General features: G+C 67.4%; 309 protein-coding genes, 1 tRNA gene, 13 pseudogenes and 2 riboswitches (1 of these 325 cut by a window edge). Of the genes and pseudogenes, 188 read left to right on the top strand and 135 right to left on the bottom strand.

Annotation, left to right across the window (positions count from 1 at the left end):
• The first annotated feature begins 67 nt into the window (after positions 1–67).
• From mlaD to QE373_RS18475, 4 genes and pseudogenes are all read left to right on the top strand, one after another.
• Positions 68–601: an outer membrane lipid asymmetry maintenance protein MlaD gene (gene mlaD, locus QE373_RS18490; protein WP_042612192.1), complete on the top strand. Its 534-nt coding sequence runs from the start codon at positions 68–70 to the stop codon at positions 599–601.
• The gene (locus tag QE373_RS18485) at positions 598–1,257 is read left to right on the top strand and encodes an ABC transporter substrate-binding protein (protein WP_309689460.1); all 660 of its coding nucleotides are present in this window, start codon (positions 598–600) and stop codon (positions 1,255–1,257) included. The genes mlaD and QE373_RS18485 overlap by 4 nt, the downstream gene beginning before the upstream one ends.
• A complete protein-coding gene (locus QE373_RS18480; RefSeq protein WP_309689459.1) occupies positions 1,247–1,561 on the top strand; it encodes an STAS domain-containing protein in 315 nt (104 codons plus the stop codon). Before QE373_RS18485 ends, QE373_RS18480 begins: the two co-directional genes overlap by 11 nt.
• Before the next feature lies 1 nt (position 1,562).
• Positions 1,563–2,568, top strand: a pseudogene (locus QE373_RS18475) (VacJ family lipoprotein).
• Positions 2,569–3,026: 458 nt separating this feature from the next.
• Here the strand turns inward: QE373_RS18475 and QE373_RS18470 are convergent.
• From QE373_RS18470 to QE373_RS18455, 4 genes are all read right to left on the bottom strand, one after another.
• Positions 3,027–3,569: a glutathione peroxidase gene (locus QE373_RS18470; RefSeq protein ID WP_309689457.1), complete on the bottom strand. Its 543-nt coding sequence runs from the start codon at positions 3,567–3,569 to the stop codon at positions 3,027–3,029.
• Between the two features lie 63 nt (positions 3,570–3,632).
• Positions 3,633–4,016 (bottom strand): hypothetical protein, encoded by a 384-nt coding sequence (locus QE373_RS18465; RefSeq protein ID WP_309689454.1) that lies wholly within the window; start codon positions 4,014–4,016, stop codon positions 3,633–3,635.
• A gap of 54 nt (positions 4,017–4,070) precedes the next feature.
• Positions 4,071–5,633, bottom strand: a complete 1,563-nt coding sequence (gene rmuC, locus QE373_RS18460; protein ID WP_309689451.1) for a DNA recombination protein RmuC — start codon at positions 5,631–5,633, stop codon at positions 4,071–4,073.
• Between the two features lie 335 nt (positions 5,634–5,968).
• On the bottom strand, positions 5,969–6,976 hold the full coding sequence (locus QE373_RS18455; RefSeq protein ID WP_309689449.1) for a zinc-binding alcohol dehydrogenase family protein: 1,008 nt from the start codon (positions 6,974–6,976) through the stop codon (positions 5,969–5,971).
• Positions 6,977–7,068: 92 nt separating this feature from the next.
• Between QE373_RS18455 and QE373_RS18450 the strand changes: the two genes are divergently transcribed.
• From QE373_RS18450 to QE373_RS18440, 3 genes are all read left to right on the top strand, one after another.
• Positions 7,069–7,989 (top strand): LysR family transcriptional regulator, encoded by a 921-nt coding sequence (locus tag QE373_RS18450; protein WP_309689446.1) that lies wholly within the window; start codon positions 7,069–7,071, stop codon positions 7,987–7,989.
• 208 nt (positions 7,990–8,197) lie between these two features.
• Positions 8,198–8,830 (top strand): leucine efflux protein LeuE, encoded by a 633-nt coding sequence (gene leuE / locus QE373_RS18445; protein ID WP_057509037.1) that lies wholly within the window; start codon positions 8,198–8,200, stop codon positions 8,828–8,830.
• Between the two features lie 136 nt (positions 8,831–8,966).
• Entirely contained in the window at positions 8,967–10,394 is a 1,428-nt protein-coding gene (locus QE373_RS18440) for an amino acid permease (RefSeq protein ID WP_057509036.1), read from the top strand.
• Between the two features lie 104 nt (positions 10,395–10,498).
• On the opposite strand, the gene QE373_RS18435 is transcribed toward QE373_RS18440, so the two are convergent.
• Positions 10,499–11,728, bottom strand: a complete 1,230-nt coding sequence (locus QE373_RS18435) for a dipeptidase (RefSeq protein WP_309689442.1) — start codon at positions 11,726–11,728, stop codon at positions 10,499–10,501.
• Between the two features lie 93 nt (positions 11,729–11,821).
• Positions 11,822–12,988: a class I SAM-dependent rRNA methyltransferase gene (locus QE373_RS18430; RefSeq protein WP_309689439.1), complete on the bottom strand. Its 1,167-nt coding sequence runs from the start codon at positions 12,986–12,988 to the stop codon at positions 11,822–11,824.
• A 373-nt stretch (positions 12,989–13,361) separates the two neighbouring features.
• On the opposite strand from QE373_RS18430, the gene QE373_RS18425 reads away from it, so the two are divergent.
• The 3 genes from QE373_RS18425 to QE373_RS18415 all read left to right on the top strand — a co-directional run bounded on the left by QE373_RS18425 (position 13,362) and on the right by QE373_RS18415 (position 15,663).
• Positions 13,362–14,318 carry a TerC family protein gene (locus QE373_RS18425; protein ID WP_309689437.1) on the top strand — a complete coding sequence of 319 codons (957 nt, stop codon included), beginning with the start codon at positions 13,362–13,364 and terminating at the stop codon, positions 14,316–14,318.
• Between the two features lie 136 nt (positions 14,319–14,454).
• Positions 14,455–15,231, top strand: coding sequence for a rhomboid family intramembrane serine protease (locus QE373_RS18420; RefSeq protein ID WP_309689435.1), 777 nt, complete (start codon positions 14,455–14,457; stop codon positions 15,229–15,231).
• Between the two features lie 228 nt (positions 15,232–15,459).
• On the top strand, positions 15,460–15,663 hold the full coding sequence (locus tag QE373_RS18415; RefSeq protein WP_057509031.1) for a hypothetical protein: 204 nt from the start codon (positions 15,460–15,462) through the stop codon (positions 15,661–15,663).
• 4 nt (positions 15,664–15,667) lie between these two features.
• Here QE373_RS18415 and QE373_RS18410 read toward each other — a convergent pair whose 3' ends face one another.
• The 6 genes and pseudogenes from QE373_RS18410 to rpmH all read right to left on the bottom strand — a co-directional run bounded on the left by QE373_RS18410 (position 15,668) and on the right by rpmH (position 21,025).
• Complete coding sequence (locus tag QE373_RS18410; protein ID WP_309689433.1) at positions 15,668–16,759, bottom strand: glycerophosphodiester phosphodiesterase; 1,092 nt, start codon at positions 16,757–16,759, stop codon at positions 15,668–15,670.
• A 97-nt stretch (positions 16,760–16,856) separates the two neighbouring features.
• Positions 16,857–17,078 (bottom strand): annotated as a pseudogene (locus tag QE373_RS18405) (PDDEXK nuclease domain-containing protein); the annotation flags it as partial.
• Between the two features lie 184 nt (positions 17,079–17,262).
• Entirely contained in the window at positions 17,263–18,615 is a 1,353-nt protein-coding gene (gene mnmE, locus QE373_RS18400) for a tRNA uridine-5-carboxymethylaminomethyl(34) synthesis GTPase MnmE (protein WP_309689431.1), read from the bottom strand.
• A gap of 75 nt (positions 18,616–18,690) precedes the next feature.
• Positions 18,691–20,385 carry a membrane protein insertase YidC gene (gene yidC, locus QE373_RS18395; protein WP_309689429.1) on the bottom strand — a complete coding sequence of 565 codons (1,695 nt, stop codon included), beginning with the start codon at positions 20,383–20,385 and terminating at the stop codon, positions 18,691–18,693.
• Positions 20,385–20,879 carry a ribonuclease P protein component gene (gene rnpA, locus QE373_RS18390; protein WP_309689427.1) on the bottom strand — a complete coding sequence of 165 codons (495 nt, stop codon included), beginning with the start codon at positions 20,877–20,879 and terminating at the stop codon, positions 20,385–20,387. The genes yidC and rnpA overlap by 1 nt, the downstream gene beginning before the upstream one ends.
• 5 nt (positions 20,880–20,884) lie before the next feature.
• Positions 20,885–21,025 (bottom strand): 50S ribosomal protein L34, encoded by a 141-nt coding sequence (gene rpmH / locus QE373_RS18385; RefSeq protein ID WP_006404565.1) that lies wholly within the window; start codon positions 21,023–21,025, stop codon positions 20,885–20,887.
• Between the two features lie 254 nt (positions 21,026–21,279).
• Here rpmH and dnaA point away from each other — a divergent pair, with 254 nt between their 5' ends.
• The 14 genes and pseudogenes from dnaA to QE373_RS18315 all read left to right on the top strand — a co-directional run bounded on the left by dnaA (position 21,280) and on the right by QE373_RS18315 (position 38,057).
• Complete coding sequence (dnaA, locus tag QE373_RS18380; RefSeq protein WP_057509026.1) at positions 21,280–22,635, top strand: chromosomal replication initiator protein DnaA; 1,356 nt, start codon at positions 21,280–21,282, stop codon at positions 22,633–22,635.
• Positions 22,636–22,909: 274 nt separating this feature from the next.
• Positions 22,910–24,010, top strand: a complete 1,101-nt coding sequence (gene dnaN / locus QE373_RS18375) for a DNA polymerase III subunit beta (RefSeq protein ID WP_042612143.1) — start codon at positions 22,910–22,912, stop codon at positions 24,008–24,010.
• A gap of 793 nt (positions 24,011–24,803) precedes the next feature.
• The gene (gene recF, locus QE373_RS18370; protein WP_309689422.1) at positions 24,804–25,898 is read left to right on the top strand and encodes a DNA replication/repair protein RecF; all 1,095 of its coding nucleotides are present in this window, start codon (positions 24,804–24,806) and stop codon (positions 25,896–25,898) included.
• Positions 25,899–26,007: 109 nt separating this feature from the next.
• The gene (gyrB, locus tag QE373_RS18365; protein ID WP_309689419.1) at positions 26,008–28,467 is read left to right on the top strand and encodes a DNA topoisomerase (ATP-hydrolyzing) subunit B; all 2,460 of its coding nucleotides are present in this window, start codon (positions 26,008–26,010) and stop codon (positions 28,465–28,467) included.
• 69 nt (positions 28,468–28,536) lie between these two features.
• Positions 28,537–29,387: pseudogene (locus QE373_RS18360) on the top strand (CPBP family intramembrane glutamic endopeptidase).
• 105 nt (positions 29,388–29,492) lie between these two features.
• Positions 29,493–30,299 carry a M48 family metallopeptidase gene (locus tag QE373_RS18355; RefSeq protein ID WP_309689418.1) on the top strand — a complete coding sequence of 269 codons (807 nt, stop codon included), beginning with the start codon at positions 29,493–29,495 and terminating at the stop codon, positions 30,297–30,299.
• Positions 30,300–30,430: 131 nt separating this feature from the next.
• Positions 30,431–31,651, top strand: coding sequence for a tetratricopeptide repeat protein (locus QE373_RS18350; RefSeq protein WP_309689415.1), 1,221 nt, complete (start codon positions 30,431–30,433; stop codon positions 31,649–31,651).
• A gap of 256 nt (positions 31,652–31,907) precedes the next feature.
• Positions 31,908–32,465, top strand: coding sequence for an energy transducer TonB (locus QE373_RS18345; protein ID WP_182656635.1), 558 nt, complete (start codon positions 31,908–31,910; stop codon positions 32,463–32,465).
• A gap of 87 nt (positions 32,466–32,552) precedes the next feature.
• Positions 32,553–33,311, top strand: a complete 759-nt coding sequence (gene exbB, locus QE373_RS18340; RefSeq protein ID WP_057509020.1) for a TonB-system energizer ExbB — start codon at positions 32,553–32,555, stop codon at positions 33,309–33,311.
• A gap of 55 nt (positions 33,312–33,366) precedes the next feature.
• A complete protein-coding gene (locus QE373_RS18335; protein WP_057509019.1) occupies positions 33,367–33,792 on the top strand; it encodes a biopolymer transporter ExbD in 426 nt (141 codons plus the stop codon).
• A gap of 3 nt (positions 33,793–33,795) precedes the next feature.
• Positions 33,796–34,209: a biopolymer transporter ExbD gene (locus tag QE373_RS18330; protein WP_057509018.1), complete on the top strand. Its 414-nt coding sequence runs from the start codon at positions 33,796–33,798 to the stop codon at positions 34,207–34,209.
• Positions 34,210–34,366: 157 nt separating this feature from the next.
• Positions 34,367–35,827, top strand: coding sequence for a cardiolipin synthase (gene cls, locus QE373_RS18325; RefSeq protein WP_057509017.1), 1,461 nt, complete (start codon positions 34,367–34,369; stop codon positions 35,825–35,827).
• Positions 35,828–35,873: 46 nt separating this feature from the next.
• The gene (locus tag QE373_RS18320; protein ID WP_309689410.1) at positions 35,874–36,617 is read left to right on the top strand and encodes a pyridoxine 5'-phosphate synthase; all 744 of its coding nucleotides are present in this window, start codon (positions 35,874–35,876) and stop codon (positions 36,615–36,617) included.
• Between the two features lie 327 nt (positions 36,618–36,944).
• Positions 36,945–38,057, top strand: coding sequence for a PA0069 family radical SAM protein (locus QE373_RS18315; RefSeq protein WP_309689407.1), 1,113 nt, complete (start codon positions 36,945–36,947; stop codon positions 38,055–38,057).
• 593 nt (positions 38,058–38,650) lie between these two features.
• On the opposite strand, the gene QE373_RS18310 is transcribed toward QE373_RS18315, so the two are convergent.
• Positions 38,651–39,181: a hypothetical protein gene (locus QE373_RS18310; RefSeq protein WP_309689405.1), complete on the bottom strand. Its 531-nt coding sequence runs from the start codon at positions 39,179–39,181 to the stop codon at positions 38,651–38,653.
• Positions 39,182–39,184: 3 nt separating this feature from the next.
• Positions 39,185–39,781, bottom strand: a complete 597-nt coding sequence (locus QE373_RS18305) for a hypothetical protein (RefSeq protein WP_309689402.1) — start codon at positions 39,779–39,781, stop codon at positions 39,185–39,187.
• Between the two features lie 703 nt (positions 39,782–40,484).
• Between QE373_RS18305 and QE373_RS18300 the strand changes: the two genes are divergently transcribed.
• Positions 40,485–40,820: a hypothetical protein gene (locus QE373_RS18300; RefSeq protein WP_309689399.1), complete on the top strand. Its 336-nt coding sequence runs from the start codon at positions 40,485–40,487 to the stop codon at positions 40,818–40,820.
• Between the two features lie 81 nt (positions 40,821–40,901).
• Positions 40,902–41,456, top strand: a complete 555-nt coding sequence (locus QE373_RS18295; RefSeq protein ID WP_309689396.1) for a DUF922 domain-containing Zn-dependent protease — start codon at positions 40,902–40,904, stop codon at positions 41,454–41,456.
• Between the two features lie 376 nt (positions 41,457–41,832).
• Here QE373_RS18295 and QE373_RS18290 read toward each other — a convergent pair whose 3' ends face one another.
• The 3 genes from QE373_RS18290 to QE373_RS18280 all read right to left on the bottom strand — a co-directional run bounded on the left by QE373_RS18290 (position 41,833) and on the right by QE373_RS18280 (position 44,979).
• Positions 41,833–42,540, bottom strand: coding sequence for a 2OG-Fe(II) oxygenase (locus QE373_RS18290; protein ID WP_309689393.1), 708 nt, complete (start codon positions 42,538–42,540; stop codon positions 41,833–41,835).
• A gap of 114 nt (positions 42,541–42,654) precedes the next feature.
• Positions 42,655–43,671 (bottom strand): class 1 fructose-bisphosphatase, encoded by a 1,017-nt coding sequence (locus QE373_RS18285; protein ID WP_057509012.1) that lies wholly within the window; start codon positions 43,669–43,671, stop codon positions 42,655–42,657.
• Positions 43,672–43,776: 105 nt separating this feature from the next.
• Positions 43,777–44,979 (bottom strand): amino acid aminotransferase, encoded by a 1,203-nt coding sequence (locus QE373_RS18280; protein WP_309689391.1) that lies wholly within the window; start codon positions 44,977–44,979, stop codon positions 43,777–43,779.
• 161 nt (positions 44,980–45,140) lie between these two features.
• Here QE373_RS18280 and QE373_RS18275 point away from each other — a divergent pair, with 161 nt between their 5' ends.
• Positions 45,141–47,258, top strand: coding sequence for a TonB-dependent receptor (locus QE373_RS18275; RefSeq protein ID WP_309689388.1), 2,118 nt, complete (start codon positions 45,141–45,143; stop codon positions 47,256–47,258).
• A gap of 120 nt (positions 47,259–47,378) precedes the next feature.
• On the opposite strand, the gene QE373_RS18270 is transcribed toward QE373_RS18275, so the two are convergent.
• A complete protein-coding gene (locus QE373_RS18270; protein ID WP_057509010.1) occupies positions 47,379–47,732 on the bottom strand; it encodes a hypothetical protein in 354 nt (117 codons plus the stop codon).
• A gap of 143 nt (positions 47,733–47,875) precedes the next feature.
• Between QE373_RS18270 and QE373_RS18265 the strand changes: the two genes are divergently transcribed.
• From QE373_RS18265 to ligD, 3 genes and pseudogenes are all read left to right on the top strand, one after another.
• Positions 47,876–48,280, top strand: coding sequence for a hypothetical protein (locus QE373_RS18265; RefSeq protein ID WP_309689385.1), 405 nt, complete (start codon positions 47,876–47,878; stop codon positions 48,278–48,280).
• A 165-nt stretch (positions 48,281–48,445) separates the two neighbouring features.
• Positions 48,446–49,403: pseudogene (locus tag QE373_RS18260) on the top strand (Ku protein).
• A 3-nt stretch (positions 49,404–49,406) separates the two neighbouring features.
• On the top strand, positions 49,407–51,962 hold the full coding sequence (gene ligD / locus QE373_RS18255) for a DNA ligase D (RefSeq protein ID WP_309689383.1): 2,556 nt from the start codon (positions 49,407–49,409) through the stop codon (positions 51,960–51,962).
• 73 nt (positions 51,963–52,035) lie between these two features.
• Here the strand turns inward: ligD and QE373_RS18250 are convergent, their stop codons facing one another.
• From QE373_RS18250 to QE373_RS18235, 4 genes are all read right to left on the bottom strand, one after another.
• A complete protein-coding gene (locus QE373_RS18250; protein ID WP_309689380.1) occupies positions 52,036–54,780 on the bottom strand; it encodes a TonB-dependent receptor in 2,745 nt (914 codons plus the stop codon).
• A gap of 177 nt (positions 54,781–54,957) precedes the next feature.
• The gene (locus QE373_RS18245; protein ID WP_309689377.1) at positions 54,958–55,350 is read right to left on the bottom strand and encodes a hypothetical protein; all 393 of its coding nucleotides are present in this window, start codon (positions 55,348–55,350) and stop codon (positions 54,958–54,960) included.
• A 135-nt stretch (positions 55,351–55,485) separates the two neighbouring features.
• A complete protein-coding gene (eda, locus tag QE373_RS18240; protein WP_057509004.1) occupies positions 55,486–56,124 on the bottom strand; it encodes a bifunctional 4-hydroxy-2-oxoglutarate aldolase/2-dehydro-3-deoxy-phosphogluconate aldolase in 639 nt (212 codons plus the stop codon).
• Positions 56,111–57,130, bottom strand: coding sequence for a sugar kinase (locus tag QE373_RS18235; protein ID WP_309689373.1), 1,020 nt, complete (start codon positions 57,128–57,130; stop codon positions 56,111–56,113). Before QE373_RS18235 ends, eda begins: the two co-directional genes overlap by 14 nt.
• A gap of 286 nt (positions 57,131–57,416) precedes the next feature.
• Between QE373_RS18235 and QE373_RS18230 the strand changes: the two genes are divergently transcribed.
• The 4 genes from QE373_RS18230 to QE373_RS18215 all read left to right on the top strand — a co-directional run bounded on the left by QE373_RS18230 (position 57,417) and on the right by QE373_RS18215 (position 69,386).
• The gene (locus QE373_RS18230; protein ID WP_123699983.1) at positions 57,417–60,158 is read left to right on the top strand and encodes a TonB-dependent receptor; all 2,742 of its coding nucleotides are present in this window, start codon (positions 57,417–57,419) and stop codon (positions 60,156–60,158) included.
• A gap of 208 nt (positions 60,159–60,366) precedes the next feature.
• Positions 60,367–63,522 (top strand): TonB-dependent receptor, encoded by a 3,156-nt coding sequence (locus tag QE373_RS18225; RefSeq protein WP_309689369.1) that lies wholly within the window; start codon positions 60,367–60,369, stop codon positions 63,520–63,522.
• Between the two features lie 16 nt (positions 63,523–63,538).
• Positions 63,539–65,500: a pectate lyase gene (pelA, locus tag QE373_RS18220; protein ID WP_309689366.1), complete on the top strand. Its 1,962-nt coding sequence runs from the start codon at positions 63,539–63,541 to the stop codon at positions 65,498–65,500.
• 109 nt (positions 65,501–65,609) lie between these two features.
• Positions 65,610–69,386 (top strand): LamG-like jellyroll fold domain-containing protein, encoded by a 3,777-nt coding sequence (locus QE373_RS18215; protein ID WP_309689914.1) that lies wholly within the window; start codon positions 65,610–65,612, stop codon positions 69,384–69,386.
• 36 nt (positions 69,387–69,422) lie between these two features.
• On the opposite strand, the gene QE373_RS18210 is transcribed toward QE373_RS18215, so the two are convergent.
• The 6 genes from QE373_RS18210 to QE373_RS18185 form a co-directional block, all read right to left on the bottom strand.
• Positions 69,423–70,235 carry a hypothetical protein gene (locus QE373_RS18210; RefSeq protein ID WP_309689363.1) on the bottom strand — a complete coding sequence of 271 codons (813 nt, stop codon included), beginning with the start codon at positions 70,233–70,235 and terminating at the stop codon, positions 69,423–69,425.
• Positions 70,236–70,391: 156 nt separating this feature from the next.
• A complete protein-coding gene (locus QE373_RS18205; RefSeq protein WP_309689360.1) occupies positions 70,392–70,976 on the bottom strand; it encodes a cysteine dioxygenase family protein in 585 nt (194 codons plus the stop codon).
• A gap of 128 nt (positions 70,977–71,104) precedes the next feature.
• Complete coding sequence (locus QE373_RS18200; RefSeq protein ID WP_309689357.1) at positions 71,105–71,959, bottom strand: GDSL-type esterase/lipase family protein; 855 nt, start codon at positions 71,957–71,959, stop codon at positions 71,105–71,107.
• 18 nt (positions 71,960–71,977) lie between these two features.
• Positions 71,978–72,982, bottom strand: coding sequence for a glycoside hydrolase family 43 protein (locus tag QE373_RS18195; RefSeq protein WP_309689911.1), 1,005 nt, complete (start codon positions 72,980–72,982; stop codon positions 71,978–71,980).
• 100 nt (positions 72,983–73,082) lie between these two features.
• The gene (locus QE373_RS18190) at positions 73,083–74,708 is read right to left on the bottom strand and encodes a carboxylesterase family protein (protein ID WP_309689354.1); all 1,626 of its coding nucleotides are present in this window, start codon (positions 74,706–74,708) and stop codon (positions 73,083–73,085) included.
• The gene (locus QE373_RS18185; RefSeq protein WP_309689350.1) at positions 74,705–75,715 is read right to left on the bottom strand and encodes an alpha/beta hydrolase; all 1,011 of its coding nucleotides are present in this window, start codon (positions 75,713–75,715) and stop codon (positions 74,705–74,707) included. The genes QE373_RS18190 and QE373_RS18185 overlap by 4 nt, the downstream gene beginning before the upstream one ends.
• A 178-nt stretch (positions 75,716–75,893) precedes the next feature.
• Between QE373_RS18185 and QE373_RS18180 the strand changes: the two genes are divergently transcribed.
• From QE373_RS18180 to QE373_RS18140, 9 genes and pseudogenes are all read left to right on the top strand, one after another.
• Positions 75,894–76,712 (top strand): 2-keto-4-pentenoate hydratase, encoded by an 819-nt coding sequence (locus QE373_RS18180; RefSeq protein ID WP_309689910.1) that lies wholly within the window; start codon positions 75,894–75,896, stop codon positions 76,710–76,712.
• Positions 76,713–76,749: 37 nt separating this feature from the next.
• The gene (locus tag QE373_RS18175; RefSeq protein ID WP_309689347.1) at positions 76,750–77,751 is read left to right on the top strand and encodes a TRAP transporter substrate-binding protein; all 1,002 of its coding nucleotides are present in this window, start codon (positions 76,750–76,752) and stop codon (positions 77,749–77,751) included.
• Positions 77,752–77,762: 11 nt separating this feature from the next.
• Positions 77,763–78,308 carry a TRAP transporter small permease gene (locus QE373_RS18170; protein WP_309689344.1) on the top strand — a complete coding sequence of 182 codons (546 nt, stop codon included), beginning with the start codon at positions 77,763–77,765 and terminating at the stop codon, positions 78,306–78,308.
• A 2-nt stretch (positions 78,309–78,310) separates the two neighbouring features.
• Entirely contained in the window at positions 78,311–79,594 is a 1,284-nt protein-coding gene (locus tag QE373_RS18165) for a TRAP transporter large permease (RefSeq protein ID WP_057508993.1), read from the top strand.
• A 97-nt stretch (positions 79,595–79,691) separates the two neighbouring features.
• A complete protein-coding gene (locus tag QE373_RS18160; protein ID WP_309689339.1) occupies positions 79,692–81,281 on the top strand; it encodes a family 43 glycosylhydrolase in 1,590 nt (529 codons plus the stop codon).
• 39 nt (positions 81,282–81,320) lie between these two features.
• On the top strand, positions 81,321–82,382 hold the full coding sequence (locus tag QE373_RS18155) for a LacI family DNA-binding transcriptional regulator (RefSeq protein WP_057508991.1): 1,062 nt from the start codon (positions 81,321–81,323) through the stop codon (positions 82,380–82,382).
• 135 nt (positions 82,383–82,517) lie between these two features.
• Positions 82,518–83,366 (top strand): 5-dehydro-4-deoxy-D-glucuronate isomerase, encoded by an 849-nt coding sequence (gene kduI, locus QE373_RS18150; protein ID WP_123699973.1) that lies wholly within the window; start codon positions 82,518–82,520, stop codon positions 83,364–83,366.
• Between the two features lie 84 nt (positions 83,367–83,450).
• Positions 83,451–84,207 (top strand): annotated as a pseudogene (gene kduD / locus QE373_RS18145) (2-dehydro-3-deoxy-D-gluconate 5-dehydrogenase KduD).
• Between the two features lie 84 nt (positions 84,208–84,291).
• Positions 84,292–85,422: a GDSL-type esterase/lipase family protein gene (locus QE373_RS18140; RefSeq protein WP_309689332.1), complete on the top strand. Its 1,131-nt coding sequence runs from the start codon at positions 84,292–84,294 to the stop codon at positions 85,420–85,422.
• 74 nt (positions 85,423–85,496) lie between these two features.
• Here the strand turns inward: QE373_RS18140 and QE373_RS18135 are convergent, their stop codons facing one another.
• Together QE373_RS18135 and phhA are read right to left on the bottom strand one after the other, a co-directional pair.
• Positions 85,497–86,279 carry a hypothetical protein gene (locus QE373_RS18135; RefSeq protein WP_309689330.1) on the bottom strand — a complete coding sequence of 261 codons (783 nt, stop codon included), beginning with the start codon at positions 86,277–86,279 and terminating at the stop codon, positions 85,497–85,499.
• A 147-nt stretch (positions 86,280–86,426) separates the two neighbouring features.
• Positions 86,427–87,320, bottom strand: coding sequence for a phenylalanine 4-monooxygenase (phhA, locus tag QE373_RS18130; RefSeq protein ID WP_309689328.1), 894 nt, complete (start codon positions 87,318–87,320; stop codon positions 86,427–86,429).
• A gap of 124 nt (positions 87,321–87,444) precedes the next feature.
• Here phhA and QE373_RS18125 point away from each other — a divergent pair, with 124 nt between their 5' ends.
• The gene (locus QE373_RS18125) at positions 87,445–87,930 is read left to right on the top strand and encodes an Lrp/AsnC family transcriptional regulator (protein ID WP_057508986.1); all 486 of its coding nucleotides are present in this window, start codon (positions 87,445–87,447) and stop codon (positions 87,928–87,930) included.
• A 95-nt stretch (positions 87,931–88,025) separates the two neighbouring features.
• Entirely contained in the window at positions 88,026–90,047 is a 2,022-nt protein-coding gene (locus tag QE373_RS18120) for a hypothetical protein (RefSeq protein ID WP_309689325.1), read from the top strand.
• 183 nt (positions 90,048–90,230) lie between these two features.
• Here the strand turns inward: QE373_RS18120 and QE373_RS18115 are convergent, their stop codons facing one another.
• Together QE373_RS18115 and QE373_RS18110 are read right to left on the bottom strand one after the other, a co-directional pair.
• Positions 90,231–91,223: a patatin-like phospholipase family protein gene (locus QE373_RS18115; RefSeq protein WP_309689324.1), complete on the bottom strand. Its 993-nt coding sequence runs from the start codon at positions 91,221–91,223 to the stop codon at positions 90,231–90,233.
• A gap of 137 nt (positions 91,224–91,360) precedes the next feature.
• Positions 91,361–92,386, bottom strand: coding sequence for a TIGR00266 family protein (locus QE373_RS18110; protein WP_057508983.1), 1,026 nt, complete (start codon positions 92,384–92,386; stop codon positions 91,361–91,363).
• A gap of 157 nt (positions 92,387–92,543) precedes the next feature.
• On the opposite strand from QE373_RS18110, the gene QE373_RS18105 reads away from it, so the two are divergent.
• On the top strand, positions 92,544–94,811 hold the full coding sequence (locus QE373_RS18105; RefSeq protein ID WP_309689321.1) for a TonB-dependent receptor: 2,268 nt from the start codon (positions 92,544–92,546) through the stop codon (positions 94,809–94,811).
• Between the two features lie 84 nt (positions 94,812–94,895).
• Here QE373_RS18105 and QE373_RS18100 read toward each other — a convergent pair whose 3' ends face one another.
• The gene (locus QE373_RS18100; protein WP_309689319.1) at positions 94,896–95,735 is read right to left on the bottom strand and encodes a phosphatase PAP2 family protein; all 840 of its coding nucleotides are present in this window, start codon (positions 95,733–95,735) and stop codon (positions 94,896–94,898) included.
• Between the two features lie 230 nt (positions 95,736–95,965).
• Here QE373_RS18100 and QE373_RS18095 point away from each other — a divergent pair, with 230 nt between their 5' ends.
• Together QE373_RS18095 and QE373_RS18090 are read left to right on the top strand one after the other, a co-directional pair.
• Positions 95,966–96,838: a hypothetical protein gene (locus QE373_RS18095; protein WP_309689317.1), complete on the top strand. Its 873-nt coding sequence runs from the start codon at positions 95,966–95,968 to the stop codon at positions 96,836–96,838.
• Positions 96,839–96,849: 11 nt separating this feature from the next.
• Entirely contained in the window at positions 96,850–98,055 is a 1,206-nt protein-coding gene (locus tag QE373_RS18090; protein ID WP_309689315.1) for a DUF4785 domain-containing protein, read from the top strand.
• Positions 98,056–98,093: 38 nt separating this feature from the next.
• Here the strand turns inward: QE373_RS18090 and QE373_RS18085 are convergent, their stop codons facing one another.
• The gene (locus QE373_RS18085) at positions 98,094–98,852 is read right to left on the bottom strand and encodes an ATP-binding cassette domain-containing protein (RefSeq protein WP_309689908.1); all 759 of its coding nucleotides are present in this window, start codon (positions 98,850–98,852) and stop codon (positions 98,094–98,096) included.
• A 210-nt stretch (positions 98,853–99,062) separates the two neighbouring features.
• Here QE373_RS18085 and QE373_RS18080 point away from each other — a divergent pair, with 210 nt between their 5' ends.
• The 5 genes from QE373_RS18080 to QE373_RS18060 all read left to right on the top strand — a co-directional run bounded on the left by QE373_RS18080 (position 99,063) and on the right by QE373_RS18060 (position 105,244).
• Positions 99,063–99,428, top strand: a complete 366-nt coding sequence (locus QE373_RS18080; RefSeq protein WP_309689313.1) for a hypothetical protein — start codon at positions 99,063–99,065, stop codon at positions 99,426–99,428.
• A gap of 246 nt (positions 99,429–99,674) precedes the next feature.
• A complete protein-coding gene (mutM, locus tag QE373_RS18075) occupies positions 99,675–100,487 on the top strand; it encodes a bifunctional DNA-formamidopyrimidine glycosylase/DNA-(apurinic or apyrimidinic site) lyase (RefSeq protein ID WP_057507728.1) in 813 nt (270 codons plus the stop codon).
• Between the two features lie 70 nt (positions 100,488–100,557).
• Positions 100,558–101,121 carry an ECF-type sigma factor gene (locus QE373_RS18070; RefSeq protein WP_309689311.1) on the top strand — a complete coding sequence of 188 codons (564 nt, stop codon included), beginning with the start codon at positions 100,558–100,560 and terminating at the stop codon, positions 101,119–101,121.
• 15 nt (positions 101,122–101,136) lie between these two features.
• Positions 101,137–103,593 carry a protein kinase gene (locus QE373_RS18065; protein WP_309689309.1) on the top strand — a complete coding sequence of 819 codons (2,457 nt, stop codon included), beginning with the start codon at positions 101,137–101,139 and terminating at the stop codon, positions 103,591–103,593.
• A 49-nt stretch (positions 103,594–103,642) separates the two neighbouring features.
• On the top strand, positions 103,643–105,244 hold the full coding sequence (locus tag QE373_RS18060) for a glucan biosynthesis protein D (protein WP_309689307.1): 1,602 nt from the start codon (positions 103,643–103,645) through the stop codon (positions 105,242–105,244).
• A 47-nt stretch (positions 105,245–105,291) separates the two neighbouring features.
• On the opposite strand, the gene QE373_RS18055 is transcribed toward QE373_RS18060, so the two are convergent.
• Together QE373_RS18055 and QE373_RS18050 are read right to left on the bottom strand one after the other, a co-directional pair.
• Positions 105,292–105,906 (bottom strand): thymidine kinase, encoded by a 615-nt coding sequence (locus tag QE373_RS18055; RefSeq protein ID WP_309689305.1) that lies wholly within the window; start codon positions 105,904–105,906, stop codon positions 105,292–105,294.
• 27 nt (positions 105,907–105,933) lie between these two features.
• Positions 105,934–106,656 (bottom strand): hypothetical protein, encoded by a 723-nt coding sequence (locus tag QE373_RS18050; RefSeq protein WP_309689303.1) that lies wholly within the window; start codon positions 106,654–106,656, stop codon positions 105,934–105,936.
• A gap of 101 nt (positions 106,657–106,757) precedes the next feature.
• On the opposite strand from QE373_RS18050, the gene QE373_RS18045 reads away from it, so the two are divergent.
• Both QE373_RS18045 and QE373_RS18040 read left to right on the top strand, forming a co-directional pair.
• A complete protein-coding gene (locus tag QE373_RS18045) occupies positions 106,758–108,734 on the top strand; it encodes a UvrD-helicase domain-containing protein (protein ID WP_309689301.1) in 1,977 nt (658 codons plus the stop codon).
• A 267-nt stretch (positions 108,735–109,001) separates the two neighbouring features.
• Positions 109,002–109,532 (top strand): GNAT family N-acetyltransferase, encoded by a 531-nt coding sequence (locus QE373_RS18040; protein ID WP_309689299.1) that lies wholly within the window; start codon positions 109,002–109,004, stop codon positions 109,530–109,532.
• Positions 109,533–109,598: 66 nt separating this feature from the next.
• Here QE373_RS18040 and QE373_RS18035 read toward each other — a convergent pair whose 3' ends face one another.
• Positions 109,599–110,258: a YceH family protein gene (locus QE373_RS18035; protein ID WP_309689297.1), complete on the bottom strand. Its 660-nt coding sequence runs from the start codon at positions 110,256–110,258 to the stop codon at positions 109,599–109,601.
• 99 nt (positions 110,259–110,357) lie between these two features.
• Here QE373_RS18035 and QE373_RS18030 point away from each other — a divergent pair, with 99 nt between their 5' ends.
• Positions 110,358–111,278 carry a 5'-nucleotidase, lipoprotein e(P4) family gene (locus tag QE373_RS18030; RefSeq protein ID WP_309689295.1) on the top strand — a complete coding sequence of 307 codons (921 nt, stop codon included), beginning with the start codon at positions 110,358–110,360 and terminating at the stop codon, positions 111,276–111,278.
• Positions 111,275–111,997, top strand: a complete 723-nt coding sequence (gene pyrF / locus QE373_RS18025; protein WP_309689293.1) for an orotidine-5'-phosphate decarboxylase — start codon at positions 111,275–111,277, stop codon at positions 111,995–111,997. The genes QE373_RS18030 and pyrF overlap by 4 nt, the downstream gene beginning before the upstream one ends.
• Positions 111,998–112,048: 51 nt before the next feature.
• Here the strand turns inward: pyrF and QE373_RS18020 are convergent, their stop codons facing one another.
• A complete protein-coding gene (locus QE373_RS18020; protein WP_309689291.1) occupies positions 112,049–112,870 on the bottom strand; it encodes a serine protease in 822 nt (273 codons plus the stop codon).
• Between the two features lie 280 nt (positions 112,871–113,150).
• Here QE373_RS18020 and QE373_RS18015 point away from each other — a divergent pair, with 280 nt between their 5' ends.
• Together QE373_RS18015 and plsB are read left to right on the top strand one after the other, a co-directional pair.
• Positions 113,151–114,119 carry a hypothetical protein gene (locus QE373_RS18015; protein ID WP_309689288.1) on the top strand — a complete coding sequence of 323 codons (969 nt, stop codon included), beginning with the start codon at positions 113,151–113,153 and terminating at the stop codon, positions 114,117–114,119.
• Entirely contained in the window at positions 114,119–116,752 is a 2,634-nt protein-coding gene (gene plsB / locus QE373_RS18010; protein WP_309689286.1) for a glycerol-3-phosphate 1-O-acyltransferase PlsB, read from the top strand. The genes QE373_RS18015 and plsB overlap by 1 nt, the downstream gene beginning before the upstream one ends.
• 45 nt (positions 116,753–116,797) lie before the next feature.
• On the opposite strand, the gene QE373_RS18005 is transcribed toward plsB, so the two are convergent.
• A complete protein-coding gene (locus QE373_RS18005; RefSeq protein WP_057507715.1) occupies positions 116,798–117,001 on the bottom strand; it encodes a DUF465 domain-containing protein in 204 nt (67 codons plus the stop codon).
• A 90-nt stretch (positions 117,002–117,091) separates the two neighbouring features.
• Between QE373_RS18005 and ttcA the strand changes: the two genes are divergently transcribed.
• Genes ttcA through QE373_RS17990 form a run of 3 tightly spaced genes read left to right on the top strand, consistent with a single transcriptional unit; the run spans position 117,092 to position 119,735 of the window.
• A complete protein-coding gene (gene ttcA, locus QE373_RS18000) occupies positions 117,092–117,979 on the top strand; it encodes a tRNA 2-thiocytidine(32) synthetase TtcA (protein ID WP_309689282.1) in 888 nt (295 codons plus the stop codon).
• Positions 117,980–117,991: 12 nt separating this feature from the next.
• Positions 117,992–118,897: a recombination-associated protein RdgC gene (locus QE373_RS17995; protein ID WP_057507713.1), complete on the top strand. Its 906-nt coding sequence runs from the start codon at positions 117,992–117,994 to the stop codon at positions 118,895–118,897.
• Positions 118,898–118,955: 58 nt separating this feature from the next.
• On the top strand, positions 118,956–119,735 hold the full coding sequence (locus QE373_RS17990; RefSeq protein WP_309689280.1) for a SprT family zinc-dependent metalloprotease: 780 nt from the start codon (positions 118,956–118,958) through the stop codon (positions 119,733–119,735).
• Positions 119,736–119,958: 223 nt separating this feature from the next.
• Here the strand turns inward: QE373_RS17990 and QE373_RS17985 are convergent, their stop codons facing one another.
• Positions 119,959–120,831 (bottom strand): methylglyoxal synthase, encoded by an 873-nt coding sequence (locus tag QE373_RS17985; RefSeq protein ID WP_309689277.1) that lies wholly within the window; start codon positions 120,829–120,831, stop codon positions 119,959–119,961.
• Between the two features lie 201 nt (positions 120,832–121,032).
• Here QE373_RS17985 and QE373_RS17980 point away from each other — a divergent pair, with 201 nt between their 5' ends.
• A complete protein-coding gene (locus QE373_RS17980) occupies positions 121,033–122,229 on the top strand; it encodes an ATP-binding protein (RefSeq protein ID WP_309689273.1) in 1,197 nt (398 codons plus the stop codon).
• Complete coding sequence (locus QE373_RS17975) at positions 122,177–123,064, top strand: response regulator (protein WP_309689271.1); 888 nt, start codon at positions 122,177–122,179, stop codon at positions 123,062–123,064. Before QE373_RS17980 ends, QE373_RS17975 begins: the two co-directional genes overlap by 53 nt.
• A 19-nt stretch (positions 123,065–123,083) precedes the next feature.
• On the opposite strand, the pseudogene QE373_RS17970 reads toward QE373_RS17975, so the two are convergent.
• The 3 pseudogenes from QE373_RS17970 to QE373_RS17960 form a co-directional block, all read right to left on the bottom strand.
• Positions 123,084–124,531 (bottom strand): annotated as a pseudogene (locus QE373_RS17970) (FAD-dependent oxidoreductase).
• Positions 124,532–124,601: 70 nt separating this feature from the next.
• Positions 124,602–129,057, bottom strand: a pseudogene (gltB, locus tag QE373_RS17965) (glutamate synthase large subunit).
• A gap of 345 nt (positions 129,058–129,402) precedes the next feature.
• Positions 129,403–129,799, bottom strand: a pseudogene (locus QE373_RS17960) (I78 family peptidase inhibitor).
• A 117-nt stretch (positions 129,800–129,916) separates the two neighbouring features.
• On the opposite strand from QE373_RS17960, the gene QE373_RS17955 reads away from it, so the two are divergent.
• Complete coding sequence (locus QE373_RS17955; RefSeq protein ID WP_309689268.1) at positions 129,917–130,999, top strand: DNA topoisomerase IB; 1,083 nt, start codon at positions 129,917–129,919, stop codon at positions 130,997–130,999.
• On the opposite strand, the gene QE373_RS17950 is transcribed toward QE373_RS17955, so the two are convergent.
• A complete protein-coding gene (locus tag QE373_RS17950; protein ID WP_309689266.1) occupies positions 130,983–131,327 on the bottom strand; it encodes a hypothetical protein in 345 nt (114 codons plus the stop codon). The two genes, QE373_RS17955 and QE373_RS17950, sit on opposite strands and share 17 nt — an antisense overlap.
• 179 nt (positions 131,328–131,506) lie before the next feature.
• Here QE373_RS17950 and QE373_RS17945 point away from each other — a divergent pair, with 179 nt between their 5' ends.
• The 3 genes from QE373_RS17945 to QE373_RS17935 all read left to right on the top strand — a co-directional run bounded on the left by QE373_RS17945 (position 131,507) and on the right by QE373_RS17935 (position 134,967).
• Entirely contained in the window at positions 131,507–132,640 is a 1,134-nt protein-coding gene (locus QE373_RS17945; protein WP_309689263.1) for an SDR family oxidoreductase, read from the top strand.
• 98 nt (positions 132,641–132,738) lie between these two features.
• On the top strand, positions 132,739–133,125 hold the full coding sequence (locus QE373_RS17940; RefSeq protein WP_309689260.1) for a BlaI/MecI/CopY family transcriptional regulator: 387 nt from the start codon (positions 132,739–132,741) through the stop codon (positions 133,123–133,125).
• 3 nt (positions 133,126–133,128) lie between these two features.
• Complete coding sequence (locus QE373_RS17935) at positions 133,129–134,967, top strand: M56 family metallopeptidase (protein ID WP_309689257.1); 1,839 nt, start codon at positions 133,129–133,131, stop codon at positions 134,965–134,967.
• 44 nt (positions 134,968–135,011) lie between these two features.
• On the opposite strand, the gene QE373_RS17930 is transcribed toward QE373_RS17935, so the two are convergent.
• The 12 genes from QE373_RS17930 to QE373_RS17875 form a co-directional block, all read right to left on the bottom strand.
• Positions 135,012–135,335, bottom strand: coding sequence for an I78 family peptidase inhibitor (locus QE373_RS17930; RefSeq protein ID WP_309689254.1), 324 nt, complete (start codon positions 135,333–135,335; stop codon positions 135,012–135,014).
• 81 nt (positions 135,336–135,416) lie between these two features.
• Complete coding sequence (locus tag QE373_RS17925; protein ID WP_309689251.1) at positions 135,417–136,454, bottom strand: ribonuclease H-like domain-containing protein; 1,038 nt, start codon at positions 136,452–136,454, stop codon at positions 135,417–135,419.
• Entirely contained in the window at positions 136,451–138,943 is a 2,493-nt protein-coding gene (locus tag QE373_RS17920) for a DEAD/DEAH box helicase (protein WP_309689907.1), read from the bottom strand. Before QE373_RS17920 ends, QE373_RS17925 begins: the two co-directional genes overlap by 4 nt.
• A gap of 420 nt (positions 138,944–139,363) precedes the next feature.
• Positions 139,364–141,196, bottom strand: coding sequence for a hypothetical protein (locus QE373_RS17915; protein WP_309689248.1), 1,833 nt, complete (start codon positions 141,194–141,196; stop codon positions 139,364–139,366).
• Positions 141,193–143,358, bottom strand: coding sequence for a hypothetical protein (locus QE373_RS17910; protein ID WP_309689243.1), 2,166 nt, complete (start codon positions 143,356–143,358; stop codon positions 141,193–141,195). Before QE373_RS17910 ends, QE373_RS17915 begins: the two co-directional genes overlap by 4 nt.
• Entirely contained in the window at positions 143,355–144,476 is a 1,122-nt protein-coding gene (locus tag QE373_RS17905) for a BatA domain-containing protein (protein WP_309689904.1), read from the bottom strand. The genes QE373_RS17910 and QE373_RS17905 overlap by 4 nt, the downstream gene beginning before the upstream one ends.
• A 2-nt stretch (positions 144,477–144,478) precedes the next feature.
• Complete coding sequence (locus tag QE373_RS17900) at positions 144,479–145,375, bottom strand: DUF58 domain-containing protein (protein ID WP_309689237.1); 897 nt, start codon at positions 145,373–145,375, stop codon at positions 144,479–144,481.
• A gap of 16 nt (positions 145,376–145,391) precedes the next feature.
• The gene (locus QE373_RS17895) at positions 145,392–146,375 is read right to left on the bottom strand and encodes a MoxR family ATPase (protein WP_309689227.1); all 984 of its coding nucleotides are present in this window, start codon (positions 146,373–146,375) and stop codon (positions 145,392–145,394) included.
• 49 nt (positions 146,376–146,424) lie between these two features.
• Positions 146,425–147,099 (bottom strand): DUF4159 domain-containing protein, encoded by a 675-nt coding sequence (locus tag QE373_RS17890; RefSeq protein WP_309689902.1) that lies wholly within the window; start codon positions 147,097–147,099, stop codon positions 146,425–146,427.
• 76 nt (positions 147,100–147,175) lie between these two features.
• Positions 147,176–148,510: a TldD/PmbA family protein gene (locus QE373_RS17885; RefSeq protein WP_057508960.1), complete on the bottom strand. Its 1,335-nt coding sequence runs from the start codon at positions 148,508–148,510 to the stop codon at positions 147,176–147,178.
• A 21-nt stretch (positions 148,511–148,531) separates the two neighbouring features.
• Positions 148,532–150,166, bottom strand: coding sequence for a TldD/PmbA family protein (locus QE373_RS17880; protein WP_123699943.1), 1,635 nt, complete (start codon positions 150,164–150,166; stop codon positions 148,532–148,534).
• 33 nt (positions 150,167–150,199) lie between these two features.
• Positions 150,200–151,831: a TldD/PmbA family protein gene (locus QE373_RS17875; RefSeq protein WP_309689213.1), complete on the bottom strand. Its 1,632-nt coding sequence runs from the start codon at positions 151,829–151,831 to the stop codon at positions 150,200–150,202.
• Between the two features lie 124 nt (positions 151,832–151,955).
• Here QE373_RS17875 and QE373_RS17870 point away from each other — a divergent pair, with 124 nt between their 5' ends.
• Entirely contained in the window at positions 151,956–152,573 is a 618-nt protein-coding gene (locus tag QE373_RS17870) for a DUF938 domain-containing protein (protein WP_309689211.1), read from the top strand.
• Positions 152,574–152,746: 173 nt separating this feature from the next.
• On the opposite strand, the pseudogene QE373_RS17865 reads toward QE373_RS17870, so the two are convergent.
• Positions 152,747–156,437, bottom strand: a pseudogene (locus QE373_RS17865) (indolepyruvate ferredoxin oxidoreductase family protein).
• A 163-nt stretch (positions 156,438–156,600) separates the two neighbouring features.
• Here QE373_RS17865 and QE373_RS17860 point away from each other — a divergent pair.
• Positions 156,601–157,236 (top strand): tetratricopeptide repeat protein, encoded by a 636-nt coding sequence (locus QE373_RS17860; RefSeq protein ID WP_309689209.1) that lies wholly within the window; start codon positions 156,601–156,603, stop codon positions 157,234–157,236.
• 70 nt (positions 157,237–157,306) lie between these two features.
• Positions 157,307–158,221, top strand: a complete 915-nt coding sequence (locus QE373_RS17855; protein ID WP_057508965.1) for an AEC family transporter — start codon at positions 157,307–157,309, stop codon at positions 158,219–158,221.
• A gap of 21 nt (positions 158,222–158,242) precedes the next feature.
• Here the strand turns inward: QE373_RS17855 and QE373_RS17850 are convergent, their stop codons facing one another.
• Entirely contained in the window at positions 158,243–159,727 is a 1,485-nt protein-coding gene (locus tag QE373_RS17850) for an AAA family ATPase (RefSeq protein ID WP_309689206.1), read from the bottom strand.
• Positions 159,728–159,853: 126 nt separating this feature from the next.
• Between QE373_RS17850 and QE373_RS17845 the strand changes: the two genes are divergently transcribed.
• The 9 genes from QE373_RS17845 to QE373_RS17805 all read left to right on the top strand — a co-directional run bounded on the left by QE373_RS17845 (position 159,854) and on the right by QE373_RS17805 (position 168,858).
• Positions 159,854–160,486, top strand: a complete 633-nt coding sequence (locus tag QE373_RS17845) for a ParA family protein (RefSeq protein WP_057508967.1) — start codon at positions 159,854–159,856, stop codon at positions 160,484–160,486.
• A 34-nt stretch (positions 160,487–160,520) separates the two neighbouring features.
• Positions 160,521–160,997: a histidine phosphatase family protein gene (locus tag QE373_RS17840; protein ID WP_057508968.1), complete on the top strand. Its 477-nt coding sequence runs from the start codon at positions 160,521–160,523 to the stop codon at positions 160,995–160,997.
• A gap of 4 nt (positions 160,998–161,001) precedes the next feature.
• Positions 161,002–161,634 carry a YceI family protein gene (locus tag QE373_RS17835; protein ID WP_057508969.1) on the top strand — a complete coding sequence of 211 codons (633 nt, stop codon included), beginning with the start codon at positions 161,002–161,004 and terminating at the stop codon, positions 161,632–161,634.
• Positions 161,631–163,685 (top strand): phospholipase D family protein, encoded by a 2,055-nt coding sequence (locus tag QE373_RS17830; protein WP_309689194.1) that lies wholly within the window; start codon positions 161,631–161,633, stop codon positions 163,683–163,685. Before QE373_RS17835 ends, QE373_RS17830 begins: the two co-directional genes overlap by 4 nt.
• A gap of 13 nt (positions 163,686–163,698) precedes the next feature.
• Complete coding sequence (locus tag QE373_RS17825) at positions 163,699–164,133, top strand: hotdog fold thioesterase (RefSeq protein ID WP_057508971.1); 435 nt, start codon at positions 163,699–163,701, stop codon at positions 164,131–164,133.
• A gap of 130 nt (positions 164,134–164,263) precedes the next feature.
• Positions 164,264–165,055 (top strand): lysophospholipid acyltransferase family protein, encoded by a 792-nt coding sequence (locus tag QE373_RS17820; protein ID WP_309689190.1) that lies wholly within the window; start codon positions 164,264–164,266, stop codon positions 165,053–165,055.
• Positions 165,056–165,113: 58 nt separating this feature from the next.
• A complete protein-coding gene (locus QE373_RS17815; RefSeq protein WP_309689901.1) occupies positions 165,114–166,106 on the top strand; it encodes an alpha/beta fold hydrolase in 993 nt (330 codons plus the stop codon).
• 68 nt (positions 166,107–166,174) lie between these two features.
• Positions 166,175–168,244: a tetratricopeptide repeat protein gene (locus tag QE373_RS17810; protein ID WP_309689185.1), complete on the top strand. Its 2,070-nt coding sequence runs from the start codon at positions 166,175–166,177 to the stop codon at positions 168,242–168,244.
• A 5-nt stretch (positions 168,245–168,249) separates the two neighbouring features.
• The gene (locus tag QE373_RS17805; RefSeq protein ID WP_309689182.1) at positions 168,250–168,858 is read left to right on the top strand and encodes a YbhB/YbcL family Raf kinase inhibitor-like protein; all 609 of its coding nucleotides are present in this window, start codon (positions 168,250–168,252) and stop codon (positions 168,856–168,858) included.
• Between the two features lie 470 nt (positions 168,859–169,328).
• Here the strand turns inward: QE373_RS17805 and QE373_RS17800 are convergent, their stop codons facing one another.
• On the bottom strand, positions 169,329–170,147 hold the full coding sequence (locus QE373_RS17800; protein WP_309689179.1) for an META and DUF4377 domain-containing protein: 819 nt from the start codon (positions 170,145–170,147) through the stop codon (positions 169,329–169,331).
• 73 nt (positions 170,148–170,220) lie between these two features.
• The gene (locus QE373_RS17795) at positions 170,221–171,015 is read right to left on the bottom strand and encodes an undecaprenyl-diphosphate phosphatase (RefSeq protein WP_309689176.1); all 795 of its coding nucleotides are present in this window, start codon (positions 171,013–171,015) and stop codon (positions 170,221–170,223) included.
• 225 nt (positions 171,016–171,240) lie between these two features.
• Here QE373_RS17795 and glnA point away from each other — a divergent pair, with 225 nt between their 5' ends.
• The 8 genes from glnA to ntrC all read left to right on the top strand — a co-directional run bounded on the left by glnA (position 171,241) and on the right by ntrC (position 180,241).
• A complete protein-coding gene (gene glnA, locus QE373_RS17790; RefSeq protein WP_057509241.1) occupies positions 171,241–172,650 on the top strand; it encodes a type I glutamate--ammonia ligase in 1,410 nt (469 codons plus the stop codon).
• Between the two features lie 313 nt (positions 172,651–172,963).
• Positions 172,964–173,302, top strand: a complete 339-nt coding sequence (locus QE373_RS17785; protein ID WP_042614733.1) for a P-II family nitrogen regulator — start codon at positions 172,964–172,966, stop codon at positions 173,300–173,302.
• Between the two features lie 20 nt (positions 173,303–173,322).
• Complete coding sequence (gene amt / locus QE373_RS17780; RefSeq protein WP_309689170.1) at positions 173,323–174,750, top strand: ammonium transporter; 1,428 nt, start codon at positions 173,323–173,325, stop codon at positions 174,748–174,750.
• 97 nt (positions 174,751–174,847) lie between these two features.
• A complete protein-coding gene (locus QE373_RS17775; protein WP_309689167.1) occupies positions 174,848–175,603 on the top strand; it encodes an N-acetylmuramoyl-L-alanine amidase in 756 nt (251 codons plus the stop codon).
• Between the two features lie 58 nt (positions 175,604–175,661).
• Positions 175,662–175,937, top strand: coding sequence for a hypothetical protein (locus QE373_RS17770; protein WP_309689158.1), 276 nt, complete (start codon positions 175,662–175,664; stop codon positions 175,935–175,937).
• Between the two features lie 115 nt (positions 175,938–176,052).
• A complete protein-coding gene (locus QE373_RS17765) occupies positions 176,053–177,630 on the top strand; it encodes a metallophosphoesterase (RefSeq protein WP_309689157.1) in 1,578 nt (525 codons plus the stop codon).
• Between the two features lie 99 nt (positions 177,631–177,729).
• The gene (locus tag QE373_RS17760) at positions 177,730–178,785 is read left to right on the top strand and encodes an ATP-binding protein (protein WP_309689155.1); all 1,056 of its coding nucleotides are present in this window, start codon (positions 177,730–177,732) and stop codon (positions 178,783–178,785) included.
• Positions 178,778–180,241 (top strand): nitrogen regulation protein NR(I), encoded by a 1,464-nt coding sequence (gene ntrC, locus QE373_RS17755; protein WP_309689153.1) that lies wholly within the window; start codon positions 178,778–178,780, stop codon positions 180,239–180,241. Before QE373_RS17760 ends, ntrC begins: the two co-directional genes overlap by 8 nt.
• On the opposite strand, the gene QE373_RS17750 is transcribed toward ntrC, so the two are convergent.
• Positions 180,235–180,492 carry a hypothetical protein gene (locus tag QE373_RS17750; protein WP_309689928.1) on the bottom strand — a complete coding sequence of 86 codons (258 nt, stop codon included), beginning with the start codon at positions 180,490–180,492 and terminating at the stop codon, positions 180,235–180,237. The genes ntrC and QE373_RS17750 overlap by 7 nt on opposite strands.
• Here QE373_RS17750 and QE373_RS17745 point away from each other — a divergent pair.
• A pseudogene (locus QE373_RS17745) lies at positions 180,455–180,905 on the top strand (superoxide dismutase family protein). The gene QE373_RS17750 and the pseudogene QE373_RS17745 sit on opposite strands and share 38 nt — an antisense overlap.
• Before the next feature lie 45 nt (positions 180,906–180,950).
• Positions 180,951–181,589, top strand: coding sequence for a superoxide dismutase family protein (locus QE373_RS17740; protein ID WP_057509248.1), 639 nt, complete (start codon positions 180,951–180,953; stop codon positions 181,587–181,589).
• Between the two features lie 247 nt (positions 181,590–181,836).
• Here the strand turns inward: QE373_RS17740 and QE373_RS17735 are convergent, their stop codons facing one another.
• Entirely contained in the window at positions 181,837–182,724 is an 888-nt protein-coding gene (locus QE373_RS17735) for a hypothetical protein (RefSeq protein ID WP_309689148.1), read from the bottom strand.
• A 93-nt stretch (positions 182,725–182,817) separates the two neighbouring features.
• On the opposite strand from QE373_RS17735, the gene QE373_RS17730 reads away from it, so the two are divergent.
• Positions 182,818–184,113: an acetyl-CoA C-acetyltransferase gene (locus QE373_RS17730; RefSeq protein WP_309689145.1), complete on the top strand. Its 1,296-nt coding sequence runs from the start codon at positions 182,818–182,820 to the stop codon at positions 184,111–184,113.
• 282 nt (positions 184,114–184,395) lie between these two features.
• A complete protein-coding gene (locus QE373_RS17725; protein ID WP_309683122.1) occupies positions 184,396–185,358 on the top strand; it encodes a transposase in 963 nt (320 codons plus the stop codon).
• 33 nt (positions 185,359–185,391) lie between these two features.
• Here QE373_RS17725 and QE373_RS17720 read toward each other — a convergent pair whose 3' ends face one another.
• The 4 genes from QE373_RS17720 to QE373_RS17705 all read right to left on the bottom strand — a co-directional run bounded on the left by QE373_RS17720 (position 185,392) and on the right by QE373_RS17705 (position 188,613).
• Complete coding sequence (locus QE373_RS17720) at positions 185,392–185,925, bottom strand: hypothetical protein (protein ID WP_309689143.1); 534 nt, start codon at positions 185,923–185,925, stop codon at positions 185,392–185,394.
• Positions 185,828–186,697, bottom strand: coding sequence for a heme biosynthesis HemY N-terminal domain-containing protein (locus tag QE373_RS17715; protein WP_309689140.1), 870 nt, complete (start codon positions 186,695–186,697; stop codon positions 185,828–185,830). Before QE373_RS17715 ends, QE373_RS17720 begins: the two co-directional genes overlap by 98 nt.
• The gene (locus tag QE373_RS17710) at positions 186,694–187,683 is read right to left on the bottom strand and encodes a uroporphyrinogen-III C-methyltransferase (RefSeq protein WP_309689138.1); all 990 of its coding nucleotides are present in this window, start codon (positions 187,681–187,683) and stop codon (positions 186,694–186,696) included. The genes QE373_RS17715 and QE373_RS17710 overlap by 4 nt, the downstream gene beginning before the upstream one ends.
• A gap of 135 nt (positions 187,684–187,818) precedes the next feature.
• A complete protein-coding gene (locus QE373_RS17705; protein WP_309689136.1) occupies positions 187,819–188,613 on the bottom strand; it encodes a uroporphyrinogen-III synthase in 795 nt (264 codons plus the stop codon).
• A gap of 35 nt (positions 188,614–188,648) precedes the next feature.
• Here QE373_RS17705 and QE373_RS17700 point away from each other — a divergent pair, with 35 nt between their 5' ends.
• From QE373_RS17700 to QE373_RS17675, 6 genes are all read left to right on the top strand, one after another.
• Positions 188,649–189,116: a YiiD C-terminal domain-containing protein gene (locus tag QE373_RS17700; protein ID WP_057509247.1), complete on the top strand. Its 468-nt coding sequence runs from the start codon at positions 188,649–188,651 to the stop codon at positions 189,114–189,116.
• A 46-nt stretch (positions 189,117–189,162) separates the two neighbouring features.
• Positions 189,163–189,591: a hypothetical protein gene (locus tag QE373_RS17695; protein WP_057509229.1), complete on the top strand. Its 429-nt coding sequence runs from the start codon at positions 189,163–189,165 to the stop codon at positions 189,589–189,591.
• Positions 189,592–189,706: 115 nt separating this feature from the next.
• Entirely contained in the window at positions 189,707–190,144 is a 438-nt protein-coding gene (locus QE373_RS17690) for a rhodanese-like domain-containing protein (RefSeq protein WP_057509246.1), read from the top strand.
• A 108-nt stretch (positions 190,145–190,252) separates the two neighbouring features.
• Positions 190,253–190,771 carry a protein-export chaperone SecB gene (gene secB, locus QE373_RS17685; RefSeq protein ID WP_057509228.1) on the top strand — a complete coding sequence of 173 codons (519 nt, stop codon included), beginning with the start codon at positions 190,253–190,255 and terminating at the stop codon, positions 190,769–190,771.
• Between the two features lie 20 nt (positions 190,772–190,791).
• Complete coding sequence (locus tag QE373_RS17680) at positions 190,792–191,817, top strand: NAD(P)H-dependent glycerol-3-phosphate dehydrogenase (protein ID WP_309689125.1); 1,026 nt, start codon at positions 190,792–190,794, stop codon at positions 191,815–191,817.
• Between the two features lie 190 nt (positions 191,818–192,007).
• A complete protein-coding gene (locus QE373_RS17675; protein WP_309689123.1) occupies positions 192,008–193,183 on the top strand; it encodes a Fic/DOC family N-terminal domain-containing protein in 1,176 nt (391 codons plus the stop codon).
• Between the two features lie 139 nt (positions 193,184–193,322).
• Here QE373_RS17675 and QE373_RS17670 read toward each other — a convergent pair whose 3' ends face one another.
• Together QE373_RS17670 and QE373_RS17665 are read right to left on the bottom strand one after the other, a co-directional pair.
• Positions 193,323–193,898: an Ax21 family protein gene (locus tag QE373_RS17670; RefSeq protein WP_057509225.1), complete on the bottom strand. Its 576-nt coding sequence runs from the start codon at positions 193,896–193,898 to the stop codon at positions 193,323–193,325.
• Between the two features lie 135 nt (positions 193,899–194,033).
• The gene (locus QE373_RS17665; RefSeq protein ID WP_309689119.1) at positions 194,034–194,891 is read right to left on the bottom strand and encodes an SDR family oxidoreductase; all 858 of its coding nucleotides are present in this window, start codon (positions 194,889–194,891) and stop codon (positions 194,034–194,036) included.
• Between the two features lie 98 nt (positions 194,892–194,989).
• On the opposite strand from QE373_RS17665, the pseudogene QE373_RS17660 reads away from it, so the two are divergent.
• Together QE373_RS17660 and QE373_RS17655 are read left to right on the top strand one after the other, a co-directional pair.
• Positions 194,990–195,878 (top strand): annotated as a pseudogene (locus QE373_RS17660) (LysR family transcriptional regulator).
• Positions 195,879–195,970: 92 nt separating this feature from the next.
• Positions 195,971–197,287 carry an EAL domain-containing protein gene (locus QE373_RS17655; protein WP_309689114.1) on the top strand — a complete coding sequence of 439 codons (1,317 nt, stop codon included), beginning with the start codon at positions 195,971–195,973 and terminating at the stop codon, positions 197,285–197,287.
• A gap of 15 nt (positions 197,288–197,302) precedes the next feature.
• Here the strand turns inward: QE373_RS17655 and pnuC are convergent, their stop codons facing one another.
• From pnuC to QE373_RS17640, 3 genes are all read right to left on the bottom strand, one after another.
• On the bottom strand, positions 197,303–197,878 hold the full coding sequence (gene pnuC, locus QE373_RS17650) for a nicotinamide riboside transporter PnuC (protein ID WP_185000417.1): 576 nt from the start codon (positions 197,876–197,878) through the stop codon (positions 197,303–197,305).
• Complete coding sequence (locus QE373_RS17645) at positions 197,875–200,046, bottom strand: TonB-dependent siderophore receptor (RefSeq protein ID WP_309689109.1); 2,172 nt, start codon at positions 200,044–200,046, stop codon at positions 197,875–197,877. Before QE373_RS17645 ends, pnuC begins: the two co-directional genes overlap by 4 nt.
• 67 nt (positions 200,047–200,113) lie before the next feature.
• A riboswitch (TPP riboswitch) is annotated at positions 200,114–200,209 on the bottom strand.
• A gap of 41 nt (positions 200,210–200,250) precedes the next feature.
• Positions 200,251–201,387, bottom strand: coding sequence for a phosphotransferase (locus tag QE373_RS17640; RefSeq protein WP_309689106.1), 1,137 nt, complete (start codon positions 201,385–201,387; stop codon positions 200,251–200,253).
• Positions 201,388–201,507: 120 nt separating this feature from the next.
• Between QE373_RS17640 and QE373_RS17635 the strand changes: the two genes are divergently transcribed.
• Positions 201,508–203,883: a TonB-dependent receptor gene (locus QE373_RS17635; protein WP_309689097.1), complete on the top strand. Its 2,376-nt coding sequence runs from the start codon at positions 201,508–201,510 to the stop codon at positions 203,881–203,883.
• Positions 203,880–206,024, top strand: coding sequence for a phospholipase C, phosphocholine-specific (locus tag QE373_RS17630; RefSeq protein WP_309689094.1), 2,145 nt, complete (start codon positions 203,880–203,882; stop codon positions 206,022–206,024). Before QE373_RS17635 ends, QE373_RS17630 begins: the two co-directional genes overlap by 4 nt.
• Positions 206,025–206,036: 12 nt before the next feature.
• On the opposite strand, the gene QE373_RS17625 is transcribed toward QE373_RS17630, so the two are convergent.
• Positions 206,037–206,675: a response regulator transcription factor gene (locus tag QE373_RS17625; RefSeq protein ID WP_309689091.1), complete on the bottom strand. Its 639-nt coding sequence runs from the start codon at positions 206,673–206,675 to the stop codon at positions 206,037–206,039.
• 81 nt (positions 206,676–206,756) lie between these two features.
• Between QE373_RS17625 and QE373_RS17620 the strand changes: the two genes are divergently transcribed.
• A complete protein-coding gene (locus tag QE373_RS17620) occupies positions 206,757–209,141 on the top strand; it encodes a transporter substrate-binding domain-containing protein (RefSeq protein ID WP_309689089.1) in 2,385 nt (794 codons plus the stop codon).
• A gap of 1 nt (position 209,142) precedes the next feature.
• A complete protein-coding gene (locus QE373_RS17615) occupies positions 209,143–209,991 on the top strand; it encodes an ATP-binding protein (protein ID WP_309689086.1) in 849 nt (282 codons plus the stop codon).
• Here the strand turns inward: QE373_RS17615 and QE373_RS17610 are convergent.
• Both QE373_RS17610 and QE373_RS17605 read right to left on the bottom strand, forming a co-directional pair.
• Complete coding sequence (locus tag QE373_RS17610) at positions 209,988–210,371, bottom strand: c-type cytochrome (RefSeq protein ID WP_309689085.1); 384 nt, start codon at positions 210,369–210,371, stop codon at positions 209,988–209,990. The two genes, QE373_RS17615 and QE373_RS17610, sit on opposite strands and share 4 nt — an antisense overlap.
• A 7-nt stretch (positions 210,372–210,378) precedes the next feature.
• Positions 210,379–212,055 (bottom strand): electron transfer flavoprotein-ubiquinone oxidoreductase, encoded by a 1,677-nt coding sequence (locus QE373_RS17605; RefSeq protein WP_057509211.1) that lies wholly within the window; start codon positions 212,053–212,055, stop codon positions 210,379–210,381.
• Positions 212,056–212,427: 372 nt separating this feature from the next.
• On the opposite strand from QE373_RS17605, the gene QE373_RS17600 reads away from it, so the two are divergent.
• Positions 212,428–213,153 carry a polymorphic toxin type 15 domain-containing protein gene (locus tag QE373_RS17600; RefSeq protein ID WP_309689082.1) on the top strand — a complete coding sequence of 242 codons (726 nt, stop codon included), beginning with the start codon at positions 212,428–212,430 and terminating at the stop codon, positions 213,151–213,153.
• A 29-nt stretch (positions 213,154–213,182) separates the two neighbouring features.
• A complete protein-coding gene (locus QE373_RS17595; protein ID WP_309689080.1) occupies positions 213,183–214,346 on the top strand; it encodes an acyl-CoA dehydrogenase family protein in 1,164 nt (387 codons plus the stop codon).
• A gap of 368 nt (positions 214,347–214,714) precedes the next feature.
• On the opposite strand, the gene QE373_RS17590 is transcribed toward QE373_RS17595, so the two are convergent.
• Positions 214,715–215,194: a tRNA (cytidine(34)-2'-O)-methyltransferase gene (locus QE373_RS17590; RefSeq protein WP_309689078.1), complete on the bottom strand. Its 480-nt coding sequence runs from the start codon at positions 215,192–215,194 to the stop codon at positions 214,715–214,717.
• Between the two features lie 120 nt (positions 215,195–215,314).
• Entirely contained in the window at positions 215,315–215,788 is a 474-nt protein-coding gene (locus QE373_RS17585; protein ID WP_309689071.1) for a hypothetical protein, read from the bottom strand.
• Positions 215,789–216,157: 369 nt separating this feature from the next.
• Here QE373_RS17585 and QE373_RS17580 point away from each other — a divergent pair, with 369 nt between their 5' ends.
• Positions 216,158–219,010 carry a pitrilysin family protein gene (locus QE373_RS17580; RefSeq protein WP_309689069.1) on the top strand — a complete coding sequence of 951 codons (2,853 nt, stop codon included), beginning with the start codon at positions 216,158–216,160 and terminating at the stop codon, positions 219,008–219,010.
• Between the two features lie 60 nt (positions 219,011–219,070).
• Here the strand turns inward: QE373_RS17580 and QE373_RS17575 are convergent, their stop codons facing one another.
• Complete coding sequence (locus QE373_RS17575; RefSeq protein ID WP_101101505.1) at positions 219,071–219,586, bottom strand: DUF2059 domain-containing protein; 516 nt, start codon at positions 219,584–219,586, stop codon at positions 219,071–219,073.
• Between the two features lie 135 nt (positions 219,587–219,721).
• Here QE373_RS17575 and arfB point away from each other — a divergent pair, with 135 nt between their 5' ends.
• The 3 genes from arfB to dcp all read left to right on the top strand — a co-directional run bounded on the left by arfB (position 219,722) and on the right by dcp (position 223,045).
• On the top strand, positions 219,722–220,153 hold the full coding sequence (arfB, locus tag QE373_RS17570; RefSeq protein WP_042614237.1) for an alternative ribosome rescue aminoacyl-tRNA hydrolase ArfB: 432 nt from the start codon (positions 219,722–219,724) through the stop codon (positions 220,151–220,153).
• Between the two features lie 45 nt (positions 220,154–220,198).
• Positions 220,199–220,759, top strand: a complete 561-nt coding sequence (locus tag QE373_RS17565; protein ID WP_182656626.1) for a lysophospholipid acyltransferase family protein — start codon at positions 220,199–220,201, stop codon at positions 220,757–220,759.
• A 114-nt stretch (positions 220,760–220,873) separates the two neighbouring features.
• Entirely contained in the window at positions 220,874–223,045 is a 2,172-nt protein-coding gene (gene dcp, locus QE373_RS17560; RefSeq protein WP_309689063.1) for a peptidyl-dipeptidase Dcp, read from the top strand.
• A gap of 133 nt (positions 223,046–223,178) precedes the next feature.
• Here the strand turns inward: dcp and QE373_RS17555 are convergent, their stop codons facing one another.
• Positions 223,179–223,625 carry a 3-dehydroquinate dehydratase gene (locus QE373_RS17555; protein WP_309689061.1) on the bottom strand — a complete coding sequence of 149 codons (447 nt, stop codon included), beginning with the start codon at positions 223,623–223,625 and terminating at the stop codon, positions 223,179–223,181.
• Positions 223,626–223,628: 3 nt separating this feature from the next.
• Entirely contained in the window at positions 223,629–224,030 is a 402-nt protein-coding gene (locus QE373_RS17550; protein WP_057509256.1) for a hypothetical protein, read from the bottom strand.
• 220 nt (positions 224,031–224,250) lie between these two features.
• Between QE373_RS17550 and lepB the strand changes: the two genes are divergently transcribed.
• Both lepB and QE373_RS17540 read left to right on the top strand, forming a co-directional pair.
• The gene (gene lepB / locus QE373_RS17545; protein WP_309689057.1) at positions 224,251–224,877 is read left to right on the top strand and encodes a signal peptidase I; all 627 of its coding nucleotides are present in this window, start codon (positions 224,251–224,253) and stop codon (positions 224,875–224,877) included.
• Positions 224,878–225,057: 180 nt separating this feature from the next.
• Positions 225,058–226,311 (top strand): MFS transporter, encoded by a 1,254-nt coding sequence (locus QE373_RS17540; RefSeq protein WP_309689054.1) that lies wholly within the window; start codon positions 225,058–225,060, stop codon positions 226,309–226,311.
• A 69-nt stretch (positions 226,312–226,380) separates the two neighbouring features.
• On the opposite strand, the gene QE373_RS17535 is transcribed toward QE373_RS17540, so the two are convergent.
• Complete coding sequence (locus QE373_RS17535; RefSeq protein WP_309689052.1) at positions 226,381–227,289, bottom strand: LysR substrate-binding domain-containing protein; 909 nt, start codon at positions 227,287–227,289, stop codon at positions 226,381–226,383.
• Between the two features lie 268 nt (positions 227,290–227,557).
• Complete coding sequence (locus QE373_RS17530; protein WP_309689050.1) at positions 227,558–228,523, bottom strand: LysR family transcriptional regulator; 966 nt, start codon at positions 228,521–228,523, stop codon at positions 227,558–227,560.
• Between the two features lie 109 nt (positions 228,524–228,632).
• On the opposite strand from QE373_RS17530, the gene aceB reads away from it, so the two are divergent.
• The 4 genes from aceB (at position 228,633) to QE373_RS17510 (ending at position 235,384) form a co-directional block, all read left to right on the top strand.
• Positions 228,633–230,270 (top strand): malate synthase A, encoded by a 1,638-nt coding sequence (gene aceB, locus QE373_RS17525; protein WP_309689048.1) that lies wholly within the window; start codon positions 228,633–228,635, stop codon positions 230,268–230,270.
• A gap of 57 nt (positions 230,271–230,327) precedes the next feature.
• Positions 230,328–231,620: an isocitrate lyase gene (gene aceA / locus QE373_RS17520; RefSeq protein WP_309689040.1), complete on the top strand. Its 1,293-nt coding sequence runs from the start codon at positions 230,328–230,330 to the stop codon at positions 231,618–231,620.
• Between the two features lie 170 nt (positions 231,621–231,790).
• Positions 231,791–232,834 (top strand): GGDEF domain-containing protein, encoded by a 1,044-nt coding sequence (locus tag QE373_RS17515; RefSeq protein ID WP_057509263.1) that lies wholly within the window; start codon positions 231,791–231,793, stop codon positions 232,832–232,834.
• A gap of 12 nt (positions 232,835–232,846) precedes the next feature.
• A complete protein-coding gene (locus QE373_RS17510) occupies positions 232,847–235,384 on the top strand; it encodes a putative peptide modification system cyclase (RefSeq protein WP_309689039.1) in 2,538 nt (845 codons plus the stop codon).
• On the opposite strand, the gene QE373_RS17505 is transcribed toward QE373_RS17510, so the two are convergent.
• A complete protein-coding gene (locus QE373_RS17505; protein ID WP_057509265.1) occupies positions 235,339–235,641 on the bottom strand; it encodes an NHLP-related RiPP peptide in 303 nt (100 codons plus the stop codon). The two genes, QE373_RS17510 and QE373_RS17505, sit on opposite strands and share 46 nt — an antisense overlap.
• A 134-nt stretch (positions 235,642–235,775) precedes the next feature.
• Between QE373_RS17505 and QE373_RS17500 the strand changes: the two genes are divergently transcribed.
• Positions 235,776–236,948 carry a putative peptide maturation dehydrogenase gene (locus QE373_RS17500; RefSeq protein ID WP_309689034.1) on the top strand — a complete coding sequence of 391 codons (1,173 nt, stop codon included), beginning with the start codon at positions 235,776–235,778 and terminating at the stop codon, positions 236,946–236,948.
• 209 nt (positions 236,949–237,157) lie between these two features.
• Here the strand turns inward: QE373_RS17500 and QE373_RS17495 are convergent, their stop codons facing one another.
• From QE373_RS17495 to QE373_RS17485, 3 genes are read right to left on the bottom strand one after another with little or no spacing between them, the layout of a single operon-like run.
• On the bottom strand, positions 237,158–239,140 hold the full coding sequence (locus QE373_RS17495; protein WP_309689031.1) for an acetyl/propionyl/methylcrotonyl-CoA carboxylase subunit alpha: 1,983 nt from the start codon (positions 239,138–239,140) through the stop codon (positions 237,158–237,160).
• Between the two features lie 26 nt (positions 239,141–239,166).
• On the bottom strand, positions 239,167–240,777 hold the full coding sequence (locus tag QE373_RS17490; protein ID WP_309689028.1) for a carboxyl transferase domain-containing protein: 1,611 nt from the start codon (positions 240,775–240,777) through the stop codon (positions 239,167–239,169).
• A 9-nt stretch (positions 240,778–240,786) separates the two neighbouring features.
• A complete protein-coding gene (locus tag QE373_RS17485; protein WP_057507594.1) occupies positions 240,787–241,950 on the bottom strand; it encodes an isovaleryl-CoA dehydrogenase in 1,164 nt (387 codons plus the stop codon).
• A gap of 141 nt (positions 241,951–242,091) precedes the next feature.
• Here QE373_RS17485 and QE373_RS17480 point away from each other — a divergent pair.
• From QE373_RS17480 to QE373_RS17470, 3 genes and pseudogenes are all read left to right on the top strand, one after another.
• Positions 242,092–242,699 (top strand): annotated as a pseudogene (locus tag QE373_RS17480) (TetR/AcrR family transcriptional regulator).
• Between the two features lie 381 nt (positions 242,700–243,080).
• Complete coding sequence (locus QE373_RS17475; protein ID WP_057507592.1) at positions 243,081–243,599, top strand: c-type cytochrome; 519 nt, start codon at positions 243,081–243,083, stop codon at positions 243,597–243,599.
• Between the two features lie 318 nt (positions 243,600–243,917).
• A complete protein-coding gene (locus QE373_RS17470; protein ID WP_309689011.1) occupies positions 243,918–245,372 on the top strand; it encodes an ExeM/NucH family extracellular endonuclease in 1,455 nt (484 codons plus the stop codon).
• A gap of 42 nt (positions 245,373–245,414) precedes the next feature.
• On the opposite strand, the gene QE373_RS17465 is transcribed toward QE373_RS17470, so the two are convergent.
• Complete coding sequence (locus QE373_RS17465; RefSeq protein ID WP_309689009.1) at positions 245,415–245,882, bottom strand: DUF3011 domain-containing protein; 468 nt, start codon at positions 245,880–245,882, stop codon at positions 245,415–245,417.
• Between the two features lie 150 nt (positions 245,883–246,032).
• Positions 246,033–246,890: an EamA/RhaT family transporter gene (locus QE373_RS17460; protein WP_309689007.1), complete on the bottom strand. Its 858-nt coding sequence runs from the start codon at positions 246,888–246,890 to the stop codon at positions 246,033–246,035.
• A 45-nt stretch (positions 246,891–246,935) separates the two neighbouring features.
• Between QE373_RS17460 and QE373_RS17455 the strand changes: the two genes are divergently transcribed.
• The 11 genes from QE373_RS17455 to QE373_RS17405 all read left to right on the top strand — a co-directional run bounded on the left by QE373_RS17455 (position 246,936) and on the right by QE373_RS17405 (position 258,969).
• Positions 246,936–247,610, top strand: coding sequence for an alpha/beta fold hydrolase (locus tag QE373_RS17455; RefSeq protein ID WP_309689004.1), 675 nt, complete (start codon positions 246,936–246,938; stop codon positions 247,608–247,610).
• Positions 247,607–248,707 (top strand): cell division protein ZapE, encoded by a 1,101-nt coding sequence (gene zapE / locus QE373_RS17450; protein WP_123699904.1) that lies wholly within the window; start codon positions 247,607–247,609, stop codon positions 248,705–248,707. The genes QE373_RS17455 and zapE overlap by 4 nt, the downstream gene beginning before the upstream one ends.
• Before the next feature lie 555 nt (positions 248,708–249,262).
• Entirely contained in the window at positions 249,263–251,659 is a 2,397-nt protein-coding gene (locus QE373_RS17445) for a ribonucleoside-diphosphate reductase subunit alpha (RefSeq protein ID WP_057507586.1), read from the top strand.
• Between the two features lie 81 nt (positions 251,660–251,740).
• A complete protein-coding gene (locus tag QE373_RS17440) occupies positions 251,741–252,760 on the top strand; it encodes a ribonucleotide-diphosphate reductase subunit beta (protein ID WP_057507585.1) in 1,020 nt (339 codons plus the stop codon).
• A 441-nt stretch (positions 252,761–253,201) separates the two neighbouring features.
• Complete coding sequence (locus QE373_RS17435; protein WP_123699903.1) at positions 253,202–253,606, top strand: hypothetical protein; 405 nt, start codon at positions 253,202–253,204, stop codon at positions 253,604–253,606.
• 299 nt (positions 253,607–253,905) lie between these two features.
• The gene (locus QE373_RS17430) at positions 253,906–254,310 is read left to right on the top strand and encodes a hypothetical protein (protein WP_309688997.1); all 405 of its coding nucleotides are present in this window, start codon (positions 253,906–253,908) and stop codon (positions 254,308–254,310) included.
• Positions 254,311–254,551: 241 nt separating this feature from the next.
• Positions 254,552–255,475: an XVIPCD domain-containing protein gene (locus QE373_RS17425; protein ID WP_309688994.1), complete on the top strand. Its 924-nt coding sequence runs from the start codon at positions 254,552–254,554 to the stop codon at positions 255,473–255,475.
• A gap of 124 nt (positions 255,476–255,599) precedes the next feature.
• The gene (locus QE373_RS17420; RefSeq protein ID WP_123699900.1) at positions 255,600–256,013 is read left to right on the top strand and encodes an acyl-CoA thioesterase; all 414 of its coding nucleotides are present in this window, start codon (positions 255,600–255,602) and stop codon (positions 256,011–256,013) included.
• Between the two features lie 44 nt (positions 256,014–256,057).
• Positions 256,058–256,879 carry an NAD-dependent protein deacetylase gene (locus tag QE373_RS17415; protein ID WP_309688989.1) on the top strand — a complete coding sequence of 274 codons (822 nt, stop codon included), beginning with the start codon at positions 256,058–256,060 and terminating at the stop codon, positions 256,877–256,879.
• Positions 256,880–256,955: 76 nt separating this feature from the next.
• The gene (locus QE373_RS17410) at positions 256,956–258,056 is read left to right on the top strand and encodes an NADH:flavin oxidoreductase/NADH oxidase (RefSeq protein WP_080335134.1); all 1,101 of its coding nucleotides are present in this window, start codon (positions 256,956–256,958) and stop codon (positions 258,054–258,056) included.
• Positions 258,057–258,510: 454 nt separating this feature from the next.
• Positions 258,511–258,969 (top strand): hypothetical protein, encoded by a 459-nt coding sequence (locus QE373_RS17405; protein ID WP_309688973.1) that lies wholly within the window; start codon positions 258,511–258,513, stop codon positions 258,967–258,969.
• A gap of 21 nt (positions 258,970–258,990) precedes the next feature.
• On the opposite strand, the gene QE373_RS17400 is transcribed toward QE373_RS17405, so the two are convergent.
• Positions 258,991–259,911 carry a LysR family transcriptional regulator gene (locus QE373_RS17400; protein WP_057507581.1) on the bottom strand — a complete coding sequence of 307 codons (921 nt, stop codon included), beginning with the start codon at positions 259,909–259,911 and terminating at the stop codon, positions 258,991–258,993.
• A gap of 121 nt (positions 259,912–260,032) precedes the next feature.
• Between QE373_RS17400 and QE373_RS17395 the strand changes: the two genes are divergently transcribed.
• On the top strand, positions 260,033–260,302 hold the full coding sequence (locus tag QE373_RS17395; RefSeq protein ID WP_309688969.1) for a DUF2798 domain-containing protein: 270 nt from the start codon (positions 260,033–260,035) through the stop codon (positions 260,300–260,302).
• A gap of 131 nt (positions 260,303–260,433) precedes the next feature.
• A complete protein-coding gene (purU, locus tag QE373_RS17390) occupies positions 260,434–261,285 on the top strand; it encodes a formyltetrahydrofolate deformylase (protein WP_309688965.1) in 852 nt (283 codons plus the stop codon).
• 99 nt (positions 261,286–261,384) lie between these two features.
• Here the strand turns inward: purU and pncA are convergent, their stop codons facing one another.
• Positions 261,385–262,011 carry a bifunctional nicotinamidase/pyrazinamidase gene (gene pncA / locus QE373_RS17385; protein WP_309688962.1) on the bottom strand — a complete coding sequence of 209 codons (627 nt, stop codon included), beginning with the start codon at positions 262,009–262,011 and terminating at the stop codon, positions 261,385–261,387.
• A 91-nt stretch (positions 262,012–262,102) separates the two neighbouring features.
• Complete coding sequence (gene metE, locus QE373_RS17380; RefSeq protein WP_309688959.1) at positions 262,103–264,406, bottom strand: 5-methyltetrahydropteroyltriglutamate--homocysteine S-methyltransferase; 2,304 nt, start codon at positions 264,404–264,406, stop codon at positions 262,103–262,105.
• A 217-nt stretch (positions 264,407–264,623) separates the two neighbouring features.
• Positions 264,624–264,855: riboswitch (cobalamin riboswitch) on the bottom strand.
• 96 nt (positions 264,856–264,951) lie between these two features.
• On the opposite strand from metE, the gene QE373_RS17375 reads away from it, so the two are divergent.
• The 12 genes from QE373_RS17375 to QE373_RS17320 all read left to right on the top strand — a co-directional run bounded on the left by QE373_RS17375 (position 264,952) and on the right by QE373_RS17320 (position 276,743).
• A complete protein-coding gene (locus QE373_RS17375) occupies positions 264,952–265,725 on the top strand; it encodes a hypothetical protein (RefSeq protein WP_309688957.1) in 774 nt (257 codons plus the stop codon).
• Positions 265,726–265,792: 67 nt separating this feature from the next.
• Positions 265,793–266,362 carry a sigma-70 family RNA polymerase sigma factor gene (locus QE373_RS17370; RefSeq protein ID WP_309688955.1) on the top strand — a complete coding sequence of 190 codons (570 nt, stop codon included), beginning with the start codon at positions 265,793–265,795 and terminating at the stop codon, positions 266,360–266,362.
• Positions 266,359–267,132 carry an anti-sigma factor gene (locus QE373_RS17365; RefSeq protein WP_309688952.1) on the top strand — a complete coding sequence of 258 codons (774 nt, stop codon included), beginning with the start codon at positions 266,359–266,361 and terminating at the stop codon, positions 267,130–267,132. Before QE373_RS17370 ends, QE373_RS17365 begins: the two co-directional genes overlap by 4 nt.
• 88 nt (positions 267,133–267,220) lie before the next feature.
• Complete coding sequence (locus tag QE373_RS17360) at positions 267,221–268,183, top strand: acyl-CoA desaturase (protein ID WP_309688949.1); 963 nt, start codon at positions 267,221–267,223, stop codon at positions 268,181–268,183.
• A 1-nt stretch (position 268,184) separates the two neighbouring features.
• On the top strand, positions 268,185–269,465 hold the full coding sequence (locus tag QE373_RS17355) for an FAD-dependent oxidoreductase (RefSeq protein WP_309688945.1): 1,281 nt from the start codon (positions 268,185–268,187) through the stop codon (positions 269,463–269,465).
• Entirely contained in the window at positions 269,462–270,226 is a 765-nt protein-coding gene (locus QE373_RS17350) for a DUF1365 domain-containing protein (RefSeq protein ID WP_309688943.1), read from the top strand. Before QE373_RS17355 ends, QE373_RS17350 begins: the two co-directional genes overlap by 4 nt.
• A complete protein-coding gene (locus QE373_RS17345) occupies positions 270,223–271,476 on the top strand; it encodes a cyclopropane-fatty-acyl-phospholipid synthase family protein (RefSeq protein ID WP_309688941.1) in 1,254 nt (417 codons plus the stop codon). Before QE373_RS17350 ends, QE373_RS17345 begins: the two co-directional genes overlap by 4 nt.
• A gap of 1 nt (position 271,477) precedes the next feature.
• Complete coding sequence (locus tag QE373_RS17340) at positions 271,478–272,029, top strand: DUF2878 domain-containing protein (RefSeq protein ID WP_309688938.1); 552 nt, start codon at positions 271,478–271,480, stop codon at positions 272,027–272,029.
• Positions 272,026–272,820 carry a DUF1295 domain-containing protein gene (locus QE373_RS17335; RefSeq protein WP_309688935.1) on the top strand — a complete coding sequence of 265 codons (795 nt, stop codon included), beginning with the start codon at positions 272,026–272,028 and terminating at the stop codon, positions 272,818–272,820. The genes QE373_RS17340 and QE373_RS17335 overlap by 4 nt, the downstream gene beginning before the upstream one ends.
• On the top strand, positions 272,817–273,890 hold the full coding sequence (locus QE373_RS17330) for a cyclopropane-fatty-acyl-phospholipid synthase family protein (protein ID WP_057507567.1): 1,074 nt from the start codon (positions 272,817–272,819) through the stop codon (positions 273,888–273,890). Before QE373_RS17335 ends, QE373_RS17330 begins: the two co-directional genes overlap by 4 nt.
• A gap of 11 nt (positions 273,891–273,901) precedes the next feature.
• The gene (locus QE373_RS17325; RefSeq protein ID WP_309688931.1) at positions 273,902–274,435 is read left to right on the top strand and encodes a lipocalin family protein; all 534 of its coding nucleotides are present in this window, start codon (positions 273,902–273,904) and stop codon (positions 274,433–274,435) included.
• Positions 274,436–274,853: 418 nt separating this feature from the next.
• Complete coding sequence (locus QE373_RS17320) at positions 274,854–276,743, top strand: patatin-like phospholipase family protein (protein WP_309688929.1); 1,890 nt, start codon at positions 274,854–274,856, stop codon at positions 276,741–276,743.
• Positions 276,744–276,881: 138 nt separating this feature from the next.
• On the opposite strand, the gene QE373_RS17315 is transcribed toward QE373_RS17320, so the two are convergent.
• Positions 276,882–278,249, bottom strand: coding sequence for a short-chain fatty acyl-CoA regulator family protein (locus QE373_RS17315; protein WP_057507565.1), 1,368 nt, complete (start codon positions 278,247–278,249; stop codon positions 276,882–276,884).
• Between the two features lie 111 nt (positions 278,250–278,360).
• Here QE373_RS17315 and QE373_RS17310 point away from each other — a divergent pair, with 111 nt between their 5' ends.
• Genes QE373_RS17310 through mmsB form a run of 5 tightly spaced genes read left to right on the top strand, consistent with a single transcriptional unit; the run spans position 278,361 to position 283,908 of the window.
• Complete coding sequence (locus QE373_RS17310) at positions 278,361–279,866, top strand: CoA-acylating methylmalonate-semialdehyde dehydrogenase (RefSeq protein ID WP_309688924.1); 1,506 nt, start codon at positions 278,361–278,363, stop codon at positions 279,864–279,866.
• Between the two features lie 16 nt (positions 279,867–279,882).
• A complete protein-coding gene (locus tag QE373_RS17305) occupies positions 279,883–281,049 on the top strand; it encodes an acyl-CoA dehydrogenase family protein (protein ID WP_057507563.1) in 1,167 nt (388 codons plus the stop codon).
• Positions 281,046–281,843, top strand: coding sequence for an enoyl-CoA hydratase (locus QE373_RS17300; RefSeq protein WP_309688913.1), 798 nt, complete (start codon positions 281,046–281,048; stop codon positions 281,841–281,843). The genes QE373_RS17305 and QE373_RS17300 overlap by 4 nt, the downstream gene beginning before the upstream one ends.
• Entirely contained in the window at positions 281,840–283,021 is a 1,182-nt protein-coding gene (locus QE373_RS17295; protein WP_309688911.1) for an enoyl-CoA hydratase/isomerase family protein, read from the top strand. The genes QE373_RS17300 and QE373_RS17295 overlap by 4 nt, the downstream gene beginning before the upstream one ends.
• Positions 283,018–283,908, top strand: a complete 891-nt coding sequence (gene mmsB / locus QE373_RS17290; protein ID WP_057507560.1) for a 3-hydroxyisobutyrate dehydrogenase — start codon at positions 283,018–283,020, stop codon at positions 283,906–283,908. The genes QE373_RS17295 and mmsB overlap by 4 nt, the downstream gene beginning before the upstream one ends.
• A 118-nt stretch (positions 283,909–284,026) precedes the next feature.
• On the opposite strand, the gene QE373_RS17285 is transcribed toward mmsB, so the two are convergent.
• Positions 284,027–284,452, bottom strand: a complete 426-nt coding sequence (locus tag QE373_RS17285) for an organic hydroperoxide resistance protein (RefSeq protein ID WP_309688904.1) — start codon at positions 284,450–284,452, stop codon at positions 284,027–284,029.
• Positions 284,453–284,561: 109 nt separating this feature from the next.
• On the opposite strand from QE373_RS17285, the gene QE373_RS17280 reads away from it, so the two are divergent.
• A complete protein-coding gene (locus tag QE373_RS17280) occupies positions 284,562–285,386 on the top strand; it encodes an AraC family transcriptional regulator (RefSeq protein WP_309688898.1) in 825 nt (274 codons plus the stop codon).
• Positions 285,387–285,418: 32 nt separating this feature from the next.
• On the opposite strand, the gene QE373_RS17275 is transcribed toward QE373_RS17280, so the two are convergent.
• The gene (locus QE373_RS17275) at positions 285,419–286,375 is read right to left on the bottom strand and encodes a cation transporter (protein WP_309688895.1); all 957 of its coding nucleotides are present in this window, start codon (positions 286,373–286,375) and stop codon (positions 285,419–285,421) included.
• Between the two features lie 400 nt (positions 286,376–286,775).
• On the opposite strand from QE373_RS17275, the gene QE373_RS17270 reads away from it, so the two are divergent.
• From QE373_RS17270 to QE373_RS17250, 5 genes are all read left to right on the top strand, one after another.
• Positions 286,776–288,242: a SulP family inorganic anion transporter gene (locus QE373_RS17270; protein WP_309688892.1), complete on the top strand. Its 1,467-nt coding sequence runs from the start codon at positions 286,776–286,778 to the stop codon at positions 288,240–288,242.
• Positions 288,243–288,427: 185 nt separating this feature from the next.
• Positions 288,428–289,444 carry a tRNA dihydrouridine(20/20a) synthase DusA gene (dusA, locus tag QE373_RS17265; RefSeq protein ID WP_309688889.1) on the top strand — a complete coding sequence of 339 codons (1,017 nt, stop codon included), beginning with the start codon at positions 288,428–288,430 and terminating at the stop codon, positions 289,442–289,444.
• 327 nt (positions 289,445–289,771) lie between these two features.
• Entirely contained in the window at positions 289,772–290,056 is a 285-nt protein-coding gene (locus QE373_RS17260) for a hypothetical protein (RefSeq protein WP_245625284.1), read from the top strand.
• Positions 290,057–290,130: 74 nt separating this feature from the next.
• On the top strand, positions 290,131–290,814 hold the full coding sequence (locus QE373_RS17255; protein WP_004136763.1) for a response regulator transcription factor: 684 nt from the start codon (positions 290,131–290,133) through the stop codon (positions 290,812–290,814).
• 22 nt (positions 290,815–290,836) lie between these two features.
• Positions 290,837–292,261: a sensor histidine kinase gene (locus tag QE373_RS17250; protein WP_057507598.1), complete on the top strand. Its 1,425-nt coding sequence runs from the start codon at positions 290,837–290,839 to the stop codon at positions 292,259–292,261.
• Between the two features lie 12 nt (positions 292,262–292,273).
• Here QE373_RS17250 and QE373_RS17245 read toward each other — a convergent pair whose 3' ends face one another.
• A complete protein-coding gene (locus QE373_RS17245) occupies positions 292,274–293,068 on the bottom strand; it encodes a zinc-dependent peptidase (RefSeq protein ID WP_309688884.1) in 795 nt (264 codons plus the stop codon).
• Positions 293,035–293,313: a hypothetical protein gene (locus QE373_RS17240; RefSeq protein ID WP_057507554.1), complete on the bottom strand. Its 279-nt coding sequence runs from the start codon at positions 293,311–293,313 to the stop codon at positions 293,035–293,037. Before QE373_RS17240 ends, QE373_RS17245 begins: the two co-directional genes overlap by 34 nt.
• 131 nt (positions 293,314–293,444) lie before the next feature.
• On the opposite strand from QE373_RS17240, the gene birA reads away from it, so the two are divergent.
• From birA to QE373_RS17215, 5 genes are all read left to right on the top strand, one after another.
• On the top strand, positions 293,445–294,410 hold the full coding sequence (birA, locus tag QE373_RS17235; protein WP_309688881.1) for a bifunctional biotin--[acetyl-CoA-carboxylase] ligase/biotin operon repressor BirA: 966 nt from the start codon (positions 293,445–293,447) through the stop codon (positions 294,408–294,410).
• Complete coding sequence (locus QE373_RS17230) at positions 294,407–295,147, top strand: type III pantothenate kinase (protein ID WP_309688877.1); 741 nt, start codon at positions 294,407–294,409, stop codon at positions 295,145–295,147. Before birA ends, QE373_RS17230 begins: the two co-directional genes overlap by 4 nt.
• A gap of 9 nt (positions 295,148–295,156) precedes the next feature.
• On the top strand, positions 295,157–295,963 hold the full coding sequence (locus QE373_RS17225) for an SPOR domain-containing protein (RefSeq protein ID WP_309688876.1): 807 nt from the start codon (positions 295,157–295,159) through the stop codon (positions 295,961–295,963).
• A 45-nt stretch (positions 295,964–296,008) separates the two neighbouring features.
• Positions 296,009–296,084: transfer RNA gene (locus QE373_RS17220), tRNA-Thr, on the top strand.
• Positions 296,085–296,395: 311 nt separating this feature from the next.
• Positions 296,396–297,124, top strand: a complete 729-nt coding sequence (locus tag QE373_RS17215; RefSeq protein ID WP_309688873.1) for a hypothetical protein — start codon at positions 296,396–296,398, stop codon at positions 297,122–297,124.
• On the opposite strand, the gene QE373_RS17210 is transcribed toward QE373_RS17215, so the two are convergent.
• The 4 genes from QE373_RS17210 to QE373_RS17195 form a co-directional block, all read right to left on the bottom strand.
• A complete protein-coding gene (locus QE373_RS17210) occupies positions 297,101–297,637 on the bottom strand; it encodes a GTPase (protein ID WP_057507550.1) in 537 nt (178 codons plus the stop codon). The genes QE373_RS17215 and QE373_RS17210 overlap by 24 nt on opposite strands.
• Positions 297,634–298,596 (bottom strand): hypothetical protein, encoded by a 963-nt coding sequence (locus QE373_RS17205; protein WP_309688869.1) that lies wholly within the window; start codon positions 298,594–298,596, stop codon positions 297,634–297,636. The genes QE373_RS17210 and QE373_RS17205 overlap by 4 nt, the downstream gene beginning before the upstream one ends.
• A gap of 69 nt (positions 298,597–298,665) precedes the next feature.
• Positions 298,666–299,025 carry a roadblock/LC7 domain-containing protein gene (locus tag QE373_RS17200; RefSeq protein ID WP_057507548.1) on the bottom strand — a complete coding sequence of 120 codons (360 nt, stop codon included), beginning with the start codon at positions 299,023–299,025 and terminating at the stop codon, positions 298,666–298,668.
• Between the two features lie 76 nt (positions 299,026–299,101).
• Positions 299,102–299,554: a roadblock/LC7 domain-containing protein gene (locus QE373_RS17195; RefSeq protein ID WP_309688864.1), complete on the bottom strand. Its 453-nt coding sequence runs from the start codon at positions 299,552–299,554 to the stop codon at positions 299,102–299,104.
• A 271-nt stretch (positions 299,555–299,825) separates the two neighbouring features.
• Between QE373_RS17195 and rocF the strand changes: the two genes are divergently transcribed.
• The 4 genes from rocF (at position 299,826) to QE373_RS17175 (ending at position 301,653) form a co-directional block, all read left to right on the top strand.
• Positions 299,826–300,743, top strand: coding sequence for an arginase (rocF, locus tag QE373_RS17190; protein WP_309688862.1), 918 nt, complete (start codon positions 299,826–299,828; stop codon positions 300,741–300,743).
• Between the two features lie 142 nt (positions 300,744–300,885).
• Entirely contained in the window at positions 300,886–301,038 is a 153-nt protein-coding gene (locus QE373_RS17185) for an entericidin A/B family lipoprotein (RefSeq protein ID WP_309688859.1), read from the top strand.
• A gap of 66 nt (positions 301,039–301,104) precedes the next feature.
• Entirely contained in the window at positions 301,105–301,242 is a 138-nt protein-coding gene (locus QE373_RS17180; RefSeq protein ID WP_057507544.1) for an entericidin A/B family lipoprotein, read from the top strand.
• Between the two features lie 189 nt (positions 301,243–301,431).
• Positions 301,432–301,653, top strand: coding sequence for a CsbD family protein (locus QE373_RS17175; protein ID WP_309688853.1), 222 nt, complete (start codon positions 301,432–301,434; stop codon positions 301,651–301,653).
• Between the two features lie 65 nt (positions 301,654–301,718).
• Here QE373_RS17175 and QE373_RS17170 read toward each other — a convergent pair whose 3' ends face one another.
• Complete coding sequence (locus tag QE373_RS17170; protein WP_309688851.1) at positions 301,719–302,555, bottom strand: hypothetical protein; 837 nt, start codon at positions 302,553–302,555, stop codon at positions 301,719–301,721.
• A 111-nt stretch (positions 302,556–302,666) separates the two neighbouring features.
• Between QE373_RS17170 and QE373_RS17165 the strand changes: the two genes are divergently transcribed.
• From QE373_RS17165 to QE373_RS17150, 4 genes are all read left to right on the top strand, one after another.
• On the top strand, positions 302,667–303,956 hold the full coding sequence (locus QE373_RS17165) for a tryptophan--tRNA ligase (protein ID WP_309688849.1): 1,290 nt from the start codon (positions 302,667–302,669) through the stop codon (positions 303,954–303,956).
• 139 nt (positions 303,957–304,095) lie between these two features.
• Positions 304,096–304,398, top strand: coding sequence for a hypothetical protein (locus tag QE373_RS17160; RefSeq protein WP_057507540.1), 303 nt, complete (start codon positions 304,096–304,098; stop codon positions 304,396–304,398).
• A gap of 88 nt (positions 304,399–304,486) precedes the next feature.
• On the top strand, positions 304,487–305,419 hold the full coding sequence (locus tag QE373_RS17155) for an MBL fold metallo-hydrolase (RefSeq protein ID WP_309688846.1): 933 nt from the start codon (positions 304,487–304,489) through the stop codon (positions 305,417–305,419).
• A 76-nt stretch (positions 305,420–305,495) separates the two neighbouring features.
• Positions 305,496–307,148 carry a M28 family metallopeptidase gene (locus tag QE373_RS17150; protein ID WP_057507538.1) on the top strand — a complete coding sequence of 551 codons (1,653 nt, stop codon included), beginning with the start codon at positions 305,496–305,498 and terminating at the stop codon, positions 307,146–307,148.
• A gap of 105 nt (positions 307,149–307,253) precedes the next feature.
• On the opposite strand, the gene QE373_RS17145 is transcribed toward QE373_RS17150, so the two are convergent.
• From QE373_RS17145 to QE373_RS17130, 4 genes are all read right to left on the bottom strand, one after another.
• Complete coding sequence (locus tag QE373_RS17145; RefSeq protein WP_309688843.1) at positions 307,254–308,522, bottom strand: uracil-xanthine permease family protein; 1,269 nt, start codon at positions 308,520–308,522, stop codon at positions 307,254–307,256.
• Positions 308,523–308,878: 356 nt separating this feature from the next.
• On the bottom strand, positions 308,879–309,697 hold the full coding sequence (locus tag QE373_RS17140) for a hypothetical protein (protein ID WP_309688840.1): 819 nt from the start codon (positions 309,695–309,697) through the stop codon (positions 308,879–308,881).
• The gene (locus tag QE373_RS17135) at positions 309,694–310,422 is read right to left on the bottom strand and encodes an ATP-binding cassette domain-containing protein (RefSeq protein ID WP_309688837.1); all 729 of its coding nucleotides are present in this window, start codon (positions 310,420–310,422) and stop codon (positions 309,694–309,696) included. The genes QE373_RS17140 and QE373_RS17135 overlap by 4 nt, the downstream gene beginning before the upstream one ends.
• Before the next feature lie 56 nt (positions 310,423–310,478).
• The gene (locus QE373_RS17130) at positions 310,479–310,703 is read right to left on the bottom strand and encodes a hypothetical protein (RefSeq protein ID WP_309688834.1); all 225 of its coding nucleotides are present in this window, start codon (positions 310,701–310,703) and stop codon (positions 310,479–310,481) included.
• Positions 310,704–311,014: 311 nt separating this feature from the next.
• Here QE373_RS17130 and yedA point away from each other — a divergent pair, with 311 nt between their 5' ends.
• Positions 311,015–311,914, top strand: coding sequence for a drug/metabolite exporter YedA (gene yedA / locus QE373_RS17125; protein ID WP_057507536.1), 900 nt, complete (start codon positions 311,015–311,017; stop codon positions 311,912–311,914).
• A gap of 11 nt (positions 311,915–311,925) precedes the next feature.
• Complete coding sequence (gene rarD / locus QE373_RS17120; protein ID WP_309689891.1) at positions 311,926–312,810, top strand: EamA family transporter RarD; 885 nt, start codon at positions 311,926–311,928, stop codon at positions 312,808–312,810.
• A gap of 80 nt (positions 312,811–312,890) precedes the next feature.
• On the opposite strand, the gene QE373_RS17115 is transcribed toward rarD, so the two are convergent.
• From QE373_RS17115 to QE373_RS17100, 4 genes are read right to left on the bottom strand one after another with little or no spacing between them, the layout of a single operon-like run.
• The gene (locus QE373_RS17115; RefSeq protein ID WP_309688829.1) at positions 312,891–314,210 is read right to left on the bottom strand and encodes an ABC transporter permease; all 1,320 of its coding nucleotides are present in this window, start codon (positions 314,208–314,210) and stop codon (positions 312,891–312,893) included.
• 10 nt (positions 314,211–314,220) lie between these two features.
• The gene (locus QE373_RS17110) at positions 314,221–315,378 is read right to left on the bottom strand and encodes an ABC transporter permease (RefSeq protein WP_309688826.1); all 1,158 of its coding nucleotides are present in this window, start codon (positions 315,376–315,378) and stop codon (positions 314,221–314,223) included.
• A 14-nt stretch (positions 315,379–315,392) separates the two neighbouring features.
• The gene (locus QE373_RS17105; RefSeq protein WP_123699874.1) at positions 315,393–316,082 is read right to left on the bottom strand and encodes an ABC transporter ATP-binding protein; all 690 of its coding nucleotides are present in this window, start codon (positions 316,080–316,082) and stop codon (positions 315,393–315,395) included.
• A 51-nt stretch (positions 316,083–316,133) separates the two neighbouring features.
• Positions 316,134–317,360 carry an efflux RND transporter periplasmic adaptor subunit gene (locus QE373_RS17100; RefSeq protein WP_309688822.1) on the bottom strand — a complete coding sequence of 409 codons (1,227 nt, stop codon included), beginning with the start codon at positions 317,358–317,360 and terminating at the stop codon, positions 316,134–316,136.
• A 198-nt stretch (positions 317,361–317,558) separates the two neighbouring features.
• Between QE373_RS17100 and QE373_RS17095 the strand changes: the two genes are divergently transcribed.
• The 4 genes from QE373_RS17095 to QE373_RS17080 are packed head-to-tail and all read left to right on the top strand — an operon-like array spanning position 317,559 to position 321,063.
• Positions 317,559–318,455 (top strand): ABC transporter ATP-binding protein, encoded by an 897-nt coding sequence (locus QE373_RS17095; RefSeq protein WP_309688821.1) that lies wholly within the window; start codon positions 317,559–317,561, stop codon positions 318,453–318,455.
• Positions 318,452–319,228, top strand: a complete 777-nt coding sequence (locus QE373_RS17090; RefSeq protein WP_309688819.1) for an ABC transporter permease — start codon at positions 318,452–318,454, stop codon at positions 319,226–319,228. The genes QE373_RS17095 and QE373_RS17090 overlap by 4 nt, the downstream gene beginning before the upstream one ends.
• A 6-nt stretch (positions 319,229–319,234) precedes the next feature.
• A complete protein-coding gene (locus QE373_RS17085; protein WP_309688818.1) occupies positions 319,235–320,464 on the top strand; it encodes a sensor histidine kinase in 1,230 nt (409 codons plus the stop codon).
• Positions 320,461–321,063 (top strand): response regulator transcription factor, encoded by a 603-nt coding sequence (locus QE373_RS17080; RefSeq protein WP_057507529.1) that lies wholly within the window; start codon positions 320,461–320,463, stop codon positions 321,061–321,063. The genes QE373_RS17085 and QE373_RS17080 overlap by 4 nt, the downstream gene beginning before the upstream one ends.
• Positions 321,064–321,069: 6 nt before the next feature.
• On the opposite strand, the gene QE373_RS17075 is transcribed toward QE373_RS17080, so the two are convergent.
• The 9 genes from QE373_RS17075 to QE373_RS17035 form a co-directional block, all read right to left on the bottom strand.
• Entirely contained in the window at positions 321,070–321,609 is a 540-nt protein-coding gene (locus QE373_RS17075; protein WP_309688816.1) for a cytochrome b, read from the bottom strand.
• A complete protein-coding gene (locus QE373_RS17070; RefSeq protein ID WP_309688814.1) occupies positions 321,606–322,712 on the bottom strand; it encodes a catalase family peroxidase in 1,107 nt (368 codons plus the stop codon). The genes QE373_RS17075 and QE373_RS17070 overlap by 4 nt, the downstream gene beginning before the upstream one ends.
• Positions 322,713–322,845: 133 nt before the next feature.
• Entirely contained in the window at positions 322,846–324,213 is a 1,368-nt protein-coding gene (locus QE373_RS17065) for a leucyl aminopeptidase family protein (protein WP_309688811.1), read from the bottom strand.
• 4 nt (positions 324,214–324,217) lie between these two features.
• Entirely contained in the window at positions 324,218–324,937 is a 720-nt protein-coding gene (locus tag QE373_RS17060) for an HAD-IA family hydrolase (RefSeq protein ID WP_309688809.1), read from the bottom strand.
• Positions 324,938–324,968: 31 nt separating this feature from the next.
• The gene (locus QE373_RS17055; protein WP_057507524.1) at positions 324,969–326,066 is read right to left on the bottom strand and encodes an AI-2E family transporter; all 1,098 of its coding nucleotides are present in this window, start codon (positions 326,064–326,066) and stop codon (positions 324,969–324,971) included.
• A gap of 68 nt (positions 326,067–326,134) precedes the next feature.
• Positions 326,135–326,656: a protein sip-5 gene (locus tag QE373_RS17050; RefSeq protein WP_309688806.1), complete on the bottom strand. Its 522-nt coding sequence runs from the start codon at positions 326,654–326,656 to the stop codon at positions 326,135–326,137.
• On the bottom strand, positions 326,653–327,132 hold the full coding sequence (locus QE373_RS17045; RefSeq protein ID WP_057507522.1) for a phage holin family protein: 480 nt from the start codon (positions 327,130–327,132) through the stop codon (positions 326,653–326,655). The genes QE373_RS17050 and QE373_RS17045 overlap by 4 nt, the downstream gene beginning before the upstream one ends.
• Before the next feature lie 8 nt (positions 327,133–327,140).
• The gene (locus QE373_RS17040) at positions 327,141–327,506 is read right to left on the bottom strand and encodes a hypothetical protein (protein ID WP_042613320.1); all 366 of its coding nucleotides are present in this window, start codon (positions 327,504–327,506) and stop codon (positions 327,141–327,143) included.
• Positions 327,507–327,619: 113 nt separating this feature from the next.
• Complete coding sequence (locus tag QE373_RS17035; protein ID WP_309688802.1) at positions 327,620–329,047, bottom strand: Do family serine endopeptidase; 1,428 nt, start codon at positions 329,045–329,047, stop codon at positions 327,620–327,622.
• Positions 329,048–329,472: 425 nt separating this feature from the next.
• On the opposite strand from QE373_RS17035, the gene QE373_RS17030 reads away from it, so the two are divergent.
• On the top strand, positions 329,473–330,453 hold the full coding sequence (locus tag QE373_RS17030; protein ID WP_309688800.1) for a histone: 981 nt from the start codon (positions 329,473–329,475) through the stop codon (positions 330,451–330,453).
• A gap of 109 nt (positions 330,454–330,562) precedes the next feature.
• Positions 330,563–331,237: pseudogene (locus QE373_RS17025) on the top strand (hypothetical protein).
• A gap of 10 nt (positions 331,238–331,247) precedes the next feature.
• Here QE373_RS17025 and QE373_RS17020 read toward each other — a convergent pair.
• Positions 331,248–331,604, bottom strand: a complete 357-nt coding sequence (locus QE373_RS17020) for a DUF1428 domain-containing protein (RefSeq protein ID WP_309688798.1) — start codon at positions 331,602–331,604, stop codon at positions 331,248–331,250.
• Positions 331,605–331,709: 105 nt separating this feature from the next.
• Positions 331,710–331,925, bottom strand: coding sequence for a hypothetical protein (locus QE373_RS17015; RefSeq protein ID WP_309688795.1), 216 nt, complete (start codon positions 331,923–331,925; stop codon positions 331,710–331,712).
• Between QE373_RS17015 and QE373_RS17010 the strand changes: the two genes are divergently transcribed.
• Entirely contained in the window at positions 331,924–332,496 is a 573-nt protein-coding gene (locus tag QE373_RS17010) for an Ax21 family protein (RefSeq protein WP_309688792.1), read from the top strand. The two genes, QE373_RS17015 and QE373_RS17010, sit on opposite strands and share 2 nt — an antisense overlap.
• 96 nt (positions 332,497–332,592) lie before the next feature.
• Here the strand turns inward: QE373_RS17010 and QE373_RS17005 are convergent, their stop codons facing one another.
• Positions 332,593–332,982, bottom strand: coding sequence for a DUF6165 family protein (locus QE373_RS17005; protein WP_309688790.1), 390 nt, complete (start codon positions 332,980–332,982; stop codon positions 332,593–332,595).
• A 177-nt stretch (positions 332,983–333,159) separates the two neighbouring features.
• Between QE373_RS17005 and QE373_RS17000 the strand changes: the two genes are divergently transcribed.
• Positions 333,160–333,858, top strand: coding sequence for a TorF family putative porin (locus QE373_RS17000; RefSeq protein ID WP_309688787.1), 699 nt, complete (start codon positions 333,160–333,162; stop codon positions 333,856–333,858).
• Positions 333,859–334,080: 222 nt separating this feature from the next.
• On the opposite strand, the gene QE373_RS16995 is transcribed toward QE373_RS17000, so the two are convergent.
• Positions 334,081–334,563, bottom strand: coding sequence for a DUF1456 family protein (locus tag QE373_RS16995; RefSeq protein WP_309688785.1), 483 nt, complete (start codon positions 334,561–334,563; stop codon positions 334,081–334,083).
• Between the two features lie 124 nt (positions 334,564–334,687).
• Here QE373_RS16995 and QE373_RS16990 point away from each other — a divergent pair, with 124 nt between their 5' ends.
• The gene (locus QE373_RS16990; RefSeq protein ID WP_309688780.1) at positions 334,688–335,167 is read left to right on the top strand and encodes a hypothetical protein; all 480 of its coding nucleotides are present in this window, start codon (positions 334,688–334,690) and stop codon (positions 335,165–335,167) included.
• Between the two features lie 79 nt (positions 335,168–335,246).
• Positions 335,247–335,999 (top strand): SDR family NAD(P)-dependent oxidoreductase, encoded by a 753-nt coding sequence (locus QE373_RS16985; RefSeq protein WP_057687427.1) that lies wholly within the window; start codon positions 335,247–335,249, stop codon positions 335,997–335,999.
• Between the two features lie 88 nt (positions 336,000–336,087).
• Here QE373_RS16985 and QE373_RS16980 read toward each other — a convergent pair whose 3' ends face one another.
• From QE373_RS16980 to QE373_RS16965, 4 genes are all read right to left on the bottom strand, one after another.
• Complete coding sequence (locus QE373_RS16980; protein WP_309688776.1) at positions 336,088–336,969, bottom strand: SPOR domain-containing protein; 882 nt, start codon at positions 336,967–336,969, stop codon at positions 336,088–336,090.
• 20 nt (positions 336,970–336,989) lie between these two features.
• Positions 336,990–338,678: an arginine--tRNA ligase gene (gene argS, locus QE373_RS16975; protein ID WP_057687429.1), complete on the bottom strand. Its 1,689-nt coding sequence runs from the start codon at positions 338,676–338,678 to the stop codon at positions 336,990–336,992.
• Positions 338,679–338,813: 135 nt separating this feature from the next.
• Positions 338,814–339,521 (bottom strand): DNA repair protein RadC, encoded by a 708-nt coding sequence (gene radC / locus QE373_RS16970; protein ID WP_309688774.1) that lies wholly within the window; start codon positions 339,519–339,521, stop codon positions 338,814–338,816.
• A 59-nt stretch (positions 339,522–339,580) separates the two neighbouring features.
• Positions 339,581–340,225 (bottom strand): response regulator transcription factor, encoded by a 645-nt coding sequence (locus QE373_RS16965; protein WP_309688772.1) that lies wholly within the window; start codon positions 340,223–340,225, stop codon positions 339,581–339,583.
• Positions 340,226–340,410: 185 nt separating this feature from the next.
• Here QE373_RS16965 and coaBC point away from each other — a divergent pair, with 185 nt between their 5' ends.
• The 3 genes from coaBC (at position 340,411) to QE373_RS16950 (ending at position 344,520) form a co-directional block, all read left to right on the top strand.
• Entirely contained in the window at positions 340,411–341,682 is a 1,272-nt protein-coding gene (coaBC, locus tag QE373_RS16960; RefSeq protein WP_309688770.1) for a bifunctional phosphopantothenoylcysteine decarboxylase/phosphopantothenate--cysteine ligase CoaBC, read from the top strand.
• Entirely contained in the window at positions 341,679–342,167 is a 489-nt protein-coding gene (dut, locus tag QE373_RS16955; protein WP_057687433.1) for a dUTP diphosphatase, read from the top strand. The genes coaBC and dut overlap by 4 nt, the downstream gene beginning before the upstream one ends.
• A gap of 76 nt (positions 342,168–342,243) precedes the next feature.
• On the top strand, positions 342,244–344,520 hold the full coding sequence (locus QE373_RS16950; RefSeq protein ID WP_309689888.1) for a phosphomannomutase/phosphoglucomutase: 2,277 nt from the start codon (positions 342,244–342,246) through the stop codon (positions 344,518–344,520).
• A gap of 287 nt (positions 344,521–344,807) precedes the next feature.
• Here the strand turns inward: QE373_RS16950 and QE373_RS16945 are convergent, their stop codons facing one another.
• The 8 genes from QE373_RS16945 to pyrE form a co-directional block, all read right to left on the bottom strand.
• Positions 344,808–345,524 carry a response regulator transcription factor gene (locus QE373_RS16945; RefSeq protein ID WP_123699857.1) on the bottom strand — a complete coding sequence of 239 codons (717 nt, stop codon included), beginning with the start codon at positions 345,522–345,524 and terminating at the stop codon, positions 344,808–344,810.
• Positions 345,508–348,168, bottom strand: a complete 2,661-nt coding sequence (locus QE373_RS16940) for a sensor histidine kinase KdpD (protein ID WP_309688763.1) — start codon at positions 348,166–348,168, stop codon at positions 345,508–345,510. The genes QE373_RS16945 and QE373_RS16940 overlap by 17 nt, the downstream gene beginning before the upstream one ends.
• 36 nt (positions 348,169–348,204) lie before the next feature.
• A complete protein-coding gene (gene kdpC, locus QE373_RS16935; protein WP_309688760.1) occupies positions 348,205–348,870 on the bottom strand; it encodes a potassium-transporting ATPase subunit KdpC in 666 nt (221 codons plus the stop codon).
• Positions 348,867–350,915 carry a potassium-transporting ATPase subunit KdpB gene (kdpB, locus tag QE373_RS16930; RefSeq protein WP_309688754.1) on the bottom strand — a complete coding sequence of 683 codons (2,049 nt, stop codon included), beginning with the start codon at positions 350,913–350,915 and terminating at the stop codon, positions 348,867–348,869. Before kdpB ends, kdpC begins: the two co-directional genes overlap by 4 nt.
• A 10-nt stretch (positions 350,916–350,925) precedes the next feature.
• Positions 350,926–352,626 carry a potassium-transporting ATPase subunit KdpA gene (kdpA, locus tag QE373_RS16925; protein ID WP_309688752.1) on the bottom strand — a complete coding sequence of 567 codons (1,701 nt, stop codon included), beginning with the start codon at positions 352,624–352,626 and terminating at the stop codon, positions 350,926–350,928.
• A 12-nt stretch (positions 352,627–352,638) separates the two neighbouring features.
• Positions 352,639–352,731, bottom strand: coding sequence for a potassium-transporting ATPase subunit F (locus QE373_RS16920; protein ID WP_042613345.1), 93 nt, complete (start codon positions 352,729–352,731; stop codon positions 352,639–352,641).
• Between the two features lie 683 nt (positions 352,732–353,414).
• Positions 353,415–354,080, bottom strand: a complete 666-nt coding sequence (locus tag QE373_RS16915) for a hypothetical protein (protein ID WP_309688748.1) — start codon at positions 354,078–354,080, stop codon at positions 353,415–353,417.
• 22 nt (positions 354,081–354,102) lie between these two features.
• Positions 354,103–354,762, bottom strand: coding sequence for an orotate phosphoribosyltransferase (gene pyrE, locus QE373_RS16910; RefSeq protein ID WP_042615474.1), 660 nt, complete (start codon positions 354,760–354,762; stop codon positions 354,103–354,105).
• A gap of 132 nt (positions 354,763–354,894) precedes the next feature.
• Here pyrE and QE373_RS16905 point away from each other — a divergent pair, with 132 nt between their 5' ends.
• The 3 genes from QE373_RS16905 (at position 354,895) to QE373_RS16895 (ending at position 357,300) form a co-directional block, all read left to right on the top strand.
• On the top strand, positions 354,895–355,695 hold the full coding sequence (locus tag QE373_RS16905) for an exodeoxyribonuclease III (protein ID WP_057687539.1): 801 nt from the start codon (positions 354,895–354,897) through the stop codon (positions 355,693–355,695).
• Complete coding sequence (locus QE373_RS16900; protein WP_309688744.1) at positions 355,692–356,996, top strand: MFS transporter; 1,305 nt, start codon at positions 355,692–355,694, stop codon at positions 356,994–356,996. Before QE373_RS16905 ends, QE373_RS16900 begins: the two co-directional genes overlap by 4 nt.
• A 76-nt stretch (positions 356,997–357,072) precedes the next feature.
• A complete protein-coding gene (locus QE373_RS16895) occupies positions 357,073–357,300 on the top strand; it encodes a hypothetical protein (RefSeq protein ID WP_309688739.1) in 228 nt (75 codons plus the stop codon).
• A 43-nt stretch (positions 357,301–357,343) separates the two neighbouring features.
• Here QE373_RS16895 and QE373_RS16890 read toward each other — a convergent pair whose 3' ends face one another.
• Both QE373_RS16890 and QE373_RS16885 read right to left on the bottom strand, forming a co-directional pair.
• Entirely contained in the window at positions 357,344–358,471 is a 1,128-nt protein-coding gene (locus QE373_RS16890; RefSeq protein WP_309688736.1) for an anhydro-N-acetylmuramic acid kinase, read from the bottom strand.
• 73 nt (positions 358,472–358,544) lie between these two features.
• Complete coding sequence (locus QE373_RS16885; protein WP_309688734.1) at positions 358,545–360,011, bottom strand: peptidoglycan DD-metalloendopeptidase family protein; 1,467 nt, start codon at positions 360,009–360,011, stop codon at positions 358,545–358,547.
• 170 nt (positions 360,012–360,181) lie between these two features.
• Between QE373_RS16885 and tyrS the strand changes: the two genes are divergently transcribed.
• Positions 360,182–360,757, top strand: the start of a protein-coding gene (tyrS, locus tag QE373_RS16880) for a tyrosine--tRNA ligase (RefSeq protein ID WP_057687541.1). The gene runs 636 nt beyond the window's last position; 576 of the gene's 1,212 nt are visible here — the first part of the coding sequence; the start codon lies at positions 360,182–360,184; its stop codon lies beyond the right edge, outside the window.

The following is a 360,757-nucleotide window of genomic DNA, read 5'->3' as shown; positions in this document are numbered from 1 at the left end:
CGCGGGAACGACCTGAACCTCCCGCCCTGTCTATGCCGGGGCACCTGTCAAAAATGGTGAAATGAACATGGCCATCCGCGGTCCCAGACTGGAATTTTCCGTCGGCGCCTTCCTGCTGCTGGCACTGGCCTCGCTGTTGGTACTGGCGGTCGCTTCGACCAACCAGCGCTGGGGCCTGGGCGGTGGCGGCTACGAGCTGAAAGCCCGTTTCTCGCAGATCGGCCAGCTGCGCAAGCAGGCACCGGTGAAGATCGGCGGGGTCAACGTCGGCCAAGTAGCGGCCATCGACCTTGATCCGGTCAAGTTCGACTCCATCGTCACCATCAAGATGGACGGCAAGTTCAAGGACCTGCCGGCCGACACCTCCGCCGGCATCTTCACCAGCGGTTTGCTCGGCGAGAGCTATATCGGCCTGCAACCGGGCGGCGATCCGGACGTGCTGAAGGCCGGTGATGAAATCGTGTTCACCCAGCCAGCGGTAGACCTTATCCAGCTGGTCGGCAAATACATGTTCAGTGGTGGCGGCGCCGGTGGCGACGCAGCACCGTCCAACGAATCCCACGACGGCGCGCCCGCGCCCGCTACGGAAACCCAACCATGAAAATGAAACTGCTCCCGCTCTTCCTCGCTTCGGCCCTGCTGGCCACCACCCCGCTGCTGGCAACGGCGCAGGCACCTGCCGCCACCGCCGCTACCCAGGGCCAGGCCGGCAAGACCGTGATTGATGCCAGCACGCGCATCATGACCACCCTGCAGCAGCGCAAGGCCGAGTTCAGCAAAGACCCGACCGCGCTGCGCAACTTCATCAACAGCGAGCTCAACCGCACCTTCGACCGCGACTACGCGGCACGCCTGGTGCTGGGCGCGCATTCGCGCGGTGCGTCCGATGCCGACATCAAGCTGTTCGCCGATGCAATGGCCGACAACCTGATGCAACGCTACGGTTCGGCCCTGCTGAACATCCAGGGCAGGCCGAGCTTCCGCCTGAAGGGCGAGAGCGCGCTGCCGGGCAACCGCGGCGTGCGCGTGGCCACCGAACTGGTGCGCTCGGGCGACCAGCCGACCCCGGTCGAGTACCTGATGCGCAACACCGATGGCCAGTGGAAGATCTTCGACGTCAACATCGAAGGCATCTCCTACGTGCAGACCTTCCGCAACCAGTTCGACGCCCCGCTGCGCCAGAAGGGCATCAAGCAGGTCGCCACCGAGCTGCGCAGTGGCAGCATGCAGGCTGGAACCCCGGGCAATGGCAAGTAACAGCGCCCAGGCCCGGCTGGACCAGGGCACCCTGCACCTGTCCGGCGTGCTGGACCGCAGCGCGGTGATCGCGCTGTGGCCGCAGCTGCAGGCGCTGGGCAACGGCGCGCAGGCGCTGGACCTGAGCGGGGTGCCGCGCGTGGACAGCGCCGGCGTCGCCCTGCTGGCCGAACTGGCCGCGCGTGCGCGGCAGCAGGGACGGACGCTGGCCATCATTGGCTCGCCGGACGGCCTGACCGAACTGGAGGCCGCCTACCGGCTGTCTGCAGACCTTGATTTCAATGCCCCTTCTGCCGCGAGCTGACATGAACGTCGTACGCATACTCCCCCTGTTCGTCCTGGCCGCCACGCTCAGCGCGTGTGCGGCCAAACCGGCCCGTGACAGCGCGCCCAGCGCCGGCACCGTGGTGCCTGCAACGGAAGCGCCGGTCGCCGACGCGCCGCTGGCCGCCACCGCGGCGGACGATGCGGTCGTCACCTCCGAAGCCGCTCCAGTGGCCGCGCCGGCAACGCCGACGGCCGCAGCGCCGGCCGCCGTGGATGCCGATGGTGATGGAACGCCCGATGCCACCGAGGACGACTTCGCCGCGCTGTACGGCAGCGATGGGGTCAGCGGCGGATCCACGGCCGTCTACGATCCGTGGGAACCGCTCAACCGCCGCGTGCATCGCTTCAACGTGGTGGTGGACAACGCCGTCGCGCGTCCGCTGGCCACGGCCTACACCAACGTGGTGCCGCGCTTTGCCCGCACCGGCGTGAGCAATTTCTTCAGCAACATCCGCTCGCCGGTCACCATCGTCAACCAGTTCCTGCAGGGCCGTCCGGACGATGCCTGGGACACCATGGGCCGCTTCCTGATGAACAGCACGCTGGGTTGTCGGCGGGCTGTTCGATCCGGCCAGCAAGGCGATGATCGCCAACCGCAAGGAAGACTTCGGCCAGACGCTCGGTGCATGGGGCTGGCGTCCGTCGCGCTACGTGGAACTGCCGTTCTTCGGCCCGCGTACGGTGCGCGATGTGTTCGGCCTGGCCGGTGACATCCCGCTGTCGCCGATCCGCCAGATCGAAGAAGACAAGGTGCGCATCGGCCTGCAGGGCCTGCAGCTGGTGGACGCCCGTTCGCAGCTGCTCGCCGCCGATGACATCCGTTCCAGCGCGGTGGACGAATACGCCCTGGTGCGTGATGCATGGCTGCAGCGTCGCAACTACCAGATCGAAAACGACCTGCGTGGCAAGCATGCCCGCGGCAAGGACGACCTGGATTCGCCGATTCCGGTGGATGCGATGCCGATGCCGCAGTGGGGCAACTGACGGTCGTTGCAGCGAACGGCAAAGCGGGTTCACGCCATCGCATTCGCGCTGTCGCTCCCACGCTTTGCTGCGCAAACCGTGGGCCCCTCCTCACCAGCACCCACACCCCGCCGCTTCGCGGCCGCCCCTGACTCAGGGGCTCCCTCCACCAGAGGGGCCACGGGGACCATCGGTAGCGCCGACCCGTGGTCGGCGGCTCTTCATCGCGGTGTCTGACGGATTCCGCCGACCATGGGTCGGCGCTACCGCTTTTCTTTTTTCTTACGTGGCGGGACGCGCGCGCGGTCTGTCAGGGCCGGGCGGGAGGGGTTGGTGGGGGCGTGGAGCGCCATGGATGGCGCGACACGAGGCCCGCAGGACGCGGCTCTTGCCGTCCCCCACCAGCCCCTCCCGCCCGGCCCAAGCCAGTGACCCGGCTGTAGTGCGACCCACCACGAGGGGCTCCGCCGTTTGCCGGATCAGGCCGCCAGTGCGGCGTCCACGGCTTCGCGCACGCGGGCGTCGTCCGCTGCGACGTCCGGGGCGAAACGGGCAATGACCTGGCCGTCGCGGCCGATCAGGAACTTCTCGAAATTCCACAGGATGCCCGGTGCCGGCTGCGCCAGGTCCTTGGCCTCCAGGCGCTCGCGCATCGGGCCTTCGCCAATGGCCTGCGGCTGCGCGGCGATCAACTGCTGGTACAGCGGATGCACCTCATCGCCGGCCACGCTGATCTTGGCGAACATCGGGAAGCTGACGTCGTAGGTCAGCTGGCAGAACTGCTGGATGTCCGCTTCGCTGCCCGGCTCCTGGCCGAGGAAGTTGTTGGCCGGGAAGCCGAGGACCTCCAGGCCCTGCGCCTGCTTTTCCACGTACAGCTTCTGCAGGCCCTCGTACTGCGGGGTCAGCCCGCACTTGGAGGCGACGTTGACCACCAGCAGCACCTTGCCGCGGTAATCGGCCAGCGAGGCCGGCTGGCCTTCGATGGTGGTGACGGGAATTTCCTGGATCGACTGGGTCACGGCGGACTCCTGGTTACAAGGGTGAAAGGGAGGCATCACGCAGGGGCGCGCAGCAGCGCGAGTTCAATCCACGCAGAGCGTGCCTTGGGCAACACCGCCATCGATGCGCTGGCGGCAACCGAAGTTTTCGCTGGCATCGCGCTGGCACACGCCGGAGGCCGGCGAACCGGCAACCACTTCGCCGATCGCCAGGCACTGGCCACTGCAGTCGGCCTTGGCACTGCAGGTCTTGCCGGCGTCGGCATACGGCACCACGCACTGCACGCGCTGCAGGCGGCCCAGCGGGCGCAGCTCACCGCCCTTCGCGGTGCAGGCGGCGGCATCCAGCGCGGCCACGGCCGGCACCGTGTCGGCAGCCGACGAGGCGGTATCCGGGCGACTGCCGCCGAAGGCACAGCCGGCAAGGGAGGTCACCAGCAACAGGCTGGTCAGCAGGGAAAGGCGCATCGGCGGTATCCATCATGGTGCGGGTCGGTCACCGAGGATACCGAAGCGATGTGTCTACTCTTCGTCAGGCCCTGCCAGTTGCTGCACGGTATCGGGCTGCAGTTCAGGCGGCAGCGCTTTCTTGGCCTTGCTGCCCAGCTCGGCCAACCTTCGCGCGCGGCTGATCGCCGAGTGTCGCGAATCCTGCAGCCGGTTGCGGGCATTGGAGAACGCGGTGGTGGCGTCTTCGAGCTTCTTGCCGACGTTGTTGAAATCGGTCAGGAAAGCCATCAGCGCGTCCAGCACCAGGCCACCGGCATCGCTGATCTGCAACGCCTGCTTCTGCACCTTGTCGCGCGTCCACAACCGTTCGGCCACGCGCAGCAGCGCCATCAGCGTATTGGGCGAAGCGAACACCACCTTGTTGTCGAAGGCATAGGTCTGCAGCGAAGGATCGGCCGACAGCGCGGCCGACAAGGCGCCTTCGATCGGCACGAAGGCGATGGTCACATCCAACGTCTGCTCTTCGCCCATCGCCTTGGGATAGTTGCGCACGCCGAGGTCGCGCACGTGCGCGCGCAGCGCGGTGGCATGCCGCAGCAGGGCCTCGCCGCTGGCGTCGGGGGTCACCGCGTTCATGGCTTCCTGCCACGCCACCAGGTTGACCTTGCTGTCGACCACGATGCTGCGCTGGTCCGGGAAGTTCACCACCACGTCCGGGCGCAGGCGTTCGCCTTCGTCATCCACCACGTGCTGCTGGCGTTTGTAGTGCACGCCTTCTTCCAGCCCGGAGCCGCGCAGCACGGTTTCCAGCATCAGCTCGCCCCAGTCGCCGCGCACCTTCGCATTGCCCTTCAAGGCATTGGTCAGTGCCGCCGCCTGCGAGGCCATGTCCTGGTTGAGCGTCTTCAGCTCACCCACCGCGCCGAGCAGGCTGGCCCGTTCGCGGGCTTCTTCGGCATACAGCACGTCGACCCGGCCGCGGAATTCCTGCAGGCGTTCGGTGAAGGGTTTCAGCAGGTTCTCGATGTCCTGCCGCGACTGACCGGTGGCATGGCGCACGTTCTTCTCGAACTGCTGTCCCCGTTCTTCGAAGACCTTGCCGGCCAGTTCGGCGAAGGCGCCGCTCAGCTTCTCCTTGGCACTGTCCAGGTAGGCGCGCAGTTCGTCGCTGGCCTGCTGGGAGTGCTGCAGGTTGGCCTGCATGCGGGTGTGCTCGCCATGCAGCTGCTGGTAGGTCTCGCGCTGGGCGTGCAGCTGCTGCTGCGCATCGGCCAGCTGCGCCTGCAACTGCTGCAGCGCGTTGCCGCGTTCGACCAGGCGGGTGTCACGCTCGCTGGCCAGTGCGGCGTCGCGTTCGATGCGTGCCTGTGCTGCGCTGAGCGCCTGCTGCGCTTCCAGTCCACGCCGGCGTTCGCCTTCGATGTCGTCCTGCAGCGACTGCAGGCGTCCACGCAGCTGGCCGGCGTCGACCTGCGCGGCCAGGCTGCGGTCGCGTTCGTCGGCCAGCGCCTGGCGCAGTGCGTCCAGCTCGTGGGTGTCGGTGCCGCCACCGGAGCGGCGCAGCACCACCACCAGCAGGACAAGGATGACGGCCAGCAACAGCACGGCCAGTAGAGCAAGCGTCTGGGTTTCCATGCCGCTAGTTTAGGCGGCTGCAGTCTCATGCGCTGCGCCGGGGGTGGTTGGTCGAGCGGGTGGAACCCCCTCGCGGCTGTCAGGCTTCCAGCAGGGCTGGGTGTCGGGTGGGGCGGGGAGGTTATGCGGGGCACGCGCAAGTACGTCCATGTAGCTCTTCGCGGCTCCTGCCGCTCAAGGCCCCGCATAACCTCCCCGCCCCACCCGCTGACCGTTTTTCGCGTGCTGCCAGCCGCGTTGAAAGAAAAGAGAGAAGGGTCAGCGTCCTTTTGCGCGCAAAAGGACGCTGACCACGGTGCCCGTGACCCCGGTTGCGACCCCGATGCCTGGGAGGCTTACCAGCCTTCCAGCACGATCTTGCCCTTGGCTTTCTGGCTTTCGATCAGCGCGTGCGCGCGGCGCAGGTTGGCGGCGTTGATGCGGCCCAGGTTTTCGCCCAGCGTGGTGCGCAGTACGCCGGCGTCGATCAGGCCGGCGACGCGGTTGAGCAGGACGTGCTGCTGTTGCATGTCGGCGGTCTGGTGCAGCGGCCGGGCGAACATGAACTCCCAGTGCAGCGAGGCGGATTTGCGCTTCAGCGCCATCACGTCCAGCTGGCCCGGGTCGTCGATCAGGCCGAGCTGGCCCTGCGGTGCCAGTACTTCGATGATCTGTGCGTAATGCTGGTCGGTGTGGGTCAGGCTGGCGACGTGTTCGACATGCGCGATGCCAAGCCGTGCCAGGCCTTCGGACAGCGGCTGGCTGTGGTCGATGACATGGTGCGCGCCCAGTGCGTACACCCAGTCCTGGGTTTCCGGGCGCGAGGCGGTGCCGACCACGGTCAGCTTGGTCAGCTGGCGGGCCAGCTGCACCAGGATCGAGCCGACGCCACCGGCTGCGCCGATCACCAGCAGGGTCTGCCCTTCGCCCTTGCCCTCGGCGATGCGCAGGCGGTCGAACAGCAGTTCCCATGCGGTGATCGCGGTCAGCGGCAGTGCCGCTGCACTGGCGTCGTCCAGGCTGGACGGCTTGCGGCCGACAATGCGTTCGTCCACCAGCTGGTACTCGGCATTGCTGCCGGCACGATCGATGGCGCCGGCGTAGTAGACCTCGTCGCCGGGCTGGAACAGGGCTACCTCGCTGCCCACCGCATCCACCACGCCCACCGCATCGAAGCCGAGCACGCGCGGGGTTTCAGTGGCAGCGTTGCGGCGCACCTTGGCGTCGACCGGGTTCACCGCCACGGCCTTGACCGCCACGCGCAGGTCGCGCGGGCCCGGGGTGGGGATGTCCAGATCGATATCGACCAGGGAGGTGGCGTCGTCCGGCGACAGGCCGGCATGGGTATAGGCAACAGCGCGCATGGGGTGACTCCGCAGCGGGGGGATGCGCTCAGGATGGACGCTGCAGGTGACGCTGGAAAGGCGCAGAATCGTTCATCACTTTCTCTTCTGTGGTGAAAATGGTCCGGTTCGATGACCTGCAGCTGTTCGTGCGTACCGCGGCGCTGGGCAGTTTCAGCCGTGCAGCGCGCGAGGTGGACCTGCTGCCCGGGCAGGTGGCCGCGGCGATCGCACGGCTGGAGCGCGAGCTCGACCTGCGCCTGTTCGTGCGCACCACCCGCAGCCTGCGCCTGACGGCCGAAGGTGCGCAGTACCTGCCTTATGCACAGGAAGGCCTGGCAACGCTGCGCGAGGGTCAGGCGCGGGTGCAGGGCGAGGCCGCCGAACTGGCCGGCACCCTGCAGGTGGCGGCGCCGTCCGATCTCGGCCGCAACGTGCTGCTGCCCTGGGTGACCGCGTTCCGGCGTGCGCATCCGCGGCTGCAGCTGCACCTGCAGCTGTCCGACCAGGTGGCCGATGTGTTCCGCGATCCGGTCGATATCGCCTTCCGGCTGGGCCGTTTCGACAACGCCAGCTATGTCGCCCTGCCGCTGCTGGCGGGCAACCGCCGCGTGCTGGTGGCGTCTCCAGCCTACCTGCAGGCGCACCCGGCACCGGACAGCCTGGATGCGCTGAAGGACCACGCCTGCCTGCTGTACCAGTTGGGTGGCCGCACCCACGACCGCTGGAGTTTCGAACAGGACGGCCGCCGCAGCGTGGTGGCGGTGCGTGGTGCGCTGCTGTGCGACGACGCCGACGTGGTGCGGCGCTGGGCGGTGGCTGGCGAGGGCATCGCCTACAAATCGTGGCTGGATGTCGGTGATGACGTGCGCGCCGGGCGCCTGCAGGTGCTGCTCGACGGCCAGGGCGAGAGCCTGCCGTTGAATCTGGTCTGCCCGCACCGCAAGCAGTTTTCGCCGGCGGTGCGGCAGCTGCATGGGTTCCTGGGCGAGCGGCTGACGCCGTTGCTGCAGGGATTGCCCAGCGCCCGGTAGTGACGGCCGCTGGCCGTCAGCGCGTGGCCTGGCGGGTGCGATTGCCTGGTGGGTGACGATTGCATTGGTGGGTGACGACCGTTGGTCGTCACGGCCGCCCCGCTGCGCTCGCCGAGCGTGGCTCGGCGCTACCGAACCCAGCGCCCGGTAGTGACGGCCGCTGGCCGTCACTACAATGAAGCCCCCTGCGTTGAACGAGTAAGCCGCCATGCCGTGGATGGGCATCCAGGACCTGTGGACCTTCCTGGTCGCCGTGCTGGTGTTCCTGGCCCTGCCGGGTCCGGGCACCTTCACCCTGCTCACCGCCACCGGCCGCGGTGGCGTGCGCGGTGGCTATACGGCGCTGGCCGGCCTGCTGGTGGGCGACCAGATCCTGATGTGGCTGGCGCTGGCCGGCGTGGCCGCGCTGCTGAAAGCCAACCCGACCGTGTTCCATGCCGTGCAGTACCTGGGCGCGGCCTACCTGGTGTGGGTGGGCATCAGCCTGCTGCGTACGCCGAAAGCCGACGGCGGCGACCTGCCGGGCAGCGTGCGGCTGGCGCCGGGCCACTACTTCCGCCAGGCGATCCTGGTCAGCCTGCTCAACCCGAAGGCGATCCTGTTCTACATGGCGTTCCTGCCGCTGTTCATCGACCCGCGCCAGCACCAAGGCGTGGCCACCTTCGCCGCGCTGGCCGGGATCATCTTCGTGGTCAGCGTGGCGTACTGCTCGCTGCTGATCGGCGCGGGCAATCTGGCCCGTCGGCGCTTGATCCAGCATCCGCGCGTCAGTGACCTGCTGCGGCGCGTGGCCGGGGTATTCCTGCTGGGCTTCGGCATCCGGCTCGGGTTGAATGGCTGAGCCGTTGTGCCGATTCCGGCAGAACATGCCTGATGCAACGCATGGCGGTTTGTCAATGAGCGTCCGTCAGTAGTAATGCTGCGCCGCGTTCGGTCACACTCGGGCACTTGTCGTTCCCAGTCACCACGAGGCCCGCATGTCATTGCTCCGGCGCAAATCCCTGGATACCGTCACCGTCCATGAAGCCGGAAGGCAGCTGGTCCGTACGCTGAGTTGGCCGCACCTGATCGCGCTGGGCATCGGCGCCATCGTCGGTACCGGCATCTACACGCTGATCGGCGTCGGCGCCAACCTGGCCGGTCCGGCGGTGCTGATCTCCTTCGCCATCGCCGGTGCGGTCTGCGCCTGCGCCGCGCTGTCGTATGCCGAACTGGCGACGATGATGCCGGCCTCCGGCAGTGCCTACACCTACAGTTACACCGCGCTCGGCGAGATCTTCGCCTGGGTGGTCGGCTGGAGCCTGATCCTGGAGTACTCGCTGGTGGTGAGTACCGTGGCCGTCGGCTGGTCCGGCTACTTCGTCGGCTTCCTGGAATGGGTGAACAGCCAGATGGGCATCGACATCCGCCTGCCGCTGGCACTGTCGGCCGGCCCGCACGTGGAAGGCGGTGTGTTCAACCTGCCGGCCGTGCTGATCACCTGGCTGGTGGCCGGTGGCCTGATGCTGGGCACCAAGGAAAGCGCCACGCTGAATGCCGTACTGGTGGTGCTCAAGCTGATCGCGCTGGGGGTGTTCATCGCCGTGGCCCTGCCGGCGTTCGACAGCGCCAACCTGCAGCCGTTCATGCCGTATGGCTTCGCCAAATCGCTGGGCCCGGACGGGTTGGAGCGCGGCGTCATGGCGGCCGCGGCGATCATCTTCTTCGCCTTCTACGGCTTCGATGCGATCGCCACCGCCGCCGAAGAAACCAAGAACCCGGGCCGCGACCTGTCGATCGGCATCATCGGTTCGATGGTCGGCTGCACCATCGTCTACATGCTGGTCGCGCTGGCCGCGGTCGGTGCGATGAGCTATGCGGTGTTCGGCAGCAGCGCCGAGCCGCTGGCGCTGATCATGCGCCAGCTGGGCCACCCGACCGCCGCGCTGATCATCGGCGTCGTGGCCATCGTGGCGCTGCCCACCGTGCTGCTGGCTTTCATGTTCGGCCAGAGCCGGGTGTTCTTCGTCATGGGCCGCGACGGCATGCTGCCGCGCCGCCTGTCCAATGTCAGCAAGCGCACCGGCACGCCGGTGGCGACCACGCTGTTCAGTGCGCTGCTGGTGTCGGCGCTGGCCGGCGTGGCGCGGCTGGATGAAATCGCCGCACTGGCCAATGCCGGTACGCTGGCCGCCTTCACCGCGGTGGGCGTGTGCCTGGTGGTGATGCGCCGCCGTGAGCCGGACCGCGCGCGCACCTTCCGCACGCCGCTGGCCTGGATCGTCGGTCCGGCCGCCGCGCTGGGCTGTGTGTACCTGTTCTTCAGCCTGCCGCACAGCACCCAGCTGTATTTCCTGATCTGGAACGTGATCGGGCTGGCGGTGTACTTCCTGTACAGCCGCCGCAATGCGGTGCTGGGCCGGTAGGTGGTGACGGCCGCTGGCCGTCGAGCGCGGTGATATCGGGCTGACGGCCAGCGGCCGTCACTACCGTCTGTGGCTGACGGCCAGCGGCCGTCATTGCCGGCCGGTCAGGGTCGGGCGTGGTCCTGCGCCTGCTGCATCACCCGCAGCAGGTTGCCGCCCCAGATGCCGGCGATCTGCTTTTCGTCGTAGCCGCGCCGCAGCAGCCAGGCGGTGATCTTCGGCAGCTGGCTGACATCGCGCAGGTCGGTCAGCCCGCCGCCGCCATCCCAGTCCAGGCCGATGCCCACGTGCTCCGGGCCGACCACATCGAGGATGTGGCCCATGTGTGCGAAGAAGTCATCCAGGCTGGCGTGGCGCACCGGGTACCGCCGGTCCAGCGCGTCTTGCCCGCGCTGCAGTTCCTCGCCCTGCGCGATGCTCATGCTGTCCCAGCCGCCCAGCCGCTTGCTCAGTGCGTCTTCGGCTGCTTTGCGCGCAGGGCTCTTGCCGGGGTCCACCAGGTAGCCGCCGTAGGCATTCACCTGGATCACCCCGCCGGCCTTGGCCAGCTGGCGCAGGCGCGCATCGTCGAGATTGCGCGGGTGGTCATGGATCGCCTTGGCCGAACTGTGCGACAGCACGAACGGGACCGGCATGATCGCGATGAGCTGGTCGAACACCGCATCGGAGGCATGCGACTGATCGATGACGATGCCCCGTTTCACCGCTTCGTTGACCAGCGCGCGGCCAGCCGGGCTCAGCCCGTTCCACTCCGGCCCCTTCGGGTTGGTGGCCGAATCGGCGAACTCGTTGGTGGCGAAGTGCACGGTGCTCAGCATGCGCAGCCCGGCCTGGTGGTAGAAGCCCAGCAGGCTGGGGTCGGCCACCAGCGGACTGGCGTTTTCCATGCTGATGAACACCACGCGCTTGCCGTCGGCCTTGATCCGCAGCGCGTCGGCCGGGGTCAGCGCCAGCGCGAAGCGATCGCTGTTGGCGGCCAGCATGGTGCGGATGTCGAGCAGCCGTTGCAGGCCGGCATCACGTTCGCGCAGATGGGCGGCGGCACTGCGGTCACCCTGGCCGGTATAGATCGCCCAGAAACCACCGTCCAGCGCCCCTTCCACCATGCGCGGGTAATCCACCTGGGATAGCGCGTTGTGGTCATGGCGGTTGCCGATGTCGAAGCCATCGCGTGCGAAGTTGGCCGGCGTATCCAGATGGCTGTCCAGGGTCAGCAGGCGCTGCTGAAGGGACGTGGCGCGCTGCAGTTCGGCGGCGCTGAAATCGATGGCATGGATGGACAGCGGCGTGCTGAGCGCCAGGGCGAGCAGCAGCGGCAGGCGACGCAGGATCATGCAGGTCTCACCGGGAACGGGGAGACCTGCATGATCCTGCGCGCCTTGGCGGGTCCATGTGACGACCCACGGTCGCCACCCACCGGGTTGCGGTTACAGCACGCGGCAGAACACGGCCTTCAGGTAACGCGATTCCTGCACGTGGGCCATGAACGGGTGGTCGGGACCGGCGCCGGACACCTTCAGGATCTGGATGGTGCGGCCGGAATAGAACGCCGCACGCCGCAGCATGTCCAGGAACTGGTCTTCGGCCACCAGGCCGGTGCACGAGAACGTGGCGAACAGGCCGCCCGGCTTGACCACGCCGAGCGCCAGCTTGTTCATGTCCAGGTACTTCTTCAGCGCGCTGATGACCTGGTCGCGGTCGCGGGTCATCTTCGCCGGGTCCAGGATCACCACGTCGTACTGCTCGCCGCGGTTGGCGGCATCGCGCAGCCACGGGAAGATGTCGGACTGCACGAACTTCGGCCGCACGTTGTTGAGCTTGGCGTTGCCCTTGGCGATCTGGATCACGTCCTCGTCGATGTCGATGCCGACGACTTCACTGGCACCGCGCGCGGCGGCGTACACCGCGAAACCGCCGGTGTTGCAGCACAGGTCGAGCACGGTCTTGCCTTCGACCTGCTGGCTCAACCATTCGCGGTTGTCGCGCTGGTCGGCGAAGAAGCCGGTCTTGTGCGCGCCAGCCGGGTCGGCGCGGAACTTCACGCCGTACTCGGTGATCACCGAGGCTTCGGTGGTGGTGTTGCCATGGAAGTCGAAGCTTTCCTGCTTCTGCACATGCTCATCGGCGAAGCTGTGGAAACGGCAGCCCGGGAACTGTTCGCTCAGGGCTTCGTAGATCCACTCGCGGTGGCGGAACATGCCGGCGGCAAAGAACTCCACCACCACCAGGTCGCCGTAGCGGTCCACCACCAGCCCGGACAGGCCGTCGCCTTCGCTGTGCACCACGCGCCAGGCATCACTGACCGCATCCAGCTTCAGCGTGTCGCGACGCAGTTCCACCGCCTGGGCGATCTTGCGCGAGAACCAGCCGGCGTCGACCGGCACGCGCTCGTCGGTTTCCAGGATGCGCACGGCAATGCGCGAATGCCCGTTGTAGAAGCCACGCCCGATGAAGTCCCCTTCCACGCCGAAGACATCGACGATGGTGCCGGGCTTGGGCCGGACGGCCGGTTTTTCGACCAGTTTCTGGAAGATCCACGGGTGGCTGGAACGCCAGGCATTCTTGAGACGGACTGAGGGGGCAGAGGTATTCATCGGCCTATTGTAATCGCTGCGGTAGGGAGGGCCGCAGTCCGCAGTCGTGACGGCCGCTGGCCGTCAATCGCGCGATTCCTGGTTGACGGCCAGCGGCCGTCACTACCGGCTGAAGCGGCCGTCACGAGCCGGCGATTGACGCGGCGCCGGGATGCCCGCAGAATCGGCGCCAGAAGGGGAGTAGCTCCCAACGTTGTCGCCGTCAATTCGAGCCCGCAGGCTCCGGTGCAACGGCAGTCCCACTACATCGGGGCTGCGAGCGAGACCTTCGCCGTACCGGCGAAGCTCTGTCCCTGGATCCCCCTCCCGATCCTCCGTTGCAGATCCTCGCCGTCCGGCTTGCGGCTTTTTCTCTTTCCCAACGGACAAACCCATGCAGACGATCGGTAATTTGTGGTTATGGCTCGGCTTCGGCGCGGTGGTGATCATCGCGCTGCTGGTCGACCTGGTATTGATGCGCCACGGCGGCCCGCACAAGGTCACCTTCAAGGAGGCCCTGTGGTGGTCGATCGGCTGGGTGCTGCTCGCCCTGGCCTTCAATGGTGGCCTCTGGTACTACCTGAACGAGACCGCCGGCCAGGTGGTGGCGAACAAGGTCGGCCTGGAGTTCCTGACCGGCTATCTGGTCGAAAAGGCCCTCGCCGTCGACAACATCTTCGTCTTCCTGATGATCATGGGCTACTTCGCGGTGCCCGAAGAACAACGGCAGAAGGTGCTGATCATCGGCATCCTCGGCGCGATCGTGCTGCGTACGATCATGATCTTCGCTGGCAGCGTGCTGATCACCAAGTTCCACTGGCTGCTCTACGTGTTTGGCGCCTTCCTGCTGTTCACCGGCTGGAAGATGTGGTTCTCGGCCGGCCAGGAGCCGGACCTGGAGACCAACCCGGCACTGCGCTGGATGCGCAAGCACCTGCGCCTGCTGCCGGAGTACGCCGGTAATGCGATGAGCGTCATGCGCGACGGCAAGCGCTGGTACACCCCGCTGTTCGCCGTGCTGATCCTGATCGCGGTGACCGACGTGATCTTCGCGGTGGACAGCATCCCGGCCATCTTCGCCATCACCACCGACCCGTTCATCGTGCTGACCTCGAACGTGTTCGCGGTGCTGGGCCTGCGCGCGATGTTCTTCCTGCTGGCCGGCATGGCCGATCGCTTCCACCTGCTGCCCTACGGTCTGGCGCTGGTGCTGGGCTTCATCGGCATCAAGATGATGATCATCGACCTGTTCAAGATCCCGACCCCGATCTCGCTGGGCGTGGTCGCGCTGATCATCGCCGTCACCGTGGTGCTGAGCCTGAAGATCCCGCCCAAGCACGACAAGGCCTGATCGATCGCGTTACCGGTCCTGCGGGGCCGGCAGCGCGCGCTGCAACGACGGGCCGGCCGGGATTATCCCGCCGGCCCGTTTTACTTTCCCACCCCGCCGGGGTTGGTTTCGCCCCGGCCACCGCCATTGCTTGGATATGAACGCCAACGCACCCGTGCCCGCCGGCGACAACCCGGCCCCGCCTACCGATCGCCTGCGCATCCTGCGCGCCTTCAACCTGAGCCTCGGCGCCGTGGTGCTGCTGGTGGCCGTGTTCGCGCTGCAGGACTACGTCGACTGGCGGCCGTGGGCCGTGGCGCCGTTGGAAATGGCCGGCCTGCTGGGCCTGCTCGGTGCGCCGCTGCTGCACGGGTCGGTGGAACACATTGCTGCCAACAGCGCGGCCCTGCTGATCCTCGGCACGCTGGCCGGCAGCGTCTATCCGAAGGCCACCCTGCGCGCGCTGCCGCTGCTGTGGATCGGCTCCGGCATCGGCGCCTGGCTGCTGGGGGATCCGGGCAGCCGGCACCTGGGCGCCAGTGGTGTCACCCATGGCCTGATGTTCCTGCTGGCCAGCCTGGGCCTGCTGCGCCGCGACCGCGCCGCCATCGCCACCGGGCTGATCGGCATGCTGTTCTATGGCGGCATGTTGATGACCGTGCTGCCGCATACGCCGGGCGTGTCCTGGCAGTCGCACATGGGCGGGGCGTTCGCGGGCATCATCGCCGCGCTGCTGTTCCGCAACAGCGATCCGATGGCCGCCCGCCCACGCTACAGCTGGGAAGACGAAGAGGATTCCATCGAAGCCCTGCCCGACGACGAGCTGGAGCCGCCCTCCCCGCGCCAGGTGCCGGTGCTGTGGCAGCCACGCGAAGGGCACGACTACGTGGTGCTGCCGTTCCGCCGCCCGGGCCAGGACGACGCACCGCGCTGATCGCCCGCCGGTTGGATCTGGAGGGCGACGATCGTTCTGGAGGGCGACGATCGTTCTGGTGGGTGACGACCGTTCTGGTGAGAGACGACCGTTGGTCGTCACGCGCTCTCGTCTTTCAAATTTCCGTCATAGACGCGGCTCGGCGGCCTTGTCCAAGATGTACCGGCTGGAGCCCACAGGCCCAGCCGGGTGTGGCGTCCCGTTTGACCCGCTGCAAGGAAAAACCGCATGGGAGTCTTCCCGCCCCCTGGCGCATCGATCGACAACATGGTGCTGTATCTGGTGATCGGCGGCCTGCTGCTGGTCGTAAGCCTGCTGGTGTTGCATATCGCGTCGCGCGATCCCGTGGCCCGTCGCTGCTGTCGATGTGGCGATCCGCGTCGCTGTCCTTTGCGCCGCGGCCGCGGCTCGAGCCTGTCTGCCGGCAAGTAGCGGCTCAGCGACCGTCGACAGCCTTTCGCCCCAGTGCCGGGTCATCGGTGAAGAAGGCATCGATGCCGGTTTCGAGGTAGGCGCGCATTTCGGCGATGGAGCCCTCCGGGTTGCGGGCATTGGCGGCACCGCTGCGCAGGTTCGCGGCGATGAAAAGATTCTCCGGGCGGAAGGTGTACGGAACCACCATCAATCCCGCCGCATGCGCATCGCGCACCAGCGAAGTCGGCGTACCCAGCGCGCCATTGGCGTCCAGCGGAATGATCGAACGCAGCTCCGGTCCGATGCCGTCAGCGTAGGTCGCCATCTCCTTGAGCCCAGCAGGCGTCAGCATCTGCGCATAGGTCAACGTACCGCCCGCCTTGGCCACGTCGGCCGGCTTGGCGTCGCCCTTCCAGGTCAGCTGCAGCAGGCGGATGTTGCTGCCGCGGCCGATCTTGCCGCGCAGGTAGCGCAGGTTGGCAGTCTCGAACGACTGCAGCGTCACCGGACCCACCTTGGTATACGGGTTGGCCTGCAGCGCAGCGAGCACCTTGTCTTCCATCGGCAGGCCGATGGACTGGAAGTAGCTGGGATGCTTGATCTCCGGTACCAGCCCGATGCCGCGGTTGGCGCGTCCGGCCTGCTGCACCAGGAAAGCCAGGATTTCATCGAAGCTGGCAATGCGGAACTGGCCGTCGAAGGCGGTGCTGCGCTGCTGTGGCAGGCGCTCGCGGGCGTACAGCGTCTTCAGCTCGGCCAGGGTGAAGTCTTCGGTGAACCAGCCCTCGACCTTTTCACCGTCGATGGTCTTGGTGGTGCGGCGGGCGGCGAATTCTTCGCGCGATGCGACGTCGGTGGTCCCGCTGATCTCGTTCTCGTGGCGGGCCACCAGCGCGCCGTCCTTGGTCATCACCAGATCCGGTTCGATGTAGTCGGCGCCGTCGGTGATGGCCTGTGCATAGGCGGCCAGGGTGTGTTCGGGCAGCAGGGCGCTGGCCCCGCGGTGGGCATAGACCGAGGCCTTGCCCGGTGCGGCTGATGAAGATTCGGCGCTCATGGCCAACGATGGTGCCACGGCCAGCGACAACAGCAATGCACAACCCCACGACTTCACGGACTATCCCCTTGGATGACGAATGCGGCGAGTATGCGTCTGCAATATGACAGGGGGAGGTAGGCAGGTCACCCGGCCAGTGTCGGGCCGTCTGGTAGAACAGTAGATCGATGAAGAATTCTTCCCCCGCCACTTCAATGAGCACCTGCCTGCCTGCGAATGCGAAACCGGCACCCGGTTCAAGGAGAAAATCAGTGGCCTGCCGCACCAGGCCGTCTTCCAGTTCGCACTCGCTGGCCTCGCGTCCTACCGCAAGAAAGTCGAATCGATAGGAATCTTTGAGTGTTTCGCGGGCGAGGTCTGAATGTGCCTTGGGCATCCGCAACTCGACGTTGGTGACGGCGCTACCGGCGCGCTTCAGCAGCATGAGTTGGTGGCCCCACGGTAATTGTGCAAGCACCTCTTGTACAAACGCCGGGTCCGGCCAGTAGAGCAGGACGAGCTCACGGTGTACGGCCAGCGCGGACGCCGACGGAGGTCGGCGCTACCAAGCGGCCCCAGCGCTACTTGCCGATGCAGAAGCTGGAGAAGATCCGGCCGAGCAGGTCATCGGCGCTCATCGCGCCGGTGATTTCACCCAGCGCCTCGTGCGCCAGCCGCAGTTCTTCGGCGGCCAGTTCCAGGTGCTCGTGTGCCAGCTCGCCATCGGCCTGCAGTGCATGGTCCTGCGCGCGCTCGATGGCGTCGACATGGCGGGTGCGTGCAGAGAACTCGCCGTCCACCTGTTCGCCGGCACCGGCGCTGGCGATCTTGCGCAGCCGCGCATGCAGGTCGTCCAGCCCGGCGCCGGTGGCGGCCGACACGAACACCCGGTCCGGGTCGTCGCCGCCCTGCCCCGTGCCCGCCGGCAGCAGGTCGGATTTGTTGTGGATGTAGACCTTGTGCGGCACGTCCAGCAGCGATGCGCCGATCGCCGCTTCACCGGCGCCGGGATCGCGCGCGTCCAGCACGATCAGCGCAAGATCGGTGCGTTCGATCTCCACCCGCGCACGACGCATGCCTTCGCGTTCGATCGCATCGCCGCCATCGCGCAGGCCGGCGGTATCCACCAGGGTCAGCTCCAGGCCGTCCAGCCGGATGGTCTCGCGCAGCGTGTCGCGGGTGGTGCCGGCGATGTCGGTGACGATCGCCCGTTCGCTGCCGGCCAGCGCGTTGAGCAACGAACTCTTGCCGGCGTTGGGCGGGCCGATCAGCACGGCATGCAGGCCATCGCGCAGGCGGCGGCCGCGTTCGGCATCGCGGCGCAGCAGCGCCAGCGTTTCGCGTGCCTGCAGCAGGCCGCGCCGCACCTGCTCACCCCCCAACGTATCCAGCGGTTCGTCGGCGAAATCGATGGCCGCTTCGACGTGGATGCGCAACCTGACCAGCTGTTCGGCCACCTCGTCCACGCGGCGCGAGAACACCCCGTCCAGTGAACGGCGTGCCGCGCGTGCGGCGCGGTGGTCACCGGCCGCGATCAGGTCGGCGATGGCCTCGGCCTGGGCCAGATCCAGCTTTCCATTGAGGAATGCGCGTTCACTGAACTCACCCGGCCGCGCCTGGCGCGCACCGAGCGCGATGCAGCGGGCGACGAGCTGCTGCAGCACGACCGGGCTGCCGTGGCCCTGCAGTTCCACCACTTCTTCGCCGGTGAAGCTGTGCGGGGCCGGGAACCACAGCACGATGCCATCGTCGATCACCTCGTTGCCGGCATCGCGCAGCCTTGCGTAGTGCGCGTGGCGTGGGCGCAGCACGGGTGCCCCAAGCAGGTGGGCGATGGTCGCCGCGCGCGGTCCGGAAAGGCGCAGCATGCCCACCCCGCCGGCGCCGGCGGCAGTGGCGATGGCAACGATGGTGTCGGTAGCGGTGGTATCCATGACGATCATTGTGCGGCGTTGGTCTGCAGACGGCCAGAAGCAGGAAACCCGCCTTGCGGCGGGTTCCTGTGTGGCTTACTTCTTGGCGATGGCCGGGACCGGATCGCCGCCATGGCGCTTGGTCATCCACCACTGCTGCAGCAGGCCCAAGCCGCCGTTGACCACCCAGTACAGGACCAGGCCGGACGGCATGAAGGCCATCATGACGCCGAACACGATCGGCATCATCTGCATCATCTTCTGCTGCATCGGGTCCATGCCCGGCGCCGGGGTCAGCTTCTGCGTCGCCCACATCACCGCCACGTTGATCACCGGCAGGATGAAGTACGGATCACGCGCGGTCAGGTCCTGGATCCAGCCCAGCCACGGCGCCTGGCGCAGTTCGACCGACTCCACCAGCACCCAGTACAGAGCGAAGAAGATCGGCATCTGGATGAGGATCGGCAGGCAGCCGCCCATCGGATTGATCTTTTCCTTCTTGTACAGCTCCATCATCGCGGTCTGGAACTTCTGGCGGTCATCGCCGTAGCGTTCCTTCAGCTGCGCGATGCGCGGCTGGAAGCGGCGCATCTTCGCACCGCTCTTGTACTGCACCGCCGACAGCGGATACAGCACCAGCTTCAGCAGCACCACCAGGCCGACGATCGCCCAGCCCCAGTTGTTGACCAGCTTGTGCACCTGGTTCAACACCCAGAACAGACCCTGGCCGATCACCGCCATCAGCGAGAAGCGGCTGTAGTCGACCACGCGGTCCAGGCCCTTCACGTCTTCCTTGGCGATCTGGTTGACCAGCTTCGGGCCGACCCACAGGCGGGCTTCGCTGCTGACCTGCTGGCCCGGGGCGACGTTGAACGCCGGTCCACGCGCTTCGATCTGGTCACGGCCGTTGTTCTGCGACAGCACGTAGTGCGCGACCTGGTCGGACTGCGGGATCCACGCGGTGAAGAAGTGATGCTGCAGCATCGCCAGCCAACCGCCGGTGATGTTCCTGTTCAGTGCACCGTCGTCCAGGTAATCAGCGAAGGCACGCCGCTCGTAGCCGCCTTCGGTGCTGAACCAGGTGGCGCCGTTGAAGCTGAAGGAATCCGGGTTGGTCATGCTGCGCGACAGGATGGTCGGACTGCGGTCCAGCGTGCGGTAGACGAAGCCGTTCCACGGGGCCGTGCCCTGGTTGCGGACCACGTCCTTGACCTTGATCGCGTACTCGTTGCGCGACAGGGTCAGGGTGCGGTCGATCACCACGCCGTTCGGACCGTTCCAGACGAACGGGATCTGCAGTTCCTTCTGGCCGTCGGCCAGCACGAACTCACGCTGGTCACCGACCAGCTTGAAGCCATCGGCGCCCGGAACCGGCACGCTCTTGTCTTCGCTGGCCCAGCCGCTGATCGCGCTGTACGGATGCGCGGCGTCTTCGGTCAGCAGGCGCACCGGCGGGCTGTTGTCGGCCTTGGTCTGCGGGAACTGCAGCAGCTCGGCGTCCAGCACGCGGCCACCATCGAGCACCAGGCGCAGCACGTCGGTGGTGACGGTCACCCGCTGGGTGGCCGGCGTGGCCGTTGCCTGTGCGGTGGTCGCCGCAGCATCGGCGCCGGGAACCTGCGCACCGGGCACGCCGCCGGGCGTGGCGCCGGGAACGGTCTGGTTGGCAGCGGCGACGGCGGTGGTGGTCTGCGTGACCGGCGGTGCGGCCTTTTCGCGGCCCCACTCCATCCACAACAGCACGGCCACCATCAGCCAGGCAAAGATAAGGAAAATACGGGTCTGGTTCATCAGCGGACAGGCTCTGCGGTGCCGGGGCGTGGTGCCGGCTCGTTCGAAGAAGGCGATGCGACGCCGTCGGAAGGCGGCATTGTGCCGTCCACGACCGGGGCGGGCAATGCACCAAGGCGTCGCAACAGGCGCAGGAAGGCCTGGCGGATCTCATCGTTGCTGGCGGCACGCGCAGCACTACGTGCCACGACGACGATGTCGCCCGGCAGCAGGTCAGCGCGGCAATGTCGCAAGGCGTCGCGCAGGACGCGCTTGATCCGGTTACGCCCTACGGCGTGCGGATCCACCTTGCGTGAAACGGCCAGACCCATCCTGGCCTGCCGGTCTTCTGGCAGCCAGTGAAGGGTCATCAGCGGTTCGGACACCCGGCGGGCGCCGTTGAAGACCGTAGAATATTCGGCACGCGTGCGAACCCGCGCAGAGCGAGGGAATCGCTTGCGCGGGTCAGCAGTACTCACTATCGGAAGGATTGCGTCTGCCGCGGACAGCGGCATGGCAATCAGGCGCTCAGGACTTTGCGGCCCTTGGCGCGGCGACGCGACAGGATCTTGCGGCCGTCAGCGGTCTTCATACGGGCACGGAAACCGTGGTCGCGCTTACGCTTGAGGTTGCTGGGCTGGAAAGTGCGCTTGGTGGCCATGTTGGGCCTCTCGTATGAAATGGACGGAAAGAACCGGAAATTCTAGAGGTACTTACCCCCTCGCGTCAAGCCCTTGTGACTACGCGATTTCATGGGGCTGTGCAATAGCTGTGGATGATTTTGTGAATAACTGTGGGACAAGCATTCCAGAGGCCGCCCGGCGATGGTAGTCTGAGTCATCCTTTTCCCCCTTTCCGGCCTGTCGGGACGGTGCTTTCAAGCGCCTGACCACCGGCCCAAGATGATTATTGCCGATGGATGCCTGGTCCCGTTGTCTGGAACGCCTTGAAGCGGAGTTCCCGCCTGAAGACGTTCACACCTGGCTGAAGCCGCTGCAGGCTGATCTGCGCGCTGACGCCTTGATCCTCTTCGCCCCCAATGCCTTCATCGTCGACCAGGTGCGCTCGCTGTACCTGCCGAGGATCCGCGAACTGCTGACCCACTTCGCTGGTTTTGGCGACGTTTTTCTTGAAATCGGCTCGCGTCCCCGCCCCATGGAGACGCAGATCGCGCCGAATCCGGGGCTGTTCACCGGGGGTGCCTCGCCGGCGCTGCCGCCTGCAGCCAGTGCGCCGGTGGTGCCGTTCGCCGGCAACATGGATTCGCATTACACCTTCGCCAACTTCGTCGAAGGCCGCAGCAACCAGCTGGGTCTGGCGGCGGCGTTCCAGGCGGCGCAGCGTCCGGGTGACCGCGCGCACAATCCGCTGCTGCTGTACGGCGGCACCGGGCTGGGCAAGACCCATCTGATGTTCGCGGCGGGCAACGCGATGCGCGAAGCCAACCCGCACGCCAAGGTGCTCTACCTGCGTTCGGAACAGTTCTTCAGCGCGATGATCCGGGCCCTGCAGGAAAAGACCATGGATCAGTTCAAGCGCCAGTTCCAGCAGGTGGACGCGCTGCTGATCGATGACATCCAGTTCTTCGCCGGCAAGGACCGCACCCAGGAAGAATTCTTCCACACCTTCAACGCGCTGTTCGACGGCAAGCAGCAGATCATCCTGACCTGCGACCGGTATCCGCGCGAAGTCGAAGGCCTGGAAGCGCGCCTGAAGTCGCGACTTGCCTGGGGCCTGTCGGTGGCCATCGAGCCACCGGACTTCGAGACCCGCGCCGCCATCGTGCTGGCCAAGGCTCGCGAACGTGGCGCTGAGATTCCCGACGATGTGGCGTTCCTGATAGCCAAGAAGATGCGCTCCAACGTGCGCGACCTCGAGGGCGCGCTGAATACCCTGACCGCGCGGGCCAATTTCACTGGCCGTGCGATCACCACGGAGTTCGCCCAGGAAACCCTGCGCGATCTGCTTCGGGCCCAGCAGCAGGCCATCAGCATTCCCAACATCCAGAAAACCGTCGCCGACTACTACGGCCTGCAGATCAAGGATCTGCTGTCCAAGCGTCGGACCCGGTCGCTGGCCCGTCCGCGCCAGGTCGCGATGGCCCTGACCAAGGAACTGACCGAGCACAGCCTGCCCGAGATCGGCGACGCCTTCGCAGGGCGGGACCACACCACGGTGCTGCACGGCTGCCGCCAGATCCGGACGTTGATGGAAACCGACGGCAAGCTGCGGGAAGACTGGGACAAGCTCATCCGCAAGCTGAGCGAATGATGCACATACGCCGGTAAGGCGTCATCGCACAAAACGGTGCAGAATCCGGGGGCAAGCACGGGGCATGTTGTGGATAAAAAAGGCGTTCCAGATCCAGGGAATTCCATCCACAGCTTTCCCCCCCTTTGAAGGGCGGTATTCCATAGGGTTTCGATGCACTAAAACCCTTTGTATTCAGATACTTAAGTGTGTTTTCCCTGAATTCTGGCTCTACCATCACCACCAAGCTTTTGATTTATTCCATATTTTTTAAAGCATAGGGGCACGGAACCACATGCGTTTCACACTGCAGCGCGAAGCCTTTCTCAAGCCGTTGGCGCAAGTCGTCAATGTGGTCGAACGCCGCCAGACCTTGCCGGTTCTGGCCAACTTCCTCGTACAGGTGCAGGACGGGCAGCTTTCGCTGACCGGTACCGACCTGGAAGTGGAAATGGTGTCGCGGATCGCAGTTGAAGACGCCGAGAACGGCGAAACCACCATTCCCGCCCGCAAGCTCTTCGAGATCATCCGCGCCCTGCCCGATGGCAGCCGGATCACCGTCTCGCAGACCGGTGACAAGATCACCGTGCAGGCCGGGCGTAGCCGTTTCACCCTGGCAACCCTGCCAGCCAACGACTTCCCATCGGTGGACGAAGTGGAAGCCACCGAGCGCGTCGCCATTGGCGAAGCCACCCTGAAGGAGCTGATCGAGCGCACCGCGTTCGCGATGGCCCAGCAGGACGTGCGCTACTACCTCAACGGACTGCTGTTCGACCTGCGCGGCGATACGCTGCGCACCGTTGCCACCGACGGGCACCGCCTGGCGCTGTGCGAAACGGACCTGGCCAAGCCCAGCGGTTCCAAGCGCCAGATCATCGTGCCGCGCAAGGGCGTGACCGAGCTGCAGCGTCTGCTGGAAAGCGGCGACCGTGAGATCGAGCTGGAAGTCGGTCGCAGCCACGTGCGCGTCAAGCGCGACGATGTGACCTTCACCTCGAAGTTGATCGACGGTCGTTTCCCGGACTACGAGGCGGTGATTCCGATTGGCGCCGATCGCGAGGTCAAGGTCGATCGTGAAGCACTGCGTGCCTCGCTGCAGCGTGCCGCGATCCTGTCGAACGAGAAGTACCGCGGCATCCGCGTGGAAGTCTCGCCGGGCAACCTGAAGATCAGCGCGCACAACCCGGAGCAGGAAGAAGCCCAGGAAGAGATCGAGGCCGAAACTACGGTCAGCGATCTCGCGATCGGCTTCAACGTGAACTACGTGCTGGATGCCCTTTCCGCACTGCGCGATGAGTACGTCATCGTGCAGCTGCGTGATTCGAACTCCTCTGCGCTGGTTCGTGAAGCCAGCAGCGAGAAGTCGCGTCACGTGGTGATGCCGCTGCGTCTCTGACGTTCGGTTCCACGTGGAACAGGAAACGCCCGACTGGTTCGGGCGTTTTTTTTTTGTTCCACGTGGAGCATTGCCACTGTGGGATCTGTGGGCGTTTGGATGATCGGCACTGTTGTGCCCAGTTCGTCGAGAGTGTCCACCGACTACTGATCTGCATTCGGGGAGTCAACTAGTTTGCAAGCGAATCAGCTGCGTCATTGCGCCTTGCTCCGCCCTGCCGCGCAGGCGGCTATCCACACCCCTGCGGCGTGCTGATCGGAGGGTCTGCCAAGCTTTAAATCTGGGTATAAATCTAAAGCATGGTGGTGATGGTAGGGCCAGACTTTATGTATAACTGGCTTATGTGTATGATTTAAAAGGCTTTATTGGCCTCGAAACCCCCCTTCTAAGTGGGGGTCGGGCTGGGGGAATACCTGTGGATAGATTTTGAAGGCTCGTGAACGCGACTTTTTATCCACAGATTGCCCAGTGCTTGTGTATAAGTCATCCAGAGGTTTTCCCGACCGGTTTCGAAGATGCCGTGAATTCTTTGAAATCTGGTGCGGTCCGTGTGCTGGGGCCCAGCAGAATTCAAGGATTTCACTGCGATCACGTGGAATCGTCACCAAGGACAGGCATGGATTCCTTGAAATCTGACGCGTGAAGCGGCCTCAGACCCCTGGAACGCAGGTGATTTCGGCCGCCATGGGAAGCGCACCGGCCGCACTCCGCAGCCGACAGGTGCACTTGACCGATGCAGTATGCTGGTAGATCGCTCACCTTCCCGCACGGCCGGTGCCGACCGTCCCCCTGCATGCAGATCCGCCGTCTTTCCCTCCACCAGCTCCGTCGATTCGACGCGGCAGAACTGTTGCCGCAGCCCGGCATCAACCTGCTGACGGGCGACAATGGCGCCGGCAAGACCAGCGTCCTGGAAGCCCTGCACCTGATGGCCTATGGGCGGAGCTTCCGTGGCCGCGTCCGCGACGGCTTGATCCGTCAGGGACAGGAATCCTTGGAGATTTTCGTGGAATGGGACGAATCGAACGCCGAAGGCAGCGAAATCCGCCGGCGCGCGGGTCTTCGCCACTCGGGACAGGACTGGAAGGGCCGTCTGGACGGTGAGGATGTAGCGCAGCTCGGCAACCTGTGCGCTGCGTTGGCCGTGGTGACCTTCGAACCGGGCAGCCATGCGCTGGTCAGCGGTGGCGGCGAACCCCGTCGCCGTTTCCTGGATTGGGGCTTGTTCCACGTGGAACCCGACTTCCTTTCCTTGTGGCGCCGCTACTCGCGGGCCCTCAAGCAGCGCAACGCCCTGTTGAAGCAAGGCGGATCGCCGCGGATGCTGGATACCTGGGATCATGAGCTTGCCGAGGCCGGTGAGCCGCTTACCAGCCGCCGTCTCCATTACCTGGAACGTCTACAGGGCCGGGCCGTGGAACTTGCCGCGAATCTGGCCCCGCAATTGGACCTGCAGTCGATGATGCTCAGCCCGGGGTGGCGCCGGCACGAGGTTTCACTGGCCGATGCGCTGTTGCTGGCACGTGAGCGCGATCGCCAGGCCGGCTATACCTCGGTCGGACCGCACCGCGCTGACTGGAGCGTGGGCTTTGGCAGCATTCCGGGCCGTGATGCCTTGTCCCGCGGGCAGGCGAAGCTGACCGCCCTCACTTGCCTGTTGGCGCAGGCTGAAGACTATGCGGCGGAGCGCGGGCACTGGCCGGTGATTGCGCTGGATGACCTGGGTTCGGAACTGGATCGCAACCATCAGGGCCGGGTACTGGACCGCCTGCTGGCCGGCCCGGCGCAAATATTCATCACCGCAACCGAGACCCCTGCACCGCTGCAGGATCGCACCGACATCGCCCGGTTCCACGTGGAACATGGCCAGGTCATGGGTGTGCCATAGTGGCCCACGGGGTAGACCTGCCCGGCTGGTATAATTCAGGTTGCACCACCCCCTCTTTCTCGGCGCGCCATTCGTTGGCGCCCGACCTGCGGAGCCTACGGCGAGCGCAATGACTGACGAACAGAACACCCCTGCAAACACTGGCACCTACGACGCCAACAGCATCACGGCGCTGGAAGGCCTGGAGGCCGTCCGCAAGCGCCCCGGCATGTACATCGGCGACGTCCATGACGGCACCGGCCTGCACCACATGGTGTTCGAAGTCGTCGACAACTCGATCGATGAAGCGCTCGCGGGGCACGCCGACCACGTGTCGGTGACGATCCATTCCGATGGTTCGGTAGGCGTATCGGACAACGGACGCGGCATCCCGACCGGTAAGCATGAGCAGATGAGCAGGAAGCTGGATCGCGAGGTCTCGGCGGCCGAGGTCGTCATGACGGTCCTGCATGCCGGCGGCAAGTTCGACGACAACAGCTACAAAGTGTCCGGCGGCCTGCACGGCGTGGGCGTCAGCGTGGTCAATGCGCTGTCGCAGAAGCTGACCCTGGACATTTACCAGGGCGGTTTCCACTACCACCAGGAATATGCCGACGGCGCCGCGGTGATGCCGCTGCAGCAGGTTGAAGCCAGCACCAAGCGCGGTACGACCCTGCGCTTCTGGCCGTCGACCACGGCATTCCACGACAACGTCGAGTTCCACTACGACATCCTGGCCCGTCGTCTGCGCGAACTGTCGTTCCTCAACTCCGGCGTCAAGATCGTGCTGATCGACCAGCGCGGAGAAGGTCGTCGCGATGATTTCCACTATGAAGGCGGCATCGCCAGCTTCGTGGAGCATCTTGCCCAGCTGAAGACCCCGCTGCATCCGAACGTGATTTCGGTGGTGGGCGAGCACAGCGGCATTACCGTGGAAGTGGCGCTGCAGTGGACCGATTCCTACCAGGAAACGATGTACTGCTTCACCAACAATATTCCGCAGAAGGACGGCGGCACCCATCTGGCCGGCTTCCGCGGCGCGCTGACGCGCGTGCTCAACAACTACATCGAACAGAACGGCATCGCCAAGCAGGCCAAGATCAACCTGACCGGCGATGACATGCGCGAAGGCATGATCGCGGTGCTGTCGGTGAAGGTGCCCGATCCCAGCTTCTCCAGCCAGACCAAGGAAAAGCTGGTCAGTTCGGATGTCCGTCCCGCGGTTGAAAACGCGTTCGGCCAACGCCTGGAATCCTTCCTGCAGGAAAACCCGAACGAAGCCAAGGCCATCGCCGGCAAGATCGTCGATGCCGCGCGTGCGCGCGAAGCGGCCCGCAAAGCCCGCGACCTGACCCGCCGCAAGGGCGCGTTGGATATCGCCGGCCTGCCGGGCAAGCTGGCCGACTGCCAGGAAAAGGATCCGGCACTGTCCGAACTGTTCATCGTCGAGGGTGACTCGGCAGGTGGTTCGGCCAAGCAGGGGCGTAACCGCAAAAACCAGGCCGTGCTGCCGCTGCGCGGCAAGATCCTCAACGTGGAACGCGCACGTTTCGACCGCATGCTGGCGTCCGACCAGGTCGGCACGCTGATCACCGCGCTGGGCACCGGCATCGGCCGGGACGAGTACAACCCGGACAAGCTGCGTTACCACAAGATCATCATCATGACCGACGCCGACGTCGACGGTGCGCACATCCGTACGCTGCTGTTGACGTTCTTCTACCGTCAGATGCCTGAGTTGATCGAGCGCGGCTATGTCTATATCGGCCTGCCGCCGCTGTACAAGATCAAACAGGGCAAGACCGAGCTGTACCTGAAAGACGATCCGGCACTGGACAGTTATCTGGCCAGCAGCGCGGTGGAAAATGCGGCGCTGGTACCCGCGGCTGGCGAGCCGCCGATCGACGGCGTCAACCTGGAAAAACTGCTGCTGAGCTATGCCGGCGCACTCGAAGCGATTGCACGCAATGCGCACCGCTACGATCGCCAGCTGCTGGAATCGCTTGTCGATTTCATTCCGATGGACCTGGAGCACCTGCGCAATGCACCGGCCGGTGAAGGCCTGGATGCACTGGCTGCCCGCCTCAACCAGGGCAGCCTGGGCTCGGCGCGCTTCAGCCTGGAACTGCAGGAACCGAACGACCAGCGTCCGGCTGCCGTGCTGGTGACCCGTCGCCACATGGGCGAAGAGCATATCCAGGTGCTGCCGCTTGCGGCCTTCGACGGCGGCGAACTGCGTGCGCTCTATCAGGCCGCCAACCTGCTGCATGGTCTGGTACGCGAAGGCGCCACCATCAATCGCGGTGCCAAATCGATCGAAGTGAGCAGCTTTGCCCAGGCCCAGGCCTGGTTGCTCGAAGAGGCCAAGCGCGGTCGCCAGATCCAGCGATTCAAGGGTCTGGGCGAAATGAATCCGGAGCAGCTGTGGGACACCACGGTCAACCCGGATACCCGTCGCCTGCTGCAGGTGCGCATCGAAGATGCGGTCGCTGCGGACCAGATCTTCAGCACCCTGATGGGGGACGTGGTTGAACCGCGTCGTGACTTCATCGAAGACAACGCGCTGAAAGTTGCCAATCTGGATATCTGACACAATCGAAGGTTGCCGGCGCCCGGATCAATCCGGCGCCGGCGTTTCTCCTTCTGCTGCAGGATGCGCATGCCAACAGTCACCCCGGTTCCACCGCCGCCGCTTCCCGGCGCCTCCGCGCCAAAACCGCGTGCCGCCGGCTCACCGGTGGCCGGTTTCCTGATCGACCTGGGACTGGCCGCGCTCATCCTGTTCGGGCTGAGCCTGCTGGCCGGACTGTTGTGGGGCGCGGTGCAGGGCATGCGGGTCGGTGCAGAACTGGTCGCCAACGGTGCGCCAGCGCCGAGTCCGGATTCGATCGCCACCCAGCTTGGCCAGCCCGGCGCGCTGGCACAGATCCTGATGGCCCTGTTCGCCACCGGCGGCGCAGCGCTGATCCTGTATTTCTGGCGTCGCCGCGCCACGCCCGCCGAACGTGAAACCTCCATGCGCGCCCTGGGCCGGCCGGCCACTTGGGGCTGGACCCTGTGGGTGGGCACGCTGGTCATCATCGGCAGCAACGGCATCGGCTTTCTCGCCAAGCGGGCCGGTATCGAGCCGGTACCGACCAACCTTGAACTGATGAGCAGCGCTGCCGCGCAATTCCCCATCTTCCTGGCGCTGTTCGCCGTGGTGCTGGCGCCAGCCTACGAGGAACTGTTGTTCCGCCGGGTGCTGTTCGGGCGCGTCTATGGAAGGCTGGAAAACCGTGGCTGGGCGTGCTGTTGAGCAGCCTTGCATTCGCACTGGTTCATGAGATTCCGGGCACCAGCGGCAATGGGCCGGCGGAAATCGCCCAACTGTGGCTGATCTACGGTGGCATGGGTGCTGCATTCTGCTGGCTGTACCAACGCACGGGCACGCTATGGGCACCGATAGGTGCGCATGCGTTGAACAACGCGGTCGCGATGACGTTGTTGATGGTGTTTGGCGCGACCTGAAAAGGTGCCGCAGTTCGCAGCGCTGCGTGACATGGGTTGAATGGATTGACGAAAAATTAAGCCGTCGAAGTGGACACTCGTTGCATGAACACGGGGATCCGATCCATGAAACGACTGCTGCTGGCTTTTACGATTACCGCGTTGTTGAGCGCGTGCGCCACCACCACCTCCCCCACCGGGCGCAGGCAGGTCGTTGGCGGTGTTTCGCAGGCGCAGTTGGACCAGTTGGGCGCACAGGCGTTCGCTGAAACCAAGCAGAAGGAAAAGATCAGCACTGACGCCAGGCAGATCGCCTACGTGCAGTGCGTGGTCAATGCGTTGGTGGCCCAGCTGCCGTCGCAGTACCGGGGCGTGCGCTGGGAAACGGCGGTCTTCGCCGACAGCGAACCCAACGCCTTCGCCCTGCCCGGTGGCAAGGTCGGGGTGAACTCCGGCATCTTCACCGTGGCCAAGAACCAGGACCAGCTGGCGGCGGTGATCGGGCATGAGATCGGCCATGTCATCGCGCGCCACCACGAGGAACGCATCACCCGCCAGATGGGCGCGCAGACCGGGTTGTCGGTGGTCGGTGCACTGGCCGGCGCAGCCTATGGCGAAACCGCCGCCAGCGCGGTGAACCAGTTCGGCGGCATGGGCGCGCAGACCCTGTTCCTGCTGCCCGGTTCACGCACCCAGGAAAGCGAAGCCGACGTGGTCGGACAGAAGCTCATGGCGGAGGCGGGTTTCGACCCGGCGCAGGCGGTGAACCTGTGGCAGAACATGATGGCCGCCAGCGGTGGCCGCAGTCCGCAGTGGCTGTCGACCCATCCCGATCCGGCCAATCGCATCCGCGAACTGCAGCGCGATGCACCCGCCCTGCAAGGCGTGTTCCAACAGGCACAGGCGGCAGGACGCAAACCACGCTGTAGCTGAATATGCGTGAATTTGCTGTGATGCAGCACAGGAAACGATTTCTCACGTCGCTTAATTCTGATACGTTTGGCGGCTCAGATTTTTCTGACGTCCGTCATTGCTGCCGCTACGCGGTCCGAACGAGGTGAAAGATGATGCTCCGTAACCACAAGCAAGCCCTGCTGACCATGCTGATCGCGACTGCTGTCAGTGGCGCCGTGATCACCGATGTCGCCGCGCAGACACGTTCGGCCGATCGCTCCGACCAGCGTGAGCGTCGTGGCAGCAGCAAGGCCGCTGCGGCCGAAGTGCTGTACCCGAACGCGACCCGCAAAGAGCCGGGCATGAAGTCCTCGGCCAAGCTGGGCAAGCAGCTGCAGAAGCTGGTAGACAGCTACAACGAGCAGAAGTTCCCGGAGACGCTGACCGAAGCCACCGCGATCCTGGGTAACAGCGCCGCCAACGAATACGACAAGGCGCTTGCCGCCCAGCTCGCTTCGCAGGCCGCCTACCAGCAGGACGACGTTGCCGGTGCGAAGCGTTACCTGCAGCAGGTGCTCGACGCCAACGCGCTGGACAACAACAGCCACTTCCAGTCGATGCTGATGCTGGCCCAGCTGCAGCTGCAGGACGACGACAAGGCGGTGCAGGCGCAGGGCCTGACCCTGATCGACAAGTACTTCGCTGAAAGCGGTTCGAAGAAGGCCGAGGAACTGGTTTCCAAGGGCCAGGCGCTGTACCAGCTGGAGCGCTACCAGGAAGCGATCCCGGTGCTGAAGGAAGCGATCGCTGCCTCGCCCGAGCCGAAGGACCAGTGGAACCAGCTGCTGATGGCCGCCTACGCCGAAGCCGGCCAGACCGGTGAAGCCGTGGCTGCCGCCGAGGCCGTTGCCGCCAAGAACCCGAACGACAAGAAAGCGCAGCTCAACCTGGCCAACATGTACATGCAGGCCGACCAGATGGACAAGGCCGCCGGTGTCATGGACAAGCTGCGTGCGTCGGGCCAGTTGACCGACGAGCGCGAATACAAGCAGTTGTATTCGATCTACGCCAATACCGAGAACAAGGAAAAGGAAGTAATCTCGGTGATCAACGAAGGTCTCGAGAAGGGCATACTGAAGCCGGACCACCAGGTTTACCTGGCACTGGCCCAGTCCTACTACTACTCAGAACCGCAGCAGGTGGACAAGGCGATCGAGGCGTGGCAGAAGGCCGCTCCGCTGTCGCCCACCGGCGAAACCTACCTGAATCTGGCACGTGTCCTGCACAGTGAGGGCAAGATTCCCCAGGCCAAGGAAGCAGCGCGTCAGGCCAAGGCCAAGGGTGGCCTGAAGAACGCCGCGGATGCGGACAAAATCATCAACCTGAAGTAAGTACGAATAACGCCTGAATGCCTGCGCGAAGCGTGCGCAGGCACTCAGGATTGGTATAAGCTTGGAGGTTCCTGCGGTGTCATGCACCGCTGATCAGGGATCCCGCCCCCCGGGTATCCCGGCCCCACAATCGAGCTCTTGGCGCATGACGGAACAACTAGTCTTTCACCGCTACGAAGAAACTGAAGAGAAGGGCCTGAGCTGGCCCCGCATCTTCGGCATCGCGTTTGTTATCGCACTGCATCTGGCTGCCTTCATGATGCTCCTCATTCCTGCCGTCGCCCCCAAGGCGGCTGCAGAGAAGGAGCGCAACGTGATGGTGACCATCGTCGATGCACCGCCGCCGCCGCCTCCGCCGCCGCCGCCGCCGCCGCCGGATGAGACGCCGCCGCCGCCGGTGAAGAACCTGTCGCCGCCGAAGCCGTCGCCGGTTCCGCCGCCGCCGCAGGCGCCGATCGTCGACGTGCCGGAACCGCGCCCGAACGATATCGTCACCCCGCCGTCGCCGCCCGCGCCGCCGGCACCGCCGACCTCCATCGAGGCCAGCGTCGATATCTCGTCCAAGAACATGAATCCCCCGCGTTACCCGCCGGCTGCATTCCGCGCTGGTATCCAGGGTGAAGTGATCCTGATCATTGATGTCGATGCCCAAGGCAACGTCACCAATGTCACGGTCGAGAAATCCAGCCGTAACCGCGACCTGGATCGCGCTGCAATGGAAGCTGCACGCAAGTGGCGCTTCAACGCAGCCGAGTCGGGCGGCAAGAAAGCCGCGGGCCGCGTACGCGTACCGGTCAATTTTGCTCTGAGCTGATGCATCGGGTGGCCGCAGGGCCACCCCGCTGATGGCTCTTATGATTAGCTACACCCTTCAACACCACACACAACAAAGGTAAGCGTCATGCTGCAGGAAATTTTCATCGCCGCTGCTGCCGGGGGCAACTCCAACGCCCTGTCGCAGATGGGCTTCGAGCACCTCATCCATGAAATGACCAGCCAGCCGGGCGACTTCGCAGTCTCCTGGGTGGTCCTGATCACCCTGATCGTGATGTCGGCCATGTCCTGGTACTGGACCGTCATCAACATCTTCCGCGCTACCCGCCTGAAGGCTGCTGCCGACAAGGTCACCAGCCTGTTCTGGGATACCCCGAACGCGCAGGACGCCATCCGTGCGATGGAAGAACAGCCGGCTTCGGAGCCCTTCTCGAAGATCGCCCTGGACGCCGCACAGGCTGCCGCCCACCACCAGCGTGCCGAAGGCGGCGCAACCGGTGGCCTGGGTGAAACCCTGAGCCGTTCGGAGTTCGTCGACCGCGCCCTGCGCCAGGCCGTGACCCGCGAAAGCAACAAGCTGCAGTCGGGCATGACCCTGCTGGCCACCGTCGGTGCAACCGCTCCGTTCGTCGGTCTGCTGGGTACCGTGTGGGGCATCTACGGCGCGCTGATCAAGATCGGTGCAACCGGTTCGGCCTCCATCGACGCCGTTGCCGGCCCGGTGGGTGAAGCGCTGATCATGACCGCGATCGGCCTGTTCGTGGCTATCCCGGCCGTGTTCGCCTTCAACTTCTTCAGCAAGATCAACAGCGCGACCATCAGCCGTTTCGATACCTTCGCGCACGACCTGCACGACTTCTTCGCTACCGGTTCGCGCGTCCGCTAAGGACGCGCTGTACCCGGCACGAAGGTAGTTCACACCGATCTAGACGGAGCCCGTTATGGCTTTCAGTAGTGGTAACAGCGGCGGCCCCATGGCCGACATCAACGTTACGCCCCTCGTGGACGTGATGCTGGTGCTGCTGATCATCTTCATCATCACGGCGCCTCTGATGTCCCACAAGGTCAAGGTCGAGCTGCCCGAAGCCAACCTGATCCAGAACCCGGACGATGCCAATGATCGTAAGGGTCCGATCACGCTGGCGGTCAAGGAAGACGGTTCAGTTTACTGGAACGACGAGGAAATCGATCGTGGGACGCTTGAGTCCCGCCTTTCCACCGCCGCCCAGCAGACGCCGCAGCCGCCGTTGAACCTGCGTGGTGACCGCACGACCAAGATGCGCGTCATCAACGAGCTGACCAAGGTCGCGCAGGAACAGGGCATGCTGGACGTCGGCTTCGTTGCGACCAAAGAGAAGGGGCAGTAAGCCATGGCATTCAGTTCTGGTGGTGGCAAAGGCCCCATGGCGGACATCAACGTCACGCCCCTCGTGGACGTGATGCTGGTGCTGCTGATCATCTTCATCGTGACCGCACCGATCATGACCTACCCGATCGCCGTGGATCTGCCGCAGCGCGTGCTCAACCCGCCCCCGGTGACGGTTGAACCGCCGCCGCCGGTCGAGTTGCGCGTCGATGCGAGCAACCAGGTGTTCTGGAACAACAGCCCGGTCGCCGTGGGCGAACTGCAGCAGCGGATGGAACAGGAGGTCCAGCGTGACCCGACGAACCAGCCGGAACTGCGGATCGACGCGAGCCCGGACTCGGAGTACGACGTGATGGCCAAGATCCTGGCCGCCTCGAAGAACGCCCAGATGAAGAAGATCGGTTTCGTACAGCAGTAAACGCTACACGCAGTCCGCACTCATGACGCGACTGGAAAACGCCCTCGGAAACGGGGGCGTTTTTTTATGTCCGCTGCCGAAGGAGTCAGACTCCTTTTCCGCAGGAAAAGGACCCTGACCCCGTCCGGCCCAGCCCGCGCCCGCGTATCATCCGGCGATGATTGCCTTCTTCGATGCGCTGCGACACTGGCTTGATGCCATTCCCCACCTCGGCACGTCGCTGGCGATTGCCTATGTGCTGTACCTGCTCGGGCTGATCGGCTGGATCATGCTGCAGAAACGCGAGCCGGTAGCCACGCTCAGCTGGATCCTTTCGCTGGCCGCGCTGCCGTACATCGGCCTCTTCATTTACTACCTGCTGGGTCCGCAGAAAGTAAAACGGCAACGCCTGCGCCGCGGCCGTTCGCGTTCCGGCATGGAGCACTACAGCAGTGTCTGCCCGCCCGATGCGGACTGCACCGAACTGGCCGCCATCGGCCAGGCCACCACCGGCCTGGCACCCAGCAGCGCCACCGAAGTGGAATGGCTGGTGGATGGCGCGGCGACCTACGCCGCCCTGCTGGAGGCGATCGCCGAAGCGCGCGATCACGTGAACCTGGAGTACTACATCTTCGAACCGGACCACACCGGCACCGCCGTGCGCGATGCGCTGGTGGCCGCCGCACAGCGTGGCGTACAGGTCCGGCTGCTGCTGGATGCCGTGGGCGCCGGCAACATCCGCGCGGCGTTCCTGAAGCCGCTGCTGGAGGCCGGCGGCGAAGCGGTGTGGTTCCATCCGCGGCAGCTGCTCAAGCCGTTCAAGCGGCCGTGGTTGAACCTGCGCACCCACCGCAAGCTGGTGGTCATCGATGGCCTGCTGGCCTTCACCGGTGGCATCAACATCACCGACGAAGAGAACGAGCAGCGCGACCCGAATGCCTACCGCGACCTGCACATGCGCCTGCGTGGCCATGTGGTGCGCAGCCTGCAGCTGGTCTTCATGGAAGACTGGCTGTACGCCAGCGGGCAGGAGGCGCAGCAGTTCGACCAGGCACGGCTGTGGCCACGTGAAACGCCGAGCCGCGACGACGGCAGCATCAACGCGCAGGTGCTGGTGTCCGGCCCGGATTCGGGCTGGGAGACGATCCATCGCCTGCACGTGGCCGCCATCCACGAAGCCAAACACCGCGTGTGGCTGGTGACGCCCTACTTCGTGCCGGGCGAAGCGGCACGCATGGCACTGACGTCGGCCGCGCTGGGCGGGCTGGAAGTGCGGCTGCTGGTGCCGAAGATGAGCGACTCCTGGTTCGTCACCCAGGCCGCGCGGTCCTACTTCGACGAGCTGCTGCAGGCAGGGGTGAAGATCTACGAATACGGCCCGCGCATGCTGCATACGAAGGCCTTCATCGCCGACGACGAGGTCTGCATCGTGGGCACGGCGAACTTCGACCACCGCAGTTTCCGGCTCAACTTCGAACTGTCCATGCTGCTGCGGGACAAGGACCGCGTGGCCGAGCTGGCCGGCATCCTGGACCATGAGTTCGACAGCGCCACCCGCGTCCACAACGAACGCAACCGCGGCCTGTGGCGGCACCGCCTGCCTGAAGCCTTCGCCCGGCTGGCCTCGCCGCTGTTGTGACAGCGGCGCTACACTGCGCGCTTCTGTCACCGTACTGCCTGCCGTCATGACCCGCCTCAGCGTCAACGTCAACAAGATCGCCGTGCTGCGCAACTCACGCGGTGGCCACGACCCCGATGTGCTGCGCGCCGCGCAGGCCTGCCTGGACGCCGGCGCACACGGCATCACCGTGCACCCGCGCCCGGACCGCCGCCACATCACCGCCGAAGACGTGCACGCGCTGTCCGCGCTGACCACGGCGCGCGGGGTCGAGTTCAACATCGAAGGCAACCCGTTCGCCCCGCCGCGCGAGGGCTACCCGGGCCTGCTGCCGCTGTGCGAGGCCACCCGTCCCGCACAGGCCACGCTGGTGCCCGATGGCGACGGCCAGCTGACGTCCGACCATGGCTTCGACTTCGCAGCCGACAGCGAGCGCCTGCGTCCGCTGGTGGCCGCGCTGAAGGCGATGGGCTGCCGCGTGAGCCTGTTCGTGGACGCCGGCAACCCGCTGCTGGAACGCGCGGCCGACGTCGGTGCCGACCGCATCGAGCTGTACACCGGCCCATATGCCGAAGCCCACGCCGCCGGCGACGCCACGGCGATGCTGGCGCTGTTCGCCACGGCCGCGCGCCGCGCACAGGCGGTAGGGCTGGGCGTCAATGCCGGCCATGACCTGTCGCAGGGCAACCTGCGTGACTTCCTGAGCCACGTACCTGACGTGCTGGAAGTCTCGATCGGCCACGCCCTGATCAGCGAAGCCCTGTACGACGGCCTGGACGCCACGGTAAAGGCCTACTTGGCCCGCCTCTAAAAGGTAGTGACGGCCGCCGGCCGTTAATCAAGCCCCGGTAGTGACGGCCGCTGGCCGTCAACCCGTCCCTCCGGTGGGTGACGACCGTTGGTCGTCACGATCCCCGCCGTCGCACCCCCTGAGACCCCAATCCCCTACCCTCCGCTGCGCATCGCGTGGCGTGTAATGTCCTGCGCGCTGTCCCGACATGACCGTATGTCCTGTGGATAACCATGGGGGCAAGCCAAACCCCCATCCCCCTCCACGCCTACAGCCACCTGAATTCCAGCACATTGCATACGCTGTGGTTAGCAATAATACTAATCGCACTTCCAGCAGAAGATTCCCATGGGTCGCCCCGATTCCATTCCCCATGTCGCCATCAAAGGTCGCGGCAGCACCACCCACCTCCCCGGCCGCTTCGAAAGCACGGTCAGCGAAGCGGTGGACGATGGCTGGGAAGCCGAAGAAAGCGAAGAATTCCTGGCGCCGCGCCTGCGCACCGAAGTGCGCGCCGAAACCGCCCGCAGCATCATCAGCCGCAACAACTCGCCGGACGTTGGCTTCAGCCAATCGGTGAACCCGTATCGCGGCTGCGAACATGGCTGCTCGTACTGCTTCGCCCGGCCCTCGCACGCCTACCTGAACCTGTCGCCCGGGCTGGACTTCGAAACCAAGCTGTTTGCCAAGACCAATGCCGCGCAGCTGCTGCGCAAGGAACTTTCAAAACCCAGCTACGTGCCACAACCCATAGCGCTGGGCATCAACACCGATTCCTACCAGCCGATCGAACGCAAGTTCAAACTGACCCGCCAGCTGATCGAAGTGATGCTGGAAACCCGCCACCCGTTCTCGCTGATCACCAAGAACGCGCTGGTCGAGCGCGACATCGACCTGCTGGCGCCGCTGGCCGAACAGAACCTGGTCAGCGTGCACTTCTCGGTGACCTCGCTGGATCCCCATCTGTCTTCGAAACTTGAACCGCGCGCCGCCGCACCGCATGCACGCCTGCGCGCGATGCGCCGGCTGCACGATGCCGGCATCCCGGTCGGGGTGATGGTGGCGCCGGTGATTCCGTGGATCAACGATGCCGAACTGGAGGCCGTACTGGAAGCCGCGCGCGACGCCGGCGCATCGAGTGCCGGCTATGTGCTGCTGCGCCTGCCACTGGAAGTGGCGCCGCTGTTCCGCGACTGGTTGGACACCCATTACCCGGACCGCGCCACGCACGTGATGAGCACCATCAACCAGCTGCGCGGCGGCAAGGACTACGACAGCCAGTTCGGCACCCGCATGCGCGGCCAGGGTGTTTATGCGGACCTGTTGGCGAACCGCTTCAAGCTGGCGCGCAGGCGGCTGGGGTTCGATGCGCAGAACAGCCATTGGCCGAAGCTGGATTGCACGAAGTTCGAGCGGCCGGCGCCGCCGAAGGCGGACTCGCCGCAGGGGTCGTTGTTCTGAAGGTGGAGCACAGACCCATTCCGGCTCTGGACGGTTACAGCAAGCAGGCCCCCATGCGCTCAGCAACTACTGATTGATATGTACTGAATGGGCATCTGGTCAGAGGTAAGCCCGAGGACCACGGCAGCGCTTCCGGTCTTTACGGACCGATACGCATTTGAACCCGGCGCGTCCCGACAGCCAGCGCGGATGAACCTAGCGTAAGAACAAGCATTGCGTACTTGGGATCATCCTCAGCACTGCGCAGCTCGATGTCTGTCAGCACAGCGCCTGCAACATGTCCAAAACCTGCCTTTCGAACATTGACCTCACCGTGAGGCTGGGCCGTACCGAGCTCTGTTCCCAGCTGCGTCTTGAACGCTTCACTACCGTTGATCTGACTATGAGCCAGTCGATCAACATCATCCTTCAGTCGTTCTAGATCATATTCACTGCTGGATTCGACAGGTAGCCTTGTTTCCACTGCAAGTAACCTCTGCTTCCACGCGCGGGTTGCACAGCCAAGAAGTAGCGCACTTGGCGTGATTGTGATAACACACTATCGCAAGGCAGCCTGTTGCCAAGAACCAATTCTTTCAGTCAACGGGGAATTATCAAGACGACCTTGCCTCAGAGCGGATGGCCCTAAGGCATCCCTGCCCGAACGCATCGAAGAACAAGATGACGTCGTGGCCGTCTGCTACTCTTTTGAATCCGATGAGAGGCTCGGCAGAACCACCTGGAGATGCCCAATAAATCTTTACCGGCGCAAAATGATCTTTCGTCAGTTGTCTCTCTAAACAACCGCCGGCTACGTTAATCACTAAATTGGATTCACCACCCAGGCCCGGACCTGCAGACGTGGTAATAGTCAAATTCCCTATGGTCTCCTTGCCTAGATCAACGCGGCCCTCCATATTAAAACGACTTTCATCCGACGAGAGATCAGGATCACGTTGTCCATGACTCGCGAACAGTGTCCGGCGTTCAAGCTTCACTTCAGATGCCAACCGGTCCAAACGTTCCAAAGCTCGCAGCTGATCGACTTGAGAAGTTACCCCGACCACCTCATTGGCTGCGACTAGTGACGCATTTTGCGTCATGAGGATTGCACCAACGATCGCCACTTTCCGATAAATTTTCATGTTTCACCAAGGGTAGTTGGCATCGTAGTAAGAAGAGTAATATGCGGTGTATGTCATTCCCGCTGAATGAGGATTGGTATCGCAGAACTCCTTGCCGATCTGCACATCAGTCGCGCCGCTTCCAAGTAAAGCAAGCATTGATGATGGATCCACAGCTATCAGCGGGATGATGACAGTACCCTCCGTGAAAGCTGAGACTTCATTGCGACCAATCCCATTGTTTCTGATGGCCGCTCCCTCCCAAGCACACATTTTTTCCGTGAACTGAGCCTTTGTGAGTGGGGCGGCTATATTTGGGTTACCAACGACCCAGTGACCAAGCTCATGCGACAAGTAGCCGATTGTCCGGTAAATCCCGTCAACATCCCATGACTCGCAGCTATAGGGCGGGACGTAGATGTTTTTAGTGACAGGGTCATATCGCGGCGGCAGGCCATATAGACGAGCGGCGGGGTGTACGGAAACCTGACCTGAAATAGTTGTCGATGCACTCGTGACAAAATCTACGCAGGTACCAAGACCTGTGACGGGCATAACCTGCGCCTGGGAACTAAGAGTCAAGAACAGGGATGCCAGGAGAAACCACATCTTGCACTTCATGTAAGCACCTCGTTTTTCATAACAGAAAACAGGAACTTGCTGAACTAAGTGGCATTAGATGGCATTGAGCCTCACCGGAATGTATCAGCCTGCTGCCATGAAAAAGCACTGAACGCGTGGCGGATTTATCGATGTGTGACTTGTTCCAAAAAAATGGTATGCAAACAAGAAATCTGGCGAAATACTTCGGGTACGGGTAGCTGATTGCGATGGGAAACCGATCGACGTTCTGGCGGGATGCGGGAGGCGAATTAGATCGGCTCCCTCTTGTCCCTCCGCTGTGCCCAGCAACCGCAGATAAGCACTTCCTCGGTGGGGCGGCGCCGTGTCTGGAGCAAGCATGCCACCCGCACTTCACAACTTTTCTCATGGACGCATGCGGACACCGCTGTGCACGATGATCAGGCTGGTGCCGAACGTGCCAGCCGGGATTGGCGTCCCGACATTACGCATCACTCATTGCCTCTGTTGTAGCCCTCGGGCACGGCGGAGAATGCACTGCACTGCCGGTCATACGGCGGGCGGTGCGCGGGGATCCCGATCCGCCGGTTAATGAGTGTCGCGTAGTCCGGTACGCCAACCCGCATCGCCCGCCACCTTGCGCCCCGGCGCAGGTGGCCCATGCCATGCGAGGTCTTTCGATGTCCATGCAGCCCCGGCACGCCGTGTACGTGTCCTTCTTCCTCATCAGCAGGCTGATGCGATGAAGGCCGGTCGCGCCACGCTGTCCTATGCGGAGATGGAAGCAGCAGGTCACTTCGACCGGCCGTCCACGCCGCAGGCGGTGATTGAGTATTTGAACGCGTGCATTGCCGAAAGCGAAGGTGATGCGGCGATCTTCGGCGAGGCCCTCGCCTATGTTGCTGGCGATGCAGGACTGCGTGCCATCGCCTGCGAATGCAGGCTGCCTGTCGAGGTGGTGCGTCGCCAGTTGTACGGCCGACGCACGTTGACCCTGCGCACGATAATGGGCGCGCTGCGCGCGTTGGGATTGGCGCTGCGGGTGGATGCTGTCGAAGGCGTGCGGCCGGCTGAGTGAACCTGCAGCGCGCGGAACCGCGAGTCGCGTGTGGAGTTCCGCCGCGATTACACTTTGCGATTCCTTCTTTGGAGTGCAGGGATGCGCTTTCTGCCCCTTGTTATGCTGTTGCTGATGGCCAACGTCGCGTCGGCCTATGACCCGCCGAGCGTCGTGCACTACGCGATCCACGGCACCACCGACCGCGAGCTGGGCAGCGCGATGCGCTCGCTGGCGCCGGCCGATCCCACGGGAAGGCCTTATCCGGGGCGTGCCGACTGGAATGTGTCGTGGACGTATCGGTGGCAGTCGCAGGGCAACCGTTGCTTGCTCACTTCGCCGTCCGTTCAATTGAAGGGCACGATCACCCTGCCCCGCTGGGATGATCGCGACCGTGCGGATCCTGAGCTGCAGCAGCGATGGGACCGCTTCCTGGCCGCGTTGACCGTGCACGAGCAGGGCCATTTCCAGTTTGGCGTGGCCGCTGCCGATGAACTCCGCCGGCAGTTCGTCAGCCTGAAATCGAACAAGGGCTGTGCGCGGCTGGAGGCGGAGGTGGACAGGCTGGGACGTGCGATTGTCGAGGAGTATCAGCAGCGCGACCGGCAGTACGATGTGGAAACCTCGCATGGTCTGACCCAGGATGCGGTGCTCTGAGAGTCACCCATCGAGACGGGCGGTGAGGAGGGTAGCGCCGAGCCACGCTCGGCGAGCGCAGCGGTCTGGCCGTCAGGGGAGGTCGGCATGGGGTCAGAGCCCTTTCGCTGCGCGAAAGGGATCCGACCCCTGGCGGTGAGGTGAGCGATTTCTGAAAGGCAGTTCGCGTCGTGTCGCGGAAGATAGACGCCGTGCAGAGGCAACGCCAATCAATATCGACTCCATCAATCGAATTGGGGACGCACCGCCGCACGGAAGATCCGCCCATGAGCAGGATGCTCGCTGCCAGCATCCTCATCTCCCCGGGCGTCGCTGCACATGTCGGCCAAGGGAAAGGTGGACACGTGTGCGTTCAGCGCCCGGGGAAATGGGGACCTTAGCCGCCGTAGAGCTTCTGCGCGGACTGGAACAGGATCCAGCTGGTGGCGATGACCTTGTCCCCGCCCTGCGGACGATTGCCGCGATGGGTATGGGTGAAGGCGGTCGGCGCGATCAGCAGGCTGCCGGTGCGCGGCGTGACCTTGCGCTGCTGGAAATGAAATTCGGTCTCACCCTCTTCGAATTCATCGTTGAGGTACAGCGTCCACAGCAGGTGGCGATGCAGGGTTTCCGCCTTCTCGTCCTTCGGATACAGCTCGCAATGCCAGTAGGGGTAACCGCCCTCGCCTGCTGCGTACCATTGCAGGTTGATCGCGCCCGGACGCAGGCACGTGCGCGCAAGATCCGACAGCGCGGCCGGGCTCATGTCGGGGAAATCCTCCGCCATGAGGCGCTTGGGCTGGCCGTTGCTGTCTTGGATCTGCAACATCAGCGGCGCGATCAGAGCCTGTGGATAACGGCGTAGATAACTCAGCAGCCCGTTGAAAACGGCCTGTTGCAAGACGTTTTCAACATCAGCCCAATCAGAAAGCCCGCTGATCCGAAGATCCTTGCTGCGCTTGATTTCCGGGAACACACCACTGCCTACCGCACCCGGTTGCAGGCGGTCACTTGCGCGCAATCGCGCCACGATCGCCGCACACACATCGGCGGGCACGGCGTTGTGGATCACTTCAATGAAATCAACCGGGTCCTGCGTGTGCATGCCTGCATCCTTCGCCAGCGGGCCCTTGATGGTGCCCACTGGCGCGGGGGTTGTCACGCCACCGACATGTGCGGCGGCGTGCCCGACGGCCAGGCGATCACGCCCGCCTGCTGCTCAGTCTGCGGAGGCGTCGTGCTGCTGGTGGTACTTGACCGCGGCGGCCACTTCATCGCGCGAACCGAGGAACACCGGCACGCGCTGGTGCAGCTGGTCCGGCTGGATATCCAGGATCCGCGCGCGGCCGGTCGAAGCGGCGCCGCCGGCCTGTTCCACCAGCAGGCCCATCGGGTTGGCTTCGTACATCAGGCGCAGCTTGCCTGCCTTGGACGGGTCCTTCTTGTCCCAGGGGTAGATGAAGATGCCACCGCGGGTCAGGATGCGATGCACGTCGGCCACCATGCTGGCGATCCAGCGCATGTTGAAGTCCTTGCCGCGCGTGCCTTCCTTGCCTTCCAGCAGATCGGCCACGTAGGCCTGCATCGGGGCTTCCCAATGCCGCTGGTTGGACATGTTGATCGCGAACTCCTGGGTGGCCGCCGGGATCTGCATGTCCTGGGTGGTCAGCACGAATTCGCCGGTTTCACGGTCCAGGGTAAACGCATGGGTGCCATGGCCGACGGTCAGCACCATCTGCGTGCTGGGACCGTAGATGCAATAACCGGCGGCGATCTGCGCCGTACCGGGCTGCAGGAAGCTGTCATCGCCGGGCAACTCGACGCCCTTCGGGCAGCGCAGCACGGAGAAGATGGTGCCCACCGACACGTTCACGTCGATATTGGAACTGCCATCGAGGGGATCGAACAGCAGCAGGAAATCACCGCGCGGGTAGATGTCCGGCACCGGCTGCGAGTGGTCCATTTCTTCCGACGCGCAGGCGGCCAGGTGGCCACCCCAGGCGTTGGCTTCCAGCAGGATCTCGTTGCTGATCACATCCAGCTTCTTCTGCGCCTCGCCCTGCACGTTGCCGGTACCGGCTTCGCCCAGCACGCCGCCGAGGGCGCCCTTGCTGACGGCGATGGAGATGTTGGTGCAGGCACGCCCGACCACGGCGATCAGCTGGCGCAGGTCGGCATTGATGCGGCCGGCATGCTGTTCCTGGATGAGATACCGGGTCAACGACGTACGGGACATGGACAGGGCTCGAGCGACGGAAAGATGCGCCTATTGTCGCCGCCCGGATGCAAAAAGGGGACGGAGGGGATTATTAATCCCCTCCGTCCCCTTTTTGGTGTTGCATCAGGCCTTGGCGACGTTGGCGACGGCCTGGGCGACGTAGTCCAGGTTGCTCTGGCTCAGCGCGGCCACGCAGATGCGGCCGGTGCCGACGGCATAGATGCCGTAGTCATCGCGCAGCTTTTCCACCTGCACCCGGCTCAGGCCGGAGTAGGAGAACATGCCGGCCTGGTCGTTGATGAAGGCGAATTCCGGCGCGCCCAGGGCGGCCAGGCGGTCCACCAGCCCATGACGCAGGGCGTGGATGCGCTCGCGCATCTCGGTCAGTTCGGCTTCCCACAGCGTGCGCAGTTCCGGGCTGTTCAACACGCCGGCCACCAGCGCGGCACCGTGGTTGGACGGGCTGGAGTAGATCGTGCGGATGATCCGCTTGATCTGCGACTGCACGGCCTTGGCTTCGGTGGCGTTGGGGGCGACGATCGACAGCGCACCCACGCGTTCGCCATACAGCGAGAACGACTTGGAGTACGAGTTGGCGACCACGAAGCTGTCGATGCCGGCTTCGGCGATGATGCGCACGGCGGCGCCATCCTGCTCGATGCCCTTGTCGAAGCCCTGGTAGGCCATGTCGATGAACGGGAACAGCTGCTGTTCCTTCAGGACCTCAGCCACCTGCTTCCACTGCTCCCCGGTCAGGTCGGCACCGGTGGGGTTGTGGCAGCACGCGTGCAGCAGCACCACGGTGCCCGGCTGCAGCTTCTGCAGATCGGCCAGCATCGCGGGGAAGTCCACGCCGTGGGTCTGTGCGTCGAAGTAGCTGTATTCCACCACGTCGAAGCCGGCCGCACCGAACACGGCGCGGTGGTTTTCCCAGCTCGGGTTGCTGATGGCGATGGTGGCGTGCGGCAGCAGCTTGTTCAGCAGCTCGGCGCCGACGCGCAGCGCACCGCTGCCGCCCACGGTCTGGGTGGTGGCCACGCGGCCAGCGGCCAGCAGCGGCGAATCCTTGCCGAACACCAGCTCACGGGTGGCCTGGGTGTAGGCCGGCAGTCCATCGATGGGCAGGTAGCCGCGCGGTTTGGCTTCGGTGGCGAGCTGCTGCTCGATCTGCTTGACGGCGCGAAGCAGCGGAATGCGGCCGCTTTCGTCGTAGTAGATGCCCACACCCAGGTTGACCTTGGTCGGACGGCTGTCGGCGTTGTACGCCTCGGTCAGGCCCAGGATCGGGTCACCGGGGACCAGTTCCACGTTTGCAAAGAAGGACACGGCGGTACTCATTCGGTAAGGGGGAGGAAGAAAGCACGCAGCAGCGCCACCACCGGGGCAGTGACGACGTCATCGTAACAAAGCGTGCCGGTGGCGCGGCATTCCTCATCACCTCCTGGCCGGTACCATGGGCCGTTCATGCTTGTGGCTGAACCTGAATGATGAACCTGCTCCCGGCGCGTCGCCGCCTGTCCGTTGCCTGTGCCCTGCTGCTGCCCACCCTCGCCTTCGCCCAGGACCCGCCGGCGCGCACCCTGCCGGCGGTGGACGTGGAGGCCGCCCGGGTGCCCGGGGTGGATCCCTTCGCGCTGCCGGCCAGCCTGGACACGGTGTGGATAGACGACGACCGCAGTGGTCCGCAGGCGCAGTTGTCCGAGGCTCTGGGCGGGATCCCCGGCGTGCTGGCCCGTGACCGGCAGAACCTGGCGCAGGACACCCAGCTGTCGATCCGTGGCTTCGGTGCGCGCTCCACCTTCGGCGTGCGCGGCGTGCGCGTGCTGGTGGACGGGGTACCGGCGACCATGCCCGATGGCCAGGGCCAGCTTTCGCATGCCAGCCTGCTCGGTGCGGAGCGCATCGACGTGCTGCGCGGGCCGTTCTCGGCGCTGTACGGCAACTCCTCCGGCGGCGTGCTGCAGGTGCATACCGCGCAGGGCCGCGAAGGCGATCCGTGGCGGCTGCGGCTCAATGCCGGCGCCGACAACACGCTGAGCGTGGGGGCCCAACTGCGCGGCGTGCAGGGCCCGGTGGACTACAACATCGCCGCCAACCACTTCCGTACCGATGGCTGGCGCGACCACAGCGCGGCCCGCCGGGAATCGCTGAATGCACGGCTGGGCACGGCCGTGGGCGAGGACCGGCTGGAGCTGCTGGTGAACTACCTGGATGCGCCGGACGCGCAGGATCCGCTCGGCCTGACCCGCGCCCAGGTGGCCGCCGATCCGCGCCAGGCCACCGCGGTGGCGCATCAGTACAACACCCGCAAGTCGGTCCGGCAGTCGCAGGTCGGGCTGGTCTACAGCGGCCAGCGCGACGACCACCGCTTCCGCCTGACCGGCTACGCCGGCCAGCGCGAGGTGACCCAGTTCCTGGCCATCCCGCCGGGCCCGCAGGCCAATCCGCTGCATGCCGGCGGGGTGATCGGACTGGATGGCGATTTCGGCGGGCTGGACGCGCGCTGGGGCTGGAACGGTGAGCTGGCCGGGCGCGCGCTGGACGTCACCGCCGGGGTCAATGCCGACCGCCAGCGCCAGCACCGCACCGGCCACGAGAACTTCGTCGGCGACCAGCTGGGCGTGCGCGGCCGGCTGCGCCGTGACCAGCGCGACACGGTGTCCAACGTCGACCAGTTCGTGCAGGCGTGGTGGCAGTGGAGCCCGCGCTGGTCGTTGCTGGCCGGCGCCCGCCACAGCAGCGTGCGCTTCCGGTCGGAAGACCACTACATCGTCGGCCGCAACCCGGACGACAGCGGCAGCCGCCGCTACCAGGCCACCACGCCGGTGGCCGGGGTCAGTTTCGAGGTGAACCCGCAGTGGCGCCTGCACGCCGCGGTCGGCCGTGGCTTTGAAACCCCCACTTTCAACGAGCTCGGCTACCGCGCCGATGGCCAGGCCGGGCTGGCACTGGACCTGTCCGCCGCCCGCAGCCGAAATGTGGAAATCGGCAGCAAATGGCAGGCGCAGGACGGTCGCCGGCTGGACGTAAGCCTGTTCCGCGCCGATACCGACGATGAGCTGGCCGTGGCCAGCAACACCAATGGCCGCAGTACCTACCGCAACATCGGCCGGACCCGTCGCCAGGGCGCCGAGTTGTCATGGCACCAGCCGCTGGCGCAGGACCTGGAATTGCAGGTGGCCTGGACCTGGCTGCAGGCCGAAGTGCGCAGCGCCTACCTGGCCTGCGCCGGCAGTGGCTGTGCGGTGCCGGATACGCCGGTTGCCGCCGGCAGCCGCTTGCCCGGCGTGCCGCGCCAGCAGGCCTTCGCACGGTTGGAATGGCAGCCGCATGACTGGCAGTGGGCGGCTGAAGTCACCGGCAGCAGCGACACGGTGGTCAACGACCTGGCCACCGAACGCGCCCCGGGCTATGCCGTGATGAACGTGGAAGCCGCCCGTCGCTGGACCCTGCGCGGCGGCGACCTGCGCGTGTTCGCCCGTGTAGATAACCTGCTGGACCAGGACTACATCGGCTCGGTGATCGTCAACGACGGCAACGGCCGCTACTACGAACCCGGCCCGGATCGCCGCGGCAGCCTGGGCGTGCAGTGGTCCTGGCGCTGACAACAACCGGACGGTAGTGACGGCCGCTGGCCGTCAGCCACCACAGCCCGGTAGTGACGGCCGCTGGCCGTCAGCCACCACCACCCGGTAGTGACGGCCGCTGGCCGTCACCCCACCCCCTCAATCCGGCGCCTTCGCCGGCACGAACGGTGACGTCGGATCACTCGCCGGGAAAGTCTCCTCCAACGCCTGATCCTGGTTGTCACTGGCGTGCTGCTTGCGCTCGCGGCGCTTGAGCGGGCTTTCCTGGCCACCGCGGTGACGGTCGCCGCAGTCCTTGCGGTCCTGCGCGGCCTGGTCGCTGACATGCCGCACCGGCAGGTGCTCGTCCGCGGTGGCTGCCGTGTCTGCGTCGACGAACGGCGCGCCGGTGCCGCGGTCTTCGGCGTCCATGTTGTCGTGCTTGCCGTGCTGCTCGCCGGGCACGGGGGGAGTGGCTTGGCGCAGTGGATCGCGCGAGGTGTCTCTATTCATGGCGGCTCTCCTCGATGAGGCCCTACTAGAGTCCTTCAGAGGTAAAGCCACTGCGAATCCGGCGTCATGAACACATCGATCACGACTGGATAACGGCGCCGTGGTTACATCTGGCCGCCCGCCCTGCAAGCAGGAGCCGCGCCATGAACCGCCCGGAACGTCCCGCGCCCTCGGTCTTCAATGCCCGGCGCGACCCGCTGGCCGGCAGCCCGGCCCAACGCCGCGCCCGCCGCCACCAGCGCGAAGACCCGCAGGCCGTCGCGCAGGATTACCTGCAGTACATGCTGAACGACTACGACGACCGGCGTCGGCAGGCCCACCGCAGCTGGCGCGACCTGTGCCCGGCGTATGCCTTCGCCCTGACCACCCATGCAGCGAACTGGCCACGCGGCGGCGGCGAAGACACGGAAGGCGAACTGGCCGCGCAGTGGGAGCTGATGCGCGGCGAGTCGCGGCTGCGCTGGCCCAAGGCCCGCGAAGTCGTCGAAGACGCCTGGCTGGCGCTGGACCACATGCCTGCCTCGGCCGTGCGCCCGCTGCTGCAGTGAGCTGTGAAAGGGGTCAGAGTCCGGGGTCAGAGTCCGGGGTCAGAGTCCTTTTCCGGGAAAACGACTCTGACCCCGGACTCTGACCCCTTCTTGAGTTGGAGGACACGGGCGTTTCACGCGCGCGCGCTGAAGCTGGGGTTTCCTTGACACCGCACGGTGCGTCCCATGGCCCGTCCCATCTGGACCGGTACCCTTTCCTTCGGCCTGCTCAACGTGCCGGTCTCGCTGATGTCCGGCGAGCGCAGGACCGACCTGCAGTTCCGCATGCTCGATTCGCGCGACAAGAAACCGATCCGCTTCGAACGGGTCAATGCCGATACCGGCGAAGAAGTGCCGTGGAAGGACATCGTCAAAAGCCTTCGAATACGACAAGGGCAGCTATGTCGTGCTGGAAGAAGGCGACATCAAGTCCGCGGCACCGGAAAGCCATGAAACCGTCGAGGTGGAAAGCTTCGTCGATGCCGCGCAGATCGATCCGCGCTACTTCGAAAAACCCTACCTGCTGATCCCCGGCAAGAAGGCCGAAAAAGGCTACGTGCTGCTGCGCGAGACCCTGCGCAGCACCGGCAAGGTCGGCATCGCCAAGGTGGTGGTACGCACCCGCGAGTACCTGTGTGCGGTGATGCCCAACGACGATGCGCTGGTGCTGATGATCCTGCGCTACCCGCAGGAACTGGTCGACCCGGCCGACTACAAGCTGCCCTCCGGAAAAGTGTCCGACTACCGCATCAGCAGCAAGGAAACGGCGATGGCCGAGCAGCTGATCGAATCGATGGCCGGCGACTGGGATCCCAGCCAGTACCACGACGAATTCCGCGAACGGCTGCAGGGCGTGCTGACCAAGCGCATCAAGGAAGACGGCGGCACCACCACGGTGGAAGACGAGCCCGCCCCGCGCGAAGACGCCAGCACCAACGTGGTGGACTTCATGTCGCTGCTGCAGAAGAGCCTGGATGCCAACAAACGCACGCCGGCCAAGAAGACCGCCACCAAGGCGGTGGTCAAGAAGGCGGCGACGAAAAAGGCCAGCAAGGCGCCGGCCAAAGCGGCCGCAAAGAAGACCCCTGCCAAGGCGACCAGCAAGCCGGCGAAGAAGGCCGCGCCACGCCGCAAGGCGGGCTGATCCATGTCCCTGCACCAGTACCGCCGCAAGCGCCGGCTGGGCGCCGCCGAAGGCAGCACGCCCGAGCCGGATGACCAGGCCGGGCGCGGCCGGCCGGCGCGCCGGCCGATCTTCGTCGTGCAACTGCACCACGCCAGCAGCCGCCATTACGATTTCCGGCTGGAAATGGATGGCGTGCTGAAGAGCTGGGCGGTGCCGAAGGGGCCGTCGCTGCGGGTTGGCGAGAAGCGCCTGGCGGTGGAGGTGGAAGACCATCCGTTGTCTTATGCGACGTTCGAGGGCGACATTCCAAAGGGGCACTACGGGGCTGGCCACGTGGATGTCTATGACCACGGAAACTGGGCCATCGACGGCGATCCGCTGGAAGCGCTGGCGGCGGGGAAGCTCGACTTCGTGCTGCACGGGCAGCGCCTGCGCGGTGGCTGGAAGCTGGTACGCACCAACCTGAAAGGACGCCAGGTGCAATGGCTGCTGATCAAGCGCGACGATGCCCATGCCGCGGACGCAGAGGCCGACGACCTGCTGGAGACCCCGCCTGCGACGTCGACCACCGCCATCCGATCACGCAAGGCCACGCCACCGACGAAAGTGCCGTCGAAGGCCACGCCGTCGAAGGACACGCTGTCTAAGAGCACGCTGTCTAAGAGCACGCCTGCGGCGGCACCGCGCGGGCGCAAGGCCGACGCGCGCTGGCACAAGCGCGCGCTGGCGCTGCCCGATGCCCGCGATACGCCGTATCCACACACCTACGCGCCGCAGCTCACCGATCACCGCGAGAGCGCCCCCGACGGCGAGCGCTGGCTGCATGAGATCAAATGGGATGGCTACCGGCTGCTCGCCGACCTGCACGATGGCGCGGTGACGCTGCGTTCGCGCAACGGACTGGACTGGAGTGGTGATTTCCCCGAAGTGAGCGCCGCCATCGCCGCGCTGCCGGTCAAGGATGCACGGCTGGATGGCGAACTGGTGGTGCTCGATGCTGACGGCCGCAGTGATTTCGCCGCGCTGCAACGGGTGATCGATGGCAGTTCGAAACAACCCTTGCGCTACGTGGTGTTCGATCTGCCGGGCGTGGCCGGCGTGGACATCAGCCGCGCGCCACTGCTGGAGCGCAAGACGCTGCTGAAGGCGTTGATCGGAGATGTACCGGGCACGCTGGCCTACAGTGACCACGTGGTCGACCACGGCCCGGAGGTGTTCACTGCCAGCGGCAAGGCCGGCTTCGAGGGCATCATCAGCAAGCAGGTCGATGCACCTTATGCGAACGGCCGCACACGCAGCTGGGTGAAGATCAAGCACGAAGAAACCGACGAGTTCCTGGTGGTCGGTTACACCGCACCGAAGGGCTCGCGTCAGGGCTTCGGTTCGCTGCTGATGGCCACGCCGGACTCCGGCGGCCTGCGTTACGTCGGTCGCGTGGGCACCGGCTTCGATGATGCGAAGCTGCGCGCGTTGAGCGACTCGCTGGGCAAGCTGGCTACCGCGAAGGCGGCGGTCGAGCTGCCGGCGCACGTGCCGTTCCGCGCCGCCAGCGTGCACTGGGTGAAGCCTACGCTGGTGGCCGAAGTGGCCTTCCGCGGCTGGGGCAAGGAGGGACTGCTGCGCCAGGCCAGTTTCAAACGGCTGCGCACCGACAAGACCGCGCCCGACCTGCAGCCCGATCGCGCGCAGCCTGCTGCTGCTGCGGTGAAAGGCAAGGAACCGGACCTGCGCATCACCCATCCCGAGCGCGTGGTCTACCCGCAGAAGAAGATCCGCAAGGGCGAGGTGGCCGAGTACTACCGCGAAATGGCGGCGTGGATCCTGCCGGAAATCAGCGGCCGGCCACTGTCGCTGCTGCGCTGCCCGCAGGGCGTAGGCAAGCCCTGTTTCTTCCAGAAGCACCATGGGCAGGGCCTTGGCGATGCGGTGCGCGCGGTGCCGCTGGAACAGAAAAGCGGCACCGAAGACTACGTCTACATCGACGATGTGGAGGGGCTGCTGCAGCTGATGCAGATGAACACCCTGGAGCTGCATCCGTGGGGCGCGACGGTGGCCGACCCGGAGCATCCGGACCGGCTGGTGTTCGACCTGGATCCCGGTGACGGCGTGACCTGGACACAGATCAAGGCGGCCGCGCGTGACATCCGCGCGCGGCTGCAGGAAACCGGGCTGGAAAGCTTCGTGCGGCTGTCCGGCGGCAAGGGCCTGCACGTGGTGGTGCCGTTGCAGCCGAAGGCCGACTGGGAGCAGGCCAAGGCGTTCTGCGAAGCTTTCGCGCAGGCGCTGGCGCAGCATGCGCCGGACCGCTATGTGGCCACCATGAGCAAGGCCAAGCGCAACGGGGTGATCTTCATCGACTGGCTGCGCAATGCACGCGGCGCCACCAGCGTGTGTTCGTGGTCGTTGCGTGCGCGGGAAAGTGCAGGCGTGGCAGTGCCGCTGCGCTGGGAAGAACTCGGCCGCGTCGCGGCGGCCGATGCGTTTCCGCTGGACAAGGCACTGGCACGGGCCAAGCGCCTGAAGGGTGATCCCTGGGAGGGGATCACCACGTTGAAGCAGGTGTTGCCGACGCTGTAACGGTAGCGCCGAGCGGTACTCGGCGGAACCCCTCAGCAACCGCCGAGCATGGCTCGGCGCTACCAGTCACGCCTCAGAAATCGGCGCGGATGCCGAGGCTGACGCGGCGACCGGAGAACTCGTACTGGGTCGGGAAGGACTTATCGATCGTGTAGCCGGAAGTCTCTTCGTCGAACAGGTTGATCGCATCCAGGCTCAGCTTCCAGGTGTCGTTCAGACGGAAGCCGATCGACGCATCGGTCTGGCCGTAGGCATCGCGGTACACCGGGTACAGGTTGAGGTGGATGTACTCCACGTACTTGTCCTTGTAGTTGTAGGACACGCGCGCGTCGAAGCGATCGTTCTCGTAGTACAGGGTGAAGTTGTACGCCTTCTCGGCCAGGCCTTCCGGCGGGGTCGGGATATCCAGGTCCGATGCGCCGGTCAGCGAGTTGTCCAGCTGCGTGTAGTTGGCATTGATGCCCCAGCCTTCCAGCGCCGGATGCAGCATCGACAGCGGCAGCTGCGCGACCAGTTCCACGCCGGTGACCTTGTAGGAACCATCAGCGTTGACCGGCTGGTAGACCTCGAAGTCGTAGTAGCCGTCCAGCGAGCCGTTGGCGTTGAGCTTCTCCACGTTCGGCACGATGCCGGTCAGCGACTGCCGCACCACGCCGTCGATCTTCTTGGAGAAGTAGGAGGCCGACAGCAGGCCGCCGTTCTCCAGGTACTTCTCCAGGCCGATTTCCCACTGTTTGGCGGTGGTCGGCTTCAGCGCCGGGTTGCCGTCCATGAAGCGGAAGCTGGACCAGCTGACGGTGCGGCGGTAGGCGATGTCGGTCAGCGACGGACGCATCAGCGTTTCCGATGCGGCCGCGCGCAGCACCAGGCCATCGGCGATTTCGGCGGTCATGTTGAAGCTGGGCAGCAGGTCGCTGTAGTCACCGCTGCTGGAAATCGGCGTGGGCGTGTAACCGCTGCTGCCATCGGCGTTCTGCACCGGGTGGAAGCCAGCCGAATCGACCTTTGTGTCGATCGAACGCACGCCCAGGTTGGCGTACACCGGTACCGTGCCGATATCGAAGTAGAAATCGGTCATGGCATACAGCGCCAAAGTCTTTTCATCGACCTGGTAGAACTGGCCGTTGTCCAGTGGGGTGGTGAAACCCGCATAGCGGAACGTGTTGCGCGCGTAGCTGTTGGACACCTGCTGCCAGTCCAGGTTGCTCGGCTGGTAGCCGCCACCGGGCACGATGTCGCTGATCCAGCCGGGATTGCTGTCGGCCAGCGTGCGGGTGTTCACCCATGCCGCGCTGCCGGCCGTCGGGCCCTGGATCTTGGTGTTGCCGAACGCGCGGTCCTTGGATTTGTCGGTGTAGCGCGCACCGAACTTGACGCTGGTCAGCGCCGGGAAGAACGCCAGTTCCATCGACCGGCGGAAGTCCAGCTGCGCGGCGTACTTGTCGTCCTTCACGTGCTCCACTTCGGTCTCGTAGGCTTCGAACAGGTACTTCTCCGGCGAGTTGTACATGTCAAACCCGTTGGACGCCGCACTGGCCAGGGTCTCGCCGCCGTTGGCGGTCCAGCGCGTGCGCGACGGGGCGTAGGCCACGTGCTTGAGGTTGGCGTAGTCCGAATCGCGGCGTGCGCCGGAGTAGCCGACCAGCGCATCGATGTCCCAGCCGCCCACGGTCCAGTCCAGCTTGGTGCTGAACTGCCGGTAGTCGGTGTTGGCGAAGCGTTCCTTGCTCAGGATTTCATGCTGGGTGGCGGTGTAGGACACATCGCGCAGGACCACCATGCCATAGCGCGACAACGTGTCGGCGTCGTAGTCGTGGATGGTGTCCAGGGTGCTGCGGCTGGATGCCGAATAGGCCGCCGCATCGTATTCGTCTTCGTGGGTGTCGTAGCCACCGAACATCGCATCGAAGCTCAGCGAGAACGCGTCGCTCGGCTTGAACTGCAGCGATGCGGTCGCGCCCCACTGGTCCTGCTCGTTGAGGTAGATGCGGTCGCCGACCTTGTCCTGGAAGATGATCCGGTTGGTCTCGTCCTTGTCCATGCGGTTGCCGACGACGATGCCCGCATCGCGCGCCAGCACCGCAGCCGCCTGTGCACCGCGGCTGCCGGACGCTTCCAGGAAGCGCCCCATGGGACGGAAGTTGATGCCGGAATTGGAATCGGTGCGGTTGGTCCGCTTGGCCTTGGAGAACGACACGAGCCCGCCCCAGTCGCCCCAGGTATCGCTGGCCAGGAAGGAGATCTTCGGATCGTTCTTGCCGTTGATCGAATTGTTGGCCACTTCGGCCGAGGCGCTGAACTTGGGCTCGGCATAGTCGAACGGCTTGGCGGTTTCGATGTAGACCGAACCGGCGATGCCGCCTTCTTCGTCGGCCGCGGTCGGCGACTTCTGCACGGTCACGGTCTGCACCACGTCCGAGGCGAAGATATCGAACTGCACATCGCGTCCGCCACTGCCCGAGGCGGTGGCGAGGTTGTTGATCGAAACGTGGGTGAACTCGGACGGCAGGCCACGCACGCTGACCTTGCTGCCCAGTCCCTTGTTGCGTTCGATGGTGACGCCGGGCATGCGCTGCAGCGCTTCGGCCAGGTTCTGTTCCGGGAAATCGGCCACGTCGGTGGCGACGATGGAATCGGAGAAGCCGATGTTGCTGCGCTTGAGATCAACCGCGCGCTCCAGGCTCTTTGCGTAGCCGCCGGTCACCACGACCGTGTCCAGCTGCTGCATCGCCGCTGCACTGCCCGCAACGGGCGCTGCTTCATCTGCCAGCGCCTGCAATGGCAGGGTGGCGATGCCGCTCACCAGCACGGCGCGCACGGCGCGGGACAAAAGCTTCGCATGGGGGACGCGCGTCGGCGTCTCCCGGAGGGTATTGCGCATCGGATGGTCCCCATTGCCCTGTGAGTTCGTGCCGCGCGCCCATGCGATCGTTCGCACAAGGCCCCTGCGCGGCCGTGCCGGTAACCGGCGGACATAGAGACTAGGGGGGAATTGTTAAGCCTTTGTTGCGGTGCGCAAACGGCGTGCACCCAGCCACAGGCCAGCGCCGAGCTGCAGCGGCAGCGAGACCACCAGCAGCACCACGAACCAGCGCGGGAAGTCGTTGCCCATGTCCCAGACCGCCCACAGCGAGGCGACCGCCAGCAGCAACCACAGGGACACGCCGTGCGACCGCGGCCAACAGGGCGCGTAGTGGCTGGCGAACGCCACTGCGGCAATGCCGCCGAGCACGGTGAAGGCCAGGTCCCAGCCCAGCTGCACGGCGCCGCCCGCATGCACGCCGATCAATGGCGGCAGCCAGCTGGCCACCGTGGTGACCAGCACCAGGGCGAGCAGCGAACCGCCCAGCGCAAGCAGGGAAAACAGGAACGTCTTCAACATCGCCATGTGCGAATTGTAGAGCCGACTGGGTCGGCCGCGCTGGATGCTGCCCTGGTAGCGCCGAGCCATGCTCGGCGAGCGCAGCGGAAGGCGGAAGCATGACGGCCGCTGGCCGTCATGCTCTCACGCCGTCGGCGCAGGTCAGCTGGCCAGCACCGATGCCTGGCGGGCCAGTTCTTCGATCGCCGCCCAGTCGCGGCTCTGCAGCAGTGCGGCGGTGGTCAACCACGAGCCGCCGACGCACAGCACGTTCGGCAGGTGCAGGAACTGCGGCGCGGTCTGCACGCTGATACCGCCGGTGGGGCAGAAGCGCACATCGGCGAACGGGCCGGCCCAGGCGGCCAGCAACGGCGCACCGCCGGCCTGCACGGCGGGGAAGAACTTGAACGTATCCAGTCCCTGCTCCAGCCCGTGCATCAGCTCCGACGAGGTCGCCACGCCGGGCAGGAATGGCAGGTCGGTATCGCGTGCGGCCGCGTACAGCCGATCGGTCGCGCCCGGCGATACCGCAAAGCGCCCGCCGGCTTCCTTCACTGCCTGCATCTGCGCGGCGGTCAACACCGTGCCGGCGCCGATCACCGCATCCGGCACGGCTTCGGCCATGGCCTTGATCGCGTCCATCGCGCGCGGCGTGCGCAGGGTGACTTCCACCACCGGCAGGCCACCGCGGAACAGCGCCTGGGCGACCTGCACCGCATCGTCCACGTCATCGGGGGTGAACACCGGGATCACCGGTGCAAGTTTCAGTACCGCGCGAACGCGCGGATCAGCGCCTGACATCAAAACGCTCCTCGCCCACCAGGGCCAATACATCAGCTTCGCTGACGGGGTTGAAATCGCCGGGGATCGAATGCTTGAGGCCACCGGCGGCCAAGCCGAAGCGCACGGTGGCGTCGGCATCGAAGCCGCGCATGATGCCATGCAGGATGCCGGCAGCGAACGCATCACCGCCGCCGATCCGGTCGACGATGCCCTGCAGCTGGCGCACCGGCGCCTGGGCCCGCGTGCCGTCACGGCCGATCAGCAGCGCGCCCAGTGCGTGGTGGTCCACGCTCAGCGCCTGGCGCTGCGTGCAGGCCATCCAGTGCAACTGCGGGAAGGCGGCGAACGCTGCGGCAGCTGCCGCTTCCACGCGGGCGACCACGTCTTCCTGCGCGAAGGGCTGGCCGAGCACCACTTCGATATCGCGGTAATCAGCGAACACGATGTCGGCCTGTGCGAACAGTTCGCGCAGGATGGCCTTGGCATCACCGCCCCAGCGCTGCCACAGCTTGGGCCGGAAGTTGCCATCGAAGGAGACCTTGACCCCCTGCGCACGTGCCGCGCGTGCGGCCGCCAACGTGGCCTGGGCGACGTCAGCGCCCAGTGCCGGGCTGACCCCGGACAGGTGCAGCCAGTCAGCGCCCTGCAACAGCGCCGGCCAGTCGTAGTCGGCCGCGGTACTCAGCGCGAACGCGGAATCGGCGCGGTCATACACCACTTCGCTGGCGCGCTGCACCGCACCGGTGGTCAGGAAGTACAGGCCCATGCGGCCATCGGCCTGCAGGCGCACGCCGCGGGTGTCCACGCCGTGCCGGCGCAGCTCGCCCAGCGCATGCGCGCCCAGCGGGTTGTCGGCCACCGTGCTGGCCATCGCCACGTCATGGCCGAAGCGCGCCAGCGATACGCCGACATTGGCTTCGGCGCCGCCGACATGCACATCCAGGCGCGGCGACTGCAGCAGCAGCTCGTTGCCCGGCGCACCCATCCTCAACAACAGTTCCCCGAAACAGACCACTCGACTCATCAGATGTCCTCGTTGCCCGGACCGCAGCATCGCGTCGCTGCCCGCCGGAGGGAACCACGCACCCCGCGTGGCTCTTGGCTATCGGTGTCATTTTAGTCCTCAGGGCCACCACGTCTACCCGCCCCCATTGTCGAAGTCATTGTCCCGCAAGCCTCTGCGGGACATGCGCAATCTGTTGCGGTGCAAGATGCCCGATCCTGAAGGTGCTGTTAACGTCCGCCCTGACCAGCGGTGTCATCTTGCTGACATCGCGTTGTGAACCAGACCTTTGGGAGAGGGAAAGGCCATGATTTCTCGTAGCAACCGCAAAAAGACACCGGTTACCTTGCTGGCCCTGTCCATCGGTCTGGCACTCGCCGCCCCCGCCGTCGCCCAGCAGACCAGCAGCGACGCTGCGACCAACCTGGACGCAGTGACCGTCACCGGCTACCGCGCCAGCGTGGAAAAGGCGCTGGACATCAAGCGCGGCGAAGCCGGCGTGGTCGATGCCATCGTCGCCGAAGACATAGGCAAGTTCCCGGACCTCAACCTGGCCGAATCGCTGCAGCGCATCCCCGGCGTGGTGATCACCCGTGACGGCGGCGAAGGCCGCAGCATCTCGGTGCGTGGCCTCGGCCCGGACTTCACCCGCGTGCGCATCAACGGCATGGAAGCGCTGGCCACCGTCGGCGCCGGCGACCAGAGCGGCGGCACCAACCGCGGCCGTGGCTTCGATTTCAACGTGTTCGCCTCGGACCTGTTCTCGCAGCTGATCGTGCGCAAGACCGCTTCGGCCGATGTCGAAGAAGGCTCGCTCGGCGCCACCGTCGACCTGCGCACCGCGCGCCCGTTCGACTATGAAGGCTTCACCTTCGCCGCCAGCGGCCAGGCCAGCTACAACGACATGGCGCAGAAGGCCGATCCGCGCATGGCGGCGCTGATCTCCAACACCTTCGCCGATGGCACCTTCGGTGCGCTGCTGTCGGTGGCCTATTCCGAGCGCCAGGCGCTGGAGGAAGGCTCCAACACCGGCCGCTGGGCCAATGGCCCGAGCAACGGTGGCTTCGCCGCCAGCTCGCCGTTCGCCGCCGCACGCGGTGCCAACGTGTTCCACCCGCGCTTCCCGCGCTACGTACAGATGGAGCACAAGCAGGAGCGCCTGGGCGTCACCGGCTCGCTGCAGTGGAAGCCGACCGATCGCACCGAACTGTCGCTGGACGCGCTGTATTCGAAGATCGACGCCGACCGCGACGAGCACTACATCGAAGCGATCTCCTTCAGCCGCTCCGGCACCGGCAAGCCGCAGACCATCGTGCGCGACGGTGAGATCCGCAACAACGCGCTGGTCTACGGCGTGTTCGACAACGTCGACATCCGCAGCGAGAACCGCCACGACGAGTGGAGCACCGATTTCAAGCAGGTCAGCCTGAACCTGGACCATCGTTTCAGCGATGCGTTCTCGATCAGCGGCAAGCTGGGCACCTCGCGCTCGGCGCATGAGAACCCGGTGCAGACCACCATCATCATGGACAAGTTCGATGTTGATGGGTACAGCTACGATTACCGTGGCAACAAGAACATGCCGATCCTCAACTACGGCGTGGATCCGACCAACCCGAATGGTTGGACGCTCGCTGAAATCCGCCTGCGCCCACAGACGGTGGACAACGACTTCGACACCGCGCAGCTGGACTTCAACTGGAACATCAGCCCCGGCTTCCGCCTGAAGGGTGGCGTGCTGGCCAAGGACTACAGCTTCGACACCGTGGAACTTCGCCGCGCCAGTGAACTGGCGGTGCCGACCTTCCCGGGCAGCGGGCTGATCGTGCCGCCGGCCTACACCCAGCAGGAAGGCCTGCAGGGCATCAGCGGCACTCCGTCGCGCTGGGTGGTACCGAACCTGGATGCGGTCGCCGACCTGTTCGACATCTACAGCAATACCGGCACCTTCGCCGTCGCCCCGCGCCTGAACAACAGCCGCAGCGTGGAAGAAAAAGACCGCGGCGTGTGGCTGATGGGCGAGTTCTCCACCGACCTCGGTTCGATCCCGCTGTCGGGCAACTTCGGCGTGCGCTATGTGGAGACCAAGCAGGAATCCAACGGCTACGCCACCGTCGGCGGCGTGCCGGTGCTGACCACCAGCAACCGCAAGTACGATGACACCCTGCCCTCGTTCAATCTGGTCGCCGAAGTGGCGCCGGACTTCCTGATCCGCCTCGGCGCGGCCAAGGTGATGACCCGTCCGGGCTTGGGCTTCCTGACCCCGGGCGTGACCGTGGCGGTGGCTGGTGGCGCACGCACGGTGGCCGGTGGCAACCCGAACCTGGATCCGATCCGCGCGACCAACGTCGACCTCGGTTTCGAGTGGTACTTCAACGAAGGCGCGATGCTCGGCCTGGGCCTGTTCTACAAGGACATCGAGTCCTTCGTGCAGACCACCCGCGACGTGCGTCCGTACTCCACCAGCGGCCTGCCGGCCAGCCTGCTGGACGGCACCGGTGCCACGGTCAACGATGAGTTCACCTTCAGCATTCCGCTGAACACCCCCGGTGGCGAACTGCATGGCGTGGAAGCCAACTATACCCAGCCGTTCACCTTCCTGCCGGGCAAGTGGTCCAACTTCGGCGTGCAGTTGAACTACACCTGGGTGGAATCGAAGATCCAGTACCTCAACGGCCAGGGCCAGCCGGTAATGAAGAACGACCTGACCGGCCTGTCGCCCACCTCGTGGAACGCCACGCTGTTCTATGAAGGGGAGGTCTGGTCCGGCCGCGTGTCGGCGACCAACCGCGACGACTACCTGACCCAGGCACCGGGCCAGGAAACCGGCTTCAACCTGGACGGCGTGCACGGCATGACCGGCACCACGATGATCGACGCCTCGCTGCGCTACAAGGTCAGCGACCAGCTCGAGCTGACCCTGGAAGGCGTCAACCTGACCAACGAAGCGTCCGACGAATGGGTGCGTTCGCCGCTGACCGGCCAGCTGCCGCTGATGTACACCGAGACCGGCCGCCAGGTCCTGCTCGGCGTCCGCTACAAGTTCTGATCGCTGCATCGCACGCGTCCGCGTGGCGGCCTGCACGGCGCCACGCGCTGCATCACCTCCGCCTGCCCTGTGCTGCGTCGCAAGATGCGGCGCACGGCAGCGCGCTGTTAATTTACGCCCCCATGCCGACTGGATGATCGGTGTCACCTCCTCGGGCCGGGCGTACCCCGACGTCACCGCAAGCGTCATCTCCTTGGAGGGAGCCGACATGGATCGCAACCGTCACCGCCACACCCCCTGCACCGCCGCACTGGCCACGGCCATCGCCCTCGCACTGCTGGCCACCCCCGCACTGGCGCAGGATGCCGGCCCGCCTTCCAGCGTGACCGAGCTCGACGGCGTCAAGGTCACCGGCTACCGCGAGAGCCTGGAAAAGTCGCTGGACGAGAAGCGCTACGCGACCGAACAGGTCGATGCGATCTTCGCCGAAGACATCGGCAAGTTCCCCGACCAGAACCTGGCCGAGTCCCTGCAGCGCATCGCGGGCGTGTCGATCGACCGCGAAGGCGGCGAGGGCCAGCGCATCTCCATCCGCGGCCTGGGTTCGGATTTCACCCGTGTACGCCTCAATGGCCTGGAAGCCCTGGCCACCGGCGGCAACGGCAGTGCCGGCGTCAACCGCAGCCGTGGCTTTGATTTCAACACCTTTGCCTCCGAACTCTTCAGCCAGGTCAAGGTCAACAAGACCCAGTCCGCGCAGATGGACGAGGGTTCGCTCGGTTCCACCGTGGACCTGCGCGGTTCGCGCCCGTTCGACTTCGACGGCATGCAGGCATCGGCCAGCGCCCAGGTCGGCTATGGCGAGCTGGCCGAACAGTACGATCCGCGCATCTCCGGGTTGATCAGCAACTCATGGGCCGACGGGCGTTTCGGTGCCCTGCTTTCGGCGTCGTACAGCAAGCGCAACGTGTACGAAGAGGGCTACAACCCGGTGCGTTGGGAACACGGCAACCACCGCAATTCCAACCAGTCCAACGCCAGCAACAACGGCACCTACGGTTTCTGCTCGCCGGTCGGCTACAACCCGCAGACCCCGCGCAACCCGGCCGCCAATGAAACCCCGGCCGGGGTTGGCAGCCAGGCCAACCAGGATCGCAGCAACGGCTGGGGCAGCTATGGGATCGATGCCAACAACTGTGGCACGGGACTGCCGCGCCCGGCGGCGACCGCGGAAAACATCCAGGCGTACGAGACCGCGACCAACGCGTGGCTTCCGCGCTATCCGCGCTACATCCGCACCGAGCACGAGATCGAGCGGCTGGGCGTGACCGGCGCGCTGCAGTTCCGGTTCAGCGAGGACACCCTGCTCAGCTTCGATGCCATGTATTCGCAGCTGGACAAGGACCAGCGCGAAGACTCGGTGGGTGCCAACCTGCACCGCGCCGCCAACCTCGGCGGCAAGACCCAGATCGTGGTGCGCGAAGCACAGGCCGACGACCAGGGCCGGCTGACCTACGGCGTGTTCGACAACGTCGACTTCCGCACCGAATCGAGCCTGATCGAAGAGTCGACCCGATTCCAGCAGTACAGCCTGAACTTCGAGCACCGCTTCAACGACGCCGTGCGCCTGGACGCGGTGGTCGGCCATTCCAGCTCGGATTACGAGCGGCCGACGTTCTCGATGGTCAGCTTCGACAACAGCAACCTCGATGGCTTCGTGCTGGACATGCGCAATGGCGGCATGCCCTCGATGAGCTTCCCGTTCGGCCTCAATGATCCCGATGCCTGGCGCTGGCTCGGCTACGGCGCGGTACCGGTGAACAGCAACGGCACCGCGCGCGGCAGCAACATCAGTGAAGTCAGGCTCAACCCCAGCTACGTCGATAACCGCTTCGACACCGCGAAGGTCGACCTGCAGTTCATCATCAACCCGACCTTCACCCTGCGCACCGGCCTGGCGTACAAAGACTACGACATGGCGACCGAGGAGTACCGCCACATCAGTTACGGCCGGCTGGCCCAGGCGCTGCCGGCCGGGGTGACGGTCGCTGACCTGTCCACCACCCTCGATGGCTTCGGCAGCAGCCTGCCGGGCCAGACCCCGGGCAGCTGGCTGGTGCCCGACTTCAGCCGCGTCGCCGAGCTGCTCGACATCAACTGCAACTGCGATACCGGCATTCCCGGCGGTGACTACCGCTTGGCGGGGATCGGCCACTTCGGATCGTCGAACAACAACTTCGACGTCAACGAACGCAGCATGGCCGCCTACCTGCAGCTCGATTTCAACACCGACCTGCTGGGCCGCGCGTTCCGCGGCAACCTGGGCGTGCGCCTGGTGGATACGCAGATCACCGCCTCCGGCTGGGCGCCCTGCCCGGCCGACAATACCGCCAACTGCGAGACGTTCTTCGGCGTGGCCAGCGCGACCGCCGCCGCCGGTGACCGCCAGGCCATCAGCACCGTGGTCCAGCACAGCTACCAGGACGTGCTGCCTTCGTTGAACCTGGCCTGGGACGTGGCCGAAGACGTGGTGCTGCGCTTCGGCGCCGCCAAGACCATGGCGCGGCCGACGCTGGCGTACATGTCACCGAGCGTCAGCGGCGGGCCCACCCAGTACTTCGACGACGGCCGCACCTTCTCGATCAACCTCGGCAACCCGAAGCTGGATCCGTTCCGTTCGACCAACGTCGACCTCAGCGCGGAGTGGTACTTCGCCGAAGGCGCGATGCTGTCCGGCGCGGTGTTCTACAAGGACATCGACAGCTACGTGCAGCGCACCCGCCTGCTGACCACCTGGCAGGACATGGGCTATTCGCTGGACCTGCTGCCCGCCGGCTTCGCCGCCGACACCCTGTTCAACGTGCAGAGTTACTACAACACCGAAGGCGGGCCGCTGAAAGGCTACGAGCTGACCTACCAGCAGCCGTTCACCTTCCTGCCCGGGTTCTGGAGCCGCTTCGGCATCCAGCTCAACTACACCCACGTCGGCTCGAGCATCAAATACCTGTTCAGCAGTGCCGCCGGCAGCAATACGCGCATCGAGACCACGGTGACCGAACAGGACCTGGTCAACCTGTCGCCCGATTCGTACAACGCCACGCTGTACTACGACGACGGTCGCTTCAGTGCGCGCGTGTCGACCAGCTACCGCGACGGCTACATCAGCGAAGTGCTGAGCCAGGAAGGTGTGTGGGACCTGGATGGCAACGCATTGGCCACCCCGGATGTCACCGGCAAGCACAGCGTGCGCAACGTTGATTTCAACATGTCCTACCGGATCACCGACAAGCTGTCGATGACCTTCGAGGCGATCAACCTGCTGGATACCGAGGACAGCCGCTGGGTGGACTCCGCGCTGCGTCTGCAGGACCGCTACACCGTGACCGGACGGCAGTACTACGCCGGCCTGCGGTACCGGTTCTGATGGTGCGCTGGCGCTGATGCGATCGCTCCTGCGCCATGGCGTGCTGCTGCTGGCCCTCGCGGTGACGCCGGCATTGGCCGGCACCGCCGCGCCGGACCCGGTGGCGGAGAACATACTGCTGCTGCAGACCGCCTCCGGCGGCTGGTCCAAGCATTACCAGCGCAGGGCGGTCGACTACGCGCACGTGTTCACCGATGCGGAACGACAGGCGCTGCGCTCGCCGGGGCGCAGCGACGATGCCACCATCGACAACCGCGCCACCACGCAGGAAATCCGCTACCTCGCCGATGCCTGGGCACGCACCCGCGATGCGCGCTACCTGGATGCCGCCAGCCGCGGCGTGGAGTACCTGCTGGCCGCGCAATACCCCAACGGGGGCTGGCCGCAGTACTACCCGGACCGTTCGCTGTACCGGCAGCAGGTGACCTTCAACGACGATGCCATGACCCGCGTGCTGGACCTGCTGCAGGACGTGGTGGAAGGCAAGGGAACGCTGGTCGCGCTGACCCCGCGGTACGCCGACCAGGCCGGGCAGGCGCTGGCCCGCGGCCTGGACTGCGTGCTGGCGACCCAGGTGCGCCTGCAGGGAACACCGACCATCTGGGCGGCGCAGTACGACAGCGACAGCCTGCAGCCGGCAAAGGCGCGAGCCTATGAACTGCCTTCGCTGGCGGTGGCCGAATCGGTCGGGGTGATGCGCCTGCTGATGCGCCAGACCGATCCGTCGCCGGCCGTGCTTCGAGCCGTGGAGGATGGCGCGCGCTGGTTGCAGGCGCACCGGCTGCCCGACCTCGCCCGGCGCAAGGTCGCCGCGGTCGACGAAGAGACCGGGCAGGACGTGCTGATCGTGGACGAACCGGGCGCCTCGCTGTGGGCACGCTTCCATGACCTGGAAACGCAGCAGCCGATGTTCGTCAACCGCGCCGGCGAGCAGGTCGCACGTTTCACCGACATGCCCAACGAACGCCGGGTCGGCTACGCCTGGCACGGCACCTGGCCGCAGGCACTGCTGCAGGACGAGCTGCCGCGCTGGCGTGCGCGGCACGCGGCGGCCTTGCAGGCGATGCAACAGCAGGGGCCGCCGCGCCCCTGGCGGGTTGCCGCCGATGGGTCCGGTGACTTCGCCACGCTGCAGCAGGCATTGGATGCGGTGCCGCAGGGCAATGCGCTGCGCCAGCTCATCGTGCTGGGCCCGGGCCTGTACCGTGGCGTGGTGCGGGTACCCGCCGCCGCGTCGCACGTCACCCTGCGCGGGGCAGGCGCCGGTGCAACGCGGATCAGCTGGGACAACCACGCCAAACGCATTGATCCGGCAACCGGAGCCGCGTTCGGCACCAGCGGTTCGGCAACGCTGTTCGTGCATGGCGATGCCTTCATCGCCGAAGACCTGACCATCGAAAACACCGCAGGACCCGTCGGCCAGGCGCTGGCGCTGAGCGTGCGGGCACCGCGCGCCGGTTTCCGCAACGTCCGCCTGCTGGGCCATCAGGACACGCTGTATACGCACACCGGCAGCGTCGTGCACTTCAAGGACTGCTACATCGAGGGCAGCGTGGACTACATCTTCGGCGGCGCCACCGCGCTGTTCGACGACTGCACGCTGTTCTCCAAGGGCGGACACGGCTACATCACGGCCGCCTCGACCCCGCAGGACCAGCGTTTCGGCTACGTGTTCCGCCGTGCCCTGGTGCGTGGCGAAGGCGTGGCGACGACCTGGCTGGGCCGTCCCTGGCGCGACCATGCGCGGGTGGTGTTCGTGGACAGCGACCTCGGCGCGAACGTGGTCGCCGCAGGCTGGCACGACTGGAACAAACCGCAGGCACGGGCCACGGCCTTCTATGCCGAGGCACGCAGCCGCGGACCGGGTGCGGCGGCCGCCGCGCGCGCGGGCTGGAGCCGGCAGCTGGATGACACCGCCGCCGCCGGCTACACCCGGCAGGCGGTGCTTGGCGACTGGAACCCCTTCGATGTCGATTGAAGGTGATGCACCCTGCAGGCTGTTGCTGGCCTGCGCTTTCATGCAAACGTAGGAACGACCGATGACCGATGCAATGCTGCGTACCTTCCTGTTGGCCGGCTCCCTGGGCATGTTGGCGGCCACGCCCGGCGTGCACGCGGCAGCCGGAGCGCGCGGCGATGGCCTGCTGTTCCACGTCTCGGCCGACGCCGATTTCACCGCCGACCATGCCGAGGGTGAGGCGGTACCGAACTTCAGGGACAAGGTCCGGCTGGTCGCCGATGGGGCACGTGGCAATGCTATCGAATGGGACGACGACGGCGTGCTGTCGTGGAACGCGCCCGGCAACATCCACGCCCAGCGCGGCACGCTGTCGTTCTTCTGGCGTTCGCGCTACCCGGTAGGCGAGGCACCTTTCGTGATCTTCCGCGTCGGGTACGCGGACCACAGCAGCTGGGACATGGCGTGGCTGCGGATCGACTGGAACGGGGAGGGCTTCGATGCCTTCGTCACCGACGCAAACCTGGCGCGCACGCGCGTTTCGTTCAAGCTGGACGCCCGGCCGCATCCGGCGCAATGGAAGCACCTTGCCTTTGCCTGGGACGAGACCGCCGGCGTGCGCTTGTACGTGGATGGCCGTGAAGCGGCGCGCGTGGACACCACCGCCGATTACGATGCCGCGCTGGACCAGCTGGGACTGGCGGGCCGGGTGATGGCGCCCTACCAGGTGCAGAGCCGCTACAACTTCCTGCGCGGCAGCGATTTCGATGAGATCCGGGTCCACGACCACATGCTGGATGCTGCCGCGGTGGCGGCGCTCGCCGCCGGCAGGTCCCCGCGGTCGGTCGACGGCGCGCAAAGCGTGGCCGGTGACGCGCGCGCGGCATGGCTGCATCGTTTCGGCTGGGAAGGGGCGGCACCTCCGGCGTTGGCGGCCGATGGAACGCGCATCCGCAAGGTGGAGTTCGCCGACACCAAGGATCTCAAGCAGTGGATGTGGAAGGCCACCGACGGCATCGCCGAAACCACCTGGCCTGGCGTCTACAACCGCTCGCGCCTGCCCGGCCGCAACGACTATTTCCAGCTGCCGGACTGGAACACCTACGTGGAAGCCGGCCAGCACCTGGACCTGACCGTGCCGACGGATGAAACCGTGAACCGCATCGAGGTGCGTGGCGCGGCGTTCGGCTCGCTCGCCCACGGCCCCGATGCGGCCAGCGCCAGCACCGTGCTGATGCAGCGCCCGCGCGGCGTGGTGCGCAGCGTGGACGACATTCCCGCCCAGCGCGGCGGCGTGCTGCGCTTTTCCAACGTGGAACAGGAAACGCCGATCCAGGAGATCTGGGCGTACCACGTGGAAACAGGCGCCGAGCCCGAAGGCAGCGTCAAGCAGACCTACCTGGTGGACAGCCAGGCGCTGCCGGACTACACCAACCTGGACAGCCTTCGCCACTACATCGATGGCCGCTACCCGGCGGCCGAACGCAGCACGGTGATGGCCCTGCCCAAAGGCGCCGGATCGCGCCGTCGCAGCGCCGACAGCCTGCCTGCGCAGCCGCGGCCGATCGTGCACGTGCTGATTCCTTCCGGGGTCGGCGATGCACCGGCCAACCAGCCGCTGATCCGCAGCTGGGCGCACAGCTGGGAAAACATGTATGACGGCCTGGATGGCGTAGCCATCGACCTGCCTGCGCTGGACCTGCCGGCCACCCACGATGGACTGATCCCGCTCAACATCCGCATCAAGGATCCGATCTGGCCGGCCCGCGACATGATCGATGTGTCGGTCTCGGTGCAGCCAGGCGTCAAGCGCACGCTGTGGCTGGACCTGCGCGACCGCATCCTCACCGCCGACAGCCTGTGGCTGAGCATCGCTTCGGCCGCACCGGGTTTCGATGCGGGCGCGCTCGATGGCGCCGAAATCCGCATGGTGTTCAAGCCCCGCCAGGAGGCCATCGCCGAACATGTCGCCGACCGCTTCAACCAGGTACGCGACAACTGGGGCTTCCTGGTCGAGGAACACACCACGTCCAAGCGCCAGCGCCTGTATGCGCGCGTGTACGCCGACCTGAGCGACCTGCTGCGGGTGGACCCGGAGCATGAACTGGGCCGTCTGTACTGGAACTACATCAGCTACAACAGCCAGGGCAAACCGCCGTTCACCGCGCCGGCCGTGCCCAAGGGCGTGCCGGCCTGGGCGTTCAACCAGGTGCAGGACCTTGCCCACGTACGCCGCTTCATCGACTGGTGGATCGACAATCGGCAGGTCGCCTACGGCGACTTCGGCGGTGGCATCTCCGACGATTCCGACCTCACCCAGCAGTGGCCCGGGCTGGCCCTGATGGGCGTGCAGCCGGACCGCCTGAATGCCTCGCTGACCGCCCTGTCCGACGCGGTGTACCGCAATGGCATGTTCAGCAACGGCCTGAGCACGATCGAGACCGATGAACTGCATGCCTACGAAGAAGGCATCAACACCAACAGCGCCATGCTGTACCTCAACTGGGGCGATCCGCTGACCGTGGAGCGGCTGATGGAAACGGTGAAGGCCTTCGACGAGAAGATCATCCTGCCCAACCCGCAGGGCCACCTGCTGTTCTCCAGCAACTGGTTCGGTGGCAACAAGGTCTACCGCGAACCGAACTGGCAGTGGCAGAAGCCGTATTCGTTCCCGGTGCTGCATCCGGCGTTCCTGCTCGGCCAGTTCAATGCCGATCCGAACAGCCGGCGGCTGGTCACCGGCCTGGCCGATGGCTACCTGGCGCACGCCTATACCGATGACAAGGGGCGCTGGGCGCTGCCCAACGAGATCAACTGGGCGACCGGGCAGACCCGTGGCGGCGAGCTCAACAACGGCTCCGGCAGCGGCGACATCATGCATGCGTTCTGGGCCGCATGGCGCTGGAGCGGTGATGACAAGTACCTGAAGGCGCTGGACTACCGGGTGGAGCGTGGCGGTCCCGGCGCGCTGTCCAACCTGGGCGAAAACTACGTGGAGGTACTGGGCCGGCAGCAGGACTGGTACCCGAAGCTGACCGCCGATGCGAAGAGCGGCAAGACCGGCTTCGCCAGCCTGATGGCCTGGCAGGCCAGCGGCGATACCGGCTACATCGAAGCCCTGCACGCCGACGGCATCCAGGCCAAGGCGCAGCGCGAGTACATGAACACCGAAGGCCACTGGTGGTCGGACCGGGTGGAAGCACCGAGCGAGTTCCTGCAACGCGCGCGGTTGGGCGGCATCGCGCTGAAGCGCAACCAGAGCTGGCCGGGGCATACGGTGAGCTGGCGCTTCGACCGCGATGAAGCGGCCGAACAGGTGGCACTGCTGGTGCATGCGCCGTCACGCGAGCGCTTCACCGTGACCAGCCATAACCTGGGCAAGCGGGTGATCCATGCCGACATGACCGGCTGGAACGTGGCCAGTGGCACCTGGCGGGTGCGCAGCGGCGTGGATGCCGATGGCGACGGGCGCATCGACGGCACGCCGCGCGAGCGCGAGGTCGTGCTTGAGAGCAGCGCAAGCACCGCGCTGCAGTTCCAGCCGGGCCGCACCGAGGTGTTCGAGTTCGAACGGGTGCGCGCCGGTACCCCGGTGGAGCAGCGGGCCGACCTGGGCGTAGGCCGCGGCGACGTGCGGGTGGATGGCCGCCAGGTGCATGTCACCGTGCACAGCCTGGGCCATGTAGCCACCGGCGTGGGCGTGGCGGTGCTGGAAGATGCGCGCGGCCGCGAGATCGCGCGGATCGAGGTGCCGGCCATGGAGGCGCCGCTGGACCTGCAGCCGAAGACCACCACGGTGAGCCTGCCGCTGCCGTCCGGTGAGCGCAGCGGTCTGCGCGTGCGGGTGGGGCTGGCGGACGATGGCGAAGAGGTCACCCGCCTGAACAACACCGTCGCCGTGCCCTGAGGGGGGTGACGGCCGCTGGCCGTCACGCCTTCGCGCTCAGGCAAGGCTTGCGGTGACGAACTCGATGTCATCGACGATCAGGTAGCGCTTCCCGTACTGGGAGCGCGAGGGGGTGCCGACCGCGAGCACATAGGCGCCCGCCAGGTCTTCGAGATCGTCAACCCGGAAGCGACGCTTGAATTCGGGCCAGATGGAGCCCGGGATTCCAATGCTGATGTCGCCGCGTCCGCCGGAGTTCAGCCAGACGGTGCCGTCGCGCTCCCCCGCGTCGGTAACCAGGCCCCAGCAGCCGGCCAGCCGATCGAAGTGGTGGGGCTGCAGGGCAGGAAATTCGACGAAGAAATCGCGCAGGGTCCGGCCTTCGATCCCACCGATTTCGATGGCCTGGTCCGAGGCGCCGAACGCTGCCGAGCTGCGCAGGTGCTTGAGCAGCGTGCTCAGCCTGCGGTGCGTGCGGGCCGTGCGTTGACCGTCGCCGTGCAGGTGCCGACCGCCGCGCCGGCCCGGGTCCGCCCGACCGTCGTCCTGCAGGTGCGGCGCGCCTTGCACGGCACCGAAGTTGAGATCCACCACCAGCACGTCGGCGTTGTGAGTGATCGCCTCGTCCGGCCCGATCCCACTCTCCACGCGCAGATGATCTTCGGCGGCCATGCCGCAGCCGGGGGCGTGGGGGCGCGCACCGAAGCAGGCGGCGCGGCCACTAGCGGCCTTCTTGCGGAAGAACGCCTGCCGCCCGCAGCGCACGCAGGTCAGGTTGCGTCGCTTCGCTTCCAGGTCGGCGGGCGGCAGCTGCTGGAAGCGGACGGCGGTGTAATCGCCCCCGTCCAGTGTGCAATGCGCGATATCCATAACGTTCTCACTCCCTGCGTGTGTCTGTAAAAAATCCTACAGACCGCAAGGAGGTGGGAGGTTGCAGAAATCGATCACCGGCTGGACACCTCAGCCGCCGACTGAGGCAGGGACACTTGAGGTAGGGACGGCCGCTGGCCGTCCTTGCTGCGCCGGTCAGCTGTCGCGGTCCAGTTCCTGCACGCGTGGCTGGTACCAGCCATCGCCGAGCGGATCGAACACGGTGCTGCGCTCCATCGGACCCTGGTAGACGTGCAGCGATACCGCGATGTCCTGGCTGCTGGCGTTGCGCAGTGTGTGGTACTCGTGCGGAGGAATCAGGCTGCCGGCACTGCCCGTTTCGCCATACAGCACCGGCTGCGCCGCAAACCGCCAGCGCGGGCCGCGCTGTTCCAGCAGCGCATAGGGGGTAACCTGCAGGTCGCCACGCCAGACCCCTTCCACGCACCACATGGCATCGTGGTCGTGCAGCGGGGTGCCCTGCCCCGGCCCCCAGCACATCGCGATCACGCTGTAGCCCAGCGTCGTGCTGCGGTGCAGTTCGCGGCGTGCATAGCGGCCCTGCAGGGGCTGGTGGACGCAGGATGGCAGTTCGATCTCCGGATCATGGATCGCCTGCCGCAGCGTGTGCTGCAGCGCACGGGTGATCCCTTCAGCATCGCCCTGCCCGACCGCCGCATCCAGCGCCGTGATCAGGCGGTCTTTCCCGCGGAAGGCCGGTGGGGTGAAGTGCAGATCCATGCCTGCAGTCTAGGCGAGTGATGTCTGCGGAACGTTTGCACGGCGTTAATGGCAGAGCAGAGCGCCTGTTTCCGCATGCATCGGTCGCAGTAAAGGCATGAGCAACCCGAGTGGAGGGGTTGAATACGTCACGGCAGCAACAGGGGACGCAATGCGGGGACGCTGCGTGCAAGCTCTTCGGCGATGATCGTGGCGAACACATCCGCGCCCTTGTCGCCCAGGTGGGTGTAGTCGAAGGCGCGCTTGGCCTGCCCCATCCGTTCCAGCACCGCACGTTGCGCGGCGCTGCCAGCCGCGCTGGCGGGAGCGGCATCGACGGTCGTGCCGTTCAGTGCGGCTGCCACCTGTTCCTGCGATGCAGGCGACTGCGCCAGCTGCATCGCCAGTACCGGGCCCATCGCCTGCACCAGCTGCCGGCTGCGCGCGTGCAGGTCGACCAGCGGGACGTCCAGTTCGCGTGCAACGCCGCGTACCGCGTCCGCCCACGGCCCGAGGTCGTCGATCAGCTTCCCGTCGGCGAACTGGCGCCGGGTCAGCGGCGTGACCAGCACGGGTATCGCACCGGCGGCCCGTGCCTCGGCAACGTAACGGCGCAGGTTGTCGGGGAACTCCCGCTGCAGGTCGGTGGAACGTCCCGGTTTGCCGGGCTGGTCGTTGTGCCCGAACTGGATCAGCACCCAGGTGGCGACATAACCCGGTGTGCGCATCTCCGCGTCCACCACGGCCCATGAGCCTTCGGCGCGATAGTTGTAGGTGCTGCGGCCGCCGCGCGCCAGGTTGATGCACGCCGCGAACGAAACCAGGTGGTCGGCGCAGAACCGCGGCCCCCACCCGCCCTGCACGGCGGTGGTGGAATCGCCCACCAGGATGACCTTGCTGGCGCGGATCGGCGTTGGCGCCGGCCGCTCGGCGGGCGTCTGGGCCAGCGCTGGCAGCGCGATGCAGCAGCCCAAGGCAAGCAACAGGAGACGATGTCGGGTCATGCGCGGTAGTCCTCGGCGTCAGCGGAAAGGGTTGATCGGGCGGATGGAGCCATCGGGTTCGTGCACCAGTCCGGTGACCTTTGCATTGCGCAGGTGGGTGCGGTTGCTCAGCTGGGTGTCGTGGTAGAACAACTGCCAGTGGCCGTCCACCTGCACGATGGAATGGTGCGTGGTCCAACCCTGCACCGGCAGCAGGATGACCCCGCGCCAGGTGAACGGGCCCCACGGCGAATCGCCCACCGCATAGCTGATGGTGTGGCTGTCGCCGGTGGAATAGCTGAAGTAGTAGCGTCCTGCATGCTTGTGCACCCACGCCGCTTCGAAGAAGCGCCGTGCCAGGTCGCCGCCGGTGATCTGCGTGCCCTCCGGGGTCAGCAGCTGCACCTCGCGCGGCGCCGCGTCGAACTCCAGCATGTCCGCGCGCAGGCGTGCCACCCGCGGCGCCAGCGCTGGTGCATCGGGTTGGCCCAGGTCGGTGTCCCCCAGGGTGGCGTCGTAGCCCTGTGCAGTCCAACGCTGCAACTGCCCGCCGTGGATCCCGCCGAAGTACAGGTAATGCGCACCGTCATCGTCGGCGAACACGGCCGGATCGATGCTGTAGCTCTGCTGCATGGGCTGTGGCTGGGCGGTGAACGGGCCTTCCGGCCGCGTGCCGGTCGCCACGCCGATGCGGAACACGCCCTGCTTGTCCTTGGCCGGGAAATACATGAAGTAACGTCCTGCCTTGTAGGCCGCATCCGGTGCCCACAGCTGGTGCGCCGCCCACGGTACGTCCTCCAGTGCCAGCGCCAGCGGATGCACGGTGACCGGTGCCCCGATCCGGTCCATCGACAGCACGTGGTAATCCCGCATCGCAAAGCCCTTGCCGGGCTGGTCATCGGCCGCTGGTGCCTGGATATCATGTGAGCCGTACACGTAGATGCGGTTGTCGAACACGTGCGCGGACGGGTCGGCGATGAACGGCGAATCGACCAGCGGCGCATCGCGGAAGCGGGCCTGGGCAAGCACCACCACAGGGGCCATGCCGAGGATCAGCAGCAGCATGCGCAGGGGTGGCACCACGCCATGCGCGGCGTACTGCCGGGGTCGGACATGCATCATCATCAGCTCCTTTCAGCAGGAATCAGAACGTACCGCGTTGCAGGAACGGCGCCTGCCGGTACAGCTCGCGCTCGCCGCCACGCGGATCATCGGCCAGCGCGCTGCGCACATCGAACAGCAAGGTCTGGCGGCGCGGCAGGCCGTACGGTTCCCAGCGCGCCAGCCCGGCGTGGTTGGGGTCGCCATGGCGGGCGAACTGCAGCAGTGCGCTGCTCATCGTGGCCGCCAGTCCGCGTGCCTCCGCGCCATCGCCACTGCGTGCACCGGGCCGGGCGGTGTTGTCGAACACCAGCGGAATATCCAGCGTGTGGAACGCGCCCAGCCTGCCGCCGTCCAGCGGCGAGCCCCAGTCCAGCTGGTAGGCCCAGGTGGGCGCTGCACCGGCGTGCTGGCGCGCGCGCGCTTCCAGCTCTTCCACTGCTCCGCGCCATGAACGACCAGCGGTGGTGGCGGCGAAGAACACCTGCGACGGCGTGTAGTGCGGGTACATGCGGCGATAGGCCTCGATCACCCGTTCCGGGCGCAGGTCCACGTACTGCTCGCGTTCCAGCTTGGCCGGCAGGGTGTCCCAGGTGAGTTCATGGTTGGCCGGATCGTTGCCGAGGAACGCACGGGTTTCATCGCGCGTGTTGCCGATCACCATCGGGATGTGGGCGGACTGCGCGGGCGCTTCGGGGAAGAACGGGTGCACCGGCAGTACCGCATCATCCAGCACCGGCCCCACGTACAGCCCGCTGGTTTCAATCCGCGACGGATCGCGCGCCTTGCCGGCGGCCAGCAGCGCGGCTGGGGAAAGGCGCAGCAGCGCCTCGATATCGCTTGCGCCAGCGGCCTGCATGGCGATCGCGGTACGCTGCGCGGCGGCACGCGGACCGGCCGCGGTGACCTGCTGGCCACTCATCGTCCACGCGCGCTGGAACAGGCCCTTGGCCGCAGGCATGGCCATCAACGTGGCGATCTTCGCCCCGCCGCCGGACTGGCCGAACACGGTGATGTTGTCCGCATCACCACCGAACACCGCGGCGTGTTCGCGCACCCAGTGCAGGGCCTGCACCAGGTCCAGCTGGCCGACATTGCCCGAGGCGACCATGCGCGGATCACCGAGTGCCCCCAGGTACAGGTAGCCGAACAGGTTGAGGCGATGGTTGACCGTCACCACCACCACATCGCCGCGTCGGCACAGCGCGCCGCCGTCGTAAAGCGGGTCGCTGCCGGAGCCGTTGTTGAAGCCGCCGCCGTGGATGTAGAACAGGATCGGCCGCTTGCCGCCGTCGCCGAGCGCCGGCGTCCAGACATTGAGGAACAGGCAGTCTTCGCTGCCCGGCCCTTCGCCGCCACCCTGCGGCGCGGCCGCGCCGTACTCCAGGGCGTCGGCGATGCCGCGCCACGGCGCTTCGCGGCGCGGTGGCCGGAAGCGGTAGGCGGCCGTGTCGGCGCCATAGCGCAGCCCGCGGAACACGCAGGTGCCGTGTTCGCGCTGGCCGCGCACGCGCCCTCCGCGCACCCGCGCCAGTACCTGCTGGTCGGCGTGCAGGCCCGGTTGCGCCACTGCGGTGGGCAGCAGGGATGTGGCGGCGGCAGCGAATGCCCGGCGGGCACTGTCGCGCAGGAAGCGGCGGCGTTGCAGGTCGGCGGGGTCATCGTTCATGGGCGACCCTCCGGGGTCTGGATCCGGGTAGGGGCGTGCAGCCAGCGCTGCGCGATCTCCGGCCACAGGGCCGTGGTCGAACCCGCGGCGGCGCGCATGCCGAAGCCATGGCCACCGTGGGCGAACACGTGCAGTTCGTGCTCCACGCCTGCCGCTGCCAGCGCCCGCGCCATCAGCAGGCTGTTGTCGACGCTGACGACGCGGTCATCCGCCGCGTGCAGCAGCAGGGTGGGCGGCATGTCCGCGCGCACCTGCTCCTGCATCGAGTAGCGATGCACGCTGGCGGGGTCCGCATCCTGCCCGACCAGGCGCTGGCGGGAGCCGCTGTGGGCCTGCGCGCCCATGTCGATCACCGGGTATACCAGCACCGCACGCGAAGGCCGCGCGCTGAGCCGGTCGGTCGCGTCGGCCGCCGGGTAAGCGGGGCTGTCGAAGCCGGTTGCCAGCCGCGCGGCGACGTGCCCGCCGGCCGAAAATCCCATCACAGCGATGTCCTCGGCATCCAGTCCGCGGCTCGCTGCGGCGGCACGAACCACGCGCATCGCGCGCTGCGCGTCGGCGAGCGCCGCCTCGCGGTCGCGGCCGGGTTCGGGCAGGCGATAGCGCAGCACGAACAGCGTATAGCCACCGCGCTCGACCCACTCCGGCACCAGTTCGGTGCCTTCCTTGTCGATCACCACCCGCTGGTAGCCACCGCCGGGAATCACCAGCAGCGCCCTGCCATTCGGCCGTGTCGGGGCGTGCACCAGCAGCCACGGGGCGTCGACCTGGTCGACATAGCGATCAGGCTGGGCCGGGTCGGTGCTGCGCTCCACGACGTGCAGTCCGCGCGCGGGGGGGGACTCGCCGGGCACGTGGCCCGCCGGCCATAACGCGATGCGCTCGCCGGCGGCCTCGGTGGCCCCGGCGACGGGCGTCGGCGGTGCGCGCTGCGCTGCAGCGGCGGCAACCGCCGGGGACGCGGCCAGGGACAACGAACAGAGCAGCGAAAAAAGCGTGGATCTCATGCGGCACAAGGCTCCGGATGGACAGACAGGTGGCCCTTGGCCACTCCCCTCGTGCCTTCTGACGCACTGCACATTGCCAGATGACACCGGTTTACCATATACACGTCATCCGAACGCTGTCGATGCGCAGCGCAACAACGCCAAAGGGAGAGCCTCCTTGAGCAACGAACCCGGCAACATGGACCTGCCAACCGCACCGGCGGCCGCCGCCGATCCTGCCGCCATCGCCAGCGCCTTCACCGGCGCGCGCCGCGCAGGCGCATCACTGGCTGATTTCCCCGGCCAAGTCCCCGCCGACCTGGTCAGCGCCTACCACGTGCAGGACCTGGCGATCAGCCAGTGGGAGCATGAGGTGGTGGGTTGGAAAGTCGGCTACATCGCCGAAGAGCGCCGCGACATCTCCGGCGATGACCGTCTGCTGGGCCCGATATTCAACAATCGGCTGCAGAATGCTACCGGTGGAACAACGCTCGACATCGCCGTCTACGAAGGCGGTTTCGCGGCCGTGGAAGCGGAGTACGTGATCGAGCTGCTGGAAGACGCGCCGGCCGACCAGCTGGAGTGGACCCCCGAGCAGGCCGAAGCGCTGCCGGCCCGCCTGTACATCGGCGTGGAAGTGGCCAGCAGCCCGCTGGCCACGATCAACATCCTCGGCCCGCTGGTGGTGGTGTCCGATTTCGGCAACAACAACGGCCTGCTGCTGGGACCGGAAATCACCGACTGGACCACGCGCGACGACAGCGAACTGCGTGCCGAGACGTTGATCGAAGGCGAAGTGGTCGGCACCGGCGGCGCAACCCGCCTGCCCGGTGGTCTGCGCACTGCGATCGCCTTCGCCCTGGCGCGTTCGGCCAAGCGCGGTCGCCCGCTCAAGCGCGGTGAACTGATCGCCACCGGCAACGCGACCGGTATCCATGACATCCGCGTAGGCCAGACGGCAGTGGTGCGGTTCGCGGGTTTCGGAGACATTGCCTGCCGGGCCGTCGCTGCGGGATGACCGCAGCCGCCTGGTGAACACGCGCGGGAGGGCGCAGATGATCACACGTAGAAACTTCCTGGCCACCAGCCTCGGCGCGCTTGCCGCGCCGGCGTTGGTCGGCTGCAGCAAGGCCGGCGACAGCGTGGCCGGCGGCCACCTGCTGACCGCCACCGATGTGCATGTGGCGGACTATCCCACCGTGACTGCGGTGAAGTGGATCGGCCAGACGCTGGAACGCGAGACCGGTGGGCGCCTGCGCCTGCGCCAGTACCACTCCGGGCAGCTGGGCCGTGAATCCGAAGCGATCGACATGGCCCGCTTCGGCGCCATCGACATCACCCGGGTGTATTCCGGCGCGCTCAACAACGCCTTCCCGCTGACCCAGGCGCTGTGCCTGCCGTACGTGTTCGATTCCGTGTCGCACATGCGCGCCGCACTGGACGGCGGCGTGGCGGACGCGGTGCTGCGCGGCTTCGAAAGCCGCGACCTGGTCGGCCTGGCGATCTACGATTCCGGCGCGCGCTGCTTCTACAACACCAAGCACCCGATCGTGTCCCCGCAGGACCTGCGCGGCCTGAAGCTGCGCGTGGCCTCGTCGGACATCTTCATCCAGCTGATGCGCCTGTTCGGTGCCAACCCGACCCCGATGTCGCTGGGCGACACGTTCTCCGGCATGGAAACGCACATGATCGACGGTGCGGAAAACAACATGCGCAGCTTCCATTCCAGCCGGCATTTCGAAGCCGCGCACTACTGGTCGCAGAGCGATCATTCGTACGCGCCGGACGTGCTGCTGATGTCACGCGCCAGCTTCGACCAGCTGCGGCCGGACGATCGCCAGCTGCTGCTGGAAACGGCGCGCGCCTCGGTGAAGGTGATGCGTGAGCAGTGGGACGCTTCCGAAGATGCCGCGCGCAAGGCGGTGGTCGACTTCGGCGTCAAGACCAACGAGGTGGACCTGGCGGCCTTCCGCAAGGCCGCTGATCCGCTGCTGCAGGAGTACCTGAAGCAGCCCGAGCTGACCGCCATGGTCAGCCGCATCCGCGATCTCGCCTGAGGAACTCCGCCATGACCGACATGACGACGGGCACTGCCCCGATCGCCCCCGGCGCAGGACAGCGCCTGCTGGACCGCATCGCCGACTTCGCCATCTATATCGCCGTGGCCGCCCTGCTGGGGCTGGTGGTGGTGCAGGGCTGGCAGGTATTCGCCCGCTACGTGCTCAACGATTCGCCCAGCTGGACCGAACCGGTGACCCTGCTGCTGCTGAGCACGGCGATGAGCCTGGGCGCCGCCTGCGGCGTGCACACCAACCGCCACTTCGGCTTCTTCCTGCTGGCCGCGTACATGGGGCCGCGGCTGCGTCGCGCGGTGGATACCTTCGTGCAGCTGGTGATCGGCGTGCTTGGCGCATACCTCGCCGTGTTCGCGATGGTGCTGCTGATGGATGGCCTGGACACCAAGGCCGCCGGTGCCAACCTGCCGCAGAGCATCAACTACCTGCCGCTGTCGGTGGGCGGGGCGTTGATGGTGCTGTTCGCGCTCAACCGTGCCTGGCGGGTCCATTTCCCGCTCGCGGTGGTCGCCGTCGAAGACGCTGAAGGAGATCGTTGAACATGGGCATTACCCTGCTTTTCCTGGTATTCGCCGGCCTGCTGCTGCTCGGCGTGCCGGTTGCCTACGCGCTGGCGGCGGCCGCGCTGGCTACCCTGCTCTACCTGGACATTCCCAGCATCGTGCTGGTGCAGCAGATTTCCGCCGGCACCGGCTCGGCATCGCTGATCGCGATTCCACTGTTCATCTTCGCCGGTGAGATCATGATGCGCGGCGGCATCTCCGAACGCCTGATCGCGCTGGCCTCCTCGCTGGTGGGACGCATGCGCGGCGGCCTCGGCCAGGTCTCGATCCTGTCCTCGCTGTTCTTCGGTGGCGTGTCCGGTTCGGCCATCGCCGATGTGTCTGCGGTGGGCGGCACGATGATCCCGCAGATGGTCAAGCGCGGTTACGACCGCGACTTCGCCGTCAATGTCAGCATCACCGCCGCGCTGGTGGCGCTGCTGGTGCCGCCGTCGCACAACCTGATCCTGTTCTCGGCTGCGGCCGGTGGTGGCCTGTCCATCGCCGATCTGTTCGCTGCAGGCATCGTGCCGGCGCTGCTGATGACGCTGGCGCTGATGGTCACCGGCTACGTGGTGGCGCGTCGTCGTGGTTATGGCGTGGAAGTGTTCCCCGGCTGGCGTGCGGTGGCCCTGCGCATCTTCTCCGCCCTGCCCGGCCTGGGCCTGGTGGCCCTGATCTTCGTCGGCATCCGCGCCGGCATCTTCACCGCCGTGGAAAGCGCGGCCATCGCCGTGGTGTACGCGCTGCTGGTCACCACCGTGCTGTACCGGCAGCTGCCGTGGCGCGAGTTCTTCGGCACGGTCATCCATGCCGCCCGCAGCACCGGCGTGATCCTGTTCGTGATCGCCACCGCGGCCGTGTTCGGCTGGCTGCTGGCGTTCCTGCAGGTGCCGGTGGCCGCGGTGGACTTCCTGCAGTCCTTCGCGCACAGCCAGTTCATGGTGCTGTTGATGATCGTGGTGATGCTGCTGCTGCTGGGTACCTTCATGGACCTGGCGCCGATGATCCTGATCTGCACGCCGATCTTCCTGCCGGTGGCCAAGGCCTATGGCATCGATCCGATCCACTTCGGCCTGGTGCTGGTGCTGACCGGTGGCCTCGGCCTGGTCACGCCGCCGGTGGGCTCGGTGCTGTTCATCGGTACCGCCATCGGCAAGATCAGCGTCGGCGAAAGCATGCGCAGCATCTGGCCGTTCTGGTTCGCAGCACTGGGCGTGCTGCTGATCGTGACCTTCTTCCCCAGCCTGTCGCTGTGGCTGCCGCATCTGCTGCGTGCCTGATGTGGGGAGAAGGCGTGACGACCCGGGTCGTCACCTGTCCGAGCAAGCGTGACGACCAACGGTCGTCACCTACATGAGTTTCCTGGGAGGGAAAACGATGCAGTTCAAGCACACGTTGAAGATCCTGCTGGCCGGTGGCCTGCTGCTGGCAACATCGACCGTGGCTGCCGCCGAACCGGCGGCCGCGACGAACTGGAAACGCGGTATCGAGAACCAGCGCCAGGCTGATCTCGGCAACGGTACGTTCCTCAACCCGGTGTTTGCCGGTGACCGTCCGGATCCGTCGGTGCTGAAGGACGGCCAGGACTACTACCTGACCCTGTCCTCGTTCGATGCCTATCCCGGCCTGCCGCTGTGGCACTCGCGCGACCTGGTCAACTGGCAGCCGCTGGGCCATGCCATCACCAAGAATGTCGGCGCGATCTGGGCACCGGACATCATCAAGCATGAAGGTCGCTACTACATCTACTTCCCGGCACGCACCGGCGAGACGCGCAGCAACTTCGTGGTCTGGGCCGATGACATCAAGGGCCCGTGGAGTGAGCCGATCGACATCGGCCTGGAGAAGTACATCGATCCGGGCCACGCCGTTGGCGAGGACGGCAAGCGCTACCTGTTCCTGAGTGGCGGCGACTACGTGCAGCTGGCCGACGACGGCCTGAGCGTGGTCGGCACTCCCAAGCACGTCTACGGCGGCTGGAAGTACCCGGAAAGCTGGGACGTGGAGGCGTACGCGCAGGAAGGCCCGAAGATCAACTTCCGCGATGGCTGGTACTACATGACCACTGCGGTGGGCGGCACCGCCGGCCCGCCGACCGGGCACATGGTGATCACCGCGCGCTCGCGTTCGATCCACGGGCCGTGGGTGAACGCCCCGAACAACCCCATCATGCGCACCCGCTCCGCTGCAGAGCCGTGGTGGTCGCGCGGGCATGCCACGGTCATCGAAGGCACCGACGGCCGCTGGTGGATGATGTACCACGGCTACGAGAACGGCTATTGGACGCTGGGTCGCCAGGCGTTGCTGGAGCCGATCGAATGGACCGCCGATGGCTGGTTCGTGGCCAAGGGCGGCGATCTCGGCCAGCCGCTGCGCAAGCCCTCCGGCGAATCGGTGGGCCAGCACGGCATGGCCCTGTCCGATGCCTTCACCGGCAGCAGGCTCGGTCCGCAGTGGTCGTTCTTCAACCCCGCGCAGGACGAATACAAGCGGCTGGGCTTCAGCGGCAACGGACTGGTGCTGCAGGGCAAGGGCGAAACCCCGCGCGACAGCTCGCCGCTGACCGCCATCGCCGGTGACAAGGCCTACCAGTTCGAGGTGGAAATGGACGTCGCCCCCGGCGCGGTCGGCGGCGCCCTGCTGTACTACAGCGACCGCCTGTACGTGGGCGTTGGCAGCAATGGCGAGAAGTTCATCATGCACCGCTACGGTGAAGAGCGCCCTACCCGCCTGACCCCCAGCAGCACCGGCGGCAAGCTGTGGCTGCGGGTGACCAACAACCGCCACATCGTCACCATCCACTCCAGCACCGACGGCCGCACCTGGGAGAAGTACCCGGTTCAGATGGAAGTGTCCGGTTACCATCACAATGTGGCGGGCAAGTTCCTGGCCCTGAAGCCGGCGCTGTACGCGGCCGGCGACGGTGCGGTCACCTTCCGCAACTTCCGCTACCGCGCGCTCGACTGAGCGCGCGGCTAGAATCCCCGGACCCCTCGAGTCGAAGACATGTCAGTGCGCAACACGAACGATGCCGCCAAGCCGGCAGGAATGAAAGGCAAGGCGGCAACGATCAACGACATCGCGCGGCTGTCTGGGGTGTCGAAGAAAACGGTTTCAAGGATCATCAACAACTCCCCGCTGGTGCGCAAGGACACGCGCGAGAAGGTGGAAACGCTGATGCGCGAGGTCGGCTACACCCCCGACCCGCTGGCGCGCGGGCTGGCCTTCCGGCGCTCGTTCCTGATCGGGATGGTGTACGACAACCCGACCGCGCAGTACATCGTGGACATGCAGTACGGCGCACTGGACGCGCTGCGCGGGTCCAGCTTCGAACTGGTGGTGCATCCCTGCGACAGCCGCAGCCCCGGCTATATCGAGGGCGTCTGCCGCTTCGTGCAGCAGCAGAAGCTGCATGGGGTGATCCTGGTACCGCGTGCGTCCGAAGACCAGGCGCTGGCCGATGCGCTGGAGGAGATCGGCTGCCGCTTCACCCGCATCGCCTCGCTGCCGCTGGATGAAACCTCGCAGATGGTGGTCACCCATGATCGCGATGGCGCCGCCGAGGCGGCCGATTACCTGCTGTCTCTCGGCCATCGCGATATCGCACTGGTGACCGGCCCAAGTGCCTACCGTTCGGCCCATGAACGCACCTCCGGCTTCATCGAAGCGCTGGCCAAGCGCGGCATCGAGCTGCCCAAGGACCGCATCGTCGAAGCCGGTTACACCTTCGAATCCGGCGTGGCCGCTGCGGAAAAGCTGCTGCTGGGCAAGAAGCGCCCGACCGCCATCTTCACCGGCAACGATGAAATGGCCGCCGGTATCTACAAGGTTGCGCTGCGCGCAGGCATCAACATCCCGCGCGAACTGTCGATCATCGGCTACGACGACAGCCCGCTGGCTTCGCGCCTGTGGCCGTCGCTGACGTCGGTACGGCGGCACACGCGCGATACCGGACGTACCGCTGCGGCGATGCTGATCCAGCCCGATGGCCAGCCGACGATGCAGATCGCCAGCGTGCGCCCGCACCTGATCGTGCGCGATTCCTGCCAGCCGCCGCAGGACGAATAAGCCGAAAACCCCCGCCCCGCAATGCCGACACAGCACCTTGCGGTGCAAAATGACACCGGTGTCCAAGGCCGCTAGAATGGCCGCCACACCGCGCCGGCGCCGAGTCATCGGCCCGTCCCCTGCTCTGGAGAAGCCATGTACTGCAAGACCCATTACGCCACCCATCCCGATGCCATCAAGGGCGCCAGCAATGACGACCTGCGCGACCTGTACCTGCTCGATGGCCTGTTCAACGCCGATGCGGTGACCCTGAAGTACACCCACTACGAGCGCTTCGTGCTCGGCGGCGCGGCACCGGTCAACGGCCCGGTTTCGCTGCCCAAGCAGACCGAACCGGCCTCGGCCGCCGGCCACGCCTTCCTGGAACGTCGCGAGCTGGGCGTGATCAACGTCGGCAGCGGCAGCGGCACCATCACCGTCGACGGCACCGTCTTCACCCTGGGCCCGAAGGATGGCCTGTACGTGGCCATGGGCAGCGAAGACGTGGTGTTCGCTTCGGACGATGCCGCCAACCCAGCGCAGTTCTACCTGGCCTCGACCCCGGCGCACGCGCGTTTCGAGACCAAGGCGCTGTCGATCAAGGACGCCGTGGCACTGGACCGTGGCGCGCTGGAAACCAGCAACGAACGCACCATCTACCAGTACATCGTGCCGGCCACCTGCCAGTCCTCGCAGCTGCTGCTGGGCCTGACCGTGCTGAAGCCGGGCAGCGTCTGGAACACCATGCCGCCGCACCTGCACGACCGCCGCAGCGAAGTGTATTTCTACTTCGACCTGGGCCAGAACGATCGCGTGTACCACTTCATGGGCGAGCCCGAAGCGCAGCGCCACATCGTGATCCAGAACAACGAAGCGGTGGTGTCGCCGCCGTGGTCGATCCACATGGGCGCCGGCACCAGCAACTATGCCTTCATCTGGGCGATGGGTGGCGAGAACCTGGATTACACCGACATGCACGTGCTGGACATCTGCCAGCTCAAGTAAGGCATCAGCAACGCCGCCGGCCGCCGCGCCGGCGGCGGTCCGTCCCTCGTGCGACCAACGCACGTATCCACAAGGAATGCATCAATGGCTAATCCGTTCAGTCTGGAAGGCAAGGTCGCGCTGGTCACCGGTGGCAACACCGGCCTGGGGCAGGGTATCGCCGTGGCACTGGCTGCCGCAGGCGCCGACGTGGCCGTGGCCGGCATCGCACCGCCCACCGACACCGTGGCGAAGATCACCGCGCTGGGCCGCCGCTGCCTGGCCCATCGAAGCCAACCTGGTCAGCATCGAGCCGGTCGAGCGCGTAGTGCGCGAAACCATCGACGGCCTCGGTGGCCTGGACATCCTGGTCAACAACGCCGGGCTGATCCGTCGCGCCGACGCGGTCGACTTCACCGAGCAGGACTGGGACGACGTGATGAACGTCAACATCAAGTCCGCGTTCTTCATTTCGCAGGCGGCCGGCCGGCATTTCATCGCCCAAGGCCACGGCAAGATCATCAACATCGCTTCGATGCTGTCCTTCCAGGGCGGCGTACGCGTGCCGTCCTATACCGCCAGCAAGAGCGGCATCGCCGGCATCACCCGCCTGCTGGCCAACGAATGGGCCGGCAAGGGCATCAACGTCAATGCGATCGCCCCGGGTTACATGGCGACGGACAATACCGCCGCCCTGCGCGCCGATGCAGACCGCAACAAGTCGATCCTGGAGCGCATTCCGGCCGCACGCTGGGGCAACCCGGAAGACCTGGCCGGTGCGGCGGTGTTCCTGGCCTCGTCGGCGTCGGACTACGTCAATGGCGCGGTACTGCCGGTCGATGGTGGCTGGCTGGCGCGGTAATCCGCCAACCGTGTGGGTGACGACCGTTGGTCGTCACTCCGGCAATCCGCCGAGCATGGCTCGGCGCTACCAGAGGCCCCGCCGATGCTGCGCCTGACGCTGTTGTTGTTGCTGTCGTTCGCTGCTACCGCACACGCGGCGCCGCAGCGGGTGTTCATTGCCGGGGATTCCACGGCGGCCGAATACGGGCCGGAGCGGGCGCCGCAGGCGGGCTGGGGGCAGATGCTGCAGAGCTACTTGGATCCGGCGCGCATCGAGGTGCGCAACCACGCCAAGGGAGGGCGCAGCACGCGCAGTTTCATCGCCGAAGGACGGCTGGACGCCATCGCCGGCGAGCTGCGCAATGGCGATGTGCTGCTGATCCAGTTCGGCCACAACGATGCCAAGTTCGAAGACCCCGCGCGCTACACCGATCCTGCCGGTGACTACGCCACGTTCCTGATGCGCTACGTGCAGCTGGCACGCGACACCGGCGCCACGCCGGTACTGGTCACTCCGGTGGCACGCCTGCTGTACGACTTCGGTTCGCTGCTGGACACGCATGGGGTCTACACCCTGGCCATGAAGCAGCTGGCCGCACGCGAGGACATCGCGCTGATCGACCTCAACGACCGTTCCACGCGCTGGATCCGCGCGCTGGGCGAGCAGGGCGCCAAGCCGTACTTCCTGTTCGTTCCGGACCAGCAGAAGGCCGATGGCACCCATTTCAGCACGGCCGGTGCGCATGCGGTCGCCTGCCTGGTGCTGCGCGACTGGGCCGAACTGCAGCCGACAGTGAAGCCGGCGCTGGTGCGTGACATCGACTGTGACGTGGGCGACACGCAGCGGGAGGGGTCGGATTCCATTTCCCGCCGGGCAAAGGAACCTGACCGCTTCGGTTCGCAGGTAGTGCATGAAGATGCCATCGCACGCGCGCAGCCAGGACCCCATGGCGGCGCCGGCCCGACCACCGCGTATCCGTTCTTCGCCGATGCCGAAGGCCTGCCGTTCGTGCTGCGCAAGCGGGTGCTGCACAAGGGCGCCGGCATCGGCCTGCACCCGCAGCACAAGGACGAGATCTACTACATCGTCAGCGGGCAGGGCAGTTACGTGCTGGACGGGAAGCAGCATGACGTACGCGCAGGCCACGCGCTGCTGACCCGCGCAGGCAGCATGCATGCGCTGCAGCAGGTGGGTGATGGAGACCTGGTGCTGCTGCTGGCGTATCCACGCTGACGTCCCCGACCGATGACCGGTAGCGCCGATCCAGGGTTGGCGAGCGCAGCAGAGGCTCTCCAGCGTAACGGGCCTCAGGCTGGCCGCGCGACGTGGGTCACCAGATAGCGCTTGACCCGATGCGAGCCCGGCGACATCAACGCGCGGGCATGCAGTGCGATGGCGCCTTCCTGGCCCAGATTGTTCTGGTGCAGCGACCAGGTGATCAGCGAGCGCTGCGCCATGTCCAGTTCGTCAACCACCTGGAATGAGACCACGCGGCGCTCATCGTGGCTGTAAAGCTTGCCCCACTCACTGAGGGTGTTGTAGCGGGTCACGTGCCCGAGCACCGGCGCATCCAGGTCCTCGACGACAGGCTGAAGCTGGCGGATGGTCTGGTTGTCGAAGCGCGCCAGCACCTGGCCGCGGGGGCGCATCACCGTCAGGGTCATTTCCGGCGCCTGCGCGATCGGGCGATGCGCTTCCAGCAAGGCGGTTTCCAGCGCGGCCGGCAATGCACCCATGGTCGGTTCGATGCGCTTCTGCAGCGCCACTGTCTGTGCCTCGTCGGCGTCGTTGCCGATCGCCTCATTGAAGGCGTACTTGATGAAATCGTAGGCGACGCCGGTGGCGACCAGCTCAGTGAAGCTCATCACCAACTCGTACACGAAGCTGCCACGCTTGGGCGGCGCAAGAAACACCTCGACCCCGCTGGCGGTATCGCCCTGTGTCTTTACTTCGTCGTTGAGCAACGCATGCAGCGTGATGTTGAGCGAGCGTGCGATGCCGGTCAGTGCCCGCGCCGCATCGTAGGCATCCAGCACATGGCTATCAGCCGAGCCATGCTCGAATTGAAATTTGATTCTCAGCGTCGTCATCCTGCTCCGCGGAAAGGCGCCATAAGCGACGCATATGGGTGCGGGACGATTAGATAGACGGTGCCAACATATGGCTTTCAAGAATCGCGCACGCTACGCACGGCGGCGACCCACGGTCGCCACCAGCCCAGCGCACGATCACCCCACTCAGACGTCGCCGCCGGTCGCCCAGCCTGCGCCGGTGCCGCGCTGGAACACGCGGTCGTCCGCCTGCACCTCGCCGGCCGGCAGCTGCGGCTGGTCCGCCAGGCTGGCGTAGATCGGGGTGAAGTCCGGTGCGGTGGCCTGCATCAGCTGTTCGAAGCTGTCGATGACGAAGTAGGTCTTCTGGAAGGTATCGATGCGGTACCGCGTGCGCATGATGCGTTCCAGGTCGAAGCCGATCCGGTTCGGTGCCGGCGACTCCAGCGAGTACAGCGATTCGCCCTTCGACGACACGATGCCGGCGCCGTAGATGCGCAGTCCATCGGCGGTGTTGATCAGGCCGAATTCGACCGTGTACCAGTACAGCCGGGTCAGGTTCTGCAACGCGTCCGGGCCCAGCGCATGGGCTTTCACGCCGCCGCGTCCGTAGGCTTCCATGTAGTCGGCGAACACCGGGTTCATCAGCAGCGGCACGTGACCGAACAGGTCATGGAACATGTCCGGTTCGGCGATGTAATCGATCTGGTCGGGCCGGCGGATCCACCACGTCACCGGGAAGCGCCGGTTGGCCAGGTGATCGAAGAAATCCAGTTCCGGCAGCAGCCCTTCGACGCCGACCAGGGTCCAGCCGGTGGCCGCCGCCAGTGCCTCGTTGAGCTGCTCGAAGCGCGGGATCATGTCCGCGCTCATGCCCATGGCGTCCTGCGCATCCAGGAACTCCTGGCAGGCACGTCCGTTCAGCAGGTCGCGCTGGCGCTTGAACAGGGTGCTCCAGGTCGCGTGGTCGTCGGCGCTGTAGCTGTCCCATGGCTGTTCCACCACGGCGGTGGTATAGACCGGCACATAGCCCTTGTCGGTCTGCTGGTGCTCGACGCGGCGGGGGGGGGTCTGGTCCATGGGAGGGCTCCATTCGGGTGTCTGACGATGCTAGGGCAGGGATCGCGCAACAGGGTTGCAAAGTTGCGTGTTGAGGGCGTTCTGGCGCAATATCGTTGCGTCCATCCCGTGTTGCGAGGCAGCAATGGCAGGTGAAGTCCAGTTCGACCGCACGGATCTACGCCTGCTGGCCGAGATCCAGCGTGATGGCCGCGCCACCAATGCCGAACTGGCGACGCGGGTGAACCTGTCTCCTTCGGCCTGCCTGCGCCGCCTGCAGCGGCTGGAAGGCGAGGGCGTGATCGCCGGCTATGGGGCGCGGCTGGAACCGAAGCACATCGGCCTGGGGCTGCAGGCCTTCGTGCGCGTGCAGCTGGAAAAGCATGACCAGGCGGCCATCGCGCGGTTCGCCGACAGCGTGCTGGAATGGGACGAAGTAGTGGCCTGCCATGCGCTCACCGGCGACATGGACTACCTGCTGCAGATCTACGTGCGCGACCTGGAGCATTTTTCCAGCTTCCTGCTGGACAAACTGCTCAATGCCTCCGGCGTGGCCGACGTCAACTCCAGCTTCGTGCTGCGCACCGTGAAACCCTTCCGCGCGCTGCCGTTGTCGCAGCTGGGCGGGTGAACCGGTTTGACGGCAGCCATGCGGTAGCCGAGCATCGTCGCCAGCAGTAGCGTCGAACCGGGGCGTTGGCTGCAGCACTTTTTTCGATCATCGACATGCCCGACACCGCGCCCATTACCGACACCACCCATTTCCTGCCACTGCGGCGGCGGACGTTGGCGCAGCACCTGGGCCGCGGCACGCCGTCGGCGACGCCGCTGGAACAGGCCGGCCTGTTCGCCGCGCAGCTGTGCCGCCTGCACGCCTATCCCGGGGCGCAGCTGGAACGCCTGCTTCACGATGCGTGCGCGCTGTTCGCCGCGGGAGACGGCAGTGCGGTCATCGCCCAGTTGGCGGGCATAGGTGGCGAAGGGCAGCCGGCCCTGGATGCGTGGCTGGCCGACCTGGCCATGCACGGCGTGCTGCTGGCATCGGACGAAGCGGTGGAGCGCTTCCTCGCCGCTTCGCCCGATGCGTATCCGGGTGCGGACTTCCAGGCCGCCTGCCAGGTCACCCTGGCCGAGCACACGATCCGTTACCCGGGCACCGCCGCGCCCGACGACGAGGACGAAGCGGGCGATCCCGAACCGGACCCGGACCAAGCGCCGCCGCGTGCGACCGGGGCGATCGAGCGCAACGGGCTGTTCACCAGCGAACAGGCGCGCGTGCTGCGTGCCATCGCCGCCAACCCGGATGAACTGATCGACCTGGACGCCTACGCCGGTACCGGGAAAAGCCACCTGGTGCTGGCGTTGATGGAGGCCCGGCCCGGCCGCTATACCTACATCGCGCCGTCGCGTGGTCAGGTCGAAGCCTTCCGCCCGCGGCTGCCCGCGGAGTCCGGCACGCGGCTGCTGACCCAGATCGAACTGGCCAACCTGATGGTGCAGCAGGCCGCCCGCAGCGGCCGCGGCAACGGCTTCGTGCCGACCTACCGGCTGAGCACGGTCCCGGCCTGGGAGATCACCCGCCGGATCGGCCTGCAGGGCATCGGCCAGCGCGTGCCCGAGCAGGTGTTGATGACGGCCCTGGAGGGCATCAACCGGTGGTGTGCGTCGTCATCGCCGACGCTGCAGGCCGCGCATTTCGACCGTTCGCTGCCCTGGGCCATGCTCGACGCGGCGCCCTATGTGGCAGCCGCCGAGCACGTCTGGCACTGCATGTTCGATGCCGGCGTGCAGAAGGGCGGTTGCCTCAGCCTCAATACCGGGCACCTCGGCAAATGGCTGGAGCTGCAGGGCGTGGCGCCGCCGGTCGGGCTGGGCATGCTGCTGGTCGATGAGGCCCACGAACTGAGTCCGGCCTGGAAGCAGGTGCTGGCACGGCATGCGCCCGGCGTCGTCAGCCTGGGCGATCCGCACCAGCGGCTGGTCGGGCGCGCATCGCGCTGGTCGAGCGCCAAGGTGCTGGAAATGAGCCAATCGGTGCGCCAGGGCAGCCAGGTGGATGGCCTGGTCAACCAGTCACTGGCGCTGGATGACATCGGTGCGTCCAGCGAACGCTTCATGGGCGCCAGCGACCGCGCCACCGGCGTGCGCCGGTATGCCGCGTGGTCGCAGGTGCCGCAGTCCGGTGCACGCCTGTACGGGAGCCTGTGGCGGCTGCTGCAGGAAGCCCACCTGCTGGTCGCGCAGGGGGCGCGGGTGCATGTGCATCCGGCTTCACTGCGCCTGCTGCAGAAAGAAGCGCAGGCGCCGATCGATGCCTGGCGCAGCGTCGGCCGGGGCGAGTCGAGCCGGCGCTGGGAGGCCTTCGTGGACGCCTGCGAGGAGCGCGGGCAGGGCGATATTCCGGCGCTGTTTTCGGGTGGATTCGATGCAACCGCGCTGGAGCAGCTGCTGGCGGCGCTGCTGCCCGCGCAGGACGCAGGCATCACGCTGTGCCTGGCCCAGCATGCCAAGAACCTGCAGTTCGACCGGGTGGCGATGTCGGCGTGCTGTTTCATCACCGGCTACGAGACCCGCCAGGCGCACAGCCCGGTGCGCGCGGCCTACCTGGCGCTGACCCGTGGCAGCCAGCAGCTGTGGCTGCCGGGCGATGCGATGGAACAGCTGCAGCTGAGCGCGCAGCGCCATGCAGAAAGCCTGGAAACGCGGCGCATGGAAAAGCGGCGCGCCGCCGGGCATGTAAAGCGGTAACGATCAGGTCGTGAGGGACGTAACACGGTAGCGGCGGGGCCACCGCGTGACGACCAACGGTCGTCACCCACCACAGCACGGGTGCGCGGCACGACGGCCAGCGGCCGTCACTACCAACGGTCGTCACCCACCAGCGCAGGGGTGCGCGGCACGACGGCCAGCGGCCGTCACTACCAACGGCCGTCAGCAGTCGGCCTTGCGGCCCATCAGCCGGCCCACGCGCGACGGCTCCTCGCACTTCGGCTTGGGCGGCGGCGGCGGCGGCAGGGCGGCGGCGCGCGCGCGCTGGATCTGCTCGATCTTCGCGCGGATCTGCGGCATGGCCGCCATCGCGGCCTTTTCGCCTTCCAGGATCGCCTTGCCGCGCTGGCTGAAATCGGATGCGCCGATATCCAGCACGCGGGGCCGGATGATGATGTCCGCGCGTGCCAGTTCCTGTTCGCCCAGGCGCTGGCCCATGATCGCGATGGACTGGTTGACGATGCCCAGCATGCCGGTCGGCGTACGACCGCTGGCCTTGCTGGAGATATCCACGGCGATGACGAACTCGGCGCCCAGCTGGCGCGCCGCGTCCACCGGTACCGGGCTGACCACGCCGCCATCGACGTAATTGTTCTGGCCGATCTTCACCGGTTCGAACACCCCCGGGATGCTGCTGGAGGCACGCACCGCCTGGCCGACGTTGCCCCGCACGAACACCGCGCGCTCGCCGGTTTCCAGGTTGGTGGCCACCGCCGCGAACGGCTTGCGCAGGCGCTCGCCCGGCTTGTTGCCGACCTGCTGGTTGACGTAGTCCTGCAGCTTCTGGCCCTGCACCAGTCCGCCGGAGAACAGGCGCACGTCACGGATGCTGGCTTCGTCCAGCGCCACCGCCTTGGTCTGCATCTCGAACGCATCCATGCCGCTGGCGTACAGCGCACCGACCACGCTGCCGGCGCTGGTACCGGACACCACCACCGGCTCGAAGCCGTTGGCTTCCAGCATCTTGATCACGCCGATATGGGCGAAGCCCTTGGCCGCGCCGCCGCCGAGGGCGATGCCAATCTTCACCGGCTTGGCGGGCTGCACCACGGTGGGCGCAGGCGGCGGAGTGGGGCGGGCGTTCTCCCCGCCACAACCGGCCAGCAGGCCGAGCAGGGCAACGGACAGCATCACACGGGTGCGGGACAGGCTCATCGGCAGGCAGACGCAGCAGGAAAGGGCGCCAGCATAGCCGGTCGTGGTGGCCGCTGGCGGTCGATCTCCTGCACGCATTCAGCCGGTAGTGACGGCCGTTGGCCGTCCCTACCGTGCGCCAGCGGGCGCCACCGCCCTCAGAAGCGGTTGTCGCCGTCCAGCATCCGGCCCAGGCCGCCCAGCACCGAGCCTTCGCCGCGGTTCTGGCCGCCGCCCTGCGGCGCGGCCATCCACATCCGGCCGGCCAGGCGTGAGAACGGCAGCGACTGCAGCCAGACCTTGCCGGGGCCGGTCAGGGTCGCCAGGAACACGCCTTCGCCGCCGAACACCATGCTCTTGATGCCCGCTACCCGGCGCACGTCCATGTCCACGCTGGCGTGGTAGGCGACCACGCAGCCGGTATCCACGTCCAGCCGCTCGCCGGCGGCCAGTTCGCGCTCGACCACGCAGCCACCGGCATGGATGAACACCCAACCGTCGCCTTCCAGCTTCTGCATGATGAAGCCTTCGCCGCCGAACAGGCCGGTCATGATCTTGCGCTGGAACTGCACGCCGATCTGCACCCCGCGCGCGCCGGCCAGGAAGCTGTCCTTCTGGCAGATCAGCCGCCCGCCATGTTCGTCCAGCTTCATCGGCAGCACCGTGCCGGGGTAGGGCGCGGCGAAGGCCACCTTGGCCTTGCCGTGGCCGGTGTGGGTGTACAGGGTGGCGAACAGGCTCTCGCCGGTCAGCACGCGCTTGCCGGCCGACATCAGCTTGTCCATGAAACCGCCGCCCTGGCCACTGTGTGAGCCGTCGCCGAACACCGTATCCATCTGCACCGCCGAATCCTTGAACATCAGCGCGCCGGCTTCGGCGATGGCGCTCTCGCCCGGGTCCAGCTCGATCTCCACGAACTGCATTTCATGGCCCACGATGCGGAAATCGATGTCGTCCGCGCGCTGGCTGCGCGCGCCGTGGCCGGGAACCGGCGGCGGTGCGCTGGACATGCCGGGGGCCTCGCTGCGCAGTTCGGGTACCTCGCCGATCGCCATCCAGCCGCTCATGCCCTGGCACCAGGCCAGCGCGCGCGGATTGCCCTGGGCGAAGTGGCGTGCAGCCTGATCGTCGAAGGGGCCGACGCGGTCGGCCTGGCCGGGGACATGGAAGTACCACTGGTTCATCGCTGCGATTCCAAGGGGTGCGGGAATGCCGAGTCTAGCGGGCGGGCGAGGGCCGCCGCGACGGCCATGAACGCGCGGCATTTGCGGCAAGCGTGTTGTATTGCAACAATTATCTGGTAGCGCCGTTCCACCACCCCTCCCAACACAGCCTACCGCCATGTCCCCGAACCGTTCCGTCCACGACCGCCGACCGGTCGTGCGTCCGCTCGTTCTCGCTCTCTCCGCCCTGCTGCCGCTGTCCGCAGTTGCCCAGCAAGCTCCGGCCAGCAAGGATCCCGTCGCGCTCGATGCGCTGACCGTGACTGCCCAGCGCCGCGTCGAGAACGCCAAGGACGTGCCGGTGGCGATCACCGCGATCCAGGGGGAGAAGCTCGATGTCCTCGGTTCGGCCGGTGACGACATCCGCTTCCTGGCTGGCCGCGTGCCCAGCCTGAACATCGAATCGTCCTACGGTCGTGCCTTCCCGCGCTTCTACATACGCGGCCTGGGCAACACCGATTTCGACCTCAATGCGTCCCAGCCGGTGTCGCTGGTATACGACGACGTGGTGCAGGAAAGCCCGCTGCTGAAGGGCTTCCCGCTGTTCGACCTGGCCGGCGTGGAAGTGCTGCGCGGCCCGCAGGGCACGCTGTTCGGCCGCAACACCCCGGCCGGCGTGGTGAAGTTCGATTCGGCACGTCCGTCGCAGGACGCCGATGGCTACGTCAAGGTGGCCTACGGCAGCTATGACACCTGGAACGTGCAGGGCGCCTACGGCGGTCCGCTGACCAGCCGCTGGTCGGCCCGCGTATCGGCCCTTTACCAGCGCCGCGACGACTGGGTGACCAACACCCGCAGCAACGCACCGGCGCAGGGTTTCGAAGGCTATGACGAAGGCGCCGCACGCGTGCAGTTCCTGTACGAAGGCGATGGTTTCGAAGGCCTGTTCAACCTGCACAAGCGCAAGCTCAACGGCACCGCGCGCCTGTTCCGCGCCAACATCATCCAGCCGGGCAGCAACAAGCTGGTGGAAAACTTCGACCGCGATGAAGTATCCACCGACGGGCAGAACTTCTCCGACCTGGAAACCTGGGGCGGCAGCGCGCGCCTGAAGTGGGACCTGGGCCGGGTCACCCTGCACTCGATCACCGGCTACGAAACCGCCGAGTCGCTTAACCACGGCGACATCGACGGCGGCTACGGCGCGTCGTTCCTGGGCGCCGGCAACTACGGCCCGGGCTTCATCCCGTTCCCGTCCGAATCGGCCGACGGCCTGCCGAGCCACCGCCAGTGGACGCAGGAATTCCGCGTCGAATCCAACGAGTGGGGCCGTTTCGACTGGCAGGCCGGCGTGTTCTACTTCGATGAAGACGTCACCATCGACAGCTTCAACTACGACTCGCTGACCCCGGGCAATCCGCAGAGCGGCCATGCCGTGCAGCAGCAGCGCAACAAGGCGTGGGCGGCGTTCGCTTCCGGCGATTTCGACGTCACCGACCGCTTCAAGCTGCGTGCCGGCGTGCGCTACACCCAGGACAAGAAGGACTTCACCGCCAGCGTGCTGCAGGCCGTCGCCGGTGGCACGCCGGTCAGCGGACCGTACGTGGCCAACAGCGATGTCGACGACGTCAGCTGGGACCTGAGCGGTGTCTACGCGCTGACCGACAACGTCAACGCCTACGCCCGCGTGGCCAAGGGCTTCCGCGCGCCCTCCATCCAGGGCCGACTGGCCTTCGGTGGCGTGACCCAGGCCGATTCGGAGAAGGTGATTTCCTACGAAGCCGGCATCAAGGCCGACCTGTTCGACCGCCGTGCGCGCCTGGGCTTCAGCGTGTTCCGCTACGACGTGGATGGGCAGCAGCTGATCGCCGTCGGCGGCAGCAACAACACCGCCACCCTGCTCAACGCCGACAAGACCATCGGCCAGGGCTTCGAGCTCGACTTCGAGGCCTACCTGACCGACAACGTGCTGCTGACCCTGGGCAGCAGCTACAACGACACCGAGATCAAGGATCCCGACCTGGCGGTGGCGATCTGCGGCGGCGGCTGCACCATCACCGATCCGACCACGGTGATCAACGGCGGTACCTACGCGCTGGTGAACGGTAATTCGCTGCCGCAGGCACCGAAGTGGATCCACAACCTGACCCTGCGTGCCGGCTTCCCGGTCACCGATGCCAGCGAGTTCTACGTCTACACCGACTGGGCGTACAAGAGCGAGGTCAACTTCTTCCTGTACGAATCGCCGGAGTTCCGCAGCCGCAGCTCGCTGGAAGGCGGCCTGCGCCTGGGCTACAACTGGGATTACGGCCAGTACGATGTCGCCGTGTTCGGTCGCAACCTGACCGACCAGGTGCGTGTGGTCGGTGCGATCGACTTCAACAACCTGACCGGGTTCCTCAACGAGCCGCGTACCTTCGGCGTGGAGTTCACCGCGAAGTTCTGATCGACCGGAAAACGGGGTGGCGGCCCACGGTCGCCCCCCCTTGAGGGTCATCCACGGCGCGGATTCTTCCGCGCCGTTTTCATATCACAGCGCGCTCTGTGGCCGCACCTTCAGCACCGCTTCCTCGGCCGCGCAGTCGCGGCTGGACTGCTGCCCGGACCTGCGTGCGGCGTCGATTTCCCTGCGTGCCGCCAGCAGATCGCGCTGGAACACCGGGTTGTCGTGCAGCCGGGCGACGGCAGCGGCGCCCATGAAACGGCCTTCCAGGATGTCGCTCTGCCAGTGCACGTTGCACACCAGGCGGCTTTCCCCGTAGTTGCGTCCGCGCGCGATGATGGCATCGGCCCGGTCCGGGACGATTTCCGACAGCAGCAGCGCCCACGCCCAGCCGATCGACGTATGGCCGGACGGATAGGAGCCATTGCCGCGCAGGCCGGCTTCGTCTTCCGGGGTACAGGTCGGCTCGCCGTTGACCATGAACGGCCGCGGGCGCTGGTGGTGCTTCTTGGCCACGCGGGTGGCGGCACTGGCATCGATGCGGCTGCGTTCCAGCAGGCGGTACAGCGCCGGCGTGCGCTGCGCGTCCACGTCCAGGCCGATGGCGCAGGAGAACTGGTTGGCGCCTTCCGGGAAGCCGAGTTCGGCATCGCGCGTGGCCTGGGCGAAGCGTGGCGTACCGCGCAGCGCACGCGCCTCGCGGCTGACCTGTTCGTCCAGCGCGAAGCCGGCCGAGCCGGCCACCGGCGGCGCCGGCACCAACGCCAGGCTGGCAGGCACCGCGGCCGCCTCCAGGTAGCCCACCGCCTTGGTGGTGACGTTGGCTTCAACGGCGGTCGGCCTGCTGGCGGTGGCCGTGCATCCCGCCACGGACAGTGCGACGGCAAGCCAGGGCAGGGCGCGGCCAAGGCGGGGGATCAGGGACATGGGCAGGCTCGGAACAGGGGGCTCGCCGGCAATGATCGCAGTCGCGCTCGCCCTGCGGAGCGTCCGTCGCGCATACGGCCAGAACCGGCATGGTCCTCTGCATGAGCCGAAACCGCTTTTACATGTCGGGGATGTCCTTTTTCCCGGGGCAGCGCACAGACGTTCACCGGTGATCGCGCCGAGCATCAGGCCACCAACGGCGCGGGATCGGCCGATGACGGAGAAGCGCAATGCACAGCACCGCACGACGAAGTTTCGCACTGGCCCTGCTGCTGGGCTTGCAGCCCGCGCAGGCGGCCGAAGTCCTCGGCGTGGCCTTCGTGCACGGCACCGGCGTGCACACCAACGCCACCCGCGACTACTGGCAGCCGGGCATCATCGACAGCGTGCGCCAGGGCTTGCCGGACCGGCGCAACCATGTGGTCATCAGCTGCGATTTCGATCAGTACATGTGGAAGCCGAACGCCGCCGGCTGCCTCGCCGACCAGCTGACCGGCTTCATCGACCGCCGCGGCATCAGCCAGCTGGTCGTCATCACCCATTCCAACGGCGGTAACGTCATGCGCTGGATCCTGTCCAATCCAACCTACGACCGCCGCTATCCGAAGATCATCCGCACAGTGCGCAAGGTCACCGCGCTGGCGCCGTCTTCGGCCGGCACGCCGCTGGCCGATGCGGTGATCAACGGCAGCACCTTCGAAACCCTGCTGGGTTGGTTGCTGGGCAAGAGAAGTGACGCCGTGCGTCAGCAGCAGGTAGCCCACATGGCCACCTACAACGCGCAGAACCTGTATGGCAGCGCCGGTCGTCCGGCACTGCCCACGCCGTTCCGCGCGGTGGTCGGCAGCGATGTCGATTCGTCACCGACGGATACCGACAGTTACTGCGGGGGCTATGCCGCCAACCTCGGCCTGGAGTTCACGCAGAACTGGCTGTCGTCGTGCTCGGACGGTTTCCTCGACTGCAGCAGCCAGCAGGCGGCCGGCAGCGTGTGGTTCATCGACACCGCACGCACCCAGGGCGCTGAACCGCTGAGCCACAACCAGAGCCGCCGCGCGTGCTTCGGCCTGGGCACGCTGCTGCGCAACGACCTGACCCAGTGACGGAGACCATCATGAGAATGCATTCGACACGTTTGGCCCTTGGCGCGCTGGCGATCCTGTCCGCCGCGTCCGCAGGGGCTGCACAGCCGCTGCGCGCCGCCGCGGCGGGCGACCAGGTGCCGGCCGCACTGATCGCCGCGCCGTTGCCCACCGACGACGAAAGCGAGCCGCTACCGCTGGCCTTCGCCTGGGCGCTGGACCCGGCGCAGCCGCTGCAGTCGGCCGCAGCGTACGCTGCCATCAGCCGCAGTTACTGGCAGCAGGTCGATGCAGCCGAGCTGCAGCACGGCCTGGCGCTGCCGTTGACCGCATCGGACGCGGTGATCCAGCTCAGTCCGGTGCCGGGTGCACGGGCGCTGTCGGCGGATGCATTGCAGCTGCGTGATCCTGCCGGGCGCAGCAGCGTGGTCCGCGGTGTCGATGCACGCGCGCTGCGCGATGCCGGCATGCCGGTCAGCGACGGCACCCGCATGCTGCGCACCGGCGCAAGCAGCACGGCCGGGGTCTACCGGCTGCAGAGCGCGCAGGCACGGGGCCGCTACGTGGTGCAGGTGCTGGAGCCCAACAGTCCGCTGCGGCTGGAAGTGCAGGCCAGCCAGGCGCAGGTACTGGCCGGTGGCAACGTGCAGCTGCAGGCCCGGCTGCTGGAAGACGGGGCCAGTGCGGCGCGGTTGCACGCTCGCCACGGCGATCTGCGCGGTGAAGCGCTGCTGGTTGCGCCCGATGGCCGCAGCTGGCCGCAGCGCCTGTTGCGCAGCCCCGATGGCAGCCTGCGCGCGCAGGTGCGCATTCCCGCCGACGTGGGCAACACGCAGGGCCTGTGGGAGCTGCAGGTGTTTGCCGAGGCAGAGGGGGTGCGGCGTGATGGAAAGGTCGCCTTCGCCGTGGCCCTACCGACGGCGCGTTTCAGCGGCCAGGCCACGCCGGATCCCGCCAGCAGGCAGGTCAGCCTGCCGCTGCAGGTGGCCGCCGCCGGCCGTTACGAAGCACGCGGCACCCTGTACGCCAGCACGGCCGATGGCCAGTTGAAGCCGGTTGCGCAGGCGCATGCCGCCGCGTGGTTCGGCGGTCCCGGGCAGGGCACGCTGGTGCTGCCGTTCGACCAGGCCGCGCTGCCGGCGGGGTTTGGCGCGCCGTATGAACTGCGTGACCTGCAGCTGCAGGACCAGAGCCGGATGGCACCGATCGAGTCGCGCGCTGCCGCGCTGCGGTTCTGATCCGGGAAAGGTGGGCCGGGGCATCAGGCCGCGTGGCGCTATCGCGCGTGCGCGCTCAGCCGTCCTTCCTGCTCGCGCACGGTGATCGGGCCGCCGAACAGCGCAGACAGCGGCGCATCGCGCAGCAGCTCGGCCCGCGTACCGTCGGCCAGCACGCGTCCATCGCGCAGCAGCACCACCCGTTCGATCTCCGGAATGATTTCTTCCACGTGGTGGGTGACCAGCACCAGCGTGATGCCCTGGCGCGCCACGGACTGCATGGTATCGACCAGCTGCTGACGGGCCACCAGGTCCAGCCCGGTGGACGGTTCGTCCAGCAGCAGCGCGTGGGGGCGGTTGACCAGCGCCCGGGCGATCAACACGCGACGGGTCTCTCCGGCCGACAGTTCTGCATAGGTGCGACCGTGCAGCGCCAGCGCGCCGCTCATCGCCAGGGACGCGCGCGCGCGATCGCGCATGTCCTGGCTGATCTCGCGGAACGCTGGCAGCACGTAGCTGGCGAAGAATCCGGTCAGCACGGCCTGTTCCACGGTCAGGCCGGGCATGTCGGCGAGGTTGTTGCTGAGGTCGCCGGTGACGATGCCCAGCTGCGAGCGCAGCCGGTCCACCTGCCAGCGGTTCTGGCCCAGCACCTTGACCGGCACGTGGCCGTCGGCATGGGCCAGCGGATACAGCTCGCGGGTGATCAGTTTGATGAAGGTGGACTTGCCGCAGCCGTTGGGTCCCAGCAGCGCGGTGTGCTGGCCCTGCGCGATGCGCAGGCTGAGGCCGTGCAGGACCTTTACCTGGCCGCGCATCACGCTGGCGCGGTCCAGTTCGATCAGCGGCGGGAGGGGGCCGGCATCGGCTGCGGGCGGTGCAACGGCGGCTGGATTCAGGCTGGACAACGCAGGTTCCCGACTGGAAGGAGCGCGGCCGTGGCGGCGCAGGGATGCAGTTTGCCAAGCCAGGGGCCATCATGTCTGCACCGCGGCGACCCCGCGCCGGACCACGGCCTGGAGGCCGCCATGACCGACGTCACCCTTCCGCTGCCGCGCAGACGCGTGATCACCCTGCAGGTTGCCCTGCTGCTGGGCGCCGCGGGCGGCGTGCAGGCGCAGGTGGCCGACACCGGCACGTATCTGCAGCGCATGGATGCCGATGGCGATGGCCGGGTCAGCGAGGCCGAGTACGTGCAGTGGATGATGTACGCCTTCGAGCGGATGGATGCCGATGGCGACGGCGTGCTGGGTGCCAGCGAGCTGCCGGGTGGCAAGGGGCGGCCGATCACCCGCGAGCAGCAGCGGCAGACGCTGGTGCAGCGGTTCCACAAGCAGGATGCGAACCGCGATGGGTTCCTGGATGCACGCGAACTGGCGGCGCCGCCGCGGTGAGCCTGGCGAACGGCGTTGGCGCTGGAAGTGGGACGGGCGGGAGCGCTGGGCGGGGGACGGCAAAAACTGCGTCCTGCGGGCCTCGTTTCGCGGCCCTCCGACAGGTGCCGGAGGCCTTCGGAACGCGGTAGCGCCGACCCATGGTCGGCGGAAACCATCAGACCCCCTTCTCCAGGCATTCGCCGACCATGGGTCGGCGCTACCGCGCTACCGCGCTGCCACCGTGGCCGGGCGTAGAATCTACGCATGCCTGAGTTGCCTGAAGTTGAAACCACCCGGCGTGGACTGGCGCCGCACCTGCTGGAACGTGCCATCCATGGGGTGATCCTGCGCCGCAGCGAGCTGCGCTGGCCGATCCCGGACGAGGTGGCTGCCCTGTTGCCGGGGCAGCGCATCGTGGATGTGCGTCGGCGTGCCAAGTACCTGCTGCTGGACACCGAAGCCGGTAGTGCGCTGCTGCACCTGGGAATGTCCGGCAGCCTGCGCGTGCTGCCGGGCGATACGCCGCTGCGCGCGCATGACCACGTGGATATCAGCCTGGACAACGGCCGCCTGCTTCGCTTCAACGATCCGCGCCGTTTCGGCAGCCTGTTGTGGCAGCCGCCGGGCCAGGTCCACCCGCTGCTGCAGGGGCTGGGCCCGGAGCCGCTGGACGATGCCTTCGATGGTGACTACCTGTTCCAGCGCAGCCGTGGCCGCAAGGCGCCGATCAAGACCTTCCTGATGGACCAGGCGGTGGTGGTGGGCGTGGGCAACATCTATGCGGCCGAAAGCCTGTTCCGGGCCGGCATCAGCCCGCTGCGCGAGGCCGGCAAGGTATCGCGCGAGCGCTACGTGCGGCTGGCGGAGGCGGTCAAGCAGATCCTGCAGCATGCGATCACCCGCGGTGGCACTACCCTGCGCGATTTCATCAGTCCCGACGGGGCGCCCGGCTACTTCGAACAGGAGCTGTGGGTTTACGGGCGCGATGGCCAGCCCTGCCGGGCCTGCGGGCGTCCGCTGAAGCACGCCACCATCGGCCAGCGTGCAAGCGTCTGGTGTGGTTCCTGCCAGCGCTGAGGGCTTTTTCGCCAAGCACGCCGGACAGGGCTATAGTCGCGCCACGACTCCCGTGGGAGCAGGCGCTGCGATGGACGAAGGATCTGACATCACCGTGTGGCTGGACTCCGCGCGCGGCGGCGATCGTGCCGCGCTGGACCGCGTGCTCACCGTGCTCTACCAGGAGCTGCACGGCATGGCGCGGCGGCAGCTGGCCGGCCAGCAGGGGCGCACCCTGGATGCGACCTCGCTGGTGCACGAGTCCTACCTGAAACTGCTCGGCAGCCGCGGCGGCGCGCGTTTCGAGGACCGTGCGCACTTCTTCTCCTACGCGGCTTCGGCGATGCGCAGCGTGGTGGTGGACTACGCGCGCAACCGCCTGGCCCGCAAGCGCGGCGGTGACCTCAAGCGGGTGGACATCCCGGAAAACAGCAGCAGCGGCATCCGCATGGACGAGGACCTGCTGGCGCTGGACGTGGCCCTGGAACGCCTGCAGGCGCTGGACCCGCACCTGGCGCGGGTGGTCGAACTGCGCTACTTCGCCGGCCTGACCGAACAGCAGATCGCCGAACTCAGCCAGCGTTCCGAGCGCAGCATCCGACGGGACTGGCAGAAGGCGCGCCTGTTCCTGCTGACCGAAGTAAGCGGGGACTGAGCGCGAGCACCGGCCATGGATGCCCTGCGCTGGCGCGAACTGTCGTCATGGCTGGACCAGCTGCTGGAACTGGATGAAGACGGCCGCCTGGTGCGGCTGCGGGAGGTGGCAGGGCGCGATCCGGCGCTGGCCGCGGAACTGGAAAAAATGCTGGCCCATGCGCGCGACAGCGAGCAGTTCATGGCCCAGCCGGTGTTTTCCGCGCTTGGGTCATCGCGCGAAGGCACCCGCATCGGTCCGTACCGCCTGCTGCGCCTGCTCGGCGAAGGCGGGATGGGGGAAGTCTGGCTGGCCGAGCGCTGCGACGGCATGTACGAGCGCAAGGTGGCGTTGAAGCTGCTGCGCAGCGGCCTGGCCGAACCCGGCCTGCATGCGCGCTTCGCGCGCGAGCGGCAGATCCTGGCCCGGCTGCAGCATCCCCACCTTGCCCAGCTGCACAACGCGGGCATCGACCCGCAGGGGCATCCGTATTTCGCGCTGGACTACGTGCAGGGCGAGCCGATAACCGAGTACTGCCAGCACGGCATGCTGCCGCTGGACGAGCGGCTGCGGCTGATGCTGCAGGTGTGTTCGGTGGTGGCCCATGCGCATGCCAACCTGGTGGTGCACCGTGACCTGAAGCCGTCCAACATCCTGGTCGCCGATGGGGCGGTCAAGCTGCTCGATTTCGGCATCGCCCAGCTGTTGGACCCGGACGGCATCGCGGCGGCGGCGGCCGGCGAGCCGCGCGCGTTCACCCTGCACTACGCCGCGCCGGAGCAGGTGCGGGGCGATCCGCTGAGCACCCGCACCGATGTGTACTCGCTGGGTGTGGTGATCTACGAAGTGGTCACCAGGCACAAGCCGTATCGGCTGCGCCGGCAATCGGACAGTGAGTGGGAACGGTCGATCCTGGATGTCCAGCCATTGCCCGCATCACGCCGGTTGCTCCAGGGCGAAACCGGGATGCCGGTGCAGCCGGCCGCGCGGCGTCTGGCCCGACGCGTGCGGGGTGACCTGGACCTGCTGCTGGGCAAGGCAATGGCCAAGGATCCCCAGCAGCGCTACGGCTCGGTCGATGCGCTGGCCGAGGACCTGCGCCGCTTTCTGGACGGACGGCCGCTGCGCGCCCATCCGCCGGGCACCGGGTATCGCCTGCGCAAGTATCTGCGGCGCCATCGGTGGGGCGTGGCGGGCGCCAGCCTGGCCCTGTCGGCCTTGCTGGCGGTATCGACGATGGCCGTCTGGCAGGCGCGCCAGGCCCGCCAGGAAACGGCACGCGCACAGGCGATGCAGGACTTCAATATCGGCTTGTTCGATCGCGCGGCAAGCGTCCGCCACGGCCACTTCGACGTGCGCCAGCTGCTGGAAACCGGACAGCAGCGTGCGCAGGCGGAACTGGCCGGGCAGCCGCTGGCGCTGGCCGAAATGGAAGGGGTGATCGGACGCCTGTACATCGGACTGGGCGACTACGAGGTGGCCCTGCGCGTCCTGGATCAACAGCGCACGCTGCTGCAGGCACAAGCGGACGTGCCAGGCGCGCTGCAGCTGGAAGCGGTGACCCAGCGCGCGCGCGCGCTGCGCATGCTGGGCCGTGACCGCGAGTGCGTCGCCCACCTGCAGTCCGCAGCGCACATCGCCGACCAGCAGCAGGACCTGCTGCCGACCGCCGTGGCGGGCTTCGCCAGTGAACTGGCCCACTGCCAGGCCCAGCTTGGCCAGGTCCGTGCTGCGCGCGCTGCGTTCATCCGCGCCCTGGCGCTGTACCAGCGTGGGGAGGGCAACCCGCGCGGCATCGCCGGTGCGCTGGCGGGGCTGGCCGGGCTGGATGCCGATGCCGGCCTGGATGCGCGTGCACTGGAGGGCTACCAGCAGGCGCTGGCGCTGCTGCAGCGCGCTGCACCGGGCACGCCGGAAGCCATCGGGATGCGCCGCCAGCTGGGGCAGATGCTCGCCCGCAGCGGGCAGGCCAGCGATGCCGCCGCTGCACTGGACCAGGCCTGGCAGTCGGCGGTCCAGGCCTTCGGCCCGGACCATCCGGAAACCCTGGTGGTGCAGCGTGCCCGCGCGCTGCTCGCGCTGCAGCAGGGGCGCCGGGCCTGGGCCGCGCCGGTGCTGGGGGATGTACGCGACAAGCTGGCCTTGGCGCTCGGGCCGGAGCACCGTGAAGTCGGCCTGGCCGAACATGCGCTGGGCGAGCTCGCCCTGGCCGATGGTGATGCCAATGGCAGGCTCAGCCATTACCGCAATGCGGTACGGATCTGGCGCCAGCCTGGCCAGGTGGCATTGCTGCCGCAGGGCCTGCTCGACCTGGGCGAGGCCGAACGCGCGGCGGGCAGCCCGGCGCGCGCCGCCGCCGCATGGCGCGAGGCGCGGCAGCTGCTGATCGCCCAGCGCGGCATTCCGTCTGCAGCGGTCCGCCAGCTGGACCTGCGCCTGGCCCGCCTGCCGCAGCCAGCTGAACAAATGTCTCCGGCCACTGCCAACAATTAACGAATCTGTTGGAATAATGGCCGACCCTCCATGCCCGGGCTGCCTTCGAATGCAACGACGCGATTTTATCCGCAACGCTTCCCTGGCCTTGGCCGCCTTCGGCCTGCCTGCATTGAACGTGGGCGCCGCGCCAAGCCGACAGGTCGGCCTGCGCCGCCTGGGTCAACCGCTGCCGTTCGACTTCGCCCGCCTGAAAGGCGAGGCGCGTGCGCTGGCCGCAGCGCCCTACAAGACCCGCAAGCGGACCCTGCCGGGACCGGTGGAAGCGCTGGACTGGGATGAGTACCAGTCCATCCGCTATCGCCAGGACCACGCGTTGTGGGGCAATGAGCCGGGACGCTTCCAGGCCAAATTCTTCCACCTCGGGCTGTACTTCCATTCGCCGGTGCGGATGTTCGACGTGGTCGATGGCAAGGCACAGGAACTGGCCTACGACGGCGCCGCCTTCGATTACGGCAAGAGCGGCATCAAGGGCGGCCAGCTGCCGGCCGACCTGGGCTTTGCCGGCTTCCGGCTCAACACGCGCAAGGATACCGATCGCGATTTCGCCGCCTTCCTGGGCGCCAGTTACTTCCGCGCGGTCGGCAAAGAAGGCCAGTACGGGCAGTCGGCGCGGGGACTGGCGATCGATACCGGGACCGGCGGGCCGGAAGAATTCCCGGACTTCATCGCCTACTACCTCGAACGCCCGGACAACGATTCGGACACCATCGTGGTCTACGCGTTGCTGGATTCGCCGAGCGTGGCCGGCGCCTACCGTTTCGCCATCACCAACGGCGATGTGTTGTTGATGGACATCGACAGCGCGCTGTATCCGCGCAAGGCGATCGAGCGGCTCGGCATCGCACCGTGCACCAGCATGTTCCAGGTCGGCGAAAACGATCGCCGCATGGCGTGGGACTGGCGCCCGGAGATCCATGACACCGACGGGCTGGCGATGTGGAGCGGTGGCGGCGAGTGGATCTGGCGCCCGCTGGTGAACCCGCGCGAGCTGCGCTTCAACATGTTCGTCGACCGCAATCCGCGTGGCTTCGGCCTGCTGCAGCGCGATCGCGAATTCGACCATTACCAGGACGACGGCGTGTTCTACGAGAAGCGCCCGTGCCTGTGGGTCGAACCGAAGGGCGACTGGGGCGAGGGCTCGGTGCAGCTGGTGGAGATCCCGACCGTGGACGAGACCTTCGACAACATCGTCGCGTTCTGGAATCCGAAGGACAAGCCGCAGGCCGGGCAGGAACTGCTGGTCGGCTATCGCCTGTACTGGGGCGCCGAGCCGCCCGCGCGTTCGCCGCTGGCGCACACCGTGGCCACCCGCACCGGGCTGGGCGGCATCATCGGCAAGAAGCGCGAGCATTTCTCGTGGCGTTTCGCGGTGGACTTCGCCGGGGGTGAGCTGGCCAGCCTGATCGACAAGGGTGAGGTGGAGGCGGTGGTGCAGGCCAGCCGAGGCACGCTGGAAATCGTCTCGGCGCGCCCGCTGCGTGAGATCAACGGCTATCGGGCCATGTTCGACCTGGTGCCCGGCGATGACAGTACCGCGCAGATCGACATCCGGCTGTTCCTGCGCAGTGGCGGCAAGACCCTGACCGAAACCTGGCTGTACCAGTACAGCCCGCCGCCGGCCGGGGCGCCCGAACGCACCCTGTACTGAGCCGGGCAAACGCGGGCCGGCGCCAACGCGCTACCCGCGCTGGCGCTTCATCCACCGGCGAGCAGCGGGTCGATGCGGCCTTCACCGCGGGTGATCTTCTTGAATTCGGCGCGGCTGACCGAGACATAGCGTTCGTTGCCGCCGATCTCCACCTGGGGTCCGTCCTGCACCGCATGGCCGTGCGCGTCCACGCGCACGGTCATGGTCGCCTTCTTGCCGCTGTGGCAGATCGTCTTGATCTCCTGCATCTCATCGGCCCACGCCAGCAGGTACTGGCTGCCTTCGAACAGCTCGCCGCGGAAGTCGGTGCGCAGGCCGTAGCAGAGCACCGGAATGCGCAGCTGGTCGACCACCTCACTCAACTGCCAGACCTGTGCCCGGCTGAGGAACTGCGCTTCGTCCACCAGCACACAGCCGAGCGGTCCGTGCGCGGCAATATCGGCTTCGACCAGGTGTTGGAGGTCGCTGTCGCGCTCGAAGGCCATGCCATCGGCCTTCAAGCCGATCCGCGAAGCCACCACGCCGCTGCCGGCGCGGTTGTCCAACCGCGGGGTAAGGATTGCCACCCGCATGCCGCGCTCGCGGTAGTTGTGCGCGCTCTGCAGCAGGGTGGTGGTCTTGCCGGCGTTCATCGCCGAATAATAGAAATAGAGCTTGGCCATCGGCAGATTCTAGCCGCAGCGGGCGGCTCAGTCGCCGCGCAGCGGATGTGGAGCACCCACGTCCACAGTGCTCCTGTTGCCCGCCTCCAGCTGCTGGCCCTGCCACTTCCAGTAGGCGTCGGGCTGCCACAGCCGCGGAGCGTAGTAGATCTCCGGCACCACGCGCACCATCTGCCCATTGAAGCGGACCTGCATGACCGTCGAACCCAGCGCACCGGTGCGGCTGCCGGTCATCTCGCCCATGTTGCGGCGCATTTCGCGTTCTTGGCGCGGTTTGGCCACCGGATCGCCGTACTCGGCATACAGCGTCTGGCCTTCGCTGACCGCGCGCTTGCGCTCGGCTTCGTCCAATGCCGCCCAGTATTGTTCACGGCGTACCACCAGCCATTCGGTACCGCGCTCGGCGGCCAGGTCCATCCATGCATAGCCCAGCGCGCGGTCGACCGGGCCGCCCTTGCCGTTCCACAACAGCTCGGCCATCAGCGCCTGCGACAGCTTGTCGGCATGCTGGGCGCCCAGGCGGAAGTAGCGGCGTGCATCCTCGGGCTTGTCGCGCTCGACCGCGGCCAGCCCCAGTTGCCGGAAACGCATGTCCGGGTGCGCCTTGAGGTAGGCAGGCGAACTGACCACGGCGTGTTCCTGCAGCGACAGCGGCGCGTCTTCGGCCGCCAGCTGGGCGTGCGCTTCGTGGGCCGGTGACAGCGCGGCGGCGGCGAGCAGGGCGAGGGTGGTGAATCTGTTCAGCTTCATCGGTCACTTCCTGTGAATCGTGGTCTGCCACCACTATCGCAGCTGCGCGCGCCAGCGCAATCTGCCGGAGGTCAGGGCGCCCCCGCTACAATCAGCGGCACATGCACGGACTCAACCCCCCCCAAAGCGCAGCAGTGCTGCATATCGAAGGCCCCTTGCTGGTGCTGGCGGGTGCCGGCAGTGGCAAAACGCGCGTGATCGTGGAGAAAATCGCCCACCTGATTGGCTGCGGCCGCTATCCGGCCCGGCGCATCGCCGCGATCACCTTCACCAACAAATCAGCCAAGGAAATGCGCGAGCGCGTCGCGCGGCGCCTGCGTGATCAGGATGCCGAAGACGTCACCATCTGCACCTTCCATGCGCTGGGCCTGAAGTTCCTGCAGATCGAACACGCGGCGGTGGGCCTGAAGCGCGGTTTCTCGATCTTCGATGCCGACGACAGCAACGCACAGGTCAAGGACCTGATGTACGGCGCCAAGCCGGATGACATCGAGGACGTGAAGAGCCTGATCTCGCGCGCCAAGAATGCCGGCTTGTCACCGGAGCAGGCGATGCGTGAGGCGCGCAGCAACCGCGAAAAGGAAGCGGCCAGTGTCTACGAGCGCTACCAGCTGCGGCTGACCGCCTTCAATGCGGTGGACTTCGACGACCTGATCCGGCTGCCGGTGCAGGTGCTGGAGGAGAATCCGGAGATCGCCATCGCCTGGCGCGAACGCATCGGTTACCTGCTGGTGGACGAGTGCCAGGATACCAACGATGCCCAGTACCGCCTGCTCAAGCAGCTGGCCGGGGACAAGGGCAACTTCACCTGCGTGGGTGACGATGACCAGTCGATCTACGCCTGGCGCGGTGCCAATCCGGAAAACCTGCAGCAGATGGCGCGCGACTACCCCGCGCTGCAGATCATCAAACTGGAACAGAACTACCGTTGTTCCAACCGGGTGTTGCGCGCGGCCAACGCGCTGATCGCCAACAACCCGCATGAGCACCTGAAGAAGCTGTGGAGCGACCAGGCCGACGGCGAACGCATCCGGGTGTGGGAGTGCCGCAACAGCGAGCACGAAGCCGAAAAAGTGGCGGCCGAAATCGCCTTCATCGCGCAGGCGCGGCAGGTGCCGTGGAGCGATTTCTGCATCCTGTTCCGGGGCAATTTCCAGTCCCGCCCGCTGGAAAAAGCGATGCAACTGGCGCGCGTGCCGTACCACCTGTCCGGCGGCACGGTGTTCCTGGAGCGCCAGGAAGTCAAAGACACGCTGGCCTGGCTGCGATTACTGGTGAATCCGGACGACGATACGGCGTTCATGCGCGCGGTGCAGGCGCCCAAGCGCGATGTCGGTGCAGGCACCCTGGCCAAGCTGGCGGAACTGGCATCGGAAAAGGACATGCCGATGGCGCAGGCGGCCGAGGCGCTGGGTGCGCTGCAGCAGCTCGCCCCGCGTGCGGCCAACAGCCTGTCGCGCTTCACCGACATCCTGCGCGACCTGCGCGCGCAGACCCGCGAAATCTCTTCCGGCGACATGATCCGCAAGGTGGCCAAGGAATCGGGCCTGCTCAGCGAGCTGCGGCAGCAGGCCAAGGAAGAAGCCAGTTACCAGCGCCGTGCGAACAACATCGAAGAACTGGCGCAATGGTTCGAAGGCGGTCCGCGCGGCGCCACCGCCGCCGACCTGGCCGGCCAGCTGGCGCTGTTGTCGCGCAACGACAAGGACGATGGCGGCAACCAGGTGCGCATGATGACCCTGCATGCCTCCAAGGGCCTGGAGTTTCCCTACGTGTTCATCGTCGGCTGCGAAGACGGCGTGCTGCCGCACCAGGTCAGCCTGGACGAGGGCACGCTGCAGGAAGAGCGACGACTGCTGTACGTGGGCATCACCCGCGCCAAGGTCCAGTTGTGGATGAGCCACAGCAAGCTTACGCGCAAGTTCGGCGAGCACGTGCGACTCAAGCCCAGCCGCTTCTTCGCCGAACTGCCGGCCGAAGAACTGCAGCGTGACGGTGCCGATCCGGTGGCCGATGCGGCGCGCAAACAGGAACGCGCCACTGCCGGACTGGCGGCCATCCAGGCCTTGTTCGACTGAGCGGCGAACGGCGCAGCCCCTCGTGGCTGGCGCTCAACGCAGTGGGTTCGTGGTTGGCCGGGTAGAGGGACTGCGCAGGGGACGCTGCAAGTACGTCCCTGTAAGCTCGGTTGCCGCATCCATGCCGCTCACGCCCCTGCGCAGCCCCTCTACCCGGCCTTGGACGGTTTCCTGGCGCTTCAGCCACGGAAAGAAAAAAGAAAATCAAAGGCAACGGCAACCGCGGGGGCTGAGGCACAATCGGGATCTCTGGCTGGAGACCTGTCCGTGCACCCGATTGAAAGCGAACGCCTGCGCCTGCGGGCCATTGAACCGGACCGTGATGCGGCACCGATGCTGGCCCTGCTCAATGATCCGGGCTTCGTGCGATTCATCGGTGACCGCGACGTACGCAGCGAAGCGCAGGCCCGCGAGTACATCGCGCTGCGCGTGCTGCACAGCTACGCCCTGAACGGCTTCGGCATGTATGCGATCGAGCGCCTTTCCGATGGTGCGTGGCTGGGCAACGCGGGCCTGGTGCGCCGCGACGGCCTGCCGGGGCCGGACGTCGGCTACGCGGTTCTGGGGCAATACGCCGGTAATGGGTATGCCAGCGAAGCGGCGCAGGCGGTATTCACCCACGCGCGTGACGTCGTGGGCCTGAAGGACCTGTACGGCATCATCAGCCCGGACAACCTGGCGTCCGCTGCGATCCTGCGCCGGCTGGGCATGCAGCAGCGCGGCCCGATCCAGCTGCCCGGCAGCGAAGAATGGGTGACCCTGTTCGCCACGCCGGGCGCGGCCGCCGTCACCGGCTGATCAGCCCCACCCGATAGCGGATTGCGCCCCACCCGGTCGTGCCGGCCGCGGGCCGGCAGCCGTGGCTCAGCCGCGTAGCGCGTCCAGCTCGGCGCGCAGCTCGGCGACCGCGGTTTCCAGCTGCGCCACGCGCTCGGCCAGTGCCGGATCGTGGCTGGCGGCAGCCGCCGACGCCGCCCCCGACGAAGCAAAAGCCGCCGCCAGCGCCGGGCCATCGACGTCGCCGCACAGCAGGTGCATGTAGCGGTCTTCGCGCTGGCCGCTGGCACGCGGCAGCACCACCAGCAGCTCGCGCTGCTGCAGGCGTTCGATCGCATGGCGCGCCTCGTCGGCATCGCCGAAGCGGTGCAGCCGCTCGGCGCGCGTGACCAGCTCGGCCAACGTCTGTGGGCCACGCAGCAGCAGCAACGCCAGCACCACGGTCTGCTGGCGGGTCAGGTCCAGCGCGGCCTGCAGGCGATGCTCGTAGCGGTCCGCGCGCGAGGAAAAATGCTGGCGCGCCAGGCCCATCGTTTCCAGCTGGCGCAGCGCATGCTGGACGTTGCCCGCATCCAGGTTCATCAACGGGTCGCGCGCGGTCTTCTGGTTGGCCGCCGACTGCGCCGCGTTCACCGTCAGCGGATAGGTATCCGGCGTGGTGGCTTCTTTTTCCACCAGGCAGCCAAGCAGGCGTGCCTGGGTGGCATCCAGCAACGGGCGGGCAGGGGTGTCGGGGGTGTCGGTCATGGCGGGCTCCGGTGGGTCGGTGGAACAGCCGTCAAGCATAGCCGCTGCCCCTGTCATCTTTGCCGTTAAAATGGCCGGGTTCTGAACATGGTGAAGCCAATGCGTCGTCGTACCGCCCCCGTCTCCCTGTCCCTGCTCGCCCTTGCGGTGATCGGGCTGTCCGCCTGCAAGCGCGTCGACGCCCCGCCGGCCGCCGCCGCGGACGCAGCTGCAGCCCCGGCCGCTGCAGCCGCGGCAACGGACAGCAGCGCCAACGACAACCTGAACGCGGTGCTGTGGATGCAGCGGGCGCAGGAGTACCGGGCGATCACCGAGCAGACCTACCGGGCCGCGGCCGATCGCCTGGATGCCGCGCTGAAGGAGCCCAACTGGGACGCCCTGGTGCCGGAAGAGCGCGGCAACGACGCCAAGGGCCTGAAGCCGGCGGTGGTGCTGGACCTGGATGAGACCGTGCTGGACAACTCGCCCTACCAGGCGCGCCTGGTGCGCGATGGCAAGGAATACGACGAGCTGAGCTGGGACCAGTGGGTGGCCGAGAAAAAGGCCAAGGCGATTCCCGGCGTCGTCGATTTCGCCCGGGCGGCCAACGAAAAAGGCGTCACCCTGCTGTACATCTCCAACCGCGCCGTGCACCTGAAGGAGGCCACCCTGGCCAACCTGCGCGCCGAAGGCCTGCCGGTGGCCGACGACAGCGTGTTCCTCGGCCTGGGTACCGTGGTGGAAGGCTGCGAGCAGGCCGGCAGCGAGAAGAACTGCCGCCGCCGCCTGGCCGGCGAGCAGTACCGCGTGCTGATGCAGTTCGGTGACCAGCTCGGCGACTTCGCCGAAGTCACCGCCAATACCAACGAAGGGCGCGATGCCCTGCTGCAGCAATACCACGACTGGTTCGGCGAGCGCTGGTGGATGCTGCCGAACCCGACCTACGGCGGCTTCGAACCGGCGCAGTTCAACAACGATTACAGCCAGTCGCGCCAGGCCCGCCATGACGCCAAGCGCGCCGCACTGGACTATGCGCCGTGAGCCGCGCGCCGCTGCCCCTGCGTGATGACCAGCGCCTGATCTTCGCGCTGGACGTGCCCGATCGCGTGCAGGCGCTGGCGTGGGTGGATCGCCTGGGCGACAGCGTGGGCTTCTACAAGATCGGCATGGAACTGCTGGCCTCCGGTGAGTACTTCCAGGTGCTCGAGGAACTCGCGCGTCGCGACAAGCGGGTATTCGTTGACCTGAAGTTCTTCGATATCCCGGCGACCGCTGCGGCGGTCATCAAGCGGCTGTCGCAGTGGCCGGTCAGCTACTGCACCATCCATGGCTGGCACCCGGGGATGATGGAAGCCTGCGCGGCGGTTGCCGGGGGTGACATGCGCCTGTTGGCCGTGACCGTGCTGACGTCGATGGGGCGCGAGGACCTGGCGCAGATGGGCATCGACCGCGAACCGGTGGACGTGGTGGTCGAGCGCGCGCTGGCGGCGAAAGCGGCCGGCATCGATGGCGTCATCGCATCGGGCCAGGAGGCTGCACCGATCCGGGCAGCGACCGGTAGCGGATTCTCCATCGTCTGCCCGGGCATCCGTCCGGGCGGCCCGGTCGGCGATGACCAGAAGCGCACGGTCGGGGTGGCAGACGCCTTCAGCGATGGCGCCGATGCGATCGTGGTCGGGCGCCCGATCCGGCTGGCGGCCGATCCCGCAGCGGCGGCGCGCGCCATCCAGCGCGAGATCGCCGAGGCGCTGCGCGGTTGATCGCCCAGGGTCCGGTGGCCTTCGACCACCGAACCCGATTGCGCGCAGCGGTCAGTCGCGGGTCCAGACGGCTTCGATGAAGGCGTCGATGCCCGGACCGGCCAGTCGCGCGTAGACCCCCGGGGATTCGCCGCGCGCACAGCCCAGGCCCCAGCTCACCACGCCCAGCTGGACCCAGCCACCGGCGGGGGCGCGGGTGAACAGCGGACCGCCGGAGTCACCCTGGCAGGCATCGCGGCCGGCCTCGCTGGCACAGATTTCGCTGGCAGCATCGACGGCGATACCGTCTTCGGCATACAGCGCCTGGCAGGCGGGCGTGCTGATGAAGGGCACCTCGACCTGCTGCATGCGGCTGGGATTGCCCCCGCCTTCGGACAGCGCGCCCCAGCCGGCGACCGTCAGCAGCCGGCCCGCCATCTCATAGCCGATGCCTTCCTGGCCGAGCAGGCCGATGACCCGGGCGTCCGGCACCGGTGTGGCCAGGCGCAGCAGGGCGACATCGCTCTTACGGGTGCCGGCATAGTCGGGATGTATGTGGATCGATGCGACTGCGTGATCTGTCCCGGTGCCGGCGATGAGGTCGGTTTCACCGGTGCGGGCCTGCAGTTGCGCGGATGACCAACGGGTCACGCAGTGCGCGGCGGTCAACACCCACGACGGGGAAATCAACGTGCCGCCGCACCAGTGGCGGCGCAGCGGCGTGCTGCCACGTGGCAGGGCCTGGATACTGACCAGAAACGGATTGCCGTCGTCCGGAACATCGGTTCCGCCGACGATGGTCGGCGCGACACGATCGGCATGCGGCGGCGACGCCAGTGCCAGCGCAGGCAGGCAGAGCAGGCTGGCAAGGACGACAAGAGAACAGCAACGCATGGTGAGCCCCTCGGATCCGGCGGATTGCCGGACACCAGTGGGCCTTGGCTGCCGCCCGGCATCATGCGATGTCGGTCACAGTGAACGGCGACAACGGTAGGCACCTACGCCGCCTTCCGCGCTCCACCGGCAGCGAGCGCGCAGCATCCGACAACCTGCAGCGAGTGTGGTTCAATGTCCTGTCCCCATGGCTGGGGGGAAACAACACCGCCGCCGCTGTCTTGCTGCTGACAGGCAACACCGGTCAAGATGCAGGCCGGTCTGGGGAGTCCGAACCATCATGTCGAAGACAAAACGGCGCGCGCTGCGCCATGCGGGTGGATGGGCTTGCGCGGCCATGCTGCTGCTGGCGATGGCGGCCTGTCAGCGTGACGTGGTCGATCCGGCCGCGCCGCCGGCCGAGCCGGTCGCGGCGGTGCAGGCAATGGCACGCGCGATCGCCGACAACGACCTGGTGGCCTATGCGCGCCTGTCGGTACCACCGGCGCAGTACGCAGCGCTGGAGCAGGCATGGAGCCAGGGCCACAGTCGCTGGCCGCTGACCGAACTGCCGTTGCACGACCAGCTGCTGCCGATGCTGCAGGCCCTGTCAGCCGACGACGGCAGCCAGCGCCTGCAGCGCAGCTTCGACCGGCAACTGGCCGGCCAGACCACCGCCGTGCGCCAGGCCGCGCAGTCGATGGGCCTGTTCGGCGTGCAGTACCTGCGTCATGAGACCAGTTTCACCAGCAGCCAGCAGGCGCACTATGTACAGGTGGTCGAGACCCTGGCGGCATGGGCGGCGGATGCGCCGATCAGCGACCGCGCGCGCGCGCGCGCCAGCATCGCCGCGCTGACCCGGGCGGCCAGCGCGACCGGTTTTTCCACCGATGACCAACTGCAGCAGGCCGGCATGGCGGCCAGCCTGCAACGGCTGGGTCCCTTCATCGCAACGCTGAAAGCCGTGCTGGCCAGCTATGGACTCGACCTGGACGCGTCGATGCGCGGAATCGTCGGCGACATCCTGTCCCAGCAGGGCGACAATGCACTGGTACGCCTGCAGTACCCGCTCGCTGGCCAGACCATCAGCCTGCAGATTCCGTTGACCCGGCGCGAGGGCCATTGGTATCTGACTCGCACCCTGGCCGATACCGATGCGTTGCTGCGCAACGCCAGCGCGGCCCGCGCGAAGGCGGAAGCTGAATCCGCAGCGCTCATCGCACCTGCGGCTGAGACCGGGGACGATGCAAAGCCGCCGGCTACGCCATAATGACGCCGATGTCGAAACAGAATCCGCTGCCGTTCCCCGGCGAACAACCTGAGCAGACGCCCGCCGATCCGGCGCTGGTGTCCCCGATGACGACCGACGGCCCGGTGCCGCCGCACGTTGCCGCGCGCGCGGCAGCCGGCCGACGTCCCTGGTGGGCGCGGTTGCTGGGTCGCCTGTTCGAACCCTGGCTGTCGCTGGACATCGAGCCGGAAGATCCTGGCCAGTACAACGACGGCCGTCCGGTGGTGTATGTGCTGGAGGACTACGGCCTGTCCAATGCGCTGATCCTGGACAAGGCCTGCCGCCAGGCCGGGCTGCCTTCGCCGCTGGTGCCGCTGCCCGGCGATCCCACCGGCCGCAAGCGCGCCTACGTGGCCCTGTCGCGGCGCAGTTCGAGCAATTCGATCATTCCCGAGCAGCGCGGCGCCAAGACCCACTCCGACTCGCTGGCCAAGGTGCTGCAGGCGCACCGCGCGCGCGGTGAACTGGACGTGCACCTGGTGCCGGTGTCGATCTTCGTCGGCCGTGCGCCGGACAAGCAGAGCGGCTGGTTCGCCGTACTGTTCTCTGAAAACTGGGCGCTGGTCGGCCGCTTCCGGCGCCTGCTGGCGGTGCTGTTGAACGGCCGCAGCACGATCGTCCGTTTCGCTCCGCCGATCTCGCTGCGGGCCACGGTCGATGAGGGGCTGGATCCCGAGCGCACGGTGCGCAAGCTGCAGCGCGTGCTGCGGACGCATTTCCGCCGCATCCGTGAATCGGTGATCGGTCCTGACCTGTCCACCCGCCGCCTGCTGGTGGACCAGGTGCTGCAGGCCGAGCCGGTGCGCGAAGCGATCGCCGCGCAGGCCCGGCGCGACAACAGCAAGCCGGCTGATGCGTGGAAGAAAGCGCATGCCTACGCGTGGGAAATCGCCGCCGACTACTCCAGTCCGGTCGTGCGTTCGGCCAGCTTCATGCTCAGCCACGTCTGGAACCGCATCTACGCCGGCGTGCTGGTCCACCACCTGGAAAAGTTCAAGGCGGCGGCGCCGGGCCATGAAGTGGTCTACGTGCCCAGCCACCGCAGCCACATGGACTACCTGCTGCTGTCCTACCTGCTGTACGACCGCGGCATCGTGCCGCCGCACATCGTGGCCGGCATCAACCTCAACCTGCCGGTGGTCGGCACGCTGCTGCGCAAGGGCGGGGCGTTCTTCATCCGCCGCTCGATCCGCGGCAACGCGTTGTATTCGGCGGTACTGAGCGAATACGTGGCCCAGCTGGTCGCCGGTGGCTATTCCATCGAGTATTTCGTCGAAGGCGGCCGCTCGCGTACCGGGCGCCTGCTGCAGCCCAAGGGCGGCATGATCTCGATGACGCTCAAGGCGTTCCTGCGCCAGCCGCGCAAGCCGGTGCTGTTCCAGCCGATCTACATCGGCTACGAAAAGCTGATGGAAGGCAGCAGCTACCTCGATGAGCTGACGGGCCGGCCGAAGGAAAAGGAATCGATCTGGTCGCTGCTGTGGGGCATCCCGAAGGTGCTCAAGCAGAACTACGGCCAGGTGGTGGTGAACTTCGGCGAACCGATCGCACTGAACGACGTGCTGGCGGAAAAGGCCCCCGAATGGGATGGCCGTGCCGTGGCCGAGGATGAAAAGCCGGCCTGGTTGTCCAACACCGTCGATACCCTGGCCGAGCGCATCCAGGTACGCATCAACGGCGCCGCCGACGTCAACCCGATCAACCTGCTGGCGCTGGCGCTGCTGTCCACGCCCAAGCACGCCATGGGCGAGGCCGACCTGATCGCGCAGATCCAGCTGTGCAAGACGCTGCTGGAAGAAATGCCGTACTCGGACCGGGTGACGGTCACCCCGCATTCGCCGGAGCGGATCATCGCCCACGCCGAAGAAATCAACGTGCTGACCCGGGTCAAGCACCCGCTGGGCGATGTGCTCAGCGTGAGTGGCGACACGGCCGTGCTGCTCAGCTACTTCCGCAACAACGTGCTGCACCTGTTCACGGCCTCGTCGTGGGTGGCGTGCTGCTTCCAGAACAACCGGCGCATGGGCCGTGCCGGCCTGGTGCGCTTGGGACGCACGGTGTACCCGTTCCTGCAGGCCGAGCTGTTCCTGCCGTGGACCGAAGACGAGTTCGGCAAGCGCATCGAGCAGACCATCGACCTGTTCATCCGCGAGGGCCTGCTGCAGCAGGTCGGCGAGGACGAAGGCGGCGTGCTGTCGCGCAATACCGGGCAGACCGACGAGGTGTTCCGCCTGCGCGCGATCGGCCACTCCCTGCAGCAGGCTTTCGAGCGTTACTACATCGCCATTTCGGTGCTGGTGAAGAACGGTCCCGGCACGCTGGGCGCGGCGGAACTGGAAAGCCTGTGCCAGCAGGCGGCGCAGCGCCTGAGCCTGCTGTATGCACCGGCGGCACCGGAGTTCTTCGACAAGACCCTGTTCCGTGGATTCATCCAGAAGCTGCGCGAACTGCGCCTGGTCTGGCCGGACGAGAACAGCCGCCTGCTGTTCGACCAACGCCTGGATGGCTGGGCCAAGGATGCCAAGTTCATCCTTGGCCGCGAACTGCGCCACACCATCGAGCGGGTGAGCCCGGAAGCGGCGCGGCCGGAAGAGACCGCGCCGCAGGATTGATCGGGCAGGGCGTGGCGACCCCCGGTCGCCACCCACCCGCAGGGTTCAGGCCGGCTCGTCGGGGATCTGCAGGCTTTCCAGCCGGGTGATGCAGTCCTTCAGCTGCAGCCGGTGACGCTTGAGCCGCTTGGACTCCAGGTCGTCTTCGCCATTGGCCGCCATGCGCGTGATGCGTTCGTCCAGCGCGCGGTGGTCGGCGCGCAGCGCGAGCAGGCGCTCGGTGATCTCTGCGGGAGTGTAGGTATCCACCCGTCGAGCATACACAGCGCGGGTGACCGCTGGGAGAACCACCGATCCGGAAGCCTCGGAAGCACGCATGCCAGCCGGTAGAATGGACGGATGACCGCCGTCCTGTCCCTGCCTGATCCCCTGCCACGCGGCCGCCGCGAGGCCGATGCACAGGGGGACGTGCTGGGCCGCGTGCTGCGTCGGCAGGTCGGCCAGGCCATTGCTGATTACGGCATGATCGGGGCGGGCGACAAAGTGATGGTCTGCCTGTCCGGCGGCAAGGACAGCTACACCCTGCTGGACATGCTGCTGCAGCTGCAGCGCAGGGCGCCGGTTCCGTTCGAACTGGTTGCGGTCAACCTGGACCAGAAGCAGCCAGGGTTTCCCGCCGACGTGCTCCCCGCGTACCTGCAGCGCCTGGGGGTGCCGTACCAGATCATCGAACAGGACACCTACTCGGTGGTCAGCCGGGTGATCCCGGAAGGGCGCACGCAGTGTTCGCTGTGCTCCCGGCTGCGGCGTGGCGCGCTGTACCAGCATGCCGCCACCCATGGCTTCACCCGGATCGCGCTGGGGCACCACCGCGATGACATGGCGGCGACGTTCCTGATGAACCTGTTCCACCACGCCAAGCTGTCCGGCATGCCGCCCAAGCTGCGCAGCGACGACGGCCAGCACGTGGTGATCCGGCCGCTGGCCTATGTGCGCGAGCGGGACATCGCGCAGTACGCGCAGGCACGCCGCTTCCCGATCATCCCGTGCACGCTGTGTGGCAGCCAACCCAACCTGCAGCGTCGCCAGATAGGCCAGCTGCTGGCGCAATGGGATAGTGACCATCCGGGGCGCGTGGACCAGATCGCCCGTGCGCTGGCCAGCGTGGAACCGTCGCAGCTGGCCGACCCGACCCTGTTTGATTTTCATTCCCTGGAGCGTCGCCACCGCGACGCACCTCCTGAGACGCCGTTGGCCGACGATGGCCACGGCGCCTTTCACTCCTGAATCCGGAATTCCATGTTCTTTCGCAACCTGACTTTCTTCCGTTTCCCCACCGCCACCGATTTCTCCAGCGTGGACACCCAGTTGCCGAATGCCCTGCTCAAGCCGGTCGGCCCGCTTGAGATGAATTCGCGTGGCTTCATCTCGCCGTTCGGCCGCGAAGAGAAGGAACAGTTCTCGCACCGCATCGAAGAGCACCTGTGGCTGACCGTGGGTGGTGAAGACAAGATCCTGCCGGGCGCGGTGGTCAACGACCTGCTGGAGCGCAAGCTGGAAGAGATCGAGTCCAACGAAGGGCGGCGTCCCGGCGGCCGCGAGCGCAAGCGCATGAAGGACGACCTGCTGCATGAACTGCTGCCGCGCGCCTTCGTCAAGAACTCGCGCAACGATGCCTTCATCGACCTCAAGCATGGCTACGTTGCGGTGGACTGCTCCAGCCGCAAGACCGCCGAGTACTTCATGTCCGACATCCGTGGACTGCTGGGCAGTTTCCCGGCGATGCCGCTGAACGCCGAAGTTGCGCCGCGTTCCATCCTCACCGGCTGGATCGCCGGCGAAGCGCTGCCGACCGGCCTGTCGCTGGGCGAAGAGTGCGAAATGAAGGATCCGGTGGAGGGCGGTGCCGTGGTCAAGTGCCAGCACCAGGAACTGCGTTGCGACGAGATCGACAAACACCTGGACGCGGGCAAGCAGGTCACCAAGCTGGCGCTGGTGTTCGAAGACAACCTGTCCTTCGTGATCGGCGATGACCTGATCGTGCGCAAGCTGAAGTTCCTCGATGGCGCATTGGACCAGCTGGAGCATTCCGATGATGACGGACGTCGCGCCGAGCTGGATGCGCGCTTCGCGCTGCAGAGCGCGGAAATCCGCCGCCTGTTCCTGCTGCTGGAAGAGGCCTTCAAGCTGAGCAAGGCCGACTGAACAGGGTGCGGCGGACGTTGCTGACATCGCGCCGCCCGTGGCGGCGTATGCTGGTGGCATGAGTCGCCTGCTCCGCCGCCTGCTGTCCCCCGCGCCCAGTGCCAGCGTGCAGCGCGACACCGTGCGGCTGCGGCTGGACGATGCGGAGATCGATGTACTGCGCGTGCGCGATCCGCGTGCGCGTCGCATCAAGCTGAGCGTGGACGAGCGCGGTGCGCGGCTGACGCTGCCGCTGCGTGCCAGCCTGCAGACCGGCGAGCGGTTCCTTGAACAGCATCGTGGCTGGCTGTCCGAGCAGCTGCAGCACTACCGCTCCGATCGCATGCCGCCGCCGCTTGTACCGGGCGAACCGGGACTGCTGCCGCTGCGCGGTGAACTGGTTCCGCTGCGCTGGCAGGAAGCACGCTACGCCAAGCTGGAAATAGACGAACAGGGCGCCTGCGTGCACTGGCCGGCGCGCGCCACGCCGACCACGCTCAAGCGCCTGCTGCGCGAGTTCTACGAAGCGCAGACACGCGCCGACGTAGGACGCTGGCTGCCGCGCTACCTGCCCGGCCTGCCGCGCGCGCCGACGCGGATCCGGCTGAAGGTGATGTCCTCGCAATGGGGTTCACTGGCCCCCGACGGCAGCATGGCGCTGGACCTGGCACTGGTACTCGGCAAGCCCGAAGCCTTCGAGTACGTGCTCGTCCACGAACTCTGCCACCTGCTGCAGGCCAACCACTCCCCCGCGTTCTGGCACGAAGTGGAACAGCGCTTCCCCGCCTGGCGGCAACAACGCGACTACTTCCAGCACGAAGGCCGCCGCCTCAAAGCCATGCTACGGCAACTGCTGTAACCCGGCGCCGCCGGGTTGCAGCAGTTGCCCGCGCACTCTTCCTCATCCCCCGCCTTAGTCGTTCGCCCCGGGCACCGGCCGCCCACGGAAACGGTCAGCAGCGCCGGGAGGGCAGGCTGTCCGGGACACTGTGAGGCAGGAGCCGAACCGTAGCCTACAGGGATGTACCTGCGGCGTGTCCCGGACAGCCTGCCCTCCCGGCGCGCCTCCCGTAACAATCCGGCTAGCCGGCTTTACCACGCAGTGCCGCCGCAGACGCCCACCGCGCCGCCACCCTTGGCGAGGTGATGCACACCGCCAGATCGGTCACCGTGGTAACCGCGCGCTCCAGCAGCTGGATGTCGGCCTCATGCTGCCGCGCCACATGGGGATCTTCGAAGAACACCGCACGCTGGCAGCGGCCCTCCAGCACCTGGTCGGCAATCTGCGCATCACCGCCCATCGGCCCACTCTGGTAGCGCGTCACCCACGGCGTATCGGTCGGCCAGCCACGGCTCCAGGCGAGCTCGTTCAAGCGCTGTCCGGTGGTCCCGGTGCCGATCCGCAAAGCAAACCGCGACAGCACGGCGAAGTGCTCGTCGGCAAACGCCAGCATCGCCGGCTTCATCGCATCGTGCGCGATCAGCGCCAGGGTCTGCCCTTCGAACCGGTGCAGGTCATCTGCCGCGGCATCGGCGGCGAAACCGGCGTGCAGCCGTTCCACCTCCACCCAGTCGCGCGCACTGGCCACGGTGGAAATGAAGGGTTTGGCATGGATCACGCACTGGCGCTTGAGCGCGATGGCTTCCGGGAAAATCGACGACGGATCAACCGGGTCGATCAGGTAGATGGCTCCGTCCAGGCTGCGCTCGGCCCCCATGCCGACCACCTCGGCCACCAGCTTCATCAGCCCGCCGTCGCGGCCATACGGATACTGCTGGACCAGCGGATCCCCCCGCAGCGGACCATACTGCTGGATGGCATCGAAGGTGCGGCCGACCGCATGCAGCGAACACTGCAGGTCACGCAGCCCCGCTTCGCTGGCGCGCAGGAAGCGGAACAGCGCGGCTTCGCCATCATGGTGGTGTAGCCGGTTGGCAGCCAGTCCGAGTCGCATACAGGGGTTCTCCAGGGGGGCACTGCCGAAGTGTATGCGCTGGATCACGCCAGGCGTCGTCGCTTATGCAGCAATCCTGATGGTGCCCGGCGGTGAGCCTGCTAGCGTCGGTGGCCGATGGATTGCGGAAAGGACATCTTCGTGGCGCCGTGTTTTGTCACCGCCTGCCTTGTACTGGGGTCGCTCACGCTGCCCGGGCCGATGCGGGGCCCTCTCGTGGTTGCCGGCCTGCTGCTGGCACTGGCCGGCATCGCCCTCGTGCAGGCGAACGGCTACTGGCGGCTGCGCAACGAAGTCCGCCACCGCCGCGACGTGCAGCGGCTGTTCGACGAGGTGTCCAGCAACCTGCCGGTGGTCGTGTTCCAGGCGCGGCGCGCGCGCGATGGGCGCATCCAGATCGAACTGCTGGCCGGGGACACCCCACAACTGTTCAGCGCATCACCGCGCGAACTGCAGGATGACCCGTCGCGCATCCTGTCCGCGATCCATGCCGGCGACCACAAGCGGGTGCTGTCGGTGCTGCTGCGCGCGGTGCGTCGCATCTGTCCGGTGGCACTGCGCTTCAGCGCCGATGGCGTACGCGGCCCACGGCACATCGCCATGCAGGCATGGCCCAGCGTGGACGCATCCAGGGAGCAGCGCTGGACCGGTTACTGGATGGATGTTTCCGACGCCGACACACGTGCCCAGGCGATCCTCCGCGCACACGCCCAGGCGGCAGCGGACGCGGCCGAGCGCGAGCAGATGGTCACCCGCCTGGGGACCGGGATCGGCGCGCCCATGCAGGCCCTGCTGGGGCGGCTGGCGCTGCTGCGCGCGGCGCCGCTGGACGCGCAGCAGCGTGTGGTGATGGACACCCTGGAGGATGCCGCGTCGATGCTGGCGCGCATCCTGGACGACGTCGCCGCCCTGTCCGCCGGACGTGCCGATGGCATGGACCTGCAGGCCGGGCCGGTCGACCTGCGGATGCTGGTGCACAGCGTGGAGACCCTGCTGCGGCCGGTCGCGCAGTCCAAGGGCCTGTACCTGCACCAGCGCGTGGAACCCCGCGTGGCCGCGCAGCTGCTGGCCGATGCCACCCGCCTGCGGCAGGTGCTGTTCAACCTGGTCGGCAACGCGATCAAGTTCACCCGCCACGGCGGGGTCTCGCTGTCCCTGCAGCAGGTCGAAGATACCGGCCACGCGCAGCGGGTGCGGCTGGTCGTGTCCGATACCGGAGTCGGCATCGCGTTGGAGCGGCAGGAGGCGGTATTCGAGCCGTTTGCCCAGGCTGAGCGTTCGACCACGCGCCAGCATGGCGGGGTCCGGGTTGGGACTGGGCATCTGCCGCCAGCTGGTCACTGCGATGGGCGGCAGCCTGGTCCTGCGCAGCGCGCCCGGGCAGGGCACGGTGGTTGAAATCGAACTGGACCTGCCGCACGCGCCGGGGGGAAGCGCCGATGCGCGGGTGAACCCTGGCAGCGTAGCGGCCGCTGGTCAGCAGGCGCCGTCCTGCAGCGGGTCATCGCCCCGCGTGCTGGTCGCCGAAGACCATCCGACCCAGCAGCTGCTGATGCAGTGGTGGCTGCGTGGCATGGGGCTGGACGTGGAAGTGGCCAGCGATGGCCTGCAGGCGCTGGCATCATGGCGTCGCGACCCGCCACGACTGCTGTTCACCGATGAGCAGATGCCCGGCCTCACCGGTGCCGAACTGGTGCAGCGGATCCGCCGCGAAGAACAGGAACGCGGCCGCCCGCCCGGTCCCATCATCGGCATGACGGCCGACACCGACGGCATGCGCGGGATGGCGCTGGACCACGTGCTTGCCAAGCCGATCAGCCGGCGCACGCTGCACGAGGCCATCGCCAGGGTCGCCCCTGGGCTGCTCGCCGGGGCAGCCGCAGCTGCAGGCTCCTGCCCGGCGGTGGACCCCACCGATGCACCGACCCTGGCGTCGCTGGCGGCGCGGTTCGGCAACGAAGACGCCGCCCGCCAGCTGGTGCATACGCTGCGCGCGAGCCTGGAAGAGGACGCGGTGGTACTGGAGGAGGCATGGCGGCAAGCGGACCCGCGCGTGGCCTCGCAGCGGTTGCATCGCATGGCCGGCGGCGTGGGCAGCCTGGGGCTGGTCGCGCTGGCCGCACACCTGCGCGAGCTGAACGAGCTGCAGGCGCCGCCCTCCCGCGCCGAGCGCGACCAGTTGCGCAGCCGACTGCAGCGCTGCATCGCGCACCTGCGCCAGCTGGAAGGCTAGCGCAGGTGCATGCGCAGGGTCATGCCAGCAGCAGGCGCACGATGCTCGCCGCGGCATCGCGGCCTTCGGCCACGGCGGTCACCACCAGGTCCGCACCGCGCACCGCATCGCCGCCGGCGAACAGCCGCGGGTGTGCGGTCTGGAACGGCAGGCGGTCCTTGCCACCGACCTGCAGGCGACCGTTGCCGGTGAATTCCACGCCGTGCGCGGACAGCCATTCCGGCGCACTCGGCGAGAAGCCGAAGGCGATGATCACCACGTCCGCTTCCAGCAGCGATTCGCTGCCTTCGATCGGCACCGCGGCCTGGCGGCCATTGGCATCGGGTTCGCCCAGCCGGGTTTCCACCACGGTCACGCCGATCGCCTCGTCATCGGCGCCGGCTTCGATGGACAGCGGCTGGCGGTTGAACAGGAAGCGCACGCCCTCTTCGCGGGCGTTGGCGACTTCGCGCGCGGAGCCGGGCATGTTGGCTTCGTCGCGGCGGTAGGCACAGGTGACGCGCGCCGCACCCAGGCGGATGGCGCTGCGCACGCAGTCCATGCCGGTATCGCCGCCGCCCAGCACCACACCACGCGCTTGCCGGTGAGGTCGGGCAGGCTGATCTGGTCTTCCCAGCCGGCGATTGGCCGGCCCTGCGGGTTGTCGCCGCTGACGATGCGGGCGTTCTGCACCAGGAACGGCAGCGCAGGCAGCACGCCCTTCAGGTCCTGCCCATCCAGCCCGCCGTCGGTGTAGCGGTAGGCACCGGTGCCGAGGAACACCGCATCGTGGCGCTGCAGCAGGTCGTCCACGGTGACATCGCGGCCGATCTCCACGCCCAGGCGGAACTGCACGCCCATGCCTTCCAGCACCTCGCGGCGCTTGCGGATCACGTCCTTGTCCAGCTTGAAGCTGGGGATGCCGAACTGCAGCAGCCCGCCGATCTGTTCGTAGCGGTCGTATACCACCGCGGTGATGCCGGCACGTGCCAGGCGGTCGGCGCAGGCCAGTCCGGCCGGGCCCGCACCCACCACCGCCACCGTGCGGCCGGTGGGCTCCACCGTGCTCAGGTCCGGTCGCCAGCCGCGGGCGAGCGCGGTATCGACGATGTACTTCTCCACCGCGCCGATGGTCACCGCGCCGAATTCCTCCAGCGTGCAGCTGCCTTCGCACAGGCGGTCCTGCGGGCATACCCGGCCACATACTTCCGGCAGCGGGTTGGTGCTGTGGCACAGCGTGGCGGCTTCTTCGATGCGGTTTTCCTGCACCAGCTGCAGCCACTGCGGGATCGCATTGTGCACCGGGCACTTCCAGCTGCAGTACGGGTTGCCGCAGTCCAGGCAGCGGCCGGCCTGGTACTGCGCGTCCTCCTTGCCGAACTTGCCGTACAGCTCGCCCCAGTCGCCGGAGGTGCGCAGCTCCACCGGGATGCGCTGCGGCATCGTCCGGGGCAGGTCGAGGAACTGGAAAGCGTGCTTGCGACTCATGGCGGGCTCTGCCTCTCGGCTTGGAGGTGCTGCCGGCCAGTGGCCGGCACTACCGATGAAAGGGGCGGGGTCATGCGGCGCGGCGCAGGGTTTCGGTCAGCGATTCGATGCTGGCGGCCTTGGGCTTCACCAGCCAGAACTTGCCGATGTAATCGCGGAACTCGTCCATGATCTGCTGGGCCCAGATGCTGCCGGTCAGCTCGCGATGGCGGCCGATCAGCCGATGCAGGTGCTGGCGGTAGTTCTCGAAGCCTTCGGCGGACACGCGATGGATGTCGATCAGCTCATGGTTGTAGCGGTCGACGAAATCACGGTCCACGTCCAGCACGTAGGCCAGCCCGCCGGTGAAGCCGGCGCCGAAGTTCAGGCCGACCTTGCCGAGCACCAGCACCACGCCGTCGGTCATGTATTCGCAGCAGTGGTCACCGGCGCCTTCGATCACCGCCAGCGCGCCGGAGTTGCGCACCGCGAAGCGCTCGCCGGCCCGGCCGGCGGCGAACAACTCGCCACCGGTGGCGCCGTACAGGCAGGTGTTGCCGATGATCGCGGTGCTGCGGGCCTCGAAGCGCGCGCCGCGTGGCGGGCGCACCACCAGCCGGCCGCCGGCCATGCCCTTGCCCACGTAGTCGTTGGCTTCGCCTTCCACTTCCAGGTGCAGGCCACCGACGTTGAAGGCACCGAAGCTCTGCCCGGCGGTGCCGCGGAAGCGCAGCTCCAGCGGCGATTCGGCCATGCCCTGGTTGCCGTGCGCGCGGGCGATGGTGCCCGACAGGCGGGTGCCGATGCTGCGGTCGGTGTTGTGGATCAGGAAGCGATGGTCGCCGCCCCGCTTGTTGGCGATGGCATCGGCCAGCAGGCCGTCCATCTGGGTGGCCAGGCTGTCCGGCGATTCGTACAGGCGCTGGGCGGCGCAGTGGCTGCCTTCGTAGCTGGCATCGGCGAGCAGCCGCGACAGGTCCACGCGCACGCCTTCGCGCGGCGCGGTATCGATCTGCCGCAGCAGCTCGGTGCGGCCGACGATGTCCTGCAGCGAACGCACGCCCAGGTAGGACAGCCAACCGCGCACTTCTTCGGCCAACAGCTTGAAGAAGTTCTCCACGCGTTCGGGCTGGCCGGTGAAATAGTTCTCGCGCAGGCGCTCGTCCTGGGTGGCCACGCCGGTGGCGCAGTTGTTGAGGTGGCAGATGCGCAGGTACTTGCAGCCCAGCACGATCATCGGACCGGTGCCGAAACCGAAGCTGTCCGCGCCGAGGATGGCCGCCTTGACCACGTCCAGGCCGGTCTTCAGGCCGCCATCGGTCTGCAGGATGGTGCGCGCGCGCAGGTCGTTGCCGACCAGTGCCTGGTGCGCTTCGGCCACGCCCAGTTCCCACGGCACGCCGGCGTAGCGGATCGAGCTGACCGGCGAAGCGCCGGTGCCGCCGTCGTGGCCGGAGATGGTGATCAGGTCGGCGCCGGCTTTCACCACGCCAGCGGCGATCGTGCCCACGCCGGCATGGCTGACCAGCTTCACCGACACCAGCGCGGTCGGGTTGACCTGCTTGAGGTCGTAGATCAGCTGGGCCAGGTCTTCGATGGAATAGATGTCATGGTGCGGCGGTGGCGAGATCAGGCCGATGCCCGGCTTGGCATAACGCAGGCGGGCAATCAGTTCGTTGACCTTGTGGCCGGGCAGCTGGCCGCCTTCGCCGGGCTTGGCGCCCTGGGCGACCTTGATCTGCAGCACTTCGGCGTTGACCAGGTATTCGGCGGTGACACCGAAGCGACCGGACGCGACCTGCTTGATCTTGGAACGCTTTTCGGTGCCATAGCGGGCGGGGTCTTCGCCGCCTTCGCCGGAGTTGCTGCGGCCACCCAGCCGGTTCATGGCGATGGCCAGCGCTTCATGCGCTTCCGGCGACAACGCGCCCAGGCTGATCGCCGCGGTATCGAAGCGCGGGAACAGCTCGCTGGCCGGTGCCACCTCGTCCAGCGGGGTGGGCGTGGCGGCGGGTACCAGCTGCAGCAGGTCGCGCAGCGCCGACGGCGGACGTGCATGCACGGCATCGCAGTACGCCTGCCAGTGGGTCGGATCGCCCGAGCGCGAGGCGCGCTGCAGGGTCATGACCACGTCCGGGTTGTACATGTGGTATTCGCCGCCGTGGACGTACTTCAGCAGGCCGCCGACGTCCGGCTGCACCTGGTCGTCCCAGGCCTGCACGGTCAGTTCGCGGGCTTCGGCATCCAGCCGCGCGAAGCTGACGCCGCCGACCCGCGACGGCGTCTCCGGAAAGCACAGTTCGACCACGTCCGGCTCCAGCCCGACGATCTCGAACAGCTGCGCACCGCGGTAGCTGGCCACCGTGCAGATGCCCATCTTGGAGATGATCTTGGACAGGCCCTTGTACACGCCCTTGCGGTAACGGCGGCCGATCTGCGACTGCTCGCCGCCCTTGCTGAGCTTGAGGATGCCGCGGCGGCCGAGGTCGAACAGGGTCTGGTAGGCCAGGTACGGATACACCGCGGTGGCACCGAAGCCGAGCAGGCAGGCCATGTGGTGCGGATCGCGCGCGGTGCCGGTTTCCAGGATCAGGTTCACCTCGCAGCGCAGTCCGGTGTTGCACAGGTGGTGGTGCACCGCGCTGGTAGCCAGCAGGGCATGCACCATCGGCCGGTCGGTGACCGGATAGCGGTCGGACAGCAGCAGCATGACGATGCCATCGCGCGCGGCCTGTTCGGCCTCGGCACAGATGCGCTCGATGCCGGCGCGCAGGCCTTCTTCTTCGCTGTAGGACAGGTCGATCAGCCGGTTGGCGTCGGCGTACTGCTCCATCTTCAGCAGCTGGCGCAGCTTGCGCTGGCTCAGCACCGGCGAGTTGAGGATGACGTGGTTAACCGTCTCCGCGCCGGCATGGAAGATGTTGGTCTCCTTGCCGAGCTGGGTGGACAGCGACATCGCGCAGTCTTCGCGCAGCGGATCGATCGGCGGGTTGGTGACCTGCGCGAACGCTTGGCGGAAGTAGTCATACAGCGGCCGGCTGCGCTGGCTCAGCACCGCCATCGGCGTGTCATCGCCCATTGAACCGGTGGCTTCCTGTTCGGTTTCCGCCAACGGGCGCAGTACCTGCTCCACTTCTTCGGTGCTGAGCTGGTACAGCTTGTGGTAGCTGCGCAGGGTGCGGGCGTCGAACGGTTCTTCCACCAGCGAAGGATCGATCAGTTCGGTCTGCAGGTAGGTCACGCCCTGCTGCAGCCACTGCTTGTACGGCGCGCGGCCGCGGTTGATGCGGTCCACCGCCTCCGAATCGAGCAGGTCGCCGCGCTTGAGGTCGATGGCGATCATCTCGCCCGGCCCCAGCTTGCCCTTGCGCACCACGCGTTCGGTCGGCACTTCCCAGACGCCGGCTTCGGAGGCGACCAGGAAGTGGCGGTCGGAGGTGAGCATCCAGCGTGCCGGGCGCAGGCCGTTGCGGTCCAGCGTGCATACCGCATAGCGGTCGTCGCAGGCGACGATGCCGGCCGGGCCGTCCCACGGCTCACTGTTGAGCCCGTGGAATTCGTAGAACGCGGCGAGGTCGGGATCCTTGAATTCCAGCGACTGGGTGGCCGGCGGGACCAGGATGCGCAGTGCCTGGATCAGCTCCATGCCGGCGCTGACCATCAGTTCCAGCATGTTGTCCAGGCTCTGCGAATCCGAACCGTGCATGGAGATCACCGGATCGAATTCACCGATGTCGAAGTGCGGGGTCTTCCACACCTTGCTGCGCGCCTGCGCCCAGCGACGGTTGCCTTCAATGGTGTTGATTTCACCGTTGTGGGCGAGCATGCGGAACGGATGCGCCAGCGGCCAGCGCGGCAGCGTATTGGTGGAGAAACGCTGGTGGAACACGATCGCGCTGGAGGCCAGGTCGCTGCGCTGCAGGTCCAGGAAGAAGCGCGACAGCTTGTCCGGCAGCACCATGCCCTTGTAGCTGATCGCGTTCGGGCTGAGCGTGGTGACGTAGTAGTCGGCGTGGTCGCGCAGCGACTGTTCGCTGCGGCGACGGGCCAGGAACAGGGCCAGGGTGAAGGCGGCATTGTCCTGGGCCTGGCCGGCATCGACGAAAACCTGTTCGATGCGCGGGTAGCGTGTCGCGTGCCAGCTGGCCGCAGACGCTGGGATCGGTCGGCACCACGCGCCAGCCGCGCGGCTGCGTGCCGGCCTTGGCCAGCTCGGCTTCCAGCGCGGCGCGGCACTGCGCGGCGGCGGTTTCGTCGTGCGGCAGGAACACCACGCCGGCAGCGAAGCGCGCGCCGACGCTGATGCCCGCTTCGGCGGCGATGGCTTTGAGGAACACCTGCGGGCGACGCAGCAGCAGGCCGCAGCCGTCGCCGGTCACGCCGTCGGCGGCGACGCCACCGCGGTGGGTCATCCGCGAAAGCGCGGCGATGGCGGTATCCACGAGCAGCCGGGACGGCTGGTCATCCAGCTGGGCGACCATGCCGAAACCACAGGCATCGCGCTCGTGTCGTGGGTCGTAAAGCCCTTGGCGGTTGCGGGGGGCCATCTTTGCCTCTTGGTCAGGTGAGCGGGGACTCCTGCGCCTGCCCACAGGACGCGCCGTGACCACCGGAATGAGGGTGCCGTGCCGGGATGGCAGGGACAGCGAAGCAGCGTCCTGGCGTTGGTCGATGCGACCGTTCCCCCGGCAGGGCGGATGCCCCGTGCGGTGGCGTGCCTCCCCTGGCGCTCGCCAAGCGCTTTCGCGCTCATTCCAGGAGACAGGGCGCGCTGCCTGGAGCGCGCGGGATGCCACCGGATGCTTCGACTAGACCATAGATGGTGCAATGCCGCAACACACGGTTGCACGCGCAACCAAGGTGCTGGCAAGTGCTTGCCAGCGCTGGGGAAATCAGCCGCAGCGAAGGCCGCTGACCACATCCTTCTCGTCCACTTCCACATTCAGGCGCTCGCCCACGAATTCCATCGTGGTCATGTCGCCGGGGCGCAGCACGCGCAGCGATTTCGCACTGGCGTCCTGCTGGGCCTGGCTGCCGAGGGCATCGGTGAAGGGCTGGCTGACCAGGCTCTGCACCTGGGTGGCATCGCAGTTGCCGATCGGCGGGGCTTCGGTCGCCTTGCCGCGCTTCGTCGGCGGGGGCGGTGGCATTTTCAGCGGCCTGCTGGGCCTGCGCGGTGACGGCATCCTGTTCGTCCATCGGCGGCGCCGAGCAGGCGGCCAGGAACAGGGTGGCGGGGAGCAGGAGCAGGAAGGGGCGCGCCAGGCGCGGCAACTGCGGGAACGACATGCGGACTCCGGAAACGTTCTGGATGACGAAAGCGTGAGCATAACGGCTGTAGGCCGTCCACGTGTTCGTGTTGCGTTATTGACGCGGCCTGCTCGGCGCGACGGCCACACTGCAGGCATGAGCCAAACCGCCGCAACCCCTGAAAAAGCCGCCGCCCGCGCCGCCGGACTGCGTTACGTGGACGACAGCCAACCGGGCTACCAGCGACGCCGTGCGGGCAAGGGATTCGCCTACCGCGATCCGGCCGGACAGGCCGTTCGCGATGCCGAGGTGCTGGCCCGCATCCGCTCCCTGGCCGTGCCGCCGGCGTACACCGATGTCTGGATCTGCCACTGGCCCAACGGCCACCTGCAGGCGACCGGCCGTGATGCGCGGGGCCGCAAGCAGTACCGCTACCACCCCGACTGGGCGCGGGTGCGCGGGGAGGGCAAGTTCGACCGCATCATCGCCTTCGGCGAGGCGCTGCCCACGCTGCGCCGGCATCTGCGCAACGACCTGAAGCGCACCGGATTCCCGCGCGAAAAAGTCCTGGCGATCGTGGTCGCGCTGCTTGCCGACACCCTGGTGCGGGTCGGCAATGAAACCTATGCGCGCGAAAACAAATCCTTCGGCCTGACCACGCTGCGCAACCGGCACCTGGCGCTGGTGGCCGGCGGGCGGGTGCAGATGCGCTTCCGCGGCAAGTCCGGGCAGCAGCATGAGGTGGAGATCGGCGACAAGCAGCTGGCCAAGCAGGTGCGTCGCATCCAGCAGCTCCCCGGGCAGGCGCTGTTCCAGTACCGCGACGACGACGGCACGCTGCAGCCGGTCGATTCCGGCGAGGTCAACGACTACCTGCGCGAGGTGATGGGCGAGGAGTTCACCGCCAAGGATTTCCGCACGTGGGGCGGCACCGTGGAAGCACTGCGGGCGTTCGCCGCCACCGAGCTGCCCGAGCCGGCCAGCAAGACCGCACTGGCCGCCGCGCAGCGCGAGGTGGTGTGCAAGGTGGCCGACCTGCTGGGCAACACGCCGGCGGTCTGCCGCAAGGCCTATATCGATCCCAGCGTGTTCGGCGGCTGGGAGCGGGGGGAGCTGGTCGCGCTGGCCGGCCTGCGTGGCCAGCGGCAGTGGGAACAGGCGACCCTGCGCTACCTGCGCAGGGCACGCCGGGTGACGGCCAAGGTCAGCCGCAGCACCAAGGTCAGCCGCAGTAAATAGCGGTGATGTTGTTGGTGCGGCCGGTTTCGATCGTCAGTCGCTCGCCGCCTTCATGCGCGGCACCGGCGGCCGGATCGGCGCTGCCGCTGGCGGTGGGGCCACTGCGCTCGCGGGTGCCGCGCAGTACCTGCACCTGCAGGCTGTCACTGTCCACGCGGGCACGCTCCACGGTCGCCGCCGACGCCGCCAGGCCGACCGCGCCCTGCACCTTGTCCAGGTGGCATTGACCGGAAATCACGCCGTCGATCGGCTGCACCTGGGCCACCGGCGTGCTGCTGCAGGCGGCCAGGGAAACGGCCATCGCGGCCACGCTGAGGTAACGGATCATCGATGCAGCTCCACTGGGTTCGAGGCCTCCAGCCTGACGGGTGCGGCGTGGTGTCGGGATGAACGCGTGCACATGCCGGGCACGTTGCATTCACTGCCACTGCAACGCGCGATGTGGAGACTGGTTGCACGCCCTGGACACCGCGCTGTCCTGGACAATCCGCTTCAAGAGGAGATCTCATGGCTACCGCCAAGACCGCCCCGGCAAAGAAAGTCCCCGCCCGCCAGAAAGCCACCCCGAAGGTCCGCAAGGGCACCCGCGCCGCCGCTGCGGCGCCGGCCGATGCAGAAGGCACCGCGCGCAAGCGTGTGGTCAAGACCGCCACCCGCAAGACCGCCGCCACCGACGAACGGGGTGCACGGGTGGCCGCGCGACAGCGTCGCCTGCAGGACCAGGAAAAGGCCAAGGACGCGCGCGCCAGCAAGAAGGCGGCGAAGAAAAAGGTGACCCAGGCAGGCACCCGCAAGCAGCCTGAAAAGATGCCCGCGCAGTCCATCGCCAAGCCCGGCCACGAGCACGCGCTGGACCTGGCGCCCCGTTTCCTGGCCCCGGACTACGCAGGCAGCGGCAAGCTGAAAGGCCTGCGTGCGATTGTCACCGGCGGCGATTCCGGCATCGGTCGCGCCGTCGCCGTGCTGTATGCCCGCGAAGGCGCGGACGTGGCGGTACTGCACCTGGACGAACACGAAGATGCCGATATCACCCGCCAGCACGTGGAACGCGAAGGGGGACGCTGCATCGTGATCGCCGGTGACGTGCGTGATCCGAGGTTCTGCAATCGCGCGGTGAAGCAGGTGGCCAAGGCCTTCGGTGGCATCGACATCCTGGTCAACAATGCGGCCTTCCAGCTGCATTGCCATCGCCTGGAAGACCTCGATGACGCCCACCTGCAGGAGACCCTGCAGACCAACATCGGCGGTTACATCCAGATGGCCCGCGCCGTGCTGCCCTACCTTGGCGAGGGCGCCAGCATCGTCAATTCGGGTTCGGAAACCGGCCTGTTCGGCAGCAAGTCACTGATCGACTACTCGGCCACCAAGGGTGCCATCCATGCCTTCACCAAGGCCCTGGCCAGCCAGCTGCTGCCGCGCGGCATCCGGGTCAACTGCGTTGCGCCGGGCCCGGTGTGGACGCCGTTGAATCCAGCCGACAAGGCCGCGCCGGACGTCGGCGAGTTCGGCCAGGACAGTGACATGGGGCGCGCCGCGCAGCCCGAAGAGCTGTCGCCGGCCTACGTGTTCCTGGCCGCGCCCAGCTGTTCCAGCTACATCAGTGGCGCGATCCTGCCGGTGATGGGCGGCCCGCGCGGCTGAGCCCATGCCGTTCGTCGGCACATGACCTTCGGGGGGTTGACTACACCTGTCGCCACGGGCACTGTGGCGACACGTGTAGTCACCCAAGGAACCGTGCCATGCACCGCAAGACGATCGGGGACCAGGAACTGGCCCTGCTGCAGTACATCGACGAGGCAGGAACGCCCAGCGTGGGCGAAGTGGCGGTCGGATTCGGCGAGCCGCGCGGCCTGGCCCGGTCCACCGTGCTGACCATGATGGAACGCCTGCGCGGCAAGAACTACCTGTGTCGCGAGCAGGCCGACGGTATGTACCGCTACCAGTCCACGGCCGGGCAGGACAGCGTGGTGCAGGGCGCCATCGCGCAGTTCGTCGACCGCACCCTGCAGGGCTCGGTGTCGCCGTTCGTGGCCTATCTGTCCCAGCGCGATACGGTCAGCGACGACGAACTGGCCGAGCTGGAAGCACTGGTCGAACAGCTGCAGTCACGCCGGCAGGAGGGCTGAGCCATGGACGCGAACCTGATCGTGATGCTGGAACGACTGGCCTGGACCAGCCTGCAGACCGCGCTGCTGGTCGCGCTGGTGTGGGGCGTCTGCCGCGCCGTGCCGTCACTGGGCGCCGCCGCGCGCTGCCGGATGTGGTGGCTGGTATCGCTGCAGGCGGTGCTGGGCCTGTTCTGGGCGCAGCCGCTGCAGTTGGCGGTGCTGCCGGCACCGGCGATGACGCCGTCGATGGGCGAAACGGTGTACGTGCAGGCGGCTGTGCTGTCGGCACAGGGGCTGGCGAATGCCGAGCAAGGCATCGCGTCGTCCGCGTTGTCGACCACGCCGTGGTGGGCACTGGCGCTGGCCGCGTTGTGGTTGGCTGGCGTGCTGGCCATGGCGTGGCGGACCCATGGCGAATGGCGGCGGAGCCGCGCGCTGCTTGCCCATGCCACCCCGTGCGATGACCAGGCGCTGGTACACGCCCTGCAGCTGGCGGCAGAAGCGCACGGCCTGCGCCGTGCGCCACGCCTGTGGATGAGTGCCGACATCGATGCGCCGCAGGTGGTCGGGCCGTTGCGGCCGGTGCTGCTGCTGCCGGTGGGTGTGCATGCACTGCAGGGTGATGCGCTGGACCTGGCGCTGACCCATGAACTGCAGCACCTGCAGCGCAACGACCTGCAGTGGGGCCTGCTGCCGGCGCTGGCGCAGCACCTGTTCTTCTTCCATCCGCTGCTGCGGCTGGCGGTCGGCGAATACGCGCAGGCCCGCGAAGAAGCAGTGGATGCGGCGGTGGTGGATGGCCGTGGCGAGCGTCGCCAGGATTACGGTCGCCTGCTTTTGCAGCTGGGCGTGATGCCGCGTCCGCACCTGGGGGTAGCCAGCGCCGCGCCGAGCCCGCACAGCCTCAAGCGCCGCTTGATTTCGCTGCAGCGGCACCAGGCATGCCCGAAGGCGTTGACGGCGCTGCTTACGGCGGCCGTGCTGGCCGTGGCGATCCTGCCAATGCGGCTGGTCGCGGCCGCGCCGCCACCGCCCGCGCCACCTTCGCCGCCAGCAGCGCCGGCCGCACCGCCTGCGTTGGCAGCACCGGACGCACCGCCGGCGCCTGCCGCTGCCACCGTTCCTGTGCCACCGGCACCGCCTGCGCCGCCGCCGGCACCAGCGAGCGCACGCAGCGGACATGCCAGCACCACCACCCATACCGTCAGCCGCGACGACGGCCACGGCGTCGCCACGCTGATCACCCACGGGCGGCTGGACCTGGGGGAGCGGCCGGCGCGTGCCCACGTGCTGGTCACCGGCAATGAGAGCTATGCCGACGGTGCGCTGGATGACGTGGCCCAGGCACGAAGTGACCTGGGTGCAGGTGCAGCGGGCTTCTGGTTCCGCCAGGGCGACCAGCGTTACGTGGTGCGCGACACCGCACTGCTGCAGCAGATGCAGGCCGCCTATGCCGACGCCGCACGACTGGGCCAGCAACAGGCCGCCCTGGGATTGAAACAGGGTGCGCTGGGCCGCCAGCAGGGCGAGCTGGGCCGGCGTACCGGTGAGCAGGCGCGGGCGGTCGCGCAGCACGCACGGGACACCGCGCGCAGTGCGCTGGGTGGCTCAGCGGACATCAACCGCGATGCCGCCGCGCAGGCTGCGCGTGCGTCACGCGGTGCGACCCAGGAGGCAACCCACGATGCGCTGTCCCGCCTGACTGGCCGGCAGGGCGAACTGGGCAGGCAGCAGGCGGTGCTGGGCGAAGAACAGGCCGAACTGGGCCGGCTTCAGGCGGAAGTGCAGGCACGTGCCTCGCGCGAGGCCGAGAAGGTCATCGCCAAGGCGCTCGCGGATGGGCGCGCCATGCGGCTCTGAGCATCAACGAGGGAGCGGGTCACTGCCCGCTCCCTCGCGGCAGCTCAGCCGCAGCTGGCTGAAATGATCTTGTTCTGCTCGTCCACGCGGACGGTAACGCGGTCTTCGCGGTAATCCATGGTGACGGCCATGCCCGGCTTGACCACCCGGATGGTCCGCGCCCCGGCATCGCGCACCGCACGGTCGATGACCTCCTGGCTGGCCATCTGGCCGCTCAGCGCGGTCAGCGTATCGGCATGGCAATGGCTGCCGAGTCCAGCCGGTTCCGGTTTCGGCTGGGTGGGCGCTATGTCCGCAGTGGGCGGGGTACTGCTGCAGGCGGCCAATGGCAGCAGACAGCCGAGCAACAACCAACGATTCGAACGCATGACAGGCCTCCCGGGGCGATGGACGAATGCTACGAGCCGCCACTACGCGCCATGTGCCGTCAACGTCGGGTAAACGGTTGCTCACCCCGCCTGCAACGGCAGGCAGTTCACCGGCGGTGGCACATCGGCCTGCGCCTGCTGTTCCACCAGCGCCAGGAACAGCTGTGCCAGCGTCACCACGTCCTGGTGGTTGTGTTCGACCACCCGCCGCAGGTTCACCGCATCGCCGCCGCGCAGGTAGCGCAGCCAGGCGGAAGGGGCTTCCGAACCGGGCAGGTCATCCTCGCGCACCACCTTCAGCAGCTGCCGTTCGATGGTGGCCAGCCGGCAGTTTTCCCAGACCCCGCGATAACGCCGACGGGTCGGGTACAACAGGTCGATGTGGTCCAGCGCGGTGATCGGATCGCCCTGCCGTGCGAGCCGGTAGCGGGTCTTCAGCAGCGGCGCGTCGTAACTGCGTCCGTTGTAGCTGGAAAACACCGTGGTCGGTGCCAGCCAGCCGGTGAAGGTGCGCAGCATGGCGGTCTCGGCGGCCATCGTGGAGATCATCAGCTGGCGGATGCGCAGGCCCGGCCCCCGCTCCGGATGCAGATGCCAGTCGGCCGCGCCGATCATGAAGGCGCGGGTGCCGGTGCCGCCGGCCAGGCCGGTGGTTTCGGTGTCGAAGAACAGCAGGTCCTGCGGCGCCACGTGCTGCTGATCGCGCTTGGCGAACGCCAGTGACAGCGGTGCCGACGGGACATCCCCCGGCAGGAACGATTCGATCAGGTGCAGGCCCGGCGCGATCTCGGTGCCGGGCAGGCTGCGGTCCTGCGTGCGCGCCCGTGGTGACGGGGTGGCTTCGCTGCCGCGTTCGCGCACGCCCAGCAGTCGTCGCAGTCCTTTGGCATCGGCTACCTGGCGTGGCGCTGCGGCCACCCCGGTGGGTTTGTGGCGGATTTCCTTTTCCACCCAGGCAAACACCGAACGCGTGGGGGCGGGCTGCCTGGCATCGTTGGCCGCGGCGGGCAGTGCGGGCGCCGGCTGCGGCAACGCGTCGGCGGGCGCCACCGGGGCAACCGCCTTGGCATCCCCGGCCTGCCGCCGCAGCAGCCGCAGCTTGTCCAGGCTCAGGCTCACGGTGCCAACAACTCCATCGGATCGGCGATCACCACCGATACGTCCGGTACGTGCTCGCAGGCCTGCGCATCGAACAGGTCGAGCACGCGCAGGGCCAGCGCACGCGGGGTGGTGTCGTCGGCTTCCTGCGCGGCCAGCACCGGGCCGACGCAGGCCGGGCAGCCGGCCTTGCAGTCGCAGCGCTGCACCAGTTCACGCGCGCGCTGCACCAGCTCCTGCTGGCGCAGCCACAGCGGCTCGCTCAGGCCGACTCCCCCGGGGAAGTTGTCGTACAGGTAGACGGTGGGCACGAACTGCTGCAGCAGCTCCACCGCGCCGGGGCCGCCTTCTTCGCCGCGCAGCTGGCCGCGGCCGCTCTGGTCGGCGATGGCGAACCACGCGCCGTCGCCGTTGCCGACCGCCTTCTGCAGGTCGCGTGCGTCGGCCATCACCGCCACGGTGGCGACGATGTGCAGCGCGTAGGCCGCGCCCAGGAAACCGTCCAGCGCGTCCTGCTTGCTGGCGAACGCGCGCAGCAGCAGCGCCTGCGGCAGCTGCCACCACACCGAGGTGGTATGCAGTTCCTGGTCGGGCAGGTTGACCGGGCCGTAGCCGATGTTTTCATGGGTGTAATAACGGATCTTCTTGTAGCCGGCCACGCGCCGTACCACGTGCACTTCGCCATGGTGCGCATCGCCGCGGCCGGCGACATTGCCGTCGAAGCGGTCAAGCACCTTGAGCTTGGTGAAGTCGATGCTGTCGGTGTAGTAGTCCACGTGCGTGCGCGTGACGTAGGCCTTGCGGCCTTCCCAGTCCAGCGTCTCCACCTGGTAAGGGGTGGACTGCACCATGTGGATGGCGCCCTCGTACAGGGTCAGCGCCGCGGCCGAGTAATCCACCTCGGCGATGATCTGCTGCTTGCCGCCGCTGCGGTCGACCACCACGAAGTTGCCATCGGCCACCGAACGCAGGCTCACCGCGTTGGCCGGGTAGCTGTCGGCGATCCATTCCCAGCGCTCGCCCTCGCGGTGCACCACCTCGGTTTCCGCCAATGCTTCCAGGAACACTTCCGGGTCGATCGGGCCGAAGCCATCGCCGACCAGGAACGGCAGTTCAAAGGCGGCGCAGCGGATGTGGTCGAACAGGATCAGCGGCTGGTCCGGGGCGATGCGCGCATGCTCCGGCGAGGCGTCGCCGAAGAAGTCCGGGTGGCGCACCACGTACTGGTCCAGTGGCTGCGAACTGGCGACCATCACCCCCAGCGCGGGCTGCTGGCGGCGACCGGCGCGGCCGAAGCGTTGCCAGGTCGCGGCGACGCTGCCCGGATAGCCGTTGAGGACGACCACGTCCAGGCTACCGATGTCCACGCCCAGTTCCAGCGCGGAGGTGCTGACGATGCCGTCGATCTGCCCGGCGCGCATGGCGCGTTCGGTCTCGCGGCGCTCGGTCGGCAGGTAGCCGCCGCGGTAGGCGCGGATGCGGGCGGGCTTGCGCGGGTCGTGGTCGAAGATGTCCTTGAGGTACTTGGTCAGCACTTCCACCATCAGCCGGCTCTGCGCGAACACCAGCGTCTTCAGGCCGGACTTGATCGCGATGCGCGCGATGCGGTTGCTCTGCGAGCGCGCCGAGGCACGCAGGCCCAGGTCCGGATTGACCACCGGTGGGTTCCACAGCAGCACCTGCTTGGGCCCGCTGGGCGCACCGGATTCGGTGATCGCGGTGACCGGCGCTTCGATCAGGGCCTCGGCATGCGCCTGCGGGTTGCCGATGGTGGCCGAGCACAGGATGAACTGCGGTTGCACCCCGTAGAACGCGCAGATGCGCTTGAGCCGGCGCAGCACATTGGTCACGTGGCTGCCGAACACGCCGCGGTAGGTGTGCACCTCGTCGATCACCACGTAGCGCAGGTTCTCGAAGAACTGCGCCCACTTGGTGTGGTGGGGCAGGATGGCCTGGTGCAGCATGTCCGGATTGGACACCACGATGTCGCCATGCAGGCGGATCGCCTGGCGCGCATCACCGGGGGTATCGCCATCGAAGGTGAACGCCTTGACCCCGAGGTCGCCGGCGCGGTTGAGCTCCAGCAGTTCGGCCACCTGGTCCTGGGCCAGCGCCTTGGTGGGGAACAGGTACAGCGCCTTGGCCTTGTGCTGCATGGCCGCGCTGACCACCGGCAGGGTGTAGCACAGCGATTTGCCACTGGCAGTGGGGGTGACGATGGCCACGTGTTCGCCGCGCTGTGCCGCGTCCCACGCGTGTGCCTGGTGGCTGTAGAGCTGGTCGATGCCGCGCGCTTTCAGGGCGGCGGCAAGCGCCGGCGGCACGCTGTCCGGGATCGGCGCGTAGCGGCCTTCGCGGCCGGGGATGGCGAAGCTGCCGGTGATGCGGTCGTGGTAACGGCGCTGCAGGCGGGCGCCGAGCAGGGCGCCGTCACGTGCCGGCAGGCCACCGCGGGTGGCGAGCTGGTGTTCGGCATCGGCGGTGCGCTTGGCGAGTTCGTAAGCCATCAGGAAAACATGCCGCAAAGAACCATATGGGAACACAGCTTTGTCTCAATGCCTGAGACGCGCACGTCCTGACAGGTGAATCATTCACGCCGACCGAGCACCGCCGCGCTCCAGTAGTGACGGCCGCTGGCCGTCATGTCGTTGCCTGGGTAGTGACGGCCGCTGGCCGTCACGCTGCTGCCTTTGCCGCTGCGCTCGCCGAGCACGGCTCGGCGCTACCTGCTCTACGGTAGTGACGGCCGCTGGCCGTCAGCTTCTGCCCTCGGTGGGTGACGGCCGCTGGCCGTCACGCTGCTGCCTTTGCCGCTGCGCTCGCCGAGCACGGCTCGGCGCTACCTGCTCTACGGTAGTGACGGCCGCTGGCCGTCAGCTTCTGCCCTCGGTGGGTGACGACCGTTGGTCGTCACGCTGCTGCCTTCGGCGCTACCGGTCCGCTGCTGGGGTGCGCCGCTCCAGCCACCACAGCACGCCGGCCACCAGCACGAAGGCGAGCAGCCATGGCCAGCGCGCGCCGGGCACCTGCTGCGTGGCGGCCGACATCTGTCCGTGTCCGCCGGCCACGCGCAGCGCCGTGCTGTCGCGCAGTTGCTGGCGATGCAGCGCGGCGGCGTCGGCGCGGTCGAACACATATATCGCCTGGCGCACCTCGCTCTGCACCAGTTCATGCCAGCCCGCGTGGCGCGGCCACCACGCCGCGCAGCGCTGCGCGCCGCTGCCGGGGTCGACGACCAGGGTTTCCGGTGCGGCTTCGGCACTGCCATGTACCTGCGTGCCCGCCGCAACACCGCACAGCACCACGCGTTCACCGGCCCACGGCGTATCGGTGGTCACCAACACTGCGGGCGCGGCCGCGACCGGGCGCGCCACGAGGCCGACCACACTGCTCCACAGCTCGGCGTGGCGGTCGTCGCGCCCGGCAAGCACCGCGCGGTAACTGTCGGTCACCGGCAGCAGGCCGATCCGTCCGCGACCGCTCGCGCGCCAGCCGCCGATGGCCGCGCCGTCCACATCCTGCAGCAGCGGCTGGGCGCCAGCGACGCGCAGGGCCAGCTGTTCCAGCACCGGCACTTCGGCAAGGTGGGAACGTGCATCGGCCTCGGCCATCCACTGCGTTGCCTCCGCCGCCGGAGCACGCGGACCGCGCCGCGCCGGCAACAGCTCCGCCTGCGCTTCCCCCGCAAGTTTCAATGCGGCGGCCTGGCCGTTGCCGGTGACTGCCAGGCCCCAGCCACGCAGGGTCTGGCGCGCGGTGTCCGGCAATGGCCCCGCGCTGCGCACCAAAACGCCCAATCCATCGCGCAGCGCCTGCTGCACCGCGCTGCGCTGCGCCGCACCCAGCGCGGCCAGGCTGCGTTCGTCCAGCAGCAGCACGTCCGTGGCGGCCAGCCGCGCCGGAGCAAGCGCCACCGGCGCATCGCCCAGCATCACGCCGGCCCCCACGCTGGACTGGAACTGCAGCTCCACCCCGGCGTCGGCCGCCCAGCGCCGCAGGTACTTGGCTTCCGGCCCGGGGGCACCAGCCAGCATCAGCATCCGCACCGGTGCCGGCGCTGCGACCTGCAGCGGGACCGGGATGCCGTCCACCCGATGATCGCTGGCGTCCAGCAGCCGCAGCTGGAACAGGGTGCGACCGACGACCCGCGCAACACCGTCCAGACGGGCGCCGCCGCGCGCGTCCAGCGCGGCGCGGGCGACGACCTGGCCCGCGGGATCGAGCAGCTCGGCACGGCCGTCGGGCACGCCCTGGGCACGTGCGCGCACGCTGAAAACCGCGCCCGGTGTGGTGATCGCCGGCGCTTGCAGGCCTACCCAGCCGCGTGGCGCGGGCGACAGCCGCAACTGCACCTGGGCGGGCAATGGCGTATCGCGATCGCGCGCTGCCAACCCGTCACCGACCAGGGTGAGCCGTTCGGTTCCCGGGTGCTGGCGCAGGGCGGTGGCCAGGTCCGCTACGCGCGCGATGCCGGGGCGCGCGTCGTACTCCGGCAGGGCGAACACTGTCGCTGCGTCGTCTGCCGGGGCAGGCGCCTGCCTCGCGCCGGCCGTCAGCAACGTGAGTGCATGGCGGGGTGCGCTGTGCTGCGGCGGAACCAGTGCCAGCAGCAACAGTCCACCCGCCAGCGCCTGCAGCACCAGCAGTGCGCCCAGCCGCAGTGGCGGCAGGCGTACGCCGCGCCGTTGCTGCAGCAGCAACCGCAACGTGGCCAGCAGCACGATGGCGATGATCGCCATGCTGATCCAGCGACTGTCCGTCATGGCCCGGCTCCCAGTGCATCGCGGTAACGCTGTCCCATCGCGTCGGGTGTGCTGCGCCGTGCCGGTGCCGGTATCGGCCGCAGCAGGGCACGCCACAACTGCGCGCGCAGCGCGTCGCGGCAGCGCACGCAGTCCGGTGCGATGCGTAGTTCTTCAATCGATGCGGCAAGACTGAGTGGATCGGCAAGGCGGCTTTCATTGGCACGCAGCCAGCCGTTCAACGCATCCAGGTCCGGTACCTGGCCAGCACCGCCCAACTGCTGCCAGACCGCGACGATGGACTGGTCCGGTGCGGTCAGCGCCGTCAGCGGCAGGCGTCGACTGTCGATGCCTTCACGCTTGCCGCCCAGCCGCCGGCTCTCGTCGATCGGCGGCAGTTCCGGACCCACCCGCGCCAGGTAGATCCGCTCGGCCTGCTGCACTTCCTTGATGAAGGCCAGCGCCTTGTAGGCGTGCGGCAAGGCTTCCTTCGGCCGGCCCTGGCGCAGCTCGCCTTCGGAGGACCACATCTGGTCCAGCGCGGCCTTCAACGTGGCGCGCGTCTGCGGATCAAGCAGGGTGGCGGCCTCGGCATGGTCGTGGGTATGGCCGTACTCGGAAAGCACATCGGTGGCGCTGCCGAACACCTGCGGCTCCACACCGGCCGCGTGATCGTGGCCATGGTCATCGTCGTGGTCGCCGGCATGGCTGTCGTGTCCGTGATCATCGGCCGCCGCCGGGGCATCGTTGCTGGGCACGTCGCTGGTCGGCAGGTCGCTGGTGGGTGGCGCTTTGGGTGCGCCTTCGCTCTCTTCGCCGAGGAACTGGCCGTAGCGCAGGCGCAGGATGCGCTGGTCCACGCCGATCGCATCGGAGCGACCGGTGAACGCGTCCGCCGACAGCCTGCTGCGCTGGGCAAGCAGGGCTTCGGCATCGATGATGATCTGCCGCTGGCTGCGGAAATACGCCGGCAGGGTGCGCTTGACCATGCCTTCCAGTTCGGCTTCCTGCACCTCGGCTTCGCTGGGCAGGCGCAGGATCACGCTGCTGCTCTGCGCTGACTGTGGCGTGGGCGCGTGGTTGTCACGCACCTGCAGCTGCGCGATCACATCGTTGCCGGCGCTGGCGCCCAGCGCGGCCAGCTCCAGCGTGTGGGCGAAGCGCCGTTGCGTCGCCGGCCCGCTGCCGCTGAGCGGAATGACCTGCTCACGGAAGGTGATGTTTTCACCGCTGCCCTGGGCCAGGGTCACCTTCAGCTGCGCCGTGGCGGCCACGCCGTGGTCATCGCTGGCTTCGAAGCGCAGCTGCCAGCGGCGCTGGCCGGGCGTGCCGAGCACCAGCGTGGCGTCCGGTTCGATCACCCGCACGCTGGGCGGCTGGTCGGGCACCACGTCCAGGCGATACAGGCGCGTATCGCGCAGCGCCGGCTCGGTCACCACGCGGTACAGGGCCGGGCGCGTGGCCTTCCAGTTGCCGGTCCACTGCCCATCCTGCGGCGTCAGGTCGATGCGCTGGCCATCGTGGAACTGCAGCGCGGCACGGGTGGGTGTGCCGGAAAAACGCAGCGACCACTGCAGTTGGCTGTCCTGTTGCACCTTGCCGTCGAGCGCGCTCTGCGTGCGCACCGGCTGGCCGGTATACGACGGCGCGGTGATGCGCAGGCGCGCGGACTGCAGCGCCGGCGGCGTGGCCGCAGCGCTGCCGGCTGCCACGGTGCCGGGTGCAGCGGCAGCCGGCACGCGGCCGGCGCGGGGCCAGCCGAAGGCGAGGGCGAGCACCAGCACGCTGGCGCACCACGCGGCCAGCAGCGCCGGCCATGTCCAGGCTGCGTGCAGCACCGGTGGGTCACGCTGCAGGGCCGCATCGATGTGGTCGCGTTGGCGCCGCTGCAGGGGATTGAGCACTGCGGCGTCGGCAAACAGCAGGTCGGCACTGTCGCGCGCCGCGGGCCGCTGGTCCAGCTGGCGTACCAGCCAGCGGCGATCCAGCCGACGCGCGCGCCAGGTCGCCAGTGCGGCGGCGCCGAGCAGGCCGATGGCCAGCACCCACGTTGCCACGTCATAGGTGCCAAGCCGCCATGCGAGCGCGGCCAGCGCGACCACCAGCGGCACCGCCAGGGCCATCGTCTGCGTGGCCTGGCGTCGGCGCGCTGCCTGCCAGGCGCGGTTCACCGCAGCGTTCATGGCGTGCTCCTGCGCCGGGCCGACGTCGCCAGCCAACGCTCCAGCGCGAACAGCAGCACGATCGCCAGCAGCAGCCACGGGGCAAGATCGCGCGGCTGTGGCAGCGGAGCGGTCGCGCCGGTCAGCGGCACCTGGTCCGCCGCAACGCCGAGGGCGGGAACCGGATGCGGGGCCAGCACGTCGCGCAGGCGTCGGGGAATGTCTTCGTCGGCGATGGCGGGGAGCGTGGCAATGGAGAGCGCGGCAGGAAAGCGGAGCAGGCGCCCGCGGCCCACGCTGCGTTGTTCGAGCAGCAGCGCGCCGTCTGCATCGCGCAGTACAGCAAGCCAGGGCCCTGTTGCGGCAGCGTCGGCGCCGACCTGCAGCACGGTGCCACCCTCGGCGACCCAGGCCTGCCAGGCCGGCGGCAGCGGCATGGCGGACAGCCAGACACCGATCCGATCGTCGGCCGGCACGGCTTCACTGGCAACGGCCAGCGGCGCATCGGTCCACGCGCGCTGCAGCGCTTCAAGCACGCGCAGCGTGGCAGGATCTCCTTCGCCGCCGGGATGCAGGCGCGGCGCTTCTGGTTCGGCGCCCATGGCGGCCACCAGCAGGCGATGCGGCCGCCACTGCACGGCTCGCGACAGCCGGATCCGCTCGCCATCCAGGCCGGGCAGCGGATCAGGCAGATGAACCACCAGCGGTGCAGCGGCTGGCAGGGTCTGGTCGAGTTCGCGCAGCAGGCTGGCGAAGGCCGCCGTCGACGCGGCCGGGGCCTGCTGCAACGGCGGGAAGCCGGGGGCCAGCCAGCGCCAGTCGCCGTCGGTGTCCGCGCCGCGCAGTGCTGCGCCGTCCAGCCCCGGCGCAACCACGTGTACCGGCCGCACATCGGCGGTTCCGCCCTGCAGCACCGGTTGCGCCAGCAGCAGGGCCAGCGCGGCCAGCAGCAACAGGCGCAGTGCCAGCAGCAGCCACTCGTCGATGCGCACACGGCTGCGCGGGCGGACGCGCGCCTGCAGCCAGCGCAGCGCGGCGAAGTCCAGCGGCACCTCGAGCTGCCGCCGGGCCAGATGGATCAGCAACGGAACCAGCAGCGAAACCAACGCCAACAGCCCCAGCGGGAACAACAAGGACAGGCTCATGCGCCGCCCCGCGTGCCGAACAGCTGCTGCAGTGGCGCATCCAGCGGCTCGTCCAGCCAGCCGGTGGCGTGGGTGATGCCGGCAGACTGCAGGCGCGCCTGCAAGGCGTGCCGGGCCTGCGCGAACCGTTGCAGATACCCCGCGCGCAGTGCGCGGCCATCCCCCAGCAGCTCGGTGCCGGTTTCCGGATCGCGGAACCGGTGCCCTTCGGTGAACGGAAAATCGCGTTCTTCGGCGGTCAGCAGCTGCACGTTGAAGACATCGCGGCGGGCGGCGGCCAGGCGCTCCAGCAGTTGGATGCCGGTTTCATCGAAGCCATCGCCAAGCGCGACCAGCATGTCGCCCGCGTGCACGCGCTCCCAGACCGGGCGCAGGGTATCGGCCGGCGGCCACGTGCCCGTGGCGCTGAGCTGGCGGAGCTGCAGGTGCACGCGGTCACGGTGGCGCGGACCGATCCCGGCCGGCACCCGCTGCAGGCCGCTGCCGCCGACGGCCAGCAGGCCGAACCGATCGCCCTGCTGCAGCGCGAGTTCAACCAGGCACGCCGCCACCGCACAGGCGTGGTCCAGCCGCGAAACGTCCGGCCGCGCTCGATCACGCTGGCTCGCGGAGGCACTGGTGTCGATCAGGATCCAGAGGGTTACCGGACTCTCGCGCTCGGATTCCCGAACGAAGAAGCGGTCCGAGCGCGCGTAAAGCTTCCAGTCCACCTGGCGCAGCTCGTCACCGGGCTCGTAGGCGCGGTACTGCGCGAACTCAAGCCCGGCGCCACGGCTGCGGCTGGCGTGCTGGCCGATCCCGTGCGCGCCGTGCGCGCGGCGTGGCTGCAGGCGCAGGGCCTTCAGGCGGCCGCGGACGTCGGCGGGCAGGGCAATGGGGGCGTTGTGGTCCACGCGAGCGTCGTCGCGGTCAGCCGGGGAACGGCACGGCCTGCAGCAGCGCAGCGACCACGTCGTCGGCGCCCTTGCCTTCGGCCTCGGCGGCGAAGGACAGCAGCAGGCGGTGGCGCATCACCGGCGCGGCCAGCGCCTGCACGTCATCACGGGTCGCGGCAAAGCGCCCCTGAAGCAGCGCACGTGCCTTGGCGGCCAGCACCAGCGACTGGCCGGCACGCGGGCCGGCACCCCATTTGATCCACTGGTTGACCGCCGCCGGTGCGGCAGCACCCGGGCGGCTGGCGCGCACCAGCCGGGTGATCCAGGCCAGCACATCGTCGCTGACGTGCACCTGGCGCACCGCGTACTGCAGCGCGATCACCGCCTCGGCATCCATCACTTGCGGCACGCTGCCGCCAGCGCTTCCGGTGGTCTGGCGCAGGATGTCCTGTTCTTCCTGTTCGCTGGGATAATCCACCCGCACGTGCAGCAGGAAGCGATCCAGCTGTGCCTCCGGCAACGGGTAGGTACCGGCCTGCTCGATCGGGTTCTGGGTGGCCAGCACGAAGAACGGCTGCGGCAGTGTGTAGGTCGTTCCGGCGTAGCTGACGGTGCGTTCCTGCATGGCCTCCAGCAACGCTGCCTGGGTCTTCGGCGGCGTGCGGTTCAGTTCGTCGGCCAGCAGCAGGTTGGTGAAGATGGGGCCTTTCTGGAAGCGGAAATGGCGGTGACCGGTGCCATGGTCTTCTTCCAGCAGTTCGGTGCCCAGGATGTCGCTGGGCATCAGGTCCGGGGTGAACTGGACGCGGCGGAACTGCAGTTCCAGCGCCTGCCCCAGCGAACGCACCAGCAGGGTCTTGCCCAGTCCGGGCGCGCCTTCCAGCAGGCAGTGGCCACCGGCCAGCAGGCCGATCAGCAGCTGCTCCACCACCTCGTGCTGGCCGACCACGGCCTGGGCGAGCGCATCGCGCAGCTGTTGCAGGCGCGGCAGCAGGGAATCAAGGTCAGGGGCGGTCATGGTCAAGCCTGTCAGGTGGGGGGGAACGCCGGGCAGCGCCCGGTCATGCTCAGTTGTTCAATGCGTACATCACGATGTTGACGCCGAAGCGGGTGTTGTCTTCGGCCAGGAAACGCTTGTTGCGCCAGTCGTAATCCCATTCGCAACCGTAATCCTTGTTGCTGTAGAGCACGCCGAGGCGGCCGTCCACCTCGATGCCCTTGAGGTAATCGTGCACCAGGTCGTCGCCCCAGCCATTCAACTCGAAACCGGTGGCCGGCGGGCCCTCCGGGAAGCTGAAGAAACTGCGGTACAACGCGTGGTTGTTGGGCAGCTTCTTCAATGCCGAGGCGCCGAACAGCCGCGCTATCTGCGCTTCGAACGACTTGGCGAACAGGCCGTCGATGTCGTGGTTGCAGTCGTCGACGAACACGAAGCCGCCGTTGCGGACGTAGCGCACGAAGTTTTCGCGCTCGGCGGCATTGAATTCCACCAGCTTGTGCCCGGCGAGGTAGCAGAACGGTGCCTGCAGCATGCGCGGGTCGGACAGGTCCAGCACGTGTTCCTTCGGGTCCACGCGCAGGCTGGTGTAGTCGATCAGCGAGGTGATCAGGTTGGACGGCATGCGCGCATCCACGTCCCAGTCGCCGGAATCGTATTTCAGCCGGGTAAACCAGAAATCGTAGCGGCTGGCCTGGGCGCGGGCGAAGCCCGGCAGCGCCGCCAGGGCGGCGCCACCGAGCATCGCACGCAGGAACTGCGCGCGGTTCACGCCGTCCCTGCAGACGGCCAGCGGCCGTCGCTGCCGGTCCGGTGCGGCATCAGACCGCGTCGGACAACGAGGTGAAGGTGAAATCGCGCAGGCGCATCGGCGGGATCATCATCACGAAGCTGGACTCGTCGCCGGCCACGCGCACCGGCTTGCCCAGTTCATCGATGTTGTTGAGCATGATCACCGGCGATTCGTTGAAGCGGAAGTTCTTCACCGGGTGCTTGATCTGCCCGTTCTCGATGTAGAACGTGCCGTCACGGGTCAGGCCGGTCAGCAGCACGGTCTGCGGATCGACCATGCGGATGTACCAGGTACGCGTGACCAGGATGCCCTTCTGGGTCCCGCGCACCAGCTCGGCGGTGCTCTTGTCGCCGCCGCTCATCAGCAGGTTGCCCGGTCGCGCGTTGGCGGTCTTGCCCTGCTTCTGTGCCCAGAACCGCGAGTAGTCGAGGTTGGCGATCCTGCCGTTCTCGATGATGGCGACCTTGTCGCGCGGCATGCCGTTGTCATCCCACGGCAGCACCGGCGCTTCGGGATGCCACGGATCGGCGTGCAGGTTGACCCGCGGGTCGTACACCTGCTCGCCCAGCTTGTTGCCACCGCCCTTCTTCGACAGGAAGCTGCGGCCTTCATCGGCCGAGCGCGCGTCGAAGAAGCGCATCATGAAGCTGATCAGTCCGGCGGCTGCGGCCGGTTCCAGGATGACCGTGTACTTGCCCGGCTCCAGCGCCTTGGCTTCGGCCGATTCAGTGGCCTTGCGCATGGCGATGCGAACGTCCTGGTCGGCCTTGAAGTCCGCCGCATCCTTCAGGTTGCGACCGACCCAGCCCGAACCACGGCCGTCTTCGGTGCGCACCGTGCAGGTGTAATCGAAGCTGCTGGTGCGCTGGTAGCCGAAGTTGCCGTTGCTGTTGGCGGTGGCGACGAAGCCGTGGCCGTCTTCCAGGAAGCCGGCCGCGATCACCCCGGCCTGGCGGCACGGCAGGATCGAATCAGCGGCGACCTTGGCGCGGAATGCCGGATCGATGGCACCGGTGGATTCGCTGAAGGTCGGGGTCGGGCGATAGGCCTGCTTGCCGATGGCCGGGATGAACTCCGGGTTCTCCGGCGCAAGCCGCGCCAGGTCTTCGGCACGGCGCACCACGCGCTCCAGCGCGGCATCGTCGAACTCGTTGATCGATGCGGTGCCGACGCGCTTGCCGAAGGCCACTTCCACGGCCAGCGAGGCGTCACTGACGATGCCGCTGGTGGAGATGTTGTTCAGCGCGAAACGGATGTTGCCGTTGATGGACCCGGCCAGGGTCGCGGTGCACTCGTCGGCCTTGGACAGGGCGATGACCTTGTCGAGGATGGCCTTGGCCTGCTGTTCGGTGAAGATGCTCATGGGTTTCGGGCTCCAGACCGGTCAGCCGAGGCTGCGTGCGGTGTTGATGACGTTGATGCCATTGAAACGGGCGGTGGACGAACCGTGCGAGACCGCCGAGACCTGGCCCGGCTGGCCCTTGCCATCGAAGAACGAGCCACCCAGGCGGTAGTCGCGCTCGTCGGCGACGGCGCTGCAGGCATTCCAGAATTCCGGCGTGCGGATCTGGTAGGCCACGTCCTCCAGCATGCCGGTGATCTTGCCGTTCTTGATTTCGTAGAACAGCTGGCCGCCGAACTGCGCGTTGTAGCGTTGCTGGTCGATCGAGAACGAGCCGTCACCGATGATGTAGATGCCGTTCTCCACGTCCTTGATCAGTTCATCCACGCTGAGCTTCTGCTTGCCCGGCGCCATGGATACGTTGGCCATGCGCTGGAACTGCACGCTGGACCACGAATCGGCGTAGCAGCAGCCATCGGATTCGGTCTTGCCGAGGATGTGGGCCTGGTCGCGGATGGTCTGGTAGTCCACCAGCTTGCCGTCGCTGATCAGGTCCCAGCGCTTGCACTTCACGCCTTCATCGTCGTACGCCACCGCGCCCAGGCTGCCTTCCTGGGTCTTGTCGGCGAAGATGTTGACCAGCTCGCTGCCGTACTGGAAGCGCTGTTCGCGCTTGTCCAGCGTGGCGAAGCTGGTGCCGGCGTAGTTGGCTTCGTAGCCGAGCACGCGGTCCAGTTCCAGCGGATGGCCGACCGACTCGTGGATGGTCAGCCAGGTGTGCGAAGGATCCAGCACCAGGTCGTACTTGCCCGGCTTCACCGAAGGCGCCTTGAGCTTCTCGCGTGCCTGTTTGGCCGAGGCGATGGCGTCTTCCTTCATGTCGTAGGACGTGGAGTAGTTGACCACCCCGTTGGGGGTCACCACCTTGCCGGCGGCCGACCCGTCCAGGTATTCGTAGCCCATGCCCATCGGCGCGGACAGGCCTTCGCGGGTGCGGAACTTGCCGCTTTCCTTGTCGATGGCGGTGATCGTCATCGGCACCCAGATGCGGTGCACGTCCTGGTCGATGTAGGAGCCGTCGGTGGAGGCGAAATACTTCTGTTCGTTGACCAGGAACATCATCGAATTGACGAAGCTGGCGCCGGCATTGATCGCCGCTGCGTTGACGTCCAGCAGCAGGTCGACCTTGTCCTTGATCGGCACTTCCATCGAATTGCGGCGTACCGGCGTGCGCCAGCTGACCTCGCCCACGCCGGGGGCAGCCGCCAGCTGCACCGGTGCGGTCTGGATGCCGGCGTTGGCCCGCGCGATGCCGGCCGCCTGCTGCGCGGCCTTGGCGATGTCCGCGCTGGCCAGCTGGTTGGTGGCCGCGAATCCCCAGGCCCCGTTGACCAGTACGCGGATGCCCACACCGGTGGACTCGGTGTTCACCACGTTCTGCACTTTGTCTTCGCGGGTGATCACGAACTGCCGCAGGTAGCGGCCGATGCGCACGTCGCAGTAGGTGGCGCCGGCACTGCGCGCAGCCTGCAGGGCGACATCGGCCAGGCGCTTTTTCAGGGCCGGATCGAGCACGCTCTGCAGCTGTTCGGCGGCGATCGCCTTGCCGAAGAAGGAGGGCACCAGCAGCCCGCCCGCGGTAAGCCCGGTGAGGGCGAGGAAGTCACGTCGTTGCAAGGCTGCTCTCCACGTGTGGATGTTGGACAGGACTCATGCGCCCAGACTGCGCGCGGTGTTGATGATGTTGATGCCGTTGAAGCGGGTGGTGGACGAACCATGGGATACCGCTGAAACCTGCGAGGGCTGGCCCTTGCCGTCGAAGAACGAGCCGCCGAGGCGGAAATCGCGTTCATCGCAGATCGCCGAACAGGCGTTCCAGAACTCCGGCGTGCGGATCTGGTAGGCCGCGTCCTCGACCAGGCCGGTGATGCGTCCGTCCTTGATCTGGTAGCAGAGCTGGGCGCCGAACTGCGCGTTGTAGCGCTGCTGGTCGATGGAATAGGAGCCGCGGCCGTGGAAGTACAGGCCGTTCTCCACGTCCTTGACCATCTCCGCCACGCTCAGGGGCGCCTTGCCCGGCGCCAGCGAAACATTGGCCATGCGCTGGAACTGCACGCTGGACCACGAATCGGCATAGCTGCAGCCATGTGATGCGTCACGGCCGAGGATATGCGCTTCATCGCGGGTGGCCTGGTAGTCGACCAGGATGCCGTCGCGGACCAGGTCCCAGCGCTGGGTCTTGACCCCTTCATCGTCGTAGCCCACCGCGCCGAGGCTGCCCGGCGCGGTCTTGTCGGCAACGAAGTTGACGATGTCGCTGCCCCAGCGGAAGCCGGCAGCGCGTTTGTCCAGCGTGGCGAAGCTGGTGCCGGCGTAGTTCGCCTCGTAGCCCAGCACGCGGTCCAGTTCCAGCGGGTGGCCGACGTTCTCGTGGATGGTCAGGAACAGGTTGGAGGGGTCCAGCACCACATCGTATCTGCCGGGCTTGACCGAAGGCGCCGTGAGCTTTTCACGGGCCTGGCGCGCGGCGGCCAGCGCGTCTTCGCGCGGGTCATAGGAGTGGCCGTAGCCGACCACCCCGCCCGGCAGTTCGAAGCGCCCGCTGCGCTCACCGTCGAGGAACTCGTAGCCCATGCCCATCGGCGCGGACAGGCCGTTGCGGGTGCGGAACCTGCCGCTGGCCTTGTCCACCGCAGTGGCAGTGAAGGGCAGCCAGATGCGGTGCACGTCCTGGTCGATCCACGAACCGTCGCTGGAGGCGAAGTATTTCTGTTCGTTGACCAGGAACAGGGTGGAATTGAAGTAGTCCGCGCCGGCACCGAGCGCGGCGGCGTTGATGTCCAGCAGCAGGCCCACTTTGTCCTGCACCGGCACCGCCATCGCGTTCTTCTTCAGCGGCGTGCGCCAGCTGACCTCGCCGACCCCGGGCGTGGCGGCAAGCTGCACGCGGCGGGTCTGCACCTTCGCGTTGGCACGGGCGATGGCCACTGCCTGCGCCACCGCCTGCACGACCTGTTCGGGCGTGCGCTGGTGGGTGGCGGCGAAACCCCACGCGCCGTCGACGATCACCCGCACGCCGACGCCGGTCGATTCGCTGTTGGTGACGTTCTCCACGTTGCGTTCGCGGGTGATGATGCCCTGGCTCAGGTAGCGGCCGATGCGCACGTCGCAGTAGCTGGCACCGGCGCCGCGGGCGGCCTGCAGCGCGGCATCGGCCAGGCGCTTGCCGAGCGCCGGGTCACCGGGTTCGAGCAGCTGCTCGGCGGCGATCAATCGCCCATGCGGCAGCATCAGGCCGGCCAGGCCCGCGCCGGTGAAGGCCAGGAAATCACGACGTCGCACTGCCACCACCCCACGTGCACTCAGTTGACACCCGACTTTCGCCAGCGCCATGCAATGGCACAAGTGACTGCAGTCATGGTCGTGTCACAGGCACAATGGCGTTCTGCCACTTTCGTCACGAACCATGACCGAAAAGCCGTACTCCCTTGCCTGCGAGCGCAACCGCGATCCCATCGCCGCCGCGCTGGACCCGTTCATGGCCGATCGCCGCCGCGTGCTGGAGATCGGCAGCGGCACCGGCCAGCATGCGGTGTACTTCGCCCAGCGCTGGCCGTGGCTGCAGTGGCAGCCCAGCGACCACCCGGACCACCTGGCCGGGATCCGCGCGTGGCGCGACGATGCCGGGCTGGCCAACCTGCAGCCACCGTTCGCGCTGCAGGCCGAGCTGCCGCCGGCGCCGGGGCTGGTCGTGCCGGCCGCTACCCCGCGCTTCGATGCGGTGTTCAGTGCCAATACCCTGCACATCATGGGCTGGGAGCACGTACAGGCGCTGTTCGCCGGCCTGCCTGCGCTGCTGGAAGGCGGCGCTTTGCTGGCGGTGTACGGTCCCTTCAATTACCGGGGCGAGTACACCAGTGACAGCAACGCCCAGTTCGATGGCTGGCTGAAGGCCCGCGACCCACGCAGCGGCATCCGCGATGCTGAAGCGGTGCAGGCGCTGGCGGTGACGCAGGGTTTCATCGCGATGGCCGATCTGCCGATGCCGGCCAACAACCGCCTGCTGGTGTGGCGATTGGGGTGATCAGGCGTCGGCGGGCTGGGCGTCTTGAGCTGGGCCATCGGATGTAACCGATGGCCCACATAAGTCCAATAGTAATCAAATGGTTACATTGGGATGAGGTGACTGTTCGATTGCTTTGTTGACGGCCAGCGGCCGTCACTACCATCAGCGGCCGTCATTGCCCTTCGCGGCCGTCAGGCGACCTGGACGATGTGCAGCGCGCGCGGGTTGCGCCACTGTGCCAGCAGCGCTGCCTCGCGCGCCTTGGCTTTTTCCAGGTGCGCTTCCTTGACGTGGCCGTAGCCGCGGATGTGCTCGGGAATGCTGGCAATCTCCACCGCCAGCGCGAGCCGGTGGTCATCCAGGCCGTCCAGCAGCAGCTGCACGGTGGCTTCGTAATCGGTGATCAGCTGGCGTTCGCCGACGCGCTCGGCGGTGCGGCCGAACGGGTCCAGGCGGCCGCCGCGCAGGAACTTCAGCTTCGCCAGCACGCCGAAGGCCTTCAGCATCCACGGGCCGTATTCCTTCTTGATCAGGCGGCCCTGCGCATCCTTCTTCGCGAACAACGGCGGGGCCAGATGGAAGCGCAGCTGGAACTCGCCTTCGAACTGCTGCCGCAGGCGGCGCTGGAAGTCGCCGCTGGTATACAGCCGCGCCACTTCGTACTCGTCCTTGTAGGCCATCAGCTTGAACAGGTAACGGGCCACGGTCTCGGTCAGCGCGGTGGAGCCGCCGAGCGTGTCCTGTTCGCCCCTGCGCACGCGATCGACCAGGCTGCGGTAGCGGTCTGCATAGGCCTGGTCCTGGTAGTCGACCAGGAACGCGGCGCGGCGCGTGATCATCTCGTCCAGCGAGCGCGACAGCCGGGCATCGTCCAGCGGCAGGAACGCCACGTCATCGCTGGCGTGCCCGGGCAGGCCACGCAGTTCGCGTTCGTCGCTGCTGTTGCGCGGTGCGGCGGTGGCGCCCCATTCGGTGCTTTCCCATTCGCCCGGCGGCAACGCGTGCAGCGGCCCCGGCGTGGTTTCAGCCGAGGTATGGCCGTTGCGGACCAGGCCGGCGGCCTGCTGCACGGCCTGCGGATCGACCGCGGCCAGGCGGCCCCAGGCGAAGGCCTGCTGGTTCATCGCCACGGCCGCGCCGTTGAGTTCAATGGCGCGCATCAGCGCATCGAAGGACAGCGGCACCAGGCCCTGCTGCCACGCGTAGCCCAGGATGAACAGATTGGAGGCGATCGCATCGCCCAGCAGTGCGGTCGCCAGCTGGGTGGCGTCCAGCAGCAGCGGCGATTCGCCGCCCAGCGCCACGCGGATGCCGGCCACGATGTCGGCGGCGGGGAACTGCATGTCCGGTCGGGTGGTGAAGCTGCCCGGCATTGCTTCATAGGTGTTGAGCACCACCTGGGTGCGACCGGCGCGCACCTTGGACAGCGCCCAGTAATCGTTGACCACCACCATGTCGCAGCCCAGCACCAGGTCGGCTTCACCGGCGGCGATGCGCACGGCATGGATGTCGGCCGGGGTGCGGGCGATGCGGATGTGGGTGGTGACCGCGCCGCCCTTCTGCGCCAGGCCGGTCTGGTCCAGCACCGAGGAGCCCTTGCCCTCCAGGTGCCCGGCCATGCCCAGCAGCGCGCCGATGGTCACCACGCCGGTGCCACCGACACCGGTGATCAGGATGTTCCAGGGCTGCTCCAGCGCGGTCCGCACCGGCGGCGCCGGCAGGTTGTCCAGCAGGGTGGAGGCATCGCGCTTGCTGCCCTTGCGCGGCTTGCCGCCGTGCACGGTGACAAAGCTGGGGCAGAAGCCGGTCGTGCAGGAATAATCCTTGTTGCAGTTGGACTGGTCGATATCGCGCTTGCGCCCGAACTCGGTCTCCTTCGGCAGCACCGACACGCAGAAACTCTTCTTGCCACAGTCGCCGCAGCCTTCGCACACCAGCGAGTTGATGACCACCCGCTTGGCCGGGTCTTCCAGCTTGCCGCGCTTGCGCCGGCGGCGTTTTTCAGTCGCGCAGGTCTGTTCGTAGATGAGGATCGAAACACCCTTCACCTCGCGCAGCTGCTTCTGTACTGCATCCAGCGGCGCTGCGGTCATGGAAGGCCACGCCGTCCGGGAACTGGTCGCGCTGGCGCGTCCACTTTTCGATGTTGTCCGACAGCACCACGATGGTGTGGATGCCTTCGGCGCGCATCTGCCGGGCGATGTCCGGCACGCTCAGCGGGCCGTCCACCGGCTGGCCACCGGTCATCGCCACCGCGTCGTTGTAGAGGATCTTGTAGGTGATGTTGACCCCGGCGGCGACCGACTGGCGGATCGCCAGCGAGCCACTGTGGAAATAGGTGCCATCGCCCAGGTTCTGGAACACATGCGGAGTATCGGTGAAGGCGGCCTGGCCGGCCCAGGTCACCCCTTCGCCGCCCATGTGGGTGAAGGTATCGGTGCTGCGGTTCATCCAGGTCACCATGTAATGGCAACCGATGCCGCCCAGCGCGCGCGAGCCTTCCGGCACGGTGGTGGAGGTGTTGTGCGGGCAGCCGGAGCAGTAATGCGGTACGCGCGGGAAGTTGGCGCGCGGCAGGGCCAGCTCGGCTTCCTTCTCCTGCATCCACTGCAGGCGCTGTTCGATGGACTCGTTGTTGAAGAACTTCTGGATGCGCCGGCCGATCACCGCGGCGATGGTGGCCGGGGTCAGCTCGCCGGTGGACGGCAGGATCCACTCGCCTTGCTCGTCGTACTTGCCGACGATGGACGGCCGCGGGCCCCAGCTGGCCGGCCAGTTGAAGAACTGCTCCTTCATCTGGCGCTCGATGAAGGCCCGCTTCTCCTCCACCACGATGATGTCTTCCAGCCCCTGCGCGAAGCGCGCGATGCCCTGCGGTTCCAGCGGCCAGGTCATGCCGACCTTGTACACGCGGATGCCGATGTCGGCGCAGGCCGTCTCGTCCAGGCCCAGGTATTCCAGCGCCTGCAGCACGTCCAGGTAGCTCTTGCCGGTGGTGACGATGCCCAGCCGCGCGCGCGGTGAATCCAGCACGGTGCGGTCGATGCCATTGGCACGCGCGAATGCCTGGGCGGCCTTGACCGCGTAGCGGTGCAGGCGCATTTCCTGGTCCAGCGGCGGGTCCGGCCAGCGGATGTTGAGGCCACCGGCCGGCATCTCGAAGTTGTCGGGCAGCACGATGCGCCGTGCCAGCGGGTCCACGTCCACCGAGGCGGACGATTCCACCGTCTCGGCAATGGTCTTGAAGCCGATCCAGCGCCCGGTGTACCGGCTCATCGCCCAGCCCAGCACGCCCATGTCCAGGATGTCCTGCACACCGGCCGGATTCAGCACCGGCATCATCGCGCTGACGAACTCGTCCTCGCTGCCATGCGGCAGGGTGGAACTGCGGCAGGCATGGTCATCGGCCGCCAGCGCCAGCACGCCGCCGAGCCGCGACGTGCCGGCCGCATTGGCGTGCTTGAAGACATCGCCGCAGCGGTCCACGCCCGGGCCCTTGCCGTACCACATGCCGAACACGCCCTGCACGTTGGCACCCGGGAACAGGGTGGTCTGCTGCGTTCCCCACACCATGGTCGCGCCGAGATCTTCGTTCAGGCCGGGGGTGAACTTCACCCTGGCGGCCTCCAGGTGCTGGCGCGCGCGCCACAGCTCCAGGTCGAAACCGCCCAGCGGGCTGCCGCGGTAGCCACTGATGAAGCCGGCACTGTCGATGCCGACGGCGGCATCGCGCAACCGCTGCATCAGCGGCAGGCGGACCAGCGCCTGCACGCCGCTCAGGTAGATCCGACCGGTTTCGCGCGCGTACTTGTGGTCGAGCGTGTAATCGCGGTCGAGCTGGGCGGCGGAATCGGGAGACGTAAGCTGGGCGGTACTGGTCATGGCTGGCCTGGTTCGGATCGGCTGGCGCCGGCTGCGCGTGCGCAGGACCGGAGGGCGCGGATTGTAACAGTGGCCCCGTCGTCGGCCGGTACTCGCTTCTGATGCCGCACTGCGGTTAGGATCAGGAAGTGGGAGGTTGTTGTTTCAACCTGGGGAAAACGAGATGTCACTTGTAAGACAGTTCCTTGCCAGCCTGGTGCTGGTATCGGGGACAGCCGCTGCATGGGCTGCCCCCCTCCTGCCTGCGCCGCAGGAGTTCTATTTCGATCCTGATCCTGCTGCCGTTCCGGTGGTGGTGGTGCAGGCCGAAGGCGATGACCTGGTCAGCCAGCTGCTTCGCCAGCGCGAGCGCGGGCGCAAGTCGCTCGAGGCGACCGTGCAGTTGGCCGGGGTGGCCATCGCGCAGGGCCGCACCGAACTTGGCCAGCAGCTTTACACCGAAGCCCTGCAGGCCACCGCGGCCAATTCGCCGTCGGGCCGGATGGTGCGTTGGAGCCACGGCTGGGACCTGTTCCGCCAGGGCCAGCCTGAGGCGGCGCTGGAGCAGTGGCATGCCGCGGCCAGCGCATTGCGCGGCAATCCGTCGTGGATCCCGCCGACCTACGCACTGGCCCTGTGGGAGCTCGGGCAGAAGGAGGATGCGGTGAAGTGGTATGCCGCCGCCGTGCGCACCGAACCCGGCCAGTGGAGCACGTCGACGAACTACCCGAGCCTGTTGCCGGCATGGCGGGACAGCGAGCGCGCCACCCTGGCGCAGGTCCAGCAGGCGTGGGCCGCGCAGCCGCCGAAGTGGCCCTGACCGGGCGGGCCGCAGCGCAGGGTGCGGCCGGCCGGCAACGGCCCTGCGACGGCTGTTGATGGCCTAGACGATGGCCTTCGATGCCTTCGCGCTGATCCTGGCCATGCTCGGCGTGGGCATGCTGTTCGCGCGGCTGCGGGTGCTGCCGGACAACAGCGCGCAGGTCCTCAACGGCGTCGTGCTGTATGTGTGCCTGCCGGCTGCGGTGCTGACCTACGTCCCGCAGCTGCAGCTGAAGCCCAGCCTTGCCGGGTTGATGGTGACGCCGTGGCTGTTGATGCTGGCGACCTGGGCGCTGGTGTCGCTGGCCACGCGGGTGTTCGGCTTCGCCCGCGACGTGCACGCCGTGCTGCTGATCTGCGTGGCCCTGGCCAACTCCAGCTTCATCGGCTATCCAATGGTGCGCGCGCTGCTGGGGGATGCCGCACTGCCCTACGCGGTGGTGTACGACCAGTTCGGCACCTTCCTGCTGCTGTCCACCTTCGGGCTGGTGGTGCTGGCCCGTTACAGCGGCGACACGCCGCCCGGCGTGCTGCAGGTACTGGCCCGCATCGTCCGGTTTCCGCCGCTGTGGGCGTTGCTGTTCGCGCTGCTGCTGATGCCGGCCAGCCCGCCGGCGTGGATCGGCGATGGGCTGCGCCAGCTGGCCGATGCGATGCTGCCGCTGGTGATGCTGGCGGTGGGTCTTTCCATACAGCTGCGGCTGTCACGCGCCGAACTGCTGCCGCTGGGGCTCGGGCTGGGCCTGAAGCTGCTGGTGATGCCCGCCCTGGCGCTGCCGCTGTCCTGGTTGCTGGGCCTGCAGGGCGTGATGCTGCAGGTGAATGTGCTGGAGTCGGCGATGCCGACGATGATCACCGCTGCCGCGCTGGCCATCGCCCATCGGCTGGCACCGCGCCTGGCCGCGGCCCTGGTGGGCTACGGCATCCTGCTGTCGCTGGCCACGCTGCCGGCCTGGGTGTGGCTGCTGCGCCACATGGCCTGACCGGGAACGCCGGCGCAGGGTTCAATCGTCGGCGTTGACCGTGCGCGGTGCGGCCCACTCGCGCAGCGCCTGGACCTGTTCGGCCATCAGCACCGACAGCGGGCGGCTGCCGCGGATTTCCGCCATCAGCACGTCGGTATCCAGTGCACGCTGGTCGGCATGCGCGGCGTACAGGCCGGCGACGATGGCCTGTTCGATTTCCGCGCCGGAAAAACCCTCCGCCGCCGCTGCCAGCGCCGGCAGCGCGAAGGCGTCGGCATTCAACTGGCGACGCGCCAGGTGCAGGCGCAGCAGTTCCACGCGTGTATCCGGGCCGGGCAGGTCGACGAAGAAGATCTCATCGAAGCGGCCCTTGCGCAGCAGCTCGGCAGGCAGTTCGTGCACCTGGTTGGCGGTGGCCACGATGAATACCGGAGCCTTGCGCTCGGCCATCCAGGTCAACAGCGTCCCCAGCACCCGGCGTGAGACGCCGCCGTCCTCGCCGCCGGTCGCAAGGCCCTTCTCGATCTCATCGATCCACAGCACGCACGGCGCCAGCTGCTCGGCCGATGCCAGCGCCTGGCGCAGGTTCGACTCGGTTTCGCCGTGGTACTTGTTGTACAGCGCGCCCACGTCCATGCGCAGCAGGGGAACGCCGAAACCGGCGGCGGTCGCCTTGGCCAGCATCGATTTGCCACAGCCCTGCACGCCCAGCAGCAGCATGCCGCGCGGCGGATCCAGGCCGGCCGGTGCCGCGCCGGCCAGGAAGGCGATCCGGCGCTGGTTGACCCAGCGCTTGAGCCGGTTGGCACCGGCCACGTCGGCAAAACGCGCCGTGTCGTACTCATACATCAAGTGGCCGCTGCGGTTGAGCAGCTCGAACTTCAGCCGCGCCAGCTGCGGCAGGTCATCGTCGCCCAGCGCGCCGTCGGCATAGATCAGCTGGCGGGCGATCCGCCGCGCATCGACCAGGCTCAGGCCCTGCAGGTTGCGCAGGATCTTCTTCACCGCCTCGCTGTCCACCTCGACCCGGCGGCCGCCGTGCTCGCGCGCGTAACCGGCCGCTTCCTCGCGCAGCATCTTCAGCAATGCATTGGCGTCGGGCAGGCGCGGATTGAAGCGCGTCGCCAGGGCTTCAAGCTCGGGCGGCAGGGTCACCTTCGCGCCGATCAGCACCAGCACGTGCGGCTGGCTGTGGCGGCGCTGGATCAGATCGCGCAGCGCGCGCTGGTGGCTGGCGTAGCCCAGATAGGGATGGAAATCGAGCAGCAGGTAGATCCCGCGCTGGTCGGCCTGCTGGATCATCTGGAGGGCCGCGCTGGCATCGGGTGGGCCGACTGCGTCGTCCTCGCGTTCCAGGTCGATGCGGCGCAGGCCTTCGGTGATCGACCAGCGGTGCAGCGCCCGCCATACCTGCAGCAGGGTCTGCCGGAACAGTTCGATGATCCGGCCTTCGTCCTGGGTCTCGATCACGATCAGGGGCGTATTGGCGCGTATCAGCGCGCTGAGGTCCTGCAGTTCGCTCATGCCGGTTCGATCCTTCGGGGGCGCCACGATAACAAAGCCACGGCCGCGGTGGTTCAGCCGCGCGACTATCACCCTCACCTGCTCCGGTGTACGCTCGGGCAACGTTCTCCCGGAAGCGAGGCCTGCATGAAGACCATCCTGGTGGCCGGTTCCAAGGGTGGGGTGGGCAAGACCACCATCGCCACCCACCTGGCCGCACATGCGGCACTGCAGGGCCGGCGTACGGTGATTGCCGACGCCGACCCGCAGGGCTCCAGCACCCGCTGGGCGCAGCGTCGTTCCGAGCTGGAAAGCGCGGTGCTGCCGATCGACGTGCACAAGAAGAAGCAATGGGCGCAGAAGCTCCCCGATGGCACCGACACGGTGATCATCGATGCCCCGGCCGGTGCGTTGGCCGACGATATCCTGCATTTCCTCGACGCCGCCGATGCCGTGGTGGTGCCGGTGCTGCCTTCCGCGCTGGACATCGAAGCCATCGTCGGCTTCCTCAACAGCCTGTCCAAGGTGGCCCGGGTGCACAACCGCAAGCTGCCGGTGGGGCTGGTGCTGAACCGCACCAAGCCGTGGACCCAGACGTCGCAGCAGGCCATCCAGATGCTGTCCGACTGGCCCTACCCGGTGGTGGCGCAGCTGCGCGACAGCCAGAGCTACGTAGTGATGACCGGGCTGGGACGCAGCCTGTTCGATTACCGTTCCGCCCAGGTCCGCGAACACCAGGCCGACTGGGAACCCCTGCTGACATGGCTGGACAAGGCATGAGCCGCTTGTACCCCTCATCCAATGGAAGACTCCGATGCGTGAACTGATCCTGCTTCGCCATGCCCACGCCGAACCGGCCAGCACCGGACAGGCTGACCTTGACCGGCCCCTTTCGGCGGTCGGACTTGCCGAGGCCGAAGCGGCCGGCAAGTGGCTCAAGGACAACAACCTGCAGCCTGATTGCGTGCTCTGTTCACCGGCCCGGCGTACCCGCGAAACCCTGGAAGCGGTGGTCGGCATCACCGGCTTCTTCGAACACAAGCTGGAAGACAAGGTGTACGACGCCACGCCCGGCACCCTGATCGGCCTGGTCGACGATCGAAACGACGTCGAACGCCTGATGATCGTCGGCCATAATCCTGGCCTGGAGCGCCTGGTCGCCTTGTTGAACACCGGCGAGACCAGTGACTACCGCGGCATGCCACCGGCCGGTATTGCCGTGCTGCAGTTCCCGAAGGAAGCCAGCATCGAACCCGGCGTCGCCAGCCTCAACGCATTCTGGTGGCCGTGATCCGATGAACGCGTGGCAGAGGGGGCTGCTGCTCGGATTGGCGATCGTACCGGCTGGACTGGCAGCACAGCCGGCGCTGGCACCGCTGCTGGCCCCGCCTGCGGCGCTGCCGGCGGTGCAGGTCGTGCACCGCGCGCCGCTGGTGCTGGACACCCAGCGCTCGCAGCTGGGTTTCGAAGTGCGCAGCCGGCTCGGACAGCGCATCGAAGGCAGTTTTCCGCATTTCGAAGGTCGCATCGAGGTGCTGTCCGACGGGCGCCACCAGGTCCATCTGAAGATGTACACCCGCTCGGTGGAGATCCCCGGCAAGCCACGCTATACCGGCTGGATGCGCGGGGAAGAGTTCTTCGATGCGGCCCGCCATCCGGTCGTGGAATTCGACTCGCTGCCGTACGATCCGGCGCGGGTCGACCAGGGCGGTGACATCCAGGGCCGCCTGATGCTGCGCGGGGTCAGCCATCCCGAAACGCTGCGGGTGGAAAAGGCGGAATGCGCCAGACCCGGCTATGATTGCGATGTCGTCAGCCGTGGGACCGTCCTGCGGGGCCGCTACGGCATGGACAACTGGCAGCTTGCCTTGAGTGATCGAGTGACCTTCGTACTGCGAGCGCGCCTGAGCGAGGCGCCGAAACCGTGAACCTGATGTCGCGCTGGCTGATGCTGGCAGGCCTGCTGCTGCTCGGCGGCTGTGCGTCGTTGTCCAACAGTGAGCGCGAGCGCGCCGCGGGCATCGCGGCGCAGGCCCGTTCCACCGTGGTGGACTGCGACCGCGCCGACCGCTGCGCGCAGGATTCACCGCTGCGCGCGTTGGCCGGCCGGGCGTTCACCGAATCGACCGCCGACCAGCCCCGGCACTACGCGACCATCCTGGATGAAGGCGAGGAAGCGCTGGTGGCACGGCTGAACCTGCTGCGCAGCGCCACCCGCAGCATCGACCTGCAGACCTACATCTTCGACAAGGATGACAGCGCCCGGCTGGTCATCGATGAACTGCTGGCGGCCAGCCGCCGTGGCGTCAAGGTGCGCCTGCTGATCGACCAGCTGTCGGCGATCTCGGACCTGCAGATCCTCGGCGCGCTGTCGTCGGCGCACCAGAATTTCGAGCTGCGCGTGTACAACCCGACCTTCGGCAAGGCGCAGCTGAACTACTTCGACTACGCCGGCAGCGTGCTGTGCTGCTTCCGCCGCTTCAACCAGCGCATGCACAACAAGCTGCTGGTGGTCGATGATGCGATCGGCGTGGTCGGCGGCCGCAATTACCAGGACGATTACTACGACTGGGATTCGGAATACAACTTCCGCGACCGCGACGTGCTGGTGGCCGGTCCCGAGGCGCGGGTGATGGCGGCCAACTTCGAGGCGTTCTGGAAGGCGCCGCGCAGCGTGCCGGCGGAACGGCTGAACGACGTCGGGCGGATCCTGCTCGACAGCGGCCCGCCGACGCTGCCACCGGCCGTGTACCGGCGGCCGGAACGGGTGGAACGGGTGCTGGCCGAAGCCATCGACGATGCCTGGATCAGCCGCAGCTTCGTCGACACCGCACTGCCGGTGGCCTCGGTGCGTTACGTGGCCGACCTGCCGCGCAAGCATCGCCGCGAGAGCGCCGAGCAGCCGCGCAACGGGCAGCATGTCACCGAACCGCAGCTGGACCGGCTGATTTCCGAAGCGCAGTCCGAAGTGCTGCTGCAGACGCCGTACCTGGTGCTGTCCAAGCCGGCGCGCCAGCTGTTCGCCGACCTGCGCAGGCAGGCGGATCCGCCGCGCGTGCTGGTGTCCACCAACAGCCTGGCGGCCACCGACAATCCGATCGTCTACGCGCTGTCCTACAAGTACAAGCGGCGCAACATGCGCGAGCTGGGCTTCAACATCTTCGAGTTCAAGCCGTTCCCGCTGGATGCGCCGGTGGACTACCGCAACCTGCTGCCGGACCCGATCGCCGGCGACTACCCGGAAGGCCGCCGCGGCGGCATGCTCGGTGGCAGTGCGGCGGGCAGCAACGCGCGCCCTCCCGGCAGCGGCAGCCGTGCCCAGGACAGCGCAGCCCCGGACGTGGCCGTGCGTGGCAATCCGCGCACCGGCAGCGCCTACCAGAATGCACGCGAACGCCGTCGCGCCGCAGGCAGTGAAGTGGAACGCGACCTGCTGCGTACCGAGACCCGGCCTTCCTTCCTGGGCAGCAAGGCGGTCAACCGCCCGCTGCCGGTGACCCGCCAGGGCGCGCGCATGGGCCTGCATGCCAAGTCCCTGGTGGTGGATCGCCGCATCGGCGTGATCGGCACGCACAACTTCGACCCGCGCAGTGAAAACTACAATACCGAAGGCGCGGTGATCATCGACGACCCGGTGTTCGCCCAGCGCCTGGCCGACAGCATCCTGCGCGACATCCATCCGCAGAACTCCTGGACGGTGGCGCCGCGCAGCAAGCCGCCGGTGTTGTCCGGGTTGAACTACAGCATGGGCAAGGCGTCCGAAGCGCTGCCGATCCTGGACTTCTGGCCATGGCGGTATGCCACCGACTACGAGTTCCAGCCCGGTCCGGCGTGCCCGGAGCCGTTGCCGCGGCAACACCCGGATTTCCATGCCTGTTACACCGCCGTCGGTGACTTCCCCGAAGTCAACGTCGGCCCGAAACTGTTGCTGGTGCGCATGCTGACCGCCTTCGGCGCCGGCCTGGTACCGATCCTCTGACTGGAGCTGTGCCGTGCCGTCCGTATTCCGCCAGGCGATTTCCCTTGATGCCCTCAACGCGCTCAGCGCCAACACGGTGATTTCCCAGCTGGGGATCGTGTTCACCGCAGCAGGCGATGACTGGCTGCAGGCGACCATGCCGGTGGATGCGCGCACCCACCAGCCCTACGGCATTCTGCATGGCGGGGCGTCGGTGGTGCTGGCCGAGACCCTGGGCAGCAGTGCCGGCAACCTCTGCGTGGACAACAGCCAGCAGGTCTGCGTGGGGCTGGAGATCAATGCCAACCACGTGCGCGCCAAGCGCGAAGGCGTGGTGACCGGCACCGCACGCGCGGTGCATGTGGGCCGCAGCACGCAGATCTGGGACATCCGCATCGAAGATGAGCAGGCACGGCTGGTGTGCACTTCGCGCCTGACCCTGGCGGTGGTGGCCGCCGGTCACGGTTGAGCACCCGGCACGTCTACAAGCGCGCGCGGGCCGGCGCGGAACACAGCGTTGCCGGCTGCTGGCCCATCCTCGCAGCCGCTTTGGCCACCCCGCGCTGGCAGGCGCTGCGGTGCTCGGGTATCGTTCCCGCATGAATTCCCCCACTCCGGCCACCCGTGGCGGCGTGGCGCGTGTGTGCCGCTACCTGTACCGCGTACCGCTGCTGCTCATCCACCTGCTTGTCTTCCTGCCGCTGATCCTCATCGGCATGCTGCCGCCGTGGGGCGAACTGCGCGTGGGCGATGAGCCGCTTGGCTACAAGGTGGTCAACTGGTGGTCGGCCGGCCTGATGTGGATCTTCGGTTTCCGCCTGGTGCGCATCGGCAAGCCGCTGCAGGGCGCGGTGCTGTTCGTTGCCAACCATGTCAGCTGGGTCGACATCTGCGTGCTGCACAGCCAGCGCATGATGGGTTTTGTCGCCAAGCGCGAAATCGCCGGCTGGCCGGTGGTCGGCTGGCTGGCCGGGCGCGGCCAGACCATCTTCCACCAGCGTGGCAGCACCGAATCGCTGGACGGGGTGATGCAGCAGATGGTCGTGCGCCTGCGCGAAGGCAAGGGCGTGGGCGTGTTCCCGGAGGGTCGCACCCGGGGCGGCCATGAAGTCGGACCGTTCCATGCCCGCATCTTCCAGGCCGCGGTGGAAACCGGCGTGCCGGTGCAGCCGGTGGCGCTGCGCTACGGCGCAGGTGGCGATGCACAGACCATCGTGGCGTTCGGGCCGCGCGAAAGCTTCTTCGCCAACTTCCTGCGCCTGCTGGGCGAGCCGGCCCGGCGTGCCGAAGTGCACTTCCTGGAGCCGATCAGCGGCCAGGACCTGGAGGGTCGCCGGCGCATCGCCGAAACCTCGCGCACCCGCATCCTCGCGGCAATGGCCGGGACCTGAGCCGACGGTGTCCGTCCCCGCGCCCGCGATGTCCTTCGATTCCGGTCCGCCCGGACGGCTGACAGCGGCCGATTACCAGCCACCGCGCTGGCTGCGCAACGCACACCTGCAGTCGATGCTCAGTTCCAGCCGGCTGCGCCTGCGCCGCGGGCAGGAGCTGCTTGCGGCCACCGGCGCGAGCCACCGCGAGCTGATCCTCGATGGCGGCGAAGGGGTGCGCCTGCAGGCCTGGCACAGCGCCATCGAAGGGCGCGCGCCGTGCGGCATCGCGCTGCTGCTGCATGGCTGGGAAGGCAGCGCCGAATCCAGCTACATGCGCATGACCGCGGCGCGCATGCTGGCCGAAGGCTTCGACGTGGTGCGGCTGAACTTCCGCGACCACGGCAACACCCATCACCTCAATCCCGGCATCTTCCACTCCAACCGCATCGACGAAGTGGTGCATGCCGCCGCTGATATCGCCCATCGTTGGCCACAGCTGCCGCTGGTCGCGGCCGGCTATTCGCTGGGCGGCAACTTCGTGCTGCGGCTGGCGCTGCGCGCGCCCACGGCGGGCGTGCCGCTGCAACGGGTGGCGTCGGTGTGCCCGGTGCTGGATCCCGGCTTGACCATGGACAGCATCGAAAACGGCCCGGCGATGTACGACTGGTACTTCCGCCGCAAGTGGGCTGGATCGCTGCGGCGCAAACAGGCGGTCTATCCCGAGCTGAGTGATTGGGACGAGCGCGTGCTGCGGCTGGACATCCGCGCGCTGACCGCCTGGCTGGTCGAGCACCACACCGACTACGGTTCGCTGCAGGCCTATTTCGATGGCTATTCCATCGCCGGCGAGCGGCTGGCGGACCTGCAGGTGCCGGCGGACATCCTGATGGCCAAGGATGACCCCGTCATTCCCTATGTCACCTTCAATGACTGGCAGCTGCCGCTGTCGGCCAGCCTGCAGACCGCCGAATGGGGCGGCCACTGTGGCTTCCTGGAAAACTGGCGGGGTGATGGGTTTTCCGAGCGCTGGGTCGCCCAGCACCTTGGACAGGCGGCACTGGGCGGTTGAACCCGGCGCCGGCGGCACGCGGGGTCAGGGTCGTTACAATGCGGCTTTGCACTCCAGCCGGACCCGTCATGCAAGAACAGATACTCCAAGCCCTGCGTCGCCAGGACGCCGACCAGGCCGTGCAGTTGGCCACCCGCTGGATCGCCGATGAGCCCCAGCTGCCGCAGGCGCATCGCTGGCATGCGCTGGCGCTGCAGCAGCAGGGCCAGCTGCCGGCCGCGGTCGAAAGCCTGCAGCGTGCGCTTGCGCTCGCCCCGGACGATGCCGACCTGCACCTGCAGCACGCCGGCCTGTTGCTGGCGCTGCACCAGTTCGAGGCCGCCGAAGCGGCGCTCGGGCGCACCACCGGCTTCAATCCCAACGAGCTGTCGGCCTACCTGATGCAGGCGCACCTGGCGCTGGCCCGCAATGACGTGGACGAGGCTGAAAAGCAGCTCAAGCTGGCCGCGCGCGTGGATGCGGAGAACCCGGAAGTGGTGGCGCTGTCGGGCATGGTGGCGCTGCGTCGTGGCGCGCTGGACGAGGCCTTGGCCCAGCTGTCCAGCGCCGTGCGCGCGCTGCCGGACGACCCGCGCATCGTCTACGCGCTGGGCACGGCGTACCTGGGCAAGGACATGCTGGCCTTCGCCGAACAGGCGTTCCGCCGCGTGCTGGTGCTCAACCCGAAGATGACCGCGCTGCACGGGCTGCTGGTGCAGCTGGCGCTGCGCCAGGACAACCCCGCCGCGGCCGCCGAGCTGATCGAGCAGGCCCTGCAGCAGCCCGGCCAGGACAGCGTGGCGATGCGCCGTTTCGCCGCGCAGCTGGCGTTGCAGTCCGGCCAGCCGCTGCAGGCGCGTGACCACTTGCGCCCGCTGCTGGCCGCCAATGCGGGCGACCCGCAGTTGCTGCAGCTGCTGCTGATGGCGTGGCAGCGCCTGGGCCGCGACGACGAAGCGCGCAGCGAACTGGATGCGGTGCTGGCCGACCACGACCAGCTGCACAACCTGTGGCTGGCGCGGCTGTCGGTGGAAGGCGTGGGCAGCGAAGGCGCCGTGGCAGTGGGCGAACGCTGGCTGGCCGCGATGCCGGCCCACTTGCCGGCGCTGGAAACCCGCATGCGCCTGCACGACATGACCGGCGAGCACGACGCAGCCGAAGCGATGGCCGAACGCATCCTGGCGCTGGAGCCGGGCCGCGTCAGCGGTGCAACGCGGCTGGTGGATGGCCTGGTGCAGCGCGATCCGGCTGCCGCCGCGGCCCGCGTGCAGCAGATGGTGGACGGCGCCGAAGGACGTGCCCGGGAAGACCTGCGCACCTGGCTGGGCGAAGTGCATGACCGTGGCGGCCAGCCGCGCGAAGCACTGCGCACCTGGCTTGAGCTGCATGCCGACAACGTGGCCAACCGCCTGCCGCTGCCGCCGCAGGCCAAGGCGCCGGCCAGCTGGCCGGCACTTGGCGAGGTCGATCCGGAGCTGGCATCGCGCCCGATGTTCCTGTGGGGCGCTCCCGGTTCGAACGTCGAAAAAGTGATGAGCGCGCTCAGCGCGGCCAGTCCACTGGTGCGCGTTGACCGCTTCAGTGCCACGCCGCCGGACGACGCCTTCCAGAACTACAACACGTTGCAGGACCTGGCCTCGGGCAAGCTGTCGCCGCAGGGGCTGGTCGATGGCTGGCGCGCGCGCCTGCCGTCGCGCGGCCTGTCCAACGACACCGTGATCGACTGGCTGCTGTTCTGGGACAACGCCTTGTTGTGGGCGCTGCGCCCGGCGCTGCCGCAGGGCCGCCTGCTGGTGGTGCTGCGTGATCCGCGCGACATGCTGCTGGACTGGATCGCCTACGGCTCCGGCGCACAACTGGCGATCACCAGCCTGCAGGAAGCCGCCGAATGGTTGGCCCGCGCGCTGACCCAGGTGGCGGTGCTGAACGAGCAGGATCTGTACCCGAACGTGCTGGTGCGCGTGGATGCGGCCGGCAACGATCCGCAGGCGATGGCGCTGCTGCTCAGCGAGGTGATGGGCGTGCAGCTGCCAGTGGCACCGAACATCGGACCGCCGCGCCTGCCGAGCGGCCATTGGCGCAACTACCGCGAGGTCATGGGGGCGGCGATCGACCTGCTGACCCCGGTCGCGGTGCGCCTCGGGTACCCGGAGGAATGAGCCACATGCAACTGACCAGCACCAGCGTGGCCAACGGCGCGGCGATCGCGCGCGAATTCGCTGCCGGCGATGCCGATGGCTTCGCCCCGGACCGCAATCCGCAGCTGGCGTGGAGCGGGGTGCCCGAGGGCACCCGTTCCTTCGCGCTGATCTGCGTGGACCCGGATGTCCCGACGGTCGCCGACACCGTCGGCCGCACCGACATGACCATCCCGCGCGACCAGCCGCGTTGTGATTTCGTGCACTGGGTGATGGCCGACATCGCCGCCGACGTGCGCGAGCTCGCTGCCGGCAGCTGCAGCGATGGTTTCGTGGTCAAGGGCAAGACTGCGCCGGCCGGTCCGGCGGGCAGCCGCCAGGGATTGAATGATTTCACCGGCTGGTTCGCCGGCAACCCGGACATGGCCGGTGCCTACCTGGGCTACGACGGCCCGTATCCGCCGTTCAACGACGAACGCGTGCATCGCTACTTCTTCCGCGTGTTCGCGCTGGACGTGGCGACGCTGGAGCTGCCAACGCCGTTCACTGCCGGCGACGTGCATCGCGCGATGCAGGGCCACGTGCTGGCCGAAGCATCACTGCATGGCACCTACACGTTGAATCCTTCGCTGTAAAACGCGACGTCAACGTCAACGTCAACGTCAACAGCTGCAGGGCTGTTGCGTTGGCGGGGCGGGGTGGGTTGGCGGGGGACGGCAGAAGCCGCTCCTGCGGGCCTCGTTTCGCGCCATCCATGGCGCTCAACGCCCCCGCCAACCCACCCCGCCCCACCTTCGACAGGTCCATGGTGGCCTGGTAGCGCCGACCCATGGTCGGCGGATGTTGGGGGAATGGGGTCTGATGGATTCCGCCGACCATGGGTCGGCGCTACCGCTTTTTCATTCTTTTTCTACGCGGGTGGCAGCCACCGGAACCTGTCATGGGTCGGGCGGGGAGGCTGGGCGGGGGCGTTGAGCGCCATGGATGGCGCGAAACGAGGCCCGCATGGACGCAGTTTTTGCCGTCCCCCGACCAGCCTCCCCGCCCGGCCCACCCCCAGCTTCAGCCTGAAAGCCACCCGCGAGGGGGTCTCACCCGTTCGCAGTCACTTCTCGACAGCCGACTCCACCACCATGTCCAGCACATACGCCTGCGACGACGCATCCGCCGGCGGATTGGCCACCTTGAAGCGGTTCACGCGCAGTACGTTGCGGGTCCCGGCCTCGTGGGTGTAGCCCTCGATGCTGTCGTAGAAGTTCTCGAACCCGCCCGGCTCGCCCTGCTTCAGGCCCTGGTCGTCGAACTGCACTTCGCGCACCTGCAGGCACTGCTTGTCCTTGATCAGCGGATGCGGGCACGGCTTGGTCTGCGCGGCCACTTCCAGGAACACGCGCTCACCTGGGCCACCGAAGCGGGTCTCGGCCGTAGGCTCCGGCGCGAACACCAGCACCTCGCCCTGGGCGGTGCGCAGGGTCAGCTCCCCGTTGTCGGCCAGTTCGGTCTTCAGCGTGCCCTGCAGGCGGCTGCCCACGGCCTCGTCCAGCGCCATCACGCTCGGCTCGCAGGCCATCCGCGTGGAGGCCAGCTGCGACAGCACCAGGTTGCCATCGGCCACGGTGTAACCGCCGCTCATGCCGTTGCAGGCGTTGGACACCGATACGCGGCCTTCGCTGAAGTCCAGCGTCACCGGCTTGTCGGCGCGTACGAACAGCGCATCGATGCGCTTGCCGTCGGCGCCGGTGGCGTCCTTCAGGCGCCAGTGCTGGCCATGCAGGCGCTGCACGTCCAGATGCGCGGCGGTCTTCTGCGCGGCGGCGGCGGCCGGTGCCGGGGCGAGGTCATCGGCATTGCCGGCCGGGGCCGGGTTCTGGCTGCAGGCCGCCAGCAGGGCCAACGGCAGGGACAGGATCAGGGTGCGCTTCATTTGGATTCTCCTTGGATTGCCGGATTCAGAACGGGTGCGCATGCCGGGTGGGGTCACGCGCCTGGCGCCGCATTCAGTTGCCGGCAGGCAACCACAGCAGCAGTCCCGCGCCGAGCAGGATGCGATACACCGCGAAGGCGGTGAATTTGTGTGACTTGATGTAGCCCAGCAGCCACTTCACTACGACGAAGCCGGTGACGACCGCGGCAAGGAAGGCCACGCCGACGTCGGTCCAGTTTTCGCTGGCCAGGTTGCCCTCCTTGGCCAGTTCCAGGAACGCATAGGCGCTGGCCGCGAACATGGTTGGGATGCCGACCAGGAACACGAACTCGGTGGCCGCTGCACGGCGGCTCAGGCCCAGCAGCATGGCCAGGAAGATCGCCGACGCCGAGCGCGACGTGCCCGGGAACACACCGGCCACCACCTGCGCGATGCCCACGCCGATGGCCACCGTCCAGGTCACCTGGTCACGATCAGGCAGGCGTGCGGTATAGGCCTCCACCAGCAGCATCCAGATGCCACCGATGATCAGCGCCCACGCTACCGGGCTCACCGTTTCCGGCAGTTCCCAGCCAGCCAGGCGCACCGGCAGGCCGACCACCGCGGTCACCAGGAAGGCAGCACCCAGCTTCATCACGTAGTCGCGGTTCTCGCGCTGGTGCAGGCCGGTGGCCAGGCTCCACAGACGCTGGCGGAAGACCAGGGTGATGGCGAGGATCGCACCGGCCTGGATGATGATGTTGAAGAAGTCCGAGCGCGCGCCCAGCCAATGCTGGGCGATCAGCAGGTGCCCGGTGCTGGAGATGGGCAGGAACTCGGTGACGCCTTCAAGGATGCCCAGCAGCAGGGCGGAGAGCAGGTCTGACATGGAGAAGGATAGTGGGATGGGCAATGAAAGGTGCCGAAGAGGATAGACCATCTCCTGATGCACCAAGCCAGTGCGCGGTGCTGACAACGCACCACGATGGTGCGTTTTGTTGTGCACCATTCAGGCGTACGCTCATGCAAATCAAAGGCTTGTGAGGGTGCAGAAGTTGGCACGGACATTGCTCTGGTAATCCCAGGCATTCAATTCCAACCGAGGTTCCACCCGATGTCCGTTGAAAACGTTGAGAAGCTGGTCAAGGACAACCAGATCGAGTTCGTCGATCTGCGTTTCGTGGACATGCGTGGCATCGAGCAGCACGTCACCTTCCCGGTCAGCATCATCGAAGCGTCGCTGTTCGAAGAAGGCAAGATGTTCGACGGCAGCTCCATCGCCGGCTGGAAAGGCATCAACGAATCGGACATGGTCCTGCTGCCGGATCCGTCCAGCGCCTACGTGGACCCGTTCTACGCCGACCCGACCATCGTCATCAGCTGCGACATCCTCGACCCGGCCACCATGCAGCCGTACGGCCGTTGCCCGCGCGGCATCGCCAAGCGCGCCGAAGCCTTCCTGAAGTCCAGCGGCATCGCCGAGCAGGCCTTCTTCGGCCCGGAGCCGGAGTTCTTCATCTTCGATTCGGTCCGCTTCGCCAACGACATGGGCAACACCTTCTTCAAGGTCGATTCCGAAGAAGCCGCCTGGAACACCGGTGCCAAGTATGACGGCGCCAACAGCGGCTACCGTCCGGGCGTGAAGGGCGGTTACTTCCCCGTGCCGCCGACCGATTCGCTGCATGACCTGCGCGCGGAAATGTGCAAGACGCTGGAACAGGTCGGCATCGAAGTGGAAGTGCAGCACCACGAAGTGGCCACTGCCGGCCAGTGCGAGATCGGCACCAAGTTCAGCACCCTGGTGCAGAAGGCCGACGAACTGCTGCGCATGAAGTACGTGATCAAGAACGTTGCCCACCGCAACGGCAAGACCGCGACCTTCATGCCCAAGCCGATCGTCGGCGACAACGGCAGCGGCATGCACGTGCACCAGTCGCTGTCCAAGGGCGGCACCAACCTGTTCTCCGGTGACGGCTACGGGGGCCTGAGCCAGCTGGCGCTGTGGTACATCGGCGGCATCTTCAAGCACGCCAAGGCGATCAACGCCTTCGCCAACGCCGGCACCAACAGCTACAAGCGCCTGGTCCCGGGCTTCGAAGCGCCGGTGATGCTGGCCTATTCGGCACGCAACCGTTCGGCTTCGTGCCGCATCCCGTTCGTGACCAACCCGAAGGCGCGCCGCATTGAAATGCGCTTCCCCGATCCGATCCAGTCCGGCTACCTGACCTTCACCGTGCTGATGATGGCCGGCCTGGACGGCATCAAGAACCAGATCGACCCGGGCGCACCGAGCGACAAGGACCTGTACGACCTGCCGCCGGAAGAAGAGAAGCTGATCCCGCAGGTCTGCTCCTCGCTCGACCAGGCGCTGGAAGCGCTCGACAAGGACCGCGAGTTCCTGAAGGCCGGCGGCGTGATGGACGATGATTTCATCGACGGTTACATCGCGCTGAAGATGCAGGAAGTCACCAAGTTCCGTGCGGCCACCCACCCGCTGGAATACCAGTTGTACTACGCCAGCTGAGCACGCGCGGCGGTGGCGGAGGATACCCCTCCCACCTTCGTCATCGCCGCATCTTTTCCGGCTGGGGAGCCGGCAGGGATGAAGCCTGCAACGCTGTAGGAAGTGTTCCATCCGTTCAGGGGCAAGAGAGACCGGACGCGCGTCATGGGCCTACCTCCCTCCCGCGTCGCTGGCTGTGTTTGGAGAGAGACACAGCCGCCAGGGCCCAGACCACGTTCGGCGCAACAGCCACGGCCACCCCATGGGGTGGCCCGTGGTTGCAGACGCCACGGCCTGCATCCGCCGTGGACCCATCCACCATCGGGATATGCGCATGAAACTGATCTCCGCCATCATCCGGCCGTTCAAGCTCGACGAGGTCCGCGAGGCCCTCTCCGACGCTGGCGTGTCGGGCATCACCGTGACCGAAGTGAAAGGCTTCGGTCGCCAGAAGGGCCACACCGAGCTGTACCGCGGCGCCGAGTACGTCGTCGATTTCCTGCCGAAGATCAAGATCGAAACCGTGGTGACCGACGAACGTACCGACGCGGTGATCGAAGCGATCCAGAACGCAGCGGGTACCGGCAAGATCGGCGACGGCAAGATCTTCGTCACGCCTGTCGAACAGGTCATCCGCATCCGCACCGGCGAAATCGGCGCGGACGCGCTGTAACCCACTCGGAGATCCCTCGCATGAAGATTCGACTGTTCGCCGGGTGGCAAGCCCGGTTCCATCTGGTGTGCCTGATGATGCTGCTCAGCGCACTGGCCGTGGGCGCTTTCCCGGGCACTGCCCACGCCCAGGCACAGGTCACCCCGGTGCCGACCGAAGAAGTGGCGGTCGAGCCGCTGGCTGCCGAGCCGGTCGCCGCCCCGGTGGCCGAAGCGGCCGCCGCACCCACCTTCGACCACGGTGACGTGGCCTGGATGCTGACCTCCACGCTGCTGGTGCTGCTGATGGTGGTGCCGGGCCTGGCCCTGTTCTATGGCGGCCTGGTGCGTTCAAAGAACGTGCTGTCCGTACTCAGCCAGATCCTGGTGGTGTTCTCGCTGGTGATCATCCTGTGGGTGGCCTACGGCTACAGCGCGGTGTTCAGCGAAGGCAACCAGTTCTTCGGCTCCTTCACCCAGTTCGCCTTCCTGAAGGGCTTCTCGCCCGACTCGGTCGGCAACACGCCGATCGCCGGCCTGCCGGATTACCTGTTCGTCGCCTTCCAGTCCACGTTCGCCGGCATCACCACCGCCCTGATCGTCGGCGCCTTCGCCGAACGCATCAAGTTCAAGGCGGTGATCCTGTTCTCGATCCTGTGGTTCACCCTCAGCTACATCCCGATGGCGCACATCGTCTGGGGCGGGGGCTACCTGGGCGAAATGGGTGCGATCGATTTCGCCGGCGGCACCGTGGTGCACATCAACGCAGGCGTGGCCGGCCTGGTCGGCGCGTACTTCGTCGGCAAGCGCATCGGCTATGGCCAGACCGCGCTGAAGCCGCACAACGTGGTGTTCACCTATATCGGCGCGATGCTGCTGTGGGTGGGCTGGTTCGGTTTCAACGCCGGCTCGGCCGCTGCCGCCGACACCGTGGCTTCGCTGGCCTTCCTCAACACCATCCTGGCCACGGCCGCGGCGGTGGTGGGCTGGACGCTGGTGGAAGCGATCACCAAGGGCAAGCCGTCCGCACTCGGCGCTGCATCCGGCGCGGTCGCCGGCCTGGTCGGCATCACCCCGGCCTGCGGCACCGTCGGCCCGATGGGCGCGCTGGTCATCGGCGTGGTCTCCGGTGCGCTCTGCGTGTGGGGCGTCACCGGTCTGAAGCGCCTCCTGAAGGTCGATGACACCGCCGATGTGTTCGGCGTGCATGGCATCGGCGGCATCGTCGGTGCACTGCTCACCGCTGTGTTCAGCGCGCAGTCGCTGGGCGGCACCAAGGCCGACCTGGATATCGGCCACCAGGTATGGGTGCAGTTCGTCAGCGTCGCCTTCACCATCGTCTGGTGCGCCGTGGTGACCGCGCTGATCCTGCTGGTGGTCAAGGCGCTGGTCGGCCTGCGTGTCACCGAAGAAGCCGAGCGTACCGGCCTGGACGTGACCTCGCACGGCGAGTCCGCTTACGAGGTCTGATCCACGGCTTTCTGCAGAACAACTTGTTGATGGCGCTTGCATGCGCCGTGACCGGCGGTCCGGGGGCCGCCGGTTTTTTAATGGGTACAATCGGGGCATGACGATGATACGCCCCCTGGCCCTGCTGCTTTCCTGCGCGCTGTTGGCCGCCTGCGCCGGCGCGCCGGTGGAAGAGCGCAATCCGCTGGCGAGCTGGGTGCCATCGGCCAACCACAACGCGCGCATGCCGGTGATCATCGTGTTGCACCACACCGACCAGCACTCCGTGCAGCAGAGCCTGGACACCCTGCGCAGTGCCAACAGCGGGGGCAAGGTCAGCGCGCATTACCTGATCGGCGCCGACGGCAGGCGCTACCAGCTGGTCGCCGATGATCGCCGCGCCTGGCACGCCGGGCCGGGACGCTGGGGCACCATCACCGACCTGAACTCCGCCTCGATCGGCATTGAACTGGACAACGACGGTGACACGCCTTTCAGCCAGGCGCAGGTCCAGTCGTTGATCGTGCTGCTGCAGGATCTCAGCAGCCGCCTGCGGATCCCGCCGTCGCAGGTGATCGGGCATGCCGACCTGGCGCCTTCACGCAAGCAGGACCCCAGCCGCTTCTTCCCGTGGCAGCAGCTGGCGCAGGCCGGTTTCGGCCTCTGGCCACGCGCTGCCGATGGACTGCCGCCGGCCGGCTTCGATGCCTGGCAGGCGCTGGCCGCGTTCGGTTATCCGCTGGACGACCGCGATGCCGCCGTGGGTGCCTTCCATCGTCGCTTCCGCGGCCGCGACGACCTGCCGGCCGTGCTGGATGCCGAAGATGCGCGCATCCTGCATTCGCTGCTGCTGCAGCAACAACCAGCGCTCTGAGGCAAACTCAGCGCCCTTTTTCCAGATTTCCGGGCAGCTGGCCCGGGTAGGACAGTTCATGAACACCGCCAAGAAGTACTACAAGCACCCGGCCGAATCGGACCTGGGCAAGGGCAACGTGCTGATGGAAGCCCGCGGCGAGAAGATCGTGCGCCAGGTGGAGGTCTACGGCCTGCGGGTGGTGTGGGCTGATGCCACCGGACAGAGCGACGACCGTTTCGCGCTGGCCGACCAGCCGTTGTCTTTCTTTGACTTCGACGAAGACGACGAGATCAGCGCCCGCGAATTCGAGAGTGCGTGGAAGAAGGCACGGGACGCCTCCGGTACGCCCTGATCGGTGCGCCAGAGATTGTCTGATTGGGCACAGCGGCACGCGCTGATGGGGCGTGCGTCACCCCCTTGCGAGGCTGGTTGCAGGCGAATTCCGCCTGCCACCCCGGTGTGCCACCATGCAGTCTCCAGTCCCGCGCGCGCTTTGCCTTTCCGTCGTTTTTTGCCTCGCGCTCCCCCCGGCTGCCGTGCTGGCGGCGGACCAGTCCTTCCTGGTCCACTCCGACACGCAGTACGAATGGTTTGACGACGGCAGGAACCCCGACCCCGGCCCCACGCTCAGGGCACAAACCAAGGCGATTGCCTCATGGCTGTCGCTGCACCCGAAAGGAACACCGGTCTTCCTCAACGGCGATGTCACGGCGTACGGACACGGTGACGAATGGAAATTCATGCTCGCCGACCTCGGTCATCGCCTTGTGCCTGATCGATACTGGGGGCTGGGAAACCATGACTACGACAACAACATACGGCAGTCCGATGGCTCAGGCTGCTACAACAACGGATGCGCGCGCGATTCCATTTATCACCTTGATGCGGCAACAAAAAGCTGGGGGCTTGATTCCTTCGACTATCGAACACGTGACGACGGCTTGTTTCGACAGCACATTGGCAGCCTCGCCTACAGCAAGACCATCGGCGACGTAAAATTCATACAGCTGCACAACCACTACTTCTACTCGGTCGAGTTCACCAGCACCGTCCTTCCGAAAACCTATACCTTCAAGATCACCCAATCACTGGACTGGCTGGAGGAAGAGCTCGAAAAGGCCAAGGCGGCGGGCAAGTTGATTGTCATCAACATGCACCGTCCGCCCATGGGTTACGGGAAAGGTCCCGAGGCAGATGCGGCGCGGGCGAAGTTCGCAAAACTGGTCACAGATCATCGCGTGCTTGCCATCTTCCATGGGCATACGCATTCAGTGGGTGTAGGGCGGATGATTGGTGACACCACCAATGTCTTCGATTCCGGTGCCTCGTTCCGGAAGACGTTCATGACCGCGGACATCGATCTGGGCGCCAACGCGCTCAGGGTGTACCAGGCTGCCGACAACAGGATAACCAGGCAGCCGCTGCGCACGGTCGAACTGGTGAAGGTATTCGCGCCAGAGGTGGTGGTCCAGCCCACGCCAGCCGGCGAGGTCGCTGTCAGCTTCCTGTTTGGCGACACGCGACGGGACAAACCAGTGGGCTGGATCAAAGTCCAGCTCAGCGGTGAGCCATCGCCGCGCGAAGGACGGCCCGGCGAGCGGATGGCCGGGCTCGAACCCATGAAGGACTACACGTACGTTCTCACGGCCTATGCCACGCGCGACGGCGAAGAACTGGCCACCTTCACGGGAAGCTTCAACAGCGGATCTGGCAATCATCCTCCTACCCATTTCTGCCTGGAAAAATGGGACTTAGACAACAAAAGCATCACATTACGATGGGAAAGGCCGCGTACCTTCCCGACGCCGGCTTACAGCTTCGTCGAGGGGGCGAGCGTGGACAGCGGTGCGACGTACAGATTCCGCGGACCGAACGACAGCAATCAGGCGAGCACGCGGCAGACGATTTTCTATGCGTTGCACGGCATCACTGACCCGATGCGGGTGAACTACTCCGTCTATTACTGGTCCCCGTCGCACGGCCATACGCCTGCCGCGCTGCTCAAAGGGAAAGACTTCTTCACGGGCGCAGCCTGCCCGCCGTAACCAACGTCGTCCGCCGACGGGCGCATCCCTCGGTGATGCGCTCGTCTTTCCAACCCAAGCCACGTCCATCAATCCGCCGTTTTGCACTACATTGGTGCAATGACTGCGTCCCTGCCGCCCCCCGTCATCGAACAGCTCGGCACGCCGGTCGCCTGGGCCGACGCCGGTGGGCGCATAACCGGCTGCAATCCGGCCTTCGCCCGCTGGCTGGGGGTCAGTGGGCGTCGCCTGGTCGGCCAGCCGCTGGTGGCCTTGGAAGCACAGGGTGATGCGCTGGCCCATTTCCTTGCCCGCGACGAGCGCGACAGTCTGCGCCTGCATCGGTTGGCGCTTGCCCTGCCGGGCGATGGCGCCCGTTTTGCCGAAGGCTGGATGAGCCGCCTGGATGATGGCGGCTGGCTGCTGGAAGCCCACCCGGTGGATGAATTTCCCGGGCTGGACCCCACCCAGGCCCTGCCCAGCGCGCTCAGCGCGGCGCTGAAGGGGCTCGCCCACGAATTGCGCAACCCGCTGGCCGGATTGAAGGGCGCCGCCCAGTTGCTGGCGCGCCGGATCGCCCAGCGCGATGCCGACGAGCGCGAACTGGTGGACCTGATCGGGACCGAAATAGAGCGCCTGAACAGCCTGCTGGACCAATTGCTGTCGCCGGCACCGGCCGCCCCGCACGCCACGTTGAACATCCACGCTGCGCTGGAGCAGGTGCTGCGCCTGGCCGAAAGCGAGGCCGGCTGGGCGGTCAGGCTGCAGCGCGACTACGATCCCAGCATTCCGGAAATCAATGGAGATGCCGATCGCCTCAGCCAGGCGGTGTGGAACCTGGTGCGCAATGCCATCCAGGCCGGGGCCGGTGGCATCACCCTGCGCACGCGGGTGGAACATGGCGTGCGCATCGCCGAGCAGCTCCACCCGCTTGCGCTGCGGCTGGAAATCGCCGACGACGGCCGCGGCGTGCCCGAAGAGCTCGCCGAACACCTGTTCCTGCCGCTGGTGAGTGGCCGCGCCGAGGGCACCGGACTGGGCCTGGCGCTGGCCCAGCAGGTGGCGCGCGAACACCGCGGCACGCTGACCTATCGTTCGCGGCCGGGCCATACCGTATTCACCCTGCTGCTGCCGATCCGCAGCGGCGCCCCCCATGAGGACGTGGCCCATGACTGACGCCCCGCAGCCCGCCCACGCCGGCCAACGGGTCTGGGTGGTCGACGATGACCGCGCCGTGCGCTTCGTGCTGTGCACCGCGCTGCGCGATGCCGGTTACCAGGTGGAAGGTTTCGACAGCGCCGCCGCCGCGCTCGACGCGCTGGCCCGGCAGCCGGTGCCGGCACTGCTGTTCACCGATGTGCGGATGCCGGGCGACCATGGCCTGGTGCTGCTGGACAAACTGAAGGCAGCGCACCCGCAGCTGCCGGTGATCGTGATGTCCGCCTATACCGACGTCGCCAGCACCGCCGGTGCCTTCCGCGGCGGCGCGCACGAATTCCTGTCCAAGCCGTTCGACCTGGACGATGCGGTCGCGCTGGCACGGCGCGCGCTGCCGGGCGCCGAGGCACTGCTGCCCGACGATGCGGAACCGGGTGATGCCGGCCAACCGGACCAGGCGCCGCAGCTGGTGGGGGATACCCCGCCGATGCGCGCCCTGTTCCGTGCCATCGGCAAGTTGGCGCAGGCGCCGCTGGCGGTGTTGATCACCGGCGAAACCGGTACCGGCAAGGAGCTGGTGGCCAGTGCGCTGCATCGCGAATCGCCGCGTTCGCGCGCGCCGTTCGTTGCGCTGAATACCGCTGCCATTCCGGCCGAGCTGCTGGAAAGCGAACTGTTCGGCCATGAAGCCGGTGCCTTCACCGGTGCACAACGGCGCCATGTCGGCCGCTTCGAGCAGGCGGACGGCGGCACCCTGTTCCTGGATGAGATCGGTGACATGCCGCTGGCCCTGCAGACGCGCCTGCTGCGCGTGCTGGCCCAGGGCGAATTTTTCCGCGTGGGCGGCCGCGAACTGATCCATGTCGACGTGCGCGTGGTCGCCGCTACCCACCAGGACCTGGAAGGCTTGGTCGGGCAGGGGCGCTTCCGTGCCGACCTGCTGCACCGGCTGGACGTGGTGCGCCTGCAGTTGCCGCCGCTGCGTGAGCGCCGCGACGATATCGCCCAGCTCGCCAGCACCTTCCTGGCAGCGGCATCGCACAAGCTCGATGGTGCGCCCAAGCGGCTCACTGCTGCCGCACTGCAGGCGCTGCGCGAGCACGACTGGCCGGGCAACGTGCGCGAGCTGGAAAACGTCTGTTGGCGTATGGCTGCGCTGGCCGCCAGCGATACCATCGGCGCGGCTGACGTGGAGATGGCCCTGAACCGGGGCGGCCCGCGCAGCAGCGCCCGCACCGGCAGCGGCGATCCCAGCCAGTGGGAGGCACTGCTGTCGCAATGGGCGCGGCAACGGCTGGCCGAAGGGGCCGAGGGCCTGCACGCGCAGGTGCGCGAGCGCGTCGACCATGCGCTGCTGGACGCCGCCCTGCAGATCACCCACGGCCGGCGCGCCGAAGCGGCCGCACGGCTGGGGCTGGGCCGCAACACGCTGACCCGCAAGCTGGGCGCCGGTCGCCGGCGTGGCAGTCACTGAACCTGTTTCCAAAGCTCCCTGTGCACGGTCCACACATGGCGTTGATGCGTCGTGGACAGGGGGGACCGTAACGTGCGTCGCAAGGAGTCCACGATGTCTTCGATCCGCCTGATCCTGCCGGCTGCCGCCGGCCTGTTGTTGGTTGCCTGCGGCACCACGCCGCCGCCGCCCGCTGCGCCGCCGGTGGCGGTAAGCGTGGTGAGTACCGCGAAGATGGCCGAGAGCAATCTTTCGCCGGCGTCGGCCAGCATCGTCAGCGGTCGCCTGGCGCTGGTGCCCGAAGCCGGCGGCGTACATGTGACTGGCGTGATCGGCGGCCTGCAGCCGTTGCAGCAGCCCGGCTTCCACGTGCATGAGCGTGGTGACTGCAGTGCCGTGGATGCCAGCAGCGCCGGGCAATCATTTCAACCCGACCCAGCAGCCGCATGGCGCGCCGGGAACCGGACCGCACCACCTTGGCGACATGCCCAACCTGCGCGCCGATGCGCAGGGCCGGGCCAACGTCGACATCCACCTGCGAGGCGCTACCCTTGGGGGTGGCGCCGCCAACGACATCGCCGGTCGTGCACTGATCGTGCACGCCCAACCAGACGATCATCGCAGCCAGCCCGCCGGCAACGCCGGCGCACGCATCGCCTGCGGCCTCATCCGCATCACCCGGTAGCCCCCGGCTGCAGGCCCTGCACCCCGTCACATGGAGAACCATCCGATGCGCCTGATCCACACTTCGCTGTTCGTTGCCGTCGCCGCCCTTGGCCTGAGCGCCTGCAACAAGCAGCCGGAAAACGCGACCGATACCGTCGCCCCGGCGACCCCCGCCGAAGCCACCGCCACCACCACCCCGGCCGAAGCGCCGCCGCCGATGACCGGCCCGACTGCGGACACCGCCGCCACGGCCACCGCCGTTGCCGAACTGGCACCGACCCAGGGCAATGAAACCAAGGGCTCGGTCAGCTTCAAGCTGGTCGACGGCCGCGTCCACGTCACCGGCCAGGTCACTGGCCTGAAGCCGGGCAGCGAGCACGGCTTCCACATCCACGAAAAGGGTGACTGCAGCGCGCCGGACGGCAACAGCGCCGGCGGCCACTTCAATCCAGGCACCCAGGACCACGGCAGCGTCGCCAGCGAACCGCACCACGGCGGCGACATGCCCAACATCACCGCCAACGCCGAAGGCGTAGCGACCATCGACGCCCCGGTGTCGACCAACGTCAACATCGGCAAGGGTGACGGCTTCGACATCATCGGCCGCGGCCTGATCGTCCACGCCGACGCCGACGACTACAAGACCCAACCCACCGGCAACGCCGGCGCCCGCCTCGCCTGCGCAGTAATCAAAGCCCCATAAGCCCCTCGTAACAACGCAGCAACCCGCAAACAGGAACGCCGGCGAAAGCCGGCGTTCTGCTTTTCAAATCTTCTCCCCGACGCCGGCGACCGCCATCTGTCAGAGGAGGGGAAGGGCAGGCCAGTGCAGGACCGTCTGTTGCCATGGATGGCAACAGCGAGCCCCCACGGACGGGTTTACGGCGTGTCCTGCACTGGCCTGCCCTTCCCCTCAACCCATGAAAACAGCGGCGCCGAGCGGCAGAAAATCACCGTTCCAACAACGCCCGCGCATCCTGCCCCGCCTCGCAATGCACGAACAACACCGGCACCCCATGCGCCTCCAACACCGCCGCCATCTGCCGCTGCCGCATCAGGTACTGCTCATACACGCCCTTCAACTGCTCGCAGTCATTGCGCCCGTGCGCGTAGTACGTGCACCAGCCCGCAGGATCGAACAGCGCCATCCGCGCCTCGCCCTGCGTATAACGCAGCAACGGCTCCGGCGCCGCATCCAGCCACTCATCCTGGCCCGGCGCCATGATCGCCGTCTCGATCAGCGGCCATAGCACCGCCAGCCCCTGGTTGTCGTACTGCATCGACATCATCGCCGCGAGATCGTTCACGGTGAAATAGCGCGCATGTTCCACGCGCGCACCGAACGCCCTCTGCGCCAGCAGCGCGGTGTCGGCGTGCGCCATGCCCTCGGCCAGCAGCACCGTTTCCAGCGCATCGGACACCGCCGCCGTGGTGGCCGCATCGGTGCCGGTCAGCAGGAACGGCAGCACGCGCAGGCCGCCGCCCTTCAGCGTGTCATCGGCCTGGAACGGCAGCGGCACATCGCCATTGGCATCGGCACCGAAGGCCAGCAGGCGCGGGCCCTGGCTGCGGCCCGGCGCGCGCATCTGCAGCTCTTCCAGCCGGCGATGGATCGGCCAGCCCGGGCGCAGCACTTCGGCCGGGTCGAAATGCGCCGCTGCGAACACCAGGTCCAGCGCGCTGGCCTGCGGCACCAGCTTGGCCAGGTCGCGGCCGATACGCTCGGCCAGCTCGCCGGATTGGTCGGCGCTGAGTGCGGCCTGCGTGGGCGACTGCCCATCGGCGAGCTCAAGGGCCAGGACGCCGATGGCGTTCATGGCGGGGTCGGTTTTGCTCATGGTTTCACGGTTGGCCCATCACAGGGCGGCAGCTACACTTGGGACCATTATGCCTGCCATGTCGTGCAGGCCATGTTGCAGACACCCTATCCCATGCCAGGTATGTCCATGCCCAACGCCCGACCCGTCGCCATCCTCGGTGGCGTCCGTATTCCGTTCTGCCGCCAGAACACCGCGTACTCGGATGTCGGCAACCTCGGCATGTCGGTACGTACGCTCGGCGCCCTTGTCGAACGGTTCGGCCTGCATGGCCAGCAGCTCGGTGAAGTGGCGATGGGGGCGGTGATCAAGCACTCCAGTGACTGGAACCTCGGCCGCGAGGCCGCGCTGTCCTCGGGGCTGTCCCCGCTGACCCCGGGCATCACCCTGCAGCGCGCCTGCGGCACCTCGCTGGACACCATCATCGCGGTGGCCAACAAGATCGCGCTGGGCCAGATCGAGTCCGGTATCGGCGGCGGTTCGGACACCACCTCCGACGTGCCGATCGTCTACGGCAAGAAGCTGCGCGCGCGACTGCTGGCCGCCAACCGGGCCAAGAGCACCGGCGACAAGATCCGCGCGCTGACCCGCGGCTTCAAGTTCTCAGAGTTCAAGCCCGAGTTCCCCGGCGTGGCCGAGCCACGCACCGGCAAGAGCATGGGCGACCATTGCGAAGACATGGCCAAGGAATGGAACATCTCGCGTGATTCGCAGGATGAGTGGGCGGTGTCTTCGCACCGCAAGCTGGCCGCCGCCTACGAGCGCGGCTTCTTCAACGACCTGATCGCCCCGTTCCGTGGCGTGGAGCGCGACAACATCCTGCGTGCGGACACCTCGCTGGAAAAGCTGGCCACGCTGAAGCCGGCCTTCGACAAGGTCTCCGGCCGCGGCACGCTGACCGCTGCCAATTCGACCCCGCTGACCGATGGCGCCTCCGCGGTGCTGCTGGCCAGCGAAGAATGGGCGCGCGCGCACGGCCACGAGCCGCTGGCCTACCTGCGTGACTCGCAGGTCGCGGCGGTCGATTTCGTGCATGGCGAGGGCCTGCTGATGGCCCCGACCGTGGCCGTGCCGGAAATGCTCAAGCGCAACGGCCTGACCCTGCAGGATTTCGATATCTATGAAATCCACGAAGCGTTTGCCGCGCAGGTGCTGTGCACGCTGCGCGCCTGGGAGAGCGAGGACTACTGCCGCAACCGCCTGGGCCTGGACGCCCCGCTGGGCCGCATCGATCCGGAAAAGATCAACCCGCTGGGTTCGTCGCTGGCCACCGGCCATCCGTTCGCGGCAACCGGTGCGCGGGTGATCGCCACGGCGGCCAAGCAGCTGGCCGAGCGCGGCGGTGGCCGTGCGCTGGTGTCGATCTGCACCGCCGGCGGCATGGGCGTGGTGGCGATCGTCGAACGCTGACCCGCGTGATCCGGTAGCGCCGAGCCATGCTCGGCGAGCCGGGAGCCGCATACGCCGAGCATGGCTTGTATGTTCCTTCCGGGCCCTAGCTGGTTAAGTAGGGCCAGGGTGGAGGGACCGTCAACATGACATCTGCGGATAGCAGCCGACAGACGCGCCGAGCGATCCCCATCCCGCACCTTAACGTCGATAAAGGATCTAGCGGCCTTGACCGCCGATGTAGGCAAGCCAACGTGGTGCGGTACCACCCCAGCCCTTCAACAATAGCTGGGAGTTGCGGAAATGTCAGATCATTTGGATGTCGGAGTCGATGTCGACTCAAAGACCTTGATGGTGGCGGTGCACGGCGTGGAAGGCAGTCGCCGGATCGACAATTCAGCTACAAGCATCAAGGCGTGGCTGGCTGAGCTGCCGGCCGGTTGCCGGATCGGGCTGGAGGCAACCAACCGGTACCACGAGCTGCTGGTTCAGCACGCCCAGCACGCCGGCCACACGGTATTTGTGCTCAATCCCCGTGATATCAAGCATTACGCCAAAGGCGTTGCCCAGCGGGGCAAGACCGATGCCGGTGATGCCCAGGTCATTGCCCGCTATGTGGCCAAGGAAGGCGACGAGCTTCATGAATACGTATCGCGCAGCCCCCAGCAGGAGCGGCTGCATGTGCTGCTCCAGCAGCGCCAGGCCTTGATCAAGGCCAGGACACAAATCCAGCTTTCGCTGGATGCCAAGTCCACGAAGACGGGCACGTTTTCCGGCATTTTTCGCGCCATTGATGAGGCGATCAAGGCCCAGGACCGCGCTATCCAGCAGGCATCCAGCGCTGGTGAACATGGCGATCTGTATCGCCAGATGCTCACCATTCCAGGCGTCGGTCCAACCGTAGCGGCCTGCCTGACCCATCACATCACGCGCTGGAAATTGGCCAGTGCTGATGCATGGGTTGCCTGCACCGGGCTGGATCCTCGCCCCAATCAATCAGGTGCCCGGGTCGGACGGTGTCACCTGTCCAAACGCGGTAACGCGGGCCTGCGCCAGACGCTGTACATGGCGGCCATGGGCCTGACCCGGGCCAAGGGGGGCAGGCCTTTGTATGAAGCGCTCCGGGCACGCGGCCACAGCAGCACGGCTGCCTTCAACATTCTTGCGCGCAAACTGGCGCGGATAAGCTGGGGCGTGTTCAAAAGCGGGCGGGATTTTGATCCCGCCCTGATGGGAATTGGCGACATCCGCTTCGGGAGTGCTTGACCCAGAACATAGGATCTCGGCGCTACCTCAACGCTACGGAATGCGCGGGAAGCCGTTGTCGTCGCGCGGCCGGTCGGCGTCGTACACCGGCGGCACCGGCGTCATCACCTGGTCTTCCACCGTTGCGCGCGGGGCCACCACGACGGCGGGCTCCGGGCGCACCAGCGCGATGCTGTCTTCGCCGCGCTGCTCGCGCAGTGCGTTGGCCAGGCATTGCGCGGCCAACGTCGTCTCTCCCCGGGCCAGCAGCGAAGCGCCCAGCGCTTCCCATGCCGATGCACCGGCGCCTGCGGCGATCGCCTCGTGCAGCAACACCTCGGCCTCTTCATTGCGGCCCTGTGCCAGTGCCACGCGCCCCTGTGCCAGCAGCAGCGCCGGCGAACCGTCATGCACCCGGCGCCAGCGCACCAGGTTGGATTCGCGGGTCGCCAGCCGCGATGCCGGCAGCGCACCGTACAGCTCCACCAGTTCATCGCTCCAGCGCTGGTCCAGTGCCTGTTCCAGCGCCAGCAGGGCCGGCTCGTCCCAGTCCAGCGCCACCGCACGTGCGGCATAGGCGGAGACCACCGCAGGGTCGGCGCGCAGGGCCTTCGGCGTGGTTTCCCACTGCGCCGCGAGCGCGTTGACGTCGGCGGCTTCCAGCAGCGCCTGTGCCGCCAGCCGGGCTTCCAGCGTGGTCAGGGCATCGGCGGGAAGCACCTTGCTCTGGCGCAGCGCACCCAGCTGACCGTATGCCTCGTGGGCACGGCCGGCGCGGGCCAGCGCTTCGCTGCGCAGCGCACAGACCGCGCGGCGGCAGCGGCTGCAGGTTGGCCGCATCCAGCGTATTGATCGCATCCACCGGCAGATCGTCGGCCAGCAGCTGCTCGGCACGCAGCAGCGCCAGGCTGGTGGCATCGGCCGCGCCCAGGCGTTGCAGGTAGGTCTGGCTGGCGGTGTCGTCACCCCGTGCACGCGCACTGCGCGCTGCATTGGCGAGCGCCACGCCGGTCACTTCCTGGTCCTGTGCGGCGCCGTCGAACAGCTTCTCCGCGCGCTGCCAGTGGCCATGTTCATAGGCCTGCAGGCCATCGACCAGGCGCACGCGGCCCTGCTTGCGGCGATAGCGGCCCCAGGCGCGGAACGGCGAGGCGATCAGGCTCCACAGCAGCCACAGCACCAGCAGCGACACCAGCACCAGCAGCGCAACCTGCGGCAGGGTGCTGCGGTAATCCGTGCCGCCGTAGCGGAAGATCACTTCGCCATACTGGCTGAGTGTGTTGGCGCCCAGCCACTGCGCGCCTACCACGCCCAGTGCAACGGCCAACAGCAGCACGATCAGGGATTGCAACGGCTTCATAACGGGGTCTCTCCATCTCGCAAGGTGCGCAGTTGTTGCAGGGTGCTGCCCAGTTCCGGTGCGCCCAAACGCAGCGGCGCCGAGCGCAATGCACGCAGTTCAGCACGCTGCCTGCGCAGGCCTGGTGAATCCGGCCACAAGCGGGTCATCCCGTGTTCAATCCGGTACAGCGCCTGCTGCAGCGCGGTGCTGTCGCCGCGCTCCACGGCGGCACGCGCCAGGGTCAGCTCCACCTGCAGCGCATCGGCGCCGGCCACGCGCTGGGCATCGGTCAGCGGGCCGCTGAGGCGGCTCGGGGTGATCTGCACGAACGGCGCCAGCGCGATCTCCCACCATGGCCGCACCCGTGCGGCGTCGTCCGGCGATTCCGGGGTGTGCAGCGGCAGGGCCTGCAACGCGTCGGCGAAGCCCGCAAGGCGCTGGCGCACCTCCGCGCGCGGTCCGTTGCCGGCGGCATCGAGCACGTTGCGTTCCTGCAGCAGGGCCTGGCGCAGGTTCAGTCCATCGGCCGAAGGCAGGTCTTCCAGCTGGGTGGCGGCAAGCGCATACAGCCGGCGCGCGCCGGCCAGGTCATCGGCGCCCTCCAGCCGTTGCGCGGCCTGGGTCAGCAGCAGCTCGGCCTCGTCCACGTGCAGCGCATGGCTGTCCTGGCGGGCATCTTCGGCAAGCCGCGCCAGGTTCTCTTCGATCAACGCGCTGCGCTGGCCCAGCCCCAGCACTTCATCGCGCAGCACCCGGTTGGTGCTGGCCGCATCCTGCAGCCGCGCGCTGGCGGCACGCTGGTCGCGACGCAGCGCGTCCACGCTGTCCAGCAGACCCTGCAGGCGCACGGCATCGGCCTGCGATTGCAGGCGGGTCTTTTCCTGCCATTGCTGGAACGCATGCCAGCCCCAGCCGCTGGCCGCGACCAGCAGCAGGACGATGACCAGCGGGACGATCCAGCGCAGCGAGCGCTGCGGCGGGGTAGGTGGGGGGTTCTCAGTCATCGGGACAGCATCCCTGTTGCATGCGCCAGCGGCAAGCAGCGCGAAGGGGGGAGCACCGAGCCCTGCTCGGCAGACCATCGCGCACCTCGGCACGACCTGCCGCCCACCGTTGCGCTAGCCGAGCGTGGCTTGTCGCTACCGGTCCTGCGTCCGGTCAGCGTGCAGGGCAACCGCAGCGGCGGCCATCTGCGCGGCGGTCGGTCCGGCGGCCACCCGCACCGTCGCCAGGCCGAGGGCCCGTGCCTGCAGCGCAAGCCGCTCACTGGCCACCACCACCGCCATGCCTGCCTGCCAGCGCGCCCGCCACGCGGGCGGCAGCTGCGCCCAGACGCGCTCCAGCGCCTCGCCACTGCTGACCGCCAGTACCCACGGCCGTGGGGATCGCGACAGCCGCGCCAGCGCCCGCGCCGGCAGCCGCAAGGGCACACGGCGATACACATCGGCGCGCACCAGCTGGGCACCGCGCGCCTGCAGATCGGCGGCAATCAGCCCGCGTCCACCGGGCGCGGTGACCAGCCCGATGGTCTTGCCCCGCACATCGGCCAGCACGGGCAGCGCCAGCAGGCCCTCGCTGTCCATCCGCGACGGCGCGGTGGCGTGTTCGATGCCGTGCGCCCGCAACGCGCGCAGGGTGCCATCGCCCACTGCCAGCCACGGCCGTTCGGGAGCATTCAGGAACGCATCGCCGGACGAAGCCGCAGCGGCCACCGCGCCGGGGCTGGTGAAGATCACCGCCGATGCCTGCAAGGCCGCGTGTAACGCGCCAGCCCCTGCGGCGTCAGGCCGGCGCTGCAGCCGCCACGGCGACAGGCCGAGCGTACAGGCGCCTGAATGGGCGAGGGCGCAGCGCAGCGCCGCGTGTTGCCCTTGCGGGCGCAACGACACGAATGTCCAACCACACGGTTTCGCATGTTTATCCATTGCCTGCATTATGCGGGCCCGCGTTGTTGCAGGTGTTGTCGCCGATGTCCGTCGAACCCGTTTCCTCCTCACTGCTGGTCCTGCAGGACGTGCTGGACAGCATGCCGCCGGTGCGCGCGATGCAGCTGCGCCTGGAGGGCTATGCCGATGGCCAACTGCAGCTGACCGCGCCGCTGGCGGTGAACGTCAATGACAAGGGCAATGCCTTCGGCGGCAGCCTGGCCTCGGCCATGACCCTGTCCGGCTGGGCCCTGGTGACCCTGCGCCTGCGCCTGGCCGGGTTCGAAGCGGAGGTCTACGTGGCCGACAGCCAGCTGCGCTACCGCGCGCCGGTGTACGGCGACCTGCATGCGCAGGCCCAGATCGACCCGGACAGTGACTGGGACACCTTCCTGTCCACGTTCAAGCAGCGCGGCAAGGCGCGGATCGGCGTGGTCGCGGTGCAGCCCGGTACCGATGGCAAGCCGGCCGCCGAACTCAGCGGTCGTTTCGTTGCCTTCGCCAAAGGGTAGGATGGCGGCTGATGCCTTGGGGAGCAGACCGTTGAAGCACCTGCACATGCGCCGCCTGATCCAGTTGTTGATGCTGTCCAGCCTGCTGGCCGCCTCGTTCATGACGCTGGCCGCCGATTTCAGCCGCAAACAGCGCACGCTGCTGGAAGAAACCCAGAACGCCTATGGGTCAACCATCCGCTGGGGCAGCATGGAAGACGCCGTCAGCTATCTCGACCCCGAACGGCGCAGGACCAACCCACCCACCGAATTCGAGCTCAACCGCTACTCGCAGCTGCGGGTTTCGGCCTACCGCGAGCGCAGCACGGCGTCGTTGCCGGATGGCACGGTGGAGCGCCGGGTGGAAATCGGCGTGATCAACATCAATACCCAGGCCGAGCGCCTGGTCACGGTCGTGGAGCGCTGGCGATGGGATCCGGAGGGCAAGCGCTGGTGGCAGTTCAACGGCCTGCCGGACCTGTGGCAGGGGCACTGACCGCTGCCCTGGCCCTTCCCGGCCGCCCGCCTGTCGCCGGCCGCAATCGCGGCCGGAATCCCGCGCCCATCGCCTTGTGCGACAATCGGCGCCCGCTTATCGACCCGTGACCTGCGTGAATTACGAAGAGTTGGTGGCCTTTGCCGGCCGAAACCCCATGCTGTCGGCCGCCCTGGTGGGCCTGACCGCCGCGATCATCGTCACTGAAATCCGCCGCCTGTTCCGTGGCTACAAATCGCTCAAGCCTGCCGAACTGGTGCAGCTGATGAACGCCGGCGACGCCGTGGTGGTGGACCTGTCCGCCAGCAGCGACTTCGAAAAGGGCCACATCGCCGGCAGCAAGAACGTGCAGGCCAGCCAGTTCGGTCCGGAGCACAAGCTGGTCGCCGCGGCCAAGCAGCGCCCGGTGGTGCTGGTATGCCGTGCCGGCACCGCATCCGAAGCCGCTGCCAAGACCCTGAAGAAAGCCGGTTTCGAGCAGGTGTCCGTGCTCGACGGTGGCCTGCCGGCGTGGCAGCAGGCGGAACTGCCGTTGGTCAAGGGTCGTCATTGACCTGATAGCGCAGGCAGGGGTTGTGCACCGCATGGCCCGCCCCCATCGCTGTTGATGCAACATATCGATCAAACATAACGTTCAACGAATAATCTGGAGCAACAGGAAATGTCCGAAGAAAACACCAACGGCGCCGTCGCGCCGGTCGACGCCGCCAACGGCCCCGCGTTCACCGTCGAAAAGATCTACGTCAAGGACGTTTCCTTCGAATCGCCGAATGCTCCGAGCATCTTCAACGACCAGGTGCAGCCGGAACTGCAGCTCAACCTGAACCAGCAGGTGCAGCGCCTGGGCGAGAACGCCTTTGAAGTCGTGCTGGCCGTCACCCTGACCTGCAAGGCCGAAGACCGCACCGCGTACGTGGCCGAAGTGAAGCAGGCCGGCGTGTTCGGCCTGGTCGGCCTGGACCCGCAGTCGATCGACGTGCTGCTCGGCACCCAGTGCCCGAACATCCTGTTCCCGTACGTGCGTTCGCTGGTCAGCGACCTGATCCAGGCCGGCGGCTTCCCGCCGTTCTTCCTGCAGCCGATCAACTTTGAAGGCCTGTACGCCGAAACTCTGCGCCAGCGCCAGGAGCAGGGTGAAGCGTCTTCGCTCGCCAACTCCGAACCGGTCGGCAACGCCTGATCGGCGTCCCGACCCCGCGCATGAGCGATAACGCTGACAAAGTAGCCGTACTCGGCGCCGGTTCCTGGGGAACCGCGCTGGCCAGCCTGCTCGCCCGGCACGGTCTCCGGACCGTGCTGTGGGGACGCGATGCCGCGATGGTGGAAGCCATCGACCAGCGCCACGAGAACACCCGTTACCTGCCGGGCATCCCGCTGCCGGAATCGCTGCGTGCCACCACCGACATGGCGCAGGCCGTGGAAGGGGCGGCATGGATCCTGGTCGTGACCCCGTCGCACGCGTTCAACGAAACCGTGACCGCGCTGGCGCCGCTGCGCCCGGCCGGTGCCGGCGTGGCGTGGGCGACCAAGGGCTTTGAACCGGGCTCGGGCCGCTTCCTGCATGAAGTGGCGCGCGAGATCCTCGGCGACGACGTGCCGCTGGCCGTGGTCACCGGGCCGTCGTTCGCCAAGGAAGTCACCCAGGGCCTGCCCACCGCGATCACCGTGCACGGCGACGTGCCCGAATTCGCCCAGACCGTGGCCGAAGCCATGCACGGCCCCGCCTTCCGCGCCTATACCGGCGACGACATGCTGGGTGCCGAGCTGGGCGGTGCGATGAAGAACGTGCTGGCCGTGGCCACCGGCGTTGCCGATGGCATGCAGCTGGGCCTGAACGCACGTGCCGGCTTGATCACCCGTGGCCTGAACGAGATGCTGCGGCTGGCCGCGGCGATCGGTGCCAAGCCGGAGACCCTGATGGGCCTGGCCGGGCTGGGCGACCTGGTGCTGACCTGCACCGGCGACCTGTCGCGCAACCGTCGCCTGGGCCTTGCGCTGGGCCGCGGACAGACGCTGCAGGACGCCGTCCGCGAAATCGGACAGGTGGTGGAATCGGTGCAGACTGCCGACGAAGTGATGCGCCAGGCGCGCCGCTACGGCATCGACCTGCCGATCTCCGACGGCGTGCGCGCCGTGCTGCACGGCGAACAGACCCCATCCGAGGGCCTGCGTACCCTGCTGGCGCGCGAGCAGAAACCGGAATACCCGGACACGCTGTTCAAGTGACCCCAGCGACGCTGAACTGACGAACCCCGGCCAACGCCGGGGTTTTTCTTTGTGGGATGTCGATACCGCTAGCGCCGGGCCATGCCCGGCGGCTGTCCACTGAAAGTTAAAGAGTGCGCGTGACTTTTTAACTTTTCGTGGATAAAGTTAAAAAGATAGCCAGTCTTTTAAACTTTCGAGGTGATCGGCCATGCGACAGAGTGACGTAGCTCCGCACCTGCGCCAGCATCTCGTGCCGGTGGAGGGGAAACCCAACGTGCGCGCCATGGTGGCGCCGCCTACGCCGAGGGCGTTGCCTGCAGGATCCGGTTCGCCTGCACTTGCCCACGCCGCCAGCCAGGCGCTCGGCCGCCTCATCGGCGCGATGGAGGGATGGAACAACCCCGATATCCTGACCCGTACACTGGTCAGGCGCGAGGCCGTCCAGAGTTCACAGATCGAGGGTACAAAAACCGACCTCGACGAACTGCTGACCTATGAAGCGACGTGGAGCGCCGATGGCCTTCCACCAGACGTGCGCACCACCCAACACTACGTGGAAGCGTTGCAGTACGGGCTGGACACCGTGCGAAGCGGGGGACGCGCGGCGCTGGATTGCACGCTCGTCAAGCAGATCCATGCGATGCTGATGGAGCACGAGAACGTCCCAAAGGGCACTTACCGGGACATCCAGGCATGGATCGGCACCGGCCGGATCGAGGACGCAAGCTTTGTCCCCGCGCCGCCCGCCGATGTTGATGCGTGCATGCGCGATCTTGAACAGAACATGCTGCGTTACGCCCGCCGTGAAGATGAGCAGGGCGAGCTGACCGTGCTCGCCCAGATGGCGATCGCGCATGCGCAGTTCGAAACCATCCATCCCTTCAACGATGGAAACGGGCGGACCGGACGCATCCTGATGCCGCTCATTCTTGCCGCTGAAGGTCTGCCCCCGCTGTACCTGTCCGGGATGCTGATGCGTAACCGCAGCGGCTATTACTCCGCGCTCAAGCAGGTCCAGTTGCAGGGGAGATGGGGCCCCTGGATCGACATGACCTACCGTGCCGTGCTGGAGGCGGCGGGCGAGTGCGTATCCTTGGCCGACGATCTGCGGGCGATCGGGCGCGCGTGGTCGGAGGCCACGTCGGGTTATCGCAGCCACTCGGTGGTGCGGCGGCTTCCCGAGTTGCTGATCGAGCAACCGGTGGTAACCGCCAACACCGTTGCAGCACTGCTTGACGTCTCGCTGGTAGCGGCGAGCAAGGGCATCAATGAGCTGATGACGATAGGCATTCTGAAAGCGAAGGACCAACGGACGTGGGGCAGATCATTCCATGCGTCCGAAATCATTGATCGCCTGAGCAAGGCACCTGCCACTCCTCGCTGAGCACCGCGGAAAAAACCAAAAAAAAAGCCCGACCAAAGGCCGGGCTCGGCAGGCGTGTGGGAGAGAGGTCACACGCCGTTTCGCACTTACCACCACACCATTCTTTCAACTACGTATTACGCACTAACGACAGGCGTTCTTACCAGGTGAAGCGCGGACCGACGAACCACTCGCGGTCGCCGGCCTTGGCCAGCTTCACTTCGCCACTCAGGCCCCAGTTCTGGTTGAACTTGGCGGTGGCGCCGACGCGGCCATAGAACTCGCCGTCCGGATCGATACCGTGCTTCTTGCTGAAATCTTCGTACCCGGCCAGCGCATAGCCTTCGATCATCGGGGTGAACGCAGTGCGCACGCCGACTTCGGTCGAGTAGCCATTGAAGTCCAGGCCGCGCTTCGGATCGAACTTCTGGTACGCGACGCGAGCCACCAGATCGGTGGTCGGCGCGATGCCGTAGTTGTAGCCGACACCCAGGCGCCACTGATCGACGTCAGCGTTGCTGCGCTCGGTTTCCTGCGCGCTGTAATCACCAAAGATGTGGAAATTCGGATGCACCGCGACCGAACCCTTCACGCCCCAACCGTCGGCATCGCCGCCGCGGGCGTCGGTGTTCACGTAACCGCCTTCCACGTAGTTGTACGACAGGCCATCGGCAGCGGACGCCGCGAACGGCATGGCAACCACGAGACCCAAGGCCAGCAGGGAAATCTTGTTCATCGGGAAACTCACACCTTGCTTGTTTTTGGTTTGATCGAGAGCGAAGTACAACCGCTTTCGATATGTGAATTATCCGTTTGCTAGAGCAATGAACCCTGAATATTGAACTGACTGGTACATGAACTGAGTTCCTGTTCAGGGAACTCTGGATCTGCTGCAGAAGCGCTCACTCCCATCCACCGACACCGTCACTGCCTTGTGCGCTTGCAGTTCCCGCAGCCGCGCCTCCAGCCCGGCCTTGATCGACGCATAGGCGGTGCTGCCCAGCGCCAATCGCAGCGGCGGGCTGCCTGAATCGGCCGCGGCGATCATCGCGTCCACGGTTTTTCCGGCATCGCCGCGGATCACGAACGCGCCCGACGCAACCGCGCGGCGCACCTCGCCGGCGGGCGTGTCTTCATAGCAGTCCATGGTCGGCGCATGGTCCAGGCCGGTCGCGAAATTGGTACCGGTGGGGCCGGGCTCGGCGATGATGAAGTCGATGTTGAACGGCGCCACTTCCTGGCTCACCGACTGCACGAACCCTTCAATGCCCCACTTGCTGGCGTGGTAAACGCTGAAGTTCGGATAGGCGATCTGTCCACCTTCGGACGACACCTGCACGATGCGCCCGCCGCCCTGGGCGCGCAGGCGCGGCAGCAACGCGCGGACGAAGTGGATGCAGCCGGCCAGGTTGGTCGCCAGCTGGCGCTCGATCTGTTCATCGCTGACTTCTTCGCCGGCACCGAACAGACCGTAGCCTGCATTGCTGACCGCCACGTCGATCCGCCCCAGCCGCGCGAACGCTTCGTCCACCACGGCCGTGATCTGCCCGGCATCGGTCAGGTCCAGCGTCAGCACCTGCAGGGCCTCGCCATGCCGCGCCTTGAGGTCATCCAATGCGCCCGGGCGACGCAGCGTCGCCGCCACCCGGTCGCCGCGCGCCAGCAGGCGCTCCACCATCAGCCGGCCGAGGCCGGTGGAGGTTCCCGTGATCAACCAGTTGCTTGCCATGTGCGTGCCCTCGTGAGTGATGACCCCTGATGATGGGCTGCACGCGCTAGGATGATAATCCTCAGCAAACCGCACGAGTCAGTGAAATGGTTTCAGCAATCAAGACGCCCACCCTGGCTGACCTGCGTGCCTTCATGGCGGTGGCCGAACATCGCAGCTTCCGTCGCGCGGCGGACCTGCTGGGTTTGACGCCGTCTGCCCTCAGCCACACCGTGCGCGGGCTGGAAACCAGTCTCGCCACGCGCCCTGCTGCACCGGACCACGCGCAGCGTCTCGCTCACCGAGGGCGGCGAGCAGCTGCTGCAGCGCATCGGGCCCTTGCTCGGGCAGTTGAACGAAGCGCTGGAAGACGCCAGCGGCGCAAATGGGCGCGTCACCGGCACCCTGCGCATCAATGGCAACGCCGGTGCGATCAGCCTACTGTTGCGCACCGTGGTGCCGACCTTCCTGCAGCGACATCCGGACGTGCACCTGGACCTGGTGGCCGAGGGCAAGCTGGTGGACATCGTGGAGCAGGGCTTCGATGCCGGCATCCGGCTGGCCGAGGCGGTGCCGAGGGACATGGTCGCGGTGGCGCTGGAACCTTCCCTGCGCTTCCTTGCAGTGGCAGCACCCATTTATCTGCAACAGCATCCTGCGCCCCAGGTGCCGGACGATCTCATCCATCACCAGTGCATCCGCCAGCGCCTGCCCAGTGGCAAGCGCTATCGCTGGGAGTTCAGCCAGCGGGGGCAGGAAGTGGTGATCGACGCACCGGGCACGCTCACCCTCGACAACAGTGCGCTGATGGTGGAAGCGGCGGTGGCGGGCCTGGGTATCGCCTACGTCCCGGAAAGCAACGCACGCCGTGCGCTGGACGAAGGAACACTGCTGATCGTGCTGGAAGACTGGAGTCCGCCCGGCGCCGGATCGCAGCTGTATTTCCCCGCCAACCGGCACATGCCGCCAAGCCTTCGTGCACTCATCGAGGTGATACGTGAAGGTTGATTAACACTTGCTGCGCCGCATCAGTACCATGGCGAAAAAAACAGTGGACCTGCATGCTCCAGACAGGAAGTGCGCGTAGTCGACGGGAGTGGGTGACCCGCAAGTTCCCCGATCACGCGCAATGGCCGCGCGTGAAGCGCCTGCTGCACCTCGGCGGGGTGGTCTGCACGCTGCACGGCGTGGCCTGGGCCACCTACTACGGCACCCATGGCATGACGATGCTGGCGTGGGTGCTGTGTGCGCTGACCCTGGTGGGCGTGGCCTGCTTCGTCATCGCCAACCGGCGTGCCAGGCTGTCGATCGTGCTCATCGCGCACGTCCTGCTGCTGATGACCATCTTCGTCAGCCTGGCCGAAACACCCACCGCAGCGGCGGCACGTTCCACCCACCTGTTCCTGCTGCCGATCGGTGCGGCGACCTTCTTCCTGTTCCGCAGTGAAGGCGTCTACCTGCGCTGGATCCTGCCGACGCTGTGCATGGTCGCACTGGTGTGGCTGGCGATCGATCCGGTCAGCCTCGGTGCGCGCCTGGAGCGGCTGCCGGACGGCGTGCGGAAGATCCGCCACGGCTTGAACACGCTGACCGCGATGGGGCTGACCGGTGGCGTGCTGGCGATCTTCCGCGAAGACCTCGGCGAGCAGATGAACCAGTACTCGGCGCTGGTGCGCGGCATCACCCAGCGCGAACTGCGCGCGTTCCTGCAGCCGCAGGTCGCGCTCAACGGCCAGGTCGTGGGGGCCGAGCTGCTGCTGCGCTGGGACCGGCCCGGGCATGGGCTGCAGTCACCGGCCAACTTCATCCCCCTGGCCGAACAGACCGGGCTGATCCATGAAATCGGCCTGATGGTGCTGCGCCGTGCGTGCGTGCAGTTGGCCGACTGGTCCGTGCTGCCCGGCGTCAACACGTGGGTGCTGTCGGTGAACGTGAGCCCGCTGCAGCTGGCCTCGGCGACATTCGTGCAGGACGTGCGCGAGATCGTGCGCAGCACCGGCGCCCCGGCCACCCGGCTGCGGCTGGAGATCACCGAATCGGCGCTGGCCCACGACCACGCGCAGATCGCCTCGACCATGAATGCCCTGCGCGAGGACGGCGTGTCCTGGTCGCTGGATGACTTCGGCACCGGCTTCTCGTCGCTTTCGCTGCTGCAGGTGCTGCCACTGGATGAGCTGAAGATCGACCAGACCTTCGTGCGCGGCATGGGCGAAGACGCAAGCCATCGCGAACTGGTGCGCAAGATCATCGAGATCGCTGCCATCCTCGGGGTGTCCACCGTGGCCGAAGGCGTGGAAACCGAACAGCAGCGCGCGTGGCTGGCCAGCATGGGCTGCCGGGTGTTCCAGGGGTATCTGTTCGGCCGGCCGGTGACCGCTGATGACTTCCATGCCACGCACGTGGCACCGCGGGTCTGATGGTGTACGCGTGCGCTACCGGTAACCCGGGTGGCGGGCGCTGGCCGACCACGCGCGCACGCCGAGCATCGCCAAGCCGATGAACACCACGTACAACGCGGCGGTCACGTGCAGCGACTTGAACAGGTAGACGCCGATGTAGATCACATCGACGAAGATCCACAGCCACCACGCCGCCACATGGCGACGCGCCTGCCACCACTGCGCGACCAGGCTCAGCGCCGCCAGCAATGCATCCAGCCACGGAATCGCCGCGTCGGTGAGGGTATGCATGCCGGCACCGAGCGCCAGCCCGAAGGCCACGCCGATGCCGAGATCGCGCACCACGTGCCGCGCCGGCAGCGGCACGATGCTGACCCGGCCATCGGCCTGCGCGCTGTGCCGCCAGCTCATCCAGCCGTAGACCAGGAAGCCACCGAACACCACCTGCAGCAGCGTGTCCGAATACAGGCGGGCCTCGGCGAACACCAGCGCATACAGCGCCACCGAGGCCAGCCCGATCGGCCAGCCGATCAGCCGCCGCCGCGTCATCAGCCACACGCCGGCGATGCTCAGCGCTGCGGCCGACCACTCCAGCAGTTCGGCGTTCATAGCGCGATGGTGACCGACAGGCGCGCCTGCCGAGGCGCACCGGCGAACAGGTAGTAGTCACCGGCGCTGCTGCCGGTATCACGCCAGTAGAACTTGTCGAACACGTTGTCCACCGACAGCCGCCACGTCACCGGCTGCTGGCGCAGCGTGTGCTGGTAGCGCAGGCCCAGGTCGACCACGCTGTAGCTGGGGACGCGCACGCTGCCATCCACCGTGGCGGTGTTGGACGAGGCATAGCGCCAGCCGCCGGTGACGCCCACGCCGGTGGCGAACGGCAGCGCGTAGTCCAGGTGCACGGTGGCCCGCGTTTTCGGTACGTTGACCAGCTGGTGGCCCTCATAGGCGGCGGTGGCGGTATCGCGTGCACGCGCCTGCAGCACGCTGGCGCTGGCAGTGACCTGCAGCTGCTCGGAGATGCGCCCGTTGGCGGTCAGTTCCAGCCCGGTGTGGGTCTGCTGGCCTTCCTGCACGAAGGTGAAGCCGGCATCGCTGTCGTCGGCCTTGGCGTACTGGAAGGGCTGGCTGGTGCGGAAGATCGCCGCACCCAGGGTCAACGCATCGCTGGCGCCGTACTTGATGCCCACTTCCAGCTGCCGCGACAGCACCGGCGGCAGGAACTCGCCGTCGTTGGACGTCCAGAACGGGGCCTCCTGGCCCAGCGAAATGCCGCGCACGTAGCTGACGTAGGCGTTCACCTGGTCGGTCGCGTTCCAGATAAGCGCGGTCTGCGGCAGGAAACGTGAGATCCGGCTGTGCCGTTCCGGGTTGCCGCGCTTGTCGTAGGCGCGTTCGTCCAGCCGCACCATGCGCCCGCCGGCCAGCCACTGCCAGTCATCACCGAAGCGCATGCGGTCCAGGACGAACAGGCCATCCTGGCGGCTGTCCAGGCGACGCACGGAGGCGCCGGGCTGCAGCGGCGAGGGCGCGAACACCGGCACCTGTGGATCGTGGATGTTGGCCGTGCCGACGTACTCGTTGACGTTCTGGCGCTTGTCCACCGTACGCCGGAAGGTATCTGCGCCGAAGCTCAGCTGGTGGGTGATGCGGCCGGTGTCGACGCTGCCACGCAGTTCGGCGCGCAGTTCCTGGTTGACCCGGGTGTCGTCCGGGCTGCGGTAATCGTAGATGTCATAGTCGCCATCGGGCGCGAAATAGTTGCCCGGCACGCTGCCATCGGCGCACTGCGCGGCGTAGTAGCAGCCGTAGGCGAAGGCCACGTTGTCATCGATCACCGAACGGCTGTGGCTGGCCGACACCCGCGACTGCCAGCGTGGACCCAGTTCAAAGGTGTGCAGGGCGGTCAGGTTGGTGCTGGCAATGCCGACCGGCTGCTGCCACGGCTGGTAGCCCAGCATCTTCGAGCGGTCCACCGCGCGCGGCAGTTCGGTCGCGCCCAGCAGCTGGAAGCCCGATGCCGAACGCTGTGCGCTGGTCTGGTAGTTGGCATCCACTTCCAGCTTGCCGCGTTCGCCGATCAGCCAGTCCGCAGCCAGCGAATAGAAGTTGCGACGCCCGTCGGCGTGGTCGATGTAGGACGCGCTGTCTTCCCATGCGGCATTGACGCGCACGCCGAAGCGCGGCGTCAGCCAGTGGCCCACGTCCACGGCGGCATGACGGGTGCCTTCCGAATCAGTCCCCAGGGTGACGGTGCGCACTTCGGCAGCGCGCTTGCCGACGTAGTTGATGATGCCGCCCGGCGCCATCACCCCGGCAGCCAGCCCGGCTTCGCCCTTCAGGATTTCCACCTGCTGGATGTTCTCCAGCGCGATGCGCTGCTCGCCGGTGGTGGCCAGGCCATTGAAGCGGTAACCGGTGGCGGTATCCAGCGCGAAGCCACGGATGGCGATGTTCTGGTAATAGCCGACCGGCGCGTAGCTGTCGCCCAGCGAGGCATCGTTGGCGGCGACTTCGCTCAGCGTGCGCACCTGGCGGCTGTCCAGCAGGCTACGGTCCAGCACGTTCACCGAGGCCGGGGTGTCCTTCCAGCTGGCCGCACCGAAGCTGCTCGACGGCGTGGTGGCGGCCGGGGCCTGCTGGGCCTGCACGCGCACGGCAGCCAGTTCAGTCGGGGAACGCGGGGAGGATTCGGCGCTGGCCTCGGCAGCGTGCAGCGGCAGCGCGGCACAGAGGGCAACGGTCAACAGCGTAGGGCGCAGGCAGCGGTTCATTCGATTCGTCATCAACAGGAAGAAAGACGAAGCGACGGCGCGCGCGCAGTGGCCCTGCGGGCCCATGCGCTTGCTGCTCAAAGCTCCCTACGCCGGTGCAAACCGGATCAGGTTCCAAGGGACTCTCTCAGCCTGGTCAAACCAGGCACCCCCGCTTCAGGCCCTCATTTCACACCAAAACGGGCGAAGAAGCGAATCAGCCGCTCAGGCGGCGCCGCGCAGCGTGGCCAGCAGGCCTTGCCCGGCGGGGGTGCGGAACCAGTCGGCGTGGCCGAGCAGGAAGGTCCGGTAGGCCAAGTCGGCGTTGGCGCGGGAGCCGGTGATGGCGTGGAAATACTCCACTTCGGACAGCGCGAAATCCAGGTGCACCACGGGCAGCAGGTCGGCCAGCAGCCGGACCTGGTCGGCCGACAGCGGCCGCGCATCGCGGTAGCCGACCAGCAGCGCCAGTGCGATGTCACCGCGTACCGCCTGTGCGCCACGGTCCAGTTGCAGCCACGCGACGGCATTGCGTTCGATTGCCGTAGCCAGGTCGTACAGCGCGCTGGTGGGCGAGGCCAGCCCGAAATCAAGCACGGTGCTGACCGTGCTGGCGCCGCTGCCGGTCTGCCACAGCAGGTTGGACACATGCCAGTCGTTGTGGCCCCACAGGCGGGGCTCGGCGGCCAGCCGTGCGGCCAGCCCGCCGTGCCAGGGCAGGATCGCGCGCTGCAGGTCGGCCTGCCACGACGTGTCGGCCAGGTAAGCGGCCAGCCCGGTACGTTGGGGCAACTGCGCGCTGAGCAGCGCGATCGGGTCCTCGGCGCGGATCAGGTCATCGCGCGCGACCAGCAGGTGGGTCGCCCGCTGCGGTGCGTGGAAGCTGTCCGAGGCGGTGTGCAGCAGGGCCAGCATGCGCCCGGCCTGCCAGGCCTGTTCCACGCTGGCCGGCGGCGTCCACGAGGGCACATCGCGGTACAGGTCCTGCCCCGCGCCTTCGCCATGTACTTCGAAAGTCCAGTCACCGTGCGCCACCGCCGTCGCGCCATCCTGGTCGGCGATGACGCGTGCTACCGGCACCCCATGGGCGGCCAGGTGCGCGATGAAGCGATGCTCTTCGGACAGCACCGCAGCGCTGCGCACGCGGTGGTGATGGCGCTTGATGAAGAAGCGCCCCTGCTGGGCTTCCACCAACGCCGCTGCGGAAAACGGCCGCGGGCTGTGCCACAGCAACCGGCAGTCGCCGTGCAGCAGCTCGAACCGCTGCTGCAGCCACGCGATCTCGCCGGCGCTGATCGCAGGCCAGTCGGCTGGGACCTCGTCGTTGTCGAGGCCTTGGACGTGGTGGGCAGGAGTGGTCATGGGCAGGCTTCAGCAGGGACGCCATGGTACTCCGCCGGCGCGGCTGCGCTTTGCGATGTCATGCCCACGTCATTGCGCCTGCCAATACTCCGGCCGACCCCACCCCCATGACCTGACCCGATGCCCGCTCCCGGACGTAGCCGTTATCCCCGCGTTTCCCTGCTCGCCGCCATGTTGCTGCCCGCCCTGCATGCCCATGCGGCCGAAGAAGGCGCGCCCGCTCCCGCCGACGCTGCGCGCACGCTCGACCAGGTGCAGGTGATCGGCCAGGCCACCAGCTATTCCAAGACCTCGGTCAGCAAGGAAACCATCAACCGGCAGACCATCCTGAGCAGTGTCAACAACGCGCTCAACGAGTTGCCGGGCGTGGTGGTCAGCGAGGCCGATGCCACCGGTTCGTCGGTATGGGGCACGCAGATCAGCATGCGCGGTTTCGTCACCAACCGCGATACGCAGCAGATCGGCACCACCATCGACGGCCTGCCCAATGGTGGGTCCGGCTACGGCGGCGGCTCGCTGGCCAACCGCTACATCGACACCCTGGACCTGGAAACGGTGGAAGTCAGCCAGGGTACGGCGGACATCTCATCGCGCTCCAACGAAGCGCTGGGCGGCACGCTCAACTTCCTCACCAGCGATCCGCTGCAGGAACAGCGCGTGCGCTTCGTCGTCGGCGGCGGTGACAACGACGCGCGCAAGTATTACGCCCGCTTCGATACCGGCCTGCTGGGCGGACACACCCGCGCCTGGATCAGCGCTTCCTCGGCCGAGGTACGCGACTGGATCGACGGCAGCGGCCGTACCAGCAACGACCACGTGGCCGCCAGGTTCGTCACCGAACTGGATCGCTGGACGCTGGGCGGCTACGCCTCCTACAACGATGCCAACGAACCGGAATACACCAGCGTTTCGCCGGCCAGTTTCGCCACCAACCCGGACCGCGATGGTCTGGTCGGCAACCTGACCGGCATCCCGAACCTGGACCAGAACTTCCGCTCCGGCTCGCGTGCGCTGCGCGAGAACACCTTCGGCTACCTGCGTGCGGCCTTCGACGGCGGCACGGGTTTCAAGGCCAGCGTGGCCGGCTACGCGCACAGGATGGAAGGCCGTGGCGACTGGCTGCCGCCCTACCTGGTGCAGGCGCGCGAAGACGGTGGGGGCAATCCGGAATCCGAGTACCGCGGCGGCGACACCGTGTACGGCGGCTCCGCGCTGGGCCAGTTCTATTTCGTCAACCCCGATGGCAGCGCCGCGCAGGTGATCCCCGGCTGCACGCCGCGTGCCGGCTTCACTGCCGAGTACGACCCCAACTGCTACGCCGCAGGGGTGCAGGGCGTCCAGTCCTATCGCCACTCGCACTACGACAACGACCGCGCCGGCTTCACCGCGGACGTGGAATGGAAGCAGGATTTCGGCCGCATCGACAACACCGTGCGCGGTGGCATCTGGGTGGAAAACGTGGACCGCAGCGTGCGCCGCGATTGGCACCGCCTGCTCAACGTCGGCACGGAAATCTCCTTCGACAACGTGCCGTACTGGGTGCAGTTCGAAGACCGCTACAAGGTGGACGAGCAGATGTACTACGTCGAGGACGTGGCCCGCTTCGGCCCGTTCAGTGCACGCGTAGGCGTCAAGCAGTTCTTCGTCGACCAGAAGCGCCAGCGCACGATCGGGGCGGCGGAGAACGTGCGTTCGGATTCCAAGTCCGATCCGCTGCTGTCCGCCGGCGCCACCTGGACGCTGCCGGTGCAGGGCCTGGAAGCCTTCGCCGGTTACTCGCAGAACTTCGCCGCCATTCCATCCGGCGTGCTCGGCGAAACCGATGCACAGCGCTTCGCGCGGGTGGAGCCGGAAACCGCGGACAACATCGAACTGGGCCTGCGTGTCAGCCGCTGGCCGCTGACCGGCTCGATCACCCTGTACAACATCAAATTCGACAACCGCATCGTCTACCTGCCCGCGCGCCTGGCCGACGGCATCGACTACCTGGACGAGACCGATGGCGTCTACGAAAACTTCGGTGGCGTGGAAAGCTCCGGCGTGGAAGCCGCGCTGGGCTACGGCTGGGACAACGGCTGGCGCATCAACGGGGCCTACACGTACAACCGCTCCGAATACCTGGGCAGTGGCAACGCCGCGCGCGATGCCGAACTGGGCATCGTCGACGGCGCCGATGTGATCGGGCAGCCGCGCCACATCCTGGTGATGTCGGCCGACTGGCAGGGCGAACGCTGGAACTTCGGCGTGTCCGGCCGCTACCTGGGTGAGCGCTACCTGGACGCGTCCAACGCCAACAGGCTGCCGTCGGCCACGGTATTCAACGCCAATATCGGCTTCGACCTGCAGGACCTGTCGCCGAAGCTGAAGGGCGTGGGCGCCAGCTTCGTGGTCAGCAACCTCACCGATCGCCGCTACCTGTCCGGGGTGGATGGCAGCGATACTGCGTTCATCGGTGCACCGCGCACCGTGGGCTTCTCGGTACGGGTAGATCTGTGAGCGAACAGCAGCACACACCGCACGATAGCGGCCGCCGCCGCCTGCTGCAGGGCGGCGTGGCGGCCGGCATCGCCGTGCTGATGCCGAGCATCGCGCGCGCGGCGGCGATCGCCCCGGACGCGCGCACGCGCAGCCTGCAGGACCTGCAGCACATCGTGGTGCTGATGCAGGAAAACCGTTCGTTCGACCATTACTTCGGCACCCTGCCCGGCGTGCGCGGTTTCGGTGACCGTTTCGTGCCGCCGGCCCCGCCGCTGCAGCCTGGCCACCCGACCCGCACGCTGTGGCTGCAGCCCAACGCCGCCGGCACCCACGGCATCGCCCCGTTCCCGCTGGATACCGCTGCGCACTTCGGCCACATGCGCGTGGAAGGTACCCCGCATACCTGGCCTGATGCGCAGAAGGCGTGGGACCACGGGCGCATGGCGCACTGGCCGGCGGCCAAGCAGGACCATGCGATGGGCTATTACCAGCGCGCCGACCTGCCGTTCCAGTTCGCGCTGGCCGAAGCGTTCACCGTCTGCGATGCCTACCACTGCGCGATGCAGGCCGGCACCAACCCGAACCGGCTGTTCCTGTGGACCGGCCACAACGATCCGCAGGCGCAGGCCGGCGGCCCCGCGGTCGCCAACTCGCACGACAACTTCCCGGAGCTGGGCGGCCACGCCGCGTCCTACACCTGGACCACGTACGTCGAACGGCTGCAGCAGGCCGGCGTGGACTGGCGCATCTACCAGGACATGGCCGACAACTTCACCGACAACCCGCTGGCGGGGTTCGAGGCGTTCCGACAGGCCTGGCGGAACGCGCCCGGGCATGACGCCGAACTGCGCGAGCGCGCGGTCAGCACGCGCGGACTGGAGCAGCTGCGCCAGGACGTGCTGGACGGGCGCCTGCCACAGGTCAGCTTCCTGATTGCCGATGCCGCCGGCAGCGAGCACCCGGGCCCGTCCAGTCCGGCACAGGGCGCGGCCTACACCGCGCAGGTACTGGATGCGCTGACCGCCGATCCAGCGGTGTGGAGCCGCACCGCGCTGCTGCTGATGTTCGATGAGAACGATGGATTCTTCGACCACATGCCGCCGCCGGCGCCGCCTTCGGCCGACCCCGCGCTGGCCGCTGGATGGGCCGGTGCGTCGGTGGTGGATACCGCAGGCGAGTACCACCGGCATCCATCGCCGGGCAATGAAAAGCAGGACGAAGCCGCGCTGCGTGGCCGCCCCTATGGGCTGGGCCCGCGCGTGCCGATGTACGTCATTTCACCTTGGAGCCGCGGTGGCTGGGTGGATTCGCAGGTCTACGACCACACCTCGGTGATCCGCCTGATCGAGCGGCGCTTCGGCGTGGCTGCGCCGGATATCTCAGCGTGGCGGCGCGCGGTGTGTGGCGACCTGACCGCCGCCTTCGACTTCTCCCAGACCGACAACCGCCCGTTCGCGCACGCACTGCCGGCCACGGCCGCAACCGCCGCGCGTGCCGCTGCCCTGCCGGCGCGGACCGTGCCGGTGCCCCCGCAGGCCCCGCAGCCGGCGCGACAAGAGCCCGGGATACGGCCCGCGCGTGCGCTGCCCTACCGCCCCGGCGTGGCCATCCAGACCGATGCGGAGGCTGCCGAGGTCCGGCTGACGCTGGCCTGCGAGGGCGCCGCCGCCGTGCTGCACGTCTACGACCTGCTGCGGTTGCAGGCGCTGCCGCGTCGCTACACCGTGGGACCGGGCAAGGACCTGCAGGGCATCTGGCCGCTGGATGCGGAACAGGGCCATGACCTGTGGGTGCTCGGCCCGAACGGCTTCCATCGGCGCTTCCGCGGCAGCGCCCAGGCGCCGATGCCGGTCGAAACAGAGATCGAGCGTGTCGCAGACAGCATGGTCCTGCAGCTGCGCAACCCCGGTCCGGCGCCGGTCACGGTAGCGGTGCGCGGAAACGCGTACCCGGGCCTGATGCCGGAGCGGACGCTGGCGCTGGCCGCTGGCGAAGCCGCACGCATCCGCTGGCCGGCGGCCGCGACCGGCGCCTGGTACGACCTGGACGTGCAGCAGCCAGGCACTCGCCAGCGGCTGGCCGGGCGCGTGGAAGACGGCCGGCCCGGCAGCAGTGATCCGGCAATGGCGCATGCGCCGCTGCGGTTCGACCTGGGATGAACCGCAGCGGGACTACAGCTGGCCGTTGCGCAGGTAATCGAACAACTGCGCATCGCTGTTCAGCCCCAGCTTGAGCATCGCATCGCCCTTCTGGCGGCTGATGGTGCTGGCACTGCGATGCAGCAGCGTGGCGATGTCCTTGACCGTCATGCCCTTGCCAAGCAGGCGCAGCACCTCCACTTCGCGCGGTGACAGCGGGCGGCCTTCGCCTTCCACAATCGCGCTGCTGCCGGCTGCTTCCACGCGTTCCTTCAACGACAGGCTGACGTAGGGCAGGCCGCGGTGAACCGTGCGGATGGCGACGGGCAGTTCGTCCATCGACGATCCCTTGTCCACCAGTCCCAGCACGCCGGCGTCGCGCACCATGCGCAGGATCGCCAGGTTGCTGGACACGCTGAGCATCAGTACCGGCAACAGCGGATAGCGTCGACGGATCATGCTGATCATCGCAAAGCCATCCGGCACGGTGCTGTCCGGCATCGAATAGTCGGTGACCAGCACATCGCACGGGTGGGTGGACAGGTAGGCCAGCAGGTCCTGCGCGGTGGCGGCCTCGGCCACGACTTCGCCGACGCCGCTGCCGTGGATGACCGACCGGGCGCCGATGCGAACCACCGGGTGGTCGTCAGCGATGATGATGCGAAGCGTCATGCTCTAGTATGGCCCCGGGTGACATGGGTTGGGTGGGAAGCAGGCATCGACGATATCCCTATTCTAAGGAGAGCGAACCTGGTGCGCACGATCCTGGCTCACTGCCGAGGATGCGGCATGGGCGTGCTGTTGTCGCTGTTGCCTGCGACGGCATGGGCCACGCCCCCTGCGCCGCGCGCCGACGCAGCGTCGGATTCCCGGCCCCACGCGGTGCTGTCGGTGGGGGTCTACGACAGCGGCTGGCCGCCCTTCGAGTTCGTCGAAGGGGACCGGGTGCGCGGGCTGGGCCCGGACACGCTGGCTGATCTTGCGACACGGATGGGCGTGACGCTGGACTATCGTCGTTATCCCAACTGGCCGCAGGTGCTGGAAGCCGCCTGCCGCGGTGACATCGACGTGGTGATGAACGTGTCGCCCAGTGCCGCGCCGAGCCGCTGCCTGGCCTACAGCACGTCGTATGCGACTGCGCCGCTGGCCGTGGTGGGGCGCAGCGATGACCTGCGCGCGTCCAATGATCCGGACCTGGCGGGCCTGCGCGTGGTGAGCGAGCAGGACTTCCTGACCCAGGCGCAGATCCGCACCCGTTTTCCCGCCGCGCGGCAGCTGGCTGCGCCGCACACGCTGGATGCGCTGCGGATGGTGGCGCAGCAGCAGGCCGATGTGTTCATCGGCAACGCCTACGTGGCCAATCAGCTGATCCACGACAACGCCCTGCAAGGCATCGCGCTGCTGCGGCCGATCGACATGGACCTGGACGCGCTGCACTTCGGCGTGTCCCCATCCAGGCCGGCGCTGCTGGAGGCGCTGGACCAGGCGATGGCGCGGCAGCCGGCATCGGTGCGTGCGGGTATTGCCGCGCGCTGGCTGCGCGTGCCGGTATGGTCTGCGCCGGCGCGGCAGGCATTGGACCAGGTGGAGCGCCGCGCGCTGTCCACGCCGCTGCGTACCGGTTTCGCCCCGAATGCCGCACCGCTGTCCTTTGCCGATGCCGATGGACGGCCTGCGGGGCTGGCGAGCGAGTACCTGCAGCGGCTGCGCCAGGCCGGCGCCACGCTCACCCCCGAACCCAGCCACGACTGGTTCGACCTGCGCGAGAAAATGCGTCGCGGCAGTATCGATGCGGTTATGGGGGTGCCGAATGATTCCCGTTACCTGGGCGAAGGCTGGGTGTTCAGCCAACCCTTCATCAGCATGCCCAATGTCATCGTGACCGGGCCCGGCAGCGGCACCGTGCTGGACATGGATGACCTGTCCGGCAAGCGCGTGCTGCTGTCTGATCCGGAGCGGCTGCGGCTGCCGGTGCTGCAGCGTGCGCCGGAGGCGCGCATCCTTGCGGCACGCAGCGCCGAGCAGGCCCTGCAGCGATTGCTCGACGGCGAAGCACAGGCCTACATCGGCAACCTGGCGATCGTCGACCGGCTGCTGCGCGAGCGCTTTCCCGGTCAGTTGCAGGTGGCCGCACCGGCCGGCTTCGACGATGACCTGTCGTTGGCGGTGAAGCGCGAACACGCCGGCCTGGCGACGCGGTTCGATCGCCTGCTGCAGGAAATGGGCCCGCGCGAACGCGAGGCACTGCGCAATGACTGGCTGGCCGTGGCCTACCAGGGCGGCAGCGACTGGCGTGCGCTGGCGCGCTGGGGAATTCCGCTCGCCCTGGTGCTGCTGACCGCGTTGCTGGTGCACCTGGTGGGTTACTGGCGGCTGCAGCGCGAAGTGACCAGCCGTCGACAACTGGAACAGCGCCTGGCCGATGTTACCCGCAACCTGCCGGCGGTCGTCTACCAGATGCGTCGGACAGCCGATGGCGGTCTCGATTTTCCCTACGTGGCCGGCGACATGCAGCCCCTGTTCGGCATCGACCCGCAGCAGGCGATGGCCTCGGCGCAGGCCCTGCTGGAGACCATCGACGTGCGCGACGTGGCGGACGTGCAGGCGTCCATCGAGCGCGCCGCGCGCGACTTCCTGCCGTTCGAACTCGAGTTCCGCACCACCGGCATGCCGGGGTCGCCGCGCTGGGTGCGCAGCCAGGCCCAGCCGTATGCAGCCGATGCCGGTACGGTCACCTGGAGCGGCTACTGGGTGGACATCAGCGAGGCGCGCGCGCAGGCCGATGCACTGGAAGCGGCGATGGCCGCGGCCGAGCAGGCGGCCGAGGCGAAGGCCCGCTTCCTGGCGACCATGAGCCATGAAATCCGCACCCCCATGAGCGGCGTGCTGGGCATGCTGGAGATGCTCGCGCATACGGCCCTGCAGCCCGCCCAGCGCACCCAGGTGGAGGAAGCGGAGTCCGCCGCCCAGGCGCTGCGGCAGATGCTGGACGACATCCTGGACTACGCCAAGATGGATGCCGGTGCGCTGCGCCTGGATCCGTTGCCGATGCCGCTGCGGCCGCTGCTGGAATCGCTGCAGCAGCGTCATGCACCGCAGGCGGCGGCCAAGGGCCTGGGCCTGCGGCTGGAGGTGTGACGTGCGGCTGGCGGCCACCCACGAAGTGGATGGGCTGCGCTTGCGCCAGGTGCTGGAAAACCTGCTGGACAACGCCATCGCTTTCACCCGGGAAGGGGAGGTGGTGCTGCGTGCGGAGGTGCTGGAAGGCAGTTCGCCGAGCCTGCAGGAACTGCGCCTGCAGGTCATCGACACCGGCATCGGCATGCAGCCGCAGCAGCTGCAGGCCCTGTTCCAGCCCTTCGCCGACGTTGATGCCGCCGCCCCGCACCATCCCGGTGGCATCGGCCTGGGACTGACGCTGTGCCAGCGCCTGGTGCAGCTGATGGGCGGGCGGCTGCTGGTGCACAGCGTGGCCGGCAAGGGAACCGAGGTCGACGTGCTGCTGCCGTTGCCGGTGGCCAGCGATGACGACGTGGTGGCCGCGGTGCCGGGTCCGGGCAGCGTGCCGCCGCTGCCGGTGCACCTGCGCACGGCACGGGTGCTGGTGGTGGAAGACCACCCGACCGCGCAGGCGATGATGGCCTGGCGGCTGCAGCAGCTGGGCGTATCGCACGCCGTTGCGGCCGATGGCCGGGAAGGACTGGAGCTGCTGGCGGCCTCCGCGTTCGACATGGTGATCAGCGATTGCCGCATGCCGGTGATGGATGGCTACGCGTTCACCCGCCTGCTGCGCGAGCGCGAACAGCGCCAGGGCGCTGCGCGCCTGCCGGTGGTGGCATTGACCGCCAGCCTGCTGGAGCAGGACCTGCGGCGTTGCCGTGAAGCGGGCATGGATGAGGTGCTGACCAAGCCCTTGTCGCTGGCACAGCTGCGGCAGTGCCTGCTGCGCTGGCTGCCTGCTTCGCCGGTGGGCGCTACCGGCGCCTAGCGTGCGTTCTGCTGCAGGTATTCGATGACCAGCCGGCGCCGTTGCGGATCCGGGAACGCGTTGTACATGCGCGTTCCCGGAACACTGGCAGCGGGTGAGCGCAGGAAGGCGTCCAGGGTCTGTTCGCTCCACACGATGTCCGCTGCACGCATGCCATCGGAGTAGGCATAGCCGGCCAGGCTGCCTGCGCGCCGTCCGAACACGCCGTGCAGGTTCGGGCCGTAGCGGTTGATGCCGCCGGCGTGCACGGTGTGGCAGCCGGCGCAGATGGCGAAGGCGCGCTCGCGTTCGAACGCGGCGGCCTGCGCCGGATCCTGCGGCGCAGCGGCATGACAGGCGCCCAGCAGCGCGACGCTGGCCAACAGCAGCAGGATCCGCATCGTCGGATCACATGCCGGCGTAGTTCGGGCCGCCGCCACCCTGCGGGGTGACCCAGACGATGTTCTGGGTCGGATCCTTGATGTCGCAGGTCTTGCAGTGCACGCAGTTCTGCGCGTTGATCTGCAGGCGCTTGTCGCCCTCGCCGCCGACGAATTCGTACACCCCGGCCGGGCAGTAGCGCGCTTCCGGCCCGGCGTATTCTGCCAGGTTGACCTGCACCGGGATGCTGGCGTCCTTCAGCGTCAGGTGGCTGGGCTGGTCTTCGGCATGGTGGGTGCTGCTCAGGAACACCGAGCTCAGCTTGTCGAAGGTCAGCACGCCATCCGGCTTGGGATAATCGATCTTCGTGTGCTGTGCCGCCGGCTCCAGGCAGGCGTGGTCCGGGGTGCTGTGGCGCAGCGTCCACGGCGCGTTGCGGATGCCCAGCTTGGGCAGCAGCCATTGCTCGATGCCGGTCATCAGCGTGGCCACCGCCTGGCCCTTCTTGAACCATTGCTTGAAGTTCTTCGACTGCTGCAGCTCGGCATGCAGCCAGCTGGATTCGAAGGCCTGCGGATAGGCACTGAGCTCATCGTGCTGGCGGCCGGCCGCAATTGCATCGAAGGCCGCGTCGGCGGCCAGCATGCCGGTCTTCAGCGCCGCGTGGCTGCCCTTGATGCGGCTGGCATTGAGGTAGCCGGCTTCGCAGCCGACCAGCGCACCGCCGGGGAACACGGTTTTCGGCAGCGACAGCAGGCCACCGGCGGTGATCGCACGTGCGCCGTAGCCGATGCGCTTGCCGCCTTCCAGGTGCGTGCGGATGGCGGGATGGGTCTTGAAGCGCTGGAACTCTTCGAACGGGCTCAGCCACGGGTTCCTGTAATCCAGCCCGACCACGTAGCCGATGGAGACCTTGCCGCCTTCGGCGTGGTACAGGAATGCGCCACCGTAGGTGCTGCCGTCCAACGGCCAGCCTGCCGCATGCACCACCAGGCCCGGTTCGTGCTTTGCCGGATCGATCTGCCACAGCTCCTTGATGCCGATGCCGTAAGCCTGCGGATCGCGGCCTTCGTCCAGCTTGAAGCGGGCGATCAGCTGGCGGCCGAGGTGACCGCGCGCGCCTTCGGCGAAGACGGTGTACTTGGCCAGCAGTTCCATGCCGCGCTCGTAGTTCGGGCCATGCCGACCGTCTTTTTCGATGCCCATGTCGCCGGTGGCCACGCCGATGACTTCACCATTCCCGCCGTACAGCACTTCGGCGGCGGCGAAGCCGGGGAAGATCGCCACCTCCAGCGCTTCGGCCTGCTGGGCCAGCCAGCGGCCCACTTCGCCCAGGCTGACGATGTAGTTGCCTTCGTTGTGGAAGCATTCCGGCAACAGCGGCTTGGGCGTGGTGCGCGCGCCGGTTTCACTGAGGAACAGGAATTCGTCGCGGGTGACTTTCTGCTTCAACGGCGCGCCGCGCTCGGCCCAGTCGGGGAACAGTTCGGCCAGCGCACGGGGGTCCATCACCGCGCCGGACAGCAGGTGTGCGCCCGGTTCGGAGCCTTTTTCCAGTACGCACACCGACAGCTCGCTGCCGGCTTCGATGGCGCGCTGGCGCAGGCGGATCGCCGTGGCCAGGCCGGCGGGGCCGGCGCCGACGACGACGACATCGAATTCCATCACTTCGCGTGGGGGCAGTTCGGTGGCTTCTGCGCTCATGGATGACCTGACTCTTGGGTAGACCGCCGTGCTGCGGGGCGGTGGTTGCCTGGAATAACGCACGTGCTGCCACGGCGAAACGGGTGTTTGAATCCATCAGGTTAACGGCTGGCCGACGGATCGGCCAGTTGCCCGGCGCGATGTGGGCTGCACCGGCCACGGGACGCGTCCGGCGGGTGCTGGATGCTGCAATGCAGCAGGCGCACTGCGTCGCACGCGAACCGTTGACGCGGTCCGATATAGCGCGCATCGACATCGATGGTCGCTTCCATTGTTTCTCTTGAACGATGCGCGTTATGAGCAGGCCATCGCCCAATGAAACAACCACTTATTCCTACGCTGTGGCGGACAGTGGGACGAGAGGAATGCGCGATGTCACGCCGGCAGGTCCGCGACGCATCAGGGTTCTACGCGGTGCCGGGCCGCATGGATCCGCTGGCGGCGCGAGACAACCTGCTACGGCGTGCCCCTGCCACCCCGGCGCACTGTGCCCTGGCGTGGGTCCTGGCGCGCGTGGCCGATTGCCTCGCCGGTGCCGGCATGAGCTGCCTGCGGCTGGTTTTCTCCCCGCAGAAACTCGATCACGGCAAGTACAACGAACTGGATCGTCAGCTGGCCGGGCAGCAGGCAGGCCTCAACGCGCTGACGGTGGAGGAATACCTCGGCGCACGCGCACGCTTCGACCCCCGCGCCCGTGATCCAGGCATCGCACGTCGCGCGCGACGTTCATGGCGGGACAAACTGGCCGCAATGCATGGCCAGGCGCTTGCCGGGCAGGGCATCGCCCCCGCCGAAGCCGGCGAGCGCGCCGCGCGGCTGGCTGATCAGCAGATGCGCAGCCTGCATGCGCTGCACAATCCGGACCGGGTGGTGGGCGGGCACGATCTGATCGGCGACTTCGGCGACGGCCAGGTCAACTGCACCATCGGCCGGCAATGGACGCTGGCACGCCGGGGGGAGGTCTCGCGCGTACAGCAGCTGGATGCGGCCGCATCGCGGGTGCCGGCGTGGCTGCGCGGGAGCACGCGGATGAACGGGCAGCTGGTACGCGAAGCGCCTGCCGTCCTCGACGCCGCGCCCCCGCCCCCACCACAATGACCGCGATTCCGCCCCACCTGGTGCATCCGATGCGACTTGATCCCTGCGACCTGTTCGATGTCCGTTCCCTGCTCAGCGACGAAGAGCGCGCGGTGCAGGACAGCGTGGCGCGCTTCGTCGACCAGCGCGTGCTGCCGATCATCGGCGACTGCTTCGACCAGGCGCGTTTTCCCGCTGAACTGGTGCCGGAGATCGCGTCGCTGGGGCTGCTCGGGGCGACGCTGCCGCCGGCGTATGGCGGCGGTGGGATGGACGCGGTGGCCTACGGGCTGATCTGCCAGGAACTGGAGCGCGGCGATTCCGGCCTGCGCAGTTTCGTGTCCGTGCAGAGTTCGCTGTGCATGCATCCGATCTTCGCCTATGGCAGCGAAGCGCAGCGGCTGCGGTGGCTGCCGGCGATGGCCCGCGGTGAACGGATCGGCTGCTTCGGCCTGACCGAAGCGCACGGCGGATCGGATCCTTCAAGCATGAAGACGCGTGCGGTACGCGAGGGTGACCAGTGGCGCCTGGACGGCAGCAAGATGTGGATCACCAACGCGCCCATCGCCGATCTGGCCATCGTCTGGGCGCAGACCGAAGACGGCGTGCAGGGCTTCGTGCTGGAACGCGGCATGGAAGGCTTCAGCGTGCAGGAGATCGGCCGCAAGATGAGCCTGCGTGCGTCGTCCACGGGTGCCTTGTTCTTCGACCAGGTGCAGGTGCCGGAGGCCAACCGGTTGGCGGGCGTGGTGGGCATGAAGGGGCCGCTGGGCTGCCTGAACCAGGCGCGGTTCGGCATCAGCTGGGGTCCGATCGGCGCGGCCATCGCCTGCCTGCGCGAGGTGCTGGCGTATGCCGGCCAACGCGAACTGTTCGGCCGGCCGCTGGCGGCCACCCAGAGTGCGCAGATCAAGCTGGCCGACATGGCCCGCCGGATCACCGGTGCGCAGCTGCTGGCCCTGCAGTTGGGGCGGCTGAAGGAGGAGGGCAGGTTGCAGCCGCAGCAGGTAAGCCTGGCCAAGTGGAACAACTGCCGGATGGCGATCGACATCGCACGCGAATGCCGTGACCTGCTGGGTGCGGCGGGGATCACCACCGAGCACGCCGCGATCCGGCATGCGCTCAACCTGGAATCGGTGATCACCTACGAAGGCACCGAGACGGTGCACCAGCTGGTGATAGGCCGCGAACTCACCGGCCTCACTGCGTTCTGAGTTTTTCCGCAAAAGCGGCAGAATTCTTGCGTTGGTGGGGCGGGTCCATGGCGGCCATGGAGCCTTCGGTAGCGCCGACCCATGGTCGGCGGATCTTGGGGGAGGAGGGTCTGATGGTTGCCGCCGACCATGGGTCGGCGCTACCGCTTTTCCTTTTTTTCATTACGCGGGCGGCGGCCACCGGAACCTGTCAGAGGGCCGGGCGGTGGGGCTGGGCGGGGGCGTTGAGCGCCATGGATGGCGCGAAACGAGGCCCGCATGGACGCAGCTTTTGCCGTCCCCCGACCAGCCCCACCGCCCGGCCCACCCCCAGCCGCGGCTTCAAACAACAGCCACCCGCGAGGGGGTCCAACCCGTTCGACCCACCCTCACGCCCCGCCGGCGAACCCGTGCTGGCGCCACGCTTCGTACATCACCACCGCCACCGTGTTGGACAGGTTGAGGCTGCGGTTGCCCGGCCGCATCGGCAGGCGCAGGCGGCGGCCATCGGGCAGCGTATCCAGTACATCCTGCGGCAGGCCGCGGCTTTCCGGACCGAACAGGAAGGCATCGCCGTCTTCGAACGGCACGCTGTCATGGCGGACGCTGGCGCGGGTACTCAGGGCAAACAGACGGTTCGGTGCGATGCGGGCCAATGCCGTATCCAGGTCCGGGTGCACATGCAGGCGGGAATACTCGTGGTAATCCAGGCCGGCGCGCTTGAGCTGCTTGTCGTCCAGTGCAAAACCCAAGGGTTCGACCAGGTGCAGGTGCGCGCCGGTGTTGGCGCAAAGACGGATGACATTGCCCGTGTTGGGCGGTATTTCGGGCTGGAACAGCACGACGTGGAACGTGGGGACCTGGCTCATCGACGCAGTGTAATGCGCGGCGCGGTGCTCGGCGGCCTGCCGGGTCCTTGCGGGTAAGGGGACCCGGCGTTCAGGGATGTTTCGGATGACCTGCCGTGGCGGTCGGCATGCGCGGCGTACTCACTTGCCAACCAGGACCGAAGCGGTTTCCAGCGCCAGCGCCTGCAGGTCGGTCTGGGTCGGGCGCACGTGCACCACCGGCAGATTGACGATGACGTTGCTGGCAAACGTGGTGGCCGCATTGGCCAGCGCAACGGTGTAGCGCTCGGCCTGCAGTTCAGCCGCCAGGGCGACCTTCTGTTCCAGGCTCGGGCGGACTTCCACTGCGGCCAGGGTGGTGATCGGCATCGCGGTGGAAGCGGCGACGGCCTGACCGTCGATGCCGGCCAGCTGATCGGCGCTCGGGCGCACCTGCACCGCGGTCAGGGTCGGGATGCCGCTGGCCTGCTCCCAGGCCTGCTGGGCCAGCTGTTCGGCGTCCGGGCGCACCTGCACGGTCTGCAGGGTGCCGATGGACGGGGCGGCCTGCACCGGCGAAACAACCGCGTTACCGGCGATCAGGGCAATGGTGATGGCGAGGATCTTGGTGTTCATGGCGGAACCTGTTTAGTGTGTGTGGGCGGTGGTGTGGTAGTAAGGTAGTACACCAAAACTGGGCTTGCAAGGAGATTGTTCGATTTCCCGGCTTTGTTCAGCGACCAGTCATATTAGTTCGGTTCGCTTCGTGCCACGGGATAGAGGGAGCAATCGTCGTGCCAAGTTTTTACGTAAGTAATTCAATGAGTTGAAAACTAGGGGCGTGTCCGGTGTCCGGACACTCGTCCGCAGCCGTCCACGCGGACGCGGGCTGCCGCTGCGGAATTCGATGGGGACGGGTCGCTTCTGGCCTGTGACGCTTGGCCGATGCTGGTGGGCCGGTGCACACGGTAGGATCGGGCACCACCTGAATGACAAGGATCCGGAATGCCCTCCCCACTGCGCCCGCGCACTGCGCTGCTTGCCGTAGCCCTCGCCACCGCGCTGGGCGGCCTGGCGCCTGCGCCCCTGATGGCCAAGCCGGCAGCGGCAGCCAAGGTCGACATTCCGTTCGAGCAGTTCACCCTGCCCAACGGCCTGCGCGTGGTGGTGCACACCGACCGCAAGGCGCCGATCGTGGCCGTCAACGTCTGGTACCACGTGGGCAGCAAGGACGAGCCGGCCGGCCGCACCGGTTTTGCGCATCTGTTTGAACACCTGATGTTCCAGCGCAGCGAAAACCACGACGGCGAGTACTTCGAACCCTTCAAGCAGGTCGGTGCCACCGGCCAGAACGGCACCACCAACACCGACCGCACCAACTACTTTGAAAACGTGCCCACCACCGCGCTGGACATGGCGCTGTGGATGGAGTCCGACCGCATGGGCCACCTGCTCGGTGCGATCGACCAGGCCGCGCTGGACGAGCAGCGCGGCGTGGTGCAGAACGAAAAGCGCCAGGGCGAAAACCAGCCGTATGGACAGGTGTGGACCCAGCTCAACCGCGCGCTGTATCCGAAGGGCCACCCGTACCACCACAGCGTCATCGGCTCGATGAACGACCTCAACGCGGCCTCGCTGGATGACGTCAAGACCTGGTTCCGGACCTGGTACGGCCCCAACAACGCGGTGCTGGTGCTGGCCGGCGACATCGACCTGGCCACGGCGAAGGAAAAGGCGGCGAAGTATTTCGGCAGCATCCCGGCCGGCCCGAGCATGGCGCAGCCGAAGGTGGACGTGGCGCAGCGTGCCGCCGACAGCCGCGAAGTGATGACCGACAAGGTGCCGCAGGTGCGCATCTACCGTGCCTGGAACGTGGCCCAGGTCGGTACCCGTGACATCGACGAGCTGCAGCTGCTGGGCCAGGTGCTCGGCGGGGCGAAGTCATCGCGCCTGGCCAAGCGCCTGGAGCACGAAGAGAAGCTGGTGGACAACATCAGTGCAGGCGCCTATGCCTCGCAGCTCGGCTCCAACTTCATGGTGATGGCCACGGTGAAGCAGGGCGTCGACCCGGCCCGGGTGGAAGCGATCATCGACGAAGAGATCGATCGCCTGGTTGCCGAAGGCCCGTCGGCCGATGAACTGAGCCGCGCCAAGACCGCCTTCCGTGCCAGCTTCATCCGCGGCATCGAACGCATCGGCGGCTTCGGCGGCAAGGCCGACGCGCTGGCCGAATGCACTGTCTATACCGGTGACCCGGGCTGCTTCCGCGATTCACTGAAGCACATCGATGGTGCCAGCGTGGCCGACCTGCGCGCGGTGGGCGGCAAGTGGCTGGGTACCGGCAGCCACACCCTGGTGGTGGAACCGGGCCAGCGCGTGGCGCTGGAAGAAGAAGCATCGCAGAGCCCGAAGCCGTTCGAACTGCCGGCGGTGGATCCGAAGTACACCACGCTGCCGGCGCAGGTGGACCGTGGCACCGGCGTGCCGCAGACCCGGCAGTTCCCCGAACTGAAGTTCCCCGAGCTGCAGCGCGCCACGCTGAAGAACGGTACGCGGGTGATCCTGGCAGAGCGCCATGAAATCCCGGTGGTGCAGTTCAGCTATCAGTTCCCGGGTGGCTTCAGTGCCGACCAGGACCGCAAGCCGGGCACCGCCAACTTCGCCATGGGGCTGATGACCGAAGGCGCCGGCAAGCTCGGCTCGCTGGCCTTCGCCGACGCCGCCGACGCCCTGGGCGCGGACCTGAGTGCATCGGCCGGTCTGGATTTCAGCACCGTGGACCTGTCCGCGCTGAAGGAAAACCTGGCGCCGTCGCTCGGCCTGTACGCCACGCTGCTGCGCCAGCCGCGCTTCGACCAGTCCGAGATCGACCGGGTCAAGGGCAGCTGGATCGCCGGCATCGCGCAGGAAAAAGCCAACCCCACCGCATCGGCGATGCGCGTGCTGCCGCCGCTGCTGTACGGCAAGGGCCACCCGTATGCGATTCCGTTCACCGGCAGCGGTGACGAGGCGGCAATCGCCAGCCTGACCCGCGATGAGCTGGTCGATTTCCACCGCGACTGGCTGCGCCCGGAAGAGGGCACCCTGATCGTGGTCGGTGACACCACGCTGAAGGAAATCGTGCCGCTGTTGAACCGCCAGCTGGGCGACTGGAAGAGCGAAGGCCCGGCACCGAAGGTCAAGGCGGCCGTGGATGTTGCCGTGCCAACCGCCCCGCGCGTGTTCCTGATCGACCAGCCCGGCGCTGTGCAGGCGAACCTGTTCGCCGGCCAGGTGGTGCCGTCTTCGGTGGATCCGGGTTCGGTCCGCTTCGACATCGCCAACGGCGTGCTGGGCGGCGACTTCACCTCGCGCCTGAACATGAACCTGCGCGAGGAAAAGCACTGGTCCTACGGTGCCCGCAGCAGTGCCAGCAACACCGTCGGCCAGCGGCCGTGGATGGCGATGGCCCCGGTGCAGATCGACAAGACCGGTCCGGCGCTGGCGGAAATGCGCAAGGAAATCGCCGAGTTCGCTGCTGGCCAGAAGCCGGCGACCGCGGCCGAAGTGCAGCGCATCCGCAACATCCAGACCCTGAGCCTGCCGGGTGCGTATGAAACGGCCAGTTCGGTGCTGGGCACGATCGGCAGCCTGGTGCAGTTCCAGCGCCCGGATGACTACGTGTTCCAGCGCAAGGCGGCCATCGAGGCGATGACCCCGGCGCAGGTGCAGGAAGCAGCATCGGCGATCAAGCCGGAATCGCTGACCTGGGTGGTGGTCGGTGACCTGAAGCAGACCGAAGCGCCGGTGCGCGCGCTGAAGCTGGGCGAGGTAAGCATCATCGATGCCGACGGCAACCCGGTGAAGCCCGCCAGGTAAGGGCAGCGGGCCAAGGTAGTGACGGCCGCTGGCCGTCACGCCTCTCCACCCACTCCACCGTTACTTCTTCGTCGGCTCGTTGACGATCGCTTCCAGGTCCTTCTGCAGGTCCGCGAACAGCGGCTGCATGCGCGCCTGGATGGCCACCATCACGTTCTGCATCAGCGCCGGGGTCTTGTCGAGCAGGCTCTGCCCGGCCGAACTCTCGTAGAACTCGGCCATCGCCAGCACGTCTTCCTTGCTGAAGGTCTGCTTGTACAGATCCACGTACATCGGCCGCAGCTGCTGCCAGGACAGCGCCTGGCGCAGCGTCTGCGCGGTGCGCGCCTGGATCCGCTGCAGCTGCTCCTGCTGCTGCGGGGTCAGCTGGCGCTGCTGGGTGACCTGCTCGAACTGCTGGCGCTGCATGGTCTCGATCTGCGGCAGCATCGAATCCAGCATGGCCTGCGCGCGCGAGGCCGACAGCAGGCGGTTGATGTCCCCATCGGTGGGCGGTGCGGCCAGCGCAGGAACGGACGCAAGGGCAAGCGCCAGCAGCAGGGCGGTGCGGTGCAGGCGGCGGGAAATGCGGATCATGCGGACGTCCTTCGGGGATGATGCCGCCAGCATACCGCCCGCGTTGGCGAAGGCGACGTGTTGGGGACCTGATCGCGGTGGAACGGCTCGCGATACCGACAGCCAACCGTCACCGGCTACCGTTACAATGCGCCCATGGGTATTGGTCCAGTCGTCATCTCCGCGCAGCTTGTGATCCCCGACGATGAACTCGTCGAGCGGTTCGTGCGTGCCAGTGGCGCCGGCGGCCAGAACGTCAACAAGGTATCGACGGCGGTGGAGCTGCGTTTCGACCTGGCCGGCTCGCCGTCGCTGCCCGAGCCATTGCGTGCGCGCCTGCTGGTGCGCCGCGACCGGCGCGTGACCGGCGAAGGCGTGCTGGTCATCGACGCGCAGCGTTTCCGTACCCAGGACCGCAATCGCGAGGATGCGCGCGAGCGGCTGGCCGAGTTCATCCGGGCAGGGCTGAGCGTGCCCAAGCCACGCAAGGCCACCAAACCAACCTACGGGTCGACCCTGCGTCGCCTGGACGCCAAGAAAGGCCGCGCGCAGGTCAAGCGCGGCCGCACAACCCGCAACTGGGAGTAAGCCTTGAACCATCCTTCGCCGCTGCTGCCACCCGTGCCGCCGAACATGCCGCAGGTCAAGCCGAATGCCTTCATCCGCTGGATCGCGCGCAGCGCACTGCGCCTGCGCGGCTGGAAGGTGGTCGGCACCCTGCCCGACGTGCCCAAGGTAGTGATGATCATCGCCCCGCATTCGTCCAACTGGGATGGGTACTGGGGCATGGCGGTGAAGCTGGCGCTGGGCCTGGACGTGCGCGTGCTGGGCAAGGCCTCGCTGTTCTGGTGGCCGCTGGGCCCGCTGCTGCGCAAGCTGGGGGTGATCCCGCTGGACCGCAGCTCGCCGCAGGGCACGGTGGAACAGGCGGTGGCGGTGATCCGCCGTTCGGAAAAGATGTGGTACGCCATCACCCCGGAAGGCACCCGCAAGAAGGTGACCCACTGGAAGGCCGGCTTCCTGAAGATCGCGCGGATGGCCGACGTGCCGATCCTGGCCGCGTACTTCCACTACCCGGACAAGACCATCGGCTTCGGGCCGCTGTTCCATGCCACCGGCAACGATGCCGCCGACATGGCCAGCATCCGCGAGTACTACCGGCCGTGGATCGGCAAGACCCGCGGCACGGTCTGAGCGGCCACAGCGCGGCAGCGCAGGCGCCACGTCCGGCACATGCCGCCCCAGCGCCGTGGGAGTAGGCTGGAAGGCTGGCGGTCGGTCCCGATCGCCCCTCTAGGAGCCTTTTGCATGTCGCGTACCGTCATCCTGGCCGCCGCCATCAGCCTGGCGCTGGCTGCCTGTTCCGGCAAGGAGTCCACCCCCGTGTCCGAAGCCCAGAACGCCCCGGTCCAGCAGCCGGCCGATGCCTCCACCAATCCGCTGCTGAGCGCGAGCACGCTGCCGTTCCAGGCGCCGCCGTTCGACAAGATCCAGGACAGCGATTACCTGCCGGCCTTCGAAGAAGGCATGCGCCAGCACCTGGCCGAAGTCCGCGCCATCGCCGATTCGAGCGAGCCGGCCACCTTCGACAACACCATCGTCCCGATGGAGCGGGGCGGTGAAACGCTGACCCGCGTCTCGCGCATCTTCTTCGGCCTGGTGCAGGCCGATACCAACGATGCGCGGCAGAAGATCCAGGAAGAAGTGGCGCCGAAGCTGGCCGCCCACCAGGACGAGATCAGCCTGGACCCGAAGCTGTTCGCCCGGGTGAAATCGCTGTACGACCAGCGCGCCTCGCTGGGCCTGGATCCGGTGCAGACGCGCCTGGTGGAGCATTACTACGATGGCCTGGTGCGCGCCGGCGCCCAGCTCAACGACGCCGACAAGGCCAGCCTGCGCAAGCTCAACGTGGAAGAAACCACGCTGTCCACGCAGTTCCACACCCGCCTGGTCGCGGCCACTGCCGCCGCCGCCGTGGTGGTGGATGACAAGGCCAAGCTGGCCGGCCTGAGCGAAGATGCGATCAACACCGCCGCCGCCGATGCCACCGCGCGCAAGCTGGAAGGCAAGTTCCTGCTGCCGCTGCAGAACACCACCCAGCAGCCGGTGCTCGGTTCGCTGAGCAACCGCGAACAGCGCGCCGCCGTGCTGGAAGCATCGGAAACCCGCGCCCAGCGCGGCGATGCCAACGACACCCAGCAGACCGTGCAGCGCCTGGCCCAGCTGCGTGCGCAGAAGGCCAAGCTGCTCGGCTTCGCCACCTACGCCGATTACAACCTCGGCGACCAGATGGCCAAGACCCCGGCCGCTGCGCTGAAGCTGCTGACCGACACCGTGCCGGCCGCCACCGCCAAGGCACGCGCAGAAGCCGCGGACATCCAGAAGGTCATCGACGCGCAGCATCCGGATGCAAAGACCGGCGCCTTCAAGCTGGCCGCGTCGGACTGGGACTTCTACGCCGAGCAGGTGCGCAAGGCGAAGTACGACCTGGACGAATCGCAGATCAAGCCGTATTTCGAACTGGACAACGTGCTGCAGAACGGCGTCTTCTACGCCGCCACCCAGCTGTACGGCATCACCTTCAAGCCGCGTACCGACATCCCGACCTACCACGCGGACATGAAGGTGTACGAGGTGTTCGACAAGGACGGTACCTCGCTGGCGCTGTTCTACACCGACTATTTCAAGCGTGACAGCAAGTCCGGCGGCGCCTGGATGGACGTGTTCGTCGAACAGGACGGCCTGACCGGTGCCAAGCCGGTGGTCTACAACGTGTGCAACTTCACCAAGCCGGCCGCGGGCCAGCCGGCGCTGCTGAGCTTCGACGACGTCACCACGCTGTTCCATGAGTTCGGCCACGCGCTGCACGGCATGTTCTCCAACGTGAAGTACCCGTCGATCGCCGGCACCGCCACCTCGCGCGATTTCGTCGAGTTCCCCTCGCAGTTCAACGAACACTGGGCGCTGGACCCGAAGGTGTTCGCCAACTACGCCAAGAACTACAAGACCGGCGAGCCGATGCCGCAGGAACTGGTCGACAAGATCCTCAAGGCCCGCAGCTTCAACCAGGGCTATGCCACCACCGAATACCTGTCGGCGGCGCTGCTCGACCTGGCCTGGCACACCCAGAAGGCCGATGCACCGCTGCAGGACGTGGGCAAGTTCGAAGCGGCGGCGTTGAAGAAGTTCAACGTGGACCTGGCGCAGGTGCCGCCGCGTTACCGCACCAGCTACTTCGACCATATCTGGGGTGGCGGTTATTCGGCCGGCTACTACGCCTATTTCTGGGCTGAAGTGCTGGACCACGATGCCTTCCAGTGGTTCAAGGAGAACGGTGGCCTGACCGCCGCCAACGGCCAGCAGTTCCGTGACAAGGTGCTCTCTCGCGGCAACAGCGTGGAGCTGAGCCAGCTCTACCGCGATTTCCGCGGCAAGGACCCGTCGGTGGAACCGCTGCTCGAGTTCCGCGGCCTGAAGTGAGTTGAACGAACGGCGGGGGAAACCCCGCCGTTTTCCGTTGCGTGTGCCGGGGTGCCTGACGGGGTGTCTGACGGGGTCAGAGTCCTTTTTGTCTGACCCCTTCCCCGACGCATCCCGCAGACGCCGCCAGCACTCAGGTTCCCACGTGCACGCGCTCGGCGCGCTCGGCCAGGCCCAGGTGATCCAGCGCGATGTCCAGCGCCAGCACATAGCTCTGCGCCCCGTAACCGGCCGCGATACCCAATCGCTGGCCGATGCCATCGGGCAACCACGGCTCGGCCACCGCACCGTCGTCGTGCACTTCCACATAGGCGTTATGCAGGTGCGGCAACAACCGCTGCAGGCGCATGCTGTGCGCGCAGGCACCCGGATCCAGCAGCGTCACCTCACCGCGCGCATGGTCGGCCACGCGCAGCGCATCCAGCAGTTCCTGTTCGGACCCGCAGGCACGGATCGCCACGCTGGTACCGGCATCCACCGCGCGGTGCACCAGCGTTTTCAGCACCAGCGCAGGCAGCGGCTCGGCGGTGCGGACCAGCGCACCGGATGCTTCCGGGCCACGGATGATGAAGATCGACATGGTTCAGCCTCCCTGCGCCAGGCGGTGGCCCACGATGGCCAACGACAGCGGATAGCCCGCCTCCTGCCCACGCTGGTCCACCACCACCGCAGCCGGTGCATGCTGCAGTTTCAGGCGGATTTCCAACCCCGGGTCACGCGCACCCTGCAGCTCGATGTAGGGCGCCGGAAGGCGTTCCAGCGCCGTCCCCAGCGCCGCCGATTCGCCATCCCATTGCGCGTCGTCCGCCGTGCCGACATCCAGCACCACCCAATCTGCCCGCAGGGCTTGCGGCTCGCACAGGCATTCACGCACGCCGGCCAAGGTCGTGCAGGACGTACACAGCACGCGATGGCCGGCCAGCTGCGCGGGCAGCACCGGCAGTGGCTGCGATGCAGCCGCGTGGCGGATCACCAGGATGGTCATGCAACACCTACCAGAAAGCGCCCCAGGCGCGGTAGGCACACGATGCGCGCAGCGCCCATAAAGTCGCCATGGCGCGCGCCGCGACCGCGCGTTAAGTCTCCGTAGAGTCCGGGGTCAGAGTCCGGACTCTGACCCCGGACTCTGACCCCTCTTTTGCAGCCGCATGGAACCGAACCGCCCTTCCTACGGTCTTACCCCCAACACCTCCCGGAGCTTCGCCATGGATGCCATCGCCCGCCCCCCCGTTACCCAGCGCGCCCTGCACTGGTTGAAGAAGGAAGCCCTGCCGCTGCTGGTGATGCTTGGCCTGCTGGCCGCCGCGCGCGACACCTTGGCCAACCATTACGTGGTGCCCAGCGGTTCGATGCAGCCCACCCTGGAACCGGGTGACCGCGTGGTGGTGGACATGCGCGCGTATGGCCTGCGCCTGCCGTTCACCCAGCACGCGCTGATGGACGTGGGTACGCCGCAGCGTGGCGAAGTGGCGGTGTTCGATTCCCCCGCCGATGGCACCCGGCTGATCAAGCGCGTGGTGGCCGTGGCGGGTGACCGGGTGGACGTGCGCAGCGGCCATCTCAGCATCAATGGCCAGCCGCTGCAGCAGGCCGGCAACCCCGCCGCCGAACAGTTCGGCACCCGCACCGCGCAGCTTGGCCTGGACATGGGCGGCGGCCCGGACGTGGATGGCGTGGTGGTGCCGGCCGGCAAGCTGCTGGTCATGGGCGACCATCGCGGCAACAGCTTCGACGGCCGCTTCTTCGGCTTCGTCGACGTCGACAAGGTCTACGGCAAAGCCGTGGCCGTCTACTACCGCCGCGGCGAAGGCTTGGAGTGGCTGAACCTGTGACGGCGAGCGAATGAGGGCTCGGTAGTGACGACCACTGGTCGTCAGCCGTTGCGCTTTCGCTGCCATCCATACGCCAGACATATCAATCCGTACCCATCAGGTTATGGATCGACTCGATGCAGGGGGATAGCCTGATACCACCCCCACACCCCGGCCGTCTCCCCCGGCCATCCCGATCCCATGAACGGCGATACCGCGGCCGCCCTTGAGCGCCGCATCCCCCTCGACACGCCGACCGGCACCCCGGCGGCCGCCACCCACATCGAACAAGGCACGCCCGCGTTCCGGCGTACCGCGGTGGCGCTGTTCCTGGCTGGTTTCTCCACCTTCGGCCTGCTGTACACCGTGCAGCCGCTGCTGCCCGAGTTCAGCCGTCACTTCGGCGTGTCCGCCGCCAACAGCGCACTGGCGCTGTCGCTCAGCACCGGCCTGCTGGCGGTGATGATGCTGATCGCCGGCCTGGTGTCCGACCGCGTCGGACGCCGCAATGTGATGATCACCGCGCTGCTGGCCTCCACCGTGCTGTCCGCTGCCAGCGCGTTGGTGACCGACTGGACCACGATGCTGGTGCTGCGCGCGCTGCTCGGCGTGGCGTTGAGCGGCGTACCGGCGGTGGCGATGACCTATCTGGTGGAGGAAATGGACAGCCGCGCGATGGGCTTGGCGATGGGCCTGTACATCGGCGGCAACGCGGTGGGCGGCATGAGCGGGCGCTTGATCGCCGGCATCATCGCCGACCACTGGGGCTGGCGCTGGGGCATCGGCGTGGTATCGCTGATCGCCGTCGCCAGCACCCTGCTGCTGTGGATGCAGCTGCCGCCCTCGCGGCACTTCCAGAGCCGTCGCGGTGGGCTGCGCCAACTGCCCTCACGCTGGCGCCAGCTGTTCGCCGATCCCGGCCTGCCGTGGCTGTTCGCCACCGCGTTCCTGCTGATGGGCGTGTTCGTCACCACCTACAACTACCTGGGCTACCACCTGCTGGCACCGCCCTATCGCCTCAGCCAGACCGTGGTCGGATTGATCTTCAGCGTGTACCTGGTAGGCACGTTCAGTTCGGCGTGGATGGGCCAGCAGGCGATCCGCCATGGCCGCGGCCGCGTGCTGTCGATCAGCTACGCCCTGATCATCGCCGGCATCGTGCTGCTGGTGATGCCGTGGCTGTGGACGATGGCGATCGGCATCGCGCTGGTGACGTTCGGCTTCTTCGGCGGCCATTCGGTGGCCAGCAGTTGGGTCGGCAGCCGTGCCGGCGCGATCCGTGCTGAAGCATCCGCGCTGTATCTGTTCTCGTACTACCTGGGTTCCAGCGTGCTGGGCGCGGTGGGCGGACTGGCCTACACCGCGTGGGATTGGGTCGGCGTATGTGCGTTCACCGGCGTACTTACCCTTATCGGTGCAGGTATCGCCTGGAGCCTGTGGCGCCGCCCGCTTTGAAAGGTAGTGACGGCCGCTGGCCGTCAATCGCACCGGCGGTTGAACGTGGTTGACGGCCAGCGGCCGTCACTACCGACCGAACTCCGCCTGCAGCAGCGCGGTGAAATTGCGGATCAACGGCGTCACCCCTTCCCGTCGCCACACCAGCTGCACTTCCGAATGCGCACCCTGATCGCCCAGCGCCACGAAGCACGCGCCCTCGATCTGGATGTGGTCGCATGACGAAGGCAAAATCGCCGCGCCCAATCCCGCTGCTGCCAGGCTGATCAGCGTGGACGCCTCGCCGGCCTCCTGCACGATGCGCGGCGTGAACCCCGCCGCCGCGCACAGCGCGATCATCTGGTCGTGGATGCCGGCGCCGACGCTGCGGTGGAAGCCGACGAACGGTTCGTGCGCGAACTGCTGCAACGGCAGCACCGCGCGGGCCGGATCACGCCCGCGCAGCGCAGGGTGGTCGCGATGCAGCACCAGCGCCAGCGGATCGGTGAACAGGCTGTGCGCCACCAGTTCCGGTGGCAGCACACGCTTGCGGATGATGCCCACATCCAGCCGGTTTTCCAGCAGCGCATCGATCTGCTGCAGGGTGTTCATCTCGCGCAGCTGCAAGCGCACCTGCGGGAAACGCTCGCGGTAACCGAAGATGGCGCGAGGAATCTGCGGCACCAGCGGCGTGGCGCGGGTCAGGCCGATGTGCAGCTCGCCCTGCTCGCCGCGCTGCACCCGCTGCACCTCGTCCACGGCCGCGTCCACCTGCTGCAGGATCGCGCGGGCCTTCGCCTGCAGCAGCGCACCGGCTTCGGTCAGCTGCACACGCCGATGGCTGCGCACGAACAGCTGCGCGCCGAGCAGTTGTTCCAGCTGACGGATCTGCTGGCTAAGCGGTGGCTGTGACATGCCGAGCCGCTCGGCGGCCTGGCCGAAGTGCAGGGTGTCGGCCACGGCGAGGAAGTAGCGGAGATGGCGGAGTTCGATAGACATGGGGGGATTGTAGAGACGCGTGAGACGGCAATGGCCACCGTGCTGATCTGGTCCCGGCAGCTATCTACCTTGCGCCGACGTTCACCCGAAGCTCCACACCCAACGCGCGCGTCGCGCCGATGACCGTACTGAAGTTGAGCGGGCGGGCGATTGAATTCGGTTTCACCTTGGAGAGCCGTGACGACCAACGGTCGTCACCCACCAGGAGCACGGTCGTCAGCCTCCAGGAGCGCGGATGCATGACGGCCAGCGGCCGTCACTACCGGGGTCAGCGTTCGGAGTGGCCGCTCTGGTCGTATTCGCGGGGCGAGAACAGGTCGGGCTGGATCATTTCGACGAAGGCGCGGGCCTGCGGGGACAGGGCTTTGCCGCGGCGTACGATCACCCCGTAGCTGCGCTCCGGGAACCATTCGCGCATGGAGCGCGCGACCAGCTTGCCGGGGTCGGCGTCGTTCAGGCACAGCGCTGGCACGATGGAGATGCCCATGCCCATCGCCACGTACTGCTTGATCACTTCCCAGCCGCCGACCTCCAGCGCCACGGTGTACGGCAGGCGGTGGCGCTGGAATACCTGGTCCACCAGCCGGTAGGTGATCTGGCGCTTGGGCGGCAGTACCAGCGGATGCTTGGAGATCGCCTCCAGGCTCAGCGTGCCGCGCGCCAGCGGGTGGTCGTGCGGGGTGATCAGCATCTGCTCGAAGCGGTAGGCCGGGGCATAGCTGAGGTCGGCCGGCACGTCGGTCATCGATCCCACCGCCAGGTCGGCGGCGTCGTCGCGCAGCAGGTCGGTGCCGTCGGCGCTGATGGCGTTGTGCAGGGTCAGCCGCACGTCCGGGTGCAGCTGGCGGAAGCGTTCGATGATGCGCGGCAGCAGGTACAGGATGGTGGAACTGTTGGCCGCGATGTTCAGCTCGCCGGCGTCCATGCCGCTCACCTTGTCGCGGAAGCGGGCCTCCAGGCCGTCCAGGTCCTCCACCAGCGGCTGCGCCATTTCGAACAGCAGCTGGCCCTCTCGGCTGGGGACCAGGCGCCGGCCGCTGCGCTCGAACAACACCACGCCCAGTTCCCGCTCCAGGGCCTGCAATTGCTGGCTGATGGCCGGCTGGCTGACAAAAAGGGCTTCTGCCGCACGTGAAACCGAGCCCAATCGCACCGTCTGGCAGAACGCACGCAGCGGCTTCAGCCGATCGGATTTGTAGGAAAAACGGGGACTTGGCGGCGGGCGTGTTGGCATGGCGTAACGAGTATAAGCGCAACTTATCCAATTCATTGCAATAACTGCTTTGTCAAATACATGGACCGGGAAGCACGGTAGGGACGTCCCTCGCTGCTGGAGTGTCCCGATGTCCGCCGTTGCTTCCGCCATCCCATCGCCGTCCGCCAAGCCCACCCCGGGGATCACCCTGACCACCCAGGTGGCCGGCCAGTCCGCGCTGTTGCCGGCCCCGCTGCTGGCCCTGCTGGTGTCGCTGCACCGTGCGGTGGAACCTGGCCGCCAGGCCCGCTTGGCCGCCCGCGTGCAGCGCCAGGCGTTCTTCGACCAGGGCGGGCTGCCGGACTTCCGCACCGATACCGCGCCGATCCGCGCCGAGGACTGGAAGGTGGCGCCGCTGCCGGCTGCGTTGCTGGACCGCCGCGTGGAGATCACCGGCCCGACCGACCCGAAGATGGTCATCAACGCGTTGAACTCCGGGGCCAAGGTATTCATGGCCGACTTCGAGGACGCCACCGCGCCGACCTGGCGCAACCTGCTGGCCGGCCAGCAGTCGTTGATCGGCGCGGTGCGTGGCGACCTGCAGTTCACCGCCCCGGCCAGCGGCAGCAAGCCGGCCAAGCACTACTCGCTGCGTCCTTATGAAGAACGTGCGGTGCTCATCGTGCGTCCGCGCGGCTGGCACCTGGACGAAAAGCACGTGCTGGTGGATGGCCAACGCCTGGCCGGCGGCCTGTTCGACGCGGCGGTGTTCGCCTACCACAACGCCCGCACGCTGATGGCCAACGACCGCGGCCCGTACTTCTACCTGCCCAAGCTGCAGAGCATGGAAGAGGCGGCGCTGTGGGAAACCGCGCTGTCGCATATCGAGGGCATGCTCGGCCTGCCGCATGGCCAGATCAAGGTCACCGTGCTGATCGAAACGCTGCCGGCGGTGTTCGAGATGGACGAGATCCTGCATGCGCTGCGCGACCGCATCGTTGGCCTCAACTGCGGGCGCTGGGATTACATTTTCTCGTACCTGAAGACCTTCCGCCGGCACGCCGACAAGGTCCTGCCCGAGCGCGGCCAGGTGACTATGACCCAGCCGTTCCTGAAGGCCTATTCGGAACTGCTGATCCAGACCTGCCACCGCCGTGGCGCGCATGCGATGGGTGGCATGGCGGCGCAGATCCCGATCGGCAACGATGCGGCCGCCAACGAACAGGCGATGGCGCGGGTGCGCGCGGACAAGCTGCGCGAAGTGACCGCCGGGCATGACGGCACCTGGGTCGCGCACCCGGCGCTGATCCCGGTGGCGATGGCGATCTTCGATGAGCACATGCCCGGTGCGAACCAGCAGCAGGTGCTGCGCCAGGATGTGCGCGTGGACCGCGACCAGCTGATCGCACGGCCGCCGGGCAGCATCAGCCGCGCCGGCTTCGAAGGCAACGTGGAAGTCTGCGTGCGCTACCTGGCGGCATGGCTGGATGGCAACGGCTGCGTGCCGATACACAACCTGATGGAAGACGCGGCCACCGCCGAGATCAGCCGCAGCCAGCTGTGGCAGTGGCTGCACACCCCCGGCCAGCAGCTGGACGACGGCACCGCCATCGATGCCGCGCTGCTGGACAACGCCCTGGCCCAGCTGCCGTCCCGCCTGGGCGACCGCGCGGCCCTGCCCGGCGGCGGCCGCGTGGACGAAGCCATCGGCCTGCTGGCCGAGCTGAGCCGCGCCGACGAACTCAATGATTTCCTGACCCTGCCGGCCTACGCACGCATCGACTGACGCCCGTGCCGGCCCGCTTTTTCTTCCTGCTGTAGTACTGACGAACTGGAGATAGACATGAGCACGCTGCCCACTGCCGAACAGATCCAGCACGACTGGGACACCAACCCCCGCTGGCAGGGGATTGAACGCAACTACACCGCCGCCGACGTGGTGCGCCTGCGCGGCACGGTCCACGTGGAGCATTCGCTGGCCCGGCTGGGCGCGGAAAAGCTGTGGACCTACCTGCAGGAAAAAGACTTCGTGAACGCGCTGGGCGCGCTGACTGGCAACCAGGCCATGCAGCAGGTGAAGGCCGGCTTGAACGCCATCTACCTGTCCGGCTGGCAGGTCGCCGCCGATGCCAACCTGGCCGGCCAGATGTACCCGGACCAGTCGCTGTATCCGGCCGATTCGGTGCCGGCGGTGGTCAAGCGCATCAACAACACCCTGCTGCGCGCCGACCAGCTGCACCATGCCGAAGGCAAGGATGAGATCGACTTCCTGCAGCCGATCGTGGCCGATGCCGAAGCCGGCTTCGGCGGCGTGCTGAACGCGTTCGAGCTGATGAAGGCGATGATCGAAGCCGGTGCCGCCGGCGTGCACTTCGAAGACCAGCTGGCTTCGGTGAAGAAATGCGGCCACATGGGTGGCAAGGTGCTGGTGCCCACCCGCGAGGCGATCGAGAAGTTGAACGCAGCCCGTTTGGCGGCTGACGTGCTGGGCGTGCCGACCCTGCTGGTGGCGCGTACCGATGCCGAGGCGGCCGACCTGCTGACCAGCGACATCGATGCCAACGACCAGCCGTTCGCCACCGGCGAGCGCACTACTGAAGGCTTCTACAAGACCCGCAACGGCCTGGACCAGGCGATCAGCCGCGGCCTGGCTTACGCCCCCTATGCCGACCTGGTGTGGTGCGAGACCGGCAAGCCGGACCTGGAGTTCGCGCGACAGTTCGCCGAAGCCATCCACGCGAAGTTCCCGGGCAAGCTGCTGGCCTACAACTGCTCGCCCAGCTTCAACTGGAAGAAGAACCTGGACGACGCCACCATCGCCACGTTCCAGACCGAGATCGCCAAGTACGGCTACAGGTTCCAGTTCATCACGCTGGCCGGCTTCCACGCGCTGAACTACTCGATGTTCAACCTGGCCCATGGCTATGCCCGCCGCCAGATGAGCGCCTTCGTGGAGCTGCAGGAGGCCGAGTTCGCCGCCGCCGACCGCGGCTTCACGGCGGTCAAGCACCAGCGCGAGGTGGGCACCGGCTACTTCGATGCGGTGACCCAGGCGATCCAGCAGGGCCAGTCCTCCACCACCGCCCTGACCGGGTCCACCGAGGAAGCGCAGTTCAGCGCCGGCCGCGCGGCCTGATGTGAAGAAGGGAAGGGAGCGGCCACGCCCTGGCCGCTCCCCTCCGCACACCGCGTTCAAGCCCCTGATATTCCACGCACGGATGCAGGAAAATGGGACACAGCGCACAGTTGAAAGCGGTGATATGCTCCGCACCTCAGGATGGGAAGTCTGATCGGCGGGGCAGGGGAATGACTGGCAGGGGTGCGGTCGCAGACGTGGTGGAACGATCAGGCATTGCCACCACGGCGATGGCTGAGATCGTGCACGCCGTCCTCAGCCCGGAAGAGTTCGACCTGTTCGCCCGCTTCGCCCACCGGCGCACGTTGCGCGCAGGCGATTGCCTGTTCCGTCGCGGCCACCGCGGCAGCAGCATGTTCGTCATCGCCGAAGGCGAGATCGAACTGGATTTCGGCGAAGACCTGGTGCTCAAGCGCTTGGCCGGCAGCGAGTTCTTCGGCGAGCTTGGCCTGTTGATCGGTGACCACCTGCGCAGCGCCGACGCGCGCGCCACCTGCGATACCGACGTGCTGGAACTGGGCCATGTCGATTTCCATCGGTTGGTGGAAACCGAGCCCGGCCTGATCGCCTATTTCCTGCGCCGTACCATCATGCGCGTGGTGGGCAATGAGCAGGCGCTGATCAGCCAGCTGCGGCGCCGCAACCACGACCTGGAAACCGCGCTGGACAACCTGTACGTCACCACCCACCAGCTCAGCCATACGCGCGAACTGGTGCGGACCGACGAACTGACCGGGCTGCACAACCGGCGCGGACTGGCGCTGTACCTGCAGGAATGCCGCGCGCACGAAGAGGGGCCGGCGCAGGGCCTGCTGCTGATCGACTGCGACCGCTTCAAGCAGATCAACGACGAGTTCGGCCACCAGGCCGGCGACCGCGTGCTGCAGAGCGTGGCCAACATCCTGCGCTCGATGGCCGGCGCCGACGACCTGGCCTGCCGGCTGGGCGGCGATGAGTTCTGCCTGCTGCTGCGCCGCGCCAACGCGGAGATCGTGCAGCATGCCGCCGAATTCGTGCTGACGGCGGTGCATGGCCTGATCGAACGCAGCCACGGCACCCCGCACGTGTGCTTCCTGAGCATCGGCGCCAGCCTGGTGCACCCCACCGCCGACTGGAGCGAGTGGTACGCCAACGCGGACCGCGCGCTGTACCAGGCCAAGCGGGATGGCGGCGACCGGCTGTGCTGGCCGCACGACGTCGTCGAAACCGGCTGAGCGGAGACTCCCATGAGCGGTGGCACGGAAGCGACCTCCCACGTCCCGCAACTGCGCGCGCTGCTGTTCACCGATCTGTGCGATTCCACCACGCTGGTGGAGCGCATCGGTGATGCCGGCGCGGCCGAACTTTTCCAGCAGCACGACCGCCTGGTACTGGCGATGCAGCAGCGCTGGCGCGGGCAGCAGATCGACCGTTCCGACGGCCTGTTCCTGCTGTTCGAGCGGCCGGTGGATGCATTGGGCTTCGCGCTGGACTACCAGCAGGCGCTGCGCCAGCTCGGCCAGGCCAACAACGTGCCGCTGCTGGCGCGGGCCGGCCTGCACGTGGGCGAGGTGATCCTGTGGAACAACACGGCCGAGGCCATCGCGCTGGGGTCCAAGCCGGTCGAGGTGGAAGGCCTGGCCAAGCCGATGGCTGCGCGCCTGATGCAGCTGGCGCGGCCGGGCCAGGTGCTGTTGTCGGCCACCGCCGAATCGATGGTGCGCCGGGTGGCCGACAGCCTGGGGGACGTCGGCAAGGGGCTGAAGTGGAAGTCATACGGGCGCTGGCGCTTCAAGGGCGTGGCGCAACCGATGGACGTCCATGGGGTCGTTTCCGAGGACGTTCCGGCGGTGGGTCGCCCGCGTCCCACGCCCAAGGCGATCCGCGATATTCCGTTCTGGCGCCGGCCGATGGCGATGGCGGCCGAAGCGATGTTCGCGGCAGTGCTGGTGCTGGGCGCGTGGCTGCTGCTGCGGCCGCAGCCGGCGATCGCCTTCGCCGAGCGCGACTGGGTGGTGCTGGCTGACGTACGCAACATGACCGGCAACAGCCTGCTGGATGATTCGATGGACCTGGCCCTGCGCGTCAGCCTTGAGCAGTCCCGCTACGTCAATGTGCTCAGCGACCTGAAAGTGCGTGACACCGAAGCACGCATGCGCCGCAATCCCGATGCGCCGCTGGACAGGAAAGCGGCAGTGGAAGTGGCGATCCGCGAGGGCGCCCGTGCGGTGCTGATTCCTTCCATCGCCGAAGTGAACGGACGCCTGCGCGTGGCGGTGGAAGTGGTGCAGCCGCACGACGGGGTCACCGTCTTCACCGAGTACGCGGACGGACGTGGCCTGGAGTCCGCGCTGCGTTCCACCGATACCGTCGTCGCCTCGCTGCGCACGCGCCTGGGTGAAGCGCTTTCCGATGTGCGCAGCAACGCCGTGCCGCTGCCACAGGTCATCACGCCGAACCTGGATGCACTTCGCGCCTACGCCGAAGGCAGCAACGCACTGGCAGGCCGGCGTTACGACGAGGCGCTGCAGTTCTTTGAGCAGGCGCTCAAGCTCGACCCGGATTTTGCCTTCGCGCACGTCGGCAGGATGCGGATCCACATGGCGCGGGGCGAGGTCAACCAGGCCATGGCTTCTTACCGCAGCGCAGTGGCACTGCGCGAGCGGCTGCCCCCGCGCGATGTGTTGTACCTGGACGCGTGGGGCAAGCAGCTCGACGGCGCGCCGATCAGCGATGTTGCCGCGAAATGGAAAATGCTGACCGACCTGTACCCGGACTACTACGCCGGTTACATGAATCGCGCGCGCGCGCTGTACTCGCTGGGCGACTACACCAACGCACTGAACGCGGCCCGTCGCCTGCTGGCCACGCAGAATCCGATGCGATCGGTGGCCCACGATTTCGTCGGCCGGATCGAATTGGCGATCGGCCGCCACGAAACCGCGCGGCGACACTTCCGCACGGCCAATACGCTGGCCGGACGCACCGCCAGCACGCGCCTGGGCATCGTGTACGCGGTGGAAGGTGACATGCCCGCCGCGCTGGCCAACATGAAGGATGTCCCGGCATCGAACATGGGCCAACAGCTCGAACGCGCTGCCGTGCTGGTGGATGCCAACGACCGGTCCAGTGCGATTGCCGGCCTTCAGACCCTGCGCGATGGCTGTGGTGAAGAGGTCATGTGCACCCTGGTCGACGTGGTGGTGAAGAACCTGCAGGGCATGGACGGGGTGCGGCACCGCGGCTACCGGCAGGAGATCGTCAAGCTGCTGCAGGAGCTGGAGGGCGACGTCGCCGTCCCGGACCAGCAGGAAGTAGCGTTCATCGTGGCCGCGACCGCTTACCTGGCACAGCGCAGCGACGACCCGCTCGGCAACCTGCTGCCGCTCATCAAGCGGCAGATCGCGGCACGCGGCGGTGATCGGTCAGCGCAGATGCTGGTGATCGTCGAAGCCACGCAGGCGCGCCTCGAGGGTCAGCCGGAGCGCGCGCTGGCGCTGCTCAAGCCGATGGTCAACGGGCGCGAGCTCTACCAGGTACACGCCGCGTTGCGCGACACCCATCTGGCTGCAGACGATGCCGCCAGCGCGCTGGTCGAGCAGAAATGGCTTGAACGCCATCGTGGTCTTGCCTATGCCGAAGACAACGGCAACTACATCCTGCAGGCACTGAACGTGCACGACAGTCACGATCCACGCCGACAGCCGGCCCGAGGGCCGGCTGCGCTGGCCGTGGCGGCTCAGCCTTCCAGTGCGTCCTGGACCTTGCCTGCTTCGAAGCAGTAAGGCACATCGAACGAGCCGCGCAGGGCGACGTGTGCCTGCAGCTGCTGCGATACCGAAGCGAACTCTTCCTTGCTGGCCAGCGCCTGCACCGGATCGCACACGGGGCCGGTGGGGTCGGCGACAACGCCGAGGCCTGCCAGTGCCGTGGTCGGGCTTGCGGCGAACGCGGAACGGAACGCGTCATCGTTCTGCAACAGGTCCAGCAGGGTGGCAGCCTGTGCCGGCGTGAGCGGGGTACGTGCGGGGGGAGTTGCCATGGTCGTCGTTCCTGGTTGGGTTGGCTCAAGTAGGCTATAGCGGCATGTCCGCGCAGAGGTTTAGCAGGGCATGGCTGCATCGGCGCGAGGCGTTGCAGCCTAGAATTGTGCAAGCCTCCTGCTGGACATCCTTCATGCGCTACCGCCGTTGTTCTCTGCTGATGATGCAGGTCAAGGAAGACCGTGGACTGGACCTGCAGGCCGTGCTGCAAGGGCGCGCCGAACTGCAGACCACGCTGGCCTGGCAGGCGGTGGCTGGCCACCTGGATACGCCGGTGGTGCTGAGCGAAGAAGAGGTCATCGCCTTGGGCAGGATGGCGCACGACGAATGGAGCGAAGCCGACGCGTACGACGGCTGCACCCAGTTGCTGAGCGGACTGATCGCCAAGGGCCTGGTGATCAGCGATGAAGAAAGCACTGCCATGTTCCGCGACGCCGATGCGCGTGTGCGGGCCTTGAACGGGTGGCCGCTGACGGCGCTGGCGCATCGCGCAGGGCGCTGGAGAGGCGTGGACAGCGCCCATGAAATGCGCAGCAACAACCTGGTCACGGCTGTGGAACTGCATGGCCGTTACGGCCCGCCGCCGGCGGCGGTCAGCCACCACGAAGGCACCCCGATCTCCTTGCCGGTCGCCGCGGATGAGGACTTCGATGAGCTGATGTCGCGCAGGGTCACCTGCCGAAATTTCGATCCGGACCGCGCACTGCCGCTGCAGACGGTGGCGAGGATACTGAAGCGCACGATCATGGCCCACGCGGTGATCCAGCCAGCGCCGGACATGCAGATCCTGAAGAAGAACATTCCCTCCGGTGGTGGCCTGCATCCGCTGGAAACCTATGCGGTGGTACGCAACGTGCAGGGCCTGGAAAACGGCATCCACCACTACGATCCGGTCAGCCACGCGCTGCGCCGCCTGGCCGACCAGCCGGACGACCTTGATGGCCGCGTCCGGCTGATGCTTGCGGGCCAGGAATGGTTTGTCGATGCCGCCCTGCATCTGATCCAGGTGGCGCGTTTTTCGCGCAATTTCTGGAAGTACCGCAGCCACCCCAAAGCGTACCGGGCGATCCTGCTGGACGCCGGCCATCTGTCCCAGCAGCTCGCGATCAGTGCGACCCTCGAGGGGGTCGCCTCCTACGTGACCGCCGCGATCAACGAGTTCGACATCGAAGACACCCTGAAACTGGACGGCATAGCGTCCAGCCCGGTGATGATGTGCGGCATCGGCTGGCGCGCGCAGCAGCTGACCACCACCGAGTTCGACCCCGCAGAACGCATCTGGAACAACGGCCGGCAGCACCGGTAACGGCAGCGCCGAGCCACGCTCGGCGGCTCGTTTTCCCCTCCGAAGATTCCGAGGCCACCACGGACCTGTCGAAGGCGGGGCGGGGTGGGCTGGCGGGGGCGTTGAGCGCCATGGATGGCGCGAAACGAGGCCCGCAGGAGCGGCTGTTGCCGTCCCCCGCCAGTCCACCCCGCCCCGCCAACCCACAGGCTGGCGCCCTTGGCGATGCGCTACACCGCCTCGAAATCCACCAGCACCGCGCCGTCGCCCACCTGTTCCCCGGCCTTGGCACGATAGCCATGCACGGTGCCGTCGGCCGGCGCGGCCAGGGTGTGCTCCATCTTCATCGCCTCCAGCACCACCAGCGGCGTACCGCGGCTGACCTTGCTGCCCGGTTCCACCAGCGTGGCGACGATCCTGCCCGGCATCGGCGCCAGCAGGCTGCCGGCATCCGCCGTGGCCTGCTCGGATTCGCCCACCGGGTCATGCACGCTGAAGCGCTGCTGGCCCTGAGCAGCGAACAGATACACCTGGCCGTCATCGCGCTGCACGCCCACACGCCACCGCTGCCCATCCAGCGCCACGTCCAGTTGGCCGTCGGCGAAGTGACCGCTGACCTGCTGCGCCGGCTCCGCATCACGCACCACCTGCCAGCCGCCCGGCTGCGTCCGTACCCGCAGCGAGTGCTGTCGCTCGCCCTGCTGCAGTGGCAGCAGGCGCGAGGCTGAAGCCCCGATGCGCCAGCCGTCCTGTGCCTGCCACGGCGAGCGCGGATCGCGCGCATCCACCGCCGCGCTCGCGGTAGTCACCACCGCGCCGATCGCCGCCAGCGTCCACAGCGCTGCTTCGCCAGCAGCGGGCGCGGCCAGCGCGTCCTGCTCGCGTTCGATCAACGCGGTGTCCAGCTTCGCCTGCGCGAACGAATCGGTGCCCACCAGCCGCCGGAGGAAGCCGGCATTGGTGGTCACCCCCACCACCTGGCAGTCCGCCAGTGCCTGCTGCATGCGCCGCAACGCGGCGTCGCGGTCCACGTCCCAGACGATCAGCTTGGCGATCATCGGATCGTAGAACGGGGTGATGGTGTCGCCCTGTTCCACGCCGGTATCCACACGCACGTGGGCGCTTTCCTGCGGCAGGCGCAGGTGGCGCAGCGTGCCGGTCGAGGGCAGGAAGCCTTTGTCCGCGTCCTCGGCATACAGCCGCGCTTCCAGCGCATGGCCACCGATGGCCAGCTCGTCCTGGCGCTTCGGCAGCGGCTGGCCGGCGGCCACGCGCAGCTGCCAGGCCACCAGGTCGGTGCCGGTGATGAACTCGGTCACCGGGTGTTCCACCTGCAGCCGGGTGTTCATTTCCATGAAGTAGAAGTCACCGTCGGGCGAGGCGATGAACTCCACCGTGCCGGCGCCCACGTAGCCCACCGCGCGCGCCGCATCGACTGCGGCCTTGCCCATCGCCGCGCGACGGTCGGCGGTCATGCCCGGGGCGGGTGCTTCTTCCAGCACCTTCTGGTGGCGGCGCTGCACCGAACAGTCGCGCTCGAACAGATGCACCACGTTGCCGTGGCCATCGCCGAACACCTGGATCTCGATATGGCGCGGACGCAGTACGTATTTTTCCACCAGCACGTGGTCGTTGCCGAAGGCCGAACGCGCTTCGCGCTGGCAGCTGGCCAGGGCCTCGATGAAGGCCGCACTGTCATCCACCCGGCGCATGCCCTTGCCACCGCCACCGGCGCTGGCCTTGATCAGCACCGGGTAGCCGATCGCATCGGCCTGCCCACGCAGGAACTGCGGGTCCTGGTTGTCGCCGTGGTAGCCGGGCGTCAACGGCACGCCGGCCTGCTGCATCAGGGCCTTGGCCGCGCTCTTGTCGCCCATCGCGCGTATCGCGCTGGCAGGCGGGCCGATGAATACCACCCCGGCAGCCGCGCAGGCCTCGGCGAAGGCGGCGTTTTCAGACAGGAAGCCGTAGCCGGGATGGATCGCCTGGGCGCCACTGCGTCGGGCTGCGTCGAGGATCACATCGGCGCGCAGGTAGCTTTCCGCGGCCGGCGCCGGACCGATCGCGATGGCTTCGTCGGCCAGCCGCACATGGCGCGCAGTGCGGTCGGCATCGGAGTACACCGCCACCGTGGCGATGCCAAGCCGGCGGCAGGTGGCAATGACGCGGCAGGCGATTTCGCCGCGGTTGGCGATCAGGATCTTGGTGAACATGGTGCAGGGCTCGGTCATGGCGCAGGTCACATGCGGAACACGCCGAAGCGTGTCTCGCGGGCCGGGGCGTTGAGGCTGGCCGACAGGGCCAGGGCCAGCACGCGACGGGTGTCGGCGGGATCGATGATGCCGTCGTCCCACAGCCGTGCGCTGGCGTAGTAGGGGTGTCCCTGGTGTTCGAACTGGTCGCGGATCGGTGCCTTGAACGCTTCTTCTTCCGCTGCCGCCCAGGCGCCGCCCTTGGCTTCGATGCCATCGCGCTTGACCGTGGCCAGCACGCTGGCGGCCTGCTCGCCGCCCATCACGCCGATGCGTGCGTTGGGCCACATCCACAGGAAATTGGGCGAGTAGGCACGGCCGCACATGCCGTAGTTGCCGGCACCAAACGAGCCGCCGATCACCACCGTGAACTTGGGCACCTTCGCGCAGGCCACCGCCATCACCAGCTTGGCACCGTCCTTGGCGATACCGCCCTGTTCGTACTTGCGGCCCACCATGAAGCCGGTGATGTTCTGCAGGAACACCAGCGGGATGTTGCGCTGGGTGCACAGTTCGATGAAGTGCGCGCCCTTCAGCGCGGACTCGGAAAACAGGATGCCGTTGTTGGCGATGATGCCCACCGGATAACCGTGCAGGTGGGCGAAGCCGGTGACCAGGGTGCTGCCATAGCGCGGCTTGAACTCGTCGAACCGCGACCCGTCCACCAGCCGCGCGATCACTTCGCGCACGTCGAACGGCTTGCGGGTGTCGGCCGGGATCACGCCATACAGGTCCTGCGCCGGGAACAGCGGTTCCTGCGGCCGCTGCAGCGCCATCGCCGGCTCCGGCTTGCGCCAGTTGAGCTGGGCGATGATCGCGCGGACCCGCGCCAGTGCCTGCAGGTCGTTGTCGGCCATGTGGTCGGCGACGCCGGAAAGCCGCGTATGCACGTCGGCACCGCCGAGGTCTTCGGCGCTGACCACTTCACCGGTCGCGGCCTTCACCAGCGGCGGGCCGCCGAGGAAGATGGTGCCCTGCTCGCGCACGATCACCGTTTCATCGCTCATCGCCGGCACATAGGCGCCGCCAGCGGTGCAGCTGCCCATCACGCAGGCGATCTGCGGGATGCCCTGCGCGGACAGGTTGGCCTGGTTGTAGAAGATGCGGCCGAAGTGGTCGCGGTCCGGGAACACCTCGTCCTGCAGCGGCAGGAAGGCACCGCCGGAGTCGACCAGGTAGATGCAGGGCAGGCGGTTCTGCTCGGCGATCTCCTGCGCGCGCAGGTGCTTCTTCACCGTCATCGGGTAGTACGTGCCGCCCTTGACCGTGGCATCGTTGGCCACGATCACGCATTCCACGCCGCTCACCCGGCCGATGCCGGCCACCACGCCGGCGCAGGGCACCGCGTCTTCATACATGCCGTGCGCCGCCAGCGGGGCGATTTCCAGGAAGGCGCTGCCGGCATCCAGCAGCGCATCGATGCGCTCACGCACCAGCAGCTTGCCGCGCGCGGTGTGCTTGCTGCGCGCCGCCTCGCTGCCGCCCAGCGCGGTGCGCGCCAGGGTGGCATGCAGGTCGTCGACCACCGCCTGCATGGCGCTGCGGTTGCTTTCAAAGGGTTCGCTGCCGGCGTGCAGCTGGGTGCTCAGAGTGCTCATGGAAGGCCCTTACAGCGTGCGCTGGAACAGTTCGCGACCGATCAGCATGCGGCGGATTTCCGAAGTGCCGGCGCCGATTTCATACAGCTTGGCATCGCGCCACAGGCGCCCGGTCGGGTATTCGTTGATGTAGCCGTTGCCGCCCAGGATCTGGATCGCCTGGCCGGTCAGCCAGGTGGCCTTCTCGGCCGCGTACAGGATGGCGCCGGCCGCATCCTGGCGGGTGGTGCGGCCCTGGTCGCAGGCGCGCGCCACCGCATACACGTAGGCACGGCAGGCGCCGAGGCCGACGTACATGTCGGCGATCTTGGCCTGGATCAGCTGGAAACTACCGATGGCTTCGCCGAACTGGTGGCGCTCGTGCACGTACGGCATCACCACGTCCATCGCCGCGGCCATCAGCCCCAGCGGGCCACCGGACAGCACCACGCGTTCGTAATCCAGCCCGGACATCAGCACGCGCACGCCGCTGCCTTCCTGGCCGAGCACGTTTTCCGCCGGTACTTCGCAGTCCTGGAACACCAGCTCACTGGTGGGCGAGGAGCGCATGCCCAGCTTGTCCAGCTTCTGCGCGGTGCTGAAACCCTTCATGCCTTTTTCCACCAGGAAGGCCGTGATGCCCTTGGCGCCGGCGTCCGGATCGGTCTTGGCATACACCACCAGCACGTCGGCATCCGGGCCGTTGGTGATCCACATCTTGTTGCCGTTGAGCACGTAGCGGTCGCCGCGCTTTTCCGCGCGCAGTTTCATCGACACCACGTCCGAGCCGGCACCGGGTTCGCTCATCGCCAGCGCACCGACCAGCTCGCCGCTGCACAGGCCCGGCAGGAAGCGCTGCTTCTGCGCTTGGGTGCCGTTCTTGCGCAGCTGGTTCACGCACAGGTTGGAGTGCGCACCGTAGGACAGGCCGATGCCGCCGGAAGCACGCGAGACTTCTTCCATCGCCACCACGTGGGCCAGGTAGCCCATGCCGGTGCCGCCGTATTCCTCTTCCACGGTCATGCCGAGCAGGCCCTGCTCGCCCAGCTTGCGCCACAGCGCCAGTGGGAACTGGTTGGTTTCATCGGCATGCGCGGCCAACGGTGCGATTTCAGCGGCGGCGAACTGCGCCACGCTGTCGCGCAGCAGGTCGATGTCTTCGCCAAGGTCGAAGTTCAGGGATGGAACATGCATGCGGGCGACTCCACGGACAGGCGACGGGTAGGGGCGCACCGGAGGGGAGCAGGCAGGACGCCTGCGCGGGCGATGGCCCAGACTAGCCCGGATCGGCTAAAAAGTGAACACAAGTTCAAAAAATGAATCTACAATCACGACATGGCCTACAAACGCTCCCCGCTGATGGAAGAACGGATGGCGGGAGAGCGCGCGAGCGGATCCTGCTGGCGGCCCGTGAACTGGTCGCGGCGGGCGGGTACCGCAACGCACCGGTGACCGCCGTGGCGGCCCAGGCGGGGGTGTCGACCGGGTTGATCTACCGCCACTTCCCGTCCAAGGCCGAACTGTTCGTGGAAGTGTTGAGCGCGGCGGTGGAGCACGAGGTGCAGATCCTGGAAGGCATCGCCGCCGGCAGCGAATCGGCCCCGCAGCGGCTGCGGCTGGCGATCACCGCCTTCGTGCGGCGCGCGTTGGCCGGCCCGGGGCTGGCGCATGCCTTCATCGTCGAGCCGGTGGACCCGGAAGTGGAAGCCGAACGCATGCGTGGACGCAGGCGCTTCGGCGACGTGTTCCGCCGGCTGGTGGAAGACGGCATCGCCAGCGGCGCCTTCCCGGCGCAGGACGTGGACGTCACCGCGGCCTGCATCGTCGGTGCCTTCACCGAAGCACTGGTGGGCCCGACCGCGCCAAGCCGCCAGGCGCATCGCGACGAGCACGCCCTGGCTGACTCGATCAGCGCGTTCTGCCTGCGCGCGGCAGGCGGCTGATCACCCGCGCCTCGGTGGGTGACATCAGTGCCTTGGTGGGTGACGACCGTTGCAGGCTGTGTAACAAGTTCGACCTTGTCGGCCGATGGCGAAATTGTCGCCATTTTTCGCCCTGCTACGCGAGATCTGCATAGTTGCATGTCTGCCGGAGGTCCAGATCTCGCGTAGCTCGACCGGGCCCGGGCTTGTTACACAGCCTGCGTTGGTCGTCACAACCCCGCAGCCGGTAGCGCCCAGCCACGCTCGGCGAGCACAGCGGCATGCCCACCGCTCCCCATGCTGCACTGCGCTGTTGTCCACGGCGAAGCGCGTTCTATACTCGGCCGGCAGGCTCATACGCTCAGCCGTGGTCCATCGACTATCAGCCAGGGGTAACGAAGAGTGCGGAATCATGATCTTGAGTTCCTGAAACGCTTTTCCATGGTCATCGGCCTGCTGGCCCTGATCACCCTGGGGTTGATCTTCCTGGCGGCCTGGCTGCACACGCGGATTCCCGCCGAGGTATCGCCCACGGCCGCGCTGCGTACCGGCCAGCGCATCGCCCCGGCTGGTGCGGTCTACGCCGGCAGCACCGGCGCTGCGGCGCAGGCCGCGGCCCAGGCGGCCGCGCTGGCAAAGGCCGCCTCGCAGGTGGCCTACGGCGGCACCACCGACGGCAAAGTGATCTACGACAACCTGTGCACCGCCTGCCACACCACCGGTGTCGGCCTGGCCCCCACGCTGGATCATTCGCACTGGGATGCGCGCATCGCGCAGGGCAAGGAAACCCTCTACAAGCACGCCATCGAGGGCTACACCGGACCGGACGGCGGCATCATGCCGCCCAAGGGCGGCAACCCCGCACTGACCGAAGCGCAGATGCACGCCACGGTCGACTGGATGATCGGCAACCTGAAGTAAGACAGGGGTCAGAGTCAGGGGTCAGAGTCAGGGGTCAGAGTCAGGGGTCAGAGTCAGGGGTCAGAGTCAGGGGTCAGAGTCAGGGGTCAGAGTCAGGGGTCAGAGTCAGGGGTCAGAGTCAGGGGTCAGAGTCAGGGGTCAGAGTCAGGGGTCAGAGTCAGGACTCTGACCCCTGACTCTGACTCTGACCCCTTCTTTGGACCCCTTCTTTGCCGCTTGCGGCCACCGGCGGCAAGACGCATCAGGCTTTCATGTTTTGTGGTTACAGTGGCGGCATTCCCCTTCCGTTGCCGCTGTAACTGTCTGGAGCCGTTGTCGATGCGCCGTTGCCTGCTTGCCTTTGCCGTGGCCTTGTCCGTTTCCCCCGCCTTTGCCCAGCCGCAGCTGCAGCCGCAGACCGCGCCGCAGGCGATGCCGGGCCAGTTGGCCAGCCCGCAGGGCGCCACCCTCACCCTGGCCCGTGCGCCGACAGACTGGCGCGCGCTGGATGGCAAGTATGTCCGCATCGCCGCCCCGCTCACCCTCGCCGGCACCGACGGCCTGGAGCGTTTCGGCCAGCTCACCGTGGCCTTCGAAGGCCGCCTGTGGCAACCCACCGAAGTGGCCGTGCCGGGCAGCGCTGGCTACAGCCAGGTGATGGCCGACAACCAGCGCCGACGCCTGCTGCTGGATGATGGAAGCGACGTGCGCGACCCGCAGCAGGTGCCCTACCTGGCCAGCGACGCGGTGCTGCGCACCGGCATGCAGCTGCGGGGCGTGGAAGGCCGCGTACGCGTGGACGCCGAGGGGCGACCGAGCCTGCAGCTGGGCCGCGCGCTGGACCTGCCTGCGCTGCAGCGTCCGGCGGTGCCGCAGGTGCAGGGTTCGTTGAAGGTGGCCGCGTTCAACCTGGAAAATTTCTTCAACGGCGACGGCAAGGGCGGCGGCTTCCCCACCCTGCGCGGGGCCAGGACACTGGACGAACACCACGCACAGCTGAACAAGCTGATCGCCACCATCGGCCCGCTGGATGCGGACGTGGCGGCGCTGATGGAGCTGGAGAACGATGGCTACGGGCCGCAGTCGGCCATCGCCACGCTGGTCGATGCGATCAATGCCGCCCCCGGCAGCCATGGGGACTGGCGCTTCGTCGATGCCGGCAAGGGCCCGGGCGAGAACCCGATCCGGGTCGGCATCATCTACCGCGCCAGCCGGCTGACCGCGCTCGGCACGCCGGCCACGCTGGAGGGCGGTACCTTCGTCGAACACAGCCGGGTGCCGCTGGCGCAGGCCTTCCAGGCCAAGGGCGGTGCGCCCTTCATGGTGGTCGCCAACCATTTCAAGTCGAAGGGCTGCCGCGATGCCAGCGGTGCCGATGCCGACCAGAACGACGGCCAGGGCTGCTGGAACGCTACGCGGGTTGCCTCGGCCCAGCAGTTGAACGCCTGGATGCAGGGCGACCCGACCGGCACCGGCGCCCGCGATGCGGTGCTGTTGGGCGACTTCAACGCGTATGCGATGGAAGACCCGATCCGCGCGCTGCGCAGCGCCGGCTGGCAGGACGCCTTCGCGGTGGCCAAGGTGGAACGTCCCTACAGCTACGTCTACAACGGCTACAGCGGACGGCTGGACCACGCGCTGCTCAATGCCGGCATGGCCCGTCGCCTGGCCGGTGCGGCCGAATGGCACAGCAACGCCGACGAAATGGACGCCAGCGGCTACCAGCAGCGCAACGTCGAGGGCCCGTGGCGCAGTTCCGACCACGATCCGCTGCTGCTTGGCTTTGATCGCTGAGGCGTCGCCGGGAATGACCGGGCGACGTCCCGCGCCAGGCGGTCAACGCCAGTAATAGCGCTCGATCCGGAACGTGGCCCGGCAGCCATTGGAGACCCAGATGGCGCCCTGGTCCTGGCCCCAATCGCGGCCCTGCACGCAGGGCGAGCGCGATTGCTGCTGTACCAGGTGCACGCTGTCCTTGTGGGACAACTGGACCTCGCAGCGGACGTAGCGGCGGTCTTTGCTGCCGCAGTTGACCAGTTGCGAGGAGCGGTCGGCCGGCGGGGCGATCTGGATGGTTTCCGCGTAGGGGTTGTAATCGTAAGGCGGCGCGACGACGGGACGCGCGGGCCGTGTTTCAGCATACGGGTTGTAGGGCGGCGGCGGCGGGTACTCCACGGTCGTGGACGGGTCCAGCGGGTAGGCCGGTATTGTGTCGGCGTACTGCGCGTAGCCGGCTGTGCTGCAGCCTGTCAAAAGGGCGCACGCCAGACCGACGGAATGCCACGGCTTGTTCTGATGTTTCATGCCAATGCCTTCGGATAGATCAGGACATCTGCACTGTAGGGATCGGTCCGCAGCCAGTGGCGCCACGACTGCGAACCCGGTCGCAACATCAGATTTATCGATGGATTTTTTGGTCCATCGGTGTAGCAACCTATTTGCGTGGCGCTGACGTCACCCGCGCGCGATCAGGCCGATCGCCAGCACCGCCAGTGCCAGCCCACACCGGTTCCACCGGCTGGTGCGTTCGCCGAAGCCGAACACGCCGACCAGCGCGCCCAGTACCACTACGCCGATGTTCATGCCGGCGAACACCGTGGCCGGGCTGTCGGGCAGGGCCTGGTGCGCATGCACGTAGAACAGGATGTTGCCGCCGTTGAGCAGGCCGAGCAGTGTACCGGCGCCGAGGTTGCGCCACGCCAGCCGGCTGCGGCGCCGGGCATGGCGCCATAGCTGCAGGGCCAGCATCAACAGGAAGGCCAGGCTGAAACACACCAGCAAGGCAGCCATCGACGGGGTGCCGGACAGCGCGACCTTCTTCAGCAGGATGTCCACCGCCGCGAACCCAATCCATACGCCGATCAGCCAGCGCCAGCCTGCCGGCGCGGCGTCCACTGCCGGGCCGCGCGGACGCACGCTGATGGCCAGCATCGCCACCAGGCCCAGGCCCAGCCCTGCCAGCTTCCACGGCGTGGCGGTCTGGCCGAAGAACGCGAACGCCGCCAGCAGCGATAGCAGCAGCGACAACCGCTGCGCCACGTCGCTGCGCACGATGCCGGCCACCGCCACCGCGCGACCGAGCACCAGGAAGATCGCAGGCAGGATCACCGCCAGCGCCAGCAGGGCCGCCCACGGCGCTTGGCTGGAGTGCAGCGAGGCCAGCGGCGGGCGCAGCACCAGGCCGGTCATCGCCGCGGCCACCAGGTAGTTCCAGGTGACCATCTGGCTGACATCCAGCTGCCGGCGGCGCGCCAGTTTCAGCAGCACCGACACCAGAACGCTGCAGATCACCGCGAAGACAAGGAAGTACATGGGGGCCGGGAGCAGGGGACGGGTGGGGGACGCTATCATGTTGCCATGCGCAATCCTCCTTTCCCCCCGCAGTCGGACACCCTCGTGCTTGCCGGACCGGTCGGTCCGCTGGACGTCGCCGTTGATCTGCCCAAGCCGGAGGTGCCGGCCCAGCCGGTGACCGCCATCGTCTGCCACCCGCTGTCCACCGAGGGCGGCACGATGCACAACAAGGTGGTCACCATGGCCGCCAACACGCTGCGCGACCTCGGCGTGACCACCGTGCGCTTCAACTTCCGCAGCGTCGGCGAATCGGCCGGCAGCTTCGACCACGGCAACGGCGAACAGGACGACCTGAAGGCCGTGGTGGCGTGGGTGCGCGATCAGCGCCCGGACGACCAACTGTGGCTGGTGGGCTTCAGTTTCGGTGCTTTCGTTTCCTTGAAGGTCACGGCGGACGTGCAGCCGCAGGCATTGGTATCGATCGCCCCGCCGGCCGGGCGCTGGGACTTCGGCGGCATCCAGCCGCCGGCACAGTGGCTGGTGATCCAGGGCGAGCAGGACGAAATCGTCGATCCGCAGGCGGTGTACGACTGGCTGGACAGCGTGGACGCGCCGCATGAGCTGGTGCGCATGCCCGACACCAGCCATTTCTTCCATCGCAAGCTGATCGACCTGCGCGGAGCGATCACCCACGGGGTGAAGCGCTGGCTGCCGCTGCAAGCGGACCCGGCGGCATGAGCGAGGCGGTGATGACCCCTTCGCGGCGCTATGCCGAGGGCGTGGCGCGCGGCGAATGGCAGGATGACCCGGCCCAGCACGCCGCGCTGGCCGAGCTGGACCGCATCCACCTGGCGCTGCTGGAAGATGCCGACGACGGCTGGCTGGACCGGTTGTCGTCGTTCTTCAAGAAGCCCGAAGCGGTCAAGGGCCTGTATTTCTGGGGCGGCGTTGGCCGCGGCAAGACCTTCCTGGTGGACCTGTTCTACGACGGGCTGCCGATCCAGCAGAAGTACCGCACGCACTTCCACCGTTTCATGCGCGGCATCCACGAACGCCTGCGCGAGCACCAGGGGCAGAGCGATCCGCTGGCGAAGATCGCACAGGAGTGGCGCAGCAAGCTGCGCGTGCTGGTGCTGGACGAATTCTTCGTCACCGACATCGGCGATGCGATGCTGCTGGCGCGCCTGCTGGAGCGCCTGTTCGCCGAGGGCGTGACCCTGGTGACCACCTCCAACACGGCGGTGGAGAACCTGTACCTCAACGGCCTGCAGCGCGACAGCTTCCTGCCGGCCATCGACCTGCTGCAGCGCTACTGTGTGGAACTGTATGCCGAAGGCACCGAGGACTACCGCATGCGCGCGCTCACGCGTTCGCCGGTATACCGCGCGCCGCTGGCGGCCGACAGCGATGACTGGCTGGCCAGCCGCTGGGCCGACCTCAGTGGTGGACAGCCGGCGAAGGCTGGCAACATCGAGATCGAAGGCCGCAAGATCCCGGTGCGCGGGCGCGGCAAGAGCATCGCCTGGTTCGATTTCCCGGCGCTGTGCGAAGGTCCGCGCGGACCCTCGGATTACATCGAGATCGCGCAGGAGTTCAACACCGTGCTGCTGGGCGGCATCCCCGCCTTCGACCGCAACAACGAAGACGCCGCACGGCGCTTCGTCAACCTGATCGACGAACTGTACGACCGCCACGTCAACCTGGTCTGCACCGCCAGCACCTCGCCGGTCGAACTGTATACCGGCAACCGCCTGCAGGGCGCCTTCGAGCGCACCGCCTCGCGCCTGATAGAAATGCAGAGCGCGGAGTACCTGGGTACCGCGCACAAAGCCTGAGTCCACCGCCACCCGCCTTCCCCAGCCAGCTTCGTGCACGCTGCGTGAGGGTCACTGTTGCGTTGATCGCGACCCGCTGTCACGCCAGAATCGTGCGCTTCGGCCTTGACTGCGCACCCGTTTCTGGCGGGTGCCGCCGCGGCCGGGCGGGGTCGAAAGCGCTGATCCTTGCGCTGCAAGGGATTAGGAGAAATCCCTACATTTGGCGTTGACGGACCCCTTTACCCCCACTATCTTGTGGCCGTCGGTGTCTTCGACCACAAGTCGAGGGCACGGACGGGAAGCCTGGACCCCTGCCCGCAGGGACTCCGGCACTGCCCCGCAACGGTACTTTCGGGAGCCTTTCCGTCTTGCCGACAGCCGCATGTGCACATGTGCGGCGCTGGCTGCGTGATCTCTGATCGGATGACAGGTTTTGCAGGGTGCGGTGTGCGGGCTTTCCGTCGCTGTCGCGCCTTTTGCGACACCCTTCTTTCATCCTTGGATTGATCCGCACCGGAACGTGCCTGCCCAGGCGCGCCGTGCATCCCATCTCACGCCCAGAGGACCACCGCCGTGACCACCGAAAACAGCGCCACCATCGACAAGGAAAGCGAGTTCCTGCTTACGTCGCCGCCGACTGCCAACACCATGAGTGTGACCAAGCGCAACGGTACGACCGAGCTGGTGGACCTGAACAAGATCGTCCGCGCGGTGCAGCGTTCCTCCGAAGGCCTGCATTCGGTCGATCCGATGCGCGTGGCCACCCGCACCATTTCCGGCCTGTACAACGGCGCCACCACGCAGGAGCTGGATGAGCTGTCCATCCGCACTTCCGCCCTGCTGATCGGTGAAGAGCCCGAGTACGGCCGCCTGGCCGCGCGCCTGCTGGCCAACTTCATCGCCAAGGAAGTGTCCAACCAGGAGATCCACGCGTTCTCGCAGTCGGTCGGCCGTGGCCACGAAGTGGGCCTGATCAACGACCGCCTGCTGGGCTTCGTGCAGATCAACGCACGCAAGCTCAACGATGCGATCGATCCGACGCTGGATCTGAACTTCGATTACTTCGGCCTGCGTACCCTCTACGACCGCTACCTGCTGCGCCATCCGCACACCCGCAAGGTGATCGAGACCCCGCAGCAGTTCTTCCTGCGCATCGCCAGCGCGCTGAGCGAAGACGTGGCCGAGACCCTGGCGCTGTACAAGCGCATGGGCAACCTGGATTACCTGCCGTCCTCGCCGACGCTGTTCAATTCGGGTACCACCCACGAGCAGCTGTCGTCCTGCTTCCTGCTGGATTCGCCGCAGGATTCGCTGGAATCCATCTATTCCAAGTACGGCGACATCGCCCAGCTGTCCAAGTTCAGCGGCGGTATCGGCGTCAGCTACACCCGCGTGCGTTCGCGTGGCTCGCTGATCAAGTCCACCAACGGCCATTCCAACGGCATCGTGCCGTGGCTGAAGACCATGGATTCCTCGGTAGCCGCGGTGAACCAGGGGGGCAAGCGCAAGGGCGCGGCCTGTGTGTACCTGGAAAGCTGGCACGCCGACATCGAGGACTTCCTCGAGCTGCGTGACAACACCGGTGACGAATCGCGCCGTGCGCACAACCTGAACCTGGCCAACTGGATCCCGGACCTGTTCATGAAGCGCGTGGAGGCCGACCAGGAATGGTCGCTGTTCGATCCGCGCGTGGTCCCCGAATTCACCGACCTGTTCGGCGACGCCTTCGAAGCGGCGTACCTGCAGGCCGAAGCGCAGGGCAAGGCCAACCGCACCATCTCCGCACGCAAGCTGTACTCGCGGATGATGCGCACCCTGGCCGAGACCGGCAACGGCTGGATGACCTTCAAGGACAAGTGCAACCGCGCCAGCAACCAGACCCTGCGTCCGGGCAACGTGATCCACCTGTCCAACCTGTGCACCGAAATCCTGGAAGTCACCTCGGCCGAAGAGACCGCGGTGTGCAACCTGGGCTCGATCAACCTGGGCAACCATTTCGACGGCCACGGCGAGTTCGATTTCGACAAGCTGGCCGACACCGTGCGCCTGGCGATCCGCCAGCTGGACCGCGTGATCGACCTGAACTTCTACCCGATCGAATCGGCACGCCGCGGCAACCTGCGCTGGCGTCCGGTCGGCCTGGGCTGCATGGGCCTGCAGGACGTGTTCTTCCGCAAGCGCCTGGCCTTCGACAGTGCCGAAGCCCGCGCGCTGTCGAAGAAGATCGCCGAGACCATCTACTTCCACGCGCTGGAAACCTCGGTCGAACTGGCCCAGGAACGTGGCAAGCACCCGTCCTTCGCCGACACCCGTGCGGCGAGCGGCGAGCTGCAGTTCGATGCCTGGAACGTGGTGCCGGAAGACACCGCGCGGTGGGATGCCCTGCGTGAGCGGATCAAGGAACACGGCCTGCGCAACTCGCTGATGATCGCGATCGCCCCGACCGCCACCATCGCCTCCATCGCCGGCTGCTACGAGTGCGTGGAACCGCAGGTGTCCAACCTGTTCAAGCGCGAGACGCTGTCCGGCGATTTCCTGCAGATCAACCGTTACCTGGTGACCGAGCTGAAGAAGCTGGGCCATTGGACGCCGGAAATGCGCGATGCGATCAAGCTGGCCGACGGTTCCATCCAGGGCATCGCCCAGATCCCGGAAACGCTGCGCCACGTGTACCGCACCGCCTGGGAACTGCCGATGCGTTCGCTGATCGACATGGCCGCCGACCGCGGTGCCTTCATCGACCAGTCCGCCTCGCTCAACCTGTTCATGGAAAGCCCGAACATCGGTGCGATGTCGTCCATGTACATGTACGCCTGGAAGCAGGGCATCAAGACCACCTATTACCTGCGTTCGCGTCCGGCCACCAAGATCGCCAAGACCACCGTCAGCAGCCACGTTGCCGCCGTCGATCCGGTCGATGCCATTGCCTGCTCGCTGGAAAATCCGGAAAGCTGCGAGGCGTGCCAGTAATCGGCACGCTCCGTCACATCATCGTAGAAGCGGTAGCGCCGAGCCATGCTCGGCGTTGTCGCCGTGAAACAAGGAATCACCATGGCCGATAAACCCAACCAGATGCTGCTCGACCCAGGTTTCGAACTGACCCTGCGTCCGATGCGCTACTCGCAGTTCTACGAGATGTACCGGAACGCGATCAAGAACACCTGGACGGTGGAAGAGATCAACTTCCAGATCGACATCAGCGACCTGCATTCGAAGATGTCGCCGGCCGATCGCCACCTGATCCACCGCCTGGTCGCGTTCTTCGCCACCGGCGATTCGATCGTGTCCAACAACCTGGTGCTGAACCTGTACCAGCACCTCAATGCGCCCGAAGCGCGCATGTACCTGTCGCGCCAGTTGTACGAAGAAGCGCTGCACGTGCAGTTCTACCTGACCCTGCTGGACAACTACCTGCCGGATCCGGATGAGCGCGTCAAAGCCTTCGCCGCGGTGGAGAACATCGATTCGATCAAGAAGAAGGCCGACTTCTGCTTCAAGTGGATCGATTCCATCCAGGACCTGCGCCGGATCGAAACGCGCGACCAGCGCCGCCAGTTCCTGCTCAACCAGATCTGCTTTGCCGCCTGCATCGAAGGCCTGTTCTTCTTCGCTGCGTTCGCCTACGTGTACTACTTCCGTTCGCGTGGCCTGCTCAACGGCCTGGCGTCGGGTACCAACTGGGTGTTCCGCGATGAAAGCGCGCACATGGAGTTCGCCTTCGAGTGCGTGGACGTGATCCGCGAAGAAGAGCCGGACCTGTTCGACGATGCGATGAAGCAGCAGGTGTACGACATGCTGGCCGAAGCGATCGAGTGCGAAGTGCAGTTCGCCGAAGACGTGCTGTCCGGTGGCGTGGCGGGTATTTCCACCCGCGACATGCGCCAGTACCTGCAGCACTGCGCCGACAACCATTTCCACCGCCTGGGCATGGAAAAGAAGTACAACGTGCGCAATCCGCTGTCCTTCATGGAACTGCAGGACGTGCAGGAGCTGACCAACTTCTTCGAACGCCGTTCTTCGGCTTACCAGGTCGGCGTGAAGGGCGAAGTCGCCTTCGACATGAACTTCTGATCGGTAACGCGTAACCGTGGTGGCGCCGAGCCATGCTCGGTGTAGTGACGGCCGCTGGCCGTCAACCACACCCGTCAACGCGCGACACTGAAAAAGGGACGGATGCGACATAATCGCTCCGTCCCTTTCTCATGCATGACCGACCAGCCCGACACCGTGCCGCTGAGTGTCCACGGTCAGTCACCTGCCTGACCCCAGACGTCGTGCTAGATTCGCGAAAGTGGGATCGGCGCGAGAGGTCCGTTCATGGATACGTGGGTCGAAAAGTGCGCTTCTTCATCAACAGATGGATGTCGGGGCCGCCCCTTGGTCGCCGCGTGTCGCTGCCTCACACTGATGATTGTGGCGTTGTTCCTGTCAGCGTGTTCGAGCGGTGCGCCACCACGCCCCTCACATCATTTGAACCAAAGACAGTCCGTCAATCCAGGGAGTGAAACTGGTATGGAGCGATTCAAGAACGACATCGAGCGTCTGACCAGCGTGCGTTTTGATGATGTCGACTCATTGAATAAACAGCTTCACACGCACTTGGGAGAAACGACGCGACAGGATCTTATGGACGAGCGGATCGCAGAACGCGGAATGTTGGGCGGCCTTGAGGTCCGGAACATCAAGCTGAGAAGTGCTGCCGACGATCCTGCGCATGCGAACCTGATCTTTGAGGTCGCGCCACCGGGCATCGCGCTGGAGGAAATCATCTGGGAGGACTCCATCGTAAATCCCCCTCATCCCGATGCGCCTGGCTCCCGCCCTTACTGGTCTGCGCAGGTTAACGGTGCCAAGGTCGTGCTCGGGCTCGCCGCTGACAACGTGACGCTAACTTACGTATCGATCAGCCAGCACTGACCCTCTGTCATGGTCAACGAACCGCAGCGTGGAGCGCGCGAAGAAGGATTTTGATTGCTACGTGCTGGATTTGCGAAAGTGGGATTGGCGCGAGAGGTCCGTTCATGGATACGTGGGTCGAAAAGTGCGCTTCTTCATCAACAGATGGATGTCAGGGCCGCCCCTTGGTCGCCGCGTGTCGCTGCCTCACACTCGCTATTGTGGCGTTGTTCCTGTCAGCGTGTTCGAGCGGTGCGCCACCCATGCCCTCACATCACTTGAACCAAAGACAGCCCGTCAAATCAGCGAGTGACATTGGTATGGAGCGATTCAAGAACGACATCGAACGTCTGACTACGGCGCGTTTTAGTGACCTCGATGCGCTGAGCGAACTGCTTCGTACGCGTCTGGGAGAGCCGACTCGACAGGGCCTGACGAACGAGCGGACCGGCGAGCGCGGAATGTTGGGCGACCTTGAGGTCCGGAACATCACCTTGAGAAGTGATGCCGACAATCCTGCGCTTGCAAGGCTGACCTTTGATGTCGCGCCACCGGGCGTCGCGCTCGAGGAAATCATCTGGGAGGACTCCACCATCGATCCACCTCACCCCGATGCGCCTGGCTCCCGCGCTTACTGGTCCGCGCAGGTGAACGGTGCCAAGGTCGTGCTCGAGCTCGCCCCTGACCATAAAACGCTGACCCACGTATTGATCAGTCAGCGCTGATCCCCTGTCATGGCGCAGGAGCGACACCATGGAGCGCACTGAAGAATCTGCACTGCCACAGCAGCAGGAGGGTGGCCGCCCAGTCGCCGCACGTCGTCCGGCTTCACCATTGGCTGACCCCTCGTTGGTACCGTTGCTGGCGAAGTCCCCAACGCTTCAAGCGGCTCTCTCCCAGGCGAGGCGCGACGGTATAGTCATCGAGTGGGGACCAGCCGGTGGGGGTACCTCTCTTGCTCCCGGTGTGAAGATCATCATTGACGAGAACGCGATCGGGCAAGGCTCCAGCATCGCACGTTCTCTTTCTCACGAAGTTGGGCACCACCTCTTCACCGAAGTCCCGGATCGGACTTCCAAGCAATCCTACGTAAATAGTATGTTGCGAGGCGAAGCAGCTGCGACGCTCAGCAACGTCCAGGTCCAACGCGAAATTGTCGCGGCCGGGGGACCGGACATTGGCGTGTCGGGTACGGGAAGTCGGCCACAGCAGTATGGAGCCATTGCGGTGGAACTCCAGGCCGGGCGCATCAATCGTAGCCAAGCGCTTGGACAGATTGCTGAGGTGTTCAAGACGGAGGCTCCGTCTGTTGGTCCCCATGCGACATACGAGCAGTACTACGGCGCGTACTACGATCAGCACATAGCACCTTCGCAACGGCGGCGTAGGCCGGAGCCAGCATCTGACAACGAGCGCACTGCGGTTGCTGAGCGAGCTGGCCCTGTCACCGACGACTCGACTTCACTGCCTCGCGTGTCCTGTTCAACAACGGAGCTCGGTGATGCTGACCGTGCTCTTTACACGCAGATAAGGGCTGGCGTGGAGCGCCTGGATGCCGAGCATGGCAAGCCGTGGGACGACTCGAGCCAGCGCATGACCGCGAGCCTGTTGGTGCTGGCGAAGGAGCAGGGACTTTCGCGGGTTGACCATGTTGTCCTCAACAACCCGACAGACAACCTCGCTCGTGGTGAGAGGGTCTTCATAGTGGAGGGAGCAATCGATGATCCTGCCCATCGCAGAGGACATATGAATACGATGGATGCGCTGCGTGCGCCTGAGGCGGAGTCGCTGCATCGTGCTGATACGTTGAGTCAATCGCAGGCAGCGAGCCTTGAACAGCAGACGGCACAGCCCGTTCATACGCAGGACGGCCCGTCATTCTTGAGATAGGAGCATCGCTGCGGCATCGGAGGCGTCGATGGCTCGGCGCCCAGTGCAGTGAGATCCGAAGTGTAGCGCCGCATGCACGCCACCTGCCTTAGAATCCGCCTCACCCCCCAGCCGACCCGTCCCCATGACCCCCATTCCCGACACCGTGCCGCCCATCGAAGTGCGCATGGCGGAGATCGTCTTCCCCAACCACACCAATCACATGGGCACGCTGTTCGGTGGCCAGGCGCTGGCATGGATGGACAAGGCTGCATTCCTGGCCGCCGCGCGCTACTCGCGCCGCACCGTGGTCACCGCGCGCAGCGACCAGGTCGATTTCAAGCTGCCGATCCGTATCGGCCAGATGGTCGAAACCATCGGCCGTATCGTGGAAGTTGGCCGCAGTTCGATGAAGGTGCAGGTGGAATTGATCGCCGAAGACCTGCACAACGGCGAGCGCAAGCTGTGCACCCGCGGCCACTTCGTGATGATCGCGCTGGATGACGAAGGCCATCCCACTGCGGTCCCGGCATTGCCTGAAGCCGCGCCGGACGCCTGAGCCGGCGCTTGCACGGTGGCCGGGCTGCCCCCATCTGAGCAGGTATGAACCAGCCGCTGACCGATTTCATCACGCGCGCCCGCCGCCTGTTCGTGCTGACCGGCGCCGGTTGCAGCACCGCCTCGGGTATTCCGGATTACCGCGATACCGATGGCCAGTGGAAGCGCACCCCGCCGGTGACCTACCAGGCCTTCATGGCCGAACCGGCCACCCGCCAGCGCTACTGGGCGCGCAGCCTGGTCGGCTGGCCGCGCTTCGGCCACGCCGTGCCCAATGGCACCCACCACGCGCTGGCCGCGCTGGAAGCCAGCGGCAAGCTGGAGGTGCTGCTGACCCAGAACGTGGACGTGCTGCACCAGCGTGCCGGCAGTGCCAACGTGATCGACCTGCACGGCCGGCTGGACCGCGTGCGTTGCATGGGCTGCGAACAGCGCAGCGGCCGCGAGGAGCTGCAGCAGCGCCTGATGGCGGCCAACCCGGGCTGGGACACGCTGGAAGCGGGCATCGCACCGGATGGCGATGCCGACCTGGAGACCGATTTCTCCGCCTTCAACGTGCCGGACTGCCTGCACTGCGGTGGCCTGCTGAAACCGGACGTGGTGTTCTTCGGTGAGAACGTACCGCGCGAACGCGTCGCGGCCGTGCATGACCACCTGCAGCGCGCCGATGCGGTGCTGGTGGTGGGCTCATCGCTGATGGTCTATTCGGGCTTCCGCTTCGTGCAGGCTGCGGCCAAGGCCGGGCTGCCGGTGGCCGCACTGAACCGGGGCCGCACCCGTGCCGATGAACTGCTCGCCTTCAAGGACGAGCGCGACTGCGCCGAAGCGCTGGCGCCATGGCTCGGCGCTACCAGCACGATCCTGTGATCCAACACAGCGCTTGATCTCCAACCCCATCGGCGCTGCAATAGTCCCCTGTCTTTTTCCCCCTGCGAATCCCCACGTGAGCCAGCTGCTGTCGCCCGTCACCTTCGGGCCCCTGACCCTGCCCAACCGCATCGTGATCGCGCCGATGTGCCAGTACTCCGCCGAAAACGGCCAGGCCACCGATTGGCACACCATCCACCTGGGCAACCTGTCCCAGTCCGGCGCCGGCCTGCTGATCCTGGAAGCCACCGCCGTCGAGCCGCGCGGCCGCATCAGCCATGCCGACCTGGGGCTGTGGGACGACGCCACCGAAGCCGCGCTGGACAAGGTGCTGCAGACGGTGCGCCGCTGGTCGACGATGCCCATCGGCATCCAGCTTGGCCACGCCGGTCGCAAGGCTTCGGTGTCGCGTCCGTGGGAAGGCGGCAAGCAGATTCCCGCCGATGACGACAATGGCTGGACGCCGGTCGCGCCGTCCCCGCGCCCGTTCCACGCCGGCAACCCGGCCCCGCACGAACTGACCGAAGCGGAGATCGCCGGCATCGTCGAAGCCTTCGCCGAAAGCGCACGCCGCGCCGAGCGCCTGGGCATCCAGTTGATCGAACTGCATGCCGCGCACGGTTACCTGCTGCACCAGTTCCTGTCGCCGCTGAGCAACCAGCGCACCGATGGCTACGGCGGTCCGCTGCCGAACCGCATGCGCCTGCTGATCGAGGTGTACGACGCAGTGCGTGCGGCGGTATCGCCGTCGATCGCCGTGGGCGTGCGCATTTCGGCCAGTGACTGGGTTGCTGGCGGCTGGGACATCACCCAGACCGAGACCGTGGCGATGATCCTGGAGTCGCGCGGCTGCAACTTCCTGCATGTTTCCAGTGGTGGCCTGGACGAACGCCAGAAGATCGAGATCGGCCCGGGCTACCAGGTGCCGTTCGCTGCGGCGATCAAGGCCAAGGGCCGCATGCCGGTGATCGCCGTGGGCCTGATCACCGAGCCCGACCAGGCCGAATCGATCCTGCGCCACAACCATGCCGATGCCATCGCCCTGGCACGCGGCATCCTGTACGACCCGCGCTGGCCGTGGCACGCCGCCGCTGCACTCGGCGACAGCGTGGTGCCGGCCCCGCAGTACCTGCGCTGCGAACCGCGCGAAGCCCGCGGCGTCTTCGAAACGCGCTGACCCGGTAGTGACGGCCGCTGGCCGTCATGCCCGTGCCCTGGCGCTTGGTAGGTGACGACCGTTGGTCGTCACGCCGTGGCCCCGGGTAGTGACGGCCGCTGGCCGTCATGCCCGTGCCCTGGCGCTTGGTAGGTGACGACCGTTGGTCGTCACGCCGTGGCCCCCGGTAGTGACGGCCGCTGGCCGTCATGCCTGCGCCTTGGCTCCTGGTAGGTGACGACCGTTGGTCGTCACGCTCCAGCCGGAAAAACACAGATTCCCTCATGGACGCGATCAGCCCCGGCTGCGCACGATAGTCCCGCTGGTGCCCGTTGGCCCAGCCGGGATAGCAGTCCCGAACTTGATTCAACCATCTGGCTCTGTTGTTGTCCTCTGGGCACGGCGGAGAATGCACCGTGTTGCCAGCTCCATGGCGGACGGTGTGTGGGGATCCTCGATCCGCCGGCCCAGTTTGATGGTTGAGTCAGCCGGCACTGCTACCCGCACCGTCCGCCACCTTGCGCTCCCGCGCAGGTGGCCTTCCACGCTGCGAGGTCACCGATGCTCGACAACGCCCAGACCGATCCCACGCCGTCCTCCACCCCCGCCCGATGCCGCAGGGAACACGGCGCACAAGACCACCTTCGAACTGCTCGAACTCGCTGCACGCTTCCGTCATCCGGCTGCCGTTGCCGCCCTGCTGGAAGCCTGCATCATCGAAAGCGACGGTGACGCGCAGATCATCGCCCGCACGCTGGCGGCCATCGTGCACGCACAAGGCGTGCGTGATTTCTCGCAACGAAGCGGCGTATCGTGCCGCCAGCTGAGACGCGAGCTGACCGGCCGGCGCCCGGCCCAGTTCGCCACCGTGCTGCAGGTGACGCGTACGTTGGGCCTCAGCCTGCACCTGACCGCGACCGGTAGGGACGGCTGATGACCGTCCGCCCGTTGACCGTCACCCCGCCGGCACCTGCCATGCCACCGGCAAGCCCGCCTGCAGGTGCTCGAACAGCACACGGATGCGTGCGGTGAAATCGCGCCGGTCGCTCAGGCAGAAGAACATCTCCATCGGCTCCGGCCGCCACGCCGGATCATCGCCCAGCACGGCCTGCAGGCGACCGTCGCGCAGATAGGGTTCGGCGACGAACGCGGCCAGCCGGGTGATGCCGCCGCCGGCCGCGGCCAGTTCGGCCAAGGCATCGATGTCGTCGCAGATCATCCCCGGCTGCATGGTCGCCTCGACGCGGCCCTGTTCGCCCACCAGCCCCCACCGCAGCGGACGGCCGTCGGCGGGGAAGCGGAACAGCAGCGCGCGGTGATCGGCGAGCTGCTCCGGTGAGGTCGGGGTGCCGGCCCGTTCCAGATAGGAAGGGGCGGCGCAGAACACGAACGGGATGCGCGCCAGCGGGCGTGCCACCAGCCCATCCTGCAGCTGTGCGCCGATGCGGATGCTCACGTCCACCGACTCTTCGGCGTGGCGCACGGCGCGGTCGGACAGGCGCAGTTCCAGCTGCAGCTGCGGATACCGGCGTTGCAGGGCGGGCAGCATCGGCGCCAGCACGTGGCGCCCGAACGCGCGGCTGCAGCCGATGCGCAGCGGCCCGACCGGTTCGATGTCGCCGCTGCTGATCGCCGCCTGCGCACCGGCCAGGTCCGCTTCGATGTGCTGCACCTTGGCCAGGTACAGCGCGCCCGCTTCGCTGAGTGACAGCGAACGGGTGCTGCGATTGAACAGGCGCACCCCCAGGTGGGCCTCCAGCCGGCTGATGTTCTGGCCGACCGCGGTGGCGCTGATGCCGAGTGCGCGCGCCGCGCCGGCGATACTGCCGGCTTCGGCAGTGCGGGTGAAGGTGCGGATGAGCTGTAACAGGTTCATGACCGCACAGCCTGCCATGGCCGGGGGCAAAGTTCTGCTTCGGACTGCCCCAAGCACGCAGGGGCTGCAGCGGCGCTGCGCGTCAGGCATGCTGGGAGGCTGTTCCTGCACGGCCCCCTCCATGTCCGATTCCACTGCGTTGCCGGCCCGCCGCGGGCTGAAGTTCGGCCATCGCGCCACGCCCTATGTGTTCGCCTTTTTCATGGCCGGCATCATGGCGATGCTGATGTGCCTGGTGATCACCGCGGCCCATGCCGGGGTGGACGCGGCCTACCTGGGCCGCGTGCTGGAGGCCTATCTGCTGGCGATGCCGGTGGCGTTCTGCTGCGTGCTGGTGGTGCGCCCGCTGGTGCTGCGGCTGGTAGCGCTGACGGTGCATCCGCCGGGTTGAGGGTAGTGACGGCCGCTGGCCGTCATCCCGGATGCATGCAATGACGGCCAGCGGCCGTCGCTACCGATCAATGCAGTTGCATCTGAGAGCATTTATTCCGCAGCGCAGCAGGCTGCCCTAGACTTGGCCGGATGCGACCCGACTCCATCCTCACCCTGTCCTGCCCGGACCGCACCGGTATCGTCTACCGCGTGTCCGGCCTGTTGTACGACCATGGCTGCAACATCCTCGACGCCCAGCAGTTCGGTGACGAGGAGAGCGGGCGCTTCTTCCTGCGCGTGCATTTCGACCGCGATGCCGGGCTGCCGCTGGATACCGTCCAGGCCGCCATGCAGGCGCTGGCAAGCGACTTCGGCATGGACTGGCAACTGCACGACGGCCGCCGCCGCGCGCGCCTGCTGGTGCTGGTGAGCAAGCAGGGTCACTGCCTCAACGACCTGCTGTTCCGCGCCCACAGTGGCCAGTTGAAGGTGGACATCGCCGCGGTGGCTTCCAACCACGCCGACTTCGCGCCGCTGGCGGCGTCCTATGGCATTCCCTTCCACCACCTGCCGGTGAGCGCGGACACGCGCGAGGTGCAGGAACGCCAGATCATCGACCTGGTCGAGCGCGAGAAGATCGACCTGGTGGTGCTGGCGCGCTACATGCAGATCCTTTCGCCGACGCTGTGCCGCGCGCTGGCGGGCCGTGCGATCAACATCCACCACAGCTTCCTGCCCAGCTTCAAAGGGGCGCAGCCGTATCACCAGGCGCACGCACGCGGGGTCAAGATCATCGGTGCCACCGCGCACTACGTGACCGAAGACCTGGACGAGGGACCGATCATCGAACAGGACGTGGCCCGCGTGGACCATGCGATGACCCCGCGCGATCTGGTGCGGCTGGGCAGCGATACCGAATCGCAGGTGCTGGCGCGTGCAGTGCGCCGGCACGTGGAGCACCGCATCCTGCTCAACGGCCACCGCACGGTGGTGTTCCGGTAGCGCCGGCGCGATCACAGCAGCGCGTCGTGTGGCGGGCATCACGATGCCGGATGGAATCCGCCGAGCACGGCTCGGCGCTACCGGGCGCTACCGGCGCGATCAGAGCAGGGCGATGCCGGCCGTTGCCAGGGCCTGGCGCGTGGCGTCGTCGTTGTCGGCGCTGACCGGTCGGGTCAGGTCCCAGTGGAAGCCCACGGCGAAGCCGGCACTGGCTGCATCCTGCGCGGTCCACAGCACGCAGTAGTCGCGCGCCAGCCCGCACACATGCACTTCGCTGATGCCGCGTTCGCGCAGCCAGCCGGCCAGTCCGGTTGCCGGACGCGAACCTTCCGGGCCGTGGTTTTCGCGGAACGCGCTGTACGAATCCACCAAGGGGCGGGTGCCTTTGCGCAGCACCAGGTCGGCCGCATTCCAGTCCAGGCCGGGATGCAGCATGGCGCCGGCTGACCCCTGCACGCAGTGGTCGGGCCACAGGGTCTGCGGATGGCCGTGCAGCTGGATCTGCGCGAACGGCTGCTGGCCGGCGTAGTGGCTGGCGAAGGACGCATGGTTGGCCGGATGCCAGTCCTGGGTGGCGACCACGGTGCGGTACCGGCGCTGGGCCAGCAACGCGGCGATCGGTGCGACCACGGCATCGCCATCGGCGCAGGCCAACGCGCCGCCGGGCATGAAGTCCGGTTGCAGGTCCACCACGATCAGGGCCACGTGGGCGGGCAGGGGCGTCATGGGAAAATCCGTGCAGGGGAGCACGCAGCGTACCGGGGTACAGGGCGCAGCGTCGAGGGCGGCGGCAGCGTGCCGCCGCCCTCGTTCGTGGTCAGGCCACGCTGGCCTCGGCGTGCTCGGCACGCAGTTCGGCTGCGGCCGCCACCAGTGCCTGCAGTGCCGCGCGGGTCTCCGGCCAGCCACGGGTCTTCAGGCCGCAGTCCGGGTTCACCCACAGCTGTTCCGGCTTCAGCACCGCCAGTGCCTTGCGCAGCAGATCGACCATCTCCGCCTTGTCCGGCACGCGCGGGGAGTGGATGTCATACACGCCCGGCCCGATCTCGTTGGGGTAGTTGAAGCGCACGAAGGCATCCAGCAGCTCCATCCGCGAACGCGAGGTCTCGATCGAGATGACGTCGGCATCCATCGCCGCCACCGAGTGGATGATGTCGTTGAACTCCGAGTAACACATGTGCGTATGGATCTGCGTGGCATCGCGCACCCCGCTGGTGCTGATCCGGAACGATTCCACTGCCCAGTCCAGGTAGCTGCGCCATTGCGCGCGGCGCAGCGGCAGGCCTTCGCGGATCGCCGGTTCGTCGACCTGGATCACGCCGATGCCGGCGGCCTCCAGGTCATTCACCTCATCGCGCAGCGCCAGGGCGATCTGCCGGCAGGTGGCATCGCGTTCCTGGTCATCGCGCACGAACGACCACTGCAGCACCGTCACCGGGCCGGTCAGCATGCCCTTCATCGGCTTGCGGGTGAGCGACTGTGCATACTGCGACCAGCGCACCGTCATCGGCCGTGGACGGCTGACATCGCCGAAGATCACCGGTGGCTTCACGCAGCGCGAGCCGTAGCTCTGCACCCAGCCATTGCCGGTGAAGGCGAAGCCTTCCAGCTGCTCGCCGAAGTACTCCACCATGTCGTTGCGCTCGAACTCACCGTGCACCAGCACGTCCAGCCCCAGTTCTTCCTGCACGCGAACGCAGTGCGCGGTCTGCTGCTCCAGGAAAGCCTCGTAATCGCCCAGCGACAGCTTGCCGGACTTGTGCCGGGCGCGTGCTTCGCGCACGTCCAGGGTCTGCGGGAACGAGCCGATGGTGGTGGTGGGCAGCAGCGGCAACTGCAGCGCGGCGTGCTGGGCCAGGCGGCGCTGCGGATAACTGCCGTGGCGCCGGGCATCGGCGGCGGACAGGCTGGCCAGGCGCGCGGCGACGGCCGGGTCGTGCACGCGCGGCGAGCGGCGGCGGGCCTCCAGCGCCTCGCGGTTGGCGCTCAGCCCGGCGTCCGCCGACGGCTTGCCGTCGAGCGCATCGGCGAGCACGCGCAGTTCTTCCAGCTTCTGCCGCGAAAACGCCAGCCAGCTGCGCAGTTCTTCGTCCAGCTTCTTTTCCAGGGTCAGGTCCACCGGCGAATGCAGCAGCGAACACGACGGTGCCAGCCACAGCAGGTCCGCACCGCGATCGGTCTGCGCATAGCGCGCCAGGATCAACGCATTGTCCAGCTGGGTGCGCCAGATGTTGCGGCCGTTGACCAACCCGGCCGACAGCACGCGGCCGGCGGGCAGCGCCTGCAGCACCGCATCCAGCTGCTCCGGTGCGCGCACCAGGTCCACGTGCAGGCCGTCCACCGGCAGCGCGGCGGCAAGGCTGAGATTGTCATCCAGCGCGCCGAAGTAGGTGGCCAGCAGCAGCTTCGGTGGTGTCCCCGCATTGCCGCCCAGCACCGCGTAGGCGCGTTCGAATGCCGCGCGGGCGCCCGCGTCCAGGTCCTGCACCAGCAGCGGTTCGTCCAGCTGCACCCAGTCCGCACCGGCCGCGCGCAGCTGGGCCAGCAGGTCGACGTAAGACGGCAGCAGCGCATCCAACAGGTCCAGCGCGGCCGACCCATCGGTGGTCTTGGACAGCAGCAGGAAGCTGACCGGCCCCAGCAGCACCGGGCGGGTGTGGATGCCCAGCGCCTTGGCTTCGCGGAATTCGGCCAGCGGCTTGTCACCGCGCAGCGCGAACGCCTGCCCGGCCTGCAGTTCCGGCACCAGGTAGTGGTAGTTGGTATCGAACCACTTGGTCATCTCCAGCGCATGCAGGTCGATGCCATCGCGTTGCAGCCCGCGCGCCATCGCGAAGTAGGCGGCGAGCGGCTCGTGTTCGGCCAGGGCGCGGTAGCGGGCGGGAAGCGCATCGAACAGGAAGGCGGTGTCCAGCACCTGGTCGTACAGGCTGAAATCGTTGCTCGGCGGCACGTCCACGCCGGCTTCGATCTGCAGCTTCCAGTGGCGTGCACGCAGCGCGGCGGCGCTGGCCTGCAGGGTGGCGATGTCATCCTCGCCACTCCAGTGGCGTTCAAGGGCCCGCTTCAGTTCGCGCTTGGCGCCGATGCGGGGAAAACCCAGGTTGGTAACGGTGGTCATTGCAGCGTGTCCTCATTGCATGTCGGCATTGAGGAACGAAGGAACTGCAGGGTGCCGCGCGCCGTTGCCGGCCCACGTCCCTCCTGCCAGCGACCTTCGCCCCCGCGGGCGAACCGGATGCCGTGGACAGGCGCACGTGCCGACGCGTCCCGCTGGCGGCGGGACGGCATGGGCCGGGCAACCTCCCCGCGGAGATTCCAGGTCGAATCGAAGGACGTTCAGGTCCTCCGGCCGGGGCCGGTATTCGGGCTGTTGGACACGGACGTTGCCGCCCACCTAGTGTCCGCCGCTTCCCAGGCCGTGGCCCAGTGCTGTTGGCGGAGGTCGTTTCCATTCACCGCTGCGGGGCAGCTCCGGAATACGTGCACGGGGCACGGTCACCGGATTCCCGTTTAAATCCATCCTTTCATTCGCATGAAGAGATGAATACCTTCGGCGAGCACAAGGTAGGCTCAAGCGCGGCATCGGTCAAGGGGCCGGCGCCGCACTGCATCCAATGCGCCGCCTGCTGCGTATCTGTCCATGAGCCCGCTGCGGACCCTGCCATGCGCTACCCATCGTTGCCCTGCCTGCTGTTGCTTGCCGCCGCTGCCGCGCCTGCCGGTGCCGCCGTGCTGCGCGTGGAAGGCGAGGCGCTGGCGCCGAAGGGGGGCCGGGCGCTGTACCGCGAAACCCATTATCTGCAGGACGTGGGGGAGCAGCAGGCGCGGCTGGTGCTGTACCGCTGCAACGACGGACGCGCGTTCGCGCGCAAGTGGATGCCGGCCGCCGCCAATGCGCAGGCACCGGATTTCGAGTTCGTCGATGGCCGTGACGGGCGCCGCGAGGCGGTGCAGTCCCTGGGCCCGCAGCGCCGCGTCAGAATCCGCGCCTCCAGCGGTGCAGCCGACGCAGCCAGGACCCTGGACATGCCCACGGGCGGGGTGATCGACGCCGGATTCGATGCGGCCGTGCGTGCGCACTGGCCTGCACTGCTGCAGGGCGAAACGGTAGCCTTGCCGTTCCTGCTCACCAGCCGCCAGCGCTGGGTGCCGGTGAAACTGCGCCGGGTCGGTGCGCTGGACTGGCAGGGCCAGCCGGCGGAACGGCTGCAGATGCAGCTGGACGCCTGGTTCGGCTTCGCGGTGCCGGCGGTCACCCTGGTCTACGCGCGTGCCGATCGCCGCCTGCTGCAGTTCGAAGGCACCGGCAACGTACGCGACGCTGAAGGTGGCTGGCCGCTGGTGCGCATCCGCTTCCCCGGCGCGCCGCAGCCGGTCAGCGAAGGCGAGCTTTCCGCCGCACGCAGCCAACCCCTGGTGGCCTCATGCAGCCGATGATGGACTTGCGGTCTGCGCGCCGAGCAACGAGGATGCAGGTCTGCCCCTGTGCCACGCGGAGCCTGCAATGCCCCAGCCGGACGCCCCCGACGGTGCCGACGCGCGCCGACTCGACGCCCTGCTCGAACAGGTGGCGGCGCAGGATCGCGATGCCTTCGAAGCGCTGTACCAGCAGGCGGGGGGACGCCTGTTCGCGATCTGCCTGCGCCTGCTGCGTGACCGCGGCGAAGCCGAGGACGTGCTGCAGGAGGTGTTCGTGACCGTCTGGCACAAAGCCTCGCGCTTCGATCCCGGCAAGGCCTCGGCGATGACCTGGCTGTCCATGCTGGCGCGCAACCGGTCGATCGACCGCCTGCGCGCCGCGCCGCCGCGGGCGCTTGACGATGTGTCCATCGCCGATGAGCTGCCCGACGGCGACCTGCAGCCGGCCCAGCTGGCCGAACGCAACGACGAAGATGCGCGGCTGCAGGACTGCATGCAGGCGCTGGAACCGCGCCGGCGCAGCCTGATCCGCGCCGCCTTCCTTGACGGCGCCAGCCACGATGAACTGGCGCGCCGCCTTGCCACTCCGCTGGGTACGGTGAAAAGCTGGATCCGCCGTGGCCTGGCCCAGCTTCGGGTGTGCCTGGAACCATGAACATCCGCGACCTTCATCACGAAGACGGGCAGCCGCCGAGCGCCGACCAGCAGGCCGGTGAGTACGTGCTGGGCGTGCTGGATGCCGACCAGCGCCGGCAGGCCGAGCAGCGCATCAGTTCCGATGCGGGTTTCGCGCGGCTGGTGGACCAATGGGAACAACGGCTGGCGCCGCTGCTGGAAGAAGTGGGCAGCGCGCCGGTGCCGGCCCATGTGTGGCTGCGCGTGCGCCGTGAACTGGGCTGGGCGACCTTCGATGCCGCCCCGAACGCGCGTCCGTGGCAGCGCACCGGCTTCTGGCAGGGCGCCACCGCACTCGCCGCCGCGCTGGCGCTGGTCGCGGTGTTCACCCGCCCGGCACCGGATGCCCCGGTACCCACCCCGGTGGCCGTTACCCCGGCACCGACCCCGGCGGTCGAACCGGAACAGGCCACGCGCCCGGTCACTCCGCTGCTGCATGACGATGGCCGTGCCGGCTGGCTGGCGTCGGTCGATGCCACGCTGGGCAAGGTGCTGATGGTGCCGGTACCGTCCGCGCCGGATGCGCAGGGCCGCGCGCCGGAGCTGTGGGTGATCCCGGCCGGTGGCGCCCCGGTGTCGCTGGGCCTGGTCTCCAACGACCGCGCCCATACCGTGGACGTACCCGCGGCGCTGCGTTCGGCGCTGGTCAATGGGTCGGTACTGGCCATCACGCTGGAACCGTCGGCGGGTGCGCCGCACCCGGCGCCGACTGGCCCGGTGGTTGCCAAGGGAGACATCGCCAACCTGTAGCTGGCCGGAAAAATTTATTTTCCGGACGCTGCATCCACAGGCCCGCTGGCATCGTATCTCCTGACAGTAGATCCAGGAGGGATGCACGATGTCGGCCACACCCGCAGTACCGCCGCCCCGCCCGCGGCGCTGGTCCGCCCTGTTGCGCTGGTTCGATACCGCCGCCCGGGAGCCCAGCGCGGCCGACGCCGCCGAAGCCGATGGCAAGCGCATCGACTGGCTGCGCGCGCTGCCGTTCGTGGGCCTTCACCTGGCCTGCGTGGCGGTGATCTGGGTGGGCGTATCGTGGGTGGCGGTGGCCGTGGCCGCGTTGCTGTACGCGGTGCGCATGTTCGCCATCACCGGCTTCTACCACCGCTATTTCTCCCACCGCACCTTCCAGACCTCGCGTCCGGTGCAGTTCCTGTTCGCCGCCATCGGCGCCGCCAGCGTGCAGCGCGGGCCGCTGTGGTGGGCGGCGCACCATCGCAGCCACCATCGCCATGCCGACCAGCCGCTGGATCCGCATTCGCCGCGCGAACACGGGTTCTGGTGGAGCCACATGGGCTGGTTCCTGACCCGCGAAGGGTTCCGCACCGACTGGTCGCGCATTCCCGATCTGGCCCGCTTCCCGGAACTGCGCTGGCTGGACCGCTTCGACACGCTGGTGCCGGTCGCGCTGGCCGCGGCACTGTACGGGCTCGGCGCGCTGCTTGAGCAGGTGGCGCCCGCGCTGGGCACCAGCGGCCCGCAGATGCTGGTCTGGGGGTTCTTCATCTCCACCGTGGTGCTGTTCCATGCCACGGTCACCATCAATTCGCTGGCCCACCGCTTCGGCCGGCAGCGCTATGACACCGGCGATGACAGCCGCAACAACCTGTGGCTGGCGCTGCTCACCTTCGGCGAGGGCTGGCACAACAACCACCACTTCTTCCCCGGTACCGCGCGCCAGGGCTTCCGCTGGTGGGAAGTGGACATCACCTGGTACGGCCTGCGGCTGATGCAGTCGCTGCGGCTGGTGCACGGACTCAAGCCGGTGCCGGCCTGGGTGCTGGCCAAGGCAAAGGACTGACATGCGCATCGCCGTCATCGGATCGGGCATTGCCGGACTGGCCAGCGCGTGGTGGCTGGACCAACAGCACGAGGTCACCCTGTTCGAGGCCAACGATTACCTCGGTGGCCACACCCATACCCACGCGCTGCAGGTGGATGGCCGCGCGGTATCGGTGGACACCGGATTCATCGTGTTCAACCCGCAGCACTATCCGCTGCTCAGCGGACTGTTCGACGAGCTCGATGTCGCCTCGCAGCCGACCACCATGAGCTTCTCCGCGCACAGCGAACGCAGCGGGGTGGAGTACAACGCCACCTCGTTGAATGGCCTGTTCTGCCAGCGCCGCAACCTGCTCTCGCCACGCTTCTGGGGGATGCTGGCCGACCTGCGGCGTTTCTATCGCGAGGCCCCGCTCCTGCTGCAGGGCGACGAGGCCGGGCCGACCCTCGGCCAGTACCTGCACGACCACCATTACGGCGAGGCCTTCGTCGAAGAGCACCTGCTGCCGATGGCATCGGCCCTGTGGTCCTCGCCGGCCACCAGCGTGCGTGACTTCCCGGCGCGCTACCTGGTGCAGTTCATGGCCAACCACCAGATGCTGCAGCTCACCGGCCGTCCGCAATGGCGGGTGGTGCAGGGCGGCTCAGCGCGTTACGTGGACGCGCTGCGCCAGCGCTGGCAGGTGCGCGAGCGGCTGGAGTGCCCGGTGCTGGCAGTGGAACGGCTGGCCGATGGCGTGCTGGTGCACAGCGCGGCCGGCGCGGAGGGCTTCGACCACGTGGTGATGGCCTGCCATAGCGATCAGGCACTGGCCCTGCTGCAGGATCCGGATGTCGTGGAGCGCAGCGTGCTCGGCGCCATCCGCTACCAGCCCAACGAGGTCGTGCTGCATACCGATGCCGCCCTGCTGCCGCGCAACCGCGCGGCGTGGGCGGCGTGGAACGCGCACGTGCCGCGCGATCCAGCGCAGGCCTGCACGGTGACCTACTGCATGAACCTGCTGCAGGGCCTGGATACGCCGACCCCGCTGCTGGTGACGCTCAACCGCAGCGAGGCGATCGACCCGGCCAAGGTGCTGCGTCGCCTGCGCTACGCACACCCGGTGCACGACCACGCCATGGTCCGTGCGCAGCGGCGCTGGCACGAGGTGCAGGGACGCCGCCGTACCTGGTTTGCGGGCGCGTACTGGGGCTGGGGTTTCCACGAAGACGGCATCCGCAGTGCGCGCCGTGTGGTGGATGCACTGCATGCGGTGAGTGCCGAAACGCATTGGCCGCGTCACGAGGAAACCACCGCGTGAGCGCCAGCGCGATCTACCGCGGCGAGGTCGTGCACCGCAGGCACGTGCCGCATGCACACGCCTTCCGTTATCCGATCGCACAGCTGCTGCTGGACCTGGACGAGGTGGACAGCGTGTTCGACCGGCGCTGGCTGTGGTCGGTGGGCCGCCGCAACCTGGCCGAGTTCCGCCGCAGCGACTACCTGGGTGACCCCGACCAGCCGCTGGCCGATGCGGTGCGCGACCGTGCGCAGGCCGTGCTTGGGCACCGTCCATCGGGCCCGGTGCGCCTGCTCGCGCACCTGCGCCACGCCGGCCACGTGTTCAATCCGGTCAGCTTCTACTACTGCCACGCCGCCGATGACACGCTGGAGTGCATCGTCGCCGAGATCACCAACACACCGTGGAAGGAGCGCCATGCCTACGTGCTGGCGGTCGCCGATGCGGAAGCCCGTGGGCGCGCGCTGCGCTGGCGTTTCGACAAGCAGTTCCATGTTTCGCCCTTCATGCAGATGGACTGCGGTTACGACTGGCGCTTCACCGTGCCCGGTGACGACCTGCGTGTGCACATGCAGGTGTGGCGCGACGGCCAGCGCCAGTTCGATGCGACCCAGTCGATGCAGCGGCGTGCGCTGGACGGTCCCGGACTGGCGATGGTGCTGGCCCGGCATCCGCTGATGACGCTGCAGGTGGTCGGCGCGATCCATTGGCAGGCGCTGCGCCTGTGGCTGAAACGCAATCCGGTCCACGACCATCCTTCGCTTGCTGGAAAAAACCAATGAACGACATGAGCCACAGCGTGGCCCTGCCACGGCCCGGGCGCCTGGATGCCTTCCTTCGCCGCCAGCTGCTGGCCAAGCTGGGCGCGCTGCGCGACGGTCGCCTGCGGGTCCGCGATGCGCTGGGTGAAGTGGTGCTCGGCACGCAGGGCAGTGGCCCGCTGGTGACGGTGACCATCGATGACCCGGCGTTCTATCGCGCGGTGGCGACCCAGGGCAGCGTGGGCGCCGGCGAAAGCTACATCCACGGCCAGTGGCGCTGCGACGACCTGGTGGCGCTGGTGCAGCTGCTGGTGCGCAACCGCGAGCTGCTCGACGGCGTGGAGCGCGGCCCGGCGCGCATCGGGGGGTGGGCGCTGAAAGCCTGGGCGCAGCTGCGCCGCAATACCCGCGAAGGCAGCCGCCGCAACATCGCCGCGCACTACGATCTGGGTAATCCGTTCTTCTCGCTGTTCCTGTCCAACGACCTGATGTATTCCTCGGCGCTGTTCGAGGACGGCGATACGCTGGACGCCGCATCGCAGCGCAAGCTGGCGCGCATCTGCGAACAGCTGCAGCTCACGCCTGGCGACCACGTGCTGGAGATCGGTACCGGCTGGGGCGGCTTTGCGATGTACGCGGCGCGCCACATCGGCTGCCGCGTCACCACCACCACGATATCGGTGGAGCAGCACGCGCTGGCCAGCCAGCGCATCGAAGCGGCCGGACTGCACGACCGGGTGACCCTGCTGCTGAAGGACTACCGCGACCTGGATGGCCAGTACGACAAGCTGGTGTCCATCGAGATGATCGAGGCGATCGGCGCGCAGTACCTGCAGACCTATTTCGCCACCCTGACCCGCCTGCTGAAGCCGGAAGGATTGGCCTTGCTGCAGGCGATCACCATCGAAGACGAGCGCTACGAGCAGGCGCGGCGCAGCGTGGATTACATCAAGCGCTTCGTGTTCCCCGGCAGTTTCATTCCCTCGCTGAATGCCATGCTGGCGGCCAAGACCCGCAGCAGCGACCTGCAGCTGATCGGCCAGATGGACTTCGGACAGTCCTACGCACTGACCCTGCGCGCCTGGCGCGAGCGCTTCCTCGCCCAGCTGCCGGCGGTGCGCGCGCAGGGCTTCGATGAGGATTTCATCCGCATGTGGGAGTTCTACCTCGCGTACTGCGAAGGCGGCTTCCTGGAGCGCTCGATTGGTGTGTCACAGCTGTTGCTGGCGCGGCCGGGCTACCGTCCCCCGCCGCTGGCCGGAGCGCACTGAGATGCACTTCTGGGGCAACCTGATCGGCAACCAGCTGGTGTGGTTCTGCGCCGTGGCCGGTGCCGGACGCGGTCTGTACTGGCCGGCGCTGGTGGCCGCGGCCGCCTATGTGCTGAGCCAGCTGCTGCTGTCCCCGCACCCGGCGGTGGAGCTGAAGCTGATCGCGCTGGCGATCGGTTGCGGGCTGGTGGTGGACGGCGTGGCCGGTGCTTCCGGGCTGGTGGTGTATGCCGCAGGCAACGCCGAACGCGGGCTGGCGCCGGTCTGGATCCTTGCCTTGTGGGCATCGTTCGCGATGACCCTGACGGTCTCTTTCGCTGCCCTGCAGCGCCGGTGGCTGCTGGCCGTTCTGGTCGGCCTGCTGCTGGCCCCCCTGGCCTATGTCTCGGCCGCGCGGGGATTTTCTTCGCTGACTTTCGCCACGCCGGCCTGGCAGGGCATCGCCGTGCTGGGTATCGGCTGGGCGCTCGCGCTGCCGCTGTTGGCCACCTGCGCGCGGCGCTGGCAGCCGGCACGCCGCGGTGACCCCGTGGGAACAGGAGAAACACGATGAAGCTGTTGTGGTGGGTGTGGCTGTATGCCGCCGTGGTGATGAGCTGGGGCTGGTGGTGGCAACGCCGGCACCAGAACATCGGCGTGGTGGACGTGCTGTGGGCCAAGAGCGTGGCCGCCGCCGCGCTGCTGCTGGCGCTGCTGGGGGAGGGCGCGCTGCTGCCGCGGCTGGCGCTGGGCGTGCTGGGCGGGCTGTGGGGAGCCCGCCTGGCACTCCACCTTTGGCGGCGCGTGCGCAGCGAAGACGAGGACGGTCGCTACCGTTACCTGCGCGATCACTGGCACGGCCACCAGGGCAAGATCTTCGGCTTCTTCCAGGCCCAGGCGCTGCTGGTGGTGCTGTTCGCCCTGCCGTTCATCGCGGTGGCGCAGAACCCGCGCGGGCACGGTATCGGCTGGGTGCTGGCCGCGGTGGCGATGTGGCTGCTGAGCGTGGGCGGGGAGAGCCTGGCCGACCGCCAGCTCGCCCGCTTCCGCGCCGATCCGGCGAACAAGGGCCGCACCTGCCGCGCGGGGCTGTGGCGCTATTCCCGGCATCCCAACTACTTCTTCGAATGGCTGCACTGGTTCACCTATGTGCTGCTGGCCGTGGGTTCCCCGCTGTGGTGGCTGGCCTGCGCCGGCCCGGTGGTGATGTATGTGTTCCTGCGCTGGCTGAGCGGCGTGCCGTTCACCGAGAAACAGGCGCTGCGCAGCCGTGGCGAGGACTACCGCCAGTACCAGCGCAGCACGTCGATGATCTTTCCCTGGTTCCCCAGTGAACCCACCCCTTCCAAGGAGCCGCGCCGATGAGCACCCAGATCCAGTCCCTGCCGCTGCCAGACCCTGCCGCAGGACTGACCGGCCTGGCCGAACGCGGGCTGCTGCCCGATGTGCTGCTGCGCTATGGCATCCGCCGGCAGTGCGCGCAGCGCCTGCGCGAGGAGTTCGAGGGCGGCACCGAGGCCCAGGCACTGCGCTTTTCCGAGCGCATCGCCGAACTGGCGGGCAGTCCGTTGGCCCTGCACGTGGATGCGGCCAACCGCCAGCACTATGAAGTGCCGGCGGCGTTCTTCGAAGCGTGCCTGGGCAAGCGGCTGAAATACAGCAGCTGCTACTACCGCACCGGCACCGAGACCCTGGACCAGGCCGAAGAAGCGATGCTGGAGCTGTACGCCGAGCGCGCCGGCCTGGCCGACGGCCAGGACATCCTGGAACTGGGGTGCGGCTGGGGATCGTTGACCTTGTGGATGGCCGAGCGTTATCCGCAGGCGCGCATCACCGCGGTGTCGAACTCGCACGGGCAACGTGCGCACATCGAGGCGCAATGCCAGGCGCGTGGACTGCGCAACGTGCAGGTGCTGACCCGCGACGTCAACCACCTGGAGCTGCCCGCGCGCTCCTTCGACCGCGCGGTGTCCATCGAGATGTTCGAACACATGCGCAACTACGACCGGCTGCTGGGCCGCATCGCCGGTTGGCTGCGTAGCGATGGGGCGTTGTTCGTGCATATCTTCGTGCATCGCACGGCGATGTATCCCTTTGAAACCGAGGGCGAGGACAACTGGATGGGGCGGCACTTCTTCACCGGTGGCCTGATGCCGGCAGCGGACACGCTGCTGCACTTCCAGCACGACCTGCTGCTGCAGCAGCGCTGGTTGCTGGATGGCACGCACTACCAGCGCACCGCCAACCACTGGCTGCAGAACCAGGACAGCCAGCGCGACGCGCTGATGCCGGTGCTGCGCCAGACCTACGGCGATGCCGCCGCTGCGTTGTGGTTCCAGCGCTGGCGGATGTTCTGGATGGCCTGCGCCGAACTGTTCGGTTATGAGAAGGGCCAGCAGTGGCTGGTGGCCCACTACCTGTTCCGTCCCCGTTGAAGGAGAACACCATGCGTCTGTCCCGCCTGCTTCCCGTGATCGCGATGGCGTTGTCGGCCAGCGCCTGTTCGTCCAGTCCGGAACGTCCCTTGCCGCGCGCGACCGCGGTGGACGTGCCGCGCTTCATGGGTGACTGGTATGTCATCGCCCAGATTCCCACCTTCATCGAACGCAAGGCGTTTGATTCGGTGGAACGCTATGCACTGCGACCCGACGGGCGCATCCAGACCACCTTCACCTACCGCAAGGGCAGCTTCGATGGGAAGCTGAAGACGATGCATCCGGTGGGTCGGGTGGAGAAGGAAGGCAACGGCGCGGTGTGGGGCATGCAGTTCATCTGGCCGATCCAGGCCGAGTACGTGATTTCCTGGCTGGATGAGGACTACCAGCAGACCATCGTGGCGCGCAGCAAGCGCGACTACGTGTGGTACATGGCGCGGACGCCGCAGGTCAGCGAGGCCGATTACCAGCAGGCCATCGAGAAGATCGCCGCGATGGGTTATGACACCAGCAAGATCCGCAAGGTCCCGCAGTCAGAGCGGTAGTGCCGTTGGCAACGGCGTGACGACCAACGCAGGCTGTGTAACAAGTCCGGGCCCGGTCGAGCTACGCGAGATCTGGACCTCCGGCAGACATGCAACTATGCAGATCTCGCGTAGCAGGGCGAAAAATGGCGACAATTTCGCCATCGGCCGACAAGGTCGGACTTGTTACACAGCCTGCAACGGTCGTCACCCACCGGGGGCCAGGGCACGCGCAAGACGGCCAGCGGCCGTCACTACCAGGGGCCAGGGCACGCGCAAGACGGCCAGCGGCCGTCACTACCAAGGGCCAGGACACGGGCGTGACGGCCAGCGGCCGTCACTACCGGGGCAGACGTTGCTTTCGAAATGCGTCAGCGATCTCATGCGGTGAGAGGCCTGCTTGCCATAATCAGGGTCGAATCCAGCGGAGGGTCGGCCCGTGGCAGCCAAGTACTGCGATCTGGTCATGAAGGGCGGAATCACCAGCGGCATCGTGTATCCCAACGCGGTGCTGGCGCTGGCCAGGGACTACCGCTTCAAGAGCATCGGCGGTACCTCGGCCGGCGCCATCGCAGCCGCCGTGGCGGCGGCGGCCGCCCTCGGTGATCGCCGTCGCCAGGCAGGCGAGACAGTGGGGCCGCAGGCCGGCTTCGAGGGACTGGCCGGCGTATCGGCCCAGCTGTCCACGCGTGGCTTCATCTACGGTTTGTTCCAGCCCGCTCGGGGCGCGCGCGCGGCCTACCGGCTGCTGGTGGTGCTGGCCAGCCATGCGGGGTGGCCACGCAAACTGCTGTGCCTGCTGACGGCGGTGTTCACCATCGCGCCGCTGGAAGTGCTGCTTTCGCTGGTCGTGCTGCTGGGCATCGGCTACGGCGCCGGCGGGGTGGCGGGCATGCTGGCGACCCTGTTGCCTTCGCTGCTGTGCGCCTACGGTGCCGGCGTGGCCGGCGCGCTGCTGCGGGTGGCACGGGTGGCGCGTGGCAACCTGCTGGGGCTGTGCAGTGGCCGCAGCGATGATCCGCAACGCCCCGCACTGACCGACTGGCTGCACGAGGCCCTGCAGCGTTTGTCGGGCAAGCCGGACGATGCACCGCTGACCTTCGCCGACCTGCACGGCGCCCCACGCTATGCGGACGAACCGCAGGATGGCCGGGCGATCACCCTGCAGATGATCAGTACCTGCGTGTCGCACAACGAGCCGCGCACCCTGCCGTTTTCCGAAGCACGCTTCTGGTTCCTGCGCGAAGAGTTCGACCGCCTGTTCCCGCGCAGCGTGGTGGACGGGCTGGTGGCCGATGCCGGCGCCCCGGAGCAGGTCGACGGCCGGCTCTACTATCGATTGCCGCCGGAAGGCCAGCTGCCGGTGCTGGTCGCCACGCGGATGAGCCTCAGCTTTCCGCTGCTGATCAGCGCGGTGCCGCTGCATGAGCCGGCGCGCCACCATGCGGGGGTGCAGGGCAACCGTGCCGAACCGGGACGGGGCGGCAGGAACGTGGCCGACAGCATGGAGGGCCTGGCCAGCGGTGGGCAGCAGGGCGCGGCGGCGACAGGCTCGTCGATCGCCGGCTACCGCCGGTGCTGGTTCTCCGACGGCGGCATCAGCAGCAACTTCCCGATCCATCTTTTCGACGCCGCGCTGCCGCGCTGGCCAACCTTCGCCATCAACCTGGTGTACCCCGGTGATGCCCGGGAAATGTCTGACGCAGCCGATGCGCAGCAGGCGCTGGAACGCGCGGTGGTGCTGCCAACCGGCAACCGCGAACGCTGGCAGCGCGGTTACCGCGACATCGCTTCGCCGATGGCCGCCACCGAGCTGGTCCGTTTCCTGTTCGCGATCGTCGCCACCATGCAGAACTGGCGCGACCTGCTGCAGGCCCGCGCGCCCGGCTACCGCGACCGCATCGTGCATGTCGCCCTGGAAGGCGACGAGGGCGGCATGAACCTGGACATGCCGCAGGAGGTGCTCGGTCGCATCGCGCAGAAGGGCACGCTGGCCGGTGAACGCTTCTGCCGCTTCTCGTTCGAAAACCACTACTGGATACGCTGGCGCAATGCCGCTTCGGCCTACCAGCGCTACACGCTGGAAGTGTCGCGTACCGATGACGCGGGCCAGCAGGTGGTGGCCTACCGGACCGCCTATGCCAGCGTGGCGGCGGGGCAACCGGCACCGCCGTCGTATCCGCTGGGATCGCAGGAAAAGCGTCGCCAATCCCAGGCGCTGTACGCGCTGATGGTGGAGCAGGGCGCCAGCTGGGACGACTGTGGCCCGGACCTCACCGACGGTGCCCCGCGCCCGCTGCCGCAGATGAAGGTGACCCCGATCTACTAGGTAGTGACGGCCGCTGGCCGCCATTCCCGTTGGACGGCCAACGGCCGTCACTACCGGTCGCGTCATTCCCGTCGGGACGGGGTCAGATTCCAGGGGGGCGGCTAGCGGCCGTCCCTGCCGCGCAATGGCCGGGCACGCTCAGCGCCCCGGCAACTGCACGAACGCGCGCTGCATGCAGTCTTCGCGCGGGCAGACACGGCAGCCGGGGCCGATCGACACCGAATTGCCCGGGCTCTGGATATCCAGCCCCCGCGTGTACACCAGCCGCTCGGCGTGCTGCAGGTCGCAGCCCAGCGCCACGGCGAAGGTCTTGCGCGGCTGGCCGTGGCCGACCGGCCCGCTGCTGACCTGCCGTGCCAGCCAGAAATGGCGTCGCCCATCGGGCATGCGCGCGGTCTGGGTGAGGATGCGCCCGGGCTGGTTGAACGCCTCGTACACTATCCACAGCGGACACGAACCGCCGACCTGCGAGAAGTGGAAATCGGTGGCCGAATGCCGCTTGGACACATTGCCGGCGCGGTCCACGCGGATGAAGAAAAACGGCAGGCCCGGTGCACTGCGCCGCGCCAGCGTACTCAAGCGGTGGCAGACCGCTTCGAAGCCCACGCCGAACTGATGGGCCAGCAGTTCGATGTCATAGCCACTGGACTCGGCCGCACGCAGGAATGGGCCGTACGGCATCACCAGCGCGCCGGCGAAGTAGTTGGACAGGCCGATGCGTGCCTGCGCGATGCGCTCGTCATCGCGGAAACCGGCCCGTTCGATCACCGCATCCACCTGTTCGGCATGGCCGCGCAACGCCAGTTCGGCCGCCATCTGGAACGCCTGCTGGCCCGGCTCCAGGTAGTCCGGCAGCCACAGCGTGCGTGCCTGGCTGTCCATCACGCGTTTCTCCCGGCCTGCCTGCAGCGGCGCGACTTCGACCATCACCCCGTGGCGGTCGGCCAGCAGCTGGCGCAGCCGCGGCGCCATGTGGCCGACGGTCAGGCCCCACTCGGCGAACAGGCGCTCGGCCAACGCATCCAGTTCCGGGATGTGGTTGTGCATGCGGTTGAAGAAATCGCGCACCTGGTCGCCGGCCGGCAGGCTCATCCCGGCGCCGGGCTCACCCAGCTGGAACTCCAGCGCGGCGGCGTGTTCGCGCAGCACCAGATGGCGCCGGTGCAGGTCCAGCAAGGCCTGGCTGACCTGCGGCAGGTTGCCCGCCAGCGCCCGCAGTTCGTTGGCGCTGACATCGGCCAGGCCGAGGTCGCGCAGGGTCTGGCCCAGTGCCTCCTGCAGCGCGGCCGGGCCGCCGGCGTCGAACAGGTCGCCCAGTTCACCCAGCACCGCGCGCAGGCGCTGCTGCACCGCCGGGGTCAACGGCCGCTTGTTGCGCTCGATCTGGTTCAGGTAGCTGGCCGAGACGCCGAGCTGCTGGGCCAGCTGCGCCTGGGTATAGCCGCGCTGCTCGCGCAACTTGGCCAGGCGAAGGCCGAGCTGGCGTTGGGGGGTCTCGGTATTCACAGGATTAACAACTATCGTCGGTCCGGTTTGCCAGATTAAGCGCAGACAGGCCGGAAATCGAGCGGGCGCCTGTGAATAATGCCAAGCATCCCTGAGACCCACGGTACCGCCATGACTGTTGCAGCGCCCCGTATCCGCCTGTTGATCGATGGCCAGTTCATCGAATCGTCCACCGCCCACTGGCAGGACGTGGTCAACCCGGCCACCCAGGACGTGCTGGCCCAGGTGCCCTTCGCCACCACCAGCGAAGTGGATGACGCGGTAGCCGCGGCCAAGGAAGCCTTCAAGACCTGGCGCAAGACGCCGATCGGCACCCGCGCGCGCATCTTCCTGAAGTACCAGCAGCTGATCCGCGAGAACATGAGCGAGCTGGCGCACACCCTCAGCGCCGAGCAGGGCAAGACCGTGCCGGATGCCGAAGGCGATGTGTTCCGCGGCCTGGAAGTGGTCGAACACGCAGCTGCCATCGGCAACCTGCAGCTGGGCGAGCTGGCCAACAACGTGGCCAACGGCGTGGACACCTACACCCTGATGCAGCCGCTGGGCGTGTGCGCGGGCATCACCCCGTTCAACTTCCCGGCGATGATCCCGCTGTGGATGTTCCCGATGGCCATCGCCACCGGCAACACCTTCGTGCTCAAGCCGTCCGAACAGGACCCGATGGTCACCATGCGGCTGGTCGAACTGGCGCTGGAAGCGGGCATTCCGAAGGGCGTGCTGAACGTCGTGCACGGTGGCGAAGAAGTGGTCAACGCGATCTGCGACCATCCGGACATCAAGGCGGTTTCGTTCGTGGGTTCCACCCGCGTCGGCACCCACGTGTACAACCGCGCCTCGCTGGCCGGCAAGCGCGTGCAGTGCATGATGGGCGCCAAGAACCATGCCGTGGTGCTGCCGGACGCCAACAAGGAACAGACCCTCAACGCGATGGTCGGTGCTGCCTTTGGTGCCGCGGGCCAGCGCTGCATGGCGGCCTCCACCCTGGTGCTGGTCGGCGAAGCACGTTCGTGGGTGCCGGAGCTGGTGGCCAAGGCGAAGACGCTGAAGGTCAGCGCCGGCTCGGTTGCCGGTACCGACGTCGGCCCGGTCATTTCCTGCAGCGCCCGCGAGCGCGTGGAAGGGCTGATCGCCTCCGGCCTGGAACAGGGCGCAACGCTGGACCTGGACGGCCGCAATCCGCAGGTGGACGGCTTCGAGAAGGGCAACTTCGTCGGTCCGACGATCTTCTCCGGCGTCACCACCGACATGCGCATCTACCAGGAAGAAATCTTCGGGCCGGTGCTGGTGATCCTGGAAGCGGAAACGCTGGAAGACGCCATCGCGCTGGTCAACAGCAACCCCAACGGCAACGGCACGGCGGTGTTCACCCAGTCCGGCGCGGCCGCGCGCAAGTTCCAGGAAGACATCGACGTCGGCCAGGTCGGCATCAACGTGCCGATCCCGGTGCCGGTGCCGCTGTTCTCCTTCACCGGTTCGCGGGCGTCCAAGCTGGGTGACCTGGGCCCGTACGGCAAGCAGGTGGTCATGTTCTACACCCAGACCAAGACCATCACCGCGCGCTGGTTCGACGACGAGACGCTCGGCCACGGCGTCAACACCACCATCAGCCTCAAGTAACAACGGAGTTCCAGCCATGAGTAACTCGATGACGACGGAACTCGAAGAAGCGCAGCAGGCCTATCGTGAGGCAGCGCGTGACTTCGCCCAGGCGGAATTGGCGCCACACGCGGCGCGGTGGGATGCGGAGGGCATCTTTCCGCGCGAGGCGATCGCCAAGGCAGGGGAACTCGGGTTCTGTGGCCTGTACATGGATCCCGAGGTCGGTGGCAGCGGCTTGAGCCGACTGGACGCCGCCGTCGTCATCGAGGAACTCGCCAACGTGGATCCGTCCACCGCAGCGTATGTGAGCATCCACAACATGGCCTCGTGGATGGTGTCCACGTGGGGCCAGCAGGCGCTGCGCGCAGCCTGGGGTGCGGACCTGGCGGCCGGCATCAGGCTGGCCTCCTACTGCCTGACCGAACCCGGCGCCGGCTCCGATGCGGCGTCGCTGAAGACCACGGCGGTGCGCGATGGCGATGACTACGTGCTCAACGGTTCCAAGGCCTTCATCTCCGGCGCCGGTGCCACCGAACTGCTGGTGGTGATGGCGCGCACCGGCGGTGCCGGCGCCGGTGGCATCAGCGCGATCGCCGTGCCGGCCGATCTGCCGGGCATCAGCTACGGTCGCAAGGAAGAGAAGATGGGCTGGAACAGCCAGCCGACCCGGGGCATCACCTTCGAGAACGTGCGGGTGCCGGTGGGCAACCTGCTGGGCGAAGAGGGCGGCGGCTTCAAGCTGGCCATGAAGGGCCTGGATGGCGGCCGCATCAACATCGCCGCCTGCTCGCTGGGCGCGGCGCAGGGCGCGCTGGATGCTGCACGCCGTTACATGGGCGAACGCCGCCAGTTCGGCAAGGCGCTGGCCGAATTCCAGGCGCTGCAGTTCAAGCTGGCCGACATGGCCATCGAACTGGTGGCGGCCCGCCAGATGGTGCATACCGCCGCACGCAAGCTCGACGCCGGTGCCAGCGATGCCAATGTGTGGTGCGCGATGGCCAAGCGCTTCGCCACCGATGCCGGCTTCACCATCTGCAACGAAGCGCTGCAGATCCACGGCGGCTACGGTTACATCCGCGAGTACCCGATCGAGCGCCTGCTGCGCGACAGCCGCGTGCACCAGATCCTGGAAGGTACCAACGAAATCATGCGGGTGATTGTTGCCCGCCACCTGCTCAACACCGAAGAGGAACTGCGATGAACGATTGGCGCACCCACGATCATGTCGGCCTGAAGGTCGAGGCCGATGGCCACGTCGCGGTCATCACCCTGCACAACCCGCCGGCGCATACCTGGACCGTGCACAGCCTGGCGGCGCTGCGCGACTTGGTCGCCGCGTTGAACGCGGACCGTTCCATCTATGCGCTGGTGATCAGTGGCGATGGCGAGAAGTTCTTCTCCGCCGGCGCCGATCTCAACCAGTTCGCGTCGGGTGACAAGGGTGCTGCGCGTGAAGCCGCGCGTCGTTTCGGCGAAGCCTTCGAGGCGCTGTCCGGCTTCCGTGGCGTGTCCATCGCCGCGATCAACGGTTATGCGATGGGCGGCGGGCTGGAATGCGCGCTGGCGTGTGACCTGCGCATCATCGAAGAACATGCCCAGGTGGCGCTGCCGGAGGCCACCGTCGGCCTGCTGCCGTGCGCCGGTGGCACCCAGAACCTGCCACGCCTGGTCGGCGAGGGCTGGGCCAAGCGGATGATCCTGCTCGGTGAGCGGATCGACGCCGACACCGCCGTGCGCATCGGCCTGGCCGAGCAGAAGGCCGGCAAGGGTGAAGCCAAGGCACTGGCACTGGAATGGGCGAAGAAGGCCGGCAAGCAGAGCCCGACCAGCATCGCCGCCTGCAAGACCCTGGTGCAGTCCACCCGCACCGGCACCCATGCCGCCGCGCTGGTCGCAGAGCGCGAGGCCTTCGTCGACCTGTTCGACAGCGCCGACCAGGTCGAGGGCGTGAGCGCCTTCCTGGAAAAGCGCAGCGCGCAGTGGAAGAACGCATGACCCGGGAAACCGACATCGTGGTCGATGAGGCACCGGTGCTGTTCGAAGAGCGCGTGGCGGCCAATGGCATGCGCATCGGCGTGGCCACGCTCAACGCGCCACGCACCTTGAACGGCTTTTCGCTGCCGATGGCGCACCTGCTGCTGGAGCGGCTGCAGGCCTGGGCCGACGACGGGCAGATCGCGATGGTGGTGCTGCAGGGCGCCGGAGAGAAGGCGTTCTGCGCCGGCGGCGACCTGCACAGCCTGTACCAGAGCATGCTGGCGTACCGCGCGGCAGGCCATGCGGATGTCCGAGCGAATGCGTATGCCGCAGAGTTCTTCGATGTCGAATACCGCGTGGATTTCCTGATCCACACCTATCCCAAGCCGATCCTGTGCTGGGGCCACGGTATCGTCATGGGCGGTGGCATCGGCCTGATGTCCGGCGCCAGCCACCGCGTGGTCAGCGAACGGTCCAAGCTGGCGTTCCCGGAGATCACCGTCGGCCTGTTCCCGGACGTGGGCGGCAGCTGGCTGCTGCAGCGCGTGCCGGGCAAGGCGGGCCTGTTCCTGGCGCTGACCGGCGCGCTGCTTGGCCCGGGTGATGCGATCCATGCCGACCTGGCCGACCTGCACATCGCCGAAGCACAGCGCGCTGAAGTCTTCGACGCGTTGCTGCAGGCGGATTGGAGCAGCGACCACGAGGCCAACCACGGCCGCCTGGACACCCTCCTGCAGTCCTTCGCCAGCGACGCACCCGCCGGGCCCCTGCAGTCCCATGCGGGATTGCTGGACACGCTGTGCGCCGGCGATGAACTGCCCGCGATCATCGAACGCATCGGTGCCCTGCAGACCGAGGATGCGTGGCTGCAGAACGCGCAGAAGACGCTTGTCGCCGGTGCACCCGGTTCGGCGCGGCTGGCGTTCGAACTGCAGCGCCGCGCTGCCGGCGCGGACCTGGCCACGGTGTACCGGCTGGAGTACGTGACGGCCCTGCACTGCGCCGCGCACGGTGACTTCGCCGAAGGCATCCGCGCGCTGCTGGTCGACAAGGACCGTACCCCGCACTGGAACCCGGCCACGCTGGCTAATGCCAGCGCGGCGTGGGCCGAAGACTTCTTCATTTCCCCGTGGCCGGCCGACCAGCACCCGCTGGCCGACCTTGGCGCCACCGCTACTGAAAGGACCGTCGCATGAGTCGCATTGCATTCATCGGGCTGGGCAACATGGGCGGTCCGATGGCCGCCAACCTGGCCAAAGCGGGCCACGCCGTGCGCGTGTTCGACCTGGTGCCGGCCGCCGTGCAGGCCGCCGTCGACGCAGGCGCCACCGCGGCCAGCTCCGCGCTGGACACGCTGGCCGATGCCGAAGTGGTGATCTCGATGCTGCCGGCCAGCCGCCACGTCGAAGGCGTGTACCTGGGCGATGACGGGCTGCTGGCCGACATCCCGGGCGGTGCGCTGGTGATCGACTGCAGCACCATCGCCCCGGCCACCGCGCGCAAGGTCGCCGAAGCCGCCGCGGCGCGTGGCCTGCAGATGCTGGACGCCCCGGTTTCCGGCGGTACCGCCGGCGCCACCGCCGGCACGCTGACCTTCATCGTCGGCGGCGAAGAGGACGCGCTGGAACGCGCGCGCCCCTACCTGCAGGCGATGGGCAGGAACATCTTCCACGTGGGCGCCAGCGGCGCCGGCCAGGTCGCCAAGCTGTGCAACAACATGGCGTTGGGCGTGATCATGGCGGTCACCGGTGAATCCATCGCGCTGGGCGTGGCACACGGGCTGGACCCGAAGGTGCTGTCGCAGATGATGGCGGTCAGCACCGGCCGCAGCTGGGCGACCGAAGTATGCAATCCGTGGCCGGGGGTACTGGAAAACGCACCCGCCTCGCGCGGCTACAGCGGCGGCTTCGGCAGCGACCTGATGCTCAAGGACATGGGCCTTGCGGTGGAAGCGGCGATGAGCGTGGGCGCCTCCATCCCGCTGGGTGAGCTGGCGCGCAACCTGTATTCGATGAACCACCAGGCCGGCCGCGGCAAGCTGGATTTCTCCAGCGTGGTGCAGTTGGTGAGCAACGAAAAATAGCGCACGGCCAGCGCATGCTGGCGGGCAGGATGGGGTGGGTGGTGACCTGCGGTCGCTACGCCACCGACAGCGGTGGGATGGGCGGATGCACGGTCATGACCGGCACCCGCCCATTTTTTTACGCCACGATCAGCTTGACGTCGATGTTGCCCTGGGTCGCGTTGGAATAAGGGCAGACGACGTGGGCCTTCTGCACGAGCTCCTCGAGCTGTTCGCGCGGCACGCCCGGGGCGGTGATGGTCAGCTCGGCTTCGATGCCGAAACCGGTCGGGATCTGGCCGATGCCGACCTTGCCGACCACGGTGGTGTCCGCCGGCAGCGCGACCTTGGCCTGGCCGGCGACGAACTTCAGCGCGCCCAGGAAGCAGGCCGAGTAACCGGCAGCGAACAGCTGTTCCGGGTTGGTGCCCGGGCCGCCGGCGCCGCCGAGCTCGCGCGGGGTCGACAGCTGGATGTCCAGCACGTTGTCAGAGGACACAGCGCGGCCTTCGCGGCCGCCGGTTGCGGTGGCCTGGGCGGTGTAGAGAACCTTTTCGATGGACATGGCGGAGTTCCTTGTTGGGGTGGCCGGTTGGCCGGTGAGGTGTACTTTGCGCGCCTTGGCTGGACGTGTGGCAACATGGAGTCCGGAAAACTTGATGGATCGTCCAGCCATGCTTGATCGACTCGAATCCCTGCTCGACCGCTTCCCGGTCAGTGCGCGCCTGCTGCAGGGGGGCCAGGTCGGCGGCCACTGGGTGCCGGCGCAGGCCGCCAGCCAACCGCTGCTGCACCTGCTCAGCCAGGGCGGGGTGGAGCTGGTGGACAGCGATGGCAGTCGCCTGCGCATCGACCAGCCCAGCGTGCTGTTGTACGCCCGGCCGCGCGACCATCATTTCAACATCGATGACGGTTTGCAGGTGCCGTTGGTGACCGCCGCGCTGCGCTTCGAGGCCGGTGAAGGCAGCCCGGTGGCCGATGCGCTGCCGAGCCCGGTCTGCCTGCCGCTGGCCGACCTGCTGGGCAGCAACGCGGTGCTCGGCGTGCTGCTCGAAGAAGCGTTCGCGCAGCGCTGCGGTCGCCAGGCGATGCTGGACCGCCTGTTCGAACTGGTGATCATCCAGGTGCTGCGCACGCTGATGGAAAACGGCCAGATCCAGGTCGGGCTGCTGGCCGGCATGGGCCACCCGCGGCTGCGCCATGCCCTGGTGGCCATGCATGAGCAGCCGGCCGAAGAGTGGTCGCTGCAGGCGCTGGCCGAGCGCGCCGGGATGTCACGCAGCGCCTTCGCCGAAGGCTTCCGCGAGGTCATCGGCAGCACGCCGGGGCAGTACCTGCAGGCCTGGCGGACGCGGTTGGTGCAGCAGGCGCTGCGTCGCGGCCAGCCGTTGAAGCGCATCGCCGGCGACGTGGGCTACGGCAGCGAAGCGGCATTGTCGCGCGCGTTCAAGGCGCAGACCGGGCAGTCGCCGCGCGAATGGCGCAGCGCTGCGATGTAACGCCGCGCCGGGCACGGCCCGGCGTCAGCGGGTCACACCGCCCACTCCAGGTCGGTGGTGAACATGATGGTCAGCCAGCGATCCGGCGATTCCTCGCCCAGCAGGTCGCCGATCTCATCGCGCAGCCGGTCCCACTCCGCCAGCGCGCGCGGCGGATCATCGGCACGCACCACGAAGAACAGTTCAATCTGCTCGCCGCGACCGACCTGCGCCACGTAGCTGCGGTAGTCCAGGAAACCGTGGCGGGCCACCACATCACGCGCCACGGTATCCACGTGGCTGCGCAGTTCCTGCGGCGCGACCAGCAGAATGCCGGCAAGTGCCTGGCGCACCGTTCCCAGCGGCGCCACCATCACGAACAGGCAGACCACCGCCAGGATGCCCGGATCGATGTACGGGCCGATCCAGTCCAGTGGCGTGCCACGCACCAGCGCCCCGCCGACGAAGGCCAGCAGGTAGCAGGCCGACATGCTGGCGGCGATGATCCAGTTCTTCGCATCCAGGGCGACGAAGTCCGATCCGATGCGCCGGTTGGCGCGCAGCACGAACGCGGCCAGCGCGCCTTCGGCGAGCAGCGAGATCACCCCGAAGGTGATCGCCGGACCCAGCGCGATCAAGCGCCCGCCCGAGGTCAGCGCATCCACGGCATTGACGAAGGCATACAGCGCCGCGCCGATCATCAGCGTCCCGCTGACCCCCAGCACGATCGGCTCCAGGTGCCAGAAGCCCATGGAAAAGCGCTGGTTGAGCCGCGACTGCAGGGTATCGGTATTGGTGGACTGGGCGATCAAGCGCGCCACCAGCAGCGACAGCCAGGTCATGACCACGTCGATCAGGCCGTAGATGCCGTCGAAGATGATCAACGAGGAGTTGGCGTACAGCCCGAAGCCCACGGCCATCGCCGCCATCACCAGGGTGCCAGCGATGGACAGGCGCAGCACGCCCTGTTCGGTGCGCGGATCGAAGAAGCGGGGGGCAGCGGAAGCCATGTCGGGATTGTAGCGCCCGGCCCTGGCGGCGCCGAAGGCAGCGGCAGGAGCCGCTGCCAACAGCGGGACGGCCAGCGGCCGTCACTACCAGGATCCGGCAGGTAGCGCCGAGCCACGCTCGGCGAGCGAAGCGGCGTGACGACCAACGGTCGTCACCCACCAAAGCAAGGCCCACCGCGGGACGGCCAGCGGCCGTCACTACCAGGATCCGGCAGGTAGCGCCGAGCCGTGCTCGGCGAGCGAAGCGGCGTGACGGCCAACGGTCGTCACCCACCAAAGCAAGGCCCACAGCGGGACGGCCAGCGGCCGTCACTACCTTGCCGCCGTTGGCTGCCGTAGACTTGCGCGCCTACCGCGGCCGCGCATCCGTGGCCCTGACCGCGGTCACCAGGAACCCCCCATGCAGACCCATTACCCGCTGCGCCAGCAGTGGCTCGGCAACGTCCGTGGCGACGTGCTGTCCGGCATCGTCGTCGCCCTCGCGCTGATCCCCGAAGCGATCGCGTTCTCGCTGATCGCCGGGGTCGACCCCAAGGTCGGCCTGTACGCTTCGTTCTCGATCGCGGTCATCACCGCCATCGCCGGCGGCCGCCCCGGCATGATCTCCGCCGCCACCGGCGCGATGGCCCTGGTGATGGTCGACCTGGTCAAGGACCATGGCCTGCAGTACCTGTTCGCCGCCACCATCCTGACCGGCCTGCTGCAGATGGCCGCCGGCGCGCTGAAGCTCGGTTCGCTGATGCGCTTCGTCTCGCGCTCGGTCATCACCGGCTTCGTCAACGCACTCGCCATCCTGATCTTCATGGCGCAGCTGCCGGAGCTGGTCGGCCGTGGCCCGATGGTCTACCTGCTGTGCGCCGCCGCGCTGGCGATCATCTACCTGCTGCCGCGCATCACCCGCGCGGTGCCGTCGCCGCTGGTGGCGATCGGCATCCTGACCGCAGTGGTGATCGGCTTCGGCATCGACGTGCGCACCGTGGGCGACATGGGCCAGCTGCCCGACAGCCTGCCTTCGTTCTTCCTGCCCGACGTGCCACTGGACTGGGAAACGCTGCGCATCCTGCTGCCGGTGTCCGCCACGCTGGCGGTGGTGGGGTTGCTGGAATCGATGATGACCCTGCAGATCGTGGAGGACATCACCGAAACCCCGAGCGAGCGCAACCGCGAGTGTGCCGGGCAGGGCCTGGCCAATACGGTGACCGGTTTCTTCGGTGGCATGGCCGGTTGCGCGATGATCGGCCAGTCGGTGATCAACGTGACCAGTGGCGGGCGTGGACGCCTGTCCTGCCTGATCGCCGGCACCCTGTTGCTGGTGCTGGTGGTGTACGGCAGCGACCTGGTGCGGCAGATCCCGATGGCCGCGCTGGTGGCGGTGATGATCATGGTCAGCATCGGCACCTTCAGCTGGCGCTCGCTGCGTGACCTGCGTACGCACCCGCGCAGTTCCTCGGCGGTGATGCTGCTGACGGTGGTGGTCACCGTGGCGACCCATGACCTGGCCAAGGGCGTGCTCAGCGGCGTGTTGCTGTCGGCGTTGTTCTTCGCGCGCAAGGTCGGCGGCATGCTCGACGTGCAGCGCGACGAGCCGCAGGCGGGCGTGCAGCGCTATCGCGTCAAAGGCCAGCTGTTCTTTGCTTCGGCCGGGCAGTTCGGCGCGGCATTCGATTACCAGCAGGTGGCACCGCAGGTGGTGATCGACCTGCAGCACGCGCATCTGTGGGACCTGACCGCCGTCGGGGCGCTGGAGCGCGCGGTGGAGAAGCTGCGCGCGCATGGCGCGGTGGTGGAGGTGGCTGGCCTGAACGCCGCCAGCGAAACGCTGATCGAGCGGGTAGGGCGCAACAGCCCCACAGGCAGCGCGCACTGATCCCTGCCGGAAGTGACGGCCGCTGGCCGTCCTGCTTTTGGTAGTGACGGCCGCTGGCCGTCATGCTGTTGGTGGGTGACGACCGTTGGTCGTCACGCCCGTGCCCACCCGGATCATTCAGCCGACCGGTGTAAACTATTGATCATGCAGGCATTGCCTGCCACCCCGATTCTCTCCAGCGTCCCATGACCCAGCCCACCGCCACCGCCGCGTCCCGCTACGCCGACTCCCTGCGCCTTTCCGTCGCCCCGATGATGGATTGGACGGACCGCCATTGCCGCGTGTTCCACCGGCTGCTGGCGCCCGGCGCGCGGCTGTACACGGAGATGGTGCACGCCAATGCGGTGATCCACGGCGATCGCCAGCGCCTGCTCGGCTTCGATCCGGGCGAAACGCCGCTGGCCCTGCAGCTGGGCGGCAGCGATCCGTCACTGCTGGCGCAGGCCGCACGCATCGCCCAGGACTGGGGCTATGACGAGGTCAACCTCAACTGCGGCTGTCCCTCCGACCGCGTACAGGCCGGCCGCTTCGGCGCCTGCCTGATGCGTGAGCCGGCGCTGGTGGCGGACTGCGTGGCCGCGATGGTGGCCGCGGTGGACCTCCCGGTGACGGTCAAGTGCCGGCTGGGCGTGGACGATGACAACGACTACGACGCCTTCGCGGCCTTCGTCGACCAGCAGGTCGCCGCCGGTGCGCCGATGGTGGTGGTGCACGCGCGCAATGCCTGGCTGAAGGGCCTGTCGCCGAAAGAAAACCGCGAAGTGCCGCCGCTGCGCTACGACTGGGCATACCGGCTCAAGCAGGAGCGCCCCGGCCTGCCGGTGGTGCTCAACGGCGGGCTGGCCAGCATCGAAGCGGTGCAGGCCCAGCACGGCAGGGTGGACGGGGTGATGCTGGGTCGTGCGGCCTACCATGACCCCTACCTGCTGCATCAGCTGGAGGCCCTGCAGACCGGCGCCCCGCTGCAGACCCGGCAGGCGCTGCTGCGCGCGCTGCGTCCGTACGTGGAAGCGCGGCTGGCGGAAGGATCGGCGCTCAAGCACATCAGCCGGCACATCCTCGGCCTGTTCCACGGGCAACCGGGCGGCCGCGCGTTCCGCCAGATCCTCAGCGAGGGCGCACACCGCCCGGGCGCGGACTGGACCCTGGTGGAGCAGGCGCTGGCGGTCACCGAGCGTGATGGCGGGCGCGAAGCCGCCTGACGCACTGCGCAGCGGGCGCCGCATACGGCGCCGAATGCTGCTAGTATGTTCACTTACCTGAACATAGACATCCGATCTTCAGGAAAGTTCAGACCGGATTCACTGGCAAAAGCCGAAATTTGCAAAAGATTTGTAAAGCCCCGGACCTCGCGTCCGGACGCGGACTTCACAATTTTTGAACGAATTGCCGGCCTCGGCTAGGATCCAATGATGTCCTCCCGTTCTTCCAGCTGCCAGCTTGCCCTCGCCACGGTCGTGGTGCTGGCGGCGTTCGTGCCGCTACATGCCAGCGCGCAGGCGCCGATGCAGGGTCCGATGCAGCAGAACATGGCGCAGCGCCAGCCGATGCGCGAGCGCCCGGAAGTGGTGATGCGTGGATCCCAGCGCGGTGACGAGCGCTCCCTGTCCGACGCCGTGCGGCGGGTGCAGCGGTCCACCGGTGGACACATCCTGGGTGCCGAGCGGGTGCCGTTCGATGGGCGCGACATCAACCGCGTGAAATACATGGACGAGCGTGGCCGCGTCCGCTACATGGATGATCCCGTGCAGCAGCATTCACAGCCCCGCCCGCCCCGATCGGATATGTCTTCACTACGCGGCGATAACCCCTGAACGGGGATCATTGTCGCATCACACCCGATTTCCACCGGCCCAACCGGCCGACCCCAGCACACTAGGGAGAGTTCATGCGTATCCTTCTGGTCGAAGACGAAGCCCCGCTGCGCGAGACCCTTGCAGCCCGGCTCAAGCGCGAAGGCTTTGCCGTCGATGCGGCGCAGGATGGCGAGGAAGGTCTGTACATGGGCCGCGAAGTGCCGTTCGACGTCGGCATCATCGATCTGGGCCTGCCGAAGATGTCCGGCATGGAGCTGATCAAGGCCCTGCGCGACGAGGGCAAGAAATTCCCGGTCCTGATCCTGACCGCCCGTTCCAGCTGGCAGGACAAGGTCGAAGGCCTCAAGCAGGGCGCCGACGATTACCTGGTCAAGCCGTTCCATGTCGAAGAGCTGCTGGCCCGCGTCAATGCGCTGCTGCGCCGCGCCGCTGGCTGGAGCAAGCCGACCCTGGAATGCGGACCGGTGGCACTGGACCTGGCGGCACAGACCGTCAGCGTGGCCGGCAGCAACGTCGACCTCACCAGCTACGAGTACAAGGTGCTGGAATACCTGATGATGCACGCCGGTGAACTGGTCTCCAAGGCCGACCTGACCGAGCACATCTACCAGCAGGATTTCGACCGCGACTCGAACGTGCTGGAAGTATTCATCGGCCGCCTGCGCAAGAAGCTGGATCCGGACGGTGAACTGAAGCCGATCGAGACCGTCCGCGGTCGCGGCTACCGTTTCGCGATCCCGCGCAACGAGGGCTGAGCCCGCTGCAGGCGAGAAGATGATGTCCGGCCGTCTGTGGTTCTTCCGACGCTGGCGGCCGCGCTCCCTGCAGGCGCGCCAGCTGCTGGCTGCGTCCGTGGGCCTGGTGGCGTTCCTGGCACTGGCCGGCTACGCGCTGGATGCGGCGTTCGCCGATACCGCGCGCGCCAACCTGCGCGAACGCCTGAAGAACTACGCCACTGCCTACGCCGCCGGCAGTGACTTCACCCGCGACCGTTCGCTGTACCTGCGCGAGCAGCCGCCGGATCCCCGCTTCGACGTGCCCGGCAGCGGCCTGTACCTGCAGGTGGTCACCCCGGACGGCAAGGTCAATTCAATGTCCGCCGAAGGGCCGATGCTGCCCAGCCGCGGCGGCGGCCTGCTGGCGCCGCGCCAGGAAGTATTCGAAGGTCCGCTGCCGATCATCCAGATCGACGGCAGCGAGGGCTCGGTATACCGCTACGGGCTGGGCCTGGTGTGGGATGCCGACGCCGACCCGGCGACCGAATTCCCGTACACCATCTACGTGATGGAAGACTCCGGTGCGCTGGGCGCGCAGCTGCGCGTGTTCCGCGGCCGGGTGTGGTTCTACCTGGGCGGCATCGGCCTGATCCTGCTGTTGCTGCAGACGGTCATCCTGCAGTGGAGCCTGCGCCCGATGCGCCGGGTGATCACCGAGCTGACCCGCGTGCAGCGCGGCGAAAGCGAGCGCATGAGCGAACGCCATCCGCGCGAGCTGGAACCGCTGACCGACAGCATCAACGCCTTCATCGAAAGCGAGCGCGAGAACCTGGAGCGCCAGCGCAACACGCTGGCCGACCTGGCGCACAGCCTGAAGACCCCGATCGCCGTGCTGCGCACGCAGATGGACAGTGGATCCAGCAACGATGCGCTGCGCGAAGAACTGGACGTGCAGCTGCAGCGCATGAACAACCTGGTGTCCTACCAGCTGGCACGCGCCGCATCGTCCGGGCACAAGCTGTTCTCCGCGCCGCTGCCGATCGAATCCAACGCCGAAGAGATCGTGCGCGGGCTGGAAAAGGTCTACGCCGCCAAGGGCGTGCTGTGCGAGTTCGACATCGATCCGGGATCGCGCTTCCATGGCGAACCCGGCGACCTGCAGGAACTGCTCGGCAACCTGCTGGAGAACGCCTTCAAGTGGGCCAACCGCCGCGTGCTGCTGACCGCGCAGCCGCAGCCGGCGCCGAACACCCGCCGCCCGGGCCTGCTGCTGGCGGTCGACGACGATGGCCCGGGCATCGCCCCGGAAGATATCGCCAAGGTGCTGCAGCGTGGCGTGCGCGGCGATGAGCGCGTGCAGGGCCACGGCATCGGCCTGTCGATCGTGCAGGACCTGATCAAGGATTACCGCGGCGAACTGCTGGTCGCGCGTTCGTCCGAACTGGGCGGTGCCCGCTTCGAAGTACGGCTGCCGGCCGGTCCGTAACGGTTTGCGTCCCTACCCCGAAGGTAGCTGCCGCGCGGGCGGCTCACCATAGAAGCGCCGCAGGTGCGCGGCCACCGTCGGCAGCGCTTCGGCCAGCACGTCCGGCGCGGAGAAGTGGTACTCGGTGACCACCGCGAAGAACTCTTCCGGCGCCTCGGCCGCATATGGGTCGATCAGTAGTTCCTCGCCCGCATCCACCTGCACGCAGAACGCATCGTAGGCGCGCTGGAAATCACCGGCCCACTCGCGTTGCCAGGCACGCGGCAGCGGCGGCGTGCCGTCGATCGCGCCATCCAGCGCATCGATCTTGTGCGCCATCTCGTGCACCGCGCAGTAGCCATCGAACGGCGCCTGCAGGTCGGCCCGGATATCCGCCCACGACAGGATCAACGGACCGCTGTCCCAGCTCTCGCCGATCAGTTCGTCGTCCCACTCGTGCAGCACCCCGGCGGCATCGACATGGCTGCGCTGCACGCGGAACGCGTCCGGGTAGAGGATCAGCTGCGACCAGCCGCGCAACCCGGCTTCGCCCAGCCCCAGCAGCGGCAGGCAGCACACCGCGGCCAGCAGCACGATGTCTTCGTCGCGCAGCACCAGATCGCCGAGCGGGCTGATGGTCTTTTCATGCAGGAAGCGGGTCGCCAGCGTGCGCAGCGCGTCCAGGCGATCGGCGGGCAGGCCCTGCAGCCACGGGATATCGCGGCAGGCCTGCTGCCACAGCGGTTCGGGAATGGGACGGGGGGCGGGCCGCAGCCAGCGCGACAACGCCTGGATCAGCGGAACATACCCGGCAGGAAGCTGTGCCACTTCGGTGCGCGCAGTCGCTGCAGCACGTCATCGTCGCCACCGCCGCCGCCACTGCTGGTGGCCTGTGCAGGCACCGGCTTGGGCGTGCTGGGCACCGCGGCGGCGGCACTGCGCGCGGTCGGCGGGCGTTCGGCATCGGGCGTGGAATAGACACAGTCACCGCGCCCTTCACTGGCCATCACGGTGGACGCGGTGGCAAGCAGCGGGGCCATCAACAGGACCAGGCAATGGGCAGAACAGCGCATCGACGACATCCGTGGTTAAGGGCGGGTGAGTTCCCGATTCTAGCCCGAATCCGGTCGCCCATTGGAAGCCCCTCCCGGCAAGGGCAATTCCTTTGCCGCATACTTTCCCTGTTTATCTGACGGAAGCTGCCGTGGACGACCGCGAACTGCTGGCAAAACTGGCCGCCGGGCCCTTGTCCGGTGATGCCCTGGCACGCGAGCTGGGCCAGACCCGGGCGGCGATCTGGAAGCGCATTCAAGGACTTAGGACAGCCGGGGTAGCGATCGAAGGTCGCGCCGGCGACGGCTACACGCTGTCCCAGCCGGTCGACCTGCTGGACGCTGGCGGTATCCGCGCCGGGCTGCCCGCGGCCGCCGATGCGCTGCTGGACGACCTGCAGGTGACCTGGAGCACGGTGTCCACCAACACCGAATTGTTGCGCTGCAGCGCCCCCCCGCGCGGCAGTCGCGTCCTGCTGGCCGAGCGCCAGACCGGGGGCCGTGGCCGTCGCGGGCGCGACTGGGCCTCGCCGTTGGCCGCACATATCTACCTTTCGGTGCTGAGGGGCTTCGGCGGTGGGCTGGCCCAGCTGGGTGGGCTGAGCCTGGTGGCCGGCGTGGCGGTGGCCGAAGCCCTGCGCGGGCTCGGCCATGCCCAGGTGCAGCTGAAGTGGCCGAACGACCTGGTGGTGGACGGCCGCAAGCTGGGCGGTCTGCTGGTGGAAGGTGGCGGCGAGTTCGCCGGACCGGCGCGCGCGGTGATCGGCATCGGCCTCAACGTGCACATGCCGCCGGCCTTCGCCGAACGCATCGACCAGCCGTGGACCGACCTGGACCGGCTGGCGGGCGCGCCAGTGCAGCGCAATGCGGTGGCGACCGCGGTGCTGGCCGCGCTGCTGCCGGCGCTGGAGCAGTTCGAAGCCGAGGGCCTGGCCCCGTTCCTGTCGCGCTATGCCGCACTGGACAGCCTGGCCGGGCGCGAGGTGCGGGTGGAACTGGGCGGCGCCTGGCAGGACGGCCGCGCGCTGGGCCTGGCCGAAGACGGCGCGCTGCGGGTGGAAATCGAAGGCCGCGAGCAGCCTGTGCACGCCGGCGAAGTCAGCGTGAGGGCACGATGAGCGACTGGTTGTTCGACCTGGGGAATTCCCGCTTCAAGTACGCACCGCTGCTCGGCGACCGCGCCGGCGACGTGCAGGCATGGACGCACGGTGCCGAAGACCTGCGCGGCGACGCGCTGCGCACGCTGCCGCAGGGCGGTACCGCCTACGTGGCCAGCGTGGCGGCCGCCGGACTGACTGCCACCATGCTGGAGATCCTGCGCATGCGCTTCCAGCACGTGCACGTGGCCCGCACCGAAGCGGCGTTCGCCGATGTGCGCATCGCCTACGCCACGCCCGCGCGCTTCGGCGTGGATCGTTTCCTGGCGCTGCTGGCGGCGGCGCGCACCCAGCGCCATGTGCTGGTGGCCGGGGTCGGCACCGCGCTGACCATCGACCTGCTGGACGGGCACGGGCAGCACCACGGGGGCCGCATCGCCGCCTCGCCGACCACCATGCGCGAAGCGCTGCATGCACGCGCGGCGCAGTTGCCGGCCAGTGGCGGGCACTACCGCGAGTTTGCCGATGACACCGATGATGCGTTGGCATCCGGCTGCGACGGCGCGGCGATCGCGTTGATCGAACGCAGCCGCGAGCAGGCGCAGCAGCGGCTGCAGTCGCCGGTGGACCTGCTGCTGCACGGCGGCGGCGCACCGGCACTGTTGCCGCAGCTGCCGGCCGATGCGGGCCACCAGCCGCTGCTGGTGCTGGATGGGCTGGCACGTTGGGCCGTTCACCTGCCGTCGGCGACAGGCTAGGATCGGCAGATGCTGACCCGTGCCCTGATCGTGTTCCTCGTGCTGCTCAACGTGAGCGTCGCCCTGTGGTGGATGCTGCGCGGCGAGCCGGTTGTTCCGGACGTGAAGCCGCCTTCCGGCGTGGCCGAACTGCAGCTGGTGGATGCGGCCGCGCCGGTGACGGCGCCCTCGCCAGCGGCGTCCACTGCGCCGCTGACCGATACCACGCCCACCGCTGCCGAACCTGCCGCGGCGGTGGCCGCTTCATCACCCGTCGCCGCGCCCGCGGCGGCCGAAGCGCGTCCGACCCCGGTTGCGGCTGCAGCGGTGGCACCGCCTGCGCCGGCAGCGGAACCCGCGCCCACCCCCGCAGCGCCCGAACGGTGTGTGGCGCTGGGTCCGTTCGCCGACCAGGCCGCTGCCCAAGGCGCCCAGGCCAAGGCCGGCGCGGCGCTGACGCAGACACGCCTGCGCGAACAGTCGACCCCCGGCGCCACCGCGCGTTACCGGGTGATGATGCCACCTGCAGAGAACCGCGAAGCGGCCCAGGCCACCGTGCAGCGGATCGTCGCCGCCGGCCTGAGTGACTACTACGTCATTGGCCAGGGACCTGACGCCAACGCCATCGCGTTGGGCCAGTACCGCAATCGCGAAGGCGCCGAGCGCCGGCTGGCGGCACTGCGCGCGGCCGGATTCCAGGCCCAGCTCAGCGGCGGCGAAGGCGCCTCCACGTGGTGGCTGCAGGGCGCGCTGGCCGACGGCAAGGCTGATCCGGGCCTGCGCCAGCGCAGCGGGGCGGCGCAGCAGCGCTCGCTGGACTGCGCCGGTCTGCGGTAGAATCGCCGTGCTTCGCGGCCTGGCCACGAACGCGTCGTACCCCGTGCCGCTTTAGCTCAGTTGGTAGAGCAACTGTCTTGTAAACAGTAGGTCATCCGTTCGATTCGGATAAGCGGCACCATCGCCACCACGCGTCATCCCCACGTGCATGCCCGGAACCTGCAAGCCGCTGGGAAGGGCGTGTCGGATCATGCGTTCCCTTCCCACGGAGCCGCGACCATGCCCGGCCTGTCGATGACCACCCACCTGCTGCCACCGGTGGCGCCCGGCCGCGCCGTGCGGATCACCGCGTTCGAACACGGGCAGGCATGCCCATCTCCCGCAGCAGGTCCTTCCAGCATCGGCAACAGGCAGGTGCCCCTGTCAGCGCGGACCATCGGCACCCAGACCGAGCCAACCGGTTGCGACAACCAGGCCCGCGCACTGCGTGCCATGCAGGCAGTGCGGACCGCCTACCGGGCAGGCGACAAATCCAGCAACAAGCGGCCCAGCCAGGCCAATGATGTTGATGGTGCACGGCACCGCCGTTCCATCCGCGCCGGCTACAAGCTGACGTACCTGCGCAACCTGACGGCGGCTAACTTCGCCCACTTCCGTGTCCCGCAGACAAGCCTGCGGATCGCTGCGGCCAACTGCGGTGAACTTGCCGCCGCGGCCGCACGCCAGGTGCAGGCCGAGGGCGGCACGGCGGAGATATGGGCGTTGCATGACCCGCAGGCCAAAGGAGTGGGCAGGTACCCGCACGCCTTCACCGTGGTAGGAACGCCAGCGTCGACAGAGAGCGTGGATTTCGCCGGCTGGAGCGATGTCTGGATCGTTGATCCGTGGGCCAACGTGGTTTGCCCTGCGCCGGCATTTCCTGCGCAGTTGGCGGCAAAGCTGGATAAATGGGCGGGGCAGGGAAAGAGCCTGCGCGACGATGCAACGGGCCGGTGGGAACCTGCGGACGAACCGGGCTTCCTCGCGCTGGTGCGCGAGGGTCGCAAAGTCAGTTGCGGTGAGGATTTCACCCTGCGGCGCGTGACCTACGACGTGATGCACACCCCGCGCTACCCGGCCAGACTGAAGGCGTGCTGGACCGCGGCGGTGGCCGCTGTGCCTCCTGCGCCGCCGCCCGCAGGCGACGGCGCACCGTGCTCAGGAATCGGCGTAGCGGTGTGACAGCAGCGAGCGCACCAGGAAGGTCACCTGCGCGGCCGAGCGCGCATCCACGCGCAGTACCGGAATGCGGAAGCCGGCGGCGAACAGCGCATCGCGCACCGTGGGAATCAACAGCTGCGGGTGCTCGTCGGTGCGGGTGATGCCGACCGCCAGGCTGGCATCCGGCGCGATCCGGGAAAACTCCTGCAGCAGTTCCAGCGTGGTGGCGATCGGATCGGGCGATCCGGCGCTGACCAGCACGATCACCCCGAGGGCGCCTTCGCACACCATCGGCCACATGAAATCCAGGTAGCGCTGGCCCGGCACGCCGTACAGGTGCAGCAGTTCGCCGTCATCCAGCTCGATCGAGCTGTAATCCAGCGCCACCGTGGTTTCCACCTTGTCGGCGGTGGCATCCTCGCTCAGCGGCATTTCGGTGCTGATCGGTTCCACATCGGAAATCGCGCGCACGGCCGTGGTCTTGCCCGCGCCCATGCCACCGACGAACACCAGTTTGTTGGCCGGACCGCTCATGCGCGACCCGCCTGCAGGTCCAGCCCGAATCGTCGTGCGACCCAGGTCAGGAACCGTGAGTCGCGAAGGCCCGCGGGGCGCGGTGAGGGAAGCACGGCGTTCTCCTGGTGCTTGGCAAGGCCGCTGCTGGCAGCAGCCGAGAAAAGGAATTGCACGGTATCGTGCGGCAAACCGCTCGCCGCGGCCAGCGCGGTGCTGGTCCACGACGCGGCATGCAGGCGTGCGATGGGCAGCAGCCAGCTGGCGGGCACGTCGCGGTGGTCCAGGTCGGGCCAGTGCAGCAGCTGCATCGAGGTGCCTGCGGCGACTGCCGGCAGCAGCTGCGGACGATGGCGCGCGATACAGAAATACAGCGCTTCGAACGAATGGCGGCGCGGCAGCAGGTACACGTACTGGTGCTGGAAGGTGTCCGCATCCAGCGGCGTCGATGACCATGCCAGGTCATCCAGCAACGGCACGATTTCCGACAGGGACGCGCCGGTGGGCAGTGCCAGGCTGCGGGTGGCGGTGTCCACCACCACCCGCGTGGCACCGCGCTGCAGCAGGTACAGGCTGGCAGCGGCCGGTGACTGCATCGCACGCAGCAGCAGCGGCATGCCCGCGGGCGCCGGTTGTTCCGCCGCGTCCGCTGCTTCGCCCACCGCGCCCAGCAGGCCGGCCAACTCCTGGTTGATGTCACGCACGCTGGCGCCGTGCGGCAGCACGCCCGGCGCGGCCGTCGCGCCACGCACGATGCGCAGTGTCGCCACGCCCTGGGTGCGTGCCTGCTGCTGCAGGACGGCCATGGCCGAGGGATCGCCGCCGATCACCAGCAGGTCGGCCTGCTCGCCGTTCCACGGCTGCAGGCGGATATCCATGCGTTCGGCCAGCAACAGCGAACAGGCCAGTTTCAGCCGGGTACCGTGCAGCAGGTCCAGCCCGGCATGGGCGACCCGGAAATGTCGTATCGGTGTGTTCATCGGCAATCAGTGCAGGTCGCCCGCTACGCCCGCGTCAGGCATCGACGACGGGCGTGGGGCGAGCGCGGCTCAGCTGAAGTCCAGCGTCTTTTCGAAGGACTTCAGTTCGTGGCGCGCCATCGCCAGGTTCGAACGGCTGCGGTCCAGCGCCACGTACAGGAACAGCATCGGATTGCTTTCCAGCGGGCGGATCAGGTGGTACTGCGAGCTCAACGTGATCAGGATGTCTTCCAGCGTGTCCGACAGGCCCAGCTGCTGGGCGACGCGACGCTTGGCACGCACCACTTCGGTGTTGCCGGCCGCAGCCAGTTCCAGGTTGATGTCGCCGCCACCGGTCATGGCAAGTGCCATGCCACTGTCGCTGTCGACGAGCGCGGCACCGACGAAGCCGGCGAGCGAATTGAGGGTTTCCAGGTTGAGCTTAGACACAGTCGTCCTTTCTTGGGTCGTGCAGAGGGAAACAGGCCAGCAAGGCCTGCGAGGTAGAAGAACCGGGGTAATACGATCAGGCGGCGGGGCTGCGCAGCGCGGTTTCCAGCTTGGCGGCGCATTCGCGTGCGTGGAACAGCAGCACGGCCAGGTTGACCTCCACCGCCGCGACGGCGGTGAGCGTCATCGGCTTGTCCGCATTGACCCGGATCAGCACGACGTTGCCCTGGCGGGTGCACACGGTGGCGTGTTCGGCTTCGCTGAGTGACAACTCGCGCGACACCGTTTCGCCCAGCGTGAGGAAGGAGTTGGCCATCGCGGCCAGCCGACGACCGTCCACGCCCAGCACCGAATCCTCCGCTACCGCGCGGCCATCGGCGGTGGACAGCAGCAGCAGGGTCAGGCCCGGCTCGCGCTCGCGTGCCTGGCGGAAGATGTCTTCGATGCGGGATGCATCGTAAAGATGCCGCGCCGGAAGGCTTTCGCCGGTCGCGCTGCGAACGATCTGGTTGATGGCACTGCGCTGCACTGGTTTCCCCCTGGAACCTGGATCGATACGATCCATGGCGATGCTTTTTATCAACCGCGGAGGGTTGAAAGTGTGAACCGTAGCACAGTATATCTGACCGGTTTTGTAATGGATCTTCACCTTCCGCGCGCGCCAACGCTTTGACGCGCCTGCAATTCCTGCGGACCCGAACGGTGGGCGGAATGCGTCGGGCACCGCGCCTGCTGCAGCGCCGCGAGTACAGCGTGGGCGCGCTGGCTAGACTGTTTCTTTTGTCCTGAACGAGGTTTCCATGTCGCATCTTTCCGTCTCGCTGATTGGCGTGCCTACGGATATCGGGGCCGGCGATCGCGGTGCACGCCTGGGGCCGGAAGCCCTGCGCATTGCCGGCCTGGCCGAAGCGCTGAGCGCCCGCGGCGTGGACGTGCGTGACGTCGGCAATCTGGACGGGCCGCGTAATCCCTGGACCGCACCGGTGCACGGCTACCGCCACCTGGACGAAGTGGTGGAGTGGAACCGGGTGCTGATGGAAGCCAGCCTGTCCGAACTGCGCGCCGGACGCATGCCGATCATGCTCGGCGGCGATCATTGCCTGGGTGTCGGGTCGGTGACGGCGGTGGCGCGCTGGTGCCGCGAACAGGGCAAGGACCTGCGCGTGCTGTGGCTGGACGCGCATTCGGATTTCAACACCAGCGAGATCACCCCGTCCGGCAACGTGCACGGCATGCCGGTGGCGTGCCTGTGCGGGCTGGGACCGGATGCGCTGACCCGGCTCGGCGGCGATGCGCCGGCGATCCTGCCCTCCCAGGTGCGCCAGATCGGCATCCGTTCGGTGGACCCGGAAGAGAAGCGGCTGATCAAGACCCATCGGGTGGATGTGTATGACATGCGCTACATCGACGAGGCCGGCATGAAGCGGACGATGGAGGCCGCGCTGGACGGGATCGACGCCAACACCCACCTGCACGTGAGCTTCGACGTCGATTTCCTCGACCCCAGCATCGCCCCGGGCGTGGGCACCACGGTACCGGGCGGGGTGAACTACCGCGAGGCCCAGCTGGTGATGGAGATGATCGCCGACAGCGGGCGCATGGGCTCGCTGGACATCGTCGAGCTCAACCCGCTGCTGGATGACCACAACGCCACCGCGAAGCTGGCGGTGGACCTGGTGGAGAGCCTGTTCGGCAAGTCCACGCTGATGCGCGATTGAGGCCCGGCTGCGGCGTCCGGCAGGCGCCGCATGAACCGATCCGCTGCTCGTTCACACTCGCTCCACGCGACGCGCGCCAGATTGCACTTCACGCGGCACGCCCGGGTCGTTCCGGACGCCGTGACCTGAGAAGGAGAAGTCGATGAAACGCATTCTTTCCGTACTGCTGCTGGCGCTGTGTACTGCTGGTTCGCTGACTGCCTGCAATACCGTTGCCGGTGCCGGCAAGGACATGCAGGGGGCTGGCGAGGCCGTCCACGATACGGCGCAGGACTGCAAAAACGGCAAGTGCTGATCAACGGCTTTTCCGCCGTCTGCACCGCCGCCGCGGTGGTTTCTTAAATCAAACTGGAGAGTCCCTATGAAGCGTGTAATTTCCCTGATGCTGCTGTCGATGTTCTCGGTCGCCATGCTGGCCGGCTGCAATACCGTTGCCGGTGCCGGCAAGGACGTGCAGGGTGCTGGCGAGAAGGTCGAAGACGCCGCCCGCAAGAACTGATCCGCGCAAGCAGCTCAGTAATGAAGAGGCCGGGATTTCCCGGCCTTTTTTTGTTTTACGCGTGGCAACGGCATCCGTTCAACGAAGTGAGCACGTGCTTCATCTCTGCTTGACTGCTGCTCAACGTTCGATGGCGCAATCTGCAGGTGCGGTAACACATGACGTACTTCACCCAAGAGGCCAACGCACATGAACAAAGACATCATTTCCGGCAAGTGGACCCAGCTCAAGGGCAAGGCCCAGGTGCAGTGGGGCAAGCTGACCGATGACGACTTCGATGTTGCCGAAGGCAACGCAGAATACCTGGCCGGCCGCGTGCAGGAACGTTACGGCATCGCCCGCGACGAAGCGGACAAGCAGGTCAAGGAATTCGATTCCTCGCTGCGCAAGGACTACCCGGACTTCAAGTAAGTCGGGCGGTTGGAACCGGTAGAAAAACGGGCCTTCGCGGCCCGTTTTTTTTGCGTGATCCAGGCTCAGCGGCGCGGCGGGTCGGGCACGTACTGATCGGGGAACGCCTGCGGCTCGCGTTCGGCCGTAGGCGCGGGACGATCAAGAACGATCCCGCGCGCGCGCAGGTTGCGTGCGCTGTCATAACGCAGTTGTACTACTTGGACGGGATCGATCGTGGCGCGTTCGAAGGCGGTGTTGCGAACCGATGAGGCCTCGCGTTCGCCATGTCCGGTGCCCAGCCGTTGCGCCGGCGCCTGCGCGGATTCGGCCATCACCCGTGACGCACTGCTGGCGGCATCCTGGGTCGCGGCAGGGGCAGGGGCAGGGGCAGGGGCAGGCGCGGCGCGGCGCAGTGGCGCGGCCGGCCGATGCTCCCAGCGCACGGCATCGCGTTCGTTGAACACCGCGATGCCGACCACGCCCAGGTTGTCCCCGCGCCCGGTGCGTTCGGCATAGCTGTCGCGCGGGCTGCTGAAGACGAACTGCGCCACTTCATCGTTGGACTTCCGCCAGCCGGTGATGTCGGTGGTCTGCCACGGGTTGAGCACGTAGCCGGTCTGGGCGGGCGTGGCCTGTTCGCCACTGATGGCGTTGATGCCATCCACCGACAGCACCACCAGCACGCGCTGCGGGCTGGCGTTGCGCAGGCGAACGCCGTAGCGGTGCCCGCGTTCGCCCGGGGTCCAGCGTTGGCCGTCGTGCGCGTACTGCGGCAGCAGCCCGCCGCTATCGCGGTCCAGCAGGGTCAGGAACACCGGTCCACTCGCGATCCGCGAGGGTTGCGGGGTGATCATCGGCGGTGCCGGCTTGAAGCCGGCCAGCAGGGCAACGCTCAACAGGGGCAGCAACAGGCGCTTCATCCGGGTTCTCCGCGGCGGGGTCATCAGCGCAAACGCCCGAACGGGGCCGACGGGGTTGCGCCAGCAAGGGTAAACTGGCGCCGTTCACCGAAGGTTTCCCGTCGAGCAGTCATGACCACCCGAGTCCTTACCGGCATCACCCCCTCCGGCACCCCGCACCTGGGCAACTATGTCGGCGCCATCCGCCCCGCCATCGCCGCCAGCCGTGCGCAGGGCATCGAGAGCTTCTTCTTCCTGGCCGACCTGCACAGCCTGATCAAGGCGCAGGAGCCGGCGCGCACCCAGCGTTCCACGCTGGAGATCGCCGCCAGCTGGCTGGCCTGCGGGCTGGATCCGGAACAGGTGTGGTTCTACCGGCAGAGCGACATCCCGGAAACCAACGAGCTGATGTGGTTCCTGACCGTGGTCGCCAGCAAGGGCATCCTCAACCGTGCGCATGCCTACAAGGCGGCCATCGACAAGAACGAGACCGAGGGGCTGGACCCGGACGCCGGCGTCAGCGCAGGGTTGTTCATGTACCCGGTGCTGATGGCCGCCGACATCCTGATCTTCAAGGCCAACCGCGTGCCGGTGGGCCGTGACCAGATCCAGCACATCGAGATGGCACGCGACTTCGCCCAGCGCTTCAACCACGTCTACGGCAAGGAGTACTTCCCGCTGCCGGAAGTGGTGATCGACGAACAGGTCGCTACGCTGGCGGGCCTGGATGGCCGCAAGATGAGCAAGAGCTACAGCAACACCATTCCGTTGTTCGCTCCGCGCGAAGCGCTGAAGAAGCTGGTGTTCTCCATCCTGACCGACTCGCGTGCGCCGGGTGAGCCGAAGGACACCGAAGGCTCGGCCCTGTTCCAGATGTACCAGGCGTTTGCCACGCCGGAACAGACCGCCGGCTTTGCCAAGGCCTTCGCCGAGGGCATCAGCTGGGGTGATGCCAAGCAGCAGTTGTTCGAGCGCATCGATGCCGAACTGTCGCCGCTGCGCGAGCGGTACGAAGCGCTGATGGCCGAACCGGAGAAGATCGAAGCGCTGCTGCGGCGTCGCGGCCAGCAGTTGCGCGAGCAGTACGCCGTGCCGCTGCTGAAGGAACTGCGCCATGCAGTGGGCCTGCGCGACCTGGCCGACGTGCCCAGAGCGGCGGCCGCCGAGCTGGCCCGCAGCGCGCCGCCGGTGTTCAAGCAGTACCGCGAAAAAGACGGCCGTTTCTACTTCAAGCTGACCGACGGCGAAGGCACGTTGCTGGTGCAGAGCACGGGCTTTGATTCGCCGCGCGACGCCGGCCAGCTGATCGCCGTGCTGAAGCAGGCCGAGCAGGGCGACGCCCTGCAGAGCGAACTGTTCACGCTGGAAGCTGAAGTGGCTGCCGTGCTGGCCGCCCTGGCAACCCTGCGCGACGCCGGGTAACGCCCGAGTCGGGGGTCAGAGTCAGGGGTCAGAGTCAGGGGTCAGAGTCCGGGGTCAGAGTCAGGGGTCAGAGTACTTTTCGTCTGCGTGAAAGTACTCTGACCCCCGACTCTGACCCCTCTCAACCGAGGATCTGCCGATGGCCTGGTTGTCGCTGCTGCTGTTCCTGCCCTGGTTCGTGCTGCTCGGCGGGCTGTTCTGGTGGTACCCGCGCCAGCCGCGTTGCGCGCGACGGCGTGCCTTCGACACGGCGGCGCTGCTGCTGGCCCTGGTGCTGAGCGTGCTGTCCATGCACTGGGGGTTCCAGCTGGGCAGGGCGCAGTCCGATGCCGGCCCGATCTGGCCGCAGGTGCTGGCCGTGCTGTATGCCTATGGCGCGTTCCTGGCGGTGATGGTCACCGCGCTGCTGCTGCGCCCGCACTGGCTGCTGCGCAGGTCCTGACGCGGGCCTCCGACCAAAGCCGCATCGAACGCACGCGTCCGCGCGCCTACCATGGCCGTCTGTTCCTGATCCTGCCAGGTGCGCGTCGATGACCGCCGATCCCAGCATCCACACCATCGATACCGGATTCCAGCGCGCCGACTTCGACGCAGCCTACCTGGTGGTGGAAAACGGCCGTGCCGCCTTCATCGACTGCGGCACCTCGCTGGCGGTGCCGGCGATGCTGCAGGCCCTGGCCAATGCCGGGCTGCAGCCGCAGGCGGTGGACTGGCTGCTGCTGACCCACGTGCACCTGGATCACGCCGGTGGCGCCGGCACGCTGATGCAGCACCTGCCCAATGCGCGCGCGGTACTGCATCCGCGCGGTGCGCCGCACATGATCGATCCGACGCGACTGATCGCCGGTGCCACGGCGGTGTATGGCGAGGAGGAAATCGCACGCAGCTACGGCCGCATCGAGCCGATCCCGGCCGAGCGCGTGGTGGTGGCCGAAGACGGCCAGCGCATCGACCTGGCCGGGCGTGAGTTGGTGCTGATGCATACGCCCGGCCATGCGCAGCACCATTACTGCGTGTGGGACGCGCGCAGCCGCAGCTGGTTCACCGGCGATACCTTCGGCCTGTCCTACCGGGAACTGGACAGCGCGCAGGGCGCCTTCATCATCCCCACGTCCTCGCCGGTGCAGTTCGATCCCGAGCCGTTGAAGGATTCCATCCGCCGGATGCTGGCTTACCAGCCCGTGGCGATGTACCTGACCCACTACGGTCGCGTGGACGCGGTGGAAGCGCGCGCCGAAGACCTGCTCGAGCAGATCGATGCGATGGTGGCGATCGGGCGCCAGTGCGACGGCCGCCCGGACCGTCATCGCCATCTACGTGCGGCTTTGCGCGCGCTGTACCTGGAGCGCGCGCTGGCCCACGGCTGCGCGCTGGACCAGGACGCGGTCGCCAGCGTGTTGGCGATGGACATCGAGCTCAATGCACAGGGGCTGGCCTGCTGGCTGGACCGCGGACGGCGCTGATCATTCCGCGTCATCGCGCTGTCACGTACACTCGGGACATCCCTGCTTCCTTGTCCCCCGGTGATCCGTGAACCCGATGCGCGTGCTGTTGTTGTCGTCCTGCCTGTTCGTCGGTGGCCTTGCGCATGCGGCCAATGATCTTCCCGGTGGCGGCATCGATCCGCAGGCGCTGTCGCGCCACGTGCGCGTGCTGGCCTCGGATGAGTTCGAAGGCCGTGCGCCGGCCAGCGAAGGCGAAGAACGCACGGTGCAGTACCTGATCGAGCAGTTCCGCAGCTACGGCCTGCAGCCGGGCGGCGTGGACGGCAGCTGGGTGCAGCCGGTGCCGCTGGTGCGTGCACAGCTGGATGGTGCGGCCACGGCAACGCTGACGCTGAAGGGCGGCAAGCGCACCCTCGCCAACGGCGGCGACGTGACCCTGCAGAGCCTGCAGCCGCGCGCACGGGTACAGATCAAGGATGCCCCGCTGGTGTTCATCGGCTACGGCATCGATGCGCCAGAGCGCAACTGGGACGATTACAAGGGCATCGATCTGCGCGGCAAGATCGCCGTGGTGCTGATCAACGACGCCGACTTCGAAACCGATGCGCCCGGTGCCTTCGATGGCAAGGCGGTGACCTATTACGGCCGTTGGACCTACAAGTTCGAAGAGGCCGCGCGGCGCGGTGCCGAAGGCGTGCTGATCGTGCACGAGACCGCGCCGGCCGCCTATGGCTGGGCCACGGTGAAAAGCTCGGGCACCTCGCCGCTGTTCGACATCCAGCGCAGCCAGGATGAAGCCATGGCCCAGCACACGCCGCTGCGCGGCTGGATGCAGCGTTCGCTGGCCGAAGCGATCTTCGCCGATGCCGGCCTGGATTTCGAGGCGGAAAAGCGCAAGGCGCAGCGTGCCGATTTCAAGCCGGTGGCCTTGGACAACGCCCGGTTGAGCGCGGCATTCAAGCTGAAACGCGAAGAAGTGGTCACCCGCAACGTGGTGGCCAAGCTGCCCGGCGGCACGCACGGCGACGAGGCGGTGATCTTCTCCGCGCACTGGGACGCCTTCGGCATCGGCGAGCCCGATGCGAAAGGGGACCGCGTGCGCCGCGGCGCCATCGACAACGCCACCGGCGTGGCCACCGTGCTGGAACTGGGCCGCGTATTCGCTGCCGGTCCGCAGCCACAGCGTTCGCTGTATTTCGTCGCGCTGACCGCCGAGGAGAAGGGCCTGCTGGGCGCAAGCTACTATGCAAAACACCCGCTGGCACCGCTGGAAAAAACCGCTGCGGTGCTGAACATCGAGATGTTCAGCCCGGATGGCGCGACCCGTGACATCGCCTCGTGGGGCAAGGGCCGGGTATCGCTGGAAGGCGACCTGGAGCGCGTGGCCAAGGCGCGCGGCCGCGGCTACAGCCCGGATCCGAACCTGGAAGCGGGCTTCTTCTACCGTGCCGACCACTTCGCCTTCGCCCGGCTGGGCGTGCCGGCGATCACCATCGGCCCGGGGCTGGACAAGCTGGACGGCGGTATCGAAGCCGGCCGTGCGCTGCGCGAGAAGTACTTCAAGGACTGCTACCACCAGGCCTGCGATGCGTGGACCCCGAGCTGGGATCCTGCCGGCCATGCCGCCGACACGCTGCTGGTGTATGACCTCGGCCTGGAGCTGGCCAACGGCCGCAGCTGGCCGCAGTGGGAACAGGGCTCGGAGTTCCGCAAGGCACGCGACAGCAGCGAAGCGGCACGCCGCTGATCGCCTTGATGGCGTGATCGGGCGGGTGAGGACGTAAGCAGGTAGTGGCGTCCGTTGTGATCTGGTGGGGCACGACCGTTGGTCGTCACGCCGCTCCCCGCAGCCTCACACGACCGGCGGACCCGGCTGCTTCCAGTGGTCGTTGCCCGGCAGCAGCAGGTTCAGCGCGATCGCCACCACCGCGCACAACGCGATGCCCTTCAGGCCGAAGTCGTCCGGACCGGTGCCGCTGCCGACCAGCACGCCACCGATGCCGAACACCAGCGTCACCGACACGATCACCAGGTTGCGTGCTTCGCCCAGGTCGATCCGGTGGCGGATCAGGGTGTTCATGCCCACCGCGGCGATGGAGCCGAACAGCAGGCACAGGATGCCGCCCATGACCGGCACCGGGATGCTCTGCAGCAGCGCACCGAACTTGCCGATGAAGGCCAGGCTGATCGCAAAGATCGCCGCCCAGGTCATGATCTTCGGGTTGTAGTTCCTGGTCAGCATCACCGCGCCGGTGACTTCGGCATAGGTGGTGTTGGGCGGACCCCCGAACAGGCCTGCCGCGGTGGTTGCCACGCCATCGCCGAACAGGGTGCGGTGCAGGCCGGGCTTCTTCAGATAATCGCGGCCGGTGACGCTGCCGACGGCGATCACCCCGCCGATATGTTCGATGGCCGGCGCCAGCGCGACCGGCACGATGAACAGGATCGCCTGCCAGTTGAACGCCGGGGCAGTGAACTGCGGCAGGGCAAACCACGGCGCCGCGGCGATGCGGGCGACATCGACGACGCCGAACGCGAAGGACAGCCCGAAGCCCACCAGCACGCCGAACATGATCGGCAGCAGCTTGAACATGCCCCGGCCGAATACCGCCACCACCAGGGTGGTCAGCAGCGCCGGCATCGAAATCAGCATCGCGGTCTGGTACGGAATGAGCTGCGTGCCGTCGGCGTCCTTGCCCATCGCCATGTTGGCGGCGATCGGTGCCATCGCCAGCCCAATCGAGATGATCACCGGGCCGATCACCACCGGCGGCAGCAGCCGGTCGATGAAACCGGTGCCCTTGATCTTCACCGCCGCGCCCAGGAAGGTGTAGACGAAGCCGGCGGCCATCACCCCCCCCATGGTTTCCGCCAACCCGAACTGCTGCTTGGCGAGGATGATCGGGGTGATGAAGGCAAAGCTGGAGGCCAGGAACACCGGCACCTGGCGACCGGTCATCAGCTGGAACAGCAGCGTGCCCAGCCCGGCGGTGAACAGCGCCACGTTCGGGTCCAGCCCGGTGATCAGCGGCATCAGCACCAGCGCGCCAAAGGCCACGAAGAGCATCTGCGCGCCGGACAGCACCTGGCGCCAGAGCGGGTCGTTGAATTCATCCTGCATCGTCGCGAGTTCCTCGTTGGGCGCCGACAAGCCGGTCGTCGGCACGGGCGGGGAGGATGATATCGCTCGTCAGCTGCCCACGCTGGCATTCACATACGCCGACCGTGCCGACCGCCGTAGAAGCGCCAAGGCCAGCATCAGCACCGCCAAACCCAGGCAGAGCTCATGAACGGGGACGTAGCCCTGCATGATCCGGACTGGCATGCCGGTCATGGAGGTCAACGGGAACAACGACGCGAAGTAAAGGGCGGCCCCATCCGGGGAGCGGACGGCGCCAAGGCACAGGAGGATGGTTGTGAGGGGAAGCATGCCCAGCGTGTTCCGCAGGACTGAGTAAGGAGACCGGATCAACGAAGCTACCCATGCAAAGAGCCAGTTCCAGACCATGAGGCCGCGACGCAGTAAACCGCCAGCCACATCAGCTGGGGGCCATTCCGCCACATCTCGCGCCAGAGGTTCTTGTCCACCACACCCATGGACGCGGCTGCGAGTGCGCTGAAAAGGCCGTAGACCAGAATGGTCTTGATGCCATGCAGGGTGGCTGCGGCTACCTTTACCTCCAGCCAGTGTTCGGCAGGCATGGCACTGATGATCATCTCCGTCGCTTTTCCAAAGCGCTCGTTGAGCAGCCCGGTGAACAGCATGCCCTGTGCACCAAGCAGAGCCAGTGCGGAAAGGACGATGAATGCCACGGAGACACCCATGATCTTCGCCGACATGGGACGCGAGCCCGGCAGGACATAATTGGGCTCAAGCACCGCATCAGCGCCGATCGCGGCCCATTCCTGTGCCCCCAGGCCGTGTTCAGCTGCTCGTGCCTCGGTGGTTATCGCCGTCAGTTCCTGCCGAAGCGCAGGCAACCAGCTGACATGCTGGTGCAGTGCGATGCTGAAGTAGTCCCTGTGCCCGGAGATTATGGGGAGCAAGGATTCACCGCCATGCAGCGTTGCGGGTCCTTCAATGAAGGTGAATTTTCCACGGGTGCCCGCGGCTACTGCGTGGTCCGCTACCACGATCACCACGGGTTCGGATGTCTCCGTCTGGATCCATAGATCAGAAAGTATTCGAACGCCCGCGAGTGCACTCAGGAGCAGGATTGCGATGAGCTCTCCTTTGGGGTCGAAGTGACGCCGGAACTCGAAACTGACGAGCGCCATCAGATTTGTCCAGATCATGATCCTTCCTCTGCGGCAGAAGGTCCTGTCACTACGTCAAATGCCGCCCTGAGCCCGACCGGCTGGCCAGCGGAGTGGACCGTGCCTGCATCGACGAGTCGTCCTTGATCGAGAATCAGATTGCGGTCAGCGACCCGCTCAAGCGAATCGAGTTGATGGGCCGAAATCATGATTCCCGTACCGCGGGCAGCGAGCTCTGACAGCAGTTCGCAGACCATCGTCTGGGTTGCGGGATCCAACCCGGAGAGTGGTTCGTCCAACAGGAGGAAGTGAGGCTCGTGTACCAGGCAGGCTGCCAGCTGCAGCTTCTGCTGATTCCCTTTCGAAAGTTCGGAGACCTTGTCCTTCCTGCGATCCTGGAGTTGAAGGCGGTCCAGCCAATGCGTTGTTCTCAGCACTGCTTGACGATGTCCGAGGCCGCGAACCCTGCACCAGAAGGAGAGCAATGCATCGACCGCGCTTTCCTGGAACAGGCTGCGTTCCTCCGGCAGATAGCCTATATCGCTATGGGTCACGGGCCTGCTGAGCCCTCGCAGGCACATTCTGACTCCACCCGAGCTGGGCATCAGAAGGCCACACAACAACCGCAGCGTGGTGGACTTTCCTGCTCCGTTACGTCCGCTCAGTCCAACGATCTCTCCACTGCCAATGCGGAGATCTATTCCACCCAGCACGGTCCGGTCGCCGTAGCGCTTTTCTAGTCGGGTTGCATCAATTGTCCGCATGATCTGAACCTTTCCCGGTGGGCGCGGCAATCCTTGAGGCCAGGCGCCGCGCGGTCTCACGCATGAAGCAGCCATGGCCACGGTTCACCCGGCCCAGTAGCGAAGATGTTCAGGCTTACCGAAAAGCTGTCCGGCGGCAGCTGGGAGTGAATGTCCTTCAGTGCCCGGTAGAGCAGGATGCGATCAGGGTGCAGCGCCGAGCGGCCCCTGAAGAATGCTGTCCCGGGTTCATTTTCGTAGCCTAATACGGAGTCGTAGTCGTACTCGCAGTAGTCGCTCACATACCCGGGGCCGTGGTGACCGATCGTCAGGAAATTGAAGTTGTGGTCATGTGGAACGCCATAAAAATAGTCCTTGGAGGATCAATGGATGCCACGCATGCAGCTTCTGCCTCTGCAGCGCGGCAGTGTGCGCTGCCGATCACATGCTGCTTGTTTTCAATCGGCCGACACGTTTTCGATGAAGTGATCAACCCCCGTCCAGGGCCGGATCGGGATCCGCACGGCCAGCCGAAAACAGCATGCCGCCTCCCTGACTGCTCCGCAGCGACGCAAAGGCCTAGAATCCTCGTTCCCCCGCACCTTGGTGGCCCATGGCCGTCGTCCCTGATTCCTCCGCCGCGCCGCGTCCCGGTGCCGTCGCCCTGGCGTTGCTGCTGGTCTACGTGGTCTGGGGCTCGACCTACCTGGGCATCGCCAAGGCGCTGCAGGCGGGCGTGCTGCCGCTGACGTCGGTGTCCGGCGCGCGCTTCATCATCGCCGGCAGCCTGATGTACGCCGTGCTGCGGCTGTTCAGGAAAATGCCGCGGCCGACCCTGCGGCAGTGGCGCAACCTGACCATCATGGGCTTCACCATGCTGCTGCTGGGCAACGGCATGGTGGTGCTGGCCGAACGCGATGTGTCCTCCGGCCTGGCCGCCACCGCGGTGGCCTCGGTGCCGCTGTGGATGGCGCTGTTCTCGGCGGTGCGCGGCCAGCACGCCAGCCGTGGCGAGTGGCTGGGCATTGCCATCGGCTTCCTCGGCGTGGTCTGGCTCAACGCAGGCAGCAGCCTGGCGGCTTCGCCGACCGGACTGATCCTGCTGCTGGTGGCCCCGGTCGGCTGGGCATTCGGCTCGGTCTGGGTGCGGGGCCAGGACCTGCCGGGACCGTTCATGACCGCGGCCGGGCAGATGATCTGTGGCGGCGTGCTGCTGGTCATCACCGGGCTGGCAGTGGGCGAACGACCGACCGCGCTGCCCAGCCTGGATGGCCTGCTGGCGGTGGCCTACCTGTGCCTGTTCGGCTCGATCGTCGCCTTCACCGCCTACGTGTGGCTGCTGCACAACGTGCGTCCGGCGCTGGCCGGCAGCTATGCCTACGTCAATCCGGTGATCGCCGTGCTGCTGGGCGTGCTGCTCAATGGTGAACACTTCGGCTGGCGTGACCTGGTGGCGATGGCGGTGATCCTGGCTGGCGTGCTGGTGCTGGCGCTGGCGAGGACACGCAAGTGAGCGCCGCGCTGATCAGCGAACAGGAGCAGCGCCGCGGCCTTGCAGTCACCGCCTTCACCTTTGTGCTGTGGGGGCTGGTGCCGGTGTACTGGCACCTGTTGCGCGAAGTGCCCTCGTTCCAGATCATCGCCCACCGCATCATCTGGAGCACGGTGCTGGTGGTGGGCTGGCTGCTGCTGAGCAGTCGCCTGCAGTGGTGGAAAGCAATCGCCGCGCAGCCGCGTGCATTGGCCACGCTGGCGGTGAGCAGCCTGGCCATCGCGTTCAACTGGGGCCTGTACATCTGGGCCATCAACGCAGGCCACGTGATCGACACCAGCCTGGGCTACTTCATCAACCCGCTGGTCAGCGTGGTGCTGGGCGTGCTGGTGCTGAAGGAACGCCTTCGCCGCCTGCAGTGGCTGGCGGTGGCCTGCGCGGCGGTCGGCGTAGCCTGGCTGACCTGGCAGGCCGGCGCACCGCCGTGGATCGCATTGGGGCTGGCCGGATCGTTCGGCCTGTATGGCCTGCTGCGCAAGCTGATCTCGGTTGATCCGGTGGCCGGCCTGGCGGTGGAAAGCCTGTATCTGTTCCTGCCGGCGCTGGGCTTCGCGCTGTGGAGCGAGAACGGCCACGGCGGCGCCTTCTTCGGGGGCTGGGGCTGGCGCAACGACCTGCTGCTGGTCTTCGGCGGCGTGGTCACCGCCGCGCCGCTGATCGGCTTCGCCTACGGCGTGAAGCGCATCGCCCTGTCCACCGTGGGTGTGCTGCAGTTCATCGCGCCCAGCCTGGGCCTGGTGCTGGGCGTGTTCTTCTTCAACGAACCCTTCGATGGCGCGCGCGCCACCGGTTTCATCGCGATCTGGATCGGCCTGGGCCTGTTCGTCTTCGATGGCCTGCGCCGCACCCGCCGCTGAAAAAGGGGACGGAGGGGATTAAGTCGTTTATGGCATTCGAAGTGCCAAAAACGACTTAATCCCCTCCGTCCCCTTTTTCTTCAGACTTCGCGCAGGGCGGTGGTGATCGGCAGGCGGGCGGCACGCAGGGCGGGGAACAGGCCGCCGACCAGGCCGATGCCCAGCGCCCACTTCAGCCCGCTCCACAGCAGTTCCGGCGAGACGTGGAACTTGAACACCACCGCGCTGAAATTGCTGCCGATGGTGGACACGCTGTAGCCGTTGAACAGCAGCCAGGCGATCGCGCAGCCCAGCAGCCCGCCCAGCAACGCCAGCAGCATCGTCTCCAGCATCACCGCGGTCACCACCGGCAGCCCGCGGAAGCCGATCGCACGCATCGTGGCGATCTCGCGTGCGCGCGTGGCCACGGCGGCATACATCGTGTTGAGCGCACCGAACACTGCACCGATGGCCATGATGGTGCCGATGACCTTGCCCAGGATGTTGATCAGCGTGGTCAGCCCGCCGCCCTGCTTGCTGTAGTACACCCGCGTTGTTTCCACTTCCAGCTTCAGGCGCGGGTCGCCGGCGACGGCGGCCTTGAACTGCTCGAAACCGGGCTTGCCGTCGGTGCGCACCGTCACCGATTGCAGCGCGCCGCGCTGGTAGGTCGTGGCCAGGGTATCCACGTCGGTCCACAACTCCGAATCATGCGCGTCGCCGGAAGCGAACACGCCGACCACCGTCCATGCCTGGTTGCCCAGGGTCAGCGTGCTGCCCACGTCCATGTCGCGGAACTGGCTCTTCGCGCCCTGGCCCACCACCATTTCGCGCTTGCCGGTGGTGAACTTGCTGCCTTCGATGATGCGCACCCGATCATGCACCGCCCAGGCCATGTCACCGACGCCGCGGAACTGCGCATTGACATCGGTGCCGTCGGAGCGGGACACCAGGTTGACCACCTGCGACAGCTCGGCCGATAGCAGCGCGCGCCCCTTTTCGTCGCGTGCCACGCCGGGCAGGGTGGACAACAACGGAATCTGGTCGCGGGTGATCACCGAGTTGGTTTCCGCCTGCGAGCCGCCGCGCAGCACGATGGCGGTGGTGTCATCGCCGGTGCTGTTGAGCGTGGACTGGAAACCTGCGCCCATCGCCAGCATCGCCACCAGCACGCCGACCACGCCGGCGATGCCGACCACGATCACCGACGAGGCGCCCCAGCGTTGCGGCAGGCTGGCGATACCGATGCGGGTGGCGGCCAACGCCAGCCGTCCGCCGCGGGTCAGCACCAGCCACAGCGCGACCAGCACCACCACGACCAGCACGCCCTGCCACGGCAGCCAGATCCATGCCGCCAGGCCCACCGCCAGCACCACCAGCATCGCGCCGTTGAGCAGCCACTTCTTCAGTGTGTTCTTCATGTGCGGGTCCTCAGCGTCCGGCCAGGGCATCGACGATCTTCAGCCGCTTGGCGCGCAGCGCCGGCAGCAGTCCGACCACGACGCCGATCACGATGATCATTGCAATGCCCACCAGCCAGGTGGCGGTCGGCACATGCGGTGGCAGCAGGCCGCGCGTCTGCGGTGCCAGCAGCGGCAGGATGGTCGCCGCCAGACCCATGCCGATCGCACCGCCCAGCCCTACCAGCAGGATCGATTCCACCATCACCAGGGCCAGTACGGTGCGGTCCTGGAAGCCCAGTGTCTTCAGCGTGGCCAGTTCCGGGATGCGTTCGCGCACCGCCTGCGCCATGGTGTTGCCGGTCAGCAGCAGCAGGGTGAAGAACACCGCGCCCATGATCGAAGTGACGATCATGCCGATGTCCGCGAACTGCTTGACGAAGGCCTGCTGGAACGCCGATTCGGTCTGGGTCTTGGTTTCGTGGTCGGAGTTGGCCGATATCGCGTCGATCGCCTGGGCCACCCGCGAGGCATGGTCCGGGTTGTCCAGGGTGATGGTGTACCAGCTGACCTGGTTCTTGATGTAGTCGTTGGACTCATCGAAGTACTTCCAGTTCATCATCAGCTGCCTCTCCTCGTTCCCGGCCACTGCACGGTCCTTGGAGCGGAACGTGCCGACCATTTCCAGCGGCCAGTCGTTGCTGCCGCCGCGCGGGAAGATGGTGGCCTGCAACGGGATGGTGTCGCCGATCTTCCAGCCGAAATCCTTGGCCAGCGACTCGCCGACGATGGCGCCGGTGCGGGTGTCCTGCCAGCGCTTGAGCTGGTCCGGGGCGACCTCCAGTTCGCCGTAGATGTCGAAGTAGTTCGGGGCTACCGAGAAGTTCGGGAAGAAGTCCTTGGGGTCGCGGTAGATGCCACCGAACCACATGCCGTAGGTGACATCGCGCACGCCGGCCACTTGGCGGATCTGCGCTTCCAGGCGGATCGGCAGCGACTGGGTGATCGACAACCGCGAGGCGGTGATCAGCCGGTTGGCGCCTTCCACGCTGCCACCGGACATGAAGGCCACGCGCACCGAATCGAGCATGCCGAACAGCAGGAACGCGGCCACCACCGACAGCAGGGTCAGCAGGGTGCGGGTGCGGCTGCGGAACAGCTGCGCCCACACCAGGGAGAGATATTTCATCGCCGTGCCCTCGGTCAGTGCGCCAGCGGCGCGTCGGCGAGTTCGCCCTTGTCCAGGTGCACCGTATGGGTTGCGTATTCGGCAGCCTTCGGGTCGTGGGTCACCATGATGATGGTCTTGCCATGTTCGCGGTTGAGCTGCTGCAGCAGCTGCAGGATCTCTTCGGCGGACTGGCGGTCCAGGTCGCCGGTCGGCTCATCGCAGATCAGGAAGGTGGGATCGGAAACGATCGCGCGGGCGATCGCCACGCGCTGCTGCTGGCCACCGGACAGTTCGTTGGGACGGTGGCTGCGGCGGTCGGCCAGGCCGACCAGGGTCAGCGCGATCTCCGCGTTGCGCCTGCGCTGCGCAGCACCTAGGTGGGTCAGCAGCAGCGGCAGTTCGACGTTCTTCTGCGCGGTCAGCATCGGCATCAGGTTGTAGAACTGGAACACGAAGCCGACGTGGTGGCTGCGCCAGGTGGAAAGCTGGCCGCCCCCCATCTGGTCGATGCGCTCGCCTTCGATGGTGATCTCCCCGCCGCTGGGCGAGTCCAGTCCACCGATCAGGTTGAGCAGGGTGGTCTTGCCGGAACCGGAGGGCCCCATCAACGCCACGAAGTCGCCTTTTTCGATGTCCAGGTCGATGCCGTGCAGCACCTTCACCTGCTCCGGGCCCCGCTGGTAGGTCTTGGTGATGCTGCGCAATGAAACCAGGGTCGACATGCCGTTTCTCCGAGTGCGGTAATGACGGCCACCGGCCGCCGGACGGACAACCTACGAGCGTTCCTTCACCTTGCTGCCATCGCGCAACGTATCCGGCGGGCTGGTCACCACCCGCTCACCCGGGCGCACGCCCGTCAGCAGCTGACGATCCGCATTCAACGCCAGGCCGGGCGTCACACTGCGCTGCTGCACGGTGCCCTCGGCCAGCACGAAGACCACGCTGCCGCCCTCACGCTCCACCACCGCGTTGGCCGGCACGCGCACGCCCTGCGGCTTCTTCGGTGCATCCGGCCTGGCCTGTTCCAGGAAGCTCACCCGCACGCCCATCTCCGGCACGATGCGCGGGTCGCGGGTCTTGATCGCCACGCGCACCTTCACGGTGGCCTTGCCGCGGTCGGCGGTGGGAACGATGGCGATCACCTCGGCCGGGATCTTCCACTCGGGATAGGCGTTGAGCGTGGCTTCCACCGGCATCTTCGGCTGCACCCGGCCGATGAAGGCCTCGCCGACCTCGACTTCGATCTCCAGCGATTCCATGTCCACGATGGTGCCGATGCCGGTACGGGTGAAGCCACCGCCGGCCGACAGCGGCGAGACGATCTCGCCCGGCTGCGCGGCCTTGGCGGTGACCACGCCGGAGAACGGCGCGCGGACGATGTTGTTGTCCACGCCCAGGTCGGCGATGGCCAGCTGGTTGCCGGCCACCTGCACGTTGCGCTGGGCGGTATCCAGCTGCGCGCGCAGGCTGTCACGCTGGGCCACGGCCTGGTCGAACTGCGAGCGTGATACCAGCTGCTGGCCGACCAGTGCCTGCAGCCGGGTGGCTTCGGCGCCGGCCTGGGTGAGCTGGGCCTGCAGGCCGGCGACCTGGCTGCGTGCGGCCTGCACCTGCGACGCGTAGAGATCGCGCTGGGCGCCGGCATCGATCGGGTCCAGCGTGGCCATGACCTGGCCTTCCTCGACCCGCATGCCTTCTTCAATCATGACTTCGCGCACCTTGCCGGTGATCTTGGCCGAGACCGTCGCCATGCGCCGCGCCACCACGTAGCCGCTGGCATCCAGCACCGAGGCACTGCTGCCTGCCTCGCCCAGCGCCACCGCGGGTGCGGTCTGCACTTCGATGGCCTGCGGACGCAGCATCCATGCGGCCACGGCGGCACCCAGCAGCACCACCACGGCGATCACGATCCACAGCCAGCGACGGCTGCCCGGCGCGGGCGGCGGCGGCGTCCTGCGGTCGATGCGAAGTTCCTTCAACAGTTCAGCAGAGGCGTTCATAGGCACCAGGACGTTGGATCGAGCGGAGTGTGACCGCAACACCCGCCAGGGGCAAACCGCGGCCCTGCGGTCGACACAGGATGCGCGCCGGCGGGCCGCCACGGCAGTGACAGCTGTCACCTGCAGTGCCTGACGCCGGCCACTGCCTGCGCAGCGCCCGGTGGCGCACTGTCGTAGCCACTTCCCGGGAGTACCGCCATGCCGTTCCATGCCCCTCCGTTGGCCGCACTGCACGACGTGCAGGTGCGCTATCGCAATGCCATTGCACTGGCCGGTGTCAGCCTGCAGGTGCATCCCGGCGAAGTACTGGCACTGCTCGGTCGCAATGGTGCCGGCAAGACCACGGCCATCGCCGTGCTGCTGGGACTGCGTCGGCCGGATGCCGGCCAGGTGACGCTGCTGGGCGGTGACCCGCAATGTCGATCGCAGCGTGAGCAGGTGGGCGTGATGCTGCAGGACACGGCATTGCCGCCGAAGCTGCGGGTGGGTGAGCTGGTTGAGCAGTTCCGCGCCAGCTATCCACGGCCGCGGCCGTTGGCCGACTGCCTGGCCATTGCCGGCGTGCAGGACCTGCAGCAGCGCGCCTACGGCCAGCTGTCCGGTGGCCAGCAGCGACGCGTGCAGTTCGCCATCGCGCTGTGTGGTGGCCCGCGCCTGCTGTTCCTGGACGAACCGACCACCGGCCTGGACATCGAAGCGCGCCAGGCCATGTGGCACGCCATCGCGCAGCTGCGCACGGAAGGCTGCGGGATCGTGCTGACCACCCATTACCTGGAGGAAGCCGAAGCGCTTGCCAGCCGTGTGGTGGTGCTGGAGCAGGGACGCGTGCTGGCCGACGGTCCGCTGGCCACGTTCCGGCCGCAGCTGGCTCCGCGGCGGGTCCGGTGCCGCAGCGGGTTGGACGCGGCGCTGCTGCAGGGCTGGCAGGGCGTGATCGAAGCACGCCGTGCGGGCGATCATCTGGAGCTGCTGGCCGAACCTGCCGAGCCGGTAGTGGCGCGGCTGTTGGCCGAGGACCCCGAGCTGAGCGAGCTGGACGTGCGCGGCGGCGGCCTGGCCGAAGCCTTCGTTGAACTGACCCGGGAGGCCGCATGAACATCCCGCGCGTTGCCGTGGATCCACCGCGCCGGCCGCTGGCGCGCCTGCTTGCCCCCTACATCGCCGAACTGAAGGCCGAGCTGCGCAGGACCTGGCGCACGCCTGCCTTCGTGCTGCCGTGCCTGCTGTTCCCGGTGCTGTTCTACGCGATGTTCGGGGTGATGCTGGGCCGCGGGCAGGCCTCGCGTTATCTGCTGGCCACCTACTGCGTGTTCGGCGCGATGGGGCCGGCCCTGTTCGGCTTCGGCGTGCAGTTGGCGATGGATCGCGCTGGCGGCCTGCTGACGCTGAAGCGTGCCTTGCCCGTGCCGCCGTTGGCACCGCTGCTGGCGCGCCTGTTGATGGCGGTGATCTTCGCGGTGGTGGTGGCGATCCTGCTGATCGCCGCGGCGCGCACGATGGGCGGGGTCAGCCTGGCACCGCTGCAGATGGCCGGGCTGGTGGCGGTGGCGGCGCTGGTCGCGCTGCCGTTGGGAGCGATCGGCCTGCTGATCGGCAGCCATGTGGGATCGGACGCCGCGCCGGCGCTGGTCAACCTGGTCTACCTGCCGCTGGCATTGCTGTCAGGCCTGTGGGTGCCGCTGTCGATGCTGCCGGGGGTGTTCAGCACGCTTGCCCCGCTGTGGCCTACCTGGCATGCCGCGCAGTTGGCGCTGCGTGTCATCGGCCAGCCCGCCGGCGGCAGCGTGCTGATGCACGGGGTGGTACTGGGGGCGGTGACGGTCGTCGGCGCCTTGTTGGCGGCCCGTCGCCTGCGCCGCGTCGGCTGACATGGCATGATCGGCCGCGACCGTCTCCTGCTGGAATCCACCGTGCCGTTCAAGTGGTTGGCTCCCCTGCTGCGCCCCGCGCCGGATTCGGCGGTGGCCGACCATCGGCGGCGTGGGCAGTCCGGCTTGAGTGATTACATCCACCTGCTGTGGACGTCGTGGGTGTTCCTGACCCCCCTGTTCGGGGGCGGGTACACCGCGCGCTGGGCGTTGCTGACCCTGCTCAGCTATCCCACCTTCCTGTTCCTGTACGCACGCGCGATGCTGGCGCCGCGCCACCATGCACCGCGCTATGCGCTGGCGATGGTCGCGATGAGTCTGGTGCTGGTGCCGTGGTATCCGTCCGGCATCAGCTATTTCGTGTTCGGTTGCGTGATGCTGCGCGTGTGCCGCAACGGCAGCACTTGGCGTTATCTGTTGCAGTTGCTGCTGCTCAACACGGTGTTCGTCGGCACCGCGTGGCTTGCCGGCTGGGCGTGGCAGAACCTGGTCTGGATTCCCTTCATGTCGGTGGTGATCGGCCTGATATCGAACATGGAGGCGGTCAACAAGGAACGCGATGCGCAGCTGCAGCTGTCACAGGAGGAGGTGCGCCGGCTGGCGGCCACGGCCGAGCGCGAGCGCATCGGCCGCGACCTGCACGACCTGCTTGGGCACACGCTGTCGCTGATCACGTTGAAGCTGGAGCTTTCGCGCAAGCTGTACGACCGTGGCGATGCACGCGCACGGCAGGAGATCGGCGAAGCCGAAGACATCGCGCGACAGGCGCTGGCGCAGGTCCGCAGCGCGGTCACCGGCTTCCGCTCCAGCGACCTCGCCGGTGAGCTTGCCTCGGCGCGGCTGCTGCTGGAATGCCAGCAGGTCCACCTGGACTACCTGCCACCGCCGCCGATGCCGCTGGAGATCGAGCGTGCGCTGGCGCTGGTGCTGCGCGAGGCGGTGACCAACATCGCCCGCCACGCGCTTGCGGGCAATGCGCAGGTGCACTTCGCACGCGAAGGCCACAGCCTGCTGATGCAGGTGCGCGACAACGGCCGTGGCGGGGTGACCACCGAAGGCAACGGCCTGGCCGGAATGCGCGAACGCATCGCCGCACTGCGCGGTACGCTGCAGCTGGAAGCGCTGCCGCAGGGCGGCACCTGCATCACGGTGCGCGTGCCGGTGCCGGCCATGCCAACACCGATGGACCGGGCGCCGGATCCATCGCCTGCCAGCCTGTTGAAGGGAACCCCATGATCCGGATCGTACTGGCCGAAGACCAGGCCATGGTACGCGGCGCGTTGTCGGCGCTGCTGGGGCTGGAGCCGGACATCGAAGTGCTGGGCAGCGCGGCCGACGGCGAAGCGGCGTGGCGACTGTTGCAGCAGCTGCGGCCGGATATCCTGGTCACCGACATCGAAATGCCCGGCCTGACCGGGCTGGAACTGGCGCAGCGGATTGCACGGCAGCAACTGCCGATCAAGGTCGTGATCGTCACCACCTTCGCCCGTACCGGCTTCCTGCGCCGCGCGCTGGACGCAGGCGTGCTCGGTTACCTGCTGAAGGACGCGCCGGCCGACCACCTGGCCGATGCCCTGCGCCGCGTGCAGCAGGGCGCCCGCGCCATCGACCCGCAACTGGCACTGGACGCCTGGTCGCAGGCCGATCCCTTGACCGACCGCGAGCGCCGCGTGCTGCGCCTGGCAGGCGAGGGAAAGACCGCCGGCGAGATCGCAACCGAACTGGGCCTGTCGCACGGCACGGTGCGCAACTACCTGTCCGAATGCATCGGCAAGCTGGGTGTGGCCAACCGCATCGAAGCCTACCGGCTGGCCCGCCAGAAGGGCTGGCTGTAGCGCCCGCTATTTCTTCGCCATCGACTCGAACACGCCGTCGCGGCGGACCCATGCGTGGTACAGCGCGGCACCGAGGTGCATCAGCACGGTGGCGAACAGCACATAGGCCAGCAGGCTGTGCGCACTGCGCAGCGCGGTATACAGCGCGGCCGAATGCGGGGCGATCGGGGGCAGGTTGAAGCCGCTCCACAGCACGATCGGATAGCCACCGGCGGACAGCATCGACCAGCCCAGCAGCGGCATCGCCAGCATCAGCGCATACAGCAGCCAGTGCGACGCCTTCGCGGCCAGCGCCTGCCACCACGGTAGGTCGGCCGGCAGCGGCGGTGGCGGGTGGCGCAGGCGGTTGTACAGGCGCAGCAGCACCAGCAGCCCGATCGCGATGCCCAACGGACGGTGGATGTCCACCAGGGTCGGCCGCAGGTGCAGCGAGGCCATCATGGTGACGCCGATGAACAGCATCGCCAGGATCATCACGGCCATCGTCCAGTGCAGCACGCGGGCCAGCCGATTGAAGTGGCCGGGCGTCCGGTCCGGTGTGTTCATCGCGATACCCCCGCAGCTTCACCGGATGCACCACGCGCGGTCTCGCGTTCGCGGCGGTTGAACGAATGCGAATACACCGCCGAACGTGCCGCCAGCACCGCATCGTCACTGCCGCTGATTCCATCGGGCAGGATCAACGGATCGAAGTTCAGGTCGTTGCAGGCGCCTCCGGCCTGCGGCTGCATGTGCTCCAGCGACAGTACGCCGGCCTGCACGCGCGTGCGTCCGGCCGGCCAGGGGGTCGACGGGTCTTCGACCACGTCGCCGGGGCCGGCCAGGGTCACCACCAGGTTCCAGCGCACCGGCCCGCTGGCCAGCCGCGTGGCGAACTCGTCGGCCAGATGATCCAGCCCCGCAGCGGCCCGGGCTGCTTCGTCCAGCGTCACCGGCGCCGCCTGCGGTTCCCAGCTCCAGCGCACTGCCTGGCGGGTGCCGTCAGCGGCGGTGAACCAGAAACTGTTGACGCTGTTGAACTGCGTATTGGCCCAGCTGGGGGTCCATGGCGCGGTCTTCGCCCACTGCTGGAACGCCCGCGCGCTGGGGTATTTTTCCAGCACGGCGGCCATCTTCGCCGGGTCCGGCTTGCCGGTCGCCGGGTCGGGCAGCTGCGCCCGGGTCTGTTCCAGGAAGGCCTCCGGGCTGGGTACGGCGAAGAACGGGAAGCTGTTCATCGCCATCCGCCATTCCTGCCCGTTGTCACTCACCAGCTGCAGGGCGATGCTGCGCACCCGCGCCTGCGCGTCGGCACCGTGCGGATCGCCGCCGCCGATCGACAGCCGGCCCAGCACCGGCACCCGCGGCTGGTTGAACACCTGGGCGCGCGACAGCGCCGCGCCCTGCGGCGTCGGTTCGAACCAGCCGGCCACGCACACGCCCTTGCTGTGCGCGCGGCGGAAGCCCGGATGGGCCGGGCCGGTGGCTTCGATGGTGTCGGTGAACCGCTGCGCAGTGGGTCGATCACGACCTATCCAACCGGCCAGCCAGGCGAAGGCCAGCGCGATCAGACCCAGGATCAGCGCGATCAGCGCGATCCACGGCAGCGGTGAATGCGGCCGTGGGCCGCGCGGTAAGCCGCCTTTGCGGGTGAAGCGGAACAAGGGCATCGACGGTTCCTGCCTGGCATGGAAATGCGCGGTGCCCCCATCCTAAGCAAAAAAGGGGACGGAGGGGATTAAGTCGCAAACAGCCCTGTCTGGCCACTCGCGACTTAATCCCCTCCGTCCCCTTTTTCAGGAGTCAGGCGTAGCGGGCTTTCAGCATGGCCCAGGCCGAGCGCAGTGCCAGGGCTTCGCCGCCGGCGGGGCGGCCAGCGCGCTCGCCGTCGTTCCAGGCATACACGTCCAGGTGGGCCCAGCGCTGGCCGTCGGCCAGGAAGCGTTCCAGGTACAGCGCGGCGGTGACCGCGCCACCCATCCGCGAACCGGCATTGGCCAGGTCGGCGATGCCGCTGTGCAGGTAACGCAGGTACGGCCGCCACAGCGGCATCCGCCACACCGGGTCACGGGTCTGCTCGCCAGCCTGCAGCCACTGCTGGGCCACCGCGTCATCGTTGCTGAACAGTGCGGGCAGGTCCGGACCCAGCGCGATGCGTGCCGCGCCGGTCAGGGTGGCGAAGTCGAGCACCAGGTCCGGCTGCTGTTCGCTGGCGAAGGTCAGCGCATCGCCCAGGATCACCCGGCCTTCGGCATCGGTGTTGTCGATCTCCACGCTCAGGCCCTTGCGGGTGGCGATCACTTCGCCCGGCCGGAACGCATCCGGTCCGATCGCGTTCTCCACCGCCGGCACCAGCAGGGTCAGCCGCACCGGCAGGCCCTGGGCCATCACCAGCCCGGCCAGCGCCAGCGCATGCGCCGCACCGCCCATGTCCTTCTTCATGTTGCGCATGCCGTCGGCCGGCTTGATGTCCAGCCCGCCGGTATCGAAGCACACGCCCTTGCCGACCAGCACCAGCGACGGATCGGTGTCCTTGCCCCAGCGCAGCACGATCAGCCGTGGCGCGCGGTGCGAGGCACGGCCCACCGCGTGGATGGCCGGGAAATCCTGCTCCAGCAGCGCATCACCGGTGATCGCCTCCAGCTGCGCGCCGTGCGCGTTGGCCAAGGCGCGCGCGGCGTCTTCCAGCTGCTGCGGCCCCATGTCTTCGGTGGGGGTGTTGACCCAGTCGCGCACGCGCAGGCTCGCAGTGACCAGTGCGGCCACCTCGGCCGACGGGCTGGCCAGCAGCCGGGCCGGTGCACGGTTGCGCGCCTTGTAGCGGTCGAAGCGATAGCTGCCCAGTCCCCAGCCCAGCTGCAGCAGGTCCTGCTGCGCCGGCTCCAGTGCGGTGGCCAGCTTCCACACCGTGCCTTCGGGCAGCGCGTGCGGTGCATGGGCATAGCTGTACGCATCGCCTGCGTCGCCGATCCCGATCACCGCACCGGCAATGCCGTGCTCGCCCGGCAGCAGCGCCACGCTGTGGCCGCTGGCGGTGAAGTTCTGCGACTGCAGCCACGCCTGCAGCGCCGGCGGCTGGGAGGCATTCCATGCCTTGAACTGCTCCCGGTCCAGCACGTGCAGCGGCAGCGCCTGGTCGGAGGTGGCAACGAAACCGGTGATCTCGGTCATGGGGTCAGGCGCTCCTGGTTGCGCTGGCGGCGGGGTTGGCATCAAGCCAGTCGGCCAGCCCGGTGAGGGTGTCGAACTGCAGGTCGGGCTGCAGCGAAGGATGGTTCCAGCGGGCCGCTTCGCGGTTGATCCAGCAGCCGCGCAGGCCGGCGGACATCGCCCCGGCCACGTCCATTTCAACGTGGTCGCCCACGTGCAGGACATGCGACGGTGCAACGCCCAGGCGCTCGCAGGCGGCATGGAAAATGCTGGCGACCGGCTTGGCTGCACCGTGTTCGCGCGCGCCCAGCTGGAAGGCGAACAAGTGCGCCACGCCGATCCGCTCCAGGTCGGCGTTGCCATTGCTCAGCGCTGCCACCGGCACCCGGGCAGCGATGCGCTGCAGGGCATCCAGCGCATCCGGGTAGTACTCCACTTGGTTGCGCGCGGCATAGAACGCTTCGTAGGCCGGCTCCAGCAGGGCCGGGTCGGCGCCGCTTTCCTGCAGGGCGTGCTGCAGCGTCAGCCGGCGCAACGCACTCAGGTCGTGGTGCAGGTGGGGATTGTCGACGTAGGCGCGCTCGCGCAGTTCACGCATCGCCGCCTGCGGAAACATCGCGGCCGTGGCGGGACTGTGCTGCAGCATCCAGTCATGCAGCACCTGGTCGATGCGTGCGCCGATCGGAGCGAAGGGCCACAGGGTGTCGTCGAGGTCGAGGGTGATGGCTTGGATGGGAAAGTTCACCCGGCCATTCTACGCCCGTCGCCAACGGCTTTCATTCCAGCAGCCGTGACCAGCCCTGCATGCCTTCCAGCCGTGCCAGCACCAGCTTCACGCAGACCAGCAGCGGCACCGCCAGCAGCAGCCCGACGAAGCCCCACAGCCAACCGAAGATCATCAAGGCCAGGATCAGCACCAGCGGCGAGAGTTTCATCCGCCGGCCCAGCACGATCGGGGTGATCAGCTGGCCTTCCAGCGCGTGCAGGGCGAGGTAGCAGGCGGCCGGCAGGATCGCCTTGAGCGGATCGGGGAACTCGACGAAGCCGACCAGCAGCATCAGCGCCACGCCGATGAGTGGACCCACGTACGGAGCGAAGTTGAGCAGCGCGGCCATCGTGCCCCACAGCAGGGCATCCTGCATTTCCAGGCCCAGCAGCATCAGCGTGCCGGCGAACACCAGGCCGACCAGGCTGTTGATCACGGTGATGGTCAGCACGTAGCGCGACACCTCGCGTTCGATCGAGCGCAGGATATCGGTGGTGAAACGTTGTTGCTGGCGGTTGGGGAACAGCGCGATGGCGTGCCGCTGCAGGTCCTGGCCGTAGATCATGAAGAACAGGGTGAGCAGCACCACCGCCAGCACCGAAGCCAGCAGGCGCGGGGCCTGGGTGATCGCGCGGTACGGATCGTCGAGCTGGGTGCGCACCACCTGCACGCGCCGGGTGCCTTCGCCGGCGGCCACGCGGGCGAAGTTCTCGGCGGCCTGGTTGGCCTGCTGCACCGGTTTGGTCAGGTTCTGCACCTGGCGGCCGATCTTGCGCAGCTGCTGCGGCGCTTCCTGCGCCCACTCCATGGTCGGCACCACCAACTGCACGGCCAGCGCCGTGGTGGCACCCAGTCCCACGACGATCACCAGGATGGCGCCGAGTGCACGCGGTACCCAGATGCGTTGCAGCAGCCGCAGGATCGGGTTGCCCACCAAGGCGAAGAACATCGCCAGCAGGATCGGCAGCACCACCGGCTGCGCTGCCCACAGCGTGAACGCGACGGCAAGCGTGGCCAGCACGACCAGCGATACCGGCGCGCGCGGACGCGAAGGCGGTGGCGCTACGAGGGACGGTTCGGCCGGGACGCTGGAAAGGGACTCGCTCATCGTCGCACCGGCAGGGGAAAAGTTCCCCATTATCCGCCCGCCGCGATCAACGCGGCGGGTTCACCGTGTCAACGTTCGGACAATTCGGTTGCGGCTTCTGCCGGGCGTGGACCGATGGAATCATCCGGGTCCTGGCGGCCGAGACCGGCCTGGGCAGGCGCCCGCGGCGCGGATGCCGCAGATGCCGCGGCCGCCGCGCCAGCGGCTGCACCGGCAGCGGCAGCGGTCGCACCGGGGTTCACCGCATCATCTACTTTGTCTGCAGCGGCGTCGGCCTGCTCTGCGGCATCGTCTGCCGCTCCGGCCGCATGCGCGGCCATCGCCGAAGCGAACGCGGCCTGGCCACTGGCCAGCAGGTTGGATACCGAGCCGACCATCTGCAGCCAGCGGGCGCCATTGACCTTGCCGGGGATTTCCAGCTTGCCGACGACGAAGCCGCTGGCCACGCCGGCAACGATGATGCGCAGCGGCGACCAGCCACTGCGCCACACCTGGCTGAGTACGCCCCAGTGGTCCTGGGTATCGACCAGCCGCACCGCGACCACCTGTTCGCAGCGCTTCACCCGGCTGCGCAATACGCTGAACTTCATGGCTTGCCCTCCGGGATCTTGACGCCGGCATCGGGGTCTTCTTCATCGCCGGGCTCGTCGAACAGGCCCAGCTTGGACAGCTGCCGGCGGGTGGAATGCATGCCGGTGTGGTGGAAGAAGTAGGACACCCGCCACGCGGCCACGCCGGTTATCGCCAGGCTGAGCAGCGAGGTGATCAGCAGCGCATGCAACCAGGACATGCCCCAGCTCTGCAGCAGGGCGATCAACGTGGCCGCCATCAGCAGCCACGCCGATGCGCCGAACACGATTGCTACCCCGGACCACGCCAAGGCACGGCCGAAGGCACTGCGTGCCAGAGCGAAGTCAGCCGACGCGAGCCGGCGCAGCGAGCGGAACGAATGCTTCGCCGCATCCACCGTCGCGCGGCTGGCCTGGCTGACCTGGCGGATGCTCTCATCCAGCGGCGGGGTAGCCGCTGGATCAGGCCCGTTGGCGGTGTTGTCGCTTTCGCTCACGCCGCGGCTTACTTGTCGCCGCCGCTACGGGCGAGCTTGGCAATCAGCCAGCCGGCAGCGAAAGCGACGCCGAACGACGCCAGCGGACGTTCGCGGATCAGTTCGGCGGCGCTGTCGACCAGGTCCTTGCCCTTGTCCATCAGTGCATCGACCTGTTCCTTGGCAGCGGCACCGCCGAACTCGGCAGCGGCCAGGCCGGACAGGGCGGTGTCGGACAGTTCGGCCTTGACGTTGGCCTTGCCGATCCGCAGTTCATCGCCGGCCGCACCCGTGGCGCCCTTGATGGCGCTGCCAGCCGCGTTGGCGGCCGACTTCAGGTGGGTGGAGGCTTCGCCCAGGTGATCCTTCAGGTTTTCGGTATTGGTGGGGCTCATCGCAATCTCCTGCTTCAGTGAGTAAGGCGGCCGCCATCCCGACATGCGGGATGGCCACGGACGACATGGATACCATCGCCCGGGTATAGGGGGCGTTACGGTACGTCATGCCATCAGCGCATGACCAACTGCCCCCTGGCATTACCCCGCACGATGCGCAGCACCAACTGCTGCGGCGGCTGCTGGAAGTTGGCCCGCCAGCTGGCGAGGTCGGTGAATTCACCTGCGCTGGCCTCGGTCACGATGTCGCCCTTGGCAAGGCCGGAAGCGGCAGCGCGGCTGCCGCGGGTGACCTCGTTGACCAGCACCCCGCTGAGCCCGGACTGGCGCAGCGACTCGGGCAGGTCGACGAAGGTGGCACCGCCCAGGCGCGGGTCCAGCGTGTCGCCACTGATCGCGCGCGCCTGCTCCTTCAACGTGGCCTTGACCTGTACCGGCTTGCCATCGCGACGCAGTTCCAGGGTCATCGCGCTGCCGACCGCGGCCAGTCCTTCGATGTTGTGCAGCGCCTGCGCGCTGTCCACGCGCTGGCCGTTGGCGGTCACCACCACGTCGCCGGCGCGCACGCCCGCCGCCGCTGCGGCCGATCCTGCCAGGACCCGGCTGACCAGCGCACCGCGCGCTTCGCTCAGGCCCAGGCCCTGCGCCAGCTGCGGGGTCAGGTTCTGGCTTTCGATGCCCAGCGTGCCGCGCACCACCACCCCATGCTTGACCAGCTGGTCGACCACGTTGCGTGCCAGGTTGGACGGAATGGCCAGCCCCAGGCCGATGTTGCCGGCCATGCTGCCCTGCGGGTTGAAGCTGGCGGTGTTGATGCCCACCAGCTGTCCCTGCAGGTTGACCAGCGCGCCGCCGGAGTTGCCCGGGTTGATCGACGCATCGGTCTGGATGAAGTTCTGGTAGCCCAGCCCGCGGATGCCGCTGCGGCCGACGGCCGACACGATGCCCGAGGTCACGGTCTGGGTGAAGCCGAACGGATTGCCGATGGCGACCACGAAATCACCCACGCGCAGCTGGTCGCTGTTGCCGAGGGTGATGCCGGTCAGGCCCTGCGCGGGGATGCGGATCAGCGCAATGTCGGTGTCCGCATCCGAACCCAGGAATTCGGCCTTCACCGTGCGTCCGTCGGACAGGGTGACCTGCACGTCGTCGGCGTTGTCGATGACGTGGTGGTTGGTCAGCACCAGGCCTTCGGCGGCGTCGATGATCACCCCTGAACCCAGTGATTCGTTGATGCGTTCCTGCGGCACGTCCGGGAACAGGCGGCGGAAGAACGGGTCTTCGAAGAAGGGATTGCGCACCCGCACCACCTGCTTGGTGTTGACGCTGACCACGGCCGGGGTGACCTTCTCCAGCATCGGTGCCAGCGAGGGAACCGGCTGCCCGGCGACCGCAGCGGGCAGCGCGCTGGTGGCCGGGATGGTGATCGGCGCCGGCGCTGCTTCGGCGCGGTTGTCCAGGTGTGCATTGATGCCGCTGGCGACGAAGCCGCCGAAGGCTGCGGCCAGTGCGAGCGTAAGCAGGGTCGGAATCGGTCGCATGGGAATCGGTGTCCGGGCAGGAAGGTGGAGTCGAGCGCACTCGAGGGTGGAGGCGAGCGCCGCAGGGAGCTGCGGCAGGGCCGCGGAAGTGTCTCCCGCGCTGGATAAACATGCCATGAAAGAAACCGGCTGGCACAGCGGAAGTTGCGCAGTTCCGCGCAAACCCCGCTGCCGATGTCGTATCGGAAAGCGGACGTGCAGGATCGCGGCGGCGGCGCGCAGCGACGTCCGCAGTGCGCGACCATCGCTGCGAAACCCCTTGAAAACGAGGGTTTTCAACTTGCCGTGCACGTCGATGGCGGCGCGCGACTGAAGCCACCATCGCCGCGCGCGCTTGCGCCTGCGCAGTTTCCCGTTCCACGATGCACCTTGCCGGTATAGCATCGCCTCCGTTTTGACATTCCAGCCCCCCAGGAGGGCAAATCATGAGCAACGGTAATGGTGTGACGACGACATTGAGCGAGACCGTCGAGACTGTAAAGGAAGCTGCAACCAACGTTGGCGAGACCATCGCCCACACCGCCGAAGACGCGGTGGCTGCGGTCAAGACCACCGCCAAGCGCGTGCGCAAGGCGGCCACCACCCGCGTGGTCGCCGCCAAGAAGGCCGTTGCCAACGTCGAGAAGACCGTCGCCAAGAAGGCTGACAAGGCCGCCAAGTCGGTGGGCAAGTCGATCTCCAAGGCCAAGCAGAAGCTGGAAGCGGCCAAGCAGAACGCACAGGCCGAAGCGGCCGCGTTGAAGAACGTCGTCGCCAAGAAGAAGGCCGCCGCCACCAAGACCGTTGCCAAGAAGGCTGCCGCAGTGAAGAAGACCGCAACCAAGAAAGCTGCCGTAGCCAAGAAGACCGTCGGCAAGAAGGTCGCCGTGGCCAAGAAGACCGCGACCAAGAAGGCCGCTGTTGCCAAGAAGACCGTGGCCAAGAAGGCCGCTGTCGCCAAGAAGACCGTCGGCAAGAAGGTCGCCGTGGCAAAGAAGACCGTCGGCAAGAAGGCAGCTGTCGCCAAGAAGACCGTTGGCAAGAAGACCGCGGTTGCCAAGAAGACCGTCGCCAAGAAGGCGGCTGTTGCCAAGAAGACCGTCGGCAAGAAGGCCGCCGTTGCCAAGAAGACCGTTGCCAAGAAGTCGGCTGTCGCCAGGAAGTCCGTCGGCAAGAAGGCGGCTGTCGCCAGGAAGTCCGTCGGCAAGAAGGCTGCTGTCGCCAAGAAGGCCGTCGGCAAGAAGACCAGCGTCGCCAAGAAGGCCGTTGCCAAGAAGTCGGCAGTTGCCAGGAAGGCCGTTGCCAAGAAGACCACCGGCGCCCGCAAGGCCGTTGCCAAGAAGGCAGCACCGGTGAAGAAGGCCGCCCGCAAGGCGCCGGCCAAGAAGGTCGCCACCCGCAAGGCCGTGACCAAGCGCGGCAAGTAAGCGCGCTGGGCGTCCCCTGTCGCCGGCTGGCGGCAGGGGATGCCGATGATGATGCGCCTGCACACACGTGGCAGGGCATCATGGGGGCCTCGCCCAGGAGCACTCCCCCATGCGTGGTCTCGATTTCAGTTCATGGCAGGCCGTGCTGTCCACCCTGGGTGGACTGGCCATCATCACCCTGCTGGGCGTGGGTATCCGCCTGCTGGTGATGCAGACCCTGCAAGCGCGCCGCGAGCGCGAAAACCGCCAGATCAATGAACGGCTGCGCACCTTGATGGCGGCCTACAAAGTGCTGGGCGGATCCTTCACCGGCGATCTGGGCGTCGATCCTTCGCACCTGCGCCAGCTGCGCGAACGCGCACACCAGCAGGGCATCGTCGAACCCGGCTAGGACCGTTCGCGCCGCATCCGCGATGCCGTGGAAGCGGCGCTGTCGGACATCCTGCTGCTGGGCACCGATGACCAGGTGCGGCTGGCCGCGCATGCCGCCACCGAACTGGCCCAGGGGCGCCCCGTGCACACCCATGCACTGGTGGTCTCGCTGCGTGACTTCATCCGTGAGGCGCTCGACCTGGCCCCGATTCCCACGGGCCTGGAGATTCCGCACCAGGGGCCGACACGTCCGGCCGCAGGCGGTGCGGCGAAGGGCCGTGCCGATGCGGGCGAACGCGGCGGCAAGGCCGGCGGCGGCGGTGGCGGCGCAGGCATGGGCGCGATGGGCGGCCTGGGTGCCGGCATGGCCGTCGGCACCCAGGCCACCGACGACACGCCCGAAGCGCGCTGACCAGGCCGCGTTACGGTAGCTCGACGATCGGCGTGAACCCGCCGAAGATCATCCGCTGTCCGTCGAACGGCATCGGGTTGTTGGCCGGGTCCATCCGCGGGTCGTCCATCATCTTCGCCATGCCGCTGTCGCGGGTGGCCTTGTCCGGCCACTCCACCCACGAAAACACCACGGTCTCGTTGTCCTTGGCGCTGACCGCCCGGTAGAAATCCGTGGTCTTGCCGTGGGGTACGTCCTCGCCCCAGCATTCGACCACCCGCGTCGCGCCCAACTCCAGAAATACCGGGTCCATGCTGCGCGCGTGGTCGATGAACGCCTGTTTCTTGTCCGTGGGTACCGCCAGGACGAAGCCGTCGATGTAGCTCATTGCCTGTTCTCCGGATGGCCCGCGGATGCGGGACCTTCATGGGTATGACGAATCAAAAGCGTGCAAAACGACATGGGATGGCGCCATCAGCCGCATTCAGGCTGTTTACGCCCGGCCAGCGTCGCGGCGCGTGAAAGCCGCGAGCACATCGGTAAATGAAAGGCGCGCGCGTGTGCCTGAAAAGAGCTGAATAGCAGCCAAAAATCGCTTTCCTGCTTTCAGGATGGGGTTAGGTCGAAAAACGGAAACTTTACATACCCCGATGCGATGGCGTGCCGACGCCGCTGCAACAAAACCAGAAAGACAAGAGGTTGTACCCATGAAGAATTCCCTGATTGCCCTGGCTCTGGCCTCCGCCCTGCCGTTCGCTGCTTCGGCCGCTGACAACCTGTCCTACAACTACGCCGAAGGCAACTACGCCAAGACCGATGCCCAGGGTGGCGAAGCCGAAGGTTGGGGCGTCAAGGGCTCCTACGGCGTGCTGCCGAACATGCACGTGTTCGGTGATTTCAGCCAGCAGGATGTGGCCGGCTCGTCGGACCGCTTCAACCAGTGGCGCGTGGGTGCGGGCTACAACGTCGAGATCGCCCCCTCGACCGACTTCGTTGCGCGCGCTGCGTACAACAAGTACGACGCCAAGCCTGGCCTGAACTTCAATGGCTACAGCGCTGAAGCCGGTATCCGCACCGCGTTCGGCGAGCATGCCGAGGTCTACGCGATGGGCGGCTACGAAGACTACGCCAAGAAGAACAACGTCAATCCGGAAGGCCAGTGGTACGGCCGCCTGGGTGCACAGGTCAAGTTGAACCAGAACTGGGGCATCAACGGCGACCTGAAGATGAACCGCGACGGCAACAAGGAATGGTCGGTCGGCCCGCGCTTCAGCTGGTAATTCCGCAGCGGCATGCCTCACGCATGCCGTGTGCTTGAACCAACAGGCCCGGCATTGCCGGGCCTGTCTGGTTTCCGGGGCCGCGCCGCGCGCTGCTCATTCGCCCTGGTACTGCTTCTCTTCCACCAGCGCCGAGCCGGCCACCCGGTTGATCTCGTTCTTGACCTGCACGCGCTCACCGTTGGTGCCGTAGACACCGCGTGCCAGCTGCACGAAGGCATCGTCGAACACCTGTGCCGCTTCCTTGTCGCGCAGCTGGTCCTGGATTTCCCACATGCGCTCGTTGATCGCCTTCAGCTGCTGCTTGAGCGCGTCCAGTGCCGGCTGGTTGCCACGCTGGGCCTCGAACAGCGGCAGCAGGCCATCCAGTTCGGTGCGCACGTTGGCCAGTTTGTCCGCATCGTCGATGCGCTCGGCCTTGATTTCCAGGATGGTGATCTTGTCGATCAGCTCACCGATCGATACAGGGGTCAGGATCGCGTCCACGCAGGTGCTCCGTTCAACAGGCCTGCATGATAGCGCGCAGCCACCGGGCCGATGCGAGGGCAGGCTTTACGCAGGCTTTGCGCGCAGGGGCCCCGGGCACCCTCGATCGCTTACGCGGTCCGCGCCCAGACTGCGCAGCTCCGGCGGCAGTGCCGCCCAGCAGACAAGGGTGATGGAATGAAGTGGCACGTACTGCGCGGTGTCGGCGTGGCCGGCGTTATGGCAATGGGCCTGGTGGCCGTGGAAGAGGCGAAGGCCGATGTCAGCGGCAGCCTCGCGCTGGCAAGCGACTACGTCTGGCGTGGCAGCTCGCAGACCGGCGAAGACCCCGCCGTGCAGGCCGGCGCGCGCGCCACGCATGCCACCGGGCTGTATGCCAGCCTGTGGGGATCCAACGTAGCGTTCGAACCGGACATCGGCGCACGCAGCGAGTTCGATGCCGTGTTGGGCTGGAGCGGCGAACTGGCCCCGCACTGGAGCCTGGACGCCACGGCGACCCGCTATCTGTATCCATCCACCGGCCGCGCCCTGGACTGGACCGAGCTGTCGGCCACGGCGACCTTCAGGCAGCGCGCCTGGCTGCAGCTGGCGCACTCGCGCGACGCGCTGGCCGGCGGCCATCCCGGCACCTATGCGCAGATCGGCGTGCGCCTGCCCTTGTCAGGCGCTACGCGTCTGGAAGCGGCTTATGGCCATTACGCACTGGCACGTGCACAGGCCCGCGACTACCAGCACGTGCAGCTCAGCATGGTCCACGCCATCGCCCCGCAGTGGGAGCTGCGTGCCACCGGCCACGCGACCGACAACGCCGCCCGCCACCTGTTCCCCGGCAACGCCGGCACCCGGCTGGAGGTGGCCCTGCAGGCAACCTTCTGATCCCGGCGAATGTCGCCGAGCTTCCTCAGAATCCCGCCGAGCACGGCTCGGCGCTACCGACGCCGGGAAACCGTCCGGGGGCGGGCGGGGTGGGGGTGCGGGGCCTTGAGCGGCAGGAGCCGCGAAGAGCTACAAGGACGTACTTGCGCGTGCCCCGCACCCCCACCCCGCCCGACCCCTCCACCGTATGCACCTGTTGCTCCGAACCCAGAAGCGCGCGACTCAGCCGTTCGAAGCTGCACCGCGCACGCGCAGCACCAGGCCCTTCAGGAAGTACCGCATCAACTGGTCGCCCGCCTTGCGGAAGTGCTTGTGGTCGCGCTGGCGGAACACCGCGCTCAGCTCCGGCTTGGACACCGCAAAGCCCGCCGCCTGGAAAATCTCCTGCAGGTCCACGTCGCGCAGCTGGAAGGCCACGCGCAGCTTCTTCAGGATCAGGTTGTTGTCGATCCGCGTCTCGATCGCACGCTGCGGCTGGCTCTCGTCGCGCCCGCGCAGGTGTACGATCAGGCCGTCCAGCACGTGCGCCAGCGCCTCATCGCTGCAGGGCTCGGCACCGGCTTCGTTGTCCGGCTTCAGCCAGGCGTTGACCTGCTCGGCCGTGACCGGGAAGGCAGGTTCGGCCAGCTCGCACAGCACCACCACGTGGTTGTCGCTCAGGTCCAGGGCAAAGCGCAGGCTGCGCAGCACATCGTTGTTGATCATTGTCTTCCACACCGCCGGCAGGGAGCGCCGGGACCTGCATTGTACCGTCCGCGTCGCTGTCATCCTGCGGTCATCGAACTGCAGCACAGTGCGCCCCTCGACCCCTGAAGCAGGATTGCCCGCCATGCGCCCCTGGATTCCCCTGCTGCTGGCCGTGCTGCCGGTCGCCTGCCCGGCGGCGGCGCAGGACCGCTACGTGCCGCTGGAACAGCGCCTCGACCCCGCGCGCCTGGCCGACGTCGGCCTGACCCCGGACCAGCTGCAGCAGCTGAACGGCCTGCTGCGCGATGCCCAGGCACACGCGCCGGTCGCAGCCGCCGCGCCGCCCACCGCGCGCGCCACGCCGCCTGCCGCCGCCCCGATGTTCATCGGCCTCGACGACGGCCCGATCAAGGCGCATGCCACCGGCAGCATCAGCGGTTGGCAGCCGGGCACGCTGTTCACCCTCGACAACGGCCAGCAATGGCAGGTGCTGAAGGGCGAAATGACCCTGCGTCGCGCGCTGCAGGACCCGCCCATCGAAGTGGTGCCCGGCATCGCCGGCCGCTGGTTCCTGCAGGTCGACCCGGACCTGCCGAAGGCGCGCGTGTTCCGCGTGCGCTGAGCGCGGGCGACCGATCCGGCAAGGCAGGCGGCGGCCGACAGTGACAGAATAACGGCCTGGATCTTCCTGGAGTTGCCTGATGACCCGTACCGTCCTGATCACCGGCGCCACCTCCGGCTTCGGTGCTGCCGCCGTCCACCGCTTCGCGAAGGCGGGCTGGAAGGTGATCGCCACCGGCCGTCGCGGTGAGCGCCTGCAGCCGCTGGTGGACGCCTACGGTGCCGACCAGGTGCACGCGGCGGTGTTCGATGTCCGCGACGCGGTCGCCATGGAAGCGGCGCTGCTGGCGCTGCCGCCGGCGTTCGGTCAGATCGACCTGCTGGTGAACAATGCCGGCCTGGCGCAGGGCACGCTGCCGGCCCAGCACGCCAAGCTGGAAGACTGGCGCACCATGATCGACACCAATGTCACCGCGCTGGTCACGTTGACCCATCGCCTGCTGCCGCTGCTGGTGGAGCGCAAGGGCGCGATCATCAACATCTCCTCGGTGGCCGGGGTCTATCCGTATCCGGGGGGCAATGCCTACGGCGGCACCAAGGCCTTCGTCAGCCAGTTCTCGCTGGGCCTGCGTTCGGACCTGCACGGTACCGGCGTGCGGGTGACCACCATCGAACCGGGCATGGCCGAAACCGAGTTCACTGTCGTGCGCACCCACGGCGACCAGGCCGCATCGAACAAGCTCTACACCGGCGCCAACCCGATGACCGCCGAAGACATCGCCGAGCAGATCTACTGGGTCGCCAGCCTGCCGCCGCACCTGAACATCAATCGCCTCGAACTGATGCCGGTCAGCCAGTCGTATGCCGGTTTCCAGGTGGCGCGCGAAGGCTGAGGCCGCGCGGCGAGCCACCCGCTGGCGCATGAAAAAGCCGGGCACTGCCCGGCTTTTTCGTTGACGCGCTCTGCCGCTGCGGCGGGCCTTACTGCGCCTTGATCGCCATCGCCTGCAGGCCGGTTCCATCCAGCTTCTGCTTCGCCTCGGACAGTTCACCGGCGGTGCCATACGGGCCCATGCGCACGCGGTAAACGGTCTTGCCGTTGATCTGCGCCGATTCCACCCGCGCCGCCAGCCCGATCATCGCCAGCTTCGCCTTGGTGGCCTCGGCGTCGCCGGACGCGCCGAACGCGCCGGCCTGCAGGATGTAGCGCACGTTGCTGTCGACCGGGGCGGCCGCCGCAGCAGGCGTTGCCGCTGCCGTCGTCGGTGCGCTGGTTGCCGCCGCCGGCGGCGTCGCCGTGCTGGCCGGGGCAGCGGGGCGCTCGCTCAACGGCGCCGGAAGCGCGGTCGTGCGCACCGGCGCGGTGCTTGCCACCGTCGCCGTGGCAGCGGTGGTGGTGGATGCCGTGGACGCCGGCGCCGGCGCCGGCGCGGCGGCCGGGACCGGCTTGCCTTCCAGTGCGGCCTGCGCACGCTGCGCCTCGCTGCGTGCCAGGCGCTGTTCCTCGGCGCGGGTGCTGGCGGCCAGCTCGGCGTCGGACATCTCCACTTCCTTGCCCGGCAGCAGCGTGTAGAAATCGTACTGGGTTGCCGGTGGCTTGGCCGGGGTGGCCGGCTTGGCCGCCGCAGGCGTTTCCACCTGCGTACCGACATCCCCTTCGGCTTCTACCACCGGCGCCGGCTGGGCGTTCGGATCCGGGCGCGGACCTGCCCGCAGGAAGCCATCGGCATCTCCCTTGAACAGGTTCGGCGCGGCCAGGAACACCACGGCGGCGATCGCCACGCCGGCGACCAGCCACACCCACCCCGGCGTTCCCTGGCTGCTGTTGCGCCGTGCCTGACTCTTGCCGCGTCGTGCTGCCATGTCTACTGCTTCTCCAATGCTTACATTTTTTCCGGGGCGCCCACGCCCAGGAGTTCCAGGCCATTGCGCAACACCTGGCGCGCTGCGCTGGCCAGGGTGAGCTTGGCATCGCGGTCGGCGGCATCTTCCACCAGCACCGGCGTCCCGTGATACCACGTGTGGAAGGCGTGCGCCAATTCACGCAGGTACTGCGCCACCAGGTGCGGTTCAAGCGCGATGCCGGCCGCTTCCACCACCTCCGGGTAACGCGAGATTTCGTTCATCAGGTTCAGCGATGCGTCGTCCTGCAGGGTGCGCAGCGCCGCCAGTCCCTGTTCCTGCGAATACACCAGGCCCTTTTCCTGCGCCTGGCGATGCAGGCTGCAGACCCGGGCATGGGCGTACTGCACGTAGAACACCGGATTGTCGTTGCTCTGCTGGCGCGCCAGGTCGATGTCGAAGGTCAGCTGTGAGTCCGGCTTGCGCGCGATCAGGAACCAGCGCGTGGCATCACGCCCGGCTTCGTCGATCAGATCGCGCAGGGTGAAGTAGCTGCCGGCCCGCTTGGACAGCTTCACTTCCTCGCCGCCACGCATCACCGTCACCATCTGGTGCAGCACGTATTCCGGCCAGCCCTGCGGAATGCCCACGCCCATCGCCTGCAGGCCGGCACGCACGCGCGACAGCGAGCCATGGTGGTCGGCACCCAGTTCCGTGATGGCGCGCTCATAGCCACGCTGCCACTTGGTCAGGTGGTAGGCCACGTCGGGCACGAAGTAGGTGAAGGTGCCGTCGGACTTGCGCATCACGCGGTCCTTGTCGTCACCGAAATCCGTGGAGCGCAGCCACAGCGCGCCGCCCTCTTCGTACGTATGCCCGGAATCCTGCAGGCGCTGCACCGCTTCGGCGACCTTGCCATCGTTGTACAGCGAGCTTTCCAGGAAGTAGATGTCGAAATCCACGCCGAACGCGGCCAGGTCCAGGTTCTGCTCGTTGCGCAGGTAGGCCACGGCGAAGCGGCGGATCGCGGCGATGTCGTCCGGATCCTTGGCGCCGACCACGGTGGTGCCTTCCAGGTCCACGCTGGCACCGCGCAGGTACGCGTCGGCCACGTCCTGGATGTAGTCACCGCGGTAGCCGCCTTCCGGCCAACCGGCGTCATCGGGCTTGATGCCCTTGGCCCGCGCATGGGTGGACAGCGCCAGGTTTTCGATCTGCACGCCCGCATCGTTGTAATAGAACTCGCGCTTGGCGTTCCAGCCGTTGGCATCAAGCACGCGCGCGATGCAGTCGCCGATCGCCGCGGCACGGCCGTGGCCCACGTGCAGCGGGCCGGTCGGGTTGGCCGACACGTATTCCACGCCCACGGTACGTCCGTTGCCGGACAGGTTGCGGCCGTAGTCGTTGCCTTCCTTGATCACGCTGGCCGCTTCGCGCTGGAACGCGCTGCCGGCCAAGTGGAAGTTGATGAAGCCGGGGCCGGCGATCTCGACCTTGCTGACGTCTGCGCTCTGCGGCAGCGCGTCCAGCAGCGCTTGGGCGATCGCGCGCGGGTTGCTGCGCGCGGCCTTGGCCAGCAGCATGGCGGCATTGGTGGCGAAGTCGCCATGCTCGCGGGTCTTCGGGCGTTCAACCACGAACTCGGGCGGAATCGAGTCGGCGGGCAGGGTGCCATTGGCGCGCAGGGCTTCGATGCCTTGGCTGATCAGGGCGCGGAGGAGATTTTTCACGTGGCCTGCTGTGAAGTGCGGCGGAATCCCCCATTTTAGCCGATCTGCCCTGCCACGGCAGACGCAGGTGATGGCCGCGGCGGGCCTCAGCCCCGCTGCCGGGCTGGAGGGCGCGCCGGCAGGGCCTGCGGCAGCTCAGCGCCGCGGCGGTAGGGCGCTGGCCGGGCCGAGCCAGCCCCGTTCAGCAAACGACACCGGCGCGCCTTCACCGATCACCAGATGATCCAGCAGGCGGACATCCAGGTGGGCCAGCAAGGCCTGCAGTTCAGCGGTGGCCTGGTGGTCGGCGGCCGACGGTTCGGCGTCCCCGGAAGGGTGGTTGTGGCTGACGATCACCGCGGCCGCGTTCAGCGCCAGCGCCCGGCGGACCACTTCGCGCGGGTAGATCGACGCGGCGTTGACCGTACCCTGGAACAGCTCTTCATACGCCAGCAGACGGTGCTGGTTGTCCATGAACAGGGCCGCGAAGACCTCGTTCGGACGCCCGCGCAGGCGGTGCTGCAGGAAGCGGGCGGCCACCGCCGGTGACTGCCCCACGCAGTCGCCGTGGACCAGCTGGGCAGCGAGATGCCGTTGCGCCAGTTCCATGGCCGCCGCCAGCGCGCAGCTGCGTGCCGGCCCCAGCCCGGGCAGCCGGGCCAGCTGCGGGGCGGGCAGGTCCAGCAACCTGCGCAGCGGGCCATGCTGGACCAGCAGGTCTCGTGCGGTCTGCACCGCATCGCGTCCGCGCGTGCCCGAGCCGAGGAAAATGGCCAGCAGTTCCGCATCGGACAGCACGCCGGGGCCTTGCGAGAGCAGGCGTTCGCGGGGGCGTTCCGGTGCGGGCCAGTCATGGATCGTCATGGCCCCCAGTGTGGCCGGGCACGCGGCCGCGGCCCATGGGACAGATCCAGCACGGCGTGTCAGGAGGGGCGCGAGCCCTTGATCGGGTAAGTGCGCAGGAAGGCGTGGAGCTCGTGGTTTCCGGTCAGCCCGAGTTTGCGCATCGCATCGGATTTCTGCCGGCTGACGGTCTTCGGACTGCGCCCCCGCTGCTGGGCGATCATGCTGAGGTTCATGCCGCGACCGAGGCCTTCCAGCACATCACGCTCGCCCTGCGACAACGACGCCGGCGTTGCCCGGTGGGCCAGGTCGCGGGCTTCGAGATGCGAGCGCAGGTGCTGGGAAACATAGGTCTGGCCGGCGGCGGCGCTGCGTACCGCCTGTGCCAGTTCGTCGAAGTCGGCGGCCTTGTCCAGCGCACCGTGCACCCCGCAGCGCAGCAGGGTGATCAGCACGGTGGGGCTGGCGGTGCCGGTCAGGACCACCAGCGGCAGCCAGGGGTGCGCCACGCGGATGCAGTCGAGCAGCTCGGGTCCATCGGGGCCCTTGCCGGGCATGGTCAGGTCGGTCAGCACCACGTCGCACGGTTGGCGGTCGAGCAGCGCGAGCAGGTGGGTGCCCCCGGAGGCTTCGCCGACCACATCGATGTGGGCGTTCTCCAGCACCACGCGTGCGCCATGCAGGATGATCGGGTGGTCGTCGGCAATGATGGTGCGGATGTACACGGTAGGGTCCTGCAGTACGGCGGAGCAGGTCCCGGCAGCCGCTTGATGCAAGCGGATGACGCGACAACTGGCATCGTTAAATGCTGGCATACATGTACTTATATCCGTCGGTCATATCCCACCGAATAGGGGCACTACGGGGCTTTCGGCTAAGCTAATGTCTTTGTGTGCATAGGATTTCCCCGGTGGCTGACTCACCCAAGACTTCCCCGGCGCGGCAGCGCCCGCTGGAAGGGCGCAGGCTGCTGTTGTGCGTGGGCGGCGGAATCGCGGCTTACAAGGCGTTGGAGCTGGTCCGTCGGCTGCGCGATGCCGGGGCGCTGGTGCAGGTGGCGATGACCGCCGGTGCCCAGCAGTTCGTCACCCCGCTGAGCTTCCAGGCCCTGTCCGGCCAGCCCACGCGCACCACGCTGTGGGACAGCGCGGCGGAACAGGCGATGGGGCATATCGAGCTGGCGCGCTGGGCCGATCGCATCGTCATCGCCCCGGGCACCGCCGACCTGCTGGCACGCCTTGCCCAGGGCCATGCCGATGACCTGGTGACCACGCTCTGCCTGGCCAGCACCGCCCCGCTTACCGTATGCCCTGCGATGAACCATCGCATGTGGCTGCACCCGGCCACCCAGGCCAACATCGCCCTGCTGCGTACGCGCGGGGCGCAGGTGGTGGGGCCGGTGGACGGGCCGTTGGCGGAGGGCGAGTCCGGTCCCGGGCGCCTTGCCGAGCCGGACGACATCGTGGCCGCGCTGGTGGACATCGAACGCAGTGCGGGCGCCGCCGGCAACGCATCCGCGCCGGGCCCCTCCGCGCTGGCCGGGCTGCGCCTGCTGATCAGCGCCGGACCGACCTACGAAGACATCGACCCGGTCCGCTACGTCGGCAACCGCAGCAGCGGCAAGATGGGCTATGCGCTTGCCGCGGCGGCGGCCCGGCTCGGTGCCGAGGTGGTGCTGGTCAGTGGTCCGGTGAACCTGCCGACGCCGGCGGGCGTGCAGCGGATCGACGTGCGTTCGGCCGCGCAGATGCGCGATGCCGTGCTCGGCGCCCTGCCTGCGGATATCTACATCGGTGCCGCTGCCGTATCCGATTACACCCCGCGCCAGGTCGCACCGCAGAAGTTGAAGAAGACCGTCGACAGCCAGTCGCTGGTGGTGGAACTGGTGCGCACCGCGGACATACTGGCCGAGGTGGCCACCCAGACCCAATCGCTGAAACTGGTGGTGGGCTTCGCCGCGGAAACCCACGACGTGGAGAAATACGCGCGCGGCAAGCTGGTGGACAAGCGGCTGGACCTGGTGATCGCCAACCAGGTGGGCCAGGCCGGCGCGGGTTTCGAAAGTGACGACAACGCCGCCACGGCCTATTGGCAGGACGGTGAACAGGTATTCCCGGCCACCTCCAAGACCGAGCTGGCCACGCAACTGCTCGCGCTCATCGCGCAAAGGCTGACCGCATGAACGCTGCATCGCACCCGGTTCCTCCCTCGCTGCAGCCGCTGCAGGTGAAGCTGCTGGATCCGCGCTTCGGCGACAGCTGGCCGCTTCCGGCGTATGCCACCGAAGCCAGTGCCGGCATGGACCTGCGCGCGGCAACCGAAGCGCCGCTGGTGCTGGCGCCGGGTGATACCGCCCTGGTTCCCAGCGGCCTGGCGATCCACGTGGCCGATCCGAACCTGTGCGCGATCATCCTGCCGCGTTCCGGGCTGGGCCATCGGCACGGCATCGTGCTCGGCAACGGCACCGGCCTGATCGACGCCGATTACCAGGGACCGCTGCTGATCAGTGTCTGGAATCGGGGCCGCGAGGCCTTCACCATCGAACCCGGCGACCGCATCGCACAGCTGGTTGTCGTTCCCATCGTGCGTGTTGCCCTGCAGGTAGTGGATACTTTCACGGACAGCACGCGGGGCTCGGGTGGGTTCGGGCATACCGGAGTGCGCTGACTCGGGGGACAGGATGATCGGCAGCAAGGGGAAGGGCGTGGCGGTCACGGGACGTACGGGGCCGCTGCTGGCGGCGATGTTGTTGCTGTTGGCGGGGTTGTTCGGCTGGAGCGCGGTGCAGCAGTGGCGCCAGGCCAACACCGGCACCCAGTTGGAACAGGCGCGCGATACCGCATTACAGGGCCTGCAGAAGGCGCTCGACGGTCAACTGCTGCAGTTCGGCAAGCACCTGAAGTCCGCACGCGTTGAACAGGCACTTGCTGCCGGGGACGGCGCCGCTGCGGCGCTGGCGCTGCGCGAAACCTGGACCGGCGTGGAAGAAGTGCAGGTCTGGCCGGCTTCGCTGGAGACCGCCTATGCCGATCCGGCCGCCTTTGGTTACGCCCGGCTGGCGCTGCTGGAGGCGGCGCTGGTCAGTGAGGAACCCGTGGCGCGCGTGGTGCGCGACGCCGGCGGCGCGCGGCTGGGCCTGGCCGCGAGCGTGCCGCTGGGGTCCGACGGCCTGGCGCTGGTCTACGTGCGGCAGCCGCTGATGCAGCTCACCGGCCCGCTGGATGCGGTGCGTGCACCGGCCGAAGGCTACCTGGCCCTGCGCCAGGGCAGCTACAACGTGCTTGAACGCGGCGACCGCAAGCTGGCCGACAGTGGTGAAGTGCTGGCGCGGCCGCTGGCCAACAGCAGCCTGCGGCTGGCCGCAGGGGTGCCGTCGATCGAACCCGGCCCGCTGGGGCTGGGCGCGCTGGCCGCGTCCATCGTGGCGCTGCTGCTGGTGCTGATCGCGGTGCTGCTGCTGGTCGGCAAGTCCCGCTTGCCGCTGCCCCGGCGGGCCGCGCGCGAAGGCACCGAAGAACAGGGGCCGACCCTGAGCGAGAGCCTGGCGCAGTCTGCCGCCGAGCTGCCCACTGCCGCAGCGGCCGAACCGGGCGCCGGCGCCGCATCGGAGCCGCCGCCCCTGGCTGCAAGCCTGGCCGCGGGCATTTTCCGCGCCTACGACATCCGCGGCGTGGTCGGCGAGGAGCTGACCCCCAAGGTCGCGGCCTTGATCGGCCAGGCGATCGGCAGTGAAGTGCTGGCGCAGGGCCTGCGCGAAGTGGTGATCGGCCGCGATGGCCGCCTGTCCGGTCCGGAACTGGCCGCTGGCCTGGCCGAAGGCCTGCGCCGCGCCGGCTGCGATGTCATCGATATCGGACTGGCGCCGACGCCGGTGGTGTACTTCGCCAGCCACCACCTGCGCACCGGCAGCTGCGTGGCGGTGACCGGCAGCCACAACCCGCCCGAATACAACGGCTTCAAGATCGTCATCGCCGGGCAGACCCTGTCCGGCGATGCGGTGACCGCCCTCTACCAGCGCATCGTCGAAGGCCGGCTGGCGCAGGCGTCATCGCCGGGCAACTACCAGCAGCGCGAGGTCAACGATGACTACGTGCGCCGGATCGCCGACGACGTGCAGCTGGAGCGGCCGCTGAAGGTGGTGGCCGACGCCGGCAACGGCGTGGCCGGTGCGCTGGTGCAGCCGCTGCTGGAAGCCATCGGTGCCGATGTCATCCCGCTGTACTGCGATGTCGATGGCACCTTCCCCAACCATCATCCCGACCCCAGTGAACCGGCCAACCTGCAGGATCTGGTGCAGACGGTGAAGCGCTTCGACGCCGACCTCGGCATCGCCTTCGACGGCGACGGGGACCGCCTCGGCGTGGTCACTCCGGACGGCACGATCATCTTCGCCGACCGGTTGCTGATGCTGTTCGCCGCCGACGTGCTGCTGCGCAACCCCGGCGCGATGGTGATCTACGACGTCAAGTGCACCGGCAAGCTGGCCGACTTCGTGCTGCGCCACGGCGGCAGCCCGATGATGTGGAAGACCGGCCATTCGCTGATCAAGGCCCGCATGGCGGAGACCGATGCCGAACTGGCCGGCGAGATGAGCGGGCACTTCTTCTTCCGCGAGCGCTGGTTCGGTTTCGATGACGGCTTGTACGCCGCTGCGCGCCTGCTGGAAATCCTCGCGCTGCGCGAAGAAACCCCGCAGGAAGTGCTTGAAGAGCTGCCGCAGAGCATCTCCACCCCGGAGATCAAGGTGCCGGTGGCCGATGGCACGCCGCACGCGCTGGTTTCACTGGTGGTGAGCGCAGCGCAGTCCGGGGACAACCCGTTTGTGGGCGGCCGCATTTCCACCATCGATGGCCTGCGCGTGGACTTCGCCGATGGCTGGGGCCTTGTAAGAGCCTCCAACACCACCCCGGTACTGGTACTGCGCTTCGAAGCCGATACAGAAGACGCGCTTGAGCGCATCAAGGCCCAGTTCCGCGCCCAGCTGCAGCCCCTGCTCGGCGACCAGGACCTCGGCTTCTGAGACAGCGCCCACGCGGCGCAGAAGGATCCCCGGTAGCGCCGACCCATGGTCGGCGAGCGCAGCGGCCAGCCCTCCAGCCAGCATCCCGCCGAGCACGGCCCGGCGCTACCACGCCCTTCCCCCCCACCGCCGCGCGGATAACCTGCCGGAGGCGGGGGCAGGCCCCTGCACGGGACTGTGTGAGGCAGGAGCCGAACACAAGCCTACATGGACGTACTTGCGGCGTGTCCTGTGCAGGGGCCTGCCCCCGCCTCAGCCATGCATCAGCTACACGCCGGCGAAAAATCTCACCCCTTGAACCGCAACCCCACGCCGGGCTCGGTGAACACATACCGCGACTCCAGCGCCGAATCGCCCAGCTTCTGCCGCAGCTTGCCGACCAGTATCCGCAGGTAATGCGTATCGTGCTGGTGCGTCGGCCCCCAGATCTCCTTCAGGATCTGCGGCTGGGTCACCACCCGGCCGGCATTGACCAGCAGCAGCGACAGCAGCGAATACTCCTTGCGCGTCAGCGTCACCGGCACCCCGTCCAGCGCCACCGCGCGATGCACCAGATCGATCCGCAGGTGCCCGTCATCGAACACCGGCGGCTGTCCATCCAGCGGCGCCGCACGCGTGCGCAGCAACATCCGCACCCGCGCCATCAGCTCCTGCGTACCGAACGGCTTGGTCACGTAGTCGTTGGCGCCGGCATCCAGCGCACGTACCTTCTCGGCTTCACCCGCGCGCACGGTCAGCATGATCACCGGCAGCTGGCTCCACTGCCGCAGTTCGGCCAGCAGCTGGTGGCCCTCCATGTCCGGCAGGCCGATGTCCAGGATCACCAGGTCCACGTTCTCGCCGACCAGCCGTTCCAGTCCTTCCTGGCCGCTGGCCGCCTGCAGCACCCGATAGCCCTGCGCGCGCAGGCTGATGTCCAGGAAGCGGCGGATCTGCGCTTCATCGTCGATCACCAGCACGCAGGCGGGCGGGATCGAGGACGTACTGTCAGGCGTCAGGGGCATCGGAGTGACCGGCAGGAGTGAGCAGGGGCAGTGAGATGCGTATCAGCGTACCGCGTCCGTGCTCGCCTGCCAGCGCCTGCACGCTGCCACCATGCGCACCGATCATTCCCTGGCAGATCGCCAGTCCCAGGCCGGTGCCATGGCGGCCGCGGTCCCCGCGCTCCACGCTGTAGAACATGTCGAAGATGCGCGCGCGTTCGTCGGCTGGAATACCGGGCCCACGGTCCATCACGTCGATCACCAGCCCGGTGTCCTGCAGCCGCGCGCTGACGCTGACCGGTGCAGCGGGCGGGGAAAACTTCGCGGCATTTTCCAGCACGTTGAACAGCGCCTGTTCGACCAGTGCCGGATGCACCCAGATCGGCCCCAGCGAAGCCGGGATGTCCAGTTGCAGCTTCACCTCCGGCTGGTAGCGCTGCAGCCGGCGTGCGGCCGAGCCGACCAGTTCGTCCACGCCGATCCAGTCACGGTTGATCTTCAGTCCGTCATGGCCCAGCCGGGTCATGTCCAGCAGGTTCTGGATGTAGCGGTCCAGTCGTTCGCCTTCCAGCATGATGGTGTCCAGCAGCGACCGACGGTCCGCCGCATCCATTGCCTGGCCGTAGCTGGCCAGGCTGTCGGCCGAGCCGATCATCGCCGCCAGCGGCGAGCGCAGGTCATGCGACACCGAAGACAACAGCGCCGAGCGCAGCCTCTCGGTCTCGTTGCTGACATGTGCCTGCTCCAGTTCGGCCACCAGCCGGGTGCGCAGCGCGGCCTGCGCGATGTCGTCCACCATCGCCATCGCCAGCTGGCGCTGTTCCGGTGCCAGCCGCGCCAGCGCCGGCGCAAACTGCAGTGCCGCCACGCCGATGCAACGGGCCTCGCCGTCCAGCAACGGCAGGCACCACCACCGCGCACCTGCCAGCGTGTCGGTATAGCGCCCGCTGGGCTGCCCGTGGCGCTGCGACCAGTCCGCGGCGGCCAGGTCGGTATCGCCGGGCACCGCGCTGCCGCTGGCCGTCACGTCGCTGCCGATGCGCAGCCACGCCGGGGCGTCCAGGGCCTGTTCCAGTGCCTGTCGTCCCGCATTCGCCACCGCCTCGTTGCTGGCGGCACTGCTGAGCTGTCGGCCGAGTTGCTGGCGCGCATGGGCATGGCGGTTGGCCGCGCGCAGGGCGATGACCTGCATGCGCAGTCGTGACGCCAGCCGGCCCGCCACCAGCGCGGCGGCCAGGAACAGGAAGACCGTGATGACGCCCTGCCGCGCGCTGATCGCGAAGGTGAAGCGCGGGGCGATGAACAGGAAGTTGTAGGCCAGGAAACACAGGCCGGCAGCCAGTACCGCGGCACTGGCGCGGGTGCGCGCGGCCACCAGCACCACCGCCACGATGAACACCATCGACAGGTCGGCCATGCCGACCCAGCGTTCGGCGACCCAGGCCACCAGGCAGGCCAACGCGCAGGCCAGCACCGCCTGAGCCAGCTCCGGCGCGTGGCCCGGCACCGGTGCCAGCAGGCGATCGCGGCGTGCGCGTGCCCGCGCGCGCGGCGTGCTGATGATGGTGATCTCGTAATGCGCCCCATGCTGGATCAACTGCTGGGTGAGCGTGCGGTTGAGCATCCGCGCCAGCGGACGTTCGCGCGTGCGGCCGAGCACCAGCGTGGATACGTTGTTGTGCGCGGCATGGTCGAGCAGTGCGTCGGCGACGCTGGATCCGTGCAGTACTTCGGCATCGGCGCCGAGCCGGCGTGCCAGCGCGAAGGCGCTGTCGATCTCGCGCTGCGTGGCCTGGTCGGCACGACGCCGCTGCACCGTGACCACCGTCCACGGGGCATCGCGGCGCTCGGCGATGCGCCGCGCCACGCGCACCAGGTATTCACTCTGGCCGCCGCCATCGATCGCCACCAGCACGCGCCGGCGCAGCGGCAGGGCGCCTTCGCCACCGGCCGCACGCACCTCGCGCAGGCTGCTGTCCACGCGGTCGGCGGCTTCCTGCATGGCCAGCTCGCGCAGGGCGGTCAGGTTGGCGGTGGTGAAGTAGGACTGCAGCGCCTGCGATGCCTGTTCCGGTACATAGACCTTGCCCTGCTGGAGCCGCGTGATCAGCTCGCGCGGTGGCAGGTCGACCAGCACGATGTCATGCAGGCGGTCCAGCACGCCATCGGGTACGGTCTCGCTGACCCGGATGCCGGTGATCCGCAGCACCACGTCATTGAGGCTTTCCAGATGCTGGATGTTGACCGTCGTCCAGACATCGATCCCTGCATCCAGCAGCTCCATCACATCCTGCCAGCGCCGCTCGTGGCGGCTGCCCGGCGCATTGCGATGCGCCAGTTCATCCACCAGCACCAGCGCGGGGCGCCGCTGCACGATGGCATCCAGGTCCATCTCTTCGAGCTGCCGGTCGCGGTAGGCAACCTGCCTGCGTTCAACCACCGGAAGGCCCTGCAGCAGGGCCTGGGTTTCGGCACGGCCGTGGGTTTCGACCACGCCGACCACCAGGTCCACGCCACGGCGCAGCTGCTCCTGCGCGCGGGCCAGCATGGCGTAGGTCTTGCCTACGCCCGGCGCGGCGCCGAGGAACACGGTCAGCCGCCCCCCGGCGTCACGCCGCAGGCCTTCGATGAGGGCGTCGGCCTGTCGGCTGCGGGTATCGGTCATGCCGGCGATTGTGCGCCAGCAGGCCGTCGCATGGCATCACCGCGCATGGGTGGCCTGCTCCAGCGCCCGGTTGAGTTCCATCACGTTGACCCGCGGCTGTCCCAGCATCCCCCACTGCGGGCCCTCGACATGCGCCTGCACGATGGCCTGCAGCTCCGCTTCGGACAGCCCACGTGCGTGCGCCACGCGGCGCAGCTGCACCTGCACGGCCGCCGGTGACAGATGGGGATCCAGCCCGCTGCCGGACTGCGTCACCAGGTCGGCGGGAACCTGCGCGGGCGCGATGCCTTCGCGCAGGGCGACGGCGGCGGTGGCATCGGCCACGCGCGTCGCCAGCGCCAGGTTGCTGCGCGCCATGTTGGAGCCTGCCGCCGCCATCGGATCATGGCCCGCCGCCGACGGCCGCGGCTGGAACCAGCCTTCACCGGTGAACGGCTGGGCCAGCAGGGCCGAGCCGCGCACGTGGCCATCGCCATCCATGATCAGGCTGCCGTCGGACTGCGCCGGGAACGCAAGCCGCGCCAGGCCGGTAGCGGCGGCCGCGTACAGCGCGCCGGCCAGCAGCAGGCTGCCGACGCCGAGCACGATCGCCGGACGCCAGCGCGCGGTGTGCTGCAGGCGGGACTCGCGTTCGGCAGCGGCGCGCGCCAATGCCCGCGGTGGAACGAGGGGGGATACCGGAGGCGTCGTTGAAGTGTTCATGCAGCAGATACCGTCATCAGCAGGAAGTCGATTGCCTTGATCGCCACGAACGGCAGCAGCACGCCGCCGAGCCCGTACACCAGCATGTTCCGCCGCAGCAGGGTGGTTGCCGTGGCCGGGCGGAAACGCACCCCGCGCAGTGCCAGCGGAATCAGCGCCGGGATCACCAGGGCGTTGAAGATCAGCGCGGCCAGCACCGCGTTGCGCGGACTGGACAGGCCCATCACGTTCAACGTGGCCATGCCCGGAACGGTAGCGGCGAACAGTGCCGGCAGGATCGCGAAGTACTTGGACACGTCATTGGCCAGCGAGAAGGTGGTCAGTGCGCCGCGGGTGATCAGCTGCTGCTTGCCCACTTCCACCACGGCCAGCAGCTTGGCCGGATCCGAATCCAGATCGACCATGTTGCCCGCCTCCTTCGCGGCCTGGGTGCCGGAGTTCATCGCCAGGCCGATATCGGCCTGTGCCAGCGCCGGCGCATCGTTGGTACCGTCGCCGACCATGGCCACCAGTCGCCCACCGGCCTGTTCCTGGCGGATGCGTGCCAGCTTGTCTTCGGGGCGTGCTTCGGCGATGTAATCGTCCACCCCGGCTTCGGCAGCGATCGCCGCGGCGGTCAACGGGTTGTCACCGGTGATCATCACCGTGCGGATGCCCATCGCGCGAAGCTGCGCGAACTTCTCCCGCATGCCGTGCTTGACCACGTCGGACAGTTCGACCACGCCCAGTACATGGCGGCCTTCGGCCACCACCAGCGGCGTGGCGCCGTTGCGTGCGACCTGTTCCACGCGCCCGGCCAGTTCGGCCGGTACCTCGCCGCCGAGCGACTGCACGTGCGCGCGGATCGCATCGGCCGCACCCTTGCGGATGCTGCGGCCGCCGTCCAGGTCCACGCCGGACATGCGCGTCTGCGCACTGAAGGCGGTGTAGTGCGCATGCTCGGGCTCGGCGCTGCGGCAGCCCTGCTCGCGGCCCAGGCGCACGATCGATTTGCCTTCCGGTGTCGGGTCGGCCAGCGAGGAAAGCAGTGCCGCCTCGCGCAGCCGGGCCACGTCCACCCCGGCCAGCGCGTGCAGGGCGGTGGCCTGGCGGTCGCCGTGGGTGATGGTGCCGGTCTTGTCCAGCAACAGCACGTCGATGTCACCGGCCACTTCGACCGCCTTGCCGGACTTGGCCAGCACGTTGGCCGCCAGCGCACGGTTCATGCCGGCGATGCCGATGGCCGGCAGCAGGCCTCCGATGGTGGTGGGGATCAGGCACACCAGCAGCGCGATCAGCAGCAGCGGATCAACGCTCACGCCGACCGATGCGCCGATCGCCGGCAGCGTCGCCACCACCACCAGGAAGGTCAGCGTCATCGCCGCCAACAGCAGGGTCAGTGCCACTTCATTGGGCGTCTTCTGCCGGTTGGCGCCTTCCACCAGCGCGATCATCCGGTCCAGGAAGCTGTGCCCGGGTTCGGCGGTTATCCGCACCACGATCTGGTCGGACAGTACCTTGGTACCGCCGATCACGCCGGAGCGGTCGGTGCCGGCCTCACGCAGCACCGGCGCCGATTCGCCGGTCACTGCGGCTTCGTTGATGGTCGCCAGCCCCTGCACGATCTCGCCATCGGCCGGCACCAGCTCGCCTTCGCCGACCAGTACATGGTCACCCGGGCGCAGTTCGGCCGCGGCCACCTGTTCCTGCGCCGCGGCGGGATGCGCGGACTGCAGCCGGCGCGCCACCAGGTCCTGGCGGGCGCGCCGCAGCGATGCGGCCTGGCCACGGCCGCGGGCTTCGGCCACGGCTTCGGCGAAATTGCCGAACAGCACGGTCAGCAGCAGGATCGCGCTGACGGCCAGCCCGAAGCCCATCGGCGCATTGCCGCTCAGGGTGACCACCAGCGCGAGCAGCGTGCCGGCCATGACCACGGCCATTACCGGACTGCGCACCAGGTGCAGCGGGGAGAGCTTGCGGAAGGAATCAAGCAGCGCACGGCGGAAGCCGGCGCCATCCAGCAGCGCCGGACGGCGCGGCAGCGGAGAAGTCACGACAGTATTCATGGGGAGTGCCTCAATGCAGGCCAAGGCTGAGGTGGTCGGCCACCGGGCCAAGCACCAGAACCGGCAGGAACTGCAGGACGGTCAGGATGACGATCACGCTGAGCAGGGTCAGGGCGAAGGTGGGCGTTTCGATCTGCAGCGTGCCCGGTGATTCCGGCGCGCGACGCTTGGCCGCAAGCTGCGCGGCGATGACCAGCGGCACCACCAGCAGCGGGAAGCGCCCCAGCAGCAGCACCAGTGAACAGGTCAGGTTCCACCAGGGCGTGTTGTCGCCCAGCCCCTCGAAGCCGGAGCCGTTGTTGGCGTAGGCCGATGCGTATTCGTAGAAGACCTGGCTGATGCCGTGGAATCCCGGGTTGGAGGTGCCCGACAGGCCCGGCACCGCCAGCGTGATCGCGGTGAGGGTGAGCAGGGTGATCGGCTGCAGCAGCACCAGCAGGGCCAGCAGGCGCACCTGCGGGGTTTCCAGCTTGCGTCCCAGCAGTTCAGGGGTGCGGCCGGTCATCAGCCCGGCCAGGAACACGCCCAGCAGCAGGTAGACGATGAACTGCTGCAGCCCGCAGCCGATGCCGCCCCAGATGGCGCTGACCAGCATGTTGACCAGTGCTACGGCGCTGGCCATCGGGCTCATCGAATCGAGCATGCCGTTGACCGAGCCGTTGGATACCTGGGTGGTGACCGCTGCCCACAGTGCGGTGGCATCGCTGCCCAGCCGCACCTCCTTGCCTTCCATCAGCAAAGCGCTGGCCGCGGTGGGTGAATGGCCTTCCAGCCACACCGTGGCCGCGATCGACACCACCGACATGCTGGCCATGCAACCCAGCACCAGCCAGCCAAAGCGGCGGCGGCCGGTGAACGCGCCGATCATGAAGATGATCGCGATCGGGATCAGCAGGATGCCGATCAGTTCCAGTGCATTCGACAGCGCGGTCGGGTTTTCCAGCGGGAAGGCACTGTTGGGACCGTACCAGCCGCCGCCGTTGGCGCCGAGCTGCTTGGCCGCCACCATCGCCGCGACCGGGCCGAGCGGTATCTTCTGTTCCTGCATGCCGGCCGTTGCATCCATCGGCGTGGCCTGCGGGCCAGCGGCGAAGGTGGACGGGACGCCCTGGCTGGCCAGCAGCACCGTCCACAGCAGGCACAGCGGCAGCATGAAGCGCACGCACAGCCGCAGGACATCGGCATGGTAGTTGCCGACGTCGATGCGGCGGTCACCCTCGGCGACCACGTCCTGCCGCGGTGGGGCGAACAGGGCGCGCAGGGTGGCGACCGCGAGCGCCAGGCCCATCATCGGCGTGACCACCTGCAGGCCGGTGATGCCGGTCATCTGCGAAAGGTAGGAAAGCTGTGCCTGCCCGGAATAGTGCTGCTGGTTGGTGTTGGTCAGGAAGGACACCATGGTGTGCAGCGCGGTGTCCCAGCGCAGGTTGGCGATGCCGTCCGGATTCAGCGGCAGCCACGCCTGGGTCATGAACACGGCCATCGTCAGCAGCGCGATGACCACGTTGCTGAGCACGAACGCGCCGACGTAGCCACGCCAGGACATGCCGTGCGCGGGATCCACGCCCAACAGGCGGTAAAGCGGTTTGTCAATCCAGTGGAACAGCGGGTCGGTGCGCATCGGCGCGCCGCGCATCACCCGCGCCAGGTACAGGCCGAGGGGCCAGGCCAGCAGCACGCTGGTGGCGAGGAGAAGGAGGATTCCGGTCATGTCCGTGGCCCGTCAGAATGCTTCGGGCCGCAGCACGGCGTAGACCAGGTAGGCGGCGGCGACCAGCACCAGTACGCCACTCAGCAGGGAGAGCCAGCCGGGCATGCTCAGCACCCCGCCCGGGAAGAAAGGCCATAACGCGACAGACAAGACATGACGGTGATCGTCCTGGTGGAACCGCTCCACCTCAGGCCGTCATGGTCCGCCTGGCATGCGTAAAGCCTCCATTTCTCCGCGGCTGCGGGCGCATAAAGTCAGCGTAAAAGGTACTGCGAACGGCGGAGCCCCTCGTGGTGGGCCGCTGGACGCCGGTTTGCTGGGGTGGGGGCAGGGCGGGAGGGGTTGGTGGGGAACGGCAGAAACCGCATCCATGCGGGCCTCGTTTCGTGCCATCCATGGCACGGGTCCACGCCATCGCATTCGCGCTGCCGCTCCCACGCTTTGCTGCGCAAACCGTGGGCCCCGTCTCACCATCACCCACACCCCGCCGCTTCGCGGCCGCCCCTGACTCAGGGGCTCCCTTCACCTGTCAGCGCTGGGGACGGGGTCAGAGTCCTTTCGCAACGCGAAAGGACTCTGACCCCTGCCTTTGAAGAGCCGCCGACCATGGGTCGGCGCTACCGAAGCTTCACCGACTTTGACCCTTGGGCGGGGGCGTTGAGCGCCATGGATGGCGCGAAACGAGGCCCGCAGGAGCGGCTCTTGCCGTCCCCCGCGCAGCCCCACCGCCCGGCCCAATCCCGGTAATTCGAACTCCGCGACCCACTACGAAGGGGCCACGCTCGCCGTCACGCCTCCGGCGTAACACCCTTCAGCAGGCGGAAACGCTGCACGGTTTCTTCGATCTCTGCATCCAGCTCCACGCGCTGGCGTTCGAAGGTGGCCTGCATGCGCTGCTGCGCGAGCAGTTCGCCATGGCGCTTGCGGATCGTGGCCGCCGGTTTTTCGGCGACCGGACGTCCGGCCAGTTCGTTGTCACCGGCGCCGGCCAGGGCGGTGAACAGCGCATCGCGCAGGCTGGCCACGTTGTAGCGCGCGGTGTTGATGTTGTTGTCCAGGATGCCGACGCGCTCGGTGAACACCCGGCGCAGCTCTGCTTCATTGCTATACGTGGACAGCATCGCCTGTTCGGTGCGCTGGCGTGTCTGCAGCGCCATCGCGTCCAGCCGCGCCTGGGCCTCCGCCACCGCGGCGTTGGCGCGCTCGTCTTCATTGAGCGCGCGGTCGACCTGGCCGCTGCGCAGGCCGCTGCGCGCGCTGAACTCCTCGCGTGCGTTGTTGACCGCGTCGGCAGGCAAGGCATCGCTGCAGATGCGCTCGCTGCCTTCGTTCCAGCAATACAGTTTCTTCGCCTGCGCCTCGGCACTCCTGGCCGGGCGCTTGGACTGCTGCGCGCTGGCCACGCACGGCGTGGCCAGCAGCAAGGCAGCGATGATGGACAGATTCCTCAACATGGCGACCACCCCCTTGGGTCGTTCAGTGCGTCGGACGGCTGCCATATCGGGACCGATAGTCCGCCAGCGGCTGCCGGTAGCCGACAAGTTCCGGGTTTCCGGACGCGAAATCAAGCAGGTCGGCCATCGTCGCCACGGCAATCACCGGAATGCCGGCTTCTTCGGCCACGGCCTGCGCCGCCGAGCGCGGATCGGTTTCCGAGGCGATCTCCTGGCGGTCCAGGGCCACCACGATGCCGGCCGGAATGCCGCCGGCGGCACGGATGATGGCCATCGCCTCGCGGATCGCGGTGCCGGCGGTGATGACGTCATCGACAATCAGCACGCGCTTGCCGGTCATGTCCGCGCCGATCAGCTGGCCGCCTTCGCCGTGATCCTTCACTTCCTTGCGGTTGAACGACAGCGGCAGGTCGCGGCCGCGCTGGGCCAGTTCGCAGGCCATCGCGGTGGCCAGCGGGATGCCCTTGTAGGCCGGGCCGAACACCACGTCGTACTTGAGGCCGGCATCGTCGATGGCATCGGCGTAGCACAGGGCCAGCTGGGCCATCTTCGACCCGGAGTCGAAACGGCCTGCATTGAAGAAATAGGGGCTCAGCCGGCCGGACTTCAGCGTGAACTGGCCAAAACGCAGGGCGTCGGCGCTCAGGGCCAACTGCAGGAAACGGTGACGATGGTCGCTCATCTGACTCAATCTATCTTCATCTTGGAAGGTAAAGCGTACTAGAAGGCGGGCCCGGCGTCCTTCCACGGTCGGCGCATCGGCCGTGAACCGCTATGCTGGGCCGGTTTCCGCTGCCACCCTGAATCGACCCGCATGCGCATCATCAGCTTCAACGCCAACGGCATCCGTTCGGCCGCCAGCAAGGGCTTCCTCGACTGGTTCCGCGCACAGGACGCCGATGTCCTGTGCCTGCAGGAAACCAAGGCCCAGGAGGCCCAGCTGTCCGATCCGATGTTCCGCCCGGATGGCCACCACTGCTTCTACCGCGATGCCAGCACCAAGAAGGGCTACAGCGGGGTTGCGATCTACAGCAAGCGTGAGCCCGACCAGGTCATCACCTCGCTGGGCTGGGCGCCGTTCGACGAGGAAGGCCGCTATATCGAAGCGCGCTTCGGCAACCTCAGCGTGGTCTCCTTCTATATCCCGTCGGGCAGTTCCGGCGACCTGCGCCAGGGCTTCAAGTTCGACGTGATGGAATGGCTGCGGCCGATCCTCGACCAGTGGCTGCACAGTGGCCGCGATTACGTGCTGTGCGGGGACTGGAACATCGTCCGTTCCGCGCTGGACATCCGCAACTGGAAGTCCAACCAGAAGAATTCCGGCTGCCTGCCGGAAGAGCGCGACTGGTTGAATGCGTTGTGCGCCGACCACGGCCAGGCCACCGACCTGGCCAGCGGACGGGGCTGGGCCGATGCCTACCGCGTGCTGCACCCCACCGGCGAGGACTACACGTGGTGGAGCAACCGTGGCGCGGCGCGCGCCAACAATGTCGGTTGGCGCATCGACTACCAGTTCGTCAGCCCGGGCCTGCGTGATCGCCTGCGCGGCTGCTCGATCTACCGCGACGAACGCTTCTCCGACCACGCCCCGTTCTGCGTGGACTACGCGCCGTGACCGGCACCGCCGCGCCGGTGTCCTACAAGGGCTGGGCCGGCATCAAGCGGGCGTTCGGCACGCCTTCGGCGCTGACCATGGCCATGCTCGGGTTCGGCAGTGGACTGCCGTTCCTGCTGATCGCTTCGCAGACCCTGTCCACCCGCCTGCGCGACGTCGGCCTGGACCTGGGCAGCATCGGCCTGATCAGCCTGGCCAGCTTTTTCTACCTGCTGAAGTTCCTCTGGGCGCCGGTGCTGGACCGCTATGCACTGCCGCTGCTGGCCTTCATGGGACGGCGCCGGTCGTGGCTGCTGGCGTCGCAGGTACTGGTGCTGGTGGGGCTGGTCGCGCTGGCCTTCGTACGCCCGGAACAGGGGGTCGCACCGCTGGTGTGCTGGGTGCTCGTTGCCTCCTTCGCCGGTGCCACCCAGGATTCGGTGGTCGATGCCTACCGTATCGAGATCGCCCCGGACGCCTCGCAGGCCGCGCTGGCCGCCACCTACACGCTGGGCTACCGCATCGGCCTGATCCTGGCCGGTGCCGGGGCCCTGTACCTGGCGCAGTTCGAAGGCTGGATCGTGGCCTACCTGGCAATGGCCTCGCTGATGCTGCTGCCGATCCTCACCACCGTGTTCTGCCGTGAGCCGGCACGCCCGGAGGCGCTCGTGCAGCGCCGCATCGACGTGGCCGAAGCCTTCATCCAGCCGATCGCCAGTTTCTTCAGCCGCAACGGGGTGGCACTGGCCGTCGGCCTGCTGGCCTTCGTCGGCCTGTTCAAGTTCCCCGACCAGGTCATCGGGGTGATGGCCGGGCCGTTCTACCTCGATTCGGGCTTCGACAAAGCCGATATCGCCACCGTTTCCAAGCTGTTCGGGGTCTGGATGGGAATCGGCGGCGCCTTCCTTGGCGGTATCGCGGTGGCCGCGTTCGGCTTCCGGCGCATGCTGCTGGTCGCCGCCCTGGGCGTGGCGTTGTCCAACCTGGCGTTCCTGCTGATGGCGCACAATCCCGGCCAGCTGTGGGCGTTCTACGCCGCGCTCAGTGCCGACAACCTGTTCCAGGGCTTTGCCGGCACCGTGCTGGTGGCCTTCATGTCCTCGTTGACCGACCGCAACTTCACCGCCACCCAGTACGCGCTGTTGGTGTCGCTGGCCAACCTGCCAGGCAAGTTCGTCGGCGGCGTGTCCGGCTACCTCGTCGAGGCCACGTCCTACAGTACGTTTTTCCTGCTCAGCGCGGTCACCGTGGTGCCGACCCTGCTGTTGCTGGCCTGGTTGTGGCCGCGCCTGTCAGACCGCAGCGCCCCCGCTGCCGGTTGATTGCCTGCGCGGGCGCGGTGCGGGATGATCGCCTGTCGGCACCGTGGGGGCGGTGCGCTGGAATGGGGAAACAAGCATGGCGGACCTGCTGCTGCAGGAAGTAGACCCGATGATCCTGGACCGGATAGCGCGGCTGGCGGTCGCGCGCGGCTGGACGCAGGCCCAGACCTGCGTGGCGGTGCTGGAGCAGGGGCTGTTTTCCACTGAACTGGAAGTACGCAGCGGCTTCGCCGATCCCGAAGTGGATGCGCTGGCCGAGGCCATCGCCGCGTTGCAGGCGCTGCCCGCCGTACACGGCTTCTGACCCTTCGTCAGCGCCGGGCCGTGCTCGGCAGGCCCGCACCGGCTCAACCCGGATGGATCGCACCGAGGATCCGCGGCCCTGCGGCACCGGTGACACTGGGCAGGTTGCCGGCCAGGCCGTCCAATGTGCGCTGGGCCAGCCAGGCAAAGCCCAGCGCTTCCAGGTAGTCCGGGTCCAGCCCATGCCGCGCGCTGGATTCCACCACCACGCCGGGCAGGCGCGCCGCCAGCCGCTGCATGAGATGACCATTGCGCACGCCGCCGCCACACACCAGTACCCGGCGGGCGCCGGGCAGGGTGCGCAGCAGCGCATCGGCCACGGTCACCGCGGTCAGCTCCAGCAGGGTGGCCTGCACGTCCGCGGCCACGTGCTGGCCGTCGCCGATCTGTTGCTGCACCCAGGCCAGGTGGAACTGCTCGCGTCCGGTGCTCTTCGGCGGTGGCAGGGCGAACCACGGGTCGTCGCGCCAGCGCGCCAGCAGGCCCGCATCGACCACCCCGCTGGCCGCGAACGCGCCGTCGGCATCGTAGGTGCGGCCGGTATGCCGCTCGCACCAGGCGTCCAACAGGGCATTGGCCGGGCCGGTGTCGAACCCGAGCAGCGTCCCTTCGCGCGGGATCAGCGTCAGGTTGGCGATGCCACCCAGGTTGAGCACCGCGCGGTCTTCGTCGGCAGTGCCCAGCATCGCCAGGTGGAAGGCCGGCATCAGCGGCGCGCCCTGTCCCCCGGCGGCTACGTCGCGCCGGCGGAAGTCGGCCACGGTGGTGATCCCGGTGTGCTCGGCGATGCGGTTGGCATCGCCTAGCTGCAGGGTGAAGGCCGGCGACGCCGAGGGCCGGTGACGCACCGTCTGTCCATGCGAACCGATCGCCCTGACCTGGGCCGCGTCCACGCCACTGTGCTGCAGCAACGCCACCGCCGCAGCCGCGAAGGCCAGGCCGATGCGCGCATCGACATCGCCCAGCTCATCCAGCGAAGCCAGTTCGCCGCCCTGGCCCAGCGCCACCAGCCGCTCGCGCAGCACCGGGTCCCATGGCAGGGTCAGCCCTTCCACGAAGCGGCAGCCGCCATCGACGGGAAACTGCGCCAGCGCGGCATCGATGCCATCCGCGCTGGTGCCGGACATCAGGCCCAGGTACAGCGGCAGGGCGGGGTCGAACGAAGCAGCCATGGAACCTCCACGAACAACAAGGGCGCCAGCTTGGGCGCCCTGTCGATGCTCGTCAACGTGAGGGATCGGTGCCTCAGCCGCGCTTGCTGCCGGTGCTGCCGCGCGCGGTGCTGGCCACTTCGGTGGTGGCGTCGGCTGCCTTCGGCGCGGGGCTGGCATCGGCATAGATCATCTTCTCCATGCCCTGGATGCGTGCCATCGCCGGCGAGGTCTGCGCACGGAAGGCAACCAGCTCGGCACCCTTCAGCGGCTCCGGCGGCGGCATGGTCACGCTGAGCGGATTGCGGTGCTCGCCGTTGACGCGGAATTCGTAATGCAGGTGCGGGCCGGTGGCCAGCCCGGTGGAGCCGACATAGCCGATCACCGTGCCCTGCGCCACGCGCTGGCCGGTGCGGATGCTGCCGAAGCGCGACATGTGCCCGTACAGCGTGGTGTGGCCGCGGCCATGGTCCAGGATCACCACGTTGCCATAGCCACGCTGGGTGCCGGCGAACTGCACGCGCGCATCACCGGCGGCCATGATCGGGGTGCCGGTGCGGGCGGCGTAGTCCACGCCCTTGTGCATGCGCATCTTGCCCAGCACCGGGTGGCGGCGCGCGCCGAAGGTGGAGCTCAGCCGCGCGAACTGGATCGGCATGCGGATGAAGCTCTTCTTCAGCGGGCGGCCATCGAGGTCGAAGTACTCGGCCTTGCCATTGCGGTCGAAGCGGAAACCGGAATAGGTCTTGCCGCCGCTGGTGAAGGTGGCAGCGAGGATCTTGCTGGTATCGACGCGTTCGCCTTCGCGCCAGGTTTCGTCCATGACCACGCTGAAGCGATCGCCCGGCTGCAGGTCCTTGGAGAAGTCGATGTCGTACTTGAAGATCTCGTCGGTCATCGTGGCGATCGCCGACGGTGACAGCCCCGCCTTGCGCGCGGAGGCATACAGCGAACTGGTGATTTCCCCGCTGGTGACCACGGTGCGGGTGCTGGTCTCGCGCTTGGTGACCGTTTCCTTGATGCTGTCGCCGGTCAGCGCCAGTTCCACCCGGTTGGCCTCGTCGCGGTTGAAGCGGATGCTCCGCAGCTCGCCGGACAGCGGCATGTCGAAGGCGATCTCGGTGCCCGGGCGCAGCTTGACCAGCGCCTCGCGGGTGCCCGGATGGTCCAGCACGCGGTGCAGGGTGGTCGCCGGGATCCCGGCTTCGTCGAACAGATCGCTCAGGGTCTGGCCGCGCTGCACGCGCAGCACCTGCCAGCTGTCGCCGGGCGTCGCCTGCTGGCGGGCGTGCGCCAGCGGCGGCAACGGCAGCGCCAGGCTGGTATGGGCGTTGGGGTAAGGGGTCTCGATGGTGCTGGAGAAGCCCGGCACGATGGTGGCGACCAGCATGCCGATGGTCGCGAACAGACTGGCATGGACCCAGTGGCGACGGGTCCAGCGTTCGTTGAAGGCAGCGGGGAGGTGTTGCCTGAGCTTCCGGTGCAGGGCGTTGTCGTGCAGGACGTGGAGCCGTTCCTTGAAGCGCTGTTTGCGCGCGCGGCCGTGATCGGTATTGAGCATCAGAGGTGTTTTCCTGGCTGGCCCGGGAGCACGGGCTGGATCGCCGGTTACCATAGACACCTATGAAAACCGCGTCAAACCCTTGTGCCTATTGGCTTTTGTGAAGCCGATGCGGTTAACTTGCTCTTAACACCCCACAAGAAGAAACGGCGTTGCCGGGAGTAGTGAACGTGTCCTCCATCGATGAAGCCCTTGCCCTGATCAGCCGCGGTGCCGACGAGATCCTCAAGGTCGACGACCTGCGCGCCCGCCTGGAAAGCGGAAAGCCCCTGCGGATCAAGGCCGGCTTCGACCCCACCGCGCCGGACCTGCACCTGGGCCACACGGTGCTGCTGAACAAGCTGCGCCAGTTCCAGGACCTCGGCCACCAGGTGATCTTCCTGATCGGCGACTTCACCGGCATGATCGGCGACCCGTCCGGCAAGAGCCTCACCCGCAAGCCGCTCAGCCGCGAGGACGTGCTGGCCAACGCGCGCACCTATGAAGAGCAGGTGTTCAAGGTGCTGGATCGCGAAAAGACCGAAGTGCGCTTCAATTCGGAGTGGTTCGGCAAGATGGGCGCGGCGGACATGATCCGCCTGGCCGGCCAGCACACCGTGGCGCGCATGCTGGAACGCGATGACTTTGCCAAGCGCTATGCCGCCCAGCAGTCGATCGCCATCCATGAGTTCCTGTACCCGCTGGTGCAGGGCTATGACTCGGTTGCCCTGGAAGCGGACGTGGAGCTGGGCGGCACCGACCAGAAG

The sequence above is a fragment of the Stenotrophomonas sp. SORGH_AS_0321 genome (assembly GCF_031453215.1).
In the GTDB taxonomy this organism is placed as follows: Bacteria; Pseudomonadota; Gammaproteobacteria; order Xanthomonadales; family Xanthomonadaceae; genus Stenotrophomonas; species Stenotrophomonas chelatiphaga.
Note: the sequence above shows the minus strand (reverse complement) of the source record. Positions and strands in the feature narration are given on the sequence as shown.

Coding starts and splice junctions, on each gene's coding strand:
- QE373_RS18295 (WP_309689396.1), top strand. CDS start 40,902: ATGCGCTTTCTGCCCCTTGTTATGCTGTTGCTGATGGCCAACGTCGCG.
- QE373_RS18335 (WP_057509019.1), top strand. CDS start 33,367: ATGGCTTTCAGTAGTGGTAACAGCGGCGGCCCCATGGCCGACATCAAC.
- QE373_RS17800 (WP_309689179.1), bottom strand. CDS start 170,147: ATGAAGCGCACCCTGATCCTGTCCCTGCCGTTGGCCCTGCTGGCGGCC.
- QE373_RS17420 (WP_123699900.1), top strand. CDS start 255,600: ATGACCCCCATTCCCGACACCGTGCCGCCCATCGAAGTGCGCATGGCG.
- QE373_RS17645 (WP_309689109.1), bottom strand. CDS start 200,046: ATGAACCGCTGCCTGCGCCCTACGCTGTTGACCGTTGCCCTCTGTGCC.
- QE373_RS17555 (WP_309689061.1), bottom strand. CDS start 223,625: ATGTCGATCTTCATCATCCGTGGCCCGGAAGCATCCGGTGCGCTGGTC.
- QE373_RS17310 (WP_309688924.1), top strand. CDS start 278,361: ATGACTGTTGCAGCGCCCCGTATCCGCCTGTTGATCGATGGCCAGTTC.
- QE373_RS17435 (WP_123699903.1), top strand. CDS start 253,202: ATGGAGCGATTCAAGAACGACATCGAGCGTCTGACCAGCGTGCGTTTT.
- QE373_RS17845 (WP_057508967.1), top strand. CDS start 159,854: ATGAAGACCATCCTGGTGGCCGGTTCCAAGGGTGGGGTGGGCAAGACC.
- QE373_RS18115 (WP_309689324.1), bottom strand. CDS start 91,223: ATGAGCCTGTCCCGCACCCGTGTGATGCTGTCCGTTGCCCTGCTCGGC.
- QE373_RS17510 (WP_309689039.1), top strand. CDS start 232,847: ATGAGCGGTGGCACGGAAGCGACCTCCCACGTCCCGCAACTGCGCGCG.
- QE373_RS17055 (WP_057507524.1), bottom strand. CDS start 326,066: ATGAGCGAGTCCCTTTCCAGCGTCCCGGCCGAACCGTCCCTCGTAGCG.
- radC (WP_309688774.1), bottom strand. CDS start 339,521: ATGACGATCCATGACTGGCCCGCACCGGAACGCCCCCGCGAACGCCTG.
- QE373_RS18300 (WP_309689399.1), top strand. CDS start 40,485: ATGAAGGCCGGTCGCGCCACGCTGTCCTATGCGGAGATGGAAGCAGCA.
- QE373_RS18345 (WP_182656635.1), top strand. CDS start 31,908: ATGATGCTCCTCATTCCTGCCGTCGCCCCCAAGGCGGCTGCAGAGAAG.
- QE373_RS16990 (WP_309688780.1), top strand. CDS start 334,688: ATGCGCCCCTGGATTCCCCTGCTGCTGGCCGTGCTGCCGGTCGCCTGC.
- QE373_RS17085 (WP_309688818.1), top strand. CDS start 319,235: ATGATCGGCCGCGACCGTCTCCTGCTGGAATCCACCGTGCCGTTCAAG.
- QE373_RS17730 (WP_309689145.1), top strand. CDS start 182,818: ATGCCAGGTATGTCCATGCCCAACGCCCGACCCGTCGCCATCCTCGGT.
- QE373_RS18205 (WP_309689360.1), bottom strand. CDS start 70,976: ATGGATCTGCACTTCACCCCACCGGCCTTCCGCGGGAAAGACCGCCTG.
- QE373_RS17345 (WP_309688941.1), top strand. CDS start 270,223: ATGAACGACATGAGCCACAGCGTGGCCCTGCCACGGCCCGGGCGCCTG.
- QE373_RS17135 (WP_309688837.1), bottom strand. CDS start 310,422: ATGCGGACAATTGATGCAACCCGACTAGAAAAGCGCTACGGCGACCGG.
- QE373_RS18235 (WP_309689373.1), bottom strand. CDS start 57,130: ATGAGTCGAGTGGTCTGTTTCGGGGAACTGTTGTTGAGGATGGGTGCG.
- lepB (WP_309689057.1), top strand. CDS start 224,251: ATGGATGCCATCGCCCGCCCCCCCGTTACCCAGCGCGCCCTGCACTGG.
- mmsB (WP_057507560.1), top strand. CDS start 283,018: ATGAGTCGCATTGCATTCATCGGGCTGGGCAACATGGGCGGTCCGATG.
- QE373_RS17955 (WP_309689268.1), top strand. CDS start 129,917: ATGAGCCAAACCGCCGCAACCCCTGAAAAAGCCGCCGCCCGCGCCGCC.
- QE373_RS17860 (WP_309689209.1), top strand. CDS start 156,601: ATGTCACTTGTAAGACAGTTCCTTGCCAGCCTGGTGCTGGTATCGGGG.
- arfB (WP_042614237.1), top strand. CDS start 219,722: ATGGGTATTGGTCCAGTCGTCATCTCCGCGCAGCTTGTGATCCCCGAC.
- QE373_RS17750 (WP_309689928.1), bottom strand. CDS start 180,492: ATGCTGGCCGACGCCGGCGAAAGATTGCTCTCGGCCATCTTCGCGGTA.
- QE373_RS17715 (WP_309689140.1), bottom strand. CDS start 186,697: ATGAAGCCGTTGCAATCCCTGATCGTGCTGCTGTTGGCCGTTGCACTG.
- QE373_RS18080 (WP_309689313.1), top strand. CDS start 99,063: ATGACCGACGTCACCCTTCCGCTGCCGCGCAGACGCGTGATCACCCTG.
- QE373_RS17375 (WP_309688957.1), top strand. CDS start 264,952: ATGCGCTACCCATCGTTGCCCTGCCTGCTGTTGCTTGCCGCCGCTGCC.
- yedA (WP_057507536.1), top strand. CDS start 311,015: ATGGCCGTCGTCCCTGATTCCTCCGCCGCGCCGCGTCCCGGTGCCGTC.
- aceB (WP_309689048.1), top strand. CDS start 228,633: ATGTCCGCCGTTGCTTCCGCCATCCCATCGCCGTCCGCCAAGCCCACC.
- QE373_RS17180 (WP_057507544.1), top strand. CDS start 301,105: ATGAAGCGTGTAATTTCCCTGATGCTGCTGTCGATGTTCTCGGTCGCC.
- QE373_RS17065 (WP_309688811.1), bottom strand. CDS start 324,213: ATGACCGAGATCACCGGTTTCGTTGCCACCTCCGACCAGGCGCTGCCG.
- QE373_RS17910 (WP_309689243.1), bottom strand. CDS start 143,358: ATGAACGCTGCGGTGAACCGCGCCTGGCAGGCAGCGCGCCGACGCCAG.
- QE373_RS17740 (WP_057509248.1), top strand. CDS start 180,951: ATGCGCCTGATCCACACTTCGCTGTTCGTTGCCGTCGCCGCCCTTGGC.
- plsB (WP_309689286.1), top strand. CDS start 114,119: ATGACGCCGATGTCGAAACAGAATCCGCTGCCGTTCCCCGGCGAACAA.
- QE373_RS16985 (WP_057687427.1), top strand. CDS start 335,247: ATGACCCGTACCGTCCTGATCACCGGCGCCACCTCCGGCTTCGGTGCT.
- QE373_RS18085 (WP_309689908.1), bottom strand. CDS start 98,852: ATGCGCGGCCAGGTAAAGGTCCTGCACGGCCTCAGCCTGCGCATCGCG.
- QE373_RS18435 (WP_309689442.1), bottom strand. CDS start 11,728: ATGATCCTGCGTCGCCTGCCGCTGCTGCTCGCCCTGGCGCTCAGCACG.
- QE373_RS17840 (WP_057508968.1), top strand. CDS start 160,521: ATGCGTGAACTGATCCTGCTTCGCCATGCCCACGCCGAACCGGCCAGC.
- QE373_RS18185 (WP_309689350.1), bottom strand. CDS start 75,715: ATGAGATCCACGCTTTTTTCGCTGCTCTGTTCGTTGTCCCTGGCCGCG.
- QE373_RS18155 (WP_057508991.1), top strand. CDS start 81,321: ATGTCAGTGCGCAACACGAACGATGCCGCCAAGCCGGCAGGAATGAAA.
- exbB (WP_057509020.1), top strand. CDS start 32,553: ATGCTGCAGGAAATTTTCATCGCCGCTGCTGCCGGGGGCAACTCCAAC.
- eda (WP_057509004.1), bottom strand. CDS start 56,124: ATGTCAGGCGCTGATCCGCGCGTTCGCGCGGTACTGAAACTTGCACCG.
- QE373_RS17110 (WP_309688826.1), bottom strand. CDS start 315,378: ATGAAATATCTCTCCCTGGTGTGGGCGCAGCTGTTCCGCAGCCGCACC.
- QE373_RS18320 (WP_309689410.1), top strand. CDS start 35,874: ATGACCCGCCTCAGCGTCAACGTCAACAAGATCGCCGTGCTGCGCAAC.
- QE373_RS17625 (WP_309689091.1), bottom strand. CDS start 206,675: ATGACGCTTCGCATCATCATCGCTGACGACCACCCGGTGGTTCGCATC.
- pnuC (WP_185000417.1), bottom strand. CDS start 197,878: ATGAACGCCGAACTGCTGGAGTGGTCGGCCGCAGCGCTGAGCATCGCC.
- QE373_RS18315 (WP_309689407.1), top strand. CDS start 36,945: ATGGGTCGCCCCGATTCCATTCCCCATGTCGCCATCAAAGGTCGCGGC.
- QE373_RS17735 (WP_309689148.1), bottom strand. CDS start 182,724: ATGAGCAAAACCGACCCCGCCATGAACGCCATCGGCGTCCTGGCCCTT.
- QE373_RS18195 (WP_309689911.1), bottom strand. CDS start 72,982: ATGGCCCCTGTGGTGGTGCTTGCCCAGGCCCGCTTCCGCGATGCGCCG.
- QE373_RS17010 (WP_309688792.1), top strand. CDS start 331,924: ATGAAGAATTCCCTGATTGCCCTGGCTCTGGCCTCCGCCCTGCCGTTC.
- QE373_RS16940 (WP_309688763.1), bottom strand. CDS start 348,168: ATGACCGATACCCGCAGCCGACAGGCCGACGCCCTCATCGAAGGCCTG.
- QE373_RS17990 (WP_309689280.1), top strand. CDS start 118,956: ATGAGTCGCCTGCTCCGCCGCCTGCTGTCCCCCGCGCCCAGTGCCAGC.
- QE373_RS17835 (WP_057508969.1), top strand. CDS start 161,002: ATGAACGCGTGGCAGAGGGGGCTGCTGCTCGGATTGGCGATCGTACCG.
- QE373_RS17805 (WP_309689182.1), top strand. CDS start 168,250: ATGCAACTGACCAGCACCAGCGTGGCCAACGGCGCGGCGATCGCGCGC.
- QE373_RS17365 (WP_309688952.1), top strand. CDS start 266,359: ATGAACATCCGCGACCTTCATCACGAAGACGGGCAGCCGCCGAGCGCC.
- QE373_RS17535 (WP_309689052.1), bottom strand. CDS start 227,289: ATGTCTATCGAACTCCGCCATCTCCGCTACTTCCTCGCCGTGGCCGAC.
- QE373_RS17470 (WP_309689011.1), top strand. CDS start 243,918: ATGCGCCGTTGCCTGCTTGCCTTTGCCGTGGCCTTGTCCGTTTCCCCC.
- QE373_RS16950 (WP_309689888.1), top strand. CDS start 342,244: ATGTTGTTGCTGTTGGCGGGGTTGTTCGGCTGGAGCGCGGTGCAGCAG.
- phhA (WP_309689328.1), bottom strand. CDS start 87,320: ATGGACCAGACCCCCCCCCGCCGCGTCGAGCACCAGCAGACCGACAAG.
- QE373_RS18175 (WP_309689347.1), top strand. CDS start 76,750: ATGATCACACGTAGAAACTTCCTGGCCACCAGCCTCGGCGCGCTTGCC.
- QE373_RS17890 (WP_309689902.1), bottom strand. CDS start 147,099: ATGCTCGGTGGCGCCGCCCTGGCGGCGCTGCCGGGCTTCGCCCGCGCC.
- QE373_RS17590 (WP_309689078.1), bottom strand. CDS start 215,194: ATGAGCCAGGTCCCCACGTTCCACGTCGTGCTGTTCCAGCCCGAAATA.
- metE (WP_309688959.1), bottom strand. CDS start 264,406: ATGACCACCGTTACCAACCTGGGTTTTCCCCGCATCGGCGCCAAGCGC.
- QE373_RS17075 (WP_309688816.1), bottom strand. CDS start 321,609: ATGAACACACCGGACCGGACGCCCGGCCACTTCAATCGGCTGGCCCGC.
- gyrB (WP_309689419.1), top strand. CDS start 26,008: ATGACTGACGAACAGAACACCCCTGCAAACACTGGCACCTACGACGCC.
- QE373_RS18140 (WP_309689332.1), top strand. CDS start 84,292: ATGCTGCGCCTGACGCTGTTGTTGTTGCTGTCGTTCGCTGCTACCGCA.
- QE373_RS18125 (WP_057508986.1), top strand. CDS start 87,445: ATGGCAGGTGAAGTCCAGTTCGACCGCACGGATCTACGCCTGCTGGCC.
- QE373_RS17490 (WP_309689028.1), bottom strand. CDS start 240,777: ATGAGCACTCTGAGCACCCAGCTGCACGCCGGCAGCGAACCCTTTGAA.
- QE373_RS18310 (WP_309689405.1), bottom strand. CDS start 39,181: ATGAAAATTTATCGGAAAGTGGCGATCGTTGGTGCAATCCTCATGACG.
- QE373_RS17335 (WP_309688935.1), top strand. CDS start 272,026: ATGAAGCTGTTGTGGTGGGTGTGGCTGTATGCCGCCGTGGTGATGAGC.
- QE373_RS18415 (WP_057509031.1), top strand. CDS start 15,460: ATGGGAGTCTTCCCGCCCCCTGGCGCATCGATCGACAACATGGTGCTG.
- QE373_RS18430 (WP_309689439.1), bottom strand. CDS start 12,988: ATGAATACCTCTGCCCCCTCAGTCCGTCTCAAGAATGCCTGGCGTTCC.
- QE373_RS17935 (WP_309689257.1), top strand. CDS start 133,129: ATGGACGCGAACCTGATCGTGATGCTGGAACGACTGGCCTGGACCAGC.
- QE373_RS17985 (WP_309689277.1), bottom strand. CDS start 120,831: ATGCGACTCGGACTGGCTGCCAACCGGCTACACCACCATGATGGCGAA.
- QE373_RS17610 (WP_309689085.1), bottom strand. CDS start 210,371: ATGCGGATCCTGCTGCTGTTGGCCAGCGTCGCGCTGCTGGGCGCCTGT.
- QE373_RS17770 (WP_309689158.1), top strand. CDS start 175,662: ATGAACACCGCCAAGAAGTACTACAAGCACCCGGCCGAATCGGACCTG.
- QE373_RS17455 (WP_309689004.1), top strand. CDS start 246,936: ATGCGCAATCCTCCTTTCCCCCCGCAGTCGGACACCCTCGTGCTTGCC.
- QE373_RS18270 (WP_057509010.1), bottom strand. CDS start 47,732: ATGAATAGAGACACCTCGCGCGATCCACTGCGCCAAGCCACTCCCCCC.
- QE373_RS17035 (WP_309688802.1), bottom strand. CDS start 329,047: ATGCGACCGATTCCGACCCTGCTTACGCTCGCACTGGCCGCAGCCTTC.
- QE373_RS17115 (WP_309688829.1), bottom strand. CDS start 314,210: ATGAAGAACACACTGAAGAAGTGGCTGCTCAACGGCGCGATGCTGGTG.
- QE373_RS18030 (WP_309689295.1), top strand. CDS start 110,358: ATGCGTCGTCGTACCGCCCCCGTCTCCCTGTCCCTGCTCGCCCTTGCG.
- QE373_RS17795 (WP_309689176.1), bottom strand. CDS start 171,015: ATGTCAGACCTGCTCTCCGCCCTGCTGCTGGGCATCCTTGAAGGCGTC.
- QE373_RS17870 (WP_309689211.1), top strand. CDS start 151,956: ATGACCGAAAAGCCGTACTCCCTTGCCTGCGAGCGCAACCGCGATCCC.
- QE373_RS18420 (WP_309689435.1), top strand. CDS start 14,455: ATGAACGCCAACGCACCCGTGCCCGCCGGCGACAACCCGGCCCCGCCT.
- QE373_RS17140 (WP_309688840.1), bottom strand. CDS start 309,697: ATGATCTGGACAAATCTGATGGCGCTCGTCAGTTTCGAGTTCCGGCGT.
- QE373_RS18045 (WP_309689301.1), top strand. CDS start 106,758: ATGCACGGACTCAACCCCCCCCAAAGCGCAGCAGTGCTGCATATCGAA.
- mutM (WP_057507728.1), top strand. CDS start 99,675: ATGCCTGAGTTGCCTGAAGTTGAAACCACCCGGCGTGGACTGGCGCCG.
- dnaA (WP_057509026.1), top strand. CDS start 21,280: ATGGATGCCTGGTCCCGTTGTCTGGAACGCCTTGAAGCGGAGTTCCCG.
- QE373_RS18060 (WP_309689307.1), top strand. CDS start 103,643: ATGCAACGACGCGATTTTATCCGCAACGCTTCCCTGGCCTTGGCCGCC.
- QE373_RS17575 (WP_101101505.1), bottom strand. CDS start 219,586: ATGATCCGCATTTCCCGCCGCCTGCACCGCACCGCCCTGCTGCTGGCG.
- QE373_RS17850 (WP_309689206.1), bottom strand. CDS start 159,727: ATGAGCGAACTGCAGGACCTCAGCGCGCTGATACGCGCCAATACGCCC.
- QE373_RS17255 (WP_004136763.1), top strand. CDS start 290,131: ATGCGTATCCTTCTGGTCGAAGACGAAGCCCCGCTGCGCGAGACCCTT.
- QE373_RS17270 (WP_309688892.1), top strand. CDS start 286,776: ATGCAGACCCATTACCCGCTGCGCCAGCAGTGGCTCGGCAACGTCCGT.
- ligD (WP_309689383.1), top strand. CDS start 49,407: ATGTCCCTGCACCAGTACCGCCGCAAGCGCCGGCTGGGCGCCGCCGAA.
- rnpA (WP_309689427.1), bottom strand. CDS start 20,879: ATGCCGCTGTCCGCGGCAGACGCAATCCTTCCGATAGTGAGTACTGCT.
- QE373_RS17205 (WP_309688869.1), bottom strand. CDS start 298,596: ATGAACACACCGATACGACATTTCCGGGTCGCCCATGCCGGGCTGGAC.
- ntrC (WP_309689153.1), top strand. CDS start 178,778: ATGACTGACGCCCCGCAGCCCGCCCACGCCGGCCAACGGGTCTGGGTG.
- QE373_RS18110 (WP_057508983.1), bottom strand. CDS start 92,386: ATGAACCAGTGGTACTTCCATGTCCCCGGCCAGGCCGACCGCGTCGGC.
- QE373_RS17430 (WP_309688997.1), top strand. CDS start 253,906: ATGGAGCGATTCAAGAACGACATCGAACGTCTGACTACGGCGCGTTTT.
- QE373_RS17945 (WP_309689263.1), top strand. CDS start 131,507: ATGGCTACCGCCAAGACCGCCCCGGCAAAGAAAGTCCCCGCCCGCCAG.
- kdpC (WP_309688760.1), bottom strand. CDS start 348,870: ATGAACACTTCAACGACGCCTCCGGTATCCCCCCTCGTTCCACCGCGG.
- dnaN (WP_042612143.1), top strand. CDS start 22,910: ATGCGTTTCACACTGCAGCGCGAAGCCTTTCTCAAGCCGTTGGCGCAA.
- QE373_RS17705 (WP_309689136.1), bottom strand. CDS start 188,613: ATGCAGGCAATGGATAAACATGCGAAACCGTGTGGTTGGACATTCGTG.
- QE373_RS18170 (WP_309689344.1), top strand. CDS start 77,763: ATGACCGACATGACGACGGGCACTGCCCCGATCGCCCCCGGCGCAGGA.
- QE373_RS18465 (WP_309689454.1), bottom strand. CDS start 4,016: ATGCGCCTTTCCCTGCTGACCAGCCTGTTGCTGGTGACCTCCCTTGCC.
- QE373_RS18230 (WP_123699983.1), top strand. CDS start 57,417: ATGATTTCTCGTAGCAACCGCAAAAAGACACCGGTTACCTTGCTGGCC.
- mnmE (WP_309689431.1), bottom strand. CDS start 18,615: ATGGATACCACCGCTACCGACACCATCGTTGCCATCGCCACTGCCGCC.
- QE373_RS18020 (WP_309689291.1), bottom strand. CDS start 112,870: ATGCGTTGCTGTTCTCTTGTCGTCCTTGCCAGCCTGCTCTGCCTGCCT.
- QE373_RS18210 (WP_309689363.1), bottom strand. CDS start 70,235: ATGGATATCGCGCATTGCACACTGGACGGGGGCGATTACACCGCCGTC.
- dut (WP_057687433.1), top strand. CDS start 341,679: ATGAACGCTGCATCGCACCCGGTTCCTCCCTCGCTGCAGCCGCTGCAG.
- QE373_RS17940 (WP_309689260.1), top strand. CDS start 132,739: ATGCACCGCAAGACGATCGGGGACCAGGAACTGGCCCTGCTGCAGTAC.
- QE373_RS18480 (WP_309689459.1), top strand. CDS start 1,247: ATGGCAAGTAACAGCGCCCAGGCCCGGCTGGACCAGGGCACCCTGCAC.
- QE373_RS17275 (WP_309688895.1), bottom strand. CDS start 286,375: ATGGCTTCCGCTGCCCCCCGCTTCTTCGATCCGCGCACCGAACAGGGC.
- QE373_RS17415 (WP_309688989.1), top strand. CDS start 256,058: ATGAACCAGCCGCTGACCGATTTCATCACGCGCGCCCGCCGCCTGTTC.
- QE373_RS18065 (WP_309689309.1), top strand. CDS start 101,137: ATGGATGCCCTGCGCTGGCGCGAACTGTCGTCATGGCTGGACCAGCTG.
- QE373_RS17695 (WP_057509229.1), top strand. CDS start 189,163: ATGCGCCGCCTGATCCAGTTGTTGATGCTGTCCAGCCTGCTGGCCGCC.
- zapE (WP_123699904.1), top strand. CDS start 247,607: ATGAGCGAGGCGGTGATGACCCCTTCGCGGCGCTATGCCGAGGGCGTG.
- amt (WP_309689170.1), top strand. CDS start 173,323: ATGAAGATTCGACTGTTCGCCGGGTGGCAAGCCCGGTTCCATCTGGTG.
- QE373_RS17185 (WP_309688859.1), top strand. CDS start 300,886: ATGAAACGCATTCTTTCCGTACTGCTGCTGGCGCTGTGTACTGCTGGT.
- QE373_RS18265 (WP_309689385.1), top strand. CDS start 47,876: ATGAACCGCCCGGAACGTCCCGCGCCCTCGGTCTTCAATGCCCGGCGC.
- QE373_RS17230 (WP_309688877.1), top strand. CDS start 294,407: ATGAGCGACTGGTTGTTCGACCTGGGGAATTCCCGCTTCAAGTACGCA.
- QE373_RS17170 (WP_309688851.1), bottom strand. CDS start 302,555: ATGAAGCGCCTGTTGCTGCCCCTGTTGAGCGTTGCCCTGCTGGCCGGC.
- QE373_RS18165 (WP_057508993.1), top strand. CDS start 78,311: ATGGGCATTACCCTGCTTTTCCTGGTATTCGCCGGCCTGCTGCTGCTC.
- QE373_RS17460 (WP_309689007.1), bottom strand. CDS start 246,890: ATGTACTTCCTTGTCTTCGCGGTGATCTGCAGCGTTCTGGTGTCGGTG.
- QE373_RS17605 (WP_057509211.1), bottom strand. CDS start 212,055: ATGAGCGCAGAAGCCACCGAACTGCCCCCACGCGAAGTGATGGAATTC.
- QE373_RS18015 (WP_309689288.1), top strand. CDS start 113,151: ATGTCGAAGACAAAACGGCGCGCGCTGCGCCATGCGGGTGGATGGGCT.
- dcp (WP_309689063.1), top strand. CDS start 220,874: ATGTCGCGTACCGTCATCCTGGCCGCCGCCATCAGCCTGGCGCTGGCT.
- QE373_RS18355 (WP_309689418.1), top strand. CDS start 29,493: ATGAAACGACTGCTGCTGGCTTTTACGATTACCGCGTTGTTGAGCGCG.
- QE373_RS17915 (WP_309689248.1), bottom strand. CDS start 141,196: ATGACGGACAGTCGCTGGATCAGCATGGCGATCATCGCCATCGTGCTG.
- QE373_RS17210 (WP_057507550.1), bottom strand. CDS start 297,637: ATGAGCGGTCCGGCCAACAAACTGGTGTTCGTCGGTGGCATGGGCGCG.
- QE373_RS17175 (WP_309688853.1), top strand. CDS start 301,432: ATGAACAAAGACATCATTTCCGGCAAGTGGACCCAGCTCAAGGGCAAG.
- QE373_RS17895 (WP_309689227.1), bottom strand. CDS start 146,375: ATGACCGCCCCTGACCTTGATTCCCTGCTGCCGCGCCTGCAACAGCTG.
- leuE (WP_057509037.1), top strand. CDS start 8,198: ATGCCGTGGATGGGCATCCAGGACCTGTGGACCTTCCTGGTCGCCGTG.
- pncA (WP_309688962.1), bottom strand. CDS start 262,011: ATGACGCCCCTGCCCGCCCACGTGGCCCTGATCGTGGTGGACCTGCAA.
- recF (WP_309689422.1), top strand. CDS start 24,804: ATGCAGATCCGCCGTCTTTCCCTCCACCAGCTCCGTCGATTCGACGCG.
- QE373_RS17300 (WP_309688913.1), top strand. CDS start 281,046: ATGAACGATTGGCGCACCCACGATCATGTCGGCCTGAAGGTCGAGGCC.
- QE373_RS17260 (WP_245625284.1), top strand. CDS start 289,772: ATGGCGCAGCGCCAGCCGATGCGCGAGCGCCCGGAAGTGGTGATGCGT.
- QE373_RS17165 (WP_309688849.1), top strand. CDS start 302,667: ATGACCACCCGAGTCCTTACCGGCATCACCCCCTCCGGCACCCCGCAC.
- QE373_RS17360 (WP_309688949.1), top strand. CDS start 267,221: ATGTCGGCCACACCCGCAGTACCGCCGCCCCGCCCGCGGCGCTGGTCC.
- QE373_RS18200 (WP_309689357.1), bottom strand. CDS start 71,959: ATGACCCGACATCGTCTCCTGTTGCTTGCCTTGGGCTGCTGCATCGCG.
- QE373_RS18105 (WP_309689321.1), top strand. CDS start 92,544: ATGTCCCCGAACCGTTCCGTCCACGACCGCCGACCGGTCGTGCGTCCG.
- QE373_RS17505 (WP_057509265.1), bottom strand. CDS start 235,641: ATGGCAACTCCCCCCGCACGTACCCCGCTCACGCCGGCACAGGCTGCC.
- QE373_RS18245 (WP_309689377.1), bottom strand. CDS start 55,350: ATGGCGATGTTGAAGACGTTCCTGTTTTCCCTGCTTGCGCTGGGCGGT.
- QE373_RS18215 (WP_309689914.1), top strand. CDS start 65,610: ATGTTGGCGGCCACGCCCGGCGTGCACGCGGCAGCCGGAGCGCGCGGC.
- QE373_RS17355 (WP_309688945.1), top strand. CDS start 268,185: ATGCGCATCGCCGTCATCGGATCGGGCATTGCCGGACTGGCCAGCGCG.
- QE373_RS17820 (WP_309689190.1), top strand. CDS start 164,264: ATGAATTCCCCCACTCCGGCCACCCGTGGCGGCGTGGCGCGTGTGTGC.
- QE373_RS17330 (WP_057507567.1), top strand. CDS start 272,817: ATGAGCACCCAGATCCAGTCCCTGCCGCTGCCAGACCCTGCCGCAGGA.
- QE373_RS17495 (WP_309689031.1), bottom strand. CDS start 239,140: ATGTTCACCAAGATCCTGATCGCCAACCGCGGCGAAATCGCCTGCCGC.
- cls (WP_057509017.1), top strand. CDS start 34,367: ATGATTGCCTTCTTCGATGCGCTGCGACACTGGCTTGATGCCATTCCC.
- QE373_RS17585 (WP_309689071.1), bottom strand. CDS start 215,788: ATGAACACCAAGATCCTCGCCATCACCATTGCCCTGATCGCCGGTAAC.
- QE373_RS17325 (WP_309688931.1), top strand. CDS start 273,902: ATGCGTCTGTCCCGCCTGCTTCCCGTGATCGCGATGGCGTTGTCGGCC.
- QE373_RS16905 (WP_057687539.1), top strand. CDS start 354,895: ATGCGCATCATCAGCTTCAACGCCAACGGCATCCGTTCGGCCGCCAGC.
- QE373_RS17070 (WP_309688814.1), bottom strand. CDS start 322,712: ATGCCCTTGTTCCGCTTCACCCGCAAAGGCGGCTTACCGCGCGGCCCA.
- QE373_RS18225 (WP_309689369.1), top strand. CDS start 60,367: ATGGATCGCAACCGTCACCGCCACACCCCCTGCACCGCCGCACTGGCC.
- QE373_RS17980 (WP_309689273.1), top strand. CDS start 121,033: ATGCGGGGCCCTCTCGTGGTTGCCGGCCTGCTGCTGGCACTGGCCGGC.
- yidC (WP_309689429.1), bottom strand. CDS start 20,385: ATGAACCAGACCCGTATTTTCCTTATCTTTGCCTGGCTGATGGTGGCC.
- QE373_RS17090 (WP_309688819.1), top strand. CDS start 318,452: ATGAACATCCCGCGCGTTGCCGTGGATCCACCGCGCCGGCCGCTGGCG.
- pyrE (WP_042615474.1), bottom strand. CDS start 354,762: ATGAGCGACCATCGTCACCGTTTCCTGCAGTTGGCCCTGAGCGCCGAC.
- QE373_RS18455 (WP_309689449.1), bottom strand. CDS start 6,976: ATGCGCGCTGTTGCCTATACCCATGCCGGCCTGTCGCCGGACGACGCC.
- QE373_RS17160 (WP_057507540.1), top strand. CDS start 304,096: ATGGCCTGGTTGTCGCTGCTGCTGTTCCTGCCCTGGTTCGTGCTGCTC.
- QE373_RS17030 (WP_309688800.1), top strand. CDS start 329,473: ATGAGCAACGGTAATGGTGTGACGACGACATTGAGCGAGACCGTCGAG.
- QE373_RS18290 (WP_309689393.1), bottom strand. CDS start 42,540: ATGCACACGCAGGACCCGGTTGATTTCATTGAAGTGATCCACAACGCC.
- QE373_RS17725 (WP_309683122.1), top strand. CDS start 184,396: ATGTCAGATCATTTGGATGTCGGAGTCGATGTCGACTCAAAGACCTTG.
- QE373_RS17540 (WP_309689054.1), top strand. CDS start 225,058: ATGAACGGCGATACCGCGGCCGCCCTTGAGCGCCGCATCCCCCTCGAC.
- QE373_RS18070 (WP_309689311.1), top strand. CDS start 100,558: ATGGACGAAGGATCTGACATCACCGTGTGGCTGGACTCCGCGCGCGGC.
- QE373_RS18425 (WP_309689437.1), top strand. CDS start 13,362: ATGCAGACGATCGGTAATTTGTGGTTATGGCTCGGCTTCGGCGCGGTG.
- QE373_RS17550 (WP_057509256.1), bottom strand. CDS start 224,030: ATGACCATCCTGGTGATCCGCCACGCGGCTGCATCGCAGCCACTGCCG.
- QE373_RS17395 (WP_309688969.1), top strand. CDS start 260,033: ATGTCCGATTCCACTGCGTTGCCGGCCCGCCGCGGGCTGAAGTTCGGC.
- QE373_RS16945 (WP_123699857.1), bottom strand. CDS start 345,524: ATGCCCCTGACGCCTGACAGTACGTCCTCGATCCCGCCCGCCTGCGTG.
- QE373_RS16885 (WP_309688734.1), bottom strand. CDS start 360,011: ATGCTCAATACCGATCACGGCCGCGCGCGCAAACAGCGCTTCAAGGAA.
- QE373_RS18275 (WP_309689388.1), top strand. CDS start 45,141: ATGAACCTGCTCCCGGCGCGTCGCCGCCTGTCCGTTGCCTGTGCCCTG.
- QE373_RS17040 (WP_042613320.1), bottom strand. CDS start 327,506: ATGAGCCCCACCAATACCGAAAACCTGAAGGATCACCTGGGCGAAGCC.
- QE373_RS17145 (WP_309688843.1), bottom strand. CDS start 308,522: ATGCAGGATGAATTCAACGACCCGCTCTGGCGCCAGGTGCTGTCCGGC.
- QE373_RS18050 (WP_309689303.1), bottom strand. CDS start 106,656: ATGAAGCTGAACAGATTCACCACCCTCGCCCTGCTCGCCGCCGCCGCG.
- QE373_RS17680 (WP_309689125.1), top strand. CDS start 190,792: ATGAGCGATAACGCTGACAAAGTAGCCGTACTCGGCGCCGGTTCCTGG.
- QE373_RS17635 (WP_309689097.1), top strand. CDS start 201,508: ATGCCCGCTCCCGGACGTAGCCGTTATCCCCGCGTTTCCCTGCTCGCC.
- QE373_RS17765 (WP_309689157.1), top strand. CDS start 176,053: ATGCAGTCTCCAGTCCCGCGCGCGCTTTGCCTTTCCGTCGTTTTTTGC.
- QE373_RS18190 (WP_309689354.1), bottom strand. CDS start 74,708: ATGAACGATGACCCCGCCGACCTGCAACGCCGCCGCTTCCTGCGCGAC.
- QE373_RS17155 (WP_309688846.1), top strand. CDS start 304,487: ATGACCGCCGATCCCAGCATCCACACCATCGATACCGGATTCCAGCGC.
- QE373_RS17675 (WP_309689123.1), top strand. CDS start 192,008: ATGCGACAGAGTGACGTAGCTCCGCACCTGCGCCAGCATCTCGTGCCG.
- pelA (WP_309689366.1), top strand. CDS start 63,539: ATGCGATCGCTCCTGCGCCATGGCGTGCTGCTGCTGGCCCTCGCGGTG.
- QE373_RS18485 (WP_309689460.1), top strand. CDS start 598: ATGAAAATGAAACTGCTCCCGCTCTTCCTCGCTTCGGCCCTGCTGGCC.
- QE373_RS17250 (WP_057507598.1), top strand. CDS start 290,837: ATGTCCGGCCGTCTGTGGTTCTTCCGACGCTGGCGGCCGCGCTCCCTG.
- QE373_RS17670 (WP_057509225.1), bottom strand. CDS start 193,898: ATGAACAAGATTTCCCTGCTGGCCTTGGGTCTCGTGGTTGCCATGCCG.
- QE373_RS17340 (WP_309688938.1), top strand. CDS start 271,478: ATGCACTTCTGGGGCAACCTGATCGGCAACCAGCTGGTGTGGTTCTGC.
- aceA (WP_309689040.1), top strand. CDS start 230,328: ATGAGCACGCTGCCCACTGCCGAACAGATCCAGCACGACTGGGACACC.
- QE373_RS17295 (WP_309688911.1), top strand. CDS start 281,840: ATGACCCGGGAAACCGACATCGTGGTCGATGAGGCACCGGTGCTGTTC.
- QE373_RS18095 (WP_309689317.1), top strand. CDS start 95,966: ATGCACAGCACCGCACGACGAAGTTTCGCACTGGCCCTGCTGCTGGGC.
- QE373_RS18330 (WP_057509018.1), top strand. CDS start 33,796: ATGGCATTCAGTTCTGGTGGTGGCAAAGGCCCCATGGCGGACATCAAC.
- QE373_RS17950 (WP_309689266.1), bottom strand. CDS start 131,327: ATGATCCGTTACCTCAGCGTGGCCGCGATGGCCGTTTCCCTGGCCGCC.
- QE373_RS17640 (WP_309689106.1), bottom strand. CDS start 201,387: ATGACCACTCCTGCCCACCACGTCCAAGGCCTCGACAACGACGAGGTC.
- QE373_RS17100 (WP_309688822.1), bottom strand. CDS start 317,360: ATGAACGCCTCTGCTGAACTGTTGAAGGAACTTCGCATCGACCGCAGG.
- QE373_RS17050 (WP_309688806.1), bottom strand. CDS start 326,656: ATGAAGTTCAGCGTATTGCGCAGCCGGGTGAAGCGCTGCGAACAGGTG.
- purU (WP_309688965.1), top strand. CDS start 260,434: ATGCGACCCGACTCCATCCTCACCCTGTCCTGCCCGGACCGCACCGGT.
- QE373_RS18160 (WP_309689339.1), top strand. CDS start 79,692: ATGCAGTTCAAGCACACGTTGAAGATCCTGCTGGCCGGTGGCCTGCTG.
- QE373_RS17405 (WP_309688973.1), top strand. CDS start 258,511: ATGGTTGAGTCAGCCGGCACTGCTACCCGCACCGTCCGCCACCTTGCG.
- QE373_RS16980 (WP_309688776.1), bottom strand. CDS start 336,969: ATGGCAGCACGACGCGGCAAGAGTCAGGCACGGCGCAACAGCAGCCAG.
- QE373_RS18180 (WP_309689910.1), top strand. CDS start 75,894: ATGGACCTGCCAACCGCACCGGCGGCCGCCGCCGATCCTGCCGCCATC.
- QE373_RS17020 (WP_309688798.1), bottom strand. CDS start 331,604: ATGAGCTACATCGACGGCTTCGTCCTGGCGGTACCCACGGACAAGAAA.
- QE373_RS17240 (WP_057507554.1), bottom strand. CDS start 293,313: ATGCGCTGTTCTGCCCATTGCCTGGTCCTGTTGATGGCCCCGCTGCTT.
- QE373_RS17710 (WP_309689138.1), bottom strand. CDS start 187,683: ATGACTGAGAACCCCCCACCTACCCCGCCGCAGCGCTCGCTGCGCTGG.
- QE373_RS17440 (WP_057507585.1), top strand. CDS start 251,741: ATGGCCGATAAACCCAACCAGATGCTGCTCGACCCAGGTTTCGAACTG.
- QE373_RS17515 (WP_057509263.1), top strand. CDS start 231,791: ATGACTGGCAGGGGTGCGGTCGCAGACGTGGTGGAACGATCAGGCATT.
- QE373_RS18305 (WP_309689402.1), bottom strand. CDS start 39,781: ATGAAGTGCAAGATGTGGTTTCTCCTGGCATCCCTGTTCTTGACTCTT.
- QE373_RS17885 (WP_057508960.1), bottom strand. CDS start 148,510: ATGAGCATCTTCACCGAACAGCAGGCCAAGGCCATCCTCGACAAGGTC.
- dusA (WP_309688889.1), top strand. CDS start 288,428: ATGACCCAGCCCACCGCCACCGCCGCGTCCCGCTACGCCGACTCCCTG.
- kdpA (WP_309688752.1), bottom strand. CDS start 352,626: ATGACCGGAATCCTCCTTCTCCTCGCCACCAGCGTGCTGCTGGCCTGG.
- QE373_RS17095 (WP_309688821.1), top strand. CDS start 317,559: ATGCCGTTCCATGCCCCTCCGTTGGCCGCACTGCACGACGTGCAGGTG.
- QE373_RS17595 (WP_309689080.1), top strand. CDS start 213,183: ATGCGACTTGATCCCTGCGACCTGTTCGATGTCCGTTCCCTGCTCAGC.
- QE373_RS17280 (WP_309688898.1), top strand. CDS start 284,562: ATGCTTGATCGACTCGAATCCCTGCTCGACCGCTTCCCGGTCAGTGCG.
- QE373_RS17485 (WP_057507594.1), bottom strand. CDS start 241,950: ATGCATGTTCCATCCCTGAACTTCGACCTTGGCGAAGACATCGACCTG.
- QE373_RS17785 (WP_042614733.1), top strand. CDS start 172,964: ATGAAACTGATCTCCGCCATCATCCGGCCGTTCAAGCTCGACGAGGTC.
- QE373_RS17015 (WP_309688795.1), bottom strand. CDS start 331,925: ATGGGTACAACCTCTTGTCTTTCTGGTTTTGTTGCAGCGGCGTCGGCA.
- QE373_RS17700 (WP_057509247.1), top strand. CDS start 188,649: ATGTCCGTCGAACCCGTTTCCTCCTCACTGCTGGTCCTGCAGGACGTG.
- QE373_RS16890 (WP_309688736.1), bottom strand. CDS start 358,471: ATGGCTGCTTCGTTCGACCCCGCCCTGCCGCTGTACCTGGGCCTGATG.
- QE373_RS17995 (WP_057507713.1), top strand. CDS start 117,992: ATGTTCTTTCGCAACCTGACTTTCTTCCGTTTCCCCACCGCCACCGAT.
- rpmH (WP_006404565.1), bottom strand. CDS start 21,025: ATGGCCACCAAGCGCACTTTCCAGCCCAGCAACCTCAAGCGTAAGCGC.
- QE373_RS17600 (WP_309689082.1), top strand. CDS start 212,428: ATGTCACGCCGGCAGGTCCGCGACGCATCAGGGTTCTACGCGGTGCCG.
- mlaD (WP_042612192.1), top strand. CDS start 68: ATGGCCATCCGCGGTCCCAGACTGGAATTTTCCGTCGGCGCCTTCCTG.
- QE373_RS17665 (WP_309689119.1), bottom strand. CDS start 194,891: ATGGCAAGCAACTGGTTGATCACGGGAACCTCCACCGGCCTCGGCCGG.
- QE373_RS16895 (WP_309688739.1), top strand. CDS start 357,073: ATGGCGGACCTGCTGCTGCAGGAAGTAGACCCGATGATCCTGGACCGG.
- secB (WP_057509228.1), top strand. CDS start 190,253: ATGTCCGAAGAAAACACCAACGGCGCCGTCGCGCCGGTCGACGCCGCC.
- QE373_RS17400 (WP_057507581.1), bottom strand. CDS start 259,911: ATGAACCTGTTACAGCTCATCCGCACCTTCACCCGCACTGCCGAAGCC.
- QE373_RS16995 (WP_309688785.1), bottom strand. CDS start 334,563: ATGATCAACAACGATGTGCTGCGCAGCCTGCGCTTTGCCCTGGACCTG.
- QE373_RS17565 (WP_182656626.1), top strand. CDS start 220,199: ATGCCGCAGGTCAAGCCGAATGCCTTCATCCGCTGGATCGCGCGCAGC.
- QE373_RS17930 (WP_309689254.1), bottom strand. CDS start 135,335: ATGCGTTCGAATCGTTGGTTGTTGCTCGGCTGTCTGCTGCCATTGGCC.
- QE373_RS17225 (WP_309688876.1), top strand. CDS start 295,157: ATGCTGACCCGTGCCCTGATCGTGTTCCTCGTGCTGCTCAACGTGAGC.
- QE373_RS17465 (WP_309689009.1), bottom strand. CDS start 245,882: ATGAAACATCAGAACAAGCCGTGGCATTCCGTCGGTCTGGCGTGCGCC.
- QE373_RS17285 (WP_309688904.1), bottom strand. CDS start 284,452: ATGTCCATCGAAAAGGTTCTCTACACCGCCCAGGCCACCGCAACCGGC.
- QE373_RS18090 (WP_309689315.1), top strand. CDS start 96,850: ATGAGAATGCATTCGACACGTTTGGCCCTTGGCGCGCTGGCGATCCTG.
- QE373_RS17150 (WP_057507538.1), top strand. CDS start 305,496: ATGCGCGTGCTGTTGTTGTCGTCCTGCCTGTTCGTCGGTGGCCTTGCG.
- QE373_RS18100 (WP_309689319.1), bottom strand. CDS start 95,735: ATGTCCCTGATCCCCCGCCTTGGCCGCGCCCTGCCCTGGCTTGCCGTC.
- QE373_RS17080 (WP_057507529.1), top strand. CDS start 320,461: ATGATCCGGATCGTACTGGCCGAAGACCAGGCCATGGTACGCGGCGCG.
- QE373_RS18285 (WP_057509012.1), bottom strand. CDS start 43,671: ATGTCCCGTACGTCGTTGACCCGGTATCTCATCCAGGAACAGCATGCC.
- rmuC (WP_309689451.1), bottom strand. CDS start 5,633: ATGGAAACCCAGACGCTTGCTCTACTGGCCGTGCTGTTGCTGGCCGTC.
- ttcA (WP_309689282.1), top strand. CDS start 117,092: ATGACCGCCGTCCTGTCCCTGCCTGATCCCCTGCCACGCGGCCGCCGC.
- QE373_RS17105 (WP_123699874.1), bottom strand. CDS start 316,082: ATGTCGACCCTGGTTTCATTGCGCAGCATCACCAAGACCTACCAGCGG.
- QE373_RS18035 (WP_309689297.1), bottom strand. CDS start 110,258: ATGACCGACACCCCCGACACCCCTGCCCGCCCGTTGCTGGATGCCACC.
- QE373_RS16920 (WP_042613345.1), bottom strand. CDS start 352,731: ATGCCCGGCTGGCTCTCCCTGCTGAGTGGCGTACTGGTGCTGGTCGCC.
- QE373_RS18440 (WP_057509036.1), top strand. CDS start 8,967: ATGTCATTGCTCCGGCGCAAATCCCTGGATACCGTCACCGTCCATGAA.
- QE373_RS17530 (WP_309689050.1), bottom strand. CDS start 228,523: ATGCCAACACGCCCGCCGCCAAGTCCCCGTTTTTCCTACAAATCCGAT.
- QE373_RS18350 (WP_309689415.1), top strand. CDS start 30,431: ATGATGCTCCGTAACCACAAGCAAGCCCTGCTGACCATGCTGATCGCG.
- glnA (WP_057509241.1), top strand. CDS start 171,241: ATGTCCGTTGAAAACGTTGAGAAGCTGGTCAAGGACAACCAGATCGAG.
- QE373_RS18120 (WP_309689325.1), top strand. CDS start 88,026: ATGCCCGACACCGCGCCCATTACCGACACCACCCATTTCCTGCCACTG.
- kdpB (WP_309688754.1), bottom strand. CDS start 350,915: ATGAATACTGTCGTGACTTCTCCGCTGCCGCGCCGTCCGGCGCTGCTG.
- rocF (WP_309688862.1), top strand. CDS start 299,826: ATGTCGCATCTTTCCGTCTCGCTGATTGGCGTGCCTACGGATATCGGG.
- QE373_RS17760 (WP_309689155.1), top strand. CDS start 177,730: ATGACTGCGTCCCTGCCGCCCCCCGTCATCGAACAGCTCGGCACGCCG.
- QE373_RS17215 (WP_309688873.1), top strand. CDS start 296,396: ATGCAGGCAGTGCGGACCGCCTACCGGGCAGGCGACAAATCCAGCAAC.
- QE373_RS17810 (WP_309689185.1), top strand. CDS start 166,175: ATGCAAGAACAGATACTCCAAGCCCTGCGTCGCCAGGACGCCGACCAG.
- QE373_RS17975 (WP_309689271.1), top strand. CDS start 122,177: ATGGGCGGCAGCCTGGTCCTGCGCAGCGCGCCCGGGCAGGGCACGGTG.
- kduI (WP_123699973.1), top strand. CDS start 82,518: ATGTACTGCAAGACCCATTACGCCACCCATCCCGATGCCATCAAGGGC.
- QE373_RS18135 (WP_309689330.1), bottom strand. CDS start 86,279: ATGACGACGCTGAGAATCAAATTTCAATTCGAGCATGGCTCGGCTGAT.
- QE373_RS17500 (WP_309689034.1), top strand. CDS start 235,776: ATGCGCTACCGCCGTTGTTCTCTGCTGATGATGCAGGTCAAGGAAGAC.
- QE373_RS17580 (WP_309689069.1), top strand. CDS start 216,158: ATGCCCTCCCCACTGCGCCCGCGCACTGCGCTGCTTGCCGTAGCCCTC.
- QE373_RS18055 (WP_309689305.1), bottom strand. CDS start 105,906: ATGGCCAAGCTCTATTTCTATTATTCGGCGATGAACGCCGGCAAGACC.
- QE373_RS17000 (WP_309688787.1), top strand. CDS start 333,160: ATGAAGTGGCACGTACTGCGCGGTGTCGGCGTGGCCGGCGTTATGGCA.
- QE373_RS16915 (WP_309688748.1), bottom strand. CDS start 354,080: ATGTTGAGGAATCTGTCCATCATCGCTGCCTTGCTGCTGGCCACGCCG.
- QE373_RS17855 (WP_057508965.1), top strand. CDS start 157,307: ATGGCCTTCGATGCCTTCGCGCTGATCCTGGCCATGCTCGGCGTGGGC.
- QE373_RS17305 (WP_057507563.1), top strand. CDS start 279,883: ATGAGTAACTCGATGACGACGGAACTCGAAGAAGCGCAGCAGGCCTAT.
- QE373_RS17775 (WP_309689167.1), top strand. CDS start 174,848: ATGACGATGATACGCCCCCTGGCCCTGCTGCTTTCCTGCGCGCTGTTG.
- QE373_RS17370 (WP_309688955.1), top strand. CDS start 265,793: ATGCCCCAGCCGGACGCCCCCGACGGTGCCGACGCGCGCCGACTCGAC.